This window comes from Planktophila warneckei (SeqCode) (genome assembly GCF_965234675.1).
In the GTDB taxonomy this organism is placed as follows: domain Bacteria; phylum Actinomycetota; class Actinomycetes; order Nanopelagicales; family Nanopelagicaceae; genus Planktophila; species Planktophila warneckei.
In genome coordinates, this window is the sequence record NZ_OZ248350.1 from 1 (window position 1) to 454,812 (window position 454,812).

480 protein-coding genes, 18 tRNA genes, 1 other RNA gene and 1 pseudogene (1 of these 500 only partly in view) are annotated in these 454,812 nt (G+C 46.0%); 390 read left to right on the forward strand and 110 right to left on the reverse strand.

The window, feature by feature from the left end; translation table 11 throughout:
• From dnaA to AC8GFU_RS00050, 10 genes are all read left to right on the forward strand, one after another.
• Entirely contained in the window at positions 1–1,401 is a 1,401-nt protein-coding gene (gene dnaA, locus AC8GFU_RS00005) for a chromosomal replication initiator protein DnaA (RefSeq protein ID WP_506626473.1), read from the forward strand.
• A gap of 325 nt (positions 1,402–1,726) precedes the next feature.
• A complete protein-coding gene (gene dnaN, locus AC8GFU_RS00010; RefSeq protein ID WP_506626474.1) occupies positions 1,727–2,857 on the forward strand; it encodes a DNA polymerase III subunit beta in 1,131 nt (376 codons plus the stop codon).
• Between the two features lie 13 nt (positions 2,858–2,870).
• Positions 2,871–3,965 carry a DNA replication/repair protein RecF gene (recF, locus tag AC8GFU_RS00015; RefSeq protein ID WP_506626475.1) on the forward strand — a complete coding sequence of 365 codons (1,095 nt, stop codon included), beginning with the start codon at positions 2,871–2,873 and terminating at the stop codon, positions 3,963–3,965.
• Positions 3,965–4,423, forward strand: coding sequence for a DciA family protein (locus AC8GFU_RS00020; RefSeq protein WP_506626476.1), 459 nt, complete (start codon positions 3,965–3,967; stop codon positions 4,421–4,423). Before recF ends, AC8GFU_RS00020 begins: the two co-directional genes overlap by 1 nt.
• A gap of 177 nt (positions 4,424–4,600) precedes the next feature.
• Positions 4,601–6,556 (forward strand): DNA topoisomerase (ATP-hydrolyzing) subunit B, encoded by a 1,956-nt coding sequence (gyrB, locus tag AC8GFU_RS00025; RefSeq protein WP_506626477.1) that lies wholly within the window; start codon positions 4,601–4,603, stop codon positions 6,554–6,556.
• The gene (gyrA, locus tag AC8GFU_RS00030; protein WP_506626478.1) at positions 6,556–9,051 is read left to right on the forward strand and encodes a DNA gyrase subunit A; all 2,496 of its coding nucleotides are present in this window, start codon (positions 6,556–6,558) and stop codon (positions 9,049–9,051) included. The genes gyrB and gyrA overlap by 1 nt, the downstream gene beginning before the upstream one ends.
• A gap of 101 nt (positions 9,052–9,152) precedes the next feature.
• Positions 9,153–9,227 (forward strand) — tRNA-Ile (locus AC8GFU_RS00035).
• 13 nt (positions 9,228–9,240) lie between these two features.
• Positions 9,241–9,313, forward strand: a tRNA-Ala gene (locus AC8GFU_RS00040).
• Between the two features lie 54 nt (positions 9,314–9,367).
• Positions 9,368–9,880 carry a peptidylprolyl isomerase gene (locus tag AC8GFU_RS00045; protein ID WP_506626479.1) on the forward strand — a complete coding sequence of 171 codons (513 nt, stop codon included), beginning with the start codon at positions 9,368–9,370 and terminating at the stop codon, positions 9,878–9,880.
• A 55-nt stretch (positions 9,881–9,935) separates the two neighbouring features.
• Positions 9,936–10,406 carry a rhomboid family intramembrane serine protease gene (locus AC8GFU_RS00050; RefSeq protein ID WP_506626480.1) on the forward strand — a complete coding sequence of 157 codons (471 nt, stop codon included), beginning with the start codon at positions 9,936–9,938 and terminating at the stop codon, positions 10,404–10,406.
• A 60-nt stretch (positions 10,407–10,466) separates the two neighbouring features.
• On the opposite strand, the gene AC8GFU_RS00055 is transcribed toward AC8GFU_RS00050, so the two are convergent.
• Positions 10,467–10,751: a cell division protein CrgA gene (locus tag AC8GFU_RS00055; protein ID WP_506626481.1), complete on the reverse strand. Its 285-nt coding sequence runs from the start codon at positions 10,749–10,751 to the stop codon at positions 10,467–10,469.
• 16 nt (positions 10,752–10,767) lie between these two features.
• Here AC8GFU_RS00055 and AC8GFU_RS00060 point away from each other — a divergent pair, with 16 nt between their 5' ends.
• A complete protein-coding gene (locus AC8GFU_RS00060; RefSeq protein ID WP_506626482.1) occupies positions 10,768–11,400 on the forward strand; it encodes an aminodeoxychorismate/anthranilate synthase component II in 633 nt (210 codons plus the stop codon).
• Here the strand turns inward: AC8GFU_RS00060 and AC8GFU_RS00065 are convergent, their stop codons facing one another.
• Positions 11,401–12,951, reverse strand: a complete 1,551-nt coding sequence (locus AC8GFU_RS00065; RefSeq protein ID WP_506626483.1) for a protein kinase domain-containing protein — start codon at positions 12,949–12,951, stop codon at positions 11,401–11,403.
• On the reverse strand, positions 12,944–13,720 hold the full coding sequence (locus tag AC8GFU_RS00070) for a PP2C family protein-serine/threonine phosphatase (protein ID WP_506626484.1): 777 nt from the start codon (positions 13,718–13,720) through the stop codon (positions 12,944–12,946). The genes AC8GFU_RS00065 and AC8GFU_RS00070 overlap by 8 nt, the downstream gene beginning before the upstream one ends.
• 30 nt (positions 13,721–13,750) lie before the next feature.
• Between AC8GFU_RS00070 and AC8GFU_RS00075 the strand changes: the two genes are divergently transcribed.
• The 11 genes from AC8GFU_RS00075 (at position 13,751) to AC8GFU_RS00125 (ending at position 22,074) form a co-directional block, all read left to right on the forward strand.
• Positions 13,751–14,428 carry a glycerophosphodiester phosphodiesterase gene (locus AC8GFU_RS00075; protein ID WP_506626485.1) on the forward strand — a complete coding sequence of 226 codons (678 nt, stop codon included), beginning with the start codon at positions 13,751–13,753 and terminating at the stop codon, positions 14,426–14,428.
• 3 nt (positions 14,429–14,431) lie between these two features.
• Positions 14,432–15,262: a prephenate dehydratase gene (pheA, locus tag AC8GFU_RS00080; RefSeq protein ID WP_506626486.1), complete on the forward strand. Its 831-nt coding sequence runs from the start codon at positions 14,432–14,434 to the stop codon at positions 15,260–15,262.
• A complete protein-coding gene (gene serS, locus AC8GFU_RS00085) occupies positions 15,259–16,518 on the forward strand; it encodes a serine--tRNA ligase (protein ID WP_506626487.1) in 1,260 nt (419 codons plus the stop codon). The genes pheA and serS overlap by 4 nt, the downstream gene beginning before the upstream one ends.
• The gene (locus AC8GFU_RS00090; RefSeq protein WP_506626488.1) at positions 16,515–17,327 is read left to right on the forward strand and encodes a Cof-type HAD-IIB family hydrolase; all 813 of its coding nucleotides are present in this window, start codon (positions 16,515–16,517) and stop codon (positions 17,325–17,327) included. The genes serS and AC8GFU_RS00090 overlap by 4 nt, the downstream gene beginning before the upstream one ends.
• A 48-nt stretch (positions 17,328–17,375) precedes the next feature.
• Positions 17,376–17,461 (forward strand) — tRNA-Ser (locus tag AC8GFU_RS00095).
• A 113-nt stretch (positions 17,462–17,574) separates the two neighbouring features.
• Positions 17,575–18,375: a succinate dehydrogenase subunit SdhC gene (gene sdhC / locus AC8GFU_RS00100; RefSeq protein WP_506627181.1), complete on the forward strand. Its 801-nt coding sequence runs from the start codon at positions 17,575–17,577 to the stop codon at positions 18,373–18,375.
• A gap of 14 nt (positions 18,376–18,389) precedes the next feature.
• Positions 18,390–20,270 carry a fumarate reductase/succinate dehydrogenase flavoprotein subunit gene (locus AC8GFU_RS00105; RefSeq protein ID WP_506626489.1) on the forward strand — a complete coding sequence of 627 codons (1,881 nt, stop codon included), beginning with the start codon at positions 18,390–18,392 and terminating at the stop codon, positions 20,268–20,270.
• On the forward strand, positions 20,270–21,028 hold the full coding sequence (locus tag AC8GFU_RS00110; protein WP_506626490.1) for a succinate dehydrogenase/fumarate reductase iron-sulfur subunit: 759 nt from the start codon (positions 20,270–20,272) through the stop codon (positions 21,026–21,028). The genes AC8GFU_RS00105 and AC8GFU_RS00110 overlap by 1 nt, the downstream gene beginning before the upstream one ends.
• A 7-nt stretch (positions 21,029–21,035) precedes the next feature.
• Positions 21,036–21,389 (forward strand): phage holin family protein, encoded by a 354-nt coding sequence (locus AC8GFU_RS00115; protein ID WP_506626491.1) that lies wholly within the window; start codon positions 21,036–21,038, stop codon positions 21,387–21,389.
• Positions 21,390–21,430: 41 nt separating this feature from the next.
• A complete protein-coding gene (locus tag AC8GFU_RS00120) occupies positions 21,431–21,739 on the forward strand; it encodes a CrcB family protein (protein ID WP_506626492.1) in 309 nt (102 codons plus the stop codon).
• On the forward strand, positions 21,736–22,074 hold the full coding sequence (locus AC8GFU_RS00125) for a fluoride efflux transporter FluC (protein ID WP_506626493.1): 339 nt from the start codon (positions 21,736–21,738) through the stop codon (positions 22,072–22,074). Before AC8GFU_RS00120 ends, AC8GFU_RS00125 begins: the two co-directional genes overlap by 4 nt.
• On the opposite strand, the gene AC8GFU_RS00130 is transcribed toward AC8GFU_RS00125, so the two are convergent.
• Positions 22,063–23,505, reverse strand: coding sequence for an aminopeptidase P family protein (locus tag AC8GFU_RS00130; protein ID WP_506626494.1), 1,443 nt, complete (start codon positions 23,503–23,505; stop codon positions 22,063–22,065). The genes AC8GFU_RS00125 and AC8GFU_RS00130 overlap by 12 nt on opposite strands.
• A gap of 59 nt (positions 23,506–23,564) precedes the next feature.
• Here AC8GFU_RS00130 and AC8GFU_RS00135 point away from each other — a divergent pair, with 59 nt between their 5' ends.
• The 6 genes from AC8GFU_RS00135 (at position 23,565) to pcp (ending at position 28,205) form a co-directional block, all read left to right on the forward strand.
• Positions 23,565–23,852 (forward strand): putative quinol monooxygenase, encoded by a 288-nt coding sequence (locus tag AC8GFU_RS00135; RefSeq protein WP_506626495.1) that lies wholly within the window; start codon positions 23,565–23,567, stop codon positions 23,850–23,852.
• Between the two features lie 38 nt (positions 23,853–23,890).
• Positions 23,891–23,979: transfer RNA gene (locus AC8GFU_RS00140), tRNA-Ser, on the forward strand.
• A 26-nt stretch (positions 23,980–24,005) separates the two neighbouring features.
• Positions 24,006–25,274, forward strand: coding sequence for an FAD-dependent oxidoreductase (locus AC8GFU_RS00145; RefSeq protein WP_506626496.1), 1,269 nt, complete (start codon positions 24,006–24,008; stop codon positions 25,272–25,274).
• Between the two features lie 74 nt (positions 25,275–25,348).
• On the forward strand, positions 25,349–27,367 hold the full coding sequence (locus tag AC8GFU_RS00150; RefSeq protein WP_506626497.1) for a 5'-nucleotidase C-terminal domain-containing protein: 2,019 nt from the start codon (positions 25,349–25,351) through the stop codon (positions 27,365–27,367).
• A 122-nt stretch (positions 27,368–27,489) separates the two neighbouring features.
• Positions 27,490–27,562: transfer RNA gene (locus AC8GFU_RS00155), tRNA-Arg, on the forward strand.
• A gap of 61 nt (positions 27,563–27,623) precedes the next feature.
• Positions 27,624–28,205 (forward strand): pyroglutamyl-peptidase I, encoded by a 582-nt coding sequence (gene pcp, locus AC8GFU_RS00160; protein ID WP_506626498.1) that lies wholly within the window; start codon positions 27,624–27,626, stop codon positions 28,203–28,205.
• Here pcp and AC8GFU_RS00165 read toward each other — a convergent pair.
• Positions 28,186–29,580 (reverse strand): aspartate aminotransferase family protein, encoded by a 1,395-nt coding sequence (locus tag AC8GFU_RS00165; RefSeq protein ID WP_506626499.1) that lies wholly within the window; start codon positions 29,578–29,580, stop codon positions 28,186–28,188. The two genes, pcp and AC8GFU_RS00165, sit on opposite strands and share 20 nt — an antisense overlap.
• A 139-nt stretch (positions 29,581–29,719) precedes the next feature.
• On the opposite strand from AC8GFU_RS00165, the gene AC8GFU_RS00170 reads away from it, so the two are divergent.
• Positions 29,720–30,307 carry a D-alanyl-D-alanine carboxypeptidase family protein gene (locus AC8GFU_RS00170; RefSeq protein ID WP_506626500.1) on the forward strand — a complete coding sequence of 196 codons (588 nt, stop codon included), beginning with the start codon at positions 29,720–29,722 and terminating at the stop codon, positions 30,305–30,307.
• Here AC8GFU_RS00170 and AC8GFU_RS00175 read toward each other — a convergent pair.
• Genes AC8GFU_RS00175 through AC8GFU_RS00185 form a run of 3 tightly spaced genes read right to left on the reverse strand, consistent with a single transcriptional unit; the run spans position 30,304 to position 32,848 of the window.
• On the reverse strand, positions 30,304–31,071 hold the full coding sequence (locus AC8GFU_RS00175) for an ABC transporter permease (RefSeq protein WP_506627182.1): 768 nt from the start codon (positions 31,069–31,071) through the stop codon (positions 30,304–30,306). The two genes, AC8GFU_RS00170 and AC8GFU_RS00175, sit on opposite strands and share 4 nt — an antisense overlap.
• 41 nt (positions 31,072–31,112) lie before the next feature.
• Positions 31,113–31,925 (reverse strand): ABC transporter permease, encoded by an 813-nt coding sequence (locus AC8GFU_RS00180; RefSeq protein ID WP_506626501.1) that lies wholly within the window; start codon positions 31,923–31,925, stop codon positions 31,113–31,115.
• Positions 31,922–32,848 carry an ABC transporter ATP-binding protein gene (locus AC8GFU_RS00185; RefSeq protein WP_506626502.1) on the reverse strand — a complete coding sequence of 309 codons (927 nt, stop codon included), beginning with the start codon at positions 32,846–32,848 and terminating at the stop codon, positions 31,922–31,924. Before AC8GFU_RS00185 ends, AC8GFU_RS00180 begins: the two co-directional genes overlap by 4 nt.
• An 83-nt stretch (positions 32,849–32,931) precedes the next feature.
• Here AC8GFU_RS00185 and AC8GFU_RS00190 point away from each other — a divergent pair, with 83 nt between their 5' ends.
• Genes AC8GFU_RS00190 through AC8GFU_RS00210 form a run of 5 tightly spaced genes read left to right on the forward strand, consistent with a single transcriptional unit; the run spans position 32,932 to position 37,954 of the window.
• Entirely contained in the window at positions 32,932–34,317 is a 1,386-nt protein-coding gene (locus tag AC8GFU_RS00190; protein WP_506627183.1) for a GuaB1 family IMP dehydrogenase-related protein, read from the forward strand.
• Positions 34,318–34,319: 2 nt separating this feature from the next.
• Positions 34,320–35,630: an endonuclease/exonuclease/phosphatase family protein gene (locus tag AC8GFU_RS00195; protein WP_506626503.1), complete on the forward strand. Its 1,311-nt coding sequence runs from the start codon at positions 34,320–34,322 to the stop codon at positions 35,628–35,630.
• A gap of 4 nt (positions 35,631–35,634) precedes the next feature.
• Complete coding sequence (locus AC8GFU_RS00200; RefSeq protein ID WP_506626504.1) at positions 35,635–37,050, forward strand: glycosyltransferase family protein; 1,416 nt, start codon at positions 35,635–35,637, stop codon at positions 37,048–37,050.
• The gene (locus AC8GFU_RS00205; RefSeq protein WP_506626505.1) at positions 37,047–37,367 is read left to right on the forward strand and encodes a PGPGW domain-containing protein; all 321 of its coding nucleotides are present in this window, start codon (positions 37,047–37,049) and stop codon (positions 37,365–37,367) included. Before AC8GFU_RS00200 ends, AC8GFU_RS00205 begins: the two co-directional genes overlap by 4 nt.
• A 20-nt stretch (positions 37,368–37,387) precedes the next feature.
• Entirely contained in the window at positions 37,388–37,954 is a 567-nt protein-coding gene (locus tag AC8GFU_RS00210; protein ID WP_506626506.1) for a nitroreductase family protein, read from the forward strand.
• Here the strand turns inward: AC8GFU_RS00210 and AC8GFU_RS00215 are convergent.
• Both AC8GFU_RS00215 and AC8GFU_RS00220 read right to left on the reverse strand, forming a co-directional pair.
• Positions 37,951–38,745, reverse strand: a complete 795-nt coding sequence (locus tag AC8GFU_RS00215) for a tryptophan 2,3-dioxygenase (protein ID WP_506626507.1) — start codon at positions 38,743–38,745, stop codon at positions 37,951–37,953. The genes AC8GFU_RS00210 and AC8GFU_RS00215 overlap by 4 nt on opposite strands.
• Positions 38,742–40,016 carry a kynureninase gene (locus AC8GFU_RS00220; RefSeq protein WP_506626508.1) on the reverse strand — a complete coding sequence of 425 codons (1,275 nt, stop codon included), beginning with the start codon at positions 40,014–40,016 and terminating at the stop codon, positions 38,742–38,744. Before AC8GFU_RS00220 ends, AC8GFU_RS00215 begins: the two co-directional genes overlap by 4 nt.
• A 24-nt stretch (positions 40,017–40,040) precedes the next feature.
• On the opposite strand from AC8GFU_RS00220, the gene AC8GFU_RS00225 reads away from it, so the two are divergent.
• From AC8GFU_RS00225 to AC8GFU_RS00235, 3 genes are all read left to right on the forward strand, one after another.
• The gene (locus AC8GFU_RS00225; RefSeq protein ID WP_506626509.1) at positions 40,041–41,807 is read left to right on the forward strand and encodes an ABC-F family ATP-binding cassette domain-containing protein; all 1,767 of its coding nucleotides are present in this window, start codon (positions 40,041–40,043) and stop codon (positions 41,805–41,807) included.
• Positions 41,808–41,906: 99 nt separating this feature from the next.
• Entirely contained in the window at positions 41,907–43,529 is a 1,623-nt protein-coding gene (locus AC8GFU_RS00230) for an alkaline phosphatase PhoX (RefSeq protein ID WP_506626510.1), read from the forward strand.
• A 75-nt stretch (positions 43,530–43,604) separates the two neighbouring features.
• Positions 43,605–44,546, forward strand: coding sequence for a DMT family transporter (locus tag AC8GFU_RS00235; protein WP_506626511.1), 942 nt, complete (start codon positions 43,605–43,607; stop codon positions 44,544–44,546).
• Here AC8GFU_RS00235 and AC8GFU_RS00240 read toward each other — a convergent pair.
• From AC8GFU_RS00240 to upp, 3 genes are read right to left on the reverse strand one after another with little or no spacing between them, the layout of a single operon-like run.
• Positions 44,494–45,099 (reverse strand): DedA family protein, encoded by a 606-nt coding sequence (locus AC8GFU_RS00240; RefSeq protein ID WP_506626512.1) that lies wholly within the window; start codon positions 45,097–45,099, stop codon positions 44,494–44,496. The two genes, AC8GFU_RS00235 and AC8GFU_RS00240, sit on opposite strands and share 53 nt — an antisense overlap.
• Positions 45,096–46,472: an NAD-dependent malic enzyme gene (locus AC8GFU_RS00245; RefSeq protein WP_506626513.1), complete on the reverse strand. Its 1,377-nt coding sequence runs from the start codon at positions 46,470–46,472 to the stop codon at positions 45,096–45,098. The genes AC8GFU_RS00240 and AC8GFU_RS00245 overlap by 4 nt, the downstream gene beginning before the upstream one ends.
• Positions 46,473–47,111, reverse strand: a complete 639-nt coding sequence (gene upp, locus AC8GFU_RS00250; RefSeq protein WP_506626514.1) for a uracil phosphoribosyltransferase — start codon at positions 47,109–47,111, stop codon at positions 46,473–46,475. It abuts the gene before it with no gap.
• A gap of 54 nt (positions 47,112–47,165) precedes the next feature.
• On the opposite strand from upp, the gene AC8GFU_RS00255 reads away from it, so the two are divergent.
• Together AC8GFU_RS00255 and AC8GFU_RS00260 are read left to right on the forward strand one after the other, a co-directional pair.
• Entirely contained in the window at positions 47,166–47,699 is a 534-nt protein-coding gene (locus AC8GFU_RS00255) for a tRNA adenosine deaminase-associated protein (RefSeq protein WP_506626515.1), read from the forward strand.
• A 14-nt stretch (positions 47,700–47,713) separates the two neighbouring features.
• On the forward strand, positions 47,714–48,154 hold the full coding sequence (locus AC8GFU_RS00260; protein WP_506627184.1) for a nucleoside deaminase: 441 nt from the start codon (positions 47,714–47,716) through the stop codon (positions 48,152–48,154).
• On the opposite strand, the gene AC8GFU_RS00265 is transcribed toward AC8GFU_RS00260, so the two are convergent.
• Entirely contained in the window at positions 48,126–50,456 is a 2,331-nt protein-coding gene (locus tag AC8GFU_RS00265; RefSeq protein WP_506626516.1) for an amino acid permease, read from the reverse strand. The genes AC8GFU_RS00260 and AC8GFU_RS00265 overlap by 29 nt on opposite strands.
• A 104-nt stretch (positions 50,457–50,560) precedes the next feature.
• Here AC8GFU_RS00265 and AC8GFU_RS00270 point away from each other — a divergent pair, with 104 nt between their 5' ends.
• Positions 50,561–51,979: an NAD-dependent succinate-semialdehyde dehydrogenase gene (locus tag AC8GFU_RS00270; protein WP_506626517.1), complete on the forward strand. Its 1,419-nt coding sequence runs from the start codon at positions 50,561–50,563 to the stop codon at positions 51,977–51,979.
• On the opposite strand, the gene AC8GFU_RS00275 is transcribed toward AC8GFU_RS00270, so the two are convergent.
• From AC8GFU_RS00275 to AC8GFU_RS00285, 3 genes are all read right to left on the reverse strand, one after another.
• Positions 51,976–52,335, reverse strand: a complete 360-nt coding sequence (locus AC8GFU_RS00275; protein ID WP_506626518.1) for a DUF952 domain-containing protein — start codon at positions 52,333–52,335, stop codon at positions 51,976–51,978. The genes AC8GFU_RS00270 and AC8GFU_RS00275 overlap by 4 nt on opposite strands.
• A gap of 29 nt (positions 52,336–52,364) precedes the next feature.
• Positions 52,365–52,874 carry a hypothetical protein gene (locus AC8GFU_RS00280; protein WP_506626519.1) on the reverse strand — a complete coding sequence of 170 codons (510 nt, stop codon included), beginning with the start codon at positions 52,872–52,874 and terminating at the stop codon, positions 52,365–52,367.
• A gap of 131 nt (positions 52,875–53,005) precedes the next feature.
• Positions 53,006–53,090, reverse strand: a tRNA-Ser gene (locus tag AC8GFU_RS00285).
• 41 nt (positions 53,091–53,131) lie between these two features.
• Here AC8GFU_RS00285 and ffs point away from each other — a divergent pair.
• The 8 genes from ffs (at position 53,132) to AC8GFU_RS00325 (ending at position 59,060) form a co-directional block, all read left to right on the forward strand.
• An RNA gene (gene ffs, locus AC8GFU_RS00290) (signal recognition particle sRNA small type) lies at positions 53,132–53,228 on the forward strand.
• 37 nt (positions 53,229–53,265) lie between these two features.
• Positions 53,266–54,975 carry a DNA polymerase III subunit gamma and tau gene (locus AC8GFU_RS00295; RefSeq protein ID WP_506626520.1) on the forward strand — a complete coding sequence of 570 codons (1,710 nt, stop codon included), beginning with the start codon at positions 53,266–53,268 and terminating at the stop codon, positions 54,973–54,975.
• 12 nt (positions 54,976–54,987) lie between these two features.
• Positions 54,988–55,581: a recombination mediator RecR gene (gene recR, locus AC8GFU_RS00300; RefSeq protein WP_506627157.1), complete on the forward strand. Its 594-nt coding sequence runs from the start codon at positions 54,988–54,990 to the stop codon at positions 55,579–55,581.
• A gap of 90 nt (positions 55,582–55,671) precedes the next feature.
• Entirely contained in the window at positions 55,672–56,943 is a 1,272-nt protein-coding gene (locus AC8GFU_RS00305) for an aspartate kinase (RefSeq protein ID WP_506626521.1), read from the forward strand.
• Complete coding sequence (locus AC8GFU_RS00310; protein WP_506626522.1) at positions 56,940–57,992, forward strand: aspartate-semialdehyde dehydrogenase; 1,053 nt, start codon at positions 56,940–56,942, stop codon at positions 57,990–57,992. Before AC8GFU_RS00305 ends, AC8GFU_RS00310 begins: the two co-directional genes overlap by 4 nt.
• Entirely contained in the window at positions 57,989–58,441 is a 453-nt protein-coding gene (locus AC8GFU_RS00315; protein ID WP_506626523.1) for a GatB/YqeY domain-containing protein, read from the forward strand. The genes AC8GFU_RS00310 and AC8GFU_RS00315 overlap by 4 nt, the downstream gene beginning before the upstream one ends.
• On the forward strand, positions 58,438–58,596 hold the full coding sequence (gene sp36, locus AC8GFU_RS00320) for a Sp36 family protein (protein WP_506626524.1): 159 nt from the start codon (positions 58,438–58,440) through the stop codon (positions 58,594–58,596). Before AC8GFU_RS00315 ends, sp36 begins: the two co-directional genes overlap by 4 nt.
• Positions 58,593–59,060 carry a RidA family protein gene (locus AC8GFU_RS00325; RefSeq protein WP_506626525.1) on the forward strand — a complete coding sequence of 156 codons (468 nt, stop codon included), beginning with the start codon at positions 58,593–58,595 and terminating at the stop codon, positions 59,058–59,060. The genes sp36 and AC8GFU_RS00325 overlap by 4 nt, the downstream gene beginning before the upstream one ends.
• Here the strand turns inward: AC8GFU_RS00325 and AC8GFU_RS00330 are convergent, their stop codons facing one another.
• Positions 59,061–59,744 (reverse strand): Crp/Fnr family transcriptional regulator, encoded by a 684-nt coding sequence (locus tag AC8GFU_RS00330; protein ID WP_506626526.1) that lies wholly within the window; start codon positions 59,742–59,744, stop codon positions 59,061–59,063.
• Positions 59,745–59,763: 19 nt separating this feature from the next.
• Between AC8GFU_RS00330 and nth the strand changes: the two genes are divergently transcribed.
• Positions 59,764–60,462, forward strand: coding sequence for an endonuclease III (nth, locus tag AC8GFU_RS00335; RefSeq protein ID WP_506626527.1), 699 nt, complete (start codon positions 59,764–59,766; stop codon positions 60,460–60,462).
• A complete protein-coding gene (locus tag AC8GFU_RS00340) occupies positions 60,459–60,986 on the forward strand; it encodes a TlpA family protein disulfide reductase (protein WP_506626528.1) in 528 nt (175 codons plus the stop codon). The genes nth and AC8GFU_RS00340 overlap by 4 nt, the downstream gene beginning before the upstream one ends.
• Here the strand turns inward: AC8GFU_RS00340 and acs are convergent.
• Positions 60,983–62,947 carry an acetate--CoA ligase gene (gene acs, locus AC8GFU_RS00345; RefSeq protein ID WP_506626529.1) on the reverse strand — a complete coding sequence of 655 codons (1,965 nt, stop codon included), beginning with the start codon at positions 62,945–62,947 and terminating at the stop codon, positions 60,983–60,985. The two genes, AC8GFU_RS00340 and acs, sit on opposite strands and share 4 nt — an antisense overlap.
• A 353-nt stretch (positions 62,948–63,300) precedes the next feature.
• Between acs and fbaA the strand changes: the two genes are divergently transcribed.
• The 16 genes from fbaA to AC8GFU_RS00425 all read left to right on the forward strand — a co-directional run bounded on the left by fbaA (position 63,301) and on the right by AC8GFU_RS00425 (position 77,007).
• The gene (fbaA, locus tag AC8GFU_RS00350) at positions 63,301–64,335 is read left to right on the forward strand and encodes a class II fructose-bisphosphate aldolase (protein ID WP_506626530.1); all 1,035 of its coding nucleotides are present in this window, start codon (positions 63,301–63,303) and stop codon (positions 64,333–64,335) included.
• 28 nt (positions 64,336–64,363) lie between these two features.
• On the forward strand, positions 64,364–65,647 hold the full coding sequence (locus AC8GFU_RS00355) for an adenylosuccinate synthase (protein ID WP_506626531.1): 1,284 nt from the start codon (positions 64,364–64,366) through the stop codon (positions 65,645–65,647).
• Positions 65,648–65,649: 2 nt separating this feature from the next.
• The gene (gene purD, locus AC8GFU_RS00360; protein WP_506626532.1) at positions 65,650–66,894 is read left to right on the forward strand and encodes a phosphoribosylamine--glycine ligase; all 1,245 of its coding nucleotides are present in this window, start codon (positions 65,650–65,652) and stop codon (positions 66,892–66,894) included.
• Positions 66,895–68,316 (forward strand): adenylosuccinate lyase, encoded by a 1,422-nt coding sequence (purB, locus tag AC8GFU_RS00365; RefSeq protein WP_506626533.1) that lies wholly within the window; start codon positions 66,895–66,897, stop codon positions 68,314–68,316.
• Positions 68,313–69,194: a phosphoribosylaminoimidazolesuccinocarboxamide synthase gene (locus AC8GFU_RS00370; protein ID WP_506626534.1), complete on the forward strand. Its 882-nt coding sequence runs from the start codon at positions 68,313–68,315 to the stop codon at positions 69,192–69,194. The genes purB and AC8GFU_RS00370 overlap by 4 nt, the downstream gene beginning before the upstream one ends.
• A gap of 14 nt (positions 69,195–69,208) precedes the next feature.
• A complete protein-coding gene (purS, locus tag AC8GFU_RS00375; protein WP_506626535.1) occupies positions 69,209–69,454 on the forward strand; it encodes a phosphoribosylformylglycinamidine synthase subunit PurS in 246 nt (81 codons plus the stop codon).
• Positions 69,454–70,122, forward strand: a complete 669-nt coding sequence (gene purQ, locus AC8GFU_RS00380) for a phosphoribosylformylglycinamidine synthase subunit PurQ (RefSeq protein ID WP_506626536.1) — start codon at positions 69,454–69,456, stop codon at positions 70,120–70,122. The genes purS and purQ overlap by 1 nt, the downstream gene beginning before the upstream one ends.
• Positions 70,122–72,347 (forward strand): phosphoribosylformylglycinamidine synthase subunit PurL, encoded by a 2,226-nt coding sequence (gene purL, locus AC8GFU_RS00385; protein ID WP_506626537.1) that lies wholly within the window; start codon positions 70,122–70,124, stop codon positions 72,345–72,347. The genes purQ and purL overlap by 1 nt, the downstream gene beginning before the upstream one ends.
• Positions 72,348–72,349: 2 nt before the next feature.
• Positions 72,350–72,646, forward strand: a complete 297-nt coding sequence (locus AC8GFU_RS00390; RefSeq protein WP_506626538.1) for a sterol carrier family protein — start codon at positions 72,350–72,352, stop codon at positions 72,644–72,646.
• Complete coding sequence (purF, locus tag AC8GFU_RS00395; protein ID WP_506626539.1) at positions 72,643–74,112, forward strand: amidophosphoribosyltransferase; 1,470 nt, start codon at positions 72,643–72,645, stop codon at positions 74,110–74,112. Before AC8GFU_RS00390 ends, purF begins: the two co-directional genes overlap by 4 nt.
• Positions 74,112–75,170, forward strand: coding sequence for a phosphoribosylformylglycinamidine cyclo-ligase (purM, locus tag AC8GFU_RS00400; RefSeq protein WP_506626540.1), 1,059 nt, complete (start codon positions 74,112–74,114; stop codon positions 75,168–75,170). Before purF ends, purM begins: the two co-directional genes overlap by 1 nt.
• Positions 75,171–75,212: 42 nt before the next feature.
• Positions 75,213–75,389, forward strand: a complete 177-nt coding sequence (locus AC8GFU_RS00405) for a DUF3073 domain-containing protein (RefSeq protein ID WP_506626541.1) — start codon at positions 75,213–75,215, stop codon at positions 75,387–75,389.
• On the forward strand, positions 75,386–76,201 hold the full coding sequence (locus tag AC8GFU_RS00410; protein WP_506626542.1) for a DUF8083 family protein: 816 nt from the start codon (positions 75,386–75,388) through the stop codon (positions 76,199–76,201). The genes AC8GFU_RS00405 and AC8GFU_RS00410 overlap by 4 nt, the downstream gene beginning before the upstream one ends.
• An 80-nt stretch (positions 76,202–76,281) precedes the next feature.
• Complete coding sequence (locus AC8GFU_RS00415; RefSeq protein WP_506626543.1) at positions 76,282–76,479, forward strand: BldC family transcriptional regulator; 198 nt, start codon at positions 76,282–76,284, stop codon at positions 76,477–76,479.
• Positions 76,480–76,503: 24 nt separating this feature from the next.
• Positions 76,504–76,695 carry a DUF5302 family protein gene (locus AC8GFU_RS00420; RefSeq protein WP_506626544.1) on the forward strand — a complete coding sequence of 64 codons (192 nt, stop codon included), beginning with the start codon at positions 76,504–76,506 and terminating at the stop codon, positions 76,693–76,695.
• Positions 76,696–77,007: a DUF167 domain-containing protein gene (locus AC8GFU_RS00425; protein ID WP_506626545.1), complete on the forward strand. Its 312-nt coding sequence runs from the start codon at positions 76,696–76,698 to the stop codon at positions 77,005–77,007.
• Here the strand turns inward: AC8GFU_RS00425 and AC8GFU_RS00430 are convergent.
• The 4 genes from AC8GFU_RS00430 to AC8GFU_RS00445 form a co-directional block, all read right to left on the reverse strand.
• A complete protein-coding gene (locus AC8GFU_RS00430; RefSeq protein ID WP_506626546.1) occupies positions 76,966–78,999 on the reverse strand; it encodes a M3 family metallopeptidase in 2,034 nt (677 codons plus the stop codon). The genes AC8GFU_RS00425 and AC8GFU_RS00430 overlap by 42 nt on opposite strands.
• A 17-nt stretch (positions 79,000–79,016) precedes the next feature.
• Positions 79,017–81,125: a DEAD/DEAH box helicase gene (locus AC8GFU_RS00435; protein WP_506626547.1), complete on the reverse strand. Its 2,109-nt coding sequence runs from the start codon at positions 81,123–81,125 to the stop codon at positions 79,017–79,019.
• A gap of 166 nt (positions 81,126–81,291) precedes the next feature.
• A complete protein-coding gene (locus AC8GFU_RS00440) occupies positions 81,292–81,600 on the reverse strand; it encodes a hypothetical protein (RefSeq protein ID WP_506626548.1) in 309 nt (102 codons plus the stop codon).
• A complete protein-coding gene (locus AC8GFU_RS00445; RefSeq protein WP_506626549.1) occupies positions 81,593–82,360 on the reverse strand; it encodes a cytochrome c oxidase assembly protein in 768 nt (255 codons plus the stop codon). The genes AC8GFU_RS00440 and AC8GFU_RS00445 overlap by 8 nt, the downstream gene beginning before the upstream one ends.
• Before the next feature lie 142 nt (positions 82,361–82,502).
• Between AC8GFU_RS00445 and AC8GFU_RS00450 the strand changes: the two genes are divergently transcribed.
• The 5 genes from AC8GFU_RS00450 to AC8GFU_RS00470 are packed head-to-tail and all read left to right on the forward strand — an operon-like array spanning position 82,503 to position 87,425.
• Positions 82,503–83,282 carry a hypothetical protein gene (locus AC8GFU_RS00450; RefSeq protein WP_506626550.1) on the forward strand — a complete coding sequence of 260 codons (780 nt, stop codon included), beginning with the start codon at positions 82,503–82,505 and terminating at the stop codon, positions 83,280–83,282.
• Positions 83,283–83,286: 4 nt separating this feature from the next.
• Entirely contained in the window at positions 83,287–84,057 is a 771-nt protein-coding gene (gene coxB, locus AC8GFU_RS00455) for a cytochrome c oxidase subunit II (protein WP_506626551.1), read from the forward strand.
• Positions 84,057–85,928, forward strand: coding sequence for a cytochrome c oxidase subunit I (locus AC8GFU_RS00460; RefSeq protein WP_506626552.1), 1,872 nt, complete (start codon positions 84,057–84,059; stop codon positions 85,926–85,928). Before coxB ends, AC8GFU_RS00460 begins: the two co-directional genes overlap by 1 nt.
• Positions 85,925–86,536: a cytochrome c oxidase subunit 3 gene (locus tag AC8GFU_RS00465; RefSeq protein WP_506626553.1), complete on the forward strand. Its 612-nt coding sequence runs from the start codon at positions 85,925–85,927 to the stop codon at positions 86,534–86,536. Before AC8GFU_RS00460 ends, AC8GFU_RS00465 begins: the two co-directional genes overlap by 4 nt.
• Entirely contained in the window at positions 86,511–87,425 is a 915-nt protein-coding gene (locus AC8GFU_RS00470) for a DMT family transporter (protein ID WP_506626554.1), read from the forward strand. The genes AC8GFU_RS00465 and AC8GFU_RS00470 overlap by 26 nt, the downstream gene beginning before the upstream one ends.
• On the opposite strand, the gene nicT is transcribed toward AC8GFU_RS00470, so the two are convergent.
• Positions 87,412–88,593 (reverse strand): Nickel transporter NicT, encoded by a 1,182-nt coding sequence (gene nicT, locus AC8GFU_RS00475; protein ID WP_506627158.1) that lies wholly within the window; start codon positions 88,591–88,593, stop codon positions 87,412–87,414. The genes AC8GFU_RS00470 and nicT overlap by 14 nt on opposite strands.
• Positions 88,594–88,693: 100 nt before the next feature.
• Here nicT and AC8GFU_RS00480 point away from each other — a divergent pair, with 100 nt between their 5' ends.
• The 3 genes from AC8GFU_RS00480 to AC8GFU_RS00490 are packed head-to-tail and all read left to right on the forward strand — an operon-like array spanning position 88,694 to position 91,499.
• Positions 88,694–90,019: a N,N-dimethylformamidase beta subunit family domain-containing protein gene (locus AC8GFU_RS00480; RefSeq protein WP_506626555.1), complete on the forward strand. Its 1,326-nt coding sequence runs from the start codon at positions 88,694–88,696 to the stop codon at positions 90,017–90,019.
• Between the two features lie 24 nt (positions 90,020–90,043).
• A complete protein-coding gene (locus tag AC8GFU_RS00485; protein WP_506626556.1) occupies positions 90,044–90,994 on the forward strand; it encodes a tetratricopeptide repeat protein in 951 nt (316 codons plus the stop codon).
• 58 nt (positions 90,995–91,052) lie between these two features.
• Complete coding sequence (locus AC8GFU_RS00490) at positions 91,053–91,499, forward strand: low molecular weight protein-tyrosine-phosphatase (protein ID WP_506626557.1); 447 nt, start codon at positions 91,053–91,055, stop codon at positions 91,497–91,499.
• Here the strand turns inward: AC8GFU_RS00490 and AC8GFU_RS00495 are convergent.
• Together AC8GFU_RS00495 and AC8GFU_RS00500 are read right to left on the reverse strand one after the other, a co-directional pair.
• Complete coding sequence (locus tag AC8GFU_RS00495; RefSeq protein ID WP_506626558.1) at positions 91,447–92,607, reverse strand: MFS transporter; 1,161 nt, start codon at positions 92,605–92,607, stop codon at positions 91,447–91,449. The genes AC8GFU_RS00490 and AC8GFU_RS00495 overlap by 53 nt on opposite strands.
• Positions 92,604–93,251 (reverse strand): TrmH family RNA methyltransferase, encoded by a 648-nt coding sequence (locus tag AC8GFU_RS00500; protein WP_506626559.1) that lies wholly within the window; start codon positions 93,249–93,251, stop codon positions 92,604–92,606. The genes AC8GFU_RS00495 and AC8GFU_RS00500 overlap by 4 nt, the downstream gene beginning before the upstream one ends.
• 22 nt (positions 93,252–93,273) lie before the next feature.
• Here AC8GFU_RS00500 and AC8GFU_RS00505 point away from each other — a divergent pair, with 22 nt between their 5' ends.
• Both AC8GFU_RS00505 and AC8GFU_RS00510 read left to right on the forward strand, forming a co-directional pair.
• The gene (locus AC8GFU_RS00505; protein ID WP_506626560.1) at positions 93,274–93,621 is read left to right on the forward strand and encodes a hypothetical protein; all 348 of its coding nucleotides are present in this window, start codon (positions 93,274–93,276) and stop codon (positions 93,619–93,621) included.
• 17 nt (positions 93,622–93,638) lie between these two features.
• Complete coding sequence (locus tag AC8GFU_RS00510; RefSeq protein ID WP_506626561.1) at positions 93,639–94,799, forward strand: D-alanyl-D-alanine carboxypeptidase; 1,161 nt, start codon at positions 93,639–93,641, stop codon at positions 94,797–94,799.
• Here the strand turns inward: AC8GFU_RS00510 and AC8GFU_RS00515 are convergent.
• Together AC8GFU_RS00515 and AC8GFU_RS00520 are read right to left on the reverse strand one after the other, a co-directional pair.
• Positions 94,796–95,869 (reverse strand): YncE family protein, encoded by a 1,074-nt coding sequence (locus AC8GFU_RS00515; protein WP_506626562.1) that lies wholly within the window; start codon positions 95,867–95,869, stop codon positions 94,796–94,798. The two genes, AC8GFU_RS00510 and AC8GFU_RS00515, sit on opposite strands and share 4 nt — an antisense overlap.
• A gap of 16 nt (positions 95,870–95,885) precedes the next feature.
• Positions 95,886–96,335 carry a hypothetical protein gene (locus tag AC8GFU_RS00520; protein ID WP_506626563.1) on the reverse strand — a complete coding sequence of 150 codons (450 nt, stop codon included), beginning with the start codon at positions 96,333–96,335 and terminating at the stop codon, positions 95,886–95,888.
• 121 nt (positions 96,336–96,456) lie between these two features.
• Between AC8GFU_RS00520 and AC8GFU_RS00525 the strand changes: the two genes are divergently transcribed.
• Positions 96,457–97,293, forward strand: a complete 837-nt coding sequence (locus tag AC8GFU_RS00525) for a heme o synthase (RefSeq protein WP_506626564.1) — start codon at positions 96,457–96,459, stop codon at positions 97,291–97,293.
• Here the strand turns inward: AC8GFU_RS00525 and metZ are convergent.
• Positions 97,282–98,508, reverse strand: a complete 1,227-nt coding sequence (metZ, locus tag AC8GFU_RS00530) for an O-succinylhomoserine sulfhydrylase (RefSeq protein ID WP_506626565.1) — start codon at positions 98,506–98,508, stop codon at positions 97,282–97,284. The genes AC8GFU_RS00525 and metZ overlap by 12 nt on opposite strands.
• Before the next feature lie 26 nt (positions 98,509–98,534).
• Between metZ and AC8GFU_RS00535 the strand changes: the two genes are divergently transcribed.
• The 15 genes from AC8GFU_RS00535 (at position 98,535) to AC8GFU_RS00605 (ending at position 113,517) form a co-directional block, all read left to right on the forward strand.
• The gene (locus AC8GFU_RS00535; RefSeq protein WP_506626566.1) at positions 98,535–99,440 is read left to right on the forward strand and encodes an ABC transporter ATP-binding protein; all 906 of its coding nucleotides are present in this window, start codon (positions 98,535–98,537) and stop codon (positions 99,438–99,440) included.
• Positions 99,440–100,231 (forward strand): DUF2705 family protein, encoded by a 792-nt coding sequence (locus AC8GFU_RS00540; protein WP_506626567.1) that lies wholly within the window; start codon positions 99,440–99,442, stop codon positions 100,229–100,231. Before AC8GFU_RS00535 ends, AC8GFU_RS00540 begins: the two co-directional genes overlap by 1 nt.
• A gap of 76 nt (positions 100,232–100,307) precedes the next feature.
• Positions 100,308–101,507 (forward strand): C40 family peptidase, encoded by a 1,200-nt coding sequence (locus AC8GFU_RS00545; protein WP_506626568.1) that lies wholly within the window; start codon positions 100,308–100,310, stop codon positions 101,505–101,507.
• Between the two features lie 20 nt (positions 101,508–101,527).
• Complete coding sequence (gene tilS / locus AC8GFU_RS00550; RefSeq protein WP_506626569.1) at positions 101,528–102,490, forward strand: tRNA lysidine(34) synthetase TilS; 963 nt, start codon at positions 101,528–101,530, stop codon at positions 102,488–102,490.
• A gap of 8 nt (positions 102,491–102,498) precedes the next feature.
• A complete protein-coding gene (gene hpt, locus AC8GFU_RS00555) occupies positions 102,499–103,050 on the forward strand; it encodes a hypoxanthine phosphoribosyltransferase (RefSeq protein WP_506626570.1) in 552 nt (183 codons plus the stop codon).
• A gap of 25 nt (positions 103,051–103,075) precedes the next feature.
• Entirely contained in the window at positions 103,076–105,127 is a 2,052-nt protein-coding gene (gene ftsH / locus AC8GFU_RS00560; RefSeq protein WP_506626571.1) for an ATP-dependent zinc metalloprotease FtsH, read from the forward strand.
• Positions 105,114–105,716, forward strand: a complete 603-nt coding sequence (gene folE, locus AC8GFU_RS00565) for a GTP cyclohydrolase I FolE (protein ID WP_506626572.1) — start codon at positions 105,114–105,116, stop codon at positions 105,714–105,716. Before ftsH ends, folE begins: the two co-directional genes overlap by 14 nt.
• A 4-nt stretch (positions 105,717–105,720) precedes the next feature.
• On the forward strand, positions 105,721–106,476 hold the full coding sequence (gene folP / locus AC8GFU_RS00570) for a dihydropteroate synthase (protein WP_506626573.1): 756 nt from the start codon (positions 105,721–105,723) through the stop codon (positions 106,474–106,476).
• Positions 106,473–106,835 (forward strand): dihydroneopterin aldolase, encoded by a 363-nt coding sequence (gene folB, locus AC8GFU_RS00575; RefSeq protein WP_506626574.1) that lies wholly within the window; start codon positions 106,473–106,475, stop codon positions 106,833–106,835. Before folP ends, folB begins: the two co-directional genes overlap by 4 nt.
• Positions 106,832–107,281, forward strand: coding sequence for a 2-amino-4-hydroxy-6-hydroxymethyldihydropteridine diphosphokinase (gene folK, locus AC8GFU_RS00580; protein WP_506626575.1), 450 nt, complete (start codon positions 106,832–106,834; stop codon positions 107,279–107,281). Before folB ends, folK begins: the two co-directional genes overlap by 4 nt.
• Positions 107,282–107,334: 53 nt before the next feature.
• The gene (panC, locus tag AC8GFU_RS00585) at positions 107,335–108,087 is read left to right on the forward strand and encodes a pantoate--beta-alanine ligase (protein WP_506626576.1); all 753 of its coding nucleotides are present in this window, start codon (positions 107,335–107,337) and stop codon (positions 108,085–108,087) included.
• A gap of 2 nt (positions 108,088–108,089) precedes the next feature.
• Positions 108,090–108,854: a type III pantothenate kinase gene (locus tag AC8GFU_RS00590; RefSeq protein WP_506626577.1), complete on the forward strand. Its 765-nt coding sequence runs from the start codon at positions 108,090–108,092 to the stop codon at positions 108,852–108,854.
• Positions 108,855–108,874: 20 nt separating this feature from the next.
• Entirely contained in the window at positions 108,875–110,380 is a 1,506-nt protein-coding gene (gene lysS, locus AC8GFU_RS00595) for a lysine--tRNA ligase (RefSeq protein ID WP_506626578.1), read from the forward strand.
• 3 nt (positions 110,381–110,383) lie between these two features.
• Positions 110,384–110,875, forward strand: coding sequence for an amino-acid N-acetyltransferase (locus tag AC8GFU_RS00600; protein ID WP_506626579.1), 492 nt, complete (start codon positions 110,384–110,386; stop codon positions 110,873–110,875).
• A 140-nt stretch (positions 110,876–111,015) separates the two neighbouring features.
• On the forward strand, positions 111,016–113,517 hold the full coding sequence (locus tag AC8GFU_RS00605) for an ATP-dependent Clp protease ATP-binding subunit (protein ID WP_506626580.1): 2,502 nt from the start codon (positions 111,016–111,018) through the stop codon (positions 113,515–113,517).
• Between the two features lies 1 nt (position 113,518).
• On the opposite strand, the gene AC8GFU_RS00610 is transcribed toward AC8GFU_RS00605, so the two are convergent.
• From AC8GFU_RS00610 to AC8GFU_RS00625, 4 genes are read right to left on the reverse strand one after another with little or no spacing between them, the layout of a single operon-like run.
• A complete protein-coding gene (locus AC8GFU_RS00610) occupies positions 113,519–113,986 on the reverse strand; it encodes a GNAT family N-acetyltransferase (RefSeq protein WP_506626581.1) in 468 nt (155 codons plus the stop codon).
• The gene (locus tag AC8GFU_RS00615) at positions 113,983–114,834 is read right to left on the reverse strand and encodes an HhH-GPD family protein (RefSeq protein ID WP_506626582.1); all 852 of its coding nucleotides are present in this window, start codon (positions 114,832–114,834) and stop codon (positions 113,983–113,985) included. Before AC8GFU_RS00615 ends, AC8GFU_RS00610 begins: the two co-directional genes overlap by 4 nt.
• Complete coding sequence (gene radA / locus AC8GFU_RS00620; protein ID WP_506626583.1) at positions 114,831–116,198, reverse strand: DNA repair protein RadA; 1,368 nt, start codon at positions 116,196–116,198, stop codon at positions 114,831–114,833. Before radA ends, AC8GFU_RS00615 begins: the two co-directional genes overlap by 4 nt.
• Positions 116,199–116,224: 26 nt before the next feature.
• Entirely contained in the window at positions 116,225–117,037 is an 813-nt protein-coding gene (locus tag AC8GFU_RS00625) for a DUF3109 family protein (protein WP_506626584.1), read from the reverse strand.
• Between the two features lie 39 nt (positions 117,038–117,076).
• Between AC8GFU_RS00625 and proC the strand changes: the two genes are divergently transcribed.
• The 3 genes from proC to AC8GFU_RS00640 are packed head-to-tail and all read left to right on the forward strand — an operon-like array spanning position 117,077 to position 119,216.
• Positions 117,077–117,880: a pyrroline-5-carboxylate reductase gene (gene proC, locus AC8GFU_RS00630; protein WP_506626585.1), complete on the forward strand. Its 804-nt coding sequence runs from the start codon at positions 117,077–117,079 to the stop codon at positions 117,878–117,880.
• Positions 117,877–119,067 carry a hypothetical protein gene (locus tag AC8GFU_RS00635; protein WP_506626586.1) on the forward strand — a complete coding sequence of 397 codons (1,191 nt, stop codon included), beginning with the start codon at positions 117,877–117,879 and terminating at the stop codon, positions 119,065–119,067. The genes proC and AC8GFU_RS00635 overlap by 4 nt, the downstream gene beginning before the upstream one ends.
• A 50-nt stretch (positions 119,068–119,117) precedes the next feature.
• The gene (locus AC8GFU_RS00640) at positions 119,118–119,216 is read left to right on the forward strand and encodes a 30S ribosomal protein bS22 (protein ID WP_009612566.1); all 99 of its coding nucleotides are present in this window, start codon (positions 119,118–119,120) and stop codon (positions 119,214–119,216) included.
• Between the two features lie 3 nt (positions 119,217–119,219).
• Here the strand turns inward: AC8GFU_RS00640 and AC8GFU_RS00645 are convergent, their stop codons facing one another.
• Entirely contained in the window at positions 119,220–121,595 is a 2,376-nt protein-coding gene (locus AC8GFU_RS00645; protein ID WP_506626587.1) for a fibronectin type III domain-containing protein, read from the reverse strand.
• Positions 121,596–121,691: 96 nt separating this feature from the next.
• Here AC8GFU_RS00645 and AC8GFU_RS00650 point away from each other — a divergent pair, with 96 nt between their 5' ends.
• Positions 121,692–121,943 carry a glutaredoxin family protein gene (locus tag AC8GFU_RS00650; RefSeq protein WP_506626588.1) on the forward strand — a complete coding sequence of 84 codons (252 nt, stop codon included), beginning with the start codon at positions 121,692–121,694 and terminating at the stop codon, positions 121,941–121,943.
• Here the strand turns inward: AC8GFU_RS00650 and AC8GFU_RS00655 are convergent.
• Genes AC8GFU_RS00655 through AC8GFU_RS00670 form a run of 4 tightly spaced genes read right to left on the reverse strand, consistent with a single transcriptional unit; the run spans position 121,906 to position 127,622 of the window.
• The gene (locus tag AC8GFU_RS00655; protein ID WP_506626589.1) at positions 121,906–123,555 is read right to left on the reverse strand and encodes a DNA repair helicase XPB; all 1,650 of its coding nucleotides are present in this window, start codon (positions 123,553–123,555) and stop codon (positions 121,906–121,908) included. The genes AC8GFU_RS00650 and AC8GFU_RS00655 overlap by 38 nt on opposite strands.
• Positions 123,548–124,609, reverse strand: coding sequence for a M20/M25/M40 family metallo-hydrolase (locus AC8GFU_RS00660; protein ID WP_506626590.1), 1,062 nt, complete (start codon positions 124,607–124,609; stop codon positions 123,548–123,550). The genes AC8GFU_RS00655 and AC8GFU_RS00660 overlap by 8 nt, the downstream gene beginning before the upstream one ends.
• 9 nt (positions 124,610–124,618) lie before the next feature.
• Positions 124,619–126,808 (reverse strand): helicase-associated domain-containing protein, encoded by a 2,190-nt coding sequence (locus tag AC8GFU_RS00665; RefSeq protein WP_506626591.1) that lies wholly within the window; start codon positions 126,806–126,808, stop codon positions 124,619–124,621.
• Positions 126,809–126,854: 46 nt separating this feature from the next.
• On the reverse strand, positions 126,855–127,622 hold the full coding sequence (locus tag AC8GFU_RS00670; protein ID WP_506626592.1) for an HAD family hydrolase: 768 nt from the start codon (positions 127,620–127,622) through the stop codon (positions 126,855–126,857).
• A gap of 50 nt (positions 127,623–127,672) precedes the next feature.
• Here AC8GFU_RS00670 and AC8GFU_RS00675 point away from each other — a divergent pair, with 50 nt between their 5' ends.
• The 5 genes from AC8GFU_RS00675 to ccsB are packed head-to-tail and all read left to right on the forward strand — an operon-like array spanning position 127,673 to position 131,917.
• Entirely contained in the window at positions 127,673–128,296 is a 624-nt protein-coding gene (locus tag AC8GFU_RS00675) for a histidine phosphatase family protein (protein ID WP_506626593.1), read from the forward strand.
• Entirely contained in the window at positions 128,296–128,832 is a 537-nt protein-coding gene (locus AC8GFU_RS00680; RefSeq protein ID WP_506626594.1) for a TlpA family protein disulfide reductase, read from the forward strand. The genes AC8GFU_RS00675 and AC8GFU_RS00680 overlap by 1 nt, the downstream gene beginning before the upstream one ends.
• Positions 128,829–129,554, forward strand: coding sequence for a cytochrome c biogenesis CcdA family protein (locus AC8GFU_RS00685; protein WP_506626595.1), 726 nt, complete (start codon positions 128,829–128,831; stop codon positions 129,552–129,554). Before AC8GFU_RS00680 ends, AC8GFU_RS00685 begins: the two co-directional genes overlap by 4 nt.
• Complete coding sequence (resB, locus tag AC8GFU_RS00690; RefSeq protein ID WP_506626596.1) at positions 129,554–131,026, forward strand: cytochrome c biogenesis protein ResB; 1,473 nt, start codon at positions 129,554–129,556, stop codon at positions 131,024–131,026. The genes AC8GFU_RS00685 and resB overlap by 1 nt, the downstream gene beginning before the upstream one ends.
• Positions 131,027–131,917 carry a c-type cytochrome biogenesis protein CcsB gene (gene ccsB / locus AC8GFU_RS00695; protein ID WP_506626597.1) on the forward strand — a complete coding sequence of 297 codons (891 nt, stop codon included), beginning with the start codon at positions 131,027–131,029 and terminating at the stop codon, positions 131,915–131,917.
• Here the strand turns inward: ccsB and AC8GFU_RS00700 are convergent.
• The 3 genes from AC8GFU_RS00700 to AC8GFU_RS00710 are packed head-to-tail and all read right to left on the reverse strand — an operon-like array spanning position 131,914 to position 134,063.
• Positions 131,914–132,165 carry a PLDc N-terminal domain-containing protein gene (locus AC8GFU_RS00700; RefSeq protein ID WP_506626598.1) on the reverse strand — a complete coding sequence of 84 codons (252 nt, stop codon included), beginning with the start codon at positions 132,163–132,165 and terminating at the stop codon, positions 131,914–131,916. The genes ccsB and AC8GFU_RS00700 overlap by 4 nt on opposite strands.
• Positions 132,166–132,169: 4 nt before the next feature.
• Positions 132,170–133,018, reverse strand: a complete 849-nt coding sequence (locus tag AC8GFU_RS00705) for a 1,4-dihydroxy-2-naphthoate polyprenyltransferase (protein WP_506626599.1) — start codon at positions 133,016–133,018, stop codon at positions 132,170–132,172.
• Positions 133,011–134,063 carry an AMP-binding protein gene (locus AC8GFU_RS00710; RefSeq protein ID WP_506626600.1) on the reverse strand — a complete coding sequence of 351 codons (1,053 nt, stop codon included), beginning with the start codon at positions 134,061–134,063 and terminating at the stop codon, positions 133,011–133,013. Before AC8GFU_RS00710 ends, AC8GFU_RS00705 begins: the two co-directional genes overlap by 8 nt.
• Positions 134,064–134,104: 41 nt before the next feature.
• Between AC8GFU_RS00710 and menB the strand changes: the two genes are divergently transcribed.
• Genes menB through menD form a run of 3 tightly spaced genes read left to right on the forward strand, consistent with a single transcriptional unit; the run spans position 134,105 to position 137,487 of the window.
• Positions 134,105–134,983 carry a 1,4-dihydroxy-2-naphthoyl-CoA synthase gene (menB, locus tag AC8GFU_RS00715; protein ID WP_506626601.1) on the forward strand — a complete coding sequence of 293 codons (879 nt, stop codon included), beginning with the start codon at positions 134,105–134,107 and terminating at the stop codon, positions 134,981–134,983.
• A 3-nt stretch (positions 134,984–134,986) separates the two neighbouring features.
• Complete coding sequence (locus AC8GFU_RS00720) at positions 134,987–135,916, forward strand: o-succinylbenzoate synthase (protein WP_506626602.1); 930 nt, start codon at positions 134,987–134,989, stop codon at positions 135,914–135,916.
• Positions 135,913–137,487 (forward strand): 2-succinyl-5-enolpyruvyl-6-hydroxy-3-cyclohexene-1-carboxylic-acid synthase, encoded by a 1,575-nt coding sequence (gene menD, locus AC8GFU_RS00725; RefSeq protein ID WP_506626603.1) that lies wholly within the window; start codon positions 135,913–135,915, stop codon positions 137,485–137,487. The genes AC8GFU_RS00720 and menD overlap by 4 nt, the downstream gene beginning before the upstream one ends.
• Here menD and AC8GFU_RS00730 read toward each other — a convergent pair.
• Positions 137,480–138,700 carry an isochorismate synthase gene (locus tag AC8GFU_RS00730; protein WP_506626604.1) on the reverse strand — a complete coding sequence of 407 codons (1,221 nt, stop codon included), beginning with the start codon at positions 138,698–138,700 and terminating at the stop codon, positions 137,480–137,482. The two genes, menD and AC8GFU_RS00730, sit on opposite strands and share 8 nt — an antisense overlap.
• Before the next feature lie 2 nt (positions 138,701–138,702).
• Complete coding sequence (locus AC8GFU_RS00735) at positions 138,703–139,287, reverse strand: biotin transporter BioY (RefSeq protein WP_506626605.1); 585 nt, start codon at positions 139,285–139,287, stop codon at positions 138,703–138,705.
• Between the two features lie 59 nt (positions 139,288–139,346).
• Here AC8GFU_RS00735 and AC8GFU_RS00740 point away from each other — a divergent pair, with 59 nt between their 5' ends.
• From AC8GFU_RS00740 to AC8GFU_RS00815, 16 genes are all read left to right on the forward strand, one after another.
• Positions 139,347–140,039 carry a demethylmenaquinone methyltransferase gene (locus AC8GFU_RS00740; RefSeq protein WP_506626606.1) on the forward strand — a complete coding sequence of 231 codons (693 nt, stop codon included), beginning with the start codon at positions 139,347–139,349 and terminating at the stop codon, positions 140,037–140,039.
• Positions 140,040–140,079: 40 nt separating this feature from the next.
• A complete protein-coding gene (locus AC8GFU_RS00745) occupies positions 140,080–140,451 on the forward strand; it encodes an NADH-quinone oxidoreductase subunit A (RefSeq protein WP_506626607.1) in 372 nt (123 codons plus the stop codon).
• 3 nt (positions 140,452–140,454) lie between these two features.
• The gene (locus tag AC8GFU_RS00750) at positions 140,455–141,012 is read left to right on the forward strand and encodes a NuoB/complex I 20 kDa subunit family protein (RefSeq protein WP_506626608.1); all 558 of its coding nucleotides are present in this window, start codon (positions 140,455–140,457) and stop codon (positions 141,010–141,012) included.
• Complete coding sequence (locus tag AC8GFU_RS00755) at positions 141,012–141,638, forward strand: NADH-quinone oxidoreductase subunit C (protein ID WP_506626609.1); 627 nt, start codon at positions 141,012–141,014, stop codon at positions 141,636–141,638. Before AC8GFU_RS00750 ends, AC8GFU_RS00755 begins: the two co-directional genes overlap by 1 nt.
• Positions 141,635–142,972 (forward strand): NADH-quinone oxidoreductase subunit D, encoded by a 1,338-nt coding sequence (locus AC8GFU_RS00760; RefSeq protein ID WP_506626610.1) that lies wholly within the window; start codon positions 141,635–141,637, stop codon positions 142,970–142,972. The genes AC8GFU_RS00755 and AC8GFU_RS00760 overlap by 4 nt, the downstream gene beginning before the upstream one ends.
• Positions 142,972–143,598, forward strand: a complete 627-nt coding sequence (nuoE, locus tag AC8GFU_RS00765) for an NADH-quinone oxidoreductase subunit NuoE (protein ID WP_506626611.1) — start codon at positions 142,972–142,974, stop codon at positions 143,596–143,598. The genes AC8GFU_RS00760 and nuoE overlap by 1 nt, the downstream gene beginning before the upstream one ends.
• Positions 143,598–144,878: an NADH-quinone oxidoreductase subunit NuoF gene (gene nuoF, locus AC8GFU_RS00770; protein WP_506626612.1), complete on the forward strand. Its 1,281-nt coding sequence runs from the start codon at positions 143,598–143,600 to the stop codon at positions 144,876–144,878. The genes nuoE and nuoF overlap by 1 nt, the downstream gene beginning before the upstream one ends.
• Positions 144,878–147,226, forward strand: coding sequence for an NADH-quinone oxidoreductase subunit G (locus AC8GFU_RS00775; RefSeq protein WP_506626613.1), 2,349 nt, complete (start codon positions 144,878–144,880; stop codon positions 147,224–147,226). The genes nuoF and AC8GFU_RS00775 overlap by 1 nt, the downstream gene beginning before the upstream one ends.
• Positions 147,223–148,473, forward strand: coding sequence for an NADH-quinone oxidoreductase subunit NuoH (gene nuoH / locus AC8GFU_RS00780; RefSeq protein WP_506626614.1), 1,251 nt, complete (start codon positions 147,223–147,225; stop codon positions 148,471–148,473). The genes AC8GFU_RS00775 and nuoH overlap by 4 nt, the downstream gene beginning before the upstream one ends.
• Before the next feature lie 85 nt (positions 148,474–148,558).
• Positions 148,559–149,080, forward strand: a complete 522-nt coding sequence (gene nuoI / locus AC8GFU_RS00785) for an NADH-quinone oxidoreductase subunit NuoI (RefSeq protein ID WP_506627159.1) — start codon at positions 148,559–148,561, stop codon at positions 149,078–149,080.
• Entirely contained in the window at positions 149,077–149,871 is a 795-nt protein-coding gene (locus tag AC8GFU_RS00790; RefSeq protein ID WP_506626615.1) for an NADH-quinone oxidoreductase subunit J, read from the forward strand. Before nuoI ends, AC8GFU_RS00790 begins: the two co-directional genes overlap by 4 nt.
• Positions 149,871–150,170 (forward strand): NADH-quinone oxidoreductase subunit NuoK, encoded by a 300-nt coding sequence (gene nuoK / locus AC8GFU_RS00795; RefSeq protein ID WP_506626616.1) that lies wholly within the window; start codon positions 149,871–149,873, stop codon positions 150,168–150,170. The genes AC8GFU_RS00790 and nuoK overlap by 1 nt, the downstream gene beginning before the upstream one ends.
• Positions 150,171–150,172: 2 nt before the next feature.
• Entirely contained in the window at positions 150,173–152,062 is a 1,890-nt protein-coding gene (nuoL, locus tag AC8GFU_RS00800) for an NADH-quinone oxidoreductase subunit L (RefSeq protein WP_506626617.1), read from the forward strand.
• On the forward strand, positions 152,062–153,570 hold the full coding sequence (locus AC8GFU_RS00805) for an NADH-quinone oxidoreductase subunit M (protein ID WP_506626618.1): 1,509 nt from the start codon (positions 152,062–152,064) through the stop codon (positions 153,568–153,570). The genes nuoL and AC8GFU_RS00805 overlap by 1 nt, the downstream gene beginning before the upstream one ends.
• A complete protein-coding gene (gene nuoN / locus AC8GFU_RS00810) occupies positions 153,570–155,087 on the forward strand; it encodes an NADH-quinone oxidoreductase subunit NuoN (protein ID WP_506626619.1) in 1,518 nt (505 codons plus the stop codon). The genes AC8GFU_RS00805 and nuoN overlap by 1 nt, the downstream gene beginning before the upstream one ends.
• A complete protein-coding gene (locus AC8GFU_RS00815) occupies positions 155,087–156,076 on the forward strand; it encodes a polyprenyl synthetase family protein (RefSeq protein WP_506626620.1) in 990 nt (329 codons plus the stop codon). Before nuoN ends, AC8GFU_RS00815 begins: the two co-directional genes overlap by 1 nt.
• Here AC8GFU_RS00815 and rarD read toward each other — a convergent pair.
• On the reverse strand, positions 156,044–156,934 hold the full coding sequence (gene rarD / locus AC8GFU_RS00820) for an EamA family transporter RarD (protein ID WP_506626621.1): 891 nt from the start codon (positions 156,932–156,934) through the stop codon (positions 156,044–156,046). The genes AC8GFU_RS00815 and rarD overlap by 33 nt on opposite strands.
• Entirely contained in the window at positions 156,935–157,426 is a 492-nt protein-coding gene (locus AC8GFU_RS00825) for a YajQ family cyclic di-GMP-binding protein (protein ID WP_506626622.1), read from the reverse strand.
• Between the two features lie 104 nt (positions 157,427–157,530).
• Here AC8GFU_RS00825 and AC8GFU_RS00830 point away from each other — a divergent pair.
• The 12 genes from AC8GFU_RS00830 to AC8GFU_RS00885 all read left to right on the forward strand — a co-directional run bounded on the left by AC8GFU_RS00830 (position 157,531) and on the right by AC8GFU_RS00885 (position 168,564).
• A tRNA-Tyr gene (locus tag AC8GFU_RS00830) sits at positions 157,531–157,615 on the forward strand.
• A gap of 125 nt (positions 157,616–157,740) precedes the next feature.
• On the forward strand, positions 157,741–158,586 hold the full coding sequence (locus tag AC8GFU_RS00835) for an ABC transporter substrate-binding protein (RefSeq protein WP_506626623.1): 846 nt from the start codon (positions 157,741–157,743) through the stop codon (positions 158,584–158,586).
• 36 nt (positions 158,587–158,622) lie between these two features.
• The gene (locus AC8GFU_RS00840) at positions 158,623–159,489 is read left to right on the forward strand and encodes an amino acid ABC transporter permease (protein WP_506626624.1); all 867 of its coding nucleotides are present in this window, start codon (positions 158,623–158,625) and stop codon (positions 159,487–159,489) included.
• On the forward strand, positions 159,489–160,235 hold the full coding sequence (locus AC8GFU_RS00845; protein WP_506626625.1) for an amino acid ABC transporter ATP-binding protein: 747 nt from the start codon (positions 159,489–159,491) through the stop codon (positions 160,233–160,235). Before AC8GFU_RS00840 ends, AC8GFU_RS00845 begins: the two co-directional genes overlap by 1 nt.
• Before the next feature lie 10 nt (positions 160,236–160,245).
• Positions 160,246–161,310, forward strand: coding sequence for a M24 family metallopeptidase (locus tag AC8GFU_RS00850; protein WP_506626626.1), 1,065 nt, complete (start codon positions 160,246–160,248; stop codon positions 161,308–161,310).
• A 105-nt stretch (positions 161,311–161,415) separates the two neighbouring features.
• Complete coding sequence (locus AC8GFU_RS00855) at positions 161,416–162,816, forward strand: hypothetical protein (protein WP_506626627.1); 1,401 nt, start codon at positions 161,416–161,418, stop codon at positions 162,814–162,816.
• Between the two features lie 33 nt (positions 162,817–162,849).
• Complete coding sequence (locus AC8GFU_RS00860; protein ID WP_506626628.1) at positions 162,850–164,301, forward strand: ABC transporter substrate-binding protein; 1,452 nt, start codon at positions 162,850–162,852, stop codon at positions 164,299–164,301.
• A 115-nt stretch (positions 164,302–164,416) separates the two neighbouring features.
• Positions 164,417–165,265 carry a carbohydrate ABC transporter permease gene (locus tag AC8GFU_RS00865; RefSeq protein ID WP_506626629.1) on the forward strand — a complete coding sequence of 283 codons (849 nt, stop codon included), beginning with the start codon at positions 164,417–164,419 and terminating at the stop codon, positions 165,263–165,265.
• Positions 165,262–166,077 carry a carbohydrate ABC transporter permease gene (locus tag AC8GFU_RS00870; protein WP_506626630.1) on the forward strand — a complete coding sequence of 272 codons (816 nt, stop codon included), beginning with the start codon at positions 165,262–165,264 and terminating at the stop codon, positions 166,075–166,077. Before AC8GFU_RS00865 ends, AC8GFU_RS00870 begins: the two co-directional genes overlap by 4 nt.
• Positions 166,078–166,079: 2 nt before the next feature.
• Positions 166,080–166,793, forward strand: coding sequence for a FadR/GntR family transcriptional regulator (locus tag AC8GFU_RS00875; protein ID WP_506626631.1), 714 nt, complete (start codon positions 166,080–166,082; stop codon positions 166,791–166,793).
• A complete protein-coding gene (locus AC8GFU_RS00880) occupies positions 166,790–167,683 on the forward strand; it encodes a carbohydrate kinase family protein (RefSeq protein WP_506626632.1) in 894 nt (297 codons plus the stop codon). Before AC8GFU_RS00875 ends, AC8GFU_RS00880 begins: the two co-directional genes overlap by 4 nt.
• Positions 167,680–168,564: a hypothetical protein gene (locus tag AC8GFU_RS00885; RefSeq protein ID WP_506626633.1), complete on the forward strand. Its 885-nt coding sequence runs from the start codon at positions 167,680–167,682 to the stop codon at positions 168,562–168,564. The genes AC8GFU_RS00880 and AC8GFU_RS00885 overlap by 4 nt, the downstream gene beginning before the upstream one ends.
• Here the strand turns inward: AC8GFU_RS00885 and AC8GFU_RS00890 are convergent.
• Positions 168,561–169,664 carry a Gfo/Idh/MocA family protein gene (locus tag AC8GFU_RS00890; RefSeq protein WP_506626634.1) on the reverse strand — a complete coding sequence of 368 codons (1,104 nt, stop codon included), beginning with the start codon at positions 169,662–169,664 and terminating at the stop codon, positions 168,561–168,563. The two genes, AC8GFU_RS00885 and AC8GFU_RS00890, sit on opposite strands and share 4 nt — an antisense overlap.
• Before the next feature lie 126 nt (positions 169,665–169,790).
• Here AC8GFU_RS00890 and AC8GFU_RS00895 point away from each other — a divergent pair, with 126 nt between their 5' ends.
• From AC8GFU_RS00895 to AC8GFU_RS01015, 25 genes are all read left to right on the forward strand, one after another.
• Positions 169,791–170,093: a UxaA family hydrolase gene (locus tag AC8GFU_RS00895; protein WP_506626635.1), complete on the forward strand. Its 303-nt coding sequence runs from the start codon at positions 169,791–169,793 to the stop codon at positions 170,091–170,093.
• The gene (locus AC8GFU_RS00900; RefSeq protein ID WP_506626636.1) at positions 170,072–171,238 is read left to right on the forward strand and encodes a UxaA family hydrolase; all 1,167 of its coding nucleotides are present in this window, start codon (positions 170,072–170,074) and stop codon (positions 171,236–171,238) included. The genes AC8GFU_RS00895 and AC8GFU_RS00900 overlap by 22 nt, the downstream gene beginning before the upstream one ends.
• Entirely contained in the window at positions 171,238–172,176 is a 939-nt protein-coding gene (locus AC8GFU_RS00905; protein ID WP_506626637.1) for an NAD(P)-dependent oxidoreductase, read from the forward strand. Before AC8GFU_RS00900 ends, AC8GFU_RS00905 begins: the two co-directional genes overlap by 1 nt.
• Positions 172,177–173,163 carry an Ldh family oxidoreductase gene (locus AC8GFU_RS00910; protein WP_506626638.1) on the forward strand — a complete coding sequence of 329 codons (987 nt, stop codon included), beginning with the start codon at positions 172,177–172,179 and terminating at the stop codon, positions 173,161–173,163. It begins immediately after the preceding gene.
• On the forward strand, positions 173,164–174,156 hold the full coding sequence (locus AC8GFU_RS00915; RefSeq protein WP_506626639.1) for a YeiH family protein: 993 nt from the start codon (positions 173,164–173,166) through the stop codon (positions 174,154–174,156). It begins immediately after the preceding gene.
• A gap of 59 nt (positions 174,157–174,215) precedes the next feature.
• On the forward strand, positions 174,216–174,329 hold the full coding sequence (locus AC8GFU_RS00920) for a DUF8730 family Cys-rich protein (protein ID WP_506626640.1): 114 nt from the start codon (positions 174,216–174,218) through the stop codon (positions 174,327–174,329).
• A gap of 5 nt (positions 174,330–174,334) precedes the next feature.
• The gene (locus AC8GFU_RS00925) at positions 174,335–175,792 is read left to right on the forward strand and encodes an NAD(P)/FAD-dependent oxidoreductase (protein WP_506626641.1); all 1,458 of its coding nucleotides are present in this window, start codon (positions 174,335–174,337) and stop codon (positions 175,790–175,792) included.
• A 13-nt stretch (positions 175,793–175,805) separates the two neighbouring features.
• Positions 175,806–175,961, forward strand: coding sequence for a hypothetical protein (locus AC8GFU_RS00930; RefSeq protein WP_506626642.1), 156 nt, complete (start codon positions 175,806–175,808; stop codon positions 175,959–175,961).
• Between the two features lie 2 nt (positions 175,962–175,963).
• Entirely contained in the window at positions 175,964–176,251 is a 288-nt protein-coding gene (locus AC8GFU_RS00935; protein WP_506626643.1) for a metal-sensitive transcriptional regulator, read from the forward strand.
• 11 nt (positions 176,252–176,262) lie between these two features.
• Positions 176,263–176,649, forward strand: a complete 387-nt coding sequence (locus AC8GFU_RS00940) for a rhodanese-like domain-containing protein (protein ID WP_506626644.1) — start codon at positions 176,263–176,265, stop codon at positions 176,647–176,649.
• On the forward strand, positions 176,649–178,277 hold the full coding sequence (locus tag AC8GFU_RS00945) for an FAD-dependent oxidoreductase (RefSeq protein ID WP_506626645.1): 1,629 nt from the start codon (positions 176,649–176,651) through the stop codon (positions 178,275–178,277). Before AC8GFU_RS00940 ends, AC8GFU_RS00945 begins: the two co-directional genes overlap by 1 nt.
• A gap of 11 nt (positions 178,278–178,288) precedes the next feature.
• The gene (locus AC8GFU_RS00950; protein WP_506626646.1) at positions 178,289–178,459 is read left to right on the forward strand and encodes a DUF8730 family Cys-rich protein; all 171 of its coding nucleotides are present in this window, start codon (positions 178,289–178,291) and stop codon (positions 178,457–178,459) included.
• A 3-nt stretch (positions 178,460–178,462) separates the two neighbouring features.
• On the forward strand, positions 178,463–178,831 hold the full coding sequence (gene trxA, locus AC8GFU_RS00955; RefSeq protein ID WP_506626647.1) for a thioredoxin: 369 nt from the start codon (positions 178,463–178,465) through the stop codon (positions 178,829–178,831).
• A complete protein-coding gene (locus AC8GFU_RS00960; RefSeq protein WP_506626648.1) occupies positions 178,828–179,598 on the forward strand; it encodes a class I SAM-dependent methyltransferase in 771 nt (256 codons plus the stop codon). The genes trxA and AC8GFU_RS00960 overlap by 4 nt, the downstream gene beginning before the upstream one ends.
• A 157-nt stretch (positions 179,599–179,755) precedes the next feature.
• The gene (locus AC8GFU_RS00965) at positions 179,756–181,075 is read left to right on the forward strand and encodes an ABC transporter substrate-binding protein (RefSeq protein WP_506626649.1); all 1,320 of its coding nucleotides are present in this window, start codon (positions 179,756–179,758) and stop codon (positions 181,073–181,075) included.
• Positions 181,076–181,138: 63 nt separating this feature from the next.
• Positions 181,139–182,053, forward strand: coding sequence for a carbohydrate ABC transporter permease (locus tag AC8GFU_RS00970; protein WP_506626650.1), 915 nt, complete (start codon positions 181,139–181,141; stop codon positions 182,051–182,053).
• Positions 182,050–182,946: a carbohydrate ABC transporter permease gene (locus AC8GFU_RS00975; RefSeq protein ID WP_506626651.1), complete on the forward strand. Its 897-nt coding sequence runs from the start codon at positions 182,050–182,052 to the stop codon at positions 182,944–182,946. The genes AC8GFU_RS00970 and AC8GFU_RS00975 overlap by 4 nt, the downstream gene beginning before the upstream one ends.
• 3 nt (positions 182,947–182,949) lie before the next feature.
• Complete coding sequence (locus AC8GFU_RS00980) at positions 182,950–183,900, forward strand: quinone oxidoreductase family protein (RefSeq protein WP_506626652.1); 951 nt, start codon at positions 182,950–182,952, stop codon at positions 183,898–183,900.
• Positions 183,901–183,954: 54 nt separating this feature from the next.
• Positions 183,955–184,027, forward strand: a tRNA-Thr gene (locus tag AC8GFU_RS00985).
• A 48-nt stretch (positions 184,028–184,075) separates the two neighbouring features.
• Positions 184,076–184,149, forward strand: a tRNA-Met gene (locus AC8GFU_RS00990).
• Positions 184,150–184,231: 82 nt separating this feature from the next.
• Positions 184,232–184,402 (forward strand): 50S ribosomal protein L33, encoded by a 171-nt coding sequence (gene rpmG, locus AC8GFU_RS00995; protein WP_017955317.1) that lies wholly within the window; start codon positions 184,232–184,234, stop codon positions 184,400–184,402.
• Positions 184,402–184,791 carry an FAS1-like dehydratase domain-containing protein gene (locus AC8GFU_RS01000; protein ID WP_506626653.1) on the forward strand — a complete coding sequence of 130 codons (390 nt, stop codon included), beginning with the start codon at positions 184,402–184,404 and terminating at the stop codon, positions 184,789–184,791. The genes rpmG and AC8GFU_RS01000 overlap by 1 nt, the downstream gene beginning before the upstream one ends.
• Positions 184,788–185,183: a MaoC/PaaZ C-terminal domain-containing protein gene (locus AC8GFU_RS01005; protein WP_506626654.1), complete on the forward strand. Its 396-nt coding sequence runs from the start codon at positions 184,788–184,790 to the stop codon at positions 185,181–185,183. Before AC8GFU_RS01000 ends, AC8GFU_RS01005 begins: the two co-directional genes overlap by 4 nt.
• Positions 185,180–186,067 (forward strand): glycosyltransferase family 2 protein, encoded by an 888-nt coding sequence (locus tag AC8GFU_RS01010; RefSeq protein WP_506626655.1) that lies wholly within the window; start codon positions 185,180–185,182, stop codon positions 186,065–186,067. Before AC8GFU_RS01005 ends, AC8GFU_RS01010 begins: the two co-directional genes overlap by 4 nt.
• Before the next feature lie 9 nt (positions 186,068–186,076).
• Complete coding sequence (locus AC8GFU_RS01015; RefSeq protein ID WP_506626656.1) at positions 186,077–187,093, forward strand: UDP-N-acetylmuramate dehydrogenase; 1,017 nt, start codon at positions 186,077–186,079, stop codon at positions 187,091–187,093.
• Here AC8GFU_RS01015 and AC8GFU_RS01020 read toward each other — a convergent pair.
• A complete protein-coding gene (locus AC8GFU_RS01020) occupies positions 187,090–188,289 on the reverse strand; it encodes a pyridoxal phosphate-dependent aminotransferase (protein WP_506626657.1) in 1,200 nt (399 codons plus the stop codon). The genes AC8GFU_RS01015 and AC8GFU_RS01020 overlap by 4 nt on opposite strands.
• Positions 188,290–188,403: 114 nt before the next feature.
• On the opposite strand from AC8GFU_RS01020, the gene AC8GFU_RS01025 reads away from it, so the two are divergent.
• The 10 genes from AC8GFU_RS01025 to AC8GFU_RS01070 all read left to right on the forward strand — a co-directional run bounded on the left by AC8GFU_RS01025 (position 188,404) and on the right by AC8GFU_RS01070 (position 200,507).
• Positions 188,404–188,477 (forward strand) — tRNA-Trp (locus AC8GFU_RS01025).
• Between the two features lie 48 nt (positions 188,478–188,525).
• Positions 188,526–188,750 carry a preprotein translocase subunit SecE gene (gene secE / locus AC8GFU_RS01030; protein WP_506626658.1) on the forward strand — a complete coding sequence of 75 codons (225 nt, stop codon included), beginning with the start codon at positions 188,526–188,528 and terminating at the stop codon, positions 188,748–188,750.
• A 9-nt stretch (positions 188,751–188,759) separates the two neighbouring features.
• The gene (nusG, locus tag AC8GFU_RS01035; protein ID WP_506626659.1) at positions 188,760–189,503 is read left to right on the forward strand and encodes a transcription termination/antitermination protein NusG; all 744 of its coding nucleotides are present in this window, start codon (positions 188,760–188,762) and stop codon (positions 189,501–189,503) included.
• Positions 189,504–189,549: 46 nt separating this feature from the next.
• The gene (gene rplK, locus AC8GFU_RS01040; protein WP_506626660.1) at positions 189,550–189,981 is read left to right on the forward strand and encodes a 50S ribosomal protein L11; all 432 of its coding nucleotides are present in this window, start codon (positions 189,550–189,552) and stop codon (positions 189,979–189,981) included.
• Positions 189,982–190,075: 94 nt separating this feature from the next.
• Complete coding sequence (gene rplA, locus AC8GFU_RS01045) at positions 190,076–190,780, forward strand: 50S ribosomal protein L1 (RefSeq protein ID WP_506627160.1); 705 nt, start codon at positions 190,076–190,078, stop codon at positions 190,778–190,780.
• Between the two features lie 258 nt (positions 190,781–191,038).
• Positions 191,039–191,671 carry a 50S ribosomal protein L10 gene (gene rplJ, locus AC8GFU_RS01050; protein WP_506626661.1) on the forward strand — a complete coding sequence of 211 codons (633 nt, stop codon included), beginning with the start codon at positions 191,039–191,041 and terminating at the stop codon, positions 191,669–191,671.
• A 5-nt stretch (positions 191,672–191,676) separates the two neighbouring features.
• Positions 191,677–192,060, forward strand: a complete 384-nt coding sequence (rplL, locus tag AC8GFU_RS01055) for a 50S ribosomal protein L7/L12 (RefSeq protein WP_506626662.1) — start codon at positions 191,677–191,679, stop codon at positions 192,058–192,060.
• Positions 192,061–192,215: 155 nt separating this feature from the next.
• On the forward strand, positions 192,216–193,034 hold the full coding sequence (locus AC8GFU_RS01060) for an SDR family oxidoreductase (RefSeq protein WP_506626663.1): 819 nt from the start codon (positions 192,216–192,218) through the stop codon (positions 193,032–193,034).
• A 176-nt stretch (positions 193,035–193,210) separates the two neighbouring features.
• Positions 193,211–196,681 (forward strand): DNA-directed RNA polymerase subunit beta, encoded by a 3,471-nt coding sequence (rpoB, locus tag AC8GFU_RS01065; protein ID WP_506627161.1) that lies wholly within the window; start codon positions 193,211–193,213, stop codon positions 196,679–196,681.
• Positions 196,682–196,694: 13 nt separating this feature from the next.
• The gene (locus AC8GFU_RS01070) at positions 196,695–200,507 is read left to right on the forward strand and encodes a DNA-directed RNA polymerase subunit beta' (RefSeq protein WP_506626664.1); all 3,813 of its coding nucleotides are present in this window, start codon (positions 196,695–196,697) and stop codon (positions 200,505–200,507) included.
• 62 nt (positions 200,508–200,569) lie between these two features.
• On the opposite strand, the gene AC8GFU_RS01075 is transcribed toward AC8GFU_RS01070, so the two are convergent.
• Positions 200,570–201,811, reverse strand: coding sequence for a M48 family metallopeptidase (locus tag AC8GFU_RS01075; RefSeq protein ID WP_506626665.1), 1,242 nt, complete (start codon positions 201,809–201,811; stop codon positions 200,570–200,572).
• A gap of 3 nt (positions 201,812–201,814) precedes the next feature.
• Positions 201,815–202,519 carry a purine-nucleoside phosphorylase gene (gene deoD / locus AC8GFU_RS01080; RefSeq protein WP_506626666.1) on the reverse strand — a complete coding sequence of 235 codons (705 nt, stop codon included), beginning with the start codon at positions 202,517–202,519 and terminating at the stop codon, positions 201,815–201,817.
• A 44-nt stretch (positions 202,520–202,563) separates the two neighbouring features.
• Here deoD and AC8GFU_RS01085 point away from each other — a divergent pair, with 44 nt between their 5' ends.
• The 54 genes and pseudogenes from AC8GFU_RS01085 to AC8GFU_RS01350 all read left to right on the forward strand — a co-directional run bounded on the left by AC8GFU_RS01085 (position 202,564) and on the right by AC8GFU_RS01350 (position 241,216).
• Entirely contained in the window at positions 202,564–202,920 is a 357-nt protein-coding gene (locus AC8GFU_RS01085; RefSeq protein ID WP_506626667.1) for a hypothetical protein, read from the forward strand.
• Between the two features lie 219 nt (positions 202,921–203,139).
• A complete protein-coding gene (rpsL, locus tag AC8GFU_RS01090; protein ID WP_018207201.1) occupies positions 203,140–203,520 on the forward strand; it encodes a 30S ribosomal protein S12 in 381 nt (126 codons plus the stop codon).
• Positions 203,520–203,990: a 30S ribosomal protein S7 gene (rpsG, locus tag AC8GFU_RS01095; RefSeq protein WP_506626668.1), complete on the forward strand. Its 471-nt coding sequence runs from the start codon at positions 203,520–203,522 to the stop codon at positions 203,988–203,990. Before rpsL ends, rpsG begins: the two co-directional genes overlap by 1 nt.
• A gap of 99 nt (positions 203,991–204,089) precedes the next feature.
• A complete protein-coding gene (gene fusA / locus AC8GFU_RS01100) occupies positions 204,090–206,144 on the forward strand; it encodes an elongation factor G (RefSeq protein ID WP_506627162.1) in 2,055 nt (684 codons plus the stop codon).
• Between the two features lie 60 nt (positions 206,145–206,204).
• The gene (gene tuf / locus AC8GFU_RS01105; RefSeq protein WP_506626669.1) at positions 206,205–207,398 is read left to right on the forward strand and encodes an elongation factor Tu; all 1,194 of its coding nucleotides are present in this window, start codon (positions 206,205–206,207) and stop codon (positions 207,396–207,398) included.
• Positions 207,399–207,526: 128 nt separating this feature from the next.
• On the forward strand, positions 207,527–207,835 hold the full coding sequence (gene rpsJ, locus AC8GFU_RS01110; protein ID WP_017955300.1) for a 30S ribosomal protein S10: 309 nt from the start codon (positions 207,527–207,529) through the stop codon (positions 207,833–207,835).
• A gap of 16 nt (positions 207,836–207,851) precedes the next feature.
• A complete protein-coding gene (rplC, locus tag AC8GFU_RS01115) occupies positions 207,852–208,547 on the forward strand; it encodes a 50S ribosomal protein L3 (RefSeq protein ID WP_506626670.1) in 696 nt (231 codons plus the stop codon).
• 2 nt (positions 208,548–208,549) lie between these two features.
• Positions 208,550–209,221: a 50S ribosomal protein L4 gene (gene rplD / locus AC8GFU_RS01120; protein ID WP_506626671.1), complete on the forward strand. Its 672-nt coding sequence runs from the start codon at positions 208,550–208,552 to the stop codon at positions 209,219–209,221.
• Positions 209,218–209,511 carry a 50S ribosomal protein L23 gene (rplW, locus tag AC8GFU_RS01125; protein ID WP_506626672.1) on the forward strand — a complete coding sequence of 98 codons (294 nt, stop codon included), beginning with the start codon at positions 209,218–209,220 and terminating at the stop codon, positions 209,509–209,511. The genes rplD and rplW overlap by 4 nt, the downstream gene beginning before the upstream one ends.
• 33 nt (positions 209,512–209,544) lie before the next feature.
• A complete protein-coding gene (gene rplB, locus AC8GFU_RS01130) occupies positions 209,545–210,378 on the forward strand; it encodes a 50S ribosomal protein L2 (RefSeq protein ID WP_506626673.1) in 834 nt (277 codons plus the stop codon).
• Positions 210,379–210,390: 12 nt separating this feature from the next.
• Entirely contained in the window at positions 210,391–210,675 is a 285-nt protein-coding gene (gene rpsS, locus AC8GFU_RS01135; RefSeq protein WP_506626674.1) for a 30S ribosomal protein S19, read from the forward strand.
• Entirely contained in the window at positions 210,668–211,072 is a 405-nt protein-coding gene (gene rplV / locus AC8GFU_RS01140) for a 50S ribosomal protein L22 (protein WP_506626675.1), read from the forward strand. The genes rpsS and rplV overlap by 8 nt, the downstream gene beginning before the upstream one ends.
• Positions 211,072–211,839 (forward strand): 30S ribosomal protein S3, encoded by a 768-nt coding sequence (rpsC, locus tag AC8GFU_RS01145; protein WP_506626676.1) that lies wholly within the window; start codon positions 211,072–211,074, stop codon positions 211,837–211,839. The genes rplV and rpsC overlap by 1 nt, the downstream gene beginning before the upstream one ends.
• Positions 211,839–212,252: a 50S ribosomal protein L16 gene (rplP, locus tag AC8GFU_RS01150; RefSeq protein ID WP_506626677.1), complete on the forward strand. Its 414-nt coding sequence runs from the start codon at positions 211,839–211,841 to the stop codon at positions 212,250–212,252. The genes rpsC and rplP overlap by 1 nt, the downstream gene beginning before the upstream one ends.
• Positions 212,253–212,468 carry a 50S ribosomal protein L29 gene (gene rpmC, locus AC8GFU_RS01155; protein ID WP_506626678.1) on the forward strand — a complete coding sequence of 72 codons (216 nt, stop codon included), beginning with the start codon at positions 212,253–212,255 and terminating at the stop codon, positions 212,466–212,468.
• Positions 212,468–212,737 (forward strand): 30S ribosomal protein S17, encoded by a 270-nt coding sequence (gene rpsQ / locus AC8GFU_RS01160; protein WP_506626679.1) that lies wholly within the window; start codon positions 212,468–212,470, stop codon positions 212,735–212,737. The genes rpmC and rpsQ overlap by 1 nt, the downstream gene beginning before the upstream one ends.
• 18 nt (positions 212,738–212,755) lie before the next feature.
• Positions 212,756–213,124, forward strand: coding sequence for a 50S ribosomal protein L14 (rplN, locus tag AC8GFU_RS01165; protein ID WP_445821869.1), 369 nt, complete (start codon positions 212,756–212,758; stop codon positions 213,122–213,124).
• A gap of 2 nt (positions 213,125–213,126) precedes the next feature.
• Complete coding sequence (gene rplX, locus AC8GFU_RS01170; protein WP_506626680.1) at positions 213,127–213,438, forward strand: 50S ribosomal protein L24; 312 nt, start codon at positions 213,127–213,129, stop codon at positions 213,436–213,438.
• On the forward strand, positions 213,438–213,995 hold the full coding sequence (gene rplE, locus AC8GFU_RS01175) for a 50S ribosomal protein L5 (protein ID WP_506626681.1): 558 nt from the start codon (positions 213,438–213,440) through the stop codon (positions 213,993–213,995). The genes rplX and rplE overlap by 1 nt, the downstream gene beginning before the upstream one ends.
• A 3-nt stretch (positions 213,996–213,998) precedes the next feature.
• Positions 213,999–214,184, forward strand: a complete 186-nt coding sequence (locus AC8GFU_RS01180) for a type Z 30S ribosomal protein S14 (RefSeq protein ID WP_095526894.1) — start codon at positions 213,999–214,001, stop codon at positions 214,182–214,184.
• A 111-nt stretch (positions 214,185–214,295) separates the two neighbouring features.
• Positions 214,296–214,700 carry a 30S ribosomal protein S8 gene (rpsH, locus tag AC8GFU_RS01185; RefSeq protein WP_506626682.1) on the forward strand — a complete coding sequence of 135 codons (405 nt, stop codon included), beginning with the start codon at positions 214,296–214,298 and terminating at the stop codon, positions 214,698–214,700.
• 7 nt (positions 214,701–214,707) lie between these two features.
• Positions 214,708–215,247 carry a 50S ribosomal protein L6 gene (rplF, locus tag AC8GFU_RS01190; protein WP_506626683.1) on the forward strand — a complete coding sequence of 180 codons (540 nt, stop codon included), beginning with the start codon at positions 214,708–214,710 and terminating at the stop codon, positions 215,245–215,247.
• A complete protein-coding gene (gene rplR, locus AC8GFU_RS01195) occupies positions 215,247–215,624 on the forward strand; it encodes a 50S ribosomal protein L18 (RefSeq protein WP_506626684.1) in 378 nt (125 codons plus the stop codon). The genes rplF and rplR overlap by 1 nt, the downstream gene beginning before the upstream one ends.
• Positions 215,624–216,241 (forward strand): 30S ribosomal protein S5, encoded by a 618-nt coding sequence (gene rpsE / locus AC8GFU_RS01200; RefSeq protein ID WP_506626685.1) that lies wholly within the window; start codon positions 215,624–215,626, stop codon positions 216,239–216,241. Before rplR ends, rpsE begins: the two co-directional genes overlap by 1 nt.
• Positions 216,241–216,423: a 50S ribosomal protein L30 gene (gene rpmD / locus AC8GFU_RS01205; protein WP_445821876.1), complete on the forward strand. Its 183-nt coding sequence runs from the start codon at positions 216,241–216,243 to the stop codon at positions 216,421–216,423. Before rpsE ends, rpmD begins: the two co-directional genes overlap by 1 nt.
• A 2-nt stretch (positions 216,424–216,425) precedes the next feature.
• Positions 216,426–216,866: a 50S ribosomal protein L15 gene (gene rplO / locus AC8GFU_RS01210; RefSeq protein WP_506626686.1), complete on the forward strand. Its 441-nt coding sequence runs from the start codon at positions 216,426–216,428 to the stop codon at positions 216,864–216,866.
• A 52-nt stretch (positions 216,867–216,918) separates the two neighbouring features.
• A complete protein-coding gene (secY, locus tag AC8GFU_RS01215; RefSeq protein ID WP_506626687.1) occupies positions 216,919–218,214 on the forward strand; it encodes a preprotein translocase subunit SecY in 1,296 nt (431 codons plus the stop codon).
• Positions 218,214–218,846 (forward strand): adenylate kinase, encoded by a 633-nt coding sequence (locus AC8GFU_RS01220; protein ID WP_506626688.1) that lies wholly within the window; start codon positions 218,214–218,216, stop codon positions 218,844–218,846. The genes secY and AC8GFU_RS01220 overlap by 1 nt, the downstream gene beginning before the upstream one ends.
• A gap of 10 nt (positions 218,847–218,856) precedes the next feature.
• Positions 218,857–219,669 (forward strand): type I methionyl aminopeptidase, encoded by an 813-nt coding sequence (gene map, locus AC8GFU_RS01225; RefSeq protein ID WP_506626689.1) that lies wholly within the window; start codon positions 218,857–218,859, stop codon positions 219,667–219,669.
• A 112-nt stretch (positions 219,670–219,781) separates the two neighbouring features.
• Positions 219,782–220,909: a Bug family tripartite tricarboxylate transporter substrate binding protein gene (locus AC8GFU_RS01230; protein WP_506626690.1), complete on the forward strand. Its 1,128-nt coding sequence runs from the start codon at positions 219,782–219,784 to the stop codon at positions 220,907–220,909.
• Between the two features lie 100 nt (positions 220,910–221,009).
• Positions 221,010–221,423 carry a tripartite tricarboxylate transporter TctB family protein gene (locus AC8GFU_RS01235; RefSeq protein ID WP_506626691.1) on the forward strand — a complete coding sequence of 138 codons (414 nt, stop codon included), beginning with the start codon at positions 221,010–221,012 and terminating at the stop codon, positions 221,421–221,423.
• Positions 221,413–222,912 carry a tripartite tricarboxylate transporter permease gene (locus AC8GFU_RS01240; protein ID WP_506626692.1) on the forward strand — a complete coding sequence of 500 codons (1,500 nt, stop codon included), beginning with the start codon at positions 221,413–221,415 and terminating at the stop codon, positions 222,910–222,912. The genes AC8GFU_RS01235 and AC8GFU_RS01240 overlap by 11 nt, the downstream gene beginning before the upstream one ends.
• Positions 222,913–224,079: an MFS transporter gene (locus AC8GFU_RS01245; RefSeq protein WP_506626693.1), complete on the forward strand. Its 1,167-nt coding sequence runs from the start codon at positions 222,913–222,915 to the stop codon at positions 224,077–224,079. It begins immediately after the preceding gene.
• Between the two features lie 115 nt (positions 224,080–224,194).
• Positions 224,195–224,416: a translation initiation factor IF-1 gene (gene infA, locus AC8GFU_RS01250; protein WP_445821684.1), complete on the forward strand. Its 222-nt coding sequence runs from the start codon at positions 224,195–224,197 to the stop codon at positions 224,414–224,416.
• A 17-nt stretch (positions 224,417–224,433) separates the two neighbouring features.
• Positions 224,434–224,547, forward strand: coding sequence for a 50S ribosomal protein L36 (gene rpmJ, locus AC8GFU_RS01255; protein WP_017955275.1), 114 nt, complete (start codon positions 224,434–224,436; stop codon positions 224,545–224,547).
• A gap of 125 nt (positions 224,548–224,672) precedes the next feature.
• A complete protein-coding gene (gene rpsM, locus AC8GFU_RS01260; RefSeq protein WP_445821685.1) occupies positions 224,673–225,050 on the forward strand; it encodes a 30S ribosomal protein S13 in 378 nt (125 codons plus the stop codon).
• Entirely contained in the window at positions 225,050–225,469 is a 420-nt protein-coding gene (gene rpsK / locus AC8GFU_RS01265; RefSeq protein WP_506626694.1) for a 30S ribosomal protein S11, read from the forward strand. Before rpsM ends, rpsK begins: the two co-directional genes overlap by 1 nt.
• A 16-nt stretch (positions 225,470–225,485) precedes the next feature.
• On the forward strand, positions 225,486–226,112 hold the full coding sequence (gene rpsD, locus AC8GFU_RS01270) for a 30S ribosomal protein S4 (protein WP_506626695.1): 627 nt from the start codon (positions 225,486–225,488) through the stop codon (positions 226,110–226,112).
• A 127-nt stretch (positions 226,113–226,239) separates the two neighbouring features.
• Positions 226,240–227,253, forward strand: coding sequence for a DNA-directed RNA polymerase subunit alpha (locus AC8GFU_RS01275; protein WP_506626696.1), 1,014 nt, complete (start codon positions 226,240–226,242; stop codon positions 227,251–227,253).
• 10 nt (positions 227,254–227,263) lie between these two features.
• A pseudogene (rplQ, locus tag AC8GFU_RS01280) lies at positions 227,264–227,617 on the forward strand (50S ribosomal protein L17); the annotation flags it as partial.
• Positions 227,618–227,655: 38 nt separating this feature from the next.
• Entirely contained in the window at positions 227,656–228,495 is an 840-nt protein-coding gene (gene truA / locus AC8GFU_RS01285; RefSeq protein ID WP_506626697.1) for a tRNA pseudouridine(38-40) synthase TruA, read from the forward strand.
• Between the two features lie 107 nt (positions 228,496–228,602).
• Positions 228,603–229,055 carry a 50S ribosomal protein L13 gene (gene rplM / locus AC8GFU_RS01290; protein ID WP_506626698.1) on the forward strand — a complete coding sequence of 151 codons (453 nt, stop codon included), beginning with the start codon at positions 228,603–228,605 and terminating at the stop codon, positions 229,053–229,055.
• Positions 229,056–229,066: 11 nt separating this feature from the next.
• Complete coding sequence (gene rpsI / locus AC8GFU_RS01295; protein ID WP_506626699.1) at positions 229,067–229,549, forward strand: 30S ribosomal protein S9; 483 nt, start codon at positions 229,067–229,069, stop codon at positions 229,547–229,549.
• Positions 229,550–229,573: 24 nt separating this feature from the next.
• Positions 229,574–230,914 carry a phosphoglucosamine mutase gene (gene glmM, locus AC8GFU_RS01300; protein WP_506626700.1) on the forward strand — a complete coding sequence of 447 codons (1,341 nt, stop codon included), beginning with the start codon at positions 229,574–229,576 and terminating at the stop codon, positions 230,912–230,914.
• Between the two features lie 4 nt (positions 230,915–230,918).
• Positions 230,919–232,757, forward strand: a complete 1,839-nt coding sequence (gene glmS, locus AC8GFU_RS01305; RefSeq protein WP_506626701.1) for a glutamine--fructose-6-phosphate transaminase (isomerizing) — start codon at positions 230,919–230,921, stop codon at positions 232,755–232,757.
• 2 nt (positions 232,758–232,759) lie between these two features.
• Positions 232,760–233,425, forward strand: a complete 666-nt coding sequence (locus AC8GFU_RS01310) for a phosphatase PAP2 family protein (RefSeq protein WP_506626702.1) — start codon at positions 232,760–232,762, stop codon at positions 233,423–233,425.
• A 9-nt stretch (positions 233,426–233,434) separates the two neighbouring features.
• Positions 233,435–233,779 carry a holo-ACP synthase gene (locus AC8GFU_RS01315; protein ID WP_506626703.1) on the forward strand — a complete coding sequence of 115 codons (345 nt, stop codon included), beginning with the start codon at positions 233,435–233,437 and terminating at the stop codon, positions 233,777–233,779.
• Positions 233,779–234,876, forward strand: a complete 1,098-nt coding sequence (alr, locus tag AC8GFU_RS01320) for an alanine racemase (protein WP_506626704.1) — start codon at positions 233,779–233,781, stop codon at positions 234,874–234,876. The genes AC8GFU_RS01315 and alr overlap by 1 nt, the downstream gene beginning before the upstream one ends.
• Complete coding sequence (locus AC8GFU_RS01325) at positions 234,866–235,630, forward strand: ABC transporter ATP-binding protein (RefSeq protein WP_506626705.1); 765 nt, start codon at positions 234,866–234,868, stop codon at positions 235,628–235,630. The genes alr and AC8GFU_RS01325 overlap by 11 nt, the downstream gene beginning before the upstream one ends.
• 2 nt (positions 235,631–235,632) lie before the next feature.
• Positions 235,633–236,343, forward strand: coding sequence for an ABC transporter ATP-binding protein (locus AC8GFU_RS01330; RefSeq protein ID WP_506626706.1), 711 nt, complete (start codon positions 235,633–235,635; stop codon positions 236,341–236,343).
• A gap of 1 nt (position 236,344) precedes the next feature.
• On the forward strand, positions 236,345–237,253 hold the full coding sequence (locus AC8GFU_RS01335) for a branched-chain amino acid ABC transporter permease (RefSeq protein ID WP_506626707.1): 909 nt from the start codon (positions 236,345–236,347) through the stop codon (positions 237,251–237,253).
• Positions 237,246–238,241, forward strand: coding sequence for a branched-chain amino acid ABC transporter permease (locus AC8GFU_RS01340; protein ID WP_506626708.1), 996 nt, complete (start codon positions 237,246–237,248; stop codon positions 238,239–238,241). The genes AC8GFU_RS01335 and AC8GFU_RS01340 overlap by 8 nt, the downstream gene beginning before the upstream one ends.
• 54 nt (positions 238,242–238,295) lie before the next feature.
• Complete coding sequence (locus tag AC8GFU_RS01345; protein ID WP_506626709.1) at positions 238,296–239,585, forward strand: ABC transporter substrate-binding protein; 1,290 nt, start codon at positions 238,296–238,298, stop codon at positions 239,583–239,585.
• Positions 239,585–241,216, forward strand: coding sequence for an alpha/beta fold hydrolase (locus AC8GFU_RS01350; RefSeq protein ID WP_506626710.1), 1,632 nt, complete (start codon positions 239,585–239,587; stop codon positions 241,214–241,216). Before AC8GFU_RS01345 ends, AC8GFU_RS01350 begins: the two co-directional genes overlap by 1 nt.
• 68 nt (positions 241,217–241,284) lie before the next feature.
• Here AC8GFU_RS01350 and AC8GFU_RS01355 read toward each other — a convergent pair whose 3' ends face one another.
• Both AC8GFU_RS01355 and AC8GFU_RS01360 read right to left on the reverse strand, forming a co-directional pair.
• A complete protein-coding gene (locus AC8GFU_RS01355) occupies positions 241,285–242,085 on the reverse strand; it encodes a 3-hydroxybutyrate dehydrogenase (protein WP_506626711.1) in 801 nt (266 codons plus the stop codon).
• Positions 242,082–242,966, reverse strand: a complete 885-nt coding sequence (locus AC8GFU_RS01360; protein ID WP_506626712.1) for an alpha/beta hydrolase — start codon at positions 242,964–242,966, stop codon at positions 242,082–242,084. Before AC8GFU_RS01360 ends, AC8GFU_RS01355 begins: the two co-directional genes overlap by 4 nt.
• Before the next feature lie 177 nt (positions 242,967–243,143).
• Between AC8GFU_RS01360 and AC8GFU_RS01365 the strand changes: the two genes are divergently transcribed.
• The 12 genes from AC8GFU_RS01365 (at position 243,144) to groL (ending at position 254,135) form a co-directional block, all read left to right on the forward strand.
• Positions 243,144–244,307: an ABC transporter substrate-binding protein gene (locus tag AC8GFU_RS01365; RefSeq protein ID WP_506626713.1), complete on the forward strand. Its 1,164-nt coding sequence runs from the start codon at positions 243,144–243,146 to the stop codon at positions 244,305–244,307.
• 89 nt (positions 244,308–244,396) lie between these two features.
• Positions 244,397–245,149 carry an ABC transporter ATP-binding protein gene (locus AC8GFU_RS01370; protein WP_506626714.1) on the forward strand — a complete coding sequence of 251 codons (753 nt, stop codon included), beginning with the start codon at positions 244,397–244,399 and terminating at the stop codon, positions 245,147–245,149.
• A complete protein-coding gene (locus tag AC8GFU_RS01375; protein ID WP_506626715.1) occupies positions 245,146–245,850 on the forward strand; it encodes an ABC transporter ATP-binding protein in 705 nt (234 codons plus the stop codon). The genes AC8GFU_RS01370 and AC8GFU_RS01375 overlap by 4 nt, the downstream gene beginning before the upstream one ends.
• A complete protein-coding gene (locus AC8GFU_RS01380) occupies positions 245,851–246,732 on the forward strand; it encodes a branched-chain amino acid ABC transporter permease (RefSeq protein ID WP_506626716.1) in 882 nt (293 codons plus the stop codon). It abuts the gene before it with no gap.
• On the forward strand, positions 246,732–247,754 hold the full coding sequence (locus AC8GFU_RS01385; RefSeq protein ID WP_506626717.1) for a branched-chain amino acid ABC transporter permease: 1,023 nt from the start codon (positions 246,732–246,734) through the stop codon (positions 247,752–247,754). The genes AC8GFU_RS01380 and AC8GFU_RS01385 overlap by 1 nt, the downstream gene beginning before the upstream one ends.
• Positions 247,751–249,628: an acetoacetate--CoA ligase gene (locus AC8GFU_RS01390; RefSeq protein ID WP_506626718.1), complete on the forward strand. Its 1,878-nt coding sequence runs from the start codon at positions 247,751–247,753 to the stop codon at positions 249,626–249,628. The genes AC8GFU_RS01385 and AC8GFU_RS01390 overlap by 4 nt, the downstream gene beginning before the upstream one ends.
• 9 nt (positions 249,629–249,637) lie before the next feature.
• Positions 249,638–250,072: a tRNA (adenosine(37)-N6)-threonylcarbamoyltransferase complex ATPase subunit type 1 TsaE gene (gene tsaE, locus AC8GFU_RS01395; RefSeq protein WP_506626719.1), complete on the forward strand. Its 435-nt coding sequence runs from the start codon at positions 249,638–249,640 to the stop codon at positions 250,070–250,072.
• A complete protein-coding gene (gene tsaB, locus AC8GFU_RS01400) occupies positions 250,069–250,605 on the forward strand; it encodes a tRNA (adenosine(37)-N6)-threonylcarbamoyltransferase complex dimerization subunit type 1 TsaB (RefSeq protein ID WP_506626720.1) in 537 nt (178 codons plus the stop codon). The genes tsaE and tsaB overlap by 4 nt, the downstream gene beginning before the upstream one ends.
• Positions 250,602–251,045 (forward strand): ribosomal protein S18-alanine N-acetyltransferase, encoded by a 444-nt coding sequence (gene rimI, locus AC8GFU_RS01405; protein WP_506626721.1) that lies wholly within the window; start codon positions 250,602–250,604, stop codon positions 251,043–251,045. The genes tsaB and rimI overlap by 4 nt, the downstream gene beginning before the upstream one ends.
• A complete protein-coding gene (gene tsaD / locus AC8GFU_RS01410; RefSeq protein ID WP_506626722.1) occupies positions 251,045–252,076 on the forward strand; it encodes a tRNA (adenosine(37)-N6)-threonylcarbamoyltransferase complex transferase subunit TsaD in 1,032 nt (343 codons plus the stop codon). Before rimI ends, tsaD begins: the two co-directional genes overlap by 1 nt.
• A 130-nt stretch (positions 252,077–252,206) precedes the next feature.
• On the forward strand, positions 252,207–252,494 hold the full coding sequence (groES, locus tag AC8GFU_RS01415) for a co-chaperone GroES (RefSeq protein WP_445822238.1): 288 nt from the start codon (positions 252,207–252,209) through the stop codon (positions 252,492–252,494).
• Entirely contained in the window at positions 252,495–254,135 is a 1,641-nt protein-coding gene (gene groL / locus AC8GFU_RS01420; protein ID WP_506626723.1) for a chaperonin GroEL, read from the forward strand. It abuts the gene before it with no gap.
• Positions 254,136–254,207: 72 nt separating this feature from the next.
• Here groL and AC8GFU_RS01425 read toward each other — a convergent pair whose 3' ends face one another.
• Positions 254,208–254,510 carry a WhiB family transcriptional regulator gene (locus AC8GFU_RS01425; RefSeq protein WP_506626724.1) on the reverse strand — a complete coding sequence of 101 codons (303 nt, stop codon included), beginning with the start codon at positions 254,508–254,510 and terminating at the stop codon, positions 254,208–254,210.
• A gap of 77 nt (positions 254,511–254,587) precedes the next feature.
• On the opposite strand from AC8GFU_RS01425, the gene AC8GFU_RS01430 reads away from it, so the two are divergent.
• The 5 genes from AC8GFU_RS01430 to AC8GFU_RS01450 are packed head-to-tail and all read left to right on the forward strand — an operon-like array spanning position 254,588 to position 260,027.
• Positions 254,588–255,499, forward strand: coding sequence for a MerR family transcriptional regulator (locus AC8GFU_RS01430; RefSeq protein ID WP_506626725.1), 912 nt, complete (start codon positions 254,588–254,590; stop codon positions 255,497–255,499).
• A 43-nt stretch (positions 255,500–255,542) separates the two neighbouring features.
• On the forward strand, positions 255,543–256,658 hold the full coding sequence (gene guaB / locus AC8GFU_RS01435) for an IMP dehydrogenase (RefSeq protein ID WP_506626726.1): 1,116 nt from the start codon (positions 255,543–255,545) through the stop codon (positions 256,656–256,658).
• Positions 256,658–257,770: a GuaB3 family IMP dehydrogenase-related protein gene (locus tag AC8GFU_RS01440; RefSeq protein WP_506626727.1), complete on the forward strand. Its 1,113-nt coding sequence runs from the start codon at positions 256,658–256,660 to the stop codon at positions 257,768–257,770. Before guaB ends, AC8GFU_RS01440 begins: the two co-directional genes overlap by 1 nt.
• On the forward strand, positions 257,763–259,313 hold the full coding sequence (gene guaA / locus AC8GFU_RS01445) for a glutamine-hydrolyzing GMP synthase (protein WP_506626728.1): 1,551 nt from the start codon (positions 257,763–257,765) through the stop codon (positions 259,311–259,313). Before AC8GFU_RS01440 ends, guaA begins: the two co-directional genes overlap by 8 nt.
• A 39-nt stretch (positions 259,314–259,352) precedes the next feature.
• On the forward strand, positions 259,353–260,027 hold the full coding sequence (locus tag AC8GFU_RS01450) for a peptidylprolyl isomerase (RefSeq protein ID WP_506626729.1): 675 nt from the start codon (positions 259,353–259,355) through the stop codon (positions 260,025–260,027).
• 17 nt (positions 260,028–260,044) lie between these two features.
• Here the strand turns inward: AC8GFU_RS01450 and AC8GFU_RS01455 are convergent, their stop codons facing one another.
• On the reverse strand, positions 260,045–260,770 hold the full coding sequence (locus tag AC8GFU_RS01455) for a PIG-L deacetylase family protein (protein WP_506626730.1): 726 nt from the start codon (positions 260,768–260,770) through the stop codon (positions 260,045–260,047).
• A gap of 26 nt (positions 260,771–260,796) precedes the next feature.
• Here AC8GFU_RS01455 and pcrA point away from each other — a divergent pair, with 26 nt between their 5' ends.
• From pcrA to AC8GFU_RS01510, 11 genes are read left to right on the forward strand one after another with little or no spacing between them, the layout of a single operon-like run.
• Entirely contained in the window at positions 260,797–263,037 is a 2,241-nt protein-coding gene (gene pcrA, locus AC8GFU_RS01460; RefSeq protein ID WP_506626731.1) for a DNA helicase PcrA, read from the forward strand.
• Positions 263,038–263,082: 45 nt separating this feature from the next.
• Positions 263,083–264,246, forward strand: a complete 1,164-nt coding sequence (gene sucC / locus AC8GFU_RS01465; RefSeq protein WP_506626732.1) for an ADP-forming succinate--CoA ligase subunit beta — start codon at positions 263,083–263,085, stop codon at positions 264,244–264,246.
• A complete protein-coding gene (gene sucD, locus AC8GFU_RS01470) occupies positions 264,246–265,127 on the forward strand; it encodes a succinate--CoA ligase subunit alpha (protein WP_506626733.1) in 882 nt (293 codons plus the stop codon). Before sucC ends, sucD begins: the two co-directional genes overlap by 1 nt.
• Positions 265,128–265,129: 2 nt before the next feature.
• On the forward strand, positions 265,130–266,209 hold the full coding sequence (locus AC8GFU_RS01475) for a cell division protein PerM (RefSeq protein WP_506626734.1): 1,080 nt from the start codon (positions 265,130–265,132) through the stop codon (positions 266,207–266,209).
• Positions 266,206–266,772: a phosphoribosylglycinamide formyltransferase gene (gene purN, locus AC8GFU_RS01480; RefSeq protein ID WP_506626735.1), complete on the forward strand. Its 567-nt coding sequence runs from the start codon at positions 266,206–266,208 to the stop codon at positions 266,770–266,772. Before AC8GFU_RS01475 ends, purN begins: the two co-directional genes overlap by 4 nt.
• Positions 266,769–268,307, forward strand: coding sequence for a bifunctional phosphoribosylaminoimidazolecarboxamide formyltransferase/IMP cyclohydrolase (purH, locus tag AC8GFU_RS01485; protein WP_506626736.1), 1,539 nt, complete (start codon positions 266,769–266,771; stop codon positions 268,305–268,307). Before purN ends, purH begins: the two co-directional genes overlap by 4 nt.
• 21 nt (positions 268,308–268,328) lie before the next feature.
• Positions 268,329–269,168 carry a bifunctional methylenetetrahydrofolate dehydrogenase/methenyltetrahydrofolate cyclohydrolase gene (locus AC8GFU_RS01490; protein WP_506626737.1) on the forward strand — a complete coding sequence of 280 codons (840 nt, stop codon included), beginning with the start codon at positions 268,329–268,331 and terminating at the stop codon, positions 269,166–269,168.
• Positions 269,159–269,386 carry a hypothetical protein gene (locus AC8GFU_RS01495; protein WP_506626738.1) on the forward strand — a complete coding sequence of 76 codons (228 nt, stop codon included), beginning with the start codon at positions 269,159–269,161 and terminating at the stop codon, positions 269,384–269,386. The genes AC8GFU_RS01490 and AC8GFU_RS01495 overlap by 10 nt, the downstream gene beginning before the upstream one ends.
• 38 nt (positions 269,387–269,424) lie before the next feature.
• Complete coding sequence (mdh, locus tag AC8GFU_RS01500) at positions 269,425–270,375, forward strand: malate dehydrogenase (protein WP_506626739.1); 951 nt, start codon at positions 269,425–269,427, stop codon at positions 270,373–270,375.
• A 27-nt stretch (positions 270,376–270,402) separates the two neighbouring features.
• Positions 270,403–271,617, forward strand: coding sequence for an NADP-dependent isocitrate dehydrogenase (locus AC8GFU_RS01505; protein ID WP_506626740.1), 1,215 nt, complete (start codon positions 270,403–270,405; stop codon positions 271,615–271,617).
• A 22-nt stretch (positions 271,618–271,639) separates the two neighbouring features.
• A complete protein-coding gene (locus tag AC8GFU_RS01510; protein WP_506626741.1) occupies positions 271,640–272,326 on the forward strand; it encodes a Type 1 glutamine amidotransferase-like domain-containing protein in 687 nt (228 codons plus the stop codon).
• A gap of 54 nt (positions 272,327–272,380) precedes the next feature.
• Here the strand turns inward: AC8GFU_RS01510 and AC8GFU_RS01515 are convergent, their stop codons facing one another.
• A complete protein-coding gene (locus AC8GFU_RS01515; protein WP_506626742.1) occupies positions 272,381–273,460 on the reverse strand; it encodes an ABC transporter ATP-binding protein in 1,080 nt (359 codons plus the stop codon).
• A gap of 154 nt (positions 273,461–273,614) precedes the next feature.
• On the opposite strand from AC8GFU_RS01515, the gene AC8GFU_RS01520 reads away from it, so the two are divergent.
• From AC8GFU_RS01520 to AC8GFU_RS01565, 10 genes are all read left to right on the forward strand, one after another.
• Positions 273,615–274,910, forward strand: a complete 1,296-nt coding sequence (locus AC8GFU_RS01520) for a hemolysin family protein (RefSeq protein ID WP_506626743.1) — start codon at positions 273,615–273,617, stop codon at positions 274,908–274,910.
• Positions 274,911–274,929: 19 nt separating this feature from the next.
• Entirely contained in the window at positions 274,930–275,928 is a 999-nt protein-coding gene (gene trpS / locus AC8GFU_RS01525) for a tryptophan--tRNA ligase (protein WP_506626744.1), read from the forward strand.
• Positions 275,929–276,110: 182 nt separating this feature from the next.
• A complete protein-coding gene (locus tag AC8GFU_RS01530; protein WP_506626745.1) occupies positions 276,111–277,163 on the forward strand; it encodes a BMP family lipoprotein in 1,053 nt (350 codons plus the stop codon).
• Positions 277,164–277,268: 105 nt separating this feature from the next.
• Positions 277,269–278,774 (forward strand): ABC transporter ATP-binding protein, encoded by a 1,506-nt coding sequence (locus tag AC8GFU_RS01535; RefSeq protein ID WP_506626746.1) that lies wholly within the window; start codon positions 277,269–277,271, stop codon positions 278,772–278,774.
• Positions 278,771–279,874, forward strand: a complete 1,104-nt coding sequence (locus tag AC8GFU_RS01540) for an ABC transporter permease (protein ID WP_506626747.1) — start codon at positions 278,771–278,773, stop codon at positions 279,872–279,874. The genes AC8GFU_RS01535 and AC8GFU_RS01540 overlap by 4 nt, the downstream gene beginning before the upstream one ends.
• Complete coding sequence (locus AC8GFU_RS01545) at positions 279,871–281,106, forward strand: ABC transporter permease (RefSeq protein WP_506626748.1); 1,236 nt, start codon at positions 279,871–279,873, stop codon at positions 281,104–281,106. Before AC8GFU_RS01540 ends, AC8GFU_RS01545 begins: the two co-directional genes overlap by 4 nt.
• Positions 281,103–281,504, forward strand: coding sequence for a cytidine deaminase (locus AC8GFU_RS01550; protein ID WP_506626749.1), 402 nt, complete (start codon positions 281,103–281,105; stop codon positions 281,502–281,504). The genes AC8GFU_RS01545 and AC8GFU_RS01550 overlap by 4 nt, the downstream gene beginning before the upstream one ends.
• The gene (locus tag AC8GFU_RS01555) at positions 281,505–282,806 is read left to right on the forward strand and encodes a thymidine phosphorylase (RefSeq protein WP_506626750.1); all 1,302 of its coding nucleotides are present in this window, start codon (positions 281,505–281,507) and stop codon (positions 282,804–282,806) included. It abuts the gene before it with no gap.
• A 12-nt stretch (positions 282,807–282,818) separates the two neighbouring features.
• Positions 282,819–283,916 carry an adenosine deaminase gene (locus tag AC8GFU_RS01560; RefSeq protein WP_506626751.1) on the forward strand — a complete coding sequence of 366 codons (1,098 nt, stop codon included), beginning with the start codon at positions 282,819–282,821 and terminating at the stop codon, positions 283,914–283,916.
• The gene (locus tag AC8GFU_RS01565; RefSeq protein ID WP_506626752.1) at positions 283,913–285,097 is read left to right on the forward strand and encodes a cytochrome P450; all 1,185 of its coding nucleotides are present in this window, start codon (positions 283,913–283,915) and stop codon (positions 285,095–285,097) included. Before AC8GFU_RS01560 ends, AC8GFU_RS01565 begins: the two co-directional genes overlap by 4 nt.
• Here AC8GFU_RS01565 and rbsK read toward each other — a convergent pair.
• Positions 285,070–285,966, reverse strand: coding sequence for a ribokinase (gene rbsK / locus AC8GFU_RS01570; RefSeq protein ID WP_506626753.1), 897 nt, complete (start codon positions 285,964–285,966; stop codon positions 285,070–285,072). The genes AC8GFU_RS01565 and rbsK overlap by 28 nt on opposite strands.
• An 18-nt stretch (positions 285,967–285,984) precedes the next feature.
• Here rbsK and AC8GFU_RS01575 point away from each other — a divergent pair, with 18 nt between their 5' ends.
• Positions 285,985–286,929: a nucleoside hydrolase gene (locus AC8GFU_RS01575; protein WP_506626754.1), complete on the forward strand. Its 945-nt coding sequence runs from the start codon at positions 285,985–285,987 to the stop codon at positions 286,927–286,929.
• A 4-nt stretch (positions 286,930–286,933) separates the two neighbouring features.
• Here AC8GFU_RS01575 and AC8GFU_RS01580 read toward each other — a convergent pair whose 3' ends face one another.
• The 8 genes from AC8GFU_RS01580 to AC8GFU_RS01615 are packed head-to-tail and all read right to left on the reverse strand — an operon-like array spanning position 286,934 to position 295,905.
• Positions 286,934–287,776 (reverse strand): aldehyde dehydrogenase family protein, encoded by an 843-nt coding sequence (locus tag AC8GFU_RS01580; RefSeq protein ID WP_506626755.1) that lies wholly within the window; start codon positions 287,774–287,776, stop codon positions 286,934–286,936.
• A complete protein-coding gene (locus AC8GFU_RS01585; protein ID WP_506626756.1) occupies positions 287,769–289,220 on the reverse strand; it encodes an aldehyde dehydrogenase family protein in 1,452 nt (483 codons plus the stop codon). Before AC8GFU_RS01585 ends, AC8GFU_RS01580 begins: the two co-directional genes overlap by 8 nt.
• Positions 289,220–290,167, reverse strand: a complete 948-nt coding sequence (gene deoC, locus AC8GFU_RS01590; RefSeq protein WP_506626757.1) for a deoxyribose-phosphate aldolase — start codon at positions 290,165–290,167, stop codon at positions 289,220–289,222. Before deoC ends, AC8GFU_RS01585 begins: the two co-directional genes overlap by 1 nt.
• Entirely contained in the window at positions 290,164–291,780 is a 1,617-nt protein-coding gene (locus tag AC8GFU_RS01595; protein ID WP_506626758.1) for a phospho-sugar mutase, read from the reverse strand. Before AC8GFU_RS01595 ends, deoC begins: the two co-directional genes overlap by 4 nt.
• Positions 291,781–291,831: 51 nt before the next feature.
• Positions 291,832–293,550: an acetyl/propionyl/methylcrotonyl-CoA carboxylase subunit alpha gene (locus AC8GFU_RS01600; protein WP_506626759.1), complete on the reverse strand. Its 1,719-nt coding sequence runs from the start codon at positions 293,548–293,550 to the stop codon at positions 291,832–291,834.
• On the reverse strand, positions 293,547–294,149 hold the full coding sequence (locus AC8GFU_RS01605; RefSeq protein WP_506626760.1) for a Maf family protein: 603 nt from the start codon (positions 294,147–294,149) through the stop codon (positions 293,547–293,549). The genes AC8GFU_RS01600 and AC8GFU_RS01605 overlap by 4 nt, the downstream gene beginning before the upstream one ends.
• A 2-nt stretch (positions 294,150–294,151) precedes the next feature.
• Entirely contained in the window at positions 294,152–294,334 is a 183-nt protein-coding gene (locus tag AC8GFU_RS01610) for an acyl-CoA carboxylase subunit epsilon (protein ID WP_506626761.1), read from the reverse strand.
• Positions 294,334–295,905 (reverse strand): acyl-CoA carboxylase subunit beta, encoded by a 1,572-nt coding sequence (locus tag AC8GFU_RS01615; protein ID WP_506626762.1) that lies wholly within the window; start codon positions 295,903–295,905, stop codon positions 294,334–294,336. Before AC8GFU_RS01615 ends, AC8GFU_RS01610 begins: the two co-directional genes overlap by 1 nt.
• Positions 295,906–295,923: 18 nt before the next feature.
• Between AC8GFU_RS01615 and AC8GFU_RS01620 the strand changes: the two genes are divergently transcribed.
• From AC8GFU_RS01620 to purE, 3 genes are read left to right on the forward strand one after another with little or no spacing between them, the layout of a single operon-like run.
• Positions 295,924–296,682: a biotin--[acetyl-CoA-carboxylase] ligase gene (locus AC8GFU_RS01620; RefSeq protein ID WP_506626763.1), complete on the forward strand. Its 759-nt coding sequence runs from the start codon at positions 295,924–295,926 to the stop codon at positions 296,680–296,682.
• 4 nt (positions 296,683–296,686) lie between these two features.
• A complete protein-coding gene (locus tag AC8GFU_RS01625; RefSeq protein WP_506626764.1) occupies positions 296,687–297,799 on the forward strand; it encodes a 5-(carboxyamino)imidazole ribonucleotide synthase in 1,113 nt (370 codons plus the stop codon).
• Positions 297,792–298,298, forward strand: coding sequence for a 5-(carboxyamino)imidazole ribonucleotide mutase (gene purE, locus AC8GFU_RS01630; RefSeq protein WP_506626765.1), 507 nt, complete (start codon positions 297,792–297,794; stop codon positions 298,296–298,298). Before AC8GFU_RS01625 ends, purE begins: the two co-directional genes overlap by 8 nt.
• Here the strand turns inward: purE and AC8GFU_RS01635 are convergent.
• The 3 genes from AC8GFU_RS01635 to AC8GFU_RS01645 are packed head-to-tail and all read right to left on the reverse strand — an operon-like array spanning position 298,295 to position 301,125.
• Positions 298,295–298,765 carry a CoA-binding protein gene (locus AC8GFU_RS01635; RefSeq protein ID WP_506626766.1) on the reverse strand — a complete coding sequence of 157 codons (471 nt, stop codon included), beginning with the start codon at positions 298,763–298,765 and terminating at the stop codon, positions 298,295–298,297. The genes purE and AC8GFU_RS01635 overlap by 4 nt on opposite strands.
• Positions 298,689–299,999, reverse strand: a complete 1,311-nt coding sequence (locus AC8GFU_RS01640; protein ID WP_506626767.1) for a UDP-glucose dehydrogenase family protein — start codon at positions 299,997–299,999, stop codon at positions 298,689–298,691. Before AC8GFU_RS01640 ends, AC8GFU_RS01635 begins: the two co-directional genes overlap by 77 nt.
• A gap of 10 nt (positions 300,000–300,009) precedes the next feature.
• The gene (locus tag AC8GFU_RS01645) at positions 300,010–301,125 is read right to left on the reverse strand and encodes an LCP family protein (protein ID WP_506626768.1); all 1,116 of its coding nucleotides are present in this window, start codon (positions 301,123–301,125) and stop codon (positions 300,010–300,012) included.
• A 36-nt stretch (positions 301,126–301,161) separates the two neighbouring features.
• Between AC8GFU_RS01645 and AC8GFU_RS01650 the strand changes: the two genes are divergently transcribed.
• The 4 genes from AC8GFU_RS01650 to AC8GFU_RS01665 are packed head-to-tail and all read left to right on the forward strand — an operon-like array spanning position 301,162 to position 305,053.
• Positions 301,162–302,172, forward strand: coding sequence for a glycosyltransferase family 2 protein (locus tag AC8GFU_RS01650; protein WP_506626769.1), 1,011 nt, complete (start codon positions 301,162–301,164; stop codon positions 302,170–302,172).
• The gene (locus AC8GFU_RS01655; protein ID WP_506626770.1) at positions 302,169–303,008 is read left to right on the forward strand and encodes an ABC transporter permease; all 840 of its coding nucleotides are present in this window, start codon (positions 302,169–302,171) and stop codon (positions 303,006–303,008) included. Before AC8GFU_RS01650 ends, AC8GFU_RS01655 begins: the two co-directional genes overlap by 4 nt.
• Positions 302,986–303,789 (forward strand): ABC transporter ATP-binding protein, encoded by an 804-nt coding sequence (locus AC8GFU_RS01660; protein WP_506626771.1) that lies wholly within the window; start codon positions 302,986–302,988, stop codon positions 303,787–303,789. The genes AC8GFU_RS01655 and AC8GFU_RS01660 overlap by 23 nt, the downstream gene beginning before the upstream one ends.
• On the forward strand, positions 303,782–305,053 hold the full coding sequence (locus AC8GFU_RS01665; protein WP_506626772.1) for a SpoIID/LytB domain-containing protein: 1,272 nt from the start codon (positions 303,782–303,784) through the stop codon (positions 305,051–305,053). Before AC8GFU_RS01660 ends, AC8GFU_RS01665 begins: the two co-directional genes overlap by 8 nt.
• Here AC8GFU_RS01665 and dapD read toward each other — a convergent pair.
• A complete protein-coding gene (dapD, locus tag AC8GFU_RS01670) occupies positions 305,003–305,920 on the reverse strand; it encodes a 2,3,4,5-tetrahydropyridine-2,6-dicarboxylate N-succinyltransferase (RefSeq protein WP_506626773.1) in 918 nt (305 codons plus the stop codon). The genes AC8GFU_RS01665 and dapD overlap by 51 nt on opposite strands.
• A 30-nt stretch (positions 305,921–305,950) precedes the next feature.
• On the opposite strand from dapD, the gene AC8GFU_RS01675 reads away from it, so the two are divergent.
• The 9 genes from AC8GFU_RS01675 (at position 305,951) to AC8GFU_RS01715 (ending at position 312,104) form a co-directional block, all read left to right on the forward strand.
• Entirely contained in the window at positions 305,951–306,484 is a 534-nt protein-coding gene (locus AC8GFU_RS01675) for an LOG family protein (RefSeq protein ID WP_506626774.1), read from the forward strand.
• The gene (locus AC8GFU_RS01680; RefSeq protein WP_506626775.1) at positions 306,481–306,915 is read left to right on the forward strand and encodes an SRPBCC family protein; all 435 of its coding nucleotides are present in this window, start codon (positions 306,481–306,483) and stop codon (positions 306,913–306,915) included. Before AC8GFU_RS01675 ends, AC8GFU_RS01680 begins: the two co-directional genes overlap by 4 nt.
• 9 nt (positions 306,916–306,924) lie before the next feature.
• Positions 306,925–307,119 (forward strand): RNA polymerase sigma factor, encoded by a 195-nt coding sequence (locus AC8GFU_RS01685; protein WP_506626776.1) that lies wholly within the window; start codon positions 306,925–306,927, stop codon positions 307,117–307,119.
• 93 nt (positions 307,120–307,212) lie between these two features.
• Entirely contained in the window at positions 307,213–307,392 is a 180-nt protein-coding gene (locus AC8GFU_RS01690) for a DUF3117 domain-containing protein (RefSeq protein ID WP_445860428.1), read from the forward strand.
• 31 nt (positions 307,393–307,423) lie between these two features.
• Complete coding sequence (locus AC8GFU_RS01695; protein ID WP_506626777.1) at positions 307,424–308,899, forward strand: leucyl aminopeptidase family protein; 1,476 nt, start codon at positions 307,424–307,426, stop codon at positions 308,897–308,899.
• Positions 308,899–309,525, forward strand: coding sequence for an O-methyltransferase (locus tag AC8GFU_RS01700; RefSeq protein ID WP_506626778.1), 627 nt, complete (start codon positions 308,899–308,901; stop codon positions 309,523–309,525). The genes AC8GFU_RS01695 and AC8GFU_RS01700 overlap by 1 nt, the downstream gene beginning before the upstream one ends.
• Positions 309,526–309,537: 12 nt before the next feature.
• On the forward strand, positions 309,538–310,659 hold the full coding sequence (locus tag AC8GFU_RS01705) for a S1C family serine protease (protein WP_506626779.1): 1,122 nt from the start codon (positions 309,538–309,540) through the stop codon (positions 310,657–310,659).
• An 18-nt stretch (positions 310,660–310,677) separates the two neighbouring features.
• Positions 310,678–310,986, forward strand: coding sequence for a twin-arginine translocase TatA/TatE family subunit (locus AC8GFU_RS01710; RefSeq protein WP_506626780.1), 309 nt, complete (start codon positions 310,678–310,680; stop codon positions 310,984–310,986).
• On the forward strand, positions 310,983–312,104 hold the full coding sequence (locus AC8GFU_RS01715) for an Mrp/NBP35 family ATP-binding protein (RefSeq protein WP_506626781.1): 1,122 nt from the start codon (positions 310,983–310,985) through the stop codon (positions 312,102–312,104). The genes AC8GFU_RS01710 and AC8GFU_RS01715 overlap by 4 nt, the downstream gene beginning before the upstream one ends.
• Here the strand turns inward: AC8GFU_RS01715 and AC8GFU_RS01720 are convergent.
• Both AC8GFU_RS01720 and AC8GFU_RS01725 read right to left on the reverse strand, forming a co-directional pair.
• A complete protein-coding gene (locus AC8GFU_RS01720; RefSeq protein ID WP_506626782.1) occupies positions 312,072–312,569 on the reverse strand; it encodes a DUF1003 domain-containing protein in 498 nt (165 codons plus the stop codon). The two genes, AC8GFU_RS01715 and AC8GFU_RS01720, sit on opposite strands and share 33 nt — an antisense overlap.
• 12 nt (positions 312,570–312,581) lie before the next feature.
• Positions 312,582–313,859, reverse strand: a complete 1,278-nt coding sequence (locus AC8GFU_RS01725; protein WP_506626783.1) for a magnesium transporter MgtE N-terminal domain-containing protein — start codon at positions 313,857–313,859, stop codon at positions 312,582–312,584.
• 22 nt (positions 313,860–313,881) lie between these two features.
• On the opposite strand from AC8GFU_RS01725, the gene AC8GFU_RS01730 reads away from it, so the two are divergent.
• Genes AC8GFU_RS01730 through AC8GFU_RS01740 form a run of 3 tightly spaced genes read left to right on the forward strand, consistent with a single transcriptional unit; the run spans position 313,882 to position 316,242 of the window.
• Positions 313,882–314,796, forward strand: a complete 915-nt coding sequence (locus AC8GFU_RS01730; protein WP_506626784.1) for a DMT family transporter — start codon at positions 313,882–313,884, stop codon at positions 314,794–314,796.
• Positions 314,789–315,634, forward strand: a complete 846-nt coding sequence (locus AC8GFU_RS01735) for a PHP domain-containing protein (RefSeq protein ID WP_506626785.1) — start codon at positions 314,789–314,791, stop codon at positions 315,632–315,634. The genes AC8GFU_RS01730 and AC8GFU_RS01735 overlap by 8 nt, the downstream gene beginning before the upstream one ends.
• Positions 315,631–316,242 (forward strand): MarC family protein, encoded by a 612-nt coding sequence (locus tag AC8GFU_RS01740; RefSeq protein WP_506626786.1) that lies wholly within the window; start codon positions 315,631–315,633, stop codon positions 316,240–316,242. Before AC8GFU_RS01735 ends, AC8GFU_RS01740 begins: the two co-directional genes overlap by 4 nt.
• Here the strand turns inward: AC8GFU_RS01740 and AC8GFU_RS01745 are convergent.
• Entirely contained in the window at positions 316,239–317,576 is a 1,338-nt protein-coding gene (locus tag AC8GFU_RS01745) for a DEAD/DEAH box helicase (RefSeq protein WP_506626787.1), read from the reverse strand. The two genes, AC8GFU_RS01740 and AC8GFU_RS01745, sit on opposite strands and share 4 nt — an antisense overlap.
• A 21-nt stretch (positions 317,577–317,597) precedes the next feature.
• Positions 317,598–318,209, reverse strand: coding sequence for a TetR/AcrR family transcriptional regulator (locus AC8GFU_RS01750; RefSeq protein WP_506626788.1), 612 nt, complete (start codon positions 318,207–318,209; stop codon positions 317,598–317,600).
• Positions 318,210–318,239: 30 nt separating this feature from the next.
• Here AC8GFU_RS01750 and mshB point away from each other — a divergent pair, with 30 nt between their 5' ends.
• Together mshB and AC8GFU_RS01760 are read left to right on the forward strand one after the other, a co-directional pair.
• Entirely contained in the window at positions 318,240–319,106 is an 867-nt protein-coding gene (gene mshB, locus AC8GFU_RS01755) for an N-acetyl-1-D-myo-inositol-2-amino-2-deoxy-alpha-D-glucopyranoside deacetylase (protein WP_506626789.1), read from the forward strand.
• Positions 319,106–319,417, forward strand: a complete 312-nt coding sequence (locus tag AC8GFU_RS01760) for a hypothetical protein (RefSeq protein ID WP_506626790.1) — start codon at positions 319,106–319,108, stop codon at positions 319,415–319,417. Before mshB ends, AC8GFU_RS01760 begins: the two co-directional genes overlap by 1 nt.
• Here AC8GFU_RS01760 and cysS read toward each other — a convergent pair.
• Together cysS and AC8GFU_RS01770 are read right to left on the reverse strand one after the other, a co-directional pair.
• On the reverse strand, positions 319,414–320,760 hold the full coding sequence (gene cysS, locus AC8GFU_RS01765; protein ID WP_506626791.1) for a cysteine--tRNA ligase: 1,347 nt from the start codon (positions 320,758–320,760) through the stop codon (positions 319,414–319,416). The two genes, AC8GFU_RS01760 and cysS, sit on opposite strands and share 4 nt — an antisense overlap.
• A complete protein-coding gene (locus AC8GFU_RS01770; RefSeq protein WP_506626792.1) occupies positions 320,757–320,957 on the reverse strand; it encodes a hypothetical protein in 201 nt (66 codons plus the stop codon). Before AC8GFU_RS01770 ends, cysS begins: the two co-directional genes overlap by 4 nt.
• 99 nt (positions 320,958–321,056) lie before the next feature.
• On the opposite strand from AC8GFU_RS01770, the gene fdxA reads away from it, so the two are divergent.
• The 13 genes from fdxA to secA all read left to right on the forward strand — a co-directional run bounded on the left by fdxA (position 321,057) and on the right by secA (position 337,103).
• Positions 321,057–321,377 carry a ferredoxin gene (gene fdxA / locus AC8GFU_RS01775; protein ID WP_506626793.1) on the forward strand — a complete coding sequence of 107 codons (321 nt, stop codon included), beginning with the start codon at positions 321,057–321,059 and terminating at the stop codon, positions 321,375–321,377.
• Between the two features lie 2 nt (positions 321,378–321,379).
• Positions 321,380–322,444, forward strand: a complete 1,065-nt coding sequence (dapC, locus tag AC8GFU_RS01780) for a succinyldiaminopimelate transaminase (protein WP_506626794.1) — start codon at positions 321,380–321,382, stop codon at positions 322,442–322,444.
• A 2-nt stretch (positions 322,445–322,446) separates the two neighbouring features.
• Positions 322,447–323,409, forward strand: a complete 963-nt coding sequence (locus AC8GFU_RS01785; protein WP_506626795.1) for a nucleotidyltransferase family protein — start codon at positions 322,447–322,449, stop codon at positions 323,407–323,409.
• Between the two features lie 210 nt (positions 323,410–323,619).
• Positions 323,620–323,841 carry a WhiB family transcriptional regulator gene (locus AC8GFU_RS01790; protein ID WP_506627163.1) on the forward strand — a complete coding sequence of 74 codons (222 nt, stop codon included), beginning with the start codon at positions 323,620–323,622 and terminating at the stop codon, positions 323,839–323,841.
• Positions 323,842–323,881: 40 nt separating this feature from the next.
• On the forward strand, positions 323,882–326,926 hold the full coding sequence (locus AC8GFU_RS01795; RefSeq protein WP_506626796.1) for a glycosyltransferase: 3,045 nt from the start codon (positions 323,882–323,884) through the stop codon (positions 326,924–326,926).
• Entirely contained in the window at positions 326,923–328,236 is a 1,314-nt protein-coding gene (locus tag AC8GFU_RS01800; protein ID WP_506626797.1) for a DUF5719 family protein, read from the forward strand. Before AC8GFU_RS01795 ends, AC8GFU_RS01800 begins: the two co-directional genes overlap by 4 nt.
• A gap of 42 nt (positions 328,237–328,278) precedes the next feature.
• Positions 328,279–328,644: a DUF3499 domain-containing protein gene (locus AC8GFU_RS01805; protein WP_506626798.1), complete on the forward strand. Its 366-nt coding sequence runs from the start codon at positions 328,279–328,281 to the stop codon at positions 328,642–328,644.
• A 10-nt stretch (positions 328,645–328,654) separates the two neighbouring features.
• Positions 328,655–330,010 (forward strand): phosphomannomutase/phosphoglucomutase, encoded by a 1,356-nt coding sequence (locus AC8GFU_RS01810; protein ID WP_506626799.1) that lies wholly within the window; start codon positions 328,655–328,657, stop codon positions 330,008–330,010.
• 127 nt (positions 330,011–330,137) lie between these two features.
• The gene (ahcY, locus tag AC8GFU_RS01815; RefSeq protein ID WP_506626800.1) at positions 330,138–331,424 is read left to right on the forward strand and encodes an adenosylhomocysteinase; all 1,287 of its coding nucleotides are present in this window, start codon (positions 330,138–330,140) and stop codon (positions 331,422–331,424) included.
• Positions 331,424–332,110, forward strand: a complete 687-nt coding sequence (gene mtrA, locus AC8GFU_RS01820; RefSeq protein WP_506626801.1) for an MtrAB system response regulator MtrA — start codon at positions 331,424–331,426, stop codon at positions 332,108–332,110. Before ahcY ends, mtrA begins: the two co-directional genes overlap by 1 nt.
• A gap of 2 nt (positions 332,111–332,112) precedes the next feature.
• Positions 332,113–333,663 carry an MtrAB system histidine kinase MtrB gene (gene mtrB / locus AC8GFU_RS01825; protein WP_506626802.1) on the forward strand — a complete coding sequence of 517 codons (1,551 nt, stop codon included), beginning with the start codon at positions 332,113–332,115 and terminating at the stop codon, positions 333,661–333,663.
• A 58-nt stretch (positions 333,664–333,721) separates the two neighbouring features.
• Positions 333,722–334,366, forward strand: coding sequence for a ComF family protein (locus AC8GFU_RS01830; RefSeq protein ID WP_506626803.1), 645 nt, complete (start codon positions 333,722–333,724; stop codon positions 334,364–334,366).
• Between the two features lie 61 nt (positions 334,367–334,427).
• A complete protein-coding gene (secA, locus tag AC8GFU_RS01835) occupies positions 334,428–337,103 on the forward strand; it encodes a preprotein translocase subunit SecA (protein ID WP_506626804.1) in 2,676 nt (891 codons plus the stop codon).
• A 1-nt stretch (position 337,104) separates the two neighbouring features.
• Here secA and AC8GFU_RS01840 read toward each other — a convergent pair whose 3' ends face one another.
• On the reverse strand, positions 337,105–337,632 hold the full coding sequence (locus AC8GFU_RS01840) for an Rv3235 family protein (RefSeq protein WP_506626805.1): 528 nt from the start codon (positions 337,630–337,632) through the stop codon (positions 337,105–337,107).
• 121 nt (positions 337,633–337,753) lie between these two features.
• Between AC8GFU_RS01840 and AC8GFU_RS01845 the strand changes: the two genes are divergently transcribed.
• Genes AC8GFU_RS01845 through AC8GFU_RS01860 form a run of 4 tightly spaced genes read left to right on the forward strand, consistent with a single transcriptional unit; the run spans position 337,754 to position 341,324 of the window.
• Positions 337,754–338,353: a flagella basal body P-ring formation protein FlgA gene (locus tag AC8GFU_RS01845; protein WP_506626806.1), complete on the forward strand. Its 600-nt coding sequence runs from the start codon at positions 337,754–337,756 to the stop codon at positions 338,351–338,353.
• Entirely contained in the window at positions 338,346–339,446 is a 1,101-nt protein-coding gene (locus AC8GFU_RS01850; RefSeq protein WP_506626807.1) for a hypothetical protein, read from the forward strand. Before AC8GFU_RS01845 ends, AC8GFU_RS01850 begins: the two co-directional genes overlap by 8 nt.
• A gap of 19 nt (positions 339,447–339,465) precedes the next feature.
• On the forward strand, positions 339,466–339,852 hold the full coding sequence (locus AC8GFU_RS01855; protein ID WP_506626808.1) for a DUF6912 family protein: 387 nt from the start codon (positions 339,466–339,468) through the stop codon (positions 339,850–339,852).
• 2 nt (positions 339,853–339,854) lie between these two features.
• Positions 339,855–341,324, forward strand: a complete 1,470-nt coding sequence (locus tag AC8GFU_RS01860; RefSeq protein WP_506626809.1) for a sensor histidine kinase — start codon at positions 339,855–339,857, stop codon at positions 341,322–341,324.
• Here AC8GFU_RS01860 and AC8GFU_RS01865 read toward each other — a convergent pair.
• Together AC8GFU_RS01865 and AC8GFU_RS01870 are read right to left on the reverse strand one after the other, a co-directional pair.
• Positions 341,321–341,590, reverse strand: a complete 270-nt coding sequence (locus AC8GFU_RS01865) for a WhiB family transcriptional regulator (RefSeq protein ID WP_506626810.1) — start codon at positions 341,588–341,590, stop codon at positions 341,321–341,323. The two genes, AC8GFU_RS01860 and AC8GFU_RS01865, sit on opposite strands and share 4 nt — an antisense overlap.
• 152 nt (positions 341,591–341,742) lie before the next feature.
• Positions 341,743–341,814: transfer RNA gene (locus tag AC8GFU_RS01870), tRNA-Arg, on the reverse strand.
• Between the two features lie 65 nt (positions 341,815–341,879).
• Between AC8GFU_RS01870 and msrA the strand changes: the two genes are divergently transcribed.
• A complete protein-coding gene (gene msrA, locus AC8GFU_RS01875; RefSeq protein WP_506626811.1) occupies positions 341,880–342,407 on the forward strand; it encodes a peptide-methionine (S)-S-oxide reductase MsrA in 528 nt (175 codons plus the stop codon).
• Positions 342,404–342,817: a peptide-methionine (R)-S-oxide reductase MsrB gene (gene msrB, locus AC8GFU_RS01880; RefSeq protein WP_506626812.1), complete on the forward strand. Its 414-nt coding sequence runs from the start codon at positions 342,404–342,406 to the stop codon at positions 342,815–342,817. Before msrA ends, msrB begins: the two co-directional genes overlap by 4 nt.
• Before the next feature lie 3 nt (positions 342,818–342,820).
• On the opposite strand, the gene AC8GFU_RS01885 is transcribed toward msrB, so the two are convergent.
• Positions 342,821–343,411 (reverse strand): DUF4389 domain-containing protein, encoded by a 591-nt coding sequence (locus tag AC8GFU_RS01885; protein WP_506626813.1) that lies wholly within the window; start codon positions 343,409–343,411, stop codon positions 342,821–342,823.
• 115 nt (positions 343,412–343,526) lie between these two features.
• Between AC8GFU_RS01885 and AC8GFU_RS01890 the strand changes: the two genes are divergently transcribed.
• Genes AC8GFU_RS01890 through hpf form a run of 7 tightly spaced genes read left to right on the forward strand, consistent with a single transcriptional unit; the run spans position 343,527 to position 349,216 of the window.
• Positions 343,527–344,546 (forward strand): LacI family DNA-binding transcriptional regulator, encoded by a 1,020-nt coding sequence (locus AC8GFU_RS01890; RefSeq protein ID WP_506626814.1) that lies wholly within the window; start codon positions 343,527–343,529, stop codon positions 344,544–344,546.
• A gap of 15 nt (positions 344,547–344,561) precedes the next feature.
• Positions 344,562–345,725 carry a MalY/PatB family protein gene (locus tag AC8GFU_RS01895; RefSeq protein WP_506626815.1) on the forward strand — a complete coding sequence of 388 codons (1,164 nt, stop codon included), beginning with the start codon at positions 344,562–344,564 and terminating at the stop codon, positions 345,723–345,725.
• Positions 345,726–347,231 carry a phytoene desaturase family protein gene (locus tag AC8GFU_RS01900; RefSeq protein WP_506626816.1) on the forward strand — a complete coding sequence of 502 codons (1,506 nt, stop codon included), beginning with the start codon at positions 345,726–345,728 and terminating at the stop codon, positions 347,229–347,231.
• 26 nt (positions 347,232–347,257) lie between these two features.
• The gene (locus AC8GFU_RS01905) at positions 347,258–348,313 is read left to right on the forward strand and encodes a trans-sulfuration enzyme family protein (RefSeq protein WP_506626817.1); all 1,056 of its coding nucleotides are present in this window, start codon (positions 347,258–347,260) and stop codon (positions 348,311–348,313) included.
• Between the two features lie 34 nt (positions 348,314–348,347).
• The gene (locus AC8GFU_RS01910; protein WP_506626818.1) at positions 348,348–348,497 is read left to right on the forward strand and encodes a hypothetical protein; all 150 of its coding nucleotides are present in this window, start codon (positions 348,348–348,350) and stop codon (positions 348,495–348,497) included.
• Positions 348,478–348,873 (forward strand): hypothetical protein, encoded by a 396-nt coding sequence (locus tag AC8GFU_RS01915; protein WP_506626819.1) that lies wholly within the window; start codon positions 348,478–348,480, stop codon positions 348,871–348,873. The genes AC8GFU_RS01910 and AC8GFU_RS01915 overlap by 20 nt, the downstream gene beginning before the upstream one ends.
• 1 nt (position 348,874) lies before the next feature.
• Positions 348,875–349,216, forward strand: a complete 342-nt coding sequence (gene hpf / locus AC8GFU_RS01920) for a ribosome hibernation-promoting factor, HPF/YfiA family (protein ID WP_506626820.1) — start codon at positions 348,875–348,877, stop codon at positions 349,214–349,216.
• Here the strand turns inward: hpf and AC8GFU_RS01925 are convergent.
• The 3 genes from AC8GFU_RS01925 to AC8GFU_RS01935 all read right to left on the reverse strand — a co-directional run bounded on the left by AC8GFU_RS01925 (position 349,213) and on the right by AC8GFU_RS01935 (position 352,161).
• Entirely contained in the window at positions 349,213–350,118 is a 906-nt protein-coding gene (locus tag AC8GFU_RS01925) for a TerC family protein (RefSeq protein WP_506626821.1), read from the reverse strand. The genes hpf and AC8GFU_RS01925 overlap by 4 nt on opposite strands.
• 16 nt (positions 350,119–350,134) lie before the next feature.
• A complete protein-coding gene (locus AC8GFU_RS01930; RefSeq protein WP_506626822.1) occupies positions 350,135–351,742 on the reverse strand; it encodes a glycoside hydrolase family 13 protein in 1,608 nt (535 codons plus the stop codon).
• An 83-nt stretch (positions 351,743–351,825) separates the two neighbouring features.
• Positions 351,826–352,161 carry a hypothetical protein gene (locus AC8GFU_RS01935; RefSeq protein ID WP_506626823.1) on the reverse strand — a complete coding sequence of 112 codons (336 nt, stop codon included), beginning with the start codon at positions 352,159–352,161 and terminating at the stop codon, positions 351,826–351,828.
• 23 nt (positions 352,162–352,184) lie between these two features.
• Here AC8GFU_RS01935 and AC8GFU_RS01940 point away from each other — a divergent pair, with 23 nt between their 5' ends.
• The 3 genes from AC8GFU_RS01940 to argG are packed head-to-tail and all read left to right on the forward strand — an operon-like array spanning position 352,185 to position 355,472.
• Positions 352,185–352,940 (forward strand): class I SAM-dependent methyltransferase, encoded by a 756-nt coding sequence (locus AC8GFU_RS01940; RefSeq protein ID WP_506626824.1) that lies wholly within the window; start codon positions 352,185–352,187, stop codon positions 352,938–352,940.
• 3 nt (positions 352,941–352,943) lie between these two features.
• Entirely contained in the window at positions 352,944–354,137 is a 1,194-nt protein-coding gene (locus tag AC8GFU_RS01945) for a class I SAM-dependent methyltransferase (RefSeq protein WP_506626825.1), read from the forward strand.
• A gap of 9 nt (positions 354,138–354,146) precedes the next feature.
• Entirely contained in the window at positions 354,147–355,472 is a 1,326-nt protein-coding gene (gene argG / locus AC8GFU_RS01950; RefSeq protein ID WP_506626826.1) for an argininosuccinate synthase, read from the forward strand.
• A gap of 1 nt (position 355,473) precedes the next feature.
• On the opposite strand, the gene AC8GFU_RS01955 is transcribed toward argG, so the two are convergent.
• The gene (locus AC8GFU_RS01955; protein WP_506626827.1) at positions 355,474–357,165 is read right to left on the reverse strand and encodes a sensor histidine kinase; all 1,692 of its coding nucleotides are present in this window, start codon (positions 357,163–357,165) and stop codon (positions 355,474–355,476) included.
• A complete protein-coding gene (locus tag AC8GFU_RS01960; protein WP_506626828.1) occupies positions 357,166–357,807 on the reverse strand; it encodes a response regulator in 642 nt (213 codons plus the stop codon).
• 163 nt (positions 357,808–357,970) lie between these two features.
• Here AC8GFU_RS01960 and AC8GFU_RS01965 point away from each other — a divergent pair, with 163 nt between their 5' ends.
• The 10 genes from AC8GFU_RS01965 to AC8GFU_RS02010 all read left to right on the forward strand — a co-directional run bounded on the left by AC8GFU_RS01965 (position 357,971) and on the right by AC8GFU_RS02010 (position 367,405).
• Complete coding sequence (locus AC8GFU_RS01965; RefSeq protein ID WP_506626829.1) at positions 357,971–360,466, forward strand: autotransporter outer membrane beta-barrel domain-containing protein; 2,496 nt, start codon at positions 357,971–357,973, stop codon at positions 360,464–360,466.
• Between the two features lie 20 nt (positions 360,467–360,486).
• The gene (locus AC8GFU_RS01970) at positions 360,487–361,191 is read left to right on the forward strand and encodes a hypothetical protein (protein ID WP_506626830.1); all 705 of its coding nucleotides are present in this window, start codon (positions 360,487–360,489) and stop codon (positions 361,189–361,191) included.
• Positions 361,191–362,159, forward strand: coding sequence for a hypothetical protein (locus AC8GFU_RS01975; RefSeq protein WP_506626831.1), 969 nt, complete (start codon positions 361,191–361,193; stop codon positions 362,157–362,159). The genes AC8GFU_RS01970 and AC8GFU_RS01975 overlap by 1 nt, the downstream gene beginning before the upstream one ends.
• The gene (locus AC8GFU_RS01980) at positions 362,159–362,665 is read left to right on the forward strand and encodes a hypothetical protein (protein WP_506626832.1); all 507 of its coding nucleotides are present in this window, start codon (positions 362,159–362,161) and stop codon (positions 362,663–362,665) included. Before AC8GFU_RS01975 ends, AC8GFU_RS01980 begins: the two co-directional genes overlap by 1 nt.
• Positions 362,666–362,685: 20 nt before the next feature.
• Positions 362,686–363,813: a hypothetical protein gene (locus AC8GFU_RS01985; protein ID WP_506626833.1), complete on the forward strand. Its 1,128-nt coding sequence runs from the start codon at positions 362,686–362,688 to the stop codon at positions 363,811–363,813.
• A gap of 2 nt (positions 363,814–363,815) precedes the next feature.
• The gene (locus AC8GFU_RS01990; RefSeq protein ID WP_506626834.1) at positions 363,816–364,952 is read left to right on the forward strand and encodes a tripartite tricarboxylate transporter substrate-binding protein; all 1,137 of its coding nucleotides are present in this window, start codon (positions 363,816–363,818) and stop codon (positions 364,950–364,952) included.
• 52 nt (positions 364,953–365,004) lie between these two features.
• Complete coding sequence (locus AC8GFU_RS01995; protein ID WP_506626835.1) at positions 365,005–365,499, forward strand: FKBP-type peptidyl-prolyl cis-trans isomerase; 495 nt, start codon at positions 365,005–365,007, stop codon at positions 365,497–365,499.
• 91 nt (positions 365,500–365,590) lie between these two features.
• Positions 365,591–366,238 (forward strand): aquaporin, encoded by a 648-nt coding sequence (locus tag AC8GFU_RS02000; RefSeq protein ID WP_506626836.1) that lies wholly within the window; start codon positions 365,591–365,593, stop codon positions 366,236–366,238.
• Positions 366,228–366,629 carry an arsenate reductase ArsC gene (locus AC8GFU_RS02005; RefSeq protein ID WP_506626837.1) on the forward strand — a complete coding sequence of 134 codons (402 nt, stop codon included), beginning with the start codon at positions 366,228–366,230 and terminating at the stop codon, positions 366,627–366,629. The genes AC8GFU_RS02000 and AC8GFU_RS02005 overlap by 11 nt, the downstream gene beginning before the upstream one ends.
• 11 nt (positions 366,630–366,640) lie before the next feature.
• The gene (locus AC8GFU_RS02010; protein WP_506626838.1) at positions 366,641–367,405 is read left to right on the forward strand and encodes an SDR family oxidoreductase; all 765 of its coding nucleotides are present in this window, start codon (positions 366,641–366,643) and stop codon (positions 367,403–367,405) included.
• Here the strand turns inward: AC8GFU_RS02010 and AC8GFU_RS02015 are convergent.
• Positions 367,395–367,715, reverse strand: coding sequence for a hypothetical protein (locus AC8GFU_RS02015; RefSeq protein ID WP_506626839.1), 321 nt, complete (start codon positions 367,713–367,715; stop codon positions 367,395–367,397). The genes AC8GFU_RS02010 and AC8GFU_RS02015 overlap by 11 nt on opposite strands.
• A 106-nt stretch (positions 367,716–367,821) precedes the next feature.
• Here AC8GFU_RS02015 and AC8GFU_RS02020 point away from each other — a divergent pair, with 106 nt between their 5' ends.
• From AC8GFU_RS02020 to AC8GFU_RS02030, 3 genes are read left to right on the forward strand one after another with little or no spacing between them, the layout of a single operon-like run.
• On the forward strand, positions 367,822–368,265 hold the full coding sequence (locus tag AC8GFU_RS02020; protein ID WP_506626840.1) for a hypothetical protein: 444 nt from the start codon (positions 367,822–367,824) through the stop codon (positions 368,263–368,265).
• 48 nt (positions 368,266–368,313) lie between these two features.
• The gene (locus tag AC8GFU_RS02025) at positions 368,314–368,790 is read left to right on the forward strand and encodes a VOC family protein (RefSeq protein WP_506626841.1); all 477 of its coding nucleotides are present in this window, start codon (positions 368,314–368,316) and stop codon (positions 368,788–368,790) included.
• A 3-nt stretch (positions 368,791–368,793) separates the two neighbouring features.
• Positions 368,794–368,973: a hypothetical protein gene (locus tag AC8GFU_RS02030; protein ID WP_506626842.1), complete on the forward strand. Its 180-nt coding sequence runs from the start codon at positions 368,794–368,796 to the stop codon at positions 368,971–368,973.
• On the opposite strand, the gene AC8GFU_RS02035 is transcribed toward AC8GFU_RS02030, so the two are convergent.
• Entirely contained in the window at positions 368,966–369,451 is a 486-nt protein-coding gene (locus tag AC8GFU_RS02035; RefSeq protein ID WP_506626843.1) for a GyrI-like domain-containing protein, read from the reverse strand. The genes AC8GFU_RS02030 and AC8GFU_RS02035 overlap by 8 nt on opposite strands.
• Positions 369,452–369,522: 71 nt before the next feature.
• Here AC8GFU_RS02035 and AC8GFU_RS02040 point away from each other — a divergent pair, with 71 nt between their 5' ends.
• A complete protein-coding gene (locus AC8GFU_RS02040) occupies positions 369,523–370,122 on the forward strand; it encodes a HEAT repeat domain-containing protein (protein WP_506626844.1) in 600 nt (199 codons plus the stop codon).
• Positions 370,123–370,359: 237 nt separating this feature from the next.
• Positions 370,360–371,550: a hypothetical protein gene (locus tag AC8GFU_RS02045; RefSeq protein WP_506626845.1), complete on the forward strand. Its 1,191-nt coding sequence runs from the start codon at positions 370,360–370,362 to the stop codon at positions 371,548–371,550.
• 145 nt (positions 371,551–371,695) lie between these two features.
• Here the strand turns inward: AC8GFU_RS02045 and AC8GFU_RS02050 are convergent, their stop codons facing one another.
• Positions 371,696–371,899, reverse strand: coding sequence for a hypothetical protein (locus AC8GFU_RS02050; protein WP_506626846.1), 204 nt, complete (start codon positions 371,897–371,899; stop codon positions 371,696–371,698).
• Positions 371,900–371,912: 13 nt separating this feature from the next.
• Here AC8GFU_RS02050 and AC8GFU_RS02055 point away from each other — a divergent pair, with 13 nt between their 5' ends.
• Positions 371,913–372,851: a hypothetical protein gene (locus tag AC8GFU_RS02055; RefSeq protein ID WP_506626847.1), complete on the forward strand. Its 939-nt coding sequence runs from the start codon at positions 371,913–371,915 to the stop codon at positions 372,849–372,851.
• A gap of 95 nt (positions 372,852–372,946) precedes the next feature.
• On the opposite strand, the gene AC8GFU_RS02060 is transcribed toward AC8GFU_RS02055, so the two are convergent.
• Positions 372,947–373,019, reverse strand: a tRNA-Lys gene (locus AC8GFU_RS02060).
• 95 nt (positions 373,020–373,114) lie between these two features.
• Between AC8GFU_RS02060 and AC8GFU_RS02065 the strand changes: the two genes are divergently transcribed.
• Positions 373,115–373,771, forward strand: a complete 657-nt coding sequence (locus AC8GFU_RS02065) for an HNH endonuclease family protein (RefSeq protein WP_506626848.1) — start codon at positions 373,115–373,117, stop codon at positions 373,769–373,771.
• Here the strand turns inward: AC8GFU_RS02065 and AC8GFU_RS02070 are convergent.
• From AC8GFU_RS02070 to AC8GFU_RS02095, 6 genes are all read right to left on the reverse strand, one after another.
• Positions 373,768–374,106 (reverse strand): P-II family nitrogen regulator, encoded by a 339-nt coding sequence (locus AC8GFU_RS02070; RefSeq protein WP_506626849.1) that lies wholly within the window; start codon positions 374,104–374,106, stop codon positions 373,768–373,770. The two genes, AC8GFU_RS02065 and AC8GFU_RS02070, sit on opposite strands and share 4 nt — an antisense overlap.
• A 21-nt stretch (positions 374,107–374,127) precedes the next feature.
• Positions 374,128–375,390, reverse strand: coding sequence for an ammonium transporter (locus AC8GFU_RS02075; RefSeq protein ID WP_506626850.1), 1,263 nt, complete (start codon positions 375,388–375,390; stop codon positions 374,128–374,130).
• A 47-nt stretch (positions 375,391–375,437) separates the two neighbouring features.
• Positions 375,438–375,923, reverse strand: coding sequence for an inorganic diphosphatase (locus tag AC8GFU_RS02080; protein WP_506626851.1), 486 nt, complete (start codon positions 375,921–375,923; stop codon positions 375,438–375,440).
• A gap of 54 nt (positions 375,924–375,977) precedes the next feature.
• Positions 375,978–376,053, reverse strand: a tRNA-His gene (locus AC8GFU_RS02085).
• 25 nt (positions 376,054–376,078) lie between these two features.
• On the reverse strand, positions 376,079–376,654 hold the full coding sequence (gene orn / locus AC8GFU_RS02090; protein ID WP_506626852.1) for an oligoribonuclease: 576 nt from the start codon (positions 376,652–376,654) through the stop codon (positions 376,079–376,081).
• A 1-nt stretch (position 376,655) separates the two neighbouring features.
• Positions 376,656–376,729, reverse strand: a tRNA-Arg gene (locus AC8GFU_RS02095).
• 53 nt (positions 376,730–376,782) lie between these two features.
• Between AC8GFU_RS02095 and ettA the strand changes: the two genes are divergently transcribed.
• From ettA to AC8GFU_RS02120, 5 genes are read left to right on the forward strand one after another with little or no spacing between them, the layout of a single operon-like run.
• On the forward strand, positions 376,783–378,450 hold the full coding sequence (gene ettA, locus AC8GFU_RS02100; protein ID WP_506626853.1) for an energy-dependent translational throttle protein EttA: 1,668 nt from the start codon (positions 376,783–376,785) through the stop codon (positions 378,448–378,450).
• Positions 378,450–378,824: an acyl-CoA thioesterase gene (locus tag AC8GFU_RS02105; RefSeq protein WP_506626854.1), complete on the forward strand. Its 375-nt coding sequence runs from the start codon at positions 378,450–378,452 to the stop codon at positions 378,822–378,824. The genes ettA and AC8GFU_RS02105 overlap by 1 nt, the downstream gene beginning before the upstream one ends.
• A 2-nt stretch (positions 378,825–378,826) precedes the next feature.
• On the forward strand, positions 378,827–380,503 hold the full coding sequence (locus AC8GFU_RS02110) for a glycoside hydrolase family 13 protein (RefSeq protein WP_506626855.1): 1,677 nt from the start codon (positions 378,827–378,829) through the stop codon (positions 380,501–380,503).
• A complete protein-coding gene (locus AC8GFU_RS02115; RefSeq protein WP_506626856.1) occupies positions 380,503–381,768 on the forward strand; it encodes an MFS transporter in 1,266 nt (421 codons plus the stop codon). The genes AC8GFU_RS02110 and AC8GFU_RS02115 overlap by 1 nt, the downstream gene beginning before the upstream one ends.
• Positions 381,765–382,139 carry a globin gene (locus tag AC8GFU_RS02120; protein ID WP_506626857.1) on the forward strand — a complete coding sequence of 125 codons (375 nt, stop codon included), beginning with the start codon at positions 381,765–381,767 and terminating at the stop codon, positions 382,137–382,139. Before AC8GFU_RS02115 ends, AC8GFU_RS02120 begins: the two co-directional genes overlap by 4 nt.
• Here AC8GFU_RS02120 and AC8GFU_RS02125 read toward each other — a convergent pair.
• Positions 382,127–382,675: a mechanosensitive ion channel family protein gene (locus AC8GFU_RS02125; RefSeq protein WP_506626858.1), complete on the reverse strand. Its 549-nt coding sequence runs from the start codon at positions 382,673–382,675 to the stop codon at positions 382,127–382,129. The two genes, AC8GFU_RS02120 and AC8GFU_RS02125, sit on opposite strands and share 13 nt — an antisense overlap.
• Positions 382,676–382,794: 119 nt before the next feature.
• Here AC8GFU_RS02125 and AC8GFU_RS02130 point away from each other — a divergent pair, with 119 nt between their 5' ends.
• Both AC8GFU_RS02130 and AC8GFU_RS02135 read left to right on the forward strand, forming a co-directional pair.
• Positions 382,795–383,310 (forward strand): HNH endonuclease, encoded by a 516-nt coding sequence (locus AC8GFU_RS02130; protein WP_506626859.1) that lies wholly within the window; start codon positions 382,795–382,797, stop codon positions 383,308–383,310.
• Positions 383,311–383,328: 18 nt separating this feature from the next.
• Positions 383,329–383,499: a hypothetical protein gene (locus AC8GFU_RS02135; protein ID WP_506626860.1), complete on the forward strand. Its 171-nt coding sequence runs from the start codon at positions 383,329–383,331 to the stop codon at positions 383,497–383,499.
• Here the strand turns inward: AC8GFU_RS02135 and pepN are convergent, their stop codons facing one another.
• A complete protein-coding gene (gene pepN, locus AC8GFU_RS02140) occupies positions 383,500–386,037 on the reverse strand; it encodes an aminopeptidase N (protein ID WP_506627164.1) in 2,538 nt (845 codons plus the stop codon). It abuts the gene before it with no gap.
• 47 nt (positions 386,038–386,084) lie between these two features.
• On the opposite strand from pepN, the gene trmB reads away from it, so the two are divergent.
• Positions 386,085–386,744 (forward strand): tRNA (guanosine(46)-N7)-methyltransferase TrmB, encoded by a 660-nt coding sequence (trmB, locus tag AC8GFU_RS02145; protein WP_506626861.1) that lies wholly within the window; start codon positions 386,085–386,087, stop codon positions 386,742–386,744.
• Here trmB and AC8GFU_RS02150 read toward each other — a convergent pair.
• Together AC8GFU_RS02150 and AC8GFU_RS02155 are read right to left on the reverse strand one after the other, a co-directional pair.
• Positions 386,741–387,196 (reverse strand): ribose-5-phosphate isomerase, encoded by a 456-nt coding sequence (locus AC8GFU_RS02150; RefSeq protein WP_506626862.1) that lies wholly within the window; start codon positions 387,194–387,196, stop codon positions 386,741–386,743. The two genes, trmB and AC8GFU_RS02150, sit on opposite strands and share 4 nt — an antisense overlap.
• A gap of 89 nt (positions 387,197–387,285) precedes the next feature.
• Positions 387,286–387,915, reverse strand: a complete 630-nt coding sequence (locus tag AC8GFU_RS02155; RefSeq protein ID WP_506626863.1) for a hypothetical protein — start codon at positions 387,913–387,915, stop codon at positions 387,286–387,288.
• 235 nt (positions 387,916–388,150) lie between these two features.
• On the opposite strand from AC8GFU_RS02155, the gene AC8GFU_RS02160 reads away from it, so the two are divergent.
• Complete coding sequence (locus tag AC8GFU_RS02160) at positions 388,151–389,236, forward strand: hypothetical protein (RefSeq protein WP_506626864.1); 1,086 nt, start codon at positions 388,151–388,153, stop codon at positions 389,234–389,236.
• Between the two features lie 6 nt (positions 389,237–389,242).
• On the opposite strand, the gene AC8GFU_RS02165 is transcribed toward AC8GFU_RS02160, so the two are convergent.
• A tRNA-Gly gene (locus AC8GFU_RS02165) sits at positions 389,243–389,316 on the reverse strand.
• Between the two features lie 72 nt (positions 389,317–389,388).
• Here AC8GFU_RS02165 and AC8GFU_RS02170 point away from each other — a divergent pair.
• The 32 genes from AC8GFU_RS02170 (at position 389,389) to AC8GFU_RS02325 (ending at position 420,565) form a co-directional block, all read left to right on the forward strand.
• Positions 389,389–389,464, forward strand: a tRNA-Pro gene (locus AC8GFU_RS02170).
• Between the two features lie 40 nt (positions 389,465–389,504).
• Positions 389,505–390,803 (forward strand): trigger factor, encoded by a 1,299-nt coding sequence (gene tig, locus AC8GFU_RS02175; RefSeq protein WP_506626865.1) that lies wholly within the window; start codon positions 389,505–389,507, stop codon positions 390,801–390,803.
• A 128-nt stretch (positions 390,804–390,931) separates the two neighbouring features.
• The gene (locus AC8GFU_RS02180) at positions 390,932–391,510 is read left to right on the forward strand and encodes an ATP-dependent Clp protease proteolytic subunit (RefSeq protein WP_506626866.1); all 579 of its coding nucleotides are present in this window, start codon (positions 390,932–390,934) and stop codon (positions 391,508–391,510) included.
• Positions 391,510–392,130, forward strand: coding sequence for an ATP-dependent Clp protease proteolytic subunit (locus tag AC8GFU_RS02185; RefSeq protein ID WP_506626867.1), 621 nt, complete (start codon positions 391,510–391,512; stop codon positions 392,128–392,130). The genes AC8GFU_RS02180 and AC8GFU_RS02185 overlap by 1 nt, the downstream gene beginning before the upstream one ends.
• A 16-nt stretch (positions 392,131–392,146) precedes the next feature.
• A complete protein-coding gene (locus tag AC8GFU_RS02190) occupies positions 392,147–393,385 on the forward strand; it encodes an MFS transporter (RefSeq protein WP_506626868.1) in 1,239 nt (412 codons plus the stop codon).
• A 47-nt stretch (positions 393,386–393,432) separates the two neighbouring features.
• Positions 393,433–394,719 carry an ATP-dependent Clp protease ATP-binding subunit ClpX gene (clpX, locus tag AC8GFU_RS02195; protein WP_506626869.1) on the forward strand — a complete coding sequence of 429 codons (1,287 nt, stop codon included), beginning with the start codon at positions 393,433–393,435 and terminating at the stop codon, positions 394,717–394,719.
• A 15-nt stretch (positions 394,720–394,734) separates the two neighbouring features.
• A complete protein-coding gene (locus AC8GFU_RS02200) occupies positions 394,735–397,317 on the forward strand; it encodes a valine--tRNA ligase (protein ID WP_506626870.1) in 2,583 nt (860 codons plus the stop codon).
• Positions 397,314–398,660, forward strand: a complete 1,347-nt coding sequence (locus tag AC8GFU_RS02205; protein ID WP_506626871.1) for a bifunctional folylpolyglutamate synthase/dihydrofolate synthase — start codon at positions 397,314–397,316, stop codon at positions 398,658–398,660. The genes AC8GFU_RS02200 and AC8GFU_RS02205 overlap by 4 nt, the downstream gene beginning before the upstream one ends.
• On the forward strand, positions 398,657–398,992 hold the full coding sequence (locus AC8GFU_RS02210; RefSeq protein WP_506626872.1) for a DUF4233 domain-containing protein: 336 nt from the start codon (positions 398,657–398,659) through the stop codon (positions 398,990–398,992). The genes AC8GFU_RS02205 and AC8GFU_RS02210 overlap by 4 nt, the downstream gene beginning before the upstream one ends.
• A 12-nt stretch (positions 398,993–399,004) precedes the next feature.
• A complete protein-coding gene (gene ndk, locus AC8GFU_RS02215) occupies positions 399,005–399,424 on the forward strand; it encodes a nucleoside-diphosphate kinase (protein ID WP_506626873.1) in 420 nt (139 codons plus the stop codon).
• Positions 399,425–399,461: 37 nt separating this feature from the next.
• On the forward strand, positions 399,462–400,499 hold the full coding sequence (locus AC8GFU_RS02220) for a rod shape-determining protein (RefSeq protein ID WP_445822159.1): 1,038 nt from the start codon (positions 399,462–399,464) through the stop codon (positions 400,497–400,499).
• Between the two features lie 11 nt (positions 400,500–400,510).
• Entirely contained in the window at positions 400,511–401,428 is a 918-nt protein-coding gene (gene mreC, locus AC8GFU_RS02225) for a rod shape-determining protein MreC (protein ID WP_506626874.1), read from the forward strand.
• A gap of 5 nt (positions 401,429–401,433) precedes the next feature.
• Positions 401,434–401,955 (forward strand): rod shape-determining protein MreD, encoded by a 522-nt coding sequence (locus AC8GFU_RS02230; RefSeq protein WP_506626875.1) that lies wholly within the window; start codon positions 401,434–401,436, stop codon positions 401,953–401,955.
• On the forward strand, positions 401,952–404,045 hold the full coding sequence (mrdA, locus tag AC8GFU_RS02235) for a penicillin-binding protein 2 (RefSeq protein ID WP_506626876.1): 2,094 nt from the start codon (positions 401,952–401,954) through the stop codon (positions 404,043–404,045). Before AC8GFU_RS02230 ends, mrdA begins: the two co-directional genes overlap by 4 nt.
• Positions 404,042–405,202 carry a rod shape-determining protein RodA gene (rodA, locus tag AC8GFU_RS02240; RefSeq protein ID WP_506626877.1) on the forward strand — a complete coding sequence of 387 codons (1,161 nt, stop codon included), beginning with the start codon at positions 404,042–404,044 and terminating at the stop codon, positions 405,200–405,202. Before mrdA ends, rodA begins: the two co-directional genes overlap by 4 nt.
• Before the next feature lie 156 nt (positions 405,203–405,358).
• Positions 405,359–407,512: an Rne/Rng family ribonuclease gene (locus tag AC8GFU_RS02245; RefSeq protein WP_506626878.1), complete on the forward strand. Its 2,154-nt coding sequence runs from the start codon at positions 405,359–405,361 to the stop codon at positions 407,510–407,512.
• A 75-nt stretch (positions 407,513–407,587) separates the two neighbouring features.
• Positions 407,588–407,857, forward strand: coding sequence for a 30S ribosomal protein S20 (gene rpsT, locus AC8GFU_RS02250; protein ID WP_506626879.1), 270 nt, complete (start codon positions 407,588–407,590; stop codon positions 407,855–407,857).
• A gap of 32 nt (positions 407,858–407,889) precedes the next feature.
• Entirely contained in the window at positions 407,890–409,770 is a 1,881-nt protein-coding gene (lepA, locus tag AC8GFU_RS02255; protein WP_506626880.1) for a translation elongation factor 4, read from the forward strand.
• A complete protein-coding gene (hemW, locus tag AC8GFU_RS02260) occupies positions 409,767–410,888 on the forward strand; it encodes a radical SAM family heme chaperone HemW (RefSeq protein WP_506626881.1) in 1,122 nt (373 codons plus the stop codon). The genes lepA and hemW overlap by 4 nt, the downstream gene beginning before the upstream one ends.
• 14 nt (positions 410,889–410,902) lie before the next feature.
• Positions 410,903–411,637 carry an HrcA family transcriptional regulator gene (locus tag AC8GFU_RS02265; RefSeq protein ID WP_506626882.1) on the forward strand — a complete coding sequence of 245 codons (735 nt, stop codon included), beginning with the start codon at positions 410,903–410,905 and terminating at the stop codon, positions 411,635–411,637.
• The gene (dnaJ, locus tag AC8GFU_RS02270; RefSeq protein WP_506626883.1) at positions 411,638–412,750 is read left to right on the forward strand and encodes a molecular chaperone DnaJ; all 1,113 of its coding nucleotides are present in this window, start codon (positions 411,638–411,640) and stop codon (positions 412,748–412,750) included. It abuts the gene before it with no gap.
• Positions 412,750–413,454 (forward strand): 16S rRNA (uracil(1498)-N(3))-methyltransferase, encoded by a 705-nt coding sequence (locus AC8GFU_RS02275; RefSeq protein WP_506626884.1) that lies wholly within the window; start codon positions 412,750–412,752, stop codon positions 413,452–413,454. Before dnaJ ends, AC8GFU_RS02275 begins: the two co-directional genes overlap by 1 nt.
• Before the next feature lie 4 nt (positions 413,455–413,458).
• Positions 413,459–413,806, forward strand: a complete 348-nt coding sequence (locus AC8GFU_RS02280; RefSeq protein WP_506626885.1) for a histidine triad nucleotide-binding protein — start codon at positions 413,459–413,461, stop codon at positions 413,804–413,806.
• A gap of 18 nt (positions 413,807–413,824) precedes the next feature.
• Positions 413,825–414,808: a PhoH family protein gene (locus AC8GFU_RS02285; protein ID WP_506626886.1), complete on the forward strand. Its 984-nt coding sequence runs from the start codon at positions 413,825–413,827 to the stop codon at positions 414,806–414,808.
• Entirely contained in the window at positions 414,805–415,242 is a 438-nt protein-coding gene (gene ybeY, locus AC8GFU_RS02290) for an rRNA maturation RNase YbeY (RefSeq protein WP_506626887.1), read from the forward strand. Before AC8GFU_RS02285 ends, ybeY begins: the two co-directional genes overlap by 4 nt.
• Positions 415,239–416,516 (forward strand): hemolysin family protein, encoded by a 1,278-nt coding sequence (locus tag AC8GFU_RS02295; RefSeq protein ID WP_506626888.1) that lies wholly within the window; start codon positions 415,239–415,241, stop codon positions 416,514–416,516. The genes ybeY and AC8GFU_RS02295 overlap by 4 nt, the downstream gene beginning before the upstream one ends.
• A 16-nt stretch (positions 416,517–416,532) precedes the next feature.
• Positions 416,533–417,318 (forward strand): fumarylacetoacetate hydrolase family protein, encoded by a 786-nt coding sequence (locus AC8GFU_RS02300; RefSeq protein ID WP_506626889.1) that lies wholly within the window; start codon positions 416,533–416,535, stop codon positions 417,316–417,318.
• Positions 417,319–418,776, forward strand: a complete 1,458-nt coding sequence (gene gltX, locus AC8GFU_RS02305) for a glutamate--tRNA ligase (RefSeq protein WP_506626890.1) — start codon at positions 417,319–417,321, stop codon at positions 418,774–418,776. It abuts the gene before it with no gap.
• A gap of 45 nt (positions 418,777–418,821) precedes the next feature.
• A tRNA-Gln gene (locus AC8GFU_RS02310) sits at positions 418,822–418,893 on the forward strand.
• Between the two features lie 55 nt (positions 418,894–418,948).
• Positions 418,949–419,024: transfer RNA gene (locus AC8GFU_RS02315), tRNA-Glu, on the forward strand.
• A gap of 75 nt (positions 419,025–419,099) precedes the next feature.
• Positions 419,100–420,329, forward strand: coding sequence for an acetyl-CoA hydrolase/transferase family protein (locus AC8GFU_RS02320; protein WP_506626891.1), 1,230 nt, complete (start codon positions 419,100–419,102; stop codon positions 420,327–420,329).
• A gap of 23 nt (positions 420,330–420,352) precedes the next feature.
• Entirely contained in the window at positions 420,353–420,565 is a 213-nt protein-coding gene (locus tag AC8GFU_RS02325) for a hypothetical protein (RefSeq protein WP_506626892.1), read from the forward strand.
• Here the strand turns inward: AC8GFU_RS02325 and AC8GFU_RS02330 are convergent.
• Positions 420,542–421,444 (reverse strand): BadF/BadG/BcrA/BcrD ATPase family protein, encoded by a 903-nt coding sequence (locus AC8GFU_RS02330; RefSeq protein ID WP_506626893.1) that lies wholly within the window; start codon positions 421,442–421,444, stop codon positions 420,542–420,544. The genes AC8GFU_RS02325 and AC8GFU_RS02330 overlap by 24 nt on opposite strands.
• A gap of 39 nt (positions 421,445–421,483) precedes the next feature.
• Here AC8GFU_RS02330 and AC8GFU_RS02335 point away from each other — a divergent pair, with 39 nt between their 5' ends.
• Positions 421,484–422,518 (forward strand): SIS domain-containing protein, encoded by a 1,035-nt coding sequence (locus AC8GFU_RS02335; protein WP_506626894.1) that lies wholly within the window; start codon positions 421,484–421,486, stop codon positions 422,516–422,518.
• Here AC8GFU_RS02335 and nagA read toward each other — a convergent pair.
• Genes nagA through trhO form a run of 3 tightly spaced genes read right to left on the reverse strand, consistent with a single transcriptional unit; the run spans position 422,511 to position 424,951 of the window.
• Positions 422,511–423,599, reverse strand: coding sequence for an N-acetylglucosamine-6-phosphate deacetylase (gene nagA, locus AC8GFU_RS02340; RefSeq protein ID WP_506626895.1), 1,089 nt, complete (start codon positions 423,597–423,599; stop codon positions 422,511–422,513). The genes AC8GFU_RS02335 and nagA overlap by 8 nt on opposite strands.
• An 18-nt stretch (positions 423,600–423,617) precedes the next feature.
• Positions 423,618–424,037 carry a hypothetical protein gene (locus AC8GFU_RS02345; RefSeq protein WP_506626896.1) on the reverse strand — a complete coding sequence of 140 codons (420 nt, stop codon included), beginning with the start codon at positions 424,035–424,037 and terminating at the stop codon, positions 423,618–423,620.
• A 5-nt stretch (positions 424,038–424,042) separates the two neighbouring features.
• On the reverse strand, positions 424,043–424,951 hold the full coding sequence (trhO, locus tag AC8GFU_RS02350; protein ID WP_506626897.1) for an oxygen-dependent tRNA uridine(34) hydroxylase TrhO: 909 nt from the start codon (positions 424,949–424,951) through the stop codon (positions 424,043–424,045).
• A gap of 125 nt (positions 424,952–425,076) precedes the next feature.
• Between trhO and AC8GFU_RS02355 the strand changes: the two genes are divergently transcribed.
• From AC8GFU_RS02355 to AC8GFU_RS02365, 3 genes are all read left to right on the forward strand, one after another.
• The gene (locus tag AC8GFU_RS02355; RefSeq protein ID WP_506626898.1) at positions 425,077–425,529 is read left to right on the forward strand and encodes a hypothetical protein; all 453 of its coding nucleotides are present in this window, start codon (positions 425,077–425,079) and stop codon (positions 425,527–425,529) included.
• 111 nt (positions 425,530–425,640) lie between these two features.
• Complete coding sequence (heR, locus tag AC8GFU_RS02360) at positions 425,641–426,402, forward strand: heliorhodopsin HeR (protein WP_506626899.1); 762 nt, start codon at positions 425,641–425,643, stop codon at positions 426,400–426,402.
• 9 nt (positions 426,403–426,411) lie between these two features.
• Positions 426,412–427,074, forward strand: a complete 663-nt coding sequence (locus AC8GFU_RS02365) for a UbiA family prenyltransferase (RefSeq protein ID WP_506626900.1) — start codon at positions 426,412–426,414, stop codon at positions 427,072–427,074.
• Here AC8GFU_RS02365 and AC8GFU_RS02370 read toward each other — a convergent pair.
• The 3 genes from AC8GFU_RS02370 to AC8GFU_RS02380 are packed head-to-tail and all read right to left on the reverse strand — an operon-like array spanning position 427,063 to position 430,285.
• On the reverse strand, positions 427,063–428,046 hold the full coding sequence (locus AC8GFU_RS02370; protein WP_506626901.1) for a zinc-binding dehydrogenase: 984 nt from the start codon (positions 428,044–428,046) through the stop codon (positions 427,063–427,065). The genes AC8GFU_RS02365 and AC8GFU_RS02370 overlap by 12 nt on opposite strands.
• Entirely contained in the window at positions 428,043–429,068 is a 1,026-nt protein-coding gene (locus tag AC8GFU_RS02375) for a phosphotransferase family protein (protein WP_506626902.1), read from the reverse strand. Before AC8GFU_RS02375 ends, AC8GFU_RS02370 begins: the two co-directional genes overlap by 4 nt.
• Positions 429,065–430,285, reverse strand: a complete 1,221-nt coding sequence (locus tag AC8GFU_RS02380) for an acyl-CoA dehydrogenase family protein (RefSeq protein WP_506626903.1) — start codon at positions 430,283–430,285, stop codon at positions 429,065–429,067. Before AC8GFU_RS02380 ends, AC8GFU_RS02375 begins: the two co-directional genes overlap by 4 nt.
• A 43-nt stretch (positions 430,286–430,328) precedes the next feature.
• Here AC8GFU_RS02380 and AC8GFU_RS02385 point away from each other — a divergent pair, with 43 nt between their 5' ends.
• On the forward strand, positions 430,329–431,090 hold the full coding sequence (locus AC8GFU_RS02385) for an SDR family NAD(P)-dependent oxidoreductase (protein ID WP_506626904.1): 762 nt from the start codon (positions 430,329–430,331) through the stop codon (positions 431,088–431,090).
• Here the strand turns inward: AC8GFU_RS02385 and AC8GFU_RS02390 are convergent.
• Positions 431,087–431,905, reverse strand: coding sequence for a CPBP family intramembrane glutamic endopeptidase (locus tag AC8GFU_RS02390; RefSeq protein WP_506626905.1), 819 nt, complete (start codon positions 431,903–431,905; stop codon positions 431,087–431,089). The genes AC8GFU_RS02385 and AC8GFU_RS02390 overlap by 4 nt on opposite strands.
• Before the next feature lie 124 nt (positions 431,906–432,029).
• Between AC8GFU_RS02390 and AC8GFU_RS02395 the strand changes: the two genes are divergently transcribed.
• From AC8GFU_RS02395 to AC8GFU_RS02405, 3 genes are read left to right on the forward strand one after another with little or no spacing between them, the layout of a single operon-like run.
• Positions 432,030–432,239 carry a TA system antitoxin ParD family protein gene (locus AC8GFU_RS02395; protein ID WP_506626906.1) on the forward strand — a complete coding sequence of 70 codons (210 nt, stop codon included), beginning with the start codon at positions 432,030–432,032 and terminating at the stop codon, positions 432,237–432,239.
• The gene (locus tag AC8GFU_RS02400) at positions 432,239–432,517 is read left to right on the forward strand and encodes a type II toxin-antitoxin system RelE/ParE family toxin (protein WP_506626907.1); all 279 of its coding nucleotides are present in this window, start codon (positions 432,239–432,241) and stop codon (positions 432,515–432,517) included. The genes AC8GFU_RS02395 and AC8GFU_RS02400 overlap by 1 nt, the downstream gene beginning before the upstream one ends.
• Positions 432,518–432,521: 4 nt before the next feature.
• Positions 432,522–432,875 carry a thiol-disulfide oxidoreductase DCC family protein gene (locus tag AC8GFU_RS02405; RefSeq protein WP_506626908.1) on the forward strand — a complete coding sequence of 118 codons (354 nt, stop codon included), beginning with the start codon at positions 432,522–432,524 and terminating at the stop codon, positions 432,873–432,875.
• Here AC8GFU_RS02405 and AC8GFU_RS02410 read toward each other — a convergent pair.
• Positions 432,872–433,807: a hypothetical protein gene (locus AC8GFU_RS02410; protein WP_506626909.1), complete on the reverse strand. Its 936-nt coding sequence runs from the start codon at positions 433,805–433,807 to the stop codon at positions 432,872–432,874. The two genes, AC8GFU_RS02405 and AC8GFU_RS02410, sit on opposite strands and share 4 nt — an antisense overlap.
• 16 nt (positions 433,808–433,823) lie before the next feature.
• Here AC8GFU_RS02410 and AC8GFU_RS02415 point away from each other — a divergent pair, with 16 nt between their 5' ends.
• The 4 genes from AC8GFU_RS02415 to AC8GFU_RS02430 all read left to right on the forward strand — a co-directional run bounded on the left by AC8GFU_RS02415 (position 433,824) and on the right by AC8GFU_RS02430 (position 438,322).
• Positions 433,824–434,000 (forward strand): hypothetical protein, encoded by a 177-nt coding sequence (locus AC8GFU_RS02415; RefSeq protein WP_506626910.1) that lies wholly within the window; start codon positions 433,824–433,826, stop codon positions 433,998–434,000.
• Positions 434,001–434,231: 231 nt separating this feature from the next.
• Complete coding sequence (locus AC8GFU_RS02420) at positions 434,232–435,659, forward strand: hypothetical protein (RefSeq protein WP_506626911.1); 1,428 nt, start codon at positions 434,232–434,234, stop codon at positions 435,657–435,659.
• Positions 435,660–435,690: 31 nt separating this feature from the next.
• A complete protein-coding gene (locus AC8GFU_RS02425; protein WP_506626912.1) occupies positions 435,691–436,086 on the forward strand; it encodes a hypothetical protein in 396 nt (131 codons plus the stop codon).
• A 46-nt stretch (positions 436,087–436,132) separates the two neighbouring features.
• Positions 436,133–438,322 (forward strand): DEAD/DEAH box helicase, encoded by a 2,190-nt coding sequence (locus tag AC8GFU_RS02430; RefSeq protein ID WP_506626913.1) that lies wholly within the window; start codon positions 436,133–436,135, stop codon positions 438,320–438,322.
• Here AC8GFU_RS02430 and AC8GFU_RS02435 read toward each other — a convergent pair whose 3' ends face one another.
• Together AC8GFU_RS02435 and AC8GFU_RS02440 are read right to left on the reverse strand one after the other, a co-directional pair.
• Positions 438,323–438,499 carry a hypothetical protein gene (locus AC8GFU_RS02435; RefSeq protein ID WP_506626914.1) on the reverse strand — a complete coding sequence of 59 codons (177 nt, stop codon included), beginning with the start codon at positions 438,497–438,499 and terminating at the stop codon, positions 438,323–438,325. It lies immediately after the preceding gene.
• The gene (locus AC8GFU_RS02440) at positions 438,496–438,744 is read right to left on the reverse strand and encodes a hypothetical protein (protein ID WP_506626915.1); all 249 of its coding nucleotides are present in this window, start codon (positions 438,742–438,744) and stop codon (positions 438,496–438,498) included. Before AC8GFU_RS02440 ends, AC8GFU_RS02435 begins: the two co-directional genes overlap by 4 nt.
• A 698-nt stretch (positions 438,745–439,442) precedes the next feature.
• Between AC8GFU_RS02440 and AC8GFU_RS02445 the strand changes: the two genes are divergently transcribed.
• The 7 genes from AC8GFU_RS02445 (at position 439,443) to AC8GFU_RS02475 (ending at position 447,988) form a co-directional block, all read left to right on the forward strand.
• Positions 439,443–440,777 carry a vWA domain-containing protein gene (locus AC8GFU_RS02445; protein WP_506626916.1) on the forward strand — a complete coding sequence of 445 codons (1,335 nt, stop codon included), beginning with the start codon at positions 439,443–439,445 and terminating at the stop codon, positions 440,775–440,777.
• 9 nt (positions 440,778–440,786) lie between these two features.
• Complete coding sequence (locus AC8GFU_RS02450; protein WP_506626917.1) at positions 440,787–441,281, forward strand: protein-tyrosine phosphatase family protein; 495 nt, start codon at positions 440,787–440,789, stop codon at positions 441,279–441,281.
• 1 nt (position 441,282) lies between these two features.
• Positions 441,283–442,203: a S8 family serine peptidase gene (locus AC8GFU_RS02455; protein WP_506626918.1), complete on the forward strand. Its 921-nt coding sequence runs from the start codon at positions 441,283–441,285 to the stop codon at positions 442,201–442,203.
• Between the two features lie 5 nt (positions 442,204–442,208).
• Positions 442,209–443,126, forward strand: coding sequence for a histone deacetylase family protein (locus AC8GFU_RS02460; RefSeq protein WP_506626919.1), 918 nt, complete (start codon positions 442,209–442,211; stop codon positions 443,124–443,126).
• 51 nt (positions 443,127–443,177) lie between these two features.
• Positions 443,178–443,879: a hypothetical protein gene (locus AC8GFU_RS02465; RefSeq protein WP_506626920.1), complete on the forward strand. Its 702-nt coding sequence runs from the start codon at positions 443,178–443,180 to the stop codon at positions 443,877–443,879.
• On the forward strand, positions 443,876–445,603 hold the full coding sequence (locus AC8GFU_RS02470) for a ribonuclease H-like domain-containing protein (protein ID WP_506626921.1): 1,728 nt from the start codon (positions 443,876–443,878) through the stop codon (positions 445,601–445,603). The genes AC8GFU_RS02465 and AC8GFU_RS02470 overlap by 4 nt, the downstream gene beginning before the upstream one ends.
• A 156-nt stretch (positions 445,604–445,759) precedes the next feature.
• Positions 445,760–447,988 carry a hypothetical protein gene (locus tag AC8GFU_RS02475; protein WP_506626922.1) on the forward strand — a complete coding sequence of 743 codons (2,229 nt, stop codon included), beginning with the start codon at positions 445,760–445,762 and terminating at the stop codon, positions 447,986–447,988.
• 43 nt (positions 447,989–448,031) lie between these two features.
• Here the strand turns inward: AC8GFU_RS02475 and AC8GFU_RS02480 are convergent, their stop codons facing one another.
• Both AC8GFU_RS02480 and AC8GFU_RS02485 read right to left on the reverse strand, forming a co-directional pair.
• Entirely contained in the window at positions 448,032–449,072 is a 1,041-nt protein-coding gene (locus AC8GFU_RS02480) for a tetratricopeptide repeat protein (protein WP_506626923.1), read from the reverse strand.
• Complete coding sequence (locus AC8GFU_RS02485) at positions 449,065–450,681, reverse strand: nuclease-related domain-containing DEAD/DEAH box helicase (RefSeq protein ID WP_506626924.1); 1,617 nt, start codon at positions 450,679–450,681, stop codon at positions 449,065–449,067. The genes AC8GFU_RS02480 and AC8GFU_RS02485 overlap by 8 nt, the downstream gene beginning before the upstream one ends.
• 306 nt (positions 450,682–450,987) lie before the next feature.
• Between AC8GFU_RS02485 and AC8GFU_RS02490 the strand changes: the two genes are divergently transcribed.
• The 3 genes from AC8GFU_RS02490 to AC8GFU_RS02500 all read left to right on the forward strand — a co-directional run.
• Positions 450,988–451,917, forward strand: a complete 930-nt coding sequence (locus AC8GFU_RS02490; protein WP_506626925.1) for a tetratricopeptide repeat protein — start codon at positions 450,988–450,990, stop codon at positions 451,915–451,917.
• Between the two features lie 211 nt (positions 451,918–452,128).
• The gene (locus AC8GFU_RS02495; RefSeq protein WP_506626926.1) at positions 452,129–454,165 is read left to right on the forward strand and encodes a hypothetical protein; all 2,037 of its coding nucleotides are present in this window, start codon (positions 452,129–452,131) and stop codon (positions 454,163–454,165) included.
• Position 454,166: 1 nt separating this feature from the next.
• A protein-coding gene (locus tag AC8GFU_RS02500; RefSeq protein WP_506626927.1) for a DEAD/DEAH box helicase family protein crosses the window boundary here: on the forward strand, positions 454,167–454,812 show its 5' portion. Its footprint extends 3,851 nt past the window's final position; only the first 646 of its 4,497 coding nucleotides appear in the window; its start codon is at positions 454,167–454,169; its stop codon lies off the right edge, out of view.

The following is a 454,812-nucleotide window of genomic DNA, read 5'->3' on the forward strand; positions in this document are numbered from 1 at the left end:
GTGAGCGTTAAGGAAGTCGAGCTAACCACCCTTTGGGGACGGGTTATTGAGGAAGTGGCGATTAACGCCCCTCAACATCGCGCCTTTTTGCAGCTAACAAAACCACTTGGCCTTCTTCACAATGATGATCAAACAACTTTATTGGTTGCTTGCCCAAATCTTTTTGCAAAGGATGTTTTAGAGAGTCGTTTGCGCACAGTTGTTAGTGATGTTTTAACTCGCGAACTTGGAACGTCAACAAATATCGCGGTCACTGTCGATGAAGCTCTTGAAGTTGTTTCAACACCAACCCCTGAAATTGAGGTTGAGTTTGTTGCGCCAAAATCTGGAACAGGTCGCGATGATGCGCCGGTTTCAAAATCTGCAGATACATCAACATTGAACCCTCGCTACATCTTTGAAACATTTGTTATCGGTGCTTCCAACCGTTTCGCGCACGCAGCAGCGGTTGCAGTTGCTGAAGCACCAGCAAAGGCTTACAACCCATTATTTATTTATGGTGAATCTGGTTTAGGAAAGACTCACTTGTTGCACGCAATTGGTGCATACGCGCAGGAGTTGTACGGAAATGTGCGTGTTAAGTATGTTTCCTCAGAAGAATTCACCAATGACTTTATTAACTCTATTCGTGACGATAAAGCATCTGCTTTCCAACGCCGTTACCGCGACTTAGATATTTTGCTTGTTGATGATATTCAATTCTTAGAGAACAAAGAACGTACCCAGGAAGAGTTTTTCCATACATTTAATACTTTGTACAACGCGAACAAGCAGATTGTTATCTCGAGCGACCGCCCACCAAAGCAGTTAACAACTTTGGAAGATCGCCTTCGTTCACGTTTTGAGTGGGGTTTGATTACAGATATTCAGCCACCTGAATTAGAAACACGTATTGCGATTCTTCGTAAAAAAGCTGCGCAAGATAAGTTGAATGCTCCAGATGATGTACTTGAGTACATTGCCAGCAAGATCTCAACAAATATCCGCGAACTAGAGGGTGCGTTAATTCGTGTTACAGCGTTCGCATCTCTTAACCGTCAAAGCGTTGATCTTTCATTAGCTGAAATTGTTTTGAAGGATTTAATTCCTAATGAGTCCAACCCAGAAATCACCGGCGCGACGATCATGGCCCAGACCGCGGCTTACTTCTCTTTAACTATTGATGATTTATGTGGAACATCCCGTTCGCGTGTATTAGTAAATGCGCGTCAGATTGCGATGTATCTATGCCGAGAGCTCACCGAGCTTTCATTGCCGAAGATCGGCCAGACATTTGGTGGGCGTGACCACACAACGGTTATGCACGCCGATAGAAAGATCCGTCAACTGATGGCTGAGCGTCGTTCGATCTATAACCAGGTCAATGAGCTCACCACCAGAATTAAGCAACAAGCTCGATAGTTGCAGCGATTCGCGACATTTGTCCGAATTGCCACTCTTTACCCCCAACTGGGGACAAGTTGTGGATAACTGTGGATTACGAGTGCACAACCGTGGATAACCGCGGTGGGTAGAGGATGAGGAAAGGGTGGGTAGTAATGAACAACAGCTACATCCACACCTTTCCGCTTCCTATCCACACCTTATACAAGGGAAATCCCCGCACCGAGCAGGGCTTTTATCACTTACCCACAGATAATCGCTCTAGTTACTACGACTACCTTTATATACATACATCCAGTTACGTGAATAACCTTTCCACATCATCAAAGAGTCGAGGATAGAAATGAAATTTACAGTCGAGCAATCAGCGTTAACCGATGGGGTTAACTGGGTTTCACGCTCTCTCTCAACTCGTCCAATCAAAACCGAGCTGCTCGGAATTGTTATCGATGCGACCGGTAATGAAGTCTTCTTATCTGCATCTGATTTAGAGACAGCAAGCAAGGCGCACTTTGCAGCAGAGGTTAAAGAACCAGGAAAGGTTTTAGTTCCCGGAAAGTTATTAGCTGAAATTTCACGATCATTACCAAACAAGCCAATTACCTTTGCTTTAGATGGTTCTCGTGTATTAGTAACTAGCGGTAGTGCAAAGTTCACGCTTCCAACATTGTCAGTTGATGAATATCCAAACCTTCCAGAACTTCCTGATTCAACAGGAACAGTTCCTTCAGATACTTTCGCAACAGCAGTTGCACAAGTTGCTATCGCTGCAGGCCGCGACGATTCACTACCAACACTTACTGGTGTACATGTTGAGATTAATGAAGACACAGTTACCTTTGCAGCAACTGATCGTTACCGTTTAGCTGTCCGTGAAATTCAATGGGCGCCAACAGCACCAAACACAACAACAACAGCACTTTTACGCGCTCGCACAATTGCAGATGCCGCTAAATCATTAACTGGATCTAAAGATGTATCACTGTCATTTGCACCAAACACAAGCAATGATCGTTTAACTGGTTTTGCAGGTGATGGAAAAACAATGACATCACGTATGTTGGATGGAACCTTCCCTCCATACCGCCACCTACTTCCACAAGAGGTAACAACAACTGCACTCATTGAGGTCGCAACACTTCTAGATTCAGTTCGCCGTGTTGCACTTGTTACAGATAAGACAGTTCCACTTCGTCTTGATTTTGCAAACAACACACTGTCTCTAGAAGCAGGTGCGGGCGAAGAGGCTCAAGCAACTGAAGCGATTGAAATCTTATTAACAGGAGAACCAATCTCAATCGCTTTCAACCCAACATTCCTAGCTGATGGTTTAAATGCGGTTGGAACAAAGTTTGTTCAGATCTCATTTACTGGATCTAACAAGCCTGCGATCTTGATGGGTAAGAGCGACAAAGATGGCGCGGTTGTAGAAAACTACCGCTACCTATTAATGCCAATGCGTTACGCCTCCTAAACACTGGAACACCATGCGTATTAATAAGTTGGCTCTCACCAACTTCCGTTCCTACAACTCACTTGAGTTAGAGCTCCAACCCGGAGTAATAACCTTTATTGGTGATAACGGTTCGGGTAAAACCAATATCGCTGAATCTTTAATCTATTTAGCTTTTCTTTCATCTCATCGTGTTTCAAACAATATTCCGTTAATTTCACTTGGTAACCAACAAGCAATTATTCGCGCCGAGGTTCAACGAGAAGATCGCTCACTACAGATAGATTTAGAGATCAATGCAAGTAAAGCTAACCGCGCGCGCATTAACGGAAACCCAACACGAAGCCAACGCGAAATTCTTGGCGCGATTCAAATCGTGTACTTCTCACCTGAAGATTTAGATCTAGTTCGTGGAGAACCAGGAACCCGCCGCGACTTCTTAGATCGCCTATTAATCACCAGAACCCCACGTTTAGCAGGGGTTATTGCAGATTATGAACGTGTGGTTAAACAACGTAACGCGCTTTTAAAAACTAGAACATCAGCCGCGGCGCTTGCGCCATGGAATGAACAACTTATAAAACTAGGTGCTGAATTAACCGCTGAAAGAATTGCACTTATTGATGCACTTAATCCTCATGTAGCTAAAAACTATGCAAATTTAAATGAGGTCAAACCCGCTTCTATTTCTTATAAGTGCAGCACCGAAGGTGTAAGCAACAATATTGAAAACAACATCACAGCATTATCTGCACGTTTAGATGAAGTTGCTTATCAAGAGATCGAACGAGGGGTTTCTTTAATCGGCCCACACCGCGATGATCTTCATTTACAACTAGGAGATTTCCCAGCAAAGGGTTATGCAAGCCACGGCGAATCATGGTCGATGGCGATCTCATTACGGATTGGATCTTTTAATCTTTTAAAATCTGAAGGCGCTTCCCCAATTCTTATTTTGGATGATGTTTTTGCAGAACTTGATACCTCGCGCAGAATTCAATTAATGTCTGCCACCCAATTAGCAGAGCAAACATTTATTACAGCTGCAGTAGAAAGTGATCTGCCTGCCGAGTTATTAACACAAAAGTTTTATGTAACACCCGGTGTTGTTAAGAAAGGAAAGAGTTAATGGAAAAGCGCGACTTAGCTCTTGATCTTTTCAAATCATTTAAAACGGGTGTAACTCGTAAACCAAATAAACCTGCACCAACTCCACGTGTAGGCCAACCAGGGGACCCAGAATTAATCGGCGGAGTATTAAATGATTTAATTTCAGATCGCGATTGGGATTCAGGATTAGCTGAAGGAAATCTTTTTGTTAACTGGCAAAGAATTGTAGGCGATGAAATTTCACAACACGCACAACCAATCTCTATTTTGGATAATGTATTAACGGTTCAAAGTTCATCAACAGCATGGGCAACACAGTTGCAATTAATTTCAACTGATTTATTGGCGACGATCCAAAAAGATGCGACCGGGGTACTGATTGAGCGGCTTGTGATCATCGGTCCACAAACCCCAACCTGGAAGAAGGGGGTTCGGACCATCCGGAACGCCCGGGGCCCTCGAGATACCTACAACTAGACCTAGCCCACTAGGAACCCTCAAACCCACGCTCAAAGTTCGGCTATACCCGTCCACAAGGCTTTTTTCGGCTATTTATTCCCGTCAATTATGACTAGGATAATCCCATTCCGAGAGGCAAAACCTCTCTATACGCCTTCACAGGCGATTTCAGGGATCTAGACGGAAGGGATGGCGATGGCCGAAAGCTCATATAACGCCTCCAACATCACCGTCCTAGAAGGTCTAGAGGCGGTCCGCAAGCGCCCAGGAATGTACATCGGCTCCACCGGCGAACGCGGCCTCCACCACCTGGTCTACGAAGTAGTTGATAACTCAGTTGATGAAGCACTTGCCGGTTACTGCACCGAAATCAATGTAACCCTGATGGCTAATGGCGGCGTTGAAGTAATTGATAACGGTCGCGGAATTCCAGTTGATATTCACCCAGTTGAAAAGAAACCAGCTCTCGAAGTTGTATTAACTGTTTTACACGCCGGCGGAAAGTTTGGCGATGGTGGTTACTCAGTTTCTGGTGGACTACACGGTGTTGGTATCTCAGTTGTAAATGCACTCAGTACAGATCTTTCAGTGATTGTTCAACGCGACGGAAATTTTTGGTACCAAGATTACAAGCTAGGTGTACCAACCGCACCAGTTCGCAAAGGTGATGCATCAACATCGTCAGGAACCACAGTTCAATTCTGGCCATCAAAGGAAATCTTTGAAACTACAGATTTCTCATTTGAAGTTCTTTCAACACGTTTCCGTGAAATGGCCTTTCTTAACAAAGGTTTGATTTTAACTTTGACCGATATGCGCGATGGCCATGTTGATGAAAAGGGCGAACAACTAACTGTTCGTTATCAATACCAAGGTGGAATCGCAGATTTCGTAAAGCACCTCAACTCAACTCGTGGTGAAACACACAAATCAATTATCTCTTTTGCATCAGAAGATAAAAAGAACAAAATTGCGCTAGAAGTATCCATGCAATGGAACGCAGGTTTTTCTGAATCTGTATACACATTTGCAAACACCATTCATACTCATGAAGGTGGAGCACACGAAGAAGGTTTCCGTACAGCGTTAACTTCTATCGTTAATAAGTTTGGCGAGGAACAAGGTTTTATTCGCAAGAAGGAAGATCGCCTAACTGGTGATGATGTTCGCGAAGGTTTAACCGCAATTGTTTCAATCAAACTTGCAGAGCCACAGTTTGAAGGACAGACAAAAACAAAACTTGGTAACTCAGAAGCAAAAACCTTTACACAGCGCATTGTTAATGAAGAGTTAACATCGTGGTTTGAGCAAAACCCTGCAGAAGGTAAGGAAATCGTGCGTAAGAGCATTGATGCTGCCGCTGCACGAGTTGCTGCACGTAAAGCTCGCGACTTAAGTCGCAACCGCAAAGGTTTACTTGAAGGACGTGGAATGCCCGGCAAGTTGGCGGATTGCCAATGGACTGATCCAACTAAGTGCGAGCTCTACATCGTCGAAGGTGACTCTGCAGGTGGTTCAACAAAGGGTGGACGCGATTCACGCAACCAAGCAGTACTTCCAATTCGCGGAAAGATTTTGAATGTTGAAAAAGCACGCATCGACCGCGTTCTTCAAAACAATGAAGTTCAAGCTTTAATCACCGCACTTGGTACAGGCGTTCACGATGATTTCGATATCGACAAGTTGCGCTACCACAAGATTATTTTGATGGCCGATGCTGATGTCGACGGACAACATATTCGTACACTTCTTTTAACTTTACTATTCCGTTTTATGCGTCCATTAATTGAGCAAGGGTATGTGTACTTTGCACAACCTCCTTTGTATAAATTGAAGTGGGCGGGTAAAGAACCTGTCGAGTACGCATTCAGTGATCGCGAACGTGATGGAATGATCGAACTAGGTGTTGCCGCCGGAAAGCGTTTACCTAAGGATGATGGAATCCAACGCTTCAAAGGTTTAGGCGAGATGCCTGCAAAGGAGCTTTGGGATACAACAATGGATCCAGAGCACCGTGTGTTAATCAAGGTAACTCTGGATGATGCTGCAGCTGCAGATGATTTGTTCTCAGTGTTAATGGGTGAAGATGTCGAAAAGCGTCGCGCATTTATTCAGCGCAACGCTAAGGATGTTAGGTTCTTGGATATCTAATGGATGAATTGAACCCAAACAACCTGGAAAACTTTGACAAGATCGAAACAGTTGATCTTCAAGTTGAGATGGCTCGTTCCTATCTTGATTACGCGATGTCAGTTATCGTCGGTCGCGCACTGCCAGATGTTCGCGATGGATTAAAGCCAGTGCACCGCCGTGTTCTATACGCAATGTATGACGCTGGTTATCGCCCAGATAAGGGTTATTACAAGTCTTCTCGCATCGTTGGTGACGTAATGGGTAATTACCACCCACACGGTGACACTGCGATTTACGACTCCGTTGTGCGTTTAGCCCAACACTGGTCACTTCGTTACTTGCTGATCGATGGAAATGGAAACTTCGGTTCTCCAGGAAATGATCCAGCCGCTGCGATGCGTTACACCGAAGCACGTTTATCTCCAATCGCAATGGAGATGATGCGCGATATCGATGAGGACACAGTTAACTTTGTTCCAAACTACGATGGCCGTTCACAAGAACCAACAGTTCTTCCAAGCCGTCTTCCAAACCTGCTTGTAAATGGTTCTGCAGGTATCGCAGTTGGTATGGCGACAAATATTCCGCCACACAATCTGCGTGAAATCGGCGAAGCTGTTATTTACTCACTAGAACATCCAGATATGAAGCAGGATGAACTACTTAATGAGCTACTAAAGATTGTTAAAGGCCCAGATTTTCCAACAAAGGGTTTGATTGTTGGTCGCACCGGAATTGAAGAGGCGTACCGCACTGGTCGTGGATCAATCACAATGCGTGCAGTTGTTCAGGTTGAAGAGATCAATAAGCGCACATGTTTAGTAATTAGCGAACTTCCATATCAAGTTAACCCTGACAACCTTGCGCTAAAAATCGCAGAGCTTGTGAAGGATGGAAAGATCAAGGGCATCGCAGATGTTCGCGACGAAGGTAACGAGCGATTAGGTCAACGCCTTGTCATCGTCTTACAGCAATCTGCAATTCCAAAGGTTGTACTTAATAACCTGTACAAGCAGACACAATTACAGGACACATTTGGTGCAAACATGTTGGCACTTGTTGATGGCGTGCCTCGCACATTGCGCCTTGATGAATTTATTCGTTACTACATCGAACATCAGATTGAAGTAATTGTTCGTCGTACCAAGTACCGCCTTGCGGAAAAGGAAAAGCGCGCACATATCTTGCAGGGCTACCTAAAAGCACTAGATGCTCTAGATGCTGTTATCGCCTTAATTCGCGCCTCAACCACACCTGAAGAGGCCCGCACAGGGTTGATGAAGCTGCTTGATGTTGATGAAATTCAAGCAAATGCAATTTTGGATATGCAGCTACGCCGTATCGCTGCATTGGAACGCCAAAAGATTAATGACGAGTACGACGGCTTAATGGCCGACATCGTTGAACTTAATAAGATTCTTGTAAGCCCTGAAAAGCAGCGCGAAATTGTTAAGACAGAGCTTGCTGAATTAGTTGCAAAGTATGGCGATGAGCGACGCACACAAATTGTTGCAAGCGAAGGTGATTTCAGTGCAGAAGATCTAATTCCAGATCAAGATGTGGTTGTAACAATTACTCGTGGTGGATACTCAAAGCGCACCATGGCAGATCTTTACCGATCACAACGTCGTGGTGGTCGCGGAGTTAAGGGTGCAGCGCTTAAGGAAGATGATGTTGTAGATCATTTCTTTGTTGCATCAACACATGATTGGTTGTTGTTCTTTACAAACCAGGGTCGTGTGTACCGTGCAAAGGTTCACGAATTACCAGACGCAGGTCGCGATGCTCGCGGACAACATGTTGCAAACTTGATGGCATTTAAGCCAGATGAGAAAATTGCAGAAGTTTTGTCATTAAAGGATTACACAATCTCTCCTTACCTAGTTCTTGCAACTCGCAACGGATTAGTTAAGAAGACTCCATTGGTTGAGTACGACTCACCTCGAACTGGTGGACTTATTGCAATTACCCTGAAGCCTGGCGATGAAGTTGTTTCTGCTTCATTGATTAACGCCGATGATGAATTACTTTTGGTTTCAACAAAGGGAATGTCGCTGCGCTTTACCGCAGATGATGAATCACTTCGTTCCATGGGTCGTTCAACAAGTGGTGTTATCGGAATGAAGTTCCGCACCGATGACAACTTATTAACTATGGCTCGCGTTAATGCCGAGCAATCAAAGGATTCATTTGTATTTACAGCTACCGATGGTGGCTACGGAAAGAAAACCCCTATCGATGAGTATCGATTGCAGGGCCGCGGCGGAATTGGAATTAAGGCCGCCAAGATCGATGAGAATTCACGTGGATCCCTTGTTAGCGCATTGGTTCTTCGTGATGAGGATGAGGTACTTGCTATTACTTCAGCTGGAACTGTCATGAGAACCCCTGCAGCCGAGGTCCGTCAGACCGGCCGCGACAGCATGGGTGTGCGCTTGGTGAACCTCGATGAAGGTGTGAGCCTGTTATCTGTCACCAAGAATGGCGAAGATGAGATTTCAGCGAAAAGTTAGTATGGTTCGCATCCTGAGTTAAAGCAGCTAACGCTCGTTTTGGGAGTTAGTGAAGTTCAAGGTAATCTTGCGCTTCTGCAATAAAGAGCAATCTTTACTGCGGGCCCATAGCTCAGCCTGGTTAGAGCGCTTCCCTGATAAGGAAGAGGTCGGTGGTTCAAGTCCACCTGGGCCCACCCGTTCTAATACGGGGACCTAGCTCAATTGGTAGAGCACCGCCTTTGCAAGGCGGGGGTTAGGGGTTCGATTCCCCTGGTCTCCACACAGTTTCACTATTTCGTAATTTATTTCTTCACATACTAGAAATGAGAAAACCATGTCATCAACAGCAACTCTTCACACATCACTCGGTGACATTGTTATTGAGCTTTTTCCTAACCATGCACCAAAAACAGTTGCAAACTTTGTTGAACTAGCAACTGGCGCAAAGGAGTGGACTGATCCACGCACTGGCGACAAGACAACTGCAAAGCTGTATGACGGCACAATTTTTCACCGCGTCATCGATGGTTTCATGATTCAAGGTGGAGACCCACTTGGTCGCGGAACTGGCGGACCGGGATACCGTTTCGCAGATGAGTTCCATGGCGAACTAACTTTTGATCGCCCATACATTCTTGCAATGGCTAACTCAGGACCAGGAACAAATGGTTCACAGTTCTTTATTACCGTTGCACCAACAACATGGTTGAACCGCAAGCACACCATCTTTGGTGAGGTTAAGGATTCTGCTAGCCAGGCTGTAGTTGACGCTATTGCAACTGCAAAGACTGGTGCACAGGACAAGCCAGCAACTGACATCACGATCAACAGCGTTACAGTTGCTTAAGCGTTCTGCCACTTACTCTTTAATCGCAGTAATCTGCGCGGCTTACCTTGTTCAAATGCTTGTTCCATCTTTAGAACAACATTTAGTACTGCCAAACTTTGAATACTTAAAAGCAACAAACGAGTGGTATCGATTATTTACAGTTGCCTTAACCCATGCAGGTTTACTGCACTTGGGTTTCAATATGTACTCATTGATGGTTTTAGGAAATCCACTTGAAGCAGCTTTTGGTAAAAACAAACTCTTCATTGTTTTCTTTGTTTCACTATTAACTGGATCGCTGGCATCTTCATACTTCGCATCGATCTACAGCTACTCAGTTGGTGCATCAGGTGCGATCTTTGGATTGTTTGGTGCGTTAGCAATTGTTGGAAAGCGCATCGGCGCAGATATCCGTTCCATCATTGTGATTATTGGAATTAACTTTTTCATCGGCTTTGCGATGGGCGGAGTTGATTGGCGAGCACACCTGGGCGGATTAATCGGCGGGGTAGTTGCAGCTCAATTAGTAATGCAGCGTCGATAAGTTATCCACAGGCTTTACCCACACTGTGGATCGAATTACAACGGTGTAATTAGAGGGTATTTAGCGCCAGCGGGTAGCGAGTGAAAAGCCCACACCGATAAAGCTAAAGCCGATAATCATGTTCCATGCGCCGATTCCTGGCACTGGGTATGCGGTCTGAGTGACGTAGAAGGCCACGATCCAGAACAAGCCGATTAAGAAGGCTGCAACCATTGTTGGAGCAAGCCACTTTGGGCTCTCCAATGGTGCGTGAGGAGTCTCGACGACAACCTCTTGATTGTGAGCGCGCTGCTCAGCGACCTTCTTGCGTAGCTTTGATTTAGGCATACGCGAAAGATACACCATGAGACAGAATGCTCCTATGGCCGCCAAGATCCTCGTCGTCGATAACTACGACTCCTTTGTCTTTAACTTGGTGCAGTACCTGCAGCAATTAGGCGCTGAATGCACCGTTGTTCGCAACGATGCTGTTGAAGCAAGTGAAGCGGGTAAGTACGGCGGAGTCCTAATTTCTCCGGGACCCGGAACCCCTGAAAAAGCTGGCGTATCAGTAGCGATGATTAAGTACTGCGCCGAGCATTCAATTCCATTATTTGGTGTGTGCCTTGGTCATCAAGCGATCGGTGTTGCATTTGGTGCAACTGTTTCTCGCGCACCTGAATTACTTCATGGAAAAACATCGCTGGTGTACCACAAGCAAGAAGGTGTGTTGTCAGATCTTCCATCACCATTTACTGCAACTCGTTACCACTCATTGTGTGTAGAAAAAGATTCTGTACCAGCCAGCTTACAAATAACAGGATCTACTGATTCAGGGTTAGTAATGTCGATGCAACATGCAACACTTCCAATTCAGGGTGTGCAGTTCCACCCCGAATCTGTTTTAACAGAGCATGGACATCAAATGCTTGCTAACTGGTTAGTGATGTGTGGAGATAAAGGCGCTCGCGAACGCGCAGTTGGATTATCTCCAGTTGTTGGAACCGCGCAGTAATTACGGCGTTTTATTAATTGTAATTGTTACCGATTTACCAATTGTTTGAGTTGTTCCCGCATCTGGTGCTTGGCGGATTACAACACCTATTGGTTGATTTGAGTCATACCCTTCAACCTCTTTAACAAAGAAGCCAGCTTGAACCAAAATTGTTTTTGCTTGCAGCGCATCAGTACCAATCAATGATGGAACTGTAATTTCACCACTTGCAATTTGTAATACAACACCGGTACCCGCAGTAATAATTGATCCAGGTTCTGGAGTTACCTTTAAGACAGTTCCTTGCGCCGCATCTGATGGAACAGCTTCAGTTGCATTTACCAATAAACCAACGGCAGCAAGTGCGGTGCGTGCATCAATCAATGACATTCCCACTAAATCAGCTGGAACAACTGAATCACCAGGACCATCAGAGATAGTTAAAACAACACCAGAACCTTTTTGAACGCGAACTGTGGCTAAAGGAATTTGTGAAGCAACACGATCCTTTGGAATTCGACCATCATGTGCGCGGGTAATTGTTACAACGTAATCACCTAGCAGCGCTTCAGCCTCTGCCTGAGTTAAACCAACAACATTGGGTAATTGAGGCAACGAATCACCAGTTGGCCCTGAATTAGTAAGGAATAAGCCACCTACAAGCAGGCCAATCGCTGCAACGCTACCGATTGCCCCAATCAAAATATTGCGGCGAGAGATTGGAGCTTTTGCAATCTTTGTAGTTACAACTTCACCACTTTGAATCTTAAATAAATCATCCAACATTAAACCTGCAGATTGATAACGATCATCAGGGTTCTTCGCTAATGCAACGGTTAATAAGGTATCGATACCTGCAGGAAGATCGGCAACGATTGAACTTGGCGGAACTAAAACACCAGATACATGTTGGTATGCGATCGAAACAGGAGTTTCACCGCTAAATGGTGGCTTGCCAGTCAGAACTTCATACAACAAACAGCCAGTTGAATAAATATCACTTCGCAGATCTGCGACTTCACCAAGTGCTTGCTCAGGTGAAAGGTATTGAGCGGTTCCAACTACATTCCAGGTACTAGTTAATGTTGCACCTAAATCAGCAAGGGCACGTGCAATTCCAAAGTCCATCACTTTTACATCGCCATGATCTGTAATCATGATGTTTGCCGGTTTAATATCGCGGTGCACAATTCCTGCTTGATGTGAGTACTCAAGTGCAGCCAAAATACCTTCGCCGATTTCAAGTGCACGCTTTAATGGAACGCGTTCACCTTTGTGAATCAATTCGCGAAGCGTGTGACCAGAAATTAACTCCATAACAATGTACGGCGCTGGTTCTTCACCGCTGTCATACACAGCAACAATTCCGGGATGGTTAAGCGCAGCTGCCGCTAACGCCTCTTTTCTAAAGCGTGCAACAAATGATGGATCACGCGCTAAATCACTACGTAAAACCTTGACCGCAACCTGACGAGCAAGACGGGTGTCTTCGGCGACATACACATCGGCCATTCCGCCGGTACCGATCATTTCTCCCAGTTTGTAACGACCACCGAGCAACTGATTAATCATGCGCTGCTCCTAATAATTGAGTGGTTGTTAATTCTGTGGGCGAAATATCTGCAATAAGTACTGTGACGTTATCAGGTGCGCCATTTACATAGGTGGCATCAATTAAGAACTTAACAGCCTCATCCTTGTCAGATTTTTTCAGCCCCATCTTGATCTCTTTTTCTGTTAAAACACCCGATAAACCATCGGAACAGAGTAAGAATCGATCACCTTTTTTAACCTCGTACACCTGCAGAACAGGCGTGACATCACCATCTCCACGCAACGCCTGGGTCAACATTGATCGCTGTGGGTGTTCAGCGGCTTCTGCTTCAGAGATCGCGCCTTGATCAAGTAGCTCTTGAATAACTGTGTGATCGTTGCTTAGTTGTTCCAGCGAACTTCCGCGCAAGCGATAGCAGCGCGAATCTCCAACATGGAGCAATGCAATCTGTTTATCGCGGATTAACAAAGCGGTAAGGGTTGTGCCCATTCCGCGCTTTTCAATCTCTTCTTCGGCGACCGCTGCAATATCTGCATCAATACTGTGCAATGAATGCATTAAGAGATCACTTACTGAATCTTCATCAATATCAGTTGCGGTAAGAGTTGGCGCAAGACGTTGCAGAACTTCAACCGCAATGCGAGATGCAACTTCACCGGCTGCATGACCGCCCATGCCATCGGCAACTGCGATTAGCTGCGGTGAAACAAAAGCGGAGTCCTCATTTCCTTGACGTACCAAGCCAATGGCAGAGCGCGCAGAGGTTTCAAAGAAGTTAGCGCTCATGTTGTAAGCCTAACGGTGTAACCTTCAAAGATGAAGATCTACGCGCACCGCGGATCCTCTGTCGCGCATCCCGAGTTAACAATGGCTGCCTACAAGGCCGCGATCGATGATGGTGCTGATGGTTTTGAATGTGATGTCCGATTAACGAAGGACAATCAATTGGTTTTATGGCATGACGCGGATATGAAACGTGTTGCAGGAAATGATGCCCAAATCGCCGACTCAACATTTAATGAGATTAAATCCCATTATCCGCAAGCAATCACTTTAGAAGAACTTCTTGTTCTAGCTCGCGATCACAAAAAAGAGTTAGCGATTGAAACAAAGCATCCAGTTCCAACTGGAAGTGCAGTTGAAAAGAAGGTCATGCAACTACTTGCTCAGGAAAAAGCGGTTGCAGATATTCACATCATGTCTTTTTCATGGCTTGCTCTAGAGAATGTACGAAAGATTGATCCAACACAAAGCACAGTTGCATTACTTGAAGATCGATTAAGTGGATTAATGCGCAGATTTACATCGGCTAAGACAATTGCACCCAGCATTCATAATTTGCGTGAAAACCCAGGATTAGGACGCGATAAGCGCAATTTGTTTGTATGGACCGTTGATGATGCCGACGATATGCGCTTTTGCGCGGGCAATGGTGTGGATGTGCTGATAACAAATACCCCGTCATATGCAAGGACTGTGCTCGGGTATCATTAGCAAGTGAGTACATACGCCTATCTCGGTCCCAAGGGAACATTTACAGAGGCGGCTCTTAAAAAGATCACTTCCTCTAATGATCGCCTTATGCCTTATGCCAACGTAACTGCAGCGTTAGATGCTGTTCGTTTAGGCAAAGCCCACTTCGCACTTGTTCCAATTGAAAACTCTATTGAAGGTGTTGTTGCACGCACACTTGATGAGCTTGCAACCGGCGAACCTCTAGCGATCGTTGGCGAAGTTACTTTGCCTGTGTCATTTGCATTAATGATTAAGGGTGATGAAAAAGAAATTTTGCGCATCGCAACTCATCCTCATGCTGAAGCGCAGTGCCGCAATTATGTTGCCGCTAACTATCCAGATGCCGAATTAATTTCGACAGCATCAACAGCTGCCGCAGCTGAAGCGATTTCGCGTGGCGAGTTTGATGCAGCGATTGCAGCACCAGTTGCTGCTGCGCACTACGGATTGCGTGTTATCGCAGACAACATTGGCGACAACGTTGGTGCCGTAACTCGATTCATTTTGGTATCTAAGCCAGGTTCAATCCCAAAGAACACTGGTTGGGATCGCACATCGCTTGCTGTCTTTATCGGCATCGATCACGCTGGAGCTTTGCTGGACATCCTTACGGAGTTTGCTAAGCGCGATGTAAACCTAACTTTTATTCAATCGCGTCCAACAGGCTCAGCCCTTGGCCATTACCATTTCATTATTGACGCTGAGGGTCACATTGCAGATGCACCTGTGAAGGAGGCAGTAGAAAGCCTTCGAGCAATCTGCGAAGACATCCGATTCCTTGGCTCATACCCACGAGAAAAGGCAAGCAAATGATCGACATTAAGTACCTACGCGAAAACCCTGATGCAGTGCGTGCATCTCAGACTGGCCGCGGAGAAGATGCATCGATCGTCGACAAAGTTTTAGCAATCGATGAAATTCGCCGTGCAGCGCTAGAAAAGTTTGAAACTCTGCGCGCAGAACAGAATGTTTTATCTAAATCTGTTGGCGCTGCAAAAGGTGATGAAAAAGCTGCATTACTTGAGAATGCTAAGGAGCTTGCAACAAAGGTAAAAGAGGCTGATTCAAAGCGTGCTGAAGTAGAAGAGGAAGCTAAGCAATTAATCATGCAGCTTTCAAATGTATTAGATCCAGATGCACCATTAGGCGGAGAAGCAGATTTCGTTGTTATCGAACATGTTGGAACACCACGCACCTTTGATTTTGAACCAAAGGATCACGTTGAACTAGGTAAGTTACTTGGTGCAATTGATACTGAACGTGGCGCAAAGGTTGCTGGTTCACGTTCTTACTATTTAACCGGTGTTGGAGCGATGCTTGAGTTCGCACTTGTTAACTATGCAATTGCAACTGCAAACAAAGCTGGTTTTACTCCTGTAATTCCACCAGTGCTGGTAAATCCAGCAGCGATGGAAGGCACGGGTTTCTTGGGCCAAGCTGCAGAGAATGTTTACCATCTTGAAAAGGATGATGTGTATCTAGTTGGAACTTCAGAAGTTCCACTTGCTGCGATGCACATGGATGAGGTTTTACCTGCCGACAAACTTCCAATGCGTTACGCCGGTTACTCATCATGTTTCCGTCGCGAAGCTGGAACATACGGCAAGGACACTCGCGGAATTATTCGTGTTCACCAGTTCGACAAGGTTGAGATGTTTTCTTTCTGCCATCCAGATCAGGCTAAGGAAGAACATAAGCGTTTGTTGCAATGGGAGAAGGATTTCCTCAACGCAATGGAGATCCCTTATCGCGTTATTGATGTTGCATCAGGTGATCTTGGATCAAGTGCAAACCGTAAGTTTGATATTGAAGCGTGGATTCCTACGCAAAATGCATATCGCGAGGTTACAAGTACCTCTAACTGCACGGAGTTCCAGGCACGCCGTTTAAATATTCGCTTCAAGGATGCAGATGGCACAAAGGCTGTTGCAACACTTAATGGCACATTAGTAGCTATTCCGCGCATGATTGTTGCGATTCTTGAGAACCATCAAAATGCCGATGGAACAATTAATGTTCCTGCTGCGTTGCAACCCTTCTTAGGCATGACACGATTTGAGTTGGTGTGAGTACTCGCCCCAAATTAATTGCTACAGATCTTGATGGCACAATCGTTTCGCACAAAGGTGTAATTACTCAACGAACAATCGATGCATTTACAAAGGCAAAAGATTTAGGTGTGCATGTTTTCTTTGTAACAGGTCGCCCTCCTCGTTGGATGGGTGAGATTCGTGAAGCATTTGGTTTTGGAGCAGCTATCTGTTGTAACGGTGCGATGTTGTACGACTTAATGAATGATGCCGTTCTTGAAGAGTGGATGATCTCTGTCGATGAGCAATATGAAGTTGTTCGCCGTATGCGAATTGCGATGCCTGAAATGTCATTTGCAGTTGAATCAAATGATCATTACCACCGTGAAATAGCTTATGTTCCAAAGTGGGATGTTGGCTTAGACAATGTTGGCGTTGAAAAGATTGAAGATGCAATCAACCGACCAGCGTTAAAGATTTTGGGTCGCTGCAGCAACCACGAGTTCACATCAGATGAAATGGTTGAGGTCGCACATCGCGAACTGAAAGATCTTGTAACTGTCACTCACTCAACTTCAAATGACTCACTAATTGAAATTTCAGCACTTAATATTTCAAAGGGAACGACACTTGCGATGATGGCTAAGCGATTGGGATTGACAGCCGATGATTGTGTTTCATTTGGCGATAACCCCAATGACTTTTCAATGCTGAAATGGGCATCACGTTCATATGCAATGTCAGATGGTCACCCAGAAGCGCCAACATTTGCTACAGGTGTGGCTGAACCATGTGAAGCTGATGGAGTCGCAAAGATCATCGAACAACTCTTGGATCTTCCCGCTTAATCCCTGCTCGATTTTTCGCTTGAGCCAAATTCGGGTAATCTCTCCCACGGAGGGCTCGCATAGCGGCCGAGTGCACCGGTCTTGAAAACCGGCAAACGAAAGTTTCGTGGGTTCAAATCCCACGCCCTCCGCCAGTTTTATGAAGTTGTGGCTGAGTTCATACCGCGTAAGCGCGGCTTGATCTAGCCACATTTTCATGTCCGGAGGACACTTACCCCTAGTTGTTTATGACCTAGGGGAGTTGTCAATGTCAGGTGTTTTTTCACCAACGCGCGCCAAGATTAAAGAGCGCACACTTCGTACAGATAAGTGGTGGTTGCAACCACTGATGACTTTTGGGGTTTTATTCTCCTTCATCATTTATGCAACCTTCCGCGCATTTGAAGGTGCCAATTACTTTACAGAGCCGTTGATCTCACCTTTCTATTCACCATGTTTATCGCAAAGCTGTGTACCTGGTTCAACAATTGCAGGCTTCACACCTGTTAGTTCAGAGATCTTTAACTTCGCATTATCACCAGCTTTAATTATTTTGATCTTCCCACTTGGTTTCCGTATGACGTGCTACTACTACCGCAAGGCTTACTACCGTTCATTCTGGTTCTCACCACCAGCATGTGGAGTTGCAGAGCCACATGAGAAGTACACAGGCGAAACACGTCTTCCATTAATCGGACAGAACATTCACCGTTACTTCTTCTACGCAGGTTTAGTGTTCAACGTTTTCTTAACGTATGACGCAATTATTTCTTTCAAGAACACTGAAGGTCAGTGGGGACACATGAGTGTCGGTTCACTAGTTCTACTTCTTAGCTCTTCATTGTTGTGGTTCTACTCATTGTCTTGTCACACATGCCGACACACAGTTGGTGGACGCTTGAAGCACTTCTCAAAGCACCCAGTTCGTTACAAGTTATGGACAACAGTTTCAGTACTAAATACAAAGCATCAGCAATTTGCGTGGTACTCACTTGCAGCTGTTGCATTCGCCGATATCTATGTTCGCCAAGTTGCAACTGGCGCATGGACTAACTTCTACTTCTTCTAAAAGGAAAATCGACTATGACACTAGAACGCCATAAATACGATGTCCTGGTAATTGGTGCCGGTGGCGCTGGATTACGTGCAGCTGTAGAAGCCCGCGAATCAGGATTACGTGTAGCAATTATTTGTAAGTCCCTATTTGGTAAGGCCCACACTGTTATGGCTGAAGGTGGCGCTGCAGCATCGATGGGTAACGTCAACGACAATGACAACTGGATGGTTCACTTCCGCGACACAATGCGCGGTGGAAAGTTCCTTAACCACTTCCGCATGGCGGAGCTTCACGCAAAGGAAGCACCAGATCGCATCTGGGAGCTAGAAGTATGGGGCGCTCTATTTGATCGCACTAAAGAAGGAAAGATTTCACAACGTAACTTCGGTGGACACGAGTATCCACGTCTTGCACACGTTGGTGATCGCACAGGTCTAGAACTTATCCGCACAATGCAGCAGAAGATTGTTCAGTTGCAGCAGAAGGATGGCCGCGAAACCGGCGACATGGAAAGCGGAATCAAGGTTTTCGCGGAGTTAACTATCACCGACATTCTGAAAGAGAATGGAAAGATTTCTGGTGCATATGGTTACTGGCGCGAAACTGGCGAAGAGGTTTTGTTTGAAGCACCTGCAGTTGTAATTGCAACTGGTGGAGTTGGAAAAACTTTCAAGATTACTTCTAACTCATGGGAAGGTACTGGCGACGGACATGCACTTGCATTGAAGGCTGGTGCAAACCTTGTTGACATGGAGTTCTTGCAGTTCCACCCAACAGGAATGGTGTGGCCACCATCTGTTCGCGGAATTTTGGTAACTGAATCTGTTCGTGGTGAAGGTGGAGTTCTAACAAACACCAACGGCGAGCGTTTCATGTTCAAGTACATTCCAGATGTATTTAAAGATAAGTATGCAGACAACGAAGCAGAAGCAGATCGTTGGTATGAAGATCAGGACAACAACCGTCGTCCACCAGAGCTGCTTCCACGTGATGAGGTTGCACGCGCGATCAACAGCGAGGTTAAAGCAGGTCGCGGAACTGAACACGGCGGAGTTTTCTTGGATGTTTCAAAGCGTCTATCTGCTGAAGTTATCAAGAAGCGTCTTCCATCTATGTGGCACCAGTTCTATGAACTTGCTGGCGTAGACATCACTAAGGAGCCAATGGAAGTTGGCCCAACATGTCACTACGTAATGGGTGGCGTGGAAGTAGAGCCAGATACTGCAGCTGCAGTAGGGGTTCCAGGCTTATTTGCCGCAGGTGAAGTCGCAGGCGGAATGCACGGATCAAACCGTCTTGGTGGAAACTCACTAACAGATCTTTTGGTATTTGGCCGTCGCGCAGGAATGGGCGCAGTTGAATATGTAAAGAGCAGTGGTGCAAACCCTGTAAGCGAATCAGCTATTACAGCTGCTGCCGCGAAGATCCAAGCACCATTTGATCGTCAAGGTGGAGAGAATTCATACTCACTTCACGCTGAACTTCAGGAAGTTACACATAACTTGGTCGGAATTATCCGAACAGGTAGCGAGCTAAAGGATGCGATCGCAAAGATTGCAGATATTAGAAAGCGCAGTGCAAATGTCTCTGTAAGTGGTGGACGTAAGTTCAATCCAGGATTCCACTTAGCTTTCGATTTAGACAACATGTTGTTAGTTGCTGAATCAACTGCGAAATCTGCAATTGCTCGAGAAGAGTCTCGCGGTGGTCACACACGCGATGACTTCCCAGGCATGAGCAACAAGTGGCGTCAGGTTAACCACATCTCATCTTTTGATGGCAATCAGGTAAATGTTCGCGAGCAGGTCTTGCCTTCACTACCTAAGGAGCTCTTCGATCTCTTTGATGTACACGAGTTGGAGAAATACATGACACCGGAAGAAATTGCGAAAGGCGGTTCCAACTAATGGCGCGCAATATCAAACTTCGCATTTGGCGTGGAGATTCAACTGATGGCGGCCTTAAAGATGTTGTTGTTGAGGCTAACGAAGGTGAAGTTGTTCTCGATGTAATTCACCGTGTCCAAGCAACACAGATGGGCGATCTTGCAGTTCGTTGGAACTGTAAGGCTGGTAAGTGTGGATCTTGTTCAATGGAGATCAATGGAAAGCCTCGTCTTGCATGTATGACACAAGTTGCTTCATTTGATGAAGAGGAAACAATCACAGTGACACCACTGCGAGCATTCCCAATCATCAAAGACCTTGTTACAGATGTTTCTTTTAACTACAAAAAAGCAATGGAAATCCCTGCTTATGAGCCACCTGCAGAGCTTGCTCCAGGTGAGGCTCGTATGGAGCAGATCGATGTGGAGCGTTCACAAGAGTTCCGTAAGTGCATCGAATGTTTCCTTTGCCAGGATGTTTGCCACGTTGTTCGCGATCACGAAGAGAACAAGAAGTCATTTGCTGGCCCACGTTTCTTGATGCGTATGGCTGAACTTGATTTCCACCCTCTAGATCAGCGCAAGACTCGTAAGCAGGAAGCACAAGAACAACACGGTCTTGGCTTCTGTAACATCACAAAGTGCTGTACTGAAGTGTGCCCAGAGCACATTAAAATTACAGATAACGCTCTTATTCCCATGAAGGAGCGCGTTGCTGATGTTAAGTACGATCCAGTTCGTTGGTTAGGTTCAAAGATTCGTAAGCGCGAGGGCCTATAATTTCTTTATGAAATTATTGGTTCGTTGGGGAGCACTTGCACTGTCTTTTTGGGTTGCCACAGCATTAATTCCTGGAATTGATGTCATGGGTGGTTTCACAACATACCTATGGGTTGCATTGTTGTTTGGTTTACTCAATGCAACGTTGGGAAGCTTGTTAAAGCTACTCACACTTCCAGCCGTGATTCTGACCCTTGGATTATTTCTAGTTGTTGTTAATGCATCAATCTTGATGCTGGTCTCACGATGGAGCGACAAGTTAGAGGTCAATAACTTCTGGTCAGCGATCTTTGCTGCAGTAATTATTTCTCTTGTAACTCGCGCAGTTTCATCAGTTGGCAAGAAAGCACTTCCACTCTGAAATCCCTAGCCTTAGTTTCAGTCGGCGGTATCGCTGGAACTTTGTCACGTTTTTGTTTAGGTGAAATTTTTCCGGATGATCGTCAAGGAACTTTGGCTGCCAATATTGTTGGCGTAGCCCTAGCTTCTGCACTTCTTGTTCTTATGGAACGTCGTGGAGTCACAGAACTACGACTTCTTTTACTTCCCGGATTTTGTGCGGGTTTAACTACATTTTCAGCGGTAACAGCTCAATCCCTTGAACCTCGAGCCGGCGGTATGAGCTTCCTGCTGCAAAATGTGGTCTTTTCGCTGGTTGTTGTAATCATTATTTTGCCACTGGCTAGAAAAGTTATTCCGGTGCGCGCATGAATGTGTTTCTTGTAATTCTTGGCGCAGCTGTAGGAGCCCCACTTCGTTTTGCGGTTGATCAATACATCCGTAAATACACAGCAAAACCATACGGAATCTTTACTGTAAATATCCTCGGTTCATTCTTTTTAGGATTAACTTTCGGAAAATCAGAGCATGTTCATGATCTATTTGCAGTTGGTTTCGCGGGAGCATTCACAACCTGGTCAACATTTATGTTGGATATCTACCTTGCATACGAACTTAAGCGTTACAAAGAGGCAGCAATTAACCTAGTAATGTCACTAGGAATTGGATTACTTGCTGCTTGGTGCGGAATTCAACTAGCGCAGTGAAGCCATCCAGGCTTCAACCTCATCTGGGTGATGAGGAATGTGTTCGCTAAGGTTTAAGCAACCAGTCTCTGTTACAACAACATCATCCTCAATACGGATACCAATTCCACGGTATTCAGCTGGGAATAGTTCATCATCAGGTTGAATGTATAGACCAGGTTCAACCGTTAAACACATTCCAGCTTCCAGAACTCCATCACGGTACTGCTCAGCACGCGCATGCGCGCAATCATGAACATCCATACCTAACATGTGGCTGACGCCGTGCAATGTCCAACGCTTATGCAATCCAAGTGCTGGATCCATAACCTCTTCTAATGACATCTTCAAGATTCCCATATCAATCAGACCTTGTGCCAAAACTGTATGACTCGCTTTATTAATAGCTAAGAACTTTTCGCCAGGTTTGATTGCTGCAATGCCTGCCTTTTGTGCTTCATAAACAAGCATGTACAAAGCACGTTGTGCAGGAGTGAACTTTCCATTAATTGGCAATGTTCTGGTGATATCTGCGGTGTAGTACGAATCAACCTCAACACCTGCATCAAGCAAAAGAAGATCGCCTCTGCGAACAGCACCATCGTTGCGATTCCAGTGCAGCACACATGCATGCGAACCAGAAGCGGCGATTGTGTTGTATCCAAGGTCATTTCCTTCAATACGAGCGCGGCCAAAGAAAGCTGCTTCAACAACTCGTTCTCCGCGTTCAGTAATTACAGCAGCTGGCAGCGCCTGAATTACATCGTTGAACCCACGATGGGTCGCATCAACAGCCTTTTGCATTTCAGCAATTTCATAATCATCTTTAATTAAACGAGCAACTGAAACAAACTCGAGCAGCTCAGCATCACGGGCATGATCTTTTACCAATGAATCAACCATTTCATCATGACCATGAAGTGCCGCAGCCTTACTTCCCTTTAAGAATGCTTCAAGCTCTGAAATTGCACGAACTTCAATACCGTAACGCTCAGATGCCTCTTCAGTTGTGAAGCGGCGACCAACCCACAATTCGCCATTCTTTGCATCTGTGTAGAAAGCAGAGGTATCGCGAGTTGAACGAGGATTGATAAATAAAATTGGTGCATGGCCTGAACCACTTGGTTCCATAACCAAAACTGAATCTGGATTTGCTTCAACACCTTGTACACCTGTGTAGTACGCGAAGGCTGTGTGTGGGCGGTACAAATAATCTGTGTCATTGCTTCGCTGCTTAGCAGCACCACTTGGCAGAACTAAACGCAATCCGGTAAATGCAGCAGACAGCTTCTCGCGTCGACCGATGCAATGAGCAATCACCTCATCTTGATGAATTCCAGTTAAAGGTGTTGGCGCCCAGCCTGTCGACATGAACTCTGCAAATGCTGCAGATGGTGCAACATCGTAAACACGCTTTGCGCCTCTATCTAACGCTTTATCTGAATTTTCCATATAAGTAGCCTACAAGAATTGGTATTGGCAGTACACCTATTACCGAGTAACTTTCATACATGAAGAAGTTTTTTATTGTTGAGCTAACCATTAAACAGGGTGAACGCGCCAACCTACTTAAGTATTTGAATAGCTACGCCGTTGAAGTACGCAAAGAAGATGGTTGCGAATGCCTAGATATATTGGTCGACCCACAATCAAAAAACTTAGTGATCTTGTATGAAATTTGGCGGGATCTTGCATCCCAATTAGCCCACCTTGAAACTAGAGGCTTCGCTGAATGGAAGGCCTTTTCAGACCCGTTAATCGAGGGCTTTAGTGTGAAATCCCTCGAGTCAGGCGAGTAGTCCTCGCCCTAACAAGCCTGTAAACTACCGCTGTACAAGGAGACGTCGCATAGCCCGGTCGAGTGCGCCTCACTGCTAACGAGGTAAGGTGTTAAAGCCTTCAGGAGTTCAAATCTCCTCGTCTCCGCAAGTAAAACCAATCGAGGAGATCTGTTGCCTAACTTCAAAATCGCAATAGTTGGCGCAGGTCCTGCAGGGTATTTCGCTGCACAAGCACTTCAAAACCTTGCTGACGAGAATCGCTCTTTTGAAATCGACATGATCGAACGTCTTCCAACTCCATGGGGATTAGTTCGCAGCGGCGTTGCACCAGATCATCCAAAGATTAAAACCGTTGCAAAGGTTTTTGAAAAGATTGCATCCCACGAAACATTTAGATTGTTCGCAAATGTTGAAGTTGGTAACGATGTAACAGTTGCGCAACTTAAAGAAAAGTATGACGCTGTAATTATTGCTACAGGCTCTTCACTTGGAAAATCACTTGGAATCCCCGGTGAAAACTTGCGCGGATCACTCTCTGCTGCAACTTTTGTACCTTGGTATAACGCGCACCCAGATTTTGTTGGCGTAGATACACCATTTGATGCAGATACAGCGGTCGTAATTGGCGCTGGAAATGTTGCAATGGATGTTGCACGCATGTTGGCACTTGAACCAAGTGAGCTAGACCCAACCGATACAGCAGATCACGCAATTGACGCCTTGAAAAAGAGCAAAATCCGTAAGGTATTTATCAGTGCACGTCGCGGTCCAGAGCATGCAGCGTTCACTTCTCCCGAGTTACGCGAACTTCCAAAACTTGAACATACAAATGTTGTTATGAATAAGGCTGATATTGAAGCTGCAATTGTTCGTGCAGGAGCAGAGCCTGAAAAAGATGTGAAGAGTAATTTAGATGCGATGTTGTTAATTGCAGAAAATCCAAAGACGGAAAATGATCGCACCATGGAGTTTTTGTTCCAACACACTCCAAAAGAGATTCTTGGAACTGATCGTGTTGAAGGAATTGTGTATTCGACCCCAAATGGTGATGTGACTATTAAGTGCGGGCTTGTAATTACCGCTATTGGTTATCAAGCACAGGGTATTGAAGGCGTTCCATATGAAAATGGAAAGGTTGTTAACTCGGACGGTCGAGTAAATGACAATCTTTATGTAGTTGGCTGGGCAAAGCGCGGTCCTTCAGGCGTGATCGGCACCAATAAATCAGATGCAGCAGCGGTTATGGAGCTCTTGGTTTCTGATCTGCAGAGCCCGAAGAACGTTGGCGAAATTTCCGATTTGTTAACGCATCAAGTTGTTGTAACTCAAGATCATTGGCAGAAGATCAATGAAGCAGAAGTTGCTGCTGGCGAAGCAAAGGGTAAACCTCGGGTTAAGAGTGTGGAGCGCACAGAGCTGCTGAAGCACGCAGGGCTTTAACTTTTAACCTCCCTGCAATCATGTCGTAACCATTTAAAAGTGCGATTGAAAATTCGCTCTGATTAGATTCAACCATGAATAAAACCCTCACATCACGCAAAATCTTTAGCTGGGGCGCAATCGCTCTAGCTACATCATTACTAGTTTCACTAGTAACTCCTACCGCGCAAGGAGCGAGCTATTCGCTTCCAAACGCACCGACAAATGTCACCTCTTATCTAGGCGCTAAAGGCGTTGTAGTTAAGTGGACACCAGCTGCAGATGTTGAACCATTTGTAACTGGTTATGTTGTTTCTGCAGGAGCGGGCTCATGCCCAATCTTCGTTCCAGTGTCTAACCACTCTGTTGTAACGATGCCTGTAGTTGAAGGACAACCTGGTGGAACTCCAGTTGTTCAAGCAGTTAATGCATACGGTTTCTCAAAGCCAGCTGCATCAAACAAGAGCTACACAAAGGAACAACTCGCAACTGTTTCATCTTCTGCAAACAAGAACGTTCAGCTACTGCAGCTCAGCGACTTGCACGGTGCAATTGAAACTGGTTCATCATTTGGTACACCACTTCTAATTAGCAACTGGGAAGCAGATCGCAAGGCTTCAGCTGCAACGATTTCACTGTCATCAGGTGACAACATCGGTGCTGCTCCACCAATCTCAACAGAGTTTGAAGAGCTTCCAACAATTGAATCTCTTAACTTGATGAAGCTAGATGTTTCAACATTTGGTAACCACGAGCACGATCGCAACCTTGCACACGTACAAAAGGTTATTGGCGCATCAACATTCCAGTGGGTAGTTTCAAACTACGGCGACGAATCACTTGCTGCACTGAAGTCAGGCGATAAGGCTGCTAAGGCGTACACAATCATTAACCGCGGCGGCGTAAAGGTCGGCGTTGTTGGTGCAAATACACCTGAAACAATCGAGCAGGTATTCCCTGGAAACCTTGATTACAAGGATGCATCAGGTGCAAAGAAGACCATCGAGATTCAGCCAGGCGTTGTTGGAATCAACAAGTCAGTAGCTGATGCTCGCGCAGCAGGTGCTCAGGTTGTTGTTGTTCTAATCCACCAGGGTTGGACTGAGAACTCAGATGGTGTTGCAAAGGGTCTGTACAACAGCCTTGCATCACAGATCAAGGGTGCAGATGTTGTTTACGGCGGCCACAGCCACCAGACATTCTCAACATTGATCAAGGGATCTACTCGTACATCTGCACCAGTTCTTCTTGGTGAAGTTCGCAACGCAGGTGTTGAGTACACACGTTCACAAATCTGTATCAAGAACGGCAAGGTAGTTGGAACATCACTACAACACGTTCTTAAGGCAGCAGCTCCAGCAATCACAACTGGTGTTGTAAGCACAGTGACTACAGCTGATGCTGCAGGTGCAGCACTAGTTAAGAAGTACAAGGATCAGCTATCTGCAAAGCTTGATGTAAAGATCGGTCAAGTATCTGCAGTATTCCCACGTGGTGGATCACCAGCAGTTGAGCGTTCCGGTGAAAACCCAATGGGTGATTACATCGCTGACTTGCTACGCGCTAAGTACAAGACAGACTTTGCATTAACAAATGGTGGCGGTATCCGCGACACATTCCCTGCAAAGACTTATGTACCTGCTGCAACAGGACTTGTTCGTACAGGTTCTGGTCCACTAGATGTAACTCTTGGTGACGCATTCACTGTGTTCCCATTTGGTAACCAGGTTGCAACAACAGTTGTATCTGGTGCAAATCTTTGGAAGGCACTAGAAAACGGTGTTGGCGGTAACTATCCAGCGGATGGTCGCTTCCCACAAGTTTCTGGTTTGAAGTTCACATTCGATTCATCGAAGCCACTTGGAAGCAGAATTGTTACTGTAACCAAGTTGGATGGAACTCCAATTGCTAAGGATGCAACTGAGTACACACTTACAACCCTCGACTACATGATTTACGGTGGCGATGGTTATGTTGATGTGTTCTCACCAGCTAAGGCAAAGGTATTTGGCGCACTACTAGATGTATTTGTAGATGCACTAAAGGCTGATATGGCCGCTGGAAAGGTAACAACTCTTCCTGTCCTTGATGGGCGTGTGAAGAAGGTTAACTAGTTCGTTAAGTAAGCAGGGGGCGCTCGAGCAATCGGGCGCCCTTTGTGCTTTCTATATAAGGATTTATGCGCATTTGGGCGATGATTAAAAAGCAGGTACTATTGCACTTCACAAATAAATAAGCGTGCGTAGCTCAACGGATAGAGCATCTGACTACGGATCAGAAGGTTAGGGGTTCGAATCCCTTCGCGCGCACAAGTTAAGCTCTCGGTGCCTTTCACACCGGGGGCTTTTCTTCTTTTAGTAGGGTAATCACATGACCAAGGTGCTACTAACAGGGTTCGAACCCTTCGGAAAAGCATCTAGCAACCCATCAGGTGAAATTGTTAAGCAAATCAGCGGTGACAACATTATTACCGCAATTTTGCCTGTCGCATATGCGCAATCTGCTGAGCGCTTACTGGCATTAATCGCCGAACATAATCCTGATGTTGTGATTTGTTTGGGGCAGGCAGAAGGCCGCACGCAGATAACCCCTGAAAAAGTTGCAATCAATTTAGATGATGCACGCCTTGCAGATAATGAGGGCGTACTTCGTAACGATGTGAAGATTCTTGAAGATGGTCCCGATGCTTATTTTTCTACTCTTCCGATAAAGGAAATTGTTGAAGAGATTAAAGCTACGGGAGTTCCGGCCTCTGTTTCACTGAGCGCAGGTGCATTTCTGTGTAACCATGTTTTTTATATTGCACAGAATAAGTTTGCCGGCACCAAGGTGCGCAGCGGATTTGTTCATGTTCCATTAATGGATGAGCAAGCAGGGGAGTTCCCTGGATTACCGACTATGCCGTTAGATCAGATGGTTAAAGCGGTTCGAACTATGCTCGAAGTGCTTTAGCAAACTCGCGGAAATCTTCAACAAGTAGATCAATCTCAGTTTGGCCATGTGCCAATGAGATCAACCACTGCTCATCTAATCCTGGAGGAGTGATGATTCCGCGGTTTAGTGCAAACAACCAGTGAGCTTCGGCAATACCAAAATCAGTTGCCTTGTAATCGCGGTAGTTGCGAACAGGCTCTGTAGACCAAGTAACACAACCCTTTACGCCGAAACCAACGGTGTGTGCAGGAAGTTGGTACTCGTCGATGATTGCACTGATGCGATCAAGTGCCTGCTGATTAAGTGCTTCAGCAGCTGCGAGTGCTTCATCTGTACAAATACGATCGATTGCACGCACGCCGGCCATTGCTAACGGATTGCCGTTGAATGTGCCGAAGTGGGCCATCTTTCCATTTGTTACAAAGTCCATGTACTTCTTCTTGCCACCAAAAGCAGCAAGTGGAAGTCCACCACCGATTGATTTAGCAAGGGTAATTAGATCTGGCTGAACTCCTAAGCGAGCAGATGCACCATGCGCACCAGCTGTAAGGCCAGTCTTAACCTCATCAAAGATTAGAACGACGTTGTACTCGTCGCATAGCTCGCGAACGCGCTCTAGGTAACCCTCATCTGGAAGAACAATTGCAAGGTTTTCTAGAACTGGTTCAACGATGTAGCAAGCAATGTTCTTTGCATTCTTTTCAAACATTCTTTCAAGTGCAGGAATGTTGTTGAAAGGAACAACGTAAATATCTCCTGGAACTAAGTTTGAATCAATCGCTGGGATTGGATCTTCAGGATCACCGATCTTGTCTAGCGCTGGCTTACTTGAAACAACAAATGGATCGTAGCTACCGTGGTAACCACCTTCAACCTTAAGAATTCCCATTTTCTCTGTTGCAGATCGTGCAACACGTACTGCGTACATAGTTGATTCAGTTCCGCTATTTGTAAAGCGAACCTGATCAATTCCGAAACGGGTACAGATGCGTTCTGCCGCATCTGTTGAAATCGGTGACGGTGTAACAAAAAGCATTCCTTGTGACAGAGATGCTTCGATCTCTTCAACAACGATTGGGTTTAAGTGACCAGCAAGCATCGCACCAAAGCCCATTGAAAGGTCGAGCAGTTGACGACCATCAACATCGGTCATGTATGCGCCCTTAGCGGACTTGATTGAGATTGGGTATGGATCCCAGTGCTGGAAGCTAGATGTAACGCCTAATGGCAACGCCTTGAATGAACGGCGGCTCTCTTCTGCGCTCTTATCTGTGCCTTTAGTAAATAGTTCCCATTCTTGCTTGAGAATAGCTTCGACCCGCTTGGGATCTACTGGAACTGAAGTTGTAGGGACGAATCTAAATGTTTGCTTGTGGTTCGTTTGTGTCAGCATTTGTAAAACATGTACGGCAAAGGTTTCAGCTTTTGAAACTCGTTTGAGAAGTACTCTCCCGGTTCGTTTTTTAGTTAGTTTTAACTAAGGCCCAATTCTCCCATGCTTTATTTAAAAAGCAACCCCGTAGACTGGGAACATGCGAAAAACCAGGGTATTTATAGCCTTTTTATTGGTTTTTTCACTTATAAATGGTTTTTCTTATGCATCGGACACTATTCCATTGCAATGTATGAATAAAAAAACTTATTCCTTGCGAATTTCGAATGTAATTAAAGGGTGTGAAAAAACTGAGGTTTCTTTAGGCGCTGGAGCAATCCCACATTCTTTAATTCGTCCCAATGCCCTTGATAAACAACTCATGTACAGATTTAAAGCCGCACAAGCGGCTGCCAAGAAAGATGGTCAAAAGATTTACATAGTTTCGGGTTTTAGATCTTTAGAACGACAAAAGGTTTTGTTTGCCCAAGCGGTAAAAAAGTATGGCAGTGAAAAGGTTGCCAGCAAATGGGTTGCACCACCTTTAATTTCTCATCATCCATGGGGAGTTGCGATCGATGTTAATTACCCCAATGAACCTGTAGGTGCAGGCTGGCTTGAAGTTAATGGTTCAAAGTTTGGTTTATGCAGAGTATTTGAGAATGAATGGTGGCATTTTGAACCGGTGATTGCACCTGGTTGGAAATGTCCTGCATTAGTTCCGGATGCTAGATACAGCGTTGATTAACGAAGGAAAAGCGCTCGTAATCTGCGAGAGGTAACAAACAAGCCAGCCGCGATCATCACAGCAAAGTAAGCGATGTGAACCAATACGCCAGAATTAATATCACCAAACCAAAATGCACGAACTAATGCGATTCCATGCCATAACGGCAAAGCCATGATTACCTTTTCTAACCAATCTGGATACACACTGATTGGGTACAAAGAGCCAGAGAAAAGGTTCATCGGTAGAAGAACAACGTTAATGAAGCCCATCTGCTGGTAGGTCTTGAAGAATGAGGTAATCGCCATTCCAAAGGAGGCGAAGCCAAATGCCACAAGTGAGGCAGCGGGAATAGCCAAGATCGCCCAGGCACTAGGAGTTAATCCGAGGGCGGTAACCACGGTTAAGAAGCCGATTGAGTAGACCAAACCACGTAGCAGCGCCCAGGTGATCTCACCAAGTGCAATATCCATAGGTCCAAGAGGCGTAGAAAGCATTGTCTTGTACAGCTTGGATTCATTGAGCTTCCAGAAGACGTTCCAGGTTGAGTCGTAGATAGCACCATTCATCGCACTGGTAGCAAGCAACCCAGGAGCTATAAACATTGTGTAATCAATAGTTGTTGAACCTGTTTTTACATTGCCAATCAAATTTCCCATGCCGTAACCAAAGGCTAATAGGAATAGAACAGGCTCTAAGAAACCGGTAAAGATTGGTACCCAGGTAGATGAGCGGAAGGCTAACCAACCACGTTCTAATAAAACCCAAGGACGACCTGCATACATCGCACTTGAAGGACGGCTCTCTGCAATTTCAACAGCGGTACTCACTTTGCCAGCCTCCTTTCAAATTGGCGCATGGTCAAAGTCAGACCGACAGTTACTAAAGTTGTTAAGAAAATTATGTGTACACAAACGATCAGAGTTGATAAGCCGTAATCAAAGGCGGCTGCGCGACCCAATTCAGTGGCGTGCCACAAAGGCGAGATCCAACCGATTGGTTGTAAAAAGATCGGCATAGATTTCAAGGGAAAGAATGTTCCAGAAAATAGGAACATTGGCATGATTACTAAGCGACCGATGATGTTAAAGAAGTAATCCTCTTTCTCAATCTTTGCGGCAAAGAACATCATGACTGCACCGAATGCGCCACCACCGAAGGTAGCAATAGGAATTAAAAGTGCGCTTACTCCAAAGTTCACAACATCGAAGGCAAGCAAAAGAATGTAATAAACGGTAACGCTAAAGACGGCACGAGAAAGTGCTGCAAGATACACACCGATTGCAATCTGAGTTCCCGTAATTGGTGTTGCATTTTGTGCAAAGAAAAGTTTGCGCCATTTGAAGCCTTCAATTGTTGGGAATACACACTCATCCATCACGCCGGTAATTGCTGAGCTCGCAAGCAAGGCTGGAGCGATAAAGGCGATGTATTTGATGCCGCCAGTACCTGAAGTTCCTGAGTTATTTTGAACTAGTACGCCAATGCCCACACCCACAGAAATCAAGTAAAACAAGGGGTTTCCGATGTCTACAGCGGCGATAATCGCCTTCCACTTAGACATAGAACGCAGACGCGCAGATGTTATATAGAAAGCACCAAAGCGTTGAATCTGCGAGACATTAATTCCTGCGTTCATTCAATCAGTGTTCTTCCAGTTAGACGTAGGAACACATCTTCAAGTGAGCTTCGACGAACAAGAGAAGTTGTTGGATGCAGATTTGCTGCAGCGATACGTTCTAGAAGTTTTTCGCCATCCTCGGTGTACATCAATACACGATCAGGCAAAGTTTCCATACGCTCACACATTTGTGCCAATTGCGGTGCAACCTCTTTATTGCGATCGCTACCAAAGCGAACCTCAAGAACTTCCTTGCTTGAGTACTCCTTGATCAATCCTGATGGTGAACCTTCAGCCATGATCGCGCCTTTGTCCATAACAACAAGACGATCACACAACTGCTCAGCTTCATCCATGAAGTGTGTTGTCAGAACAAGGGTTACACCTTGCTCCTTCAAACGAAATAGGCGATCCCATAAAATATGGCGTGCCTGAGGATCTAAACCAGTAGTTGGTTCATCAAGTAGCAAAATATCTGGTTCGCTAACAAGTCCGCGTGCAATGGTTAAGCGACGCTTCATTCCGCCGCTGAGTGCTTCAACCTTTACATCGCGCTTTTCTTCAAGCTGTGCGAACTCCAGCAACTCTTCGATCTTGCCTTTAATAAACTTCTTGGAAAGTCCAAAGTAGCGACCGTAGATAAACAAGTTTTCGCTAACTGTTAGTTCGCCATCCAGGTTGTCTTGTTGTGGAACAACTCCAAGGTGCGCACGAACTAGAGGACCGAACTTTTCGGGATCCTTATCTAGGATCTCCACTGTTCCCGAGGTGCGAGTAGAGGTAGCGGCCAAGATACGCATCGTCGTTGATTTACCAGCGCCGTTGGGGCCCAATAATCCAAAGGACTCACCCTTAGCGACATCAAAATCAATGCCATCTACAGCGGTGAAATCATCAAATTTCTTGGTCAACCCACGTACAGAAATGAGTGGTTTAGACATTCTTCTATTCTACCTGAGTATTGTTATGCCACGTGCGATTCATAAATGAACCTACCCACGACCTCACCTATGACGATGTTTTCATGGTGCCAAGCCGTTCTGAACTTTCATCTCGAATGGATGTTGATCTTTCATCTATAGATGGAACAGGAACAACAATTCCTTTAGTTGTTGCAAACATGACAGCAATTGCAGGACGACGTATGGCCGAAACAATGGCACGTCGCGGTGGTCTAACTGTTATTCCTCAAGATATTCCACACGCAGTTGTTGATGGAGTTATTAAATGGGTAAAGGAACGTCACCCATTCTTTGATACACCAATTACTTTGTCACCACAATCAACTGTTGCCGATGCGGTTAGCTTGTTACATAAGCGCGCACATGGTGCTGTTGTAGTCGTTGAAAATGGAAAGCCAGTTGGAATCATTACTGAAGATGATTGCAAGAGCGTTGATCGCTTCACCCAACTGAGTCAAGTGATGAGTAAAGATTTAACGACGATGCCAGACACACTTGGCGCTCGAGAAGCATTTGATTTTCTAACTCAGCATCGTCACAAACTGGCACCAGTTGTTTCAAACAATGGTGATCTTGTTGGAATCATGACCCGCTTGGGTGCTCTTCGCGGAACTTTGTACACACCAGCGTTAGATATGAATGGACGTTTACGAATCGCAGCAGCGGTCGGAATCAATGGAGATGTTGCAGCAAAGGCAGCAGCGCTCATTCAATCAGGCGCAGATGTATTAGTTGTAGATACAGCACACGGGCATCAGAAGAAGATGCTTGAAGCACTTGCTGCTATTCGTTCAATTAGCCCAACTGTTCCAATCGTTGCTGGCAATGTTGTTACAGCACAAGGTGCTCACGACTTAGTAAATGCCGGAGCAAATATCATCAAGGTTGGCGTTGGCCCAGGTGCAATGTGCACTACCCGTATGCAAACAGGCGTAGGACGCCCACAATTCTCAGCTGTTTTGGAGTGCGCTGCAGAGACTAAGAAGCTTGGTGCACATGTATGGGCAGATGGCGGAGTACGTCACCCCCGCGATGTTGCGCTCGCACTAGCAGCTGGTGCATCACAGGTAATGATCGGTTCTTGGTTTGCCGGCACATATGAATCTCCTGGAGATCTACAAACAGATGCAAATGGTCGTTTGTACAAGGAATCCTTTGGAATGGCATCTGCTCGCGCAGTTGCTGCACGAACATCTGCAGAGGATGCATTTGATCGCGCTCGCAAGGCGTTGTTCGAAGAAGGCATTTCAACATCTCGTATGTTCCTGAATCCATCACGCCCAGGCGTTGAAGATTTATTGGATGAAATCATCGCCGGTGTTCGTTCCTCATTTACATATGCAGGCGCAAAGAACATTGAAGAGTTTGCAGAGCGTGCAACAGTTGGAGTTCAATCATCTGCAGGGTATGCCGAAGGCCGACCACTTCACTCTTCCTGGGGTAATTAATCATGAAGCGTCTACTAGTTGCATTACTCGTAGCGCTTTCAATGATTCCTGTAGTGCCTGCACAGGCAGCTGATCCACAAGTAACGGTAATGACCCGTAACCTTTACTTAGGTTCCGATGTTGGTGTTGCGATGGATTTGATTCCAAATCTTTCAGCAGCAGCACAGTTCATGTGGGATCAAGTTAAAAAGACTGATTTCAATAAGCGGGCTCCAAAACTTGCCGCCGAAGTAATTGCCAAGAAGCCCGATGTTGTTGGTTTACAGGAAGCAACAATTTGGTTCTGCAAGAAGAATGTATTTAGCAAGCGAACAGAAGTATTTAACTTTACAAAGCAATTCTTATCTGCGACCAAGGCCCAAGGCACCGAATATGTCCTTGCCCAAAAGGATGGGATAACAGCGTTAAACACTGGTTATTCCATTGCAGCGGTTCCCTTTGTAACGATGGTGAATGATCCTGAAACCTTCCAACCATTGTTTGGCCAAGATAAAGCAGCATGTGGCTTTGAAATAGCTGATGCATTAGCAATCCGTGCTGATTTAGCGGACAAGGTTCTTACCGTTGGAAATACAGAGTACGAACAGACCTACACAATCGTTCCAACCATTATGACGATTTATCGTGGTTACACCTGGGCTGATATTCAGATTGGGAATACTCCAGTTCGTTTTGTCACAACCCATCTTGAATCCTTGTGGGACGAGAACAAGGTTCCAAATGCTGCGATTCAGGCACAGCAGTTAATTGCAGATTTGAAGAACACAAAGAATCCAATTGTGGTTATGGGGGATTTCAATAGTGATCCCCGAGATCCACGAATGCCGGCAAATCCAAATCCAGGTGAGCAACCTGTAGCAAGTGATACATGCCCGGCGGGCACAAGTAAGTGCAATGCATATTTATTAATGACTGAAGCAGGGTTTACAGATAGCGGACCAGATCCGTTGCTTCCTGAAAATTACACCTGGGGAATGAATGCTTTGTTAACTGGTCCAGATCCAGTGCGATTAAAGGTTGCTAAGCAACTGGGTAATACCACTGGATATACAGATCGTCTTGATTATGTCTTTGTTAAGAATGGTGTGTCTGTTGCAGCCGTTGGATTAGTTGGTGCAACACCACCAAATAACTTAAATACAGATCATGCTGGAATCGTTGCAACGTTAGCTATTAACTCAACTCTTTCAGAACGAAGCGCAGATCTAACCGAGCATGCACCATTTCCAATTTCATTTTGGCAATGGGTAGGAATTGCGATTGTTGCAGTGATTATTGCGGTGGTTATTCGTAGATATCGCAGGGTAGGCTAGAGGTATGTCTAAGCCAACGATCATCCTTGCAACTAGCAACGGAGTCGGAATGGGACACCTTGCACGAGCAAGTGCGGTCGCTTTAGCCCTGAAAGATGTAGCAAATCCAATAATTGTTTCGATGGCGGGCGGTATCGCTGAGATCCCTTCTTTCATGGGTATTCGTTGCGAATATATTCCAGGTCGCGATCGCATGTGGATGTCCCGTGAAAAGTGGGATGTGTATCTTCGTGATCGTTTATTAGCATTAGTTGAAGAAACTGGCGCAAAGGTTTTGTCATTTGATGGCGTTGTTCCTTACCCTGGTGTGATCGCCGCAAAGAACGCCAACCCACATTTGAAGTTGGTCTGGGTTCGTCGTGGCTTGTGGCAAAAGAAGCCACAGCGCTTTGTTTTGGGATTGCAATCAGCGATGATGGATAAGGTTATTGAGCCTGGCGATATTGCACGTGCTTATGATTTTGGCCCGACAGCTACACGAAAAGATTCTGTACTGACTTCACCTGTATCTCTTTTCCGTAAAGAGGACGCCATGTCACGTGATGATGCTCGTCGCGCACTTGGATTAGATCTCAACCGCCCAACAGTTCTTGTACAACTAGGAACTGGCGAAGGCGATGTCAATGAAAAGATGACAGCTGCACTTTCTGGATTGTTGGGATGGAAAGATTTACAAGTTATTTTGACTAAAGCACCAGTAGATAAAGATGGAAAATCACTTGCTCCAGAAGGTTTAGATCTAAAGGTTGCTCGTTACTTCCCATTGGCAAAGGTATTGCACGCATTTGATGCAGGTATTTGTGCAACGGGTTACAACGGTGTTCACGAACTATTGCCTGCGCAACTTCCAACTGTTTTTGTTTCAAATATCCGCGGTACTGATGATCAAGAAGCTCGCGCACAGTGGTGCCATGACTTTGGTTTTGCGCTTCGCGCAGATCAGGCTGATTTAGCTGACATCACCGCAAAGGTAAAGATGTTGCAGGATCCTGCCGTGCGCAAGCGTTTATCTGACAAGTGTGCAGAGCTGCCTGATACAACTGGCGGACAAGAGATTGCTGCAATGTTGTACCAATTAGCTGTTGCCGAAGAACCAGCACGCGCAAAAACATTTACTTTCTGGCGCTTAATGGCACAGGATCACGTAAATCGTGGCTTGCGCCATGTGGCAAACCTTGGCTTACGCCGTGTGGCACTTGTGTATCGCTTCTTAAATCCGCACATCAAGGTTCAGGAGATTGATCAAGCACCACCAGTATTTGGCGATCAAGCAACATCTGCCGAACTACATCCTTTAATCAAATCCTCAACTCGTTTTGAGCATTTAATCACCGGCGCATCAGATAATTACCGTAAGCGTCGTGAAGAGATTGCATTTGCCGCATATGGCAAAGAAACGGTAATTACAAAAACAAAATGAGATTTCGAACCTGGATTAAACGCACAAAGGCGGGCCGCCTTGTGTGGCGAATTATTATCGGATTAATTGGTGGCGGAGTAACTGTTGCAGGTGGAGTCGCCCTTATTGGTCCGGGACCAGGAATTCTTATTGTCTTAGCAGGTTTAGGTATTTTGGCAACTGAGTTTGCATGGGCTGGTGAGGTAATGATGCACACCAAGCGAATCGCAGCTAAAGCAGCGTTAAAAACTGGAATGAAGCCCTGGGTTAAGTACTTCTTAATATCCGGTGGTGCTGTAATTTCTATCATCACAATTTTCATTTATTACAAACGCTAAATCACAACTACACTTCAGGGATGACTAGAGCACAAACATCTGTAGAACTCCACGACCTAATCGCCGAACGTCGTAGCCCACGCTCATTAGATGCGGCAGCGGTGATTACCAATGATGATTTAACTGCAATGCTTGAGGCAGCTCGTTGGGCACCATCGGCTAATAATTTGCAGCCTTGGAAATTGATTGCAGGTAAGCGCGATGATTCAAACTTCACAGCGTTGTTGGAATGCCTTGTCCCTTTCAATCAAAGTTGGTCCAAGCGTGCATCTGCGTTTATTGCGATTGCGGGAGTTCCAACAAAGGACGATGGAACCGCTAATCCAACATTTATGTATGACTGTGGTTTAGCAGCAGCTCAATTAACTATCGAGGCTCATCACCGTGGATATGTTGTTCACCAAATGGCTGGTTTTGATCATGAAAAAGCAGCGCCATTATTTGAAGGTGGCGTTCCAATCGTGATCATGGCTATCGGAAAGCAAGCACCTGCAGAGCTTCTTGAAGGTCCTGCGTACGATCGCGAAGTTGCACCACGCACTCGCAAAGAGCTTTCAGAGATCGTTGTTAAGGGCTTACCCAACTAAAAACTAGAACGGATCTCCCAGAGATCTGGAAAAGTTGGATTAAACAGAGTGCTACTTAGGTAGCCAACCCCACTGGATCCGCCGGTACCCATCTTGTGTCCGATAGTTCTTTCAACCATCTTTACATGGCGGTAACGCCATTCCTGAAGTCCTTCATCAATATCAACTAAGCGTTCGCACACCATTGCTGATTCAGGATCATTGCGGTGAACTTCAAGCAAAACATCTTGTACTGCACTGTTTGCAGCATAGGGCGTACTTTTATCGCGATTCAAAATATCTGTTGGAATCTTGTGTCCGCGCTTATCAATATATGCAAGGGCAGAATCCCACACACTGTTACGCGATGTAATCAGTTTGATCTGTTCTTGAATATCTGGCGGTAGATGGCCTGCCATCTTGCTATCGCGTCGACCAAGTAGCGCTTCAACCATTCTGAACTGTGCAGATTGGAATCCACTTGATGAAGAAAGGTATGAGCGGAAAGCGTTGAACTGCAATGGCGTCATTGTTTCCAAAATATCAATTTGTGTTACGCAAACCTTCAAGATGGTTCTGATGCGTCCCAAAATCGCTAATGAATAATGTGAATCACCAGACTCCATTGCACATTGTGCCTCTTGGAATTCATGAATTAATTGCTTAAACCACAATTCATAAGTTTGGTGAATGATGATGAACAACATCTCATCATGTTCTGGACCGGTTGATAGTGGACGTTGAAGTTTAAGCAGTTCATCTACCGCTAAATATGATGTGTAGGTAAGTGCTGAATCAAAGTTTTCGCTCATGTTACGCGCGACCCACCTTCTTGAACCTCTTTATAGCGGCCAGATGCCACTAAATCACGCATGCGAGCAAAGCCATCCCAGACTTCAACATAGGAAGTTGGAAGGGGAGAGATCGCTAAACGAATTGAATTTGGTGTGCGGTAATCAGGGATTACATTTGAAATAGTTCGCAATGCAACGCAAATTTGAGCTGCATCTGGGTGAACCAATGAAATATGACCGCCGCGTTCCTTTGGATCGCGAGAGGTATTAAGTTCAATTCCCAATGGCGCTAACCATTCATCGTAGAGCTCGATCATCATCTGAGTTCCGACCGCGGCCTTGTGCGCGATCGCATCGATGCCAGCCTCTTTGATCATTGAAAATGCGCTTTGTACGCAACGAATTCCCATCAAGGAAGGGCTAGCGATCTGGAAGCCACGAATTGTTTGGGAACGTTCGAAAACAGGTCCCATTTCAAATTGTGCATCCTGAGCAAACCAACCTTGAATTGGAACCTGAAGCTCTTTTTGAACACGCTTTGAAACATATAACCAGGCAGGTGATCCCGGGCCAGAGTTTCCGTACTTGTATGTACAACCAACACAAAGATCAACACCATTTGCATCAAGGTTTAATTCGATTGCACCTACTGCATGGCTTGCATCCCACACAACTAATCCACCAATTGCACGAACTTGATCAGTGATTGATTTTAAATCAGTGCGTGCACCTGATCGGTACTGAATAACTTCAAGAGTTACCAAAGCAACGTCATCATTTAAATATGGAGCAAGTACATCCGTTGTAATTCGTTCGTGTTGCGCAATTGCAGGATCTTCATTTTCAATGATGACAAGCGTTAATCCAAACTGCTTTGCGATTCCATCAAGGATGTATCGATCAGTTGGAAAGTTTGCTGCATCGGTAATAATTGTTTTACGTCCAGGGCGGGCATGAATTGCAGCAAGACATAGTTGATAGAAGTTAACTGAAGTTGTGTCACACACAAGAACCTGACCAGGTGCAGCACCAAGCGCAGCCTCACCTAGTAGATCACCAGTTGGCTGCGCTTCATCAACCCAGTGGCTCCAACCAGTAACGACCTCTGGTCCCCATTCCTTATTCATGAAATCGGTAATCGCGGTAATCGTTGATTTTGGAAGTCGGCCGAGCGAATTTCCGTCGAGGTAACACATTTCAGGGTCAGTAATGACAAATTGAGATTTGAAATGGGCTAATGGATCATTTTTATCGAGCTCTAGCGCGTATTCGCGGTCAGTTACCTTCATAAGGGAAAGGTACGCTCTCCTACCGTGGCGCGCAATGTTGTAAACATCGAAGATGTCTCTAAAGCCTTTGATATCAAAGAGCTTTTAGTAGGCGTCTCGCTTGGTGTTTCCGAAGGCGATCGCATTGGAATTGTTGGTCGAAATGGCTCCGGAAAAAGTACCTTAATGAAGGTTATGGCTGGCATCGAGCCGCCTGATTCAGGACGTGTAACTAAATCAAATTCAGCAAAGATTGGTTTGTTATCACAAGTAGATCTTGCAGATCCTGAAAGTACAGTTGGCGAAGTTGTTTTAGGTGATGCGCAGAAACATGAATGGGCGAGTGATCCAAATATTCGCGAGGTATTTACAGGATTGTTTGGAAGTTTTGATGATCACATCTTTGATCGCAAATTTGGTCAATTATCAGGCGGAGAACGTCGTCGCGTAGGTTTGGCAAAGTTATTGATCAATGAATTGGATTTAATTTTGTTGGATGAGCCAACTAACCACCTTGATGTTGAAGGTGTTGCATGGCTTGCTAGCTACATCAATAACCGTAAAGGTTTAGCAGTTGTCGTTGTAACTCACGATCGCTGGTTCCTTGATGCTGTTACAGATCGCACCTGGGAAGTTGTCGAAGGAAAAGTTGAAGAGTACGAAGGCGGATATAGCGCCTTTGTTTTATCAAAAGCAGAACGTTCACGACAAGCATCTGTGATGGATCAACGTCGCAATATGTTGATCAAGAAAGAGCTTGCTTGGTTGCGTCGCGGTGCACCAGCAAGAACATCAAAGCCAAAGTTTCGAATTGATGCAGCAAATGTTTTGATCGCTGATGAACCGGCACCACGCGATCAAGGTGAGCTCTTAAAGTTTGCACTTAATCGTCTTGGAAAAACGGTGTACGAGGCGCATCATGTGCAGGTAAAACTTGGCGACAATGAATTAATCGATGATCTGTACTGGAATATTGGCCCCGGAGATCGAATCGGCATTGTGGGAGTAAATGGCGCAGGCAAGACAACACTTATGCGCATGCTTACCGGCCAGATTCAGCCAACATCAGGAAAGTTAGTCACTGGCGTTACCGTTAAAGCGGCTTTCTTAACGCAGCATTTAGATGAATTAGATCCAACTTGGCGAGTGTTAGAAGCGGTTGAAAAGGTTGCAAATCGAGTTGAACTAGGCGGGGGACGTGAGCTTTCCGCCTCACAATTATGCGAACGCCTGGGCTTTGATCGTGAATCCCAGTGGACTCCTGTCGGTGATCTATCAGGCGGAGAACGTCGTCGTTTACAACTAACACGTTTGTTAATGGATAGCCCCAATGTTTTGCTGCTTGATGAGCCAACAAATGATTTTGATATCGAAACCCTTACCGAGCTGGAGGATTTACTCGATAGCTACGGTGGAACTTTGATTGTGATCTCTCACGATCGATACTTCTTAGAACGTGTATGCGATCGTTTTGTCGGATTACTTGGCGACAAAAAGGTGCGTGATTTACCAAGGGGAGTAGATGAGTACCTAGAACAACGCGCTAACGCGTTGTCATCTGTTGCAACAGTTGTAAAGGAAAAGAAGAGTTCTAATGCAGCAGAAGAACGTCAGCTCAAGAAGGATTTAAATCGCCTAGAACGTCAGATGGAAAAGTGCGATACGGCGATAGCAACACTGGTTGCAGAACAAGAGAGCGCAGCTTTTGATGCTGAACGATTAATTGCGATCGCATCTGAATTAGAGGCTTTGCACAGCGATAAGCAAAAACTAGAAGAGGAATGGCTTCAAGTCACTCTTGCACTTGAATAGTTCACTCAGGATTTACCTTTTTTTCACCTTCCGTCTCACATCTGTTACCTAGCGCTGAAGCACACTTCTCCCAAACCTCCACTGAAGGAAATGGGAAAAATGAAACTCAAGAAGAGCATTGTTGCGGTTGTTGCAATCGCACTCGTAGGTTCTTTAAGTGCTGCAACATGGCCAACGAAGAAGCCTATTTATATGATTTCAGCCAATAGCGCAGTATCACTTAATCCAATCGCCACAACAGGCGATGTAATTGCTGGAACTGTTATTCGCGGAATTCCTGATGGAATGGGTGCATTTGATAACGGTCGTGGTGGAATCACACTTCTTTCTAACCATGAAGTTTCAACGACAGACAAAATTGCACTTCGTAGTAAGTCAGAAACTGGCCAGTGGGGCGTATCAATCACAGCCATGAACTACAGCCCAACCTCAAAGACTGTTACATCTGCCTCACCTTTGTTCCACGATATTCAATACTGGAACTACAAGACAGGTAAGTACCAGGACACTCCAATTGGAGGAGAAGCAACTGGTGCAGCTGCAGGAACATTTGGCTGGGGAATTAGCCGATTCTGCTCTGCAACATTTACTCCTGCAGGAACATTTATTTACAACGGAATTGGTTATGAAGGCTCACTATTCACAACCGGTGAAGAGGTTGGCGATAGTTCACGTGGATTTGCATTCGATATGGATGGTCATGGATACCAGCTTCCACGCATGGGAATGCTTTCATTTGAAAACATTGTTCCAACTCTAAAGCCTGGAATTAACACGGTTGTGATGGCAAATGAAGATGGATCTGCAACGGACAGCCAACTTCATATGTATATTGGCAAGAAGCAGTCAACTGGTTCCGCTGTTGACAAAGCTGGTCTTACAAATGGTGATCTTTATGTTCTAAACGTGCCAACTGTGGCAACAGATAATATTTTCCGCACAACAATTGCAAAGTCGACTCCGGTAGATGCAACATTCAAGAAGATTGAATGGAACACAGACGTTGCTGGTTTTGCAAAAGGCGCTCGTGAAAACGGTATGACATTTGCTCGAATTGAAGATGGACAATGGGATCCAAAGAACCCAGATGTTTATTATTTTGTAACAACTGAATCAAACAAGGATCCTGTTGCGACAAAGGAAAATCCTTCAGAGCCAGGAGTTTCACGTGACGGTGGCGGACTATGGCGCCTCACATTCAAAGATGCTCAAAACCCACTTCTAGGGGCAAAGCTTGAGCTTCTTCTAAATGGTGGCGAGGCTCCATTCCTAAGCAAGCCTGACAACATGACAATCACAGATAACGGAATCGTCCTGCTTCAGGAAGATCCAGGTAACAACGCACACGTTGCTCGTGTTGTTGCATACCGTATTAAAGATGGCAAGCTTGCAACTATTGCAACATTCGATCCTAAGTACTTCACAGCAGCAGGATCGAACTTTATGACGATTGATGAAGAATCAAGTGGAATTATCGATGCAACGAAGTTGCTTGCAAAGGGTAATGATAAGAACTCTTACTTCTTCTTAAACGCACAGATTCACACTTACAGTGGTGTAACAAATGTAGATCCAGGCGTTAAGGGTGCAACTACACCTTCTCGTCCAGATCTAGTGCGTACAAATGCTGGCAAAAAGGCAATCGTTGACAATGCAGCGGTTGAAGGCGGCCAGTTCTACGTTCTAACAGTTACAGATTGGAACGCAGTCTTTAACGGATAAATAATCAAAAAGGTTAAGGCCGGGTGGGCTACGAGGGTCCCGCCCGGCTTTTACTTTTCTTGGTAACCTGCCGCAATGCGCTTGGACTTTTTAGCAGCCCTTTCAGGGGTAATGATTGCGATGCAGGCACGCGTCAATGGCGAACTTTCTCACCGATTAGATAATGGATTACAAGCTGCGCTAGTTTCGTTTGGGTCTGGATTATTGATTATTGCGATTATCACTCCCTTTAGTGCCCAGATCAAAGAAGGTATCAAGAATTTGCATGCTGCAATCGCTCGTAAAGAGATCGCACGCTGGAAATTATTTGCTGGAGCCCTTGGGGGAAGCTTTGTTGCTATCCAAACCCAAATTGTTCCTCTCATCGGAGTTGCTATTTACTCAGTGGCATCAATCGCGGGCCAAACTGCGATGTCATTAGTAGTGGATCGAATCGGTTTAACTGGTGGAGGCAAGAAGCTGATCTCGGTTAGACGTGTATTAGCAGCCTTTTTAACTGTTTTAGCGGTCTTAGTTTCAGTGTGGGATCGCATCGATGCAAATGACTTATCTATGTTCGCAGTTACTGCAGCGGGAATCGCTGGTGCGATTGTTGGTATTCAACGTGCGCTTAATGGGCAGATAAATGAATATTCACACCAAAGCTTTACGACATCGCTATTGAACTTCATTATGGGAACATCATTTCTCTTCATTTTGATTCTGGTTGGAATTATTGTTGGCAAGAGCCATTTAACGCCTCTGCCAACGGATACCTGGTGGATCTATACAGGCGGAGTAATTGGAGTTATCTATATTGCTTTCACTTCAACAATCGTTCAGCACTTAGGTGTTCTGACATTTACCTTGTTTAGTGTTGGTGGTCAGCTAGTTGGTTCATTGATTATTGATCTTGTGTCACCAACAGATGGCGTCAGCGTTAGTGCTTATCTAGTTACAGGCATTGCAATGACTTACGCGGGAGTTATCGCCGGTGGCGTAAGTAGTTCACGAGTGAAGAAACCACAGAGGCTGTAATAAAGAAGGCTGCAATTGCATATGAGGAAGTTTTAACCCATGGCAAAGTTGCTGCGTAATATCCAGCAAGAGTAATTCCAACGCCCCACAGCAGTGCACCTAATGCGTTTGCAGATAAGAACTTGTAGTAATTCATCTTTGAAATTCCGGCAATGGGTGGAACAAAGGTTCTGACCCAAGGGAAGAATCGAGCCGCTACTACCGCCCACCAACCAGTTTGCTCATAGAAACGTTCAGAGCGAGCGATCATTGATTGAATTCTGGGGGAGTTATGGCGTTCTAGATAGGGACGACCAACTAATCGGCCCAACACAAAACCAATTTGATCGCCGAAGAAAGCGGCGATGAAAATTACCGAAACAAGAATGACAATATTTACTTCGCCGTGCGCTGCGGCAACTAAGCCAGCGCTGAAGAGGATTGAGTCTCCGGGTAGGAAAAAGCCCAACAAAATGCCGGTTTCTACAAAGATTATTACCCCAATAAGCAGGTACAGAAAGAAGGGTGCAATCGATGCAAACTGGGTATCAAAGGATGCAGCTAGTTCAATCACACTGACTTCTTAACCGCCGCAGCTACAGCTTTGACAACATTGGCATCAAAAACACTTGGAACGATAAATGATGTGTTGAGCTGCTCAGGCGAAACGCAATCTGCGATCGCCTCGGCGGCAGCAACAAGCATTTGATCTGAAATCTTGTGTGCATTTGCATCAAGTAATCCGCGGAAGATTCCAGGGAAGGCCAATACATTGTTGATTTGGTTTGGCTGATCGCTGCGTCCGGTTGCAACTACTGATGCATATTTACGAGCAATCGCTGGATCGATCTCTGGATCTGGATTAGCAAGTGCAAAGACAATCGAACCCTTAGCCATTGAAGCAACATCTGATTCAGTCAGCACATTTGGAGCACTAACACCGATAAATACATCTGCACCAACCATTGCTTCAGAGATCTTTCCGGTGAAGTTTGTTGGATTGCTGTTATCGATAAACCATTGCTGCATAACATCATCAGATTTCATGTCATTGTGAATAACGCCGTGATGATTGAAACCGATGATGTTGCTTGCGCCATTTAACGTGAGCAGACGTGCAATTGCGTTTCCAGCAGCACCTACACCGCTGAGAACAATCTTTACAGATGAAAGATCCTTCTTAACCAGCTTCAATGCGTTACGAAGCGCAGCAAGTACAACGATCGCTGTACCGTGTTGATCATCGTGGAAGACAGGGATATCTAGGAGTTCACGCAATCGAGCTTCAACCTCAAAGCAACGTGGAGCAGAAATGTCTTCTAGGTTGATTCCACCGTATACAGGTGCGATGAGTTGAACTGTACGAACAATTTCATCAACATCTTGAGTATCAAGACATACAGGCCAGGCATCAACATCTGCAAAGCGCTTAAATAACGCGGCCTTACCTTCCATAACCGGAAGAGCTGCTGCCGGACCAATATTTCCTAGGCCTAAAACCGCTGATCCATCAGTAACTACAGCGACTGTATTGCGCTTAATAGTTAAGCGACGAGCATCTGAAGGATCGGCAACGATCGCCTGACAGATTCGAGCTACGCCAGGAGTGTAGGCACGAGATAAATCATCGCGAGTCTTTAGTGGCACCTTTGATGCGATCTCGATTTTTCCACCAAGGTGGAGCAAAAATGTTCGATCACTAACTTTACGAACAGTTAATTCTGGATTCAATGAAATTGCAGATGTAATTTCTTCTGCATGATCTGCATCAACAGTGTCACAGGTAATGTCGATGACAACCTTTTCAAGAAGTGATTCAACAACATCGAGCGCGGTAATGGTTGCGCCAGCAGCGGTAATTACCGTTGTCGCAAGTGCTACCGGGTTTGAATCTGGTGAACCTTCGACACGAATAGTGATTCCGTATCCAGGTGAGGTTGATGCCATTTATACAACTCCGTACAAGCGGTCGCCGGCATCGCCTAAGCCCGGAACAATGTAGCCGTGCTCATTTAACTTTTCATCAAGTGCACCTGTCACGATTGTGATTGGGACTCTGCTATTTGCAAACTCCTTTTCGACAGCTGCAATTCCTTCTGGAGCCGACAAGATGCAAACTGCAGTGATATCAGTTGCACCAAGATCAATTAAGTAATGAAAGGCCATGATCAAAGTTCCACCGGTTGCAAGCATGGGATCTAAAACAAAAACCTGACGTCCTGAAAGATCATCAGGCAGACGGTTTGCATATGTGCTCGCCTCTAATGTCTTTTCATCACGAACCATTCCCAAGAAGCCAACTTCAGCGGTTGGAATCAACTTGCTCATACCTTCGAGCATTCCAAGACCTGCACGCAAAATTGGAACAACAACGGGACGAGGCTCAGCAAGTTTCTGGCCCTTTGTCTTTGTAACAGGTGTCTTAATCTCAACTTCGTGAGTACGTACGTCGCGAGTTGCCTCGTAAGCCAAGAGGGTTACAAGCTCTTCTACCAATCGACGAAATGTTGGTGAATCGGTGCGTTCGTCGCGCAAAACAGTCAATTTGTGATTGATAAGTGGGTGATCTGCAACGTGTACTTTCATGGGCATTACCTTACAGGGGTTTCATTCCTTTCCAATGAGTGAAAGTATGAGCACATGTCCGATTTCGAAGAAGAGCTCGTTGAAGAGATTGAATCCTTCGATGAAATTGATGACGAAGTAAGCGACCTCACAACCGATGTTGATTTTGCCGTTGCCGCTTGGCATGAAGATGGTCGCTGGACACTTGCAACATTGCCGGACCCATTCAACATCGCCAAAATCATTTCCCGTTTGAAATCACAACAAACCAATGGTGGATCTATTGCATTGATCGCAATAGACGAAGAGTTTTTTATATTGATTCGCGTTCTAGGCACACACATCTCACTTTTCCTTAGCGATGCAACCGCTGCCTTTGATTATGAAGTTGCAGAAGAGTTACTTGATATCGCAGATATCCCAATGCCTGAAGAGGATGAAGCACCAGGACCGGTTGGTCACCTAGAGATATTGGCTGATCTCGGAATGAATGGCATGGAAATTTCTGCGCTTTGCGATGATGAAGAGTTATTTCCAGATGAACAGCTTGAAGCCATTGCTGCTCGTTTAGGTTTCGGCGAGGAGTTTTCGGAGTTATTGGATCTGTGAACGATATTGAAATGATGCGCGTTGCACTTGATGCAGCACGTAAAGCTTTAGCAAGTGCTGATATTCCAGTGGGCGCCGCTATCTTTAATAAGGCTGGAGAATTAGTTGCTACCGGTCATAATGAACGTGAAAAGCACAATGATCCAACAGCTCATGCAGAGATCGTTGCAATCAGAAATGCTGCTGAAAAAATTGGTGATTGGCATTTAACCGACCACACACTTGTAGTCACATTAGAACCTTGCGTGATGTGTGCAGGTGCAATTGCACAATCTCGTTTAGAAACAGTTGTATTTGGTGCATGGGATGAAAAAGCTGGCGCAGTTGGTTCGATGTGGGATCTATTGCGCGATCCGCGCAGCACCTTTAGAACTGAGGTTCGTGCAGGTGTTTTAGCTGAAGAGTGCGGTGAATTAATTAAAGGTTTTATACAAGAAGTTCGTAAGAAGGATTAAGAATCACCATAGATCCTTCTTCTTCACCAACCATGCCTTCAGCACGCAGTTGAGAACCAACTTCAAGACCAGCAATTTCACGACGTCCCAAGAAGTGCAGCGATACTCCTCCTGTTTCATCCCAAATCTCAACTTCAAGTGTCGGAGCTGAACCGCGAGGCGCGGTTTTAATTGAAGTTACGCGACCTTGAACCTGTGCACGCTTTCGCCATTCAATCTTTCCAATTGGAGTCACATCTTCTGCGTAGTGACTAATTGGCTCAATATTTACAGGCGGCGCCTTCTTAATTGGCTTAGGTGCCTCGACAACTTTTGCTTCATGTGCAGCATGTTGGACAACAGCTTTGCCTGAAGTAATGCGATCTACGTCAAATGGAACAATTGTTGCAACTACACGTGGCAGCTGTGAAATAGGTGCTGCAATCTCTTCAGCGGTTTGATCATGGAGTAAACGACCTAAGAAACCTGAATATGCACGTCGTGGAAGTAGAAGTGTTAATTCAACATCTGGCTTCTCTGTCATTCTGATTGCGTAATCAAGTGCAGAGTTTGCAAGACGACGATCGGGGCAATCAATCAATTCAAGGGTTACATCATCAAGTGCGTCAGATGCCGCCCACGCCGCTTGAATCTCTTCTGCGCGACGATCATCAATAACAAAGTGAACAGCAGCGAGATTGCGTGGTTGCAGGCTTCGTGCGTAACGAATTGCGCCGACAGTTGCAATATCAACATTGTCCACAAGAACAGTTACATCGTGACGCGCAATTGATGTTGCACGTTCCTGATCGCGCTTTACCGCTAATGCTTCTTGTTCACGTGTGTACTGGCGACGCAAACGCAAGAAAGTCATTACAAGAATAGGTGCGGTCAAAAGTACTAACCAAGCACCTTCTGTGAATTTAACAATTGAGAAAATAATGACAACTACGAATGAGATACATCCAGCCAGCGAGTTAATAAATATCTTTGCTTTCCAGGCACCAGTCTTATTGCGCAGTGCATGGCGAGTCATTCCGAATCCAGCCAAGGTAAAGCCTGTAAATACTCCAAGCGCATAAAACGCAACTAAGTGTTCAACCGAACCTGCGGTGATAAGAACCAAGAAGATTCCGCCGCCAGATAAAAGCAAGATTCCATTTGAGAAAGCTAGGCGGTGCCCACGCTTTGTTAATTGGCGTGGCAGGTAGCCATCTGTAGCAACAAAGTTCACCAAAATCGGAAACGCGCTGTAGGTGGTGTTCGCACCAGCAAACAAGATAAGCATTGTTGCTAGCTGCACCATCACGAACATAATCGACCCTACGGCGCCATCGCCCATGATCGTCTTTGCGATCTGCGAAATAACGGTTGGGGTGCCTGATTCATAGGGCATTGCATGGATCTTGTGGGCAAACCAAGAAACTCCAAGAACCAATGTTCCAAGCAATGTGCTCATTACATACAAGGTGCGACGAGCATTTACATGCTCAGGGGTCTTAAACAGAGCCACACCATCAGAGATCGCTTCAAGTCCAGTTAATGATGAACCACCATTTGCGAAGGCGCGAAGCAGAATAAAGATTGCAGCAAAGGTGAGTAACCCTTGGCTTTCACCAACAGGTACCGCTCCTGGCAAATCAGTTGGCAGAACTTCAAGCGTTCCTGTTGCCACACGGTAGATACCCATGGAAAACACAATGAACATGCAACCGACGAAGAAGTAAGTTGGAAGTGCGAATGCTTTTCCAGCTTCCTTAACTCCGCGAAGATTTCCGTATGTAAGTAAAACAATTACAGCCAAGATCATTGGAATCTTAAAACCATGAAGTGATGGGAATGTCGAGACAATGGCTGCAACACCTGCTGCAGATTGAATTGCAACAGTAACGATGTAATCCAACATCAATGCGACAGCTGCAATTTGGGCAACTACTGGTCCGAAGTTGTCTCTCGAAACAATGTATGCGCCACCAACTTTTGTGTACACATTAATTACATCGCGATATGAAAGTGTGATGATTACCAAGATAGTTAGTACAACCGCTGTCATCGGCATCAAGATTGCAAAAGCTGCCAAACCAAATGCTGGAAGCAATGCAATCAAAATCTGCTCTGAACCGTATGCAGATGAAGAAATACAGTCAGATGACAAAATACCCAAGGCATAACGCTTGCTTAAACGCTGGTGACCCAATGAGTGTCGGTTTAGAGGATTACCCAGCAAGCGGCGCTTGATTGTGTAAAAGAATGAGTCTTTTAGATGTGCGTGATCCTTTAGAACTTCAGGGGCTGGCGCATCATCGGTCCACGACTTGGGCACTGAGAACTCCTCTTTTCATTGCGAAAAACGCAACTTAATAAGTATCACTCTACCTCAGGGCACAAGATCTTCACTGTTTTAAGCGCTCCGCGTATGCTTTGGACATGCGTACACAGTTGTATATCGATGGCCAGTGGGTTGATGGAATCGGAAAATTACCAGTTTACGATCCAAGCGACGGAACAGTTATTGCCGAAGTTGCACTTGCTGGAGATGCACAATGTGAAGCCGCGATAGCTGCTGCAGATGCAGCTGCGAAAGCGTGGGCAAAGACCGCACCTCGTTATCGCTCAGAGATTTTGCGTAAAGCTTTTGAGTTAATGACCGCTGAAAATGAAGCGATCGCAACAATGATTTCCCGTGAAAACGGAAAAGCGATGCCAGATGCTCGCGGTGAAGCAACTTATGCAGCGGAATTTTTCCGCTGGTTTGCTGAAGAAACAGTTCGCACACCTGGTGATTTCCGTAAATCTCCATCAGGGGACAAGCGAATCCTGGTAACTCATGAACCAATCGGTCTTTCTATTCTTATTACTCCATGGAACTTCCCAGCAGGTATGGCCACTCGCAAGATTGGTCCTGCGGTAGCTGCTGGTTGCACAATGATTTTGAAGCCAGCTGGTGAAACACCACTAACTGCGATGTACATCGTTGATTTGATGGAGCGCGCAGGTTTACCAAAGGGCGTACTCAACCTAGTTCTTCCTGAAAAAACTGGTCCAGCAATTTCAAAGATGCTTCATGATCCACGTGTTAAGAACCTTTCATTTACAGGTTCAACTGAAGTTGGTCGCATTCTTCTGAAAGAAGCAGCAGATCGCGTCATCCGTTGCTCAATGGAGCTTGGTGGAAATGCGCAAGTGGTTATTCATGATGATGCAGATCTTGCAGTAACTATTCCTCAACTTTCACTTGCAAAGATGCGCAATGGTGGCGCTGCTTGCACATCAGCAAACCGCATCTTCGTGCAACGCGGAATCGCAGATAAGTTCATCGCTGAAATGACTAAGTCCATGAGCAGCTATGTAATGGGCCGCGGAACTGAAGCCACAACAACACTTGGCGCCTCTGTTTCTATGAAGGAACGCAATAAGATCGCGGAATTAGTTGATGAATCAATCGCAGCAGGTGCAAAGGTTGAGGTTGGTGGAGTTAAGCCTGAAGGTGATGGCGCGTTCTACCCAGCAACTGTTTTGATTGTTGAGAAGGACAACCCAATCCTGCTTCATGAAATCTTTGGCCCAGTCGCACCGATCGTCATCTTTGATACAGATGAAGAAGGTATCGAGATGGCTAATGACACAGAGTTCGGTCTTATTAGTTATGTCTTCTCTTCAAATCTCACCCGCGCATTGCGTACCGCAGAGGCGATGGAATCAGGAATGGTTGCGATCAATAAGGGAGTTATCTCAGATCCAGCTGCGCCATTTGGTGGCGTAAAGCAATCGGGCTTGGGCCGCGAAGGTGGCTTCGATGGAATTCACGAGTTCCTACAAACTAAGTTCATAGGCGTCGAGATTTAATTTATTATTAATTTATTGTCAGCGCTCATGTGAGCTTCTGACACTCGATCAACTAATTCGCATGGAACCGCACCATATATATGCGGATACGACTTTCCGTTGCTGGCCTTTTCGACCCGAACCTGAATGCCATTCGATTCCAACATATCGATATCTAAATGCAGGACAACTAACTCTTCAGTTGACCCAGCAAAGACAAAGCCAGCAACCTCTTCAACTTGATCTGCAAAAGAGCCGTGAATGAAACCCACTTCCTCAAGTGTCTTTCCCTTTGTCGATAGGGAATAGGTGCCAACTTTCAATGCATCTTCCCAAGCCCGCTTTGTTGTCAGGTGAAGAAAGCTGGTTTCAGGCATGTGAACTCCAATCAATTCATAATTACAATTTAAGAAACTTTCAGTTTTTCTCTTATGTCTGAATCGTCAATTCGTAGCTTATTAATCAACCCAAGAAGGCGACTTCCACCGTTCGAAAAATATCTGAGGTCAAAGAAGGGATATGAGTCTGTGCAATAGCTACCTTCTATCACAGGGTTGCGTCCCTCAAGTGGGTAGTTCCAAATGACCTCTACTTCTGTTTGAGCAAAATATTTTATAAGTTTTCTAATTCGAAATTTTGGAATCCTATTTAATTTTGTTTCGCGAACATTTTCTTGATATGCCAAAGTACCATTTTTTCTCGTCGAATAACTTACGATATCGCCCTTCAAAGAATATGTGATTTCACCATTGGCAATTACACTCTTTAATTGCTTGGATTTAAATAATTGCAAGGCATTTGACTTGTAAGTATCACTTTTATTTTCAATTAAAAATCTATATAAGGCTAAACGTTCGCGCTCGTGTAAGTGTTGACCTAGCGTTAGTAGCTCTTCATAAAAAGTTTTGCTTTCCATTTGGGCACTATAGGAAAATATTGGATTGCTCAGAGTAATTTTGAGGGGCTTAGGTCCATTTACGCACCACCAGCTAAAGTCAATTTTCTCGGTCAAGTAGCCATGAAGGGTTAATTGAGTAATATCTTGAGCGGAGGATGAGGGATTTGAACCCTCGATAGGTTGCCCTATACACGCTTTCCAAGCGTGCGCACTCGGCCGCTATGCGAATCCTCCCGAGGAGGTGAACTCTATCGGTGGCTGTAACTATGATTGCGCCAGATCCCTCGTACGGCGTTACCTTACTGAACTCCCCCAGGGCAGGAATGCAGCAAGGGTAGGTCCGCTCTGGCGGGTGTGCGAGGGGTCCTATTAAATTGCGCAAGGCGACGAACAGTAGAGGAGCACGGCGATGTCATTAGCTTTGTATCGTAAATACCGTCCCTCTGTTTTTGCAGATGTCATCGGACAAGAGCATGTAACTGTTCCACTTTCAAATGCTTTGGAATCAGGCCGCACTCACCACGCTTACTTGTTTAGCGGTCCACGCGGTTGCGGAAAAACTTCTAGCGCACGAATCATGGCGCGCTCGCTTAACTGCGAAAAGGGCCCAACACCAAATCCATGTGGCGAGTGCCAATCATGTAAAGATTTAGTTGCGAACGGTCCAGGTTCATTAGATGTAATTGAATTAGATGCTGCGACCCACGGTTTAGTAGATGATGCACGCGATCTACGTGACAAAGCATTCTTTGCGCCAGTACAAAGTCGTTACAAGATTTACATCATTGACGAAGCTCATCAGCTTGGACCAGGTGCAGCGAATGCATTACTAAAAGTTGTTGAAGAGCCACCTGCCCACGTAATTTTTATCTTTGCTACAACTGAACCAGATAAGTTGATTGCAACAATTCGTTCACGTACACACCACTATCCATTCCGTTTAGTTCCACCAGGAACTTTGGCTGCTCACCTTGAAAAGGTTTGCAATGCTGAAGGCGTAAAGGTTGCAAAGGGTGTAATTCCACTTGTAGTTCGTGCATCTGGTGGATCTGTTCGTGATGCACTTTCTGTATTAGGTCAGTTACTTGCTGGTGCAGGAAAAGATGGCGTTAGCTACGAGATCGCAATTCAACTTCTTGGATTTACAGATGGTGCTTTGTTAGATGATGCAATCGATGCGATTGCAGCGCATGATGGTGCGACGCTTTTTAAAACTATTGATCGTGTAATTGAATCAGGACATGATCCACGTCGATTCACCAGCGATATGTTGGAACGTATTCGCGATTTGATGATTGTTGATGCGCTTAAGGATTCAACCGCTAATTCAATCTTGCGCGATATGCCTGATGATCAGATGGAACGTATGCGCAATCAGGCCAACCGAATTGGTACTGCGAACCTGTCGCGTGCGGCAGATATTGCGGCGGAGGGGCTAACCCAAATGCGTGGGGCTACTGCGCCGCGCTTAATCCTTGAGCTCATCTGCGGTCGCATTTTGCTGCCGATCGGGGACAACACAGAGGCTGGAATGCTTTCTCGTATTGAACGTCTTGAACGTGCGGAAAATATTGCTCCGCTTACGACCGCTCCCGTTGTTTCCGCTTCAGCTCGAACCGCAGAGCCAAAAGAAAGTACAAGCTCTGCTCATTCGACTGAAGCAGTCAACAACTCTAAGCCAACCGAAGTAGTAACGCCGGCTCCCGAAAAGCCAAAAGCGTCCCCCGCACATGGTGCTTTCGATATTGCCGCACTACGCAGAGCGTGGCCAGATGTAATTGAAGATGTAAAGAAGCGCCGCAGACTTACGTGGTCGCTACTCAGTGCATCTGCGCAGGTGCTAAGTGTTGATGAGAATGCGATCACCATCGGCATTGTTAATGCTGGTGCGAAGGAAAGTTTTGAGCGATCTGAATCTGATGTGATTCTGCGCAACTCATTTATTGATGTGGTGGGGTTGGATCGAAAGATTGCAGTTGTTGTTGATCCATCGATCGACACCAACACTCCTGCGGCGCGCGAGACAAGAACATCTGAAGCGCCAAATGATCCTGTGCAGTTGACGGGTGCGGCGTTGTTGGCGAAAGAGCTTGGCGCAAAAGTTATTGAAGGTAAGTAATAGATGTCAGGAATGTACGAAGGTGCAATTCAAGATCTCATTGATGCACTAGGACGCTTGCCAGGCATCGGTCCAAAGAGTGCGCAACGAATCGCATTCCATATCTTGCAATCTGATTCTGAAGTTGCATCTGCGCTAGTTGATTCAATTCGCACAGTTAAAGAGCGAGTTAAGTTCTGCGTGCAGTGTGGAAATGTTTCTGAAGAAGATGAATGCCGCATCTGTCGTGACCCTCGTCGTGACAACACAATCATTTGTGTAGTCGAAGAAAGCAAAGATGTAATCGCAATCGAACGCACTCGCGAATTCCGCGGTAAGTACCATGTGCTTGGCGGAGCAATCAGTCCGATCGATGGCATCGGTCCAGAACAACTTCGTATTCGTGAATTAATGGTTCGCCTGGCAGATGCCGGAATCGTTGAAGTCATCTTGGCGACCGATCCCAACCTCGAAGGTGAGGCGACAGCTACCTATCTATCCCGCCTGATTAAGCCGATGGATATAAAAGTCTCCCGTTTAGCTAGTGGACTTCCAGTAGGCGGAGATTTGGAATATGCCGATGAAGTTACCCTTGGTCGTGCCTTTGAGGGCCGAAGAGATGTTTAATCTCATTATTTGAAACGCACCCTGTCTCATTATTTAAGAAATACCGGAAATCGAGTAGCCCCAGCAGGATATCTAGTTCATGATTAAGCCATGGGACTCATTGTTCAGAAATATGGCGGCTCTTCAGTCGCAGATGCCGAGGGCATGAAGCGCGTTGCCAACAGAATTGTGGCGGCAAAGCGGGACGGTAATCAGGTTGTTGTCGTGGTTTCAGCCATGGGCGATACCACCGATGAATTGATTGATCTGGCTGAACAGATCACTCCAATTCCTCAGGGCCGCGAATTAGATATGTTGTTAACAGCTGGCGAGCGAATCTCAATGGCGTTGCTTGCAATGGCGATCAACAACCTAGGACATGAAGCTCTTTCATTTACAGGAAGCCAAGCAGGTGTGATTACAACATCTGCACATGGCCGAGCTCGCATCATCGATGTGACTCCTGGTCGAATCAAAGAAGCGTTAGATAGCGGTGCAATTGCAATCGTTGCTGGCTTCCAAGGAATTTCGCAAGATACAAAGGATGTTACAACGCTTGGTCGCGGTGGTAGCGATACAACAGCTGTTGCATTAGCTGCAGCACTTGATGCAGATGTGTGCGAAATTTATACAGATGTTGATGGCGTATTTAGCGCCGACCCACGTGTTGTTCCTGCAGCTCGTAAGTTAAAGACAGTTACTTACGATGAGATGCTTGAACTCGCAGCTAGCGGAGCAAAGGTTCTGCACTTGCGTTGCGTTGAATACGCGCGCCGTTACAACTTACCAATTCACGTACGTTCATCTTTTTCTACAAATGAAGGAACCTGGGTGGTCAAAGATCATCCTGAAGGAGGAGCAATGGAGCAAGCAATTATCTCGGGTATCGCTAATGACAAGAGCGAAGCAAAGATCACGATTGTCGGAGTACCTGACCGCACTGGTGTTGCTGCACGTATCTTCCAAGCGATTGCGGATGCAGATATCAATATCGACATGATCGTGCAAAATGTTTCTGCTGCAGCAACTGGTCTTACAGATATTTCGTTCACATTGCCAAAGGCTGAAGGCGCTGCAGCAACTGCAATCTTGCAGAAGCTTCAAGGCGAAGTTGGTTTTGCTTCAATTCAATACGATGATCAAATCGGTAAATTGTCATTAGTTGGCGCTGGTATGCGCTCACATCCAGGTGTTACTGCGACATTCTTTGGCGCACTTTCTGATGCAGGCGTAAACATCGAAATGATTTCTACTTCAGAGATTCGTATCTCGGTTATTTGTCGTGAAGCAGATCTTGAGCGTGGTGCAAAAGCTGCACATACAGCCTTCGAATTAGATGCAGATCAAAATGAAGCTGTTGTTTACGGAGGTACAGGACGATGAGTAAGAAGCCTTCACTCGCAGTAGTTGGTGCGACTGGCGCCGTTGGCACAGTAATGCTTGGAATTTTGTCTGAACGCCCAGATGTATGGGGAGAAATTCGTCTTATCGCTTCGGCGCGTAGTGCAGGAAAGAAGTTGGTTTGTCGTGGGGAGGAGCTAACCGTCGTAGCTCTTTCACCTGAAGCCTTCGATGGCATCGATGTTGCAATGTTCGATGTTCCAGATGAGGTTTCTGCAGAGTGGGGACCGATCGCTGCATCACGTGGTGCTGTAGTCGTCGATAACTCTGGCGCATTCCGAATGGACGCAGATATCCCTTTGGTTGTTCCAGAAGTTAATCCTGAGCAAACTAAGAATCGTCCACGTGGAATTATTTCAAATCCAAACTGCACAACACTTTCTATGATTGTGGCTCTTGGTGCATTGCACCGTGAATACGGATTGAAGGAACTTGTTGTTTCTTCTTACCAAGCAGCATCAGGTGCAGGCCAAGCTGGCATTGATGCATTGAAGGAACAAATTTCTGCAGTTGCAGGAACAGATGCCGGAACAAATGCTGGCGATGTTCGTAACTTTGTTAAGGATCTGGGTCCATTCCCAGCGCCATTAGCTCTCAACGTTGTGCCTTGGGCGGGATCACTTAAGGAAGATGGTTACTCATCTGAAGAGCTCAAAGTTCGCAATGAATCTCGCAAGATTCTTGGCCTTCCAAATCTAAAGGTTTCAGCAACATGTGTACGCGTTCCGGTAATTACTACTCACTCACTGACTGTTCACGCAGTATTTGAAAAGGAGCCTTCACGTAAGGCTGCTCAAGATATTTTGCAGAACGCTGCAGGCGTGAAGTTGGTTGATGATCCCGAAAACTACAAGTTCCCAACACCTGCAGATGTAGTTGGAACAGATCCAACATGGGTCGGTCGTGTTCGCAAGAGCATTGATGATCCAATGGCTCTCGATATGTTCGTTTGTGGAGACAACCTTCGCAAGGGTGCAGCTCTAAATACCGCTCAAATCGCAGAACTACTGGCGGTAGAGTTCACAGCATGAGCATTAAAGAAACCTTACGTTCAGACCTAACTGAAGCAATTCGTGGTCGCAACGAAATCACATCAAGCACCATTCGCATGGTTCTAACTGCAATCACTAATGAAGAGGTTGCAGGAAAAGAAGCACGTCAGCTAAGTGATGATGAAGTGATCGTTGTTTTGTCACGCGAAGCAAAGAAGCGTCGTGAAGCGGCAGAAGCATTTGAAGGTGCAGGCCATGCAGAAAAGGCTGCGCTAGAAAAGGCTGAAGGCGAGGTAATTGCTAAGTATTTGCCAGCACAATTAACTGCAGATGAAATTAAGCAGATCATCGCTGATGCAATCGCATCAACAGGTGCTGCAGGTCCTGCAGATATGGGCAAGGTAATGGGCGCGATTAAGCCAAAGATTGCAGGAAAGGCTGATGGAGCACTTGTTTCATCACTAGTGAAAGAGAGTCTGAACAAATGACAAAGTATGAATACGCAACTGTTCCACTTCTTTCACATGCAACAAAACAGATTCTTGATACATGGGGCTCAGATGGTTGGGAGCTTGTACAAGTTATTCCAGCACCAGGAACAGGTGAGCAGCTAGTCGCTTACATGAAAAGAGAGATCGCATGAATAAGGTTGATGTTCGCGCAAAACTTGCAGAGCTTGGTTTAGAGCTACCTGTTGCAGCACTTCCAGTTGCTGCATATGTTCCAGCGGTTCGTACAGGAAATTTAGTTTTAACAGCAGGTCAACTTCCATTAGTTGATGGACAGATGGCTGGCGTCGGTAAGGTTGATGGCGAGATCACTCCTGAGCGTGCAAAAGAGCTTGCACAGATCTGTGCACTCAACGCACTTGCTGCAGTTCAGTTAGTTGCTGATGTAAACAAGATTACAAAGGTTGTTCGCGTAGTTGGTTATGTAAACGGCGTAACCGGTTTTGTAAATCATCCAGCTGTTGTTAATGGTGCATCTGAACTGTTCTTAGCAATCTGGGGCGATGGTGCAAAGCATGCACGTAGCGCTGTTGGAATTGCAGAGCTTCCACTTAACTCACCAGTGGAGATCGAACTAACAGTCGAAATTACCGACTAATTACTTTCCGCGCTTTGATAAGCGTTCGAAATCGGTAATTAGAACTGCACGACCATCTAGCTTTAACCAGTTGCGTCCTGCGAAATCAGCAAGTGCTTTGTTAACTGTTTCGCGGGATGCACCAACTAGTTGCGCTAACTCTTCTTGAGTTAGATCGTGATGAACAAATAAACCTTCATCTGTTTGCTTTCCAAAACGCTCACCAAGATCAATAAGCGCCTTAGCAACACGGCCTGGAACATCTGAAAATACTAAATCGCCAACAGCTTCATTTGTGCGACGAAGACGTTGCGCCAAACGAGCAAGCAGTTGAAGAGAAACATTTGGATTTGTTGCTAGCCATGGAAGAAGTTTTTCCTGGCCAAGGCTTAGTAGCTTCGCATCTGTAACCGCAGTTGCAGTTGATGTGCGTGGGCCTGGATCGAAGAGGCTGAGTTCGCCAAACATTTCGCCAGGTCCAAGAATGGAAAGAAGATTTTCACGACCATCGCCGCTTGATGTTCCAAGCTTCAACTTGCCTTCGACGATTACATATAGGTGGTCGCCCTCATCGCCTTCAGCAAACAAAACAGATCCCTTTGAAATCTTTACAGAATCCATATTTGCGCGCAAAGAAACTGCGGCGGCTTCATCCAAGGCGGTAAAGAGTGGCGCCTTACGAACTACATCTTCATCTATGGTCACGAGGGGTACTTTACTACCCATGATGGTGGATAGGGAAACCCGAAAAGGGGCTAAGGCGGTTTATCGCATCCTTACCAAGACCTACCCAAATATTCGCTGCGAACTAGATTTCACAAACCCGCTGGAGTTAATTGTTGCGACGGTACTGAGCGCGCAGTGCACTGATAAGAGAGTTAACACTGTTACGCCCGCGCTCTTCAAGCGGTACAAGAATCCAAAGGCGTATGCAAAAGCTGATCTGCACGAAATTGAAGATTTAATTCATTCAACTGGTTTTTATCGGGCAAAGGCTCGCAACATTAAGAATTTGAATATCAAGTTATTAGAAGATTTCAAAGGCGAAGTACCGCGCACACTTGAAGAGCTAATTACATTGCCAGGTGTTGGTCGCAAGACAGCAAATGTAGTTTTAGGCCATGCCTTTGATACTCCCGGAATTACAGTTGATACCCACTTTGGTCGTTTATCACGACGATTCGGTTGGACAAAAGAAACAGATCCAGTAAAAGTTGAAATGGTTGTGCAGCAGTTAATTCCACAACCCGAATGGACAAATCTTTCACAGCGAATGATTTGGCATGGGCGTCGTATCTGTCATGCAAGAAAACCAGCGTGCGGTGCATGTCCGGTAGCAAAAATCTGTCCCAGTGTTGGCATTGGCGAGATGGATAAAGAAAAGGCATTACTGTTAGTTAAAACAGATAAGGATTTCCGATGAGAAGAGTTTGGCTTGTTGTAACTCTTCTTTTGCTGACCGCTTGTTCACCATCTTCATCGTATGTAAGAGGAGAAGTTGTTTCTTGCGAATCAATTTCACAGGATAAAAGCTTCACCGGTGGAATTTCGATGGATTGTTTAGATCGCACCGATGGCGCGCGCCTTGGTGGATTACGAGGACCGATGGTTGTGAATGTGTGGGGATCATGGTGCGGCCCGTGCAAAGAAGAGATGCCTATCCTTCGCTCCTTTTACGCAAAAGCTAAGGGCAAGGTTGCGTTAATCGGTGTAGATGTTGAAGAAGCAACATTTGATGATGGTCGCTTGTTTGTTGAACGCAACGGCATTACCTGGCCCAATCTTTACGATCCAGATGGCCGCTCACGTAAGTACTTTGGTTTAGGCGTGCCAGTTACCTGGTTTATTGCAGCAGATGGCTCTGTTGCAGGCAAGAAAATAGGCGTGCTTAAGAATGAAATCGAACTAATTTCCCTGACCAATAAGTACTTGGGCGTAAAGCTCTAATCCTCATCCTTTGAACTATGCAGTCCATCTGAAATCAAACGCATCACATTTGGATCAGCAAGGGTTGTCGCATCTCCAACTTGGCGGTTTTCAGCCACATCTTTGAGCAATCTACGCATGATTTTGCCGCTTCGAGTCTTTGGAAGCTCAGCAACAACCAAGATCTGGCGAGGTTTTGCGATCGCACCGATCTCTTTTGCAACGTGATTACGAAGTTCAGTTACTAATTTTTCTCCACTTGCATGTGCAACTCCACCACGCAGAATTACGAAGGCAACAATTCCTTGGCCTGTCATGGCATCTGCTGCGCCAACTACAGCAGCTTCAGCAACTGCTTCATGTGAAACAAGTGCTGATTCAACCTCAGTTGTTGAAATGCGGTGACCAGAAACATTCATCACATCATCAACGCGACCTAACAACCAAATTGCACCATCTTTATCTAACTTTGCACCATCTCCTGCAAAGTAAATTCCTGCAAAGCGAGACCAATAAGTTTCCTTATAACGTTCATCTTCGCCCCACACGCCGCGCAACATTCCGGGCCATGGCTTATCTAAAATCAAAAATCCACCGTGACCCTTTGCAACAGGTTGTGCGTTGTCATCAACAACGACCGCACTAATTCCAGGAATTGGAGTCATTGCAGATCCTGGCTTTGTTGCTGTTACACCTGGCAGTGGTGAGATCATGATTCCGCCAGTTTCTGTTTGCCACCAGGTATCAACAATTGGGCAACGGTTTCCACCAACAACTTCGCGGTACCACATCCATGCTTCAGGATTAATTGGTTCACCAACAGATCCAAGTAAACGTAGTGAAGTTAAGTTGAACTTATTTGGGTACTCATCGCCCCACTTCATCCAGGTACGAATCAATGTTGGCGCGGTGTACAAAATAGTTACGCCGTACTTTTCAATAATTTCAAAGATACGTCCCTTGTGCGGAGTATCTGGTGTGCCTTCATACATCACCTGAGTCGCACCATTAATTAGTGGACCGTAAACAATGTAGCTATGGCCCGTAATCCAACCAACATCGGCGGTGCACCAATACACATCAGTTTCAGGCTTAATATCAAAGACAACACGGTGGGTATAGGCCGCCTGCGTTAAATAACCGCCAGTTGTATGGAAAATTCCCTTTGGTTTTGCTGTTGTTCCAGATGTGTACAAAATAAATAGCGGGTGCTCGGAATCAAAGAACTCAGCGGTGTGATCTGCTGATTGGCGTTGAACAATCTCGTGCCACCACACATCTGTTTCAGAGTTCCAGGCGGTTTCTTGCTTAGTACGTTGAACAACTAAAACCTTCTTGACGTTGTGCTTACCTTTAAGTGCTTCATCAACAGCAGGCTTCAGTGCAAATGCTGCACCTTTGCGGAAACCACCATCTGCAGTAATTACTAACTTTGCATCTGCATCTTGAATACGTGACAACAACGCATCCGCTGAGAAACCACCAAAGACAACAGAGTGCGCGGCACCAATGCGAGCGCATGCAAGCATCGCAACAGCAGCTTCGGGAATCATCGGCATGTAAATTGCAACGCGATCGCCTGCTTCAACACCAAGTTCGATTAATGCATTTGCGGTTTTCTTAACTTCAATCAACATCTGCGCATAAGTAATATCTTGCGTGTCGCCTGGTTCGCCGACAAAGTGAAAAGCAACGCGATCTCCGCGACCTTCTAGTACATGGCGATCTAATGCGTTGTATGAAGCGTTGATCTTTCCGCCAACAAACCATTCCGCATATGGTGCTTCCCACTTAAGAACCGTGTCCCACTTTTTATCCCATGACAGGTTGCTTGCCTGAACCTGCCAAAACGCCAGGCGATCCTTTTCTGCTTGGTCGTAAAGATCTGGTTTGGCATTTGCTTGGGCTGCGAACTCGGCAGATGGCGCAAAGGTGCGCTCTTCGCTGAGCAGGTTCTCTAAGGACTCGTGATCTTGGGTCATAAAGCAAGAGGCTACCTGCTGAGCATTGTTATCAACAGGGATTTGAAGGGTTGAGTTTGCGAGCGAGGGGTAGCCCAAGGATGCGCCAACAGAAAGGAGAATCCATGCTTACATCCTTTATTTTGATGCTCATCAAACTGCTCAGCAATCCCACCATGGTCGCTGCGCTGGCTAAATTCCTGGCCAATGCCCTGAAAAGTGTGAGCTAAAAGCGCTTAAAGACCCTTCGTCAGGCTTCGGCGGAGGGTCTTTTTGTGCCATGAAGGCGAAGGTGAGAGGATTGGCCGTAAGCCTCTAGACGACTCAACGAAGCGCTCAGTCTAAAGATTTACTACGAGCCCATAGGAGTCACTATGCCAATTGCAACCCCCGAAATTTATGCCGACATGTTGGATCGCGCTAAAAAAGGCGCTTTCGCATATCCAGCAATCAACGTTTCATCATCACAGACCATCACAGCTGCTATTCGTGGTTTCGCCGAAGCAGAGTCAGATGGAATCATCCAATTTTCATGGGGCGGTGCCGAATACGCATCAGGCTCAACAGTTAAGAACATGGTTGATGGCGCAGTTGCGCTCGCAGAGTTCGCACATGTTGTCGCGAAGAACTACAAAGTAAATATTGGTATTCACACAGATCACTGCCCAGCAGAAAAGTTGGATGGCTTTATGCGTCCACTTCTTGCATTTGGTGCAGATCGCATTAAGTCAGGTAAGGCACCTTTGTTCAACTCACACATGTGGGATGGATCAGCGGTTGATATGCCTGAAAACATGAAGGTCGCCAAGGAAATGTTGGCGATGTCTGTTGCAGCAAAGACAATTCTTGAAATTGAAATCGGCGTTGTTGGTGGAGAAGAAGATGGCATCGAAGCAAAGCACGATGCAAAGCTGTACTCAACTCCTGAAGATGCACTTCTAACAATTGAAACTCTGGGAACAGATGCAAATGCTCGCTACATGGTTGCGGCAACATTTGGAAATGTTCACGGTGTTTACAAGCCAGGAAACGTTGTATTGCAGCCAAAGATTCTTGCAACATTGCAAGAAGCGGTTTCTGCAAAGCTTGGATTACCTGCAGGAAGCAAGCCAATGGACTTGGTATTCCACGGTGGTTCTGGCTCACTTCTTTCTGAGATCCGCGAATCACTTGATTACGGCGTAATTAAGATGAATATCGATACAGATACTCAGTACGCATTTACACGTCCAGTTGTTGATCACATGCTCAAGAACTACGACGGTGTGCTAAAGATTGATGGCGAAGTTGGAAACAAGAAGGCTTACGATCCACGCGCATGGGGCAAGGCAGCTGAAGCAGGAATGGCAGCTCGCGTTGTACATGCATGTGAGGATCTACGTTCAACTGGCACTACATCACTTAAGTAATTAACAACTAGTCGGAGAGGCTTTACTCATGCCTGCATTAGTACTACTCGGAGCTCAGTGGGGCGACGAAGGCAAGGGTAAAGCCACCGACCTGTTGGGCGATCGCGTTGATTATGTAGTTCGCTATCAAGGCGGTAACAACGCAGGACACACAGTTGTAATTGGAGATCAGAAGTACGCACTTCACTTATTGCCTTCAGGAATTCTTTCTCCAAATGTAATTCCAGTTATTGCAAATGGTGTTGTTATTGATCCAAGTGTTTTACTTGAAGAGATCCGTGGATTAAATGAACGCGGAATCGATACAAGCAAGCTTTTAATTTCTACTAACGCACATTTGATTACTCCTTATCACCGCACAATCGATAAGGTGTCAGAGCGCTTCTTAGGCAAGTCAAAGATCGGAACAACTGGTCGCGGAATCGGACCTGCGTATGCAGACAAGATCAACCGCATCGGTATTCGCGTTCAGGATCTTTTTGATCCATCAATCCTTCGCCAAAAGCTTGAAGGTGCGCTGCGCGATAAGAATCAGATTTTAATTAAGGTTTTCAACCGCAAGAACATTGAAGTTGATGAGGTCCTTGAGGAGTACCTGAAGTACGCAGATATCTTGCGTCCATATGTAGCAGACACAGTTTTAATCTTGGATGAAGCGCTAAAGGCTGGAAAACGAGTACTTCTAGAGGGTTCTCAGGGCACATTGTTGGATGTTGATCACGGTACTTATCCATTCGTAACCTCAAGTAATCCAACTGCAGGTGGCGCATGTACAGGTTCTGGAATCGGACCTACAAAGATTGATCGTGTAATCGGAATTTTGAAGGCGTATACAACTCGCGTTGGTAGCGGACCTTTCCCAACTGAACTATTTGATGAAGATGGCGAAGCGCTACGTCGTATCGGTGGAGAAGTTGGTGTTACAACTGGTCGCGCACGTCGTTGCGGTTGGTTTGATGCACCTATCGCTCGTTACGCGGTTCGCGTCAATGGTTTAACTGATTTCTTCCTTACAAAGCTAGATGTTCTAACTGGTTGGGAAAAGATTCCAGTATGTGTTGCATACGAGATCGATGGAAAGCGTGTTGAAGAGCTTCCAGCTTCACAAACAGATTTCCACCACGCAAAGCCAATCTACGAATACTTAGCTGGTTGGACTGAAGATATTTCTAATGCACGCAAATTGTCAGATCTTCCAAAGAATGCACAGGATTACGTGGCATTCCTTGAAAAGATTTCAGGTGCACCAATGAGCGCGATTGGCGTTGGTCCCGGGCGCGATCAAACAATTGTCGTAAAGGATTTCATCTAAGAATGAAAATCCTCCTAGTCGGAAGCGGCGGACGCGAACACGCGCTAGGAGTAGGACTACAAGCAGATCCAGCATGTACAGAGCTTCATGCTGCTCCGGGTAATCCAGGTATCGCACAATTTGCACGGTGTCATCAGGTTGCAGTTACAGATAATGATGCAATCGTTGCTTTAGCTCAGCAGTTGCAGGTAGATCTAGTTGTTGTTGGCCCAGAGGTTCCACTGGTTAATGGTGTTGCAGATGCCCTACGAGCAGCCAATATCGCTGTTTTTGGACCATCGAAGGCAGCTGCTCAATTAGAAGGTTCAAAGAACTTCGCCAAGGAAGTAATGCGAGATGCGGGTGTTCCAACTGCACACAGTTTTACCTGCACAACTAAGGAAGAGATTGAAATTGCATTGGATGCATTTGATGCACCATATGTTGTTAAGGATGATGGCTTAGCTGCAGGCAAAGGCGTTGTAGTAACAAATGATCGTCAAGAAGCTTTAGATCATGCACTTGCATGTAAGCGAGTTGTTATTGAAGAGTATTTAGATGGCCCAGAAGTTTCATTGTTTGGAATTAGTGATGGAACAACAATTTTGCCAATGCAACCTGCACAAGATTTCAAACGTGCTTATGACAATGATGAGGGTCCAAACACTGGTGGCATGGGTGCGTACTCACCATTGCCATGGGCACCATCAGATATTGTCGAAGATACTTACAAACAAGTTTTAGCGCCAATGATTGCCGAGATGGCAGCGCGCGGAACTCCATTTGTTGGATTGTTGTATGCAGGTCTTGCACTAACAGATCACGGAACTCGAGTCATTGAATTTAATGCTCGCTTTGGAGATCCTGAAACTCAAGTATTAATTCCACGTTTAAAGACTCCTCTTGCAACTTTGTTGTACAACGCTGCAACTGGAAATCTCAAAGGAACAACTTTGGAATGGAAAGCTGATTCTGCGGTAACAATCGTGTTAGCTGCAGAAGGGTATCCAGCGGCGCCAAAGTCCAGCGGAATCATCACTGGATTTTCAACGATAGAAGATGTTTCGATTTATCACGCAGGTACCGCCACCACCGATAAAGGTGTTGTTGCATCTGGTGGACGAGTTCTCACAGTTACTGGCATCGGTGAGGATCTGACCGAAGCCCGTAACCGCGCATACCGAGCGATCAGCCAAATCTCACTGGCTGGATCCTTTTATCGTTCCGACATCGCGCTAAATGCGTCGGTGGCAGAGAAGGGCAATTAAATGACGGATAATTCACCAATGAGCCTGCTTGCTAGCCGATATGCATCAGCTGCGATGCGTGAAATCTTCGCGCCAGAGGCAAAAATCATCGCTGAACGCAAGCTCTGGATCGCGGTTATGCGTGCTCAATCAACATTAGGCCACGCGATTTCCAATGATGTAATTACAGATTACGAAAAGGTAATTACACGTGTGGATTTAGCATCAATCGATGCTCGTGAAAAGCAAACCCGTCACGATGTGAAGGCACGCATCGAAGAGTTCAACGCATTAGCTGGACATGAAGCAATCCACGCCGGAATGACTAGCCGCGACTTAACGGAAAACATTGAAGCACTTCAGATCCGTAACGGTCTTGAAATCGTTCATGACAAGGTTGTAACACTTCTAGCTCGTCTTGGTGAGCGCGCAGCGCAGTACGCAGACCAACCAATTGCAGGACGTTCACACAACGTTCCGGCGCAGATTACAACTTTAGGAAAGCGCTTTGCATCTGCTGCAGAAGAGTTGTTGTTTGCATACGAGCGTTTAACTGCACTTCAAGCTCGTTATCCAATGCGCGGTATAAAAGGACCAGTTGGAACTGCTCAGGATTCAATTGATTTACTTGGTTCATCAGATGCACACTTCAAATTAGAAGGTGCGATCGCGAAGGAACTTGGTTTCAACAATGTACTTGATTCAACTGGGCAGATCTATCCGCGCTCATTTGATTATGATGTTGTAACCACTTTGGTTCAAATCGCATCATCACCATCCTCTCTTGCAACATCAATTCGTTTAATGGCCGGTGCCGAATTAGTTACCGAAGGTTTTAAAGCAGGACAAGTTGGCAGCAGCGCAATGCCTCACAAGATGAATACCCGTTCTTGTGAACGTGTGAACGGTCTTTCAGTTGTGCTTCGTGGCTATGCATCAATGGTCAGTGAACTATCTGGTGATCAATGGAATGAAGGCGATGTTTCATGCAGCGTTGTACGTCGCGTTGCACTGCCCGATGCTTTCTACGCAATCGATGGCTTGCTCGAAACAATGCTTACCGTGCTTGATGAGTTCGGAGCCTTTCCGGCGGTAATTAGTGCTGAATTAGAGCGTTATTTACCGTTCTTGGCAACAACAAAGATTCTCATGGCAGCGGTTAAAGCAGGCGTTGGCCGCGAAGTTGCCCATGAAGTTATTAAGGAGCATGCGGTTAAAGCTGCTCTAGGAATGCGCGAAGGAAAGAAGAACACACTTCTTGATGATTTAGCAGCAGATAGTCGATTGCCGCTTGATCGCGCAGCGCTAGATATTTTAATTAGCGACCCAATTGAATTTACTGGCGAAGCTCGCCAACAAGTGGCACGAGTTGTACATCGCATCGATGCGATTACATCCGCGCACCCTGCCGCAGCGCAGTACAAGCCCGGCTCTATTCGGTGAGCGGCTTCGGCCTAGCTGGTCCACCGCCAGCGCCTTCAATTCCTGGGTGGACTCATCTGCGTACCGGAAAAGTTCGCGAACTTTATACAAATGATAAAAAAGAGATTCTGCTTGTAGCCTCTGATCGAATCTCTGCCTACGACTGGGTTATGCCAACAACAATTCCAGGCAAAGGCGCCGTACTAACTCAACTCTCTTTATTTTGGTTTGAATTACTCGAAGACATTATCGGCAACCACATTGTTTCTACAGAAGTTCCTGCTGTTGTTGAAGATCGCGCAGTGATTGTCCAGCCATTAACAATGTTTGAAGTTGAATGTGTCGCGCGTGGATATTTAACGGGCAGCGGCTGGAGCGAGTATCAAAACAACAAGGCGGTATGCGGAAATGCATTACCTGCTGGATTGCTAGATGGCTCTCAATTACCAGCAACCATCTTTACGCCAGCTACAAAAGCTGAAATTGGCGATCACGACATCAACGTAGATTTTGCTGGAGCTGCAGCGATTGTTGGTGCTGAAGATGCAGCACAACTACGCGATTTAACAATCAAGTTATACGAAACCGCATCAGAGTTTGCAGCCAGCCGTGGAATCATCGTGGCAGATACTAAGTTCGAATTCGGACGCAACGACAAGGGCCAGATAATCCTCGGCGATGAGGCGCTAACTCCTGATTCTTCACGGTTTTGGGAGGCTTCAACCTGGAAGCCAGGCGGTGCACAGCCCTCGTATGACAAGCAGTTTCTACGTGACTACCTAGTAGCAAGCGGATGGGATAGAAATAGCCCACCCCCTGAACTACCAGCTGAAATCGTAGAGAAGACAGCACTTCGTTACGAAGAAGCATTTTTCCGAATCACCGGCAGCAAGTTCTAAAAGGGAGAAAACAAATGGCAAAGATCGTGGTTGATGTGATGTTGAAGCCCGAGATTCTTGATCCTCAAGGAAATGCTGTCGCATCTGCGCTGCCACGACTTGGATTCAACTTTGCTAAATCAGTTCGCCAAGGAAAGCGATTTGAAATTGAGATCGATGGAGAGCCAACACCGGCGCAACTTGCTGAGGTAGAAAAAGCCGCTGAAGTTTTGCTCTCTAACCCTGTAATTGAAAACTTCGTTGTGAGAGTTGAAAAGTAATGCGCGTAGGAGTAATTACCTTTCCAGGAACTCTGGATGATCGAGATGCAGCTCGCGCAGTAGTTGCCGGTGGTGCTGAAGCTGTTTCTTTGTGGCATGGCGAAGCGGATCTAAAGAGCGTTGACGCAGTTGTATTGCCGGGTGGATTCTCTTACGGTGATTACCTGCGCTGCGGTGCTATTTCACGCTTTGCACCGGTTATGCAACTAGTAATTGAAGCTGCTAACAAAGGAATGCCAGTTCTTGGAATTTGCAATGGCTTCCAGGTTCTGTGCGAATCACATCTTTTGCCAGGTGCATTAACTCGTAACTCAGATTTACATTTCTTATGCCGCGATCAAGAGATTGAAGTTGTAAATAACAAGACTGCGTGGACAAACTCATTTTCGCAAGGCGAAAAGATTGTTATTCCACTAAAAAATGGCGAAGGCTCTTTCCAGTGCGATGATCAAACCCTTGCCATGCTCGAAGGCGAAGGCCGCATAATCGCCCGTTATGTAGGCGAAAACCCGAACGGATCACGCAATTTAGTAGCCGGAATTACAAATGCAAAGGGAAATGTTGTTGGGCTGATGCCTCACCCAGAGCATGCAATTGATGAGTTAACAGGACCATCTGCACAGGGTCTTGGCTTCTTTACCTCAATCTTGAATGCGATGGTGAAGTAATGGCGCTAGATACAGTTGCAGTTGCACAAACAACTCCAGATAACTCACAACCATTTGCCGAACTTGGGCTAAAGCCCGATGAATATGCACGCATCAAAGAAATTCTTGGTCGTCGCCCAACTTCATCAGAGCTCGCAATGTATTCAGTGATGTGGTCAGAGCACTGTTCATACAAATCCTCAAAAGTCCACTTAAAGCAGTTTGGTGAAAAGGCGCCAAAGTCAGATGCACTTCTAGTTGGTATTGGCGAAAACGCAGGTGTTGTTGATGTCGGTCAGGGATATGCGGTAACTTTCAAAATTGAATCACACAACCACCCTTCATTTGTTGAGCCTTATCAAGGTGCTGCAACTGGTGTTGGTGGAATTGTTCGTGACATTCTGACAATGGGTGCTCGCCCAATTGCAGTTATGGATCCACTTCGTTTTGGTCCGGCAGATGCACCTGATACACGTCGAGTGCTTCCGGGAATCGTTGCAGGTGTTGGTGGTTACGGAAATTGTCTTGGGCTTCCAAATATCGGAGGTGAAGTTACATTTGATGAAACATATGCAGGTAATCCACTTGTAAATGCTTTGTGCGTTGGCGTAATGAAGCACAGCGACATTAAGTTGGCTAAAGCCGCAGGTGCCGGCAATCTAGTTGTGTTGTACGGTGCGAAAACCGGTGGCGATGGAATCGGTGGAGTATCTGTACTTGCATCGGAAACATTTGGTGCTGGTGGATCTACAAAGCGCCCAAGTGTTCAAGTTGGCGATCCATTTGTTGAAAAGGTTTTGATTGAATGTTCCCTAGAAATCTTCGCTGAAGATCTAGTTGTAGGCATCCAAGACCTTGGTGGAGCAGGCTTATCCTGCGCAACAAGCGAGCTTGCATCAGGCGGCTCTGGCGGCATGAAGGTTCAGTTAGACAAGGTTCCATTGCGTGATCCATCACTGTCACCTGAAGAAATCTTGATGTCTGAGTCTCAAGAGCGTATGTGCGCGATTGTTGAGCCAAGCAAGATCGATCGCTTCTTAGAAATCTGCAAGAAATGGGATGTAACTGTCACAGTTATTGGTGAGGTTACAGATGGAAATCATCTTGAAATTACCTGGAATGGCGAGTTAATCGTTGATGTTCCACCTCGCACAGTTGCTCACGATGGCCCGGTTTATAACCGTCCGTTGGCACAGCCGGATTACATCAACCAGGTGAACTCACAAAGAGTTAATGTACCGATTCCTGTTACTGCAGCAGAGATTAAGGCAGCTGTCCTGAAGTTAGCGGCTGCACCAAACCTTGCTGATAAGTCTTGGGTTACATCTCAGTACGACAAATATGTACAAGGAAACACAATTCAATCTCAGCCTGATGATTCCGGAATGATTCGAATTGATGAAACAACAAATTTGGGCGTTGCAATCTCAACTGATGCGAATGCCAACTGGTCCTACCTAAACCCTTATCAAGGTGCAAAGTTGGCGTTAGCGGAAGCGGCACGCAATATTGCTACAGCTGGTGCTCGACCATTAGCGGTTACTAACTGTCTGAACTTTGGTTCTCCAGAAGATCCAGGTGTTATGTGGCAGTTTGCTGAATCAGTTCGTGGACTCGCAGATGGTTGTTTAGAAATGGGATTGCCTGTTACTGGTGGAAATGTTTCTTTCTACAACCAAACCGGAACAGTTGCGATTCTTCCTACGCCAGTTATTGGTGTACTAGGAGTTATCCAAGATGTACGTACCCGCACACCAATGAGCTTTACTAAAGCAGGATTAGATCTTTACTTACTTGGTGAAACTCAAGCAGATCTTGCAGGAAGCGAATGGGCTTTCTTGCATAACCAACGTGTAGGACAGTCTCCAGATGCTGATTTACAGCGTGAAATGCGCTTAATTGAGCTACTTCTTGAAGGTAACTCATTCTTTGCGGCAGCTCATGATTTAAGTCAAGGTGGTTTATCTGCTGGTTTAACTGAGATGGTGCTGCGCCACAAGGTTGGTGCAACTGTGTCATTAACTAATGCAGGTGTTGCACTTCTTAGCGAGACACCTGGTCGAGTAATTGTTGCTATTGATCCGGCAGATACTTCAAAGCTTGAAGCGTTAGCGGTTAAGAATTCAATCGCCATCACAAAGCTTGGAACAACTGGGGGAGATGCTTTAACAATCAATGATGCGGTTATTTCGCTAACTGAACTATCAACAGCTCACACATCTACATTCCCTAAGTTGTTTGGATAACGATGCGCGATCCTCAGATTCTTGAACAGGTTAAGAGCACACTTGCGCTCTTAACTACCAAGGCTCCTGGGCGTGCAATAGAAGTTCGCGTTCCACCATATGCGGCTGTGCAATGTGGTGAGGGTCCAACACATACTCGCGGAACTCCACCTAACACCATCGAAATGGATGCAGACACCTGGTTAGCACTTGCTGCTGGCAAATTAAGTTGGAGCGATGCGATGAACAGCGGCGCAATTTCAGCATCTGGCGTTCGCGCTGACTTAACCGAATACCTACCGTTAGGATCAGATGCATGAGACGCCCTGATGGTTTGCTCAATCACAATGTCTTAGGTGAGGACAAAGGTCCTCAAGATGCGTGCGGAGTTTTTGGAGTCTGGGCTCCTGGTGAAGAGGTTGCGAAGTTAACCTTCTACGGCTTATATGCACTGCAACACCGTGGCACTGAATCAGCAGGAATTGCCACAAGTGATGGCGAAAGAATTCTTATCTACAAAGATATGGGTCTGGTTTCTCAGGTATTTACTGAAGGCGACCTTGCAACCCTTAAGGGAAATCTTGCAATCGGTCACTGCCGTTACAGCACAACAGGTTCAAGCACCTGGGTAAATGCTCAGCCAACCTTGCGCCCAACTAAGTACGGAACACTGGCTTTAGCCCATAACGGCAACCTAACAAACACAGGGGATTTAGCAGAGTTAGTACAAAAACTTGAAGGAACTCCAGCCAATACACGTGGTGCAACAACTGATACCGAGATCATGACAGCACTTATTGCACTACAAGATCAAAAGAATGTTGAAGCAAGTGCGATTGCAGTACTTCCACAACTAGAAGGCGCATTTTCACTTGTATTTATGGATGAGCACACCTTGTATGCCGCACGTGATCGTCATGGTGTTCGCCCATTGGTACTTGGAAAACTTGAAACCGGCTGGGTTGTAGCTTCCGAAAGTGCTGGCTTAGATATTGTCGGTGCAGCCTTTGTGCGCGAAATTGAACCAGGTGAATTTATTGCAATTGATTCAAATGGTGTTCGCTCGCAACGTTGGGCTGAAGCACAGCCAAAGGGATGTCTCTTTGAATATGTTTACCTTGCACGACCAGACACAACTATCGCGGGCAGCGGAATTCATAAGACTCGTGTAGCAATTGGTGCGCAGCTTGCAAAGGAAGCACCGGTAGAAGCAGATCTTGTTATTCCAGTTCCTGAATCAGGAACGCCTGCAGCAATTGGTTATGCGAAAGAGTCTGGAATCCCATTTGGAATGGGATTGGTAAAGAACTCGTATGTTGGTCGCACCTTTATCCAACCATCACAAACTATTCGTCAATTAGGTATTCGCCTAAAGCTAAACCCACTGCGCGAAATTATTGAAGGAAAGCGAATTGTTGTCGTCGATGATTCAATTGTTCGCGGAAATACCCAGCGCGCAATAGTCCGGATGCTTCGCGAAGCTGGTGCTCGTGAAATTCATGTACGTATCTCTTCACCTCCTGTTAAGTGGCCTTGCTACTACGGAATTGATTTTGCAACCAAAGCTGAATTAATCGCCAATGGTTTAGATACTGAAGAGATTCGTCGCTCTATTGGAGCTGATTCGCTTGGGTATGTCTCGCTCGATGGTCTAATTTCAGCGACAGAGGTGGCTTCTGACCGCCTATGTTCTGCATGTTTTACAGGTGAGTATCCAATCCGCATCCCTCAGGATCTTTCTGAGGGAAAGATGCGCCTAGAGATCACGGAAGTACACGGTAACTAATGTCTACTTATAAAGATGCTGGCGTCGATATTGATGCAGGAGACCGCGCAGTTGAGTTAATGAAGGCTTCAATTGCTAAAGCCTCACGCCCTGAAGTTATCGGCAGCATTGGTGGCTTTGCTGGTTTGTTTGATGCCAGCAAGTTAAAGGATATGAAGCAGCCGCTGCTTGCAACATCTACCGATGGAGTAGGAACTAAGACAGAAATCGCACGTGCACTTGGTAAGTACGACACCATCGGCGAAGATCTTGTAGCAATGGTTGTTGATGATTTAGTTGTGTGCGGTGCCGAACCATTGTTTATGACTGATTACATCGCGGTCGGCAAAGTTGTTCCTGAACGCATTGCAGATATCGTCGCCGGAATCGCTCGCGGTTGTGCAAAGGCAAACACAGCATTGATCGGTGGAGAAACAGCTGAACACCCAGGATTGCTCGATGATGATGAGTTTGATGTTGCAGGTGCTGCAACAGGTGTCGTTGATGCAGATCGCCAGCTAGGTGCACACCGAGTTAAAGCAGGAGATGTCATTATCGGAATGCCATCTAGTGGTTTCCATGCAAATGGTTACTCACTTGTTCGACACATCATTAAGACCGCAAAGTTAAGTCTTGAAGCAAATGTAAGTGAATACGGCAAAACATCTGGTGAGGTGTTTTTGACACCAACTGAGATCTACACACTTGATTGTTTAACGTTGATTAAATCAATGCCAGAACACCTACATGCTTTTTCACACATTACCGGTGGTGGAATTGCAGAAAACACTGCACGTGTAATTCCTGATCACTTAACAGCAACGTATGACCGTTCAACATGGTCGTTGCCGGTTGAGATGGAGTTCATGGCGAAGATGGGTGGGGTTCCTCAGGCCGATATGGAGCGCACTTGGAACTGTGGCATCGGAATGAGCGCCTTTGTTGACCCTTCCGTTGCCGACCTGACGCTGCGTTCATTGGCCGCTCGAGGGATGAAGGCCTGGGTTGCAGGGGTGGTAACTGAGCGTAAAGGCTCCGATCCACGCTCAACTTTGGAAGGTACCTACAAGGCGCGATAACCTACCTCCCTGACGCACAGCAATTAGTGAAGGAGGTCGCCCATGGGTCGCGGCCGCGCAAAAGCAAAGCAAACTAAAGTTGCACGTGATTTGAAATATAACGCGCAAGATATGGATCTCGATCGTCTTGCCAAAGAACTTCACGGCGAGGTCGACACAACTTCACGCAAGGATGACGATGATCCTTTTGCTGAGGGCAACTACATTCCACGTGCGTGAGAGCTACACCGTATCTCGCTTCACTTCGTGTTTACGAACCACTTTCTGCATTTGAACCTGCCGACCGTTTACGGTGGCAAACAATTGAAAGTGATCTAACAAGCTTCAAACGCGAAGAAGAGTTAGCGCTGCATCGAGTTGTACAACCTGAACCACCTGCAGGACGCCCTGACGGTGTTCACATTCTTGATCGCGATGGTGTTCGTTACGTTTCACCGTGGGCAACAGCAACACGTTGTTGGGCGGCGTTAGATAATTTTAAAGATTCACTACCAAGTACAGTCGTTCCATACTTTGTAACTCCAGCAATGGAGGATGTAATCACTGCCGGTGTTGATTTGCTTGAAGATAAAGTCCCACACATCTTAAATGAAACATGGATTATTCCTCCACGCTGGTTCATTTTGTTTTCTCCAGAAGAACGCATGCGCGGAGAAAATGAAGATGGGCTTTTCTCAATGGCACGCACTTCAATTGCTTATGCAAAGCAACGTTGTGAAAGTGCACACGAAGCGGTTTTAGGTGCATTTGGTGATGGCCCTGTAGAACAAGAGTTAGAAAACTTATTAGCGTGGCTTGAAATGTTCCATCCAGAATCATTAGTAGAACTTGATTACGGCGGTTTAGCTAATTACATGGATAAAGCTTTGCGTGATAGTGGTGAAGTTGGAATTGAAGCGGACACATCCATTGAAGATGTCACCTCATCAGTTGCCGGACTTGCTGCAGCAGATGGAATGCAGGCGGGTATTGGATATCAGCGTTTAATGTCCCGCTGGCGCTTGGTTCAAGCCTTTGAGCAGGCTTCCTAGGTATTGCTTCACGCTCGATAAATCGCAATACTTCACCCCAATACGGTCCAAAACGGACAGGCCACAATGAAGGAGTCACCATGAACCGCATCCCGGATGCCGAAGTTCTCTTGACCCCCAAAGAGGTCGCACAACGTTTCCATGTGAATCCAAAGACCGTTACACGCTGGGCAAAGGCAGGAAAGTTAACTGCTATTCGCACATTAGGTGGACATCGTCGTTATCGTGAATCAGAAGTACTAGAACGATTGCGCGAATACAAGGAATCAAGCGCTTAACACCAAGTGCAGTAGGATTAACTCATGGCCGATAAGAATGATGACATGAAAGCAAGAATGCTTGCTGCCCTTGAAGCTAAGAAGAACAAGCCAGGTGCACCAGGAACTCAAAACCATTCTGAATCTGGATCAAAGATTCGCGGCGGACAACGCAGCGGTGGAGCACCACAAGTTCAGCGCAAGGCTGGACCGTCAGGTTCTGGTTCTGCTGGCTAAATGCCAGAGCAACTGCTCATAGAAATTCGGGTTCGCCCAAACTCTTCACGAAATAAAGTTGGCGGAACCGCCGGTGATCCTCCACGTTTAATTGTTGCAGTGCAAGCACCTGCCGTTGATGGCAAAGCAAATGAAGCGGTTGTAAAAGAGCTCGCAAAAGCATTTGATTGTCGCGCTCGCGATTTCACAATCGTTTTCGGCGAACTAGGTCGCGACAAACGTTTGTTAGTTAGTGGTGATATTGCAACACTTCAGAAAAAATATGAAGAGTTACAGCAGACCGCGACGCTTCAACAGCGGCTCGATCTTTGAATCACGACCACGGAAGTTACGGAACATCTGCATTGAATCAATAGATCCACCGCGTCCAAGAAGTGTGTTCTTGAAATGTTCTCCGTTTTCACGCTTCAATCCGCCGTTTTCCTTAAACCAATCAACGGTGTCTGCATCTAATACTTCAGACCAGATGTAGCCGTAATACCCTGATGAGTAACCACCAGCGAAGATATGGCTGAAGTACGTTGAACGGTAGCGAGTTGGAACTGGTGCAAAATCAAGGCCATAATCCTTAATTGCTTGGGCTTCAAAGCCTTCTACATCAGTGACCTTTGCGGCCTCTTCAGTATTAAGCGAGTGCCATGCAAGATCCAGAATTGCAGCTGCCAAATAACTAGTTGTTGCATGTCCTTCATTGAAGGTACGAGCAGCATTTAAGTTATCGATCCATTCTTGTGGCAACTTCTCGCCAGTTTCATGGTGACGTGCATAATTTTCTACAACCTCTGGCCACAAGATCCACATCTCATTTACCTGTGATGGGAACTCAACAAAGTCACGCTGGACACTTGTTCCAGATACACGTGGGTACTTCACCTGCGATAGCAATCCGTGAATCGCATGTCCAAATTCGTGGAACAAGGTAACGATTTCATCGTAAGTAAGCAGTGTTGGCTTACCTGCAGGAGGCTTTGGAATATTGAGGTTGTTTACAACTACTGGAAGTTGGTTAAACAAGAAGTTCTGATCAACCAAGTTATTCATCCATGCGCCACCACGCTTTGAGTCACGTGTGTAGAAATCTCCGATGAATAAACCAACCTTGGTTCCATCTTCATTGTTAACTTCAAATGCCCGAGCTTCAGGATGGTAAGTCACCAAATCTGGACGCTCTTTAAATGTAATTCCAAATAACTTATTAGCTGCGAAGAAAACTCCATCATGAAGTACGCGCTCTAGTTCGAAGTAAGGACGCATCTTTGAGGTATCGATGTTGTACTTTTCTAAGCGAACCTTTTCGGTATAGAAACCCCAGTCCCAGCTTTCAATATCTGTTCCAGCAGATTTCTTCAGATCATCAGCCTCAGCCTTTGCATTGCGGACTGCAGCAGGTGCGATCTTGCGAAGCATTGCGTGGACATTGTCTGGATGTTCAGCTGTCTGTACAGCAATCACATGCTCTGCATGAGTTTCCTTGCCAAACAACTTTGCACGCTCTGCACGCAACTTAACCATTTGTAGAAGTACAGGCTTGTTGTCATTGTCATTTGGGCGATTAGCCTTTAACAAGGATGCCTGCATGATCTTTTTGCGAAGTTCGCGGTTAGTAAGTGAATCCAGAACTGGGTTACCGGTGAAGTTCACCATTCCGATAAGCCACTTGCCATCGTATCCGCGATCTTTGGCAGCAGCAGCGGCTGCAGCAATCTCATTGTCGCTAAGGCCATCTAGTTCTTCAATGCTTTCAACAAGAACCGCTAAATCATTTGTATCAGCCAAAACATTCTTTGAGAACTGTGTTTCAAGCTTTGAAAGCTCTTCATTGAGTTCCTTGAGACGATCACGTTGTGCTTCAGTTAAGTGAGCACCAGCATGAACTAAATCCTTGTAGTAACGCTCAAGCAACCAAGCATCTTCGTTGTTTAAACCCAAAGATTCTCGTGCATCGTAAAGATCCTTGATTCGCTTAAACAGCGCAGGGTTCAAATTAATTGCATCTTGATGGGCAGCAAGCTTTGGCGCCATCTCTTCTTCGATCGCATCTAAAGCATCACTTGTATCGCTTGATGACTTGTTAAAGAAAACTAAAAGAGTACGCATCAACATCTGACCGCTTTTTTCAAGAGCAACGATTGTGTTCTCGAATGTTGCAGCACCTGGAGTATCCAGAATCGCCTGTACCTCAGCTAGTTGCTGTGTGCATCCTTCGTAGAAGGCAGGCAGGTAATGCTCCTCTTTAATCTGAGCAAATGGAGGCAGCTCATATTCAAGGGTGCTTCGTAGGGCAAATGGGTTCGCGTTTGTCATAACGCGAACTGTACTAATTAGTGAGGGCGGCGTCGACGCTGGCTTGAGTTTGGACGAGGGCGCTTTCCACCACTACGTACAGACTTTTCAACGATCGGCACAACGTAAGGAATACCTGATGGCTCCTGTGCACCCGTAATCTTCATCAATTCAGTACTTAATGGGGTAACTCCAACAAACTTTGGATTCACACCAGCGCGCTGAGTAAGACCGCCAATTGATTTCTGCTGACGTGTAGTTGCAAGTGTTACAACAGTTCCGGCCTCACCTGCACGTGCTGTACGACCAGCGCGGTGTAGGTAATCCTTGTGATCTGTTGGAGCATCTACATGCACAACAAGTGAAATTCCATCAACGTGAATACCGCGTGCTGCAACATCTGTTGCTACAAGGGCTGCGTTTGGAGTCTCCTTGAAGAGAGCCAATGTACGAGTACGAACAGCTTGTGACTTTCCACCGTGCAATGCACCAACTGGAACACCTGCGTGAGCAAGCTTGTCAGCTAAACGATCTGCACCGCGCTGAGTCTTTACGAACAAGATTGTTTTTCCGTTACGAGCTGCAACCTGGTTAGTGATGTCATCTTTGTCAGATGGATTCATAACCAATACGTAGTGCTCCATTGTTGAAACTGAGGCACGATCGTTTTGCAATGAGTGCGTCTTTGGATTCTTCAGATACTGACGAACCAATGAATCAACACCACGGTCAAGAGTTGCAGAGAACAGAAGACGCTGACCATCAAGCTTTGCCTGATCAAGGATTTCCTTAACAACAGGCAAGAAGCCCATGTCTGCCATTTGGTCTGCTTCATCAAGAACAGTGATTTGAAGTTGATCTAGTTGAACTTCACCCTTGTTTAGTAGATCGATCAAGCGACCAGGTGTAGCAACCAAGATTGCTGTTCCACGACGCATTGCAGTGATCTGCTTCGAGTATGACATTCCGCCAGCAACAACAACTGATTCGTGACCAATTGCGCGAGCAAGTGGCATCAAAACTTCATCGATCTGCTGTGCAAGTTCGCGAGTTGGAGTCAAAACAAGTGCCAATGGCTTGTGTGGCTTTGCAACCTTGCCATTTAAGTTGTTAAGAAGTGCCAAACCAAATGCAAGAGTCTTTCCTGAACCAGTTTGTCCGCGACCCAAGATGTCATGACCTGCAAGAGCATCTGGAAGTGTTGCAATCTGGATTGGGAATGGATGCATGATTCCCTGCTTGCTAAGCGCATTTACAAGCGGCGCTGCAATTCCAAGATCACCGAATGTTGTTGTGATCTCAGTTAGGGGAGTTGCATCAACAAGGTTTGCATCTGCAAGATTTGTTGAAATGTAATTGTCATCTGCACCGAAATCGACAGCTGCATTTGAGTGAGACTTTGCATGCTTCTTGAAATCATCACGTGCATACGCAGGTGAATCATTGCGACGATCGCGCACTGGACGCTCTGCGCGGAAGTTAGCGGCGCGGGTATCTGGTGCAACGCTGTTCTTCTTTGGGCGTGTTGGATCAAACTTTTCGCGCTTGCGCGGTTCAAAGTTTGGACGACCATCATCGGTGCGAGCAATCTTTGCCTTTACAGCGTCACGACGATTTGTTGGACGTGTATCTGAATCCTTTTTAAATGCTGGACGCTCTGGACGTTCCGCCTTCTTGTAAGTCTTCTTAAACTCTGGACGAGAAGTTGGACGCTCGGTGCGTTCTGATCGCTCTGCACGTGGTGCTGATTCGCGAACTTCGCGTTCCTTAACAAACTTCTTTGCACGTGAATCTGGACGCTGTGATCGTTCGATGCGTGCCGCACGCTCTTCAGGAGCCTCGGTTGGACGTGGCTTTGAAGCGGTTTGTTCTTGGTAGCGCTTTGCGCGCAACTTTGAACGCTCTACTAAGCGAGCTTCCTTCTTTGATGTTGCAGATGTATCAACATCTGAATAACGACGAGTTGATGGCTTACCAGTCACAGGCTTTGCTGCTGCACCTTTACGTGCTGCTTTTTGCGCAGTTGTGTGACGCGCCTTTGGAGCTGCTTCTTTAAACTCGGCAGCCTTCTTTGTGCGCTTAGGCTTTCCTGCTGATGCTGCGCGACGAGCTTTTCCGGGCGCGCTAATACGTGGTTGTAGAGACATAGAAATGCATACCAATCGAGACGACAAGCGCGTCTCGGGTATAGCTCGCGCTTTTGGCGGCTAGGGCGAAAATAAGACTCGCATGTAGTGCTGCATGTGCAGCACTTGGGGGAAGTGCATTGATGCGGTCGCACCAACGGGACAATTCTACCGTGGATTATTTGTACTAATTACCATCATCTTCATGCTCATATTTACTTAAATCTGGCCGCGGAATACGTGGCATATCACCATGCATAATTCGGCGCCATAAGTAATAGGCAACACCGCCAAAAAAAGGCCACTCAAATGTGTAAACCCATGCACGCCAGTTTCCTGTTTGTGCACGACCAAACTCATACCAACCTGCCCATAAACAAAACGGTAATGAAATTATTAGCACGACTGTAAATATCTTTTTTTGCTTGTCAGAAATTGGTCGCTCTTCTTCATTATTGACAACCCAATCAGGTGCCTTGAAATCCTCATCAGCCATTTTCAGCTGCAATCTCTGCATCGATGTCTCTAGATTTCTTTTCTTCAGATTTAATCCAGTGATAGACGGCGATTGACATCCATATAGTGTCGATGATCATTGCGCCAGACCACATCAACGATCCGCCACGGCGTTGATCATTCAAGGTGTACATATCTTGATACAAGGAGCCTGGAGCGGTGTAAATAAAGAAGCCGGTCAAGGTTTCAGGGACCATCATCAAAAATAGAGAAATAACCGCAATTGCTGGTGAAACACGACGATTTATTAAGTTGCGATCTAAAAGGTTGAAATAGAAAAAATATGGAAGGGCGATATAAAGCGGCACTTCTATATATGTGTGAGCCCATGAATTTTCCATAATGAATGCATGTGGACCAGGCAGGTGCACACCAATCATTAGTAATGCATAGCAAATCCAGCTAAAAATTGGTTGCGTCGAAGTTTTAAAAATCTTAGAGGTTGGGTGAAAAGAGTTAGGCGTTCCTAAAACTAACAATGGGCCTGTAATCATCATAAGTGTGATGTGTTGGACCATGTGTAGCGAGAAATAATCCATAGCGCGTGCACCTACAGGTGTGACAATCACCAACAAGGCAGATGCAATTCCACTCAAAAAGAAAGTAGCCTGACGCTTGGATACATCAGCTTCCTTAATCCTTCTTATATATAGGTATGTAATAAAGAGGAGCGGGAACACAATCTCAGGGGCCAATTGCCAAGAACCCCAAATTCCAACTTCGTGATGATGCATTTCCATGATTGAGGCAGGGTAGCCCCGCATGACTGTGAATTACTAGTGAAAATTCCATGGATTTGTGCTTCACAAGTGGATTAAAGAGGTTCATACTCTTCGTGAACCACGTCACAGAATTTCTGTGGACTCTCTGAGAAGGAGTGAGATGAAGAAGTTCATGGCCGCGCTGGGAACAGTTGTCCTGGGACTTGGAGTTATTGCTGGAATCGGCACCTACGTTGCTGCAGCAAAAAATGATCCAGGTTTAACAAGCGCTACTCCTGCTGGTACGTATACAGCTCCAGATGGAAAGAGTTACCCGCACTACACACTGCATTTGAATACATATCCAAACTCAACATTTGGCGGACATCATGGCGCTGATGGTGGGGCACACCCTGACTGGGTTAGTTATGGACTTGCAGGTGAGTATGGCGAGCCTCTTACAGAAGCTTCCACCGGAACTAATTTTGTTGTTCCTCCTCACTCAGCTGTAACAATAACTATTTGGCAGTACGACTCAGGCGAAACTCTTAACAATGATTTCTTTTCAAAAGTTCGTGGAACAGTCGGAAACACTGCAACTCTTGTTGAACGTTATGACACCAAGTCGCATACAAATGCCACTGAAGCAAAAACAATCACACAGATTCCTTACGATGCCGTTGGACACACATTCACGATTCATGGAATCGCAGATGCAAAAGATCAAGTATTTGTAAATGTTCCTTTGCCAATGGCTAATGATGATGAAGTTTCAGCTGCTGAAGAAGAAGGTGGCTTCACTCAGTTCCCATCAATGATGACTTTTACAATTATTACTGGTGATGAAGGCGAATATGTCTGGAACTGTGAGTTCCCTTGTGGTGATGGCACGGTCGCTCGTTTTGGAAATGCAATGTCTGCCATGAGCTACATGTCAGGTCACTGGATTGTGAGGGCATAAAGCTATGACTGATTTGTTACCTCCAACAAAAAATAAGTGGTGGAAAAGCCGGGATGTCAAAAAGACATTTATTATTTGGGTAATCCTGACAGTTCTAATTGGAATCTTCGGATCTCAGTTCCATGTGATTTCGATGCCAGACCCCGCATCAGAAGTAATGAGTGGCGTTATTGGGTTGATGAGTTTATTTAGTTGGGCAGCGGCCCCAGTAGCGGCACTAGTTTTTGCAATGTGCATTACTGCTTTAACAAGTTCACGCCACTACGGAGATAACCCTCCTCCTGAGGCCGATCACCAAATATCAAACTCCCCAAGGGCAAATGCAACATGGATTTCTATTTCCGCGCTGCTTTGCCTTTTTGCTTTGGTTGTTGGGCTGGTGGTTTTCCAAAAGGAAGGCGACGCACTTCATGAGGAAAACGCTATTAATGTCAATGTTACTGGTCAGCAATGGGCTTGGAACTATGACTATGCAAATGGTGCACGTAGCGAAGTTTTATATCTTCCCGTAGATGTACCAGTTATTTTCCATATAACAAGTAAGGATGTGAAGCACTCATTCTGGATTGTAGAAATGGGAATCAAAATGGATGCAAATCCTGGTTACACAACGGAAGCGGCTGTGACTCCAAACAAGATTGGCGTATTTAATGTTCGTTGCGCCGAGCTTTGCGGATTACTTCACGCATACATGCAAAATAAAGTTCACGTAGTCAGTAAAGCCGATTACGAAAAATGGCTGGCCGATAGGTCTGCATTGGAGGCGCGTTCATAATGACAACGACAATGAATCATCCTGCAGCCGCTGCAGGAAAATCTCGTACTCCAATAATTGAACGACTAAATATCGTTACTGCTTTTGCACTTGGTGCAATAAGTGCTTTCGTTGTTTGGAGATTAGCGCTTCAATTCTTGCCAGCTGATACAGAGGTTCGGTTATTTACTCGTGAAGATAAAATCACCCTTCTTTCAATGATCGCTTGGTTTGTCGGATTCATGACCGGTATCGGTGCGCTTGTTGCACCATTCCGTTGGGTCATGGGTAAAGATCTTTCTCATGATGAAAATATGTTCCTTGCAGGCAAGGACATGGGCATCAAGCGCTACTTCCGATATACAACCGATCACAAAGTTGTAGGAATTCAATATCTTGTAATCACCATGGTTATTTTCGGCATTGGTGGAATTTTGGCAATGCTTATTCGTGCCAACCTTGGTACACCTGAAGGTGGATGGATTCACCCACAGGCGTATAACTCAATCGTTGGAACACACGGAATTATCATGATTGTCGGAACAATCATCATGGTTACAGGCCCAATCGGTAACTTCATCATGCCAATCATGATTGGTGCCCGAGATATGGCCTTTCCACGGTTAAATGCGCTGAGTTTTTGGCTCATTGTGGCTGCAGCAATCCCATTGATTTGGGCTCAGTTCATCGGTGGAATCTCAACTGGCTGGTCTGCTTACAACCCTCTTGCAGGACAAGCACCGCTAGGCATGAATGGTTACATCATGTTTATTTGTATCTTTGCACTTTCAACAATGGTTGCTGGCGCAAATATCACTACAACTGTTGTTCGTATGCGCGCAAAGGGAATGACGTGGAACCGCACACCAATTCTGATTTATGGAGTTGTTGCTTCAGTTGCATTGGCGTTGCCAGCTTTCCCAGTTTTCTTCCTGTCACAGGTGATGTCAGGAATGGATCGCGCACTTGACACATCTTTCTACAACTCAGCTGGTGGTGGATCGGGATGGTTGTATGAAAACTTATTCTGGATCATGGGTCACCCAGAAGTTTATGTAATTTTGATTCCAGCAGTTGCAGCGTTAATGGAAATGGCGCCAGTGTTCACACGTCGCCCTCTATTTAGCTTCAATGTGGCAGTGATGGGTATTGCCGGAATTTCAGGACTATCAATTTTGGTATGGGCTCACCATATGTATATTTCTGGCTGGGCTCCACTACTTAATGCGCCATTCATGTTAACCACCGAGCTAATCTCAATTCCAACAGGAATGTTGTTCTTGGTGTTAGTCGGAACCTTATGGCGAGGTCGTCTATGGATGACTATGCCAACCTTGTCGATCTTTGCATTGTTATGGAACTTTATGATCGGCGGAGTTACTGGAATTTATCTTTCTGATGTTCCAGCGGATGCGTTTTTGCATGGTTCTATGTATGTAACTGCACACTTCCACTACACATTAATGGGAGCTGGATTAACTGGAGCACTTGCTTCACTTGTCTACTGGTTCCCAAAAATGACCGGCCGGATGTTTGATAAGAAACTCAGCTGGATTTCGTTCTGGATGGTTCAGATTGGATTCAACGTTACCTTCGGCGGCATGTTTATTGTTGGCTTACAAGGCCAACCACGCCGCGTAGAGGCTTATCCAGCACTGTTTAATCAGGGCAATTTAATTACCTCTATAGGCGCTGCAGTAGTTATGTCTGGAATGTTGGTTCTCCTATACGGAGTAATTTCTTCCTGGCGTCACGGAGTAGTCGCCCCAATGAATCCTTGGCATGCAAAGACTTTGGAATGGACTGTCGCAAACCCAATTCCACTAGAGAACTTTGCAGTTCTACCAGTAGTAACTTCGGATCCATATGGTTACGGAAAGGAAAAGAAATGAGCGTAGAGACACATTCACACAACGCCCATCACGAAGATCCGGATGTAGTTGGAAGCCGTAATCGCCTTGGAGTAATTCTGATTTTGGTTGCCGATGTTGCCTTCGCACTCAGTATGGTGTTTGTTTACTTTTACTTGCGTGCACAAAATGTCAACGATATGTGGCTACCAAAAGCTACAGAAGAACATGCTGCAATTGTTGCCCAATCTTCATCAAAAGCATGGACAATTACAGCGATCGCAGCCTTTGGGTTGTTAACACATTTCTATGCCCTTAAAGGTGCACGTGCACACAATGACACCCAATTGAAACTTGGCTCATTGGTCGCATTAGTTACATCAATTGTTGCAATCTATTTTCAGTTCAATACCTTCGCTACGGCGCCGTTTACCTTCTCAGATGGTGCCTATGTTTCATGTTTCTATCTATTTGCGGTAATGAACTTTGTTCACCTTGCATTGACAGTATTTATCGCACTTGGAAACTGGAACCGAGCACGACTAGGTCTCTATGCAACAAACGTTTGGCATGTAGATATTGTCAATGTTTGGTGGGTATGGATGGTTGTGTCATCATTGCTAGGTGCCTTCTGCCTCAGCTTCCCATAAGAAAAGCTCTAACTGGATCAGCCTCTACATCGCCTTAGGCGTTGTCTGGGGCTGTTCTTTTATCTTCATTAAGTTAGGCCTTGAGTTCCTTACCCCTATAGGTGTGGCATTTGGTCGAGTCTCTCTGGGAGCCCTCACATTGGTGCTCTGGGCTCGTTTTAAGGGTATTTCACTGCCCCAGGGTCGCATTATGTGGTTACATCTTTGGGTAGTTTCTCTGTTGCTCAATGTAATTCCGGGAATTCTATTTGCCGTAGCTGAAACTGAAGTTACTTCAATTCTTGCTGGAATTATCAACGCGGTAACACCATTAATGACATTACTTGCAATCATGATTGCCTTTCGCGAAGAAAAGCCAAAGAGCTTTCAGGTCATAGGTTTACTCACTGGATTTCTTGGTGTACTAACTGTTCTTGGAGCTTGGCAAGGATTGGGCGATAATCCAGCAGGTGCGGTAATTGCTTTGTTATGCGCAGTTGCTTGTTATGGAGTTTCATTCCCGTATTCCCGTAAATTTGTTTTGCCAAAGAAGATTCAAGCTGAATCACTTGCGGCCGGACAATTAACTATGGGCGCGCTTACATTATTGCCAATGTACTTAGTCGATGGAGTTGCTAAAGATAACTATCAACTTGGCCCGGTACTTGCGATGCTCACCTTAGGAATTCTCGGTTCTGGTTTTGCTTACATCTGGAACTTTAAAATTATGGAAGCAGCAGGCAGTGCAATTGCCAGCACCGTTACTTATGTGACACCAGTTGTTGCAGTTATTGTTGGAATCATATTTTTAGGTGAAGGAATCACCTGGTATGAACCAGTTGGCGGACTTATAGTTTTACTAGGTGCAGCGATTGGACAACAACGAATAAAGCTACCTAGTCGATCTTAAATCCATCTTTAATTGGACCTAGATCAATACCTGCTGCGGTGTGATTAGTCGCCTCACCACGTGCAAGTTGAGCAGCATGTGCCTGGTCGTGCCAGCGTTCCTCGATTTTGCCGTACTTCCATAGCAATAGCGCGATCGTCCAGACCACTACGAAAGCGCCAACAATGAAGTATCCAGCACTGTTTAAATTAAAGGCCAACGCGTAATCCCAGAAGCCACCAGTTAAATTCAATTGGTTTGCAAATACTTGGCAGAGTTCTAATCCACCAACAAATAATGCAACCGCTACTGATAATCCAGTGATGATGATGTTGTAGTACACCTTGCGAACAGGCTTTGAGAAAGCCCAACCGTATGCAAAGTTCATAAATGAACCATCAATTGTGTCTAGCAAAGTCATACCACCTGCAAAGAAAAGTGGCAGAGAAATTATTGCCCACCAAGGTAATCCTGCAATTACCGAAGAACCGGCAAGCACTAACAAACCAATTTCAGTTGCAGTATCAAAACCTAAACCAAACAAAATACCAAGTGGGTACATCTTCCAAGATTTATCGATGCGACGAGCAATTGGACCGAAGAAGCGCATCAGCAAACCGCGAGAATCTAAATGCTTCTCTAATTCAGCTTCATCATATGCACCCTGACGCATTTTAATAAAGACTCCGACAATTGAAACTAAAATCATTAAGTTCAAAATCGCGATCAACATTAAGAAAGTTCCGCTGACAGTTGTACCAATTAAACCTGTGTAATGGTGCAAGGTTGAATTGTCATCCTTCAACTGAGATCCGAGCGCCTTGATTCCAAAGTTCAACAACATCGCTAACGCAAATACAACAGATGAGTGTCCAAGTGAGAAAAAGAATCCAACAGCTAAAGGACGCTGCCCTTCAGACATCAACTTTCGAGTTGTGTTATCAATCGCGCTGATGTGGTCCGCATCAAAGGCATGGCGCATACCTAATGTGTAGGCAAGTGCAGCAGTTCCCCAACCAAATAATGTTCCATCAGCTAATTCATAATTTCCGGTTGTTGCTTTCCACATTAATAGCGCACCAGAAACATGCAGAAACAAAATGAAGCCAAACATCGCAGCCATACGGCGCCATTCATCGCGGGTGAGGCGATCTTTCAGCGGAACCTTGATCGGCTCCTTCACAATGATGTTCACGGCTCTCCCCGGCTAGATGCAAATCGTTTGCATGTAGAAGGGTAAAGCACGCTCAGATGGGTGTCTATTTGAAACTGCCCCTAAGGTTTCCCGCATGAGACGGGCGGTAGTTCTGGCGTTATTGCTGGCACTTTGCCCTGCCCCCGCGCAGGCAAATACCTGTAATTGGGACACAAAGCCGGGTTGGGTTCAGCGCGAAAATCAGAAAAATGGAAACAGCACCTGGTCGTCAAATATCCCGATGCGATTTAGCGCTGATTTTTCTCGCCGTAAAGATGTTCCACGTATTGAAGGATTTGTTAGTTCAGCGTCAGCTACATGTGGTGACAATCTTTCTGTAACAACCATTGGTTCAAAAAAGTTTGATCTCGATATTTACCGAATGGGGTATTACAACAACAAGGGCGCTCGCTTAATTCGAACTTTGGATTCTCCTAAGAAGATAACTGTAGATAGCTCAATGGTTCCAGGTCAGTATCTTTTAAAGTTGCGCAGCAAAAAACGGACAGCATCCTTTATTCCATTAATGATCACTGGAAAAACCGCAAATGATTTAACTTTTGTTTCATCTGTTCTGACATGGCAGTCGTATAACCAGTGGGGCGGACAATCGCTATATAAAGGCGCAGATGGAAGTCGTGAAACAAAAGCAACGGCGGTTTCATTTGAACGCCCATACGATGGTGATGGTTCCGGACAGTTTAGATATATGGAGCAGCCGCTATTAACTTTAATTGAAAAACAAGGGTTGGATGTAAATTACTTAACTGACTTTGATGTTGACTCAAACTCGCAAGTATTTGCAAACACTTCAACAATTGTTGTGGGAGGTCATAGCGAGTACTGGACGCAAATCATACGTTCTCGGTTTGATGAAGCGGTTGCCCAAGGCAAAAACTTGGTGGTCTTTGGCGGAAATACTGGTTACGCCATGACAGAAATCAAAGGAAGAAAAATTTCTGGCAGAACTCCATATCGCGAACTTGGAAAAGCTGAATCACTGTTACTTGGTTCGCAGTATTTTGCACTTGGCATCAAGAAAGATTTGATTTCAAATAATGTATGGCCCTTTTCAGCATTAGGAAAGGATGCGGTTATAAAAGGTGTCTACGGATATGAAGCAGATACAGCAATGGGAACTGTGGGACCAGGTGTTCAGGTTCTGGCTCGAGCTGCAATCAGCCCGACTGAAAAAGGCTTCGTTGCGATGTCCACTTATTACAGGGCGCCAAGCGGGGCGGCTGTGCTGAATATAGGCACAAATGGGTGGGTATGTGCGTTGGCCAACCGCTGTCCCTGGGGCCACACCTTCGATTCACAGGCTCAAAGCCAGCTGCGCAAGGTCACTGAAGCGGTGTTGCGAACAGTCAAAGATTCAAAATGGCCAGTGGCGCAGATTGAAATTCCCAGTCGTGCTTAACCACATGCGTATAGGGTCACGCACATGAGTGAAGACGACGGCATGGAAGAGCTCATCACCGAAGAGATGCTGTGGGATCGCATCCCTGAAGTTGAAGGTGAAGAACGCGCAAGCACTTATTACGAATTAAGTGCGCGCATCTATGCACGTGGCCAGTATGACGAAGCGTTAGCGCTCGCAGAGACTGCACGAGATATCTATTCGCAATTAGGTGCATCAGCACCTGCCGAAGGATTAGCCCAGGCGTATTCAGCAATTGGTTACAACTTAAATCAATTAAAGCGCATGGATGAAGCTGCAACTGCGATGAGCAAAGCGGTTGAACTTCTGCGCGAAAACAAATCACCTATTGCATTAGAACTTGCCTGCACATTGGGCGAGTGGTGGTACACATCAAAGAAGTACGACAAAGTTGTGGAAACTATGAATGAATGCGCGCAGGAGCATTTAGTTGATGGAAATGAAATTGGCGCAGCAAATGATCTTCATCTAATTGGTTGTGCAGAGCGCGAGCTTAAGAATTATGAAAAAGCAATTGATGCCTTTAAGGAAGCGCGAGTTCTTTTCAAGCGCAACAAAGAGGTAATTCATGTTGCACGTTGTGATCAGAAGATTGCTTCCTGTCTTATTGAACTTGGCGAAGGTGAACTTGCTCTAGATACAGCTCGTAAGGCTGTGGATGTATTTGAAACAGGACATGATCATCGTCGCGAGACTTTTGCTTCATTTGAATATGGCAAGGCGCAGATCCTGCTTGAAAAGTTTGATGATGGGCTTGCAACACTAGAAAATGTTTTAGCGATCGTGAGCGAAGATGAACCTAAAGATTTTGAGTTCATCGTTGATATTGAAACTCGAATCGCAGCAATTTTGCGCATGCAAGGTCGCGGTGAAGAGGCCGATGAGATTGAGCGTCGTTTAAAGTCAGTGCAGGAAGCGCTGGAGGATGAGCCTGAAGTTGATCTCCTCTCTTAAAGGCCGCGATCAACTAAGTATCAGCATGGTCTGTTTGGGCAATATTTGCCGCTCACCCATGGCTGCGGCGGTGCTCGCAGGCAAGAGTTCCGCCCTTAAATCACCAGCAATTACAGTCGATAGTTCTGGCACTGGTTCGTGGCATGTGGGGCAAGGTCCTCACCCATCATCTAAAAAGATTTGGGAAGCTGCTGGCTACCGACATAAACATGTTGCAAAACAATTTAAAGTTAATGACTTCTTTATTCATGACTTAATCCTGGTAATGGATTCAAGTAATTATCACAATGTGATTTCCTTAGCTGAAACCGAAGAACATCGCAGTAAAGTTTTCTATCTTCGGAATTTTGATCCACAACTTAAAAGTATTGATCCAACATCAGCTGATTACTTTAAGTTAGAGGTTCCAGATCCATACAACCAAAGCGATGAAGCGTATGAAGCAACTTTGGCTATGGTCGAACGTGCCGTAGATGGATTGTTGCAAGAGTTAAAGAACCTATAGCACCACCGATTGCAGCAACAACAAGTGGCCACTGAGTTGAACCACTACTCCAAGTAGCACCGCCCCAGATACCAGCGCCTAATACAGCAAAGTTCATTGATGCTTGGTACACACCTTGTGCTCTACCGCGATGATGATCTTCACTTAATCCAGCGATCCACGCCTTACCAACTCCATCAGTTAATGCAGGAAACAATCCATAAATCGCAAGAGCGATTAATGCAACGGTGTGGTTTTGAGTAAGGCCCAATGTCAGATATGCAGCAGCAAAGGCAAGCAAGCCGATTGCATACACAATTCGTGGAGATAATTTATCTGCAACGTATCCAGCTGGAAAAGCAGCAACCACTGTCACTGCACTAAATAACATGTACGAAAGCACAACACCATTTGTTGAAAATCCAATGTCATGTAAACGCAAAAGAAGCAGGGCATCCGGAATATTTGTTAATTGGATTAATACAAGAACTCCGATTGCTTTTTTCAAAGTCGTAGGAAGTGGCAGCTTTACCTTTTGAATCTTTTCTTCAATCTTAGGTTTTACAAAGTTGTCCTTAACAAGCAAGGTTAAAAAGCCGGACAAGATGGCGGGAATAATCGCCCATTTTGCGACCGCTCGAACATCGCCATCGAGCAGCGCAAGGCCAATTAAGGCTAAACCAGGCCCAATTACCGCACCAATGTTGTCTCCGGTGCGATGGAAGCCAAAGGCTTTTCCCAGATGCTCCTTAGGAACAGAGTCATGGATCAGTGCATCACGTGGTGCACCGCGCAATCCTTTACCAATGCGATCTGTAACTCGACCAAAAAAGACTAAGGGCCAACTAGTTGCTATAACTACAAGAGCTTTACCAACACCTGCTAATGAATATCCCGCCATCACAAATGGTTTACGTCCGTACTTATCACTTGATTTGCCGGCAATTAGTTTTGTAAATCCAGCAGCAGCTTCGGCGCATCCTTCAATAAGACCAAGTGCAAGGGGAGCAGCACCAATTACTCCGGTTAAAAGGATTGGAAGTAATGGATATAAAAGTTCGCTAGCTGCATCTTGCGTAAGGGAAACCAGGGTGAGCACGAGTAAGTTTTTACTCAGCCACCTTTTCATTTAGGTAGATGCTGCAAAGCCCAGTGATACATGGCGATTGCTCCAGCTGCAGATGCGTTCATCGAACGAGTAGAACCATATTGATTGATTTCGTACAACACTTCACAGACCGCAATGCCCTCATCTGACATTCCTGCGCCTTCTTGTCCAAACAACAGAACACAACTTTCAGGTAATACCGCTGGTTCAAGTTGCTTTGATCCAGGCACATTATCAATACCAATGATCGGTAGGTTCTGCTCTTTGCAGTAATTAGCAAAATCTTGAATCGTTGGATGATGCATAACTGTTAAATATCTATCGGTCACCATTGCGCCGCGCTTATTCCAATCACGCTTACCAACAATATGAACACCAGAGACGTTAAAGGCGTTGGCGGTGCGGACAATCGAACCAATGTTTAGATCATGTTGCCAATTCTCAATTGCAATCTGCAGTTTGTGACGCTTTGTATTTAAGTCTTTAACAATCGCCTCAACGGTCCAGTAGCGATAATGATCCAGAACATTTCTACGATCACCATTCAGCAATAATTCAGGATCATATTGATCGCCTTCAGGCCATGGTTTTTCATGCGGACCAACGCCTACAACAGGGAAAAATTCACCTGGGCCAATACTGGCGGGGGTAGTAGGAGAAGACATGTAGGCACTCTAAACTGAACTCATGTCCGCTATCAACACGGTTGTGTACCTAATCCACATTCTTTCAGTTATTGGAATTCTTACTCTCTTGCTACTTCAATGGAACAAGAATCCACGTAAATTGAACCCAGGAGTCTTACACGCGGGGCTCACCGCTCTTCTTGCAGGAATCGTGATGGTTGGACTCCATGATTCAGTTAAGCCTGACGAGCCACTTAATCACACAAAGATCGGAATTAAATTGTTGTTTCTGATTGTGATTCTTGCTCTTGGTTACAAGAACGTTAAGAAGCCTGAGCTACCTAAAAATGTTTGGTTAACAATGACTGGATTAACAATTGTTAACATCATAATTGCATCAGCTAGATAAATAACTTAACTATGCATTTGTTTAAGAGAGTTAGCGCCCTTTGCCTTGCGGTAATTCTCTCAATTGCACCAGCTAACGCTGTCCTGGGACCAGATTCAATCCCAGTTGTCTTTGAAGAGTTAATGAAAAACCCAACACTTTCCAATCCAGCTATGGTTGTTATTGATAATTCAACAGGTAATGTCATTTACCAACACAATGCATTTTCAAAACGTAAGCCCGCTTCTGTAATGAAGATTCTTTCTGCAGGAGTAACTATTGAATACTTAGATCTGCAAAGTACTTTTAATACAACAGTTTCAATTAATGCTGATCAGAAATTGATTGTTATAAGAGGCTCACTAGATCCATGGATCAGCCTTGATCACAACGTTGGTCGAAAAATGCATCGCGCCTCTTTGCCGTATATGGGCTTCAGTACTTTAAGCGCAATTAAAGAAGCTAATGGTGGATCATTAAAGAATTACAAAGTTATTTACAGCAACCTATATTCACAGGATGTGGCGAACCTCAAAGCCTTTTGGGCCAAACGTGGATTTAAGCCGGTTATGAAATCAGTGAAAGATGATGATGCCTTTATTTCCCAAGGAGATCTCATAGCCTCCGAAAACTCACCAACTATCGCTGAAATCCTTGATTGGACACTTTTATGGAGCGATAACTTGCTAGCTGAACGATTAGCTCGATTATCAGCACAGACCGCTGGATATTCACTGGATGACAAAGGTGTAGACAAGGTCTTCAGGTTATTACTGAACCACCTTGAGATTGATTCTTCAAAGCTGGTGGTCGTAGATGCAAGTGGGTTGTCGAAACAAAACAAGATCACCGCGCAGATGATGGCTGAGCTCTTGTACAAGATTCATAAAGAAGAGAAGTTTGCGCCAATCTATAACTCACTTCCCGTTGGTGGCGTATCAGGAACATTGCGCAATCGATTCATCGATACAGCACCATCAGCTGTGGGATTAATTCGTGCGAAGACCGGAACATTGAATGGCACTGCCACTTTGGCAGGTTTTGTTCAATCCACAGATCGAGAATATGTTTTTGTGCTTTTGGCAGATGAAATTGCAAAGGGTAATAGCGCACTTAACAAGGCCCGTGCAGCAATTGATCGTGTGCTTGGTCGAATTGCCGCACCTAACATTCCAACAGAGATAATCCCTGCACCTTAGTTATTGGAATAAATCTTTATCTGACCTTTATAGCAAGCAACCCATGTGTTATTTGTTGGAGCGTCATATGTAATACCGATTGGCTCATTACACGCACTAATGGTTTGTAAAACCTTCATGTCACTTGTACGAACCTTTGAAATTGTGTCGCTATTAAAGTTCACAACAAATAGTGATGAACCATCAGCTGAAATCGCAAGACTGCGTGCTGCATTTCCAGTCTTAACTGTTTTTCCAGCCTTATTGGCTAACAAATCCCAGGATGAAACTCGACCAGAAAGATTCATGGTCACATACAGCATTGAATTATCTGGTGACAAAACAATTGCACGAGGATTGCTTCCGATCGGAATATAAGAAACTGAAAAATCCTCAAGATTAATCACATGGATTCTGTTTCCACCCATTTCGGCAACGTACGCCTTTTTAGAATCCTTAGATACTGCAATGCCTCGGGGATAACGGCCAATTTTGATTGTTTTAACTACCTTTTGGCTTTCAATTGAGATCACATTCAGGGTGTAAGAGCACCAGTTAGTGACCAAAACATACTTATTATCTGGAGTTACTTCGACAACTTTTGGAACTGACCCCACTGGATACACAGCATCAATTTCGTAGTTACTGCGATCAATTCTGTACACAAAACTCTTGTCATACCCTGATGCCGGAGAACAGGTGTCATGTCCCTCTTTGTTATAACCAGGTCCATACATCGCATAATTAGTTACATATAAATACTTTCCATCTGGTGAATACGATCCTTCAACTGGGGCACCTTTAAAGGTTGAGGATGACTTGGAATATCCAAAGCTCTTAAGTGATACAGAGTCCGGAACGGTCTTAAGCAATTCAAATGTTTTGGCATCGTAAACAGTGACACTATGGCGATACATCATGTTGTGCGCACTAATTACACCATCACCTGATGAACGAACAGATTTAGGTGAGATGGATCCGTTGATCGTTTTGATCAAAACCATCTTGCTTGAAACAACATCGCCCTGTGCCGGAGTTGCAAAGGCACAGAGCGAAGTTATTACAACAAATGTTAGGAAGCGATTGCGCATTCCCTAAGAGTACTAGTTAGTCGTCATCACCCTCTGAATGTGATTCCCGATCACCATGATGTTCACGACCTTCATTCTCATCATCCTCCCCTCCCTTTGTAGGAAGTTTTGCAATTGAGGGATTTTGGAGGTTGGTTGATTGAGTTGGAGATGCAGATGGTTTTGCACTCTGCTTAGTCGGAGTTTTTGATGGTGTTGAAGTATTACTGGAAATTGAAGTGTCGGTCGCTGTGGTCTCATTGGATGCTGAGCTGGGAGCTGGTGTTTGATCAGTCGCGCTTGCTGACGTTTCAGTCGCGCTTGCTGGAGGTTCTTCTTGAGTTTGGGCAACTAGCGCACCAACTCCAATAATCAACAATGAAGCCACTACTGCGGCGATAGGCAAACTCTTCTTAACTTTGCGAACCTGGACAGGTGCATCTGCCTCGGCGATCTCAAACCATTCAGGCTTGTTTTTATCGGTCATTGGACTCTCCCTTGTTGCGATAAAGATAACTTGAATGGCTGAGAGTAAACAGTGAGGTGCGAAGTAAAAGGCTGAGTAATCTTGGCGGGTGAGCGGCGCTATGCGGGGATACCTAGACCTTATGAAGTTAAGGGTCGTTGAGTTGCTGCTCGTTTCAACTTTGCCGGCGATGGTTTTGGCGGCACAGGGTCTTCCTTCATTTGGCCTAACGGCGATAACAATTCTTGCCGGAACATTGGCAGCTGGAAGTGCGAATGCTTTCAATATGGTTGTTGAAAGTGATCTCGATAAATTAATGGAACGCACTTCTAAGAGACCAATCGTTACTGGCGTAGTTTCCAAAACAAATGCAACACTTTTTGCAACTGCAATCGGAATTGTGTCCCTTGTTCTTTTCTGGATGTTCACAACACCGCTTGCGACATGGTTAGCTTTAATTGCAATTGCATTTTATGTTTTGGTGTACACGATGGCGCTTAAGCAACGCACCTCACAAAATATTGTGTGGGGCGGAGCAGCTGGTTGTATGCCTGTCTTAATCGGTTGGGCAGCGGTTACAAACTCGCTATCAATGACCGCTTGGGCCTTTTTCTTTGTAATCTTTTTCTGGACACCGCCACACTTTTGGGCGTTGGCAATTAAATACAAAGATGATTACGCAGCTGCAGGAACTCCAATGCTTCCAGTAGTTGCAACTAAGAATCGAGTTCTCGGCGAGATGTGGTTCCACACAATCTTGATGATTCTTTCTTCGATTTGGTTAGTTTCTTCAGCCGAACTTCCAGTGTGGTCAATGGTTGTAACTGTTGCGCTAGGTCTTGTTTTTGCCCGCCAATTAATAGCGCTTAAAGAAGGTTCTGCAGATTATGGAAAGGTCGCTGGAAAAATCTTCCAGTGGTCAATTACTTACTTAAGTTTGCTTTCAGTTGTATTGGTAATTGCTCAACTACTTAACTAAGGCGCGCTCGATATCCTTAATGAGATCGCTTGAGTGCTCTAGACCAACAGATAAACGAAGCACTGATGGAGTGATTCCCATTTCAGCCTGCACTTCAGGAGCTAAGCGACGATGAGTTGTTGATGCTGGGTGAGTGATGAGAGATTTGCTATCACCCAAGTTATTCGAGATATCAATGACACAAAGCTTGTTCATGAAGGCAAAAACATCCTCCTGAGAGCCTTTAAATTCAATACCAATTGTTGTACCGCCACCATTGCTCATCTGCTTCATAGCAAGCTCATGATTTGGATGAGATTTCAAACCTGGATAACGAACAGACTTGATCGCAGGTTGCTTCTCAAGAAATTCTGCAACAGCTTGAGCATTGGCAACCATCGCTTCAACACGCATGTGCATGGTTTCTAGTGACTTCACAAGTACCCAAGCATTGAATGGGCTTAGCGCAGGTCCGGTGTGACGAACAAATGGAAGTAACTTTTCAACGATGTAATCAGCAGATCCAAGAATTGCTCCAGCTAAAACACGACCTTGTCCATCAATGTGCTTTGTCGCCGAGTACATAACTACATCTGCGCCAAGTTGTAATGGCTTTTGCAAGACAGGCGATGCCATAACGTTGTCAACAATTACCGTTGCACCAACTTTGTGCGCAAGATCGCTGACCATTTTGATGTCAACAATCTCCATTAAAGGATTACTTGGTGTTTCGATAAAGACAGCCTTAGTTGGCTTGCTTAGCGCCTTTGCCCAAGCGGCAGGATCATTACCCTTGACTAATTCGAAGGTAACGCCCCACTTTGGCAAGAATTCTGTAATGACAACGTGGCATGAAGAAAACATCGCAGCAGATGCAACAACGTGGTCACCTTGCTCAACTAAACATGCAAGAGATGCAAACATTGCGGACATTCCGGAACCAGTAGCAACGCACATTTCAGCGCCTTCAATTGCAGCAAGACGCTTTTCAAACATTGCAATCGTTGGGTTATGGAAACGGCTATATAAGAAGTGATCTGTTTCTTCTGCAAATGAATCAAAGGCTTCTTCAGCAGTTGTGTATGTAAAACCACTGTTCAGATACAGAGCTTCAGAAGTTTCACCAAAACCAGAGCGAGCAAGACCTGTGCGCACTGAATGTGTCTGTGGATGTAACTCCCAGTCAGGTCCCAGTGAATCCACACGAGGTTGATAGCCCCAAGGTCGTTTGCTCATGGGCTAATTGTGGCAGAGTAAGGGGCATGCAAAACACTGCAATTTCAGTCTCAGATTTATCCAAAAAATATGATGAGCGCTTAGCGGTCTCACATATCAACTTCGAAGTACCTCAGGGCATCGTGTGTGGCTTTGTCGGCCCTAACGGCTCGGGCAAGACAACAACAATGAGAATGTTGCTTGGCTTAATTACACCAACTACAGGTCAAGGCCACATCTTGGGTGAACCAATAGAGCATCCAGAAAAATACTTAAGCCGTGTAGGCGCAATGATCGAAGGACCCGCTTTTTATCCAGCGCTATCTGGATATGAAAACTTGATGGTGTTAGCAAAGCTTGGTGGATTTCCGATCGAACGCGTGCAACAACTCTTAGAAAAAGTTGGACTAGGCGATCGTGGAAAATCAAAGTTCAAGACTTACTCATTAGGAATGAAGCAGCGGTTAGGTATAGCCGCAGCTCTTCTGCCGAACCCAAAGTTATTGATGCTTGATGAACCAACAAATGGCTTAGATCCAGAGGGTATCCAAGAGGTTCGTGCACTTCTGCGCGACTTAGCTAACGATGGAACAACTGTTTTTGTTTCTTCTCACTTGTTGTCGGAGCTAGAAATCATTAGTGATTACATTGTTATGTTGCGAAAAGGCGAAATAGTTTTCGCAGGACCAATTGGCGAACTTATGGCTCAACAGCAACCAACAATCATTGCGAAATCTCTGAACCATTCCGACTTGGCTCGTATCGTTGAGATCTCCGAAAAGGCAGGACACCATGCTGTGATTAGAAATGATTCAGTTCATATCTTGGCTGAAATGGATTGGGCACCGGTGCTGAACAAAGCGGCATTTGATGCAGGTATTACATTGGCGCAACTTGCTCCGCAACTACCAAATCTAGAAGAGACATTCTTTGAAATGACGGGGGACAAGTAATGTTTAATGTCGTTAAAGCAGAACTCCGCAAATTACGTCGCCCAACTTTATTTTTCGGAACAATTGGATCAGCGTTGTTCTTTACAGGTTTGATCACCTCATTTATCTACTTAATGATTGATTCACCACAGGGAAACGGTGACCGTGGTCGCTCGATTGGTAGAGATGTGCTGGGTCTAGCAAGTGGTTCAGTCAATGGCTTTTCATCTGTTGGTGGCTTTTTAGGAATCATCGCCCTTTGTGTCTTTGCAGCACAAACAGCGCAGGAGTACACATATGGAACCCTTCGCAATTTATTGGTGCGCCAACCGGGCCGTATGAAGATTCTTATCGGCAAGCTAATTTCAATGAAGTTATTTGCGTTGGTAATGATCGCAATCTCGGCGATTGTGAGCATTGCTATTTCTTACATATTGGCACCTGGAGCAAAGGTCTCTACCGATCTTTGGTTCACATCAGAAGGCTTGCACGCGATCTTTACAACCTTTATTAACGTGACTATCTCTGTCGTTGCCTTTGGAATTGTCGGAATGGTTTTAGGACTTCTCTTACGCTCACCGATTAGTGCAATCTCATTTGGAGTTTTGTGGCTGCTGATCGTTGAAAACCTATTGATTGCTGTGAAGAACTCTTGGCAGAGCTTCTTGCCAGGTGCTCAATTAACAGCGATCGCATCTGGTGGAACCATAGATCTGACCTACAAACATGCTTTGGCTGTTGGCGGAATATATGTAGCGGTTGGAGCGATTATCGCTTCAGTGCTTTTTGTTCGCCGTGATGTAGCTAATTAAGGACACTCACACCTAAAAACAAGAATTTCCAAGGTTGGGCATTTATTCTTTAGGCCTTCCCTCCGAAAGGTTTGTTGTGAAAAAGTTTAGGGCGATCTCGCTTGCTGTAATTCTGGGGCTGTCGATTTCGTCAGTTCCTGCTGTTGCAGTCCCTAAACCAACCTTGGCGGAGATTGAAGCTGCAAAGAAGGTAGAAGCGGCGAAGAAAAAAGCAGCAGATGCTCAAGCTGCAAAATTAGCCGCGGCAAATCAAAGTCTTCGTGCACTTACTGCAAAAGCTAATGCAGCAACTGCGTTGTACAGAAAAGCGCAAGCAGAACTTGCTGTTGCAACTGCACTTGCTAATGCCGCTGCAAAGCATGCTGCAGAAACCGCAGCAGCGGTTGCAGAGGCGCATAAAACAATTGGTCGCTTGGCAGCTAATGCCTACATCATGGGCGGAAGCATGAGCGACATTCAGCCATTGCTCAGCGCGGATGGTCCACAAGATTTAATTGATCAACTTTCAACTTTAAGTACCTTAGGTGCACAGAACTCCGTTGCACTTGCACGATTCAAAGAAGCAGAAGCTGCTGCAAAGAAAGCTAAAGCTGCCGCAGATGCTGCAAAGGCTGTTCAACAAGTAGCAACTGACAAAGTAGCAGCGGCCAAAAAGATTGCAGATGATGCAAAGGCTGCACAAGCTAAAGAGGTAGCAAAGCTTCAAGCGGTTCAAGATAAGTTGATGAAAGATTTGTTAAGTGCACGCAAGGTTCGCACGACACTAGAACAACAACGACAACTCGCATTACTTGAAGAGAGCCAAGCAAACACAGCTGCTCAAACCGGTGGCCAAAAGAATGTCTGGCCTGATCTTGGATTTAAGGGTCGCTCAACGATGCGAACAACTCAAGCGCAACGCGATAAGGCAGTTGCATTTGCGAAGTCACAGGTTCTTGCACGCAAGCCATACATTTGGGGAACACAAGGTCCAAACTCATTTGACTGTTCAGGACTTGTTTACGCCTCTTATAAGGCGGCGGGATTAGGTTGGCCAAACTGGGATCGCCTTAACTCCGCCCTGTATTCAAGTTACACAATGCATGTTTCACTCAATAATTTGGTGCCCGGAGACTTGTTGTTCTACTCCTACAAGGGAACGATCTCAACGATTCACCACATCACCATTTATGCAGGTAACGGCATGATGTGGGAGGCGAACTCAAAGGGTCGCGGTCTGCTGTACTCAAATATTTATAGCATTAAGGGCTTAATGCCATTTGGTGGCCGCGTCTAAATTCGCACTACTCTTGTCCTATGACAACGGCGGTTCCTGCAGTTCGTAGTGCGGTTCGCCATTGGCTTGAAAAATATGAAGCTGGCGACAAAGTTTTAGTTGCTGTATCTGGTGGTGCTGATTCCTTAGCACTTGCATATGCATTAGCAGCAGAGGCAAAAAAATTAGCGATCACAGTTATTGGCGTAACAGTTGATCACCAACTGCAATCACAGTCAGCGATTCAAGCAGAGCTTGTAGTTAAGCAACTTTCTGAAATGAAACTTGCATGTGTTGTAAAAAAAGTTACCGTCGACATTAAAGAAGGTCTTGAAGCTTCTGCTCGCAATGCACGTTACCAGGCGATCGATGAAGTTGTGAAAGCAGAAAATGCGGTTGCAGTATTTTTAGGTCACACAAAAGATGATCAAGCCGAAACAGTTTTGTTAGGACTTGCACGCGGATCTGGAACACGTTCACTTTCTGGAATGGCGCACCACAACGGAATCTACATTCGCCCTCTTCTAGAAATTACTAGATCTCAAAATGAAGAGTTCTGCAAAGAAGTTGGTTTAACTTTTTGGGTAGATCCTCATAACGCCGATTCACAATTCGCACGTGTTCGTGTGCGCACTGAGGCTTTACCAACATTAGAAAAAAGTATCGGTCCCGGAATTACCGATGCCCTTGCACGAAGCGCTCACCTATTGCGAGATGATGCAGATGCACTTGATCATTGGGCAAAGCGTGAAGAGATCCATTTAAATCTTGCAGATTTGGATTGTGCCCACCTCCAAACCTTGCCAAGGGCGATCCGCACCCGAATCCTTCGTGCCGCGATCTACGCCGCGGGAGCCCCTTCGGGATCGGTCTCAGCTGAGCATGTGGGCGCTGTTGAGGCGCTTATTTCAGCGTGGAATGGCCAAGGAGCGCTCAATCTTCCGGGCGGTGTGAAGGTTGAGCGAATTTCGGGCAGACTTTCGCTCTCACCGCACCGACCATAGGGAGAACCGTGGATTTAGAAGCAGTCAAGGGCGATATCGAACGCGTAATCGTGACCGAAGAACAGTTGCAAGCACGTATCAAGGAGCTAGCAGCACAGGTTGATAAGGATTACGAAGGTAAAGACCTTCTACTTGTTGGAGTCTTGAAGGGCGCAGTTATGGCTGTCGCAGATCTTTCACGTGCACTTCAGCGCCACATTGATATGGATTGGATGGCGGTTTCTTCATACGGTTCAGGAACAAAGTCCAGCGGAGTAGTTCGCATTCTTAAAGATTTAGATCGTGACATCACAGGACGCAATGTTTTGATTGTTGAAGACATTGTTGACTCCGGTTTAACGCTTTCATGGTTGAAGGCAAACCTTGAATCCCGCGGAGTTGGTTCAGTTGAAATTCTTTCAATCTTGCGTAAACCAGAAGCTGCAAAGGTTGAAGTAGATGTTAAGTATGTTGGCTTTGATATTCCAAAGGATTTCGTCATTGGATACGGCCTTGATTTTGATGAAAAGTATCGCAACCTTCCATTTATCGGTGTGCTTGCCAAGCACATGTATGAATAATTACTAGAGAGACGCATCCCCACATATGTCGCAAGTACAAAAGCCAAAGAAGCCACTGAAGAAGAGTTTCTCTAGCAAGAACGCTCCGAAGAAGCCTGTCACCAAGAGTGGCAAGATTTTCCGTGGACCACTCTTCTGGATTGTTGCTGCAATCTTCGCTGTAACTGTATTCGGGCAGATCTCTGCTGCTGGTAACCGTTACACACAGATCGAAACTTCACAGGCGATTGATGCGATAACAAAGTCGCAGGTTCTTTCAGCTGAACTAGTTGATAAAGAGCAGAAGATCCGCTTAATCCTCACCTCTGGCAACACAATTAAGGGTGCAACAAAGGTTGAATCCTTCTATGTTGCACGCCAGGAACCAACACTTGTTGATGCATTAACCGCTAATCCACCTGCAAAGGGTTGGAATGTAAAGGTCCCATCGCAATCACTATTGGTTTCATTCCTATTTTCAATTTTGCCATTCTTGCTGATTGGTTTCTTGTTCTTCTGGATGATGGGACAAGCACAAGGCGGAAACAAGGTTTTCCAATTTGGAAAGTCACGAGCGAAGCTTCAAGACAATGATGTTCCTAAGACAACATTTAAAGATGTTGCAGGAGCAGATGAAGCGTTAGCTGAATTAGATGAGATTAAAGATTTCCTTGCAAAGCCTGAAAAGTACGCACCACTTGGTGCAAAGATTCCAAAGGGTGTTTTGTTGTTCGGCCCTCCAGGAACAGGTAAGACGCTTTTGGCTCGCGCAGTTGCTGGCGAAGCCGGAGTTCCTTTCTATTCAATCTCTGGTTCTGACTTTGTCGAAATGTTTGTTGGTGTTGGTGCAGCGCGTGTCCGTGATTTGTTCAACCAAGCTAAGGCAAATGCACCAGCAATTGTTTTCATCGATGAAATTGATGCCGTAGGTCGTCAACGTGGCGCAGGTATGGGTGGAGGCCACGATGAACGTGAGCAAACACTTAATCAGCTACTTGTTGAGATGGATGGCTTTGAAGAAAACTCAAAGGTTATTTTGATCGCTGCAACGAACCGTCCAGATGTTTTGGATCCAGCGCTTTTGCGTCCAGGTCGTTTTGATCGTCAGATCGCTGTTGATCGTCCAGATCTCAAGGGTCGCGAAGCGATTCTGCAGGTTCATGCAAAGGGCAAGCCACTCAGCGATGAGGTAAAGCTAGTTGATTACGCACGTCGTACGCCTGGATTTACTGGTGCTGATCTTGCAAATGTTCTTAATGAAGCAGCGCTGCTATCTGCTCGTGAAAACAAAGCGGTTATCGGAAACCCTGAACTTGACGAAGCTATCGATCGCGTTATGGCTGGCCCACAACGTAAGTCTCGTTTAATGAATGATGATGAACGTCGAGTAACTGCGTATCACGAAGCAGGTCACGCACTTGTGGCACACGCACTTCCTCATACTGATCCAGTTCACAAAGTAACGATCATGCCTAGAGGTCGCGCACTTGGTTACACAATGGTTTTGCCCGACGAAGATAAGTACTCAACGACTCGTAATCAATTACTAGATCAGTTGGCGTACTCATTAGGTGGACGCGCAGCCGAAGAGTTAATCTTCCACGATCCATCAACTGGTGCTTCAAATGATATTGAAAAGGCAACAGCGCTAGCAAAGGCGATGGTCACTCAATATGGAATGACAGAAGCGATTGGCGCTATCAAACTTGGCGGCGGAACATCTGAACCATTTATGGGTCGCGATTACGGACATCAACGCGATTACAGTGAAAACATCGCAGCTGTTGTGGACCGCGAAGTACGCACATTAATTGAAAATGCTCACCAAGAAGCCTTTGATATTTTGGTTGCAAACCGAAAGATTCTTGATGAAATGGTGATTCAACTTCTTGAAAAGGAAACTCTTAACAAGGAAGAGATTGCTGAAATCTTTAAGAAGGTAAAGCTTGTAACTAAACGTCCAGCTTGGACAGGTTCTGCAACACGTGTTCCATCAGAACAACCACCAGTGGATGTTCCAGAGCGCGCAGTTGTTGAAGCACCAGCTGAGCCAAAGAAGCCAACCCGTCGTAAGAAGGCCGCAAGTGACGGTAAATAAGGTCACCGTTTCCGATGGTCGCGCTTCTGGTCCTTACGACCAGGAACGTGCGGAAAAGGCTGTCCGTGAACTGCTTTTAGCCCTTGGTGAGGATCCAGATCGCGAAGGTCTTAAAGAAACTCCGGCACGAGTAGCACGTGCGATGAAGGAAAACTTTGAAGGATTGTGGCAATCACCCGAAGATGTTTTAACAACAACCTTTGATATCGGCCATGAAGAGTTAGTAATTGTTCGCGACATAGAAGTATTTTCACATTGCGAACACCACTTAACTCCATTCCATGGTGTTGCGCATATTGGTTACATCCCACGCGGAAAGATCACCGGCCTTTCAAAGCTTGCTCGCCTGGTTGATATGTATTCAAAGCGTCCACAAGTTCAAGAACGTTTAACAACACAGATCGCAGATGCGATGGTTGAAATCTTGGATCCACTTGGCGTCATTGTAATTATTGATTGCGAACACCTTTGTATGTCGATGCGTGGAGTTAAGAAATCTCATGCACGTACAACCACATCTGCAGTTCGTGGAGCGCTCCTAAATCCTGCAACACGCGCAGAAGCAATTTCATTAATCACTAAGGGCTAATCTCATGTTGGTGATGGGCATCTTGAATGTGACACCAGATTCATTTGCCGATGGCGGAAAGCACAATGATTTTGAATCTGCAGTTGCTCGCGGTTTAGAGATGATTTCAGAAGGCGTCGACATCATCGACATCGGTGGCGAATCAACAAGACCTGGTGCAGATCGGGTTTCTGAAGAGGAAGAGATTGCACGAACAATTCCTGTAATCAAGGAGTTAGCAAAGCACGGTGCCAAGATAAGCATCGATACGATGCGTGCGAGCACAGCTAAAGCTGCAATCACTGCAGGCGCCTCAATCATTAATGATGTTAGCGGGGGATTAGCCGATCAATCGATGCTTCAGACCGCTGCCGAATTAAAGGTGCCGTACATTGCGATGCATTGGCGTGGACAATCAAAAGATATGAATTCAAAGGCTGTTTACGGCGATGTTGTAAGCGATGTGATTTCTGAGCTGCAAGAACGCATATCAGCTGCCTTAGATGCAGGGATTACTGCAGAACATTTAATAATTGATCCAGGCTTGGGCTTTGCTAAAGATGCTGATCACAACTGGGCGATCATCGATGCGATCGATCAATTTGTGGCTTTGAGATATCCAGTATTAGTTGGAGCATCGCGCAAAAGATTCTTAGGCGGGGATACTCCAGATGAACGTGAGCAAGCAACAATTGATTTAACTAAGCGACTTGCACCAACTGGTGTATGGGCAGTTAGAGTTCATAGTGTGAAGCCACATAAGGAGGTGCTGTCAGTATGAGTGATCAAATTGTTCTAACTGGCATCCATGGCTTTGGGTATCACGGTCTATTTGAGCATGAACGTAAAGATGGCCAAGACTTTTTTGTTGACCTTACTCTTTCAGTGGATCTAACCGCAGCATCACAATCTGATGCAATTGAAGATACGGTCAACTACGCCGAGATTACAGATTTAGTTGTAGAAGAAATTACAAGCAATCCAGTTAATTTGATTGAGAAGTTAGCTGCTCGGATTGCTGAGCGAGTACTAAATCAGCACATCAAAGTTCAATCAGTAGTTGTGACGGTCCATAAGCCACAAGCACCAGTTGCGGCTCAATTAAAAGATATTGCAGTTGTCGTAACTCGATCACGATGAAAGCCGTTATTGCATTAGGTGCCAACATTGGTGACCCAAAGGAAAACTTAGATCTAGCTGTTGCTCTGTTGCGTGAAGCTACAGATGTAAAGGTAGTTTCTAACTATTACACAACAGCCCCTGTAGGTGGCCCTGAACAACCTGATTACCAAAACGCTGTGTGCATTATTGAAAGTGAGCTTCCTGCAATGGATTTATTGTCATTGCTGCATGGAATTGAAAAGAGCCTCGGGCGTGAGCGCATTGAACATTGGGGTCCTCGCACAATCGATCTAGATCTCATTCAATACGGTGGGTTATTGAGTAAAGCTGATGAATTACAACTTCCGCACCCTCGTGCACATGAACGACGCTTTGTGCTTGAACCATGGTTTGAAATTGAGCCTGATGCAATCCTGCTTACACATGGATCTGTAAAAGAACTTTTGGAGCAATTGCCCGCTTAGCGGTAAACTTTCTACATCTCGCCCGGTACCCCGAAAGGACTGGAGCCACTGAAATGACTGTATTAGTGCCAACAATGGGTGCCTTGCATAAAGGCCACCAAGCGTTGATTAAGCGTGCGCGCACATTAGATAAAGATGTCATTGTTAGTATCTTTGTAAATCCATTGCAGTTTGAAAACAAAGAGGATTTAGAAAAGTATCCACGCACACCGCAACGAGATATTGAGATTGCAACTATCGCAGGCGCAAATGAAGTCTGGTTTCCAGAATACGAGGATCTATACCCCGAAGGTTTTAAAACATTAAGCGCAGGTGCACTGGGTAATAAGTTTGAAGGAGCATCACGTCCTGGACATTTCGATGGTGTTGTAACAGTTGTAGATCGCTTGTTTGCAATTGCAAAGCCTGACAAGGCGATCTTTGGCGAAAAGGATTTTCAGCAGCTAACAATTATTAAGGCGATGAAGAGCAAGGTTGAGATTGTTGCTGTACCAACTGTGCGTGAATTTGATGGTCTGGCAATGTCTTCTCGCAATGTTCGTTTAAGCGAATCTGGAAGAAACACAGCGCTAGTAATTCATCGCGCATTAGCAGCGGCAAAGCTTGCTCCATCAGTAGAAATAGCCCAAGAGATTCTTAACACAACCTTGGCTACAGAGGCGGGCTTTGACAAGGATTACGCGACGATTATTGATGAAAAGGATTTTTCGGCTGCAAATGATTCAACTGAAAATCGCAGAGCGATTATTGCTGGCTGGGTCGAAGGTGTTCGTTTAATAGATAACATGCCAATGGTGGGGAGATAACCATGTTATTAACAGTTGACGTCGGAAACACAAACACAGTACTTGGAATCTTTGATGACAAGGAAATGGTTAGATCGTGGCGCGTAAAGACTGATCCACGCAGCACCGCTGATGAGTTGTGGTTGCAGTACCGCGCATTGGTTGAGGATTACAACCTGACAGGTCTTTCAGTCTGTTCTACAGTTCCAGCTACGCTTCGCGAACTACGCAGCATGATCGCCGATTACTTTGCAGATGTGCGAGTAACAATTGTTGAGCCAGGGATTAAAACTGGTGTCCCGCTATTAGTTGATAATCCAAAGGAGATTGGTGCAGATCGCATCGTTAATACTTTGGCTGCGCACACATTATTTGGTGGCCCAGCGATCGTTGTTGATTTCGGTACATCCACAAATCTTGATGTGGTTTCACCTAAGGGCGAATTCCTTGGTGGCGCACTTGCCCCCGGTATTGAAATCTCAGTTGATGCTCTAGCTGCACGTGCAGCTCAACTTCGTAAAGTTGAATTGATCAAGCCAAAAAATGTCATTGGCAAGAACACAGTTGAAGCGCTGCAATCCGGAACTATTTATGGATTTGCAGGTCAGGTCGATGGATTGGTTGATCGCATTACAGCCGAGCTGCTGGATACATATTCAGAGAAGCCAACCGTGATTGCAACGGGTGGATTAGCGCCATTGATTATCGGAGTTTCAGAAACTATCGACCATCATGAGCCTGATTTAACGCTTATCGGCCTTCGCCTGATTCACGAACGAAATGCTTAACTCGGTAGACTTCACGACCTATGAGCACAGACAACCAGCCTATTGAAGAGGATCTGCCTGAGCAGCTCCGTATTCGACGTGAAAAGCGCGCCTCTTTACTAGAGCGCAACGTTGAGCCATATCCAGTTTCTGTGCCTCGCACAAAATCTTTAGCTGAAATTCGAGAAAAGTATGTTGGACTAGAAATCGATGTTGCTACTGGCGACATTGAATCCTTAACAGGTCGCATTATTTTCAAGCGCGATACCGGAAAGCTTTGCTTTGCAACATTGCGCGAAGGTGATGGAACAGAGCTTCAAGCGATGTTGTCGCTAGACAAGGTTGGGCAAGAAGCACTTGATTCTTGGAAAGATGATATCGATCTAGGTGACATTGTTTCTGTTACTGGTGAAATCATCACATCAAAGCGCGGCGAACTTTCAATCTTGGCTAACTCATGGACATTGGCATCTAAGTCATTGCGTCCATTGCCAAATGATCACAAGCCGATGTCTGAAGAGACTCGTGTTCGCATGCGTTATGTAGATTTGATTGTTCGCCCTGAAGCTCGCAGCAATGCACGCATGCGTCCTGCTGTTATGAAGTCTTTGCGCGACACATTTGATACGGCAAACTTTGTTGAAGTTGAAACACCAATGTTGCAGGTTATGCATGGTGGAGCAGCTGCACGTCCATTTAAATCTTTCTCAAACGCATACGACATGGATCTCTTCCTACGTATCGCACCAGAACTATTCTTGAAGCGTTGCGTTGTTGGCGGTATTGAGCGCGTATTTGAGATCAACCGTAACTTCCGTAATGAAGGTGCTGACTCATCTCACTCACCAGAGTTTGCGATGATCGAAAGCTATATGGCCTACGGCGACTGGATGTCGATCGCTGATCTAACTCGCACCCTTGTTCAGAACGCTGCGATGGCGGTTGCCGGTTCACATGTTGTTACACACCATGATGGACGTCAGGCTGATCTAGGTGGCCAGTGGAAGCAAATCTCCTTATATGACGCTATTTCTAACGGTGTTGGCGAGAGCGTTACAGCACTAACTCCGTATGCAGATTTGAAGAAGATTGCTGACAAGTTGGGCATGAAGATTGATCCGAAGTGGATTACCGGAAAGCTCGCAGAAGAGATCTTTGAACATGTTGCTCGCCATGAATTAGTAGAACCAACATTTGTTATGGGATTCCCTGTTGATACCTCACCACTTGTTCGCGCACACCGCGAACTTCCTGGCGTTGTAGAAAAGTGGGACTTGTATGTAGATGGTTTCGAATTAGCAACTGGATACTCAGAGCTAATTGACCCAGTTGTTCAACGTGATCGTTTAGTTGAACAAGCAACACTTGGTGCTAAGGGTGATCTTGAAGCGATGCAGGTTGATGAAGATTTCTTGCGCGCAATGGAGTTTGCAATGCCACCAACTGGTGGAATGGGAATGGGCGTAGATCGTTTACTCATGGCACTAACTGGTCTTGGAATTCGCGAAACAATTTTGTTCCCACTTGTTAAGCCTGAAGTTGAATAATCAATGCAGATTCGTCCAGCTCGTACAAGCGACATTAAAGGCATTCGTCATTTAATTGATTCATATGCACCACAAGGCCGTTTGCTATCGAAAGAAACTGTAACTCTGTATGAAAGCGTTCAAGAGTTTACGGTTGCTGTTGAAGGCGATGAGGTTGTTGGTTGCGGCGCATTACACGTTTTGTGGGAAGACCTTGCTGAAGTTCGCACAGTTGCAGTGTCAGAAAAACTTCGTGGACAAGGTGTTGGTCACCAGATCCTGGAATCAATTGTTGATCGCGCAAAGAACATCGGAGTAAAGCGAATCTTTTGCTTAACCTTTGAAACAGAGTTCTTCGGTCGTCATGGTTTTGAAGTTATTGAAGGAACACCGGTAGAGCCAGAGATCTACGCAGAGCTTTTGCGTTCATATGATGCTGGTGTGGCTGAGTTCTTGGATCTTGAATCGGTGAAGCCAAATACCTTGGGCAACACCCGAATGCTCAAAAAGCTGTAAAAACTGCCCCCAGATTTAGCCCAATTTCGGGCATAACCCCGCCACATTTGGGGTTGTAAAAGGCAGAAGCATTCCGCCTCGCGAGCGTAGCCCCGCAGGTATTAGGCTTAACGAAAGATCGACCCAAAGGAGCACCGCCCATGTTTGAGCGCTTTACAGACCGAGCCCGCCGCGTTGTCGTGCTGGCCCAAGAAGAAGCACGCATGCTCAACCACAACTACATCGGCACCGAGCACATCCTGCTTGGACTAATCCACGAAGGTGAAGGCGTTGCAGCTAAGGCGCTTGAATCATTGGGCATCTCACTTGAAGGCGTACGCGCACAAGTTGAAGAGATCATCGGTCAAGGCCAGCAAGCACCAAGCGGTCACATTCCATTTACTCCGCGCGCGAAGAAGGTTCTAGAACTTTCACTTCGTGAAGCGTTGCAGTTGGGTCACAACTACATAGGTACAGAACACATTCTTCTTGGATTAATTCGCGAAGGTGAAGGCGTTGCAGCACAAGTTCTTGTAAAGCTTGGTGCAGATTTAAATCGCGTTCGTCAGCAAGTTATTCAACTTCTCTCTGGATACCAAGGAAAAGAAGCTGTACAAACTGGTGGACCTGCAGAAGGAACTCCATCTACATCTTTGGTACTTGATCAATTTGGTCGCAACCTGACACAAGCTGCACGCGAAGGAAAGCTTGATCCAGTTATCGGTCGCGAAAATGAAATCGAACGTGTGATGCAGGTTCTGTCACGACGCACAAAGAACAACCCAGTTCTAATTGGTGAACCAGGTGTTGGTAAGACCGCGGTTGTTGAAGGTCTTGCACAAGCAATTTACAAGAACGATGTTCCAGAAACTTTGAAGGATAAGCAGCTGTACTCACTTGATTTGGGTGCGCTTGTTGCTGGTTCTCGTTACCGTGGAGATTTCGAAGAGCGCTTGAAGAAGGTGCTTAAGGAGATCAAGACTCGCGGTGACATCATTCTTTTCATCGATGAAATTCACACACTTGTTGGCGCAGGAGCAGCAGAAGGTGCAATTGATGCTGCAAGCATCTTGAAGCCAATGCTTGCCCGCGGTGAGCTACAGACAATCGGTGCAACAACACTTGATGAGTACCGCAAGCATGTAGAAAAGGATGCAGCGCTAGAGCGTCGCTTCCAGCCAATTCAGGTAAAAGAGCCTTCTGTTGCGCACACAATTGAGATTCTTAAGGGTCTTCGCGATCGCTACGAAACTCACCACCGTGTTTCAATTACAGATGGCGCGCTATCTGCAGCAGCAAACATGGCAGATCGCTACATCTCAGATCGTTTCTTGCCAGACAAGGCGATCGATTTAATCGATGAAGCTGGTTCACGTCTTCGCATTAAGCGCATGACAGCACCTGCTGAACTTCGGGAATTTGATGACAAGATCGCAAATGCTCGTAAGGAAAAAGAGTCAGCGATCGATGGTCAAGATTTTGAATTAGCTGCAACTCTTCGCGATAAGGAAAAGACACTTATCGGCGAGAAGCAAGAGGCTGAAAAGAATTGGAAGGCAACTGATCTAGATAAGGTCACCGAAGTTGATGAAGAACTCATCGCCCAGGTGCTATCTGCATCAACTGGAATTCCTGTCTTCAAGTTAACTGAAGAGGAAACAGCACGTCTGCTTCGCATGGAGGATGAACTTCACAACCGTGTTATCGGACAGGATCAAGCGATCAAGGCGTTGTCACAAGCAATTCGTCGTACACGCGCTGGTCTTAAGGATCCACGTCGTCCTGGCGGATCATTTATCTTCGCTGGTCCATCTGGTGTTGGTAAGACTGAACTTTCTCGCACACTTGCATCATTCTTGTTTGGTGATCAAGATGCGTTGATTCAACTTGATATGTCTGAGTACTCAGAGCGTCACACCGCATCACGTTTGTTCGGTGCACCTCCAGGGTATGTCGGATACGACGAGGGTGGACAGCTAACTGAAAAGGTTCGCCGTCGTCCATTCTCAGTTGTTCTCTTTGATGAAATCGAAAAGGCACACCCAGATATCTTCAACTCACTACTTCAGGTACTTGAAGATGGACGCCTTACAGATTCTCAAGGTCGCACCGTTGACTTCAAGAACACTGTCATCATCATGACAACAAACCTTGGTACCCGTGACATCTCTAAGTCACTCGGGCTTGGCTTTGCGAACTCAGATGATGACCTAACTAATTACGAGCGCATGAAGGGCAAGGTAAGTGATGAACTAAAGTCACACTTCCGCCCTGAGTTCCTCAACCGTATCGATGACATCATCGTGTTCCACCAGCTCACAAAGCCACAGATCATTCAGATCGTTGATCTCATGCTTAAGAATCTTGATGATCGTTTGCAGGCAAAGGACATGGGTATTGAACTCACACCTGCTGCGAAGGATCTTCTTGCAGAGCGTGGTTACGATCCACTGCTTGGTGCACGTCCATTGCGTCGTGTAATTCAGCGCGAGATCGAAGATGCGTTGTCAGAGCGCATCTTGTTCGGTGAGCTAAAGGCTGGCGAGATCATCGTTGTAGATGTTGAAGGAGAAGGCGCGGAAGCTGTCTTTACTTTCAAGGGAGCAGCGAAGGCATCAATGCCTGATACTCCTGAAGATCTTGCTGAAGCACCAACCGCTTAAATTAACTTCCTAGTTTTTTAAGTGCGTCTCCGCTAACGCGATATACGGTCCACTCATCCATGGGCACTGCCCCTAGTGATGTGTAGAAATCGATGCTTGGTTGATTCCAATCCAGAACCCACCACTGCAATCTTTCGTAATCTCGCTCAACGCAGATTTTTCCAAGCTCTTTAAGGAAAGCTAATCCGTATCCCTTGCCGCGGTATGCGGGATCTACATAAAGATCCTCAAGATAAATTCCTGGCTTACCAACCCAAGTTGAGTAGTTAAGGAACCAGATAGATATTCCAACAACTAATCCGTTCTCCTCTGCGACATGGCAGTAAGCAACGGGGTGTTCGCTGAAAAGAGATTGTTCAATCTGTTCGATCGTTGCCTTTGCCTCAAGTGGAGCCTTCTCGTACTCAGCTAAATCTTTAATCAACTGATGAATACGAGGAACATCCTCTTTAGTTGCGTAGCGAATCATTGCGGCAGTCTATAGCGATTGCGGGGGAGTCTTTGAATAAGTAGGTCATCAGCCAATGTTTTCAATGCTTTTTCGACCTGAGATTCATCTGGCCATAACTTCTTAATGGCGGCTTCAGTTAAAGACTCATTGTCGCGAAGTGCCTGCACAATTGTTCCGCGACATTTGCGATCGGTGCCATGCCAATCCTGCGATTTACGAACGAGATCTGTTTTTGGGTAACCATTCTTACGCCACTGGCATTGGCCAATAATTGGACACAGTTCGCAGGATGGATTCTTAGAAGTGCATACAAGTGCACCGAGTTCCATAGTTGCAGCTGCCCACACATGCGCATTCTTTGTTGGAAGGATGGTTAACCGGCGCGCTTTCTCTTGTGCGGTTGGTGCCGGCTTTGGATGCTCTTCACCGTCAATAGCGCGAACCAACAATCTGCGGATGTTCACATCCATCACAAGAGATCGTTGCTCAAATGCAAAAGCTGCAATCGCTGCTGCGGTGTATTCGCCAATTCCAGGAAGTAGTTGCAAAGTCTCTTGATCTTCTGGAACCGTGTTGTTGAAATCTTCAGCGATGATTTGTGCCGCTGCATGCAAACGAAGTGCGCGACGTGGATATCCCAAACGCCCCCAAGCGGTAATGACTTGTGCAGGGGTTGCCATTGCTAAATCTTTAGGTGTTGGCCAACGCTCCATCCACTCATTCCACTTAGGAAGGACTCGATTAACTGGAGTTTGTTGCAACATGTATTCGCTAACCATCACGCCCCATGGCGTTGTGTTGCGCCACGGTAAATCTCTTTTGTTCTTTTTAAACCAAGCAAGAATTGGTTTTTCTAACGAACTCATTCGCCGGTGATTTTTACCCGTTTTAGCGCGGCATCAAGACGTGAAACTTCAACGATCTCCATGCCATCTATCTTTGTATCTGAACCTGTTGGAACTAATGCGCGCTTGAAGCCAAGTCGGTACGCCTCTTGGAGTCTGCGATTTACACCGCTTACCTTGCGGATTTCTCCAGCCAAACCAACTTCACCGATTGCAACTAAATCTGAAGGCAGAGCAAGCCCTTTTGCAGCCGATGCCACAGCTAAAGCGAGGGCTAAATCAGCGGCAGGCTCGGTCATTTTCATGCCGCCAACGGTGGCCGCATAGACATCGCGACCACCTACGCGGATGTTTGCACGAAGTTCTAGAACGGCAAGGGTCATAGAGGTGCGTGCAGAGTCCAAACCAGAAACAACGCGACGTGCATTTCCGTAATCATTTTCGCGACCAGCAGATACCAGCGCTTGAATTTCTGCAAGAAGAGGGCGACGACCTTCCAAAGTAACTGTTACACATGTTCCAGGAACTGGTTCTGCGTGACGAGATGTAAACAAACCGGTTGGATCGAGAACGGATTCGATTCCGGTGTCACTTAAATCAAAACAACCAACCTCATCAGATGCACCAAAGCGGTTCTTGATTGCACGAATTAAGCGAAGACGTGAGTGGCGCTCACCTTCAAACTGCAAAACAACATCAACGATATGTTCTAGCAGTCGAGGACCTGCGATCGATCCATCCTTTGTTACATGTCCAACGAGTAGCAAAGTAATGTCACGATCTTTACAAATACGAATTAACGCGCCAGCAACTTCGCGAACTTGCGTAACACCACCAGGTGCACCATCTGCTGCAGCGCTTCCAATTGTTTGAACTGAGTCGATAATTAAAAGTTGTGGTTTAACAGAGTCGATATGTGCAATGACAGCGCCAAGATCTGTTTCAGATGCAAGGAATAATTGAGGATCAATTGCATTGATTCGTTCTGCACGCAGACGAACCTGTGATGCAGACTCTTCACCGCTGATGTACAGCGCAGGAATTCCCTTTGATGCGGTTTGTGCAGCAACTGAAAGTAGAAGTGTTGATTTACCAACGCCTGGTTCGCCCGCAAGAAGAATTGCAGCACCTGGTACTAATCCGCCGCCAAGTACGCGATCTAATTCGGAAACTCCTGTTGCACGCGCATGTGCTGCAGATAAATCAACATCGCCAATAGGTGTTGCTTTAGCGGTTACATTTCCAGCTACTAATGAAAGTTTTTTAGGTGCTGCGATCTCTTCAACAACGCCCCATGCTTGGCATTCACCACAGCGGCCAACCCATTTTTGCGAGGTCCAGCCACACTCGGTGCAGCGGAATGGATCTTTTTCAACCTTGGCCATGAGGTAACCCTATGACAAGGGACTGACTATTTCTTCTGGGCAGCCAATGTCGCTGGATGCTGAATGATAAATAGTGGAAGGTTTCGGGCTGCAGCCTCACGGATATGTTCCATACGCGCTTCGCACAGGCGAGCAAGTTCGTTGTACGCATCCTTGCCCATCAATAGTTCAAGTTCATACTTGTTCGAAATATAAACAGGTTCGCTACCAACGTGAGCATCGCTGTTACTTGTGCAGTACCAGTCGAAATCATCTCCGCCATCGCCCCAAGCAAGGCGCTCGTACTCGCCAATTACTGTGACTGAGTATTCGCGCTCACCGTATTCGCGAGTTTCAAAGCTACGACGCAATGGCAACTGCCAGCAAACATCAGGCTTTGTATCTGCAAAGTGCTTTCCATCGCGTTGTGCAACGTGGTGAAGTACACAACCAAATGATCCAGTGAAACCTTCTGCTTCGTAACCTTTACGGTTTAGGAAGATGCAACCATCATCAACGCGACGAGTTTTGCGTTCGCCATCTTCATCTTTTTCAGAGATACGTAATGCGCCACCAGGCTTCTTTGGACGAGCCTCGTTGTAGTACTGCCACATATCAGGCGTCAGATAAGCAGCAGCTTTATTTGTGCGCTCTTCATCTGCTTCATCGGTGTACATCGCACCTTCTGTGCAACATCCTGAATCAGGTTGGCTCTTGAATACACCTTGGCAACCATCGCCGTAGATACAAGTCCAAAAAGAGGTAAGCCACGTTAGGTCGCACTTGAAGATTGTTTCATCGTCATTTGGGTCGAAAAATTCAACCCAATCACGCGCAAATCCTGGCTTTACTTCTGACATAGTCGCAGAGCCTACAGGCATAACAGGTAGGCTTGTTACATGAATCAGCAATCAAAGGTTGCAGTAATTGGTGCAGGAGTAATGGGTGAAGCCCTTATCGCTGCATTGATTTCATTTGGTGTTAAACCAGAGTTCATTACGATTTCTGAAAAGCGTGATGAGCGAGCAGCTGAGTTAATTGCTAAGTATTCGATCAAAGTCGCACCACTGGCCGCAAATGTTGCAGGCGCAGATGCCCTGTTGTTGGTTGTGAAGCCTCAGGATATGGGCGCAGTGCTTGAAGAGATTAAGGGTTTGATTAATCCAGCAGCGGTTGTTATTACCTTCGCAGCGGGTAAGACAATCTCATTTATCAGTAATGGTTTAGGCACTGGTAATCCAGTTGTTCGCGTAATGCCAAATACGCCTACCTTAGTTGGTGCTGGAATGGCGGCTGCATCAATGGGTGCTGGTGTGACAGATGCCCAAAAGAGTTTTGTACTTGGCTTCTTAGGTGCAACGGGCAAGGTCATTGAGGTTACAGAAGATCTACAAGATGCAGTGACAGCCACAAGCGGATCAGGACCGGCTTACTTCTTCGCATTTGTTGAAGCAATGGTTTCAGGAGCAAAAGAGCTTGGCCTTAGCGATGCCGATGCAACAACTCTTACTGTGCAGACAATTGTTGGCGCTGCGAAGTTATTAGATGAATCTGGAAAGAGCGCAACAACTTTGCGTGAAAATGTAACAAGCCCTAATGGAACTACGGCTGCTGCGCTCGCATCATTTGGTGCAGGGGATCTGAACTCTATGGTTGCTAAGGCAATGAAGGCGGCTCGCGATCGTTCGCAGGAATTAGCGTGAAACGCTTCATTTCCTTAGTTTTACTCGCTTCACTATTAATAGCGCCGATTGCGCACGCGGCAACTAAGAAAATCGCAGTAAAACCAATGCAATTACTGACAACTCTGGGTTCACCTGAAGAGGTAAGTGGAGCTGTCGTTTCAGGAAAATCGATCATTGTTTACGGAACGAAGAGTTCAAAGGCATATGCCCGAGCGATTGATGCAACAGGTAAAGAGTTATGGAACCTATCGCTGGATCAATCTGTTGCATCTATTGCAACCGCCGCCGCTGTTGACTCTGCAGGAGACGTCTGGGTTGCAGGAGCTACTCCGTTAGCGATGGGTGCGATTGCTCCAACTTCAACAGCGACTCCATTAAATCCAGATAACACTGTAATTCCTGCCAATGTTTTTGTAGGAGATTTACATGCGGTAACGATCTGGAAAGTTAGCGCAGCAGGATCTTTGCTTTTTACAAATACTTTGCCAACTAGTTATGTCTTATTTCCAACTGCAATTGTCGTGGATAAAGCCGGCGCATCTGTCGTTGGAATTATGGGCACAGATAAAGGCAATGCAGGCTTTTTAGCCAATACCGATAGTGCAGGTGTGTTTTCAAAGTTGTTGCAAATTGGCACAGCAAGCACGACAGCAGAATCAGTAGTTCGTCATAGCGATGGAACATTTACTGTTGCGGGCTCTAGTTCAGAAACTTTGGCTGGAAAAAAAGTTGCCGGAGTTACTGATGGAGTCTTGATCAAAGTTTCAAAGGCGTTAAAAATTACCAATGTTGTCCGCAGTTCAGTAGCTAAAGGAAAGCGGGTATGGAATAGCGCCTCATCCACATTGCTGCTGTCGGGTGAAGTTGTGGCCTCAGGTAAATCAGAAATAGCGGTTACAAAGTTTTCAAATACTTATGTTCCAACGTGGACCTACCGATTCGGATCAACTGGTCCTGCGGTCTCGGGATCTGCAAATCAAACACTCTTTATTTCTACAGCTGCAATTGCACAGTTGATCTGGAGCCCGAAAGCTCCAACACCTCTGCTGCTTACATTCGACGCCAAGGGAGTCATTGCGGCGGCTTCCAGCGCTCCTGCGGGTCAAAGCGAAGTGTTATCAGTCCTTAATTCGAAGGAGTTAGGCGTTTTAGCCCTAACTTCAAGCGCAGAATCTGTTTCGATTTTTACCCCGAATCCGCGGTAACCTAAACCCCCGCACACACAGTGCGAACTTATGAAATGAGAGCGTGACATATGGGTTCCGTAATTAAAAAGCGACGCAAGCGCATGGCGAAGAAGAAGCACAAGAAGCTTCTGAAGAAGACTCGCATTCAGCGCCGTAACGCTAAGTAAAAATTACGGCTTAAGAAGTGCCAGCTTGCCATTTATTGTGGCGAGCAAGTATTTAACTTTGTTAACAGTTACCCAAGCGCTCTGAGTAGGTTCAGAGCCTTGGGTACTGCTAACTAAACGTATTGCAGCTTGGCCAAGATCCTTCTTGCTTGTATCTAGAGCGCACAACCTCTCTTGGCAATTAAAAATAATTGTCTTTCCATCGGTGGTCATGAACTCACCAGGAGTTCCAAAGCTTTCAGTAGTTAATTTTGAAATCTTTGTTGAATCGCTGAGCATCGCCCAACGAACCTGGTTTGGCTTAGGTGCAGTTGCAGCTGATGCTGCTAACCAGGTAGCCATAACATCGCCACCAACCTTTGCAAGAGCAACATCAAATCCAAATACAGAAGCATCATCTGTTGAAATATCTAGTGTCTGGTACTGCCAAGCAGTTGGCTCAATTCCGGTACGTGTTGCAATTCGAATTGCACCTGCAGTTATTTCCTTCTTCTGGTTCATTGAAACTACAGAATCGTAAGCAACATAAGTTTTTGTACCATCAAAGATCGCTTGTAAGTGGAATCCAACGTCACCTGTGGTGCGACCATCAGTCTTGCGATCGCCATCTAGAAGTTCGTATTTCCATGGTGCGCTCTTAGTTTTTACAGCCCCAAGAAGAACGCCTTGGCTTTCGTCTCGATAAAAGACTTGCACAGCACTGGTCGAAGCAACACAAGCGTTTGAAACACTTACATCACTTGAAGTGCGAACACGGATTGGATCCTCGTAGTTGTTAACTGCAGAACCATTTCCATCAACGGTTTCAAAGGTGTAGCTCTTGCCATTAAATGATGCGTAGCGCAGATCCTTTTCGCTGGAATCGCTGTAGAAGATATGAAGTGTTTGTTTAACTCCGCTGCCATTAACGCACATGCTGATTGGACCAGCAATTGTGTCTGTCGTACGGCCGCTGCTTCCACCCGCGCCATCAACAGTTACCTTTTTCCAACTCTTACCGTCGTAGGTAGCAAGCTTTAAATCACCGCTCTTTGTGTCGGTGTAAGCAACCGCTGGCTGACCATTAAATGTTGTGCTTGCAACGGTTTTTCCATCTGCACTGCTATCTAGAACGGTGCTCTTCCACCCCGCCTGAGGCGTAACAGCCTTGGTTGTAACTGGATCAGATGCTCCGAGTGCATTCTTCGCAACAACGGAGAATGTATAAGAGGTTCCGTTTTTTAATCCGGTCATCTGTACAGGGCTGGTAAGAGACTTCTTTTCTGCACCTGTCTTTACATTCTTAATAATGTATTCACTAATTTGAGCGGTTCGCAGATTAACTGGCGGATCAAATGAAATTAACGCTGATGAATCACCAGTAAATGCTTGTGCATTACGAGGTGATTGTGGAAGATCTGTTGCAACACCTGCAGCAGGCTTGTTTCGCATATCTTCCATCATCGCCAATAGAAGTGGTCCTGGTTCGTGGAAAATCTCGCCTGGATCAAGACTTGGAGTCATCACAGAATCAAGGCCTGCTTTTGAAAAAGTATCTTCATCTAAGTGTGAAGTTGATGAACCAGATTGATATCGCGATGGCGTGTAAATCTTTGGCTTAATTCCGCCATTAGCTTTAACACCAAGCGGACCTGACCACACCAATGATGAAGTTAAAGCTGCACCAAGCTCCTTTGATGGTGTTGGAAGATCTGCCAAACGACGACCATCAGCTGTTTGTAAGTAAGCATCAAATGGAGTTGGTTGATCAAGACTTCCTAAACCAAAGTATGGGTCGTATGCATCATTTGAAAGAAAACCTAATCCGTGACCGATCTCGTGAATGAAAACTGATTCAAGATCGTATTCAGATGTTCCTGGAAGACCATCACCACGTGTGTTCCAAGGGGCTGCCGAGTTCACTTGAACAACTAAATCAGGATTAGCTTTATCTAAATCCTTTCCTGCAAGTGCGTTAGCAGGTGCTGATGCATACCAAAGTGATGGATCTGGTGCGCCAGAAAAGGCGGAGAAGAATCCACCAGGTCGCGCACTTCCGAGAACACCCCATGAACTAGAACGTCCCCATGAAGCATCGACAGTTACAACTACATTTGATTTGAAGTTTGCAGACCACACATCGATTGCAGCTTGAACCTCTTTTTTAGCCCAATCAGGAAAGTTGTTGTACTTAACCTCAAACTTAGATTTCGCTTCTAAATTCTTCGCAGTTGGTGCCGACTTACTACTTACCGTTGCATCGGTTCCGGCGTAGATGTAACCCCAGTTTGTTGCGGGGATCTGCTTAAAGCTCAGCGCTTGGGTTGGCGCGGTTGAAAGCAGGGTGACAGCAATAGCGCCAGCAAGGACGATCGCACCTATCTTCTTGAACCGCAGCATGGGCCAAACGCTATCAGTGGTTGAAGCGTGGTTTAAGGTCAGGGGTAGGAAATACCAATTCTCTAAGGAAATTAACAGGCTAGAAAGGGCAGATTAATGACCCTCATAACAATTTATGGCCGAACTGGTTGCCATCTTTGCGAAGATGCATTAACGATTTTGCAATCAATGCAGCAGGAACTGAACTTTGAAATAGAAGAGATTTTAATTGATGGTGATGAAGAATTATCTAAGAAGTATGGAGAACAAATTCCAGTAACTCTTATTGATGGCATTCACCACGACATGTGGCGGGTTGATCCAGAGCGGTTTAGATCTTCCCTTGAAAAACATCGTCAGCATCAATAATTTTGTATGAATACCCTTGCTCTGCAAGGAAGCGTTGGCGGTTTTGAGCAAAGTCTTGATCAATGGTGTCACGTGAAATAACTGAGTAAAACTTTGCGCCACGGCCATCTGATTTTGGTCGCAAGATACGACCTAAACGTTGCGCCTCTTCTTGGCGACTACCAAATGCACCAGACACCTGAATCGCAATAGTTGCGTCAGGTAAGTCAATTGAAAAGTTGGCAACCTTTGAAACTACTAGGCACTTAATCTCGCCACTTCTAAACTTATTAAAGAGAATCTCACGTTCTTTAACTGGTGTTTCACCCTTAATGAGCGGTGCGCCTAAAACCTCTGAAAGATCATCAAGCTGATCAATATATTGGCCAATTACCAACACCTGATCATCGGCATGTTTTTCAACTAAGACTTCAACAACATCTCGCTTTGTACGTGTGGTTGCACAGTTGCGATAACGGTTTTCAGGTTCAGCTGTTGCATATGCAAGACGTTCGGTTTCAGTCAGATTTACTCGAACCTCAATACATTCAGCGGGAGCGATATATCCCTGAGCTTCGATTTCCTTCCAAGGGACATCAAATCGCTTAGGGCCGATGAGTGAGAAAACCTCGCCCTCCATGCCATCTTCACGAACCAAAGTTGCAGTAAGTCCCAAACGGCGACGAGATTGAATATCCGCGGTAAAACGAAAGATTGGCGCAGGTAATAGGTGCACTTCGTCGTAAATAATCAAACCCCAGTCGTACGAATCAAAGAGATCTAAGTGTGCGTACACACCATTTTTCTTCTTTGTCATAACTTGGTAGGTAGCAATAGTTACTGGGCGAATCTCTTTCTTTGCGCCTGAATATTCGCCGATTTCATCCTCATTAAGCGTTGTGCGCTTTAGCAATTCATCGCGCCATTGGCGTGCAGCCACAGTGTTTGTCACCAAAATTAAGGTTGTTGCCTTTGCATGCGCCATTGCCGCTGCGCCAACAATTGTTTTACCAGCACCGCACGGTAGAACTACAACTCCCGAACCACCGTGCCAGAAACCTTCAGCAGCAAGCTCTTGGTAAGGGCGGATCTTCCAATCCTTTTGAACCAATGAAATTTCATGTGCCTGTCCATCGACATACCCTGCAAAATCTTCTGCTGGCCAACCTAGTCGCAAAAGCGATTGCTTAATCTGTCCACGTTGACTTGGAAGCACCGCAATTGTTTCAGCATCAATACGTGCACCAAGCAATGGTGCAATCTTCTTTGCGCGAATTACTTCTTCAAGAACAGCGGTATCGGTAGTAATCAAAATTAATCCATGAACAGGATCCATCTCGAGACGCAAACGACCGTATCGAGACATTGTTTCTGCAACGTCGATAAGAATTGAATGTGGAACGGCGTATCGCGAATACTTAATTAAGGTGTCGATTACCTGCTCAGCATCATGTCCTGCTGCGCGAGCGTTCCATAAACCAAGTGGTGTTAAACGATATGTGTGAATGTGCTCGGGGGAGCGTTCTAGTTCTGCGAAAGGAGCAATTGCTCGTCGACACTCAACTGACATTGGATGGTCGATATCGAGCAGTAGCGTTTTATCGCTCTGAACAATGAGTGGACCATCAGTCATTAAGTAAATCCTTTATTAGCGCATGTAATAGCTTGCTGCGATCTTCAAGGGTACTGATGTCTACCCATTCGTGCGCGGCGTGAGCGCCATCGCCAACTGCACCAAGCCCATCAAGCACTTGAGCACCTGCTGCAGCTGCAAAGTTTCCATCACTTGCTCCGCCAACTGAGGCATGGCCCAGTGGTGGCATTCCAAGCTCTTTTGCGACCTTTTCAGCGCGTTCATACAAAGCCATAGTTGAAGTTGTTTCTAACGGTGGACGATTAAATCCGCCCGTGATCTCGTAACGAGTATCCGCGTTAACCGGCTTTAAACCTTTGATCGCAGCATCAACACGTTGTAGATCAGCCATTGAATATGAGCGAATATCGATATCTAGAACGGCTAAATCTGGAACAGTGTTTGTTGTGTTTCCTGCATGCAATGTTGTTGGAACAACAGTTGTGCCATGTTCTGGATTTGCCATCTCATTAATTGCAATAACAGCGTGTGCAATTTCAGTTGTTGCGTTGACACCCTTTTCAGGTTCAAGTCCTGCATGAGATGCCTTGCCATGAACTTTGACTTGGTACATCGCTGTACCTTTGCGGCCAGTTTTAACTTTGCCGTTAAGTGTTGCTTCTAGAACTAAAACCGCTTTTGCTTTCGCTGAAATCTCTTTGATGAACTCTTTACTTGTTGCGCTTCCAGTTTCTTCATCAGTTGTTGCAATCAGCGCAGCACTTCCGGAAATTCCCTTCATCGCATACAAAGCTTGAACAAAGCCAGCTTTCATATCAAAGATTCCAGGGCCGCGTGCTGCAGTGCCTTCAACACTCCATAATGGATTGAAAGATCCCTTGGGCCACACAGTGTCTAAGTGAGCAAGAACGATGACATCTGGATTTGGTGCACCCCACCAAAAAACTGGGCGACCATTTACTTCGCGAATTTCTGCAGGTGTTCCTAAAACTCGCGTAGCAATTTCGCTTGCAAGTTGAATGACATCACGGCAGGCCTGTAGATCTTCAGTCGGAGATTCCAACTTAACTAACGCTTCGAGGGCTGCCAACATGGGATAAGTCTATAGCGGTGCCACGCCTGTGATGCGTGGGATTCTGAAGGATTGAACCTCGCCTGTTGCATGGTCCTTAGCAATTAATGCGCCTGCACTAATGCGAATTGGGTCGATGATTCGATGGGTTACTCCGCCATTGTTATCGGCATATCCAATTGAAAGAGTCTTCTCATCAATAATGAATTGGTTCAGAACTTCCATAGTTTCATTTGCAGTAGTTCGAGGTAATTGACCAAGTGCTTCACTTGCAACCTGTCGAAGCTTTGTTTGGCGATGTGATGATTTTTCACCAGTTCGAATTGCACGAATTGCAGCGGTCATACTTTCTTCAGTAGGAGTTTCTACTTCACCAATAATTCGTGGTGGTCGAGGTTTTGCGATCGCTCGGTTTGAACGTGGCCCAGTCAAAATCATTCCGTTTGCAGATTCGCCCGCAGGTAGGTAACCAGATTCGCGCAAGATTCGCATTGCATCAGTTGCATCCATGTCGCAAATAACAACCTCAGGTGCAATACGACGAAGTGCAAGAATCTCTAACTTTTTATCATTCATGATCTGCGAAATTAATGCGGTGTCTTCACAGCGAATAAAGGATGAGGTGTTTCCAACTCGCAACTTTCCGTGCTTCTTTGCAACATCTGCAATTAAGTACTCAAGGGGTTGAGGCATTGGAGTCTTAGATGTTTTTGCCAAGAATGTTTTGATCTCATCGCCAGTCTTACCGTGATCTAGTGCGCGACGAATTGTTGCTTCTGTAAATCGGTACACAGTTGCACCGCCGCGGCTTTCGATTTCGGCCATCATTGCTAGCGCCTGCGAGATTTCATGTTCTAGCGGTCCTGGTGCAATAGCGGTGTTATCGCTTTGAATAAGAATGTGATCAACGGTTTTTGGCAAGTCTTCATTAATCGATGACAGATCATCACCATTTAGAAATTCAATTCCAAATTTTGAGATAGCGCCTTGCCCTGTAATTCCCAGCCATTCAGCCTCACGCAGCGTCCATTCCGCTAACTCCTCTTGCAGAGATGTGTTTCTACGAACTGGTGCACGCCAGAGCAGTACCTCTTTAAAGCTATTCCATTCAGGGGCAACCTCTGGGTTTTCACGCAGCAAATCAAGGGTCAATCCACGCACACGTGCAGCGTTAACTCGATCCAATTCGGGTCCGAGCGCTGCAACATTCTTAGCCTCTACTCGTCCGACTAATCCGCTTACACGAGAAGTTATTAACCATTGCGAAGCTAGCTGTTGCCAACGTTCTGATGGAGTTTGCATCAACCAGATATCAAACTTATTGCTTGGCAAGATTCGATCATCTGCGTCGATACTTACTAACGATGCAAGGTAAGCAAGCTCAGCGATAAATGCTGTACAGGATTCATCTACACCTAAATGAGTTGAGACAACTTTAAGATCACGAACACCTAATCCACCAGCACGTAATGCATCTGCGGGTTCATCTGCCCAAAAGTTCAACAACTCTTCTACCCAACGTAAAACCGTTGAAACATTTGCAATCGCAGCCAAATTAACTTGACGAGAATCTCGCTTACTTCCCTTTAGCGTTGGCTCCTTGATAAAACGCTCTTTATGAATTTTTCCACCGCGTAATGCGATAGCAACTTCACGGGTAAGAATTACTGTGCGTTGATCTAGTGGAACTAAGAATTTCTTTTCAAGCAACCAAGCAACTCCGGGACCAGGATTCTTAATATCTCCAACACTTCCGCGAGGTGGTCCCCACATCAATCTGTCTAAAACCTTTTTTGCATCCGCAGGCGCATCATCAAGTTCACTTAACTTTAACTTGGCCATTGATGCTGGTCCAAGGCCGGCGGGTTCAGCACCCATGACATCACGTAGCTGAGTAGGCAAACGCATTCCATCTTCTGAGGGATAGATCAAACCTATTGTTATTAAATGCTCTAAAGCAGATTTAGCCTCTTTATCTGTCAGCGAAACAACAGCTTTTTCATTAAAAGGTTCATTAACTGAAGCGGCAGCTTCGAGAACCTGAAACTGCCAGGCGTTTAAAGAATCAATTGCACGCGCCAGACTTGGTGCAGAGCAAGCGCGCACAGCTAGAGATGCAATATCTGGTGGAACAGGTGTAATTAAATCGGGACGTGCAGAAAAAAGATTTATTAGGGCAGCATCATCAACACTACGTAGGTAGTCGGAGAAGGAGCGCATTTCCATAACTTGCCTACATTACTGGCATATTGGAAGGAGTTGTTAATTAGCCCTTACGTTTACGCGGGGTAAGCCATGTTGCAAGGGCTGCTAACCGCACAACAATCGGCGAGATCGCTTTGCCAATAAAGCGTGCGCGGCGGAAGTCGTGGATCGGCCAACCTTCAGCCATCGCACGTAAACCAAGCAACGCATCTGGATTAATTGCAGATGGATGACCAACACATTGCAATAACGGCAAATCATTATTGCTATCTGAAAAAGCTAAGCATTGTGAAAGATCGAAACCTTTTTCAACTGCTAACTCACGAACTGCAACTGCTTTTTCTTTTCCGTGCAGAAGTGGGCCATTCATTTTGCCGGTGTAATGACCGTCTTCAATCTCAGCTTTACTACCTAGTGCTCCTGTTAATCCAAGACGATTGGCGATAATTACAGCCATATCTTCGGGAGCTGCTGTTACTAAATAAACTTCAACGCCATCAGCAACCAAATTTTGGGCGATATCAATCGTTCCTTGCCAAATAGCAGGTGAAACGTATTCATCATAAATTTCTTGGGCGATACTTTCGATATCTTTAACGTTGTGGCCACCAATGAAATCTGTGGCGGCATCTTGAAAACGCTGAATCTCTTCCTTGTTTTCCTTACCCGTTAAGCGAAATCTCAGGTTGGCTAAAACAAATCGGGAAATATCCTTCTTGGTGAAGTAACCGCGTTGGTACATACCGCGCCCCAAGAAGTAAATTACCGAGCCGCGAATAAGCGTGTTATCGACATCAAAGAAGGCAGCTCTTTTCTGCGTGAGTGCCATGTCACTACCTTAGCGATAGAAGAGGTTTTGAGACGCTTTATGCTTTGCCAATGAGTTCAACAGTGCATGTGGTTCGACACGGAGAAGTCCATAACCCCGACAAGATCTTGTACGGGCGTCAACCTGGATGGCGTTTATCTGATCGCGGACAAGAGATGGCACGCACAATCGGTGATTGGTCTAAGAGCCTTGATTTAGGTGCACTTCATGTTTCTCCACTACAACGTGCACAAGAAACCGCTGCGCCGATAGCAGCTGCACACAACATTGCGATTACAACTGATGAGCGCTTAATTGAAGCGGCAAATGTTTTTGAAGGAAAACCTTTTGGCGTTGGAGATGGCGTTCTGCGCCACCCAGCTGCATGGAAGCATCTGTGGAACCCATGGAAGCCATCATGGGGCGAGCCATACGATGAACAGATCAACAGAATGCTTGCGGCGATCTTTGCAGCTCGTGATGCTGCAAATGGAAAAGATGCGATCTGTGTTTCACATCAGTTACCTATTTGGATTTTACGTAGCGCAATTGAAAACCGTCGTTTGCTGCATGATCCACGCAAGCGCGAGTGCACCCTTGCCTCAGTAACAAGTGTTCACTTTGATGATGAAGGCTTTATTTCAGGTTTAACGTATTCAGAACCTGCACGACACTTATTGCCAGAGAAGAAGTAATGAAAAAGTTTGTCGCACTGATCATTCTTGCTGTGACTCTTACGGGGTGCAGCGGTGGTGGAAGTTCGACAACTGAAGAAAGTTTTGTCTCTGGAGATGGATCTACAACCTTTATAAAGATCGCTGATCGCAAGATTGCACCTGCAATCACCGGATTGACTTTGTCCGGCAAGCAGTACACATATTCAAAGGATCGAGTTGCGGTTGTAAATGTATGGGCATCATGGTGTGCACCGTGCCGCGCAGAGGCGCCGACATTGGCAGCACTTGCAAATAAGTACACAGATGTTTCATTCATTGGAATATTAACTAGAGACAATCCGGCAACAGCTGAAGCCTTTGAACGTCGATTTAAACTGCCTTACCCAACAATTATTGATGACTCTATTTTGATTGGATTTAAGGGTTCTTTGCCTGCAAATGCCATTCCTTCAACGGTGATTCTCGATAAAAGAGGCTATGTCGCAGCTCGAATTTCTGGAACCGTGACAGTTGCTTCGTTAACAGAACTCATTGAAAAGGTGAGTGCAGAATGAAAGATTTCTTTGTAGAGCAAATCTTTTCAGGTGTTTTAGTAACAGCCTTTCCATTTGCTGTAATTGCTGGAGTAATTTCATTTTTATCTCCATGTGTATTGCCTCTGGTACCTGGCTACCTATCCTTTGCTGCAGGATTTTCAGTAAGCCGCGGAAAGGTTTTATTAGGTTCATTCCTATTTGTCTTGGGATTTAGCGCCGTCTTTGTTTCTTTCGGTGCGGTATTTGGTGGACTTGGTAATACCTTGTCCGCACATGAAGAGTTCATTTCACGAATTCTTGGTTTAGTAACAATCTTCTTAGGGTTTATTTTCTACGGACGTTTTCCATTCTCACCAACGATTCGCCCAAAGATGCGAACTACTGGTGGTCTACTCGGAGCACCTTTACTTGGCGTGCTATTTGGAATCGGTTGGACTCCGTGCATCGGTCCAGCGCTTGCAGCTGTGCAAACCCTTGCATTTCAAGAATCAAGTGCGGTTCGTGGTGCAGTGCTCTCATTCGGCTACTGCTTAGGTCTGGGTCTTCCTTTTATTCTTTCTGGTTTGTTTATGGATAAATCTGCGAAGTTGCGTTCAATCATTTATCGTCGCGGTGATGTCATTTCTAAGATTGGCGGAGTATTTCTGATTGCAATCGGAGTACTCGAAGTACTAGGACTGTGGTCACAACTTATGAACTCGATGCGCTCCTTAATCTCTGATTTCATTCCGGTGGTCTAATGAGTCAAAATATTGAACTTCCGGAGCTAGATAGCGTTGGCCTATTCAGATATGCCTGGCGTCAATTAACAAGTATGCGCACCGCATTGATCTTGCTATTGATGCTTGGTGTGGCTGCGATTCCTGGATCATTAATTCCACAGCGCACCCAAAATCCAATGCAGGTAAGCCAATACTTCAAGGATTCACCTGAATTAGCTAAGTGGATGGATCGTTTTTCCTTATTTGATGTCTATGGATCACCCTGGTTTAGCGCTATTTATATCCTTCTATTCATCTCTCTTATTGGCTGCGTACTGCCACGCACGATCGAACATTTCCACGCTGCACGGGCTTTGCCTCCTGCGACTCCCAAGAACTTGTCTCGAATGGAGCATCATTCTTCATGGAGCTCAAAGGGCGATGAACTCGATGCTGCTCGTGCCTGGTTTAAGTCAAAACGATTTAGAGTTCTGGAAAAAGATGGAGCTATCTCAGCTGAAAAGGGTTTTGCTCGAGAAACAGGAAATCTCTTTTTCCATCTAGCTTTAATTTTAATCTTGCTCGGAATTAGTTTTAGCTCACTCTTTGGTATGCGTGGCGAAGCGATCATTAATGTTGGCGAACGTTTTGTTAATACACCAACAAGTTATGACACGTTGACATATGGAAAGTTGTATAAAGATGCAAACCTTCCGGCTTTTATGTTGACAACAGATAAATTTGTCGCAAAGTACAACGTTGAAACAAGCGCGCCAGAGGATTACACATTAAATATTTCTCTATTGCGTGATGGTTCATCGGTAATTGAGAAGAAGGTCATCAAAGTAAATAGTCCGTTGACTATCGGTAGCACCCGCGTTTATTTACAAGCAAATGGATACTCACCTGTTGTCACCGTTAAAGATTCAAAGGGCAATGTTGCATTCCAAGGTCCCGTTCCATTCTTGCCACAAGATGGAAACTTACGTTCGATCGGTGCGATTAAAGTTCCAGATGCAGAACCACAAATTGGGTTTGTTGGATCCTTTGTTCCAACTTATGCACGAAGTGAAAATGGCGGAGGCGCTGTAAGCGTTTTCCCTGAAGCGCTAGATCCACGATTGTTGTTATCTGCTTGGGTGGGCGATCTCGGATTGGATTCAGGAGTTCCACAATCTGTGTATCGAATTGATACTTCGACAATGCAACAGATCGGACTTAAATCTTTAAAGCCAGGTGAGAGCTTTGAATATGCAGGCGGATCAATAACTTTTGAAGGGTATGTGCAGTGGGTCAACCTCAACTTTGTTGCAGATCCCGGAAAGAAGTTCGCTCTGCTTGGAGGTATTGTTGCGATCCTTGGCCTACTAGCTTCATTGTTTACACGCAGGCGCCGTATTTGGATTCGTGTTGGGAATGAGGTTGAGGTCGCAGGTTTGGCAAAGAACGCTGCTCCTGGGCTCGAGATTGAAATGCAAGAGTTTGTTCGGATGTTAAAGGGAGAGAAATAAATGTCACGTACTTGGGCCTTTGCATCCAATTACCTTGTTTATTCAGCGATGGTTGTTTACACCCTTTCTTTCTTTGCCCATGCGATCGAAACAGCGTGGGCTGTGAAGGTTCCTACAGATTCCACAAAGACCTTTGATTACAAGCGCACCGAAAAAGTTGCCCGCATTGCAACAGCGATGATGATTCTGGGATTCATTCTTTTATTTGCAGGAGTTATTGCTCGTGGAATTTCAGCAGGTCGAGTGCCTTGGGGAAATATGTACGAGTTCTCAATTACAGGGGCACTCGCATTTACTGGTGCATACCTTGGCGCATTAAGAAAATATGATCTTCGTTGGTTAGGTTTGTTGGTTTCAATTTCAGTTCTACTCACACTTGGAACAGCTGTAGCGGTTTTGTACCGACCAAGTGCACCACTTGTTCCGGCATTAAAGTCAACCTGGTTAGTAATTCACGTTTCAGCTGCAATTATTTCTGGCGGCGTTTTCTTACTAGCCAATGTAATTGCAGCGGCGTACTTGTACCTAGATCGCATGGAAACAATGGGAGAGCGCAAAGCCTGGGCGAAGCGACTTCCTTCACTTGAAGTTCTAGATCAACTTTCATACCGACTTGTTGCATTTGTATTTCCATTGTGGACCTTTGCAGTTATCGCAGGTGCAATTTGGGCCGAGAGTGCCTGGGGTCGTTACTGGGGTTGGGATCCAAAGGAGACTTGGGCCTTCATTACCTGGGTTGCTTATGCGGCGTACTTACATGCACGTGTAACTATCGGTTGGCGTGGACGTCGCGCTGCCTGGTTATGCCTATTTGCAGGCTCAACCTTCTTGTTTAACTATGTTTATGTAAATGTGTGGGGAACCGGCAAGCACACGTATTCGGGGCTTTAAAGCTTCCCTAAAAAATCTGGATCATCATCTGGCGGCAAGATACGTCGCTTTGGCTTTGGTCCGCCTAAACCCTTTGGTCGTCCTGCAACCCAATACGCAATTGGTCCGACAGTTCCGATAAGAATAATTATCAGAATCCATCCCCACTTTGGCAGATTGCGAACTTGTGACTCATCTGTTCGTGCGCAATCAATCAAGGTATAAATAGTGAATCCAACTAAAAGTAAAGGAAGTATTAGGCGACTCATGCTTTTATTGTATCGCTAAAGCAATCGCAAAGAGAGTTGCAAAAAGCAGCTGAAGCTTTCCGGTGCAACCCAATACAGGAATCAAATCTTTTCCGGTTGCACCGCTGAGAACAACCTTAGAAATCGAAAAGGTTAGGGGAACGGCCAACAAGGTCAGTAGCGCTGTTGGGATAAAGGTTGCAATGGCTGCTGTGTGTGCCAAAACCAATAGCGCAACAAAACTACGTCGTGCTCTTAAATCTCCAAGACGTACAGCAACGGTGCGCTTACCTACGAGCTCATCTTGAGCACGGTCACGGATGTTATTAACTGCCAAGATTGCACAGGCAAGTGCGCCCATAGGAATCGCAACGATAAAACTTAAGATTGTAATTTTTTCAGTTTGTGCGTAATAAGTTCCAACTGTTGCAACTAAGCCAAAGAAAACAAATACTGAAAGTTCGCCTAGTCCTCTGTATCCGTATGGATTTTTTCCACCGGTGTAACCCCAGGCTGCTGCGATCGCAAGAACTCCAACACCTATAAGAAGTGGTGATGTAAGTAGGGCTAGCCATACTCCGGCGATGCTGGCAATTAAAAATGAAATGTAAGCCGCGAGCTTTACAGATTTAGCTGAAGCTAAACCACTTGCGACTAATCGCGTAGGTCCGATGCGGTTTGCATCAGTTCCCTTAACGCCATCGCTGTAATCATTTGCGTAATTAACGCCGATCTGAAGCCACACACCTACCTTTAGCGCCAATGCTGCACGGAACCAATTGAAATCAGGGCCAGCTAATGCTGAGGCAACTACAACAGGGGCGATCGCTGCCGGAAGGGTGCGGGGACGTGCGCCAAGAACCCACTTATTCATGTGCAACTCCCTTTGCCAAACTTTTTCGATCGACCTTTCCAATACCAAGCAATGGTAGCGAGGCTAAGTGATGAATTCCTTTTGGTTTTGCAAAGGCTCCTAAATCTTTTTCAAGATGAGCAATGATTTCATCATCAGGTACTGAGCCAACAACGGCGATTTGCAAACTCTGACCCCATTGTGGATCTTCAACTGCAAAGGCGGCGAACTCAATTGCAGGAAAGGCGCTGTTAAGTGATGCCTCAACCGCATTGAGCGAAAGATTTTCTCCACCTGAAATAATTACATCATCTGCTCGACCTAGTACGACTAACTTGTCATTGTAGATTTCACCAAGGTCGCTTGTTTCATACCAGCCTGCATCGAGTGAAATTGATGAAGCCAGGATTGGACCTCGAATAAAGATTTTTCCACTACGTATTTCTACGTCAACACCATCTAACAATTCGCCATCGTAAACACAACCACCACATGTTTCTGTCATTCCATACGTTGTGATTACCGTTATTCCAGCAAGCTCTGCTTGATTTCTGATTGATTGAGATAAAGCAGCGCCTCCGACTAAAACCGCTTTTGCAGATTTAAGGTGATCGAGTAAACGCTGGTCACCATTTAATGCTCTAAAGAGTTGTGTTGGAACAATTGATGTGTAATCAGCTCTTGGGTAATCGCCTTCGCAATTGCGCACATCCATCGGAAGAGTTCCTAATTCGATCGCACGCACAATTACATTTACAGCTGCAATATGTGTAAGCGGTAAAAGCAATGACCAAGTATCGCCAGGTTTAGCTTTAATAAATTTATTGGATGCTCGCGCTGATGAAATGAGCGCTGTTGCCGTAAGAGAAACTTCCTTTGCAGTGCCGCTTGATCCAGATGTTCCAATTACAACCGCCGCATAGTGGGCGGCATACTCAGATGTGATCTCGCCAAAGCCAAGGGTGGGGCCATCGCCCACGAGCGCCGATGTGATTTCTCCCGCTAATTGGGTGATTTCGCATGCAGGGCTGACCCGCAGAATTTTTCGTTGTGACGAGTTATCCATTGCCACCGTAGGCTATCGCTAGCAACGACGATGGAGGAAATGTGAGCAAGCCGATCAAGCGCGAATTTGGTAGCAGAGAGATTCCACAATGGGTGACAGCACCCGGCGGAGAAGATTTTGTAGATATCAAATATCAAATGGGTGATGGCATCGCCAAGATTACGATCAACCGACCACAGGTGCGTAACGCTTTCCGTCCACAAACAATTATTGAATTGATCGAAGCCTTTGATCTTGCACGCGATAACGAAGAGGTTGGCGCCATCATCTTTACAGGTGAAGGCACTGAAGCATTTTGTTCAGGTGGAGACATCAGCGTTCGCGGTGATGATGGATACCTTGGCGATGACAAGTTAGCTAAAAAGGGAATCGGCCGTCTAAACGTTTTAGATCTTCAGGTACAGATTCGTCGCACACCAAAACCAATCGTTGCAATGGTTGCAGGTTGGGCGATTGGTGGAGGACATGTTCTGCATGTTGTTTGCGATTTAACAATTGCTGCAGACAATGCAAAGTTTGGACAGACAGGACCAATGGTTGGTTCTTTTGATGGTGGATACGGTGCGGGTTTGCTCGCTGCACATGTTGGTCAAAAGAAGGCCCGCGAGATTTGGTTTATGACTCGCGAATACGATGCGCAAGAAGCGTTGAATATGGGACTTGTAAATACAGTTGTGCCAATCGCCGAATTAGAAGCAGAAACTGTTTCTTGGTGCCGCGAGATGCTTCGCAACTCACCAATGGCACTTCGCTTACTCAAGGCAAGTTTGAACGCTGCAACTGATGGTCTTGCAGGAGTTCAACAACTTGCTGGAGATGCAACGCTTTTGTTCTACATGACAGAAGAAGGCCAAGAAGGTCGCGATGCATACAAGGAAAAGCGCAAGCCTGATTTCGGAAAGTTCCCTAAGCGTCCTTAATTTATGGAACAACAGCTTCTAGATTCCTTGCGCGTTGTGGCGCTGCCTACGAAAACCAATTTTCGTGGCGTCACAGTTCGCGAAGTAGCCCTATTTAAAGGCGAACAAGGGTGGGCTGAGTTTTCTCCATTTGTTGAATACGAGGACCAAGAGTGCGCGCCTTGGCTTGCCTGCGCAATCGAGGCTGCAACTGTTGCAAAGCCACATCTATATCGCACCCATGTAGCTGTTAACGGAACAATTCCGGCACTAAATGATGAAGCAGATCTTGAAAGAGTTGTTAATTCATTTCCGGGGGTTAAAACCTTCAAGGTAAAGGTTGGCACTGATGTAAGCGATGATTTACATCGCCTGGATGTGATTCGTACTTTACGTCCAAATGCAGCAATCAGAATTGATGTGAATGGATTATGGAGCGTCGATGAAGCAGAAATGTTTCTCAATTCTATTGGCGAGTTTGAATATGTAGAACAACCATGCGCAACCATTGAAGAGTTACGTGAACTCAAGCAACGTGTTGATGTAAAGATTGTTGGCGATGAGGTTTTGCGCAAGAGTACAAATCCATTTGATGTTGATTTAACTGGCGCAGTAGATTTTTTGATGTTGAAAGTTCAGCCACTTGGCGGAATCAAGCGAGCACATGCCTTAGCGGAACATCACAAACTGCCAGTAGTTATTTCAAGTGCGCTCGAAAGTACGGTCGGAATTAATTATGGCTTAATGCTTGCAGCCTCTTTTGAAGAGATGAGATTTGATTGTGGTCTTGGAACAGGCTCATTGCTAGCCAAGAATGTTGCAGAACTTCCAATAATCGATGGAAAGATTGAAATTAGTGATGTTAACCCTGTTCTTGATGGGCTTGATGTGAGTGCAGATCGATTCGAATGGTGGAAGAATCGAATCATGAGAACAGCGGAGCTTTTGAAGTGAATAACTCAACCTCGCTGGCTCGCGTCGTTGTACGCCAAATCATTGAAGCCGGAATTACAGATGTTGTGATTTCTCCGGGATCGCGCAACGCTCCATTGTCATTAGCCTTTTTCGCAGCATCGCAAGAAGGTCTTATTAAGTTACATATTCGAATTGATGAACGCACCGCTGCCTTTTTTGCATTGGGAATCATTAAGGCAACTGGGCGTCCCGTACCAGTTGTATGTACAAGCGGAACCGCTGTAGCTAATTACCACCCTGCTGTTTTAGAGGCTAGCCATACAAATGCACCGCTATTGGTACTTACCGCTGATCGTCCCGCGATGCTTCGCAAGACTGGTGCAAACCAAACAACAGAACAAGCACGCATCTTCGGTAAAGCTGTTCGGTACTTCGCAGATATTGATGGCCCTGTTTATCCAATGGAGTTACCACTGGATTCTTTGCGAACAGGTCCAGTTCATCTGAACTTACAGTTTGATGAGCCTCTTTTGTCTGATGATTCTGCTGATTGGTTATCTGAAATTAATGTCGCACCAAAAGAGTTTGTGCCACGCACTAAGCCGGGCACACTTCGTTTAGTTGGTGCCCGTGGAGTTGTAGTTATTGGTCATGATCGTGGCGGCTTAACAGTTGCTGAAATTACACAATTCACAAAAACTTTAGGGTGGCCAGTAATTGCCGAAGATCCACTTTCATTTCCAGATGCAATTGCGCATGCTTCGATCTTTTTAGCTTCTCCTGAAATTCGTAGCACTCTTATTCCACAGTCTGTTTTAGTCATTGGTCGCACAACCTTGTCGAGATCAATAAATGCTTTTATTAAATCAAGCCCAATTACTTATGTTGTCGATCAACGTTTGGCAACGGTTGATACAGATCGACAGGCTGATCGAAAATTTACCGAGCTGCCAGATTTGCAAGGCGTTATTCAATCTGATGAATGGATTGCTAAGTGGGCAAAGGTTTCAGAACGCGCTCAAAAACTAATCGCATCGTTAGATGGTTGGAATGAAGCGGTCATTGCCCGCACCATTGCAGCGGCAATTCCCAATGAAACCGCGCTATTTGTTTCATCTTCACGACCAATTAGAGATCTTGAAGGCTTTGCAACTCCCCGTTCCGGCATAGATGTATACGCAAACCGTGGTCTTGCTGGAATCGATGGAAATATCTCGACCGCACTTGGCATCGCATATGCGCACAAAGTCACAATTGCGCTGCTTGGCGATCTTTCCTTCCTGCATGACTTAACGGGATTAATCAACAAAGAAGCGATTAATTGCCGTTTTATTGTGATTAACAACGATGGCGGCGGAATCTTTTCCACCTTGCCCCAACGTGGAGTTAATGGATTTGAAACAGTGTTTGGAACACCTCACGGCTTAAATCCTGCAGCTATTGCACAGGCCATGGGAGTTAATGCAAAGCAGGTAACTACCATGAAAGAGCTTGAGTCAGAGATCAAAGCGCCTATTTCAGGTATCAGTGTTGTTGTGTGTGATGTTCCAAATCGCGAAAGTAATGCAGACAACCTAAAAGCTATTTACGATTCCTTAAGCTCTATTTAAGAGCGCTGCGCATTGGCGCAAATTTTGCATATGTTTCTGCAAGTTCAACTTCAGGATCAGAGCCATCAACAATTCCACATCCAGCAAAGATTCGAATTGTGTCACCGTTAATTTGGCCGCAGCGAAGTGCAATTCCTAATTCGCCATCGCCAGCAGCATCAATCCAACCAACTGGACCTGCATAGCGACCGCGTGACATTCCTTCAATTTCCTGAATCAAGGCAGCGGCCTTTGGACGAGGTGTTCCACAAACCGCAGCTGATGGATGAAGTTGTTCCAAAATAGTAAAGGCATCAATGTGAGCGAGAGTTTCAACTAATGCACCAGTTACATCTGTTGCCAGGTGCATAACATTTGCAAGGTGTAACACAAATGGAGATTCGGGAACATTTGTAGAAGAGCAGAATGGTTCAATCGCTTCAGCAACTGAACGCACTGCATATTCGTGTTCTGCTAAATCCTTTGATGAACGCGCAAGGGATGCAGCAAGTGCTAAATCTTTTGCATCATCTCCGGTCTTACTAATGGTGCCCGCAAGAACACGTGAGGTAACCATTCCGCGTGAAAGGCGAAGAAGTAATTCTGGAGTCGCTCCAACTAATCCTGAGATCGAGTACTTCCAGGTTGTTGGATACTCATCAGCTAATCTATTTAAAATCGCACGTGGATCAATGCTTTTTGTAGATGTAACGGTGATATCTCGGGCAAGCACAACCTTGTCTAAATCACCATTTTGAATACGTGCGACCGCAGTTGCAACGCGAGATTTCCAGGCTTCATCAGCGGCTGGTTGCTCATTCCAACTCATCGCTCCGTTGGAAACATGATCTGGAGCTGTCTTTAAAACAGGCTGCGGATCAGATCCGATCCATGTAATCCAAGATTTTCCGCTCTTTGTTCCAACAACTACCTGCGGAATTACTAATACAGAAACATCATCTGGTGAAAATGAAAATGAGGTAAATAGAACAGGTCCGGTTCCGCTTCCATGCACTGTGTTTGTTACTGCTAACTTTTCTAACTGCTTCTGCCACCAGTGACGTGCATCTGCAAACCTATGTGGACCGCTAACAGTTGTTGTTGCGTAGATTCCCCAACCAACTAATCCCTCACCACTTCGAACCCATGCCAAAGGTTGTGAATCTGGAAGTAAATCCAGCAATGGCAAATGCTCGCCTAAGCGAGTTGTTGTGATGGGGATGAGTTGGGACATTGTTATGAGTTTTTACGATTTACAAATCGCCACACTGCAGGAAGAGATGTTCCAGCGATTGCGATCTTCAATGCTTCTCCAACGATAAAAGGTGTTAACCCAGCCGAGATTGTCCAGCTCCAACTTTGACCTGTGTATTGATGCAACCACACAAGACCAAATGAAAATGTAATTACAGTTCCGATAAGCATTGAAGGCAGTGCTGTTAGAAACTTTTGATCTAAACGAAAACGTGCAAACTGTCCCAACACAAATGTTGCAACAAGCATTCCAACTAAGTAACCACCTGTTGCACCAACCAAGCGATCTAAACCATGTCCGCTATTTGCAAACACTGGTGCGCCTGCAATTCCTGCAAGCATGTACACAGCAAATGTTGTGAAGCCCAGTGTTGAACCGTAAGCAGTTCCTAGAACAAGAACTCCAAGTGTTTGACCGGTAACAGGAACTGGTGATCCCGGAACAGGAATCGCAATCTGTGCCAAAGCAGCTAGTCCAAGTACTCCGCTAACCACCAAAACAGCGTTGGAAAGAGCTGTAGTGCGGGGGATGAGCGATGAACGTAGCGAGGTAGCAGATAGCGACATTGGATTCCCTTCAAGCGACTTAAGTTGTGGATGAGCCTACTTCAAGGGAGAATGCACCTATGTCCCGCGCTAATCTCAACAAGGATCCCGATGAGGTCGCGGCAATGTTTGATGGGGTCGCCAAGCGGTATGACCTCGTCAATGATCTTTTGAGCTTGGGCCGGACCAAGGCCTGGCGTAAAGCGGCCACAAAGATCATCGCCCCCAAGCCCGGAATGGTGATCTTGGATCTGGCTGCAGGGCCAGGATCTTCTTCTGAGCCCCTTTTCAAGGCTGGGGCCACCGTATTTGCCACCGATTTCAGTGAGGGAATGCTGGCTCAGGGACGAAAGGTCCGCCCATATCTCAACTTTTCCAAGGCCGATGCCCTGAATCTGCCCTTTGAAGCGGATAAGTTTGATGTTGTCACCATCTCGTACGGCCTTCGTAACACCGTGGATTTTGATAAGGCGCTGGCCGAAGCCCGCCGCGTGACCAAGCCAGGCGGAAGAATGGTGGTTGTCGAGTTCAGCCACCCAACCTGGCGTCCGTTTCGCACCATTTATACCGAATATCTAATGCGCCTACTTCCAACTATTGCGAAGAGGACCGCCTCAAACCCTGATGCCTATATCTACCTGGCTGAATCGATCAGAGCATGGCCAGATCAGGCGGCGCTCGCGGCACGGATGGAAAAGGCGGGCTGGACCGGGGTCACTTGGAAAAACCTGACCTTTGGCATTGTTGCAGTTCACAGTGGGATTAAGGGCTAGCGGTCACTGGCACAGCCCATTCGACCTTAAGATTTCGACCGTGATATCCACATCAAATCCATACATTCCAATTTTGGTGATAGGCGCGATCGGCTTTGGCTTCGCAGCCTTCTCAGTTGTTGCGGGTGCGCTCGCAGGTCCAGCACGTTACAACCGTGCAAAGCTCGATGCCTATGAATGTGGAATCGAACCTTCACCGCAAGCAGCAGAGGGTGGTCGTTTCCCAGTTAAGTACTTCTTAACCGCGATGCTCTTCATCATCTTTGATATTGAAATCGTTTTCCTTTACCCATGGGCAGTTTCATTTGATGCCCTTGGTTTATTTGGTTTGGTTGAAATGGCAATCTTCATTGCAACAGTTTTTGTTGCATATGCATACGTTTGGCGCCGCGGCGGATTGGAATGGGACTAAGCAATGGGTCTTGAAGAAAAAATCCCGAGTGGTTTTCTATTAACCACAGTTGAAAAACTTGCAGGTTACATGCGCAAGAACTCGCTTTGGCCAGCAACATTTGGTCTTGCATGTTGCGCAATTGAAATGATGGCTGTTGGTTCAGCTGCTAAATATGACATTGCACGTTTTGGTAGTGAAGTTTTCCGCGCATCTCCACGCCAAGCAGATTTAATGATCGTTGCTGGTCGCGTATCAAACAAGATGGCGCCGGTACTTCGTCAGATTTACGATCAAATGTCAGCACCAAAGTGGGTTTTAGCGATGGGTGCATGTGCATCTTCAGGCGGAATGTTCAACAACTACGCCATTGTTCAAGGCGTAGATCACGTTGTTCCAGTAGATATTTATCTTCCGGGTTGCCCACCACGCCCAGAAATGTTGCTTGATGCAATTATCAAATTGCAGGAACAAATCAATGACACAAAGCTTGGTGCAAACCGTGCACAGATCATCAAGGAAGTTGAACTTGCAGCAATGAATGCAAAGCCAACTCACGAGATGAAGGGTCTTCTCGCATAATGACTGAAGGCATGTTTGGCGCGCAAGGCACCGGAGATACATCTGGTTACGGTGGGTTAGTCCGAAAAGTAGCTACTCCAGGCTCATCAGAACGCCCATATGGCAGTTACTTTGATGAGGTTGCTGATGATCTAGAGCGTGCATACCCAGAGTTTTCAGATGCAATTGAACGCGTTGTTGTTGATCGCGGCGAATTAACTTTGCATGTAAAGCGCGAAAAGCTAGTTGAAGTTGCATTGATTTTGCGTGACAAGTTGAAGTTTGAAATGTGCATGGGTGTTAATGGAGTTCACTACCCAGAACAAACCGGTCGCGAACTTCACGCTGTTTACCCATTGCTTTCATTAACTAAGAATCAACGAGTTCGTTTGGAAGTTTCAGTTCCAGATGGCGATGCACATATTCCATCTGTCGTTGAAGTGTGGGCAGGCAACAACTGGCACGAACGCGAAACTTTTGACATGTTCGGAATTATTTTTGATGGCCACCCAGGTCTTACTCGCATCTTGATGCCAGATGACTGGGAAGGTCACCCACAGCGTAAGGATTACGCACTTGGTGGAATTGCTGTCGAATACAAGGGTGCAACAACACCGCCTCCTAGTGAAAGAAGGAGTTACAAGTGACAACTTTTGATCCATACGCACCTTCACGTGAAACCACTGAAGGAAAAGTTTTCTCTGTTACTGGTGGTGACTGGGATTCACTAGTTCAAGACATCGGCGCAACTAAAGAAGAGCGCGTTGTTGTAAACATGGGTCCTCAGCACCCATCAACTCACGGTGTGCTTCGTTTAGTTCTCGAACTTGAAGGCGAAACAATTACTGAAGCTCGTGCTGGTATTGGTTACCTTCACACAGGTATCGAAAAGAATATGGAGTACCGCAGCTGGACTCAGGGAACAACATTTGTAACTCGAATGGATTACCTGGGACCTCTTCACAATGAAACTGCATACTGCTTAGCTGTTGAAAAGCTTTTGGGAATTACAAATGATGTCCCAGAGCGTGCATCTGTTATTCGCGTAATGATGATGGAGCTCAACCGAATTTCTTCACACATGGTTGCGTTGGGTACAGGAGCACTTGAATTAGGTGCAATTAGCCCTATGTTCTTTGCTTTCCGTGAGCGTGAAACAGTGCTTGAGATCTTTGAAATGATCACAGGACTTCGCATGAACATGGCGTACATCCGTCCAGGTGGAGTTCAGCAAGATCTTCCTGCAGGTGCTTACACAAAGATTCGCGAAGCTGTGAAGTTGATGCGCAAGAACTTCAAAGAAAATTCAACTCTTCTTATTGGTAACTCAATCTGGATGAAGCGCACACAAGGTATTGGTTACTTGGATCTTGCAGGATGTACAACTCTTGGAATTACTGGACCTGTACTTCGCTCAACTGGACTGCCTTGGGATCTTCGTAAGGTTCAACCATATTGCGGTTACGAAAACTACAACTTTGATGTTGTAACTGCTGATACTTGCGATGTTTACGGACGCTTCTTAATTCGCATGAATGAATTAGAGCAATCACTTCGCATTGTTGAACAGTGTGTAGACAAGCTAGAAAAACTTGAAGGAGCTCCAGTAATGGTTGCTGACAAGAAGATCGCTTGGCCTGCACAACTTGCACTTGGTGGCGATGGACTTGGTAACTCACTTGATCACATTCGTCAGATCATGGGTACATCAATGGAGTCATTGATTCACCACTTCAAACTTGTTACTGAAGGTTTCCATGTTCCTGCAGGTCAGGCATATGTAGCCATCGAATCTCCTCGTGGAGAACTTGGCGCTTCAGTCGTTTCAGATGGAGGAACTCGTCCTTACCGAGTTCACTTCCGCGAACCATCTTTCAACAACTTGCAAGCAACTGCAGCAATGAGTGAAGGCGGCATGGTTGCCGACATCATCGGCGCTGTTGCTTCAATCGATCCAGTTATGGGAGGCGTTGATCGCTAATGGCATTTTCAACTGAAGATCTCCAGGTAATGGATTCAATTATTAAGCGTTACCCACGCTCTCGTTCTGCAATCATGCCTTTGCTGCACTTTGTGCAATCAAAAGCAGGTTACGTAACTAATGAAGGCATCGAAGTAATTGCAAAGCTACTTCAGCTAGAAGCCGCTGAAGTTACTGCTGTATCTACTTTTTACACTCAGTACAAGCCATCTCCGGTAGGTGAGTATCACGTTGGTGTTTGCACAAATACTTTGTGTGCAGTTATGGGTGGAGACGCAATCTTTGATTCACTCAAGGATCACCTTGGTATTGGTAATGATGAAGTTACAGCTGATGGAAAAGTTTCGCTTGAACATATCGAGTGCAACGCTGCATGTGATTACGCACCTGTTGTTATGGCTAACTGGGAGTTCTACGACAACCAAACAGTTGAGTCTGCAAAAGAGTTAGTTGATTCAATGCGTGCAGGAAATCCAAAGCCACCAACACGTGGTCCAAACCGTTTGGTTACTTGGAAAGAAGCTTCAGCTGTTCTTGCAGGATTAAATGACGGACTGGCTCACGAAGGTGTGCAAGCTGGCGAACCATCACTACTTGGTTTGAAACTTTCGAAAGAGGGCAAGTAATGACAAAGCTAGCGCCAGTACTTTCTGCGCATTGGGATGAGAAGGATTCATTCACACTTGAGGCTTACAAGCGTCATGGTGGATACACAGCATCTGCGAAGGCGCTTGCGATGGATCCAGATGCGGTCATTCAACTTGTAAAGGATTCAGGACTTCGTGGTCGTGGCGGCGCAGGCTTCCCAACCGGAATGAAGTGGGGATTTATTCCTCAAGGCGATAACAAGGATCACTACCTTGTTGTTAACGCTGATGAATCAGAGCCAGGAACTTGTAAGGACATGCCATTACTTATGGCGAACCCACACGTTCTTGTTGAAGGTTGCATCATCGCGTGCCACGCAATTCGTGCAAAGCATGCATTTATTTATATTCGCGGTGAAGTGACACATGTTGCTCGCCGCCTGAACCAAGCAATTGCTGATGCGTATGCAGCAGGAATTCTTGGAAATGGAATTGATGTAGTTCTACACATTGGTGCAGGCGCTTACATCTGTGGTGAAGAAACAGCACTTCTTGATTCACTCGAAGGCTTCCGCGGACAACCGCGCTTGCGCCCACCATTCCCAGCTATTGCGGGACTTTATGCACGCCCAACAGTTGTAAATAATGTTGAATCAATTGCAGCAGTTCCTGCAATCGTCGCTAACGGCGCAGATTGGTACCAATCAATGGGAACCGAAAAGAGCAAGGGAACAACCTTGTACTCATTGTCAGGACATGTTGCTAACCCAGGACAGTTTGAAGCGCCACTAGGAATCACACTTCGCGAAATTCTTGATCTTGCTGGTGGAGTTCGCCCAGGACATACCTTGAAGTTCTGGACACCTGGTGGATCATCGACACCACTATTTACTGCAGAGCATCTTGATGTGCCTTTGGATTACGAAGGCGTTGCAGCAGCTGGTTCGATGCTTGGAACAAAAGCACTTCAAATTTTTGATGAAACAACTTGTGTTGTTCGCGCAGTATTGCGTTGGACTGAGTTCTACAAGCACGAGTCATGTGGAAAGTGCACACCGTGTCGTGAAGGTACCTGGTGGTTGGTACAAATTCTGCGCGATCTAGAAGCAGGTAAGGGAACAGAAGCAGATCTTGCGAAGTTGCTTGATCTTTGCGACAACATCATGGGCCGTTCATTCTGTGCACTTGGTGATGGAGCAACAAGCCCAATTACATCTTCAATCAAATACTTCCGTGACGAATACATCGCACACGTAACAAATGGTTCATGCCCATTTGATCCTGTTGCTTCAACTCTTTTTGCAGGGGCAGGTGCGTAATGACTACTGAAGTTGTAGACATGATCACCGTTGTTATCGATGGTTTTGAAGTTTCAGTTCCAAAGGGAACTCTTGTTATTCGCGCAGCAGAACAACTTGGAATTCAGATTCCTCGTTTCTGTGATCACCCACTACTAAGCCCAGTTGGTGCATGCCGTCAGTGCTTAGTTGATATTGAAATTAACGGTCGCGCATTTCCAAAGCCACAGGCATCTTGCACAATTCCAGTTGAGCCAGGAATGATCGTAAAGACTCAATTAACCTCACCTGTCGCTGAAAAAGCACAACGTGGAGTTATGGAGCTTCTGCTTGTAAACCACCCACTTGATTGCCCAGTGTGCGATAAGGGTGGCGAGTGTCCATTGCAGAACCAAGCAATGAGCACAGGTCAAGGTTCATCACGCTTTGAAGGCGTAAAGCGCACCTTTGAAAAGCCAATCAATATCTCATCACAGGTATTGCTAGACCGCGAACGTTGCGTTTTATGTGCACGTTGCACCCGCTTCTCAGAGCAGATCGCAGGCGATCCATTCATTACATTGAATGAGCGCGGTGCATTGCAACAAGTTGGTATTTACGAGAACCAACCATTTGAATCTTATTTCTCTGGAAACACAGTTCAGATCTGTCCAGTAGGAGCACTTACTGGCGCTGCATACCGTTTCCGTGCACGTCCATTTGATTTAGTATCAACACCATCTGCATGTGAACACTGTGCATCTGGTTGCGATATGCGTACTGATGTTCGTCGCGGAAAGACTTTACGTCGTCTTGCCGGTGATGATGCATCAGTAAATGAAGAATGGAACTGCGACAAGGGTCGCTGGGCATTTAAGTATGTAACTTCTGTTAATCGCTTGAAGACACCAATGGTGCGCAATGCAGCTGGTGTTCTTGAAGAAGCATCATGGCCAGAAGCACTTGCGGTTGCTGCAGCTGGATTAAAGGCTGCAAAGTCAGCTGTTCTTGTTGGCGGTCGTACAACATATGAAGATGCATATGGTTACAGCAAGTTTGCTCGACTAGCTCTTGGTACAAATGACATTGATTTCCGTTCACGTGTTTCATCTGATGAAGAGCGTGAATTCATCGCTGCTCGTGTGGTTGGTTCATCAACAACTTATCGCGATATTGATAAGGCAGATCAAGTTCTTCTCGTTGGTTTCGAGCCAGAAGAAGAGTCACCAATTGTTTTCTTGCGCCTGCATAAGCAGTTCCGCAAGCGTGCTTTAAAGGTTGTTTCTATTGGTTCTAAGGAATCAATCGGCGTAGACAAGCTAAAGGCAGAGTTTGTAAAGGTTGCTCCTGGACAGGAAGCAGCAGCGATTGCAGCGCAATCACTTACAAATAACTCTGTAATTCTTGTCGGAGAACGTGCAGCTGAAAGTGCAGGAGCATTAAGTGCTGTTGCCGCTCTTGCTGATTCAACTGGTGCAAAGCTTGCATGGATTCCTCGTCGCGCAGGTGAGCGTGGAGCAATTGAAGCTGGCGCAATCGGAAATCTTTTGCCTGGTGGACGTCCAGTAACTGATGCAGCAGCTCGAGTTGATATCGCTGCTGTTTGGAACACTGATTCACTTCCAACTGAAATTGGTCGCAGCACTTCACAAATTATTGAAGCTGTTCATGCAGGACAGATCGGTGCGCTTGTAGTTGGAGGCGTTGATCCACTTGATGCTGACAACAGCCAAGCAGCACTTGCTGCACTTGATAAGGCATTTGTTGTGTCACTTGAAATTGCAACTAGTGCGGTCACAGATCGTGCAAATGTTGTCTTGCCAGTTGCAGCAGTAACTGAAAAGTCTGGTTCATTCCTTAACTGGGAAGGCCGTGCACGTTCATTTGATTCTGCGGTAAGTGATTCATTAAATCGCAGTGATCTTCGCATCCTTTCCATGATCGCTGAAGAAATGGGAATCTCAATTAATTTGGGAACTGTTACAGCAGCAACCAAGGAGCTGGCATCTCTTGGTAACTGGGATGGCGCACGCCTTTCTTTGAACAAGGTTTCAGCAGCAGCGCAACCTTCATTGAATGCAGATCAAGCGATCATCACTTCATGGCGTCGTTTGCTTGATCTTGGAACTTTGCAGCAAGGCGAAGAAAACCTTGCTGGAACAGCTCGCCGCACAGTTGCTGTGATCTCACCAAAGCGTGCGCAGGCACTTGGTGTTGTAGATGGCGATCAGTTAAAGATTTCAACAGCGTTGGGTTCAGTAACACTTTCAGCTCTGGTTGAAAATATTCATGATGATGCAGTCTGGGCTCCACGTAACTCACGCGGTTCTCAACTCTTGGTAAACCTAGGCGTCGCACATGGCGCAGTAGTTACGGTGGTGAAGGCATGACAACTGCACAACTCATTGGAGCAGATCCAGGTTGGCTCATCGCAGTAAAAGCGTTGATCGTCTTCATTCTCTGCGTTCTGTTAACACTTATGTCTGTCTGGGGAGAACGCCGCATTGTTGGTCGTATGCAGCAACGTCCTGGTCCAAACCGCGTTGGTCCATTTGGATTAATTCAGGCACTTGCGGACGGAGTGAAGTTGGCGCTGAAGGAAGACATCATTCCAACAGCTGCAGACAAAGTTGTTTTCGTTCTTGCACCAATCATCAGTGCAACTACATGTTTCATGTCATTCGCAGTAATTCCAATTACTGGCGAGGTCACAATGTTTGGTCACAAGACTGCAATGCAGCTAACTGATATTCCAGTTGGCGTTTTGTACATTCTTGCGATCGCATCAGTTGGTGTTTACGGAATTGTTTTAGCTGGTTGGTCTTCAGGATCTACCTACCCACTACTTGGTGGACTTCGTTCAAGCGCTCAAGTAATTTCATATGAAATCGCAATGGGACTTTCACTTGTAGCGGTCTTCATTTACGCAGGATCTATGTCTACATCTGACATCGTGGCTGCGCAGTCTTCATGGTGGTACGCAATTGTTTTGTTCCCATCATTTGCTATCTACGCAATTTCAATGGTTGGCGAAACAAACCGAGCACCATTTGACCTTGCAGAAGCAGAAGGTGAGCTTGTTGGCGGATTCCACACTGAATACTCATCACTGAAGTTCGCACTGTTCTTCCTTGCTGAATATGTAAACATTATCGCTGTTTCAGCGCTTGCTACAACATTGTTCCTAGGTGGTTACCACGCACTTCCAGGCCTTGGATTTACTGAAGCTTGGCTAGGCGGCTGGTTCACAGCGATCTGGTTCTTCTTAAAGGTTCTTACATTCTTCTTTGTATTTGTATGGTTGCGCGGAACTCTTCCTCGTCTCCGTTACGACCAGTTCATGCAGTTTGGCTGGAAGGTTTTGATCCCAGTTTCAATCTTGTGGATCTTGGTCGTTGCGACACTTCGCGTGCTTTCACTTCAGAACGCACCTAAGGCTGTTGTTATCGCTTTTGCAAGCACCATCGTCTTCATCATCATGGCGGTGAATGTCGGCTTTGAAAATGCAAAGAAAAAGAAGGCACTTGCTGTTGCTGATGGCGACAATAAAACTGCACCAAAGTTTGCGGTGCCTTCTTTGCCAATGGAAGTTTCAACTATCAATGTTTCACAGAAGGTAGGGGGCGACCGTGGCTGAAAACCTAGAGCCGTTAAAGCCAAAGGATCTTGGCATTAACGATGTTGAATTTTACGAAGTAGAACAGACACCATCAGTTGGCTTCATGGGCCACATGAAGGGTTTCTGGATCACCTTCCGCACAATGTTTAAGAAGCCATTAACAGTTGAGTATCCAGAAGTTAAAGCTCCAACTGAAGAACGTTTTCATGGTCGTCACCAACTCAATCGCCACCCAGATGGATTAGAAAAGTGCATTGGTTGCGAACTATGTGCTTGGGCTTGTCCTGCAGATGCGATTTATGTTGAAGGCGAAACAAACACCGAAGAGAATCGCATGTCTCCTGGTGAGCGTTACGGCAAGGTGTATCAGATCAATTATCTACGCTGTGTTTTCTGTGGACTTTGCATCGAAGCCTGCCCAACTCGCGCGCTAACAATGACAAATGAGTACGAGCTTGCAGATGACTCTCGTGCGAAGTTGATCTTTGAAAAGCAGGATTTATTGGCTCCTTTACGCCAAGGAATGCTGATGCCTCCACACCCAATGTATCCAGATATGAATGACACCAACTATTACAACGGTGATGTTAAGGAAGCGCACCCTTCACAGGACGTGCAAAAATGATGCAATTAGCTATTCAGGTTGGTCAAACCGCTAAGCCAGAAGCAGTAATGTTTTGGATTCTTGGTCCATTAGCTGTTGCTGCCGCTCTAGGAATGTTGCTGGTTAAGAAGGCTGTTCACTCAGCGATTTTGATGGCGTATGTAATGATCGTTTTGGCGATCTTCTACATCGCACAAGATGCGTTGTTCCTAGGAATTGTGCAGGTTGTTGTTTATACCGGCGCTGTAATGATGCTGTTCTTGTTTATTTTGATGTTAGTCGGTGTTGATTCATCGGATTCACTTACTGAAACAATTCGCGGACTTCGTCCAATCGCAATCACCGCAGCTATCGGTTTCGGTGGCTTGATGGTTTCACTACTTGGTCGCGCATCAATTGGTCGCAACGCAGTTGGATTATCTGCGGCAAATGCTGATGGAAATGTTCAAGGGCTAGCGCAGCTTCTATTCAGCACTTATGTATGGCCATTTGAAGTTGTATCTGCACTTCTTATTACCGCTGCACTTGGTGCGATGGTTCTTGCACACCACCATCACAAGTCGGATTTCCGACCAACACAGCGTCAGCTTTCAATTAATCGTTTCCGTGGTGAGTCACTAGGAAGCGCAGCTGGTCTGCCTGGTCCTGGCGTGTACGCACGTCACAACGCGGTAGATGTTCCAGCGCTTCTTCCAGATGGAACTCCTGCACCAACATCAGTTAACGCCAGCCTTGAAGCTCGTGGTGACATGTTGGATTACAAGAAATTTGATCTTGCCGAAGTCAATACCAAGGTGGAGGAGGAGAAGTAATGAACGCTGCAAATTACCTATATATCTCAGCACTTCTCTTCACTATCGGAGCGGTCGGAGTAGTTGTTCGCCGTAACGCGATTGTGGTCTTCATGTGCATCGAATTGATGCTCAACGCTGCAAACCTTTCATTTGTAACTTTTTCACGAATCAATGGCGATCTCAACGGACAGGTAATGGCCTTCTTCACGATGGTCGTTGCTGCTTGCGAAGTTGTAGTTGGCCTTGCAATTATCGTGACGATTTATCGTTCACGCCGATCAGCATCTGTTGATGATGCTAGTTTGTTGAAGCGATAACCATGACTACATCAACCAGCCTTGTTTATTTAATCGCTCTGCCTTTAGCAGGAGCGGCACTATTACTTTTGGGCGGACGTCGCACCGATAAGTGGGGACACCTACTTGCGACAGCGCTATCTGCATCATCATTTGGAGTTGGTCTTTACCAGCTCTCACAGATGCTCGGTCGTTCAACCGAGGCTCGTCCAGTTTCTCAAAAACTATTCGAGTGGATCAATGTGGGAAGTTTCAATGTTGATGCTGGTCTTTTACTAGATCAGTTATCAATCTGCTTCGTACTTTTGATTACCGGTGTTGGAACTCTGATCCACATCTATTCGATTTCATACATGTCTCACGATCACGATCGTCGACGTTTCTTTGCATATCTGAACCTCTTTATTGCAGCGATGCTTCTATTGGTTCTAGGTGATAGTTACCTCAACCTTTATGTTGGTTGGGAAGGCGTAGGTCTTGCTTCTTACCTATTAATCGGTTTCTGGAATCAAAAGCCTGCATACGCGACAGCTTCTAAGAAGGCCTTCGTAATGAACCGTATTGGTGACATGGGATTGTCATTTGCGATCATGATCGCATTTGCAACCATGGGCACAGTTTCATTTACAGGTGTTGCAGAGCATGCGCACCACACATCAGAAGCAGCGCTAACAGCGATGGGAATCATGTTGTTAGTAGCGGCAACTGGAAAATCTGCTCAATTCCCATTACAGGCATGGCTTGGCGATGCAATGGCTGGTCCAACACCGGTTTCAGCGCTAATCCACGCAGCGACAATGGTTACAGCAGGCGTGTATTTAATTACTCGTTCTAACTTTGTCTTTGATGCAGCACCAACAGCCCAGCTATTAGTAGTAATCGTTGGCGCAATTACTTTGATGTTTGGTGCATTAATCGGTACCGCAAAAGATGACATCAAGAAAGCGCTTGCTGCTTCAACGATGTCGCAGATCGGATACATGATTTTGGGTGCAGGACTTGGCCCAGTTGGTTACGCATTTGCAATCATGCACTTACTTACACACGGTTTCTTCAAGGCTGGAATGTTCCTTGGTGCGGGTTCAGTTATGCACGGAATGAATGATGAAGTGAATATGCGTAAGTACGGCGCACTTCGTAAGTTCATGCCAATTACCTTTATTACCTTTGGTCTCGGTTACCTAGCAATTCTTGGTGTTCCACCTTTTGCTGGTTTCTATTCAAAGGACATGATTATTGAAACAGCATTTAATGCTGGTGGAATTAAGGGAATCATCCTTGGAAGCGTTGCACTTCTTGGTGCAGGTATCACCGCTTTCTACATGACCCGTGTAATGATCCTTACCTTTACCGGAACAAAGCGTTGGGATGAGGATGCACACCCTCATGAATCCCCATGGCTCATGTGGCTACCTATGGCAATTCTGGCAATCGGTTCAGTTACATCTGGTTACCTACTTTCACATGGTGATGCGCTAGTTAATTGGTTGTCACCATTGTTTGAACATCATGGCGAGCATGAAGAGCTGCTCAAGCCAATCGTTGTTTCTGCACTTGCATTAACAATGGTTGCAATTGGTGTTGCAATCGCATTTATGAAGTACTCACGTCAAGAAGTTGCCGCGGTTGCTCCAGAAGATGTTTCAATCTTTACAAAGTTTGCTCGTCAAGATCTGATGCAGGATCGCTTCAATGAAGCTGTATTTATGCGACCAGGTCAGGCATTAACTGCAACCCTTGTGGCTGCAGATGAGGCTGTTGTTGATGGAGCGGTTCGTGGTGTTGCAAAGACTGCACTGGGCTCAGGTTCAGCGCTACGAGGCCTACAAAACGGCTTTGTACGTAGTTATGCAGCGTTGATCTTGATTGGTGCGATCGCACTAATCGGTGCGATTTGGGTGGTGGTTCAGTAATGAAGTGGTTAACACTATTAATGCTTCTGCCTCTTGCAGGAGCGGCGATCATTGCAGCGCTACCAAAGGCTAATGAGAAGGCGGCTAAGCAAGCAGCACTTGCCACAACCCTTGCTGTTACAGCGGCAACTATTGCGATGGCTGTTGGATTTGAACGCGACAATGTCAACCTTCAGTTTGTTGAAAAGTATTCATGGATTCCTAGCTTTGGAATCAATTACGCACTTGGCGTAGATGCAATCGCACTTGTGTTGATTTTGATGTCAACAATTCTTGCGCCAATTGTTGTCTTAGCTGGATGGAATGAAGCTCACGGCGGACGTTGGAGCGTTAAGACTTTCTACATTTTGATTCTTGTTCTTGAAACCATGATGATCGGCGTCTTCGCTGCAACTGATGTTTTCTTATTCTATGTAATCTTCGAAGCGATGCTGATTCCGGTTTACTTCCTTATTGGTGGTTACGGAACTGGAGCACGCGCAGCTGCAGCTGTTAAGTTCTTGATTTACAGCCTTGTTGGTGGATTGCTCATGCTCGCATCGATCATCGCGCTTTATGTGATGTCAGGTGCGCAGGGCGGACACACATTTGATATCAACGAGCTTTCAAAGCTTGAAATGTCATCAACAACTCAAAACCTATTGTTCTTAGGATTCTTTATTGCCTTCGCAATCAAGGCTCCAGTCTGGCCATTCCACACATGGTTGCCAGATGCAGCTCAATCAGCAACACCAGGAACTTCAGTTCTGCTTCTTGGTGTTTTGGACAAGGTCGGTACCTTCGGAATGATCCGTTACTGCCTCACTTTGTTCCCCGAAGCAAGCAAGACATTTACACCGGTGATTTTGGTACTTGCTGTAATTTCAATTATCTACGGCGCATTCCTTGCGATCGGTGCAAAGGACATCAAGCGTTTGATCGCTTACACATCGATCTCTCACTTCGGATTCATCACAATGGGTATCTTTGCAATGACAAGCCAGGGCCAGAGCGGTGCAACTTTGTACATGTTCAACCATGGATTCTCTACAGCAGCGCTATTCCTAGTAGCTGGCTGGATGATTTCACGCCGTCGTTCTTCAACAATCGCAGACTTTGGTGGACTACAACGAGTCACACCAGTTATGGCATGGAGCTTCTTCTTAGCTGGAATGTCATCACTTGCTTTGCCAGGTCTTTCAAGTTTCGTAAGTGAGTTCTTAGTTCTAGTTGGAACATTTACTCGCTACCCAGTTCATGCAATTATCGCGACCTTCGGAATCGTTTTAGCTGCGCTATACATTTTGATTCCGGTACAAAAGGCTTTGCATGGTCCAACAACACCAGGCAATGAAGCACTAAGCGATCTCAACCTTCGCGAAAAGATTGCAATCGCACCAGTGATCGCAATCATCGTGGTGTTGGGCTTCTACCCATCACCACTGCTGAAGGTAATCAACCCAGCGGCATCACATGTGATTTCACAAATGGGATTCACTGATCCAGCACCAACTAATGGGGACAAGTAATGACATTTTCTACGCCAGTACTTTCGTACACACTTCTTTCACCAATGCTGATTTTGCTTGGTGGAGCACTCATTGGTGTTTTGGTTGAGGCCTTCGTATCTAAAGCGCTTCGTCCAGCAGTTCAGTTAACACTGACACTTGGTTCACTACTTCTTGCTTTGATGCAGGTCTGGCGAATTCGTGGTCAGCAATCGCTAACAGCGGCTATGGGCTCTGTCGTCATCGATGGCCCAGCTGTATTGATTCAGGCATCGATTCTGGTTATTTCAATTATTTCTGTTTTCCTCATTGCGGATACTGAAAACTTCACCGCACTTGCTGCTGCGTTGCCAGGTTCAGATGAAGAGCGTGAAGCGCTTAAGTCAGGTAACCAAGTAACTGAGGTTTACCCACTTACCTTGTTCGCAGTTTCAGGAATGCTGTTGTTCCCAATCGCCAGTGATTTGATCACCTTGTTTGTAGCGCTAGAAATGCTTTCACTGCCGTTGTATTTGATGGCTGGACTTTCACGTCGCCGTCGTTTGGCATCACAAGAATCTGCGCTTAAGTACTTCCTACTGGGTGCCTTTTCGTCAGCATTCTTCTTGTTTGGCGCTGCTTATTTGTATGGATATTCAGCTTCAATTACCTTCTCTGGCATCCGCGAAGCGGTTGTTGGCGGGGGCGGAAATGATGTGCTGCTGCTTATCGGTATCTCATTCCTTTCAATAGGTTTGCTCTTCAAGGTTGGCGCAGTTCCATTCCACGCCTGGTCTCCAGATGTATACCAAGGTGCTCCAACTCCAGTAACCGCATTTATGGCAGCAGCAACAAAGGTTGCGGCCTTTGGTGCGATGCTTCGTATTTACTACACCTCATTTGCAAACGCACAGTGGTCCTGGACTCCAATGTTGTCTGGAATTGCAATCGTGACCATGCTTCTTGGTTCGCTCGTTGCAATCGCACAGCGCGATGTAAAGCGCATGTTGGCGTACTCATCAATTGCGCACGCAGGTTTCTTGTTGTCAGGTGTTATCGCCCTCAACAAAGCTGGTCTTGATGCAACAATCTTCTATCTCTTTGCATACGGTGTAGCAACCGTTGGTGCATTCGGAGTCGTAACACTTGTTCGCGATTCAGCTGGTGAAGTTACAGATCTAAATCGCTGGAAGGGCCTTGGAAAGCGTTCACCATTTGCAGCATCTGCATTTGCTCTCTTCCTTCTAGCCTTTGCCGGAATTCCGCTAACAAGTGGTTTCATCGGAAAGTTCTCAATCTTCTCTGCAGCGTATGAAAGTGGAGCAAAGGGAGTTGTAATCGCTGGTGTACTTTCTAGCGCAATTGCCGCCTTCTTCTACATCCGTGTAATTGTTTTGATGTTCTTCACAGATCCGACAGAAGATGGCACAAGCGTTGAAGTTCCTTCAGTGCTGACTCGTTCAACAATTGTTATCGCAGGTCTTGTTACCTTGGCACTCGGAATTTATCCAGCACCGTTGCTGAACTTCATTACTGATATCGCAACCTTCATTCGCTGATGTCCACATTCGGCATTCCAAACGTTGCCCCAGCACTTGAGGCACAACTGATTAGCCAAATGGCTGATGTTGAATCGTTATTGCGAAGCCACACTCGTAGCGAGTACCCATTTGTTGATGAGACCGCACACCACCTTGTAGCGGCCGGAGGCAAGCGTTTACGCCCCTTATTGACCCTTTTAACCGCTCAATACGGCGATCCAACGGGCCAGGGCATCATTGCTGCAGCTGTTGCCTGCGAGATTACCCACCTTGCAACTCTGTATCACGATGATGTTATGGACGAGGCTCCACTTCGTCGCGGAGTTGAAAGTGCAAATATGCGTTGGGGAAACACAATTGCAATCCTTACCGGAGATTTTCTCTTCGCTAAATCATCAGATCTTTTAGCGGACCTTGGCCCAGCCGCGGTTCGCTTACAGGCACGCACCTTTGAACGTCTTGTCATCGGCCAGATCATGGAAACTCAAGGACCAAACCCTGGACAAGATCCACTTGAACATTATTTAAAGGTTGTTGCAGATAAGACCGGTTCTTTAATCGCAGCATCTGCTCGTTACGGCGGAATGATTTCAGGTGCACCTGCAGAAATTACAGATACCGTAACTGTGTTTGGTGAAAAGATTGGCGTTGCATTCCAATTAGCCGATGATGTTATTGATATTGCAAGTGAATCAAATCAATCTGGCAAGACACCAGGAACAGATCTTCGTGAAGGTGTTCCAACACTTGTCACTTTAAATGTCATGAAATCAAATGATCCACAAGATGCAGAGCTGAAGCGGTTGCTTGCGGCGCCAATTACTGATGAACCAACTGTTCAGCAGGTATTGGTTGCGCTTCGAAACCACAAGGCGCTTGATGAATCACGTCAGCAGTTACTTCAGGTTGCAAAGGAAGCTCGTTCAGCTCTTGGACCACTGCCAATTAATGATGCAACTGGCGCATTGATGTCGCTATGCGACGCTGTTATTGACCGCTCTGCCTGAGCGAACTAAATCAAAGGCAAGGGTTGTTAGCGAAACCCAAATAATTAAGAATCCAACCCAACGCGCTGTTGGCATCTCCTCATGGCGAATCCATACGCCGACGGAAAACTGCAATGTTGGTGTGATGTATTGAAGCAATCCAATTGTTGTAAACGGTAGGCGAGTAGCTGAACCGTTGAATAACAACAACGGAATCGCAGTAATCGCTCCAGCACTCATCAAAAGAAGCGTTAAACCCCAGTGCTGACCGAACTGCCCAGTGCCCTGATTACCTATATAAATCAGGTATCCCAGGTAGAAAAAGGCAGAAATAAAGGTTTCGATTGCAAGGCCTTCGAGTGCGCCAAGGCCCAACTGCTTTTTAATTAAACCGTAGCTGCCCCACGAAACCGCCAGAGTAAGTGCGATCCAAGGTAAGCGCCCGTAATCGATTGTTAAGACTAAAACACCAATTGTTGCAATTGTGACCGCAGCCCACTGAAGGGGACGCATCTTTTCCTTCAGCAAGATCACGCCAAAGCCGATGATGATTAATGGATTGATGTAATAACCAAGAGATGCTTCAACAACATGGCCATTATTTGTTGCCCAGATATAGACCAGCCAGTTGATTGAAATCAGCAGCGAGGTAAGAAATAACTTCGCAGCAATCTTTGGACGCTTTAAAGTAGCAAGGGTTGATTTCAGCGCTTTTGTTGCTGCCAGAACAATGAAGCAGAAAACCAATGTCCAAACAGCTCGGTGCGAAACAATCTCTAGGGGATTGGCAGGTTCAAGCAAAGGCCAATACAAAGGGAATGCACCCCATAAAGAGTATGCACTGATTCCAAATAAGAGGCCGAGCTTGTTTTTACTCAATTATCTGAAGTTCGTAAATTGAACTGCGAAGTCCCAGCCACCATCTTTGATCATGGCCATCGTTTCCTGAAGGTCATCGCGACTCTTTGAAGTCACGCGAAGCTCATCACCTTGGATCTGAGTCTTTACAGATTTTGGACCCTCATCACGAATCTTCTTTGCAATCTTCTTTGCGTTCTCAGTTGAAATACCTTCCTTCAACGGAGCAGCGATCTTGTAAATCTTTCCTGATAGTTGTGGCTCACCAGCATCAAGGTGCTTCAGTGAAACACCGCGCTTGATCATCTTGTCCTTCACAACATCCAAGGCCGCCTTTGCGCGCTCTTCAGTATCTGCTTCAATCAAAACCTTGTCGCCTTCAAGTTCAATCTTTGAACCTGTGTTCTTGAAATCAAAGCGGGTCTCGATCTCACGAACAGCCTGGTTAATGGCGTTATCTAGCTCCATGCGGTCGATCTTGGAGGTAACGTCGAAACTGCTATCTGCTGCCATCTGAGGGCTCCTTCACTCGAAAAAGCGCGGTTTGTGCGCCTACGTGCCTAAGGTATCCTTTCCCTTCGCACAATCCTAAATTGCCGCAGTACTTGTTCGACCTTGGCGGGTTGCCCGAGCGGCCAATGGGAGGGGACTGTAAATCCCCCGGCTCTGCCTTCGAAGGTTCAAATCCTTCACCCGCCACCACTAACGCCCTTCATAACGAGGGGCGTTTTTGCTTTCCTTTTGCACAACATTCGCATGTCGACATCTAATGATGAGGCTATTAGCCTTCGCAGGTATCCATTTCGCCCCACCCATAAGGAGCTAACGTGAAAAAGCGTTTCGCAATTTTCGTAGCGGTTGTATTTGCAGCTGCACTAACACTTACAGGATGTTCATCTTCAGATTCATCAACATCTGAAACAGCATCATGTGCAAAGGCAGATCTTGCAACTGTTACAGATGGCAAGCTAACAATCGCAACAGGCGAGCCTGCTTACTACCCATGGATTATTGATGACAAGCCAGAGACCGGAAATGGTTTTGAAGGCGCAGTTGCATACGCAGTTGCAAAGCAACTCGGATTTGATGCAGCAGATGTTGTATGGGTTCGTACAACATTTGATTCAGCTGTAACTCCAGGAGAAAAGAACTTCGACTTCAACTTGCAGCAGTTCTCAATCACTGCAGATCGTCAAAAGGCAGTTGATTTCTCATCTCCTTACTACACAGCTCCACAAGCAATCGTTTCTTACAAGGGAAGCAAGATCGATGGAAAGACATCAATTGCAGATCTAAAGAACGCAAAGCTCGGCGCAGCTGTTGGAACAACTTCACTTGATGCGATTTCAAACCAGATCGGTGCAACACCTCAGGTGTTTAACGACAACGCAGCAGGTGTTTCAGCTCTGAAGAACAAGCAGATCGATGGTCTAGTAGTAGATCTACCAACTGCTTTCTACCTATCAGGCGTTGAAGTTCCAAACGGTCTAATTGTTGGACAGCTTCCATCAACAGGTGCTGGAGATCAGTTCGGTCTCTTGCTATCAAAGGGAAGCAAGCTAACTTCATGTGTTTCTGGAGCAGTTGATGCAATCACTGCAGATGGAACATTGGCAGCAATTACAGATAAGTGGCTAGCAACTGATGCTGGCGCTCCTGTACTGAAGCCTTAATAGAAACTAAGAAGTAAACACGGTAGTTTGGCGACCATGTCAGAGACTCAAAACTCTGCGTGGTCGCCAAGCTCACGTGAGATAGAACGCCGGAAGTCTCGGCGCGCGATAAGCCGCAAGCAAGCAGGTATTGCTGCGGCTTCTTCCATTCTGGTCCTCGGAACTCTGGCCTTTATCTTGGTCACCTCACCGGGCTGGGAGACAGTTAAGTCCACCTTCTTTGACATTCAATATGGCAAAGAGGTTTTTCCCACCGTCATAAAAGGACTTTGGATCAACCTGCAATTAACTTTCATTGGTGGCGCAGCAATCGGAGTAATCGCATTGGGCTTAGCCCTGATGCGCACAACCAAATCGCCAGCACTTACTCCATTTAGATTTCTAGCAACCGCATACGTCGATATTTTCCGTGGCGCTCCACTTATCTTGATTATTTTGCTAGTTGGTTTCGGAGTTCCAGCACTTGGACTTAAAGGCGTTTCAAGCAATGTAATTTTCTTAGGAACAGTTGCAGTTGTTCTGACTTACTCTGCATATGTTGCCGAAGTAATTCGAAGCGGAATTCTTTCAATTCACCCAAGCCAACGTGCAGCCGCTCGCTCTCTTGGTTTAACGTCAGGGCAAACAATGCGCTTTGTGGTTTTGCCACAAGCGATCCGCCGCGTTGTCCCACCATTGCTCAATGACTTTGTTTCGCTGCTAAAGGACACAGGCTTGGTTTCTATCCTTGGCGTTACTGATGCAGTGCGAGCAGCTCAAATTAATGCGAGCCGCACCTTTAATTACACTCCTTATGTTGTGGCGGCAATCTTGTTTTTACTCATCACTATTCCAATGACGCGTTACACCGACCGTGCAATTAGACAGCGCACTAGTGCTCAGAACTCGGAAGGTGCGATCTAATGAGCAATGTTTTAGAGCTTATAAATGTGCGTAAATCCTTCGGATCAGAGCTCGTATTAAAGGATCTTTCCCTTTCTGTCCCAGAACACACAGCGACGGTTTTAATTGGCGCATCAGGTTCAGGAAAGTCAACGCTGCTGCGCTGTATCAATTTGTTGGAATCTATTGATGATGGACAGATTTTCTTGGATGGAAAAGAGATTTCAGATCCGCTCATTAATGTTGATGATGTACGACGTCGCCTAGGAATGGTTTTCCAATCATTTAACCTGTTCCCACATAAAACTGTTTTAGAGAACATCACGCTTTCGCCGATCAAGGTCCATGGCAAGAGTAAAGACGAAGCTAATTCGCACGCTATGGAGTTACTAAAGCGCTTTGATCTTGCAGATAAGGCTGATCAATATCCAGATCGCCTTAGCGGGGGACAGCAGCAACGTGTAGCCATTATTCGATCTCTTGCAGTCAGCCCACGTTTGTTACTTCTTGATGAAGTCACTTCAGCACTAGATCCAGTTTTGGTAAATGAAGTGCTAACAGCTGTTCGAGATTTGAAGAGTGATGGAATGACGATGGTCCTAGCTACACATGAAATGGGCTTTGCGACGCAGGTTGCAGACGAGGTCTGCTTCTTAGAGTCAGGCAACATCGTCGAGCGCGGATCCGCAGAGCAGGTTCTGCATAATCCTCAAAATCCAAAGACCCAAGAGTTCTTAAAGCGCGTGCATCAAGCAGGCCGGTTGTAACATCAGCAATATGAGCGCATTTAATCAACGTATTCAGCCGATTCGCGATCTTATGAAAGCGAAGGGGCTTGATGCCTTTGTATTGCGCCGCAATCCAAATTTAGCCTGGGCAATCGCTGGTCGTGCGCATGTGCCAACAACAATTGATATGGCTTGCTTTGATTTAATCATCACTCAGGATTCAGCAACAGTAATTACAAATGTTATTGAAGCACCACGTCTGATCGCTGAAGAGCTTCCAAGCGAAGTTAATGTTAACGCAATCAAGTGGTCTGAAGGTCGTGATCCTCAATTGCCTACTGGTTCGAAAGTTGGATCAGATCAGCCGGGTGCCGATCGAATTGATTTAGGTGTTGAAGTTGAAATCATGCGAGCTTCTTTAATTGCATCAGATGTAGATCGATTTACAGCTATTTGCACCGATGCTGCAGTTGCTTTGGGTAATGCAATGAAGCAGGTAGAAAGCTCCGACCGAGAAATTGATGTTGCGGGTTTAATAGCACATTCATTGTGGCAGGCAGATTTGGAGATCGCTTTTCTCGGAGTAGCTGGCGAAGATCGAGTACATAAATTTAGGCATCCCTTGCCAACTGATGCGGTTGTTGGAAATCGCGTTTCAGCATCAATCTGTGCAAAGCGAAAAGGTTTAATCGCATCAGTTACTCGCATTGTTACCTTTGGCGAGGTTTCGGATTCGATGATCAACGATTACACATCGATCTTTAAAGTCGAGGCGGCTCTGCTCGATGCAACTGTTGTAGGAAAGCCATTCTCTGACCCGATCAATGCAGCGATCGCCGCCTATCCAGTTAATGGCTTTGATGCCGATGAGTGGACTAAGCACCATCAAGGTGGCCCAACCGGATTCCTGCCTCGTGATTGGCCAGCTAACCAGGGGAGCGCACGCCTGATCGCCAACAATCAGCCGATCGCTTGGAACCCAACGGGCAAGGGCTGGAAGGCTGAGGACACCATCCTCGCCACAGATTCAGGCGTAAAACTGCTCACCAACGACCCTGATTGGCCCGCTTTTGAGGTCAATGGTCGGACCAGAGCCTTCCTGCTCCAGAAATAGGGCTCATCACGGTCCTATAACGAAGCGCAAAATGGCCTTATTGCCATTGACTCGCACCATATCCAGTGGCACGCTCTGCCAAGAGGTCTTACCACTGGAGGTTTTATGAGCACCGTTGCTCTCGTCGCACTAGCGCGCCCTACCTTCGACCTCGTTTGTGCCCAAGCAAACTTCGATAGCGCTCGAGCATTGTTAACTGAGCTCGGAGCAACTGTGGTTGGGCCCGCGGAATTAGTTATGACGGTTGAGGATGTTGCCGCAGTAACACTTCCTGAAGCAGATCTTCATATTTTATTTATGGCCTCATTCTCTGATGCATCACCAGCGGTTGAACTACTTGGAAAAGTTAAAGGTCCAATTCTTGGTTGGTCAATGCGCGAACCAGGTGAAGTTGGCGAACGACTTAAATTAAATTCAATGTGCGGAGTAAATCTTGCAGCACATGCATTAATGAATGTTGGGCAATCAATTCGCCATATACACGGAAACGCAGATGAGCCTCAAGTACGTGCAGCGATTAAAGATGCGCTCGCAGGAAAGTTACCTGAAGCATCAACTCCAAAGAATGTAACAGGCGAACTTGGCAGCGAAGAAGATGCACAAAAAGCTTTTGATTGGATGAAGGGTAAGAAGATTGGCGCTGTTGGAGATGCACCAATTGGATTCACGCCATGTGTTTACGACGCACAGCAGATTCGTTCATTGTTTGGTTTAGATATTCGTCAAATAACAATCGATGACGCATTTGGAAAGATTTCGGAAGTTAATGAGGAAGCGCGCGATTTAGCTTATGCAGGGGCGCTTGCTGCTCAACCATCACTTGCCTCTGTCAATGTTGATGAAGCGAAAAAGGTTTATGGAGTTGAAGTTGCACTTGATAAGTGGCGCGAAGATGAACTACTGGACGCAATTGCTATCCGTTGCTGGCCAGAGTTTCCAACTGAAATGGGAGCTTGTATTTGCTCTTCTTTAGGCCGCCTGGCAGATCGCGGAACTGTAACAACATGCGAGCGTGATGTTTTAGGTGCGGTAACAATGATGATGTGCGAAGCACTTGGTTCCGATGAAAACTATTTAGTAGATATTGTTGATCTAGATTCTTCACAAGGTTTAGTGCGTTTGTGGCACTGTGGATCTGCAGCAACAAAGCTTGCAGCTGATCCAAAGAATGCAACGCAATCAATCCACTGCAATCGCAAATTAGGCGTCGCAGGTAATTTTCCGCTCAAGACTGGACCAGTAACGCTGTTCCGCATTGATCGGGATGTAGATCCGAGCAATCGCACGGGTTTACGCATGGTTGTGAGCCGAGGGGAATCAATCCCAGCTCCCAATCACTTCCAAGGCAATACAGCAACGGTTATCACTCAACCTGATGCCGCTGCGTTAGTGAATGGAATAGTCACTGGTGGATATCCGCATCACTTGGTCATCTCGTGGATCGATGTGCGACCAGGTATTCGTCAGATGGCAAAGATGTTAGGGATTCCCCTCACAGAATGGTAAACAACAACATAACCCTCGAAAGCAAGGATAAAAATGAAAACTAAAGGACACAAAGCCTTTGCTTCACTCCGTGCTGGTGTAGTTGCAACAGTTGCTGCGGCACTTGTTATCACTCCACTTGCAGTTTCAAATGCTGCCGATGCTCCAGCATTCGGCAAGGTTTGTACAACAGAAGGCGTAAGCACAGGACAATCAACAACATCACTTATTTGTTCACAAGCATCTAACGGCAAGTTGACATGGCAGCGTGTACGCCTTGGATCAACAAATGCTCAACCAGTTGCGACTTCAACACCACCAAAGGGTTCAATTGAATTCCACCACTGGCGTCCAGAGGACAAGGTAGTTCTTCAGGGAATTATCGATAAGTACGAAGCTAAGTACCCAGGTACAAAGATCAATCAGGTCATCATGACTTCTGTTGATTACACAAACTTGGCTTACGCAAAGATCAGCGTTAACAAGAAAGCTGCTCTATTCGTAACAAGCCGCGGTGGACAGTTCAACCAGTTCTACGCAGGCGGAATGCTTGCTGATCTATCAAACCAGCGTTTCATGAAGCAGAACGTAATTTCTTCTGCTCTCACACCAGGAACAGTTAATGGAAAGCTATATGGACTTCCATATCAGTCACTATTTAACAACCCTCTATACAACGCAGAGCTTTTCGCTAAGAATGGTTGGAAAGTTCCTGCTACTTGGAGCCAGACACTTGCATTCTGTAAGACTGCAAAGGCTGCGGGATACATTCCGTTCGCATGGCCAGGAGCTACACGCGGTAACGCAGGCCAGATCATCAACTCATTCTTGATGAACTCAGCACCAGATCTAGCTACATTGACAGATCGCATCACAGCGATCGATACAGGTAAGGCTGATCTTCTTTCTCCTTGGTTCGTTGAAATTGCGAACAAGTACAAGGCGATGGCTGATGCAGGTTGCTTCCCAGCTAACCCAACTGGTTACAACGACACTGTTGCTCCAGCTGATTTTGCTGCTGGAAAGGCTGCTATTTATCCAACTGGAACATTCGGTATGAGCACAGTTACAAAGCTCAATCCAGCAATGTCAGGAAAGATGAAGATGATGTCATTGATTACAACTGACTCAAAGCCTCTTTACCAGGGAATCACAAACAACACATTTATCTTGAGCGTGAATGCAAAGTCATCTTCGACAGATCAGAAGATTGCAGCGTCATTCATGTCATTCTTGGCACAAGCTGAGAATGCTCAGGCATATGCAGTTGGAACTTCACAGCACGTATCAATCATCAACGTTGACTACGCAGCGAACATCGACCTATTGAACACTTCAGACATCATGGGTAAGAAGCTACTTCTTGCTCCACGTTTCTTGTTCAACAACGTTAACAATGTTCGTAACCCTCTAGAGGATGCATTAATTGCAATCACTGGTGGAGCAGATGTCACAAAGACATTGACTGATACATCAAAGACCATCAAACAGGGTCTTTCTTCTTAAGGGGTAAATAGTTACTTCTATAGATCGCATCCAGGGCACCCTTACCAATCGCGGTAAGGGTGCCTCTGGTGCGCCTAAAAGAAAGAAGCCGAAGGATGCCAAGATTCTTTGGCTCATGGCAGCACCAGCTATTTTCATTTATTCATTCCTCTATTTGTATCCAGCTCTCTCGAATCTGCTGTACTCAACGCAGCGTTGGGATGGAGTAACAAAACCTGAATTTGTAGGCCTTAAGAATTTCGTCCACCTACTTACTGATGATGACCTATTTATGAAGGTCCTAGGAAACAACATTCGTTTCTCATTGTTGGTGGTTATATTTCAGACAGGCTTAGCTCTTCTTTTTGCAACATTTTTGATTAAGAATACGAAGACAAATATTTTCCTTCGAACTGTTTACTTTTTCCCGACAATTCTTTCATCTGTCTCGGTTGGATTAATTTGGACATTTTTATACGATCCAAATTATGGATTTATTAATGCGACTTTGAAAGCGATAGGTCTAGATAATCTTGCCCTCAATTGGCTAGGCGATTCAAAGTATTCGCTCTATGCAGTCGCTGTCACGCAAGTTTGGTTCCACACAGGACAAATGGTTGTCATTTATGTTGCTGGTCTTCAACAAATTCCAGCTGAACTCTATGAGGCTGCAGAGGTTGATGGCGCTACACGTTGGCAGCAATTTAAGAATGTGACATGGCCGATGGCGTTGCCAACTACCGCGGTAGTCGTTGCATACACAACCATTCAGACCTTTAGAGCCTTTGATTTGATTTACTCAATGACTCAAGGCGGACCTTTGAACTCTTCTGACTTACTTGTCACGACTGTGTATAACACCGCGTTTGTTGGATACAAGTTTGGATATGCAGCAGCACAAACAATTTTCTTAGTCTTGCTTGTAATGCTAGTAACTTGGTTGCAACGTCGAGTTCTACGTACAAATGACGGGGTGAAAAAGTGATTTATAAAATCTTCAAAAACACTCTTTTAACTATCTTTGCTGCAGCGGTAATTGTCCCTAGCTCAATTGTGGTCCTTGGTTCATTCAAGACTGACCTAGAGATCTACACCAAGCCGCTAGCCCTTCCAGAGCACTGGAATCTCAATAACTTCCGTACCTTGATTGAAACCGGAAGCGTATGGGTCCCATTTAAGAACTCTGTATTTGTAGCTGTTTTCTCTGTTCTCTTTACAATTATTCTTGCCAGCTTGGTCGCGTACACAATTGCCCGTTCAATTACGATTTCAGGAAAAGTTCTGTTCGCGCTGTTTTCTTTGGGATTAGCGATTCCAGGTCAGGTAAATATCATTCCGATATTTGCCCTCTTTACTAAGCTGCATTTAAACAACTCTTTATATGGGTTGATTTTGGTCAATATTGCACTAACGCTTCCTATTTCTGTATTCATCATCTCAGCATTCTTCAAGGACCTACCAAAAGAGCTCTTTGAAGTTGCAAGCATTGATGGTGCAAATCATTGGCGCGTATACCGCTCCATCGCGATGCCATTGGCGCGTCCAGCTATCGGAGCAACATCAATTTTTCTCTTCGTAATTAACTGGAATGATCTTTTATACCCACTGATGTTGATCAATCAGCTTGATAAGAAGACTTTGCCCTTAACTCTCATCGATTTCCGAGGCGAGTTTGCGACTAGTTATTCGATGCTCTTCACGGCGATCATGTTTGCATCTATACCGATGGTTCTCATGTATGTTTTCGCCCAACGATCATTTATTGCCGGCCTTACTGCTGGTGCAGTTAAGGGGTAAACATGAGTGCCATTACACAACTTGCACCACAGCGCGCGGCTCGAATCGCAACCCAGTTAATGGAGTTAATAGAACTTCAAAAGTTGAATCCAGGCGACAAACTTCCTCCAGAGCGTCAGTTAGCCGATCTCTTAGAGGTAAGTCGTCCAAGCTTGCGAGAAGCGCTTCATATTTTGCAAGCGCAAGGTTTGGTGCAAATAAAGCATGGACAAGGAACCTTTGTTCAAGAGCCAATCGTCGCACAAGAGCTTCGTGCATCAATGATGTCCAAAACTCATGGACTCAACGAACTCTTTGATGCACGTGAAGTACTTGAAGTGCCTGCTTCAAGGTGGGCGGCAGAGAAGGCCACCAAGGAGGATATTCGCCTATTGCGCGCGACCTTGAATCAGATAGATACCGTCACAGCGACTGAACCGATTGATTATGACCAGCTTCAGTCACTGGATGCGAAGTTCCATTTAACTATTGTGGGAATTGCCGGGAATCGTTTTATAAATCAGACGCTCAATGTTTTGCAGGATGTAATGAAGATGTCGATGGAAACAACTCTACGTCTTCCCGGCCGTTCAGATATTTCTCGAAATGAACATAATGAAATCCTTACCGCTATTGAAAATGGCAACGGTGAGTTAGCATCTAAGTTAACCCTTCAGCACATCACTGGTGCACGTGCAACAGCATTAGCTGATGCAAAAAAGAAAGATCGCAATTGAGTTCAGTTCAAGCAGTATGCGTTGGCGTAATTACGATTGACACAATTGCACTTGTAGACAAGTACCCATCCGAAGATGAGCGTGTAGTCGCCGAAGAAATCTCTCGTGCAGGTGGAGGACCAGCAGCAGTTGCAGCAGTTGCGCTTAGCCGTTTAGGAATTAAAAGTGCGATCGTTGGAACTATTGGCGATGATGCGGATGGCAAAGAGATATTGAGTATCTTTGCGCGCGAAGGTGTAGACACCTCTGGCATTTCAGTTGGTATTACGTCGACCGCAGGAAGTGTCATTGTCGCTTCCAAAGAAAGAAGTTCGCGCGCTATAAGCACTCGTCAACCAGTTGTTCAAGCGCCAATCAATGATGCAGCTAAGAAATTAATCGCACATGCGCAATGGCTTCATGTCGACCATGTTGGAATTCAGCGTTTAGATGAAATGGGAGTCTCACGTGGAAAAGGACCTCAGATTTCTTTTGATGCAGGTTATGGAGTCGAAAGCTTTGATCCAATAGTTGTTGATCTATTTGTCCCAACTGATCGCCAGATGGCATTGCGTTATCCAGGTGTAGATCTTGCTGTCGCGTTAGAAAATGATTCTTTGAAAGCGGGAAACACAGTCGTAGCTACGCAGGGATCGGCAGGAAGTGCTGGATATTCACCAGAAACAGGCTTAGTTACAGCACCTGGCTTTAAAGTTGAAGTAACAAGCACTTTAGGTGCTGGCGATGTATTCCATGGTGCGCTTGTTGCTCAGATAATTCAAGGGCACTCACTTCAAGAATCCATGCGCCGAGCTAATGCGGTAGCGGCACTTTCTTGCCGTGGTCTTGATGGTCAATCAATGATTCCAACAACAACTGAACTCGATGCATACCTGGAGGCACACCGATGAGAAAACCACTTACTAATTTAGCTCGTCCATCTGGTGCCTTGGCTATGGTTGCTGTTGATCAGCGTGAAGCGTTGCGCGGAATGTTTGCTGCGCATCAGAGCACGCCAGTACCTGATTCACAACTGACGCAGTTCAAGGTTGATGTTGCTCGCGAACTTTCTCCTTTTGCTTCCGCACTTTTAGTAGATCAAGAGTTTGGAATTGATGCAATTATTGATCAGAAAGCGTTGCGTGGGGGTTGCGGCCTAATTGCTGCAGCAGATCTCTTAGTTGGACCAGCTGGAGGTGCGGCTACTGATACCGCTGTTGATCCAGATGTCGATCCAATTCGAATGCGCGAAATCGGAAGCGTTGGATTAAAGTTTTTAGTGTTGTGGCGCAATGATGAATCTCCAGATGTGCGTGCAAAGCTTGTCGAAGATTTTAATAAGTTGTGCGATGTTTCAGGTCTACCTTCAATTATTGAAATTATTGTAAAGCCGCCAACAGATTCTTCACGTAGTTTTAATCGCGAAGAAGAGTTAATTATTGCTGCTCGCGAAGCGGCGGCTTGGAAGCCTGATCTTTATAAGGCTGAGGTTCCATTTCATGGAGAAGGTGATTTGAACTTAGTTACTAAGAACGCTGAAAGAATCTCAGAAGCGATTGGATCGCCGTGGGTGGTTCTCTCTAATGGAGTGAAGCAACCATTCTTCAATGATGCAGTTAAAGCGTGCGCCATGGGTGGAGCTAGCGGATTCTTAGCAGGCCGTGCTGTGTGGGCCGATATTGTCGGTTCTGCCGATATCCCAAAGGCGCTTCGCGATGTATCTATTCCACGCCTAGAACAACTAGCTGAAATCGTTGATACACATGCAAAGCCGTGGAGTAGTTGGAACTAAGCCCAGAGCTCTTTGATTTCAACTACGCGGCCTTCATTAATGCTCTTATGAGCAGCAAGGCCCGTAACTACGCTAGTTACACCATCTTTCAAGGTAACTTCAGCGGGAGTTGAGTTCAAAATCGCATCACGGAACTTTGTGTGCTCGATGTATGAAGCACCGTAGTGGTGTCCCATGTACTTAACATCGTAGTTATGAATAATCTTTTGTTCGCTGCCTGGAGTACGTGCTGCGCCAGTTTTCCAGCCAGATAGCTTTCCAATCGAATCACGACGAGAAGCGCGTAAAACTTGTGATGGTAAGAATGATTCAATTTTTCCTTCATCGCCAACAATTGTCAGAATCTCTTTATCAAATGATCCTTCGCCAAACATGCACAGATCCAACATTCCACGAGCACCATTTGCATACTCAAGAACAACATAGGCGTTGTCCAACATATCTGCTTGCTTGCCATCGTACTTTTCATCTAGGTGATTAACCGCTTGACCACCCGATGCAAAAACTCGCACAGGTTGTTCTCCAACAACAATGTCCATCAAGTTGAAGTAGTGACAACACTTTTCAACAAGTGTTCCGCCGGTGCGTTCTGCAAATCGATTCCAGTTATCAACCTTTGGATAAAAAGGTTCGCGATGTTCGCGAATTGAAACTTGATGAATCTTTCCTGCTTCGCCTTCTTTGGCACGAGCAATAGCTTCAGCAACAGGTGGCATGAATCGGTACTCAAGTCCCATCCATGTCATCGCGCTGCGCTTTTCATCCCACGCAAGAATTAATTTCAAATCTTCAACAGTTGTAGCAAGTGGCTTCTCAACAAAAACCGCTAAATCACTTTCAAGTACATCCTTCAAAACCGCGGCATGGGTGTCATTGGGAGTTGCGATAACAACCGCATCCACCAATCCTGATTCCAGAAGGGCTCGGTGATCAGAGAACACCTTTGCGCCAGGTGCCATGGCAAGGGCGGCTTCTTGGGATGGCGTGTGAGGGTCGCTGATCGCGGTGACCGCAGCCCCGCCCATGACCTTAATGTTCTCAATATGCTCGCGGCCCATGCTGCCCGCGCCGATAATCCCGTACCGAAGCTCTGTTTTCATGGCAACAGGTTAGACCACTTCAAGAAATTTGGGCAGGGGGGTAGACGAAACACGCTCAACTGTCCTAGAGTACGGCAAGAGGTCAGACCACTACCCATTTATATGCGAAGAGAGGCATGTGTAGATATGGCAATAACTCCACCGCAGTATCTGCTTCATCATGATGGCGACAATGTCGCTGTTGCAATGACAGATCTGCAACCAGGAACTCTTCACGGTCGTTCCGTGAAGGAAGGAACCGAGGGCACCGCGGTGCTTAACCACGCGATTCCGCTAGGACACAAATTTGCACTCACAGATCTTGCTGAGGGCGACGCAATCATTAAGTACGGCATCAAAGTCGGACTTGCATCAGCTGCCATCAAAAAGGGCGATTACATTCACACACACAACATGAGGAGTTATCGATGGGAAGCAAGCCGCGCTTAATGGGATACCGCCGCGAAAACGGCGCTATGGGTATCCGCAATCACGTAATTATTTTGCCTCTCGATGATCTTTCAAATGCGGCTGCAGAAGCTGTTGCAAAAGTTATTCCAGGCACAATGGCACTACCTCACGCATTTGGTCGCCTGCAATTTGGTGAAGATCTACAACTAACTTTTGACACACTCATTGGAACTGGCGTTAATGCTAACGTTGCAGCGGTTGTTGTTATTGGTATCGAACCAAAGTGGACACAACGTGTTGCGGATGGAATTGCAAAGACTGGTAAGCCAGTTGCAGCATTTTCAATCGAAGGCAAGGGTGACCTACAAGTTATTCAGGAAGCTAGCCGAGTAGCAGCAATGTTCCTACAAGATGCATCAGGTCTTGTTCGCACAGAAGCTGAAATGGGCGACATGATCATGTCAGTTAAGTGCGGCGAATCAGATACAACATCTGGTCTTGGTTCTTGCCCAACAACTTCACAGGCGGTTGATCGCTGGGTTGAAGCTGGCGGATCTGTTTTCTTCGGCGAAACATCTGAGCTAACAGGTGGCGAGCACCTTATTGCAGAGCGTTGCATCGATGCAGCAACTCGTGAGTTGTTCCAGACCACATATGACAACTACATCAAGGTTATTGAAGCAACTGGCGCAAACCTGCTTGGCTCACAGCCAACACAAGGAAACATCGCTGGTGGTTTAACAACTATTGAAGAGAAGGCGCTTGGAAACATTGCAAAGACTGGATCAGTTCCAGTTGTTGGTGTTCTAAAGCCTGCAGAAATGCCTAATCCAGCTAACCCTGGCTTGTACTTCATGGATTCATCATCAGCAGCGGCAGAGTGCGTAACTCTGATGGCAGCTGGTGGAGCGGTTATTCACTTGTTCCCAACAGGACAAGGAAACGTTATTGGTAACCCAATCGTTCCAGTATTGAAGTTGACTGCAAATATCAAGACTGCAAAATCAATGACAGAGCACATCGACCTTGATGTCTCAGGGTTGCTTCGTTACGAGTATGACCTTAAGAAGGCTGGCGACATGATGATGGATGTCATTTATGACACTGTTAACGGTCGTCTATGTAAGGCAGAAGTAATGGGACACCGTGAGTTCACATTCACAAAGTTGTACATCTCTGCATAATGATTCTGATCTCTGAAGATGTATGGGGAGCTCCCTTCCAAGCACTGGAAGGGAGTTTTCCCATTCTTAGAAATGATGATTTGTGGAATAACCCTGAAGAACTTAAATCATCGCTAAAGGATGCAACCGCTCTCGTTGTTCGCAATCGCACAAAGGTAACTGCAGATGTAATTGCAGCTGCACCGAAGTTAAAGGTGATTGCTCGAGCAGGAGTTGGTTTAGACAATATTGATATTAAAGCTGCAGATGCAGCAGGTGTAGTTGTTGTTGCAGGTTTAGGTGCAAACGCTGTCAGCGTTGGTGAATTAACACTTGGGCTTGCACTTGCATTGTTACGCAACGTTCCGGGTCACGATGTTGCTACCCGCAACGGTGGATGGGTACGCACTCCCGGTCGCGAACTCTCTGGTTTAACGTGGGGATTGCTTGGCTGTGGTGCAACAGGATTGGCAACTGCAAAGCTATTACAAGGTTTTGGTTGTCCAGTACTTGGATATGACCCATATGCAAAAAATGTACCTGGAGTCGAACTAACCACATTTGAAGAAGTTTTAAAGCGCAGTGATGTAGTCAGCATTCATATGCCATCAACAGCTGAAACAAATGGCAGCATTAACGCTGCATCATTAGCGTTGATGAAATCAGATGCCATCATCGTCAATGTTGGTCGCGGAGAAGTTATCAATGAAGCGGATTTGATGGCGGCTTTAAAGGCTAAAACTATTGCTGGGGCTGCACTTGATGTGCGCGCACAGGAGCCACCTACAAAGGGGGATATGGAAGAGATTCCAAATCTGATTCTGACCCCACATGTTGCTGGAATTACTAGCCAAAGCCAGCTTCGAATCAATGAGATTCTTACTTCAAATATCCAATTAGTACTTAATTCGAAGGCTGCAACACATGCAGTGGGTGCGCTAAAGGAAAGCAGTAACTAAATGCCTCAATTAACTGTCGGTTCAGCAATCGAAAAAGCAACTTCATTGTTGGAGGCGGCAGGAGTTCCGGCCAACGAGGCTGAAACAACAGCTCGTTGCATTGTTGCAAGTGATCGATGGGGCATTGGTAGCCATGGCTTAATGCGTTTACCTTTTTATCTTGCTCGCTTACAAGCAGGTGGCATCAATCCAACTGCGCAGTTGAAAACTGTTACAGATCTTCCAAGTCTTGTTGTATTTGATGGCGATGATGGTTTGGGACACTGGCAGTTGCAAAAGGCTGCAGAACTTGCATCAGAGCGTGCGATGGTTAATGGAGTTGCTGCAGTCGGTGTTGGTCGTTCCAATCACTGCGGTGCATTAGGAATTTATGTATGGCCCATGATCAATCGTGGATTAGTAGGAATTGCATTTAGTACTGGCCCCGCCGTCATGCCACCATGGGGCGGAAATAAAGCATTGCTTTCAACTTCACCAATCGCAGCTGGTATTCCAACAAACCCACCAACTGTTGTCGACCTTGCAACTAGTGCTGTTGCTCGCGGAAAGATTCAGGCAAAGGCGCAAGCAGGTGCAGAGCTAGAACCAGGTTGGGCATTTACAAAAGATGGCGCTCCTACAACTGATGCAAAAGAAGCGCTTGCAGGAATGCTTGCGCCACTTGGTGGAGTTAAAGGCTATGCAGTTGCGGTTTTAGTTGAATCATTAACAGGAATGTTGATTGGACCAACTTTGGCAAAGAATATTCCAGATATGTTTGCAGCTAGCCAAGATGCGTTGCCACAGCAAATTTCACACTTTGTTATCGCTATCGATGCTGCCAAGCTTTCTGTAGATGGAAATACTGGCAGAACAGCGGAATTTGCTGATGAAGTAAAGGCCGCAGGTGGTCGTCTACCAGGATCCAACCGAGTTAACCCAGAAAAACTCAATGATTCAGATGAGATCACTATTACCGATCAAGTATTCGCACAGTTAGGTTTCTAAGTGGTTAAGACATATGTGCCAGGCTTTGCACTCATTGCAGCGCTAGTGGCCCTTGCCTTTGAAATTAACCATATTCAATCAGCCATAAGTCCTTTGGCCTTGTGCGTCGCCTTTGGATTTATTGTCGCAAACTTTGTGCAATGGCCAACTTTTGCAGCACCCGCAACAAAGCTTTCAAGTAAGACAATTATGCGTATTGGAGTTGCATTACTTGGTGCTCAAGTAAGCGTTGCATCACTTCGCGAGATTGGTCTTAAAGGTGTTTTAACTGTCGGAATTGTGGTCACCTTTACCATCTTTGGAATTCTCGGCCTTTCAAAACTTTTCAAGATGTCCGGTGATCTCGGATTACTTATTGGAGTTGGCTTTGGAGTCTGTGGTGCAACCGCAGTTGCCGCAATTCGACCTCAAACCCGAGCAACAGAAGAAGAGACCTCTTACGCAATCGGGTTAATTTCATTGTGCGGAACACTTTCCATTTTTCTTCTGCCACTTATTGGTCATGCACTCAATCTTGATACTCGCGAATTTGGTTCTTGGGCAGGTGCAGCGGTTCACGATGTTGGACAGGTGGTCGCAACCGCATCTGTTTGGGGAGATGGAGCAGACAAGTACGCAATCGTTGTAAAGCTTGCACGTGTATGCCTGCTTGCTCCAATAGTTTTAATTTTGTCTATTCGTCACCGCCGCTGGTTAACCTCACAAGGAAAGTCAGAGACAACTTCAGCGAAGGTTCCACTAATTCCTTACTTTGTTTTGGGCTTTATCGCGGTAGCAACTTTTCACAATCTGGTAGAAATCAATGCGCGCTTATTGGCTGACATTGTTTTCACTAGCAAGTTAATGCTTGGTGCAGGATTAGTGGCTCTAGGTTCAGGTGTCCGCTGGAAGGCGATTCGCGCAATTGGCCCACGCCCGATGGCTATGGGAATGATCGCTTGGGTGATCGTGGCAGGCGTAGCGCTGGCCGCGGTGAAGATTACCGGTCTTTGACATATACCCCCGGGGGTATGGTACTTTTTCCTTAGGCAATCAACTAAGGAGATATAAAGATGTGCTCACGCGTTACATGTCATGTTTGCAAGAAGGCGACCTGGTCAGGCTGCGGACAACATATTGAAGAAGCGCTAGCTGGAGTTCCAGAAGCAGATCGTTGCAAGTGCTGATCTAAATGTCGCGAATCGTCATTCTCGGTGCCGGAATTGCAGGCCATACAGCTGCACTTCACGCAAAGCGCCTTTTGGGAAAGAACAATCAAATTGTTGTAATTTCTCCAAATTCAAATTACAACTGGATTCCATCAAATATCTGGGTTGGCGTTGGCAAGATGCAGAAGGAACAAGTTCTGTTCCCTCTAGCACCTGTTTACAGGCGCAAGGGAATTGAATTCCACCAAGCTCTGGCTAAAAGTATTTATCCAGAAGGTGATGCAACAACAGCTGCGCCTTTCGTGGAGGTCTCATACACCGATCCAACAAAGACAAATGAAATTGGAAGAATCGAATACGACTTCCTAGTAAATGCAACTGGCCCAAAACTTAACTTTGCGGCAACCGAGGGACTTGGACCTGATGGACACACGGTTTCTGTTTGCACAGCTGGTCATGCTGTTGATGCAGCCGAGGCTTTACAAAAAATAATTGCACGAATGAAGGCTGGAGAAAAACAAACTCTCGCTATCGGCGTTGGTCATGGAACATGCACATGTGAAGGCGCTGCATTCGAGTACACATTTAATGTCGATCACGAACTGCGAATGGCAGGCGTGCGCGATATGGCAGACCTGGTTTACATCACCAATGAGTATGAATTAGGCGATTTTGGTGTTGGTGGAATGATCTTTACCCAAAGAGGTTTCCAAACAACAAGTAAGTTATGGACTGAATCTTTATTCCGTGAACGAGGCGTACGCGCAATTCTTGGTGCGCATGTCGAAAAAGTCGAAGCCGGCAAGGTTTACTACGAGCAAGTTGATGGCACCAAAGATGTATTGAACTTTGACTTTGCAATGCTGCTTCCACCATTCAGAGGAGTAGATCTAAAGGCATTTAATAAGGCCGGTGAGGATATTTCATCAACGATCTTTGCTCCAAGCGGTTTCATGAAAGTTGATGCCGACTATTCAGGAAAGCCGTATGAAGAGTGGAAAGCATCAGATTGGCCAAGCACATATCGCAATCCAAGCCATCCAAATATTTTTGCGGTGGGAATTGCATTTGCGCCACCTCATCAAATTTCAAAGCCTCGTAAATCTCCCAACGGAACAGTGATTGCGCCTTCACCTCCGCGCACTGGAATGCCATCTGGAATTATGGGCAAGCTTGCAATTCTGACAATTAAGGAATTGTTGAATAAGGGACCACAAGCAGAAGCTCACTCGGCTTCAATGGCAAAGATGGGAGCAGCTTGTGTTGCTTCATCTGGATCTGGATTAACTCAAGGTTCAGCTGCCGCAATGACAATGTTTCCAATCGTTCCAGATTATGAAAAGTATCCAAATACCGGTCGCAGTTTGAAAGATACTTACGGAGAGATTGGACTCAGCGGACACTGGATCAAACTATTACTTCATTACATGTTCATCTACAAAGCCAAAGGCCGTCCTGGCTGGCAGTTCATTCCGGAATAAAGGGGAGCAAATAATGGAAAATCCAAATGATTCAATTGCTCACGCACCACTACCTACTGAGAAGACCCTGCGTTTTCGAAAGAATCTTGTGATTCAACTTTGGCGATTTGTCGCAATTAACATCAAGATGCTCAACATGATCCGTAAGGGTCATCACCAAAAGGGGTAAATATGGCAACGAAGAAAATCTCACACGTACTCTCTGATGAAGAACAACTAGTCGCAATCGCTAAGCGAATTAAGCGCGCTCAGGGCCAATTAGGGGCTGTGGCACGCATGCTTGAAGAAGGTCGAAACTGCGAAGAGATTGTTACCCAGATGTCAGCGGTTTCAAAGGCGGTTAATACAGCTGCGTTCACTTTAATTTCCGCCAGTCTCAAGGAATGCCTTGTTGAAGGTAAGAATAATTCTGATGCGGTCACTGCTCAACTACAAAAACTGTTCTTAAGTCTTGCGTAAGGGAGAAAGAAATGAAAAAACTATTGGCATTAATGGCAGGTTTGCTCTTACTTGCAGGTTGTTCATCTAGCGCTGCAGGAGTCACAAATATGAATGTTTCAGAGTTCTCAAAAAAGATTGCAGAAGCTGGTGTAGTCACAGTCGATGTTCGCACTCCAGGTGAATTTATGACAGGTCACATTCAAGGCGCTCAAAACATTGATTTTGAGAGTGGAAATTTCGAAAATGAGATTTCAACTCTTGATAAGAACGGCACCTATGCTGTGTATTGCCGAAGTGGCAATCGTTCAGGTCAAGCAGTAGCAATCATGCATGACGCTGGATTTCATAATGTTTACAACCTCAATGGCGGAATCATCGACTGGACAAATTCAGGAATGATGCTGGTCAACAACTAATGCGCATTGTTGTTATTGGTGGAGTTGCGGGTGGCATGTCTGCGGCAACGCGCCTTCGTCGCCTAGATGCATCTGCCGAAATCATTGTCATTGAAAAAAGCGGCCATGTTTCTTATGCGAATTGTGGCCTGCCATATTATGTTGGCGGAGTAATCGAAGAAGAGAAAGATTTACTGCTTCAAACACCCGCAAGTCTTCACGCGCGCTTTCGTCTAGATGTTCGTGTTAGCACCGAAGTTTTAGCAATTAACCCAAGTAAGAAAACTGTTGCGATTAAGAATCTAGTAACTGGCGAAACAGCAGAACTTGATTACGACAAGCTAATTCTTAGCCCTGGTGCAGCACCAGCTGTTCCTCCAATCCCGGGTATTGAACGCGGAATGACACTTCGCACTGTTGAAGATGTCGAAAGAATTGCCGCAAGTGTTGGCAAAAAGCCGGCAAGCGCAGTAGTTATCGGTGGAGGATTCATTGGCGTGGAAATCGCCGAGAATCTAATTCATCGCAATATTCCAACCGCCTTGGTCGAAGCAACAGATCAAGTACTTATGCCTTTAGACCCAGAGCTTGCGACCTTGGTTGCAAAGGAGATGCGTTCACACAATGTTGATCTGCGCCTGGGATCAAGCGTTGTTTCAATCTCCGAAGATTCAGTTGAGTTAGCAAATGGCGAAAAGCTTCCGGCTGAAATAGTTATTTTGGCTATTGGCGTACGTCCTGAAATTGGCTTAGCTAAAGCAGCAGGACTTGAAATTGGAACTCGCAATGGAATTAAGGTTGATGACTTCAATCGCACTAGCAACCCCGACATTTATGCGGTTGGCGATGCTGCCGAAAAGACAGATGCCCTAGATGGAAATGCAACATTGGTTCCACTGGCAAATCTTGCTAATCGACATGGACGTGTTGTTGCCGATCACATCTGCGGATTAACGGTTCGCCCAGTCAAAACCATCGGTACCGCCATCGTTAAAGTCTTTGACTTAATGATCGCTACAACTGGTTGGAATGAAAAGCGCTTAAAGGCCGCAAACCGCGATCATCAAGCTATTCATATTCATCCAAATTCACATGCTGGTTATTACCCAGATGCAAAGCAGATGACTTTAAAGCTGATCTTTCATCCAAAGACTGGTGAAATTCTTGGCGCACAAGGTGTTGGAATTGAAGGCGTAGACAAGCGCATCGATGTAATTGCAACTGCAATTCGCGGCGGCATTACTGCACCAGAGCTTGCAGATTTAGAGCTTGCTTATGCTCCACCATTTGGTTCAGCGAAGGATCCAGTAAACATGCTTGGTTATGTTGCCGAAAATGTTGTGTCAGGTTTGTCAAAGGTCGCTCAATGGGATCAGATCGAGGAGTATCGCGCAAAGGGATATGAACTTCTTGATGTTCGTTCTCAGGCTGAATGTGGCCGCGGAATGATTCCGGGAGCGATCAATATTCCAGTTGATGAAATTCGCGAACGCCAATCAGAACTTAAGAACAAGAACATTCTTGTGAACTGCCAAGTTGGTCTTCGTGGTCATACGGGATCAATGCTTCTCAAGGAACTTGGTTTCAACGCAGTAAATCTTGATGGTGGGTATCTCACCTGGATTAATTCACCAGCAGCAACTAACTAAAGGAGAAGATTATGTGCAGCAGAACTACCTGTCGTAAATGTGGAAAGCCATCATGGAGTGGCTGTGGTCAACATATTGAGATTGCACTTAAGGGTGTTGCAAAGAAGGATCGTTGCCAGGGTCATGCAAATGATCCAAAGGAGCCAGGATTCTTCAGCAAGATGTTTGGTAAGAAGTCCTAAAGGATGGCAGCAATTAATGTAACTGAAGCTCAGTTTGAGGAGCTCATCCTCAAAGAAGGCATTGTTTTAGTTGATTTTTGGGCTGCTTGGTGTGGACCTTGTCGATCATTTGCTCCAGTTTATGAAGCAGCATCTGAAAAGTATCCAGATCTAACCTTTGCCAAGGTTGATACAGAAGCAGAACAGAACTTGGCTGCAGCTGCGGGAATCACTTCGATTCCAACGCTCATGATCTTTCGTGATGGGCTCCTTCTGTTTAGCCAACCAGGTGCTCTTCCTGGATCAGCATTAGATGATTTGATTGCACAAGTGTCAGCGCTAGATATGGATGAGATTCGCAAGGAAATTGCTGCAGATGCAGAAAAGAAATGAGCGCTTCTGAAAAGTGGAAGAGAGATTTAGAAGCTTGGGCAATCCCTCAAGAAATTATTGAACAAGCCCCAGAGTCTCCCTGGATACATCCACCTGCACTATTTCAAATTCCGAAACAAATAGAGTTAACGCCATCTCATCAAAAAGCGTTTGATTCATTGCCTGTCGATGGATCAATTTTAGATATTGGTTGCGGTGGAGGTATTGCTGCATTTGCAATGGGAAGCAAAGCGGGAAAAGTTATTGGCGTTGATCATCAACCAGAAATGCTGCAGATGTTTACCCAAAATGCACAAGACCGACATGTGGATTCAATTGTGCATGACGGGTTTTGGCCAGCGGTTGCAGAGAACGTTGAAGTTGCCGATGTTGCAGTTGCACATCACGTCGTCTACAACGTGCAAGAGATAGTTCCGTTTATCACTGCAATGAATTCGCATGCACGAAAAAGGGTTGTAATTGAAATGCCACAACATCACCCGCTTTCAAATTTGAGTTCAGCGTGGAAACATTTCTGGAACTTAGATCGGCCAAGTGCACCGACACCACAAGATTTAATTGAAGTATTGAAAGAGATGGGAATTAATGCTCATCTGCAATTGTGGGATGGAAAATTAAGGCAGGAACGCGATTTGGATGAAGCGGTTGGTTTCACACGAATTCGCCTCTGCCTTCCGCAAGAAAAAGTGGCGGATGTGAGGATATTCCTGCAGGAGAATCCACCATCTGAGATTCGCCCTTTGGCAACGATTTGGTGGGATATTTAAGCAAGAAGTGCAACAAATGGATGGTCAATCGTCACCGAATCGTTACCAATACTTCCTATGAAATCACCCTAGGCAAGCGTAGATTTCCATACGTCCAAGGGCTTTGACCCCTCAAAACCCAATGACCTTCGAAGGCTCAACATAAGAGAAAAGGACAATGATGTCAGATCTAAATAATGGCATTTCCCGCCGTTCAGTACTTAAGGGTGCTGCAGTTGGCGGTCTCGGACTAGCAGCAGGTGGATCACTTCTTGCTGGTTGCGGAGATAAAGCAACAGGACCTCTTGCATACGGTGCACGCTCCGTAGATGCAGGTCCAACAGCACAAAACGAAGCTTTGATCGCTGCTTACACAGCAAAGACAAAGAACGAAGTTAAGTACAACGCAACTGAGTCAAACGCGTTCCAGAACAACCTCTCACAGTACCTACAGGGAACACCTGACGATACTTTTGAGTGGATGGCTGGATATCGCATGCAGTTCTTCGCAGAGCAGGGTCTGCTTGCAGATCTAACTGGCGTATGGGATGCAATTGGCGATCAGTACGACGAGAGCTACAAGATTGCTTCAACAGGTCTTGATGGCAAGCAGTACTTCGTTCCAAAGTCTTGGTACCCATGGGGTATGCACTTCCGCAAGTCAATGTTCCAAGACTTGGGATTAAATGCAGACAACGTAACAAACTGGGATGAATTCCTAAAGATGCTTGATGGTATGAAGAAGAAGGGTCTTGTTGGTTTCGCTGCCGGAGATAAGGGCGGATGGGAAGCAATGGGAACATTCGACATCCTTAACGCACGTATCAACGGATACCAGTTCCACGTAGATCTTCTTGCTGGCCGCGAAAAGTGGACAGATGCAAAGGTCACAGATGTATTCACACACTGGTCACAGTTGCTTCCATACATGAATCCAAACGTTCTAGATCTCGAGTGGGATGGAGCTATGCAGCTTCTTCTACAGAAGAAGGCTGGATCAATGCTTATGGGTTCATGGTTCGGTGGAAACTTCAAGGAGCAGTCAGATGCTGATTACGCTGACCTTTCAATCATTCCATTCCCAGAAATTAACCCAGAGCACGGCCGCGACACTATCGATGCACCTATCGATGGTTGGTGTGTAGCTGCAAACGGTACAAATAATGATGGCGGAGCAGACTTCTTGAAGTTTGCTGGTGACATGGAAGGTGTTAACGCAACACTTGCTGCGAAGGATAAGGATGGCAAGTTGATCCCTATGACTTCAGCAAACAAGGGTCAGGACACTGCTTCATACGATCCATTCCAAAAGGAACAGCTTGCTGTTATGGCGGAAGCAAAGTACATCACTCAGTTCCTTGATCGCGATACTCGTCCAGACTTCGCAGGCCCAGTTGTTGGTCCAGCAATTCAGTCATGGTTCAAGAATCCAAAGGATGTTGCAAAGATCCAAGATACTTTGCAATCACAATGGGATGCACTTCCTCCTCTAGCTTAATTCGAAATTAATTTAAGAAATTAAATTAACAATTTAGATTAAATTAGAGATAGGGTTACAAGTATGAGCTCGACGGCGAAAGACATCACTAAGGTCTCTCGCCGTCGAGCCTTTTCCAAGGCAGATCGCACAACATTAAGTGCATTCGTAGGCATTCCGCTTTTCTTCCACCTTCTACTTGTGTGGATTCCAGCGGTATTAACAATTCTTCTTTCATTCACATATTGGTCAGGTATTTCAATCAGCCGAATTAAATGGGCTGGTCTTGCGAACTATCACAATATTTTCTTTGATACCCCAGCATTCTGGGAAGCGTTAAAGAACAACGTAATTTGGCTTGGCTGGTTCGCACTGATTGCGACCCCACTTGGAATTTTGCTTGCGTATCAAATTGATCGCCAAATTCGTGGACATAAATTTTACGAAACTGCGTACTACCTTCCTGTAGTGCTTTCTCTAGCTGTTACAGGAATCATCTGGAACTTCTTATTACGTCCAGATGGTTTTGTGAACGGCCTAATGGGTCGCGATATCGATAACGCAATTTCATTCTTTGGTAATTACGACATCAATATTTACGTGATTTTGACCATCGCCTCATGGCGACATATCGGCTACATCATGCTTCTTTATTTAGCTGGCCTAAAGTCTGTAGATGCTTCACTTCGTGAGGCTTCAGCACTAGATGGCGCTACCGAATGGCAGACCTTCAAGAAGGTCGTTTTTCCTTCAATGAAGCCTGTAAATATCATCGTTATCGTTATTACGATCATCGAATCCCTACGTGCATTCGACATTGTTTACATTATTTATGGCTCTTCAGCAGGTTTCCCAATCCTGGGAACTTTGGTGTTCCAAAACATTGCCGGTGAAGGTGCGTCTATGAAGGGTGCGGCTTATGCAGTAATCCTCTTCGCACTGTCTATCGGACCAATCATCGCCTACCTACGAACAACCTTTAAGAGTGATGTCCAATGAGCATTGACCTTTCACTTCAAGCCGCCGCTGCTAAGTACAAGAACAAGCAGAAGGTTAAGGATCGCTTTATTTCAGCCTTCATCGGTCTCTTTGCAATCGTGTGGATCTTCCCAATTGCGTGGACTATCTGGACCTCGCTTCGTCCATACAAAGATGTTCGAGCAAATGGTGTCTTCTCAGTGCCAAAGACGCTTAACCTCGACAATTATGTACAAGCGATTTCACGCATGGATCTACCGTTGTACTTTTGGAATACAGCAGCAATCACAATTCCTGCAGTTGCGCTAACTTTATTCTTTGGTTCACTCATTGCTTTCGTTGTAAGTCGTTACTCATTCAAATGGAATGTTTCACTTCTTCTACTTTTCACAGCAGGTAACTTGTTGCCTGCGCAGCTGGTTTTCATTCCTGTATTCAAGATGTACATCACCTTGGGTAAAGCAGTTGGTATTCCAAAACTTTTATATGACTCACCGTGGGGTGTAGTTCTCATTCACGTTGCATTCCAGATGGGCTTTGCAACATTTGTTCTTTCAAGTTATATGAAGACAGTTCCAAAAGAGATTTCAGAGTCTGCAATGGTCGACGGCGCGAGCGTTTTTGTTCACTACTCAAAGGTGATGCTTCCATTGCTTCGTCCAGCGCTTGCCTCACTTGGCGTATTGATGACAACCTGGATCTACAACGATTTCTTCTGGGCGCTCGTGCTTATGTCCTCGGACTCAAAGCGTCCAATCACTTCAGCACTTGGCCGTTTGCAAGGCGAATTTGTAACGGATTACAACCTCTTGGCAGCAGGTGCGACTATCGCAGCTTTGCCTACTTTGATTGTGTTCTTCGTATTACGTAAGCAGTTTGTATCAGGCTTAACTCTCGGCTCAACCAAGGGATAAATTATGAAGGCAATTCAGATCACCGAATTTGGTGGTCCAGATGTCATGCATCTGGTCGATTTAGATACTCCAACTCCATCAGAGGGCCAAGAGTTAATTAGTGTTTCTGCGATTGGAATTAACTACGCAGATACTCATCAGACAGAGAACTCATACCTTTCTCCTCAAAAACTTCCGTTAGTTCCTGGAATTGAAGTTGTTGGAACAACCGCATCAGGTCTTCGCGTATTAGCGCCAGTTGATGGTGGGGGATACGCGCAACAAGCTGTCACCCACTCAGCAACGATGATTCCAATTCCAGATGGTGTGACAGATGAGCAAGCTCTGTGCATGTTGGTTCAAGGATCAACCGCTTGGCATATTTTGAAAACAGTTGGACACCTGCAACCAGGTGAAACAGTTGTTGTTCATGCAGCAGCTGGCGGTGTCGGAACAATTGCAATTCAATTAGCAAAGTTGTGGGGCGCAAAGGTTATTGCAGTTGCATCATCTGAAGGTAAACGTGCACTTGCGACATCACTCGGTGCAGATGCAGTTGTTGAAGCAACTCATGAAAATCTTGGAGATGCAATCAAAGCCGCTAATGGTGGCAAGCGCGTTAATTTGATTCTCGAAATGGTTGGCGGAAAGACATTTGATGACAGCCTAGAAATTCTTGCGCCATTTGGTCGCTTAGTTACATATGGAATGGCATCACGTGTTGCACCATCAATGATTCAACCTGCAACGCTTATGGGTGGAAGTAAAACAATCACAGGATTTTGGTTGTCACATTGCTTTGGTAAGAAAGAGTTAATGAATGATGTGATTGAGCAACTTTTTGCATTGGTCAAAGAAGGAAAGTTGAAGCCAGTTATCGGCGCAACGTATCCACTGAGCCAAGCAAGCACCGCACATAAGGCGATGCTGAGCCGTGAAACCACGGGCAAAATCACGCTAAATCCGATGGAGTAACGCCCTCTTTTTTGCCATTCCTATTAATACAGGTAGGCTTCGCATTCGACCTATGCCCCCCTAGCTCAGTTGGTAGAGCGTTTCCATGGTAAGGAAAAGGTCACCGGTCCGATTCCGGTGGGGGGCTCGAGAGAGTTCTTCACCAAAGAAGATCTGTTTCACAAGCACAACCCTTGGCGGGGTAGCTCAGCTTGGTAGAGCAAGCGGCTCATAATCGCTGTGTCGTGGGTTCAAATCCCGCCTCCGCTACTAGTACAACAAGCGTGAATTTCGCGCTACGAGATGGCTCGGGTAACCTAAGCCTCTCGTTAACGACTGAAGGAGTAAGACCATGGCAAGCAAGAGCGCGGACGTACGTCCAAAGATCACCATGGCATGCGTCGATTGCAAAGAGCGTAACTACATCACAAAGAAGAACCGCCGCAACGATCCAGACCGTATGGAGCTAAAGAAGTTCTGTCCACGTTGCAAGTCTTCAACTCTTCACCGCGAAACTCGCTAATGATCAATCCCGATTCGGTCGGGCGCACCTTTGAAGGTGCAGATTCTGTAACTGTTTCTCAATCTGAAATTGATGCCTTTTGTGCTGTCATCTCAGAAACAAATACAACTGTTGCACCTCCAACATTCTCAATTCGCATCTCGCTGTCTCAATACGAATCAATTCTGACTCAACCCGAAATCGGCGTTGATTGGACTCGTTTGGTTCATGGCGATCAAAAGTTTGAAATCTTTCGTCCTATTGTTGCCGGAGATGTTTTTAAATGCTCGGCAACAATCGAAACACTGCGCGTAGCAGCCGGTAATGAAATTATTTCTGTTCGTTCAGATTTACATAACGGATCCGAACTTGTCGCTTCATCATGGTCAACATTGGTGGTGCGCGCATGATTGAGGTTGGCACAGTCTTAGAAGAGAAAGTTTTTTACTTAGATCGCGCGATGTTAAAAGCGTATGCAGATGCAAGTGGGGATCAAAACCCAATTCATCAAAATGAAGAGTTTGCACTCTCTGTTGGACTTCCTAATGTAATTGCACACGGCATGCTAACTATGGCTTTAGTAGGAAAGTATGTAACTGATTGGGCGGGTGGTTCAGCTGCTGTTAAAGAGTATTCAGCTCGCTTTGTTAAGCCAGTTATTGTTCCTGCAGATCAAAAGGTTGATTTGACAGTTACTGCAACTGTTGCAGAAGTAAATGGAAATCAAGTGTCACTAACTCTAAGCGCAACATCTGCAGGAGTTAAGGTACTTGGTATGGCAAAAGCGGTAGTTGTTAAGTGAGCATTCCTGATTCAGTAACAGCACTTGCCCAAGCGCGTACCGATGCACGTGCAGCAAAGGATTTCGCATTAGCGGATAAGTACCGCGATGAACTTCTGCAAGCGGGGTATGAGATAGTTGATGTGGCGGGCGGCTATGAACTTAAGCCAAAGAAGCCATACATAACCCTTGCTTACCCCCGCGATATTCGCACAATTGATCTTGAAAAAGATGTTGTCGTTGGATTAATTGTTGATGGATATACCGATGATGCTTTAGAAACTGTTAAAACAATTAAGGCCAATAGCGATTGCGGTGTTGCAATTATTTCAATCGGCGATGCCGGCACCTTATTTGAACAAATGGATAAGCGCACCTACTTAATTGCAGTTAACCCAGGAGCGGCATGGGGAGATTGTGCAAATGTTTTCCTTGAAAAGCTGCAAAGTAAATATGTCGTAATCATGGATCCATCAACTCGTTTTACCGGCGATGCAATTACGCCAGTTGTTGAAGAGTTAGAAAAGGGCGAGTACGTCGCAGTTGGTTGGCGTGGTGGATTAGTAAACACCGATGATGAATGGCGAAGTGTTGATGACAAGGGTCCGGGCGAAGTAGATGTTTTGTTCTCGTACTTCATGGCTTTTAATCGCGCAGCAATGATCGAAGTTGGTGGCTTTAATCCACGCGCTTTGTATTATCGAAATGCTGATATCGAGTACTCATTAAAGATTCGCCAAGCCGGTGGAAAGCTGTTTCAGATGGAACTTCCGCTTACTCAAGATCGTCACCATGGGTATCACGATGCAGATCCTGAGTACCGTGAGGTTCAGTCAAAGAAGAATTACGATCGCATCCTGGATAAGTACCGAGGTAAAAGCGCAATTTTGTCTCCACGCAGGTAACCTTCTTACATGACCGAGTTATCCAAGTACACAAGCTTCCGTGTGGGTGGCCCGGCTTCAAAAATCATTCAGGTTTCTACTGAAGCTGAAATCATCGCTGCAATTGAAGATGCAGGGGATTCACCCATCTTGATCATGGGCGGCGGTACCAACGTTCTTATTTCAGATAAGGGCTTTGATGGCACCGTTATTCGTATTTCAAATAACTCAGTTCAATCCGAAGTTGATGCCTGCAGCGGTGCAACGCTAACAATTGGTGCGGGTGAAGATTGGGACACATTTGTACAAACCACAATTGATCGTGGTTTTGCCGGATTAGAAACATTAAGTGGAATTCCTGGCACAGTAGGTGCAGCACCAATTCAAAACATTGGTGCATATGGACATGAGGTTGCAGAGTTCATCACTCGCGTTCGCACCTACGATCGCCAAGAAAAAGCATTGAAAACATTTACCAACAGCGAATGTCAGTTTTCATATCGCAACTCCTATTTCAAAGCACACCCAGGTCGTTATGTAGTTCTAGAAGTTCAATTCCAGATTCGTCGCGGAGATTTCAGTGATCCAATTACTTATGTCGAGCTTTCAAAGAAGTTAGGTATCGAACCGGGGGATAAAGCACCAGTTACTGCAACTCGCGCTGCCGTTCTTGAACTTCGCGCAAGTAAAGGCATGCTGTTGAAAAATGATGATCATGATTCATGGTCAGCAGGATCATTCTTTACAAATCCAATTATTTCTCAACAAGCAGCAGATGAACTTCCAAACGCTGCACCTAAGTGGCCGCTTAATGATGGTCGTGTAAAGGTTTCAGCCGCATGGCTCATTGAAAACTCTGGAATTCATAAGGGCGATGAAGTTGGTGGCGCACGCATTTCTACAAAACATGTACTTGCATTATCTAATTCAGGAAATGCAACAGCATCAGATATCGCAGAGCTTGCAAAGCGCGCGCGAAATCAAGTTAAAGAGGTCTTTGGAATAACCCTTGAAGCAGAGGTAAATCTTGTTGGAGTAGAGATTTAACCTTCTGTAATTAGCTTCTTGATACGCCCAATACCTTCAACAATATCTTCATCGCTTGTTGCGTATGAGAATCGTAAGTAACCAGATGGACCAAATGCTTCACCAGGTACAGCGGCAACCTCAACCTCTTCAAGAATCAAAGTAGCTAATTCTGCAGATGTTGTAGGTGTTTTACCGCGAATCGTCTTACCAAGTACACCTTTAACAGATGGGTAAACATAGAAAGCTCCAGTAGGTGTTGGGCATTCAAATCCAGGAATTTCATTAATTAGATCAACGATCAATTTGCGACGACGGTTAAATGCTTCGCCCATTGTATGAACTGCATCAAGGTTTCCAGTCAACGCTGCAATTGCTGCACGCTGCGAAACATTTGAAACATTTGATGTTAAGTGTGACTGCAAGTTAGTTGCTGCCTTAATTACATCCTTAGGTCCGATCATCCAACCTACGCGCCAACCTGTCATCGCATATGTCTTTGCAACACCATTAAGGATGATGCAGGTATCTGCGAGCGCTGGAACTAAAACAGGAAGTGATGGAGCTGTTGCACCGTCATATAGAAGGTGCTCATAAATTTCATCTGTGATTACCCAGATGTTGTTCTTCACTGCCCATTCACCAATCGCCTTAACCTGTTCAACAGAGTAAACAGAACCTGTTGGGTTAGATGGTGAGCAGAAAAGCAAAACCTTTGTCTTTGGTGTGCGAGCGGCTTCTAACTGTTCAACTGACACAAGATAGTTTTGAGTCTCATCAGCAAAAACTTCTACAGATACTCCGCCAGCTAATTTGATGCACTCTGGGTATGTTGTCCAGTAAGGAGAAGGAAGTAGAACTTCATCGCCTGGATCAACAATTGATGCAAATGCTTGGTACACAGCTTGCTTTCCACCATTTGTAACTAAAACTTGGTCCGCGGTGATTTCGTAGTTGCTGTCACGCTTTGTCTTAGCAACGATCGCATCGCGCAGATCTGGCAATCCTGGTGTTGGTGAGTAGCGATGATTTGCTACAACCTTTGTTGCCGCAGCAGCTGCTTCAACGATGTAATCAGGAGTTGGAAAATCTGGCTCGCCTGCGCCAAAGCCAATTACTGGACGACCAGCTGCTTTGAGCGCCTTTGCTTTTGCATCAACCGCCAAAGTGGCTGATTCTGCGATTGCGGCGATACGGGCTGAGATACGTGGAGTCATAGGCGTAAGTCTGCCGTATTCCAAGCGCGAGTTAGACCTGAACCCCACCTTGCCTCTACACTTCGACGCTCACGAGGGTTTGCTTTTCCCTATGGTTTCGCCATGCTCTCGCGAAGGGCAGTAGCTCAATTGGCTAGAGTTGCCGTCTCCAAAGCGGCCGGTTGGGGGTTCGAGTCCCTCCTGCCCTGCAAGAAGTTTTACCCGAAGTACCAAACGAAGTTCGAAAGGAAATGACGATGACAGAGTCAGTTGAACAAGTAGCCGAGAAGCTCGGTCTATTTGCGCGCGTTGGACTTTTCTATCGCCAAGTAGTTTCAGAACTTCGCAAGGTTGTATGGCCTACACGTAATCAGCTAACAACATATACAGCTGTTGTACTTGTATTCGTTTCATTCATCATTGCCGTTGTATCCCTCTTCGATCTTGTTTTAACAAAGATCGTCTTCTGGGTATTTGGATAAGGGAAGACAATGACTGAAGAGATCAAACCAGACGCATTTGAAGCAGCGCTCGCTGCTAATGCGACAGAGATTTCAACTCCAGTAGTTGAAGAAGAGATCGTTGAAGCACCAGTAGCTTCGACTGAGCCAGAACTTGCGCTCGCATCAGATGAAGATGGCGACATCGAATCAGATGAAAATGATCCAAATGCAGAATTCCGTCGCACACTGCGCACAGCACTTGGCGATTGGTATGTAGTTCACTCTTACGCAGGTTACGAGAAGAAGGTAAAAGCAAACCTTCACAACCGTATCGCTTCATTAAATATGGAGGATTACATCTTCCAGATTGAAGTTCCTGAAGAAGAGGTAAAGGAACTTAAGAACGGCCAGTTCAAGATGGTTAAGCGCAACATCTACCCAGGTTACGTTTTGGTTCGCATGGATCTAACTGATGAGTCTTGGTCAGTAGTTCGTAACACTCCTGGTGTTACAGGCTTCGTTGGCAACGCTCACCACCCATCTCCATTAAGCATGGATGAGGTTGAAAAGATTCTTGCTCCACGCCCACAGAAGAAGTCTGAAAAGGATCAAATCCGCGTTGTTGATTTCGAAGTTGGCGAATCAGTCACTGTTATGGATGGCCCATTTGCAACGCTTCCAGCATCGATCTCAGAGATCATGCCAGAGCAGGCAAAGCTAAAGGTTCTGGTTTCAATCTTCGGACGTGAAACACCAGTTGAGCTTTCATTCGGTCAAGTACAAAAGATTTAACCACTTAGATTTATTTCGGGAAAACCAAGAAAAAGAGGAATAAGAAATGGCACCAAAGAAGAAGGTAAGCGGCTTCATCAAGTTGCAGATTCAGGCTGGAGCAGCAACACCTGCACCACCAGTGGGTCCTGCGCTAGGTCAGCATGGTGTCAACATCATGGAGTTCGTGAAGGCATACAACGATGCAACAGCATCACAAAAGGGCCAGATCATTCCAGTTGAGATCACTGTGTACGAAGATCGCTCATTCACATTCATCACCAAGACACCTCCTGCATCACGTTTGATCTTGAAGGCTGCTGGCGTTGAAAAGGGATCAGCTGTTCCTCACAAGACAAAGGTTGCAAACATCACCATGGCTCAGGTCAAGGAGATCGCAACTCAGAAGATGTCTGACCTCAATGCAAATGACATTGATGCAGCTGCGAAGATCATTGCGGGCACAGCTCGTTCAATGGGAATCACAGTAAACGGCTAATAAAGAAATAAATTTCTCAACACCAAATCGGTGAAGAGATGTGGGAGAACCTCGCTGGTTCGTTAACCACAACCTTGGAAAGAATGAGGATGAAATGAAGCGCTCAAAGAAGTACTTAGCGGCAGCTGAAAAGGTAAAGAAGGATCACCTATACACACCGCTACAAGCAGTAACACTTGCTAAGGAAACATCAACAGTTAAGTACGACGCATCTGTAGAAGTTGCACTCGTACTTGGTGTGGATCCAAAGAAGGCTGATCAAGCAATCCGTTCAACAGTTAACCTTCCTCACGGAACTGGTAAGACTGCTCGCGTTTTGGTTTTCGCGAACGGTGCAAATGCTGATGCAGCTCGTGCAGCAGGTGCAGATATCGTCGGTGGAGATGAACTCATTGAAGAAGTTTCAAAGGGCCGTCTTGATTACGATGCAGTTGTTTCAACACCAGACCTCATGGGTAAGGTCGGTCGCCTCGGTAAGGTTCTAGGACCTCGTGGCTTGATGCCAAACCCAAAGACAGGAACAGTTACAACAGATGTAGCTAAGGCTGTTGAAGACATCAAGGGCGGAAAGATTGAATTCCGCGTTGATAAGAACTCAAACCTTCACTTCCTCATCGGTAAGGCATCATTTACTGCAGAACAACTTGCAGATAACTATGCAGCTGCGATGGAAGAAGTTCTTCGTGCGAAGCCAAACTCATCAAAGGGTCGCTACGTACAGAAGGCGGTTGTTTCAACAACTATGGGACCTGGAATCGCAATTGATCCAAACCTAGTTCGCGAACCAGCAGCTAACTAACAAGAATTAAAGGAAGGGCCTCGGCAACTGCCGGGGCCCTTTTCCGTTGCCGGAACAGGCTCAATTTGACCCTAAAGCCTGCCGACCCTTAGCCTTACGCCATAACCAAAGACCGCAGGTCTAGATCCTCCGCAAGGAAGATCTAAATAAATGAGGAAATCTCAGCCCGCGTAGGTGTTCATGGTAATCCGTGGCGCTTACGCGTTACGGATTTTTTTATTTCCTACGGTCACCAATGAAACAGGAAAGGTGAACCGAATGGCTCGCCCAGATAAGACATCAGCAGTTGCTGAACTTGCGGAGGATTTCCGTACAGCTAATGCAACAGTGCTAACTGAATATCGTGGTCTTTCTGTTACATCAATGAAGGAACTTCGCCGTGCACTTGGTACAACAACCAAGTACTCAGTTGTGAAGAACACTCTTACAAAGATCGCAGCTAAGGATGCAGGAGTAGACATCTCAGATGATCTTCTCGTTGGTCCATCAGCTGTTGCATTTATCAAGGGTGATCCAATTGATGCAGCAAAGAGCCTCCGTGATTTTGCAAAGGAAAATCCATTCCTAGTTATTAAGGGTGGAATTTACGAAGGCAAGGCTGTAACCAAGGAAGAGATCATGCAGCTCGCTAACCTCGAGTCTCGTGAAGTTCTATTGGCAAAGCTTGCTGGCGCAATGAAGGGATCGCTTGCTAAGGCAGCGCGCGTATTTGACGCACTTCGCATCAAGCTTGAATCAGAGCAGGGTGCTCCTGCAGTAGCAGAGGCACCAGCAGTTGAAACACCTGCAGAAGCAGTTGTTGAGACACCAACAGATGTAGCAGAAGCTCCTGTAGCTGAAGCAACAGAAGTAACTACAGAAGCAACTCCAGAAACAGAAGAGAAGGAATAACGAATATGGCAAAGCTCAGCACAGAAGACCTATTGGGTCAGTTCAAGGAAATGACATTGGTCGAGCTCTCAGAGTTCGTTAAGTCATTCGAAACTGAATTCGATGTAACAGCAGCAGCTCCAGTAGCAGTTGCAGCAGCAGGCGGAGCAGCAGCAGGCGCAGCTGACTCAGCACAAGATGAGTTCACAGTTATCTTGGAAGATGCTGGTTCACAGAAGATTGCAGTGATCAAGGAAGTTCGCGGACTAAATTCAAGCCTTGGCTTGAAGGAAGCGAAGGACCTAGTAGATGCAACTCCAGCAACACTTCTAGAGAAGGCAAGCAAGGAGACAGCAGACAAGGCAAAGGCAGCACTAGAGGCAGCTGGCGCAAAGGTCACAATCAAGTAATTTCAGATTACTTTCGCGAAAGCCCCGCTTGGCATTACGCCAGGCGGGGTTTTTGTATGTAAAAAAGTTATTGAGTGCTGGCCACATTGATTCAGATTTCCTAATGTAATTAAGAGGCGTACTGTAAAAATGTACAGACAGCAGGCATAGGTTTTGTGCAGAGAGAAGTCATCATGACTCGTACATATGTAATTACAGGTTCAGCATCAGGCATTGGTGCAGCAACTTCAAAGATGTTAAAGAGTGCAGGACATACTGTTATCGGTGTTGATGTCCATGACGCTGATGTCATTGCAGATTTAAGTACGCCGCTTGGTCGTCATGATGGCGCGGCAGAAGTAATCGTGCAATCAAAAGGAAGTATTGACGCAGTAATCGCATGCGCTGGCTTGGCACATCCAATCGCTAAAACAGTATCAGTCAATTATTTTGGTGTCACTGAATTTTTATTTGCATTGCAACCAACATTAAGTAAATCAAAGGCGCCACGTGTTGCGATTACAAGTTCGATGGCTTCCTTAATGCCAAATAGTGCAGATCTTGTTAAAGCGTTGGTCGCCGATGATGAAGAAAAAGCTTTAGAGATCGCTCAAGGTTTGGTAGATGCGGGTGGGGGAGCTGAACAATTGATCTACGGATCAACTAAGCGAGCAATTAGTCGTTGGATTCGTCGCGAAAGCATTAAACCTTTATGGGCTGGAGCAGGAATTCCAGTTAATGCTGTTGGACCAGGAATTGTTAAGACTCCGATGGTCGCTGACATGATCGCCACCCCAGAGGCACGAGATGCGATCTCTGAAATGGTGCCGATGCCACTCAATGGATTTATGGAGCCTGAGGCTGTGGCCTCATTGCTCATCTGGCTGGCCAGCCCCGAGAACACCCACACCACCGGGCAGACTATTTATATAGATGGAGGCTCAGATGCGGTTTTACGCGGGGAGAACATCTGGGATCTGGCTCCGGCCACCTAGCCTCCAGCTGGAATCCACATTTTTGCGGAATCTCCTGACAAAGCCCCCGCCTAGGGGTATAAGCACCCGGTTGGACAGGGCGGGGGTGAGGTCGGTACTCTTCTCGTTCGCACAAATTTCTATGGTCAGGGCATATAGCGGCTGAGACCTAATTGTTGTGCGTTCCCGCAAATTGTCTGAAAGGACATCTCTTGGCCGCGTCTAAAAAAATCTCAGTAGCACCACGTCGAGTCTCATTCGCCAAGATCCGCGAACCCCTAGAAGTTCCTAACCTATTAGCGCTGCAAACTGAAAGCGTTGACTGGCTATTAGGTAACGATGCATGGCGTTCACGTATCGCAGCAACGGAATCAATGAATCGTGGAGAAATCCCAACAACTTCAGGTCTTGAAGAAATCTTTGAAGAGATTTCTCCGATCGAAGATTTCCAGGGAACTATGTCTCTCTCATTCCGCGATCACCGTTTCGAGCCACCTAAGTACTCAATTGATGAGTGCAAAGAGCGCGATATGACCTACGCACAACCATTGTTCGTAACTGCAGAGTTCACAAACAACATCACTGGTGAAATTAAGTCACAGACAGTATTTATGGGTGACTTCCCAGTTATGACAGCTCGCGGAACTTTCGTTATTAACGGAACAGAGCGCGTTGTTGTTTCTCAGCTAGTTCGTTCTCCTGGTGTTTACTTCGAGCGCACAATTGAAAAGGCATCTGACAAAGATGTTTTCACTGCAAAGGTAATTCCTTCACGCGGTGCATGGCTTGAATTTGAAGTTGATAAGAAGGATCTTGTTGGTGTTCGTATCGACCGCAAGCGTAAGCAGTCTGTAACAGTGTTCCTAAAGGCACTTGGTTGGACTGAAGAACAAATTCTTGAAGAGTTTGGTGATTTCGAATCAATCCGTGCAACTCTTGAAAAAGATACAGTCAAGACACAAGATGAAGCGTTGCTAGATATCTACCGCAAGCTACGTCCAGGTGAGCCTCCAACTAAGGAAGCTGCACAGAACTTGATCGAAAACCTTTACTTCAACCCAAAGCGTTACGACTTGGCCAAGGTCGGTCGCTTCAAGGTAAATAAGAAGCTAGGTCTTGATCTAGAGCTTTCATCATCACTACTTACTATCTCTGACATCGTTGCGACTTTGCGCTACCTAGTAGCGCTTCACCGCGGTGATCTATTGATGGAGTACGGCCGCGAAGTTCGCGTTGAGAAGGACGATATCGATCACTTCGGTAACCGTCGTCTTCGTACTGTTGGTGAATTGATTCAGAATCAGGTTCGCATCGGTCTGTCTCGTATGGAGCGCGTTGTTCGCGAACGTATGACGACACAAGATGTTGAGGCGATTACACCTCAGACACTGATCAACATTCGTCCGGTAGTTGCGTCAATCAAGGAGTTCTTCGGAACATCTCAGTTGTCACAGTTCATGGATCAGACAAATCCTTTGTCAGGGCTTACACACAAGCGTCGTCTTTCAGCGCTTGGACCTGGTGGTCTTTCACGTGACCGCGCAGGTTTCGAAGTTCGTGACGTTCACCCATCTCACTACGGACGTATGTGTCCAATTGAAACTCCTGAAGGACCAAACATTGGTCTTATCGGATCACTTGCAACATACGGTCGCGTAACAGCATTTGGTTTCATCGAGACTCCTTACCGCAAGGTTTCAAAGGGTCGCGTAACAGATCAGGTTGATTACCTAACTGCAGATGAAGAAGATGAACACATCATTGCGCAGGCAAATGCACCACTAACTGATGACAATCACTTCGCAGAAGCACGCGTACTTGTACGTCGTCGTGGTGGCGAAGTTGAATACATCCCAGCTGATGAAGTTGATTACATGGATGTTTCACCACGTCAGATGGTGTCTGTTGCTACAGCAATGATTCCGTTCCTTGAGCACGATGATGCAAACCGTGCGTTGATGGGTTCTAACATGATGCGTCAGTCAGTTCCTTTGATGCGTGCAGAAGCACCAGTCATCGGTACAGGTATGGAGTTCCGTGCCGCTGTGGATGCAGGCGATGTTGTAACTGCAACTAAGGCCGGCGTTGTTACAGAAGTTTCTGCTGATGAAGTTAAGGTCATGGCAGATGACTCGACCTACCAAACATATTCACTGCACAAGTTCACACGTTCAAACCAGGGAACTTCTTACAACCAGAAGGTTGTCGTTTCTGAAGGTCAGCGCGTTGAATTTGGTTCAGTTATCGCTGACGGTCCTTGTACCGATCAGGGTGAAATGGCGCTCGGTAAGAACCTACTCGTGGCATTTATGTCATGGGAAGGTCACAACTACGAAGATGCGATCATCCTTTCTCAGCGCCTAGTTCAGGATGATGTTCTTACATCAATCCACATCGAAGAGTATGAAGTTGATGCTCGCGATACAAAGCTTGGTGCAGAAGAAATCACTCGCGATATTCCTAACGTTTCAGAGGAAGTTCTAGCTGATCTAGATGAGCGCGGAATCATTCGCGTTGGCGCCGATGTAGTACCTGGCGACATCTTGGTTGGAAAGGTAACTCCTAAGGGAGAAACAGAACTAACACCTGAAGAGCGTTTGCTTCGTGCAATCTTCGGAGAAAAGGCTCGCGAAGTTCGCGATACATCTCTCAAGGTTCCACACGGTGAATCTGGAAAGGTTATCGGCGTAAAGATCTTTGAATCTGAAGAAGGTTTCGAGCTTGCGGCTGGCGTTAACCAATTGGTTCGCGTTTATGTTGCACAGAAGCGCAAGATTCAAGATGGTGACAAGCTTGCTGGTCGCCACGGTAACAAGGGTGTTATTTCTAAGATCCTTCCAGTAGAAGACATGCCATTCCTTGAAGATGGAACTCCAGTTGATGTTGTTCTAAACCCACTCGGTGTACCTGGTCGTATGAACGTTGGTCAGGTTCTTGAAATGCACTTAGGTTGGGTTGCGAAAACTGGTTGGGATCTTTCAGGTGTTGATGAAGCATGGCAGAAGCACATGCGCGCAATTGGTGCAGAAAAGGGCGAGCCAGGAACTAAGTTCGCTACACCTGTATTCGATGGTGCGCTAGAAGATGAAATCTCAGGTCTTCTTTCTGCAACTCTTCCAAACCGTGATGGTCTACAACTTATTGGTAAGAGCGGAAAGGCCAAGTTGTTTGATGGTCGTTCCGGCGAGCCATACCCAACTCCAATTTCAGTTGGATACATGTACATCTTGAAGCTCCACCACTTGGTTGATGACAAGATTCACGCACGTTCAACTGGTCCATACTCAATGATCACGCAGCAACCACTCGGTGGTAAGGCTCAATTCGGTGGTCAGCGATTTGGTGAAATGGAAGTGTGGGCACTTGAAGCTTACGGTGCTGCTTACACACTCCAAGAGTTGCTAACTATTAAGTCTGACGATGTTCTCGGCCGCGTAAAGGTGTACGAAGCGATCGTTAAGGGCGAAAACATTCCTGAGCCAGGTATCCCTGAATCATTCAAGGTACTTATCAAGGAAATGCAATCACTCTGTCTCAATGTAGAAGTACTTTCTTCAGAAGGTGTCGCAATTGAAATGCGCGATACAGATGAAGAAGTGTTCCGTGCCGCCGAAGAGCTAGGTATCAACTTGTCACGAGTTGAGCCAAGCAGCGTAGAAGAAGTGTGAGAGGGAAAATAACATGTTAGATGTCAACTTCTTTGATGAACTACGTATCGGTCTCGCATCTGCAGAGAACATTCGCGAGTGGTCTTTTGGTGAGGTTAAGAAGCCAGAGACAATCAACTACCGCACACTAAAGCCTGAAAAGGATGGCCTTTTCGACGAGAAGATCTTCGGACCAACTCGTGACTGGGAATGTTATTGCGGTAAGTACAAGCGCGTTCGATTTAAGGGAATCATTTGCGAGCGTTGTGGTGTTGAAGTCACACGCGCAAAGGTTCGTCGTGAGCGCATGGGTCACATCGAGCTTGCAGCTCCTGTAACTCACATCTGGTACTTCAAGGGTGTTCCATCACGCCTTGGTTACCTACTTGATCTTGCTCCAAAGGATCTAGAAAAGGTTATTTACTTCGCTGCTTACATGATCACAGAAGTTGATGCTGAAGCTCGTGAAGAAGATATGCCACAGCTTGAGAAGAAGCTTGCTAATGATCGCAAGAAGATCGAAACACGTCGCGATAACGATGTAGATGTACGTACCAAGAAGCTTGAAGCTGATCTTGCAGAACTCGAAGCAGAGGATGCAAAGTCAGATGTAAAGCGCAAGGTTCGTGAATCAGCAGAGCGCGAACTTAAGGCGATCCGTGATCGTGCAGAGCGTGAAATCACACGTCTAGAAGATGTGTGGGCACGTTTCAAGAACCTTAAGGTTCAGGATCTTGAAGGCGATGAAAACCTTTACCGTGAAATGCGTGACCGTTACGGCATGTACTTCAAGGGTGACATGGGTGCAGCTGCAATCAAGCGTCGTCTTGAGACATTTGATCTTGAGACAGAGCACAAGCTACTTACAGATCTTTCTGAAAATGGAAAGGGTGCAAAGAAGACTCGTGCAATCAAGCGCTTGAAGGTTGTTAACGCATTCCTTACAACAAGCAACAAGCCAGCATCAATGGTTCTTGATTGCGTTCCAGTTATTCCACCTGATCTACGTCCAATGGTTCAGCTCGATGGTGGTCGCTTCGCGACTTCAGATCTAAACGATCTATACCGTCGTGTTATCAACCGTAACAACCGTTTGAAGCGTCTTGCTGATCTCGGTGCACCAGAGATCATCGTTAACAATGAAAAGCGTATGTTGCAGGAAGCTGTAGATGCGTTGTTCGATAACGGTCGTCGTGGTCGTCCAGTTACAGGTCCAGGTAACCGTGCGCTGAAGTCATTGTCAGACATGCTTAAGGGTAAGCAAGGACGTTTCCGTCAGAACTTGCTCGGTAAGCGCGTTGACTACTCAGGTCGTTCAGTAATTGTTGTAGGTCCACAGTTGAAGCTGCACCAGTGCGGTCTTCCAAAGCAGATGGCTCTTGAACTTTTCAAGCCATTCGTAATGAAGCGACTTGTAGATCTAAACCACGCGCAGAACATTAAATCTGCAAAGCGTATGGTTGAGCGCGCACGTCCAGTTGTTTGGGATGTTCTAGAAGAGGTTATTGCAGAGCATCCTGTTCTCCTTAACCGCGCACCAACCCTTCACCGTTTAGGTATCCAGGCTTTCGAACCACAATTGGTTGAAGGTAAGGCAATTCAGATTCACCCACTCGTATGTACAGCTTTCAACGCTGACTTCGACGGTGACCAGATGGCGGTTCACTTACCTCTATCTGCTGAAGCGCAGGCTGAAGCTCGTATCTTGATGTTGTCTTCAAACAACATCTTGTCACCAGCATCAGGTCGTCCAATTACATCTCCTACACAGGACATGGTTCTTGGTCTCTACTACCTAACAATGTCTCGTGAGAATGAACTTGGCGAAGGTCGTGCATTTGGTTCAATCGCAGAAGCGATCATGGCCCACGATCAGCACTCAGTTTCATTGCAAGCGAAGGTAAAGATTCGTCTTACAACAACAGGTGAAACACTGGAGACAACAATTGGTCGCGCATTGTTTAATGAAGCGCTTCCAGCTGATTATCCATTTGTTGATCTTGATGTAACTAAGAAGCAGCTTGGATCAATTGTTGATCGCCTTGCTGAGTTCTATCCAAAGGTAGTTGTTGCTGAAACGCTTGATGCGTTGAAGGCACTTGGCTTCCACTGGGCAACACGCGCTGGTGCAACAATCGGTATCGAAGATGTTGTTACACCTCCACGCAAGAAGGAAATTCTTGAAAGCTACGAAACACAGGCTGACAAGGTTCAATCACAATATGAAAAGGGACTCATCACTGATGACGAGCGTCGTCAGGAATTGATCGAGATCTGGACAAAGGCAACAGCTGAAGTGGGTAAGGAGATGGAAGAAAACTTCCCTCGCGTTAACCCAGTTTGGATGATGGTCTTCTCAGGTGCTCGTGGAAATATGATGCAGATCCGTCAGATTGCCGGTATGCGTGGACTTGTAGCAAATCCAAAGGGTGAAATTATTCCTCGCCCAATCAAGTCAAACTTCCGTGAAGGTCTTTCAGTACTTGAGTACTTCATTTCTACTCACGGTGCTCGTAAGGGTCTTGCAGATACAGCGCTTCGTACCGCTGACTCTGGTTACCTAACTCGTCGTCTATGCGACGTTGCTCAGGATGTCATCATCCGTGAAGAGGATTGCGGCACTGATCGCGGTCTTGTTCTACAGATCGGTGTTCGTCAGGAGTCAGGTGGACTTGCTAAGTATGACCACGTCGAAACTTCAGTATTCGGACGCACATTGTCTGAAGATGTGACAGTTGATGGCAAGGTAATTCTTCCAGCGGGTACAGATCTTGGAGATCGCAACATTGATGAACTTGTTGCAGCTGGTGTTGACGAAGTAAAGATTCGCTCAGTTCTAACTTGCGATAGCAAGGTCGGACAGTGTGCAGCTTGCTACGGTCGTTCACTTGCAGCAGGACAACGTGTTGCAGTCGGTGAAGCAGTTGGAATCATTGCAGCACAGTCAATCGGTGAGCCTGGTACACAGCTAACAATGCGTACCTTCCACACTGGTGGTGTTGCTGGTGATGACATCACTCACGGTCTTCCACGTATCGTTGAGCTCTTCGAAGCACGTACACCTAAGGGTGTTGCACCAATCGCAGAAACAGCTGGTGTTGTTTCATTCCGCGAAGATGCAAAGGGCAAGAAGATCGTCGTTACTCCAGATGATGGAGGCGAAGAGGTTGCTTACCCAATCACTCGTCGTCAGAAGCTACTTGTAGAAGAAGGTTCACGCGTTGAAGTTGGCCAGAAGATGGTTGTCGGCGCGATCGATCCAAAGCAGGTTCTTCGTATTCTTGGACCACGTGCAACTCAGGTTCACTTGGTTAATGAAATCCAGTCTGTGTATCGCTCACAGGGTGTAGGAATTCACGATAAGCACGTTGAAGTAATTGTTCGTCAAATGCTAAAGCGCATCACAGTGCTTGAAGCAGGAGATGCAGATCTACTTCCAGGCGAGCTTGTTGAGCGTGGTCGTTTCGAGACTGAAAATCGTCGCGTTGTGACATCAGGTGGAAAGGCTGCTTCAGGTCGCCCAGAACTTATGGGTATCACTAAGGCATCACTTGCAACTGAGTCATGGTTGTCAGCGGCTTCATTCCAGGAAACAACTCGCGTACTTACAGATGCAGCACTTTCAGAGAAGAGCGATCCATTGCTCGGTCTGAAGGAGAACGTCATCATCGGTAAGTTGATTCCAGCTGGAACTGGCCTTGCTCGTTACCGCAACATTCGTGTTGAGCCAACTGAGGAAGCTAAGGCAGCTGTTTATGCAGCTTACGATGAGTACGACTTCACACCATTTGACCAACAAGGTTCTGGTGAGGCTGTTCGTCTCGATGAGGTTGAAGTACCTCGCTAATAGCGCTTACTTAACAGAAAGGCCCCTGATCACTCAGGGGCCTTTCTGTTTTATAAAGAGAGTTACTTTTGTAAGTTAGCTAAACGATCCAGAATCGGTGGATGTGAGTAATGCACGGCAACGTAAACAGGGTGTGGATTTAGGTTACTTAAAGACTCCACAGATAGCTTCTTTAGCGCTGAATACATGTACTCGCGTGCCCCTGGATAAGTATCAATCGAATACTGATCTGCTTGGTACTCGTTATGGCGTGAGAAAGAGTTATTAATGAGGCCAAGCACTGTAGATACAGGTGTGAAGAGCATAAAGAAGGCGATCATTGAAAGATGGAAACTTGGAGTATCTGAACCAAGCGCTTTTGAAAGGTTTGGATTACCAAGCAACCAACCCATCAAGGAAAAGATAACTAAGGTTTGCACATTACTAAAGGCAAACATTGTGTACACATGCTTGCGCTTGTAATGACCGACCTCGTGAGCAAGCACAGCAACAGTTTCTTTAGTTGTTAACTTCTCAATCAATGTGTCATACAGACCAATGATCTTTACCTTGCCCATGCCAGAGAAAAATGCATTTAACTTTGTAGAACGTTTTGATGCATCCATTTCCCATAACTTAGAAAGTGGGAAGCCTTGTGACTGGCAGTATGCCTCAACCTCTGAACGCAATTCACCTTCAGGAAGTGGCTTCAACTTATTAAACATCGGCAAGAAGATGCGAGTTCCGAAGATAAACATAAATAGCGAGATAGCAGAGACTGCTAACCATCCAACTAACCAGAAAGTTGATTCAAGGTTTTGGTAGATCAGGGCGATCAAGTAAATGATCGGCAAACCAAGTGCAACGCTAAGTAGTAGCTGCTTAATTGTGTCCATGACAAATAACTTCTTCGTTGTCTTGTTAAAGCCAAACTTTTCTTCAACTACAAAGGTTGAGTAATAAGAAACTGGAAGATTTGCAATCATTCCGACAACGATTAGTACGCCAAAAAAGATCACTGTGATCAGTAAGTTGTTAGAAAAACGATCCCGAATCGCCTCATCTAGCCAGGCAAACAAGCCCAAAATGATCGCTGAAAGCATTACTACAGTGCTTATTACTGAGGTAAATAGCTCTACTTTGTACTTTGCGGTGCCATATTCAAGGGATTTCGCATACTCATCTGGGTTGTAAATCTCGGCCGCAACAGGGGATAGGGGAGCGTTCTTACTGTTTTCATTTAAGAAATCAATAACTCGTCCTGCAGCGAAATCAATCAGAATAAATGTAACGATCCCAAGCAATAACCATTCTGCTGTTGTCATTGCTTATCCGTTCAGTAGTGCGCTTAGTGCAATTTCAACCATTGCATTAAGTGATTGCTCGCGATCTGCCGATGGCATTGATTCATGAGTAATGATGTGGTCAGAAACAGTAAGGACTGCAAGAGCGCGTCGTTGCTTACGTGCAGCGATTGAGTACAAAGCACTTGCTTCCATCTCAACACCAAGCACTCCATGCTGAATCAACTTCTGCGCTGAATCTGTTTCATCGTAGAAGTAATCCATTGATGCAACTCCACCGATGTGAACATTAGGAATGTTCTTCGATGCCTCATATGCAGCAAGCAACAGCTTGAAATCTGCATGAGGTGCGAAATCCAAGTTGTTGGTAAAACGTCGGTTGATGTTTGAATCAGTTGAAGCGCTCATCGCAAGGATGACATCGCCAACCTTTGTCTTTTCAAGTAATCCGCCGCAGGTTCCGATACGAATTGCAGTTTGTACATCGTATTCATTGAAAAGTTCAGTTGCGTAAATTGAGATTGATGGCAATCCCATACCTGTTCCTTGTACTGAAACTCGTTCACCTTTGTATGTACCGGTGTAACCGAACATGTTGCGAACCGCGTTGTACTGTTTAACATTTTCTAAGTAGTTATCTGCAATCCATTTTGCGCGAAGAGGATCTCCCGGCAATAGAATTCTTTCGGCGATCTCGCCCTTAGCTGCTGAAATATGTGGTGTGCTCATGAACCCAGCGAACCATAGAAGGCATCAGTAGTACCCTTGATTCCATGGCGATTTTGGTAATAGACGGGGCTGAAATTAGGCTCCAATTAACCCCCCTTGAGCAGGTGGCCGCCTTCTGGCCAGCCCCAAAAGCCCTGCTCAGCCAGGTTGAATCCATCGAATTTGCCGAAGATCTATGGACTACCCAGGTGCTTCAGGGGGTCCGAGCCCCAGGCACCGGCATCCCCTTTGTGGTGATGATCGGGGTCATGCGCAGGCTCAAAACCAAGGATTTCTGCGTAATTAAGCGTAAAAAACCAGGGGTAATCATCAATTTTTCCTCAGGCCCATTCCAGCGCTGGGTCTATACCCTCGATGGATCACGACACGCCGAAGAGCAAATTTTGGCGGGATTGGCCTGATTTTCGGGATCCGAGGAGTAAAACCCCGGATTTGCCTCGCGTGAGCCCACTGGGTTACCCTTCGCGTCTGCTCTTTTTTAGAGCTTCTTTGCCTGTGCTGTAAACAAGTTGAAAAACTTTTTACATCATTACTGCGAATCGGGTGCAACACACCCGACCGCGTGGGTCGGTAAATAAGCGTGAATAAAGATCAGTAACGAAGTTACGAATGGAGATGAAGTGCCAACAATTCAACAGCTAGTTCGTCGTGGTCGTGCAGAAAAGACTACGAAGACAAGCACACCTGCACTTAAGGGTTCACCACAACGACGCGGAGTTTGCACACGCGTTTATACAACAACCCCTAAGAAACCAAACTCTGCTCTTCGCAAAGTTGCACGTGTACGTCTTACTAGTGGCATGGAAGTCACTGCATACATTCCAGGTGAAGGTCACAACTTGCAAGAGCACTCCATTGTTCTTGTACGCGGTGGTCGTGTAAAAGATTTGCCTGGTGTTCGTTACAAGATCATTCGCGGATCACTAGATACACAAGGTGTTAAGAACCGTAAGCAGTCACGTTCTCGTTACGGTACTAAGAGAGAGAAGAAGGCTAGCTAATGCCACGTAAAGGTCCTGTTGTTAAGTCACCAGTTGTTGCAGATCCTGTTTACAACTCACCAGTTGTTACTGCGCTAATCAACCGCGTTCTTCTACACGGTAAGCGTTCAACTGCAGAAGCGATTGTTTACAACGCACTAGAAGGTACTCGCGAGAAGACTCAGGTTGATCCGCTAATTACTTTGAAGCGTGCACTAGACAACATCAAGCCAGCTGTTGAAGTACGTTCACGCCGCGTTGGTGGAGCTACTTACCAGGTGCCAGTTGAAGTTAAGGCAAGCCGTTCAACAACTTTGGCTCTACGTTGGTTAATTGATTACTCACGTTCACGCCGCGAAAAGTCAATGGCAGAGCGTTTGATGAATGAACTTATTGATGCAAGCAACGGTCTTGGTGCAGCTGTAAAGCGTCGCGAAGATACACACAAAATGGCGGAAGCAAACAAGGCGTTTGCTCACTACCGCTGGTAATCACTAAGTAAACGAAGAATTTTCGAAGCAACGAGAAGAGGAATATAAGTGTCAACAGTAGAAAAGATCGATCTAGCTACGGTTCGTAACATCGGAATCATGGCGCACATCGACGCGGGAAAAACCACGACTACTGAGCGCATCCTTTTCTACACCGGTATCAACTACAAGATCGGTGAAGTTCACGAAGGTGCTGCAACCATGGACTGGATGGAGCAGGAGCAAGAGCGTGGTATCACGATCACTTCAGCTGCAACAACATGTATGTGGAACAAGCACCTCATCAACATCATTGATACACCAGGTCACGTTGACTTCACAGTTGAGGTAGAGCGTTCACTTCGTGTTCTCGATGGTGCTGTTGCAGTGTTCGACGGTGTTGCTGGTGTTGAGCCACAATCTGAAACTGTTTGGCGTCAAGCAGATCGTTACTCAGTTCCACGTATTTGTTTTGTTAACAAGCTAGACCGTACAGGTGCATCATTTGATAAGTGCGTTGGCATGATCAAGGATCGTCTAAACGCTGTTGCTCTAGTTCTACAACTTCCAATCGGTGCAGAGTCTGACTTCCTTGGTGTTGTCGATCTAATCGCAATGAAGGCACTTACCTGGCGTGGAGAGACACAAAAGGGTGAAGATTATGCAGTTGAAGAAATTCCTGCAGACATGGTTGAAGCATCAAAGGCAGCTCGTGCAGCAATGCTAGAAACACTTGCTGAAAATGATGACCAGTTGATGGAAAAGTTCCTAGAAGGAATTGAGTTAACAGAAGCAGAGATCATCGCGGGTATCCGTCGTGCAACTCTTGCTGCAAAGCTTTCACCAGTTCTAACTGGTTCAGCGTTCAAGAACAAGGGTGTACAGCCAATGCTTGATGCTGTTGTTCGTTACCTTCCAAGCCCACTTGATGTGGATGCAATTGTTGGTCACGACATGAATGATCCTGAGAAGGAAATCATGCGTCTTCCAAAGAACGATGAGCCTTTCTCAGCGCTTGCTTTCAAGATCATGACAGATCCACACCTTGGAAAGCTCACATTTATCCGCGTGTACTCAGGCGTCCTAGAGACTGGTTCAACAATCTTGAACTCAGCGAAGGATCGCAAGGAGCGCATCGGAAAGATTTACCAGATGCACGCTAACAAGCGCGAAGAGCGTGACAATGTTGGTGCAGGAATGATCGTTGCTGTTATGGGTCTTAAGGACACAACAACAGGTGAAACTCTCTGTGATCCAGCTAAGCCAGTAATCCTTGAATCAATGGACTTCCCAGCACCAGTTATCTCTGTTGCTATTGAGCCAAAGACAAAGGGTGACCAAGAGAAGCTTGGCGTTGCGATTCAGCGTCTATCTGAAGAAGATCCAACTTTCCACGTTAAGACTGATGAAGAAACTGGCCAGACAATCATTGCTGGTATGGGTGAACTTCACCTTGAAATTCTCGTTGACCGTATGCGTCGCGAGTTCAAGGTTGAAGCAAATGTTGGTAAGCCTCAGGTTGCTTACCGCGAAACACTTCGCAAGGCGGTTGCTCGTCACGATTACACACACAAGAAGCAGACTGGTGGTTCAGGTCAGTTCGCAAAGATTCAGATCGCAATCGAGCCACTTCCAACTGGTGAAGTTGAAGGCGGATACGAATTCGTAAACAAGATCACTGGAGGTCGCGTTCCACGCGAGTACATCCCTTCAGTTGATCAGGGTTGCCAAGAAGCAATGACATCAGGTCCTCTTGCTGGTTACCCATTAACAGATGTACGAGTAACTCTTCTTGACGGCGCGTATCACGATGTTGACTCATCGGAGCTCGCTTTCAAGGTGGCTGGTATCGCAGCGTTCAAGGAAGCTTCAAAGCTTGCTGATCCTGCAATTCTTGAACCAGTAATGCGCGTCGAAGTTGTTACCCCTGAAGACTTCATGGGTGATGTCATCGGCGATCTCAATAGTCGTCGTGGTCAAATCCAGGCCATGGACGAGCGGTCAGGTGCCCGCGTTGTTAGGGCGCTAGTTCCGTTGTCAGAGATGTTCGGCTATGTCGGCGATCTCCGCTCCAGAACACAAGGTCGCGCAAGCTACTCAATGGAGTTCGATTCGTATGCCGAAGTACCTGGCAACGTAGCGAAGGAAATCATTGCGAAAGTTCGCGGCGAATAAACCCTAATAAAAAGCACAACCCCTAATAACTAAGCACTAGGAAACGAAAGAGGAACCAAAATGGCAAAGGCCAAGTTCGAGCGCACAAAGCCGCACGTAAACATTGGAACCATCGGTCACATTGACCATGGAAAGACAACGCTTACTGCAGCAATCTCAAAGGTTTTGCACGACAAGTACCCTGATGTAAACCCATTCACACCTTTCGATCAGATCGATAAGGCACCTGAAGAGCGTCAACGCGGTATCACAATCTCTATCGCTCACATTGAGTACCAGACAGAGAAGCGTCACTACGCACACGTTGACTGCCCAGGTCACGCTGACTACATCAAGAACATGATCACTGGCGCTGCACAGATGGATGGAGCAATCCTCGTTGTTGCAGCTACAGATGGTCCAATGCCACAGACAAAGGAGCACGTACTACTTGCTCGTCAGGTTGGCGTTCCATCAATCGTTGTGGCTCTAAACAAGTCAGACATGGTTGACGATGAAGAAATTCTAGAACTAGTTGAAATGGAAGTTCGTGAACTTCTATCTAAGTACGAGTTCCCAGGCGATGACACACCAATCGTTCGCATCTCAGCACTTAAGGCACTTGAGGGTGACCAGAAGTGGGCTGACAAGTTGATGGAGCTAATGGATGCAGTAGATGCATTTATTCCACAGCCAGCACGCGAAATCGACAAGCCATTCCTTATGCCAGTTGAAGATGTTTTCACAATCACAGGTCGTGGAACAGTAATCACTGGTCGTATCGAGCGCGGTGTAGTTAAGGTCAACGAAGAAGTTGAAATCGTTGGTATCCGCACAGAGGCACAGAAGACAACTGTTACAGGTGTTGAAATGTTCCGTAAGCTTCTTGACGAAGGTCAGGCTGGCGAGAACGTAGGTCTTCTACTTCGCGGTCTAAAGCGTGAAGATGTTGAGCGTGGTCAGGTTGTTTGCAAGCCTGGTTCAATCACACCTCACACAGAGTTTGATGCATCTGCATACATCCTTTCAAAGGATGAAGGCGGACGTCACACACCATTCTTCAACAACTACCGTCCACAGTTCTACTTCCGTACAACTGACGTAACTGGTGTTGTAACACTTCCAGCAGGAACAGAAATGGTTATGCCTGGCGATAACACTGAAATGTCAGTAACACTGATTCAGCCAATCGCAATGGAAGAAGGACTTCGCTTCGCAATCCGTGAAGGTGGCCGCACAGTAGGTGCTGGTCGCGTTACAAAGATTAAGAAGTAATAGTTCTAAAGATTTAAATGTTGGAGCCCGGCGGCGTAAAAAACCGTCGGGCAAAAACAAAGTTTGAAAAATTAATAATTGACGAAGATTTAACAAAGGTTCGAAAGAACAGATAGAAGGAGAACGACATGGCGGGACAAAAGATCCGCATTCGACTCAAGGCCTACGACCATGAGGTGATTGATAGTTCAGCGAAGAAAATCGTTGAAACTGTTGAGCGCACTGGTGCGACGGTCGCGGGTCCAGTGCCGCTACCAACAGAGAAGAACACTTACTGTGTTATTCGCTCTCCTCACAAATATAAGGACAGCCGCGAACACTTCGAGATGCGCACACATAAGCGCCTAATCGACATCATCGATCCAACACCTAAGACTGTTGACTCATTGATGCGTCTCGACTTGCCAGCTGGCGTCGACATCGAGATCAAGCTCTAAGGAAAGGACGACAACAATGACTTTTACAACTCAAGCAGCTGGATCGTCCATCAAGGGCGTCCTCGGTAAGAAGCTTGGTATGACCCAAGTTTTTGATGCTAACAACAAGATGGTTCCAGTAACCGTTGTTGAAGCAGGTCCATGCGTAGTTACACAGATCCGTACACCTGAGAAGGATGGTTACTCAGCAGTGCAGATCGCGTTCGGCGCAATCGACCCTAAGAAGATTTCAAAGCCACTTGCAGGCCACTTCGCAAAGGCTGGTGTTACACCACGCCGTTCAGTAGCAGAACTTCGCACACTTGATACAACTAACTACACAGTTGGACAAGAACTTGGTGCAACAGTTTTCGCAGCTGGCGAATTAGTTGATGCAACTGGAACAAGCACAGGTAAGGGAACTGCTGGTGTTATGAAGCGCCACGGTTTCGGTGGTCTTGGTTCATCTCACGGTGTTGATCGTAAGCACCGTATGCCAGGTTCAATCGGTGCATGTTCAACACCAGGTCGTGTTTTCAAGGGTATGCGTATGTCAGGTGTTATGGGTGGCGTTCGCGTTACAACTCAAAACCTTGTTGTGCATTCAGTTGATGCAGACCGCAACCTACTTCTTATCAAGGGATCAGTTCCTGGCCCAGACGGACAGCTTGTATTCATCCGTTCTGCAGCCAAGCACGCGATCTATGAAACAGCAGGAAAGGCTGGCAACTAATCATGGCGCTTACTGTTGAAGTAAAGAACGCAGAAGGTAAGAAGGTTGGATCAGTAGATCTTCCTTCAGAGATCTTTGATGCGCAGACAAACATTCCTTTGATTCACCAGGTAGTAACTGCACAACTTGCAGCTGCTCGCCAGGGAACACAAAAGGCAAAGAACCGTGGTGAAACATCTGGTTCAGGTAAGAAGCCGTTCAAGCAGAAGGGAACAGGCCGTGCACGTCAGGGTTCTGTTCGCGCTCCGCTACAACGCGGTGGTGGTGCAGCACATGCTGTTCGCCCACGTACATATTTCCAACGCACACCAAAGAAGATGATCGCTGCTGCACTACGCGGAGTTCTTTCAGACCGCCAGCGCCACGATCGCATTCACGTGTTGGATTCAATCGCAACAGCTCCTTCAACAAAGGCAGCAATTGCAGCAGTTCGTCAGTTCAGCGATCGCAAGAATCTTCTTGTAGTTGTTTCACGTACTGAGGATCTTGCATGGCGTTCACTTCGTAACGCTGATGATATGCACCTTCTTGTTCCAGATCAGTTGAATGCATACGACATCCTTAAGAGCGATGACGTTGTTTTCTCAGAAGCTGCAATCAAGGATTTCCTAAAGGCTCCTTCAAAGGGCAAGGGAACTACATCTGTTGCACGTGAAAGTGAGGTCAGCGCATGAAAGATTACCGCGACGTTCTAGTTGCACCAGTTGTTTCTGAAAAGAGCTACGGGCTGCTTGATGAGAATAAGTACACATTCATCGTTGCACCAGATGCTAATAAGACAGAGATCAAGATCGCTGTTGAAAAGGTATTCGGCGTGAAGGTAGTAAGCGTTAACACAATGAACCGTCAGGGCAAGAACAAGAAAACTCGTTTTGGTGATGGAAAGCGTAAAGACACCAAGCGCGCGATTGTTCAAGTTGCTGCTGGCGACCGCATCGACATCTTCGGAGGACCGGTTTCCTAACGGGAACTGGACCTTGAAAAGAAAAGGATCATCATGGCACTTCGTAAATTAAAGCCAACGACCCCTGGTCAACGCGGCGCAAGCGTTCCTGATTTCGCTGAAATCACTCGCTCGACTCCTGAAAAGTCACTTGTTCGTCCAATTCACTCAAAGGGTGGACGTAACAACCAAGGTCGCGTAACTGTTCGTCACCAAGGTGGCGGTCACAAGCGTGCTTACCGTCTAATCGATTTCGTTCGCAATGACAAAGATGGCATTCCGGCAAAGGTCGCTCACATTGAGTACGACCCAAACCGCACTGCACGTATCGCACTTCTGCACTACGCAGATGGAGAAAAGCGTTACATCATCGCACCAGACAAGTTAATTCAAGGTGCAACAGTTGAGAACGGTCCAAAGGCAGATATCAAGCCTGGCAATAACTTGCCACTTCGCAACATTCCAGTAGGTACAACAGTTCACGCAATTGAACTTCGTCCAGGTGGAGGAGCGAAGATCGCTCGTTCAGCTGGTGCATCAGTTCAGTTGGTTGCAAAGGATGGCCCATACGCACAACTTCGTATGCCATCTGGCGAAATTCGTAACGTTGATGTTCGTTGCCGCGCAACTGTTGGTGAAGTTGGAAACGCTGAGCAAGGAAATATTAACTACGGAAAAGCTGGACGTAAGCGCTGGTTAGGTGTTCGTCCAACTACTCGTGGTGTTGTTATGAACCCAGTAGATCACCCACACGGTGGTGGTGAAGGTAAGACTTCTGGTGGACGTCACCCAGTGACTCCTTGGGGTAAGCCTGAAGGCCGCACTCGTAAGAAGAAAGCATCAGATTCAATGATCGTCCGTCGTCGCAAGTCGAATAAGAAGCGGTAGGTAGGAGCCCTTATGCCAAGAAGTCTCAAGAAGGGTCCATTCGTTGATGGACATCTACTCAAGAAGGTAGATGCACAAAACGATGCCAACACAAAGAATGTGATCAAGACCTGGTCACGTCGCTCAATGATCATTCCTTCAATGATCGGACACACCATTGCAGTACACGATGGCCGTAAGCACATTCCGGTTTTCGTAACTGACGCAATGATCGGACACAAGCTAGGTGAATTCGCACCAACACGTACCTTCCGTGGTCACGTTAAGGGCGACGATCGAAAGGCATCTCGTGGCTAACACACAAGACAACGCATTGATTGCACGCGCAGTACTGCGCGACATTCGCCATACACCACAGAAGGCACGTCGTATCGTCGACCTAATTCGTGGACAACGTGCTGATGAAGCACTAAACATTTTGAAGTTCGCACCACAAGCTGCAGGACAAGATGTGTACACACTTCTTAACTCTGCAGTTGCAAATGCGAAGGCTAAGAACCCTGCAATCCGTGATGCTTCAGAGCTCTGGGTTGTAGAAGCACTAGTTGATGAGGGCCGCACAATGAAGCGTTTCCGTCCACGTGCACAGGGTCGCGGTTTCCGTATCTTGAAGCGTTCATCACACATCTCAGTTGCAGTTAGCGATGTAAAAGCCGCTAGCAAGACTATGAACAAGAAGGGAGCGACCAAGTAATGGGTCAAAAAGTAAACCCACACGGCTTCCGTCTCGGAATTACAACTGAATTCAAATCACGTTGGTACGCAGACAAGCTTTACAAGGATTACGTCAAGGAAGATGTCGAAATCCGTCGCTTGATGAATAAGGGCATGGAGCGCGCAGGCGTTTCTCGCATTGAAATCGAGCGCACACGTGATCGTGTTCGCATCGATCTTCACACTGCACGTCCAGGAATTGTTATTGGCCGACGTGGTCAAGAAGCAGACATCCTTCGTCAGCGTCTAGAGAAGCTAACCGGCAAGCAGGTTCAGCTAAATATTCTTGAAGTTAAGAACCCAGAGATTGATGCACAACTTGTTGCACAAGGAATCGCCGAGCAGCTTGCTGCACGTGTTTCATTCCGTCGCGCAATGAAGAAGTCAATGCAATCAGCGATGAAGGCTGGCGCACAGGGCATTCGTGTTCAGTGTGGTGGTCGTCTAGGTGGCGCAGAAATGTCACGTTCAGAGTTCTACCGTGAAGGTCGAGTACCTCTACACACACTTCGTGCAGATATTGATTATGGCTTCTACGAAGCACATACAACATTTGGTCGCTTGGGTGTAAAGGTATGGATCTACAAGGGCGAAGTTATTGGTTCACGTACAGAGCGTGCTGAAAAGGCACTTGCTGAAGCACGTGCTCCAAAGCCAGAACGTCGCGGACCTCGTACTCCACGCGCACCACGTGCAGAAGTAACTGTTTCTCAGGGAACACCAACCGCGGAAGGAGCAACTAACTAATGTTGATTCCACGTCGCGTTAAGCACCGTAAGCAGCACCACCCATCTCGCAAGGGAGCAACAAAGGGTGGATCACAAGTTGCATTTGGTGACTTCGGTATTCAAGCTCTAGCTCCTGCTTATGTAACAAACCGTCAGATTGAAGCGGCTCGTATCGCTATGACTCGTTACATCAAGCGTGGTGGAAAGGTATGGATCAATATTTATCCAGACCGTCCACTAACAAAGAAGCCTGCTGAAACTCGTATGGGTTCCGGTAAGGGTTCACCTGAGTGGTGGATTGCAAACGTTAAGCCAGGTCGCGTTATGTTCGAGATCTCTGGTGTATCAGAAGCAATCGCAGTAGAAGCAATGCGTCTTGCGATGCACAAGCTTCCAATGAAGTGTCGTGTAGTAAAGCGTGAGGAGGCATAAGTGGCTATTACAACTAATGAAGAGCTACGCCAATTGTCAGCAGAAGAGCTAACAGCGAAGGTTCGTGAGTTGAAGGAAGAACTTTTCAACCTACGTTTCCAAGCAGCAACTGGACAGTTGGAAAGCCACGGTCGTCTTAGCGCAGTGCGCAAAGAGATCGCACGTGTCTACACAATTATTCGCGAACGCGAACTAGGAATCGGAGGAGCTGCGTAATGACAACAAATAATGCAGATCGCAGCGACCGTAAGGTCCGTGAAGGAATTGTTATCAGCGACAAGATGGATAAGACCATCACCGTTGAAGTTTCAAATCGTGTAAAGCACGGTATGTACTCAAAGGTTATGTCTCGCTCTAGCAAGTTAAAAGCACATGACGAGCAGAACTCTGCAGGCATGGGCGATCGTGTACTCATCATGGAAACTCGTCCATTGTCAGCAACAAAGCGCTGGCGTTTGGTTGAGATTCTCGAGAAGGCAAAGTAAGGGTCTGGTGGATAACTAATGATTCAACAAGAATCGCGCCTACGCGTTGCGGATAACACAGGAGCTAAAGAGCTTCTCTGTATTCGTGTGCTCGGTGGATCCAAGCGCCGCTATGCCGGTATCGGAGACATCATCGTTTGTTCTGTTAAGGATGCAATTCCTGGCGGACAGGTTAAGAAGGGTGAGGTCGTTAAGGCCGTCATCGTTCGTACAGTTAAGGAACGTCGTCGTCCAGATGGTTCCTACATTAAGTTTGATGAAAATGCCGCAGTGATCTTGAAGGCTGATGGCGAGCCACGTGGAACCCGTATCTTCGGACCAGTTGCACGTGAACTTCGCGATAAGCGTTTTATGAAGATCATCTCGCTAGCTCCGGAGGTGCTCTAATAATGGCAAAGATTAAGAAGGATGACACAGTTCTTGTTATCGCGGGTAAAGATCGCGGAACAACAGGAAAGGTTCTTTCAGTTGATGGCAACCGTGTAACAGTTGAAGGCGTTAATCGCCAGAAGCGTCACACAAAGGAGACAACTGGTGATCGCGGCGTAAAGGTCGGCGGAATCATCACTGTTGAAGCATCACTACATATTTCAAATGTCATGGTCGTTGATAGCGATGGCAAGGCTTCACGTCTTGGTGTTCGCAAGAACGAAGAAGGCAAGAATGTTCGTATCTCACGTCGCACCGGAAAGGACATCTAATGTCAACAAAGGTAGATGTACGTCTAAAAGCTAAGTACAAGAGCACTATTGCTCCTGCACTAAAGAGCGAATTTGGATTCAAGAACCCAATGATGGTTCCAACACTTACAAAGGTGATTGTGAACATGGGTGTTGGCGATGCAGCTCGTGATTCAAAGCTAATCGAAGGAGCAATCCGCGATCTAGTAACAATCACTGGACAGAAGCCACAGGTTACTAAGGCTCGCAAGTCAATTGCGCAGTTCAAGCTTCGTGAAGGTCAGCCAATTGGTGCACACGTAACGTTGCGTGGAGATCGTATGTGGGAGTTTGCAGATCGTTTGCTTTCAATCTCACTACCTCGTATCCGCGACTTCCGTGGTTTATCACCAAAGCAGTTTGATGGACGTGGAAACTACACATTCGGTCTAACCGAGCAGGTTGTATTCCCAGAAATCGAACAGGACAAGGTTGATCGTCCACGCGGTATGGATATTACTTTCGTAACAACAGCAAAGAATGATGCTGAAGGTCGCGCACTTCTTAAGGCGCTCGGCTTTCCATTCAAGGAGGCATAAGCCATGGCAAAGACATCGCTCAAGGTAAAAGCAGCTCGCAAGCCTAAGTTCAAGGTTCGCGGCTACACACGTTGCCAGCGTTGCGGACGTCCACACTCTGTTTATCAGAAGTTTGGCATCTGCCGTGTTTGCTTCCGCGAAATGGCTCACCGTGGTGAGCTACCTGGTATCACTAAGGCTTCTTGGTAATACAAAGAACGAGATTTCCAAACTTAATAAAAAATAAGGTCCTATCCAAATAACTACAACGAACAAGGTCTGTAGAAAGAAACCAGTTCGAGAAAGGCCACGAGGCCACGTATGACAATGACAGATCCGATCGCAGACATGTTGACTCGTCTGCGCAACGCGAACTCTGCTTACCATGATTCGGTTTCAATGCCGTCATCATCGGTTAAAGCACGTATCGCAGTGATCCTTCAGCAAGAAGGTTACATCGCTGGATATCGCGTTGAAGATGCAGAAAATGGAGTAGGTAAGAACCTTGTTCTTGACCTTAAGTTTGGTGCAAACCGTGAGCGTTCAATCGCTGGTTTGCGTCGCGTTAGCAAGCCAGGACTTCGCGTATATGCAAAGTCAACAGCTCTTCCAAAGGTTCTTGGTGGACTAGGCGTTGCGATTATTTCAACTTCATCTGGATTGCTTACTGATAAGCAAGCCAACAAGCAGGGCGTAGGCGGAGAAGTTCTCGCCTACGTATGGTGATCATCTAATGTCACGTATTGGTCGCATGCCTATCGCCGTTCCAAGCGGCGTTGAAATCACAATCGCTGGACAGCACGTTGCTGTTAAGGGTCCTAAGGGAACTCTTTCACTTAACGTTGCTGAGCCAATTCAAGTTTCACAAGAAGCTGGCGTAATCACAGTTGCACGTCCCAATGAAGAGCGTGTTACACGTTCACTTCACGGTCTATCTCGCACACTTGTTGCGAACATGGTCGAGGGCGTAACTAATGGTTACACATTAACTATTGAAATCGTCGGTGTTGGTTACCGTGTAGCTGAAAAGGGTAAGGACCTCGAGTTCCAACTTGGTTACAGCCACAACATCCAATTCCCAGCACCTGAAGGAATCACCTTCAAGGTTGAGTCACCAACAAAGTTCCATATCTCTGGAATTGATAAGCAGTTGGTTGGCGAAGTTGCTGCAAAGGTTAAGAAGCTTCGCAAGGCTGATCCTTACAAGGGCAAGGGCTTGCGTCTCTCAGGTGAAGTTGTTCGCCGTAAGCAAGGAAAGACAGGTAAGAAGTAATGGCTATTGGTGTAAAGGTCCGCAAAGGTTCGGCAACAAACGCCCGTGCCCGTCGTGCTTTCCGCGTTCGCAAGAAGGTCGCTGGAACAGCATCACGTCCACGTTTAGTCGTTTCTCGCTCATCACGTCACTTGTTTGTACAGGTTATTGATGACACACAAGGCAAGACTCTTGCCTATGCATCCACAATGGAAACTGATCTTCGTGCCGATAAGGGCGACAAGACTGCAAAGTCAAAGGCTGTTGGTGCATTGATTGCATCACGCGCTAAGGCTGCTGGAGTTTCAACTGTCGTGTTTGACCGCGCAGGAAATAAGTACCACGGTCGTATTGCAGCTGTAGCTGACAGTGCACGAGAGAACGGATTGGAGTTCTAATGTCTACTAATCCAACTACTGCGCCAGCAACAGCAGGCAACGAGCGAGGTAAGGGACGCCCAGAGCGTCGCGAACGTCGTGATGATCGTGAAAAAGAAAAGAATCCATTCATGGAGCGCGTTGTATTTATCAACCGCGTATCTAAGGTTGTAAAGGGTGGACGTCGTTTCTCATTCACCGCACTTGTAGTTGTCGGAGACGGTAACGGTCAGGTCGGTATTGGTTACGGAAAGTCTAAGGAAGTTCCAGCAGCGATTGCTAAGGCAGTGGAAGAAGCGAAGAAGTCATTCTTCACAGTTCCACGTGTTCAAGGAACAGTTCCTCACCCAGTACAAGGTGAAACTGCAGCAGGTGTAGTTCTTCTACGTCCAGCTAGCCCAGGTACCGGAGTTATTGCCGGTGGTCCAGTGCGTGCAGTACTTGAGTGTGCAGGCATCACAGATGTTTTGACTAAGTCACTTGGATCTAACAATGCAATCAACATGGTTCACGCAACCGTTGCTGCATTGAAGATGCTTGAAAGCCCAGCACAAATTGCTGCGCGACGTGGTCGTCCATTGGAAGATGTTGCACCTGCAGCAATTATCCGCGCTTCACAGATCACGGTAGGTGCCTAATGCCACGTTTGAAAGTAACTCAAATTCGCTCGAAGGTTGGAAACAAGCCTGAGCAGCGCGACACACTTCGTTCATTGGGCCTAAAGCGCATTAACGATGTTGTTGTAAAAGAAGATCGTCCAGAAATTCGTGGCATGGTGTACGCCGTTCGCCACCTGATCAAGGTTGAGGAGGTCGAATAAAGATGACACTAAAACTTCATCATCTTCGTCCAGCTCCAGGTGCAAAGAAAGCTAAAACTCGTAAGGGTCGCGGTGAAGCATCAAAGGGTAAGACCGCAGGTCGCGGTGGTAAGGGAACACGCGCTCGTAACACAGTTCGTGCAGGTTTCGAAGGTGGTCAGCTACCTCTCGTAATGCGCTTGCCAAAGCTTCGTGGATTTAAGAACCCAGCACGTGTTGAGTACCAGGCAGTGAATGTTTCAACAATTAATGCGCTATTCCCTAAGGGTGGCGATGTAACTGTTGCAGACTTAATTGCAAAGGGTGCTGTTCGCGATAGCTTGCCTGTAAAGGTGCTTGGAAATGGCGAAATTGATGTGAAGGTGAGTGTTACTGCACACGCATTCTCATCATCTGCTGTAGACAAGATCACTGCAGCTGGCGGCAAGACAAACGTTCTTTAATCGAACCGTCCTTTAACTGAATTAGCTTAGAAAGAGAAAGAGGAGAAGATCAATGCTTTCAGCATTTGGTATGGCCTTTAAGACACCGGAGCTTCGAAAGAAGATCTTCTTCACTCTCTCAATCATGGCTTTGTTCCGTTTTGGTTCAGTTGTTCCAACACCAGGTGTTTCTTACGGAAATGTCCAGGAGTGTTTGAAGACTGTTGAATCTGGTGGATTGTTTGGCTTGATTAACCTATTTAGCGGTGGAGCGCTTATTAAGCTCTCTGTTTTCGCTTTGGGAATCATGCCTTACATCACCAGCTCAATCATCATTCAACTTCTTACAGTGGTAATTCCACGTTTTGAAGTCTTGAAGGCTGAAGGACAATCTGGAACTGCAAAGTTAACTCAGTACACACGTTACCTAACTATCGGTCTTGCAATCCTGCAATCAACTGGTTTGATCGCAGTTGCTCGTACACCTGGTCGTTTAATTTCAGGATGTTCACTTGCAATCATTCCTGACACATCATGGCAGCGCATCGTTACGATGATTTTCGTAATGACTGCAGGTACTTCTGTAATCATGTGGCTTGGTGAATTGATCACTGATCGCGGTGTTGGTAACGGTATGTCAATCTTGATCTTCACATCTATCGCAGCAGGATTCCCAAGCCAGCTTTGGTCAATCAAGCTACAAAAGGGATTGTTCGCATTCCTCTTTGTTATGGCTGTTGGAATCTTGGTTGTTGCAGCGGTTGTCTTTGTTGAGCAGGCGCAACGTCGTATTCCAGTTCAATATGCAAAGCGCATGGTTGGACGTCAGGCATACGGTGGAACAAGCACCTACATCCCAATCAAGGTTAACCAGGCTGGTGTTATCCCAGTAATTTTCGCTTCATCATTGCTCTACATCCCTTCACTAATCGTTAACTTCACAAATAGCCAGTCTGCATGGGCTGTATGGATTAGCCGTAACTTTGTTAAGGGCGATCACCCAATTTATATCGCCTCATATGCGCTATTAATTATTTTCTTCACATACTTCTATGTTGCAATTACCTTCAACCCAGATGAGGTTGCAGATAACATGAAGAAGTACGGTGGATTCGTTCCTGGTATTCGTGCAGGAAAGCCAACATCTGAGTACCTACAGTATGTTCTTTCACGCATCACAGCTCCAGGTTCTTTGTACTTGGCACTTGTTGCAGTTATTCCAATTGGTGCACTTATTGTTTTCGGTGCAACACAGAACTTCCCATTTGGTGGAACAGCGATCCTGATCGTTGTAGGTGTTGGTCTTGATACTGCAAAGCAGATCGAGTCACAGCTACAGCAGCGTTCTTATGAGGGATTCCTTCACTAATGCGTTTAGTCCTGGTAGGTCCACCAGGCGCCGGTAAGGGAACACAAGCACAATTCCTTGCAGCGCACTATTCAATTCCGCACATTGCAACTGGAGATATTTTCCGTGCAAATTTAAAGGCCGGAACTGAATTAGGAAATAAAGCACGTGAGTTCATGGATCGTGGCGAACTAGTTCCAGATGCAATCACAAATGAGATGGTTGCTTCACGTCTAGAAGAATCAGATGCGATCAATGGCTTCTTGCTTGATGGATGGCCACGCAACGTTGCACAAGCTGAAGTTTTACGCGCAATGATGGTTGATAAGAAGACCCCATTAAACGCGGTTCTTGAATTTTCACTTCCAGATGATGAGATCGTTGCACGACTTTCATCACGTCGTACCTGCCGCGATTGCGGTGCACCATCTGTTGGCGTCGATAAGTGCCCAACATGTGGGGGAGAGGTTTACCAGCGCGAGGATGACAAGGCTGAAGTAATTAAGCGACGCCTTGAAGTGTATGCAGAGCAGACCGCACCAATTATTTCCTTCTATCGCAATGAAGGTTTGTTGATCTCAATCAGCGCTTCAGGAAGCGTTGAAGAGATCACAGCAAACGCAATCTCAGCGTTAAGCCGCGTCGCCCAGTAAGTTTGTAGCGATGGCAATTCAACTTAAAACCGCAGAACAATTACAAACCATGCGTCGTGCTGGTTTAGTTGTCGCTGAAATTCATAAAGCAATTCGCGAGGTAATTAAGCCTGGAATGATGACAAGCGCGCTAGATGCGGTTGCAGAGGCGGTTATTAAGCGCAATGGTGCAACCTCTAACTTCAAGGGTTATCACGGCTTTCCAGCAACCATTTGTGTATCTATTAATGATGAGATCGTTCATGGAATTCCAGGAGATCGTGTCATCAATGATGGAGATGTTGTCTCTGTTGATTGTGGTGCAATTGTTGATGGCTGGCATGGAGATGCTGCATTCACAGTCACATTAGGAACCGTTGATCCTGAAGATCAAAAGATGATGGATGTTTGTGAAGAATCAATGTGGCGAGGAATTGCAGCTGGAAAGAATGGTGCAAGACTTTCCGATATTGGTCATGCAATTGAGGAGTACACAAAGTCGCAAGGTAAGTATGGAATTTTGCAGGAGTACGGTGGACATGGAATTGGTACAGAGATGCACCAAGAGCCACATGTTTTAAACTTTGGAAAACCTGGTAACGGTCCAACAATTACACCGGGATATGTTTTAGCGATTGAACCGATGATCACTCGTGGTTCTGCACGCACCAAAGTTCTTGCCGATGACTGGACTGTTGTATCAGCAGATAAGTCGCGTGGGTCACACTTTGAACACACCTATGCGATTTTGGACGATGGAAAACCATTTGTCTTAACAGCCTTTGATGGTGGTCGTGAGCGGTTAACCCCCCTTGGCGTTGAGGTCTCAGACTTACTGAAGTAACGAAATTTCGTTACCTATTTGGTACCTCCTTTTACTTACTAAATCCCTTATCAGGCACTAGTTTTTCCGTATCCCGAACCCTCGGGGGCATGACAATACGGAGAACTCATCGATGAGAAAAAACTCTTTAATTCGTCTAGCTGTTGCAGCAACTGCAGTTGCTGTTCTAGCTGGCACAACACTTCCGGCACAGGCTGCGGTTAAGCCAGCTGCTAAAGCAACTATCGGAGATGACTGCACACAGGCATCAATTGGTAAGACTGCTGCAGGTCGCGGTGTTGATGGAACAGATCTAACATGTCTTGTAGTTACTACTGGTTCATACAAGGGCCAAGCAAAGTGGTGGTACAAAGATGTTAAGCCTCTAAAGAATCTTGATTGGACAATCCCAGCGAACCCAGGTGGATACTCACTTACCGCTGATGCGATTACAGATTCACTAAAAGCTGAAGGACTACTAGGCGCAACTACATCTGTGTACAAGCCAGGTGCTGGTGGAGCTGTTGGTCTTGGAGCTTTCCAAGAGATCAAGGGCAAGCCAGAAGCTGCAATGGTTACAGGTATTGCAATGACTGGTGGACTTTACTCAAACAAGTCAAAGCTAAATCTGCTTGACTCAACACCAATCGCAAAGATCCTTCGCGAATACGATGGAATCGTTGTACCTGCATCATCTAAGTACCGCACACTAAAGGCACTACTTGATGATCTTGCTGCAAAGCCAAACGGCGTTTCAATCGCTGGTGGTAGCAAGGGTGGAATCGATCACCAAGTAATTGGTTTGCTTGCACAGAAGGCATCAATCGATCCAACAAAGTTGAACTATGTAGTGTTCTCTGGCGGACCTGAAGTTATTACTTCACTTCTAAGCGGATCAACACAAGTTGGTATCTCAGGTGCACTTGATTTCGCACCATATGTTGCATCAGGAAAGCTTCGCTACCTTGGTGTTTCATCAGCTAAGCCACTAACTGGTATCAAGGCTAAGACATTCGTTTCACAGGGTTACGACCTCGTGTACGGAAACTGGCGTGGAATCATGGCTCCAGCAGATCTTTCAAAGGCTGATTACCTGAACTTCATCAAGGTAATTGACATCATGCACGCATCACCAGCATGGGCAGCTCAGCTTAAGAAGAACAACTGGGATAACGAGTTTGTTGCTGGAACAGCTTTCAAGACATTCCTTGAGAAGCACATTCCAGAAATCAACGGCGTTATGAAGGGTCTTGGAATCTAATTTGATTCTCGACAAAGTTACTAAGCACGGAAAGGGGGAGCTGGCATTCGCCAGCTTCCTCTTCCTGCTTGGCATTTTCGTAGCGTGGGATACATCCAGAATGGATATTCCGCAAGGTTCATCCATCGTGAGCCCGCAAACATTTCCTTACATGGTTGCTGCATTTACCTCACTTGTTGGTCTTTTCTTAATTCTTGATGTGTTGCGTGGAAATCACGGAACACCTGAAGGTGATGAGCCTGGGGATCCATTAGTTCCAATTAATTACTCAACTCTGTTGATCGTTGCCGCGGCAATCGGTTTACATGTTGTGTTGCTCGAAATTGCCGGTTACATAATTGCAGCAACAGTTTGTTTCTGGGGCGTTGCATTTGGTTTTGGTTCACGAAAGTATCTAAAAGATTTTGCAGTTAGCATCATTTTTGCCGTCGTAATTTACTTTGCATTTACAAAGGGGTTAAATATCAATCTGCCTTCAGGCATCTTTGAAGGGGTAATTGGTAATGGGCAATAGTTTCTCAATGTTGATGGATGGCTTCCAAACCGCCTTCACAGCTACAAACCTTATGTTTGGTCTACTTGGAACATTTCTTGGAACTCTTGTTGGAGTCTTGCCAGGTATTGGACCAGCACTTGCAATTGGTTTATTGCTTCCTATTTGTTTAACAGTTAATCCAACCTCTGCCTTAATTATGTTCGCCGCAATTTTTTACGGCGCGATGTACGGTGGATCAACAACCTCAATTTTGCTTAACACCCCTGGCGAGAGCGGTTCTGTTATTACCGCACTTGAAGGCAACAAGATGGCAAAGGCTGGTCGAGCAGGCGCAGCGCTTGCTACAGCGGCAATCGGTTCATTCGTGGCCGGCACCATTGCGACCTTGTTATTGGCCTTTGGCGCTCCAGTTATGGCCGATGTTGCGCTCACAATTCAACCCGCGGGCTACCTTTCTTTGATCGTTTTAGCTTTCACAACAGTCGGAACCTTGCTTGGCGCCTCTCGAATTCGCGGATTGGTAGCGCTGGCAATTGGTCTCGTTGCAGGATTAGTAGGCGCAGACCTGCAATCAGGCGCTCTTCGATTGACCTTTGGAAATATGAATGCAATCGATGGAATTGAAACAGTTACCGTAATTGTTGCGATCTTCGCATTGGGAGAAGCGCTTTATCTTGCAGCACGACATAAAGAGATTGATATGTCTGTGATCGAGATGAAGGGTAAAGCGTGGATGACACGTGAAGATTTCAGACGCTCTTGGAAACCTTGGATTAGAGGAACTTTAATTGGATTCCCATTAGGTGTGATTCCTGCAGGTGGATCTGAAGTTCCAACATTTTTATCGTACGGTGTTGAAAAGGCTTTATCTAAGAATAAAGATGAGTTTGGTAAAGGCGCTATTGAAGGCGTTGCTGGACCAGAAGCTGCAAACAATGCAAACGCTGCAGGTGTATTGGTTCCAATGCTCGCACTTGGTTTACCAACATCTGCAACAGCGGCGGTAGTTCTAGTTGCCTTCCAATCATTCAACATTCAACCAGGCCCAATGTTGTTCCAGACAAGTCCTGAAATTGTGTGGGGCTTGATCGCATCATTGTTCATTGGTAACACTTTGCTTTTGGTTCTCAATCTTCCGCTTATTCGTTTTTGGGTATTACTTCTAAAGATCCCTACCCATTACTTGTATGCAGGAATTACGACCTTTGCACTGCTTGGTGCTTATGCGCTTAATAACTCAACCTTTGATTTACAGGTTGCATTGGTCGTTGGTGCACTTGGATTCTTCTTCCGCCGCTTTGGAGTACCTATTACTCCTTTGATTATCGGTGTGATCCTTGGACCATTGGCTGAATTGCAGTTCAAGCGTGCACTTCAGATTAGCCAAGGTGATTGGAATATCCTGATTGCTGGACCATTCCCAAAGATCATTTACTCAATCTTGATCCTTGTAATCATCGGACCGCTGATTTGGAACTTCAAGAAGAAGTTTGCTGTAAAGAAGTAAATGGCGGCAGAGAAGCTTTTGCCGTGGGCTAAGCCTCTTCTGCTCTCTTCTACCCTCACGCAAGCAACAATTTACGTTCTTCGCCCGATGATGACCTATCGGGCGATTGAACTTGATGCAAACAGCGCCCAGATCGGTTTAATCGCTGCGCTATATGCGCTATTTCCAGTTTTACTTGCACTGCAATTTGGATCATGGGTTGGAAAGCTTGGTGAAGCAAAGTTCATTTTGCTTGGCACAGTAGCGATGCTTGTTACTTCATTTGGGCTGGTGTTTGCAAACTCATTAGTTGCACTTGGAATTGCAGCAGCTGCATCTGGTTTAGCTCACCTTGCGTGCATGGTTGGAGGGCAATCGATGGTTGCACTGCGTGCACCTGCCGAAGGTCTTGACCGATACTTTGGGTTTTATACCTTTAGTGCATCACTTGGTCACATGCTCGGACCAATCGCAGCTTCAATTGTTGCTGGATCAAATGGAACACTGCCGCGATCGACATCTAATGCATTTTTGCTAGGTGTTGTTTTAACAATTATCGCGATCGCCCCAGTTATTAAATGGCGCAATGAACGCCCAACTGTTTCTGGTAAGACTAATAGCGAAGGCACTTATAAGGCCGCGTTCAAATTAGTCAAGCGTCCCGGAATCTTTGCCGCTATCTATATTTCACTTGCAATTTCATCGGCGGCAGATGTACTCGTAGTTTTCTTGCCCTTGTTCGGAACTGAAAATAACTTTTCCCCATATGCAATCGGAGCGATCCTGGCGATACGAGCAGGAACAACTATGTTGTCCCGCTTTTTCTTAGGTCGATTAAGCGAAAGATTCTCGACCTTCCAATTGTTGTGGTGGAGCACGATCATTTCAGTTGTTTCATGTGCAGCGATGGCCTTTGCGCACACTCCGCTGGCACTTGGTGCGATTGTTTTTGTTGCAGGATTTTCATTAGGCGTAGGTCAGCCATTAACAATGTCCTTGGTTTCTCAAAAAACTGAAAGCTCTGAGCGAGCATTGGCAGTTTCCGCCCGATTAATGGGAAATCGTTTTGGACAGTTCCTGGTGCCAGCGGCAGCGGGTGCGGCTGCAGCGGCATCTGGGGCAGGGGCGGTATTTATCGGCCTGGCGGTGCTCTTGGGTAGCTCGATTTTCAGCGTAAAACGCAATTGATCTGTGGCCTGAATTACAGCGATGTAGTTCAGATAAGCGGATTTCCCTTATTTGAGCCCGCCCCCTAAACTACGAGTTCGCTTGTTTCACGCTTAAACAGAAATGTAGGTACAGCTTGGCTAAAAAAGATGGCGCCATCGAAATGGAAGGCACCGTTGCTGAAGCTTTACCTAACGCAATGTTTCGCGTGGAGCTAACTAACGGACATAAAGTCCTTGCTCACATAAGCGGCAAGATGCGAAAGAACTACATTCGTATTCTTCCTGCCGATCGTGTGATCGTGGAAATGAGTCCGTACGACCTAACTAAGGGTCGAATTATTTATCGTTATAAGTAACAAGGGGAGCAATAGACATGAAGGTTAATCCAAGCGTTAAGAAGATTTGCGATAAGTGCAAAGTCATTCGCCGCAAGGGTCGCGTCATGGTGATTTGCGAAAACCTGCGTCACAAGCAACGCCAAGGCTAATCAATTTAACGGCAGTACAACTTAATAAATAACTCGTATTACGACTTCATTTCGATGAAGACCTTTGGACTGGTAGGCCAGAGAACAGTAATGCGGAGGACCTCCAGATATAGATAGGTAGATACATGGCACGTCTCGTCGGTGTCGATCTTCCACGCGAAAAGCGTTTGGAAATCGCACTCACTTATATTTTTGGAATGGGTCTTACCCGTTCTCAAAAAACATTAGCAGCTACTGGCATTAGTCCAGATATTCGCGTTAAGGATTTGCAAGAAGCAGATCTAGCAAAGCTTCGCGAATACATCGAAGCAAACTTCAAAATCGAAGGTGACCTTCGTCGTGAAATTTCTGGCGACATTCGTCGCAAGGTTGAAATCCAGAGCTACCAAGGTATTCGTCACCGCAAGGGACTACCTGTTCGTGGTCAGCGCACACATACAAATGCGCGTACACGTAAGGGACCTCGTAAGGCAATTGCAGGTAAGAAGAAGGTGACTAAGTAATGGCCGCTCCAAAGACTAAGACTGCTACGGCAGCTAAGGGCAAAGTTAAGCTTCGTAAGAAAGAGAAGAAGAACATTGCAGTTGGTAAGGCGTTCATTAAGAGCACTTTCAACAACACAATTATTTCTATTACAGACCCAACGGGCGCTGTAATCTCTTGGGCTTCATCAGGCCAGGTTGGTTACAAGGGCTCACGTAAGTCAACTCCATTCGCAGCACAGCTTGCAGCAGAAGCAGCAGCTCGTCGCGCACAGGAGCACGGCTTAAAGAAGGTTGATGTATTTGTTAAGGGACCAGGTTCTGGTCGCGAAACAGCAATCCGTTCATTGCAAGCAGCAGGCCTAGAAGTTGGAGCCATCTCAGATGTAACTCCAGCTCCACACAATGGCTGCCGCCCACCGAAACCACGTCGAGTTTAAGGAAGGAAGAGAATAAATGGCTCGTTATACCGGAGCAGACTGCAAGCGTTGCCGTCGCGAAAAAGTAAAGCTCTTCCTTAAGGGCTCAAAGTGCGATGGACCAAAGTGTCCGATCGAATCACGTCCTTATCCACCAGGACAGCACGGCCGTGGCCGTTCAAAGGAATCTGAGTACCTATTACAGATGCGCGAAAAGCAAAAGTGCGCACGTATTTATGGTGTTCTAGAAAAGCAGTTCCGTGGTTACTACGAAGAGGCTAACCGCAAGCAGGGTAAGACTGGTGAAAACCTTCTTGTCATTCTTGAGACACGTCTCGACAACGTTGTGTTCCGTGCAGGCTTTGCAAAGAGCCGCGACATGGCACGTCAGCTAGTTCGTCACGGTCACTTCTTGGTAAATGGTAAGAAGGTAAACATTCCTTCATTCCGTGTCTCTGCAATGGACATCATCGATGTTCTTCCAAAGTCATTGGATCTAACACCATTCATCGTTGCTAGCGCAGAGCTTGGCGAGAAGGCAGTACCGGCATGGATGGAGGTTGTTGGTTCACAGATGCGAATCATCATTCACTCAGTTCCTGCTCGTGCAGTCATCGACACACAGGTTCAAGAGCAGCTAATCGTTGAACTTTATTCCAAGTAATTTTTAAAAGTCCTTGGTGTAAAAACCAACGGACATGCGGGCAGTACTTAGTAGGGCCCCTGATTGAAGGATCAGGGGAAAGAGCGGAAATCAAATAGTGGATTTCCCCGAATGAAGAGGAGCAGCAGTGCTAATTGCACAACGTCCAACTCTCAGCGAAGAAGTAGTTTCTGAGCATCGCTCACGGTTCATCATTGAGCCACTAGAGCCAGGCTTTGGTTACACACTTGGCAACAGCATGCGTCGTACATTGCTTTCATCTATTCCAGGTGCAGCAGTTACAAGCATTCGCGTTGCAGGTGCACTTCACGAGTTCACGACTCTTGAAGGCGTAAAGGAAGATCTCACCGATATCGTTTTGAACATCAAGAACTTGGTGCTTTCATCAGATAACGATGAGCCAGCTGTTGTTTACATCCGCAAGTCAGGTGCCGGTGCAGTTACTGGTGCAGATATTGCAGTTCCAGCAGGCGTAGAAGTTCACAACCCTGAGCTTCACATTGCAACACTTAACGGCAAGGGCAATCTTGAGATTGAACTTACAGTTGAGCGTGGTCGTGGTTACGTAACCGCTGTACAGAACAAGCAAGCAGGCGCAGAGATCGGTCGCATTCCTGTTGACTCAATCTATTCACCAGTTTTGAAGGTTACATACAAGGTAGAAGCAACTCGCGTTGAACAGCGCACAGACTTCGATCGCCTTGTTGTAGATGTAGAAACAAAGCCATCAATGAAGCCACGCGATGCTGTTGCATCAGCTGGACGCACATTGGTAGAACTTTTCGGACTTGCACGCGAACTAAATCTTGATGCAGAAGGTATCGAGATGGGGCCATCTGTTATGGATGCAGCGCTCGCAGCAGATCTTGCTCTTCCAATTGAAGATCTAGATCTAACAGTTCGTTCATACAACTGCTTGAAGCGCGAAGGCATTCACACAGTTGGAGAGCTAGTTAACCGTTCAGAGGCTGACCTGCTTGATATCCGTAACTTTGGTTCAAAATCAATCGATGAGGTCAAGGCAAAGCTTGTCTCAATGGGAATGTCTCTCAAGGACAGCCCAGCTGGTTTCGATCCAACCCAACATCAGAACTACAACGCATCAGTCGACGATGATTTCGTCGATGCAGAGCAGGCCTAGGAGATAAGAAATGCCAACACCAAGTAAAGGTCCTCGTCTGGGTTCAGGCCCATCACATGAGCGACTACTTCTACGCACACTCGCAGAGCAGTTGTTCGAGCACGGCAAGATCACAACAACAGAGGCAAAGGCTAAGCGCCTACGTCCATTAGCGGAAAAGTTAATTACTTTCGCTAAGAAGGGTGATCTAGCTGCACGTCGTCAGGTCATGGCACAGATTCAGAACAAGAGCGTTGTACACACTCTGTTCACTGAAATCGGACCAAACTTCGCAACTCGTGAAGGTGGCTACACACGTATCACTAAGGTCGGTCCTCGCAAGGGTGACAACGCACCTATGGCAGTAATTGAATTAGTAACAGAGAAAGCTAACTAAGTCTTTAATCCTTAGAAATTATTCTCATGACGGAACCCACTCTCTACCCTGAGAGTGGGTTTCTTCGTTTACGGATTGATCTTGCATACGACGGAACAAATTTTTATGGCTGGGGAAAGCAACCAGATCGTCGTTCGGTGCAAGAAGAGGTTGAAAAAGCGATCGCGAAGATTTCACAAAGCAAGATTGACAGCATTGTTGCAGGACGCACCGATGCAGGTGTTCATGCAACTGGTCAGGTAATTCATGTTGATGTTCCAGACACCATTGTCTTAGAAGAGCTTGGCTACAAATTAAATCGAATTCTCGATACCGATGTTCGAATCATGAATGTATCTATCGCTCCGCCTGCATTCCACGCACGTTTTTCAGCACTTCGCCGTCACTACACATACAAAATATTGGATGCCAACCAAGTTATTTCACCACTGCATCGATTTGATGTTGCGTCTTGGTATCGCCCGCTAGATGTCGATCTGCTCAACCAAGCCAGCGCCTTGTTATTGGGCGACCATGATTTTGCGGCGTACTGCAAGTTCCGTGAAGGTGCTACGACGATCCGCCAGTTACAACGATTTGAGTGGATTCGCGATGCCGAAGGGTATTTAGTCGGCGATGTTGTGGCCGATGCATTCTGTTATTCAATGGTCCGAAATTTGGTCGGCGCAGTTGTCTGTGTGGCCGATGGACGGTTCGGCCCAGAATGGATCGAGCAGACCCTGGCGAACAAGGTTCGAGTCTCAGACAGCTTGGTCTTCCCGGCCTGTGGTCTGACCCTGCGCCAGGTCGATTACCCATCAGATTCAGAGCTTTTGGAGCGGGCGGCAAAAACTGTGGCGCGTCGTGAAGCCCAAGATTCCGAGTAGAGGCGTATAAGGGCCATTTTGACCCCTGAGCCTGACGCGGGTACCCTTACTCCTCTGCGCTTGAAAAGGCGCCGTCAATATAAACTGAAAAGAAGGTAGGCAAAAGCGTGCGTACATACAGTCCAAAAGCTGGTGATGCGGTCCGTAACTGGCACATCATCGATGCACAAGATGTGGTCTTGGGCCGTCTTGCAACACATGCTGCAGTTCTACTTCGCGGAAAGCACAAGCCAACATTCGCGCCACACATGGACATGGGTGACTTCGTTGTTGTTATCAACGCAGAAAAGATTGCGTTGTCAGGTAACAAGACAACTCAGAAGTGGTCTCACCATCACTCAGGTTTCCCAGGCGGCTTAACATCAACTGTTTACGGCGAGCTACTTGAGCAGCACCCAACACGCGCAGTTGAAAAGGCGATCAAGGGAATGCTTCCAAAGAATTCACTCGGTAAGCAGATGGCCTCAAAGCTAAAGGTGTACGCAGGTCCAGAGCACCCACATGCTGCACAAGCACCAAAGCCATATGTATTCAATCAAGTTTCACAAATCGTGAAGTAAAGGAACAGTAAATGTCAGAGAACACAGCAATCATCGACAACGAAGAAGCTCCTACTTCATACTCATCTTCAACACCAGCACCAGCAACTAACCGTCCAGCAATCAAGGCACCAGGTGCAGGTACTGGTCGTCGTAAGGAAGCTGTTGCACGTGTTCGTCTTGTTCCAGGAACAGGTCGTTGGGTTGTTAACGGTAAGACTCTTGAAAACTATTTCCCAAACAAGGTTCACCAACAACTAGTGTCAGAACCATTCCGCACAGTTGGTGCTGAGAATCAGTACGATGTTTTTGCACGCATCAATGGTGGTGGAGTTTCAGGTCAAGCTGGCGCACTTCGTCTAGGTGTTGCACGTTCACTCAACCAGATTGATGAAGAAGCAAACCGTCCAGCACTTAAGAAGGCTGGATTCCTTTCACGTGATGCACGTGTTATTGAGCGCAAGAAGTACGGTCTTAAGAAGGCTCGTAAGCGTTCTCAATACTCAAAGCGTTAATTCACTTTTACCAAAGGAGTTCCAATGGCGCTATTTGGCACCGATGGAATCCGTGGCTTAGCCAATCGTGATCTGACCGCAGAACTCGCATTAGATGTTTCTGTTGCTGCTGCACATATATTGGTAGAAAGCTCATCAAATAAGGATCATCGCCCGACTGCAATCGTTGGGCAGGATTCACGCGCATCAGGTGAGTTTCTAGAAGCAGCTGTAGTTGCTGGTCTAACAAGCGCTGGAATCAATGTGTATCGCGTTGGAGTTTTACCAACCCCTGCGGTCGCACACCTGGTTGCTGAATCAAAAGCTGATCTTGGCGTAATGATCTCTGCTTCACATAACCCAATGCCAGATAATGGAATCAAATTATTTGCTCGTGGTGGTGGCAAGTTAGATGATGCGATCGAAGCACGCATCGAAGCTCGTATGGGTGAGGATTGGGAACGCCCAACAGGTCGCAATGTTGGTCGCGCAATTAATGATGACACTGCAACAGAGCGCTATCTGAAGCACCTGCTTGCTTCAGTAAACACTCCACTAAAGGGATTAAAGATCGTTGTTGATTGTGCAAATGGAGCATCCTCACATGTTGCACCTGAAGCGTATCGACGTGCAGGTGCCGAAGTTATTGCAATCTTTAATCAACCAGATGGCTGGAACATCAATGATGATTGCGGTTCAACACATTTACATCAGCTACGCGCAGCGGTTCTCAAAGAAGGCGCCGATGTCGGTATCGCTCATGATGGAGATGCAGATCGCTGTTTAGCAATTGACGCTTTAGGTAATGAGATCGATGGCGATCACATTCTTACAATTTTAGCTCGTGGTTTTAAAGCTCGCGGAGTACTGAAAAATGACACTGTTGTTGGCACTGTAATGAGCAACCTTGGATTTATGCATGCAATGAAGGAAGCTGGAATTAATGTTGTAACAACACCAGTTGGCGATCGCTATGTTCTAGAAAACATGATCGCAAATGATTACTCACTAGGTGGAGAACAATCTGGCCATGTCATTATGCGCGAACTTGCAAACACCGGTGATGGAATTCTTACAGCGTTACAACTGCTTCAAGAGGTAGTTCGCACAGGAAAGAGCTTGCAAGAGCTTGCAGCAACAATGGTTCGGTTCCCACAAGTTCTAATCAATGTTAAAGATGTTGCTAAAGATAAGTTGCCACAGTCATCTGTAATTGCAGATGCAGTGAAGGCCGCTGAAAGCCGTTTAGGTGATTCTGGGCGAGTTTTATTGCGAGCATCTGGAACAGAGGCGCTGGTAAGAGTCATGGTAGAAGCCTCCAGTGATAGCCTTGCGCAAGAAGTTGCACAGCAGCTTGCAGATATAGTTAAAAACGAACTGAGGTAAAACGATGTGCGGAATTGTGGGTTACACGGGGCCACAATCAGCCTCACACCCTCTGATTGAAGGCCTACGTCGCCTTGAATACCGTGGTTATGACTCAGCAGGAATAGCACTTGGAACACCAGGAAAGCTCTTTATTGAAAAGAAGGCTGGAAAGTTAGCCAATCTGGAGAGCGCACTTGATGCATCACTGCCTAATGTTCATTCAGGAATTGGTCACACTCGCTGGGCAACACATGGTGGCCCAACCGATCGCAACGCTCATCCGCATGTAGATAATGATGGAAAGCTTGCCGTTATTCACAATGGAATTATCGAAAACTACACCGAACTTCGTGCACAGCTAGAAGCTAAGGGGCATAAGTTTTCATCGGAAACAGATACTGAATCTGTTGCTCACCTACTAAGCGATTTACGTAAAGAGCACAATGGGGATTTAACCGCCGCAATGCGCGATGCGGTTAAAGCACTTCGAGGTTCATTTACTCTTCTTGCACTTCATGGCGATCAGCCAGATGTTGTAGTTGGAGTTCGCAGAAACTCTCCACTAGTTGTTGGTCTTGGCAAGGGCGAAAACTTCATGGCCTCTGATGTTGCAGCCTTCATCGAATTTACAAAGCGTGCCATCGAACTTGGTCAAGATGAAGTTGTCACAATGACTCCAACTTCGGTCCAGATCACTGATCTTGATGGAAAGGCAGTTGCTCCAAAGGAGTATGAGATTTCTTGGGATGCAAGTGCTGCGCAAAAGGGCGGCTTTGCACACTTCATGCTGAAAGAGATATTTGAGCAGCCAAAAGCTGTTGCAGATACTTTGATTGGCCGATTAAGCGATAACAACCAGATTTTGCTGGATGAGTTGCATATGAGCGCCGATGAGATTCGTTCGCTAAAGAAGATCACAGTTATTGCATGTGGCACCGCATATCACGCAGGAATGGTCGCAAAGTATGCAATTGAAAAGTGGGCGAAGATTCCGGTAGATGTCGAGATTGCATCTGAGTTTAGATATCGCGATCCAATAATTGATCCAAGCACTTTGATCATCGCAATTTCACAATCAGGTGAAACTATGGACACCTTGATGGCGGTACGTCATGCAAAGGCTGCGGGCGGTCGAGTATTAGCGATCTGTAATACAAATAGCTCAACAATTCCCCGTGAATCAGATGCTGTTTTATACACACATGCGGGGCCTGAAATAGCTGTGGCATCAACAAAAGCGCTACTTACACAAATTATTGCTGTGTATTTAATTGGTCTTCACCTAGGCCAAGTAAATGGATCTTTGAAGGACACTGAAGTTCGTGATCTTTACAAGGAGCTCTTAGAGCTTCCTGGAAAGATTGAACAAATACTTGAAACTGTTGAACCGCTTCGTGAATTAACTCGAACATTTGCACAGAACAACACAGTCTTATTCTTAGGTCGCAACATTGGTTATCCCGTTGCCCTGGAAGGCGCCTTGAAGTTAAAGGAGCTGGCATACATCCATGCTGAAGGATTTGCTGGTGGCGAGTTAAAGCACGGACCGATTGCTTTGATCGATCAAGGAACTCCAGTGATTGCGATTTTGCCTGCCGGACATGAACACTCGCTGGACGAGAAAATGCTCAGCAATATTCAAGAGGTAAAGGCTCGGGGTGCACGCGTCATTGTTATTGCCGAAGAAGGCGCACATGTTGAAGGCGCAGAACATGTAATCCGAATTCCTGTTGCACCAGCGTTGTTCCAACCAGTTCTTGCAACAGTTCCACTACAGGTATTTGCATATGAAATGGCTGTGGTTCGCGGTAATGATGTTGATCAGCCTCGAAACTTGGCTAAATCTGTAACGGTTGAATGATGATGGATCTGGCACAAATTCGTCGCCGGCAGATGGACCGAGCGCTTCGTTGGGCAATTCTTTTGTTTTCCGGCTTCCTGCTTGTTACACAACAGGTGTACTCATATGGTCCATTGGTCGAATATGACCGAAAGATAAATAGCCAACCTAAGCCTCAGTTTGAAGGGTTAGCTGGATTTATTTTGCGTCGCCTAGATGATCTAGGTTTGCGTTGGTTAACTGCGACCGTTCTTTTATTAGCAGCGGCTTTTATCGCCTATAAATTCAAAACCTGGCGTCCGCTCAATCTTGCATTTCTATCTTTGCTTTCGCTGAACCTTGTTGTTGGAACATTTAAAATCTTCTTGGGCAGAACTAAGCCTCGCGATGGTTTTGATCTCTTGCACGTGGGCGGAATGTCTTATCCAAGCGGACATGCTTCAAATGCTGTTTTGTCGTGGGGAATTTTGGCGTATTTGATTTATCGCTATGCAAAGGTGGACAGATATCAAGGACGGCTTGCAAGTGCTGGCGTTGCATTAATTAGTCTTACAGTCTGTACCGTTTCCTTAATTCGTCACACACATTGGTTTAGCGATTTGTTGGGCGGGTTATTTGTCGGCAGCGCTTTGCTTGTAACGGTAATAGCCATCGATAGATATGTTCCCTCTAAAAGCCAGTTGCACTAGACTTCACTAATGATTGATGGGATCGGAATCGATGTTGTAGATATCGATCGTTTTAAGACCTCCCTCGAGCGCACACCAGGTTTAGCGGAAAAGCTTTTTACTGAAGCTGAAAGAGTTAAACCAATGGCATCCCTTGCAGCACGATTTGCAGCTAAAGAAGCACTTGCAAAGGCGCTTAATGCTGGCAAGGGTTTATCGTGGCAGGAAGCTGAAGTTGTAAACCTAGAAAGCGGAAAGCCAGTCTTTTTATTCCGCGGCGAAATTGCAGATCTAATTGATGGCGCTGATGTGCACCTTTCCTTATCTCATGATGCAGGAATTGCATCTGCCATGGTGATTGTTGAGCGAAATTAATGAGAGCCGAAGCCCGCATTGATCTAGATAGATTGAGTTCAAATATCAATCGACTTAAAGATGCAGCAGGCACCTCGTTATTGGCTGTTGTTAAGGCAGATGCCTATGGTCATGGCTTAGTTGAAGTTGGTCTCGCGGCAGAAAAAGCAGGGGCTGATTGGCTTGGCGTTGCATTGCTAGAAGAGGCGATCAAACTTCGTACACATGGTGTTCAAGTATCCATTCTTGCCTGGCTGGTTTCACCCGGTTCTGATTTTAAATCAGCAGTCGACCATGACATTGATCTAGCGGTTGCTTCGATCGCAGCTTTCAAAGAGATCTCTGCTTTGCCAAACAAACCCCGGATCCATATTGAAGTAGATACCGGAATGACCCGCGGGGGATTTTTGGATGAATGGCAAGAGTTCTTAAAACAGGATTTTTCAAAGGTAACTGTCGTCGGCATCTTTTCGCACTTTGCTCGTGCTGATGAGCCAGGCGAAAAACAAAATGCAGACCAGTTAAATAGATTTAATGAGATGGTTGCAGATTTAGCAGCGATCGGGATTAATCCACCAATCAAACATTTATCAAACTCTGCTGCGACTTTAAAAGATCCAGCCTCTAGCTTTGATTCTGTGCGCACCGGTATCGCGATGTATGGCTTGTCTCCAGATGTTAAGAGCCTAGGAGATAGCAAGAGCCTTGGTTTAAAACCGGTAATGCAGCTTCGCGCAAAACTGCATTTAGTAAAAGCGGTACCAGCTGGTGCGGCCGTTGGTTATGGAGCTACTGAAAGTACACAAACCGATACCAAGCTAGGTGTTGTCGCAATGGGATATGCAGATGGCATTCCACGAATTGCTCATGATGCTGGAGTCTTTATTAATGGTCGAAAAGCCCCAATTATCGGACGCGTTTCAATGGATCAATTTGTTGTAGATCTTGGTGCCGATTCAACGGCGCAATCTGGGGATTGGGTGATTGTTTTTGGTGATGGCTCACATGGCGAGTACACCGCTGATGACTGGGGAGCAGCCTCAGGCAGTATTAATTACGAGATAGTTACACGAATCGGGCCTCGAGTGCATAGAATCTATGCACCTCATGTCTACTAAAACTGCAGCGTTGCAAGTCGAGAGAGTAAATGTCTCTTTCGGCGGTCTTCGCGCACTTCATGATGTGTACCTTGAAATTGGGAAGAATGAAGTTGTCGGATTAATCGGCCCTAATGGTGCCGGCAAGACAACATTGTTTAACGCCCTGTGCGGATTAGTAACTCCAGATTCAGGTGAGTTTCATTTAAATGGGGAACAACGGGATTTTCCAAAACCATACGAGTTGGTTGATCTTGGTATTGCTCGCACCTTGCAAGGCGTTGGATTATTTGGAGATTTAACAGTTCTAGAAAATGTCATGATCGGTGCGCAACGTTTGGCGCAAACAGGTTTGGTCTCTGCGGCTTTTGGTCGTAATTCAAAGGATGAAGATCGCATCCGCGATAAAGCGCGAGTTGCCTTAGAGCGTGTGTATGCCGGTGGAATTGCTCATCGACGTGCAGATACTTTGTCATATCCAGATACCAAGCGAGTTGCAATTGCGCGCGCATTGGTAAGTGAGCCAAGCATCTTGATGCTTGATGAACCTGCAGGTGGTTTGGGCGCTCAAGATATTGAGTGGATGAATCTATTGATTAAGAATCTCAGCGCCGAGATGTCAGTGCTCTTGGTAGAACACCACATGGATGTTGTTATGTCTGTGTGTAGCAAGTTATACGTTCTTAACTTTGGCGAGGTAATTGCAAGTGGCGATGCCGAGACGGTGCGCAGAGATCCCGCTGTAATGGCTGCCTATTTGGGTACAGGTAACTAGCCATGACACTTAATGTTTCTAACTTAACTGTTCATCATGGTGCCATTTGTGCCATCAATCATGTTTCGCTGGAAGTTCCTACCGGAAAGCTTGCAGCGATTATCGGCTCAAATGGTGCTGGAAAAACAACATTACTGCGCACTCTTTCAGGCCTGAATAAGCCAACTACCGGTGAGATCACATGGATGGGCGAATCCATCACCGGCGTAAAGGCTGAAAACCTGGTGCGCAAAGGAATTTCACATGTATCAGAGGGCAAATCTGTAGTCCCCGAATTATCAGTGCGCGAAAACTTATTGCTAGGTGCGATTTGGCGCCGCGATAAAAAGGAAGCTAAGCAATCGTTAGAAGAAGTAATTTCGATATTTCCACGACTAGGGGAGCGCATCGAACAACGTTCAGATACTTTATCTGGCGGAGAACGACAGATGTTAGCAATCGGTCGAGCAATCATGGCAAAGCCAAAGTTGTTGTTGCTTGATGAACCATCACTTGGCCTTGCACCACTTGTAGTCGAGCAGATCTTCCAATCAATTAGAGATTTAGCAAAGACCATGAATCTGACTGTTCTACTTGTTGAGCAAAATGCAATGGGTGCATTAAAGATCGCAGATCTGGGAATCGTTTTGAACCTAGGAAAAGTTGTCGCGGCTAATCAGGCGCAAGCATTGATTGATGACCCTGCAGTTCGCGCTGCATATTTGGGGTATTAATATGATTCAACTATTAAATACCCTTTTAATTGGAATCACTTCAGGTGGCATTTATGCGCTGATGGCGATCTCAATGGTCTTGGTATGGCGAAGCACTCGAGTCATTAACTTTGCTCAAGCTGGTATGGCTCTGCTTTCAACATACTTTGGTTATGAAGCAATGGTGAACTTTGATTCTTTCTGGATCGCACTTCCTGTTGCAATGGCAGGTGGCGCATTGTTTGCCGCGATCATTGAAGTGGTCTTTATGCGCTTACTGGTGAAGCACAGTTCAAGTGGTCCAATCGCAAGTGTTGCTCCAATCATTGCAACATTGGGCTTACTCGGAATTATTCGCGCAGTAGTCAGCATGATATGGGGAGGTCAAGATGTTCGCATCACCGGACCGCTTTCTAATGATGGCTTTAGCGTTGGGGGAGAAACCCTTGTTTTCTCACCATTAAAGCTGCTGATCTTGGTTTCAGTGATTGTGTTGATGTTGATGCTTAGCATCCTCTTTCAAAAGACAAACATTGGCCTGGCATTACGCGCATCTGCCTACGCCCCTGAAATCGCACGTTTATCAGGTGTAAAGGTGGATCTAGTTCGCACAATGGGTTGGGCACTAGCGGGTGCTGCAGGTGCCGTTGCAGGAATGTTCCAAACAGTTAACGGCAACGGCACTCTTTCACCAGATTCAATTGAGTTCTCATTACTTCTAGTGTCTGGATTTATTGCAGCGGTTATCGGTGGACTTGAATCACTCGTCGGTGCGGTAATCGGTGGATTGTTATTAGGAGTCCTGATCTCATTTGTTTTGATGTATGTCAGCAGCGCGCTGTTCTTTATTGCGCCATTTATTATTTTGCTTGCAGTTTTGTTTATTAGACCGCAAGGAATTATCGGAGCAAAGGCGGGCCGTCGTGCATAAGCGCCAAAACTCTTCACATTTAATTCCATTCATACTAGGTGGAGTAGTTCTGTACCTCCTTAGCGGCATGGTGGATGAGCTTCGTGTGTATCAGGGCGCATCGATCGCTGTCTATGTAGTTGCAATCTCATCAATAATTTTGCTAACCGGGTATTCAGGTCAAGTATCACTTGGCAATGGTGCGCTCATGGCCGTTGGTGCATACGCAGCAGCTGTCGCACATATTTCATGGCACTTACCAATAGTTGCTTGTTTCTTTGTCGCCGTAATCGCAGCAGCACTTGGTGGAGCATTGCTTGGCGCAGCAGCAGCGCGTTTATCTGGTCCATATTTAGCGGGAACAACTTTGGCATTAGCGATTGGTTTGCCATCACTTGCAAATCAATTCTCAATTCTTGGCGGAGAACAAGGTCTGCTCTTTGATGTTGGTTTTCCACCATTGTCACTTGGCGAAGAATTCACTCAGTACAAATGGTTCTTCTGGATCGCAGCTTTAGCTACCTTAATAATGATGTGGTTGTTACAAAATATTTTGCGATCACGATACGGACGCACCTGGAGAGCAGGACGTGGCAATGAGGTTGCCGCTCAACTATCGGGCATCAACACAGGCCGCTCTAAGATTCTGGCCTTCACCCTGAGCGCTGGTTTAGCCGGATTAGCTGGCGCAATGCTGTCTATGACTATTGGAACCGTTTCCCCGAGCGCATTCCCGCTTGCCCTCTCATTTTCCCTGCTGACAGGCGCGGTTCTATCTGGCGTAACCACCCTGTCTGGGGTCATGATTGGTGCTGTGACCCTGGTCGCAATTCCTGAAGTAGCCGATGTTGTCGCGCACAAACTCGGTACCTCAGAAAGCGTGACTACAAATCTGCCAGGTTTGATGGTGAGCGCGCTTTTGATTCTGACAGTTCTCTTTGTCCCCAATGGACCTGTCGAACAGCACCGAGCGCGAACTGCAAAGAAGATGGCAGCAAAAAATAAATAGATTTACGAAAGACATAACTACCTCTCGTAACAAACCCTCGATGGAAGGAAACACATGAAAGCACTACATCGCCGTAAGCTGCTGACAGCTACTGCGGTACTTGCCGTATTCGGTTTAGCTGCAACAGCTATTCCGGCTCAGGCAGCTGAAGTTGGCGTGAGTTCAACTGAGATCAAACTCGGTATGACACTGCCAATGACAGGTACAGCATCACTTGGTTACAACAAGATTCCAGGTGCAGCAAAGGCGTACTTCGATTATCTCAATGCAAATGGCGGAATCAACGGCCGCAAGGTAACTCTTGTTGTTAAGGATGACCGCTACGTTCCAACTGAAGCGGTTGCAAAGACAAATGAACTTATCCTGAAGGACAAGGTCATGGCTCTGCTTGCACCTCTTGGAACAGCAAATGTGAAGGCAGTTGCTTCATCTGTTAACCCAGGACGTCGCGGCGTGCCTGTTCTATTTGTTAACACAGGATTTAGCGGATTCGCTGATGCAAAGAAGTATCCAACTACTTACACAGTCTTGCCTTCATACATCATGGAAGCAAAGATCATGGGTCAGTACATCAAGGAAAACTTTGCAGGAAAGAAGATCGGCCTTCTCTACCAGGATGATGACTTTGGTACAGATGCGCTCGCAGGCTTCAAGACAGCAGGCGTTAACTTTGCAGTAAAGGTGCCTTATGCATCTGGTTCACAGAATGCAGCAGCTGCTGCAGGTTGGATCACAAAGTTCAAGGCTGCTGAAGCAGATGTAGTAATTCTCTTCGGTGTTTCAAGTGCAACTTCAGCAATGCTTGGTGTTGCTGCGCAGTTGAAGTACGCACCACAGTGGATGCTTGGATCAGTTGGTGGAGATGCAACAACAATTAAGTTGACTGGAGTTCCTGCGGGAGTTCTGTACAACGCAATTGGTTTCTCACCAGTTCCAGCAACAACTGATATGAAGGATGAGTACGTAAAGTTCTTCTCAGACATTTATGCAAAGGCAGTTCCAGGATCAGCATTTGATCTGAATGTATTGCTTGGTATGAATACTGCGTTTATGGCTGCACAGGCGCTTAAGGCTGCTGGTGCAAACCCAACTCGTAAGTCTCTTCTAGCAGCGATCGATAGCAAGGGTGCAACATTTGCAAACTCTGCTCTAGTTCCAGCTGCTTACTCAAAGACAAGCCACGTTGGACTTACCGGTTACTGGGTTGGAAAGTACTCACCAACAGGTGACCTTGCTCCAGTAGGTGGAACTTACGTTACATACACAACTGATTCAGGATCTGGTGCTGTTGCTAAGTCAACGTACAAGCGTCCTGCAATGCCAGCGAAGGGATTACCTAACTAATGAAAAAAGTAAGATTACTTTCGCTTCTTTCAGTTACAGCACTTGTAACAACTGTTCTGATCACTGCACCATCTGTTGCTAATGCAGCACCTGCGTGTGATGGTAAGAGCCCAATTCAGTCATGTGTTGGTGTTACTTCAGATGGCGCTCCATATGCAATGCAGGTTCCAGCAAACTTCAACGGAACTGTTGCTTTGTATTCACATGGATACCGCTACAACGTTGATATTCCAGCAGGAATCCCACTAATCGGTGGATACAAGGTCACAAATACTCCAGAGCCAGTTCCTGGTGGAAACGCTGAAGTTGCTAAGTACTTCTTCAGCCAGGGTATTGCGATCGTTGGTTCAGGCTTTGCCCGTCAAGGTTGGAATCCAGATTCAGCGATTAAGACAAATGTTGAGTTGATCGACACATTCAAGAAGCAGTTCCCAAAGACAACAAAGGTTGTTGCATGGGGATCATCACTCGGTGGCGTAATCACTCAGGGTCTTGCTGAAAAGCATCCAGAGCTAGTTTCAGCTGTTGCACCTATGTGTATGGCTGACAATGTTTCTGCAGAACTAACAATGGCCGGCGATTTCCTTTGGGGAATCAAGGTTTTGTTTGATCCAACAATTAAGGCTGGCAATTACTCAGCAGGCGCCGCAGGCGTTGCAGAGTCATACGCAGACTTAGTAAAGGTCTTCACAGTGATGGGTAAGTTGCAGGCATCAATTTCTACAGGTGCTTGGCCAGATACATCATCTGCAACAGGTAAGGCTCTTCAAGCAGCTGGAATTCCATCACGTAGCGCATTGCTACTTCTTGGATTGATGGCTGGACTTCCAACTCAGTCTGCACACTTTGACTCTATTTCAGGTCCAGATGGCGCATTGAAGTTGACCTTCCCATTAGCAATCAGCCCAGTTCTTGCAATTCTTGAGAACGGTACAAATGCTGCAGCACTTGCAGTTCTTGCTACTCAAGATGTTGAGAACCAAACAGGCGGAGCAATCTTTGATAACACAAAGACTGATTACTCAGCTCGTGTTGATGCAGAGCGCGTGATCTTTAACGCTGCTTTGTCAGGCAACACTGCAATTGATGCAATGCTCGGAGCACTTTCTGCAGCAAACCCAGGCGCACCACGTGCAGCTGGAAATGCAGCAGCGGTTGCAAAGATGAAGGCGCTTCATCAGAACACAGGAAAGATCAATGTTCCTACAGTTCTTATGGTTGGCGTTGCAGATCCAATCACTCCAGCAGGAGCATCACAGCGCCTAGTTGATCTATATGCAGAGCAGTACGCAGCTGAAAAGGCTGCTGCTCGCAAGGCATACCAAGCAACACGTGATTACAAAAACCCTACAAACAAGCTATTGATGCTTTGGAATACAACTCCAGCAAACTACACAAAGTTTGATGCAGCTGGATCTCCAATTACATCAAGCGCTGCAGCGCAGGGAACTAATCACTGTAACTTCACATCAGCACAGCTAGTGCTAGTTGCGAAGTCACTCGTTCAAGCATCAAGCACAGGAAAGCTACCTTCAGGTGGAGCGTTGAATACAGCTGTTCGTAAGGCTGGAAACCTCTCTATCGATAAGGGAATTAGCGTTCCATGGCTAAAGGCTTACGGCGATAACTAAAAATCGAGGGTAATAAAAAGCGGGGCCAGAGAAATCTGGCCCCGCTTTTATTTTCTAATGCAATTTATTTATTGAGCGGTCCAACCACCATCTACAGGAATTGCGGTACCCGTGATGTTATGTGCTGCAGGCGAGCAGAGAAATACAGCAATCGCACCAATATCTGCAGGTGATGACATGCGACGAGATGGTTGTTTTTCAGATAACAAATCAGCGATACCTGCAGCACGATCTCCATTATGTGCATCAACCTTCGCCTGAATCTGAGGTTCGATTAAAGCGGTTTCAACCCAGCCTGGACAGATTGCGTTAACTGTTACACCACCAGTGTCAGCGCTTCCAACTTGCGCATATTCAAGTGCTGCAACTTTAGTTAAACCAATAACACCGTGCTTTGCCGATACATACGGAGCCTTTGCCAGTGAGGCAACTAAGCCATGCACAGATGCAGTATTGATTACTCGACCGTATCCACGCTCCTTCATTTGTGGCAGAAGTAAACGCATGGTGTCGAAGAATGAGGTTAAGTTAATAGCGATGATGTCATTCCATTTTTCGCGAGGCATATCTTCGATCGTTGCGGTGTGCTGAATTCCGGCGTTATTACACAAGATGTCTACAGGGCCATTAGCGAGAATCTTTGCAATGAGCGCTTCAGTGGCTGCGCCATCACGAAGATCTGAGACATGACTTTCAACCTTTGCCGCACCTGCCGCTAAAACAGCTTTCTCTGCCTTTGCAATTGTTGCTTCATCTGCAAGGCCATGAAGAACGATTGACGCGCCTTCAGTTGCAAGAGCAGTGGCTATACCTAAGCCAATTCCTTGGAATGATCCGGTAATAAATGCGCGCTTACCCTTTAGCGTCATGAACGACCTCCGTAAATAATTGTGGCGACCCTTTCAGCCCCAGACTCTTCCAGAAACATGTCGTAGTGGTTGCAATCTGCTAAGAACTCCAGCTTTAGCTGAGGGTAGTTAGGAAGTACAAGATCCAAAACCGGCATTGGGTAGAGACCATTTTCTTCATTTTGCAATCCACGTTCTGCCTTAATAAACAAGGATTGTTTCTTCAGGTTTGTGAGCGAACGAATAATCAGATCATCACCAAACAGATCTCGAGAATCCTCTTCAACAGCAACTGGATTGGTAGCAGCCTTCATGTTTGGTTCTGTTCCGCGTAAGTCATAATCAACATACTCATCAAGAACAGCTGACCAGCCCTTTGCAAAGGCCGCTTGAGGTTTCCAGTAATTTCGGTACGCCTCGTTATTTTCAAATGTCATAGCTAACCGAGTCATTGCTGGTCCAAGAACAAAGGGCATGATCTGTTCAATTGTCATACCTGGTGGCATCGGTAGCGGAACGCCGCCATCGGCAAAGATAACCTCACCAACTTTTTCTGGATATAAACCAACTAATGCCGCTGTTACAAATGCACCCATTGAGTGTCCAATGACATCAGGGCTCTTCCATCCAAAGTGATTGATGACCGCTGCCATATCTTTCGCATGCGTTGCCATTCCAAATGGTCCTGGCAATGAATTTGAATCACCTCGGCCACGAAGATCAACAGCGAAGGGAGCTTTACCTCGTGCGATTAACGCATCTGCAAATAATTGAAAGGCCCGGTTGGATGATGTGACTCCATGGATAAGCAACACTGGTGTGCCTGTGCCATCTCCATATTGAAAGACCGCTAAATCTCCGCCAGTTACCGGTACTGAAATTTTCTGAGTTGGAAGTGACATGGGGGTTAGTCTGCCTGTGCCAGATGGGATTTCCAACTGATTTTCAGGAGATACCCCTAAAAATGTAATCAAATCGAAATACGAAAAATGGCTTTTACCCACCCCCACCCTCTAGATTTGCGCTCAACATGGTCCGCCCCTCGCGGCCCTTTTCAACTCGATGAGGAGAACATTCATATGAGCAAGAGCTCACTAAAGCGTTTGGTTGTTGCGGCAATTGCATTTGCCGTTCTAGCACCAAGCATGGCGCCAGCACAGGCTGCAGGCGAAATTAAGATTGGTGTTATTACATCAACATCAGGCCCACTTGCTTCTTATGGCACGGCTTATAACGAAGGTCTTGCATGGGGCTTGAACTACTACACAGGCGGAAAGATGGCTATCAATGGCCAGAAGCTTGTTGTTACATCTAAGGATGATGGAGCAGATCCTGCATCAGCAACTGCATCATTCAAGGAAATGGTTGGTAACGGTACAAAGGTAATCGTTGGAACAGCATCATCAGGTGTTGCACTAACACTTGCTCCACTTGCTGCACAGAACAAGGTTCTGTACATCTCAGGTCCAGCAAAGAATGACCTCGTTACATCATCAGCTAACAAGTATGTATTCCGTTCAGGAAACTCATCTACTCAGGATTTAGCTCCACTTGCTGGTATCAAGCCAATTTCAGGCAAGAAGGTTGTTTTGTTTGTTGAAGACAACGCATTCGGTGCTGGAAACATTGCTGCTGCACGTGCATTGATGGCACCAAAGGGTGCAACATTTGAAGAGATCAAGGTTCCAACATCTACTTCAGACTTCACACCATTTGCTAAGAAGGCTGCAGATGCTAAGGGAAGTTACATCTTCATCGCATGGTCAAACGCACTAACAGCTGGAGCGATGTTGACATCACTCAAGGTTCAGGGTGCATTTGCTAAGCAGCGTCCAATCACTGGTCTTGCTGGTGCAGCTACATACGACATCTACGGAACACTATTTGAAGGAACAAATGCGATCCTTACAAACAGCTACTTCGCAGGTGCATCAAAGTCAGCAGCTGCTGGAGATCTAGCTTCATGGTACGCCGCTAACAAGAAGACACAGGATCTATTTACATCAACAGGTGCAGATGCTGCGAAGATGATTGTTATGGCACTTACAAATAACAAGAATCTCAGCGTTGACACAATGATCCAGAACCTTGAAGGCAAGTCATGGGTAGGCGTTAAGGGATTGATGACAATCGATTCTTCATCTCACCTATTGATCCAGCCAATGTTCTTGGTTTCTCTCAACAAGTCTGGCTCAAAGTATGTGCCATCACTTTTGAAGACAATCGCAGGAGTTGGCAAGTAATAAAAAACATATAGTTAAATGAACCCCGGTGTAGAAATACACCGGGGTTCTCTATATTCTTTGGCATCGGTAACAAAGGGGTTGCGACAGTGAATTCTGCTTTAAGCGTTAAGGATCTCTCTCTTAACATTGGTGGCGCGAAGATTCTGGATGGAATCACCTTAGATGTCGCACCCAATGAAACTCTTGGAATTATCGGCCCTAATGGTGCCGGTAAGACATCTTTTTTCAATTTACTCAGTGGAATTCGTAAGCCATCTCGTGGCCAGATTTATGTTGGCGCTTCAGATGTAACCAATCTTGAACCGCATGAACGAGCACTAGCCGGAATTGCGCGCACATTTCAAACCTCTAGTGTTTTTGTGAACCTGACCTGTCTTGAAAATGTTCGCATCGCCGCTCAGGCTGCAAATGGCAAATCTATGAACATGCTTAAGAACGCTTACAACTTTAAAGAAGTCGTTCAAACTGCTCATGATTGCTTAGCCAAGGTCGGTTTGTCTGCTCGCGCATTACAACGCGCCGGATCACTGTCACATGGTGATAAGCGACGTTTAGAGATTGCAATTGTTCTTGCCTCTAAATCTGACATTGTTTTGCTAGATGAACCAATGGCAGGCATGAGCGTCGAAAATGTTCCCGAGCTTGTAGAGATCATTCGCGCCTTGGCAACTGAACATAAGAAAACAGTTTTGATTGTGGAGCACCACATGGAGGTCATCTTGGGACTTGCAGATCGAATTGCAGTTCTTAATTATGGCGAACTACTTGTTTGCGATACTCCACAGAATGTTATTAACAATCCAATTGTTCAATCTGCTTACATTGGAGAAGCGCTATGAACGCTCTCTCGGTAGAGAATCTACATGTAAAGATTAACGAATCCCATATTTTGCATGGAGTCACATTTGAGGTTCCTACAAATAAGGTGACCGCGCTTCTGGGCCGAAATGGCGTTGGTAAATCAACGACCTTGCGCACAATCATGGGTTTCTACGAAGGTACAGGATCTGTTGAACTCAACGGTAAAGAGATCCTTGGAATGCAGACTCACAAGATCGTTCAAGCAGGTGTGGCATTTGTCCCTGAAGATCGTGAAGTCTTTGCCTCTTTAACAGTTAAGGAAAACCTTTCATTAGCCGCACGTGGGAAAAATAATGATGAGGCTTATAAAGCGGTTTATAACTTATTTCCTGAGCTGGATACCCGAGCTGCACAACAGGCAGGTTCATTATCTGGTGGACAACAACAGATGGTGGCGATTGCTCGTGCGCTCTTAAATAAAAACGAGATCCTGCTAGTTGATGAACCAACTAAAGGTTTAGCGCCAAAGTTGGTAACAGAGGTAGCAGATGTTCTTGCCAAGGTTGCTCAGACAACAACCATGTTGCTAGTAGAGCAAAATCTCGCACTCGTTAAGCGCGTTGCGCAACATGTGATTGTTATGGATCAAGGAAGAGTTGTTTATCAAGGTGGTCCCGAAAATCTTCATGATGATTCATGGGTTCATCAGATGCTAGGTGTGAGCGGAGGTCACAAGTAAATGGATACATTTATTCTGATCGGAATCACCGGCATTGGACTTGGTGCGCTTTACTTCCTGGTTGCATCAGGACTTTCACTGATTTATGGCTTGATGGGTGTTCTTAACTTTGCACATGGAAGTTTCCTAACCGTTGGAGCATTTGTTGGGTATTGGATCGCAACCAAACTGGGCCCTGAAACTTCAATGACTGATTTCATTTTGGCGATGATCGTTGGTGGATTAGCAGCTGGTGCATTTGCGCTGTTGATAGAGCAACTGCTTATCACCCGGTTATACGAGCGTCACATCGATCAAGCTCTTGTAACTGTAGGTGTATCGCTTGTTGTTGGTGCAGTTCTTGCTGGTTGGTTTGGTAATGATCTCATCATGTTCCCAACTCCGATGTGGTTCTTGACCGCAATAAATATTGGCGGGGCAATGATTCCTGCTGATCGCGTTGTCTATATTGCAACAGCGGTATTACTGCTGATTGGCAATTGGATTCTTCTGAAGTACACAAGAATTGGCCTAATTATTCGCGCAGGCGTTGAGAACCGAAACATGGTTAACGCCCTAGGAATCAATGTGCGACGTGCCTTCAGCACCGTTTTCTTCCTCGGTGGCTTTGCAGCAGGAGTAGGTGGCGTACTGGTTTCTGTGTACTCCAATGGAGTTTCACCTCTGATCGCTGGCTCATACCTGATCTATGGATTTATCGTTGTTGTAATTGGTGGAATGGGATCAGTACCCGGCAGTTTCTTAGCTGCAATGATGATCGGTGTTATTCGTCAATTCGCTAATTACTACGTCACTGGTTTAGGTGACTTTGTAGTTGTTATTTTGTTGGCAGGTGTCTTGCTGATCAGACCACAAGGTCTATTAGGAAAGGTGCGTGCATAATGTTGCGTTGGAAATACTCTCGACCGTTGCTCGGCCTTTTACTTCTAGTTCTAGCAGTCGCTCCATTATTTACAAATAACCCATTGGGTAAGCCTGGGTTGCAACAAACAATGGCGGTTGCATTTGTGTGGGGCGCATTGGCTCTGACCTACGATCTTTTGTTTGGTTTTACAGGACTGCTTTCCTTTGGTCACGCCTTGTACTTTGCAACCGGCGTATATGTGTCCTGCATCTTGATTAACCATGATGTTGTGTCATGGTGGTTAGCAGCGCTGATCGCAATTGCAGTTAGCTCGATTCTTGCTTTCTTAGTTGGAGCTGCATCACTGCGCACAACGGGAATTACCTTTGCAATGGTGACCCTGGCCTTTGGTGAAGCTGGACATGTCATCGTTAATCGCAACTTCTTCAACTTAACTGGTGGAGAAAATGGAATTGCGCTTAATGCTGACAACGTTCCTCAGATTTGGATCGGTGTTTTCAACACTAAATATATTTATTGGTTGGCTCTTGCAGCTTTAATCTTTACCTACCTTGTAATTTGGTGGGTTACAGAAAGCTCTGCCGGTAAGGTCTTTTCTGCGTTACGTGACAATGAACAACGCGTGCAGGTGCTTGGCTTAAATACACAGCACTTCAAGCTCCTTGCCTTTGTCATCAGTGCAGCTCTTGCAGCGATGTTGGGCTTTGTAATGCTGATCGCCGCAGGAAGCGCAGCTCCTAGATTTGCCGAATCCGGAGTGACTATTGCCTTGCTTTTGATGGTTGTTATTGGTGGTGCGGTAACACGTTGGGGAGCTGTGCTTGGAGGAATCTTCTACTCATTCGCATCTACGCGAATGCAGGATCTAACTCAGCAAGAATCCTTCAAATCAATCCCTGAATGGATCGGTGGACCAATCGCTGAACCTGCATTGCTCTTGGGTCTGATCTTCATTCTGATTGTGATGTTCTCACCAGGAGGATTATCAGGTGCTTACTACCGACTTCGCTTGAAGGCTTTAACTCGTAAATCCTCATGAATCAAAAACTTTGGGAGCCACAACTAACCGGTTCCTCCGCTATCGAAAAGTTACAGCGCGCAAAAGGTTTTAATTCATATCAGGAGCTTCACACCTGGAGCATAAATAACCCAGCTGAGTTCTGGTCACAAGCGTGGGATGACCTTGATGTGGTTGGAAGTAAGGGTACGAAGTATTACACCCAAGGTGCAGATTTCATTTCAGGAAAGTTTTTTACAGATGCTCGATTAAATGTTGCAGAAAACTTACTGGCCAAAGGTAAAGATTCAGATGTTGCAATCGTTTCTCTTCTGGAAGATGGAACTAGATCAGAAATAACTTGGGCAGATCTTCGAATCAAAGTTGCCGCAACGGCAGCAGCAATGCGTGCCGAAGGAGTTGTTGCCGGAGATCGAGTAGTTGCATGGGTTCCAAATATTACCGAGACAATTATTTATGGATTAGGTGCACTAAGTATTGGCGCAGTTGTTTCAACGGCATCACCCGATTTTGCACCTCACGCCGTTGAAGATCGATTTGGACAAGTTGAACCAAAAATTTTCTTGGCAGCTGATGGTTATCACTACAACGGTAAGTACTTTGATTGCACTGTAAAGTCACAAGAGATTGAAAAGCTTCTGCCAACAGTTAAAAAGACAGTGCGTGTGAACGAGTTCGAAGCGTGGATTAAACCCTTTATTGGCGCTGAAGCTGTATATGAACAACTTCCCTTTGATCATCCAGGATTTGTACTGTTTTCTTCGGGAACAACTGGAAAGCCAAAGTGCATTACACATAGCGGCGCAGGTGTGATGCTGAAGGCGCAAGCTGAAATGCTCTATCAGTTCAACATAAGTGAAGGAAACAAAGTCTTCTTCTTTACAACCTGTGGCTGGATGATGTGGAACTGGCTAACCATGGCCCTTGGCCGCGGTGCAACAATTGTTTTGTTTGATGGCGCTCCAATGGCACCAACACCAACTCGCTTATTTGATATTGCTCAAAATGAAAAGTTGGATTTCTTTGGGGTCTCTGCGAAGTTTATTGATTCAGCCCATAAAGAGGGATTAGTTCCCGCAAACACCCATGATCTTTCAACAGTTAAAACAATTGGCTCTACGGGATCTGTACTTTCACCTGAAAGCTTTGATTATGTTTACTCATCGATCAAAGCAGATGTTCACCTTGCTTCAATGTCTGGCGGAACCGATATTTGTGGCTGTTTCTTAGCAGGTGTTCCAACACAACCTGTTTATCGCGGTGAGTTGCAAGGACCATGTCTGGGCATGGCAACAGATGTTTTTGATGCACAAGGCAAGAGCGCTGCAATTGATGAAAAGGGCGAACTCGTGTGCACAGTTCCATTTCCATCAAAGCCGCTTGGTTTTTGGAATGACACCAATAATGAAAAGTACTTAGCCGCCTACTTTGAAGGATTTCCTGGTGTGTGGACTCATGGAGATTTTGCCTCTAAATCGGCAACAGGCGGATTTACCTTGTATGGCCGTAGCGATGCAACACTGAATTCAAAGGGTGTTCGAATTGGAACCGCTGAAATTTATCGGGTAGTTGAAACCTTTCCACAAGTTCAGGAAGCGATGGCGGTTTCGCAAGATTGGGAAAGTGACACCCGAGTAATTTTGTTTGTTGTTATTAAGTCAGGACAAGATTTCAATGAAACAATTGAGAAGGAAATTAAGACCGCACTGCGCACTCAAGCATCACCACGCCATGTGCCTGACTTGATTGTTGTTGCCCCCGAATTACCTCGCACTAAATCCAACAAACTGGTTGAACTTGCCGTTACAGATGTAATCAATGGACGCGAGGTCAGAAACAGAGATGCACTTGCTAACCCTGATTCATTGGATTGGTTCAAAGCGCTGGTGCCTTAGGCTTAGCCGGTGATCACAATTTCAACCGCCGAGCAGATGCATCAGCTCGGTGTGAAGCTTTCAGCGCATCTTCGCGCTGGTGATCTTGTCTTGGTCAATGGGCCATTGGGCGCAGGTAAAACAGTCCTAGCTCAAGGCGTTGGTGAAGGTCTTGGGGTTACTGGAATTACCTCTCCCACCTTTGTTATCTCTCGTGTTCACAAAGCTGCAGTTCCATTTATTCATGTGGATGCCTATCGATTGGTTGATTCTGAAAACCCAAATCTTTACTTAGATGATTTGGATCTAGATATCGCAAACTCAATTACCTTTATTGAATGGGGTGGAGCAGAGTCTGCCCGCCTGAGTGAGGATCGGCTTGAAATAAGTATTGACCGCAGCGATGACATTAGAAAAGTTGAGATTAGAGCTGTCGGTCCTCGTTGGGCAGGATTTTCTCTATGAGTAAAGTCCTAGCGATCGATACATCTACTTCACGCACCTGCGTATCAATTATCGATGGTGAAGCTGTTTTATATAGCGGCCATCGCGATGGAGCTACTGCACATGGCCCATCATTGCCAGAGCTCGTACAAGAAGCACTTGCTGTAAGTGATGTTGATGAAGTTGTTGTCGGAATGGGTCCAGGTCCATTCACGGGGCTTCGAGTTGGAATTGCATTTGCTCATACCTTTGCCTTAGCTCGCGAAATTCCGGTGCGTGGTGTTTGTTCACTGGATGCAATTGCCGCACAAGTTAGTGACAAGGATTTCATTATCACGGTAGATGCTCGACGCAAAGAGGTTTATTGGGCCAGGTACACAAATGGATTACGCGTTGGAGACCCGGCGGTTAATTTTCCGGCAGATGTTTCGGGAGCAATAATCCATGCAGATCTTTTTCCTGACATGTATGCGTTAGTAAATCTTCCAGGCAACATTACAGAGCCGATTTATTTACGTAGACCTGATGCGGTTGCGACGGCGGATAGACCATGATCACTTATCGTGAAGCTAACGCCTTTGATCTTCCAGTATTTGTTTCATTGGACAAAGAGCTATTTCCATATTCACCATGGTCTGCATCGCAGTACAAGGAAGAGTTTTCAGCTCCGACTCGTCACTTCGTTGTGGCTGTTGATGAGTCGCAGGACATCATCGGTTATGCAGGTGTGTTTGCTCCGGGCCAGGCAGAGGCTGACATCTTGACCGTTGGCGTAGTGCCCGAGCACCGCGGAAAAGGCATCGCTAAAGCACTTATGGCGCTGATTACAGATTGGGCAAAGGCGCAAGGCTCTATAGCGATGATGCTTGAAGTGAAGATAGATAACCCTGAAGCAATTGGGCTATATGAATCATTGGGGTATTCAAAGCTCAATGTTCGCAAGGATTACTTTGGCGCCGGCCTTGATGCACAAGTAATGCGATTGGAGCTGTAATGAGCGAACCAATTGTTTTAGGAATTGAAACATCATGTGATGAAACTGCGGTTGGAATTGTTCGCGGCCGCACCTTGCTTGCAAATGTAATTGCATCAAGTGTTGAAGAGCATGCACGTTTCGGGGGAGTCGTACCCGAAATCGCAAGTCGCGCACATTTAGAGGCAATGATTCCAACATTGCATCAAGCATTAAAGGATTCAAAGATTTCGCTCAAGGATATTGATGCGGTAGCAGTAACGGGTGGACCCGGACTAGTTGGCGCTTTACTTGTTGGCGTTGGGTCTGCTGCAGGACTTGCACTTGGACTTAACAAACCAATTTATGCGGTTAACCATTTAGCTGCTCACGTTAGTGTTGATTTCTTAACACACACCGATCCTTTGGATCCAACTATTGCTTTGCTTGTTAGCGGTGGACACTCTTCACTTTTGCGCGTTGATGACATCACGGGATCAATTACAAAACTTGGCGAAACTATGGATGACGCAGCAGGTGAGGCCTTTGACAAAATTGCACGTGTCATGAAATTGGGATTCCCGGGCGGACCTGCAATCGATAAGTTAGCTATTCAAGGCAGCGCGACCGCAATTGATTTTCCTCGTGGGTTAACAACTTCAAATGATTGGCAAACTCGACCTTTTGATTTTTCATTCTCGGGTTTAAAGACTGCAGTGGCCAGATACTTAGAAGCAACACCTGATTATGCAAAGGCCGATGTTGCAGCCTCCTTCCAAGAAGCGATCGTTGATGTTTTGTTATTGAAGGCACTGGCAGCATGTAAACAATCTGGAATTGATTCGCTGGTAATTGCCGGTGGGGTAGCGGCTAATTCACGACTTCGCGCCGTGGCCCAAGAACGGTGCGACAAGGCAGGAGTTCGTCTTCGAGTGCCAAGCCCTGGCTTATGTACCGATAATGGAGCGATGGTTGCCTCCCTGGGCTCGCTTATGGTTTCAGCTGGCCGCAGCCCCAGCCCAGTGGCTTTTGACGCTGATTCCAGCCTGCCAGTCACGACCGTTTCCCTCTAGAACTCGATTTGCTGCGCGGGGCCTCTCGATTTGCTGCGCAGGTTTGCCCCGCCTAGAGTTTGCGTTAGCACTCACGGCCCGAGTCTGCTAATTCGGGGCGCACGAGGAAACGGAACAAAAGGAGCACACCATGGCGGTAAAGCCACTAGAAGATCGCATCGTTATCAAGACAAATGAGGCTGAGACAACAACAGCATCAGGTCTTGTAATCCCAGATACAGCAAAAGAGAAGCCACAGGAAGGCACTGTTATCGCAGTAGGCCCAGGTCGCTTTGATGATGGCGTACGCGTTCCAATGGATGTCAAGGTTGGCGATGTAGTTCTTTACAGCAAGTACGGCGGAACTGAAATCAAGCACGGTGGAGAAGATCTACTCGTTCTTTCAGCTCGCGACATTCTCGCTGTAATCGAGAAGTAAATGGGAAAGAGTCTTCAATTTGATGAGCAAGCACGCCGCGCCATGGAGCGCGGTGTCAACATTCTTGCTGACACAGTAAAGGTAACGCTTGGACCTAAGGGTCGTAACGTAGTTATCGCAAAGTCTTTTGGCGCACCAATCATTACTAATGACGGTGTAACAATTGCAAAAGAGATCGAACTTAGCGATCCTGCTGAAAACATGGGTGCACAACTAGTTAAGGAAGTTGCAACAAAGACTAATGATGTTGCAGGTGACGGAACTACAACTGCAACTGTGCTTGCACAGGCAATGGTTAAAGAAGGACTTCGTAACCTTGCAGCTGGTGCACAACCAATGGATATCAAGCAAGGTATCGAAGCAGCCGTGGCAGCGGTTTCTGAAAAATTGCGCTCGCAGGCCACTCCAGTTAATGGAAAGCCACAGATCGCAGATGTTGCAACAATTTCTGCACAGGATCGCGCAATCGGCGAATTGATCGCTGAAGCTATGGACCGTGTTGGTAAAGATGGAGTTATTACAGTTGAAGAAGCATCTACAACCGGACTTGATCTTGAATTCACAGAAGGAATGCAGTTCGACAAGGGCTACATTTCACCGTACTTCGTAACTGATCAAGATCGTATGGAAGCCATCCTTGAGGATGCTTATGTATTGATCTCAGCGAACAAGGTTTCAGCTCTGTCAGATCTGCTGCCATTGCTAGAAAAGGTTGCTCAGGCTTCAAAGCCTTTGTTAATCATCGCTGAAGACATCGAAGGTGAAGCGCTTTCTACGCTGGTTGTTAACCGTATGCGTGGAGTATTCGCATCAGTTGCAGTTAAGGCACCTGGCTTCGGAGACCGTCGCAAGGCAACCCTTCAGGACATCGCTGTACTTACAGGTGGACAGGTAATTTCTTCAGAGCTTGGAATGAAGCTTGAAGGTGTAACACTTGAAGATCTAGGAAAGGCTCGTCGCATCGTTGTTACTAAGGATGCAACAACCATCGTTGATGGCGCAGGCGATAAGGCTGCGGTTGCTGCACGTGTTTCAGAGCTTCGTAAGGAGATCGAAAACTGTGACTCTTCTTGGGACAAAGAAAAGCTACAAGAGCGTCTAGCAAAGCTTGCTGGTGGAGTGTGCGTAATCAAGGTTGGTGCACACACTGAAGTTGAGTTGAATGAAAAGAAGCACCGTCTTGAGGATGCAATCTCTGCAACTCGCGCCGCTGTTGAAGAAGGAATCGTTGTTGGTGGAGGCGCTGCACTTGTGCATGCTGCTGATGCGCTTGAAGGCGATCTCGGATTCACTGGCGATAAGGCTGTCGGTGTTCGTTTAGTTCGCAAGGCTTGTGATGAACCACTTCGTTGGATCGCAGAAAATGCAGGACTTGAAGGCTACGTAGTAGTTGCAAAGGTTCGCGCAATGAAGCACAACGAAGGTTTCAACGCTGCAACAGATGTCTATGGCGATCTTGCTGCTGATGGTGTTATCGATCCAGTAAAGGTAACTCGTTCAGCACTTGCTAACGCTGCATCAATCGCTGCAATGTTCATTACAACTGAAGCTGTTGTTTACGAGAAGCCAGCAGAGCAAGCAGCTGCTGATGCTGCTGGTGGACATGGACACTCACATGGTCCAGGTGGACACTCACACTAATTAGATAAGAAAGAAGCCCCGCGGAAATAATTCCGTGGGGCTTTTTCTTTTTCTCCTTAGGAGGAAGGAAAGTTATGAAGCGTGTGAAATATCTGGCGTGATGTCCTTGCCAAGAATTGCGAGGCGATCATCTTCTGAAAGACCTCCCCAAATTCCATACGGCTCTTGAACTGCAAGTGCGTGTGCACGGCATGCCGCGATAACGGGGCATGAGGCGCAGATAGCTTTCGCTGTGTTCTCGCGGTTACGTCGGCGAGGTCCGCGCTCTCCATCTGGATGAAAAAACATCTCAGAAGGAAGTTCGCGGCATGAACCTTGGTACTGCCACTCCCATTCATCTGCAACGGGGCGGGGTAAGCGTGAAATTTCGGCCATGCGCATAATGTACAACCGAGTCATAAGTTGTTCAAGTGTCAACGCTCCAAAAGTTGTTCAAAGGGTGTTTTCGGGTGGTGAGTTCGGCCACTTCACGCCACGATTACCCCATGGATGAGGAGCTGCTGACCGTTGCCGCGGTGGCCCGCCGGCTAGGCGTGGCGCCAGCAACCCTTCGTACCTGGGATCGCCGTTACGGCCTTGGGCCATCGAGCCACGAGGCTGGCGAGCACCGTCGTTACTGCCCAAGCGATCTAGCAAAGCTCACCTTGATGCGACGTTTGATCACAACGGGTGTCGCACCTAGTGATGCCGCAGAAAAGGCGAAGGCACATAAGGGCACAATAAAAATTGAAAAGTTAGTAGATAGTTTTGAGGTTCGCGAAGAGCTGGTTGATTCTTTGCATCGCGCGGCAAAATTATTGGACAAGTTATTTATCGAAACAGCTCTTCGAAAAGACATTTCCGCTAATGGCGTTATTGCCTCATGGACTGAAGTTATTGTCCCGCTTTTGTTTTTAGTAGGGGATGAATGGGAAGCAGATGGTTCAGGAATTGAAGTTGAACATATGCTCACGGAAATCATCAAGCGAATTCTTCGCGAAGGTGTGGCAGATATTAAGAAGCCAATTAATGCACATCCAGTTTTGTTAGCAGCTGTTGGAGAAGAGATGCACTGCCTGGCGTTGCATGCACTTGCCGCCTCTTTAGCTGAAAAGAAGATTGAAACCTTTTTCTTAGGTGCACGAACTCCATTGGAAGCGATTTCAGGAATGGTGAAAAGATCTGCTCCGCCGGCGGTATTCCTGTGGGCCCAATTAAGCCAGAACTCTGATTCAAAGTTTTTGACAGATCTTCCTTCGATCAGGCCAGCACCACGTGTGATCGTTGGAGGGCCCGGATGGGATCCCGAAATCTGCACCAATGTGGTTGTTGCACATGATTTAACCCATGCCTGCGCTGAAATCGAGCGTGCAGTAGGGCACTAAAGCCCCGATAGACTTGCCCCTTAATTCAGATCGGGGAGGCCACATGAGCGATACAGACAAGGTCGCAATGCTTGGCCTGACCTATGACGATGTATTACTTCTTCCCGATGCCTCTGATGTTGTGCCATCTGAAGTCAGCACAGTTACTCAATTAACCCGCAATATTTCAATTGCAGTTCCGCTGGTTTCTTCAGCGATGGACACAGTTACCGAATCTGAAATGGCAATTGCCATGGCTAAGGCTGGCGGAATTGGAATCATTCACCGCAATCTGCCGATCGATGCACAGGTAACACATGTCAAACTTGTTAAGAATGTTGGTTTAGCAGGAGCAGCAGTTGGTGTTGGCGATGATGGTTTTGCTCGTGCACAAGCACTGATCGAAGCTGGTGTTGATGTTGTTGTTGTAGATACAGCTCATGGTCATCACCGCGCAGTGCTGGATGCAATTGCTCGAATCAAAAAGTTTTCACCAACTACCGAAATTATTGGTGGCAATGTTGCAACTCGCGCAGGTGCACAAGCGCTCATTAACGCTGGTGCAGATGCGGTAAAGGTTGGCGTCGGGCCTGGCTCGATTTGTACAACACGAGTAGTTGCAGGTGTTGGAGTACCTCAAGTAACTGCAATCTTGGAAGCATCAAAGGCATGCAACAAAGCTGGGATTCCATTAATTGCAGATGGCGGTTTGCAGTACTCAGGTGACATTGTTAAAGCACTTGTTGCTGGTGCAAATTCAGTAATGCTTGGTTCATTACTTGCAGGTTGCGAAGAATCACCTGGTGAGTTAATTGAAATTAACGGAATTAAGTACAAGGCATACCGCGGCATGGGCTCACTTGGTGCAATGCAATCTCGCGGTGAACAAAAGTCTTATTCAAAGGATCGCTATATGCAGGATGATGTTTTGTCCGAGGACAAACTTGTTCCTGAAGGAATTGAAGGCAAGGTTGCATTCCGCGGCAAGGTCTCTGAAGTTGTTCACCAATTAGTTGGTGGTCTTCGTTCGGGAATGGGTTACGCCGGAGCGCCGGATATCGAAACGCTGCGACGAGAAGGCCGTTTAATTCAAATTACTGCAGCAGGCCTGCAGGAAAGCCACCCACATGATGTGGCCCATGTTGCTGATGCACCTAATTATCAAAAGAAGGGCCGCTAATGAATAACATCGAGATTGCTCCAGGAAAGCGTGCCCGCACCGCTTACTCATTTGATGACATTGCAATTGTTCCAAGCCGTCGTACCCGCGATCCAGAGAATGTTTCAACTGGCTGGCAGATCGATGCATACAAGTTTGAACTTCCAATGATGGCCGCTCCAATGGACTCGGTAGTTTCTCCTGAAACCGCAATCGCCATTGGAAAGCTAGGCGGACTAGGTGTACTTAACCTTGAAGGATTATGGACTCGTTACGAGGATCCACGTATTCCACTAGGTGAAATCGCATCGATGCCAGATAAGCATGCAACAAAGCGCATGCAGGAAATTTATAGCGCACCAATTCGTCCAGAATTAATCAAAGAGCGCATTCAGCAGGTTCGTGATTCAGGTGTAACTGTTGCAGCATCATTGTCACCTGCTCGTACCGCAGAATTTCACAAGGCGGTAATTGCAGCTGGTGTAGATATTTTCGTAATTCGCGGAACAACTGTTTCAGCAGAGCATGTTGCTGCAGAAAATGAAGCGCTTAACCTTAAGAAGTTTATTTACGAATTAGATGTTCCTGTAATTGTTGGTGGAGTAGCAACTTCAACAGCGGCATTGCACTTAATGCGTGCAGGTGCAGCTGGCGTACTTGTCGGGTTTGGTGGCGGTGCTGCACATACAACGCGGAAGGTTTTGGGTGTTGAAGTGCCTATGGCATCGGCTGTTGCTGAGGTTGCATCTGCTCGTCGCGAGTACCTTGATGAATCAGGTGGACGTTATGTTCATGTGATTGCAGATGGTGCTGTTGGTCGAAGTGGTGATATTTCTAAGGCGATTGCATGCGGTGCAGATGCTGTGATGATGGGTTCACCATTAGCTAAGGCAGTTGAAGCGCCAGGGCTTGGATGGCACTGGGGTTCAGAGGCACACCACCCAGAGCTTCCACGTGGAGAGCGCGTCAATGTCGGAACAGTTGGAACCCTTGAAGAGATTCTGCTTGGCCCATCACATACATCTGATGGATCAATGAACTTATTTGGAGCGCTACGTCGCGCGATGGCTACATGTGGTTATTCAGATGTGAAGGAGTTCCAGCGCGTAGAGGTTCTTATTCATCGTGGCTGAAACGCGCGGAGTCTTAGTTGTTGATTTTGGTGCGCAATATGCGCAGCTAATCGCACGTCGTGTCCGCGAAGCGAATGTATTTTCAGAGATTGTTCCATCATCAATTACCGCTGCTGAAGTTAAGGCAAAGAATCCAAGTGCTGTGATTTTATCTGGCGGACCTTCAAGTGTGTATGCAGAGAATGCGCCAAAGGTAGATGCAGCTATTTTCACACTTGGTATTCCGGTATTTGGAATTTGTTACGGATTCCAAGCGATGGCTGCAGCACTTGGCGGAGTTGTTAGCCAAACAGGAAAATCCGAATTTGGTCGCACCGAAACTTCAGTACAAACCAGTTCAAAGGTGTTTGCAGGATTACCTGCACAGCAAAAGGTGTGGATGTCACATGGAGATGCTGTTACCCAAGCACCTGCAGGATTTTCTGTTTCTGCACAAACTGCGGATACTCCTATTGCAGCCTTTGAAGATGCAACTGGGCAGTTTGCCGGAGTTCAGTTCCACCCAGAGGTTTTACATAGCGAACACGGTCAAGCGATTTTGCAGAACTGGTTAGTCAATATTGCTAAGTGCGATGCCACTTGGACTACAGCAAATATCGCTGAAACCGAGATTGCCAAGGCAAAGCAAGTAATAGGCGACAAGCGCGTTATTTGCGGATTATCTGGCGGGGTTGATTCGGCTGTTGCAGCTGCAATCATTCAAAAGGCTGTTGGCAATCAATTGACGTGTGTGTTTGTTGATCACGGACTCTTGCGCAAAGGTGAAGCAGAACAAGTAGAACGTGACTTTGTCGCATCCACAGGTGTTCAGCTAGTTGTTATTGATGCGAAGGATCAATTCCTTAACGCACTAAAAGATGTCACCGACCCAGAGGAAAAGCGAAAGATTATTGGTCGCGAATTTATTCGATCATTTGAAGCAGCCGCGCGCGATATTGCCGCCGGGGGAGATGTTGAATTCTTAGTACAGGGAACCTTGTATCCAGATGTTGTTGAATCAGGTGGCGGAACAGGGACCGCAAATATTAAGTCTCACCACAATGTTGGTGGCTTGCCCGATGATTTACAGTTCACATTAGTTGAACCACTTCGCACATTGTTTAAAGATGAGGTTCGCCAAGTTGGATTAGAACTTGGATTGCCTGAAGAGATCGTGTGGCGTCAACCATTCCCAGGTCCAGGACTTGGAATTCGCATTATTGGTTCTGTAACTCAAGAGCGCCTTGATTTGTTGCGCGATGCAGATGCCATCGCACGTGCCGAGTTAAAGGCCGCTGGTTTAGATCGCGATATTTGGCAGTGCCCGGTTGTCTTACTTGCCGATGTACGAAGCGTTGGCGTGCAGGGCGATGGCCGCACCTACGGACACCCAATTGTTCTACGCCCAGTTTCATCCGAGGATGCAATGACTGCGGATTGGTCAAGAGTTCCCTATGAAGTGCTTGAGAAGATTTCTACACGCATAACAAATGAGGTCCGCGAGGTAAATCGCGTGGTCCTTGATGTAACAAGCAAGCCACCTGGCACCATTGAATGGGAATAATTTAAGGGTTTTCTCAGGTTTTCCATTTACTATTGCCACATGCGCAAAAGCCTAATCTCCTTGATGGTCGCAACTACTGCGATCTCTATCTTTGTTGCGCCTTCATCAATGGCCGAAGCAAAGGTAAAAAACGCTAAAGCACAAAAAGTTCCAGCGATTAAATGCAAGACAACAAAAGCTGTAGGACATGCACCTGCAAATGTTGCACCAGCTGACAAACTTCCAAAGCGCATGCCTCGCACACTTACTATTGAAACAAATTGCGGAAACATTGTTATTGCACTTGCCGGAGCAAAAGCACCAATCACAGTTACCCAAATGACGACGCTGGCAAAAGGTGGCTTCTTTGACAACACCTTGTGTCACCGATTAACAACTCAAGGTCTTTATGTTTTGCAGTGTGGAGATCCAACAGCAACAGGTACTGGTGGCCCAACCTTCACATACCGCGATGAGAATCTTCCACAACCAGTTGCAAACAACTATCCAGCAGGCACTGTTGCTATGGCTAACTCAGGACCTGGAACAAATGGAAGTCAGTTCTTTTTAGTATTTGCAGATACAACCCTTGGACCTAACTACACAATTTGGGGAACAATCACTCAGGGCTTGGATATCGTGAAAGCGGTTGCAGCGGCAGGAGTAAAAGGTGGTGGTGCTGATGGCACACCAAACCAAACAGTTGGAATAGCGCGAGTAACAGTTACTAATTAATTAGTTAGCCAGAACTCTTAAGCAGTATGCACAATCTTAAAAGCTTCAGCGATTCGCCCATCGGGTAAGCCGCCCATTCCAGCGTTACGTTGACCCCACTCACGAACCATCTTCTCTAAATCCTTGTTGTGTGCTGTTTGTGATGCATGTGCATGCAACGCAGCCATCTTTAAATCAAAGGTATCGGTGATATCTACCCAGTGATCTGGTTGAGCAAAACCAGATACCCATACCTCTTTCACGCGCCACGGCTGTAGCCCCTCTTTTTCCATTAAATCTGTGAAGGCAAATGGATTACGTGCATCTGGATACACCGCTTGAATAGTGGCTTCTCCTGCAGCTAAGTGATCAGGGTGGCTGGCGCCGATGCGATCCCAGTTACGTTCTGGACTCTGGCAGACAATGCGATCTGGTTGTGAAATTCGAATTTGGCGAACGATGTCTTTGCGAAGTTCGATCGTTGGTTCCAAATGTCCATCAACATAATTCAAAAATGTTATGTCAGTTACGCCAATCGCTGCACCTGCTGCACGTTGTTCACGTTGGCGGATTGCTGGCATCTCTTCCTTAGTGAAGCCAGACTCTTCGCCGCCTTGATCTCCATTTGTGCAAAAAACGTATGAGATTTCAATTCCCTTTTTCACCCATTGGGCGATAGTTCCTGATGCACCAAAATCTGAATCATCGGGGTGGGCGTTTACGACCAAGACGCGCTTGATCTCGTTATCTGCGATCGGTTCCATGCATGAAGCCTAATAGACTCACCCACATGACTGAAATCGATCCGTTGCTTGAGGGGCTCAATCCTCAACAGGCGGAGGCGGTTACACATGCTGGGGGACCACTTCTTGTAGTTGCAGGTGCTGGATCTGGAAAGACCCGAGTTCTTACTCGCAGAATTGCATATTTGATGTCCCGCAGGAATGTTGCGCCGTATCAAATTTTGGCTATTACTTTCACTAATAAAGCAGCTGGCGAGATGAAAGAGCGCGTTGCCGATTTAGTAGGACCTATCGCGAAATCTATGTGGGTCTCCACATTTCACTCTGCCTGTGTTCGCATTCTGCGCCAGGAGGCAGCACGTCTTGGCTATAGCAACTCATTTAGTATTTACGACTCTGCAGATTCGCAACGCTTAATTACCATAGTTGCTAAAGAGCTAAACCTGGATCCAAAGCGTTATCCAGCCCGCCAGTTTCAATCAATGATTTCCAATGCAAAAAATGAACTTCTAGGACCTCAAGATTATTTAAATGCAACAACTAACCAATTTGAACAGGTAGTTGCCGATGTTTACGCGGTCTATCAACAACGCTTAATGCGTGCGAACGCGATGGATTTTGATGATTTGATTTTGAAGACCGTTGAAGTACTGCAGCGATTCCCCGAAGCTAAGGCACGTTTTAGATCTCGCTTTCGTCATGTGTTGGTTGATGAGTATCAGGACACCAACCATGCTCAGTACATCTTGGTTAAAGAGCTAGTTGGCAGCGAGCTAGAAGGTCAGCAACCCGCTGAATTGTGCGTAGTGGGCGATGCAGATCAATCTATTTATGGCTTCCGTGGCGCAACAATCAGAAATATTCTGCAGTTCGAGCTGGATTATCCAAATGCTCGCACTGTGTTGCTGGAACAAAATTATCGCTCAACACAAAATATTCTCAACGCTGCAAATGCAGTGATCACTAAGAATGAAAGCCGCAAGGAAAAGAATCTGTGGTCTGATTCTGGTGCAGGTGCACCGTTAACTGGTTACGTTGCCGAAAGCGAGCATGATGAGGCTAACTTCATCGCTGACGAGATCAGATCGCTCCAACGCGAAGGTGTATCGACTCCTGGTGATACTGCAATTTTCTACAGAACTAACGCTCAGTCCCGTGTATTTGAAGAAGTGTTCATGCGTAGCGCTTTGCCGTACAAAGTCGTCGGAGGCCTTCGCTTTTATGAGCGCCGTGAAGTAAAGGATTTATTGGCCTACCTACGTGTACTGGCAAATGTGGAAGATGAAATTTCATTGCGTCGCATTATCAATGTCCCAAAGCGAGGCATCGGAGACACATCGCTTGATTATGTGGATCTATTTGCGCAACAAAACAATATTTCATTCTGGCAAGGTCTATTGCGGGTTAATGAAAATAGCTCTGTTCCCTCACGGGCAGCACAAGCAATCAATGAATTCACCGCAATGATCAGTGCGTTAGCGGTTTTGGTGGAAGCAAAAACTAAGCCATCTGTAGTTGTTGAAGCAGCACTAGAACAGTCTGGCCTCTTGAAAGAGCTTGCCGATAGCACTGATCCTCAAGATGAGGTTCGCGTAGAAAACCTAAAGGAACTTGTCGCTGTATCTATGGAATATGAAGAACGTCCATTTGAAGATCTTGGTGAAGATGAAGAGATTTCATTAGCTGGCTTCTTGGAGAAGGTTTCATTAGTAGCGGACGCGGATGAAATTCCAGAAGGCGAAGATCATGGTGGAGTAGTCACAATGATGACACTTCACACCGCTAAGGGACTTGAATTTCCAACTGTTTTCTTAACCGGTATGGAGGATGGAATTTTTCCTCACTCACGTACATTGGGTGAAAAAGATGAGATTGAAGAGGAACGTCGTCTTGCATACGTTGGCCTTACTCGTGCACGTCAACGACTTTATATTTCACGTGCTGAATATCGATCAACATGGGGCGCTCCTAACTACAACCCACCCTCACGTTTTCTCGATGAAATTCCAGAAGAAGTAATTGAATGGCGTAATCAATCACGTACATCTGTTTCACCTTCATTGGTAAAGCGAACTCGCACCACGCCAACTGCGCCACCACGAGCAACTGGCAAGAAGAGTGTTTCAATGGAGCTTGCCGTTGGTGAGCGTGTGTCACATGACACATTTGGATTAGGCACCGTTGTGGCGGTTGCAGGCGCGGGAGATAAAGCTGAAGCCACTATTAACTTCGGGCAATACGGCGAGAAGCGTTTGCTGCTGCGTTATGCACCCGTAGAGAAACTATAGGATTGCCCGGTACAGAAGCCGGCTATTAATAGATTGTGAGCCCCAGTGGATCTCTTTGAATACCAAGCCCGAGATATCTTTGAAAAACATGGCGTACCTGTTTTAGCTGCAGCGATTGCAACAACCGCTGATGAAGCTGAAAAAGCTGCAACAGCAATTGGCGGCAAGGTTGTCGTTAAGGCTCAGGTAAAAGTTGGTGGACGAGGAAAAGCTGGCGGCGTAAAGCTTGCTGAAAACCCACAAGATGCCCGCGAAAAAGCTGGCGCAATTCTTGGAATGGATATTAAGGGTCACACTGTTCGCACTGTGATGATCGCAGCTGCAGCTCCAATCGAAGCTGAGTACTACCTTTCAATCTTGCTTGATCGTTCAAATCGCACATTCCTAGTAATGGCATCTGTTTCAGGTGGAATGGATATTGAAGAGGTTGCACATACTGCACCTGAAAAGCTTGCAAAGATTCCCGTGTCAGCAGTAGATGGAATTTCACTTGCAAAGGCACAAGAGATTGTTAAGGCAGCAGCCTTCCCTGCAGATGTTGCAGATCAAGTTGCTCAAGTTTTGCTCAAGCTATGGGAAGTTTTCCAGGGCGAAGATGCAACATTGGTTGAAGTAAATCCTTTAGTTAAGACTAAGGATGGAAAAGTTATTGCACTCGATGGCAAGGTAACTCTTGATGACAACGCTGATTTCCGTCAGCCAGATCATGAAGCACTTGTCGATACTGCGGCAGAGAATCCACTTGAAGCTGCTGCAAAGGAAAAGGGTCTTAACTACGTAAAGCTTGAAGGACAGGTTGGAATCATCGGAAACGGTGCAGGACTTGTAATGAGCACACTCGATGTTGTTGCTTACGCGGGCGAAAAGCATGGCGGAGTTCGTCCAGCTAACTTCTTGGATATCGGCGGCGGTGCATCTGCACAGATCATGGCTGATGGACTTGCAATCATTTTGGGCGACAAGGATGTGAAGAGCGTCTTTGTTAATGTCTTCGGTGGAATTACAGCGTGTGATGCTGTTGCCAATGGAATCGTTCAAGCCCTTGAATTACTTGGACCAAAGGCTACAAAGCCAATCGTTGTTCGTCTTGATGGAAACAATGTCATTGAAGGACGCGCTATTTTGGCTAAGGCTGCACACCCACTTATTGAGCAGGCAGACACTATGGATGGAGCAGCAAATCGCGCTGCAGAATTGGCGGCGAAGTAATGTCTATCTTTGTTAATGAATCAAGCAAGGTCATCGTTCAGGGAATGACTGGTTCTGAAGGAACCAAGCACACCCGTCGTATGTTGGCTTCGGGAACAAAGATTGTTGGCGGAGTAACACCAGGTAAGGGTGGACAGGTCGTTGATATCGACGGTCACCAACTTCCAGTGTTCAATACAGTTGCAGAAGCAATGTCAGCAACTGGCGCAAATGTTTCAGTAGTTTTCGTGCCACCTAAGTTTGCAAAGGCAGCTGTTATCGATGCAATCGATGCAACCATGCCACTTGTTGTTGTGATCACTGAAGGTATTCCTGTTCATGATTCAGCAAGTTTCTACACATATGCGCAGACAAAGGGAACAACACAAATTGTTGGACCTAACTGCCCAGGTTTAATTAGCCCAGGAAAATCAAATGTTGGAATTATTCCTGCAGACATCACAGGTGCAGGTCCAATTGGTTTGGTTTCAAAGTCAGGAACTCTTACATATCAAATGATGTACGAGCTTCGCGATATCGGATTTAGTACAGCTGTTGGTATTGGTGGAGATCCAGTTATTGGAACAACACATATCGACTGCTTGCGTGCTTTCCAGGATGATCCCGAGACAACAGCGATCGTAATGATCGGTGAAATTGGTGGAGATGCTGAAGAGCGTGCAGCTGCATTTATTGCAGAGTATGTAACAAAGCCAGTTGTTGGATATGTCGCAGGCTTTACTGCTCCAGAAGGTAAGACAATGGGTCACGCAGGTGCGATCGTTTCTGGTTCATCAGGAACTGCACAAGCAAAGAAGGATGCATTGGAGGCTGCTGGCGTAAAGGTCGGGCAGACACCGAGCGAAACCGCGCGTTTGTTACGCGCAATTATGGGCCGATAACAATGATGTCGCGGGTACTGGGAGCAGCATTGCCCCAGGTCCTGCGCAGCGTTGCATGGCTTTTATTACCAACATCTTTCATCGCGCTACTTGCCTGGGCTACCGCAGGTAGCGCAACGGGCAATACCGGAGATCCTTTACGTGCTGCGTTATGGATTTGGATCGGCGCACATCAGATTCCATTTTCATTATCACTGCCACCTTCAGGTTTAGATGGTTATCTTTCATATCTGCCATTAGGTGCATTGATATTTCCAGTGCTTGCTATTCGAAATGGAATCTCACGAACCATTGAACGTTTAGATAATGATTCATCACTTGTGGCCCCAGCTCGTGCGGCATTTGCTGGTGCATACACATTATTCGCATTGCTTGCTTCATTGTTTTCCAAGACTGATTCAGTTCGCCCAGTTTGGTACTTTGCGCTGATCTATGTTTTGCCCTTTACGCTTTTGCTGGGAGCAACCGTTGGACGCAAGGTCGCATTGGGTCAAGGCTTTTTGTACGGATCAAGAATATTTGCGCTCTTGCTGGGAATTTCATCTGTGATCTTTGGTCTGCTCTTACTTTTCAATATTTCCATGGTGAAGAATCTGACTACGGTGCTACAGCCAGGAATCTTTGGTGGCTTCTTACTTTTACTTCTCAATATTTTGTATATCCCAAATGCGATTGTTGCCACGCTTGGATACTTTTCAGGAGTTGGATTTGCAGTGGGATCCGGAACTTTGGTGTCACCGTTGTCATTTAGATTAAACAAGATTCCTGCAATGCCTTTGTTAGGAGCCTTGCCTGAAGGTAAATCCTCAATCGCCTTTATTAGTATCGCCGTCATTATCTTTGCTGGTGCTTTACTAACCAGCTGGACAGTTTCTTTGAACATCAAGGTTTTGTATCAAAGCTTGATCGTTTCAGTTTTGATCGCTGCCTTCGTGGGGTATTCAGGCAGCGGCGCATTGATTACAGATGCGATGTCAGCGGTTGGCGTATCTCCATGGAAGTTCACCCTAGCTATTGCTGCAGAGCTTGGAATAGGTGCTTTATTGGCGCTATATCTACCTCGGTTAATGAAGCGCTCATGAGAAAACGAGTTGTCATCCTGGCATCTGGAGCTGGCTCACTTGCTCAAGCAATCATTGATGCAACGGATTTGGAGATTCAAATCGTTGCAGTTGTTTCAGACAATCCCAATGCTCAAGTTCTTGAACGAGCAAATGCTGCACAAATCAACACTGCAGTGATCGAAGTAGGTGCTGATCGAGCTGCGTGGAATAAACAATTATTCGATCAGGTCAATCAGTACCAACCAGACTTGGTCGTCAGCGCAGGTTTCATGAGGATTTTGGCAGCTGAGTTTGTACATACCTTTCCAACAATTAATAGCCACCCAGCGCTGCTGCCAGATTTTCCAGGTGCACACGCAGTACGTGATGCTTTAGCGGCGGGAGTAACTGTTACAGGAACAACTGTTCATTGGGTTGATGACGGCATAGACACCGGTCCCATCATTACCCAAATGGAGGTTCCGGTGTTGCCCAATGATGATGAAGCCACACTTCATGAGAGAATTAAGAAAGTAGAACGCGGTCTCATTGTTGCGACCATCGCCTTGATCATTCCAACACTGGAGACCAATTCACGATGAGAAAACCAATTCGCCGCGCATTAGTAAGTGTTTACGACAAAGATCGTCTACTTGAAATCGGAAAAGCGTTAAGCGCAGCAGGTGTTGAGATCCTTTCAACCGGGTCGACAGCAAAGAATTTAGCTGAAGCCGGAATCGCAGTAACCGAGGTAAGTAGTTACACAGGTTTTCCAGAAATTATGGGTGGGCGTGTAAAGACATTGCACCCCCGCGTTCACGGCGGAATCTTGGCCGATCAAAACAATCCCGAGCACTTAGCTGCGATCGCAGAGCTAGATATCGCACCTTTTGATTTAGTAATTATTAATTTGTATCCCTTTGCAGCAACAATTGCATCAGGCGCAAACTTTGAAGAATGTATTGAACAGATCGATATTGGTGGCCCATCGATGCTTCGTGGAGCGGCAAAAAACCATGGCTCTGTGGCGGTTATTTGCCAGACATCCCAGTACGACCAGCTGCTTGAAGCAATTAAAGCTGGGGGATTTACAGAGGCAGAGCGTCGCCAATTAGCGTTAGCAGTTTTTCGCACAACCGCTGAATACGATTTAGCGATTGCAACATGGTTGGATCAATCAGCCGACAATGAACTTCCGGAATGGTTTGGTCGTATCTGGCACCGTGAAGATTCCTTACGTTACGGCGAGAACCCTCATCAAGCAGCAGCGATTTATTCAGGTGGTCCTGCCGGCATAGTTGATGCGCAACAGCTTCATGGCAAGGAAATGTCCTTTAATAATTACACAGATGCAGAAGCAGCCTGGCGCGCAGTTTTAGATCATCGCGATCCAGCGGTTGCGATCATGAAGCATGCAAATCCTTGCGGAGTAGCTGTGTGCGAACTCGGCGTAGCCGTGGCGTATCAGCATGCGCATGAATGTGATCCAGTTTCTGCATTTGGTGGAGTTGTCGCCGCTAACCGCAAGGTTGATCTTGCGATGGCAGAACCACTGTCAAAGATTTTTACAGAAGTATTGATTGCACCTGATTACGATGCAGATGCGCTAGCGCTTTTAATGAAGAAACCATCGATTCGCATTCTTAAGTGCGATGTAACTGCAATCAATCAACTTGAACTTCGTCCAGTATCTGGTGGTGTTCTTTTACAAGGTACAGATTTAATTGATGCTCCCGGAGATTCTCCTGCTAACTGGACTCAAGTAAGTGGAGAGCCAGTTGATCTTCAAGCGATGAAGGATCTTGAGTTTGCTTGGCGAAGCGTTCGTTCAGTAAAGAGCAATGCAATCTTGCTCGCAAAAATGACTGCATCAGTTGGTATTGGTATGGGTCAGGTCAACAGAGTTGATTCAGCACGCCTTGCCGTAGCTCGCGCAGGTGATCGAGTTAAAGGCTCTGTTGCAGCAAGCGATGCATTTTTCCCATTTGCCGATGGCCTTCAAATACTGATTGATGCAGGAGTCACCGCTGTTGTTCAGCCAGGCGGAAGTGTGCGTGATGAAGAGGTTATTGCAGCGGCAAAGGCAGCTGGAATAGCGATGTTCTTTACCGGTACCCGACATTTCTCTCACGCATAATCGACTAGGTAGGCTTCATTCATGAGCGCACAGATTCTCGATGGCAAGGCACTTGCTTCAGCGATTAAAGCTGAGTTAGCAACTCGTGTTGTTGCGCTCAAGGCAAAGGGAGTTACTCCGGGGCTTGGAACTGTTTTAGTTGGCGATGACCCAGGTTCACATTCTTATGTGGGAGGAAAGCATCGTGATTGCCAAGAGGTAGGAATCAATTCAATCCGTGTCGATCTCCCGGAAAGTGCAACTGAAAAAGATATTTTGGCAGCAATTGCAGATCTCAACTCTGCACCCGAGTGCACGGGATATATCGTGCAACTTCCGTTACCAAAAGGAATTAACACTCAACGTATTCTTGAAGCGATTGATCCAAATAAAGATGCTGATGGATTGCATCCAATGAACCTTGGTCGCTTAGTTTCTGGCTATGACGCACCACTGCCATGTACTCCTCGTGGAATCGTTGCATTGCTAGATCACTACAAAATTTCAACAAAAGGTGCAGAGGTAACTGTTATCGGTCGCGGGCTAACAGTTGGTCGCCCACTTGGATTGTTGCTTACTCGCAAACAAGAAAATGCCACCGTTACATTGACACATACCGGCACAAAGGATTTAACTGCACATACAAAAAATGCAGACATCATCGTTGCAGCGATTGGACAGGCACATTTCCTAAAAGCCGAGATGATTAAAGAGGGTGCTGTCGTAATTGATGTTGGAATTTCACGAACACCTGAAGGTCTTCAAGGAGATGTTTGCCCTGGCGTATTTGAAAAGGCTTCTTATGTTGCACCGATGCCTGGGGGAGTTGGCCCAATGACTCGTGCGATGTTATTAACCAATGTGGTTGATGCATGCAGCTAAATGATCGCCTGCTGACCTTGGTCAGTTATGCAGCGGTGGTAATTGGGGTCGTCTTAGGCGCCTCAGGCGTTGTGCGAGGTGGATCACTTTTTATCGCCGTGGGCACCGCAGGGATTGCACTCAAATCTCGCAAATTCCGCAGCATTGAGTTTTATCTTCCGCTTGCAATCGCAATAGCCCTTTTTGCGCTGGCGATTGCACTTCCTCGCGGACGATAGAGTTCACCTATTCGCAAATACGCATGAATGGAGTCACTATGGGTGGCAAAGTCACAGTAGTTGGTGCAGGTTTCTACGGTTCAACAACAGCTCTTCGCTTAGCTGAATATGATGTTTTCGATACCGTTGTTTTGACAGATATTGTCGAAGGAAAGCCAGAAGGTTTGGCTTTAGATATGAACCAATCACGTTCAATTGAAGGTTTTGAAACAAAGATCATCGGTGCAACAACAACCGCTGAAGGAGCTGGATATGAGGCAACCGCTAACTCAGATGTAGTTGTCATTACTGCAGGATTACCTCGCAAGCCAGGTATGAGTCGCATGGACTTGATCGGCGTCAATGCAGGAATCGTTCGTGGTGTTGCAGAAAATATTGCAAAGCATTCTCCAAACGCTGTGATCATCGTGGTTTCAAACCCACTTGATGAAATGACTGCGCTTGCTCAGATTGCAACAAACTTTCCAAAGAATCGCGTAATGGGCCAAGCTGGAATGTTGGACACAGCCCGCTTCACAAACTTTGTAGCTGAAAAGCTTGGAGTAAAGGTTGCAGCTGTAAAGACATTAACCCTTGGTTCACACGGAGACACAATGGTTCCAGTGCCAAGTCGTTGCACAGTTGATGGCAAGCCACTCAGTGATCTTCTTTCACAAGAAGAGATTGCTGATCTTGTTGATCGCACACGCAATGGTGGAGCAGAAGTTGTTGCATTGCTAAAGACAGGTTCTGCTTACTACGCACCATCAGCAGCAGCTGCGCGAATGGCAAAGGCTGTTATTGAAGATTCAGGTGCGGTTATGCCTGTGTGTGCATGGGTTGATGGCGAGTATGGAATTTCAGGTGTGTACCTCGGCGTTGAAGCTGAGATCGGTCGCACCGGCGTAAAGAAGGTAGTTGAAGGCACTTTGACTGACACTGAAGTTGCAGCCCTAAAGGAAGCAGCTGAAGCGGTTCGTGCAAAACAAGCAGATGTTCAAACTCTCTAATCAGAGCACTCTAGGAAAGAGGAAACAATGAGCAAGATCAAAGTAACAGGCACTGTCGTCGAACTCGATGGCGATGAAATGACACGCATCATGTGGCAGTTCATCAAGGATTCATTGATCCTGCCTTACCTAGATGTGAACCTCGAGTACTACGACTTGGGTATGGAAAACCGCGATGCAACTGATGATCAGGTAACTATTGATTCAGCACGCGCAATCCAAAAGCATGGCGTTGGTATCAAGTGCGCAACCATTACTCCAGATGAGGCACGTGTTGAAGAGTTCGGCCTAAAGAAGATGTGGAAGTCTCCAAACGGAACAATCCGCAACATTCTTGGTGGCGTGATCTTCCGCGAGCCAATCATCATCAGCAATGTTCCACGTTTGGTTCCACACTGGACTAAGCCAATCGTTATCGGTCGTCACGCATTTGGTGATCAGTACCGCGCAACAGATTTCAAGGTTCCAGGTCCAGGAAAGCTAACAATCTCATTTGTTCCTGAAGATGGTTCAGCTCCAATCAATACTGAGGTTTTCAACTTTGAATCTTCAGGTGTTGCAATGGCTATGTACAACGTCGATGATTCAATTCGCGACTTTGCACGTGCATCACTGAACTACGGCTTACTTCGTAAGTTCCCTGTGTACCTATCAACAAAGAACACAATTCTTAAGGCGTACGACGGCCGCTTCAAGGACATCTTTGAAGAGATCTACCAGGCCGAGTTCAAGACTCAGTTTGATGCTGCAGGTATTTGGTACGAGCACCGCTTGATCGATGACATGGTTGCTATGTCATTGCGCATGGAGGGTGGATACGTTTGGGCATGTAAGAACTACGACGGCGATGTTCAATCAGACACCGTTGCACAAGGTTACGGCTCACTTGGTTTGATGACATCAGTATTGATGACACCAGATGGAAAGATCTGCGAATCAGAGGCTGCTCACGGAACAGTGACACGTCACTACCGCGATCACCAAGCAGGTAAGGCAACATCAACAAATCCAATCGCTTCAATCTTCGCGTGGACTCAGGGTCTTGCACACCGTGCAAAGCTAGATAACAACGCTGAGCTTGCAAAGTTCTGTTCAACTCTTGAGCGTGTATGTATCGAAACCGTTGAGCAAGGAAAGATGACAAAGGATTTGTCACTTCTGATCTCAAAGGAAGCGCCATACCAAACTACACAAGAGTTCTTGAACTCAATTGATGCCAATCTAAAGATAGCAATGTCTTAAGAAGGCAATGGCTTAAGTAGCAATGAACCAGAGCCCTGGTGCGATCGCACTTGTTGGTTCTGGCGAATATTCAGTAACGATGCAGGGGCTTGAAACTGAGCTCCTGCATCGTGCTATTTCCAGAGGTAAGAAAAATACCTTTGTACAGATTCCAACCGCTTCTTCACATGAAGGCGATATCAGCCGTGAAAAGTGGAAGCGCTTAGGACAAGCGCAATCAGATCGCATCGGAAGTGAATGCATTTATCTTCCAATTCATGAACGTGAAGATGCCTTTAACCCACAGTTCATTGATGCGGTTGCAGATGCGGGTTTAATTTATTTTTCGGGTGGAGATCCACACCGCGTTGCTGAAATCTATACAGGCTCTCCGATGTGGGATGCGATCATTACTCAGTGGGAAAGCGGCACTTCACTTGCCGGATGTTCAGCAGGTGCAATGGCCTTCGGTGGAACCATCATGGGAATTAGAAAATCCAATCACAGTCCAGGATTAAATCTGCTTCCAGATATCGAAGTTATTCCACACTACGACAAGATGCTTGGTTGGCTTCCAGATCGAGTTGCATCCTTCATTACTAAAAATACATCTGGTTCAACGCTGATTGGGATTGATGAAAATACAGCGCTGGTTCACACCGACGCCTGGCGCATATACGGAGTCGGGAAGGTTCACATCTTGCGTGGTGAACTAGAAATATTGAATTAAGAGAATAAGAAAAGCCCCGCTGAAATCAGCGGGGCTTTTCTTATTTAAAATGAATTAAACGCGCTCACCTGTTGTTGCATTGAACAAGTGAACAGAGCCCTTAACAGCCTCAACAGTGATTGTGTCACCTGGCTTTGGAGGGTTCTTTGGATCCCAGCGAACAATTACTTGTGCGCCTTCATCTGTTGAGTTTGCGAACTTAACATTGCTGTCAGCTGGCTTTCCGTAAACAAATGCATCTGAACCAAGCTCTTCAACAACTTCTACAAGAACATGGAAGCCCTTTGATGATGGTGTGAAGCCTTCTGGGCGAACACCCACAGTTACAGATGATCCTGCAGATGCTGGAACATCAATCGCTAGATCTCCAAGCTTTGCCTTTCCACCCTCAACTGGTGCAATCAGTAGGTTCATAGCTGGTGAGCCAATAAAGCCTGCAACGAAAGCATTTGCTGGGTTGTCATAAAGGTTACGAGGAGTATCAACCTGCTGTAGCAAGCCATCCTTAAGAACTGCAACGCGATCACCCATAGTCATAGCTTCAACCTGGTCGTGCGTTACATAAACAGTTGTAATTCCTAGACGACGCTGCAATGCAGCGATCTGTGTACGAGTTGCTACACGCAACTTCGCATCAAGGTTTGATAGTGGTTCATCCATAAGGAATACCTGAGGTTCGCGAACAATTGCGCGACCCATTGCAACGCGCTGACGTTGTCCACCTGATAGAGCCTTTGGCTTGCGCTCTAGGTATGGCTCAAGGTCAAGCAACTTTGCAGCTTCTAGAACACGACGATCGCGCTCTTCCTTTGGAGTTCCTGCGATCTTTAGTGCGAAGCCCATGTTCTCTGCAACTGTCATGTGTGGATACAGTGCGTAAGACTGGAACACCATCGCAATATCGCGATCCTTTGGTGCAACATTTGTTACATCGCGATCGCCAATTAAAATTCTGCCGCCATCGATCTCTTCAAGTCCTGCCAACATACGAAGTGATGTTGACTTACCGCAACCTGATGGACCAACAAGAACTAAAAACTCTCCATCATTAACGGTGAGATTTAACTTGTCGACTGCAGGTGCTGTTGTTCCTGGGTAGATACGTGATGCGCCATCAAAAACTACTGATGCCATGAGATTGCTCTCCTTCTCCGGGCAGGTACGTGCCCGACGGTCCGAGGATGAAGGTGATGGCCGGTTGGCCAACGAGGGAAGATTACGCGTAAAGGGTGGTTTACGGAAGATCTGGCTTCGCGCCGCGTCTGTGAGATCGTATACTTCTCACATAATGGAATCTCACTCGTTAGGTTCACTATTTGCTGATCTAGCAACCGTCGCCGGCCTGATTTTGCTGGCCGCCCTTTTTGTTGCTGCAGAAATCGCACTCATCTCTTTACGTGAAAGCCAGATCCGCCAATTGGCCAGCCGCGGAAAGCGGGGCGCTCGCGTTGCCAAACTTGCTGAAAATCCCAACCGTTTCTTAGCCGCTGCCCAAGTTGGCGTCACCGTCTGCGGATTCTTATCTGCAGCGTTAGGTGCTGAAAAGTTGGGCGGATATGTCATCCCATGGCTTGAAGGTCGCGGACTATCTGCAGGGTGGAGCAACACTCTTTCAATTGTTGGTGTCACCTTAGTTATCGCCTACTTCTCCTTAGTTTTTGGCGAGCTGGTTCCAAAGCGCCTTGCACTATTTCGCACCGAAGAGATCTCAATGGCCTCTGCTGGAATCATCGATGTAGTTGCAAAGATTTTCCGCCCCATCATTTGGTTACTTTCACGGTCAACAGATTTTGTTGTTCGTGCATTCGGTGTTGATCCAAAGGAACAACGCAGCCAGATGTCAGAAGAAGAGCTGCTTGATCTTGTTGCTGGCCATGCCGCATTAACCGCTGAAGAACGTGACATCGTTGAAGAGGTATTTAACGCATCAGAGCGCCAGGTGCATGAAGTAATGGTGCCGCGCACCGAAGTTGATTTCATGGATGCATCACTAACAGTTGGTAAAGCGATTGAGTTAGCTGTTGAAAAGGCTCACTCTCGCTACCCAGTTGTTCGCGGATCCTCAGATGAAGTTGTGGGCTTTATCCATGTGCGCGATTTATTGGATACCTCGCTTGCAAGTAAGGCTACAAAGATTGTCGAACTTGTTCGCAACATTATGTACTTGCCTGGAACTAAGGGTGTTTTGCCTGCGCTGACAGAAATGCGAGTTCAGGGCCAGCACCTTGCAATTGTTTTAGATGAGTACGGTGGCACTGATGGAATTGTGACTCTCGAGGACTTGGTGGAAGTGCTTATTGGCGATATTCGCGATGAGTACGACGAGCACCAGGATGAGGTTTCGCTAGAAGAGCGAACTGGAGATTTTGAAGTAGATGGCTTGATTTCGATTGAAGATTTAATCGAACAGACACGCCTTGAAATTCCCGAAGGTCCTTATGAAACAGCTAGTGGATTTGTGATGCACTTCTTGGGCCGAATTCCACGTGAACACGATGTTGTGAACGTTAATGGCATCAGAATTACCGTGCTAACCATGGAAGGTAAACGCGCTGGACAGTTATTGATCTCGCGAACCCTGTAACTATGAAAGAATTGCGCCCATGACACAGAAGCGAGTTCTTTCGGGCATTCAGCCAACTAGCGACTCCTTCCACCTGGGTAACTATCTAGGTGCGCTCAAGCAATGGGTCGAGCTACAAGAGGGAAATGATGCCTTTTACTGCATCGTGGATCTGCACGCTTTAACTGGCGAGATCGAACCTGCGCTCTTTAGAAAGCGCACCTTGGCATCTGCGGCGCAGTTAATTGCACTTGGCATCTCACCTGAAAAATCAACACTCTTTGTTCAATCACATGTTGCAGAACATAATCAATTGGGTTGGGTCATGGAATGCCTTGCTGGTTTTGGCGAGGCAAGTCGTATGACTCAGTTCAAAGATAAGTCTGCAAAGGGCGGGGCAGATAGTGCACGTGTTGGTCTATTTACCTATCCAATGTTGCAAGCTGCTGACATTCTCTTGTACCAAGCGCATTACGTTCCAGTTGGTGAAGATCAACGTCAGCACATCGAGTTAACTCGCGATCTTGCTACTCGTTTTAATTCACGATTTGGCGAAACCTTTAGATTGCCAGAAGGTTATATCTTGAAGGCTGGCGCCAAGATTTATGATCTACAAGAGCCAACGTCAAAGATGAGTAAATCATCTGGATCTGTTGCAGGAGTTCTTGAATTGATGGATACACCTGAAGCAAATACAAAGAAGATTAAGTCTGCTGCAACTGATGCTGGCCGCGAAGTAAAGTTTGATGAAAAAGAAAAGCCTGGCATTAGCAATCTGCTAACAATCCACTCATCACTTTCTGGAACTTCTATCGCAGAGTTGGAACGCGAGTTTGAGGGAAAGGGGTATGGCGATTTCAAGGGTGCGGTAGCTGACGTTGTTGTTGAATACTTCCGCCCTATTCGCGCAAAGGCGCTTGAGTTATTGGAAGATGAAAAACACCTCATTGATCTTCTGCACGAAGGTGCAGACAAGGCCCGAGCTGTTGCCTCAGATACCCTTCAAAACACTTATAAAAACTTGGGTTTAGTGAAATAACTGGGCTTGCCCCTCAACCCCACCTTTAGAGTTTTCCAAAACGTTACACCTCCGACATCAAAATCTACGGCGGCGTGTTGAACTTATTCATGCGTAAGTAATAGGCTCACGATTACACAAAGCTTCTGTATTTGCCTTAAAAAAGCAGCTATTGAAGATCCCCTTGAATCCTTGGAGGAAAATTGAAGAAAGTATTTCGTCTTGTAGCAGTAGTTGCTGCAACTGTTTTGGCTGCAACAGCATTCGTTGCACCATCAGCAACAGCAGCATCAAAGGTAAAAGTTGGCCTTGCTTATGACATCGGTGGACGTGGCGACAAGTCATTCAACGATTCAGCAGCAGCTGGTCTAGAAGCAGCAAAGAAGAAGTTTGGTGTTACAGCTAAGGAAATCACAGTTACACAGGGAACAGACTCAGAGCGCGAAGACAAGCTTCGTTTGCTAGCTAAGGCTGGTTACAACCCAATCATCGCTGTTGGATTCCTATACGCAGGACCACTAAAGGCAGTTGCATCAGATTATCCAAACGTTCAGTTCGGAATCATTGATGATGCATCAGTTGATCTACTCAACGTTGCTGGTCTTATCTTCGCTGAAGAGCAGGGTTCATACCTTGCAGGTGTAGCAGCAGCTCTTGCTTCAAAGTCAGGCAAGGTTGGTTACATCGGTGGAGTTCGTATTCCTCTACTACAGAAGTTTGAAGCAGGTTTCGTTGCTGGTGTTAAGGCAACTAACAAGAAGGCAACAGTTGACGTTAAGTACGTAACTGAGTTCCCTGATTTCTCTGGTTTCAATGACCCAGCTAAGGCAAAGGTTATTGCTAAGGGAATGATCGATAAGGGCGCAGATGTAATTTACTCAGCTGCAGGTGGTTCAGGTGCGGGTAACTTCGCAGCTGCAACAGATGCTGCAAAGGCTGGCAAGAAGGTTTGGACTATCGGAGTTGACTCTGATCAGTACCTAACAGCTTCAGCTGCTGAGAAGAAGAACATGCTTACATCAATGATTAAGCGTGTAGATACAGCTGTTTACGATGTTATTGCAACAGCAGTTGCAGGTTCATCTGTTAACGACGTTATCGACGAAGCAGGTATCTACGGTCGTCGTTACGACCTAGCACTTGGTGGCGTTGGCGTTTCTTACTCAGGTGGATACATCAACAAGTACAAGGCTGCAATCGATAAGGCTGCTGCTGGAATCAAGTCAGGCAAGATCAAGGTTCCAACAAAGCCATAATCACCAATTAGTTAAGTGGCTTTTGGCCCAACAATGGAGTTAAATCTCCTTGTTGGGCCAAAGGCTTTTAACTGGTCAGTTGTATTTCAGTCAAAGGAGACTTAAGTGTCAGTAGCAGTTGAACTGCGACACATCACCAAGCGATTCCCGGGCGTTGTAGCCAATAAAGATGTTTCGATGAAGGTTGAAACGGGAACGGTCCACGCATTAGTGGGCGAAAATGGTGCCGGTAAATCCACTGTGATGAAGATTCTGTATGGAATGCAACATCCAGACAGTGGTGAGATCTTGGTTAACGGAACAGTGGTTAATTTAAAGAACCCTAACGATGCAATTGAGTTAGGTATCGGAATGGTTCACCAACACTTTATGTTGGCTGACAACTTCACAGTCTTAGAAAATATTATTTTGGGTGCAGAGCCAAAGCATGGCATGACTATTGATTTCAATGCTGCTCGCGACAAGGTGATGGAGATGTCTAAGGCGTACGGTCTAGATATCGATCCAGATATTTTGGTTGAAGAGCTAGGCGTCGGTCAGCGTCAGCGTGTAGAAATTCTTAAAGTTTTATTCCGCGGTGCAAATATTTTGATCTTTGATGAACCAACAGCGGTACTAGTTCCGCAAGAGGTGGATGATCTTTTCGGCGCGCTACAAGGTTTGCGCGCAAAGGGAATGGCGGTCATCTTTATCTCGCACAAGCTAGATGAGGTACTACGTGTTGCAGATGATGTAACAGTTGTTCGCGCCGGCGAAACTGTGGCTGAGGTAAAGGCAAAGGATGTCACCCCTCGCCAACTGGCAGAGTTAATGGTTGGAAGTGAACTGCCACAGCCAACAACACATGGAGATACTCGTCGTCCCGAAGTTACCTTGGCGCTCAAGGATGTTTCTATCCCTACAGCTACAGGAAGCCGCGACCTGATTTCGCACATTAGCTTTAATCTTCATGCAGGCGAGGTTGTAGGTATCGCCGGAGTTGAAGGCAATGGACAGGCTGAATTAGTAGAAGCGATCATGGGGCTACGTGATTACACAGGCTCAATCGAGTTCCAGGGTTCATCAATTGACCATATGACTGTGGCACATCGCCATGATTTAGGTATTGGTTTAATTCCAGAAGATCGTCAGCGTCAAGCTTTAATGATGAATTCACCATTGTGGGAGAACCGAATTTTGGGTCACCAACGCGGCAAGCCTGTGATGCGCGGTTTTGTTTTAGATAAGAAGGCAACAATTACAGATACCAAGCGCATCATGGAGGAGTTTGATGTTCGCGCTCCTGGTCCAATGACAGCAGCGGCTGCATTGTCTGGTGGAAATCAACAAAAGTTTATTGTTGGTCGTGAAATGAGTAAGGCGCCAGCTTTGCTCGTTGCATCTCATCCGACCCGCGGCGTTGATGTTGGCGCACAAGGTGCGATCTGGGAAGTACTTCGCGAAGCACGTTCTAAGGGAATGGCAATTGTTTTAATCTCTGCCGATCTTGAAGAGCTCATTGGTATGTCTGACCGACTACTTGTGATGTTGCGCGGCGCAGTCACCGCCGAACTTGATCCACAGAAAACTACTCCCGAACAACTTGGTTCAGCGATGACAGGTGCAGCATGAAACTTCCATCACTTCAAAAAATCGCACTAGCTTTGGCTGCTCCAGTAGCTGCAGCGATCGTTTCATTATTAGTTTCTAGTATCGCTGTACTCGCATCGCACAAATCACCGATGCTTGCCTATAAGACAATGTGGGAGTTTGGAACTCAGGGCGGCTCTCTTATGGAGGCGGTCAACTCTGCAACCCCTTATTACATCGCAGCAATTGCAATCGCGGTCACCTTCCGCGCTGGATTGTTCAATATTGGTGTTGAAGGTCAGCTTCGTTTAGGTGCGCTCTTTAGTGCATACATCGGAGCGATGTTTACCTTGCCACCAGTACTTCATGTGCTTGCGATTTTCATTGTCGCAATGACTATCGGCGGGTTGTGGGCATCAATTGCTGCATATCTAAAGGTAAAGCGCGGTGTTAATGAGGTTATCTCAACCATCATGCTGAACAGCCTTGCAGTTGGAATGACCTCATTCCTATTTGCTAAGTACTTTGCAGTTATTACTGAAGGCTCTAACAATCTTTCCACTAAGGAGCTTCCAGAAACAGCGTGGTTCCCTGATTTAGTGCCACTTCTGACAAAGCTCGGAATGCCTGAAATTCAAGGCGCAAGTGTTAATGGAATGCTTGTTATCGCCATTGCTCTTGGATTTATCTTCTGGTTTGTTGTAAATCGCACCCGTTTCGGTTTTGAACTCCGTGCATCTGGTGCAAATCCAATTGCAGCTCGCGTCAGTGGTGTTAACTCCAAGAAGATGACAGTTGTCGCACTTGTTATTTCAGGTGCGATCGCAGGACTTTCAGGCTTACCTGCAGTTCTTGGCGAGACTCACGCCTACAACATGGGATTTAGATCAGGCATCGGTTTCTCTGCAATCGCGGTTGCACTGCTTGGAAGAAACTCTGCTGGAGGAATGGCCTTTAGCGCATTGCTCTTTGGTTTCCTCGAAGTGAGCTCTCGCGCACTTGAGCTAATTGATATCGCACCTGAAACATATGTGATCATGCAAGGTTCCATCTTGCTCAGCTCAGTTATTGCATACGAAGTGGTGCGTCGATTCAAATTGACCTTACAAAGTAAAGAGCTTGCAAAGGCGGTATCAGCATGAAGAACAAAGGCACAAAGCTTCTGCTCAATGCAACATACCTACTTTTGTTGCTCTCCATCATTCGTTTAATTACCGGCGCTAATGATTTAACAAGTGTTGGTACCGCATCTGCTGCTTTACTACTTTCGGTTCCAATTGTTTTGGCAGGTCTTGGAGGTTTGTTCTCTGAGCGTGCAGGTGTTGTAAACATTGGTCTTGAAGGAATGATGATTCTTGGTGCATGGGCTGGCGGATTTATCGGCTCCCAACATGGCCCTTGGTTAGGTTTAGTAGGCGCAATCATCTTTGGTGCAGTTGGAGCATTGCTACATGCAGTTGCAACAATTTCATTCGGCGTTGACCATGTTGTCTCTGGTGTTGCTATTAACATCATGGCCGCAGGTTTAGTTCGTTACCTTTCAACAATTTTGTATCAGGGCGGATCATGGCCTGGTCCATCTCAATCTCCAGATATCAAAGAGATTCCGCTTAATGGCTTACCTGTGCTTTCAGGTGGACACTTCTTTGGCTGGCAGAGCCCAGATATCTTGACTCCAATTGCTGAAAAGCACTGGTTCTTTATCTCTGACTTGGTTGGAATCATTCGAGGAATTACTGGAAACCTTTCCTATGTCACCTTGGTAGCGATGTTATTTGTTCCCTTGGCATTCTTTGTTTTATGGAAGACATCATTTGGATTGCGTTTGCGAAGTGCTGGTGAAGCACCAGTGGCAGCTGAATCACTAGGCGTGAATGTCTATGCGATGAAGTACGCAGGTGTTTTGATCTCTGGTGGTTTAGCAGGTCTTGGTGGCGGGTTCTTAGCGATCGTTGCTGCAAACCACTACCAAGAAAACCAAGTTGCAGGTCGCGGATACATTGGTCTTGCAGCCTTGTTGTTCGGAAATTACCGTCCAGGCGGAGTTCTTGCAGGTGCGGCTCTCTTTGGTTTCGCCGATGCACTACAACTGCGTGATTCACAGGCAATTCATGCATTGATTCTTTTGATTGTTGCCATCTTGGCGTATCTCGTTTATCGCGATATCAAGAAGGGCAAGATGCTTAGTTCGGCAATTAGCTTTGTTATGGCATCAGGTTTGTTGTGGTTCTACTTTGCAGTTGATGAGCTTCCAGGACAGTTAGTATCAATGACTCCATACATCGCAACCTTGCTTGTAATGTCTCTAGCTTCGCAGCGATTGCGAATGCCAGCTGCAGATGGAATGCCATATCGTCGCGGCGGATTGCGATGACAACAATTAATTGGGAATCAATTCATCAATCCGCAATTGGTGCGATGAAGATGGCATATGCGCCGTATTCAAAGTTTCCAGTTGGAGTTGCAGCCCTTGTCAGTGATGGTCGTATCGCAACAGGCTGTAATGTAGAAAACGCTAGTTATGGTGTGGGACTTTGTGCTGAATGTGGATTAGTTTCAAATTTGATTTCAACAGGTGGCGGTCGTTTAATTGCGATCGTATGTGTTGATGGACAAGGAAATTACTTGGCACCATGCGGTCGTTGTCGCCAACTGTTATTTGAACACGGTGGCCCAGAAGCGTTGCTTATGACAGATGACGGCCCACAGAAGATGTCAGCCATGCTGCCTTGGGCCTTTGGTCCGGATGATCTTGATCGCAACGAGCGATAAATGACTCAGCTAGAAGCCTTTTCCGCTGCAGAGGTAATTGCAGCAAAGCGTGATCACCATGCATTAACCGATCCACAGATCGACTGGGTTATTGATGCGTATACACGTGGAGCTGTTGCAGATGAGCAAATGTCTGCGCTGCTTATGGCGATCTTGCTGAATGGCATGGAAAACCGCGAGATCTCACGTTGGACAGATGCCATGATCAAAAGCGGTGAGCGCATGAATTGGTCTGCGCTAACTCGACCAACTGTTGATAAGCATTCAACAGGTGGAGTTGGCGACAAAATTACTTTGCCACTTGCACCACTAGTTGCTGCATGTGGTGCAGCGATTCCACAATTATCAGGACGTGGACTTGGCCATACTGGTGGAACTCTTGATAAGTTGGAATCAATTCCGGGTTGGCGCGCATCACTTTCAAATGAAGAGATGTTAAAGGTTCTACAAGATTGCGGCGCAGTTATCTGTGCAGCGGGTGCTGGTTTAGCTCCAGCGGATAAAAAGTTGTACGCGCTTCGCGATGTAACAGCAACGGTCGAAGCAATTCCACTTATTGCATCATCAATCATGAGCAAGAAAATCGCCGAAGGAACAAGTGCACTTGTACTTGATGTTAAAACAGGCGCGGGTGCATTTATGAGTGATCCGGAAAAAGCAAAAGAGCTTGCACATGTAATGGTTGGACTTGGAAAGCGTGCCGGTGTAAATACCGTTGCCTTAGTTACAGCAATGGATGTTCCGTTGGGATTAACAGCAGGTAATGCACTAGAAGTTCGCGAATCTGTCGAAGTACTTGCCGGTGGGGGACCATCAGATATCGTTGAATTAACTGTGCTGCTTGCTCGCGAAATGTTAGAGCTAGTTGGAATTAAGGATGCAGATCCTGCTGCCGCATTGAAAAATGGAAAAGCCATGGATGTATGGCGTCAAATGATCTCGCTGCAAGGTGGAGATCCAGATGCAAAACTTCCGGTTGCTAAAGAAAACACTGTTGTCACCGCACAGAGCAGCGGAACGATTCTTTCCATGGATGCGATGAAGGTCGGAATGGCTGCTTGGCGTTTAGGTGCTGGCCGTTCTCGTCAGGGTGAGGCTGTTCAGGCAGGTGCTGGTATCGAAATTCATGCTAAGCCAGGTGAGGTTGTAAGCGCGGGATCACCCCTTTATACGCTCCACACAGACACTCCAGCGGCCTTTACGCGGGCTTTGGAGTCGCTAGAGGGCTCTGTGACCATCGGTGATGTTCCTGCCGGCGGAATTGATCGTCTGCCATTAGTTCTAGAGCGAATCACCGATTAAGGGGCCAATCACATGTCGATGACAAGTATTCCTACAAAGGAGCAAATCAAATTAGTTCCTAAGGTGATGTTGCATGATCACCTTGATGGAGGACTTCGCCCGCAAACAATTATTGATATTGCTCAAGAGATTGGTTACACCGCTCTTCCAACACATGATGCAGCTGAACTCGCAACCTGGTTCCGTGAATCATGTGATTCAGGCTCATTGGTTCGATACCTAGAAACCTTTTCTCACACAATCGCAGTAATGCAACGCCGTGAAGACATTGTTCGAGTAGCCCGTGAATGCGCTCTTGATTTAGCCCGTGATGGAGTTGTGTACGCCGAAGTTCGTGGAGCACCTGAACTTTTCACTGAAAAAGGTTTATCAATGGCAGATGTCGTTGAGGCAACAATTGAAGGTTATGAAATTGGTATGAAAGAAGCAGCAGCTGAAGGTCATCCAATTGTTGTGCGTTCACTTTTGTGTGGAATGCGTCAAAACAAAAAATCTCAAGAGGTTGCCGAACTAGTTGTGAAGTACCGAGATAAAGGAGTGGTCGGATTTGATATCGCTGGTCCTGAAGATGGTTTCCCGCCGTCTGATCAAAAAGATACTTTTGATTATCTTCGTAAAGAAGATGCCCATTTTACTATCCATGCTGGTGAAGCGTACGGACTCCCATCAATCTGGGAAGCGATCCAACTCTGCGGAGCCGAACGCTTAGGTCACGGAGTACGAATTATCGATGACATCGACTTTTCTGGTCCTGAACCAAAGCTCGGTCGCCTTGCATCGTATGTTCGCGATCGTCGAATTCCACTAGAACTATGTCCAACCTCAAATCTTCAAACAGGTGCAGCTGCCAGTTATGCAGAGCATCCAATTGGAGCATTGGAGAAGTTACGTTTTCGCGTAACTTTAAATACCGATAACCGTTTGATGAGCCAAACCTCTTTATCCTTTGAGATGGAGGAGGCGGTTAAAGCCTTTAATTGGAGCTTTACTGAGCTCCAAAGAGTCACGATTAACGCTATGAAGAGCGCATTTATCCCTTATCCAGAGCGTTTAAAGATTATCGAGCAGGTCATTAAGCCAGGGTATGCAAAGGTGTCAGCTGCTTCATGATTGATTTCAACGATTCAGCCTTTGTAGAAAATCCATATCCTGCGCTCAAAGAACTTCGCACAGTTGGCCAACCAGTTTGGCACGAAGGTCTGCAGATGTTTTTAGCTGCACGCCATGCAGATGCTAATGATGTATTTCGCAATAAATCTTTGGGCAGAATCTTTAAGGAAAAGAGCCCTGAATTTGAGTGGGAGATTTTCAACTGGTTACACGCAGATTCAATTCTAGATAGCGAGCCTCCAAAGCACACTCGTTTGCGTTCATTAGTTGCCAAGGCATTTAATCGTCAAAAGATCGAAGGTATGCGTCCTGCAGTTGGCCGCATCACCGATCAATTATTAGATGCAATTGATGCCAAAGTTAAATCAGGTCAAACATTTGATTTGATTGCAGATTATGCAGAGCCTTTGCCAGTAAAGATTATTGCCGATCTTTTGGGATTCCCGGAAACGGAAGAACATCTACTTCGCCCGTGGTCACAGGCGATTGTAAAGATGTATGAAGTAAATCCAAGTGTTCAATATCAGAACGAGGCAAAGCAGGCCGCACGAGAGTTTGCAGATTACGTTCGTGATTTAGCTGAAAAGCGTAAGAAGAACCCGGGTCAAGATTTAATTTCAGATCTAGCAAGTGTTGAAGAAAATGGTGAAAAGCTGAACATGCACGAGCTGGTTGCTACCTGTGTCTTGCTATTAAATGCAGGGCATGAGGCAAGTGTGAACGCATTTGGAAATGGCATGGTTGCGGCATTACAGCGTCCTGATCAAGTGAAGCTACTTCGCGAAAATCCTCGTGGTGTTACAGATACCGCGCTTGAAGAGTTCATGCGTTTTGATGCACCACTTCACCTGTTTGAGCGAACAGCAACAGCAGATACCGAACTTGGGGGAGTTGCTATTAGGGAAGGGCAAAAGATTGCCGCCCTTATTGGCTCTGCAAACCATGATGAAACAGTCTTTTCTAGCCCTGAAATGATGGATTTAACCCGTGATCCAAATCCACATATTGGTTTTGGCGCGGGAATTCACTTCTGTTTGGGTGCTCCGCTTGCTCGTCTTGAAATGAGCGTTTCATTACCTGCGCTGTGGGAAAGATTCCCCACTATGCAATTAGCAGGAGAAGCTGTTCGACGACCGACCTTTGTATTACGAGGTTATGAAAGTGTCGCGATCTCTGCTTGATCTGGGTATGAAGATTGTGCACCTTTGCGGGTAACGCTCAGGGATGCAACCTTAATTCCAAAGCTCATAGCTTCAATTGGATCTTTTCCGCTTGCAAGCGAGTAAGCAAAACTTCCTACAAATGAATCACCTGCACCCGTTGTATCGACGGCGGTTAACTTTGGTGCGCTGACGCGATGAAGTTCGCCTTGCGGGCTGATGTAAACAGCGCCTTCGCTACCTAATGTGACTATCGAACTCTTGCCGGGTCTAAAGCTTTTCAATACATCATCGCTAGTCGGCAAAGAACCATGTAGTTCGCGGAATTCCGTTTCGTTGGGGATCAACCAATCTGTAAGTTGAAGTAACTCAGCAGATAATTCTTGATATGGAGCAGGGTTTAAAATTGTTGTGCACCCGCGAGCTTTCGCAGCTTTGAATGCTGCGATTGTGACTTCTTGCTTAATTTCACATTGAGCTACAACGATCTGTAGCTCTGCAATTGAATTGATGGCAGCAACAGCTCGAGAGATCTCTATTTCGTGGTTTGCTCCAGGAATAATGATGATCCGGTTTTCTCCGCGGCCATCTACCCAAATATGGGCAACTCCATTAGGTGTCTCGCTTCGATCAACGTACTGCGAATTAATTCCAACCTTTACAAAATTATCAGCGATTGCGGTGCCGAATACATCGTTGCCAAGTTTTCCGATGAAGTGAACTTCTGCGCCACAATGGGCTGCCATAACCGCTTGGTTTGCACCTTTTCCACCAAAACCTGTTGTGAAAAGCTGCCCCGCTAAGGTTTGACCAGCTTCAGGAAGGACATCGGCATAAGCGGTTAAATCCATCATTGCACTGCCTACGACGGCTATTACTGCAGGTCTCATAACGCTAGGCTAGCCGTTATGACCAAAACTTCAATCATTATGGATGTAGATACCGGCGTAGATGATGCCTTTGCTGTTCTGTTTGCAGCGATGCATCCAGATATCAACCTCCTGGGTATTACCTGCGTAGATGGCAATACCAATGTTGATCAAGTGGTTGCCAATACATTTAAAGTGTTGGATGCAGCTGGCGCAGGGGATATCCCTGTTGCTCGTGGAGCTGTTCGCCCATTATTGGGCAAGAGTCAATACGCCGAATATGTTCATGGAAAAGATGGAATGTGCGATCTCGGAATTGCTCCATCCCACCGCAAGGTAGATCCTCGTAGCGCTGTTGAATTACTGCGTGATTTGATTGAAGAATCAACTGAACCCGTCACAATTGTTCCCGTTGCTCCCTTAACAAACATTGCCCTGTTCTTGCGAGCATTTCCTGAGACCGCAAAGAAGATTCATCGCATCGTATTGATGGGCGGGTCTGCATCCGCCGGAAATGCAACCGCTGCCGCAGAATTTAATGTGTGGCATGACCCAGAGGCTGCCGCAATTGTTTTCCAGAGCGGCGTACCAATTTCGATGTATGGATTAGATGTCTTTATGCGTCCAACTGTTGGTCGAGAAGAAGCGACTGCAATGAGCAAGTCAGACAAGCCTTCATCTCAATTTGCTGGATCACTTGCTCTTGGCTTTATGGAGCAGGTTCGTACAGACCCAATTTCATTGGGAGATTACGGTGCGGTCGCTTTTGCGATTCAGCCAGAACTATTTACAACAGAATTGTTTGATGTCGTTGTTGATACGTCAGCTGGCCCTGCACGTGGTCAGACAATTGTTGATCGTCGTGATGCATGGCTAAAGCAGTTAGAACCACTTGATCTAGAGGATTCTGCAAAGGTGCGCGTAGCCCTTGATCTAGATGTTGATGCGGTCGTGAAATTGTGGCTAAAAACCGTTAATTCTTAAGGGTTTAGAGGCCTATTGGATGCCAAACAGTTTTGGCTTCCATAAAGGCAATGATGCGACCTGGATCTGCAGATTTAAATGAGTAGATCCGTTTCAGGTTTTCAGCTCCGGCTACCTTGATATCCGCATGCTGCTTTGCAGGCAGTCCAGATATATCTAGTGCATCAATATCCATGTGCGATGCCATCCATGGTGCAATCTCATCTTTTTTACCGGTCAAGATATTGATGACACCTGCTGGCAGGTCGCTGGTTGCAAGCACCTCTGCAAATGTCATTGCAGAAAGTGGTGCTTTTGAACTTGCCAAGACAATAACGGTATTTCCTGAGGTAATGATTGGCGCTACAACATCGATCAATCCAAGTAACGATGGAGTCTCTGGCGCGATAGCAGCAACAACTCCAATGCTTTCTGGAATTGTAAAGTTATAGAAAGGACCAGCAACTGGGTTTGTTGATCCTGCTAAAGATGCAATCTTGTCTGTCCAGCCGGCGTACCACACTAAACGATCTACTGAATCTGTAACTTCCTTTTCAGCCTTCGCTTTAGTTGCACCAGTAACATTCATGATCTCTTCTACAAACTGCCCACGTCGACCTTCAAGCATTTCTGCAATTCGATACAGGATCTGTCCACGGTTATACGCAGTTGCCTTGTTCCAGCCACTATGTGCTGCACGAGCTGCAACTACTGCATCACGTAAATCTTTGCGAGATGCAAGACATGGATTAGCAACAAATACGCCCTTTGCATTCTTAACTTCGTAGGTGCGACCAGATTCGGTGCGAGGGAATGCGCCATTGATGTACAACTTGTAAGTCTTCTTCACATCGATGCGATTACTCATGGCTGACTCCCTTCAAATATGCAGACAGGCCGTGACGTCCGCCTTCGCGACCCCACCCCGATTCCTTATATCCACCAAATGGTGAGGTTGGATCAAACTTATTAAAGGTATTTGCCCAGATAACACCTGCACGAAGCTGCTGAGATGCCCACAATGTGCGCGATCCCTTCTCGCTCCAGATGCCCGCAGATAGGCCAAAGGGGGTGTTATTCGCCTTTTCTATCGCCTCTTGTGGAGTTCTAAAGGTAAGAACTGAGAGAACAGGTCCGAAGATCTCTTCACGTGCAATGCGGTGCGCTTGTGTAACACCGGTAAAGATTGTTGGTGCAAACCAGAACCCCTTTGCTGGCAGATTACATGCTGGGCTCCAACGTTCAGCGCCTTCAGAATCTCCAGCAGCTGCGAGCTCAACAATCTTTGCAAGTTGTTCCTTGCTGTTAATTGCACCCACATCTGTGTTTTTATCCATTGGATCACCAACACGGATCTTTTCCATACGATTCTTTAACTTGTGCAGAACTTCATCAGCAACGCTTTCTTGCAACAGCAGACGTGAGCCAGCGCAGCACACATGTCCCTGGTTGAAGAAGATTCCGTTGACGATACCTTCCACGGTTTCATCGATTGGTGCATCATCAAAAACAATATTTGCAGCTTTGCCACCGAGTTCCAGTGTCACGCTCTTATTAGTTGGTGCAACTGCGCGAGCAATAATCTTTCCGACTTCTGTTGATCCTGTGAATGCGATCTTGTCGATACCAGGATGGTTAACAATCAAAGCACCAGTTGAACCATCACCTGTAAGAATATTGACTACACCTGCAGGTAGTTCTGCTTGTTGGCACACTTCAGCAAAGAGCAAAGCGGTTAATGGCGTTGATTCAGCAGGCTTTAGTACAACGGTATTTCCTGCAGCAAGTGCAGGAGCAACCTTCCAGGCCAGCATCAATAGTGGAAAGTTCCACGGAATAATTTGACCAGCAACGCCGAGCGGTTTTGGAGAAGTACCAAGACCTGCATATTCAAGTTTGTCTGCCCAACCTGCGTGATAGAAAAAGTGTGCTGCTGCCAAAGGAATATCAGTGTCGCGTGATTCGCGGATCGGCTTGCCGTTATCGAGAGTCTCTAGCACTGCAAATTCGCGGGCACGCTCCTGCATGATGCGAGCGATGCGATACAAGTACTTTCCGCGCTCTTTGCCAGACATCTTTGACCAGGTAGTTGTGTACGCCTTACGAGCTGCCTTTACAGCTGCATCAACTTCAGCTTTACCGGCAAGTGCAACCTGACTTAAAACCTCTTCAGTCGCAGGGTTAATAGTGGGGAAGTGCTTGCTGCCTGCAACAAACTTTCCGCCGATGAAATGTCCATACTTTGGCTTGATTGTGACAATTGCGCGTGATTCAGGCGCTGGTGCATATTCGAAGGTCATAGTTGTCTCCATTAATCCATCGTCACATACTGCGGGCTTGAGTAATAACCATCATCCATCTTCATGCGTTGCATAAGTAGATCGTTGAGCAACGCACTGGCACCAATTCTAAATAACTGAGGATTGAGCCACTCTGGTCCAACGGTTTCGTTGACCAAGACTAATTGCTTGATCGCATCCTTTGTATTTCGGATTCCACCTGCAGGTTTCACACCGATGCGAGTCTGCGTCATCTCGTAGAAATCACGAACCGCTTCAAGCATGACAAGAACAACTGGGGGAGTTGCAGCGGGTGCAACCTTTCCAGTGGAAGTCTTAATGAAATCCGCACCAGCTGCCATTGCCAAGAATGATGCCTTACGAACATTGTCATATGTGACCAATTCGCCGGTTTCAAAGATCACCTTTAAATGCACCTTATCGCCACACACTTCGCGGATTTGAACAATCTCATTAAATACATCGATGTATCGGCCAGCTAAGAAAGCTCCACGATCAATGACCATGTCGATTTCAGCAGCACCGGCGTTGATTGCATCTTGTGTATCTTGAATCTTGACCGCCATCGATGCGCGACCTGATGGAAATGCCGTTGAAACCGCTGCAACTGGCACATGCTGCCCCCCAATTAAATCAAGGTGTTTACGCGCAATTTCGACCATATCGTTGTAAACGCAGACAGCTCCAACACTTGGAACAGTTGAATCTGTGGGATCTGGGCGTACCGCTTTGGTACACAGCGCTTTCACTTTGCCAGGAGTATCAGCACCTTCAAGGGTGGTTAAATCCACCATCGTGATTGCGGTGTCGATCGCCCAACGCTTTGAGGTTGTTTTAATACTTCTGGTTGCAAGCATCGCAGCGCGTGCTTCAGCGCCAACTTGGTCAACACCCGAAAGATTGTTCAGGTAACTCTTTAGCGAGGCTTCGGTACCATCGACTAAACCATAGAAACTCACGATAACAATTCCTTTAACGGTGGACGTAGCTGATCTAGAACTACTTGCGCAGTCTTTGAATCCTTTTCGATCGCCTCAATGTAACACTTCATCTTTGCTTCAGTGCCACTTGGGCGGATGATGATTCGAACCCCACCAGTTAGCCAGATTCGTAATCCATCTGTTGGAGGCAAGCCATCTGTTGGTGCAGCAAGATCATCAATCGAAGTGACGGTACGTCCTGCAATTTCCTTCGGTGGATTGTTTCGCAAGCCCCCAAGGATTACGCCAACCTTTGATAGATCGCTTAAGCGAATCGAAATCTGTTCTGTCGCATGGAAACCATGTCGTGCCCATACCTCATCAAGAAGATCAAGCACTGTCTTTCCTTCTGCTGCAAGATCTGTTGCAATCTGCGCCAAAGTTATAGCGGCAGAAATTCCATCTTTATCATTTACGGTAACTGCATCAACTGCATAACCAAGCGCTTCTTCATAACCAAAGGTCAAACCCTTGATCTTGGCAAGCCATTTAAAACCGGTAAGAGTTTCTTTAAATTCAAGGTTGTAATGAGCAGCAATCTTCTTCAAGATCGAGGATGAAACAATTGAGTTCGCAAAGATTCCGGTGCTGCTCTTGCGAGCAATAGATTCACCGAAAATCGCCCCTAGTTCATCTCCGCGAAGCATTCTCCAGCCGGTAATTGGATCATTAACCGCTGCCGCGCAACGGTCAGCATCAGGATCATTGGCGATTACTAGATGGGCATCAAAACTCTTAGCTGTTTCAAGGGCAAGATCAATTGCACCCGGCTCTTCAGGGTTTGGAAATGCAACCGTTGGAAAATCAGGATCAGGAGCTGCTTGAGCATCAACCAGGATCGGCGATTGAAAACCAGCTTTGTGAAATACGCGTTGAATCGTTTCAGTGCCAACACCATGCATCGCGGTGTAAACAATTCGCAGATTGCCAGGATTAGTGGCAAGAGATGCTGTGCGTGCAATGTACTTTTCAATGACATCTTCGCCCAACACTGTCCACTCTTTGCCACGTGGTTGTGCCTTTAATGAAGTAATCCCATCAATTTTCTCTGCGATTGATACATCGGTAGGAGAAACGATTTGTGATCCTCGATATTCGATTCCATCAACTGTTCCACCTAAATAAACCTTGTATCCGTTATCTTGCGGTGGGTTGTGACTTGCCGTCACCATAATTCCGACATCACATGCCAAATCATTTGTTGCAAATGCCAGCACCGGAGTTGGAAGTGGACGTGGCAAGACATAAACCTTCATTCCGGCGCCGCTCATAATTTCAGCGGTTTCAAAGGTGTAATCCTCTGAGCCATAACGCGCATCACGACCAATTACTACAGAAGTTAAATTGCGTTCCTTCATGTAAGCAACGATTCCGGATGCAGCGCGACCAACAACTGCACGGTTCATTCCTGAAGGACCAGGGCGGATAGGCCCACGCAAACCAGCGGTACCAAATTGAAGAAAACCATTAAATGATGCGCGAAGTTCTGCTTCGTTGTTTGTGTCTAGCCATTGGCGCAACTGTGCAGCGGTTACCGGGTCTGGATCATCTGCAATCCAGGCCTCAACCTCAGCGATTAATGATTGATCCATGCTCCTAGAGTAACTTCGGAACAACTCCTTGAAAAGTCTTGAAAACTCTACTTACGCATCAATAATGTCACAGAGATTAGTTCCACTAGAAACGGTGGTCCCAATAACTGCGGTCAAATTAGCGATAACGCCAGCTTTATGAGCGATTAATGGTTGCTCCATCTTCATCGCTTCCAAAACAATGATTAAGTCGCCAACTTCAACCGTTGCACCTTCTTCGACAGCGATCTTCACAACTGTGCCTTGCATTGGGCTCACTAATCCCGCACCACTTGAACCGCCCGCCATTGTTTGCTTTGCACGGTGACGCTTCACAACTGGCTTTGGTGCATGAACCAAGATTTCAAAACGTTTTCCATTAACTTCAGTAACTAGATGTTCTGGAGCCATATGCGTTTCTAGTGGTGGTTCTGTAAATTCAAATGCAGGGATTTGATTTTTGAATTCGTTTTCGATGTAACTTGTGTACACCTTGAAATCCTTTGTGTAAGCAGGATCTTCAAGAATTGCACGGTGGAATGGAAGTGCAGTTGCTAAACCACCGACAACAAACTCAGATAGTGCACGACGCGCACGTTCGATAGCTTGTTCGCGAGTTGCACCAGTAACAATCAACTTGGCAAGAAGAGAATCAAAGTTTCCACCAATTGTGTCTCCGCCTTTGAATCCAGCATCTACACGAACACCTGGACCTGTTGGAATTTCCCATTCAGTGATGCGTCCTGGTGCAGGCAGGAATGAACGACCTGGATCTTCTCCGTTAATTCGAAATTCAATAGAGTGACCGTGAATTTCAGGATCATCAAAACCAAGTGATTCGCCATCAGCAATTCTGAACTGCTCACGTACAAGATCAAGACCTGTTACCTCTTCGCTGACAGGGTGTTCTACCTGCAGGCGGGTATTTACTTCAAGGAAAGAGATAGTTCCATCAAGACCGACCAGAAACTCACAGGTTCCGGCGCCGATGTAACCAGCCTCTTTCATGATCGCTTTACTTGATCGATACAGCTCATCATTTTGTGCTTGAGTTAAGAATGGTGCGGGTGCCTCTTCAACTAACTTTTGGTGGCGACGTTGCAATGAGCAGTCGCGGGTACTGACTACAACAGCATGGCCATGCTTATCGACCAAAACCTGTGTTTCAACATGTCGCGGCTTATCCAGGTAGCGTTCAACGAAACATTCTCCGCGTCCAAAACCTGAAATAGCTTCACGAACTGCAGATGCAAATAACTCTGGAATCTCTTCCATTGTGCGTGCAACTTTAAGTCCACGTCCACCACCACCGTGTGCCGCTTTAATTGCAACAGGAAGCCCATGCTCCTTAGCAAAGGCGGTTACCTCTTCATGTCCGGCAACTGGATCTTTGGTTCCAGCAACTAATGGAGCACCAGCTTTTGCTGCAATCTTTCGAGCAGAAACCTTGTCACCTAGCGCACGAATCGCTTCAGGTGGAGGCCCGATCCACGTTAAGCCTGCATCAATAACAGCTTGAGCAAAGTTTGCGTTCTCAGAAAGAAAACCGTAGCCAGGGTGAACGGCATCCGCGCCAGATTCCTTTGCAACTGCAATTAACTTTTCAATATCTAAATATGTTTGGGTAGCTGTAGTGCCATGCAATGAATATGCAGCATCAGCCATTTGAGCATGAAGCGATGTGCGATCCTCATCTGAGTAAACAGCAACACTTTCAATTCCGTGATCCTTGCATGCACGAATTACACGAAGTGCGATTTCTCCACGGTTAGCAATTAGTACGCGCTTCATTTCATCACCTTTGCTTCTGGCCAGGTATATCCAAGTTGGGCAAATGCTTTACGAACAAAGGGCATAGATATTCCGACTACATTTGTGTAATCGCCTTCGATAGAAGGAATAAATGGTGAACTAAAACCATCTAATGTGAAGCCACCTGCAACATGAAGCGGTTCTTCCGTTGCTACATAATCAGCAATCTCTTCATCAGTCATATGATCGAAAGTTACTTTGGTAGTCACGCGATCAGAGATTTCAATGTCTTTTACTGTGTCGATAATGCAGTGCCCTGTGTGAAGCAGGCCTGAGTTACCGCGGACACGCTTAGCTCGTTCAGTTGCTACATCAGGCGTGCCCGGCTTACCTAGTGATGCGCCATCAAATTCAAAGGTTGAATCGCAGCCAATAATGATTGCCGGAAAATCAATCTGCTCGCGCACTGTGTGTGCCTTTGTAATAGCAAGAGCGATCACCATATCGGCAGGTGTCATCGCATTGAAAAAATCTGTTTCTTCATCAACATTGCTGACGATAATTGTTGGCTTAAGTCCAGCTGATTCTAAAAGGCGACGTCGACTAGTTGATTGTGATGCTAAAACTATTGTTGGCATGGTTATCCAAACCTTCTTGCACCAAAGGTGATTTGATGGGGAAGTGGTTGGCGAAGCTGCGGTAAACCGTACACACTGCGACGAATCACAGGCTTAAGCTCTTCGCGCTTGTGTTGAGCCATGACAGCATGAATCGCCGCCAACTCTTCTGGAGTTGGATTTCCCTTAGTAATTTCAAACTGCATTACAGCGGAATATTTCCGTGCTTACGAGCTGGCAGCACATCACGCTTAGTTTTTAGAGTTCTAAATGCTTTAGTGATGTAGGCACGAGATTGGCTTGGCTCAATCACAGTGTCAATTGTTCCGCGCTCTGCTGCCAAATATGGATTAGCTAATGATTCGTTGTAATCCTTAACTAATTCAGTACGCTTAGTTTCGGGATCCTTGGCATCACCTAACTCTTTGCGGTACAGGATATTTACTGCACCTTGCGCACCCATAACTGCAATTTCTGCACTTGGCCAGGCGAAGTTGATATCGCTTCCAAGATACTTTGAGCCCATAACGATGAATGCACCGCCATACGCCTTGCGAGTAATAAGAGTTACTAGTGGAACAGATGCTTCGGCGTATGCATAAAGCAGTTTTGCACCGCGACGAATAATTCCATCCCACTCTTGTTCTGTACCAGGCAAGAAACCTGGAACATCTACCAAGGTCAAGATTGGAATATTGAATGCATCGCAGAAACGTAAGAAACGTGCTGCTTTTTCACTTGAATTGATATCTAAAGTGCCAGCAAGTTGATTTGGCTGGTTTGCAATTATTCCAATTGATTCGCCTTCCATGCGAGCAAACCCAACAACAATATTTGGAGCGTACAGCGCGTGAACTTCGAGGAACTCGCCTTCATCAACTAGGGCTTGAATTAAAACCTTCATGTCATACGGTTGATTTGGGCTATCTGGAATCAGAGTATCGAGTGCGATATCTGAAGCCTTCTTCTCTAAAGTTTCAGTTGGCGGCAAATGAGGAGCAGCATCCATATTGTTTGAAGGAAGATACGACAACAATGCCTTTACATAATCAATAGCGTCATCTTCATTTTCCGCCAAGTAATGTGAGTTACCAGTTTTGGTGTTGTGAGTGCGAGCTCCACCAAGCTCTTCCATTCCGACTTCTTCGCCAGTTACCGTCTTAATGACATCTGGACCGGTAATAAACATGTGTGATGTTTCATTAACCATAACCGTGAAGTCGGTAAGTGCTGGTGAGTATGCAGATCCACCGGCACATGGTCCAAGGATCAAAGAAATTTGCGGAATTACACCTGAAGAACGGGTGTTTAGCCGGAAGATTTTTCCGTAGCCATTAAGAGATGCAACGCCCTCTTGAATACGAGCACCACCTGAATCATTAATGCCAATTAGAGGAATTCCAGATTTCAATGCAAACTCTGCGATCTTCACAATCTTTTCAGCGTGAACTTCGCCAAGTGATCCACCCATAACTGTGAAATCTTGTGAGTACAAAGCGATTGGTCGACCATCAACAGTTGCGGTTCCGATTACAACGCCATCGCCATAAGGGCGGTTCTTTTCCATTCCAAATTGAGTTGAGCGGTGACGAGCAAACTCATCAATTTCTGTAAAGGAGTCTGGATCGACCAGCATCTCAATACGCTCACGAGCGGTCTTCTTGCCCTTTGCATGTTGTTTTTCTACAGCTCGCTCGGAGCCAGCATGGATAGCCTCCTCGACACGATCGCGAAGGTCTTCAATTTTTCCGGCAGTTGTATGCAGATCACGGCTCATACGCGTACGGTACTAGTTGTGGGCAAAGAATTGTTAAGAGCAGCGCTTGATCAGGCCGAGATCAATAGATTAATTACGCAGTACTGGCGGGTAAGCGTGGTTGAACTCACGAGTACAACTCAAGGGGATCTTGCACAACTGGTGCGTGATGGAAAAGCAAAAGTCGGCGATGTCATTGTCGCTGAATATCAAAGCGCAGGTCGTGGGCGATTAGATAGAAGTTTTGAAGCAGCAAAGGGAAGCGCGCTGCTGTTTTCTTTTTATATCGAACCTAAAAGAAACCGTGATGACTGGGGATGGATTCCTTTGATCGCCGGTTACAGCGTTGCGCAATCACTGCATGCTTTTCATGCGAAAATAAAATGGCCTAACGATATTTTGATTAATGGTAAAAAAGTTTCAGGCTTGATTGCTGAAGTTGTGGGCGATGGAGTAGTTGTTGGAATTGGCGTAAATGTTGGAATGGAAGAAAGTGAACTTCCAGTTGAAACAGCTACCTCTTTGTTACTTCAAGGTGGAGTTGATCTGACTCGTGATCAACTGTTGTGCGAAATCCTCGAAGAGTTTGAAGAGCATTTTCTGCAGTGGGATCAAGGCATAGATGAGGTTCAACCGCTGTATCTACACATGAGTGCGACCTTGGGTAATGAGGTTCGAGTCGAGTATCCAGGTGGAGAATCTCATGTGGCTACCGCCGAATCGATTTCAGATACAGGCGCCTTGGTCTTAGATGATGGAACTCATGTTCAATCAGCCGATGTAATTCATCTACGATAAGTCAGTGAGCAAAGCCTTTCCTACAGTCGGAGTTATCGGCGCTGGCCAACTTGCTCGAATGAGTATCGCTCCTGCAACCGCATTAGGTGTAGATCTACTTTTATTAGCAGCAGATAGCAATGACTCTGGAGCGCAGATAACTAATCACATTGTTGGTGATTACACAGATCTCGAAACTGTGCGGGCCTTTGCAAGCAAGTGTGATGTAGTGACTTTTGAACATGAATTAATCCCGCTTAGCATTATTAAGACACTTGAAGCCGAAGGTGTGGTTGTGCGCCCATCATCTGCATCTTTTATTTATTCACAAGATAAAGCGGCGATGCGGGAAAAATTACATGCGTATCCAGCGCCAAAATTTCAGATTGTTGCTGATGCATCAACTGTTTCGGAGTATCCAGTAATTGCAAAGGCAATTTCAGGTGGGTATGACGGTCGAGGTGTCTGGAAAGTTAATTCACAATCAGAGCTATCCGAACTACTGAAACAAACCGGCAAGTTACTTGTTGAAGAGTTAATCGCTTTTGATTACGAAATAGCTGTCATGGTTGCACGATCACCACACGGGCAAGCAACTACCTGGGCTCCAACCCAAACTGTGCAAAAAGATGGAATTTGCGTGATGACAGTTTCACCAGCACCTCAATTATCTGTGGCATTAAGTGAAAGAGCACAAAAACTTGCATTAGATGTTGCAGCTGAAGTGAACGTAGTTGGGGTCATGGCTGTTGAGATGTTTGTTAAAGGTGATCAGTTGTTCATCAATGAGTTAGCAATGCGTCCTCATAACTCAGGACACTGGACTATTGAAGGTTCGCATACAAGTCAGTTCGAACAACATCTCCGCGCAGTACTTGATCTGCCGCTAGGAGATCCGTCGATGACCGCACCTATTGCTGTAATGGGCAATGTCTTAGGTGGAGAAAAGACAGATATGTACCGTCCCTATTTACATTTAATGGCACGCACGCCTGCGCTTAACTTCCATCATTACAAGAAGGATGTCCGCCCAGGTCGAAAGATTGGGCACGTAACTTTGTTGGGTGAAGACCTCGTAGAATTAACCCACGAAGTGCAGCATGCCCTGGATTACATGAGCGGAGAAATCGATGAGTGATGTAGCAATCATCATGGGATCAGACTCTGATTGGCCAACGATGGAAGATGCCGCAAAGGTGCTCGATGGCTTGGGAATTTCTTACACAGCAGATGTTGTATCCGCACACCGCATGCCACTTGAAATGGTTGAGTTTTCTCAAACAGCACAAGCAAAGGGTTACAAAGTAATTATTGCTGGTGCAGGTGGCGCTGCCCATTTACCCGGAATGGTTGCATCACTGACAACACTTCCAGTCATTGGTGTTCCTGTTGCACTTAAAAATCTTGATGGAATGGATTCACTTCTATCTATCGTTCAAATGCCAGCAGGTGTTCCTGTTGCAACTGTCGGTGTGGGCAATGCAAAGAACGCAGCGTTATTAGCAGCTCGAATTCTTGGAGTAGCTGATGCTGCAATATCTGCGAAGGTTGCAGCTGGTTTAAAAGAGATTAATGCAGTTGCAAAGGAAAAGGGCGAGAATTTAAAGGCTCGCCGTAATCACAAAACTGGTTTCTAAGCTCTAGCCCGATACTCAATTGCTGGGCAGCGATCCATCACAGTAAGTAATCCTGCAGCTTGTGCGCGTGCAACCGCGTCATGATCGATAACATCTAACTGCAACCACACAGCCTTTGCACCGACTGCAATCGCTTCATCAACAACCTTGCCGACTAACTTTGAGTTTACAAAGCAATCAACTACATCTACCTGTTCTGGAATATCAGCGAGAGTTTTATAACCTGCTTCGCCATGAACCTTTTCAGCACGTGGATACACAGGAATAATTCTGTGCCCCTTGTCTTGCAAAAGTTTTGCTACTCCAAAGGCTGCACGTTCAGGATTATTACCAAGTCCAACTACAGCCCAAGTTTTTAACGCTAGGACCGCATCAATTGTTTCCTTGCTATTAATCGGTGCGACCCAATGCGTGGAACTTCCAGCCAGCGTTACGCCACATTGTGCGATCGAGCATATTGCGACCATCAATAATGATTTTGCCCTTTACTAATGAACCAAGCGCCACCGGATCAATCTGGCGGTACTCCTTCCATTCAGTTAAATGCAGGATCAAATCAGCATCTTTGACAGCGTCATTAACCACTTCGGCGTACTTAAGTGTTGGGAAACGCTTTCGAGCAGGTTCGATGCCTTGAGGATCATGAACAACAATGTCGGCACCTGCTGCATGAAGTTGTGCAGCGATATCTAGAGCTGGGGAGTCACGCACATCATCGCTGTCAGGCTTAAATGTCGCACCTAAGACAGCAATTTTGTACTTCGTTAAATCCTCTGACAGTTCGCCGCGAACAACATCGATTACACGTTGACGTGCACGAAGGTTGATCGCATCGATCTCGCGCAAGAACTCAAGGGCTTGTTTTGCACCAAGCTCTTCAGCACGTGCCATAAATGCACGAATATCCTTTGGAAGACAGCCGCCACCAAAGCCAATACCGGCTTGCAAGAAACGATTTCCAATACGTGGATCGTAACCAATCGCCTTTGCAAGGACAGTCACATCTCCACCAGCTGCCTCGCACACCTCAGCCATTGCGTTAATAAATGAAATCTTTGTTGCAAGGAATGAGTTTGCTGCAACCTTTACCAATTCAGATGTTGGAAGATCTGCACGGATCCATGGAGTACCAAGTGCAATTACAGGTTCATAAACCTCTTTAAGGATTTCTTCTGCGCGATCATTTGCAACACCAACAACTAAACGGTTGGGAGTCAAAGTATCTTCAACAGCAAAACCTTCACGCAAGAACTCTGGGTTCCAGGCTAGATCCGCTTGTGGTGCAATCTTAGAAAGTTCTGCGCGTAAACCTTGCGCCGTTCCAACTGGGACAGTTGATTTACCAACTACAAGTGATCCCTCTTTCAAATGAGGGGCAATTGCAGCAACTGCAGATTTAACGTAAGTCAGATCTGCTGCTAATCCATCTTTGCTCTGCGGTGTTCCAACACAAACAAAGTGAACATCTGCATCCTTCACCGCTGAAAAATCAGTTGTGAATGAAAGGCGACCAGTTTTCATCTCTTGCTCTAGAAGTGTGTCTAGTCCTGGCTCGTAGAAAGGAAGCTTTCCGCTTTGTAGCAACGCGACCTTTTCAGGATCTGTGTCTACGCCTACAACAGTGAATCCAAGTGAGGACATACAAGCTGCATGGGTGGCTCCGAGATATCCGCAGCCAACTACCGAGAGAGTTAAAGTCATGTGGGGGAGTTTACTTCAGAGCCCCGCAAGGGTTTTCATCAGCGGTACGAGTCTTAAATTTATCGATCACAGTTGGCTTTGCTGATGTGCTCGATGACGCTGATGGAGATGGGGTTACCTCATCTGTAAGTGGTAAATCCTCGCGTAAGCGATTGAATAATTCAGGTGCAAGTACTGAATCCCACGTTACGACAGATCCCAATCCTGGAACTCGGGCATTTGCATTGCCCAATGGGATTGTCAAAGTACGCATCTTGCTTGGTGAAAGATTTTTCATCTGCTTTGCAAGAGTCAGGAGATCGCTTTCATTGAGCTCTGAATCTGTCTTTACAGTTGCAATTGCAGCGTTAAAGAAATTAACCAACTTAATTGGATTTAGCAGAACGCCAGTACTTGTCACCTTACGAAGAACCGCGCTCATGAACTGCTGTTGACGTTGCATACGACCAAGGTCGCCCATTCCATCAAAATCACGGGTACGAACATACTTAAGTGCTTCAACACCATCTAATGTATGAACGCCGGCAGCTAAAACTAGGTGACTACCTGGGTCATTAATGTCGCGCTTAGTACATACTTCAATTCCGCCTAGTGCATCAACCATTCCTGCAAAACCAGCAAAACCAATTTCAATGTAGTGATCAATGCGAACACCAGATTCATTTTCAATGGTCTGAATTAAAAGAGGAGCACCACCCCAAGCAAATGCTGCATTGATCTTTCCTTTTGCAGCAGGAACGATGCGAGTCTTATCTAGTGATGAAACATGTTCAGGAATAGTGACAAGTGAATCGCGTGGAATCGAAATGATCGTTGCCTTATCGCGAGACTTAGAAATATGAACCAACAACATTGTGTCTGATCGTGAGCCAGCTGCGGTCTTGGTACTTCCGACGCGCAGCAACTTCAACTGCTCTTTTGTTAAACCTTCGCGGGTATCTGCTCCAACTAATAGGTAGTTCAGTGCGCGATTTGGTTTATCGGGGCGGGATTTCAGGGTTCCAAATACATCAATGCGATCGATCGCACCGCTGACCTGTCCTAGTCCTAACCAAGAAAATGCGGAGATAAGGACGACTCCCACAGATAGTGAGGTAATAATCCGAATTGCCCGCGTTGATTTCACTGTCAGAGAGTACTTGAGCGATAGCGTGTGCGCGTTATGTCGACATCAGCGAACGCGTTATATGGCTCACCGAAGCGAGAAATTTCGGTGATCCTGCCTGTCCTCAATGAAGAGAAGTATTTAGAGGATGCTGTGAATTCGATTCTTGCTCAGAAGTACGATGGAAAACTTGAAGTAATTCTGGCGATCGGACCTTCCCAGGATAAAACAGCTGAGATTGCACAGAGATTACATAATGCCGATCCACGAGTTGTAGTTGTCGATAATCCAACCGGACGCACTGCTGCGGGATTAAATCGAGCAATCGCTGCTTCTCAGTATTCGATCATTGTTCGCGTTGATGGTCACGCCAATATTCCTGACAACTATTGCCAGTTAGTCTCAGAAATTCTTGAGCAAACAGGTGCGGTAAATGTTGGTGGAGTAATGGCAGCACAAGGGCAATCGCTCTTTGAAAAATCTGTTGCTCGTGCAATGCGAAGCCCGTTAGGCGTTGGAGCCTCAAGATTTCACACAGGTGGTGGAGCTGGAGAAGTTGACACCGTTTATTTAGGAGCATTTAGAAAGGAAGCATTACTTGCAGTCGGTGGTTTTGATGAGCGATTTACCCGTGCTCAAGATTGGGAGCTGAACTTTAGATTACGACAATCAGGTGGAGTTGTTTACTTTGATCCACGTCTAGTCGTTACATATCGACCACGATCTACAGTAAAAGCATTAGCTAAGCAGTACTTTGAATATGGTCGTTGGAGACGAGTGGTTTCTCGCCGACACCAAGGAACAATTAATTACAGATATTTAGCGCCACCTTTCACAGTTGCAGCGACAACTCTTTCCTTGTTATTAGGTTGGTTGCTTTCACCAGTTCTATTTATTCCCGCCCTTGTATATGCGGTGTTTATCCTTCTGGCATCTGCACGAATTGGTAAAAGTGTGGGTGAGATTGTCTGTTTACCTTCGATTTTGCTAACAATGCATATTTCATGGGGGCTTGGATTTCTTACATCGCCTAAGTCTCTGGCCCCTGCGGTAACCTTGCATCCGTGAGCGCGCCAGCACAGCTTCCTTTACAGGTCTATGAGCCATTTAGGGCTGGACTGCCTAAATTAGGGCGTTATTGGAAGTCTTTGTGGTCACGCCGAACATTCATCGCTGAGTATTCAAAATCAGAGCTTCGCGAACAACACTTTGATTCAGTATTCGGCCAATTGTGGCTGGTACTTAATCCGCTTTTGTTATCTGCTGTTTACTTTATTTTGATTGTCATTATTGGTGGAGCGACAGATAGCGCACGTTATGCGCATCTGACAGCAAGTCTTTTCCTCTTTTACTTAGTCGCAAACAGTCTTACAGGTGGCGTTAAATCCGTTACTGCCGGACAACGATTAATTCTTAACACAGCTTTTCCTCGCATCATGCTGCCTTTATCTGCAGTTGTAATTGCTGTCTTTAAGTTCTTGCCAACATTATTTGTATTTATCGTCATTAAAGCGGTTGTTAGATCCACATTTACATGGCAGATGCTGTGGGGGATTCCAGTTCTGTTTATCGCGGTGTTTTTGTCACTCGCGCTCGCAATTACTATTTCATGTATCAATGTTTACTTCCGAGATATTGCAAGCTTTTTGCCATACCTAACCCGAACTCTTTTGTACTTGTCGCCAATTCTTTACGAAGCATCAGCGCTCAAGCCGAACCTTCGCGCGCTTGAAATTTTCAATCCGCTTTTCCCAATCTTGGATTCATGGTCTCGTGCCATGGTTCAAGGAGAAGCTCCGCAGATGTCTAGCCTTTTGCAAGGTCTTGCTTGGGCAACAGGAATTTTCTTCCTGGGCACTTACTTCTTCTTGTCGAGGGAGCGTGAGTTCGCTGTCCGTCTCTAATTCACACATCACCAATGAGCTCGCGGTTTCAATCCGTGGAGTAGGACTTACCTACACGACCTCAATTGATAAAAAGCCAACTTTAAAATCACGGGTTAAATCTTTGGGTCGCGGTACAAAACAAACTCGCGTTGTTCGCGCCCTTGATGACATTAATTTAGATGTTCAGTACGGACATGTATTAGGTGTTATCGGAACTAATGGCGCAGGAAAATCCTCGTTGATGCGCTGTGTTGCCGGCATCTTGCCTCCATCACAAGGTCGCATCGAGGTCTATGGCTCTGTCAGCACATTGTTAGCGCTGGGCGTTGGTTTTAACCCATCAATGTCAGGCCGAGACAATGTATTTCTTGGGGGATTAGCAGCGGGAATGTCTCGTGAAGAAATTGCTGGTCACTTTGATGAGATCGCAGAGTTTTCAGAGCTAGGTGATGCAATTGATGCACCAATGCGCACCTATTCATCGGGAATGTATGCGCGTTTAGCATTCTCGGTAGCAGCAACTGTGCGTCCAGATATTTTGATTATTGATGAGGCGCTTAGCACCGGTGATGCCAAGTTCAAAGAGAAGAGCCTGAACCGAGTAAAAGAACTTCGCAGCGATGATCGCGCTTTGATTTTAGTAAGCCATGCAATGCAGACATTGCGCGATACGTGCAACGATGTTGCTTGGCTTCACAAGGGCAAATTAATTCAACGTGGCGAACCAAATGCCGTTATTGATGCATATCAAGAGTTTTTACATCTTGGAAAGAGCGCAGCAATTGATGAGGATGTTTAAGCCCTTACTTCTTGCAACGCTCATTGCGTTGATCGCTTCACCACAATCAACCGCCGCAGATATTCCTGCAACCTTTTCAATTCATGGAGCTGGATATGGCCACGGGGTTGGAATGAGTCAGATTGGCGCAAAGGCAAAGGCGCTTGCTGGCGAATCAGCCGCTTCAATCCTTTCGTACTATTACAAAGATATAGCAATTGAGCCGTTAGATGATTCAAAGATTTTGCGAGTAAACATCGGTCACTTGTTAACTTCTGCAAAGATGGCAACAGTGACACCTGATGCGACTTTGCAAATCTTCAGCGGTGAAATTGGAGATGCCCAGGATCAAATTCCATTAGCGACCGTTGCCTTAAAGAGCTCACTTAATTTTACGATTCTTGGTTCAACAGTTGTTCCCAGCGTTGTAACTGGAAAGAAAACAATCAGCATTCCTCGCAATCGAGTTTTTACAGTGCGTTGGAGTGGTACACGCTATTTAGCTGGTGTCGATGGTGTTATTTCACTTACTCACACAAGTACGACAAAGCGATACCGTTACGGCCAGATGCAATTTAGAGCGGTTAAAGCATCCGCCCTTGGTTATCGACTTGAAGTTACAAACTCTATTCGGCTAGCTGATGAGTACTTATGGGGCGTAAGCGAAGTTCCTTCATCATGGCCAGAGGCGGCATTACAGGCTCAAGCAATTGCTTCACGCACCTATGCGATGAATAAAGCTGGTATTTATCGAGCCTCATGTGACTGCGATTTGTACGGCGAAATTTCTGATCAATCCTTCTTGGGATACGCCAAAGAAACTGAAAAAGGGTGGGGCCAATTCTGGAAAGCGGCGGTCACAAACACTGCAGGATTAACAATTACCCAAATGGGAAAGCCGATCGCCGCCTACTTTACAAGCTCTTCAGGTGGGTTAACAGAAACCGCTGTCAATGCTTGGGGTAGCGAAAAAAGTTATACCCAAACAGTTGCAGATCCTGCAGGACTAGATCCAGTTATGAACCCTCGTTTTTATCAGTGGGATCGAACAATTACTCAAGCTGTAGTTGCTAAGGCCTTTGTGTTACCCGATGTTGTAAGCCTTGAAATTCTCTCGAAAAATACCAGCAGTACTGTTGCCATGATTCAAGCAACTTCTAGCACTGGAGTAGTAAAAACTTTACGCGGAGAAACCTTTAGAAGTCGAACAGTTATTCCATCTGCTTACTTTGATTTAGTTAGCATGCAGAATGCTGTTGAGCCCACCCCAAGTCCCAGTCCGTAATACAACCTCTAGCGAACCATCGAGAGAGTTACGTCGGAACAAAAGATTACTTGCACCAGAAAGTGTGCCGGCCTTTACGATTTCACCATCAGGCAACTTAACCTTTGCCGCTGCTGTTATATAAGTACCTGCTTCGATAACGCAGTTATCTCCAAGTGAAATTCCAAGTCCTGAGTTAGCACCCAACAAACACTTTTCGCCAATTGAAATAACTTCTTTTCCGCCACCGCTGAGTGTTCCCATAATCGACGCACCGCCACCAACATCTGTGCCATCGCCAACAATTACTCCAGCTGAAATTCGACCTTCAACCATTGATGTTCCCAATGTTCCAGCGTTGAAGTTAACAAAACCTTCGTGCATAACAGTTGTTCCAGATGCAAGGTGTGCACCAAGACGCACCCGATCGGCATCGGCAATACGAACACCACTTGGAACGACGTAATCAACCATGCGTGGGAACTTATCTACGGCATAGACAGTGACATGGCCGTGTGCAGCCTTAAGTCGCGCGCGAGTCATTTCAAAACCTTCAACTGCGCAAGGTCCAACAGAAGTCCACACAACATTGCTCAGCAATCCAAAAATTCCATCAAGTACAACTCCGTGTGGCTTTACTAGTCGATGAGACAGTAAGTGCAAGCGAAGATAGGCATCTGCAGCATTTGCTGGAGCTTTTGTAATATCAATTTCTAGTGAAACAACTTCGCGTGTAACGCCGCGAGTCTCATCAGCGATTGCAAGAGCGGTTAGCTCGGCGGGTACAGAACCAGAATGCGAGGACAAGGATGGATTGGGGAACCAAACATCCAGGATTGTTCCTTGCGAGATGGTTGCGATTCCGTGGCCAGATGCGATGGTCGTCATGTCCTAAGCCTAGCCTCTATTGTTAGCCGCATGCGTATTGCCGTCTTCTGCTCCTCATCACCAACGATCGATATCAAGTATGTAGCGCTTGCTTATGAACTTGGTCAGGGGATTGCCTCGACCAAGAATGAGTTGGTATCTGGTGGCGGGCACATTTCAATGATGGGCGCTGTATCCCGTGGTGCGCGAGATGGTGGCGGCAAGACAGTTGGCGTTATTCCTCAAGCCTTGGTGGATATTGAGTTTGCAGATCATGACAATGATGAACTGCACGTTGTTGAAACTATGGGACAACGCAAACACATGATCACCGATATTTCAGATGCATTTATTACCTTGCCTGGCGGTGCCGGAACGCTCGAAGAGTTTTTTGAGATTTGGGTCGGCCACTACTTAAAGTTTCACACCAAGCCAGTTGTAATCTTGGATCCATTTGGTATTTATGCACCATTACATGAATTGATTGTCCATCTTGAAGATGAAAAGTTCATCAAGCCAGGAATGCGTGAAATTGTTCAGTGGACTACAACTGTTGAGGATGCATTGAAAGCATGTGGTGCATGAGAAGCAACCACATTGCCATGAGTCTTGTGATTGCTGCACCTATTGAAAAGGTGTGGGCATCACTTGCTGATTGGGAGTCACAAGGCAACTGGATGTTGCAAACTACAGTTGAAGTAACTTCAGATATTCGCGAAGGTGTTGGTACAACAATCGCTGCTTTCACTGGGGTCGGAAAGTTTGGCGTAATGGACCACATGCAGGTTACAAATTGGGAACCTCCATTTATTTGCGATGTGTTGCACACCGGAAAAATCATTAAGGGAACCGGTCGTTTTCAATTAAGTGCGATCACTGCGCAATCGACCCGATTTGATTGGTCAGAAGAGATTCGTGCTCCGCGAGCGCTATTCCTACTTTTTGCACCAGGTTTATACGCTGGCGTGCGGCTCTCACTTGCCAACCTCAGCCGTCAGCTGACTCAAAGCAAGTAAACTTCGGGAGTGAGCAAGCAACCGCAGACATTGGCTGACGCGCTTGCCTCGTTACCTGAAGAAGAGCGCATCATCTTGACGATGCACTATCTCAAATCAATGTCAGCCTCCCAGATCGCATCAATGCTTGGGGTTCCAGAACGCTCAGTTGAGGCGATTATTAAGCAAGGAAAGGCTCGATTGAGCGCGCTATTGGGCCTCTAACCAGCATTCTCGATTTCGCACAAAGGTGCTTTGTACGAGATACTTACCCCCTTGCTTCAAAGACAGTAATCAACCGATAAGAGGAGTCCCCACATGGCAGCCATGAAACCCCGCACTGGTGATGGTCCAATGGAGGTTACTAAGGAAGCTCGCTCATTGGTTATGCGTATCCCTCTTGAAGGTGGCGGACGTCTAGTCGTCGAAATGAACGCTGAAGAGGCAAACAACCTCAGTGCTGCGCTACACGCCGCAGTTGCTCTCGTTAAGAAGTAAATTCTTTTCCAAGGCACTAGCCTTACCAATCATGTCAGCTCTACCAATGTTCTCACCCCTTGAAATCAAGGCGGCCTCATCTGCCAACGCAATCGCTGTTGGTTACTTCAAAACAGATGATGGAGCTTTCCAATTTATCTCGCCATTTTCTGCAGAGATAGAAAAGTTCTTTGGTTTAGATCTCAATGATGAACTTTCATTTTTCGCACCTGCCGGAAAAGCCGGAGAGCTTTTTGAAATTCCTGTAAGTGCGCCAGATTCTGAAACTGATCGTCTCTATTTAGTCTCAGTTGCAGATCAAAGTGGAGCATCACTTCGTGCCGCAGGTGCTGCAATCGGAAGAAAAGTTCGTGGCAAGAAGGTAACTGTGTTTTCAGCATGTGCTCTCAAGGATGCACGTGCTCATGCAATCTCTATGGCACTTGGTGCTTGGGTGTGGAATTTAAAAACAGATAAGAAAAAAGAAGAGCCAACCTTGCTTGTTGGTTCAAAGGACAAGAAGCAAATCGAAGAAGCAGCATCGATTGCACAAGCAATCTGTCGCGCTCGCGATTTAATTCATACCCCTGCAAATATAAAGACCCCAGCATGGATGGGTAAGCAGGCTGAACTATTTGCAAAGGGAACCGGCTTAAAGGTTAAAGTTTTAGCAGGAGCAGAGCTCAAAGAGTTTGGTGGGCTTCGCGCAGTTGGTGGTTCCTCACCAAAACCTGGCCCTCGAATGGTTCAAGTTACCTACGAACCAAAATCTAAGAAGAAGTCCTTAAAAGCGCTCCCGCATATTGTGTTAGTTGGCAAAGGAATTACCTTTGATACAGGTGGAGTTTCACTGAAGCGTCCATACGACACCATGATGGCGATGAAAAGTGACATGGCAGGATCGGCAGCGATCCTTGCAACATTAACCGCCCTTGAAGATTTACAACCAAATGTCCGCGTAACAGCGTTGATGATGATGGCTGAAAACGCTATTTCTGGGACCGCTCAACGCCCCAGCGATGTTATTAAGCATTACGGCGGAACCACTGTTGAAGTGATTAATACTGATGCTGAAGGACGTTTAGTTCTTGCCGATGGACTTGCGTTTGCCGATTTAAATCTGGATCCAGATTACTTAGTTGATATTGCAACCCTTACAGGTGCGGCAACATTGGGATTAGGTCGCCAATATGCGGCGATGTACACACGTGACAATTCATTAGCGGCGCAACTTTCAAAGGCTGGCGAAGTAAGTGGTGATCGCGTTTGGCATATGCCACTTGTCGATGATTACAAGGATGCTCTGCGCAGCGATATCGCCGACTTCAATCACACAGCTGATAAGGGAAAGTTCTCTGCTGGCTCAGTGACCGCAGCTTTGTTCCTTGAAAACTTTGTCGGAACTCGCCGCTGGGTCCATTTAGATATTGCTGGAACAGCACGAAGTGAAGTTGATGCAGGCGAAAATTCCAAGGGTGGAACAGGATTTGGTGTTCGTTTACTAACTGAATGGATTACCTCACTGTGATGAGAGTTGATCCACATACCTTTGCTGAAAATTTCATCACCGAGGATTACTTTAAAGCTCAAGCACGTGCACGTGGGGTAGAACTTGGAACAGTTGATACAACTCCAGGATCTGGTGCATTTTTACGGTACCTAGCATTCACATTAAAGGCGCAATCTGTAGTTGAAGTTGGTACAGGTTCTGGTGTTGGCTCCTTATGGCTTTTTGATGGCATGCTCGAAAGCGGAACTCTGACATCTATTGATGACGAGATGGAACATACTCAAATTGCAAAACAAGCCTTTGCCGAAGCAGATATTGCACAAAGCCGTTATCGCCTTATTACCAATACTGTTCTTGATGTCATTTCAAAGTTAACAGATCGTGCATATGACTTAGTTGTATTGCGCCACAACCCTGAAGACTTGAGTTATGTAATTAGCGAAGCCCATCGCATTTTGCGTAGCGGGGGAGCGTTAGTTATTGATAATTACTACGGTGGAGGCAAGGTCAGCGATGCAGCCCAGCGCGATCCAAAGACCGTTGCCCTTCGGGATGCTGGGAAAATAATCAAAAATGATTCAGAGCATTGGGTGAGTTCACTCATTCCAGTCGGCGATGGGTTACTAGTCGCAACCAAGATATAGCAGAATAAAGAAATGATCTTTCCAAGAAAAGCGCGCAATCAACAGGCATCAGCTGCATGGTGGCAACCACCTGCTGCAAAGAGTTCCAAGGGCAATGTAATTCTCGTTGCAGTTTTGGCCGGAAGTATCGGTGGAGTGCTTGGAGTAAACGCCTCTGGTGGAGACTTATTTCATCGAGTGCAATTGGTTTCATCAACCAGCACTATTGAACGTGCCCCAGATTCAGTCGCAGGAATTGCACAACGTGTTTTGCCATCTGTTGTTTCAATCAGCACTCGCACCTTAAATGGTGGTGGGACTGGTTCAGGTTTCATTATCGACAGCAGCGGCTACATTTTGACTAATAACCATGTAATTTCAGAAGCGGCACAAAACGGTGGAAGTATTCAAGTCTCTTTGAATGATGGAAGATTTTATTCAGCCAAGGTGATTGGCCGCGATGCTTCCTATGATTTAGCGGTTTTAAAAATTACAGCAACAGGATTAAAGGCATTGCAGTTTGGAGATAGCGACACCATCGCTGTGGGAGATTCTGTAATTGCTATTGGCTCACCACTTGGACTAACAGGAACTGTTACCACAGGAATTATTAGCGCAAAGAATCGTGCTGTAACAGCTGGCGAATCAAGCTCTGAGAGTTCATTCATCAACGCTTTACAGACAGATGCTGCAATCAATCCCGGTAATTCCGGTGGACCATTAGTTGATGCAACCGGTGCAGTCATCGGAGTTAACTCTGCAATCGCGTCACTGGGTACAACATCTCAATTAGGTTCAATTGGATTGGGTTTTGCAATTCCGATTAATCAGGCTCGTAAAACAGCGGATCAATTAATCAAAAATGGCGTTGCCACATATCCGGTTGTAGGCGTATCTCTGAATATGAATTACGCTGAAAATGGAGCTCAGATCTCCACATCTGGTCGGGGAATCCTGGCCGGAAGTCCAGCGGAAAAGGCGGGATTGCGTGGCGGTGATGTCATTATCGAAATTGATGGCAAAGAGATTTACTCGCCAGAAGAGTTGATTGTTGCTGTTCGAGCAAAAAATGTGGGGGATCGCGTAACCCTTGGCTACCTGCGTGATGGCGTAAAGAAATCGGTCACCCTGACACTGATCGCAGCCAAGAAGTAATTGCCGTAGGCTAACGCCATGTTCTTCGACATCGGTGCTGGCGAGATTCTTGGTCTTGCGATTTTGGGCATGATGCTGGTTGGTCCAGAACGATTGCCAAAGCTGGCCGTAGAAGCTGCCCAATGGGTTAAGAAGATTCGCGGTCTTGCAACAACTGCAACTGCAGAGCTTCGTGAAAACCTAGGGCCAGGCTTTGAAGATTTACAACCGAAGGATTTGAACCCAAAGACTTTTATGAAGAAGCAGGTTGCTGATTTGTTGGATGAAGGAACTCCAAAGGCAAAAGTAAATCGTCCAACAGCAATGATTGATCCAGATTTGTTATGAGTTTAACTGACCAGTTAGTCGAAGCTTTATCAAAGGTACAAGACCCAGAGCTTCGTCATCCCATTACCGATTTAGGAATGGTTGAAGATTTAGCAGAAAACAATGGCGCGGTCACAGTAAAGGTTTTGTTAACGATCTCAGCTTGCCCAATGCAGGATCGACTTCGTACAGATGTAACGACTGCAATTGAATCTGTTGCTGGTGTTAAATCAGTCGATTTAACCTTTGGCGTAATGACTGAAGAACAACGCAACAATGTAAAGAAGATTGTTCGTGGTGGTCGCGAAAAGTTCATTCCCTTTGCACAGCCTGATTCATTAACACGTGTTGTTGGTATCGCTTCAGGTAAGGGCGGAGTTGGAAAGTCATCGGTTACTGCAAATCTTGCAGTTGCTGCCGCAAAAAAGGGTTTGAGCGTTGGAATCTTGGATGCCGATGTTTATGGCCACTCAATTCCACGTTTAATGGGCTTGATGGGGCAGCGACCAACTGCGATCGATCAGATGTTTATTCCGCTTGAGTCCTACGGCGTAAAGACCGTTTCGATGGAGATGTTTAAGCCTGAACGCTCAGATCCCGTTGCTTACCGTGGGCCATTGCTGCACCGTGTTCTCGAGCAGCTGTTGTCAGATGCGTACTGGGGCGATTTAGATCTCTTGCTCATCGATTTGCCACCTGGAACAGGTGATCTTGCGATTTCATTGGGACAGTTAATTCCTACCTCTGAAATCGTGGTTGTAACAACCCCACAAATTGCTGCAGCTGAAGTTGCTGAACGTGCTGGTCGCATCGCTCACCAAATTCACCAACATGTCATTGGCGTTATTGAAAACATGTCTGAATTTCCTTGCCCATCTTGTGGTGAGCCAATGTCACTATTTGGCGAAGGCGGGGGAGAAGAGACCGCTCGCCGATTATCAGTACTAGTAGGCAGCGATGTCCCACTACTTGGAAAGATTCCGTTTAGTCCAGCTCTTCGTACCGGTGGAGATGCGGGTGCGCCAATTGTTGATGCAGATCCCACTTCAGTTTCAGCGGTTGCTATTTCAGAGATCGCAGAAAAACTTGTTAAGCGAAGTAAATCTTTACTCGGAGTCCGATTGGGTATCTCGACGTAACTCTTTTGCAAGCTCTTCAACAAGATCTGCAAGTTCACTGCGCACAAAGTCACGTGTAGCAACTTCACCCAACGAATTACGTAATGCAGCAAGTTCGCGAGTTAAGTACTCGGTATCTGCAATAGAACGCTCATTCTGTGCACGATCTTCATTGAGCTGAATACGATCGCGGTCTGCCTGGCGGTTTTGTGCAAGCAAGATTAGAGGTGCTGCATATGATGCTTGAAGAGAAAGAATCAAAGTTAAGAAGATGAATGGATAATCATCGAAACGAAGATTTGTAGGTGCTACTGAGTTCCACAAAACCCAGAACATGACAAAGAAGGTCATGTAAACAAGAAAGCGTGCAGTACCTAAGAATCGCGCAAAGCGCTCAGAGAGACGACCAAATGCTTCAGGATCGTAATTTGGGCGAAGAGAACGACGAGTCTCGCGAGGAGTATCTAATCCATTGTTACGTGCCATTTTTCGACCTCCTTACAAATTCTCTGTTTTGAATGCGACTGGTGAATTTTCGCGGTGATCATGACGCCAGTTTTCCGGCAACAAGTGATCGAGCACGTCATCAACGGTTACTGTGCCCAGCAGACGCTCATTTGCATCAACTACAGGCAGTGACAACATGTTGTAACTAGCTAAGTATGAAGAAACCTCATGCAGGGATGCATCTGGATTAACACCCTTGGAATCAGTATCAACGATTGAGCCAAGCAGAGTTGCTGGCGGTTCACGTAACAAACGCTGGTAATGAACGACTCCGATAAAGCGACCTGTTGGAGTTTCAACTGGCTGGCGACAGATATAAATCTGTGAAGCAAGGGCAGGAGAAATCTCTTTTTGGCGAACAGCGGCAAGTGCATCAGCAACAGTTGAATCTGCGGTCAGCACAATTGGCTCTGTCGTCATCATTCCGCCAGCTGAGTAATCCTCGTAATTCATCAGGCGCAAAACATCTTCAGCATCCTCTGGTTCCATCAAATCTAGAAGTGCATTTGCACGCTCTTCACCAACTTCGCGAAGTAAGTCTGCTGCGTCATCAGGATCCATCTCACCGAGAACATCTGCTGCGCGCTCACCTTCGAGCTCGGCAAGAAGTGCCACTCGATCTGTTTCATCCATTTCTTCCAAAACATCTGCAAGACGCTCATCATCAAGTGCGCTTGCAACTTCAATGCGACGCTTAGGTGCAAGGTCCTGCAACACGGCAGCAAGGTCAGCTGCACGGAGATTTGCAAGGGTGGACATTAAGTTTGCAACACCTTGATTTTGTTCAGTGCTTGCAAAACCTGTGACCTCTTCCCATGCAACAGTTGATGTCGCACCTTTACGACGCAGGCCACGGCCACGACGCATGATGTGGACACGATTGATTAACCAATCACCTGTGCGGGTTTGTTCCATGCCCATGTCTTCAACAACAACAGCTTCACCATTGTCGATCAAAGTTATTGAGCGATCCAACATCTCGCCTAAAACCAAAACTTCACCTGGACGGGTTTCAAAGCGGCGCATGTTTACTAAACCAGTAATTACAACTGCACCACTTTCAATTGACGTGACTCGTGTAATCGGAACAAAAACTCGGCGACGCAATGGAACTTCAACTACTAATCCCAGAATTCGTGGTGGTTGATTTGTAGAACGAAGGGTCGCGACAGCATCTCGCACCTTTCCTACTGGATCACCATTAGGGTCAAAGACCGCGGTACCTGCAAGACGGGCGAGAAATACTCGGTTTAAGAGATTGCCGCTCATGGGATAAGGGTACCTTTCTCTTATGAGCGCAGGCGAATCATTAAATGACGAATCAGTGAATATTGATCATCACACAGCCATGCCTGCACGCCCCGATCTGATTCGACTAGGAATTGGAATTATCGGAATTGGTACATCAGGTCCATTAATTGCACTGAGCACAATGCCGGTTCTGACATTGATCTTTTGGAGAAATCTTGGCGGATCATTGATGACCCTTCCATTTGCTATCCGACATTCACGCGATAGGGCCGGAGTTAAATGGGCTGTTATCGCAGGCGTTGTATTAGCTCTTCACTTCGTAGGATTTTTCCTTGCGATGAGAATGACATCTGTTGCTGCAGGTACCGCTTTAGTTGCATTGCAACCGATCTTTGCAGCCTTATTTGTAAAGCTATCTGGTGGACATATCCCATCAACAGCATGGCTGGGAATGATCGTTAGTTTTCTTGGAGTTGCACTTGTTTCAGGTGTGGATTTACAGATCTCATATAGATCATTTTTAGGAGATCTTGCAGCGATTATTTCAGCGGCTTTAGCAGCGGCGTATGTAATGGCAGGATCTAAGGCTCAACGAACTTTAGAGACAACAACGTACACAACTATTTGCTATTTCATTTGCTCTATAACAGCACTACCGATGGCATTAATTGCTGGTAACCAGATATTTTCCTTTAGCGCAAAGGAATGGTGGATCCTTTTAGGCCTGATCCTTGGCGCTCAGCTACTTGGCCACTCCATGTTTAACTCAGCGCTCAAGCGAGTTTCACCTGCAATTGTTTCTTTAATTGTGTTCTTCGAAGTTCCAGTTAGCGCAGTGTTGGCAGCGTGGTGGCTTGGTCAAACTCCACCAATGGGAATTATTCCTGGAATCATTTTGATTCTTGCTGGTTGCGTTTTGGTTGTAACTAGAACTCGCGGTGCTGCGCGTGATTGACCTTCACACTCATACAACCTGTAGCGATGGAACTGATTCTCCCCGCGAACTAGTTAACAAAGCCATAGTTCAAGGCTTGCACGTACTTGGAATTTCAGATCACGACACAACTTCGGGCTGGGAAGAAGCAACGCAAACCCTTCGGGGCTCATTGCAACTGGCGCTTGGTGCTGAAATTTCATGTCTAACTAGTGATGGCGTCAGTGTTCATATGCTGGGTATGTTGTTTGATCCTAAGCACGCAGAAATGCAGCAAGTTTTGGAAGAAACACGTGATGGCCGCCTGCCCCGCATGCGAAAAATGATTGAAAAGATGCGTGCAGAGGGCATGGATATTTCAATTGAAGATGTTGAAAAAGCGATGCCAGCTGGAGCAACTATGGGTCGCCCTCACCTTGCAGATGCGTTAGTTGCAAAGAAGATTGTTAAATCACGAGATGAAGCTTTTATCGATCTTTTACATAATGATTCTCGGTTTTATGTTTCACATGCGGCTCCAACGCCAGCTGAAGCAATTGCTTTAATTCGCAGAGCTGGGGGAGTTGCAGTAATCGCGCATCCCTTTGCATCACATCGAGGACAAATCCTTCAATCTGAGGATTTTGCTGAATTAGTTGCTGCAGGACTCAATGGAATTGAGGTTGATCATCGAGATCAAAACCCCGATGAGCGTGCCATGTTACGGGTGATTGCGCGTGAACTCGATCTTGTTGTGACAGGAAGTAGTGACTATCACGGCACCGGAAAACTTAATTCGTTAGCGGAAAACCATACTCATAGGGAACAATGGGAGAAGTTAGAAGCACAAGCTAATGCACGGAGGGTTGTTACAGCATGAAGAACATCGGAGCATTAACTTTTGCCGTTCAATCATTTGTTACCTTATTTGTGATTATGGATCCACCTGGTGCAACACCTATTTTTCTTGGTTTAGTTGCTGAAAAGTCACCACGCGTACGTCGCATCCTTGCGGTTCAGGCGGCAGGTGTTTCACTGCTAGTTATTTCGATTTTTGCACTTTTTGGTCGTGCAATCTTGAATTACTTAAATATTTCGATGGAAGCATTACAAGCAGCAGGTGCAGCGCTTTTACTTTTGGTTGCATTGGAACTTCTTACAGGTAATGCAAAGAAGCACGGTGATGATGGTGATTCCAACGTCGCTTTGGTGCCACTAGGTACTCCGATTTTGGCTGGCCCAGGTGCAATCGTTGCAACGATGATCTTCGTTCAGCAAGCGCAGACTCCAACAATGGTGGCTGGTCTTGCAGCCGCGGTTGTTGCTGTACACATTGCTATTGCTGCAATTTTGATGGCATCAACCACGATTTTGAATGTGATTAAGGAGTCTGGCGTTACCTTGGTCGCACGAATTGCAGGTCTACTTCTTGCAGCAATTGCTGTGCAGATGCTGGTTGATGCGATTCGGGTGTTTGCCGCCGCTTAGTTGGCTTTAAACTTTTTAGTACGAGTGCGTGTTCGCTCTGTTCGTACCTTTGGCGCTTCAGTCTTTGCCTTTGCTGGTCGTGAATCCTTTGATTCAACCTTTGCAACTGGCTTAGCTTTAACCATTCGCCCATTTGAACCTGCTGGAATATTGAGAATCTCGTAGAGATGTTCTGATGATGAGTATGTCTCTTCAGGTTCGCCAAGCCCAAGTTCAAGTGCTTGATCAATCATCTTCCAACGAGCAAGCTCATCCCAATCCACAAATGTGACTGCAATTCCATGAGCACCTGCACGTGCGGTACGACCGACACGGTGAACATAAGTCTTTTCATCTTCAGGACACTGATAGTTGATCACGTGAGTGATTCCATCGATATCAATTCCGCGCGCAGCAACATCAGTTGCAACAAGCACATCTGATTTACCTGCCTTGAAATCACTTAATGCTTTTTCGCGTGCACCCTGGCCAAGATCACCATGAATTGGTGCAGCCTTGAATCCTCGCTCAATTAAATCTTCAGCGGTCTTTTGTGCTGTGCGCTTTGTGCGACAGAAAACCATTGTTGGTCCACGACCATCTGCTTGCAAAATACGCGCGAGCATTTCGATTTTATCTAATGCGTGCGCACGCAACACATGCTGCTTAATTCGTGTAACTACAGATCCTTCATCTTCGCTGTCTTGCGTGCGGATATGAATTGGTTGATTCATAAATCGACGAGCAAGCGCGATGATGTCTCCGGGCATAGTCGCCGAGAAAAGCATTGTCTGAGCACGATTTGGAGTGCTGGAGAGGATCTTTTCAACATCTGGCAAGAAACCAAGATCCAACATTTCATCTGCTTCATCTAATACTAGGCGTGAAACCTCTTTCAGCTTTAGCTGACCTTGGCGCGAAAGATCTAGTAGTCGTCCTGGAGTTCCAACAACAATTTCTACACCTGCCTGAAGAGCTTCAATCTGTGGCTCAAATGCGCGTCCGCCATATACAGCAACTGTGCGAATTCCGCGGTTAGATGCAAGCTCTTCAATGTCTCGTGTTACCTGCGTACATAGCTCACGTGTTGGAACAACGATCAAAACTTGTGGCAAGCCCTTGTTAGCAAAATCTGCCCACTCAACATCATTAGGAGCAATGACGCGCTCGATTACAGGAATACCAAATGCAAGAGTTTTTCCGGTACCCGTCTTTGCTTGCCCGATGACATCGCCATCTGCCAATGCAATTGGTAAAACCATCTCTTGAATTGCAAAAGGAGCTAAAAATCCGTGTGCGTGTAAAGCCTCAATAGTTTGGCTGCGCAGGGGCAACTCTGCAAATGTTGGTGACATGTTTATTTAATCCTAACGATATTAATTGCGTGGAAAACCTGAAATGCCTCGCCACATGAGGTTGTGAACTAACGCCACAGCATCCTGTCGACTCAACTTGCTATCTCGTTCGAGCCAGTGACGAGCAGTTACTTGCGCATAACCAATCATTCCAACACCCAAAAGCATTGATGCCTCTTTTGGTAGGCCAGTATCAATTGCGATAACTGCACTAGCTGCAGCTGCACAATCATAAGTCATTCGATTAAGACGTTCACGAACCTGTGGTTCGACGCTCATATCGCTTTCAAATAATAAGCGGAATGCTTCACCCTCTTTTTCAATGAAAGCAAAGTAGGCATCAACAGTTGCATGCACACGATCTTTATTGTCTGGAGTTGAAGCAATCGCCTTTTGAATCTCAAAAACTAGTGAATCGATGTGAAGATCTAGAACAGCAAGGTAAAGCTCTAGTTTTGATGGGAAGTGCTGATACAAAACTGGCTTTGAAACATTTGCGCGATCTGCAATTTCATCCATGGCAGCTGAGTGATATCCAGCAGCGGTGAAGACTTCAAGTGCTGCAGATAACAACAATGCACGGCGCTCATCGCGAGGCAAGCGCGCCTTGTTTGTTGTGTCTACGTTACTCATTGGCGTAATCGTACGGCAGAATTACTCATCATGAACCGCCCTTATGAAGGAATTCGAATCCTGCTTGTGCACGCACATCCAGATGATGAGACCATCAATAACGGCGCAACCATGGCTTTATACGCAGATAAAGGCGCTAAAGTAACTCTCATTACCTGTACACGTGGTGAAGAGGGCGAAGTGTTGGTTCCTGGACTGGCCCATTTAGCCAGCAGCGATCAAGATCTTCTCGGAAATCATCGCGAAACTGAATTAGCGCTAGCGATGAAAGCATTAGGAATTGCCGATTACCGTTTTCTTGGAGCGCCTTCAGTTAAATTCCGAGATAGCGGAATGATGGGAACTGAGCCCAATAATCGTCCAGATGTTTTCTGGCAGGCAGATTTAGAAACAGCTGCAAAGATTCTTGTTGAAGTAATTGAGGAGATTAAGCCGCACATCTTGATTACCTACGATGAGTTTGGTGGATATGGCCACCCTGATCACATTCAAGCTCACCGCGTAGCGATGCGCGCATCAGAGCTTTCAACATGGCAGATACAAAAGATTTATTGGAACACAATGCCTAAATCTGTAATCGCACAAGGCATGGAAAAGATGAAGGAGATCGGTTCAGATTTCTTTGGAGCCGAAAGCGTTGATGACATTCCTTTTGCAAAGGATGACGAGTTTGTAACAACCCTTATCGATGGTCTCGCATACGTTGACAATAAAATGGAAGCGATGAAAGCGCACGAAACTCAAATTGCATTAGATGGACCCTTCTTCGCCTTGTCTAATAATCTCGGGTTACAAATCTGGGGCGATGAGTACTACACCTTGGTTAAAGGCACCAAGACCGGGCCCTTTGATTCTTATGGTCGCGAAACTGATTTAACTTCTGGCGTAATACTTTAATGAGATACCTATACTCATTAATTCTTGGTGCTGCACTTGGCGCAAGCTCTGTTTTTATTTATAGCTTGTATCCACCATTTGGATTAATTATTTCCATTGCAGCTAGCTGTCTTGGCGTGTGGGCTGCGGGCCGTATGTGGGGCAAGAGAATTTACAAAGCTATTGCTTCTGCAGCGTGGGGATTTGTGGTTCTGCGCGCCGGGTTTCCAGGAATTAATGAAGAGTATTTGATTCAAGGCAATTCAACAGGAGTTTCACTTATTAACTTTGGATTTATCGCAATTGTGATTGCAATTCTGGCACCTCTTTAAGACCAGCTTTGCCCATCTTTTGTATCTTTAATCTCTAGACCAAGTGCCTCAAGTTGAATTCGAAGTTGATCACTATCTGCCCAACGCTTTTCCGTTCTGGCGGTTGCTCGTTGCTCAAGTAGAGATTCCATCTGAGGGGTCAAGAGTTTTTGTGCTACCTCGCGTGCAAGATCTAAGCCAAGGACTTGATCAGCAAACAGGAACAACTCGCGGCGATTAGGTAGTTCGGATTTTTCAATTTCTCGTAATCTCAAGATTGCGCGAGGCGTATCTAGATCATTTGATAACGAATCCGCGATTACTTGATCAGGTGATTTTTCCTGTGTATCGCCCCATTCGCTCATCTTTGTGCGCCAACGAATTAAAGTTTCATGAGCAGCTTGAATTGAACTCCAGGTTAAATCCATTTGGGATCGGTAACGGTTTTCTAGGAAACATAAACGCAAAGCAAGTGGATCAAACCCCTTTGCGATTACATCTTCGATCAAGACCACATTGCCCGAACTCTTTGACATCTTTCTACCTTCAAAAAGCAGATGTTCTCCATGCACCCACAGATCAACCGCTTCCTTGCTAATAACAGCGTTGGATTGAGCGCGCTCATTTTCATGATGAGGGAAACGCAGATCGATTCCACCAACATGCACATCGACATGGTTAGCTAATAAATCTAAGGACATTGCAGAGCATTCGATGTGCCATCCCGGAAATCCTGTACCCCATGGCGATTCCCACACCATCTCGGTTCGATCTCCGGCAGCTTTCCATAGCGCCCAGTCGGCGTGAAACTTTTTTGCGCCATCGTTGTGATACTCATACCGATGACCTGGCTTGAGTGAATCAAGTTTGTTGCCACTGATTGCACCGTACCCTGCAAATTTTTGGGCTTCAAAGTACACAGAACTATCGCTACCAATGTAAGCAAAACCTGTATCGATCAGTTTCTGAATCATGGCTTGCATTAACTCAATGCTCTCGCTGGCACGAGGGTAATTACTTGCTGGAATAATGTTTAGACGTTTGAGATCTACATGGAATCGCTCTTCATACTTTCGAGCAATTTCAAATGGATCAACCTTTTCAACCTTTGATTGCTCCAACATTTTGTCGTGCTCAACAAAATCTTCAGACATATGTCCGACATCGGTAATGTTTTGAACTGCATGCACCTTCAAGCCTTCAAGTATTGCAACGCGGGCAATCAAATCCGACAATAAGAATGTTCGAAGATTTCCTACATGCGCATCTCGGTACACGGTTGGACCGCAGCAGTACATGGTCATTACGCCACTGGTCGCTCCGACCGCTTTTAATTCACGAGATTTAGTGTCATAAATTTTCATGTGCGCTCTATAACCTCGCGCCAAATGAAGATCGATTCATGTGAGAACTCAATCAACTTTCCATGGCGATTTCGTAGTGAAAATGGAGTCTCAAGATGGCCAACAATGTCTCGAAACCCACCTTCAGGATCATGGAGCCGGATAGTCACCCTTTTGCCGATTAAATCCGCAAAGGTGGCTTCAAGCTCTGTAGGCATATGAGAACGATAAACCGTGCTGGTAAATATCGCGCTGCGACCTGAGTTCGAGTTAGAATTCCCCGGTACCTAACTCGCTACACACTCTGGAGGCCGCTCGTGACCTATGTGATCGCTGAACCTTGCGTCGATGTGAAAGATAAATCTTGCATCGAAGAATGTCCTGTTGACTGCATCTACGAAGGCGCGCGAATGCTGTACATCCAGCCAGATGAGTGTGTTGATTGCGGCGCATGCGAACCTGTGTGCCCAGTTGAAGCGATTTACTACGAAGATGATGTTCCAGGTCAGTGGAAAGATTTCAGCAAGGCAAACACTGAGTTCTTCATTGAAATTGGATCTCCTGGTGGAGCAAGCAAGGTTGGCCCAACAGGAACCGATCACGCATCAGTCGTAGCACTTCCACCAAAGAGCGAGTAATTATGCGGGCCCAGCTCCCAGATTTTCCTTGGGATGCATTAGCACCGTATGGAGACAAGGCTCGATCACATCCCAAAGGGATTATTGATCTTTCGCAGGGCACCCCTGTTGACCCAACTCCAGATTTCATTCAAGCTGTTTTTCGCGATGCATCTAACTCACCAAGTTACCCAGTAACAGCGGGAACTCCCGAGCTACGTGCCGCAATTAAAAAGTGGGCAACTGATCGTTTAGGTGCAACAGGTGAGTTTGATGTTCTGCCACTGATTGGCTCGAAAGAACTTGTTGCATGGCTTCCTACATTTTTAGAATCAACAAAGGTTTTAATTCCTGAAATTGCATACCCGACTTATCACGTTGGCGCATTACTAGCCGGCGCGCAATCAATTCCGGTAGGAATTGATGCAAAAGCTTGGCCGGCTGCAGATTTAGCGTGGTTGAACTCGCCATCAAATCCAACAGGTCGCGTGCACAGCGTTGATGAGATCAAAGAGTGCATTAACTGGTCTCGCATTAATAAATCAGTTCTTATCTCTGATGAATGTTATTTAGAGTTTGATCAAACAGCCCATTCCTACTCTGTACTTTCTCAAACCGGGGGAGACAACACAAATATTCTTGCTGTGCACTCATTATCAAAGCGTTCATCAATGGCTGGATACCGTGCGGCATTTATGGTTGGTGACTCAGCGCTGATTGCAAAGATTCGCGAAATCAGAAAGCACGGCGGAATGATGGTTCCGTTGCCAGTTCAAAAAGCAATGACAGTTGCCTTGTCCGACGACAAGCATGTTGCCGAACAACGTGCACGTTATAACGCTCGTAAAGATGTATTGCGCCCTGCACTTGAGGCGGCAGGATTTACCGTTGAATTTAGTAACTCAGGTTTGTATCTATGGTGCACACGCAATGAAGATGCCTGGACAAGTGTGGCTTGGTTGGCAGATCGTGGAGTACTCGCAACTCCAGGAAGTTTCTATGGCGAGCTAGGTGCCCGTCATATTCGCGTAGCAATGACCGCATCAGATGCTCAGATTGCTGACGCTGCTGCTCGAATTCAGGGATAACTATGGCTGTTGCAATTTTGCTAGTTGGTGGCTTTGGCACACGTCTTATGCCACTTACGAAAAACACCCCAAAACCAATGCTTACAGTGGCTGGAATACCAGTAACAGAGCATCAAATTGCAATGGCAAAAGCTGCAGGGATAACTGAGATTGTTTTAGCAACCTCGTACCTTTCTGAAATTTTTACTCCGTACTTTGGCGATGGATCCAAGTGGGGAATTAAAATTAAATACGCTGTAGAAAAAGAGCCATTAGGTACGGGCGGTGCAATTAGAAATGCCGCGCAACTTTTAAGCAGCAATGAATCAATCGTGATTCTGAACGGTGATGTATTGAGCTCGCATGACCTGGCGGAACAAATTCGACAACATGAGGCCCACGATGCAGATGTAACTTTGCATTTAACCCAAGTTGAAGATGCTCGTGCATTTGGTTGCGTTCCCACAGATGATCAAGGTCGGGTCACAGCATTCTTGGAAAAGATGGACAATCCAATTACCAACCAAATTAATGCCGGTTGCTATGTATTTAATCCACGCGTACTTTCAACAATTCCGCTAGACACAGTTGTTTCAGTCGAACGTGAAACCTTTCCGCAGTTAGTTGCAAACAACGCGGCAGTTTATGGTTACGTAGAAAATGCGTATTGGTTAGATATTGGAACTCCACGTGCATTGCTAAAAGCCTCGATTGATATCGTGCACAAAAGCGGTGAATCATTAGTGATGCCCGGCGCTCAAATCGATCCAACCGCCACTATTTCTGGTGGAAGTTGCGTAGGGCCAAACTCTGTTGTCGGTCCCGAGGTAAGAGTTGAAGGCTCGATTATCGAAGCTGATGTGGTCATAGAAAAAGGTGCGATTATCACCAACTCCTTTGTCGCAGCGGGTGCACATGTCGACAAAGGGGCTGTAATAGGCTCAGCTTTTGTAACAATTGGAGAAATTCTGCCGATTCCGCAGTAATTCATGCGTAAATGGTCATGTGGATGACCAGATCAGGGCTTGACAGCGGCGAGTTACAAGCGTGTAATTCACTCCTAAGCACGTCTTTTCCAAGAGGGATGAGACAACGAAAGCTAATGGAGCATCGACGTTATGCCGATTCAACCCGCAGCCCAGAACTCCCCAATCCCCACTTCAGGTCCAACAGTCACACTCGCTTCAGGTGAAAACATGGAGCTCTCCTGGCAGGAGCGCGCACTATGTGCGCAAACCGATCCAGAAGCATTCTTTCCAGAAAAGGGCGGATCAACCCGCGAAGCAAAGCGCGTATGCCTTTCTTGCGATGTTCGTTCAGAGTGCTTGGAATATGCACTTGCTCATGATGAGCGCTTCGGAATTTGGGGCGGATTATCAGAGCGCGAACGCCGTCGTCTAAAGCGTCGCTCTGCGTAAGGCATTCTCCTTATCTCTTTTGAGATAGTGAGTTGTTTCTATGTCTTCCCATAACGCGGTAGATAAACATCGCGTAACAGCAGTTCTTGTTTCCCACAATGGGGCACTGTGGTTACCCGAAGTTGTTGCAGCTCTTAATTCACAAACGCGACCAATTGATGCGATTACTGCGGTCGATACTGGTTCGGAAGATTCATCAACAAAGTTATTAAAGTCTGCGCGAATTCCATTTTTCACAACTGATCGCGAAACTGGTTTTGGTCAAGCGGTATCGCTTGCGGTAGATAAATTACCTGCATCAATCGACAATGAATGGATCTGGTTGATCCATGATGATTGTGCACCTGCTCCAGATGCGCTCGCAGAATTATTGCTTGCAGTAGATGATCGCCCACAAGTTGTCATGGTTGGACCTAAGTTATTAGGTTGGCATGATCGAACACATTTACTTGAAGCTGGAATCAGTATTGCCGGTAACGGTGCGCGTTGGACCGGTTTGGAACCACTGGAATATGACCAAGGCCAACACGATGGCATTCACGATGTTTTAGCTGTTAGTACCGCCGGAGCACTTATTCGCCGAGATGTTTTTGAAGAGCTCGGTGGGCTTGATCAAAATCTTTCGCTGTTCCGCGATGATGTGGATTTTGGCTGGCGAGCTCGAGCAGCAGGACACTCAGTAATTGCGGCAACTTCTGCCATCGCATTCCATGCGCAAGCAGCTGCAACTGAACGCCGAAGCATTGATGTTGAAGGCGCTTTCTTGCACCGTCCACTTTTACTTGATCGACGCAACGCGGCATATGTTTTGCTCGCAAACTCTTCCTGGTGGATCTTGCCGTGGATCGCACTACAACTATTGGGATCAGCCTTTGCCCGCGCTGTTGGCTACTTATTGGCCAAACTTCCTGGCTATGCAGCTGATGAAATTCTGGCAATTGCAACTTTATTTATTCGACCAGGCCAGATCCTTGAAGCTCGAAAGGTTCGTAAGAAGCAACGATTTATCTCTGCGCGAGTAATTGCTTCATACATTCCACCACGTTGGTCTCAATTAAGACTTGGTTCAGAACGTATTGTCGAAGCTATTCGAAATAAAGTCTTTCCTGAAAGCACAGTTCAGTCATCATCAATATTAGATTCAAATGAAGATGAAGATTTATTAACCCCTGTAAATACAAGTAACTGGCTATCAATCTTTAAGCGCCCAGAGGTTTTGGGATTTCTCGCACTAGCAGTGATCACACTGATCAATTCACGCAATCGATTTGGTGCTCTGGTTGGCGGAGCGCTTCCAATTTCACCTGCGGGAGCGACAGATTTGTGGAGCACCTACTTTGAATCATGGCACCAGGTTGGACTTGGCTCTGCATCTGCGACTCCACCATGGGTAGCAGTTACCGCCATCGCTTCATTACTAGTTTTTGGAAAAGTACAACTGCTCATCACTCTCTTCTTTTTGATCGCACCATTGCTCATCATGTGGTCAGGATTTAATTTGCTCAAACGACTTACAGCTAATAATTGGATTTCGACCCCTGCCGCCTTTTTGTATGCGATTTCTCCAGTATCAATTGCGGCTATTAGCACTGGACATATCGCAACATTATTAATTTTGATGCTCGCACCATTTATCGCCCTGCTTCTTCATGACTGGTGGGGGATTGAAAAGCACAGCTGGAGAAAAATCTTCGCTATCTCGCTTCTTCTGTCCTTACTGTATGCATTTACGTTAATGAGCTTTGTAATTGCATTGTGCGCATCTCTTGTGGTTGCACTCGATAACTTCGAGCAGTACTCGGTAAACGGAAATATAAAGTTATTTAAAGAACAGTTATTAAAGAGATCAGCTTTAGTTTTTGTGCCCTTCTTTGTTAATGCTCCGTACTCGCTTGAAGCATTAGTTCATCCAAGTCGCTTCTTATCTGAACCAGGATTGCTTATTCCAGGAGGCGGCCCGCTAGCTGTTTTACTAGGTTCGCCAGGTGGAACAGGATCACTTCCGTTGTGGCTCATTAGCCCAATTCTCTTGGTCTTAGCTGTCTCGCTGTTCTCATCCACCCATGCACGACAAATCGCTGAGTACGGAATTGGATTTTTAATTCTCGCGGTTCTCTTTGGATCACTTTCCATCTCTTCACATGGAAATGAGAGTAGTACAAAGGTATGGGCAGGCCCAGTTCTTTCTGTAGTTACCTTGGCAGCAATTGCGGCCGGAACTGTGATGCTGGATCGCTTAAGAGAAACTCTTGTTCTGAGCCATATTCACTATCGCCACTATTTATCGGCGTTGCTTTTGTTCGCAACTGTTGGGTATGCAGTCATGACGGTTGGCCACTCCTTAACAGCGGGCGCGAACTCACTTGTTCAAGCAAATCGTTCAACGGTGATGCCAGCTTTTTTAAGCGTTGAGGCAGATACCAAGATTTTGGTACTTCGCGAAGTGGGTAGCGCTGATGACAAGAAAATTCAGTACTACATCTCTCGTGGAGATGACATCTCACTTGGAGAGCCAGATGTTGCGCCACAACAAAATCAAGTTATTGCAACTGCAGCTCGTGCACTAATTGATGGTTCTGGTATTTCTAGTAGCAAGGTACTGGGCGATTACGGAATCAAATATGTTTACGTTAAGAATCCTTTTAAGAAAGAGATCGTTAGATCTATTGATGGCCTTGGTGGTTTTACCCGAACTTCTGCAACTTCATTAGGTGTTGTTTGGCGAGTGAGCGAGCCAACTGGCCGCCTGCTCTTTATTAATAAAGATGGCGTGAGAACTGTTTTGCAAGCTGGAGATTTTGGTGCGCGAACATTTGTTCCAGGACCTGGGCAGTTAGTGCTAACAGAAACCTTCAACCGCTCATGGCAAATTCTAGAAAATGGATACCGTTTAGATCGCGGCAAGAATGAACAAGGCCTACCAACATTTACTGTTACAGAAGCTGGAGAAATTTCACTACTTCACGATGGAACTGTTAGACGTGGTTGGCTTTCACTTCAGTTCATCGCCTTTGTTGTAGTCCTCGTAATGGCATTGCCCGCGGGTCGCCGCAAGCGTGAAATCTCGGAAAAGGAGTTGGCATGAGTTTTAATCGCCCGCTTAAATTCCTTGCCGCGCTGCTAGCTGCAGTAAGTGTTGCAAGCTTGCTTACCGTTGCCGTGACTAAGAAGAGTTATTCCGAAAGTTATCCAGCGGTCGTTTGTCCTCCAACGCTTGCAGGACTTGGTTCACAGATCTCACTTTCTTCAAAGAAGACTCCTTTCCAGCGATTGCAAAATCGCACGACAAAGACGGCACCAGTAAAGTTTTTACGTCTTCCTGTTCTTAAAGACTCACTTGTCATTAGCTCCGAAGGATCAACACCAGTTGCCTGGCAAAGCCGTAGCGGAAGTTGGGCTGGTGGTGCGTTGTGTAGTGGTCCGCAAGCCTCGCAGTGGTTCTCAGGGGGAAGCGCGGATATAACAACTAAGGGCAAGTTGATAGTGATCAACAGTGGATTAAGTGATGCGGTTGTAGAGATTCAGGCATTTACTGAAAATGGTAAGCAGCCGCTGAAACCAATCAATGTGTACTCCAAGAGTTATGTAACTATTCCGATTGATTCATTAGCACCTGGTGATAAGACACTTGCAGTTCATGTCTTGCCACGATCTGGACGAATCAATGCTTTTATGATTGATGAGCAAGGTAAGGGGTTGCGCGCACTTGGTGGAGATTTTGTTAACCCTGCAAGTACTGCAAGCAAGAATGTTGTAATTGCCGCAATTCCAAATCAAAAAAGCAAAAAGCCAAACAAGTCAGCAGCAGCCCCACATGTCCTTCGTTTATTAGTCCCAGGGGATGTCGATGCAAATGTGACCGCTGAAGTTTTATCTGCAGATGGTGTGTTCGTTCCGGTTGGACTTAACTCACGTTCGATCGCCGCTGGAATTGTTGGTGAAATTGATTTCACTCCTAATATTTCCTCATCGGCATTTGCACTTCGAATTACATCTAGCGAACCTGTTATTGCATCTGTTCAATCTTCTGTTGTCATTGGCGGGCGCAAGGATTTCACCTGGAGCACAGCAAGCCCTGAATTAACCCCGCTGACAATTGCTATTACAGGGTTAACTCCATTGATCGTATTTGCGGGATCCGAGATCAATGTGGCGCTCGATGTCACTTTGATTAATGGAAAAACAGTTCGTGAGCAGGTCAAGGGAAGCGATATCGCCTTGTGGAGAGCGCCAGCTGCGGCTCGATCTTTCACAATTACACGCACGGGCAAAGCGACCTATGCCGGCGCACTGGTTTCTTCTGTAAATGGCTATGGCTTCTTCCCAATTGCACCTGGCAGCCAATTAACAAAGATTGAACTTCCAGATTCAAATATTCGCGTCTTAAATCCCTGACAATCCCAAGTTTTACTTCCAAAGCCCACTAATGTTTCTTATATGAGAACTCAGGGTGGTCGCGGTTGTTCACGCGCAGGATGTCGTTCAGCGGCAACTATGACCCTGACTTATGTTTATTCTGAATCAACTGCAGTGGTCGGGCCCCTTGCTACATTTTCTGAACCACATGCATATGATCTTTGTGCCGTGCACGGAGAACGATTAAAGGTTCCTCATGGTTGGAATGTTATTAAGCAAGAACTAGATGGATTGCATCAGGGTCCAACAGATGATGATTTGATGGCAATTGCAGATGCGGTTCGTGAAGTTGCATCACGCGAAATTGAAGTTGATGTACCAGTTGAAAGTGCAACTGCTCAACAGCAAATCGGTCGACGCGGACATCTTCGCGCAGTTCCATCGTAAGAAGTATGTGATGCACGAGTTCGCACATATTTTTAAAGCGTATGACATCCGCGGTTTAGTTGATGTCGAAATTGATGCAGATTTCACCTTTGCTACAGGTGTGGCATTTGCACGTTTCTTACAAATTGAACGAGAGCCAGGCACCATCGTTATTGGTGAAGATATGCGACCTTCTTCTCCAATTCTCGCCGAAGCATTTTCAGCTGGTGCCACCTCGCAAGGTATGGATGTAATTCGTATCGGTTTAGCATCTACAGATATGTTGTATTTCGCCTCAGGAAAGCTGGGGCTGCCAGGTGCAATGTTTACCGCTAGCCATAACCCTGCCGAGTACAACGGCATCAAGTTATGTCTTAGCAATGCACGTCCGATCGGAAAAGAGTCGGGCTTACTTACAATTGAAAACTTCGTGCGTGAAGGTTCGCCAATTGCACTTCGAAATGTTGGCGTCGAAAAAGAGCGAAATATGTTGGATGAATACGTCGACCACCTTTTAACGCTGGTAGATATTAAGAATATTCGCCCGTTAAAGGTTGTTGTAGATGCCGGAAACGGAATGGCTGGGCACACCGCTCCCGCAATCTTTGCTCGACTAAATTGTGAAGTTATTCCGATGTACTTTGAATTAGATGGAACCTTCCCTAATCACGAAGCAAATCCATTGGATGAATCAACGCTAACGGATCTGAAGAATGCGATGAAGGAGCACAAAGCTGATCTTGGGCTAGCTTTCGATGGAGATGCGGATCGTTGTTTCTTAGTTGATGAACGAGGTGTCGCGGTTAATCCATCAGCACTTACCGCACTAATCGCGCATCGCGAACTAATAAAGCATCCTGGTTCTTCAATCATTTATAACTTAATTTCTTCACGTGCTGTTCAAGAGGTTATTGATGAAAACGGGGGAGTTGGATTACGTAGCCGTGTTGGCCATTCATACATTAAGAAGATGATGGCTGAAAGCGGTGCGATATTTGGCGGAGAGCATTCTGGTCACTTTTACTTTAAAGAGTTTTGGCGTGCAGACTCAGGGGCGTTAGCGGCCCTTCATGCAATCGCAGCTTTGGGTGAGAGCTCTAAAACGATGTCTGAACTTTTGGCACCATATAACCGTTACGTTGCTAGTGGTGAAATTAATTCAAAGGTAGCTGACACAAAAGCTGCAACTGAGTTAGTTGAGAAAACTTATGGTTCTGACGAGGTGAAAATTGATCATCTTGATGGCTTAACTGTGAATGGTGACACCTGGTGGTTCAACCTTCGACCATCTAATACCGAACCCCTGCTTCGACTAAACGTTGAGGCTTCAACACAGGCTCAAATGGAGACTGTGCGTGATGCGGTTCTCTCGCTTATTCGCGGCTAATACCCGTTTTCCATTACGACCTTTTCAACCGCCCACGGTAATCTTTGCCCATAGCCGCCTAGCACAGTAGAGCCCTACGCCTTAGGTATCCAAACATTTATTTTGATTACCTCTTAAGGAGATTTTCGTGAACGTTCCAGTAACAGCAACTCTTCCAAAGCATGACATTGCTGATGCTTCACTTGCAGCAGAAGGTCGCAAGCGCATCGAATGGGCAGAACGCAACATGCCTGTACTTGCTCAGATTCGTGAGCGCTTTGAAAAGTCACAGCCATTCGCAGGTGTTCGTATCTCAGCGTGCATGCACGTAACAACTGAAACAGCTAACTTGATGCGCGTGCTTAAGGCAGGCGGAGCAGAGATCGCTCTTTGTGCATCAAATCCTTTGTCTACACAGGATGACACAGCGGCAGCTCTTGTACACGAGTACGGCATTTCAGTATTTGCTCGCAATGCAGTTGATCGTGATGGCTACTACAAGCACATCAACGCTGCACTAGATATCGAACCACACCAAGTATTTGATGATGGTTGCGATCTAGTAAACACACTTCACACAACTCGTAAAGAATTAATTCCAAATATCACTGGTGGTTGCGAAGAGACAACAACTGGAGTTATTCGCCTGAACCAGATGGCTAAAGATGGCGCACTTCAGTTTCCAATGATTGCTGTGAATGACACAGATACAAAGCACATGTTCGACAACCGTTATGGAACAGGTCAGTCAACACTTGATGCTGTTTTCCGCGCAACTAACTTCTTGCTTGCAGGTCGTGTACTAGTTGTAGCTGGTTTCGGATATTGCGGTAAGGGTGTTGCAGAACGCGCAAAGGGTATGGGCGCAGATGTAATCGTTACTGAAATTGATCCAACTAAGGCACTTGATGCAATGATGCAAGGCTTCCGCGTGATGCCAATGATCGATGCAGCAAAGCTTGGCGATGTTTTCATCACTGTTACAGGTAACCGCGATGTACTTCGCGATGAGCACTTTGCAGTTATGAAGGATGGCGCAATCATGGCTAACTCAGGTCACTTTGATATCGAAATCGATGTTGCCTGGCTTGAACAGAATGCAAAGACAAAGAACTCAAAGATGCGCCACCAGACAGATGAATATGTCCTTGCAGATGGGCGTCGTTTGCTGCTTCTAGCTGAAGGCCGCCTGGTAAACCTAGGTGCTGCTGAAGGTCACCCAGCATCAGTAATGGATATGTCATTCTCTGATCAAGCTCTCACAGCTGAGTACCTTGTTAAAGAAGCAAAGAACTTGAAGCCAGGTGTACACGATGTTCCTTCATACATCGACAAGGAAGTTGCTGCACTTAAGTTAGTAAGCATGGGTGGACGCATTGATGTGCTAACTCCTGCACAGGATATGTACCTGAACTCTTGGGAGCACGGTAGCTAATGACATTAGTTATGGTCGTCGATGACGACCAGGATCTTGCGGAGATGCTCGGCATCGTATTAACCGGTGCCGGCATCGACGTAGATCTAGTAAGCCGTGGCGATGAGGTAATGGATGTTTTCCATAACAACCCACCTGATTTAGTTCTGTTGGATGTTATGTTGCCAGGACTTGATGGAATCGAAGTGTGCAAATTAATTCGCGCAGAATCAATGGTTCCAATCGTCATGCTTTCAGCTAAGGGTGATACCCAAGATGTTGTAAAAGGTTTAGAAGCAGGTGCTGATGATTACATGGTGAAACCATTTCGCCATCCTTCAGAGCTCATTGCTCGTATTCGCACCCGCTTGCGTCGTACAAATGCCGATGTATCAGGCTTACTTACTATTGGCGATCTCGCAATTGATGTTCAAGCACATCAAGTGTTGCGTGCTGGTAAGCAGATTCAATTAACGCGCCTTGAATTTGATCTCTTAGTTGCACTTGCGAAGGAGCCAGGCCGGGTATTTACTCGTGACGCTTTGCTCAGCGAAGTCTGGGGTTATCGCCATTCAACAGATACCCGCCTAGTAAATGTTCACGTTCAGCGTCTTCGTTCAAAAATTGAACACGATGCAGAGCACCCTGAAATCGTCATCACTATTCGCGGTGTTGGTTATAAAGCTGGAGTGATGGGCGGTTCCTAATTATGAACCGCATCTTTTGGACCATCCGAAATTCGCTGGCATTTAAGGTCATTCTCTCGACCGTTATTTTGTCTCTTGGCGTTGTTTGGGTAACAGGATCGGCCCTAAATTCAAGACTTTCTAGCGGTATTAAAGAGGTAAATCTGAACTCTGCCGTTGTTGAAGCGCGTTCAACAATCTTTACCGCTGAATACCGCTTCTTGCTGGCACAAGGCGAAAAGGATTCAGTTGTTCAGCAAGTAGTAGATGATGTTATTGCTTCTGCTACAACCTTGACCTCAAATGAAAATACTCGCGAGGTTGTGTTCATCAGAAGCCCAGGAAACACACGTCCGATTAATTATGAGATTGCATCAAACTTGCTGGATCCTAAATCTATTCCTACATCGCTCAGTGAGCGAGTAAGAAAAGGTTCAGATTTAGTGTGGCAGTACACAGATATGCGTTATCTACCTGGTGGCAAAGTGTCAGGATTGGCTATTGGGCAAAAGGTGCAGATTCCAAATGCTGGCCAGTATGAGATGTACATGGTTTTCTCACTTGCAAATGAGAGAAAAACATTAGATCTAATTAACACCTACTTACTTATAACAGGCATCATTTTGCTTTTGTTAATCGCACTTATTACATGGTTAGTAGTTCGACAGGTTGTAAAGCCTGTTCGTGAAGCGGCGCGAATTGCTACTGAATTTACAGCTGGCGATTTCAGACAGCGCATGAAGGTGGAATCACAGGATGAAATTTCTACCCTTGGCCATGCCTTTAATGAAATGGCAGAATCACTTGAACAGCAGATCGCGCGTTTAGAGAACTTATCTCGCGTTCAGCAACGCTTTGTATCTGATGTATCTCATGAACTTCGCACTCCACTAACAACGTTGCGAATGGCATCTGAAGTAATTCACTCTTCAAAGGATAGTTTTGATGCGACAGTTGCACGCAGTGCCGAGCTATTGGTTGCGCAGTTGGATCGATTTGAACGATTGCTCGAAGATTTGCTTGAAGTTTCTCGCTTTGACGCAGAAGTTGCCGTGCTAGAAGCGGTTGATTTCGACATCGTCCAATTAGTTAATCGCTGCGCTGAGGATTTAGCACTTGTTGCTAAAGAGAGAAAAACCCAGATTTACATTAAGTCTGAGGAGCCATCGGTAATGATTAAAGCTGATATACGCCGGGTTGAGCGCATTCTTCGCAACCTTTTAGCTAATGCTATTGATCATGCTGAAGAGGTTCAGATTGATGTTCAGATAGTTGCCAGCGAACATGATGTTGCAGTTGGAGTCAGAGATTATGGAATTGGGCTTGATGAAAATGCTCTAACTCGAGTATTTGATCGCTTCTGGAGAGCAGATCCTTCGCGAGCACGCACACGCGGTGGTACGGGACTAGGTCTTTCAATCGCACTAGAAGATGCACGTTTACACAATGGTGAACTTGAAGCGTGGGGTCGACCAGGCCGTGGTGCGCACTTTGTTATGACATTGCCCCGCAAAACTTGGGAGTCAATTGATCGGCGTTTAATCCCATTGCAGCCCGAGGATTACAAAGCTTAATCTCCACAACTTTTTAACCAAAGTTCAGTTGCTTTAATTCTTACTTAATCATGTAGGGATGAAGATGCTTGATGAACTTTCACAACTGATATTTCCAACACGGTGTTATGGCTGCAATCGTTTGGGTCTTTCCATCTGCACAGAATGTAGACGTGAATGGATCCCACACTATTACAAGACTTATATAGATACGCTAAAAGTTCATTCCGCGTTGTTGTATACGCCGACTGCTTCAAAGATCATCATGGCTGCAAAGGAAAATTCATTACAAGGTGCCGATCAACTCTTGATCGCCGCAATTACTCACGTTTTGAATAAAGCCACATTAAATACGCATTACTTTCAATTGGTCCCAGTGCCATCAAGTAAAAGTTCACAGAGGCGCCGGGGCAGAAGTTTTATAGTTGATCTGACAGATCAGATCTCTCGAAATACTGGAATTCCAATGAATGATTGCTTGCAACTTTCCAGACGTGTTGCAGATCAAAGTGGATTAACTCGATCTGAGAGAGTTTCAAATATGAAAGGCGCTTTCGCGCTGAAAAAGGATGCAATTGTTAGAGGAGAGCTGATTTTGATAGATGATGTCGTAACGACGGGTGCAACTGTGCGAGAAGCGGCTAGAGCCCTTAATTCGCAGGGTTTTCACGCCGTGGGCTCAGTTTCTGCGGTTACCGCCTGTGTGGCGCAACCTCTACGATAAGGGGGTGAAAAGGGGCCTCTTTCCACCATATGGCCGGCCCCGCGATGAGAGGTAAGAATCAATGCCAGCTTTTTTCGACAAGATTTTGCGTGCAGGCGAAGGACGCATCCTTCGTGACTTGAGCAAGATTGTTGACTTGGTGAACGCCCAAGAAGCTCGCATCGTCGCAATGAGTGATTCAGATCTTCGTGCGCAGACCGCTCTCTTCCAAGATCGTTACTCAAAGGGCGAAACCCTTGATGAGCTGATGCCAGAAGCTTTTGCTGTTGTTCGCGAAGCTGCAAAGCGCACTCTAGGTCAGCGCCACTACGACGTTCAATTGATGGGTGGAGCCGCACTTCATAAAGGCAATATCGCCGAAATGCGTACTGGTGAAGGTAAGACCCTTGTTGCAACACTTCCTTCATATCTCAACGCACTTGCTGGTCGCGGAGTTCACGTTGTAACAACAAATGATTATTTAGCAGAGCGCGATAGCGAGTGGATGGGCCGCGTTCACCGCTTCTTAGGCTTAAAGGTTGGCGTGATTCTTGCGAACATGACACCTGCAGAACGTCGCGAGGCATACCTTGCTGACATTACCTACGGCACAAATAATGAGTTTGGTTTTGATTATCTGCGCGACAACATGGCGTGGTCGCTCGAAGAGTGCGTACAGCGCGATCACTTCTTTGCAGTAGTAGATGAAGTTGACTCAATTTTGATCGATGAAGCACGTACACCGTTGATCATCAGCGGTCCCGCTGATAAGGCAACTAAGTGGTACGTGGAGTTTGCAAACCTTGTTGGCAAACTGCAACGCGATGTTCACTACGAAGTTGATGAAAAGAAGAAGACCTGTGGAATTATTGAAGAAGGCGTAACTAAGGTTGAAGAGCTTCTTCAAATTGGAAACCTATACGAGGCAGCAAATACGCCAATGATTGGTTACCTGAACAACGCAATCCGCGCTAAGGAGCTATTCAAGCGCGATAAGGATTATGTCGTCATGAATGGCGAACTATTAATCGTTGATGAGCACACTGGCCGTATGTTGGCTGGTCGTCGCTATAGCGAAGGTCTACACCAGGCGCTAGAAGCTAAAGAACGCATTGAAATTAAGGATGAAAATCAGACTCTGGCAACTATTACATTGCAGAACTATTTCCGTCTGTACGACAAATTGTCAGGTATGACAGGAACGGCTTCTACTGAAGCCTCTGAATTCCACCAGATTTACAAGCTTGGTGTTGTTCCAATTCCCACTAACCGCGCAATGCAGCGTATTGATTCATCAGATTTGGTCTACAAGTCTGAAGAAGGAAAGTTTGCTGCTGTAACTGCAGATATTGTTGAACGCCATCGCAAGGGTCAGCCAGTTCTGGTTGGTACCGTGAGCGTTGAAAAATCAGAAGAGCTTTCAGCATTCCTTCGCAAAGCAGGAGTGCCTCACGAGGTACTCAATGCAAAGCACCACGAACGCGAAGCAGCGATCATCGCTCGCGCAGGTGTTAAGGGTGCGGTAACTGTTGCAACAAATATGGCTGGTCGCGGTACTGACATCATGCTCGGTGGTAACCCTGAGTTCATGGCAGATTTTGAATTACAACGCCGCGGAATTTCTCCAGTAGATGACGCCGAAGAGTATGAAAAGGAATGGCCTGCAGAGATTGCGCGCCAAAAGTCAGCGGTTGAAAAGGGACATGAAGAGGTAATTGGCTTAGGTGGTTTGTATGTTCTGGGAACAGAGCGCCACGAATCACGCCGTATTGATAATCAGCTTCGTGGACGTTCAGGTCGTCAAGGCGATCCTGGCGAATCTCGTTTCTATCTTTCACTTCAAGATGATTTGATGCGTCGTTTCAACTCAGGAATGGTTGAGCGTTTCTTATCTGCAGCAGGTTTACCTGATGATGCACCGATCGAATCCAAGATGGTTTCTAATGCCATTCGTTCTGCACAAACTCAGGTTGAGGCTCAGAACTTTGAAATGCGTAAGAATGTTTTGAAGTATGACGATGTTATGAATCGCCAACGTACTGTTGTGTACGGTGAGCGTCGCATGGTTCTTGAAGGCGCAGATATCAAGGATCAGGTCGCCCGATTTGTTTCAGATACCTTGACCGCATATGTACAGGCAGCAACCGCTGATGGCTATGCCGAAGATTGGGATCTAGAGACCTTATTTACAGCGCTCAAGACGATTTATCCGATCTCATTTACCATCAGCGAACTTGATGCCGAAGTTGGATCACGCGCTGGACTTGATGCTGATTACTTAACTGCCAAGGTTGTTGAGGATTGCAAGGCGGCATATGCAGCTCGCGAAGCAGCACTAGGCGCAGATGTTATGCGCGAACTAGAGCGCAAGGTTTTGCTATCTGTTCTAGATCGTAAGTGGCGTGAACACTTATACGAGATGGATTATTTACAAGAAGGTATTGGGCTTCGTGCAATGGCACAGCGTGATCCACTTGTTGAATATCAAAAGGAAGGCTTCGATCTATTCGCAGCCATGATGGATGGAATTAAGGAAGAGATTGCGGGCTTCCTGTTTAACATCGAAGTAACTGTTGAGAGCTCAAGCAATGAGGTTGTTGCTCCGGGGCTTGAAGCGAAGCAACTTCCAACATCTGGATTGCAGTACACAGCAGCTGATGAGTCAGGTGTTCGTACTACTGGCGATGTATCTCGTAACGCACCGTGCCCTTGTGGTTCAGGTAAGAAGTTCAAGCGTTGCCATGGTGGAGCTGCTTAATTCAAATCAAAGTTAGCGATGTACAAAGCCATCGTTGATCTTGTCCTTCAAATCTAATTGCAGCAACTCGTAATCTTTCGCCATACCGGATTGTTACCGTTGCTTCACAGATTCCATCTAGCGGTTCGGTAATTCTGCTTTTTCTAATTCGACCAATCTCTTTTTGCCAGCCAGCTTTTCTTTGAAGTTCATTAAAGACTCTGTAATGGCACATTGATTGCACTTGATTAACCGAACGTCGTCCAGCCCAAATCTCAACAACGTTATGAATAAAGCGATTGGTTAACTCGGTGATATCTGGAAGATCAGCGGCCGAGGTAGGTTCTGGAGCAAATTCAGTATCGTATTCCTCGCCAAAGCTTGAAGGAACTAGGTACAGCTTTGGCTTTCGTGGCGCAACGATAGAAGCTGCTGGGCGAAACATTTCGAGTACTGGGTGCAGGTAATCCTCATCGGGATCACTAGAAATTGGCTCCACGTTGATGTGGGTGAAGGTGGGTAACTGTTCATATTCAAGGTGAGTTGTCATGAGTGCAGACTCGCCTGCGCCAGAAAAGGGATCCTCATACTTTTAGGTGGATAAAGCCCCTCCTTAAGTATGACTGTGGAAAAGTTTCAGAAAGCGTCCGATAAAGAGTTTGGGTGCACCCATGACTCTTACACGAAAGACACGAAGCTCCCGCTTGCCTTTGGCGATCACACTCATCATCGCTGCGTTTGTATCCACTTTTTTGATCGCAACTTTTTCCAATAAAGGTGCAGATTATTGGATGGTTAATACTCCGATTTCTCCGGGCCATACGATTTCTGCATCAGATGTCTCGTTGATGCATGTCAACTTAAATGTAACATCTAGCTCATATTTGGATCAATCGGTAGAACCTATTGGCATGATCGCAACACGACTGCTGCATCCAAATCAACTCATAGCAACTAGCGATCTGACTGCAGCAACTAACGCAATGTCTACTAGTGCGGTGCCAATTAGTGTGCGCGGAGTTGATTTAGCTACAGGTCTGACAATTGGTGAAGGTGTAGATATTTATTGGGTATTGGATGCACAAAACGGAGAAGGTGCCGTTGATCCCATTTTAATTCTTGGGGGAGTCACTTTGTTGAGCTATGACACATCAGGAAATAACTTTGGAAGCGATGTTGGAATTACCGTTGCAGTTGAGGAAACTCAAGTTCTGCGGCTATTAAGCGCCACTTCAATGGGTCGTTTAGTGGTGGTTCGCTCACATGTCTGAACTTGAAATGCCTACTGTCATAACAGCAATCTCTTCAACCGAAGCTGAAAGCTTTGTTGCCGGAACTCTCTTTGCGCAAGGCTGGAATGTTGTTTTCCGCGCCATTGATTGGGATTCTTTGGATCGATACTTAATTGCAAATCCTGAAGTTTCACGGGGTGCTCTCTTGTTGTTCGCCTCTGATCTGCCAGGAATCACCGCTGAAAGAGTTACGGCACTTTCTGGCAGCACCAGGCAGAGCATCGGCTTTTCATTGAAGCACGGCCACACCACAGAGATTCAGAATCTGCAGGAAATGCCTATCGTTGCAACGGATTTAGTAAGTCTGGTGCGTGGATATGTGCGTGCACCAATGCTTCGCACCCAAGCAAATACCTTTCGGCAACAGCGAAAATCACATGTAGTCGCTGTTGGTTCTGCAGGTAGCTACACCGGCTGCACCGTGTTGGCCATGAACCTGGCGATGGAGCTCAGCGTGCTCGATAAATCAACACTTCTTATCGAGGCTAATTTCAGAGCGCCCTCAGTTGCTGCATACCTTGCGATGAGAAATATTAAGAGCGAAGGGGGTTGGAAGACAATTGCACCCAACCTCTCGTTAGCCGAAGTAGACCAAGAGCATGCACATGAAATCGATGATGTTATGGCACGTGCGACATCTGAGTTTGATTACATCATCGTCGATCTGGGTTCTATTTCGGGTTTATCGAATCGACTTACAGATCGTCGTTGGACCTCAACTATGACTACCTGGTGTTGCGATCAAGCAGATGAATTAATGATTATTTCAAGAGCAGATCAATTAGGTCACCATCGTTTAAATCAGGTTATTGATTTGCTGCAGCAAACCTCAATTCGAGCAAAGCTTAGTTTTGTCTTAAATATGAAGGTTGCTGGAAAACGTGGCGACACAGCTGAAACCAAATTCCTGACTAGCGTCACACCATTAAAGCCCGTGCGCGTCAGAAGCATTGCACATGATCCCCGCGCAATATCTGCGGCGATTGAAGAGCACGCAACCTTAATCGAGATCAATGAGCGCTCAAATATGCGTAAATCCATCGCTGAATTGGCCCGTGAACTAAAAAGTTAAGATCTATTACTATTGGTCAATGCGCGCATACCTTGCAATTAGCCAAAAGGATCTTGTCGCCTTTATTGACGCAAAAAGTATTGAGGTCGATGAACTCTTTGCTCCAACCCCTCAATTTGTCGCAGATAACACCGATTGCGATGAGGAAGAGTTGGAGTATTTGCTGTCTTTGGCAGCAGGAGAAGCTGCATTAGATCTGCGCCTGTCTGAAAAGGCGCCAGGAATTGTCTTGGCTATTGAAGTTGAACAATCTCAGATAGGTGAAAGTTATGAGGATTCAATAACTCTTACTTCGGCAATCACATGGGATCAGATTCAATGTGCTCTGCTGGCCTATCACGGTGATGATGAGCTGGTCTGGTTTGCAACCCAAGAGATCGAGCTTCATTGCGGAGAATGGGTCTAGCCATGTTTCAGCTAGATAATTTGCTGGGCGGAAGAACCACTGTAACTATTGATCAAGCACACCGAATTCGAGAGTTAGTAGCCGATTGGCAATTACTGTCAGATCTTTCCTTTGCAGATTTAATTTTGTGGGTTCCAATCCGTAAGGATGTAAAGGTATGGCCAACAGGACACATTGCTGTTGCTCATATTCGCCCAACCACTACTGCAACTGTTTTCGTAAATGATGTTATTGGTGATGAAGTTACTTGGGGTGCGCGACCAAATATTGACGAAGCTTTATCTGGTGGAGAAATAATCAGAAACACCGAACCTGAACGAGTGGGTGAAATTTTAGTCAAAGAAGAAACGATTCCTGTTTTCTTTGAAGGTCAAGTTATCGCGGTAATATCGCGACACCGAAATGCTGAGCAGATGCGTTCTCCAGGAAAGCTTGAATTAAATTATCGCGAAATCGCAAATCATTTGTATCAGATGGTTGCCGAAGGAAACTTTCCGTATAAAGATGCGGGCTCACTCTTTGAACCTGTTCCACGTGTTGGCGATGGATTAATTCGATTAGATGTAAATGGCGCAATTTCCTTTGCAAGCCCTAATGCAAAATCTGCATTTTCACGCATGGGTTGGCGGGGAGATCTCGAAGGTCGCATTCTGGGTGAGGCTGCAGAACAGGTTGTGACCGTATCTCCCAACGCACATGAAGAAGGTGTGCGAAGTCGTTTAAATGGCAAGGTATTGCGCCGGGTAGAAATTGATAATCAAGGCGCAACTATTGATCTATTGGTGCTGCCGTTGATTCAAGGAAATGATCGAATTGGCGCCATTGTCTTGCTGCAAAATGTTACTGAACTTCGCCGCCGCGAACGTGAATTGGTAACTAAGGACGCCACAATCCGCGAGATTCATCACCGTGTAAAAAACAACTTACAAACAGTATCGGCGTTACTGCGTCTGCAATCTCGTCGTATTGAAGACCCAGCGGCTGCTGCTGCGTTAGATGAAGCGGTGCGCAGAATTGCATCTATCGCTCTTGTTCACGAGACACTTTCAAATAGCACAGAAACAACAGTTGCCTTTGACGAGGTACTTACTTCGCTTGTTACGCATGCCTTAGAACTGAGTCCGCGAATGGGGCAGTTAACTATTGAACGCTCAGGTCAGTTAGGTTCACTTGAATCTCGAGTAGCAACGCCTTTGTCATTAGTTGTAACAGAGCTTATTCACAACGCGCTGGAACACGGCTTGGCAGAGTCTGGCACTCAGTTGCGTATTGAACTGCAGCGTTACAGCAACGAGGGTCTTGTAACTATTTCAGATGATGGAGTTGGTTTACCTGAAGGCTTTGATTTAAGCACTTCATCTAACTTAGGTCTGCAGATTGTTCGCACGCTGACAGAGAATGAGTTAAAGGGTGAATTGAAACTGGAATCAACACAACAAGGAACGCAGGCAAAACTGCGCTTCCCACTTTAAATCTGGTTTTGTTGCTCCATTAGTCGTGCACGGTTACGTGCTGCACGTCGCTTAAGGGCACGACGTTCATCTTCAGATAATCCGCCCCACACGCCAGCATCCTGACCGCTCTCGAGCGCCCATGCGAGACATGGCTCTTTTACGATGCAGCGATTACAAACCTTTTTTGCCTCTTCAATTTGAGTGAGGGCTGGACCAGTATTTCCGACAGGAAAGAAAAGCTCTGGATCTTCATCGCGGCAGGCTGATTGATGTCGCCAATCCATTGCATGTCTCCTTAGGGAAGTAAAACGGTGTTCAAGAGATTTGGTAATACACACAGTTGTGCGTGCAAGGTCTTAATTGTCCATGATGCAGAGGCGATGTACAAGGATGAAATGAAAGAGATTTTGATATTGAGCGTGATCTATCTCAAGTGTGCCCCCGACAGGAATCGAACCTGTGCACCTGCCTCCGGAGGGCAGTGCTCTATCCCCTGAGCTACGGGGGCTCGTGGGTCAGAGATGAAGGTTATCAGCGGGTGCGAATATGTGTTCATACTGCGAGAATCTGCGCATGAGTTCAACAGCCTATTTTGCAACTGGATGCTTCTGGGGAGCAGAGCGACGTTTTTGGCAGATGGATGGAGTTATCGAAACTTCTGTCGGCTACATGGGTGGAGTTCGACCAAACCCTTCATATGAACAAGTGTGCACAGGTGTTACTGGACATGCTGAAATGGTGAAGGTTGTTTTTGATCCAGCAAAGGTTTCATACCAACGTTTATTAGAAGAGTTTTGGACGATGCATGATCCAACCTCATTGAATCAACAAGGGGGAGATATCGGAACTCAGTATCGCAGTGCGATATTTACAACAGATGCAGATCAAATGCACACCGCGCTCGCATCGAAGGCTGAATATCAGAAAGCACTTGATGCCCAAGGTTTAGATCAGATTTGTACCGAGATTCTTAGCGCCGACGGTGTTCCTTATTATGAAGCTGAGGAGTATCACCAGAAGTATTTACAGAAAAACCCAAATGGCTATGACTGCCATTCAAGCACCGGTGTTGCGTATCCACGAAAGGTTGCACAGGCATGAGCGAAAAGGAGTATCCGGTACACATTAATGAAACAGAGCTTGCGCAAAAGTTAGATCCACTTTCATATGATGTTTTACGTAACGCCGCAACTGAACGCCCATTTACAGGGGAGTACACAGACACCGACAAGGTAGGCGTGTACAAGTGCAAGGCGTGCAGCAATGAATTATTTAGAAGTGAAACAAAGTTCCATTCAGGCTGCGGATGGCCATCTTTTTACGCTCCAACAGCTGACGATGCTGTTGAGCTGATTGAGGATAGATCACTATTTCCACGCGTGCGCACCGAGGTTCGCTGCGCACATTGTGGTTCGCACCTGGGCCATGTTTTTGAAGGCGAAGGGTATGAAGTACCAACGGATCAACGTTGGTGCATTAACTCTGTCTCGTTAATCCTTGAAGAACGCTAGGAATTACAGAGAAAAGCTTGGGTATTCATCGGTTACAAGAACCAATGCATAACCAACAACGCGGTTCCAGTAAGCGATAGTTCCAACCACACCTTCAGCACAGAACTCTGGGTAGTTGCCGGTAAACAAGATGCTGAACCATGCAAATAGCGTTAAGAACGCTGCGTAAATTATGTATGCAATTCCGACTAGATAGAGCGGAATCGCGAGGAACCACTTAACTAATGGCAACCAGCGATTTAATGCCTTCGCATCAACTTCTGGGAAGGTCACACTTACAACATCATTATCTTCAATTGATGGATACTCATCTGTAAGTAGCAGAACATAAGCGTCAACGCGGGTTTGAAGTGAAAGTAGAGCTTCATTGAAAGTTAACAAGTAACTTGGGTAGACCTGGCGAAACACAATCGCTAAAGCCACAGGCAGAATCAAAAGCCCAATAGTCCAGCTGTCAGAGTTGTTGGACCAATTAGGTGCAAATGAGGCGACAAAGATCGCCATCGGTACAACGAGGATGATGCGAAAAAGCGCGGTTACGCGGTTTCGCTCTGTCAGTGTTACATCGACTTGGGTTTCAATTTGATTGCTCATGCGGGGCAATCTACCGCTGAATGAGCGCAGGTATTGCTAATTGCAGTCATATTGCCGTATTTTTGCAGTCGTTACAGGTTTTTTGCAGAAAAAAACATGGGGATGAGGTGAATACATGGCAGGCATCAAAGAGGTTGCAGAAGAGGCAGGGGTCTCGACCGCAACTGTTTCACGTGCCCTTCGAGGTTTGCATCATGTGAATCAACAAACTCGCGAAAAGATCATTGCAGCTGCAGAGAAACTGAACTACCCATTAACTCCTGATCGCACCTCTGTTTCCAGCGGCAGAACAAACTCTGTTGGCGTTGTCGCTCCTTATATTTCACGATGGTATTTTTCCCAGGTTATTTCAGGTGCCGAGCAAGCACTTCGTGAAGCAGGACTTGATCTGCTGCTGTACAACTTCAGTCAGATGAAGGGACGTGAACGTCTTTTTCAGCACCAACTTCTTAAAGGTCGCGTCGATGCGTTAATCGTTATTTCCTTGCCGCCAACTGAAGAAGAGTTTGAATCAATGCTTAGCCTTGGAATTCCGATTGCACTAGTTGGAATGGATCACGCAAAGTGCGCGTCAATCAAGATTGACGATGTTGCAGCAGCTCGTACAGCAACGCAACACCTTGTAAATCAAGGACATAAGAAGATTGGCTTGATGTCAGGTCGCCCCGATGATCCATTTAACTTCAGCGTTCCGCAGGATCGCCGTAAAGGATTTATGCAGGCGTTAGTTGAAAATGGTTTGGAGTGGCTGCCTTCTCGCGAGATTCATGGCGACTTCACAATGCATACCGCCGCTCGTGCGATGGATGATTTGCTGGCACGACCTAATAGACCAACTGCAATTTTTTGTGAATCTGATGAAATGGCGATGGGTGCAATGCAAGCGCTACGTCGTCATGGATTAAAGGCACCTGATGACATATCAATTGTTGGTTTTGATGGGCATGAGATGGCTGAATTCTCTGAATTAACGACCATTGAACAACCTGTTACGTTGATGGGTGAAATGGCGGCATGGTCGATTATGGAGCGTTTACGTAAACCAACGATTGATCCACCATCATTAGTGCTGCCAACTACCTTAGTTGTGCGTAATTCCACCCGTCGTTTAACTCCCGAAGAGCAAGCTCTCTGAGGTAGCCTTGCTGGCATGAGTGACCATCAAGTTTCAGCGCCGAATCTTGCAGAACTACAAACCCACCACAGTGCAAAGTGGCGGGGGTTTGCAAGCGATGTACTTCCTCTTCCAGTAGCTGAAATGGATTTTCCGGTTGCCGAGCCGATTAAAGCAATACTTTCTGAAATGGTCGCTAACTCTGATCTTGGCTATCTCGATTCAATTCCAGAATTAGGTTTGGGATTTCAAAAGTTTGCCGCAGAGCGTTGGGGATGGAATGTCGACCCTCTTCAGGTGCGAGCAGCGACAGATGTAGGTGTCGCAGTTGTTGAGATTTTAAGAGTCATTACGCAACCAGGAGATTCAATTCTTCTAAGTTCACCGGTTTATCACAACTTTTACACCTGGATTGATGAAACAAAACTCAACAAGGTTGATGTTCCTTTTGAAAGAACGGGCGATGAAAGTAAAAACCCATGGGAGATTAACTGGGATGGAATTGAAAAGGCATATGCAAAGGGCGTTAAGGTCCACTTGCTCTGCAGCCCTCACAATCCTCTTGGACGTATTTATAGTGAGGAAGAACTTCGTAGAATTACAGCCCTTGCGAAGAAGCACAATGTAATTGTTATTAGCGATGAGATTCATGCACCTTTGACGTATAAGGGTGAAACTTTCATTCCTTACTTGTCTCTTGGTAAAGATGCAGAAGAGGTTGGCATAACTGTTACCGCTGCCTCAAAAGGCTGGAATATCGCAGGACTTAAGTGTGCAATTATCGTTTCGCAGAATGAAGCCATGCATCTGCGTTTGAATGGCTTAGCGATGGCGATGCCTTACCGAGCATCACTGTTGGGTGGATTTGCAACAGCTGTGGCATTTGCAGATTGCGCAGAATGGCTCGATACAGTTTTGGAAAATTTAGATCACAACCGCAAGATGATCAAAGATCTGCTCGATGTCAAACTTCCATCAGTGAGATATCACATTCCGCAAAATGGGTATTTAGCATGGCTAGATCTTGAGTCTCTTCAACTAGGTGAAGATCCAAATGCAACGTTGATAGAAAAAGGTCGAGTTGCCTTTAATGCGGGGCATACCTTTGGCGCCCAGTGCTCTCAATATGTGCGACTCAATTTTGCAACGAGCCCAACAATTATTACTGAGGCGATTGAACGTATAGCTCGGTCTATATAAATGTCTGCTCAGGAATATGATGTTGTCATTGTTGGTGGTGGCCACAACGGATTAGTTGCCGCTACATATCTTGCTAAAGCGGGTAAATCAGTTGTCATTCTTGAAGCGAATCCCGAAATAGGAGGAGCTACCCAAAGCGTTCGAGCCTTCCCTGATTTTGATGCAAATCTTTCGAGGTATTCATATCTCATCGCACTGCTGCCTGATGAAATTGTTAAAGATCTTGGTCTTAGCTTTGATTGCATTTCGCGAGAAGTTTCAAGCTATACGCCATACGCAGACAAAGGGCTCTATGTCTCTCGCGTGTGGGATCAAAAGACTGCAGACTCCTTTCTCGAACTAGATCCCACAGGTGCTGAAGGGAAAGCCTGGCAAGAGTTTTACGGCGAAATCGCTGAGTTCGCACAACGAATTGCACCATTTATGTTGAAGCCCCTGATGTCACGCAGTGAATTAAAGGCCGCCATCAATATGCCTGAAGTCTGGGAGTACTTGATTGAAAAACCTATTGGCGAAGAGATAGATAAACGATTCAAGAATGATTTAGTTAAAGGCGTCGTATTAACAGATGCGCTGATCGGAACCTTTGCATCAGCATATGAAATGCAGGCAAATATCTGCTTCTTGTATCACCTCATCGGAAATGGAACCGGCGAATGGAAAGTTCCTCGTGGGGGAATGGGTGCACTTGTAAAAGAGCTGCAACGAGTTGCAACCTCCGCTGGCGTTGAAATTCGCACCAACAGCCCAGTTCAATCAATTGCAAGTGAAACATCGATTGTGAAAACAAAACTTTCAACAGGCGAAGAGATAACTTCAGAGTACTTGCTTTCAAATGCTGCGCCTCAGGTATTGGCGCAACTGCGCGGAAAGCAAAAGCCTGAAAGCCGTGATGGTTCACAGATGAAGATCAATATCTTGCTTAAGAGTTTGCCCCAATTGAAATCAGGAATTGATCCACGTTTAGCTTTTGCCGGAACCTTTCATGCAAATGAAACTTTTTCACAATGCGAACAAGTATTTTCCGATGCAAAGGCGGGGCACATGCCTATAAAGCTGCCGATTGAAATGTATTGCCACACCTTGTCTGATCCATCAATCCTCAGCGAAGAGCTACAAACTGCTGGATATCAAACCCTGACCTTATTTGGATTACATACCCCAGCATCTTTATTTGATGCTGACAATGATGCTGCCCGAGATGCGGCTTTGAAATCAGCGCTTGCTTCCTTAAATGAATTTCTTGTCGAACCAATTGAGAATGTGATTGCCGCGATAGAAGTTAAAACTCCGCTAGATATTGAAGAGGCGATTGCTTTGCCTCGTGGAAATATCTTCCACAAGGATCTCTCATTCCCATTTAGAGAAGACGGCAGTGCTCCTTCATGGGGTGTTGAAACAGACGACCCTCGAATCTTCATTTGCGGGGCAGGTGCGGTGCGCGGCGGCGGAGTAAGCGGAATTCCTGGTCATAATGCGGCCATGGCTGTGCTTGCAAACAATTAGACCCAAAAAGCAATTACAGTTGGCCCATGAGTCTTCATCCTGAAACATCTGCAATCACGGCTGGACGTCCCGCTCCGGCTCCTGATGCTTCATTGAATCCTCCAATTATTTTTTCCTCTACTTATCATGCGGGTGGACCAGTTGGTTATGGCCGTTACGGCAATGAAAGTTGGAGCGCTTTAGAAACTGCAATCGGTGAGTTAGAAGGCGGAGCAACTCTGTCATTCTCATCAGGAATGGCTGCAATTAGCGCGGTCTTTTCAATTCTTCCAATTGGCGCTCCAGTTGTTGCATCGAATCAGGGATACAGCGGAATCATGGGATTGCTCAATCAGTTCCATGCAACTGGTCGATTAGAAGTTCGCTTTGTAGAAATTACAAATACTGAAGAGGTTATTGCAGCCATGAAGGGTGCAGCACTTGTTTGGTTAGAGTCTCCAACAAATCCTTGTCTTGATGTTGCAGATCTTCCGGCTCTGATAACTGCTGCAAAGAAGTTAGGAATCGGCGTTGCGGTTGATAACACATTTGCGACTCCACTTGTTCAGAAGCCATTAACAATGGGTGCCGATATCGTCATGCACTCAGTTACAAAGTTTTTGGCAGGACATAGTGATGTTGTTTTGGGATCGTTATCAACTAATGATCAAGCGCTATTTAAGCGATTAGATGAAGCACGTCGTTTTAATGGTTCAATTCCTGGTCCATTTGAGACCTGGCTTGCTGTTCGTGGAATTCGTTCCTTCCCAGTTCGCTTCAGAGCGGCTGAAAGCAATGCAATGGATCTTGCGCAACGCCTAGAAGCTCACGCAAAGGTGACAAAGGTTCGTTATCCAGGCTTTGGCGCAGTGGTTTCCTTTGAAGTTGATGGAACTCCTGAACAAACTGAAAAAGTCTGCGAATCATCAAAGCTCATTACCCATGCAACAAGCCTTGGTGGAATTGAGTCATTGTGGGAGCGCCGCCGCCGCTGGGCCCTTGAAAGTCCATCAGTTCCGGAGCAATTAATCCGATTATCTGTTGGCTGCGAGCATGTTGATGATTTGTGGGCAGATATTAATCAGGCGTTAACCGTTCTATAAAGAATTCTTGCGCAAAAGCGAGTATTTTTATCCTATGTTCAAAGCAGTTCGTCGAGTCTTCGCAGCAGCGACTATGGCTATCTTGGCCTTTCGCGCGGTCGGTTCATTCCTTTCTTGGGTAGAACACCAAGAGGATTCAGTGGCCGACACATGGGTCGATGAAGATGAATTTGAAGATGCCTGATTACGAATACATCCCCGGCACCTGCAACATAGGCAAAGGCGAAATCCGACGACGACAACTCGTTGCACTAGTTGGTCTCTTCTTTTCAATATCTACACTTTTAACTTTTAATACTGTTGATGCTCCAACCACTATTCGCTTAGGAATTTTCTTTCCACTAATGGTTGCATCTGTTGGCTTTGTTCAATCCCGAAGCAAGTTTTGTTTAGCCTATGGATTTGCCGGCACTTTCAACATCGGCAAGCTGGGCGATATTAAGAGAGTAGCAAGCAAGGAAGACCGTGCCGCAGATCGCAAAACCGCCTTGGTAATCCTCGGAAAATCTTTTTTGCTTGCGGCCCTAGCGACAGGTGTGGTTCTAGTACTACCCTTTTAGTATGAAGATACAAATTCATACACGCAACGCAGATTTAGCAGAAGATTTCAAAACAATCGCGGAAGAAAAGCTCAACAGTATGGAGCGATTTAGTGTGGTTATAGATCGCGTCGAAGTTGAAGTTCTTCATGAAAGCAACCCGCATCAGGGCAAACATAAACACAAAGTGATTTTAACTTCGCATGGCTCTGGTCCATTGCTTCGGGCTGAAGCAGCAGAGTTCAACGATCTTGCTGCATTTGATGCTGCGATCAAGGCCTTTGCATTACAAATTCGTAAGATCCATGAACGTACTAAGGATTACGATCGTTCGACTTTACGAAAGATGAAAAGCGAGATCTAAACGATCTCACTTCCATCTTTACGAGTTGCTGTAAGACTTGCGACCGTTGTAACGATAAGGCTTGCAACAATCACGCCAAGGCTTACTTCAAGACTAAATTCTGGGATATGAACTCCTGCAATCTCTTCTACGCCGATGCCATGGAATGCTTCAAAGACCATCTTGATACCGATAAAGGCCAAGATGAAGGAAAGACCCTTGGAAAGATAAACAAGACGAGCAAGCAGTCCTTCTAATAAGAAGAAGAGCTGGCGAAGTCCCATGAGGGCAAAGACATTTGCAGTTGTAACAATGTATGGATCTTTTGTCAGACCAAAGATCGCAGGGATTGAATCCAGTGAAAACACTAAGTTAGTTAATCCAAGGGCAACGAGTGCGATTGCAAAGGTGCTAAATCCTCGCTTCTTTAACAGAGCTACAACTTTGCCCTCTTTCCATTCATCATCCTCATTCTCTTTCGCCAATGTGTAGGCGGTGTAGATCAAGAAAGCACCGAATAGGAAGAACACTGATGCGAACTGTTGAATCAGAGCAGCACCTAGCGGGATCAACAACGCTCTAATTGCGATGGTCAACATAATTCCAAGGAGCAGAACTAGTTGTTGCGCTTCTTTTTGTACCTTAAGGCTTGTCAAAATAATGATGAATACAAAAATGTTATCTACCGACAATGCGTACTCGGTTAGCCAGCCAGCAAAGAACTCTTTCTGACCTTCCACACTTGTCCACCTTGGCATCAAGATTCCGAAAAGGATTGCTGTACCGATGTAGAAGACGGTCCAAAAACTCGCTTCACCCATACTTGTTGCCTTGTTACGTCGGATAACCGCAATACCAAGATCAAAGATGATAATTGCAGCAAGGACAGCAACTGTTACGAGCCATGTCGTCATAGATTCCATGGCGGTATTGTGCCAGTTAGTGGTGCAGCCAGATGGTGGAAACTGGCGGAATGGTTACTTTTCCATCTCTTCCATCAACAGTTCCAGCGCTTACAGTCAGCAGCTTTCCGGTGATTTCAACCTCAACTGGTTTATCTCCAAGATTCATATAAATCGAAACATTTCCGCGCTTGAATCCAAGAAGTGTTTCGCTCTTACTTCCATGCTCCGGTGATTCCACCCAAATGACCTCACCATTGTTGACTAGATGATCAGCTCGCAAACTAAGTGCGCTGCGATAAAGATTCAAGGTGCTCTTTGGATCCGATTCTTGCTTTTCTACAGTTAATTCTCTCCAAGTGTTTTGAAGTGGTAGCCATGGATTTCCTGAAGTAAATCCAAATGGTGCGCTATCTCCGTTCCATGGAAGTGGCACACGTGCGCCATCGCGACCCTTTTGTGTTCCCTTTGTTCTGAAGTAAATCGGATCTTGTCGCGATTCATCTGGAATAACTCCATCAGGTAAACCAAGTTCCTGCCCGGCGTAGACATAACAAGATCCTGGCAATCCAAGTACAAATAAGGCAAGGGCACGAGATTGAACCTCGCCGATGCGCGAAGCAACACGAGGCGAGTCATGGTTACTCAGAGCCCATGTTGGAAGTGCATCGACAGATTGCATGAGTTCAATGGCCGCGCTCATAACTCCGTACAAGTGCTTGGCGTTAAATGGGGCATCCAATAAGTCGAAGTTAAATACTTGATGTAGTTCATCATGACGAACGTAACGCGTTGCGTTCACAGGTGGATGCACCCACGCTTCAGCAACGGCCATGACTTCACGAGAGCCGTAGGAGTTGAAAATCTTGCGCCATTGGCGATAAATCTCGTGAACACCTTGGCGATCAAAGTAAGGGACTGTAGGAAGCAAGGCGTAGCGGCGCTCAGGATCCATCGGCATATCAAGGCGCAACGCATCACTAAGACCTTGAGGATCTGGATGATCCTTTAAAACATCTTCCTTTACTAAACCATGTGCAACATCGATGCGGAAACCGTCAGCACCAAGATCTAGCCAGAAGCGCAAAGTCTTTTCAAAGTCCTCGGATACATCTGAGTTATCCCAATTCAGATCTGGTTGTGATGAATCAAAGAGGTGAAGATAGAACTGTCCATCTTCAACTTGAGTCCATGAAGGACCACCAAATAAAGAGATCCAATTGTTCGGAGGAGTGCCATCTGGGTTTGCATCGTAGAAATGAAAACGGGCACGCTCTTTAGAACCACGTCCAGCTTTCAATGCATCCTGGAACCAGACATGTTGATCTGAAAAGTGATTAGGAACGATATCGACTAGCACTCGAAGATCTAGGGCATGTGCAGCATCAATCATTTGTTTCGCATCAGCAAGGTTTCCAAAGCGAGGATCAACATCGCGTGGGTTAGCTACGTCGTAACCACCATCTTTATTTGGTGATGTGTAGAAAGGACTTAGCCAAATTGCATCGACACCAAGTGATTTCACATATTCAAGTTTTGAGGTAATTCCAGGTAGATCGCCCTCACCATCACCATTGCTATCAAAAAATGAGCGCGGGTAAATCTGGTAGATCGTTGCTTCTTTCCACCATGGTGAGGATTTCATGGAGTCAGGCTACGGATTGGGCTATTTCGAAACAATGTAAAAAGGGTGCAAAGACCCTCGGTACATTGCGCTTTTATAACGTTTTAGCGGGGCAGTTTGCCGTCTAGCTCTTTCACGAGGGCTTGGATCTCTTTAGACAAAGTCTGCAACTCACGCAGTTCCTCAAGCGCGGCTGAATGTGTTTCAGAAATCATCTTTTCAACACTGACTGATTGCGCCTTCTGGCCAACCATAATTATTGAAAGCAGTACCAACTGCAGAAAGGTCTGTGCAATCCAAGAAACGATCGTTATAGAGTCACCAGATTTGAGCGCCTTGGGCAGAGAAATAAGTGCGATCGCTGCAAAAATATATGCGCACCACATAGTCGCTACGCCTGAGGTAATTTTTTCTGCCAGCCAAAGATTAAAGCGCTTCATAGCAACAACGATACACTTGATGCATGGAGATCATCTATATCTGTCTTCTTTCATTAATCCTGCTCGGCGTTGCATACTGCGCCCGTCTGTTGCGTGCCTTGCATGCAAAGTTGAGCAAGAGTTCAGCGGCGGTTGCTCGAGATATCGCGAAAATAACGGCAGAGAATAAGAAGAACCAGATGATCACTTTTCATCAAACGGAAGCCTTTATTCAACTTACTCAGCTCCTAGATTTCAAAGCGCCGATACCTGCAACTAGAAGCTGGGCGGCATCTCCAGATCTTTTGCTAACAATTACTGAAATCATCAAAAAGCACCGTCCCGGATTAGTTGTTGAATTAGGTTCAGGAGTTTCGACACTTGTAGCTTCAAAGGCAGGTGCTAGAAAGATTATTAGCATCGATAACTCTGAAGAGTTCGGTGGGAAAACCGTTGCGATGCTTAAGGAGCACAAGGTTCGTGGTGTTGATGTTCGCATTGCCCCGCTTCAGCCTTATGCAAATGGTTTTACTTGGTACGACACTTCAACAATTAAAGATTTAAAAAAGATTGACCTACTAATAATTGATGGCCCACCAGGATCAAAAAATCCCGAAGCTCGCTACCCAGCCCTTGCTGAATTTAAAGACAAGCTTTCAGCCAAGGCGATTATTGTGATTGATGATGTACGCCGTGATGGAGAGCGAAAGTTAGCTGAAGATTTTGCAAAGGCATTACCGAACCACGCCTTAGTAATCTTGGATCATGAAAAGGGCACCGCGGTAATTTCGCCTCGCTAACCCATGCAGATAACTCGCGAAGAAGCATTGGCTGTTGCCAGCGCACGAATAGTTGATACCTCTACCTTTGTACGTGCAGTTTTGTCTGGGCGCCGCCGCAATATGCAGGTTGATTTCGAACGAATCGACATTCGCTTAGTTGAGATCAAAGGCGTTTTGCATCTACAACTAATGCAAAATGATGGACGTGCAACAACTACCAAAAACTTACTTCCTGAGCAGGTTGCTGTAGACCAACTTTTGGATAGCGGATATGCCAACATCATGGTGGAAAGCACCTCTGAGGCTTACTCAGTGCGGATTACAAAGAGCGGGGATGCTCAAGTGCACACTGAAAAGCGTGAATCAGAACAAAACTTGGCTCACGATAAGAAGAAAGAAAGATTGCTTGATCCCAGCGATCCATTCTTGAAGGAAGTTGGAATCGCAGATGTGAAGGGCATAATCAAGCCTTCTCGCCAAGATAAGTACAAGCAAGTTGAAGAGTTTTTGCGCTTGCTGTCACCAACTCTTAACGCAGCAATTGATGCGGGTCAGATTCATATGCCAACAAAAGAAAAGCCGTTACGCATTACAGATTTAGGGTGCGGGCATGCCTACCTTACTTTTGCCGCACATCAATTCTTAATGAAGTCGGGAATTCCAGTTGAAGTGACAGGAATTGATGTACGTCCGGATTCTCGAGATCGTAATAATGCGATTGCAGAAAAACTTGGCATCACATCAACTATTACTTTTAAGGCAGAAGAGATTGCAAAAACAACTGCAGACTCTGCAGATATTGCGATCGCCTTGCACGCATGCGATACAGCTACCGATGACGCAATCGCATGGGCTGTCAACGGGGGAGCAAAGCTATTATTAATTGCGCCGTGCTGTCATCACGATATTCAGAAGCAGATCGAATCAGCACCAGAACCTTGGGGCGCGTTAACAAAGTTTGGCTTGATGAAGGAGCGACTTGGTGATTTATTGACCGATTCATTCCGTGCACAGTTGCTGCGCATTGTTGGATATCGAGTTGAGGTGATCGAGTTTGTTGCAGGTGAGCACACTCCACGCAATCTGATGATCCGCGCAGTAAAGACTGGTGCTAAACCAGAGAAGTTAGATATCGATAGATACCTTGAAATTACCGCTGAATGGGGCGTTACTCCTGCGTTAGAGAAGAAACTTCCGACTCTTAACATCCGTTAGACTTACGCCATGTCAAAGGTCCTCGCATCTCTTCCAGTTGGTGAAAAAGTAGGAATCGCCTTTTCAGGCGGCCTCGATACATCTGTGGCGGTTGCGTGGATGCGCGACAAGGGAGCTGTCCCTTGCACATACACAGCAGATCTAGGCCAGTACGACGAGCCAGATATTGATTCAGTTCCAGGTCGCGCAAAGGAATATGGCGCAGAGATTTCACGTCTAGTTGATTGCAAGAACGCATTAGTCGAAGAAGGAATCGCAGCGATTGCCTGCGGTGCATTCCATATCCGTTCGGGTGGAAAGCAGTACTTCAACACAACTCCACTTGGTCGCGCAGTTACCGGCACAATGTTGGTTCGTGCGATGCATTCAGATTCAGTTGAAATTTGGGGCGATGGATCTACCTACAAGGGCAATGACATCGAGCGTTTCTATCGCTACGGATTGCTTGCAAATCCAAACCTACGAATTTACAAGCCATGGCTTGATCAAGATTTCGTCACCGAACTTGGTGGACGTAAAGAGATGTCTGAATGGTTAGTTGCTCATGGACTTCCATATCGTGACAGCACCGAGAAGGCGTATTCGACAGATGCAAATATTTTGGGTGCAACGCACGAAGCAAAGAGCCTCGAGAATCTAGATACATCAGTTGAATTAGTTCAACCAATTATGGGTGTTCGTTTTTGGGATCCAGCGGTAAAGATCGATACAGAAGATGTAAAGATCTCATTTGTTCAAGGTCGTCCTGTTGCAATCAATGGAAAGTCATTTGATGACATCGTGGATTTGATGAAGGAAGCCAATGCAATTGGTGGCCGCCATGGTCTTGGTATGGCTGACCAGATTGAAAACCGCATTATTGAGGCGAAGAGCCGTGGAATTTATGAAGCTCCAGGAATGGCGCTGCTATTTATTGCGTACGAGCGTTTAATTAGCGCAATTCACAATGAAGACACTATTGCTAACTATCATGCAGAAGGTCGCCGACTAGGTCGCTTGTTGTACGAAGGTCGCTGGTTTGATCCACAAGCACTGATGCTTCGTGAATCTCTAATGCGTTGGGTTGCTTCTGCTGTAACAGGCGAAGTAACAATTCGTATGCGTCGCGGTGATGATTACTCAATTATTAATACAACAGGGCCTGGTCTTAGCTACCATCCAGAAAAGCTTTCAATGGAGCGCACTGAAAACGCTGCCTTTGGTCCAGTTGATCGCATCGGTCAATTAACCATGCGAAACCTTGATATTGCCGATACCCGTGCCAAGTTAGAGCTTTACCGCTCACAGGGCCAGATTGGTGATGGCGAGTTTAAATTAATCGGCGAAATCGAATAGTTTATTCAGGATTGATCAAAGTAAAGGTCAATCGGTTATGGCCGCTTTCGGCTGCGTAGTTCCATTCCGCGGCTAGGTCATTAAACATCTTTGTTCCTAAGCCTGCTTTGCCTTTAGTCATCGGCTCACCATTTGAAATGATTGTGATTGTAAGTAAATCTTTTTTCAGAATGCCAGAAACTTTGATATCCGTTGCTTTGGCGTGACGAATCGAGTTGGCAACCGCTTCTTCAATCAATTGGACTGAGCTTCGCGAGACGTTTTCATTGAGTTGGTCAAAAGAAGGCAGAGCGACTGAAATATCAGCAATTCCTTTCCACCCATCAATAATCTTTTTGATCTTTACATCTGGTGTTGCCATTCGGGTATAAGAAATATTAGTGAGATCCTGATTCAAAAGTCCAGATGCGCGTTCAAGTGCTTCTTGGGCAAGCTCTGAATCGCCACTCTTAGCCGCTTGTTGTAGCAGCAGACTGCTTGCAGTTAACCCGGCTTGAATCTCGCCATGAAGGTAATTTGCTAAATCAGCTTTGCGTCGCGCAGCACCGCTTTCATTTACTGATGAAAGGTATCTTTCGCCTGAGATGTGTTTTTCTAGGCTTGTAATAACTTCGGCGCGCTGTCTATTGATAACTGTGTATCCATTCACAGTTATTAGCAAGGCAATATATGAAACTGAAAGAAGCAGCTGCCCTAAAAAGATTGCAGCTGAATTACTGCTGATAGCCAAGTTTCTTGGAACAAAATCAAATTGAATATAGAAAGGCAAAAAGAAACTGGTGCCTAACAAGAATAGGTTCGACCCAGCACGATTTAAGATCTTGAATCTATAAACTAATTCAGATAATCCAAATATTGTAAGGTCAAAAAAACTGACTAAAAGACAGTGAAAGATTGCGATTTCAAATCCGTAAGCTCCATTTAGTCCCACGAATAGATAGGGGACCGAGATGATGACAACTAAGAAAACACGCAAACGGGTTTCAAGTAATGCAATTTGAACAAGTGTCCAGAATGAAATCTTGGGTGATTTAACTGCGTTTTCGCGCCATAACTCTGCGCTAGCGGGACGTATATCATCATCGATGAGATGTTGGATTTTTTCAGCCTCATTGGTGTAATCGCTAAGCTCGTTTGGCCGTTTGATTAATTTCTGAATATCACTTGCAAGGTTCGATGTGATGAATTGCAATCGAGCAATGGTTTCATCTGCATTTGAAGATCCTTGGGGCAAAATCGGTTGGCGTTTATGAGTCTCTTGCTCACGTTGCATTGCTTTGGCAAAAAGCTCCCGAAAGGTATTTTGATAGTTTCGGCGAGATTCTATAAAGACTGCGACACCTACAAACCATTGTGGCAGTGCAACCATCGAATTAAAGACCTTATATCCATCGCTAACCGTCTGCACCAAATCAAATTGAGCCACACAAATGTTGATTACTAAGCCTCGGGTTGCCCCTAATAAAAAGAGAAATCCAAGGTCAAACTTCCAGTTTCTCCATTGCTGAGATTGCGCAACCCCTACCGTCACTAAAGGAATCAGCGCAACATGGGAGATCAAAGCAACGAGTCCCCATAAGCAAGCCTCGTTAAAGTTCTTGACTGTGTGATCAGCGGCGAGAATCAAGACAACAATGTCGATCGGAATTGTTGTGAAGAAGATTCGCCAAGTGATCCAGGAAGTTCTCTTCACCTAAACACCTTGGCCCTTATTCTCAAAGAAGGCTCTTACGATTTGTACTCGCTGATTTGTATCTGCAGATTTTGGAATACCTAAGTGTTTTGAAATACGAGAGATTGATTTATCAATAGCTTGTTCAGAAACTCCTCGGGCACGTGCAATTTCAGATGTGCTCAAACCTTCAGCAATCTCTTTCATAATCTCGATCTGCAATGTTGAAAGTGCTGACAAGGGACTGTTGCGGCTCCATGGGAATGAGCGTCGAGTTAACGGCTTCAGTACAGCAAGAGAAATTTGTGCCGCTATCGCAGATGTTGAATTCATATCAAGTTTATTTAAATAGATCGCACCTTCAGGAAGGTTTGGAAGGTTAGATTCAATCAGTCTCGGATCTTTGTAGGTTGTTAAGAAAACAATTCCGATATTTGCATTTCGTGATCTGAGAGCAATGGCCACATCAATTCCTGTTGGCCCAATGCCCAAATCAAGATCCAGTACTGCAACCTGGGGATCAAATTCGCTCTGTGCAGCCAAAGCTTCAGCTGCTGTCGCGACCCTAGCCTTCACATCAAAGCCTTGAAGAACCAACGCATCTCCGAGCAGCGCACGCGTAAATGCATCATCCTCAACCAGGATCAGGCGTGCATTTCTCATTTAACTAGGATGCCAGTACTTCACGTGCGACACTACAAAACAGAGAAAAAAAATGGAATTTAGGTTGTTTTACCCAACCAGCACTAGTTGTTTCCTCCAACCTGCAAATTAGGAGAAGGGGGATTACCCCTCACCATGGTTACCTAATAGTGAGGAAACGGTCATGAAATCGACAGATTTTAAGTCTCATGCCCGACTTCGACGTGCGGTAATTCTGATCGCTGTCTTCTCAGTATTTTCATACACAGTTGCCCAAGCTGCGGACACGACAGGCACCAAGGGACCAATTGGAACGACAGGCAAAACTACAACCGGTGTTACAGGTCCTGTTAAGGGAACAACAACTTCAAAATTAAAATCAGACATCATTGTTATTAATGCACCAGTTAAAAAAGTTTCGGGTGCAACTGGTGCAACTGGATCAGCTGGTGCGCAAGGTCCTGTTGGTCCGCAAGGACCTGAAGGCGAAGAAGGAATGGTTGGTCCTCAAGGACCAGAAGGTTTGCAAGGAATTCAAGGTATACAAGGAATTCAGGGACCTGTTGGTCCGCAAGGTCCGCAAGGTGTTGCTGGTGTTGCAGGAGCAAAAGGTGAAAAGGGAGATACCGGTCCACAAGGACCGGCAGGACAAAACGGTGCTAACGGAAGCAATGGTTCGGGAGGATCATTTACCTATGTAGTTGATGGAACATGCGGAGCTGACCAAAAAGTTTACGATATAACATACGATGGAAAAACTCTAAAAACTTATTGCGCAGCAGATCAAAAAAATGGAACTGGATCCGAAAATGCCGCCTCAACAAGTTGTGGTACCGATGAGTTTTTAACCTCCGTGTCTGAAAGCTCATCAGGAGTATTTACATCGACATGTGGAGTACCACCTGGAATTTTAGGCTCACTTAAATTAGAAAATGATCAATCGAGCTCAGCTACTTGTTCAACTGGATTTGTGATTGATGGCATGATTTTTGCTTCACCGACGCTTAAGTACCACTGTGTCCGAAATGGCAGTGGGACTGCTGTTGCGTTCGATGATAGTAATGTAATTGAGAAGAGTTGTTCACCCGAAGATTCTTTCGGATTAGGTTCGCTAAAAGTTACAAAAAGTGCTCCATTCCAGTTGACGGGGGACTGCTTGCAGACAATCCCAAGCGGAATAACTTCATCTATCAACGCGGCTATTAGCGGACTACAAGGAGCCTTAAGGCCATTTACGCAGGATGGCACTCGAACTTGCGAATCGGGCAAAGTAATTGACGGAATTGCTCTTTCATTGTCGCAAGTTAGATATCACTGCATTACACCTAGTGGCTCGAGTTCTGATTTCTCTAACTTGTCAGTCAATAAGAGAACATCAACATCAGAGTTTACTCCGACACAGGAGTGCTCAAGCGGTGACGCAGTTAAAGGTATGAAATTCAACAGTTCTGGTGAACTCTCATTCTTATGTACATCAGTTGGCGGCTCCAGTGATGGAAACAGCAGTGATGGATACAAGCACGATGACAGCGATTACAGCCGCTATGGTGATGGAAATCCAAACACCAGAGTTGCTCTATCTGTTGCTGGATTACTTGGTCCAGCTCTGACTTCAACGGGGACAACAAGTTGCACACTGCCACAAGTTGTAACCGCATTAACAATTGATGTTGATGGAAACTTTGGAGTTTCTTGCGGAACTCCAACTTCGGGATCTCTCTCATCATCATCGGTCAGCAGTACTCAATGCTCTGGCTCATCTGGTTTTGCTAATGGTCTTACTTATTCAAATTCAAAGTTAACGATTGCATGTACTGGGACTATTCCAACCTTTAGCGACAATGCTTACTTCAATGGAGTAAGCGGTGGAACTTTCCTCTATGACGGTTCTAACTTTAGAGTCACTATTCCTTCAGGAGTTTTGGGATCTACATTTTCACTGGATTCTCAAAATGACACATGTTCGGGATCGGATAAAGTCTCAGGACTCACCTTTACCAGTAGTGTCTTGAAGGTAGTTTGCACAAGTGATGATGTGACAGCGATTTCTCAAGTTGCAATCACATCGTTAACAGTTGGAAGTAACCCAACAATTGGTTGGACTTCTTCATCTAGAAAATTAACTTTAGGAATCCCTGCCGGCGCAACCGGGGCTAAAGGAGATACCGGTGCGACCGGTGCGACCGGTGCCCAAGGCTTGAAAGGTGACACAGGTGCAACTGGACCTGCTGGTGCCGATGGCGCTCTTGCCGTTACATCTGCTGCAGTTTCAATGGGTGCAGTTGGATCAACACCCACTGTTTCTTTAGTTTCGAAGAAGTTAACTTTTGTTCTTCCTTTAGGTGCAACAGGAGCCACAGGACCTGCTGGCCCAACAGGCCCTGCTGGTCCAACAGGAGCTGCAGGTAAGAATGGAACAGATGGTGCTGATGGGGTAACTCCAACTATTGCCGTGAATTCCTCTGTAACCAATGGATCTCCATCAGTATCGGTTTCTCAAACAACTTCTAATGGAGTTCCGCGATACACATTCTCATTCACACTGCCAACAATAGTTGCGAACTACACAGAGAAGTACGTGTGTATTTCATCTAGAGATCAATCGATGACTTTGTTGAGCAGCTCAAGTTCAAGCTGCTCGGGCACGAAAAACAAAATTCTATTGGACACAACACCGTGATAATGATGGAGAGACAATAAATGACACCTGATCAGGAACAAGAAAAACCCGCTCGAAAGACGCCTAAAGTGCGTCAATCAACAGTGGTTAATGATTCAACAGTTGTCGCTCCAAAACGTAGCCGGGTGAAAATTTCTACAGGTGACCAGAGTGCGCCGAAGCGAAAGATGAGTCAGAATTCGAAGACTGCCCTCTTAATGATTGCTTCTTTCTTTGTTGGTTCAATTCTTACCTACTCGTACTCCACTTCATCCGCGGATACTCCAACCGCCTCTACTTCAACCTTTACAGAAGTTATTGCTGGAAAGGTAGCGCTAACTGAAGGTGAATTAGTTGATGCAGTGAAACAACTAGGAGTAGATGTTTACTGGGCTGGTCCAGTTAAAGGCGCAAAGTACACATTGGCAGTTCCGGCAGAGGGTCAGGCTTATGTGCGATATTTACCAAACGGAGATGGCCTAACAGATACACAACCAAATTACGTTGTGATTGCTACATATACAACTACCAATGCATTTAGTGCGACACAAGCTGCCGGAAATCAAAGCAATGGCGTTACCTTCATTAACACTGAAGGTGCTGCCGTGTATTACAACAAGGACACACCAACAAATGTTTATGTGGCATATCCAAATCTGAATTATCAGATCGAAGTATTTGATCCGATCGCTGCAACAGCACTTGATATTGCGAGCAAGCAAGGCGCATTGAGGTTGGTGAAGTAATGCCAAACAGCCAAGAAGATTTATTGCATGGTGAAATCACACAACGCCTGAACGGTTGGGCGGTGCGTAACAATGTTGCATCCGACCATATTGTTCAGTCATTGGCTCAAGATCTTTCACAAGAAGAAAACTTAGCCATTTGGGCAGGGATGGATCCTTTCGAGTATCTGCCGCAGCCTTATCCAACGGTGGGAAATCGCTTCTTCAATTGGGCAAAGCAGTTGGCAAACATCAGAAATGTATTAGTTTTCATTCCAGTAGCAATTACTTGGGAAGCGGTAAGTAAGGCAACTGAAGCATTCGCAAAGTTTGTCGAAACAAATAATGCGACGACAGTAAATTTCTTGGAGTTCTGGCAAAACGGTTATGAAGTATTACCTGCGTTCTGGACCATCAGTCATGTGGCAAGTTTGGACTTTGCAATTATTCTTGGCGTGATTGTTTTAAGCCTTGTTTCAACATATTTCAATACAAAGGGCTCAGCAATCAACAAGGCAGAGGTACATCAAATAGATGAAGAGCGTCTGGAAATGGCGCTTGCGCTGAAGATGTATTTATACGCCTTGCGAGAGATCGATAAGAACAATGTAGAAGAGGGCATTGCATCCTCTGTATCTGCCTTACTTTCAGCTACTAACTCACTTGCAAAAAGCGCAAAGCAACTAACCGCTGTTGTTGAAGAACTAGAAGGTGGAGTTCCTGCTATTAATGAATTTGGTAGCCGTCTAGGTAATGAATCGGAAAAACTAGTAAAGCAGGTTGGCAACCTCACAAAAGCTTTGAGTGGAATAAACGACTCGATTACCGGTGAACTTCGCGATGCCGTCAATTCCGCAACTATCGGGCTAGATCTTGCCAATGATGAGCTGGCGCAATCGACTAACTCAATTCGTTCAAGCTCGGAAGCTGCCGAAAATGAGATTAAGTCTCTTCAGACGCTAATTAAGAAAGCCTCACGGAGTAAGTAATGAGAAGAATTTATGTTGATCCAGTCGAAGAGGATCTAACCGGACAAGCAGGGTGGATGTACACCGACTTGATGCTTGCCCTCATGGTTATCTTCTTAGCAACGATCTCATTTGTTCCACAATTTACAGGTAACTCAAATGCTGCGGCAGATCCAAATAATCCTGATTATTCGTATTCAAAGATTTTTGATGAAAGCATGAACACCTTGTATGAAAGTTTTAGTCTCTCTCAAATTAAATTGGATATTTCACGATTTAAGAACACACATGGATTGCCAGCAGACGCAGACATAGTCTTTGCGCAATATGTAGGCGGCTATTCATCTGGGTCAGAGAATCCATCAAGTGCTATTGCGCGCGCACTCTCATTCAGTCAAAAGCTGGACAAAGCAGATCATGACTTATTAGCTAGCGCAGCCACGACATTGAGCTCAAGCAACGTGCTTCGCACAAATCAAGTAATTGTTCGATTTACCTTTGCAACCCCTTCAAAGATAGGCAACTAATGAAAACCAATGGAGTAATAATGAAGAAAATCCAAATCCTAGCCACATCAATTCTCTTGATGTCGGTTGCATTGTCCTTTTCGGGCGCAAACGCTGAAGAAAATGGCAAAGGGGGAGAAGGCGACAAAGGAAACAACTCATCACAAGAGTTCAAAGGGGCTGCGATTCGATCTCATGGTCACCCAATAGCAAATCTTAATGAAGCGCCAACTAATGGATCTCGACAATCGCAAAGTTCATATGTTTCCAATGATGACGAAGGTTCGGAAATTGAATGGCAGAAGTGGAATAAGGCAAACACTAGAGCCACAGCTAAAGCCGTGGGTTCGGCGGCTTCGAACCCAATTATTTATCACGCCGGCGGCCCATTAAATGTTTATTCCGGAAATGTACAGATTATTCCGGTGTGGGTCGGAAATTGGGATGCAACGAGAAAAGCAACATGGAACGCAATCCTGGGCAATTTGGTTACATCATTAGGTGCCGGAAGTATTAACACGGACAACCATGTGTTTAAGACAAATCTGGGATATTTCACATCAAATGCACCTTCGCTAACTTGGCCTACATCAACTTCAGCCACAGTTGCCGCAAGCGGTTCGGTTAAGAATGGATTGATTCAAGTAAGCGATGCGAATGTTGCCACATATATCAACAATGCCATTAAGAGCAAAGTGATTAACGCTGGCGTGAAGCCAATCTATGTTTATTTGGGAGCAAATAACACCAGACTCTCTTCTGGTTTTGGAACCGCATATTGTGGTTGGCACTCAATTGGAACGATTGGAGTTAGAAATATTCCGTACATTGCGGTGCAAGATTTCACGTCAACATATGCTCGTAGTTGCGCAGCTCAAACAATCAGTCCAAATGGAGACTATCAACTAGATGCGGTAGCAAGTATTTTGGTACATGAGATTGATGAGGCACTTACCGATCCTGATTTGCGGACTTGGTATGACGCAACAGGCGCAGAGAATGCCGATAAGTGCGCTTGGGCTTTTGGCGCTTCAAACATCCTCAACGGTGCTAAGTGGAATTTTCAGACCCCTGGAAACACCACGAAGTACTACATTCAGATGAATTGGCTGGCAGATAACAAAGTTACAGATTCCATTACTGGTTCTGCCTGCGTAGTTACGAAATAAGTATGCGTAAGTGGCTTGTAGTACCTGTTGCAGCGACCATGCTGTTTCAGGTGCTACCTGCCCATGCGGCGGTTAAAGCGGCAACGGTGGCGCATGTGGGGGATCAATGTCTACGCGATGGGAAAGTTGCTCCTGGTCGCGCAATTGATGGCACTGACTTAGTGTGCATGAAAGCAACACTTGGTACTTCAAAGGGTGAACTTCTTTGGTGGTACTCGAAGTTAACTCCAATCAAGATCTTTGAAATTATTGCCCCAATCGTTTCTCGTAACTCGGATTCACCTGAAGTTGTTGCAAGCCGGAGCGCGGACCGCATTGGTAAAGCAATCGGTACTGCTCTGAAGAATGAAGAGTTGGTGAAAGATTATTCAAGTAAAAACTTTAGCGGTGGTTCTGGAACTTGGGCACTTGGAACCTTTCAGGCTTACAAGAATCGCCTAGCAACCTCATTTATAGGAAGCCAGACTCTAATTGCTGGATTAATTACGACAAAATCAACTTTGAAGCTCTCGGATTCAAAGGCTATTGCTCGATTAGTCCAAGAGCATGAAGCTATTGCAGTTCCTGCTAACTCTAAGTATCAAACACTTGAGCAACTAATAAATGATCTGAAAAACAATCCAAAAGCAGTAACTTTTATCGGTGGCGCGGCTGGGGGAGTAGATCACATCTTCATGGCAAAGATTTTCAATTCAATGAACTTAGATCCAAAGCAGGCTATTTATTCACCACAGAATTCAGGCTTTGATGTCATCACAAAGAGCTTGACAGACAAAAGTTATGTTGCGCTGTCTACTAGTGGTGATTTTGTTGCTCAGGTAACTGCCGGAAAGATGCGAATACTAGGTGTTGCTTCACCAGAAAAATTATCATGGTCCAAGGCCAAGACTTTGCAGCAGCAAGGCGTTAATGTCATTTACGGGAATTGGTACGGAATCTTTGTTCCTCCACAATTTAGTGATGTCGATACAAGTAACTTCATTCACCTCCTGGATGTATTCCACAATTCTCGTATTTGGCTCAAGACCCTTTCAGATAATTACTGGAGCGAGGGCTATGTGGGACAAAAGGATTTTGTCGCTCAAATTGAAGTTGAAACAGCAGAAACTAAGGCAATTCTGCAGCAACTCGGGTTTTAACCCACTTATTGGTAGATTGCGCATCTGAATTTCAAATCGCTCGAGGAGAACCATGTCAAAGAACACTCTTTTAAAGGTATTTGCGGTTTTGGCCGTAGCTGCAATTGCATTTGCATCATTCACATCACTCGGAGGGAACGACACAGTGTCAGATTCATCAGGACTACCTGCTGTAACAGGTAACGCGGGCGAGGCCCCAACAATCACACCTCCAACAGGTGCTGCACCAACAACATTGCAAACAAAAGACATCATTGTTGGAACTGGTACAGAGGTTCAAGCTTCATCAACTCTGACAGTTCATTACACATTGATGACATGGTCAAACGGTGCACTCATTGAGTCATCATGGTCTGGCGGACAGCCAGCAACATTCCCACTCTCTGGCGTTATCGCTGGATGGCAGGAAGGTTTGCCAGGAGCAAAGGTTGGCGGACGTCGTTTGCTAGTTATTCCAGCTGACAAGGGATACGGTCCAAATGGTTCAGGTCCAATCGGTCCAAATGAAACCTTGATCTTCGTAGTGGACATCATCGCCGTTTCATAATCACGCTTAAGAAAAACCCCGCTGACCTAATGGTTAGTGGGGTTTTTCATTTGTATACCGTTTGTTCACCTATAACTTGTACCCTGCTGCAATGAAGAAAGTATTTGCCGAGTTCCTGGGAACCTGTCTTTTAGTAGCAATTGTTGTCGGTTCAGGAATCATGGCAACCAACCTTTCACAAGACGTTGGCGTTCAGCTATTAATCAACACTATTTCAACTGTTTTTGGTCTTTATGTTTTGATTCAAATCTTGGGACCGATAAGCGGTGCACAATTTAATCCTGTGGTCACCTTGGTTGATTTGATTGAAAAGAAAGCAACAGTCCTTACCTTTGTTCAATACGCAGCCGCTCAAGTTACAGGTGCGATTTCAGGTGCAGTGTTGGCTAATGCGATGTTTAGCCATGCATTATTTGAAACAGCGACGAAATCACGTTCAGGTGGAAATCTTTATCTGGGCGAGATCGTTGCGACCGCTGGTCTCATTCTCTTGATTAATTTAATGCTCGCTCAGGAAAAAACAGCGCTCATCCCTGTAACTGTTGCTGCCTGGATCGGAAGCGCCTACTTCTTCACTAGTTCAACTTCATTTGCAAACCCTGCCGTCACAATCGGTCGAATCTTCTCGGATTCATTTGCTGGCATTGCGCCAGGATGTGTTTCTAAATTTATCGCAGCTCAAATTCTCGGAGCTTTAATCGGTCTGGGCCTAACGAAGGTGCTAACTAATGACAAATAAACCGACTGTACTTTTCGTCTGCGTCCACAACGCAGGTCGCTCTCAAATGGCAGCAGGCTTTATGCGCGAACTTGGTCAAGGTCGAGTTGAAGTTTTATCTGCAGGAAGTGCACCAAAGGATTCAATCAATCCGATTGCAGTTGAAGCTATGGCTGAAATTGGAATCGATATTGCTAACAACACTCCCAAGGTATTAACTCCTGAAGCGGTTCAAGAATCAGATGCCGTCATCACCATGGGTTGTGGCGATGTCTGCCCGTTCTACCCAGGAAAGCGTTATGAAGATTGGGTGCTTGATGATCCTGCAGGACAGGGGATTGAACCAGTTCGAGTAATCAGAGATGAGATTAAAAAGCGCGTAGAGCAACTGCTTTCTGAACTACTAGTCTAAAGTAAGCGGTTATGAGCAACTCTTTAAAGTTAGCTGTAGTTACCGGTGCAAGCTCCGGAATAGGAGCTGCCACAGCTACGCTCTTTGCAAATAATGGATACCAGGTAATTGCTGGTGCGCGCCGATTAGATCGACTTCAGGTGCTTGCAGCAACCAACCCCAACATTGAAGTTCATGAGCTTGATGTAACCAACCAAGATAGTGTTGATAAATTTGTTCAGGCATTAAATGGGCGCGCAGTTGATGTACTAATCAACAACGCTGGTGGCGCCTTTGATTCAAGCTCAGTATTAGATTCAGATCCAGCGATGTGGACAAAGAGCTATGAAGTAAATGTCATTGGCACTTTGCGAATGACTAAAGCGATAGCCCCATCAATGATTGCGAATGGAAACGGCCATATCGTCATCATCTCTTCTACCGCAGGCCATGTTGCCTACGAAAATGGTGGAAGTTATGTCGCAGCAAAGTTTGCTGAACGCTCGCTTGCAAACACTTTGAGACTTGAACTCAACGGAACTCCAATCCGTGTTACAGAAATCGCTCCAGGTATGGTTAAGACTGAAGAGTTTGCGCTGAATCGTAATTCTGGAGATTCAGCAAAGGCCGCCAAGGTTTATGAAGATGTTGAAAATCCATTAACCGCTGAAGATATTGCCGACAGTATTTTCTGGACATCATCTGTTCCTGGCCATGTAAACATTGATTCCTTAGTAATTCGCCCAGTTGCGCAAGCAGCCAACCACAAAGTTTTCAGGGGCCAATTCAAGAAGTAAGAATTGATTTAGCGATTGCTAAATCTTTTTCAAAGACCATCAACTGAGGCCCATCTAAAGTTTGAGTCAATGTTGCTTTGATATTTGAATCAACTAATTTCTGTAAAGCCATTTGCGCCTCGATGTAATTGGCTGGCGTAGACAGTGGTTTGAGCAGACCGTATTGATCTTTTTTGCCCGCCTTGATGGGCGTAACAATCAACTTTCGGTTCGATGAAAAACCCCATTTCAAAACGACAACAAGCAGCGCTAATCCAACAAATCCGCCAAAGGATTGCAAGAAAAGCCCGTTATTGATTCCGCCCAGCATGGATTAAGCCTACTTAAACAGGACGCAACTCACACCTTTTCAAGATGCATCACCTTGTTGGCACCTTTACGGTTTCATACATTAAATCTAGAAAATCGGAGAGTTCATGAAAAAGCTTGCGGCAATAGTTTCAGTTCTATTCTTAGTACTCAGTGTTCAGCCGGCAAACGCTGCCGCAAAGGTGAAGGTTGCAAATTCAAGCAAGATCTCAACAAAGACAGGTCTAGTTTCAATTACCGTTTCAGGTCTTCCAAAGGAACACGGAATCTATATTTCACAATGTATGGGAATCGACAAGGGAAAGACAGAACCAGCCGCGTGCAACCCTGCAAAAGCTTCAAAGCTGTGGGTTTCAAATGTTCCAGCTGATTTAAAGATGGGCGCGACTCCAGGAACTGGAAAGCTATCTATCAAGGTCGATAAGTACTTCAAGGATGGCGACTGCATCCACACAAAGTGCATCATTTATGTAACCAATGATCACAATGCAACAGATAAATCATTTAGTCAGGCAATTCCTTTTAAGTTTGGTGGAATTAATCTTTTTTAGTTTCAAGCCTTACGAGTAATGCCCCGAAAGGGGCATTACTCTTTTCCCATGAAACTAACTACTTGCCTTTGGTTTAACGGCCATGCTCGAGAAGCCGCCAACTTTTACACAAGTATTTTTCCCGATAGTTCTGTTGCGGATAATTGGATTGCACCCACAGATACCCCTGGAAACAAGCAGGGTGAAGAGATCGTCGTTAACTTCACGATCTTTGGGCAACCATTCATTGGCCTTAACGGTGGACCACAGTTCCCACATAGCGAAGCGATCTCTTTCCAGATTCCTTGTGCTAATCAAGCTGAGATTGATAAATACTGGGATTTATTAATTGCCGATGGCGGACAAGAAAGCCAATGCGGTTGGCTGAAAGATAAGTTCGGAGTCTCTTGGCAGGTAACTTCCCCTGAAATGAATGAGTACTTGGGCGGTTCAGATCCTGCAGGATGCCAACGTGCGACGCAAGTGATGCTTGAAATGCGCAAGATTGATTTAGCTGCAATGAAGAAGGCATACCTAGGAGAGTAATCGATGAGTGGAAATAGAGTTTCGATAGTTGCTGGTGTATTACTTGCCTTTATTGGAACCCGATTTCTTGAAGGTGGAAATCTATTAATCACAGGTGTTGCAACCTTGTTGGCGGCGATGATGACTAGAACCTTTTGGGAAGTTCTTAAAAGGATTAAGAATTACTTTAAAAAATCTATTTAACGGGAATTAAGATTCCCATTTCGTAGTCATCAGCCATCGGATTGAGCATGGCGTCATACAGTTCAATGTGTGGGGCTTCGCGCATTTCTAATCCTGCAGATGGAAATACAACGCCGTAAGCTTCACCGTAACTCGGTGCAAGTGACTCGATGTTTCCAAGGTGCGTAACCTCTAAATAGTTGCCAGCGGGAATAGTTGTTAATTCAAATCCCTCAGGAGCAACGTAGCCAGCTTTAACTTCAACTCCAGCAACATAATGGAGTTTCCCTGATGTTCCATCAATTGGAGTAACAACACCAAAAGCGAGATTTCCTGCGGGCATATCTGACTTTGGAAATTCTGCCCAGAATTTTTTCCATGCGTTTGGGATAGCGGTTGGGTCATAAAGATCAGAGATCATGATCGAGTACAGATCAGTTGGTGCGCCACAGATGATGCGCTCTGGATGTGGCTTAGTTCCATTGTTTCTTACGGCCATAAGAGCGCTCCTTGTATTTTCCTCAGTATTTTCCGATGCGCAATTAAATCAGTGACTGATACCGTTTTCCAGTGCCAACACTTCGCTCACTTTTGGATTCGCCCGATCAATCGGTACGCCTAAAGGCAGCCCTAGCTGCGGGAACCTATCCAGAGCCTGAGTTCATCGAAATTTTGATTACTCAATGTGCAATTGAGCCTGACTTCTTTGTGCGAGATACCTTGTCATGGGCGTTAATGCGAAATGACATTCCGCAAGTAGTAAAGCGATTAGAGACTGAGTTGCAATCAGCCAATATTCAAGCCAAGAGCCAAGCGATTCACACACTTTCAAAGATAGGCGATAAGAACAACTACAAATTAATCACTGATGAGATGCTCTTTGATGAAGATGACTTTGTAGCCGCAACTGCTTGGAGAGCTGCATCTGTGTTAGTGCCAGATGATCAAAAGCCAATTCTTGTTGCAAAGTTGATTACTCAACTTGGTCGCGGGGATTCAGACACTCAATTCGGATTAACGCGATTCCTTTGTGCGATTGGCGAACCCATTGTTCAGCCGCTGACAGAGGCAGCTAATTCATCAGATGACGCCGTTAGTAATCAGGCGAAGTTCACCTTGCTGAGATTTAGAGAGATGCAGCTGGAAAGCAAAAAGCCTTCAAATAATTGAAGGCTTTGTCTCGGACTTACTGTCGTAAGTGGGTGGTGAGGGACTCGTTATCAAACCTTCAAACCATTCCCTTTGACCCACTATGCGGATATATCCGATCTTTACTCATCTCCAATATTAGGGATGGCCAGGGACAAATCAAGGGTATTGAATGTCCATTTAGTCTTTTTGGGAGGTAAGAGCAGAAATGACTGCTCAAAATCCCAAATTGCCAGAACTCTCCTTTACCCTTTTGGAATGCAAACTAGGGGACCTTTTGCAAAAGGACTATTAATTGCCCTTGCCATTGTCCTAATTCCCGTCACTGCCGTTTCCGCTCAAAAGATAACTCCTGGCAGTTCGTGCAAAGTCTTTAAACAAAAAGTTGTTTATCAGAATAAGGCTTATACATGCATCAAGTCAGGCACGAAGTTGGTTTGGAACAAGGGAGAAATAGTTGTTGTAAGTACCCCTACGCCAAGTCCTGGCAACTCTTCAGTTGAACAATTGGCACCTACCTCTTTCTCTAATCTATATGAAAGACGAAAAGCGATTGCCTACACTGCTTGGAAATTAACTTCAGATGCTATTTCACAGGGAAAATCTTCTTTGAAAACCCCTGAAATAATTATCGGACCGAATACAAAGCCTTCTCAGACCCCCGCTTTACAAATTTTCGAGTTAGTTTCCAAGGCCTTTAGCATGTATAAAACCCCTGATATTTTTTATGAAATCCAGTACTCATTCGAAGATATCTCGTGGGCAGAGGAAAAACTAAAGTCCCTCATTGGATCATATAATTATGATGCAATCAACGCCAATGAAAACGGACATCTTGTTGATGGAAATTGCATGTTACACGACATACTTTTCCCTCAAAATATAGACTGTGGTGGTGCAAAACAGATTACAACTGTAAACGGTATAGCAGTTATTCTTTTGAGCATTCCAAAAGTTCTAAACTTCGGCGACCCAATGACTCAAGCAAGGTCCGTGATTGGGCAAGGAGAGGCTCACGAATTCTTCCATTCCTTACAAAGAATGGTAATTGGAAATAATGGTTGGACAAATGGTGCTTATCCACCACCTTGGGTAATAGAAGGTGGAGCCGAAGTCACTGGAAATTTGGTTATGTCGAGAAATTCTTTTTCTGAATATCTCAAGTGGCGAAGAATAGACACTTCCTCAGTGTCGGGTAAACAGATTAGTTATTTGCAAAATTATTTAGACGCTCCAACATACAATTACGATGGAGCCTATAGTTATGGAAGTTTAGTTATGGAAACCTTAGTGGCATTAAAGGGCCCAGGCGTTCTTTTAGAACTGTGCAAGCAAACAGATGAAAAAGGATTTGAACCTGCATTTTTCTCCATATTTGGAACCACTTGGAAAGACGCCAAGCCGATTATCGCTAAAATAATCTATGAGAATTTTAGAAGTGATAATTAGTGATGAGTCTAAAAAATAGTTGTGCCCATATAAGCAGGGTGTTGATTAGTCTAATGTTTTGTTTGCTACTTTCTAGTCCCGCCCTTTCTGCCCAAAAGGTCACTCCTGGTTCTACCTGCAAAGTATTGAATCAAAAGGTTGTTTATCAGAATAAGACATACACATGTGTTAAATCAGGAAAGAAGTTGGTTTGGAATAAAGGAGTTGCAATCGTTAAGCCAACTGCCACACCAACTGCCACACCAACTGCCAGACCAACTGCCACACCAACTGCCACACCAACTGCCACACCAACTGCCACACCAACTGCCACACCAACTGCCACACCAACTGCCACACCAGCTCCCACTCCCACTCCCACAATGGCTCCACTTGTTCCCATTAGTTTGGACAATTTAGACATAAGTCGTGTTTCACTGGTGGCATATCAAAGTGTAATGAAGGACTATGACTCTCAAGTAAAAAAGATGGCACCAATAATTTTTTATGTAGATCCATCAGTTTCAAATACATGGATTTCAGAAGAGCAAAACCGTTTGAACCGCATATATACATTTCTGCAAAATTATTTTTTACCTCAGTCAGTTAATGCACTTTATTGGATAGATACGAGCGATTCCACAATTCAATGGGCTCAAACAAAATATAACTCTTGGAATTCACGCATATCGCATGATTTCCAAAATGATAAAAGTGGCCCACCATGCGGTAATGGTTATGCAGTTGCATGGGCTGAAACTGTAGGTAACGTATCATTTGATCGTTGGGGATATGTAAGTTGCAGTGGTGAAAATACGCCAGACAAAGCATTTAAGCCCATCCATGAATATTTTCATTTGTTTCAATCAGACAATCATTCCGTTGGTCCTAATTCGGTTGAATGGCTGGTAGAGGGTTCTGCAGATTTCTATGGACAAATGCTTGGATTAAATTATGAGAACCCTGCAAACCTGATCGTGCACAGAGCGATGATGACCAATTGGGTGAGTGAATCAAAGCATTTAACTCAAGATCAATTCATTAAATTGATGCAAAACATGGAATCGTCAGAGTGGAATCATGCTTCCTATTACCTTGGCTCATTAGCAACGGAGGCTCTTGTTGCGGTCTATGGAAATGAGCAATTTCTCAAATTTGTGAAGGATTGGAAAGAATTACCTGACTGTAGAATGCAATGCATCACTACTCCTAATAATTTTGCCACAAGATTTGAAAAATTCTTTGGTGTTACACCATTAAAATTCTATGAGAAGTTATACCCATATTATGTTGGAATGAATGAGTATTATCTAAAGAAGTGATTACTGGATATAAAGATTTGGCAGATAAATCCACTATTCAAGGGTTTGATCTACATCCAAGGTTTGGACATAGAGCTCGGATTCACTTACATAAGTGGGTGGTGAGGGACTCGAACCCCCGACCCGGTGATTAAGAGTCACCTGCTCTACCAACTGAGCTAACCACCCGAGGCATCCAGGCGCCGGAAACGCTTGAATGCAGGGGGAAACCTATCAGCAACCCCCGCCTTGCCGCACATTCCCGACACACGCATACTGGGCGTGTGAGTCACATCGAAATAAGGATTGCCCTAGTTCTGAGCCTTGCTGTGGCGGGAATAACGCCATCTCAGGCAACCTCAGTGGCATCTGGATTATCTGTGATCGAAGTGCAGCCAACAAAGGGACGAGCTGCGAAAACCGGATACACCCGTGCGCAATTTGGCCAGACATGGGCGGATGTAGATCGCAACGGTTGCGATACCCGCAACGATATTTTGAAACGAGATTTAACCGGCGAAGTATTTAAAGAGAAAACACATGAGTGCGTAATTCTCTCCGGAACTTTGATCGATCCATATTCGGGGGAGACCATCAACTTTGTACGCGGAAATGTGAGCAGCATGGAGGTGCAGATCGACCATGTTGTTGCCTTGTCCAATGCTTGGCAAACAGGCGCATTTAAATTAACAGTTCAGCAACGCACTGCTATGGCAAATGATCCGCTGAATTTGCTGGCGGTTAAGGGTCGCTTGAATTCACAAAAAGGTGATGGTGATGCAGCTACTTGGTTGCCACCGTTAAAGAGTTATCGCTGCGATTATGTTGCACGACAAGTAGCGGTGAAGCTGAAATACAAGTTGTGGTTTACCGCTCCCGAAAAAGAGGCGATCGTACGAATCTTGAAGAGCTGCCCTGAAAAGGCGTTGCCTACCTCTTAAAGTGCGTCGCTACCGCGCTCGCCGGTGCGAATACGGACAACAGTTTCAACTGGTGTAACCCACAACTTTCCATCACCAATTGATCCACTGTTAGCGGTGCTAACAATTAAATCAACGATGTGATCGCACTCTGCATCATCTGCAAGTACTTCGATGCGAACCTTTGGAATGAAATCAACTGTGTATTCAGCCCCACGATAAATCTCAGTGTGACCCTTTTGGCGGCCAAATCCGCGGGTTTCAGAGACTGTCATTCCGTGTACACCATCGGCTTGCAGGGCGCGCTTAATATCATCAACCTTTGAAGGCTTAACGATCGCTGTAATGAGCTTCATTGTTATCTCTTTTCCTGGTGCCTAGTACCGGTTTGAATTTCCAGTGATGTCATACGCAGATTCAGCGTGATAGGTCGTATCAAGACCTGTTAGTTCATCATCGCGAAGAACACGGAATCCGATAGTGCGTGAAATTAGTGTTGCGATCAACCAGGTCGCACAGAATGAGAATGTGGCAACAGCGGCAATTGCAATCAGCTGCTTAGATAGCAATGCAGCAGAGCCATTGATGAATAGACCTTCTTTGCCGGTTGCATTAACTGTGACCGTTGCAAACAAGCCAATGCCAATCATTCCGATAATTCCGCTGACGCCATGGACTCCGACAACATCTAGTGAATCGTCATAGCCAAACTTGTATTTGCGAGAAACGGCGTAATTTGAAACAACACCTGCGATTAATCCAAGGATTAATGCGCCAATCGGATTGATGTAACCACATGCAGGAGTAATGACAACCGCACCTGCGATCGCACCTGATGCAACACCAAGTGTTGTTGCCTTTCCATCCCGGCGCTTTTCGTAGAACACCCATGACATCGATGCTGCAGCTGATGCGATCTGTGTGTTGATCATCGCTGTTGCAGCAAGTGATCCCGCAGATAGTGCGCTTCCTGCGTTAAAGCCAAACCAACCAAACCACAACATTCCTGCACCAAGTAGAACAAGTGGCATGTTGTGTGGTCGCATTGGATCGCGCTTGAAGCCATCGCGCTTTCCCAGAACAAGTGCGAGCGCCAATGCTGCTGCACCTGAATTAATCTCAACAACTGTTCCACCTGCAAAATCAAGTGCGCCTAGTTTGTCGATGATCCAGCCACCATTGCCGCCTTGGCTCGCAAATGCCCAGTGCGCTACAGGGATATAAACCAGTGTTACCCAAACGCCTACGAATAAAACCCATGATCCATACTTTGCACGATCTGCAATTGCGCCAGATAACAGCGCAACAGTGATGATTGCAAAGGTTAATTGGAACATCGCAAATGCAAGAGTTGGAATTTGATGACCTTCAGGGCCAACTACCTGATCAAGTGTTTTCGAAAGACCTACATTGCTGAAGTTACCGATCAAACCGTTTTGTGAAGTTCCGAAAGTTAATGAGTATCCGTAGAGAACCCAAATAATTGTTGTTACGCCAATTGCGGCAAATGACATCATCATCATGTTCAGCGCGCTTTTTGCTCGCACCATTCCGCCGTAAAAGATTGCCAATCCTGGAGTCATAAATAAAACAAGTGCACCACTTGCTAGTACCCAGGCTGTATCGCCGCTATTGATCACGTTCTCTCCTTTAGGAATCGAGAGGTATTCCTAGGAGAGAAAAAGTATCAGTGAGTCTCGTTATAGCGAATGTATGAAGCGTTAATTTCTGCTTCCGCGGCGACGTGTCCGACCCATTCTCCGCCAAATACCTCTTTGCCAGGTTCAAGTGTCTTGTAAACCTCGAAGAAGTGCTTGATTTCATCTAATTCGTAGACAGGAACATCTTCTAGATCCTGCAGATTTGATTTACGAACATCACCGGCTGGAACACATAGAAGCTTGTCATCGCCGCCCTTTTCATCGGTCATGCGGAACATTCCGATAACGCGGCATGAAACAACGCATCCTGGAAATGTTGGCTCATCCAACATCACTAGTGCATCGAGTGGATCTCCATCAAGAGAAAGCGTGTTCTTCACAAATCCATAATCATGAGGGAAACGTGTTGCTGTAAAGAGCATGCGATCTAGGCGAACTTCACCCGTGCTGTGGTTGATCTCGTATTTGTTGCGTGATCCTGCTGGGATTTCAACTACGACGTCGAAAATCATTTCAGTCCAGCTCTCTACTCAATCGTGCAAGGGTGAAACAACTTCAATAAAACTTGGGGTGAACGACGGGGCTCGAACCCGCGACATCCCGGACCACAACCGGGTGCTCTACCAGCTGAGCTACGTCCACCATGCGAAGCAAAGTCTACCTGTTGTTACGAGGTGGTTGATGCCTCGTTTTGTGCGGAGATAAAGACTGATTGGCGGTAATACGCCAGTTCAGCAATTGAATCTTGAATATCGCCCAGCGCTCGGTGGTTTCCGGTCTTAGCAGGGGCGTTGAAGTAGGCCTTTGGGAACCAACGGCGGGCTAACTCTTTAATACTCGAAACATCGATAGTTCGATAGTGAAGGTAATCATTGAGCAGCGGCATATCGCGTGCGATGAAGGAGCGATCAACACTGACGGAGTTACCGGCAAGTGGAGATTTTCCGGGCTGCGTTGATGCGCTTTCTAGATAAGCAATGACGCGGGCCTCTGCTTCCTGAACCGAGATGCCATTAGGAATTTCAGTGATCAATCCAGATGTGGTGTGCATCTGCGTTACAAAATCATTCATGCCCGCCAACTGCTCGGCGCTCGCTTTGATGACAACATCGACACCATCACCGATCACATTTAATTCAGAGTCGGTTACGAGGACGGCGATTTCGACGAGGACATCTTTTTCAAGAGATAACCCCGTCATTTCGCAGTCGATCCAGATCAGGTTCGGTTGTTCATTGGCCATGCGCGCCTGGCAGGAATCGAACCTGCGACAACCCGCTTAGAAGGCGGGTGCTCTATCCGACTGAGCTACAGGCGCCTGTAGGGGTCGAATGCCAAGTCTACCGACATGAACCACTAAGGTTTCGTTCCATGGCTGAGTTCATTTATACGATGAAGAAGGCGCGTAAAGCGCACGGTGACAAGGTCATCCTTGATGATGTCACGATTATGTTTTATCCCGGCGCCAAGATCGGTGTCGTTGGTCCTAACGGAGCGGGTAAGTCCACCGTCCTTCAGATCATGGCGGGATTGCAGCAACCATCTAATGGTGAGGCGTACCTGACTCCTGGCTACACAGTCGGAATCTTGTTGCAGGAGCCTCAACTGGATGAAACTAAAAATGTAATTGATAACGTGAAAGAGGGCGTTGCCGAAACTGTTGCGATGCTTGCCCGTTTCGACGAAATCAGCGCCGAGATGGCAAACCCAGATGCCGATTACGACAAACTGCTTTCTGAAATGGGAGAGCTGCAAGAGCAGCTTGATCACCGCAACGCATGGGAACTTGATTCACAGTTAGAGCAAGCGATGGATGCATTGCGTTGCCCACCACCTGATGCAGATGTTTCTGTTTTATCTGGTGGAGAAAAGCGTCGCGTTGCTTTGTGTAAGTTGCTATTGCAAGCACCAGATCTTTTGCTTCTTGATGAGCCTACAAACCACTTGGATGCTGAATCTGTTTTGTGGCTTGAGCAGCATTTAAATAAGTATGCAGGCGCAGTTGTTGCGATTACTCACGATAGATACTTCTTGGACAACGTTGCGCAATGGATTCTTGAACTCGACCGTGGTCGTGCATATCCATACGAAGGAAATTACTCGACCTACCTTGAGACAAAGGCAGCGCGTTTAAAGGTTGAAGGTCAGAAGGATGCAAAGCGCGCAAAGCGTTTGGCAGAAGAGCTCGATTGGGTTCGTCAAAATGCAAAGGGTCGCCAAGCAAAATCAAAGGCACGTCTTGCACGTTACGAAGAGATGGCTGCAGAAGCAGACAAGATGCGTAAGTTGGATTTTGAAGAGATTCAGATTCCACCTGGCCCACGTCTTGGAAATGTTGTTATTGAAGTTAACAACTTAACAAAGGGCTTTGGAGATCGCGTTCTTATTGATGATCTTTCCTTCACGCTTCCACGTAACGGAATCGTTGGAATTATCGGCCCTAACGGTGCAGGTAAAACAACGTTATTTAAGACTTTGATGGGCATGGAACCGGCAGATTCAGGCACTGTAAAAATTGGTGAAACTGTAAAGATTTCATATGTAGATCAGAGCCGCGGTGGAATTGATCCGAAGAAATCTTTATGGGAAGTTGTTTCAGATGGCAATGACTTTATTAAGGTCGGCCAAGTTGAAATGCCTTCACGTGCATATGTTTCTTGCTTTGGTTTCAAGGGTCCAGATCAGCAGAAAGCTGCAGGAGTTTTATCAGGTGGAGAGCGAAACCGTTTGAACTTGGCGTTAACGCTGAAGCAGGGTGGAAACCTATTGCTGCTCGATGAGCCAACAAACGACCTTGATGTTGAAACATTGGGATCACTTGAAAATGCGTTGCTGGAATTTCCAGGCTGCGCCGTTGTGATTTCTCACGATCGTTGGTTCCTTGACCGCGTAGCTACTCACATCCTTGCTTACGAAGGAGATGCGAAGTGGTTCTGGTTTGAAGGTAACTTCGAAAGTTACGAAGCAAACAAGCTTGAGCGATTGGGAGCAGAAGCATCTCGTCCTCATCGCATGACATATCGAAAGCTGACTCGCTAATGAGATATCAAAGTAAGCAATATGTTCGCTGGGGCGATCTAGATGCATTCGGTCATGTAAACAACGCGACCTACTTGATCTATGCACAAGAAGCACGCTTTGCCTGGTCAAAGATGCTCGAAATGGTTGTTGCTCGTGCCGAAGTTGATTTCATTGCACCGATCTACACCGGCGATATCTACATCGATGTTGAAATTTGGGTTCATAAGATCGGTAACTCTTCATTTGCTCTTACCTATGAAATGAAGAATGGCGATGAGTTAGTTGCACGTGTAAAGACAGTTCAAGTAACTGTTTCTATGGATACAAAGAAATCTCGTCCCATCAATGACGCTGAACGAGAATTCCTGACGAAATACCTCGAAACGGAGTAATTATGGGCACGTTAGCACCACGCGAAGAGCGTCCTTGGTGGAGAGATGCAGTCACCTATCAGATTTATCCTCGTTCATTTGCTGATGCAAATGGCGATGGCATTGGTGATGTCGAAGGTATTCGTTCACGACTTCCATACTTAAAGTCACTTGGTATTGATGCGATCTGGATTTCTCCTTGGTATCCATCGCCACAACATGATCATGGTTACGACGTATCTGATTACATGGATATCGAACCTGCATACGGAACATTGGCTCAAGCTGAGCAGCTCATTAAAGAAGCACATGATTTTGGAATTAAGTTCATCGTTGACATCGTTCCTAACCACACATCAAGTGAACACAAATGGTTTAAGGAAGCACTAGCTGCAAAGCCAGGATCAAAAGAACGCGATCGTTACATGTTCCGCGATGGCAAGGGACCTAACGGAGATTTGCCACCAAACAACTGGGAAGCTGTTTTCGGCGGACCTGCATGGGAACGTGTTGTCGAAGCAGATGGCACACCAGGGCAGTGGTACCTACATTTATTTGCAGTTGAACAACCAGATCTGAATTGGGAAAACCAAGAAGTAAAAGATCACCTAGAAGATGTTCTTAAGTTTTGGTTAGACCGAGGAGTCGATGGTTTCCGTATCGATGTTGCACATGGAATGGTGAAGGAAGCTGGCCTGCCAGATATTCGCATCGATCCAACTGCAACGATGCTTGGAACAGAGCACAAGCCGTTCTGGGATCAAGAGGGCGTTCACGATATCTATCGTTCATGGCGCAAAATCTTTGATTCATATCCAGGAGATCGCATGGCGGTTGCTGAAGCATGGGTAAGCCCAGCATCACGTATCGCTCGATATGTACGCGCAGATGAGCTTCAGAACTCATTTAACTTTGAGATGCTCACAACTTTGTGGGATGCAAAGGAAATTCGTACAAAGATTGATAACTCAATCGAAGCGTTAGCAGAGGTTGGCGCACCTACTTCATGGGTATTTAACAATCACGATGTCGTGCGATCCATTGATCGCCTAGATCTGGGATTAACAAATCACGGTGACACAACGCTATCTCGTCAGGGAGATCCAAAGAAGCTGAACATTGCTCGTGGAACGTTGCGTGCACGCAGTGCAACGCTGATGACACTTGCACTTCCTGGTGGAACTTATTTGTATCAAGGTGAAGAGATCGGGCTTCCAGAAGTTCGCGATCTTCCTGAAGATCGTTTAACTGATCCTCGTTGGAAGATGAGTGGCTATCAAGATCGTGGTCGCGATGGTTGTCGCGTTCCACTTCCTTGGTCATCAGATCCAAAGGGTGGTTTTGGTTTCTCAACAAATGATTCATTGAAGTTAGATGAAGCATGGTTGCCACAATCTCCTTGGATGGGTCAGTACGCAGTTGATACCCAAGATGGTGTTGAAGGTTCAACGCTTTCTATGTATCGCGAGGCGCTTGCTATTCGCAAAACAGAATCAGGACTTGGCGATGGACCAATGGAATGGATTGAAGCGGGTAAGGATGTTGTTGCATTTGAACGTCCTGGAGATTTTGCGTGCTACATCAACTTTGGTGCACCAATTCAACTTCCAAGTAACAGTCAGATCTTGGTTTCAAGTGGTCCAGTAACTGGCCACACACTTCCAACTGACACCGCTGTTTGGTTGCGCCTGGTTCCGTAATGCAAAAAACCAGAGGGTTTCATCCTGCATGGATTGCAGCAACCGTTACCTTCTTTACCCTTGTTGCAACAGCGGGATTTAGATCAGCACCTTCTGTATTAATTGTTCCTTTAGAGGATGCATTTGGCTGGGGTCGCGATCAGATCTCATTAGCTATCTCAGTTAATGTGCTTTTATACGGCTTAACAGCGCCATTTGCGGCAGCGTTAATGGAGCGATTTACAGTTCGCAAGGTCGTAATGGCAGCGCTAACAACCGTCAGCGCCGGTGCCTTTTTAACAACCTTTATACATGCACCATGGCAGTTAGTTCTTACCTGGGGCGTAATCGTTGGTATCGGTACCGGTTCGATGGCACTTGTCTTTGCTGCAACAGTTGCTAACCGTTGGTTTGTTAAGCGTCGCGGATTAGTTGTTGGTGCCTTAACAGCAGCTGCAGCAACTGGGCAACTTGTTTTCTTGCCTGGACTTACAGCGCTATCGCAAGATCACGGTTGGAAATCAATTGGCTTAACTATCGGAACCGCATCGCTGTTGATGGTTCCTTTTATCTTTATCTTCCTTCGTGAAAAGCCAGCAGATCTTGGTTTGCTTCCATATGGTGCTGATGAAAGTTGGCAGCCACCAGTTAAATCAACGATGAACGCAGGTCGTTTAGCAATTGTGACCTTGAAAGAGGCGAGTGCTCATAAAGATTTCTGGTACTTAGTTGGTTCTTTCTTTGTTTGTGGTTTATCTACCAGCGGATTAATCGGAACTCACTTTATTCCAGCCGCACATGATCACGGCATGATGCAGGTAACGGCTGCAAGTCTGCTTGCACTGATCGGTGTCTTTGATGTTATTGGAACATTGTTTTCTGGTTGGTTAACAGACAAGTTTGATCCACGTAAGTTGTTGTTCTTCTACTACTCATTACGCGGACTTTCTTTATTCTTGTTGCCTTCAATTTTGTTCTCAACTGTTCATCCTTCAACCCTGGTTTTTGTAATCTTTTACGGGCTTGATTGGGTTGCAACAGTGCCGCCAACAATCATGTTGTGCCGCACAATCTTGGGACCAGATCGCGGAACCGTTATTTATGGTTGGGTCTTTGCAGCACACCAAATTGGTGGCTCGATTGCAGCTTTCGGAGCTGCGGTATTGCGAGTAAAGCTAGGAGATTACGCAGCCGCCTTCTATGTGAGTGGTGCCCTTTGTTTAATCACTAGTTACTTTGTGCTGCAGATTGCTAAAGGCAAAGACACCGCTAGCCTTAACGCATGAGCACCTTTTACGAACAAGTAGGCGGCGAAAAGTTTTTCGCTGATTTGGTTTCTCAGTTTTATGCAGTCGTTGCAACAGATCCAATCCTGCGCCAAATGTATCCAGAGACAGATATGCAGGGTGCAGCACAACGTTTGCAATGGTTTTTAGAACAGTACTGGGGCGGACCGGATACCTATCAAGAAAATCGTGGACATCCTCGACTACGTATGCGTCATGCGCAGTTTCCGATTAATCAAGCAGCACGTGATGCTTGGCTCAATGCAATGCACCAAGCTGTAGCTGGTGTTGAAATGGATGCAGCATTAAAGGGCGAGCTGTGGGGCTATCTTGAAATGGCAGCGAACTCGCTAGTTAATCAACCGGATTGAGATTGATTTCCAACCTTAAGAATTTCACCGTTACGTAAGTACCACAGCGTTCCTTGACCATCGCGAACAGTAGTTACACGCAAGCCAACTTTTTCTACAACGCCTTCAATTTCTAGAACTGCAACGGAATCACCAACACCGTATTGATCTTCGATCAACATAAAAATTCCAGACAAAATATCGCGCACCAATGTTTGTGCACCAAGACCTACAGCAACACCAACGATTCCTGCTGATGCAATCAGTGGACCAAGATCAAATCCGAATTCACCAAGCGCCATTCCAGCAGCAATGATCCATGTTGCAGCTTTTAAGGTTGCAGTTAAAACGCCGCCAATTGTGCTTGCGCGCTCTTTTTGACGGGCAACAATGTTGCGAGGTCCCGGCACTAAGTCAGCAGATGCCAGCTTGCTCATGGCACGTGAAATTGCACGAGAGCCAAAGGATTGGATTAGGGCAGCGCCGATAAGGATGGTCAGGACGCGAAGGGGAGTACCCGCCATCCATTCGAGGAAGTTACGCATAGAGTCGCTCATAATGATGAGACTTTATCCAAATATTTACCGAAAAGCCTCTATCAAATACCCACGCGGTCGGGTGTTTTGGTGCAAGATAAACCAATCGGTGCGAGCCACGCGCTAGATCAGGAGCGATTATGTCGCGTACGTTGGTTTTAAATGCCACCTACGAACCATTGGGTGTCATAACAGATCGTCGCGCGCTGATCCTTGTCCTAAATCACCGAGCAACAATGGTTGAAGATTCCGGTGATGTTTTGCGATTTGCTGGTGGAGAAATTTCATTACCTTCAGTAGTTCGCCTCAATAAATTTGTTCGTATTCCATATCGTCATTCAGTTCCGCTTTCACGTCGGGCAATCTTTGCTCGCGATGGTGGACGTTGTGTTTACTGCTCAGCACCAGCGACATCTATTGATCATGTAATTCCTCGTAGCCGCGGCGGTGGCCACAATTGGGAGAATGTCGTCTCTGCTTGCCATAAGTGCAATCACGTTAAAGCTGACAAGCATTTGAAGGAATTAGGGTGGCGTTTACGCACTCTTCCACGCGAACCTGTTGGTGCAGCATGGAGAATCTTGGGAACAGGTCGCACAGATCACCGCTGGTTGCCATACCTACAGCCATTTGGTGTGGCTGCAGCAACGGCATAAGTAAATTACACTTACGCCATGACTACAGTCGAAGGCCCAGTAACTTCTGTTCCAGGTATTTCAGCAATGGAAACCCTGGTTACTTTCTTTCTTATTCCAACAGCAATGTTTGTTGTTATCTCAGTAATTGCTTACGCGCTTACAGCTCCTAAAAAGGACAAGGCATCAGCAATTACTTCGATCGAATAACTATTTATCTAAGGCTTGAACCTTCAAGGCACGGATTAATCCGTCTTGAGACTCTTTAACCAACTTACGAAGCACTGCAGGTGAATCTTTTCCTGCACCACTTAGCCAAGCATTAGTTGCATCAACAGTTGATTGCTTCACAATCCATGTTGGGTAGAAACCAGAAACAAACTTCGCCGCTGGCTCATATGAACGTGATTCCCAAACACTGATCAAGTTATCGAAGTACAGAGTTACAAAAGGCTCTAGCAAATGGCTTTGAATTGGACGCTGGAATCCTGCAACCAACGCCGTACGCACAGATGTCGCTTCATCAGCATTCATGCCCTTGTTAAATGCATATGCCTTTGCTTCGCTGTTTGGCATCGCTGCTAAACATGTTTCAAATGCAAGGTTGCCGGTTGTTGTGTTGTCCTTTGCAAGCTCTGCATCAAGTTCGGCCTTTGTAGTTGCACCGCGCTCTGTGAGAGCAATCAAGAAGTACCAACGAAGATCTGCATCAACCTTAAGTCCTGGCGCAGAACCATTAAGCAGTCCACGAATACTTGCTGTCTGCTCTTCTGTTTGTGCATTCAATGCAAATGCACGAGAAATCAGAAGTTGGAGATCGCTTCCTGGTGCGCTGTTTTGTGTCAGCGTCCATAAGCCAGCGGCTAACTTCTCGCGGTATGCGTTGCGGTTAGCTTCCGTTGAATACGCCTCAACAGAGGTAGTCAGCTGAGACAACACGATATTGACGATCGCATCATCGCTTTCTCCAGCAAGACCATTTAAGGCAATTTCAAGGAAGTCTGCTGATGAAATTTCAGCATCACGGTGCATATCCCAGATCGCTGCCCAGCACAGTGCGCGAGCAAGTGCATCATCGAGCTTTCCAAGATGAGTCTTTAGCGTTGCAATTGAGCGATCATCAAAGCGCAACTTTGCATATGAAAGGTCGCGATCATTGATTAGCAATAGGTCAGCAACCTTTTCTCCTGCAAGCTCTGCAACTACAGTTGATGATCCAGCAACATCTAGCTCTACAGTCTTGCGAAGCTTCAGTGAATCGCCACTGATGTCATACAAACCAACTGCTAAACGGTGTGGACGTAGCTCCTTTGAACCCGCAGGAACAATTGGAGTCTCTTGTGAAATTGTGATGCTCTTGTATGTATCGCCATCGATTTCTAGCACTGGGCGTAATGTGTTAACACCAGCTGTTTGTAGCCAAGTGTTTACCCATGGAGCCAACTTGCGACCACTTGCTGCTTCTAGTTCAACTAAAAGATCGTTAAGCGTTGTATTTCCCCATGCGTGCTTGGCAAAGTACTTCTGCAATCCTTCAATAAATTGTGGGCGACCAACATGTGCAACTAACTGGTGAAGTACTGATGCACCCTTTGCATATGTAATTCCATCAAAGTTAGCGTTAACCGCTTCCATATCAACCATGTCAGCGATGATTGGGTGGGTAGATGACAACTGATCTTGGCGGTATGCCCAGTTCTTACGAGCAGAGTTAAATTCAGACCAAGCACCTTTGAAACGTGTTGCCTCTGAAAGAGCTAAGTATGAAGACCACTCAGCAAATGATTCGTTGAGCCATAGGTCGTCCCACCAGAACATGGTGACCATGTCGCCAAACCACATGTGCGCCATCTCGTGCAGGATTGTGTTTGCGCGTGACAGGTATGCTTTTTCTGGCATGTGGCTGCGGAACACCAATACATCTTCGCGGAAGGTAACTGCGCCAGCGTTTTCCATTGCACCAAAGTTGAAATCAACTACAGCGATTTGATCGTACTTTTCAAATGGATACGCCAAACCAAATGTCTTTTCAAAGTATTCAAAGCCTTGCTTAGTGATCAAGAAGATATCTTCTGGATCTAGGTACTGCATCATTGATTTACGACAGTAAATTCCAAGTGGAATCTCTTTCTGACCCTTGTACACATCATGTACATGTGAGTACGGCCCGGCAATAAGTGCATCAAGGTATGTGGTGATGCGAGGTGTTGTTGTGAACTTCCATTCAACGAGATCACCCTTTGCAGTTTTTGATTCAACTGGGTTATTAGAAACCGCTTCCCAGTGACCAGGTGTTGTAACAGTTAAATTAAATGTTGCCTTCAATGAAGGTTGATCAAAGCAAGGGAACATGTTGCGAATGTGCGCAGTTTCTCCTTGTGAGTACAGATAAACCTCACCGTCAGATGGATCTACTGAACGCTGTAGTCCTTCACCAGACTTTGAGTACTCAGCTTCGATTTCGATAACTAAAAGGTTGTCTGCTGCAAGGTTTGTGATGAAAATGCTTTCGCCATCAAAGTTACTTGTATCAACGGCAACACCATTAAGGGTCGCGCTAATTACTGAGCGGCCAACGGCATCAATAAATGTTGAATATCCAGGCTTGTTGCATGTAAATGAAACCTCGGACTTTGCATAAAAAGTCTCTTCGCCCTTTGTGACATCAAGGGTTACTACATAACTATTTACATACAGGTGATCCGCACGCTCTTTTGCTTCAGCACGGCTCAAATTCAGACCTGGCACTTTGACTCCTTTTGTAGGTTCTAATCCAATCATGACAGAGTTACCCCATGGAACGCCCATCGGTACGCAGCTACAGCATTCGCGGATCTCGCATTACCGATGCTCAAAGAGAAGCAAAGACGGCTCTACAGGCGGTTCATGGAATTGAATTTAAACAAGAGATTGTTGCTTTACGGCAGATATTTCCGACTAGCGACAAAGTGATCATGGAGATCGGCTTTGGAATGGGCGAGGCCACAGCGATCATCGCTAAGAATCACCCTAACAATGGATATATCGCGGTTGATGTTCATCCTCCAGGAATTGGAAAGTTATTAGCTCGCATCGTTGAAAATGATTTAACAAACCTCAAAGTCATCGAAGAGGATGTTCACGTTGTTTTGCAGCACATGATCGCGGATGAATCCCTAGATGGAATTCATTTGTACTTTCCAGATCCTTGGCCAAAGAAGAAGCACAACAAGCGACGCATTGTTAATGAGGGATTCTTGAAGTTAATTCACCCAAAAATTAAACAGGGTGGCTTCATTCATATTGCAACTGACTGGGTTCCATATGCAGAAAGCATTCAAGAGGTATTTGCAGCCTCGCCTTTATTTACTGGGGGAGTAATCGACAAACCAGAGTGGCGACCAGTTACACGTTTTGAAGGCCAGGGTATTGATAAAGATCATGCCGTTAACGACATGCTGTATACAAAGGCTTAAAGCGAACCTTCATTTTCATACTTCGCAATTTTGTTAATGCGACGGATATGACGTTCATCATTTGAAAAGGGTGTCTCAACAAAAGCATCGATAATCGCCTTGCACTCATCGATGGAATGCATGCGTCCACCAATTCCAACAACATTTGCATTGTTGTGATCGCGAGCAAGCTTTGCTGTCTCTATGTTCCAAGCTAGCGCTGCGCGCACTCCTTTAACCTTGTTTGCAGCGATTTGTTCGCCATTTCCTGAACCACCTAAAACGATTCCAAGTGAAGAAGGATCCTTAACGGTTGCAATCGCTGCCGGAATACAAAAATCTGGGTAATCATCTACTGCGTCATACTCATGTGGACCGTGGTCTGTTACATCATGACCTTTACCTTGTAGGTACTCAACCAAAGCTGCTTTGAGTTCTAAACCTGCATGATCACTACCGATATGAATGCGCATGTGCGCATCTTGCCATGAGCAAAGAAAAACCCGCCAAGTGATTGCTCACGTGGCGGGTCTTCTAACCCCTTAGGAGGAAGGTGAGTTACTTAGTGACGTGGACCTTTGCCCATGCCGCCCTTAGGGCCCATTCCCTTACCGCCAGTAGCGTTGATCGCTTCTGTTACGTGCGCAGTTAGGTCAGCCTTCATTGAAGTGGCTTGAGCTGCGGTCATTGTGCCTGCTGTTACGCGTGCATCAATTTCCTTTGTTTCAAATGCAACTAAAGCTGCGATTAACGCATCCTTCTTTACACCTGCAATTGCTGCAAGAGTTTCTCCTGCTGCAAGTCGTGTCTTGATTGTTGTTGCATCAATACCAAGAGTTGATGTCACAACAGCTTCTTGTGCTGTGCGATGTGCATCCATCGCTGCCTTGTCTGGACGTGGACCCTTGTCATCACCCTTTGCAGGACGTGCTGCATCTAGTGCTGCAAGTACCGCATCTGCTTGTGCCTGAGTGATTGTCTTGTTTGCTACAAGTGTTGCAAGAACTGTTTTCACATTTGCTTCTGGTCCTTTAGCAGGATTTCCTGCCATTGGATTTGCAACTCCAGCATTTGCCGTCTTGAACGTTGCCTTGTCCGCCTTTGCAGCATTTGCTGTTGACACTCCAACTGTTCCCAGTGAAAGTGCAAGAGCCGTTACTGCAACTGCTGCGATCTTTTTCTTTGATGACATGTATATGCCCTCTCGTTAGTCCTACTCGTCACTGACCCCTCGTCATCGACTACCCGTAATAAACAGGTTCATGCTGGGGACAGTAGCAATCCATCCTTAAAACACCCTCAGAGAAATTGGCCATCCCCGTAGGGGAATCCTGCCTGCCACGCGTAAATCGCTCGGGGAACGCCTTATTCGCTCAACTTTTTCACAGGTTCAAACTGAAATCCCCTCGAAAGAAACTAGGTGTCCCATGAAAGGCAGCAAATCCCTAATAGCAATAACTATCGCAATTTCACTTGCGTTAACTCCGTCAGCTATTGCTGCGCAAAAGACAAGTTCAAAAGCTGCAGGCAGATCAACAACAACTGTTGTAAATACGATTCTTAGCGGTGCTGGTGTTCCAGCAAAAACCATAGGCATAGATGGTGATTTCTACATCGATACCAAGAATGCAAATTTGTATGGACCAAAAACAAAAGGTGTTTGGAAGTTAACAACATCATTAAAACAAGTTGATACAAAATCAGTTACAACAGTCATTGGTGAACCAGGTTCAATCGGTGACCGTGGACCACAAGGCGAGAAAGGGGATAAGGGTGCAACGGGTGATAAAGGTGCAACTGGCGCAACCGGTCCTCAAGGTTTGACTGGCGCAACTGGATTAACAGGAGCTACGGGTTCAATCGGCGCAACTGGAGCAAAAGGAAATGATGGTGCAACTGGATTAACTGGAGCTGTTGGTGCAACCGGCCCAGCTGGACCGACAGGTGCAACAGGTCCACAAGGTGCAACTGGATTAACGGGAGCTATCGGTGCAACCGGTCCCGCAGGAGCTACCGGTCCAACTGGCGCACAAGGCATTCAAGGAGTTAAAGGTGACACTGGAACAGCTGGTGCACCTGGAGCTACTGGTGCAGCAGGTCCCGCAGGAATCTCAGTCTCTTATTTTGCAAACTTGCCAAATATTTCATTGGTTACAGGTACAAGTGGTAATTCAAATTCAGGGAACTTTTTTACTGCGGATTCAGATGGCAATTACACATTCGACATTTTGATTACTGGAGGAGTTCAATCAGGCGTTGATTACAAAATGAATGCAGAAATAATTGTCGGAACTTCAGCAATTGCTTCTCAATTCGCTGTCGCTAGCGACGCAGTAACTTTTGCTAATGGCTCATCTGGTCGTCAGTACGGATTTCATTTAATCGGAGCGGCCAGCGCTGTAACTTCAGGAACAATTTTTGGAGTTCGAATTTCAATTCAGTACGGAGCCGGTTCAAGCACCGTGTTTTTCACTGGCCGAGCCCTCATCAACAAGGTCGGGTCTATCGGATAAACAATCTGGAGCGGGTGACCGGGATCGAACCGGCATGGCCAGCTTGGAAGGCTGGGGCTCTACCATTGAGCTACACCCGCGGGTGTATGGGCTAAAGGTACTGGGTCGGTAATCAGAGTGCGAAATCTGGTTTAGACTCTCGCCTTGCGCCTCGGGGCGTAGCGTAGTGGCTAGCGCGCCTGCTTTGGGAGCAGGAGATCGGGAGTTCGAATCTCCCCGCCCCGACCAGTTTGTCTCGGTACTTACCAATTCCACCTAGGAGCAATTTGTGAAAAGTTCATTAGAGGTTCTATCTCCAACTCGCGTTCGTCTTGATGTTGAAGTTCCTTACTCTGAGCTTGAATCGCATGTAGCTAACGCATACAAGAAGGTGGCAACACAGGTAAACATTCCTGGTTTCCGTAAGGGAAAAATTCCTGCATCAATGATCGATCAGCGCGTAGGTCGCGGAACAGTTATCGATGAGGCAATCAACTCAGCTCTTCCGGAGTTTTATGGCCAAGCAGCTCGTGAACACACAGTTGCTGTTATCGGTCGTCCAGAAGTTGATGTTAAAGAGTTTGTAGATAACGAGAAGCTTGTTTTCTCTGTAGAGGTTGATGTTCGCCCAGAGGTAAAGCTTCCTGATTTCTCAAAGATCACAATCGAAGTTGATGATGTGACTGTTGCTGATGCAGATGTTGATGAGCAGATCGAATCATTGCGTACACGTTTTGGAACACTGACAACTGTTGAGCGCGAAGTTAAGAATGGTGATTTCACTACTCTTGATATGACTGCATACATCAACGGCGAAGAGGTTGATGGCGGACAAGCTAACGACATCTCTTACGAAGTTGGTTCAGACAAGATGATTGATGGTCTTGATGAGATCTTGATCGGCATGAAGGCCGGAGATGTAAAGACATTTGAAACACAACTAGTTGGACAACAAGATGGCGAAAAGGGCGAAGTAAAGGCAACAGTTAAGGCTGTTAAGGAGCGCGAGCTTCCACCAGTTGATGATGCTTTCGCAAAGCTTGCTTCTGAGTTCGACACACTTGCAGAGCTAAAGGCTGACTTTGTTGTTCGCCTAGGACGAGTCAAGAAGATGGAACAAGGTGCACAAGCACGCGACCGTCTAGTTGAGAAGTTGCTTGCTGACAATGAGATTCCAGTTCCAGATAATCTTGTTGAACTAGAAGTTAATGATCACCTAGAAGGCGAAGGCCGACTAGAAGATGCAGAGCACCGTGCAGAAGTTGATGGACAGGTTCGTACTTCATTGAAATCTGATTTCCTTCTTGATGCGATCGTTGCTGCAGAGGATGTTCAGATCACTGAGGTTGAGTTAACTGAGTACCTAGTTCGCACATCACAGCGTTATGGAATGGCTCCACAGCAGTTTGCTGAAGAGCTACAAAAGGCTGGACAGATTCAGCAGCTCGTTGCCGAGGTAACTCGTGCAAAGGCGCTCGCATCTGTTTTGGGTCGCATTACGGTGAAGGATGCTTCAGGCAAGGTCATCGATCTTGAAGAGCTCGCACCAAAGCCAGCGAACCCAGCTGATTTAGTCGAAGAGGCTTAATTTCTTCCTCTGCGCTCCGCCTACAGCGAACACAACGCACTTCACGCATGTATTTCTCGTAATCGGGAAGCATTTGGCCTGCTTAATTGTTAGGGTCACTACAGGTAAAAAATACGGGAGGCCCATCAGTGGACACAGATAGCAAGATGAAGGACCAGATTTACAACCGCCTACTTGAAGAGCGGATTGTTTTCTTGTCAGGTGAAGTCCGCGACGACATGGCCAACATGGTGTGTGCTCAGCTGCTTCTTCTTTCCTCCCTTGATACAAAGAAAGATATTTTCTTGTACATCAACTCTCCAGGTGGATCAGTAACTGCCGGTATGGCGATTTACGACACTATGGAGTTAATTCCAAATGATGTTGCAACAGTTACCTTTGGAATGGCTGCATCAATGGGTCAGTTCCTGCTTACATCAGGAACAAAGGGCAAGCGCTACGCAACCAACAGCTCACGAATTCTGATGCACCAGCCACTTGGTGGAATTGGTGGAACAGCGATTGATATTCGTATTCAGGCGGAACAAATGGCGATTACAAAGCAAACACTTTCGGAATTGAACGCTTTGCACACTGGTCAGACTCTGGAAAAGATTCTTGCTGATTCAGATCGCGATAACTGGTTCAACGCAAAGGATGCAAAGGATTACGGCTTTGTTGATCACGTTGTAACTTCAATGGGACAAATCACGGGAGGAAAAGCGTAATGAATAAGATTCAAGAGATTACTTCTCGCTACGTACTTCCAACTGTTGAAGAAAAAACAGCGTACGGATACAAGCGTCAAGATCCATACACAAAGCTTTTTGAAGAGCGCATTATTTTCTTAGGTCAGCCAATTGATGACACAGTTGCTAACGATGTTATGGCGCAGCTATTGACTCTGGAATCAATGGATCCAGATCGCGACATCATGATCTACATCAACTCACCTGGTGGATCATTCACAGCGCTAACAGCTATTTACGACACCATGCAGTTTGTACGCCCGGACATCAGCACAATTTGCTTGGGCCAAGCAGCATCTGCAGCAGCGGTAATTCTTGCTGGTGGCGCAAAGGGAAAGCGTTACGCACTTGAGCACTCACGTATTTTGATCCACCAGCCATCATCTGAAGGTGGCGGTCAGGCATCTGATATCGAGATTCAAGCTCGCGAAATCGATCGTATTACCCGTTTGCAAGAAGATCTTTTGTCACGTCACGTTGTGAAGTCAGCAGAAGAGATTCGCAAGGACATCGAACGCGACAAGATCCTTACAGCAACAGAAGCTGTTGAGTACGGAATCATCGATCAAGTTCTTGCTTCACGAAAGGCAAAGAAGTAACCACTTCTATTTTTGCGTGAAACTATTTGAGCCGGGCTCCCTTTGGTCATACAAGGGGTACCGGCTCTTTTGGTATTCCACAACTATTTTCGTTGTTGGTGCATCAGCATTTCCAATCGCACTTGCTGTAACTGTTCTTGATGCGGGTGGCACAGCCTCGACACTAGGTTTGATTCTTGGTGCACGTGTTTTAGCTGGAGTCGTGTTTGCGCCATTTGCTGGTGTGTGGGCAGATCGATTGCCGCGCAAGAAAGTCATGATGGGGGCAGATCTATTTAGAGCTGCAATTGTTTTTTCAATGGTATTTATTTCCGCACCATCCCTGCCGCATTACCTACTTGGTTTAGCGGTTTTATTAATGGGTATGGGCGATGCATTTGGTGCAGCAGCAGCTGGTGCGATCATGCCAAGTCTTGTTCCTGAAGATAAATTGCCAGCAGCAAATGTTGCGCGAAACATTGTGGTGAAAGCGGCAACAATTGTTGGTCCCGGCATTGGTGGAGCATCAATTCTGATTATTGGTGGACGCTTAACATTCTTGTTCACCGCTATTGCATTTGCCTTTGGCACTTACTTTTTGAATCAAATCGAAGAAGATATCAATGGCGAAAAGCGCGAACACGAGCCATTTATGCAGGAAATGCGAGAAGGAATTCGCACAGTCCGAGACATCCCATGGATTGGTGCATTCATCGTGATGGTCTCATTTCAGCTAATGGTCGTTATTGCTGCTGAAACAGTTCTGAACCCCATCATTTCTCGTCGCGAATTCGGATCCAATACTCCCTTCGCGCTATCAGCAGCGGCATTTTCAATCGGTGGAATCATCTCAGCGCTGCTCTGCGTCAAAATAAAGGTGAAGCACGAAGGGTACGTTTCCATCTTCGTGTGGATGTTTGTGGTTATTGCACCATTGGCTTTGGCATTTCCAGTATCAGGAACCGTTTTAGTTATTGCGTATCTACTTGCAGGATTTTCAGTGGGGCCTTGGGAAGCATGGTGGTCCTCAGCAGTTCAACGCGAAGTTCCTTCGCACTTACAGGGCCGAGTCTTTTCCATAGACCACATGGGCTCTGCAGGATTAATGCCAATCGGAATGGCGCTCATTGGTCCAGCGGTTGCATTGTTCGGCGAAAAAGAAGTTCTCATTGGTGCATCGGTGATACATATCTTGCTCAGCTTTGTAATCCTTCGAGTTCCTGGTGTGAAAGATATGCGGATGCCCGCCGATTATTCTCACGGCGAACACAAGTAAGCGTAAAAACCCACACATAAATCAGCGTTAGAAACTAAAATTCTGGAATGACAAGAATCGGCGAAACAAGCGATCTGCTGAAGTGCTCCTTCTGCGGCAAGACTCAGAAGCAAGTAAAGAAGCTCATCGCCGGTCCTGGCGTTTATATCTGTGATGAATGTATTGAACTCTGTAACGAGATCATCGTTGAAGAGCTCAGCGAGGCAACATCCCTTGGACTTTCAGAACTTCCAAAGCCACAGGCAATCTTTGAATTTCTAGATCAATATGTAATCGGACAAGATCGCGCAAAGAAATCTCTTTCCGTTGCTGTGTACAACCATTACAAGCGTGTACAAAGCGGAGAATCAAAGGGCGAAGGCGCAATCGAATTAGCTAAGTCAAACATCTTGATGCTCGGACCAACAGGTTGCGGTAAGACTCTGATGGCGCAGACATTGGCTCGCATGCTTAATGTTCCATTTGCGATTGCAGATGCAACAGCATTGACTGAAGCTGGTTACGTCGGCGAAGATGTTGAAAACATTTTGCTCAAGCTTTTGCAGGCAGCAGATTACGATGTGAAGAAGGCTGAAACCGGAATCATCTACATCGATGAGATCGATAAGGTTGCACGCAAGTCTGAGAACCCATCAATCACCCGCGATGTTTCAGGTGAAGGTGTTCAGCAGGCACTACTAAAGATTCTTGAAGGAACTGTTGCATCTGTTCCACCACAAGGTGGACGCAAGCACCCACATCAGGAATTCATCCAGATCGATACAACAAATGTTTTGTTTATCGTCGGCGGAGCATTTGCAGGACTTGAAAAGATTATTGAAAGCCGCATCGGAAAGTCTGGCGTTGGTTTCAACGCAACACTTCAGGATGCAGCAGATAAGAACCGCAAGGACATCTTCGCTGATGTAATGCCCGAAGATCTTTTGAAGTTTGGAATGATCCCTGAATTCATCGGTCGTCTGCCAGTTCTTACAAGTGTTGAAAACCTTGATAAGCCTGCATTGATGCAGATCCTTACAGAGCCAAAGAACGCACTTGTTAAGCAGTATCAGCGTCTATTTGATCTTGATCATGTAGAGCTTGAGTTTGATGCTGAAGCACTCGATGCGATTGCTGACCTTGCTCAAGAGCGCGGAACTGGTGCACGTGGCCTTCGCGCAATCATGGAATCTGTCCTACTTTCAGTTATGTACGACGTTCCAAGCCGTACAGATGTTGAAAAGGTCATCATTACCAAGGAGTGCATTACATCTAATGGCACACCTACTTTGATCAATCACACAGGCCCAAAGCGCTCACGCGGCGCAAAAGGTCAAGAGGAGAAGAGCGCATAATCTAGACTGCGCACTATGTCTTCAAGCCGTGAATTAGCGTCAACCTTCTCGCCATCCGAGATTGAATCTCCGCTGTATGAAAAGTGGATGAGCGCTGGATATTTCACCGCAGATGCAAAATCTAGCAAGCCACCATTTTCAATTGTTTTGCCTCCTCCCAATGTGACAGGTGTATTGCACATTGGTCACGCACTAGATCAAACATTGCAGGATTGCTTAACACGTATGAAGCGTATGCAAGGCTTTGAAGTGTTGTGGCTTCCAGGTATGGACCATGCGGGTATCGCAACTCAAAACGTTGTTGAAAAGCAGTTAGCTGCAAACGGTAAGTCACGTCATGATCTTGGTCGCGAAGAGTTTGTTAAAAAGGTGTGGGAATGGAAAGAGGAGTCAGGCGGTGCGATTCTTGAGCAGATGAAGCGCCTTGGTTCATCTGTTGATTGGTCTCGCGAACGTTTCACCATGGATGAAGGAATGTCCAAGGCTGTTGTAACAATCTTCAAGCGCATGTATGACGCAGGTTTAATTTATCGCGCAGAAAGAATTATCAACTGGTGTCCTCGTTGTTTAACAGCGCTCTCAGATATTGAAGTTGAACACAGTGATGATGCAGGCGAATTAGTTTCTATTCGTTATGGCGAAGGCGATAGCGAAATCATTGTTGCTACAACTCGTGCCGAAACAATGCTTGGCGATACCGCAGTTGCAGTACACCCCGAGGATGAGCGTTATGCGCACATGATCGGTAAGACCGTAAAGGTTCCGCTGATCAATCGTGAGATTCCAATTGTTGCGGACGAGCATGTAGATCCTGCATTTGGTACAGGTGCGGTCAAGGTAACTCCAGCGCACGATCCAAATGACTTTGAAATCGGCGTGCGCCACAACCTTGCAAACATCGTGATCTTGGATGCTGATGCAAAGGTCATCAACACCAACAGCACATTTGATGGCATGGATCGCTTCGATGCACGCAAGGCTGTTGTTGATGCATTGCGAGCCGAAGGCCGCATCGTTGCTGAAAAGCGTCCATACATTCACGCAGTTGGACACTGTTCTCGTTGCGATACAACTGTTGAACCACGTTTATCAAAGCAGTGGTTTGTAAAGGTTGCACCGATGGCAAAGGCATCTGCTGATGCTGTTCGCAGCGGAGAAGTAACAATTGAACCTGAAGCACTTGCTCCACGTTACTTTGAGTGGGTCGACAACATGCATGACTGGTGTATTTCTCGTCAGTTGTGGTGGGGTCACCGAATTCCTGTTTGGTATGGACCTAATGGCGAAGTACAAGTTGTTGGCCCTGATGAAACTGCGCCTGCAGGTTGGACTCAAGATTCAGATGTACTAGATACCTGGTTCTCATCTGGTCAGTGGGCATTTTCAACATTTGGTTGGCCAGAAAAATCAGCCGACCTTGCAAAGTTTTACCCAACATCAGTTCTTGTAACAGGTTATGACATCTTGTTCTTCTGGGTTGTACGCATGATGATGATGTCTACATTTGCAATGGATGGCGTTGTTCCATTCAAGACAATCATGTTGCACGGTTTAGTGCGCGATCAATTTGGTAAGAAGATGTCGAAGAGTCGCGGAAACGTAATTGATCCAATTGAGTTTATGGATAAGTACGGCGCCGATGCGTTGCGCTTTACTTTGGCTCGTGGAGCCAACCCAGGAACCGATCAGGCACTTGCTGAAGACTGGATCGGTGGTTCACGTAACTTTGCTACCAAGCTGTGGAACGCAACTCGCTTTGCAATGATGAATGGTGCAACTGTTTCAGGAGATCTTCCTGCTGTTGAATCGTTAAATGCAATTGATAAGTGGATCCTTAGCCGTTTATCTGAAACCGTTACCGAGGTAACTGATCTTCTTGAAAAGTACGAGTTCGCTCGTGCGTGTGAATTGATGTATCACTTTGCATGGGATGACTTGTGCGACTGGTATCTAGAACTTTCAAAGGAAGCATTTGCATCAGGAAACGCTGAAGGAACAAAGCGTGTACTTGGCTATGTTTTGGATCAACTGTTCCGTTTGATGCACCCTGTAATGCCATTTATTACAGAACAGATGTGGACCACGCTTACTGGGGGAGAGTCCCTTGTTGTTGCGCAGTGGCCTGTTGCTAATCCAGCACATGTAGATAAGAAGGCTGAAAGCCTTGTTTCTCAACTACAAGAGATCATTACCGAAGTACGTCGCTTCCGTAACGATCAAGGCATTAAGACATCATTGAAGATTCCTGGTCGCATTGTTGCAACGGGAGATATCGCCGATTACGCATCAGCGGTTGCCTTCGTTGTACGTATGGAGCTGGGCGACATTACGCCTAGTGCAAAGTGTGAAGCAGCTGGAGTAACTATTGAGTTCGACCTGACTGGATCGATCGATGTTGTTGCAGAGCGTGCACGCCTAGAAAAGGATTTAGCTACTGCTACTAAAGATAAGCAAACAGCAGAAGTGAAGCTCAACAATCAAGGCTTTATGGCAAAGGCACCTGAAAATGTTGTTGTTGAAATTCGCGAGCGTCTTGAAAAGACAACTGCAGATATCGAACGAATCACCGCAGCACTTGCAGCATTGCCACAAGCATGATGATTTCACCTGACGATCAAGAGCGCGTAGATGCGATTGAGCAAGCGCTGCTTGCACGTTGGCCTGAAACTCGTATTGCGCCAACTACTGAGCGGATTGCAGCTCTTGTAGATATTTTAGGTTCGCCTCACCTTACCTATCCAACGATTCATGTTGGTGGAACAAATGGAAAGACAACAACATCACGCATGATCGATGCCTTGTTGTTTGCTCATGGATTACGCACAGGTCGTTTTACCAGCCCGCATCTTGAAACGTATCGCGAGCGTATTGCGATCAACGGCGAGCCAATTGATCCAAAGGAATTAATCTTTTCGTACAACGACATTGCCGCTTATTTAGATTTGATGGATACAAAGTTTGAACATCCAATCTCGTTCTTCGAAGCGATAACAGCTTTAGCCTTTGCTGCATTTGCAGAACACCCAGTTGATGTTGGTGTCATCGAAGTTGGTATGGGCGGCGAATGGGATGCAACAAATGTTGTCGATGCTGATGTTTCAGTATTGATGCCTATCGGTTTTGATCACATGGAGTACCTAGGCAACACATTGCATGAAATTGCCTCAACTAAGGCTGGAATCATCAAAGAGGGCGGTTTTGTTGTACTTGCCCAGCAAGAGCCAGAGGCTGCAAAAGAGTTGATTCGTAAGGCCGCCGAAGTAGGCGCAGATGTTGTTCGCGAAGGAGTCGAGTACTCCGTTGCATCACGAGCAGTTGCTGTTGGTGGTCAGTTGATCACAATTCAAGGAATTCATGACACATACGATGAAATCTTCTTGCCGCTTCACGGACGTCACCAAGCAGCAAATGCCGCATCAGCACTAGTTGCCGTTGAGGCGTTCTTTGGAGATCAACCATTAGATATTGATGCGGTACGTGCCGGGTTTGCGGCGGTAACCTCACCTGGACGCTGCGAGGTTGTTCACCGTGATCCAACAGTTATTTTGGATGCAGCCCATAACCCTCATGGTGCAAAGGCGCTTGCTGACACCTTATTAAATGAATTCAACTTTGATGAAATCATCGCTGTAGTTGCAGTGTTTGGCGACAAGGATGCAACAGGTATTTTTCAGGAGCTTGAACCAATTGTTGATCATGTCATCGTCACCCAAAGTTCATCACCGCGCGCAATGCCATCTGGTGAGTTAGAAAAGATCGCATCAAAGATCTTTGGAGTCGATCGCGTATTTGAAGTTTCAGATTTGAATACAGCGCTTGATAAAGCTGTTGCCGATTCTATTCGTCCACTCAGCGAAGACACAGTTGGAATTATTGTTACCGGATCTGTTGTTACTGTCGGCGAAGCTCGCACCTACTTACGAAAGAAGTTTACGAAGTGAAAATTCTGGGAGCATCCGTATTAGTTGCTGAGAGCATGACCATGGGTTTTGCAATTCTGCTTGCAATGAAGGATCACTCAAATGCTGCAATTATTTATGGTTGCGTCATTTCCTTCTTATTATTTGTTGCAGCTGGTCTTGTGCGACGTCCTGGGGGATTTGTGATCGGTTCGATCATGCAGATTGCAATGATCGGATTTGGATTTGTTGTTCCATCCTTCTTCATTATTGGGGTGGTTTTGATTGGTCTATGGGTGGCGGCCATCGTTGTGGGCCGCAAGGGTGAGGCTGCTCGCGCTGCATTGCTGGCTGCAGGTCCTAAAAAACCCTAATAGACTACGCGGGTGAGCACAGAGAAAACACTTATCCTCGTAAAGCCCGACGGTGTACGCCGTGGATTGGTTGGCGAAGTCATTTCGCGAATCGAAACCAAGGGTTATTCGATCGATGCGTTGCGCATGTTGCAGGCAGATTCCGAATTACTTGCACAGCATTACGCAGAACATATTGGTAAACCATTTTATGAACCACTAGTTGAGTTCATGATGTCAGGACCGATTGTTGCGATCGTTGCATCTGGAAATCGTGTTATCGAAGGATTCCGTTCATTAGCTGGCGTAACAGATCCAACTGTTGCTGCTCCAGGAACAATTCGCGGAGATCTAGCTCGTGACCAAGGAACAAAGGTTATGCAAAACCTGGTTCATGGATCTGATTCACCAGAATCAGCAGCACGCGAAATTCAGATTTTCTTTCCAAAGTAAAACTTTCCCCAAGAAACAAAAAGCACAAGGAGTAAAGATGTCACAAGGAAGCAGAATGTCATTCATCGGTCGCGATATGGCCGTTGACCTAGGCACAGCGAACACGCTTGTTTATGTTCGTGGACGTGGCATTGTTTTGAACGAGCCATCTGTTGTTGCTGTAAACCAAGACACCGGTGGAATTTTGGCCGTTGGTATTGAAGCAAAAAAGATGATCGGTCGTACTCCTGGCAACATCGTTGCCATCCGTCCGCTCAAGGATGGTGTTATTGCAGACTTTGATACAACAGAACGCATGCTCCGCTACTTCATCCAAAAGGTGCACCGTCGTCGTTACTTGGCAAAGCCACGAATCGTCGTGTGCGTTCCATCAGGTATCACTGGTGTTGAACAGCGCGCGGTGAAGGATGCTGGTTACGCAGCTGGTGCACGCAAGGTGTACATCATTGAAGAGCCAATGGCAGCAGCAATCGGTGCTGGTCTTCCAATCCACGAACCAACAGGCAACATGGTTGTAGATATCGGTGGCGGTACTACTGAAGTTGCTGTTATTTCACTTGGCGGAATCGTTACCTCGCTTTCTATTCGCGTAGGTGGAGATGAGCTAGATCAATCAATTATTAACTGGGTTAAGCGTGAATTCTCACTTCTTTTGGGAGAGCGCACAGCTGAAGAGATCAAGATGGCTATCGGATCTGCTTACCCACTTGCTGGAGAAAATGATGCAGAAATTCGCGGTCGCGATTTAGCAACAGGTCTTCCAAAGACAATCGTTGTATCTGCTGCTGAAATTCGTAAGGCGCTTGAAGAGCCAGTTAACTCAATCGTTAACGCTGTTAAGAGCACACTTGATAAGACTCCACCAGAGCTTGCTTCAGATCTAATGGATCGCGGCATTGTGCTTACTGGTGGTGGAGCACTTCTTAAGGGACTTGATGAGCGCCTTCGCAAAGAAACTGGAATGCCAATTCACATTGCAGAGCGTCCATTGGATGCTGTGGCTGAAGGTTCCGGAAAGTGCATCGAAGAGTTTGAAGCTCTTGAGAAGGTTCTAATCTCCGAGCCTCGTCGATAAGGTCTTTCTAGATGCGTAATGGTGGACGCGCACGTTTGCTATTGGTGATTTTAATTGTCACCAGTTTGTTCCTGATCACCTTAGATCTACGTGGCGTAAAGGTCATCGATGGATTTAAGCAGGGATCGCAAACGATCATGTCTCCATTCCAGCGCGCAGGTAGCGTTGTTTTATCGCCTGTTAAAAACTTCTTTTCCGATGTAACCCACTTGGGTCGCACTCGTAAGCAAATCGAAAAACTAGAAGCTGAAAACGCTAATCTGAAGCAGAAGTTAATTAATCGTAAATCTGCAGATGCTCAACTAAAGCAGCTGAAAAGTATTTTAGATTTAGCAGGAACTGCTGGCTACAAGATTGTTAACGCCAAGGTGATCAGCCATGGTTCCAGCCAATCATTTGCTCAAACCTTAACTATTGATTCTGGTTCAAACGCCGGAATCAAAAAGAACATGACGGTTTTATCTCAGTATGGAATCGCAGGAGTTGTTAAGGATGTTTATCCATCATCTGCCTTAATTCAATTGGCAAGTGATCCAAGTTTTAGAATTGGTGCACGTATCGCTGGAACCCAGCAGATCGGCATTCTTTCAGGCCGTGGAAACCGCTCAGCAAGCCTGCAATTGCTTGATAATTCCACCACGGTAAAGGAAGGCGATGTCCTGCTTGCGCGTGGAAGTATCGCTAACCGTCCCTTTGTTCCGGGTGTTCCACTTGGTTATGTAACAGGTGTCGATAACTCTGCAGGAGCTGTGGCACAAACAGCCACCGTTCGTTACTACACAAACTTTTCAACCTTAGGTGTTGTTGCAGTTGTGCTTAGTGGCTCTGGTTCAAATCCAGGAGATGCTTTGGTTCCGGTTAAGCCACGCGTTACCCCTGTTCCTACAGTGACAGTTTTTGTTACTCCATCACCATCACCAACAAAGTAGCAACAATGTTTACCCGCCAGATAGCAATCTCCGCACCAATCTTCTTGTTGATGTACATCATCCAAGAAGCTGTCGTGTCACAGTTCCGTCTTCCTGGTGGGGGATTTTCAATTCTGATGATCTTTGCTCTTACTTGGGCGGTGCTCAGCGAGTTTGAGGTTGCAGCTGTCATTGGATTTTCTGCTGGATTTTTAATGGATCTTTCACAATCTGCGGCAGGACCCTTTGGTCAATGGACATTAATTATGTTGCTTGCAGGATATGCGATTTCATACATTGGTTACGGTGATGACAATGTTCATGCAAATGCAATCGGAATTGTTTTCTTTGTAGTAGTTGCAAATCTTTTGGTTGAGATTGCCTATGTTGCAAGCGGAATGTTGTTGGGCGTTTCAGTTGGATCATTCGGCCAAGTTCTGATCACCTTGTTCGGAATGAGTGTCTGGGCATTGCTGATCTCACCGATTCTGCTTCCAGTATTTACTCGCTTGCACGCCATGATCTTTGATTCACGGTCAGCGCTATGAACAACAAATCTCGACTTTCACTTTTAGTCGTTCAAATTCTTATTGTTTCCTTAATGGCGGCGCTCTTTGGCCGTTTGTTTTATCTGCAGGTTGCAGCGGGCCCTAAGTACCGTGATGCAGCGCTTAGTATTCAAAGTCGCGATGTTGTAGCCCCTGCTACACGTGGCTTAATCGTTGATGGCTACGGCGTGCCATTAGCAATGAATAAGGCTGGTTTGGCGATCACAATCGACCGCATTGCTATCGATAAGTTAGAGGACAAAGGCGTTGGCGTTATGCAACGTTTGGCCAAGCTGCTTAAGCTGCAGTACAAAGATATTTATCAAAACACACGATTGTGCGGAGAGCTACCAAAGGGTCAAAAGGCGGGTTGTTGGCAAGGTTCTAGATACCAACCAATTCCAATCACAAAATCAGCAGATCCTGATATTGCCCTACAAATCGTTGAACGTTCAGATTCCTTTCCTGGCGTAGATGCGCAACCAATTGCGATTAGAAGTTATCCCGCATACCTTGATGTAAATGCAGCCCATGTATTGGGGTATGTAGGACCATTAACAGAAACCGATTTATTAAAAGGAAATGGCAAGCAGTATTTCCGCAGCGAGACAATTGGTAAGACTGGACTTGAAATTCAGTACGACTCATTTTTGCGTGGTGAGCCAGGTATTCGAACAGTGATTGTTGATCGCAAGGAATCAATTACTCGCGAAAGCCAAAACACTAAGCCTGTTGCCGGAGATCACTTGGTAACAAGTTTGGATGTCCGTTTGCAAGCATCTGCAGAAAAAGCGCTGAAGGATGCGGTCATGCGCGGACGTGCAAGTGGCCATACATCTGATTCAGGTGCTGCGATTGTTATGGATATTAAAACCGGTCGCATCTTGGCCCTTGCTTCATATCCAACCTATGATCCAAATGCTTGGGAAAAGGGTTTAACTGTTCAGCAAGCTTCAGATTTGTTTAGCGAGAAGAAAGCTGTTCCGGCACTCAACCGTGCGCTGCAAGGATTGTTTGCACCAGCATCTACCTTTAAATCTGTATCTGTAGTTGCAGCAGCAGCTGCTGGTTACAACTTAAATGGTTCCTATAAGTGTCCATCACAGGTGCAAATCGGTAACCGTGCTTTCCAGAACTTTGATAGCAAAGATCAAGGAACAATGAGCTTAAAGAAGGCTATTGCCGTCTCATGTGACACCTTGTGGTACCAAATTGCTTACGATGAATGGGTACGAGATGGCGGATTACGCCCTAAATCCAACCCTAATGATTACTTCTTCAAGGCGGCGCAGTCATTCCACATTACTGAAAAGGTGGGAATCGATCTGCCCTCTGAATCACATTCACGTCTTGCCGATCGCACATACAAGAAGAGCTGGTACCAGCAGAACAAAGATTTCTATTGCAACTACAAGGAGCGCGCAACCAAAGCGCAGCAGACCCCTTTCTTGCTACAACTTGCCGCTGAAAACTGCGTAGATGGCGACAAGATTCGTGCCGGAGATGCGGTTAACTTTTCAATCGGACAAGGTGACACAGTATTAACGCCTTTGAAGCTGACTCAGATGTATGCAGCCATTGGTAATGGCGGAACTATTTGGCAGGCAAAGATTGCAAAAGCAATTGTAAAAACCGATGGAACCGTTGTTCAGACATTTACTCCTAATAAACTTGGAACTTTAAATGCAGCACCTTCAACCATTAAGTTCTTGCAAGGTGCGCTGCGCGAGGTAGTTGTTAGCGGAACCGGTGCTGGAGTATTCGCAGGCTTTCCAGTTGAGGTGAGCGGTAAGACTGGTACTGGTCAGGTATTTGGTCGCAATCCAAATGGTTCACTGAAAGATGACACATCGTGGTTTGCATCCTTTGCTCCAAGTAAGAATCCACGTTATGCCGTAGTGATGATGGTTGGTCAGGGTGGTTTTGGTGCATCAACATCTGGTGTTGGCGTACGACAGATTTACTCAACATTGTTTGGTGTAGTTGGAAACAAGGTTGTTCCTGGCGCGGCGTTGTTCCCTGAAGGAAAGCCGCCTACTAAGTTGCCTAAGATTTCACCTGCAACTAAACCTAAGGAGGCGACCAAGTGAGTCAGATTGCTGCTCGCCAACGTTTATACCGTCGCAACCGCCAATCCTTAGTACATGGCTTTGATCCAGTATTAACAGCTGTTGTTGGACTGCTTTTGTTTATCGGAACGCTGCTTGTATGGGCTGCAACCCGCGATTGGTACACGCGCAACGGCTTAGATGGCCAGTACTACTTAAAGCGCCACATTATTAACATCATGATCGGTCTAGTTCTGGCCTACGGAACAACTGTTATTGATTACCGCTTGCTGCGTGCGTACACACCATTCTTGTGGGGCGCAGGTGTGCTCGGGTTGATTATTGTTTTGATTCCTGGGCTTGGCAGCGAAGTTAATGGTGCAAAGGCGTGGATCGCGCTACCTGGTGGTTTCCAGATTCAGCCAGCAGAGCTAGCAAAGATCGCAATCATTATTGGAATGTCCATGATTCTGTCGGAACGCTCGCATGACAGTGATGAACCAACCAGTAAAGATGTTATGCAGTCACTGGCAATCGCAGCGATTCCAGTTCTGCTCATTATTTTGCAACCAGATATGGGAACAATTCTTATTATTTCGGCAGCGGTGGTAACAATCATTGCAGTCTCGGGCGCACCAGCACGTTGGGTAGCAGGGTTGTTACTACTTGCAGTCTTAGGTGGATTTGTTGCTGTTAAAGCTGGAGTCATCAGCGAGTACCAAGTGAATCGTTTGCAAACATTTGTGGATCCCAATGCAGATACTCAAGGTGCTGGCTATCAATTACGTCAGGCTCGTATCACCGTTGGTTCTGGTGGCTTAATCGGAACTGGATTATTTAACGGCCCACAAACAAATGGCCGATTTGTGCCAGAACAACAGACAGACTTTATTTTTACAGTTGCAGGTGAAGAGTTAGGTTTTCTGGGTAGCGGTGCAATCTTGATTCTGTATCTAATTTTATTGATGCGAGGTTTTTCAATTGCGCGAAGAACTAATGACCCCTTTGGGCGATTGGTCTGTACCGGTGTAATCGCATGGTTTGCATTCCAGCTATTTGAAAATATTGGAATGACATTGGGGCTCATGCCGATGACCGGAGTGCCTTTGCCATTCATTTCATATGGTGGATCCTCGATGTTTGCCACCTTGATCGGTGTTGGTCTGCTTCAGAACGTTCACGCTCGTTTACGCGGATAAATAGGCAAATCGCGCCTGCTCTGCCATAATTAAGTCACCAGTTCAGCGCGGCTCGCGATCAATCGCGAAACAAGCCCAGCGCGAACGGTACGGAAAACCCAACAGGATTTTTTAAGAAGACATGTTCCTCAACAGGAACTTAAAGGATTTGGTGCCATGGCGATTGAGCCTAAAACACCGCGCAAGCGTGCGGTTAAGAAAGCCTCTGCAAAAGCAGATGCTCCAGTTACAGAAATTCCAACGGTAACTGAAGAAAAGAAGACAACTCGTAAGAAGGCAGCGGCTATTCCAGTCCCTGTTTTCCAAGCAGCACCTGAAAAGCCAGCAGCCGCAGCAAAGCCTCGCAAGAAGGCTGCTGAGAAAAAGGAAGTTGCTGAAGTTGTAGAAAAGCCAGCAGCAGCTGAAACAGCAGCTGGGGATAGCGAAGAGCGCGGAAACCGTAACCGTCGTCGCCGTCGTGGTGGCCGCGGTCGTCGCAAGCCAGGTTCTGCAGAAGGCACAACAGAAAACAATGATGAGAATTCAAGTGAAGAGTCAACAGATGAGGAATCAGCTGAAGGCGCAACAACTACACGTCGTCGTCGTCGCCGTCGCGCGACTGGCGAAGGTGTAACACCGGGCGAGACCATTGAAGAAGATGGTGTCATCACAGTTGTAAAGGTTCGCGAAAAGCGTGAACGCCCAGAGCGTCCAGCACGTAACGATCGCAATGATCGTAACAACAACCGTAACCGTCGTGATCGCAATGATCGTTACGATCGCAATGATCGTGGTGGCCGCAGCGAGTACCGCGAGCCATATCGCAAGCGCGGAACAATCATTACCGATGGAGAGTTTTTAGCTCGTCGCGAAAATGTTGATCGCGAGATGTTGGTTCGTCAGATTGCAGACCGTACACAGATCGCTGTTATTGAAGATGGCGTCATGGTTGAGCACTATGTGAACCGCAATAGCAATCAGTCGTACGTTGGAAACGTGTACCTAGGTCGCGTACAAAATGTTCTTCCATCAATGGAAGCAGCATTCGTTGATATTGGTAAGGGTCGTAACGCTGTTCTGTACGCGGGTGAAGTTAATTGGGATGCCGCAGGTATTTCAGAGTCAGAGCCACGCAAGATTGAAACAGTATTAAAGACTGGCCAGCCAGTATTAGTACAGGTAACTAAGGATCCAATCGGTCAAAAGGGTGCACGTCTGACAAGCCAAATTTCATTGCCAGGACGTTACGTTGTTTATGTTCCAGGTGGCGGAATGTCAGGTATCTCAAAGCGTTTGCCTGAAGAAGAGCGCGCACGTTTGAAATCAATTTTGAAAAACCTAATCCCTGAAGAAGCTGGCGTGATTGTTCGTACAGCAGCAGAAGGTGTTAGCGAAGAGGATCTAACAAATGATGTTGCCCGCCTAAAGGCACAATGGGAAGACATTTATGCAAAGAGCCAGAACGCTAACTTCCATCCACCAGCCGCGTTGTATCAGGAGCCTGATCTAGCTGTTCGTGTTATCCGCGATATCTTCAATGAAGATTTCCGCAAGCTAACTGTTCAGGGTTCAACTGCATGGGATGAAGTTACAAACTACCTTGGCTTTATCGCACCAGAGTTAACACAGAAGATTGAGAAGTACACCGGAACCGGCGACTTGTTCGCAGACTTCCGCGTTGAAGAACAACTTGCTAAGGCTTTTGATCGCAAGGTGTATCTACCATCGGGTGGATCACTTGTTATCGATCGCACTGAAGCGATGGTTGTTATCGACGTTAACACCGGTAAGTTCATCGGTAAGGGTGGAAACCTCGAAGAGACTGTTACTAAGAACAACCTGGAAGCTGCAGAAGAGATTGCACGTCAGCTACGTCTTCGCGACTTAGGTGGAATTGTTGTAATCGACTTCATTGACATGATTCTTGAATCAAACCGTGAAGCTGTATTGCGTCGCTTGGTTGAATGTCTTGGTCGCGATCGCACAAAGCATCAGGTTGCAGAAGTAACTTCACTTGGTCTTGTTCAGATGACACGTAAGCGTGTTGGTCAGGGACTGATCGAAGCCTTCTCAACTACATGTGATTCATGTAGCGGACGTGGAATTCATATTCACATGGAGCCGGTAAAGATGAAGGCGCCAATGCCTCAGATCGATACCCCGTCATCACAGCATGAAGATGCTGATGAAAAGGATGCGACCGAGCATGAGTTTCATGAATCCTTGAACCAGGACACTGAGAAGCCAGCAGTAGAGGCTCCACAGGTCGAGGTAAAGGCTGGTGGCCGCAAGCGCCGCCGTGCATCATCCTCAGGCATCATTACCGCTTAACAGGAGCCCAATTTGAGCATAAGCGCTCTATTGGGTAGCCTTACCCCTCAACCTAAAGTTCGGAGAACTACGCACGTGGCAAACATTAAGTCTCAGATCAAGCGCATCAAGACCAACGAGAAGGCACGCCTTCGCAACAAGTCTGTGAGCTCTTCTATCAAGACCGCTGTCCGTAAGTTCCGTGACGCTGTAGCTGCAGGCGATGCTGCTGCGATCACTACTGAACTCCGCGCTGCTTCACAGTCACTGGATGTTGCAGTGCAAAAGGGTGTTCTTCACAAGAACTCAGCAGCAAATAAGAAGTCTTCAATGGCTAAGGCAGCTGCCAAAGCCGGCGCACGTTAATCCTTTTACTACTTTAAAGCGAGGCTAGGTTCATGCCTGCAATTTCACTTGCTAAGGCTCCGCAACCAGCAGCAACTAATCCGGCGCAGATTCGTAACTTCTGCATCATTGCTCACATTGATCACGGTAAATCAACACTTGCCGATCGTATGTTGGGCATTACCGAGGTTGTAGAAGCTCGCAATATGCGCGCACAGTATCTAGATCGCATGGATATTGAACGCGAACGCGGAATCACCATCAAATCTCAAGCAGTTCGTCTGCCATGGCGTTCATCATTAGATGGCCAGGAGTACATCCTGAACATGATCGATACACCGGGACACGTTGACTTTACTTACGAAGTATCGCGCTCGCTAGCAGCATGCGAAGGTGCAGTGCTTCTTGTTGATTGCGCACAAGGAATTGAAGCACAGACACTTGCAAATCTTTATCTTGCAATGGAAAACAATCTAACAATTATTCCTGTGCTCAATAAGATCGATCTACCAAACGCACAACCTGAAAAGTTTGCAGCAGAGCTTGCAAAGTTAATTGGTTGCCAACCAGAAGATTGCTTACGCGTTTCTGGAAAAACAGGCGATGGCGTTGCAGAATTACTTGATCAGATCGTTGCTCAAATTCCGGCACCCGTAGGGGATGCAAACGCTCCTGCACGTGCTTTGATCTTTGACTCTGTTTACGATTCTTATCGTGGAGTAGTTACATATGTACGCGTAGTTGATGGTCACCTGTCACCACGCGAACAGATTCAGATGTTCTCAACTGGTGTTCGACATGAAGCACTCGAAGTTGGCGTAATTTCTCCTGAACCAATTGCTTCTAAGGGTCTTGGCGTTGGCGAGGTAGGGTACTTAATTACAGGCGTAAAAGATGTTCGCCAATCACGCGTGGGTGACACAGTTACGACCTACAACAACCCAACAAAAGAAGCACTATCTGGCTACAAGGATCCAAAGCCAATGGTTTTCTCAGGCTTGTTCCCATTAGATGGTGCTGATTTTCCTATTCTTCGCGAAGCGCTAGATAAGTTGCAATTAAATGATGCTGCACTTGTTTATGAACCAGAAAGCTCAGCAGCACTTGGCTTTGGATTCCGTTGCGGCTTCTTAGGTCTGCTTCACATGGAAATTGTGCGCGAACGACTAGAGCGCGAACACAAGCTCAACCTTATTTCTACAGCACCAAACGTTGTATACAACGTAACGATGGATGATGGAAAGCAAGTACGCGTTACCAATCCTTCAGAATTTCCTGATGGCAAGGTAGCCGCAGTATTTGAGCCAATTGTTAAATCAACAATTCTTGCGCCATCTGAGTTCATCGGAACAATCATGGAGCTGTGTCAAGATCGTCGTGGCGTATTACTAGGCATGGATTACATTTCCGAAGATCGCGTTGAGATTCGTTATGACCTACCACTTGCTGAAATTGTTTTCGATTTCTTTGATCAGCTGAAGAGCCGTACAAAGGGTTACGCATCATTAGATTACGAAGAAAAGGGCGAAGCCGAGGGTAACTTGGTGAAGGTCGATATCTTGTTGCAGGGCGAAGCGGTTGATGCATTTAGCGCAATTGTTCACCGCGACAAGGCGTACACATATGGCGTAATGATGACTGGAAAACTTCGCGAACTTATTCCACGTCAGCAGTTTGAGGTTCCGATTCAGGCAGCTATTGGTGCTCGCATCATTGCTCGCGAAAGTATCCGTGCGATTCGCAAGGATGTTTTAGCTAAGTGTTACGGTGGAGATATTTCTCGTAAGCGTAAGCTTTTGGAAAAGCAAAAAGAGGGTAAGAAGCGCATGAAGATGGTGGGACGTGTTGAAGTTCCACAAGAAGCCTTCGTTGCAGCTCTTGCTACAGATGCCGATATTGAACAGATTAAGGCTGCGCGCAAAGCAGGGCAATGATGCTCTCTTTCTATGTACATATCCCGTACTGCATTAAGCGCTGCGGCTACTGTGATTTTAATACTTACACACCATCAGAGCTTCAAGATGGCGCAACTTTAGAGATCGTTAGCAATGATTACATCGATGCTGTTTTGCGCGAGCTAGCTGCTGCGCCAACAGATGAGGTACCAACCATTTTCTTTGGTGGCGGAACACCATCATTATTGCCAGCAGATGATTTAGGTCGAGTTATCGCTGCAATCAAGGAACGCAATGGTTTAGCTGCAAATTGCGAAGTAACGCTGGAGGCTAATCCAGATTCAGTAACAGCAGAAAAATTAGCTCGTTACCTAGAAGTTGGTTTCAACCGAATCTCATTTGGAATGCAATCAGCAAAGCCGCATGTGTTAGCCGCCCTTGATCGCACACATAATCCAGCTAATGTTGAAAAAGCGATCACGATGGCACGCGCAGCTGGATTTAAATCAATAAGCGTTGATCTAATTTATGGAACTCCGGGGGAGTCACTAGAAGATTGGCGCGAAACCGTTACAGCTGCACTTGCACTGGATATCGATCACATCAGCGCATATGCATTAATTGTTGAAACCGGTACAAAGCTTGCCGCACAAATCAAGCGCGGAGATTTAACTATGCCCAATGATGATTTGATGGCGGATATGTATTTGCTCGTTGATCAGATGTGCGAGCAGGCAGGCCTTTCTTGGTATGAACTTTCAAACTGGTCTAAGCCAGGTTATGAATGTCGCCACAACATCGCGTATTGGCAGAACAAAAATTGGTGGGGCCTTGGACCTGGCGCACATTCACATGTGGATGCAAAGCGTTTCTGGAACATTAAGCACCCAACTAGTTACAAGCAGAAGCTATTTGCCGGTGATTCACCAATTGCAGATAGCGAACAGTTAACAGCTGAACAGATGAAGGATGAAGCAATCTTGCTGGGAATCCGTATGCGAGAAGGCCTTCAGATTGATCTGCTTCAACCTCACCAACTTGAGGTATTGGCTGAGTATCGTCACAACGGTTTTGTTGAAATTAACGAGGATCGCGTGCTGTTGACCCCTGAGGGCCGCTTGATCGCAGATCGAATCGTGCGAGAAATAACTATCTAGTACCCTAAGCACAAATGTCATCACGTCGTCTTGAAATCCTCCGCGCAATTGTCGATGAGTACGTTGCGACCCAAGAACCTGTCGGCTCAAAAGCAATCGCTGAGCGACATGGTTTAGGAATTTCACCTGCCACGATTCGCAACGAGATGGCAGTCCTTGAGGATGAGGGTCTTATTACCCAGCCTCATACAAGCGCGGGACGCATCCCAACCGATCTTGGCTACCGAGTATTCGTCGATAAATTAGCAACTGTTAAGCCGTTGTCTCCAGCTGAACGTCGTGCGATTGAAACCTTCTTAGATGAAGCAAATAATCTTGAGCAGTTAATGAAGAGATCTGCGAAGTTGCTGGCAGATATCACTAAGCAGGTCGCGGTAATTACTTATCCAATTATTGGTGAAAATACAGGCAGCGAAAAAATGGCGATTTCAGGAACAGCTAACTTGGCACGTTCTGGCGAAGATTTAGGTTTAACCCTTTCACCGATTCTTGAAGCGTTAGAAGAGCAAGTTGTTTTAATGCGTTTGCTCGATGAGGCAAACTCAACGGTGCATGTTCGTATCGGTCGTGAACAGATTGAAACAAATCTGCAAACAACATCTTTAGTTTCAGTTGGTTACGGTGCAAATGCGGCTCAACTTGGTGCAGTTGGTGTGCTTGGACCTACACGTATGGATTACGCAGGATCAATTGCTGCAGTTGATGCGGTTGCTAGATATGTTGGACGATTCTTAATTGAGGGTGCATAAGTGGCTGATCATTACGATTCTTTAGGTGTAACAAAGGGTGCAACGGCCGATGAAATTAAAAAGGCGTACCGCAAACTTGCCCGCGAACTTCACCCAGATGTGAACCCTGACCCACAGGCGCAGGAAAAGTTTAAGGAAGTTACCGAGGCTTACGATGTTTTAAGCGATCCACAAAAGCGTCAGTCATATGACATGGGTGGCAGCAACTTCGGTGGTGGCTTTGGTGGAGCAAACTTTGGCGGCGGATTTAGCGACATCATGGATGCTTTCTTTGGTGGCGGGGGATCACGCGGACCACGTCCACGTACTCGTGCTGGACAAGATTCACTTATTCGAATTCAAGTAGATCTCAATGAAGCATGCTTTGGAACAGAGCGTGAATTAACCGTTGAATCGGCTGTTGTGTGTCCTAAGTGCACAGGTACTGGATGCCAAGATGGCGATCACCCAGAAACTTGTATGACATGTAAGGGCCGCGGAGAAACTCAACAAGTTGTTCGCTCTGTTATCGGTCAGGTAATGACATCTCGTCCTTGTAATGCATGCCAGGGATATGGCAGCGTAATTAAGAACCCTTGCCGTGAATGTGCTGGCGAAGGTCGCGTTCGGAGCCGTCAAACAATTGATGTGAAGATTCCTGCAGGTGTTGAAACAGGTAACAGAATTCAAATGTCAGGTCGCGGTGAAGTTGGTGCAGGTGGCGGCCCAGCTGGTGATCTCTATGTTGAAATCGTCGAAGAGCGCCACGAATACTTAGTTCGCGATGGCGATACTTTGCATATGTCACTAGAAATCAGCATGATCGCAGCAGCACTGGGCACAACGGTGACCGTTGAATCATTAGATGGTCCAGTTGATGTAACAGTCAAGCCAGGTACGCAAAGCGGCACACCAGTTGTAGTTAAGGGTAAGGGCATGACTCGTCTGCGTCGCGGTGATCGTGGAGACTTGATTATTCATGTTGAGGTTCAAACACCAACAAAGTTAAACAAAGAAGAGGAATCACTGCTTCGTAAGTTTGCCGAAGTCCGCGGCGAGAAGGCATCTGATGCCCACGTAAAGGGCCAAGATGGCTCAATCTTTAGCAAGCTCAAAGGTGTGTTCCACAAATAATGTTCACCTTATTTTTCGTAGATGATCTACCAACAACAGGTAGCTACGAGTTTGCTAATGAGGATGCAAACCATGCAATTCGTGTACTGCGCATGCAAGCAGGTGCAGAATTTATGCTCAGTGATGGCAAGGGATCGTGGTCGCAGGTAAAGGCAACCGAGGTTTCCAAGAAATCGATGCAGGTGCAGGTTATTGAATCAGGATTCCAAGAGCCGTTAGCCACAACAATTACCGTTGTGCAGGCACTTCCTAAGGGTGATCGCGCCAAGGAAGCGATTGAACTTTTAACCGAAGCTGGCGTTGATCGCATTGTTCCGTGGGCGTCATCACGCAGCATCGGTAAAGGCTCCGATAAGTTTGCAATTACTGCACGCGAGGCAAGTAAGCAATCTCGTCGTTTCAGAATTCCAGAGGTAACAGAAGTAGCTACAACTGCGCAGATCTGCGAAGCAATTAAAGTAAGCGATCTTGCGATTGCATTTCATGAAAGCGCACAAGGCAAACTGTCAGATCAAGTTTCATCACACAATGTGCAAAATCTCTTAATTATTATTGGTCCCGAAGGTGGCTTAACTGATGAAGAGCTTGCAGCATTTCAAGCAGCAGGTGCGAAAGTTGCGCTTATGGGACGCCCAATCTTGCGTTCGGCACATGCAGGAATTGCTGCAGTATCGGCTGTTTCTGCACTTTTAAAGGTATGGTAATTACGTGGCTTTAGATCCCAACTGCATCTTCTGCAAGATTATTGAAGGTGAAATCCCTGCCGATATAGTTTTTCGAAATCACAACGTTGTCGGCTTTAATGATCTAAACCCTCAAGCACCTACACATGTGTTGTTAGTTCCAACTTTGCACACCGAAAACGCTGCTGGAGTTGCTCGCAATAGCGCGACCATCACCGCAGACCTTTTCTTGGCTGCCGATGAGATCGCCAAGAAACGTGGCCTGAACGGCTACAGAACTGTTTTTAACACCGGGGAAGAGGCCGGTCAGAGCGTTTTCCACGCTCATCTGCATCTATTGGGCGGGCGTCCAATGGCATGGCCACCCGGTTAAAGATAGATTTACCCGCATATGGAGCGAACGCTGATCACCGTACCTAACGCAATTCCGATGGTTGCTGTTGTAGGTCCGCATGATGACAATCTACGAGTTATTGAAGCGGCATTCCCTTCAGTAAACATAACTGTGCGCGGCAATGAAATTACTTTGCGCGGACCACACATTGATTGCGCAAAGCTAGAAAACCTATTCAACGAGCTAATGGTTGTTATTCGCAGCGGCAATATCTTGAATGTTGATGCTGTTAACCGCGCAATCGAAATGCTTGAACATGAACCTGTAGATCATCCTGCAGAGGTTATGTCGCTAAACATCGTAAGCAACCGTGGTCGCACAATTAGACCAAAGACTGCAAATCAAAAGCGCTATGTAGATGCGATTGAAGATCACACAATTACCTTTGGAATTGGACCAGCAGGTACCGGTAAGACTTACCTTGCAATGGCGATGGCCGTTGCTGCGCTGCAAGCAAAGAAGATCAACAGAATTATCTTGACCCGTCCTGCCGTTGAAGCAGGGGAGCACCTAGGTTTCTTGCCCGGAACTTTAAGCGAGAAGATCGATCCATACCTGCGCCCATTATTTGATGCGCTGCATGACATGATCGATATTGATTCGATTCCACGTTTGATGCAATCAGGAATTATCGAAGTAGCACCGCTTGCTTACATGCGCGGTCGCACACTAAATGATGCCTTTGTTATCTTGGATGAAGCGCAGAACACAACACCTGAACAGATGAAGATGTTCTTAACCCGTTTAGGTTTTGGCTCAAAGATGGTTGTTACAGGCGATGTAACTCAGATTGATCTACCTGGTGGCCAGCATTCAGGGCTAAAGGTTGTGCGCGATATCTTGAAGGATATTGATGACATCGCATTCCTTGAGCTAACCGCTGAAGATGTTGTTCGCCACCGTTTGATCGGCGACATTGTTAAGGCCTACGACAAGTTTGATGAAGCCAAGCAAGCATTGCGAACAATCCGCCAGCAATGACAATTGAGGTAACAAACACTTCAGGGCAGTTAGTTCCGGCCGCTGAAATAACTTCACTCATGACCTTTGCGTTGTTGGCGCTGGATTTAAACCCTGAATGCGAAATCAATGTGTCCTTTGTGGATGATGATTACATGACTGAGCTTCACATTAAGTGGATGGATGAGCCTGGTACTACCGATGTACTTTCATTTCCAATGGATATGCCAGAAACAGAAGGTGAAGCTGTGACCTTAGGCGATATCGTGATTAGCCCTGTTGTTGCTGCAGCTCAAGCGTTAAAGCAAGGGCATTCAACTGAACACGAGATCTATATTTTGGCTGCACACGGCTTGCTGCACATCATTGGGCATGATCATGCAGATCCTGCAGAAGAAAAAGTGATGTTTGCACTGCAAGAAAAGATTGTTAGCGATTGGCAGAAAGGCATATGAGCCCCTTAGCTATTTTTAGCATTGTCATCCTACTTGTCTTTGCAGGATTTCTTGCAGCATCTGAATCAGCGTTAACTTCGATCTCTCGAGTCGTAATTGATGAACTAGAAGGCAAGCGCGGGGGAGCGTTGCTGCGTAAGTACAGCGCACAGCCTGCCCGCTATCTGAATGTAATTTTGTTGGTTCGCAAGCTGTGCGAGTTCACCGCAACTGTTTTATTAGCCGTTATTTTGCTCCGTAATTATTCAAGCGCTCAAGCAATGGCACTGACAGTGGCGATCATGGTTGTGCTCTCATATGTAGTTGTTGGAGTTGGCCCACGTACCTTGGGTAAGCAACAACCACATAAGTACGCCCGTTACGGAATAATCGTTGCTTACGGAATGGCTTTTCTATTAGGACCGGTAACTAAGCTGCTGATTTCAGTGGGTAATGCGTTAACTCCGGGTAAGGGATTTAGATCTGGTCCATTTACATCTGAAGCAGAGCTACGTGACCTAGTAGATCAAGCGCATGAACGCGGACTTGTGGAATCAGATGAGCACGAGATGATTCACTCAGTATTTGAATTAGGTGACACATTGGTACGCGAACTTATGGTTCCGCGCACAGATATGGTGTGGGTTGAAAAAGATAAGACGCTGCGTCAAGGACTTTCACTTGCACTGCGAAGCGGTTATTCGCGTATCCCTGTAATTGGCGATGGCATCGACAACATTGTGGGCATTGTGTATGTAAAGGATCTTGCAAAGCGCGTGCTTGATCACCACGAAGCTGAGCAATCTGAAACTATTGAAAAGCACATGCGCCCTGCCAACTTTGTTCCTGAAATCAAAATGGCTGATGATCTGCTCAAAGAGATGCAGAAGAACCAGATTCACCTTGCAATCGTTGTTGATGAATACGGCGGAACAGCTGGAATTATCACTATTGAAGACATCATCGAAGAGATCGTTGGCGAGATCGAAGATGAGTTTGATGATGGCGAAGAAGAGTTCACCTGGTTATCTGCCGATAAGGCGCGTGCAAAAGCCACGCTACATATTGAAGATTTAGCAGATGAGTTAAAGATTGAGATCGAGAAAAGCGATTACGAAGATATCGACAGTATCGGTGGATTAATGGCTCAAAAGTTAGGCCGTGTACCAATCGCAGGTTCCACAATTTCGTGGAATGGCTGGGCTATTACTTCAGAGCGCCCACAAGGTCGTCGTCGCAGAATTTCATCGGTATTAGTTGAGCGTCTAGTAGAAGAGATTGAAGACGCCGAGTAACTAGTAGAATGCTCCAATGCGTATCGTTCGATTCACCCCAGGACCAGATGCCGGCTTAGGCCAAGATCCTCTCTTTGGCGTCCTAGAAGATGATGCAACTGTCAGCATTATTAGCGGTGATCCGATCTATTCCGGAATTCAAAAAACTGCTGCAAAGATCGAACTGAACAAGGTTCGCCTGCTTGCTCCAATCATCCCTAGATCAAAGGTCGTCTGCATCGGCAAGAACTACGCAGATCACGCCGCTGAAATGGGCGGAGTTGTTCCAGAAGAGCCAATCATTTTCTTGAAGCCCAACACATCTGTAATCGGTCCTAATGACACCATCGTGTGGCCAGATATGTCAGAGCGCGTTGATCATGAAGCAGAGCTTGCCATTGTTATTGGACGTATTTGCAAAGATGTTCCAAAGGAGCGCGTTAACGATGTGATCTTTGGTTACACAATTGCAAATGATGTAACTGCTCGCGATCTTCAAAAGAAGGATGGTCAGTGGACACGTGCAAAGGGCTTTGACACCTTCTGCCCAATTGGTCCTTGGGTTGATACAGATTTCATTCCTGGAACACAAAAAATCACAGCAACTATTGCTGGTGAAGTAAAGCAATCTGCTCAGATCAGCGACATGATCTTTGATGTTCCAACGATTATTAACTTTGTTTCACGAGTTATGACACTGTTGCCCGGCGACATTATCTTGACCGGAACACCTGCAGGCATTGGCCCAATGGTTGTTGGAGAAAAGGCCACCATGGCTATTGAAGGACTTGGCGAACTAACTAATAAGGTGGCGGCGAAGTAAATGGCAAATAAGGTAAAGGTTCGTTTCGCGCCATCACCAACTGGTGATCTGCACGTCGGAAATATCCGTACCGCGCTCTTTGATTGGGCTTACGCTCGTCATACAGGCGGCACCTTCTTATTCCGTATTGAAGACACTGATACAACCCGCGTAACAGATGAGTACATCAACGCTGCGATCGATACCTTGAAGTGGCTTGGACTTGATTGGGATGAGGGTCCAGAAGTTGGCGGCGACAACGGCCCATACCTGCAATCACAACGTCTAGATATTTACGCAACTTGGGCACAAAAGTTCTTAGATCAAAAGGATGCGTATCACTGCTACTGCTCACCAGATGAGCTAGAAGCTGTGCGCGAAGCACAACGCAAAGCCAATGTTGCACCTGGATATAACGGACATTGCCGCGAACTAACCGCTGAACAAATCGCTGCTTATAAGGCGCAAGGACGTGAAGCGGTAGTCCGCATGCGTATGCCTGATGGCAGCACAACATTTACAGATTTAATCCGCGGAGATGTGACCTTTGATCACAACTTTGTTCCTGACTTTGTTTTAGTCCGCGCTGATGGCTCACCTCTGTACACACTTGCTGTTGCAGTAGATGACATCATGATGAAGGTGACCCATATTCTTCGTGGAGAAGATTTATTATCATCGACTCCTCGCCAGATTCGCGTATACCAAGCGATGGGCGTAAAGCTTGAGGATTACCCAGTCTTTGCTCACCTTCCATTTGTGATGGGCCAGGACAACGCAAAGCTTTCAAAGCGCAATGGTGAAGTTTCAATCGCGTGGTATCGCGAAATGGGATTCTTGCCAGAGGCGATCTGTAACTACTTAGCTCTATTGGGTTGGTCTCCAGGTGATGATCTAGAAAACATCACAATGAAGCAGCTAACTGAAATGTTTACAGTTGAAAAGGTTCATTCATCACCAGCGCGCTTTGACATGAAGAAGCTGGAAGCGATTAACGGCGACAAGATCCGCGCTCTGACTTTGGATGAGTTTCTGAAGTGGTCTCTGCCCTTCTTAACTAAGGCAGATGTCATCACAGGTACAGATGCTGAAATCGAATTGGTGAAGAAGGCTCTGCCTTTGATCCAAGAGCGCATCATTATGTTGAACGAAGTTCCCAAGATGCTCAAGTTCCTGTTTACCAAGAACTTTGCCGTTGATGCTGAATCTGTTTCAAAGATTGCAGATGAGGGATCTAAGGAGATTCTGAAGCGTTCCATCAAGGAGCTCGAAACTGTTAGCGACTGGACTCATGCAAATATCGAAGCGGTTCTACGAGCTTCGCTGATTGAAGAGCTGGCGTTAAAGCCACGCATCGCTTTCACAGCGCTTCGTATCGCGACTACTGGCAGCACTATTTCGCCACCGCTATTTGAATCAATGGAATTACTGGGTAAAGAGGCCTGTTTGCTGCGTATTAACGCGGGATTGGCGCTGTAAAACCGCTGGTATTCTTTGCCATTGCAGTACGAAGCGTAAAAGCTTTGGGGTATGGGGTAATTGGCAGCCCTGCTGATTCTGGTTCAGTAAGTCTAGGTTCGAGTCCTGGTACCCCAGCGCAGTACCGTTTAAGAAATTGAAAGCCGAAGGCGATCAATTTTGAAAATACTAGGGCCCCGTCGTCTAGCGGCCTAGGACTCTGGCTTCTCAAGCCAGCTACGAGGGTTCGAATCCCTTCGGGGCTACCACTGATATCTCTCTTCTCACAGGTAAAAATGCGAGAAGAGAGATTTTTGTTTTACTGCACGCGATAGATTTACGACATGCGAGTTATTAATACAGAACAACTAAAAAGCATTCTCGCCAATCTTCCAAGCAATCCACGCATTATTGCCTCAGGTAATTTCTCAACACCAAAGACCTTGTTGGCAATTGCTGATGAAGTTATCCCAGAGTTCAAGCTTCATATGCTCAACGCTCATGGCGATGGAATTCCTGATCGCGAAGGCATCACCTACGAGACCGCATTTGTGGGCCCAAAGATGCGCAACCATCCTCGCCTTGAATACATCCCATCACGTCTTTCATTACTGCCGGTTTTAATCAGAAACTTTTATCGCCCCGATGTTGTTTTTATTCACACCTCAGAACAACGCTTTGACACTGTAAGTCTTGGAACAGAAGTTAATATCTTGCCTCGTGCGATTGAAACGGCACGCGCACACGGGGGATTGGTTATTGCGCAATCCAACAAGCAGATGCCGTACACATATGGTGATTCACAGATCTATGACAGCGAGATCGATTACTTAGTTGAAGTTGATGAACCGCTACAAGAAAAGCCAGCAACTGAGATCTCAGATATTCAGGCAGAGATCGGAAATCGCATTGCAGCGTTAGTAGAAGATCATTCAACACTTCAGCTTGGAATTGGTGGAGTGCCAGATGCCGTACTTATGGCGCTTAAGCACCGCAAGGGTTTGCGAATCTGGACTGAGATGTTTTCTGATGGCGTGCTTGAGCTTTCAAAAGCTGGCACCTTAGATGATGAAGTTTTGATCACCGCATCATTTATCTTTGGTAGCCAAGAGCTGTATCAATGGCTTGATCTGAACAAAAAGGTGCGCATGCTTCGCACCGAACGCACAAATGACCCAAGCCAGATCGCACGCCAAGCAAAGATGACATCAATTAACAGTGCACTTGAAGTAGATCTCTTTGATCAAGCAAACGCCAGCCATGTTCGCGGAAAGATCTATAGTGGCTTTGGTGGATCAACGGATTTCATCGTTGGCGCACTGCATAGTCGAGGCGGACAATCCTTTGTCGCTCTTCCTTCATGGCATCCAAAGGCCAATGTTTCAACGATCGTTCCTAGATTGCAGGCAAATGTCACCCACTTCCAGCATTCATATGTTGTTACCGAGCAAGGTGTAGCTGCCTGCTTTGGCCACAGCCAAACAGCTCAAGCGGTAAACATCATTAAGAACGCCGCCCACCCTTCAGTTCGCGAAGAGTTAACGGCAAAGGCTGCGGAATACGGGCTTCTGTAAGTAAGGGTCAGTACTCTTATTCCATGTTCGCATTTGATCTTAAGCACTTGTTCTTTGGTCTCTTCGCTGGTTTGTGCGCCTATATTTTTGGTCGCCGAGTTTTGCCATGGATGTTGTTGGGTTATGTCGGAACTTTTTGGGTGTTACTAGCGTTGATGTTGTCACCAAAGAAGACTCGCACTCCGTTAAAAGAGTGGAATCCAATTACTGAATTAAAGCCCCGCCCAAAGCAATAGGGGAGGCGCATCCTGTCGTAGATTATTTGCGATCCAGGTTGCACCATCTAAGTTATCTCCAGCTGATTTCACGATAACTGCATTAGGAAGTTTCGCATTTATTTCAAGTGCAATCTTTGTTGCATACGTTGCATTACGTGCAGGGCCGCCTTGAATAACAATCTCTGGTGAGTCAGCCTTTGTTCCACCACAGCCGTACCAGGTTGCAACAACTGTTTGAGCAAGCAAGTAAGCGCCTTCATCAACAATTGCCGTTGCTGTAGAAACACCGGCATCTGCAGCATCCAAAACCTTTTTGGCTGTTCTGATCGCAAGGGTTGCTGCTTCAGCATTGTTCTTTACCTCTAAGGCATCGAAAGCTGCGCACTCTGCGGCGAAGTAATCCAACATCTCTTGGTCATCTCCGCGACCTTGGCGAATTCCCAATGCTTTAGTGATCGCTAATTTTCCGAGCCAAAAGCCACCACCTTCATCACCAAAGGTGCTACCTAGGCCATCGCGGTGTGCGAACTTTCCTTCATTTCCGCCAACAGAAACAACTCCACCGCCAATTGAAAGCACAACACCATTGCGGCCATTTAATGCGCCTACAAAACCTGCAAATCCATCATCAATCACTGCAACCTTTGTTGCACCAAAGTACTGGGCACATAATTCGCCGAAGCTTTCTGGATTTTGTACAACGCCATTAAAGCCAGTGCAGGACAATGAAACGACATCGGCGGTTAACTTTTCAATTGATTCAAAGATCGCCTTAAATGAAGCTAAGGGTGCCTCGCCAACTAACTTGCCGCGGTCGCTAGTAATTAATAAATCACCCTGCTTAATACGGCAGCCGGATTGGCCTAAATCGACGGCTAGCACTTCTTCATTTGCCATAGCGTGAGGATACTTGAAGCGGTGTGGGAAGATAAGCACATGAGCAACTTAGGCGCGATTATGGCTTCTGAAATTGCCGAAACCCCAAAGGTTTTCAAGGCGATCTTAGATAACAAGGATTCATTCAATTCGGTAAAGAATGTTTTAGTGGATCAGAAGATTCAATCTGTCCTGATCTTGGCTCGCGGCACATCAGATAACGCTGCGCACTATTTGAAGTACTTAATTGAAACTCAGATCGGTTTGCCTGTAGGACTTACTTCGCCATCATCTGTAACTGTCTATGGTTCAGAGCTGAAGTACTCAAACACATTGATCGTCGCAATTTCTCAAAGCGGACAATCACCAGACCTAGTTAAGTTTGCAACCGCTGCTCGACAGGCAAATGCCTATGTAATCGCTATGACTAATGATGATTCATCACCGCTGGCAACTGTGGCTCACAACCACTTCTCGCTACTTGCTGGTCCTGAGCTAGCTGTTGCTGCAACGAAGTCTTACAACGCTCAGCTACTGATTTCATACCTGTTAGTTGCTGCTTGGACTGGAAAGTCAGTAAATGCCGAACAAATAATTAGTGAAGCAACTCGTTTGGCAGGAACTTCTGACTTAGTGTCAAAGGCGGTTACAGCCGCTACCCGTAACAATGAAGTTGTCATCCTTGGTCGTGGATTTGCATATCCAAATGCTCGTGAAGCAGCGCTTAAGATTCAAGAGACCTGCAAAATCTCAGTTCAGGGGCTTTCGACCGCTGATTACCTACATGGTCCAATTTCTGCGTTAACTGAGGAAACTCAAGTATTTATCGTTGCTCCATCACATATGCCAGCGGCCTCAATTACTGAAGCGGTTGTAAAGATTCGCGCAACTAATCCTCGTATCTTTTGGATTGGAAATGGCGGCACACCTTCTGGTGATGACATCGTTCTTGCAGGCTCAAACTGTGATGATGAGATTACTTCGACAATTGTTGATGCCATTGTGTTGCAGCGATTTGCTTTGGAGTTTGCGGTTGCATCGGGATATGACCCAGATGCACCAGTTGGGCTTTCTAAAGTTACTTTGACTAACTAATTACTGTTACAGATTGTGTAGCGCTGTTGTAGCTCAGTAAATCAGCGCGCATCCCAACAGCGATACTTCCGCGATCCGGCAAACCCAATGCCCGTGCAGGATTGGTTGAACTCATTAAAACTGCTTGAGGAATTGATACCCCACATTGCTTGATCGCATTATTAAAGGATTGGTCCATAGTTAAAGTGCTTCCGGCAAGCGCATTATTACTTGTTAATCGAGCTACAGAGTTTTCAACCTTTACTTCAAGTTTCCCGATTGCATATGAGCCATCTCCGGCGCCAGCTGCAGCCATTGCATCAGTTACTAGGACAACTCGATTTCCGATTGCCTGGATTACTTCTGCGGCGGTCGTGAATGGAACATGGTGGCCATCAAGAATAAGTTCAACAGATAAGCGCTCATCAACTAACACAAATGAGGAGATGCTGCCTTCTACCTTTTCCTTGCTCATGGCATTTAGGAAGTGCGTTACAACTGTTGCACCTGCATTTGTTCCAGCAGCCGCATCCTTGAAATCTCCATTTGTATGACCGATACCAACCTTTACGCCTGCAGCACCTAAGTACTTAATGGCTTCAATTGCACTGGGGAGTTCTGGAGCGATCGTGATCATTGCGATCGCACCTGCCGCTAATTCAAGCAATTCTCTGATTTCAGCTACATCTGGGTTTACCAAAAGTGTGGGCTCATGTGCACCACAACGAGCATGTGAAAGGTATGGACCCTCAAGGTGAATTCCAAGAATTTGTCCTGATTTATAGAAAGGAACGAGAGCACTAATTTGAGCCTTTAAATCATCAATACTTTCTGTAACAAGCGAGGCAACGATTCCCGTTGTTCCATGGTTACGGTGAATTGCGATGACCTCTGAGATCTTTGATGCATGTGAAAAATATGAACCCGCTCCACCATGACAATGAATGTCAATGAAACCAGGGATTAACACTCCGGTAATCGATTGATCAGGGGCGGGATAAACACCATGATTAATTGAAGTAATTAGGCCATCAGTAATTTCAAGCCATACAGATTCAGTTAACTTGCCTTCAACTACAGCTTGTTCAGCCTGAATGATCACAGGCTTATCTTAACTTGATTAGCGAAGAGCCAGTGGCACCAGGTTTGTGTCGTTGTACAGATGCCATTGGATATTGCATACCTGCGCTGGATGATCTAAATCCTCACCCTTCCAACTATCTGTGGCACCTTCAAACTCGTAATTTCTTAACACGTGGTGGTGGAAACCATCTGTATGGATAAACCATTCCTCCCACGTGATATCACTAGTTGGCGCGTCAATGGGATGAAGATGAAGCACCCCGTAATGAATAACTGAATTCGGCATCCAGGTGAACTGCATTCCCTCGAAAGGGTTTGTCTCTGATGTGCAGTTAATCAATGGATTTAGGAAGGTGTCCTCGAAGCTGATTTCAAACTCTTTGCAGACGCTCTCCATATTGAGTTCATCCCAACGGGCGTAAATCTCTCTCTTCCAGCCTTCAAACTGCAAAGCCATGAGCTTTAACCGATTAGTTCGCGGTTGCGCTTAACTTCGCGCTCGTGGTTGCAAGGACGCTCAGTATGGGTGTCATAACAAGGATCGCACAGCAGTACTAGCTGGTGACATTCAGGCTTCTGGCAATTTCTGAACTGCTTTGTTGCACCGTTGCACTCAGCACATTCACCGATCAACTTGGTGTGATCGCTGAAATCAATAGTTAGACGATCATCAAAGGTATACAAAGAACCTTCCCACAGGCCATCATCGCCAAACTTATTACCGTAACGAACAATGCCGCCCTTAATCTGATAAACCTCTTTGAATCCACGGTTCTTCATTACAACTGACAAGATCTCACAGCGAATTCCGCCGGTGCAGTATGTAACGACTGGTTTATCCTTCATGTGGTCGTACTTGCCACTTTCAATTTCCGCAACAAAGTCATGAGAAGTTTCAACATCAGGAACAACTGCATCCTTGAACTTGCCGACCTTTGCCTCGAAGGCGTTACGACCATCAAAGAAGAAGACATCATCGCCGCGCTCTTCAACAAGCTTGTTAACCTCTTCAGGGCGTAAATGAACTCCGCCGCCGATTACGCCATTTTCATCAACCTTGATCTCATCTGGATTTCCAAATGCAACAAGCTCGGGACGAATCTTGATCTTTAACTTTGGGAAATCCTGACCAGTTCCATCAGACCATTTGAAATCGATCTTCTTAAATCCAGGGTATGCCTTTGTTGCCTTCACATACTTCTTCAAATCTTCCATCTTGCCGCCCAATGTTCCGTTAATCCCATGAGGAGAAACAATGATGCGACCCTTAATACCAAGGGACTCACACAAGGTCTTCTGCCACAGCTTTACAGCAGCAGTATCTGTAATCGGCGCAAAGCCGTAATACAGAATTACCTTGTCGAGATCCATGCCCTAATTCTAACTGCCCAATCGCTATGAAAAAACCCTTAGATGTGGCGCTCTCCACACATAGCAAAGGGGTACCGCTCACCTTTTCTATGGGGAACCCGCGGTGTGAAAAGTACTGTGGCCATATGAAACTTCGGAGAGTTCTCGCAATCGCAACAATCGGATTTATCACCATAGGAATCACCCCGGCAATCGCAGATCCTCTTACAAAGGATCAAGCAATCGCCATCATGAAGGATAAGTACGATCCAAAGTTTGATAGTCAGGTTGCGCGCCTTGAATCTTTAAAGACAAAAGCATTTACGGCACCATCAACTAAGAAGTGGTATTTAGCAATAGAAGCTGACATCGTCGAGGTTCGCCGGGTAATTAATAACTCAATGGCTTCAGTTCTTGATGATTACCAAGGCCCGGTTGGATATGCCGAAGAGGAGACAGGCGAGTTTGATTCCTACCTGTCAGATTTGGAAACCAAGGTCAAGGCAATCAAAAGCATTAACTGCGTCAAGGGCAAAACTACAAAGAGGATTACAGAAGTTAAGCCAATCTGCCCAAAGGGTTACACAAAGAAGAAGTAGTCCTTTAAACTCCGGCACGGCTTTGAGGTCGGGCAAGAAATCAAAGTAACTGTTGACTTCAATTACTAGTTATATCCTGAAATTCAGCCGAGTGCCCCGTACCCTTAATGCATGACTAAAGAGATCAACGCAGCTTCGATTCGCCGATACAACCTAATTGCCGGCGTATTCCACTTTGTACAAATGCTGATTGTCATTGCACTTGCCAATGACTTTTCGCTACCAATTGTCGCTCGTTACATGTCAGGCCCTCCAGGAAGTACTTTTGCTGAACCAATCACACTGATTAACACACCAGTTGGTTACACCGTCGCGATCTTCCTTGGCCTATCTGCTTTCTTCCACTTCTTAGTCGCATCGCCAAAGTACTTCTCGCGCTACAGCGCAGGCCTTGCACAGAACCGCAATTACTTCCGCTGGGTTGAGTACTCAATTAGCTCATCTGTAATGATCGTGCTGATCGCGCAGATCTGCGGAGTTTCCGATGTCGTTGCAATCATTTCTTTATTTGGAGTTAACGCTTCAATGATCTTGTTCGGTTGGTTGCAGGAAAAGTACGAAACTCCTGGAAATGGTGGCTGGATCCCATTTATTTTCGGATGTATCGCAGGAATCATCCCTTGGATCGCGATCATCTTTTATGTGCTTGCAATCGGTGGCCCAGGAGATACAAAGGCACCAGCATTTGTATACGGAATCGTTGTTTCCCTCTTTGTCCTCTTTAATACCTTTGCAGTTGTGCAGTACCTGCAATATAAGAAGGTGGGGAAGTGGTCTGATTACCTACGTGGCGAGAAGACCTACATAACTCTTTCTCTTGTTGCGAAATCAGCTCTTGCTTGGCAGATCTTCATTTCAACTCTTATCGAGTAGCATCTTTTAATGCAGAAGTTCAAAGGGTTACGTCAGGCATCGCACTTTGGGCCAACCCTGATTGTTACAGCGATCGCTTTTGTTTTTGGCACTTATTACTGGTGGGAAGGTCCCGCATACGTCATCGCATTCACCGTTGCCTTAGGTCAATTGGTAGTTGGCTGGAGCAATGATTTGCACGATTACACAGATGACCTTGCACATAACCGCACCAACAAGCCCTTAGTTTCTGGATTAATCACACCGAAGTACTTAACCAAGTGGCTGCGCTTTATGGTTCCCTTTTCATTTATTGCAAACCTGCTTGGCCCGCTTGGAATTAAAGGCGGCCTTGTTTACATGCTTGGTATCGCATGTGGCGTTGCCTATAACTTTTACTTTAAGTTCTCAGCCCTTTCGCCACTTCCATATGCAATTGCCTTTGCAGCACTGCCTTCTTCAGTTGCACTTTCTAAGGATGTAACACCACCTGTGTGGATGTGGCTGGGGGGAGCACTCTTTGGAATGGCCGCTCACTTCATAAATGTCATTAAAGATATGGAACAAGATCAAGTAAGTGGAATTAAAGGTTTGCCACAACGATTAGGCACAAAGAAATCAATACTTGTGGCAGCACTTTTGATAGTTGCCGGTTGCACCGTTGTGGTGCAACTCTTTGATTTAGGGCTTTAAAACAATACGGATCGGGTTACCGATCTTGTTAGCCAAGGTATTCAAAGCATCAGCTGCATTTTCTAGTGGCATTACTTCAGTAACAGATTGCGAAAGATCCAATTTCCCTTGGCGTGCAAACTCAATCAGCTCGTGCACATGATGCGCCTCTGATCCGTAATGACCCATGATCTGCGTGCGCATATATGTAAATGCCATGTCATTAGGAATCACAATCGGTTCATTAGCTATTCCAACAATTACTAACCGTCCTTGCTCACCCAGCAGCGATAAAGCCTGCTTGCGCACCGGCGTCACGCCAGCAAAATCAAAAGCTGCGTTCAGACCACGATGTTGTTTGATTTCGGGATCATCAGGAGCAAAGGCAAAATCTGCCCCACGCGCTAACGCATTCGCACGGGCATCTTCACGCGGATCAATCGCAATAACCTTGCTGCAACCAATCATCTTTAACAACTGCACCGCGTGAATTCCTAAACCACCAACGCCAAAGACAACAGCAGACTCACCTGCTTGCACCTTGCCTGTTGAAGAGATCGCAGCCCACGGAGTAGAAACTGCATCAGGAATAATCGCTGCTTGCTCAAAGGGCAATGAATCAGGAATAGCAGCAACTAAATCCGCTTTAGTCACAACATATTCGGCCCATCCACCGTCGTAATCAAAACCCATTGTTGTTATCTGATGCGCAGCATTTCTTTCGCCTGCGATAACTACAACGCGATCACCAACTGCACTGGTAGTTACACCCGCACCAACCTGATCAACGACGCCAGCAACTTCGTGGCCCAAGGTCACATGATCGCCAGTTAAGTAGCCGGGGGATAAGACACCTTCGAGAAAATGCACATCGGATAAACACACACCAGCTGCTGCAACCTTAATTCGCACCTGACCTGCACCTGCATCAGGTGTTGGCACATCTACAACTTGAAACTGTCGCGTTGAAACAGTGATTCGTCCAGCTCTCATTTGATTCTTCCTTCAGCTCGATTAATCAATGTATTCACCGCATCACCAAAGCCTGCAAAAGCAGGGTTTGTTGTTTGTCCCGCACGATACCTGGCCCAAATCTGTTGAATGATTACCGCTAATCGAAATAAGCCAAAGACTTCATAAAATGTGAAATCCGCGCACGCACGACCGCTTAACTGCAAGTACCGCGCAACAAACTCTTCTCTGGTCGGCATACCCGGCAAGTGACTTGGCTGTCTGCGCAGCGATGCAAATGCCGGCTCATCATCACGATCAACCCAATAAGCAAGTGCCGATCCTAAATCCATTAGCGGATCACCAACTGTTGCCAGCTCCCAATCCAAAACACCAACGATGCGCGCTTGCTGTAAATCAAAAACCACATTATCAATGCGCCAATCACCATGAATCACACATGAATCAACATCTGCTGGTTGATTCGCATCCAACCACGCCATGACCTTTTCGCCATTAGGAACATCATCAGTTAAGGCATTGCGATAACGCTTGGACCAACCTTCAACCTGGCGATGCACATACCCTTCGCCTTTATTCAGCTCTGCCAATATCGACGCATCCACCGCATGCAACTGCACCAAACCATTAATCAAAGAATCTGCCATCACTGAAACATCAGCTGCTGTCACGCTCTCTGGAATGTCGCGCCGAAAGATATCTCCGACAACCCGATCCATCACATAAAAATCAGAACCAATAACTGAATGATCATCACACAAAGCAATCATCGAAGGCACTAGGGGATAGACCGGTTGCAACCTCGACTGAATTAAAAACTCACGCTTCATATCGTGCGCAGATGCCGCCTTCATTCCAACGGGTGGACGACGCAACACTAATTCGCGCCCCGGATACTTCAACAGATAGGTCAGATTGGATGCACCGCTACGAAACTGCATAACCTCAGGCAGCTCATCAAAATCCACATAACCGCGCAACCACGCATGCATCGCTGCAACATCAAAGCGATCCTCTTCGCGGACCGCGGTTACATCACTCATGACAAATAAGGCTTGATTTCTAACCGCGCAATATCGCGAATATGAACCTCATCTGGCCCATCAACAATGCGCAAGGTACGAATTCCTGCAAACATCGATGCCAATGGTGAATCCTGGCTTACACCTGCGCCGCCATAACTTTGAATCGCATGATCAACTACCCGCTGTGCCATTTGTGGCACCGCAACCTTGATCGCAGCAATCTCTTTACGCGCACCCTTGGCACCAACTGTGTCGATCATCCACGCAGCTTTTAATACCAATAAACGCGCCTGCTCGATCTCAATGCGTGCAGTAGCAATCCATTCCTGAATTACACCCTGACGCACAAGCTCTTTTCCAAATGCTTCACGCCCAATTGTTCGCTTAATCATCAATGACAATGCACGCTCTGCCATTCCAATTGCGCGCATGCAGTGATGAATTCGCCCTGGCCCAAGTCGTGCCTGCGCTAACGCAAACCCTTCACCTTCCGGCCCCAATAAATTCGCAACTGGAACTCGCACATTAGTAAATGAAACCTCTGCGTGACCGTGTTGATCCTCATAACCAAACACCAACAAGTTGCGCTCCACCTTCACACCAGGTGTATTCATCGGAACCAACACCATCGATTGTTGATGATGTGCATCTGCATCAGGGTTTGTTTTTCCCATAACAATCAAAATCTCACAGCGCTCATCCATCGCACCTGTAGTCCACCACTTGGTGCCATTGATGAGGTAATCGCCGCCATCTTTCACAATCGAAGTTTGAATATTTCGCGCATCACTTGATGCAACATCAGGTTCGGTCATCGCAAAACCAGAACGAATTCGCCCTTCAAGCAACGGCTCTAACCACTGCTTCTTCTGCGCATCTGTTCCAAACATATCCAGCAGTTCCATGTTGCCGGTGTCGGGTGCTGCGCAGTTAATCGCCTCCGGTGCAATCTCAGGAGACCACCCAGTTATCTCTGCCAGCGTTGCATATTCGGTAACACTCAAACCATGATGTGGATCATGACTATGTGGCAAAAAGAGATTCCATAAGCCCAGCGCCTTCGCCTTTACTTTGAGCTCTTCAACAACCGGCGGCAATCCATGAGGCTTACCCGCCGCCTTTAATTGCGCACGCTGATGTTCATACACAGCCTCTGCTGGAAAAACCTCTTCCTCCATAAACCGTTGCAGTTTGGCCGCATATTCGCTTGTCTTAGCACTCAAGGTGAAGTCCATGCCATAACCTTACGCACAGTTGCCCAATTTGAGGAGAGAAAAAATGAGTGTTCTTGACCGCTTTCGATTAGACGGAAAAGTCGCAGTGGTCACAGGCGCTTCCTCAGGTCTTGGGGTTGCATTTGCGAAAGCGTTAGCTGAAGCAGGTGCCGATGTTGTTCTCGGTGCACGCCGCGCAGATCGCCTTGAAGAAACCGGCGCGCTAGTTACTGCAGCCGGAAGAAAGTTCACCGCACTTCAAACAGATGTCACTCAACCAGAACAATGCGATGCATTAATCGCACACGCAGTTGCAACCTTTGGACATGTCGATATCTTGGTTAACAATGCCGGAGTCGGAACCGCTGTTCCTGCAACCCGCGAAACTCCAGAACAATTCCGCTCTGTTCTAGATGTCAATCTGTTCGGTGCCTATTGGATGGCACAAGCATTTGCGAAAGCAAATACCAATGGTGGTGCAATCGTTAACATCGCAAGCATTCTTGGAATCAAACCACAGGGATTGCCACAAGCTGCCTATGCATCAAGTAAAGCAGGGTTGATCGGACTTACTCGCGATCTTGCAGCACAGTGGACCGGTCGCAAAAACATTCGCGTCAACGCACTTGCTCCAGGATTTTTCCCATCTGAAATGAGTGATGAACTTCCCGCAGATATGGTGAACATGATCAAGATGTTTGCACCAGCTGGTCGTTTAGGTGATCCCGAAGAACTCGCAGCGACTTTAATTTGGCTAGTCAGCGATGCATCAAGTTATGTAACAGGAATTACGGTGCCAGTTGATGGCGGATTGGTTATGCCTTAAGCAGTTAACGCATAATCAGGGGTCACTAACTTCCACTTCAGCGCAACCTTGTGAACCCACTTCGGAATTCTCGGTGCTCCACCACGATTAATGCGCAGCAATAGCCAAGCTAATCCAATTGTAAATCCCGCATCAAAGAGGGGATAGGTGAAGCCTTCCCACAGCGAATCAAACTGCCAATCAGATATCGGTGCCTTACTGACGGGATCCTTTTCAAAAACAACGCTCCAATCAAGAACAGCATGCAAAACAACACTGACCCAAATACTTCGCGTGGTAATCATTACGGCACACATCAAAACACCAAAGCCAAAGGTGCTCCAGACATGCGCATACGCCTGCCAAGCATCCCAATTCTTTCCCGTATAAAGATTTAAATGCATGAGTGCAAACAACAGTGATGACCCGAAAATAGCTCGCCACAGTCCAAATCTCCGCAAAACGCCAAATACGACTCCGCGACTGAGGATTTCTTCACCAAGCCCAATGAACAAAAGAAAGATAATTCCTGGAATCGCAACCGATAACTTCTTACTTTCCAAATCTTCATGTGTTACCGATTTCAAAATCATCGGCGACAGAAACAACAAAACCAACAAACTTTTCACATGAATCCGGGGCAACCTGAAATATTGCAAGCTAAATGAGCCCAACATAATCACCAAGATATAAGCGCATATGGCGACGACCGCATAGTTAATCGTGGATGAAACAAATGGGAAATCTTTAAAGATCCCGCTTGGAAAGTAATCCAAAATCAGCAAAGCCCCAAAAGACAGCCCCACAAGGCTGACCCACATCCGCAGATTTCTCATGCCCATGAACCTAGCCCCGCCCACTGACAGATCCTCGCGACCCAACATAATCCCCACAGGTTCCTATAAGTTCCTTAAAGTTCCCTCTCCTGCTACGATTGCTCCAATACGACAGGAGCAACCAATGGCAACAAACGTAAAACTGGCCGACGACTTAGTCGAAAAGGCCCGCCGCACTGCCGCAGCCGAGCACCGCTCTGTTCCAAAGCAGATCGAGTATTACTACCGTCTTGCTCAGATCGCTGAAGAAAACCCCGATCTTTCATTTTCATTGATCCGCGAACTCTTGCTCGCCGATACCGAAGAAGCCACAAGCGAGTACAGCTTTAATTAATGCAAATCCTAGTTACTCCTTCCCTAGAACGAACCATCAAGAAGCTCCACACAAATCAAAAGAAATCACTCGACAAAGCGGTCAAAGCAATCGCGGCAGATCCACACATTGGTGATGCCAAAGTGGGGGACCTTGATGGAATTTTTGTTTACAAATTTAAGGCAGTTGATAAGCAATGGTTATTGGCCTACCGAGTTATCTCACCAAAGAAGATCAAGCTATTGCTGGCAGGCCCACATGAAAATTTCTATCGTTCTTTAAAGAATAAAGTCGAGTAATCCGATGTCCGAAATCACTGTTCTAACAGATGGCCAGTGCCGCTTCTGCGAAGCAACCATGGCATGGGTGCAAAAGAAGTTAGCTGTAAACGCAATCGCATACCAAACTGCAGATCTTTCCCAATACGGACTTACCTATGAACAATGCTCGCAAGCAGTCCACGTGGTGCACGCCGGCAAAACCTATGTCGGTCCCGATGCAATTGCATACCTATTAGGACGCCGCGGAAATTGGATACTGGGCTTTATCGTGCGCGCATCAGGACCACTAGGCCACTTCGGCTACAAGTGGGTCGCAGGCCATAGAAACTCTTTACTTATTCGAACCGCAACAAAGTTGATTGAACGCTCGCTTTAAAACTTCGAGGTTCGCCAGCCTGGGGAGAAATAATCCCCGTACCACTGCATGTATTTATCAATATCAGCATAAAAACTTTCGACAGAAATACCAAATGTTTTCTCAAATGCTTGCCACCACAAGTTATTGCGATTTAAGGATGCAACAAAAGTCGTAACTTTCTCGAGGCCATACTGTCCAACTAAATAATGAATAGCTACGCCGCCTCGTGAATAAATCAATCGCGTTCCGCATAGGGCGCAATTGAATTGCGTTCTCGTAACCGAATCGCCTTCCATCTCTCGCAAATTCGTGCTTCCAGAGAAGAAGCCGCCACCGTAATTAGGCGTTGTCTGTGATTTCAAGTAATTCACAAATTGCGAGAAATTCTCTGCTCTTGAAGCAACGCTTTCACCCATCATTTGGGCTTGTCCCTCAAGCCACCACGCTGGAAGCGTTGATGGGTAATCCCAATTCATTTGCCAATGCATCAAGTGTGAGGTTTCGTGCGCACCCATCAAAATCATTGTTGGATCTTGATTCTCTGGATGAGCTCTGAAGTACATGTAATACCCAGCAGGCTCAAGTACTCCGTTGTACAAAGGCATAGTTCCACCAGATGCAAAATCCTTAACGCCAGAATCAATTTGGGTGTAATGATCTTTACGCCATTGGAGAAGGATTGGATTTGATCTGACCTCTGCTAGATATGTCTCTTGCATGAGTGGATACTTCTGAAACTGCGCTAACTCGAACTCTAATGAAGTAGAAAAGATTGCATAGATGGGCTTTCGTAGTTTAAATAAATAGTCGAACTTTGAAATAGTTGCTTCGACTCCAAGCTTTATCGCATCGAGGCTTGTACTTGGAAACTTTGGATCGATTAAGAAAATAACTCGGTCGCTATCCGGAAGATTCGGCTTTTCATAGATCTGTCTCCATGATTTTTCCAAGATCGCGAGATTCTTAATGTCCTCCGGTGTCCGTGTATCTGTGGGGGTCGGGGAAGGTGTCGCACTTGGGGCAGACGGTGCAGGAATTGAAGGAGTTGGCGTAGCCGATGCTGCTACTTTAGGTACAGTTTTTGGAATGACTTTGCCCTTATTCCACACAAATTTCTTCCCAGACTTAATGCATGTGTATTGAATCCCTTTTATAACGGAAGTGCTTCCCAATGTCTTGCATGCGTCACCAGGCTTCACGGCCGCAACTGCAGAAGTCGCAGCGAGCACAGTGAATGAAATGAGAAGCACACCCAGGATTCTCCGAATGCGCATGGTTAAAGGTAAGGGTGTTGGCTGGTCATATTCAATTATCGACTGGCAATTTTAAGAGAAATCAGTCGCATTGCGACTTCTCTTTTATTACCCTTCGTACATGCGCAAATGGGGAGCACTAGTAATCGCAGCAGCAGTTCTCTGCGCATTGGCAACACCAGTTCAAGCGGTAGGCGACAACTTAGAATCCTGCAGGATCAGCGCCTCTAAAGGACAAACCGTGTCCCTTGGATTTCCATTCAAAGCAGAGCGCTTGAAATGGCTTTCTAAGCCGAAAATAATGGTTGTGCCGTTCCAACTCAAAGACAACCCTAATTACCAATTCACAAACGCAATGAGAAATGATTATTTAGCTGCTGGTGACAATATTGCAGCATTTTCAAATGGTCTGTCGAAAGTTGAATTTGTTTTTGCTCCAACTATTGCAACTGAGCTAACTAACGCCGATATGGATCAATTAAAGATTAATCAGAGGGAGGCATGGCAGAAAGACGAGAGCAAGTCCACTTACGGTTTCGTAAGAAAATTCCTTACGGATTACGATTCAAAATTAGATTTTACGGGAATCAACGGAGTCATTCTGGCAGGCTCCTCCACTAGTCCATTTTCTGATATTGCAGAAGCTTTTATGTTTTGGAAGAGCCCAGATGCAGGGTGGTTTAGACCAGCAGAAACTGCCGAAGGGCAGATTTATAACGCAGTACTGCTCGATAATCATTCATCACAAGCAACAATCACTCATGAAATGATGCACATGTTTGGTTTGCAGGACCTCTACGGAACAAATACCGGTCCCGGACGACTCAGTCTCATGGCAAGTAATGAGATTAATCTGCTTAGTTATGAAAAATGGGTTTTGGGATGGCTTCCAGATAGCGAAGTTACATGTATCTCTAATTTGCAGACATCTACTATTACTAGCTTCTCCTTTGATTACTCAAAGAATGATCAATTATCGGTCCTACGTGCCCCTAATGAAGACCCATACATTGTGGAAACAACTAGGTCAGGTGGAAGTAAATACATAGCCTTTTACTCTTTAAACAATGAAGAACGTCCCCCAATAACTCTTTACGAGGAAAGAGGGAAGGCGCAATTTGGAGGGATAGAGATTGGCGATTACAGGTCGATAGGGCTTCAATTAAAGTCTCCAAGTTTTACACTCTTAATTACAAACATTGAACCAAGTAGGCTTTCAATTTCATTAGCCCCAAATTCACTTATCGATTCAGTTCAGTTCAAAGAACTAGTCACAAAAGCAACTGAAAATCGTTCCAAATTTGAACTAGAGGCTCAAGCGAAAGCTGCTGCAGAGTTTAAGGCGATGCAGGAAGCAGAGGCGAAGGCAAAGTTAACTGCAGAACTAAAGGCGAAGGAAGAAGCTGAAGCAAAGCTAGCGGCAGAGAAATTAGCAGCGAATAAAGCGGTGGCACCGAAGAAATCAACCATCACCTGCATCAAGGGTAAAACCACTAAGAAGGTAACTGCTGTGAATCCAAAGTGCCCATCGGGGTACAAGAAAAAGTAAATCTGTCAGTCACCCTGCGTAACCTCGAACTATGTTCGAACTCCTAGCCCTCACCGCCGTGATCTACCTCTTCCTCAACCGCCGCAAGAAACCCCGCACCCCGCGCACCCTCGACGCCGAGCTCAAGCAACTCATCCAAGAATCCACCGACGCCACCGCAATCGGAGCCGAGATCAAACGCTTCCTGCTCGATGTCATCAACGATGACTCCAACGATCTCGAGAAGTTCTCCGACACCCGCATCAACCAAGCCCAACACATCCTCGACCGCGCAGGCCCAGCATCCTTTTATTGGATGACCGAGATCGCAGCCCAACTGTCAATCCTGGCTGCAGCACAGATCAATGGAATACCTACCAATGTGAATGCGGAGTTAGGGGAGGGTGCGACGCCGGAAGCAATCGTGAACATCGTGGTTAAAAGCTGACCACTCATCAGAACAATCTGTCAGTCACCCTGCGTAATCTGCCTGCATGGCCATTAACTTCAAGGACGCCCGCCAACAGGTAGCCGATGCCGCCCGGATCTCTCACGATCTCACCGACATCATCACGACAGAACAACGCTTCCTCAAGAACACCCGCGATAGCGCCAACCGTGCCAAGCAATCGCAAGTCCTCGAACAACTCGCAAAGCTCGATGTCGACAAGCTCAAAGATGCCACCGAAGCACCTATCCGCGTTGAAACCCTGCGCAAATTCGGCCACAACAACATGGCCTCGATCTATCAAACCTCAGAACAACAGCTAGAACGCATCTCAGGCATCACCGGCGAATCCGCCCGCGAAATCAAATCAATCGCAGACGCCATGTACACCGCAATCGCACAAACAATTTCCTATGGCGTCAACATCAAAGATTTATCGGCCGCCGACATAGATGTCATCACAAATCTGCAATCCCTTGAAAAAATTCGCAAATCCACTCGCGGTGCAACCGCCAAGATGAAACCCGTTGCTGAATCTCTTTCCAACGCGCTCGCCAACACCGCACCACTTAAATCTCGCATCCGCTGGATCTTTACCAACAGCGAAGGCAAACAGAAAGCACTTAACGCCCTCAGCACCATCGCTTACATCGTCGGCGAACCAACAACGATGCTCCTTGTCGAAGCCGCTCGCTCTGGACTTAACGCACTTGAGCAACCAGAAGTTGTCGCACCAATCAATGACTTTGAAAAACGCTCCAGTGATTACTACGCACTCCTTGAAGATGTCACCGATGCAAAACCATCAACCCTTGCCAATCGCCACTTCACTCAAGAACTTCTCGACAAGATCGAATCTCAAGAGCTCGACACATCCAGTATCAACGCAACGCTGCGCCGCTATCAAACCTTCGGTGGCAAGTTCGCCCTCACACAAAACCGCGTCATCATCGGCGATGAGATGGGCCTTGGTAAAACCCTGCAGGCAATCTCCGCACTTTCACACCGCAAAGCCAATGGCGCACACCGCTTTCTCGTCATCGCACCTGCATCAGTGATCATCAACTGGACCCGCGAAATCGAAACCCGCTCCGATCTACCCGTCATCAAAATCCACGGCGAAGATCACCCAGAACAACTCCAACAGTGGATCGAAAAGAGCGGCGTCGGCCTAACTACATACGACACTCTTAAATCATTCTTACTCGATGGACCACAAATTAAAGCCCTTGCAATCGACACCATCATCGCCGACGAAGCCCACTACGTGAAAAACCTCCACACGGGCCGCGCAAAGACAATCACTAAATGGATCGACAACACACCCAATGTCATCTTCTTAACCGGAACTCCTATGGAAAACCGCGTTGGTGAATTCGTAAATCTCGCCACACTTCTTGATCCAAAGCTCGGTGAAACACTCGATAGAAGAGTCCTAGCCTCAGGCCCAGAACCCTTCAAGCAAGCGGTAGCTCCCATCTATCTTCGTCGCAATACCTCTGAAGTACTCAAAGAACTACCTGATCTGATTCAAATCGAGGAATACTGCAACTGGGATGGCGTCGATCAAAACTTCTATGCCTCTGCAGTTGCCCGCGGCAACTTTATGGGTATGCGCCAAGCCACCTTTGTTGGAAAAGAAAATGAACTCCCGTCCAAACTCGTGCGCTTACTTGAGCTGGTAGAAGAAGCCTTCGAATCAAATCAAAAAGTAATTATCTTTTCTTACTTCCGAAACACAATTGATCTAGTTACCAAACATCTTGAAGATAAAGCAATTGGCCCAATCACCGGCTCTACATCCTCACAAGAGCGACAAAACCTTGTTGATCAATTCCAGAACTCACCGACACCAAAAGTGCTCGTCGGACAAATCCAAGCCGCTGGCACCGGTCTTAACATTCAAGCCGCCTCAGTCATCATTCTCTGCGAACCCCAGATCAAACCTTCACTCGAAACCCAAGCTATAGCCCGAGCACACCGCATGGGTCAAGTACACAATGTTCAAGTCCATCGATTAATCGTTCCGCATTCAGTTGATGAGCAGATGCTCAAGATGTTGGCGGCAAAGCAGAATGAGTTTGATGACTACGCCCGCGAAAGTCTTCTAGCCGATGGCTCAAAGCTCGCCAAAGACAAGAATGAAGAATCGATTGCTAAGGGAATTATCGTTGAAGAGCGCAAGCGACTGGGTATAGATGGAAACCCTCAGATTGATCTTGAGGATAACGAGTGACTAATTAAGAGGACGTTTGCTTCTAACAAGATCACGGAATGAGAAGTAAAGAACGACTGAAGCTATCCCAAGTGAAACAAATGCGTAACCAACGAAATGATCTTGGAATTGCATAAATGTCATCAGCAGGAAAAAGAATCCGACAAAGCGGAAGAAATACAGACCTAGTTTTCTCATATGGAAAGGTTACCTTCCTCGTTATTCGGAATCAGAGACGCGCGGAATCCTGACCAATCACATGATTTGCATTGAATATCTGGATCGCTGCCGTCCCCTGAAATGCAACATCCACCCACTGCATACTTCTCAAAGTCAAAGTTTTCAGGATCTGGCATCCCGTAGATGATCTTTCGTAACGTGCCTATTTCCTGGCATTCGGGGCACAAAAGTGAGCGAATGCTTTTTCGTTGTTTAGTGGTCATTTCTTCAAGGTAGCCAAGTGCACTGACAAATCCAGTAATTTGTCAGTACTTTCCGATACATTTGAAACATGAACCTGACGCACAAAGCCACCTTGCTCGTGACATTCGTTGTCTCGTTTTTCATTCAACCGAATTGGTTTTATGAGAACTTCTGGTCGAAGGCTGACTTCTACGATTCACTTCCTTTTACCTTTCCTTTCCTCGCATACTCACTTGTAGCTGCAGTACTCGGAACGTTAGTTTGCGAAGGTGTAATTAGATTTGTAAAAAAGTATTTGTAAATTGCATCGTGCGATAATCGCACAGCACAAAAAGTTTGGATCGTAAATTTCTTTTTCGAAAGCGATGTGGTATAATTCTCTTATCACAGAAACTAGGGGGCAAAAATGTCATACACACGCATTTCCCCACGCGTAACAGCTCAGATAACCGGCTAGCCCGCTACACGCAAGGCCGCCAAACCAGGCCTTACTCAACAACCACCAATGAATGGTCGGATTCCGACCGCGTCTGATTATCAGACATTCATCCGGTTAACCGAACAGCCTCAATCCCTTCGTACGATAATCGTACGTTTATAGGATTCCTATCAGGCTCTTCATCGCCTCCTCTGTCGGGATAACCCGACAGCCGCCGTATTAAACGGCACTCAAATCAACACGAGCTTTATTTTGCCATCCCGAAAATTGGAGAATCACATGAATGTAAAAGCACTCTTAGATGTAGACATGGTTGCCCTCGAGGCAGCTGACAAGGTCACGCTCATGCTTGACCTCACCGCACCAGCAAATCCAGCACACAGCACTCGTCCAGGACAAGCAGTACAAGTTGTTCTAGATCGCTCAGGCTCAATGCAAGGACAACCACTAGATGCTGCAAAAGGGTCACTACTTAAGTTAGTAGATCGCCTTGCACCTCAAGATGCTTTTGGCTTAGTCGCATTTGATGACTCAGCTCTAGTCATCGTTCCAACCCGCACAATTGCAGATCACCACATGCCATCTTTACGCAAGGCAATCCGCGATCTTCAAACTGGGGGATCAACAGATATCTCAGCGGGATACCTCATGGGATTACGTGAATTAACACGGGTTCAAGCAGCCGGCGGGTCAACTCTGCTACTCATCTCTGATGGTCATGCAAATGCTGGTGAAAAGGATCCAAAGTTCTTTAGCGAGGTCTCAACTAAGTCAGCTACCGGCAAGGTAACAACATCGACTATCGGTTTAGGTAATGGCTACGACGAAACAATCCTTGAAGCGCTCGCTCAAGGTGGCGGGGGAGCACACCGCTTCGCAGGTTCCATCGATGAAGCGGTCGGTGCAATCGCGGCTGAGGTCGATGACCTACTGGATAAGACAATCGTTAACGCAGTACTTCGCATTACCCCAACACCTGCAATGTCAGGTGTGCCGGTCATCGAGATCGTTCAACGTCTTCCATATTGGAAAGATGGCGAAACATTTGTTGTGCAGCTCGGTGATCTCTATAGCGGTGAGAACCGTCGCTTTGTAATCGACCTCGATGTCCCAGGTATTGCAGCCCTTGGTCTTTGCACAATCGCTGACATCACTATCGAATATCTAGATCTTGCACAGCGTCAAGAAATCTCTGTCTCAATGCCGGTCAACGTCAATGTTGTACCCGGTGATATCGCAGCAGGTCGTATCTCTGACCCAATCGTTCGTGCCGAGCGATTGATTCTGGAAGCTCAAACTGCAAAGTCGTTGGCAGTAGATGAGCTACTAAGCGGCAAAATCAAAGAAGCCTCTGGTCGCCTAAAAGGCACTGCGTCCAACCTTCGTCGTGAGGCTTCTTTGATACCCGTTACAGATGAGCGCAGCGCTGAATCACTTGCAATCATCAAAGCGGAAGCTGACGAGATCGATGTCTTGGCTCAAACAGCTGAAGAGCAAGATGTTATGTACTCATCAAAGCGCATGACCGAGTCCTTCTCTCGCAAAACCCGCGCTCGCAATGTGCGCAACCAACCAGTCGATCCAGCAATCGACGCCGATGAATTCTTGAACTAAGGAGAAAAAATGAAATACGAACAAACACCGCTGTACTCAGAGGTTGCTCCCAATCTATTTATGGGAGGAACTGATGACAATGCAACGATAGATCAACCCCAGGAGCTTCAATACTTCGAAGGTGGAACTACTTTTGACTGTGTTGTCACCCTGTACGCATGGGCAGCACCTGCAAACTGGGGCGTTGAGGAAAGACGCTTTGGTTTCCCAGATGCCAACATCATCGAGGAGTACATCCCAACGATTCTTGAACTTGCTCATTGGGCGCACTCTAAGTGGGCTGCTGGCAAGAAGGTAAACATTCGCTGCCAAGCGGGGCTTAATCGCTCCGGTTTAATTACCGCATTAACTTTGATGATTAGCGGTCTATCTGCGGATGAAGCGATCAATACCTTGCGCGCAAAGCGGTCTAGCTACGCACTGTGCAATGGCGAGTATGAACACTGGTTACTCACCGAGGCAGATGCCTACATCGCACAATCATCTATGAGAAAGAGTGCCTAATATGAAAAAGTTCATTTCACTCTTTGTAGTTATTGCACTTGCCGCAGCTGGCACAACACCAGCTGCGCAAGCTGCTACACCTAAAACCCTGGTCATTATTGATTCAGGGATAGCCGCCGATCTTCCATGGGTTCAGCAGATGCTTGTCGATGAAGCCTGCTTCATCGAATACGGCAAATGCCCGAACGGTCAAAGCACCATGTTTGGAAAAGGTGCGGCAGCACTACAAGTTTCAAGAATAAAAGATAAGGCAATGTCACACGGTACGCAGATGGCATCTGTTGCTTATGAGATAGACCCATCTACTAAGTTAGTCATGATTCGAATCGTCGGAATGTCAGACAAAGGATTTGCAAACTCTTACACAACTCGTGCTGTAACTAAGGCGCTTAACTGGGTTACTGAAAATGCTGAACGCCTTAACGTTGGTGCAGTTTCTTTATCTGTGGGTCGTGCATACAAAGAAGCATCATGTCCCATCGAAACCGAACTCCAGACCCAGGTTCGAATCCTTTTGACCCGCAACATTCCAGTGATTGCGGCAACGGGTAACGGTTCAAACAAGTTGAAGGTTGATTACCCGGCTTGTGTTCCAGAGGTAATTGCTGTCGGTGCTACAGATCGCCGCTACACAGTAAAAGCTATTCAAGGCTGGGTCTATCCAATTATGTTAATTTCCAATCAAGGTCCTGATCTAGATCTCTATGCCTTGGGTCGATACACCACTACAGATGCCTTTGGACAGAAATCTGTCTCAATGGGAACCTCATCAGCAACAGCTGCCTTTGCTACTTATGTTGTAAAGCAGATAAACCTAGGTCTGGGATACACCGACGTGATGACAAAGGTTCGAGCCTCATTAGTTAATGCCTACCGCACCGTTACCGACTATGTACCGTTGCACTTCGAGATTGTGAAGTAATCACTATGGAAGAAATCATTCTGATTCATTCAGACGAATACGCAAACTGGGTATTTGATCCAAACCATCCAACGCAAGGGCGTCGATTTATGAATGCTAAAAAGCTTCTCGCGGAGTCATTTAGAGGGAAGAGCACAGAATTAAAAATCGTGGAACCTCGCTTAGCAACCAAGGATGAACTTCTGCGAATTCACTCCTCTCGATATGTTTCAGAAGTTCTTGATGACCACAAATCGGGACAATGGACAGGTGAACGTCCTGACTTATCAAATCTGGCGGGACTCTTCGCTGGCGGAACATTAGTTGCATTAGATGCTCTCTTAACAGGAAAGACAAGCACCGCTGTTCACTTTCCAGGAGCTAAGCATCATGCCCAGCACGACTACTCATCTGGATTCTGTATCTTTGCTGACTTCGCACTTGCTGCAGATATAGCAACGAAGGATCACGGTAAGAAAGTTGCCATCCTAGATATTGACGCCCATCACGGAGATGGAACCGAGAATCTGACTGCAGATAATCCAAACGTCTTAACATTCTCAATTCATGAGAAAGGGATATTTCCAGGAACAGGTAATGAAAGCGATCCCTCAAAGCTTGTTTATAACTATCCGCTTGGAGGCAATAATCCAGCCCAAAATCCAAATAAGGATGATCAAGCATTTATCGATGGCGTGACAGAGTTCTGTCGGCTAGCCGACCAATTCCAGCCGGATTTACTTTTTATTGCTTGCGGAGCTGATGGACATGTAGAGGATCCATTGAGTTCCCTTCAGTTCACACTTGAAGGTTATGGCAGTACGGCAACATTGATTCGATCTAGGTTTCCGTCACTTCCAATCCTTGTTGGAGGAGCAGGAGGTTATTTACCGGACTCTCGGACTCCCGAAGTCTGGGAAGTTTTCTGTCAAGAAATTGCGTGAAATGACCACCGCACCGTTGCGATAGGAATAAATAGAGAGAAGGATGCAGTCATGGAAAAAATCCTAAGTTTGGATTCCGCAGCTATTGCAGGGCTGATGTTTGATTCAATATCTGAGTTATCGCCAGCACAACAAGATTTGCTATTTCAAACAAAGAAGGAGCAGACCTTTAGTGCTCTTCTTGCAAATAGACTGCAGAAGAGTCAGGAACCTAACAACTTAAGCTCATTTGTTGAACTCAAAGGTGTTGAAAAATTGGTTAAAAGCACGGACAAAGCATCAATAAAGAAGAACCGAAATACGCATGATGTATGTCTGATTGATGACGATGCTGTTTTCCACTTGCTCCTCGAAAACAAAGTTTGGTATCACTTTGATGGAGCAAAAGGTAGGAACAATAAGAGAGTGAATCCCGACATTGAGAATCAGTTGATTCCCGATATCAAGAAGTTAACACTCACCGCCCTTGATCAACCTAAGAGCCCGAGATGTTTTGTACTAGTGAATCTAGTAACTCCTAGCGACCCTTCGAAATTACCGTCAACCTATTTTGGGGATCACAGCAAGGCATTTAAGCGAGTTAAGGAACAAGTCGATGTTTATCGTCAGGACGGCGTAAACGGGCTAAAAGGAATACTTGAAAAACATTCGGGGAAACTCTTGCCTGTGAGTCAAGTTTCCTCTACGAATCCTTTAGGTGTAAATGGCTCCGCGCTCCTAGATGTCTTTTGCGCAGAAATAAATGTTAAGTGAAAAGTCTGCGTCTCGATTCTAGGTCTGCAATTTACTGCCATGAGTACCTTCACAAAAAGTATGCACCTAATGCTTTCCCTGGTCTAACTCCCGACGCTCCAGATCCTGTGGTCGAAGAGTTCAAGAAACTCGGTTTTTCTCATGAGAACAAAGCGATCGTCGCCCTCAAAGAGGTAATCCCAAATCTGATCGAGATTAATCAAGATTTGCCATTTTCCGAAATTGAATTGGAAACGGTTAGGGCACTTTTAGATCCAAACGCTTTTGCAATTGCTGGTGCTTACATCTCAGAAAACGTGGAGAAAGAGCTAGCGAAAGCCTTTGATGTTGAATTTAAAGCTTCAGAACGATCAAGTCGCCCAGATCTAATTATTCGGATAGGTACTAAAAGCGATGGCCATCCTATCTGGGCACCGGTAGACATCAAGAGCCACAAAGCAATTTCTGACAGCAAAGCAAACTTTGTTTTCTCATCGCAAATTTCCGACATCCTTCCTTCGCAAGATACGAGATCCCAAGGACGTTTGGATTACAACGACCTTCATCAGTTGGCTCACTACACACGTCACTTTCAGGCACTTGGTATCGCTGGCGATGATTTGTGGGTTGGAATCATTGGCCGCGACTTGGAGAACTGCATTTGGGCTCGAATTGGTGATGTGGTTATGGGGCAGGGCCAGGCTCAAGAGTCCTTCTTAAGTGCTTACGACCAACAGTTTGCTGAGGCTAGAGAAGTCGTAAGACTCTCTCAGATTGAAAATGATGATCTCTCCAAGAAAGCTGGAGTTATTCCAGTTAACTCTTCCGGAAAGATGGGTTGCACAGTCTGCAAGTACAAATCCACATGCCTGAAGGAAATGGAAGCCTTTGATAACGGACACGGTCATGTCACATTACTTGCCAGAATTACGCCACTAACCGTTGAAAAGCATTTTCCACACATTGCCAGTATCAATGACTTATTGGTGGAAACACCGTTAAATGATCAAATGGTGACAGCAAGAATTAGAGCACGAGTGAAAAAGACAGAGGTCCCTGAACTGCTAGATCCATCAACCCCGTTTGAACTTCCAGAAGCTGACATTGAAATTGATATAGATCTAGAAAACTCAATGGAAACCCTACGCGAATTAGAAATCGATGAACCCATCGGTGAAGATCGACTGTATCTTTACGGATTCGGAATTCACGACCGGGCTGTCAGCAAGGATTGGCGCACAGCTGTAATTGACACTTACTTCGATTATTCGAACACCGAAGATGGTGAATTCGATGTTATGTCAAAGATGTGGAACAAGTTAAATCAGGAAATCTCTAAGGCGGAAAACTCTAGCCAGAGCATAAAAATCTTTCATTACTCACCTCATGAATTCACCTGGTGGAAAAAATATGCAAACCGTTTTCTAGGTCGCCCAGGAGTCCCTACACTTAATGAATTGGAAGAGTTCAAGATCAATTACTTAGTTGATCTGTATCCTTATGCGCAAAAGTGGGCATTTCCAGTGAAGTCCTATTCAATCAAGGATTTAGCTCCGCTTGCTAAGTTTGAATGGTCAGTTGAATTGGCTGGTGGCGCAAACTCGCTCTTTAAATACAGGGACGCCATTAACAAAGATCTTGACCAGTCTGTCCGCGATGAAGCCATTGCATGGCTAGATGCCTACAACAGAGATGATGTTCGAGCTACCTTTGCGGTGCGGAATTACATCCGATCTCTAGCGTGAATTAAGCAGGCGCAAGCAAAATCCTTACTCCCAGAAAGCAAAAATATATCCAGCCTTCTTGGCCTGTATGTTGATTGCTTTAAGCGCTTGATGTTGCTTGTTGAGTCAAAATTCTATGTGCTTCTGTTTCGACCATTTTGTATCTATATTGGCGTCATGAATACCGAATTCGTAGGATCTTATGTCCGAGGACTTTTTGAAATGCGTCGACAGAACTTCGATTTGGCAATAGAAGCTTTCTCAAAATCAGGTAACTATCCAGGATCTAAGCGTCAGATTGCCAATGCCATTGAGGGACTTGGTGGGTCACCACAAGAAATATGTGCAGCACTACTCACAGCATTTGAAGAGGGTGATTTGCGCGCACTACCTTGGTTCGTTTTCGAAGCAACTAAAAACACGCTTGAATTTCCAGAACTTAAGGCTTATCAATCAGAACTTGAGAAATTAATTCGTAATGAAAATCCTGAGGTTGTGGGAACTCAAGCCCGCTTATTGCTAATCAATGGCGATTTCAAAAAAGGAGTTGCGCTTCTAGATAAAGCAATCAAATTTAACGATCCTGCTGCAAGAACTCTTTTGGCATATATTTGTATGAGCAAAGAAATAGATTCTAAGCTTTTGAAACTAATCAAGAAAATCGGAGCTAAAAGGATCTTCAATGAATCGAATATTCTTGAGGAATCAAACATTAGTTATGTTAAGTCTCTTCTTAATCAAGGAGAACTGCAAAATTTCTATGGAGCCAACCTTGCATTATTGCAACTAAATTTGGAGACAAATAATTCAGATTGGATATCGGTGCATGCTCTTGAATTAATCTCAAATCCAGAGTTGCATCCTTCACTGTGGAATGACCCCGAATACTTGGCAGAGTTGTCAATTGAATGGTTGAAAACGAATAAAGAAGCAAATTTGTCAGAAATCGTTGAGAGAATGAAGGATTTTTCACTTGATGAAATATTTATGGAAATCATAAATGATTTTCAAATGGAAATAGAAAACGAATCTCTTTTTGATGACATGTTTGAAGATGACGATTCCATCGAAGTACCGACGATCTCGAGTGGAGCAGATACTTCTATCCACGAAGACGCCTTTGCAATATTTGGTTCGGACCTTGAAATTGGCGATTTCCTCGAAATTCTAGAGAGGGAAGATTTCAACGAATTCACCAAGAAAAGCGAGCAGCTCCTCGAGAGCGCATTTCAAGGACAGGTAAAAGATTTTGAACAAGCATCACAATTAGTTCAGTTTGTAATTGAAAAAGGTGCAAACTTCGGAAGTTTTAAGAGGTACTCTTTTTATTTGCAAACTATCTCTATAGTCAAGAGTTTTGAAAATCAGAATATAAGCACTGCATTCATCAATCATCTGGTGCCACGTTTGCTGATTACTAAGCCAATTGATGGCGGATCAAAAAAGAAGATCACGCCGGAAACTTATGAAGGACTATTTCAAGCTATTTATTTCAAAAATGGTTTGCCAAGTTCAATTTCAAATTCAATAGAAAGTGCTTTCCCTAACCATATTAAACTATGGGATCTTGCCCGAAGAATTATTTACTACGCAGATGAGGTCTCGAATGGAAACTTCTCACACTTAGATGAATTCAACGAAGTCATTAGATCTTATTACCCAAGTTATCAAGAATTTGAATCGAGTTATTTCACGGAAGATTGGCTGTGGTATGTGTCTGTTCATGAAACCATTGATTTAGCATTAGAAAACCACGATGCTATTAAGTCACATAATTTTAGAGAGTTTGTACTTTCACTTATTGAATTAGATTCTCATTTTGGCTGCAAATTGGTATATGCAGATTTATGGGGACCTTCAGGCGGTTACGATGGTCTGAGTAAAAATAACTCTCATAAGTTGTCTCTGACTAGCGAACAGTTAGTTAAAGTCATGGAACATGGAACCTGTGATGAGGATACAGGGCGAGATGACAGTTGCCTTAGTAATTTCACGCTTGTAGCCCTACATCCGAATTCAACATCTGAAACACTGAATTTGATTCTCGGACAGGATCATTACGATTCCGCTGCTAAATGGGCGGTTGCCCGTAACCCTAATGCGTCGGATGAAACATTACTGGAACTTGCTCAAAGCGCTGAAAATTCATGGAGAGTCATAGGACTTATAGAAAGTGAAATGCTCAACTTGAAACCTTTGAGAGATTTTCCTACCGAAGTGCAGTCCTATGTGGCGTTTGCGGTTGCAATTAATGCGTCATCTACTGATTTAGTGTTGGAACGGATACTTAAAATTGATCCAGAGTTGAAATCATGGACCGACGTGCAATTGCGCAACACGGGTTCAAACAAATCCTTATCGGCCAATGAGGTGGTTGCACAGATTAAATCTGCGGCGCGTCGATAATTCTCGTCTGAGCGCAAGAATTCACCTGAAACTTATCAACTCGTCATGGTTCTAGATGAGGGCTTTGAGGGTCACTTAAGGATTCGATGTATTCCTCGAAATAATCCTCGAAGTAATCTGAAACTTGGTCTGCGTCATCAATTTCCCCTTGAAAATCATCTTCAAGTTCGAGATCGAGCCAATCATCAAACAATGCGTCTGCAAGCGCATCTCCCTCTTCGATCCATGTGTCAACAGATTGAGTAGCAGTTGAATTGCGAAGCACCTCTTTTGCAACTTGAATTGCCAACTCATCAAGTACATATTTTTGCGTTTTTTCAACATTCTGAAGTTCGGTAATCAATTCCTCCATTCCTGTGAGGCCCATCAAGTAGATCACATTCAAAAAAGTATTTGCGGAGTATTCATCTGGCTTCAACCTGAATGATTTTTCTGCGAGATCGAATGCCATTTCTGCGTCGCTTATTTCTCCTGTTTGTCTGAAGCGATTTACATAAGCTTTAGCTAAAACTACTAAGGAAAAAGACTTTTTATCAGGAGGAGAAAATTTTAAGGCTTTTTGCCCATCAATAATTGCCTTTGAATAGCTTGATATGTCGCTGTAGGCAGAAGCTCTGACCACTAAAGAATAGTAATTAAGTCTAGTTATCTCCAGTTGCTGAGTAGTTAGCAATATTGCCAAATCTGGACGAGCAAGTTTCCTCAGGGCTGAAGCAGCCTTGTTTCTCGAATCAGATTGTTTCTTAACTAAAAAAAGCTGTACCTCATAACCATTTTTAACTAAAGACGTAAGGGATGTTTTTACATCGGTCATTGCGTTTCCGATGTAATTCTCTAGAACATTTATTCCGTTGCTAAATATTGCTTCTAACTCCGAGTTATTTTTTGTTAGAAAGTCTCCTGAACCAATCAAAGAACCCAAATAAATTCGCGAAATTTCACGAATGTCGCGCACGGTTCCCTTGAATCCACCACCAATTAATTCACCGAGTTCTAGGCCGATACTTTGTAGGTCATTCCATTCTTGCGACTTATAAGCTCGATTGTATTTTTCAACCAGAACATCGAAATCTGACCTATTCACCTTGTAAGCCTCTCAGACTTTGAATAATCCCATTATTGGCGACAACTACTAATTTATCTCGCGCCCTCGACATTCCTACGTAAAGCACATCATCTTTGTCTGAATCTTTGTGGAAACCATCAATGGCTAAAACAACCACTGGCCTTTCTAAACCTTTGAACCCACCAACTGTGCAGTAGAAGACATCCTCATTGGTCCAGAGTGAGTCCCAGTGACCAATACGATCGTGATTCGATTGTCGCTCATGCTCAGGGTGTCTGCTTTTGGTAGTCAGTAACGCAATTTCACCAGGATGCCAGAATTCCTTATCGGTTAAGTTCGCAACAACATCATCAGCCACTTCAAATGTATTCCCGTCGGTTACTTCGACATACTCAATTTCAAAGGCGTGCGGCCCGCGAGCAATAGTGGGCTTGTCCAAGAACTTCTCTACTGCATGCGCAATCTGCTGCGAATTTCTGAGATTCTCTTTGAGCCTTAAAGAGGCAAAGAAACCCTCTGGTTCGGTCCTCGAACCAAATACAAGTTGCTGATCATCTCCGAAGAGTGCCATCTTTCCGTTTGCGGGATCGCGAAGAGAAATCTTTAAAGTTTCCCACCAAGAAGGCAAAAAGTCTTGTGCTTCATCGATTACCCACGCATCGAACTTAAGACCGTCACTGAGTGCAGATGCCTTAGCAATCAAATCATCGCGATATCTATCAACCTCTTCACCATAAAATTGTGGCGATCCTGCTGTCGATCCCATTGAAATTGCATAATCATGAAAAGTACTAACCCAAGCAACCTTTTCACCCTCGGGAACTTCAGAGTTCTTATTAATCATGTATGAAATCAAGCCACGGTTGTAAGCAAGAATTCCAACTTTTAAACCTTGCTTAGTCCACCGACGAGCTTGCTCATAGGCCAGCCAGGTTTTTCCAGATCCAGCCGGTCCCTTTACGTAATACCTATTGTTGTCTTCAAGTTGATCGAGAATTAATTCGCGTTCATGCGTTAGCCCTCTGATGAATTCGTAGTTATTTCCTAACACTGCTTCACGATCTGCATCCTGCGCAGCTAGGGGAGTGAGGATCTTTAACGCGATATCCACCCAGCCATCAAAATCTGGTAGCGAATGGTTTCTTAAAGTATTCAAAACTGTTTGAATTTGGCGCAAGCTGTAAGGCAAGCCGTCTTTTTGAATGACTTTAGCTATTGGAAGCAATGGATCTCGAACATCCACAATGTTTGAGTGTGGAAATGCAACCATCCAGTCGCACCTAAGAAGCCCTTGAGACCAACGACTAGTTAGATAATTGCGTAAAGAATACATATTTCGTTTTGCTTGACCTGCTGGATCAATTTCATGAGATCCCGATGGATCACTTTGAATCCAAGAACCGTGGTCGTAAGTTATGTGCGCACCTTTGACCTCAATCACCATGCAGCCATAATCTTTCAGCAGCAAAACTAAGTCGATCTCAATGTCTCCAGCCTCAGGATCAGACATCTCAAGATTGGCGATTATTGCGTCATCATCAGTAAGAAGAGGAACTAAAGTTTCAAATACCTTGCGCTCGCCATGATTCTTAAAAATGGGGTTTGGTGGATAGATCTTTGGCGCCATAAATTTGAACCCCCAGACTCATCTCTCAAAACTGAGGCAGGACATGATCGCAATCTGTTTCGCCCAATCGCCTTGTGCTTGAAGCCTATGTTGAGACCCCGACATTTAACAGGCTGATAGCGGTCACAGAAGCCCATCTCAGCCACGATCGGAACCCTACCCGAACATCTGTTCGAATACTGTGTTACTCTCCGCTTCCCCCAAAAACTGCGCAACGCTGACCCCAAGCCCTCAAGCAGATTTGTCAGTGACGGTCAGTAACTTCTCCACCAGTCAGAAGCACCAGTGTCTACAAGAAGGGAACCGGTGAGCGCCGAGAACAACGAGCACGAAACCCGAGAGTTAGAACTCTGGGAACGCATAAGCACGAGCCAAGGATTGGAACGAGCTGAGGTCTTAGATGAACTCAGCCACATCGCTTACAAGAAGGACAACTTCACAGAGTGCCTACATCTTGTAGACACCTCGATAGATATCTACTTCAAATTCGGTGGAGCGGATAACTATCTGAGAGAGCTAATTCATCTATACCAAGGCAAGACCCACTGTCTTGAAAACCTTAAGCGCTTTGATGAAGCGGCAGACACTTTTCAAGAGTTAGCAAAACTGCATTACCTAGATGATGATCTCCACGGTCAAGTATGTGCAGCCAGAGCTGCTGCACGTGCCTGGTATGAAGTCAAAGAATGGCAAAAGTCATTAGATGGTCACCTTGAAGCAACAGAACTTCTGGATCCTGATGCAACACCATTTTCAATGGGAATGGATCAGATCAACATTGGAATGGCACTCGCAAAACTCAAGCGAGATGAAGAAGCGGTAGTTGCTTACCTAAGCGCTCGCAAATTCTTCAAAGAAGCAAAGAACCCTGAATACGTAAATTGGTGCGATAACTACTTAGCAATGGCTTACTTCAATTTAGGAAATGGCCCAGAAGCAAAGTTCCACGCGCAACACTATTTTAACTACAGCAAGGTAGCTGAAAATCTAGGCATGGAAGCCTATGCACGTTATCGACTTGGAGCAGCCTTCCTAATCTGCGAAGAGTATGTCGAAGCAGAAAAGCACTTAACTAGAGCACTTGAACTTCTTACTCTTGAAGATGATAAGGACTGGGAAGACATTGTCGCTGCGAATAAGGAACTTGCAAAAGCCTTAGTCGCTCTAAACCGCGAAGATGAGGCTCATGAGCGCCTCGAACGAATCAAGACGATTGAAGAGACAATTGCTGGATGACACGAAGTATGGTGATTTTACAGCCGGAGCCATTCATCCATGTTCAAGCTTTGCAATTTGTTTTTACCTCACTGCCAGCCTCAAGCATCGGCTTTCCAAGCATGGGAATGCGCCACTAAAGATCACCTTAGGGCTATGAATTCAGAAGGATGTCTTAAATAATGATGCCATTACGTCTCCAAACTATCTGGCTTGAAAGAAGGGATAAATCTTGATTCTTTGGCCAGTGCATGCAGAGCAAGACAAACGAAATCCAATCCTTATTGAAAAAGAACTGGCTCGCGTGATCCGCCAGTCACAGGTAACACTGCTTGGGGAAATAGATTTAGACGCGAAACATTCCTATGGAAATGCGAATTTCTCTTTAAGAGAGTTAGCTACATACGCATTTAGTACTGACTCCATTAGAGGAGCACTATCAAAGTGGACAGTTGGAAATTGCCATCACCCTGCCATCGTTGCGATTTGGTCAGTAGCGCAAGCACAAAATTTGGAAGACGGGAAAGAGTTATGGACAACTTCAAACCTTAATGGCAGCTCATTAGTTCATTTGCCAAATGCATTTAGTGAGGCCATTGCTAAACTCGGGCTTGAAACTTTTGAAGAGAATCTAGAAGGTATGCAAAGACATATGACTCTTGCGCGACTTCATGCGGTGATACCTACCTATGCACTCAGTAAATTTGTTACACACATTAAACGAGGCAGTAGTTATCATTTGTCTCCCCGAATTATTCTGCATGAAATTCAATTGGCACAGGATATGTCACGTGCCGTACAAAAACTATTTGAAGAGAAGCCCGAGCTGGGTCTGGATTTGATCTCTCGTGCAGTCGTCACTTTTCGCACCGGGCAAGAAGCTGGCCTTCCACCGCGTCTTCACAATGCTCTAAATAGGCGAGACCAAGGAATTGCGATCACAAGTAATGCCCCGATTCTCGAGATCCCACAAGTTGCATTGGACGAAAGTCGTGGTGAACTTTACATTAGGAGTGCTACAAGCTGGGATCTGATAAATTCCAAAGGCGAGAACGTCAACCGAGATTGCTTACCCATGGATATTTTGATTGCTAGAAATCAAAACTTCGATAATCTGAGAATTCTGGATCCTTCCCAAGGCTATCTGGTCTTTAACTTGAATCACGAGCTAGTTGAAAATTCAGCTATACCGATGGCAGGGGGCATTCTGCTCTTTAGTGAATCAGTGCGATTTGATACGACAGTTTTTGCCACAGAGTCAATCGAGTTTTTCTCATGGCCTGGATGGAAACTTGCGTATCTAAAGCCTGGAAGTAGATTGCAAATAACGCTTCCAAATGGTGCTATTCGTAATCTCGCAGCTCGCGAAACTCTCGAAGTTATAAACAGCTCATCTGTGTACTTAGAAACGAAGAAAAAGTATCCAATCCTGTTTGACAAGCCTCGCATTACGGCTGGTCAAATTGTCACCGTAATTGATCATATTACAAATTCTAGAACTGTTCACGGACCTGAAGAAACACCAATTACCCAAGTTGAATCTGGCCCGATTCACCTCACGGTTTATGCGGGTCTTGGTAAAACTCTAGAGATCAAGGGGTTACTTATCCCTGGTCTAAAGTTGGATGGAAATATAAGTCCATTGATAAGAAACGAATCGAGAAAAATCAATTTAGAAATCGCGTCGGGCTGGAAGGCTCCGATCTCTGTAGTGATGGTGAATGATGCAACATTCCTGCGTCAAGGATTCAAGGTTGCTGATATTGCTGGACAAGAATTCGAGATTTTTATTGATTTACCAAAACTTTATTGGTCAATTGAATTTGAAAACGAAACCCCTGAACTTTATGACCAAGTTGCAAAATTCAAGATATCGAGATTGAAGGCAATTAGAAGAATTGTTTTACACGGAATCGGAGATCAAGTACCCAGGCTTTTGTTCAAGCAAAGTGGCAAGCAAACAGTTTTAAATGGGAAATTCAGAAATCAGGATTGTTTATATGACGTTCAAATTGTGCAAGACGCTGCGCAATCACAAGAAGCCTCGTTTGTGATTAATCTAGGGGGATCTGAATTAGCATTGGCTGATTTTTTGCTCAACACCCAGGCTCCAAAAAAGGTGAAAATGCGGAGCATCGATCCTGCGAAACTTGACATTGAAGCACTTGCAAAAGGCATTATTTCTGAAGAAGACTGGAATTCCTTCAAGGAAGAGCAAAAGCTAAATAGTAGTAAATTGAAGAACTACTTCAGAGAGAAGAGAAGATAGAATGACTAATAACTTCAATCCTATTGAGGCTAGTGAATCCATCATTGAATCTGTTGAAAATTATCTTCGATCAACCTTCAATCCTCGACGTGAAATTGTCGCAATCGAATATTTGAATGCAATTTCTGCCTCAAGGCTTACAAATGAACTCGGCGGTTCACTTTATCGTCAGATACGCCGTAAATTCGCACAAGGTGAGTCGCTCGATTCGTTTGCTTCTCGCAAAGTCGTAAACCCACGTTTAGTCTCCGCCATGAGTAATACGCCATATAGCCACCAATCACGGGCACTTGAATTAACAACATCAAAAAATAGAAATGTTGTGGTTGCCACCGGTACTGGCTCAGGCAAAACTGAATCTTTTCTACTTCCCATTATTAACTCATTGTTAAACGAAGCAGATCGGAATGAGTTAAACCCTGGTGTGAGAGCAATAATTGTTTATCCGATGAACGCACTTGCAGCTGATCAGCTGGGAAGAATTAGGCAAACACTTGAATTATTCCCCGAAATCACTTTTGGACGTTTTGTTGGCCCAACGAAGGCAACAAGGGCTGATGCCATTCGCGAGAACAACAATAAGGCTTTTCAGTTGAATGAACGAGCCTCCCGCGAAGAAATATTGTCTAACCCGCCCCATATCTTGA

Bases quoted from the DNA above. Each gene is read 5' to 3' on its own strand.
- AC8GFU_RS02135 (WP_506626860.1), top strand. From the start codon at position 383,329: ATGACTACAGTCGAAGGCCCAGTAACTTCTGTTCCAGGTATTTCAGCA.
- AC8GFU_RS00650 (WP_506626588.1), top strand. From the start codon at position 121,692: ATGACCCTCATAACAATTTATGGCCGAACTGGTTGCCATCTTTGCGAA.
- AC8GFU_RS01355 (WP_506626711.1), bottom strand. From the start codon at position 242,085: ATGACGCTAAAGGGTAAGCGCGCATTTATTACCGGATCATTCCAAGGA.
- AC8GFU_RS00070 (WP_506626484.1), bottom strand. From the start codon at position 13,720: ATGAGCGCTAACTTCTTTGAAACCTCTGCGCGCTCTGCCATTGGCTTG.
- rpsM (WP_445821685.1), top strand. From the start codon at position 224,673: ATGGCACGTCTCGTCGGTGTCGATCTTCCACGCGAAAAGCGTTTGGAA.
- AC8GFU_RS02045 (WP_506626845.1), top strand. From the start codon at position 370,360: ATGCAAACTAGGGGACCTTTTGCAAAAGGACTATTAATTGCCCTTGCC.
- mtrB (WP_506626802.1), top strand. From the start codon at position 332,113: ATGAACCGCATCTTTTGGACCATCCGAAATTCGCTGGCATTTAAGGTC.
- AC8GFU_RS01810 (WP_506626799.1), top strand. From the start codon at position 328,655: ATGCACGAGTTCGCACATATTTTTAAAGCGTATGACATCCGCGGTTTA.
- AC8GFU_RS00480 (WP_506626555.1), top strand. From the start codon at position 88,694: ATGAGACGGGCGGTAGTTCTGGCGTTATTGCTGGCACTTTGCCCTGCC.
- AC8GFU_RS02375 (WP_506626902.1), bottom strand. From the start codon at position 429,068: ATGAGTGATGTAACCGCGGTCCGCGAAGAGGATCGCTTTGATGTTGCA.
- AC8GFU_RS00230 (WP_506626510.1), top strand. From the start codon at position 41,907: ATGAAACTCAAGAAGAGCATTGTTGCGGTTGTTGCAATCGCACTCGTA.
- AC8GFU_RS00890 (WP_506626634.1), bottom strand. From the start codon at position 169,664: ATGAAAACAGAGCTTCGGTACGGGATTATCGGCGCGGGCAGCATGGGC.
- AC8GFU_RS01865 (WP_506626810.1), bottom strand. From the start codon at position 341,590: ATGGATTGGCGACATCAATCAGCCTGCCGCGATGAAGATCCAGAGCTT.
- AC8GFU_RS01935 (WP_506626823.1), bottom strand. From the start codon at position 352,161: ATGAAGCGCTTTAATCTTTGGCTGGCAGAAAAAATTACCTCAGGCGTA.
- AC8GFU_RS02395 (WP_506626906.1), top strand. From the start codon at position 432,030: ATGGCAACAAACGTAAAACTGGCCGACGACTTAGTCGAAAAGGCCCGC.
- AC8GFU_RS02440 (WP_506626915.1), bottom strand. From the start codon at position 438,744: ATGACCACTAAACAACGAAAAAGCATTCGCTCACTTTTGTGCCCCGAA.
- AC8GFU_RS02125 (WP_506626858.1), bottom strand. From the start codon at position 382,675: ATGAGCGACTCTATGCGTAACTTCCTCGAATGGATGGCGGGTACTCCC.
- AC8GFU_RS00055 (WP_506626481.1), bottom strand. From the start codon at position 10,751: ATGGTGTATCTTTCGCGTATGCCTAAATCAAAGCTACGCAAGAAGGTC.
- AC8GFU_RS00730 (WP_506626604.1), bottom strand. From the start codon at position 138,700: ATGTCCCAACTCATCCCCATCACAACAACTCGCTTAGGCGAGCATTTG.
- rplE (WP_506626681.1), top strand. From the start codon at position 213,438: ATGTCAACAAAGGTAGATGTACGTCTAAAAGCTAAGTACAAGAGCACT.
- AC8GFU_RS02285 (WP_506626886.1), top strand. From the start codon at position 413,825: ATGGAGCGAACGCTGATCACCGTACCTAACGCAATTCCGATGGTTGCT.
- AC8GFU_RS00605 (WP_506626580.1), top strand. From the start codon at position 111,016: ATGTTTGAGCGCTTTACAGACCGAGCCCGCCGCGTTGTCGTGCTGGCC.
- purL (WP_506626537.1), top strand. From the start codon at position 70,122: ATGGCGCTAGATACAGTTGCAGTTGCACAAACAACTCCAGATAACTCA.
- AC8GFU_RS01560 (WP_506626751.1), top strand. From the start codon at position 282,819: ATGTCGATGACAAGTATTCCTACAAAGGAGCAAATCAAATTAGTTCCT.
- AC8GFU_RS00665 (WP_506626591.1), bottom strand. From the start codon at position 126,808: ATGCGCTCCTTCTCCGACTACCTACGTAGTGTTGATGATGCTGCCCTA.
- AC8GFU_RS00495 (WP_506626558.1), bottom strand. From the start codon at position 92,607: ATGAAAAGGTGGCTGAGTAAAAACTTACTCGTGCTCACCCTGGTTTCC.
- AC8GFU_RS01565 (WP_506626752.1), top strand. From the start codon at position 283,913: ATGATTGATTTCAACGATTCAGCCTTTGTAGAAAATCCATATCCTGCG.
- AC8GFU_RS00060 (WP_506626482.1), top strand. From the start codon at position 10,768: ATGGCCGCCAAGATCCTCGTCGTCGATAACTACGACTCCTTTGTCTTT.
- AC8GFU_RS02120 (WP_506626857.1), top strand. From the start codon at position 381,765: ATGAGCACCTTTTACGAACAAGTAGGCGGCGAAAAGTTTTTCGCTGAT.
- rbsK (WP_506626753.1), bottom strand. From the start codon at position 285,966: ATGAGACCTGCAGTAATAGCCGTCGTAGGCAGTGCAATGATGGATTTA.
- AC8GFU_RS02295 (WP_506626888.1), top strand. From the start codon at position 415,239: ATGAGCCCCTTAGCTATTTTTAGCATTGTCATCCTACTTGTCTTTGCA.
- AC8GFU_RS01730 (WP_506626784.1), top strand. From the start codon at position 313,882: ATGAGCGCAGGCGAATCATTAAATGACGAATCAGTGAATATTGATCAT.
- AC8GFU_RS00200 (WP_506626504.1), top strand. From the start codon at position 35,635: ATGTCTAAGCCAACGATCATCCTTGCAACTAGCAACGGAGTCGGAATG.
- AC8GFU_RS01325 (WP_506626705.1), top strand. From the start codon at position 234,866: ATGTCTACTAAAACTGCAGCGTTGCAAGTCGAGAGAGTAAATGTCTCT.
- AC8GFU_RS00930 (WP_506626642.1), top strand. From the start codon at position 175,806: ATGGAAAATCCAAATGATTCAATTGCTCACGCACCACTACCTACTGAG.
- AC8GFU_RS02015 (WP_506626839.1), bottom strand. From the start codon at position 367,715: ATGCTGGGCGGAATCAATAACGGGCTTTTCTTGCAATCCTTTGGCGGA.
- AC8GFU_RS00895 (WP_506626635.1), top strand. From the start codon at position 169,791: ATGGCAATAACTCCACCGCAGTATCTGCTTCATCATGATGGCGACAAT.
- AC8GFU_RS01005 (WP_506626654.1), top strand. From the start codon at position 184,788: ATGATTGAGGTTGGCACAGTCTTAGAAGAGAAAGTTTTTTACTTAGAT.
- AC8GFU_RS02370 (WP_506626901.1), bottom strand. From the start codon at position 428,046: ATGAGAGCTGGACGAATCACTGTTTCAACGCGACAGTTTCAAGTTGTA.
- AC8GFU_RS01760 (WP_506626790.1), top strand. From the start codon at position 319,106: ATGAGATACCTATACTCATTAATTCTTGGTGCTGCACTTGGCGCAAGC.
- AC8GFU_RS01895 (WP_506626815.1), top strand. From the start codon at position 344,562: ATGAGTGACCATCAAGTTTCAGCGCCGAATCTTGCAGAACTACAAACC.
- AC8GFU_RS01235 (WP_506626691.1), top strand. From the start codon at position 221,010: ATGGATATTCCGCAAGGTTCATCCATCGTGAGCCCGCAAACATTTCCT.
- trhO (WP_506626897.1), bottom strand. From the start codon at position 424,951: ATGGATCTCGACAAGGTAATTCTGTATTACGGCTTTGCGCCGATTACA.
- AC8GFU_RS02185 (WP_506626867.1), top strand. From the start codon at position 391,510: ATGAATAAGATTCAAGAGATTACTTCTCGCTACGTACTTCCAACTGTT.
- AC8GFU_RS00185 (WP_506626502.1), bottom strand. From the start codon at position 32,848: ATGTCTAAACCACTCATTTCTGTACGTGGGTTGACCAAGAAATTTGAT.
- AC8GFU_RS01475 (WP_506626734.1), top strand. From the start codon at position 265,130: ATGATGTCGCGGGTACTGGGAGCAGCATTGCCCCAGGTCCTGCGCAGC.
- rpmG (WP_017955317.1), top strand. From the start codon at position 184,232: ATGGCAAGCAAGAGCGCGGACGTACGTCCAAAGATCACCATGGCATGC.
- AC8GFU_RS01440 (WP_506626727.1), top strand. From the start codon at position 256,658: ATGAATAACATCGAGATTGCTCCAGGAAAGCGTGCCCGCACCGCTTAC.
- AC8GFU_RS01890 (WP_506626814.1), top strand. From the start codon at position 343,527: ATGGCAGGCATCAAAGAGGTTGCAGAAGAGGCAGGGGTCTCGACCGCA.
- AC8GFU_RS00205 (WP_506626505.1), top strand. From the start codon at position 37,047: ATGAGATTTCGAACCTGGATTAAACGCACAAAGGCGGGCCGCCTTGTG.
- AC8GFU_RS01975 (WP_506626831.1), top strand. From the start codon at position 361,191: ATGCCAAACAGCCAAGAAGATTTATTGCATGGTGAAATCACACAACGC.
- AC8GFU_RS02245 (WP_506626878.1), top strand. From the start codon at position 405,359: ATGGCGATTGAGCCTAAAACACCGCGCAAGCGTGCGGTTAAGAAAGCC.
- secY (WP_506626687.1), top strand. From the start codon at position 216,919: ATGCTTTCAGCATTTGGTATGGCCTTTAAGACACCGGAGCTTCGAAAG.
- AC8GFU_RS00980 (WP_506626652.1), top strand. From the start codon at position 182,950: ATGAAGGCAATTCAGATCACCGAATTTGGTGGTCCAGATGTCATGCAT.
- AC8GFU_RS01720 (WP_506626782.1), bottom strand. From the start codon at position 312,569: ATGGCACGTAACAATGGATTAGATACTCCTCGCGAGACTCGTCGTTCT.
- AC8GFU_RS01985 (WP_506626833.1), top strand. From the start codon at position 362,686: ATGAAGAAAATCCAAATCCTAGCCACATCAATTCTCTTGATGTCGGTT.
- purF (WP_506626539.1), top strand. From the start codon at position 72,643: ATGAGACGCCCTGATGGTTTGCTCAATCACAATGTCTTAGGTGAGGAC.
- AC8GFU_RS00900 (WP_506626636.1), top strand. From the start codon at position 170,072: ATGGGAAGCAAGCCGCGCTTAATGGGATACCGCCGCGAAAACGGCGCT.
- AC8GFU_RS01785 (WP_506626795.1), top strand. From the start codon at position 322,447: ATGGCTGTTGCAATTTTGCTAGTTGGTGGCTTTGGCACACGTCTTATG.
- AC8GFU_RS00700 (WP_506626598.1), bottom strand. From the start codon at position 132,165: ATGAGTCGCCTAATACTTCCTTTACTTTTAGTTGGATTCACTATTTAT.
- AC8GFU_RS01545 (WP_506626748.1), top strand. From the start codon at position 279,871: ATGAAGAACAAAGGCACAAAGCTTCTGCTCAATGCAACATACCTACTT.
- nusG (WP_506626659.1), top strand. From the start codon at position 188,760: ATGACTGAAGAGATCAAACCAGACGCATTTGAAGCAGCGCTCGCTGCT.
- AC8GFU_RS00710 (WP_506626600.1), bottom strand. From the start codon at position 134,063: ATGGATAACTCGTCACAACGAAAAATTCTGCGGGTCAGCCCTGCATGC.
- purQ (WP_506626536.1), top strand. From the start codon at position 69,454: ATGCGCGTAGGAGTAATTACCTTTCCAGGAACTCTGGATGATCGAGAT.
- AC8GFU_RS02400 (WP_506626907.1), top strand. From the start codon at position 432,239: ATGCAAATCCTAGTTACTCCTTCCCTAGAACGAACCATCAAGAAGCTC.
- purN (WP_506626735.1), top strand. From the start codon at position 266,206: ATGAGAAAACGAGTTGTCATCCTGGCATCTGGAGCTGGCTCACTTGCT.
- AC8GFU_RS00440 (WP_506626548.1), bottom strand. From the start codon at position 81,600: ATGGCTGATGAGGATTTCAAGGCACCTGATTGGGTTGTCAATAATGAA.
- nuoN (WP_506626619.1), top strand. From the start codon at position 153,570: ATGACATTTTCTACGCCAGTACTTTCGTACACACTTCTTTCACCAATG.
- rplB (WP_506626673.1), top strand. From the start codon at position 209,545: ATGGCACTTCGTAAATTAAAGCCAACGACCCCTGGTCAACGCGGCGCA.
- AC8GFU_RS00755 (WP_506626609.1), top strand. From the start codon at position 141,012: ATGACTGAAGGCATGTTTGGCGCGCAAGGCACCGGAGATACATCTGGT.
- hemW (WP_506626881.1), top strand. From the start codon at position 409,767: ATGATGCTCTCTTTCTATGTACATATCCCGTACTGCATTAAGCGCTGC.
- rimI (WP_506626721.1), top strand. From the start codon at position 250,602: ATGATCACTTATCGTGAAGCTAACGCCTTTGATCTTCCAGTATTTGTT.
- AC8GFU_RS01995 (WP_506626835.1), top strand. From the start codon at position 365,005: ATGTCAAAGAACACTCTTTTAAAGGTATTTGCGGTTTTGGCCGTAGCT.
- AC8GFU_RS02475 (WP_506626922.1), top strand. From the start codon at position 445,760: ATGAATACCGAATTCGTAGGATCTTATGTCCGAGGACTTTTTGAAATG.
- AC8GFU_RS02405 (WP_506626908.1), top strand. From the start codon at position 432,522: ATGTCCGAAATCACTGTTCTAACAGATGGCCAGTGCCGCTTCTGCGAA.
- ccsB (WP_506626597.1), top strand. From the start codon at position 131,027: ATGTCACGTACTTGGGCCTTTGCATCCAATTACCTTGTTTATTCAGCG.
- AC8GFU_RS00600 (WP_506626579.1), top strand. From the start codon at position 110,384: ATGCAGATTCGTCCAGCTCGTACAAGCGACATTAAAGGCATTCGTCAT.
- AC8GFU_RS01330 (WP_506626706.1), top strand. From the start codon at position 235,633: ATGACACTTAATGTTTCTAACTTAACTGTTCATCATGGTGCCATTTGT.
- nuoE (WP_506626611.1), top strand. From the start codon at position 142,972: ATGGCATTTTCAACTGAAGATCTCCAGGTAATGGATTCAATTATTAAG.
- AC8GFU_RS00615 (WP_506626582.1), bottom strand. From the start codon at position 114,834: ATGAGTTCGTTAGAAAAACCAATTCTTGCTTGGTTTAAAAAGAACAAA.
- msrB (WP_506626812.1), top strand. From the start codon at position 342,404: ATGAGCGAAAAGGAGTATCCGGTACACATTAATGAAACAGAGCTTGCG.
- AC8GFU_RS00260 (WP_506627184.1), top strand. From the start codon at position 47,714: ATGCGCGTTGCACTTGATGCAGCACGTAAAGCTTTAGCAAGTGCTGAT.
- fbaA (WP_506626530.1), top strand. From the start codon at position 63,301: ATGCCAATTGCAACCCCCGAAATTTATGCCGACATGTTGGATCGCGCT.
- AC8GFU_RS01020 (WP_506626657.1), bottom strand. From the start codon at position 188,289: ATGACTCCACGTATCTCAGCCCGTATCGCCGCAATCGCAGAATCAGCC.
- AC8GFU_RS00675 (WP_506626593.1), top strand. From the start codon at position 127,673: ATGAGTTCAACAGTGCATGTGGTTCGACACGGAGAAGTCCATAACCCC.
- AC8GFU_RS01795 (WP_506626796.1), top strand. From the start codon at position 323,882: ATGTCTTCCCATAACGCGGTAGATAAACATCGCGTAACAGCAGTTCTT.
- argG (WP_506626826.1), top strand. From the start codon at position 354,147: ATGTCAAAGGTCCTCGCATCTCTTCCAGTTGGTGAAAAAGTAGGAATC.
- rpsI (WP_506626699.1), top strand. From the start codon at position 229,067: ATGTCAGAGAACACAGCAATCATCGACAACGAAGAAGCTCCTACTTCA.
- AC8GFU_RS01845 (WP_506626806.1), top strand. From the start codon at position 337,754: ATGACTCTTACACGAAAGACACGAAGCTCCCGCTTGCCTTTGGCGATC.
- rplR (WP_506626684.1), top strand. From the start codon at position 215,247: ATGGCTATTGGTGTAAAGGTCCGCAAAGGTTCGGCAACAAACGCCCGT.
- AC8GFU_RS01885 (WP_506626813.1), bottom strand. From the start codon at position 343,411: ATGAGCAATCAAATTGAAACCCAAGTCGATGTAACACTGACAGAGCGA.
- ettA (WP_506626853.1), top strand. From the start codon at position 376,783: ATGGCTGAGTTCATTTATACGATGAAGAAGGCGCGTAAAGCGCACGGT.
- AC8GFU_RS00325 (WP_506626525.1), top strand. From the start codon at position 58,593: ATGAATAAGGTTGATGTTCGCGCAAAACTTGCAGAGCTTGGTTTAGAG.
- tsaD (WP_506626722.1), top strand. From the start codon at position 251,045: ATGAGCGAACCAATTGTTTTAGGAATTGAAACATCATGTGATGAAACT.
- AC8GFU_RS00310 (WP_506626522.1), top strand. From the start codon at position 56,940: ATGAGTAAGAAGCCTTCACTCGCAGTAGTTGGTGCGACTGGCGCCGTT.
- msrA (WP_506626811.1), top strand. From the start codon at position 341,880: ATGAGTTCAACAGCCTATTTTGCAACTGGATGCTTCTGGGGAGCAGAG.
- groES (WP_445822238.1), top strand. From the start codon at position 252,207: ATGGCGGTAAAGCCACTAGAAGATCGCATCGTTATCAAGACAAATGAG.
- orn (WP_506626852.1), bottom strand. From the start codon at position 376,654: ATGGCCAATGAACAACCGAACCTGATCTGGATCGACTGCGAAATGACG.
- nuoI (WP_506627159.1), top strand. From the start codon at position 148,559: ATGGGCCACATGAAGGGTTTCTGGATCACCTTCCGCACAATGTTTAAG.
- tilS (WP_506626569.1), top strand. From the start codon at position 101,528: ATGACAACGGCGGTTCCTGCAGTTCGTAGTGCGGTTCGCCATTGGCTT.
- AC8GFU_RS00775 (WP_506626613.1), top strand. From the start codon at position 144,878: ATGACTACTGAAGTTGTAGACATGATCACCGTTGTTATCGATGGTTTT.
- sucD (WP_506626733.1), top strand. From the start codon at position 264,246: ATGTCTATCTTTGTTAATGAATCAAGCAAGGTCATCGTTCAGGGAATG.
- AC8GFU_RS00925 (WP_506626641.1), top strand. From the start codon at position 174,335: ATGTCGCGAATCGTCATTCTCGGTGCCGGAATTGCAGGCCATACAGCT.
- AC8GFU_RS02420 (WP_506626911.1), top strand. From the start codon at position 434,232: ATGCGCAAATGGGGAGCACTAGTAATCGCAGCAGCAGTTCTCTGCGCA.
- AC8GFU_RS01850 (WP_506626807.1), top strand. From the start codon at position 338,346: ATGTCTGAACTTGAAATGCCTACTGTCATAACAGCAATCTCTTCAACC.
- AC8GFU_RS01680 (WP_506626775.1), top strand. From the start codon at position 306,481: ATGAGAAGCAACCACATTGCCATGAGTCTTGTGATTGCTGCACCTATT.
- resB (WP_506626596.1), top strand. From the start codon at position 129,554: ATGAGTCAAAATATTGAACTTCCGGAGCTAGATAGCGTTGGCCTATTC.
- ftsH (WP_506626571.1), top strand. From the start codon at position 103,076: ATGTCGCAAGTACAAAAGCCAAAGAAGCCACTGAAGAAGAGTTTCTCT.
- AC8GFU_RS00130 (WP_506626494.1), bottom strand. From the start codon at position 23,505: ATGGAAAATTCAGATAAAGCGTTAGATAGAGGCGCAAAGCGTGTTTAC.
- AC8GFU_RS01220 (WP_506626688.1), top strand. From the start codon at position 218,214: ATGCGTTTAGTCCTGGTAGGTCCACCAGGCGCCGGTAAGGGAACACAA.
- AC8GFU_RS01070 (WP_506626664.1), top strand. From the start codon at position 196,695: ATGTTAGATGTCAACTTCTTTGATGAACTACGTATCGGTCTCGCATCT.
- map (WP_506626689.1), top strand. From the start codon at position 218,857: ATGGCAATTCAACTTAAAACCGCAGAACAATTACAAACCATGCGTCGT.
- AC8GFU_RS00275 (WP_506626518.1), bottom strand. From the start codon at position 52,335: ATGCCTGAAACCAGCTTTCTTCACCTGACAACAAAGCGGGCTTGGGAA.
- AC8GFU_RS01580 (WP_506626755.1), bottom strand. From the start codon at position 287,776: ATGAGTAATCGCATCGATGTGAAGAAGACTTACAAGTTGTACATCAAT.
- AC8GFU_RS00305 (WP_506626521.1), top strand. From the start codon at position 55,672: ATGGGACTCATTGTTCAGAAATATGGCGGCTCTTCAGTCGCAGATGCC.
- rplP (WP_506626677.1), top strand. From the start codon at position 211,839: ATGTTGATTCCACGTCGCGTTAAGCACCGTAAGCAGCACCACCCATCT.
- AC8GFU_RS02325 (WP_506626892.1), top strand. From the start codon at position 420,353: ATGTTCGCATTTGATCTTAAGCACTTGTTCTTTGGTCTCTTCGCTGGT.
- trmB (WP_506626861.1), top strand. From the start codon at position 386,085: ATGGAACGCCCATCGGTACGCAGCTACAGCATTCGCGGATCTCGCATT.
- AC8GFU_RS00505 (WP_506626560.1), top strand. From the start codon at position 93,274: ATGTCCGCTATCAACACGGTTGTGTACCTAATCCACATTCTTTCAGTT.
- AC8GFU_RS00430 (WP_506626546.1), bottom strand. From the start codon at position 78,999: ATGACAAACGCGAACCCATTTGCCCTACGAAGCACCCTTGAATATGAG.
- upp (WP_506626514.1), bottom strand. From the start codon at position 47,111: ATGAAAGTACACGTTGCAGATCACCCACTTATCAATCACAAATTGACT.
- AC8GFU_RS02330 (WP_506626893.1), bottom strand. From the start codon at position 421,444: ATGGCAAATGAAGAAGTGCTAGCCGTCGATTTAGGCCAATCCGGCTGC.
- AC8GFU_RS00680 (WP_506626594.1), top strand. From the start codon at position 128,296: ATGAAAAAGTTTGTCGCACTGATCATTCTTGCTGTGACTCTTACGGGG.
- AC8GFU_RS01385 (WP_506626717.1), top strand. From the start codon at position 246,732: ATGTTGCGTTGGAAATACTCTCGACCGTTGCTCGGCCTTTTACTTCTA.
- AC8GFU_RS00190 (WP_506627183.1), top strand. From the start codon at position 32,932: ATGGTGCCAAGCCGTTCTGAACTTTCATCTCGAATGGATGTTGATCTT.
- folB (WP_506626574.1), top strand. From the start codon at position 106,473: ATGAGTGATCAAATTGTTCTAACTGGCATCCATGGCTTTGGGTATCAC.
- AC8GFU_RS00135 (WP_506626495.1), top strand. From the start codon at position 23,565: ATGAAGAAGTTTTTTATTGTTGAGCTAACCATTAAACAGGGTGAACGC.
- AC8GFU_RS01805 (WP_506626798.1), top strand. From the start codon at position 328,279: ATGAGAACTCAGGGTGGTCGCGGTTGTTCACGCGCAGGATGTCGTTCA.
- AC8GFU_RS02345 (WP_506626896.1), bottom strand. From the start codon at position 424,037: ATGGCTTTGCAGTTTGAAGGCTGGAAGAGAGAGATTTACGCCCGTTGG.
- AC8GFU_RS00050 (WP_506626480.1), top strand. From the start codon at position 9,936: ATGCTTGTTCCATCTTTAGAACAACATTTAGTACTGCCAAACTTTGAA.
- AC8GFU_RS00655 (WP_506626589.1), bottom strand. From the start codon at position 123,555: ATGACTGATGGTCCACTCATTGTTCAGAGCGATAAAACGCTACTGCTC.
- trxA (WP_506626647.1), top strand. From the start codon at position 178,463: ATGGCAGCAATTAATGTAACTGAAGCTCAGTTTGAGGAGCTCATCCTC.
- sp36 (WP_506626524.1), top strand. From the start codon at position 58,438: ATGACAAAGTATGAATACGCAACTGTTCCACTTCTTTCACATGCAACA.
- AC8GFU_RS02080 (WP_506626851.1), bottom strand. From the start codon at position 375,923: ATGATTTTCGACGTCGTAGTTGAAATCCCAGCAGGATCACGCAACAAA.
- AC8GFU_RS01770 (WP_506626792.1), bottom strand. From the start codon at position 320,957: ATGCCTACAGAGCTTGAAGCCACCTTTGCGGATTTAATCGGCAAAAGG.
- pcp (WP_506626498.1), top strand. From the start codon at position 27,624: ATGACCAAGGTGCTACTAACAGGGTTCGAACCCTTCGGAAAAGCATCT.
- rplJ (WP_506626661.1), top strand. From the start codon at position 191,039: ATGGCTCGCCCAGATAAGACATCAGCAGTTGCTGAACTTGCGGAGGAT.
- AC8GFU_RS00045 (WP_506626479.1), top strand. From the start codon at position 9,368: ATGTCATCAACAGCAACTCTTCACACATCACTCGGTGACATTGTTATT.
- rplW (WP_506626672.1), top strand. From the start codon at position 209,218: ATGAAAGATTACCGCGACGTTCTAGTTGCACCAGTTGTTTCTGAAAAG.
- dapD (WP_506626773.1), bottom strand. From the start codon at position 305,920: ATGACGACCATCGCATCTGGCCACGGAATCGCAACCATCTCGCAAGGA.
- folP (WP_506626573.1), top strand. From the start codon at position 105,721: ATGTTGGTGATGGGCATCTTGAATGTGACACCAGATTCATTTGCCGAT.
- recF (WP_506626475.1), top strand. From the start codon at position 2,871: ATGCGTATTAATAAGTTGGCTCTCACCAACTTCCGTTCCTACAACTCA.
- AC8GFU_RS01915 (WP_506626819.1), top strand. From the start codon at position 348,478: ATGAATTTGAAGATGCCTGATTACGAATACATCCCCGGCACCTGCAAC.
- AC8GFU_RS01600 (WP_506626759.1), bottom strand. From the start codon at position 293,550: ATGAAGCGCGTACTAATTGCTAACCGTGGAGAAATCGCACTTCGTGTA.
- mdh (WP_506626739.1), top strand. From the start codon at position 269,425: ATGGGTGGCAAAGTCACAGTAGTTGGTGCAGGTTTCTACGGTTCAACA.
- secE (WP_506626658.1), top strand. From the start codon at position 188,526: ATGACAGAGTCAGTTGAACAAGTAGCCGAGAAGCTCGGTCTATTTGCG.
- purM (WP_506626540.1), top strand. From the start codon at position 74,112: ATGTCTACTTATAAAGATGCTGGCGTCGATATTGATGCAGGAGACCGC.
- AC8GFU_RS00390 (WP_506626538.1), top strand. From the start codon at position 72,350: ATGCGCGATCCTCAGATTCTTGAACAGGTTAAGAGCACACTTGCGCTC.
- AC8GFU_RS02435 (WP_506626914.1), bottom strand. From the start codon at position 438,499: ATGAGAAAACTAGGTCTGTATTTCTTCCGCTTTGTCGGATTCTTTTTC.
- AC8GFU_RS00065 (WP_506626483.1), bottom strand. From the start codon at position 12,951: ATGATTAATCAGTTGCTCGGTGGTCGTTACAAACTGGGAGAAATGATC.
- AC8GFU_RS00255 (WP_506626515.1), top strand. From the start codon at position 47,166: ATGTCCGATTTCGAAGAAGAGCTCGTTGAAGAGATTGAATCCTTCGAT.
- lepA (WP_506626880.1), top strand. From the start codon at position 407,890: ATGCCTGCAATTTCACTTGCTAAGGCTCCGCAACCAGCAGCAACTAAT.
- panC (WP_506626576.1), top strand. From the start codon at position 107,335: ATGACTGTATTAGTGCCAACAATGGGTGCCTTGCATAAAGGCCACCAA.
- AC8GFU_RS00170 (WP_506626500.1), top strand. From the start codon at position 29,720: ATGCGAAAAACCAGGGTATTTATAGCCTTTTTATTGGTTTTTTCACTT.
- AC8GFU_RS00195 (WP_506626503.1), top strand. From the start codon at position 34,320: ATGAAGCGTCTACTAGTTGCATTACTCGTAGCGCTTTCAATGATTCCT.
- AC8GFU_RS00175 (WP_506627182.1), bottom strand. From the start codon at position 31,071: ATGTATGCAGGTCGTCCTTGGGTTTTATTAGAACGTGGTTGGTTAGCC.
- AC8GFU_RS00855 (WP_506626627.1), top strand. From the start codon at position 161,416: ATGAGCACCGTTGCTCTCGTCGCACTAGCGCGCCCTACCTTCGACCTC.
- AC8GFU_RS02465 (WP_506626920.1), top strand. From the start codon at position 443,178: ATGGAAAAAATCCTAAGTTTGGATTCCGCAGCTATTGCAGGGCTGATG.
- AC8GFU_RS00295 (WP_506626520.1), top strand. From the start codon at position 53,266: ATGTCATTAGCTTTGTATCGTAAATACCGTCCCTCTGTTTTTGCAGAT.
- AC8GFU_RS02335 (WP_506626894.1), top strand. From the start codon at position 421,484: ATGAGCAACTTAGGCGCGATTATGGCTTCTGAAATTGCCGAAACCCCA.
- AC8GFU_RS00210 (WP_506626506.1), top strand. From the start codon at position 37,388: ATGACTAGAGCACAAACATCTGTAGAACTCCACGACCTAATCGCCGAA.
- AC8GFU_RS01390 (WP_506626718.1), top strand. From the start codon at position 247,751: ATGAATCAAAAACTTTGGGAGCCACAACTAACCGGTTCCTCCGCTATC.
- AC8GFU_RS02055 (WP_506626847.1), top strand. From the start codon at position 371,913: ATGGCTCCACTTGTTCCCATTAGTTTGGACAATTTAGACATAAGTCGT.
- guaB (WP_506626726.1), top strand. From the start codon at position 255,543: ATGAGCGATACAGACAAGGTCGCAATGCTTGGCCTGACCTATGACGAT.
- AC8GFU_RS01905 (WP_506626817.1), top strand. From the start codon at position 347,258: ATGAGTCTTCATCCTGAAACATCTGCAATCACGGCTGGACGTCCCGCT.
- AC8GFU_RS00220 (WP_506626508.1), bottom strand. From the start codon at position 40,016: ATGAAGGTAACTGACCGCGAATACGCGCTAGAGCTCGATAAAAATGAT.
- AC8GFU_RS02230 (WP_506626875.1), top strand. From the start codon at position 401,434: ATGTTTACCCGCCAGATAGCAATCTCCGCACCAATCTTCTTGTTGATG.
- AC8GFU_RS00525 (WP_506626564.1), top strand. From the start codon at position 96,457: ATGAAGTTAAGGGTCGTTGAGTTGCTGCTCGTTTCAACTTTGCCGGCG.
- rpsD (WP_506626695.1), top strand. From the start codon at position 225,486: ATGGCTCGTTATACCGGAGCAGACTGCAAGCGTTGCCGTCGCGAAAAA.
- AC8GFU_RS01345 (WP_506626709.1), top strand. From the start codon at position 238,296: ATGAAAGCACTACATCGCCGTAAGCTGCTGACAGCTACTGCGGTACTT.
- recR (WP_506627157.1), top strand. From the start codon at position 54,988: ATGTACGAAGGTGCAATTCAAGATCTCATTGATGCACTAGGACGCTTG.
- AC8GFU_RS00445 (WP_506626549.1), bottom strand. From the start codon at position 82,360: ATGGAAATGCATCATCACGAAGTTGGAATTTGGGGTTCTTGGCAATTG.
- AC8GFU_RS01180 (WP_095526894.1), top strand. From the start codon at position 213,999: ATGGCAAAGACATCGCTCAAGGTAAAAGCAGCTCGCAAGCCTAAGTTC.
- AC8GFU_RS02220 (WP_445822159.1), top strand. From the start codon at position 399,462: ATGTCACAAGGAAGCAGAATGTCATTCATCGGTCGCGATATGGCCGTT.
- AC8GFU_RS00515 (WP_506626562.1), bottom strand. From the start codon at position 95,869: ATGCGCAATCGCTTCCTAACATTTGTTGTAATAACTTCGCTCTGTGCC.
- nuoL (WP_506626617.1), top strand. From the start codon at position 150,173: ATGACTACATCAACCAGCCTTGTTTATTTAATCGCTCTGCCTTTAGCA.
- AC8GFU_RS01520 (WP_506626743.1), top strand. From the start codon at position 273,615: ATGGAATCTCACTCGTTAGGTTCACTATTTGCTGATCTAGCAACCGTC.
- rpsC (WP_506626676.1), top strand. From the start codon at position 211,072: ATGGGTCAAAAAGTAAACCCACACGGCTTCCGTCTCGGAATTACAACT.
- AC8GFU_RS00970 (WP_506626650.1), top strand. From the start codon at position 181,139: ATGAGCTCGACGGCGAAAGACATCACTAAGGTCTCTCGCCGTCGAGCC.
- rplX (WP_506626680.1), top strand. From the start codon at position 213,127: ATGGCAAAGATTAAGAAGGATGACACAGTTCTTGTTATCGCGGGTAAA.
- dnaN (WP_506626474.1), top strand. From the start codon at position 1,727: ATGAAATTTACAGTCGAGCAATCAGCGTTAACCGATGGGGTTAACTGG.
- AC8GFU_RS01550 (WP_506626749.1), top strand. From the start codon at position 281,103: ATGACAACAATTAATTGGGAATCAATTCATCAATCCGCAATTGGTGCG.
- AC8GFU_RS00905 (WP_506626637.1), top strand. From the start codon at position 171,238: ATGATTCTGATCTCTGAAGATGTATGGGGAGCTCCCTTCCAAGCACTG.
- AC8GFU_RS01490 (WP_506626737.1), top strand. From the start codon at position 268,329: ATGAGCGCACAGATTCTCGATGGCAAGGCACTTGCTTCAGCGATTAAA.
- AC8GFU_RS01555 (WP_506626750.1), top strand. From the start codon at position 281,505: ATGACTCAGCTAGAAGCCTTTTCCGCTGCAGAGGTAATTGCAGCAAAG.
- rpsE (WP_506626685.1), top strand. From the start codon at position 215,624: ATGTCTACTAATCCAACTACTGCGCCAGCAACAGCAGGCAACGAGCGA.
- AC8GFU_RS02025 (WP_506626841.1), top strand. From the start codon at position 368,314: ATGAAACTAACTACTTGCCTTTGGTTTAACGGCCATGCTCGAGAAGCC.
- AC8GFU_RS00355 (WP_506626531.1), top strand. From the start codon at position 64,364: ATGCCTGCATTAGTACTACTCGGAGCTCAGTGGGGCGACGAAGGCAAG.
- purD (WP_506626532.1), top strand. From the start codon at position 65,650: ATGAAAATCCTCCTAGTCGGAAGCGGCGGACGCGAACACGCGCTAGGA.
- serS (WP_506626487.1), top strand. From the start codon at position 15,259: ATGATCGACATTAAGTACCTACGCGAAAACCCTGATGCAGTGCGTGCA.
- rplC (WP_506626670.1), top strand. From the start codon at position 207,852: ATGACTTTTACAACTCAAGCAGCTGGATCGTCCATCAAGGGCGTCCTC.
- AC8GFU_RS01945 (WP_506626825.1), top strand. From the start codon at position 352,944: ATGCAGATAACTCGCGAAGAAGCATTGGCTGTTGCCAGCGCACGAATA.
- rplD (WP_506626671.1), top strand. From the start codon at position 208,550: ATGGCGCTTACTGTTGAAGTAAAGAACGCAGAAGGTAAGAAGGTTGGA.
- AC8GFU_RS00425 (WP_506626545.1), top strand. From the start codon at position 76,696: ATGCCAGAGCAACTGCTCATAGAAATTCGGGTTCGCCCAAACTCTTCA.
- AC8GFU_RS00735 (WP_506626605.1), bottom strand. From the start codon at position 139,287: ATGTCGCTATCTGCTACCTCGCTACGTTCATCGCTCATCCCCCGCACT.
- AC8GFU_RS02030 (WP_506626842.1), top strand. From the start codon at position 368,794: ATGAGTGGAAATAGAGTTTCGATAGTTGCTGGTGTATTACTTGCCTTT.
- AC8GFU_RS01505 (WP_506626740.1), top strand. From the start codon at position 270,403: ATGAGCAAGATCAAAGTAACAGGCACTGTCGTCGAACTCGATGGCGAT.
- AC8GFU_RS00180 (WP_506626501.1), bottom strand. From the start codon at position 31,925: ATGAACGCAGGAATTAATGTCTCGCAGATTCAACGCTTTGGTGCTTTC.
- AC8GFU_RS01980 (WP_506626832.1), top strand. From the start codon at position 362,159: ATGAGAAGAATTTATGTTGATCCAGTCGAAGAGGATCTAACCGGACAA.
- AC8GFU_RS00645 (WP_506626587.1), bottom strand. From the start codon at position 121,595: ATGCTGCGGTTCAAGAAGATAGGTGCGATCGTCCTTGCTGGCGCTATT.
- AC8GFU_RS00115 (WP_506626491.1), top strand. From the start codon at position 21,036: ATGAAATTATTGGTTCGTTGGGGAGCACTTGCACTGTCTTTTTGGGTT.
- AC8GFU_RS01575 (WP_506626754.1), top strand. From the start codon at position 285,985: ATGACCAAAACTTCAATCATTATGGATGTAGATACCGGCGTAGATGAT.
- AC8GFU_RS00270 (WP_506626517.1), top strand. From the start codon at position 50,561: ATGCGTACACAGTTGTATATCGATGGCCAGTGGGTTGATGGAATCGGA.
- AC8GFU_RS00150 (WP_506626497.1), top strand. From the start codon at position 25,349: ATGAATAAAACCCTCACATCACGCAAAATCTTTAGCTGGGGCGCAATC.
- purE (WP_506626765.1), top strand. From the start codon at position 297,792: ATGAGTGATGTAGCAATCATCATGGGATCAGACTCTGATTGGCCAACG.
- alr (WP_506626704.1), top strand. From the start codon at position 233,779: ATGAGAGCCGAAGCCCGCATTGATCTAGATAGATTGAGTTCAAATATC.
- AC8GFU_RS01615 (WP_506626762.1), bottom strand. From the start codon at position 295,905: ATGAGCCGTGATCTGCATACAACTGCCGGAAAAATTGAAGACCTTCGC.
- AC8GFU_RS02460 (WP_506626919.1), top strand. From the start codon at position 442,209: ATGGAAGAAATCATTCTGATTCATTCAGACGAATACGCAAACTGGGTA.
- AC8GFU_RS00590 (WP_506626577.1), top strand. From the start codon at position 108,090: ATGTTATTAACAGTTGACGTCGGAAACACAAACACAGTACTTGGAATC.
- mrdA (WP_506626876.1), top strand. From the start codon at position 401,952: ATGAACAACAAATCTCGACTTTCACTTTTAGTCGTTCAAATTCTTATT.
- AC8GFU_RS00640 (WP_009612566.1), top strand. From the start codon at position 119,118: ATGGGTTCCGTAATTAAAAAGCGACGCAAGCGCATGGCGAAGAAGAAG.
- AC8GFU_RS01840 (WP_506626805.1), bottom strand. From the start codon at position 337,632: ATGACAACTCACCTTGAATATGAACAGTTACCCACCTTCACCCACATC.
- nth (WP_506626527.1), top strand. From the start codon at position 59,764: ATGATGGTGGATAGGGAAACCCGAAAAGGGGCTAAGGCGGTTTATCGC.
- AC8GFU_RS02005 (WP_506626837.1), top strand. From the start codon at position 366,228: ATGACAAATAAACCGACTGTACTTTTCGTCTGCGTCCACAACGCAGGT.
- AC8GFU_RS00105 (WP_506626489.1), top strand. From the start codon at position 18,390: ATGACACTAGAACGCCATAAATACGATGTCCTGGTAATTGGTGCCGGT.
- AC8GFU_RS01375 (WP_506626715.1), top strand. From the start codon at position 245,146: ATGAACGCTCTCTCGGTAGAGAATCTACATGTAAAGATTAACGAATCC.
- tsaB (WP_506626720.1), top strand. From the start codon at position 250,069: ATGAGTAAAGTCCTAGCGATCGATACATCTACTTCACGCACCTGCGTA.
- AC8GFU_RS00935 (WP_506626643.1), top strand. From the start codon at position 175,964: ATGGCAACGAAGAAAATCTCACACGTACTCTCTGATGAAGAACAACTA.
- AC8GFU_RS02020 (WP_506626840.1), top strand. From the start codon at position 367,822: ATGAAAAAGCTTGCGGCAATAGTTTCAGTTCTATTCTTAGTACTCAGT.
- AC8GFU_RS02385 (WP_506626904.1), top strand. From the start codon at position 430,329: ATGAGTGTTCTTGACCGCTTTCGATTAGACGGAAAAGTCGCAGTGGTC.
- AC8GFU_RS01350 (WP_506626710.1), top strand. From the start codon at position 239,585: ATGAAAAAAGTAAGATTACTTTCGCTTCTTTCAGTTACAGCACTTGTA.
- AC8GFU_RS00885 (WP_506626633.1), top strand. From the start codon at position 167,680: ATGAGAAAACCACTTACTAATTTAGCTCGTCCATCTGGTGCCTTGGCT.
- AC8GFU_RS01925 (WP_506626821.1), bottom strand. From the start codon at position 350,118: ATGGAATCTATGACGACATGGCTCGTAACAGTTGCTGTCCTTGCTGCA.
- AC8GFU_RS00960 (WP_506626648.1), top strand. From the start codon at position 178,828: ATGAGCGCTTCTGAAAAGTGGAAGAGAGATTTAGAAGCTTGGGCAATC.
- AC8GFU_RS00465 (WP_506626553.1), top strand. From the start codon at position 85,925: ATGAGCGTAGAGACACATTCACACAACGCCCATCACGAAGATCCGGAT.
- AC8GFU_RS02320 (WP_506626891.1), top strand. From the start codon at position 419,100: ATGCGAGTTATTAATACAGAACAACTAAAAAGCATTCTCGCCAATCTT.
- AC8GFU_RS01930 (WP_506626822.1), bottom strand. From the start codon at position 351,742: ATGAAATCCTCACCATGGTGGAAAGAAGCAACGATCTACCAGATTTAC.
- AC8GFU_RS00535 (WP_506626566.1), top strand. From the start codon at position 98,535: ATGCAAAACACTGCAATTTCAGTCTCAGATTTATCCAAAAAATATGAT.
- AC8GFU_RS02365 (WP_506626900.1), top strand. From the start codon at position 426,412: ATGCAGAAGTTCAAAGGGTTACGTCAGGCATCGCACTTTGGGCCAACC.
- AC8GFU_RS01585 (WP_506626756.1), bottom strand. From the start codon at position 289,220: ATGGAGACAACTATGACCTTCGAATATGCACCAGCGCCTGAATCACGC.
- heR (WP_506626899.1), top strand. From the start codon at position 425,641: ATGACTAAAGAGATCAACGCAGCTTCGATTCGCCGATACAACCTAATT.
- AC8GFU_RS01725 (WP_506626783.1), bottom strand. From the start codon at position 313,859: ATGAGCGGCAATCTCTTAAACCGAGTATTTCTCGCCCGTCTTGCAGGT.
- coxB (WP_506626551.1), top strand. From the start codon at position 83,287: ATGACTGATTTGTTACCTCCAACAAAAAATAAGTGGTGGAAAAGCCGG.
- AC8GFU_RS00415 (WP_506626543.1), top strand. From the start codon at position 76,282: ATGAACCGCATCCCGGATGCCGAAGTTCTCTTGACCCCCAAAGAGGTC.
- AC8GFU_RS02275 (WP_506626884.1), top strand. From the start codon at position 412,750: ATGTTCACCTTATTTTTCGTAGATGATCTACCAACAACAGGTAGCTAC.
- AC8GFU_RS01715 (WP_506626781.1), top strand. From the start codon at position 310,983: ATGAGTTTAACTGACCAGTTAGTCGAAGCTTTATCAAAGGTACAAGAC.
- AC8GFU_RS02425 (WP_506626912.1), top strand. From the start codon at position 435,691: ATGTTCGAACTCCTAGCCCTCACCGCCGTGATCTACCTCTTCCTCAAC.
- AC8GFU_RS01510 (WP_506626741.1), top strand. From the start codon at position 271,640: ATGAACCAGAGCCCTGGTGCGATCGCACTTGTTGGTTCTGGCGAATAT.
- AC8GFU_RS00705 (WP_506626599.1), bottom strand. From the start codon at position 133,018: ATGAATAAGTGGGTTCTTGGCGCACGTCCCCGCACCCTTCCGGCAGCG.
- AC8GFU_RS02300 (WP_506626889.1), top strand. From the start codon at position 416,533: ATGCGTATCGTTCGATTCACCCCAGGACCAGATGCCGGCTTAGGCCAA.
- pcrA (WP_506626731.1), top strand. From the start codon at position 260,797: ATGACTGAAATCGATCCGTTGCTTGAGGGGCTCAATCCTCAACAGGCG.
- AC8GFU_RS00815 (WP_506626620.1), top strand. From the start codon at position 155,087: ATGTCCACATTCGGCATTCCAAACGTTGCCCCAGCACTTGAGGCACAA.
- nuoH (WP_506626614.1), top strand. From the start codon at position 147,223: ATGACAACTGCACAACTCATTGGAGCAGATCCAGGTTGGCTCATCGCA.
- mshB (WP_506626789.1), top strand. From the start codon at position 318,240: ATGAACCGCCCTTATGAAGGAATTCGAATCCTGCTTGTGCACGCACAT.
- AC8GFU_RS02130 (WP_506626859.1), top strand. From the start codon at position 382,795: ATGTCGCGTACGTTGGTTTTAAATGCCACCTACGAACCATTGGGTGTC.
- AC8GFU_RS02150 (WP_506626862.1), bottom strand. From the start codon at position 387,196: ATGCGCATTCATATCGGTAGTGATCATGCAGGTTTAGAACTCAAAGCA.
- rpsS (WP_506626674.1), top strand. From the start codon at position 210,391: ATGCCAAGAAGTCTCAAGAAGGGTCCATTCGTTGATGGACATCTACTC.
- AC8GFU_RS01000 (WP_506626653.1), top strand. From the start codon at position 184,402: ATGATCAATCCCGATTCGGTCGGGCGCACCTTTGAAGGTGCAGATTCT.
- AC8GFU_RS00245 (WP_506626513.1), bottom strand. From the start codon at position 46,472: ATGGCATCAACCTCACCTGGATACGGAATCACTATTCGTGTCGAAGGT.
- acs (WP_506626529.1), bottom strand. From the start codon at position 62,947: ATGACCCAAGATCACGAGTCCTTAGAGAACCTGCTCAGCGAAGAGCGC.
- AC8GFU_RS01365 (WP_506626713.1), top strand. From the start codon at position 243,144: ATGAGCAAGAGCTCACTAAAGCGTTTGGTTGTTGCGGCAATTGCATTT.
- AC8GFU_RS00020 (WP_506626476.1), top strand. From the start codon at position 3,965: ATGGAAAAGCGCGACTTAGCTCTTGATCTTTTCAAATCATTTAAAACG.
- AC8GFU_RS02010 (WP_506626838.1), top strand. From the start codon at position 366,641: ATGAGCAACTCTTTAAAGTTAGCTGTAGTTACCGGTGCAAGCTCCGGA.
- hpf (WP_506626820.1), top strand. From the start codon at position 348,875: ATGAAGATACAAATTCATACACGCAACGCAGATTTAGCAGAAGATTTC.
- AC8GFU_RS00720 (WP_506626602.1), top strand. From the start codon at position 134,987: ATGGAACAACAGCTTCTAGATTCCTTGCGCGTTGTGGCGCTGCCTACG.
- AC8GFU_RS00845 (WP_506626625.1), top strand. From the start codon at position 159,489: ATGAGCAATGTTTTAGAGCTTATAAATGTGCGTAAATCCTTCGGATCA.
- AC8GFU_RS02035 (WP_506626843.1), bottom strand. From the start codon at position 369,451: ATGGCCGTAAGAAACAATGGAACTAAGCCACATCCAGAGCGCATCATC.
- AC8GFU_RS00625 (WP_506626584.1), bottom strand. From the start codon at position 117,037: ATGTCAGAAGTAAAGCCAGGATTTGCGCGTGATTGGGTTGAATTTTTC.
- AC8GFU_RS01695 (WP_506626777.1), top strand. From the start codon at position 307,424: ATGTCAGCTCTACCAATGTTCTCACCCCTTGAAATCAAGGCGGCCTCA.
- gyrA (WP_506626478.1), top strand. From the start codon at position 6,556: ATGGATGAATTGAACCCAAACAACCTGGAAAACTTTGACAAGATCGAA.
- AC8GFU_RS00165 (WP_506626499.1), bottom strand. From the start codon at position 29,580: ATGCTGACACAAACGAACCACAAGCAAACATTTAGATTCGTCCCTACA.
- folK (WP_506626575.1), top strand. From the start codon at position 106,832: ATGAAAGCCGTTATTGCATTAGGTGCCAACATTGGTGACCCAAAGGAA.
- rpmJ (WP_017955275.1), top strand. From the start codon at position 224,434: ATGAAGGTTAATCCAAGCGTTAAGAAGATTTGCGATAAGTGCAAAGTC.
- AC8GFU_RS01495 (WP_506626738.1), top strand. From the start codon at position 269,159: ATGCAGCTAAATGATCGCCTGCTGACCTTGGTCAGTTATGCAGCGGTG.
- AC8GFU_RS01830 (WP_506626803.1), top strand. From the start codon at position 333,722: ATGAAGATGCTTGATGAACTTTCACAACTGATATTTCCAACACGGTGT.
- AC8GFU_RS01965 (WP_506626829.1), top strand. From the start codon at position 357,971: ATGAAATCGACAGATTTTAAGTCTCATGCCCGACTTCGACGTGCGGTA.
- AC8GFU_RS01310 (WP_506626702.1), top strand. From the start codon at position 232,760: ATGGATCTGGCACAAATTCGTCGCCGGCAGATGGACCGAGCGCTTCGT.
- radA (WP_506626583.1), bottom strand. From the start codon at position 116,198: ATGGCCAAGGTTGAAAAAGATCCATTCCGCTGCACCGAGTGTGGCTGG.
- AC8GFU_RS02110 (WP_506626855.1), top strand. From the start codon at position 378,827: ATGGGCACGTTAGCACCACGCGAAGAGCGTCCTTGGTGGAGAGATGCA.
- AC8GFU_RS00865 (WP_506626629.1), top strand. From the start codon at position 164,417: ATGGCAGCACCAGCTATTTTCATTTATTCATTCCTCTATTTGTATCCA.
- rplA (WP_506627160.1), top strand. From the start codon at position 190,076: ATGAAGCGCTCAAAGAAGTACTTAGCGGCAGCTGAAAAGGTAAAGAAG.
- AC8GFU_RS00950 (WP_506626646.1), top strand. From the start codon at position 178,289: ATGTGCAGCAGAACTACCTGTCGTAAATGTGGAAAGCCATCATGGAGT.
- AC8GFU_RS00405 (WP_506626541.1), top strand. From the start codon at position 75,213: ATGGGTCGCGGCCGCGCAAAAGCAAAGCAAACTAAAGTTGCACGTGAT.
- AC8GFU_RS01595 (WP_506626758.1), bottom strand. From the start codon at position 291,780: ATGGATCAATCATTAATCGCTGAGGTTGAGGCCTGGATTGCAGATGAT.
- AC8GFU_RS00975 (WP_506626651.1), top strand. From the start codon at position 182,050: ATGAGCATTGACCTTTCACTTCAAGCCGCCGCTGCTAAGTACAAGAAC.
- gyrB (WP_506626477.1), top strand. From the start codon at position 4,601: ATGGCCGAAAGCTCATATAACGCCTCCAACATCACCGTCCTAGAAGGT.
- AC8GFU_RS01700 (WP_506626778.1), top strand. From the start codon at position 308,899: ATGAGAGTTGATCCACATACCTTTGCTGAAAATTTCATCACCGAGGAT.
- AC8GFU_RS00280 (WP_506626519.1), bottom strand. From the start codon at position 52,874: ATGGAAAGCAAAACTTTTTATGAAGAGCTACTAACGCTAGGTCAACAC.
- AC8GFU_RS01665 (WP_506626772.1), top strand. From the start codon at position 303,782: ATGTTTAAGCCCTTACTTCTTGCAACGCTCATTGCGTTGATCGCTTCA.
- rplO (WP_506626686.1), top strand. From the start codon at position 216,426: ATGACACTAAAACTTCATCATCTTCGTCCAGCTCCAGGTGCAAAGAAA.
- AC8GFU_RS00490 (WP_506626557.1), top strand. From the start codon at position 91,053: ATGGCTGCGGCGGTGCTCGCAGGCAAGAGTTCCGCCCTTAAATCACCA.
- AC8GFU_RS02455 (WP_506626918.1), top strand. From the start codon at position 441,283: ATGAAAAAGTTCATTTCACTCTTTGTAGTTATTGCACTTGCCGCAGCT.
- lysS (WP_506626578.1), top strand. From the start codon at position 108,875: ATGAGCACAGACAACCAGCCTATTGAAGAGGATCTGCCTGAGCAGCTC.
- AC8GFU_RS01705 (WP_506626779.1), top strand. From the start codon at position 309,538: ATGATCTTTCCAAGAAAAGCGCGCAATCAACAGGCATCAGCTGCATGG.
- AC8GFU_RS02200 (WP_506626870.1), top strand. From the start codon at position 394,735: ATGTCTTCAAGCCGTGAATTAGCGTCAACCTTCTCGCCATCCGAGATT.
- AC8GFU_RS02355 (WP_506626898.1), top strand. From the start codon at position 425,077: ATGAAACTTCGGAGAGTTCTCGCAATCGCAACAATCGGATTTATCACC.
- cysS (WP_506626791.1), bottom strand. From the start codon at position 320,760: ATGAAAATTTATGACACTAAATCTCGTGAATTAAAAGCGGTCGGAGCG.
- AC8GFU_RS00910 (WP_506626638.1), top strand. From the start codon at position 172,177: ATGCCTCAATTAACTGTCGGTTCAGCAATCGAAAAAGCAACTTCATTG.
- AC8GFU_RS00860 (WP_506626628.1), top strand. From the start codon at position 162,850: ATGAAAACTAAAGGACACAAAGCCTTTGCTTCACTCCGTGCTGGTGTA.
- AC8GFU_RS01790 (WP_506627163.1), top strand. From the start codon at position 323,620: ATGGAGCTCTCCTGGCAGGAGCGCGCACTATGTGCGCAAACCGATCCA.
- AC8GFU_RS02000 (WP_506626836.1), top strand. From the start codon at position 365,591: ATGAAGAAAGTATTTGCCGAGTTCCTGGGAACCTGTCTTTTAGTAGCA.
- AC8GFU_RS01900 (WP_506626816.1), top strand. From the start codon at position 345,726: ATGTCTGCTCAGGAATATGATGTTGTCATTGTTGGTGGTGGCCACAAC.
- AC8GFU_RS02265 (WP_506626882.1), top strand. From the start codon at position 410,903: ATGTCATCACGTCGTCTTGAAATCCTCCGCGCAATTGTCGATGAGTAC.
- AC8GFU_RS00850 (WP_506626626.1), top strand. From the start codon at position 160,246: ATGAGCGCATTTAATCAACGTATTCAGCCGATTCGCGATCTTATGAAA.
- AC8GFU_RS00920 (WP_506626640.1), top strand. From the start codon at position 174,216: ATGTGCTCACGCGTTACATGTCATGTTTGCAAGAAGGCGACCTGGTCA.
- AC8GFU_RS01015 (WP_506626656.1), top strand. From the start codon at position 186,077: ATGACCGAGTTATCCAAGTACACAAGCTTCCGTGTGGGTGGCCCGGCT.
- AC8GFU_RS00435 (WP_506626547.1), bottom strand. From the start codon at position 81,125: ATGTCTCTACAACCACGTATTAGCGCGCCCGGAAAAGCTCGTCGCGCA.
- AC8GFU_RS01605 (WP_506626760.1), bottom strand. From the start codon at position 294,149: ATGCCAACAATAGTTTTAGCATCACAATCAACTAGTCGACGTCGCCTT.
- AC8GFU_RS00340 (WP_506626528.1), top strand. From the start codon at position 60,459: ATGAGAAGAGTTTGGCTTGTTGTAACTCTTCTTTTGCTGACCGCTTGT.
- dapC (WP_506626794.1), top strand. From the start codon at position 321,380: ATGCGGGCCCAGCTCCCAGATTTTCCTTGGGATGCATTAGCACCGTAT.
- AC8GFU_RS02155 (WP_506626863.1), bottom strand. From the start codon at position 387,915: ATGTCATCAAAGAAAAAGATCGCAGCAGTTGCAGTAACGGCTCTTGCA.
- AC8GFU_RS01740 (WP_506626786.1), top strand. From the start codon at position 315,631: ATGAAGAACATCGGAGCATTAACTTTTGCCGTTCAATCATTTGTTACC.
- AC8GFU_RS01425 (WP_506626724.1), bottom strand. From the start codon at position 254,510: ATGGCCGAAATTTCACGCTTACCCCGCCCCGTTGCAGATGAATGGGAG.
- AC8GFU_RS02070 (WP_506626849.1), bottom strand. From the start codon at position 374,106: ATGAAGCTCATTACAGCGATCGTTAAGCCTTCAAAGGTTGATGATATT.
- fusA (WP_506627162.1), top strand. From the start codon at position 204,090: ATGGCGCACATCGACGCGGGAAAAACCACGACTACTGAGCGCATCCTT.
- AC8GFU_RS00805 (WP_506626618.1), top strand. From the start codon at position 152,062: ATGAAGTGGTTAACACTATTAATGCTTCTGCCTCTTGCAGGAGCGGCG.
- rplF (WP_506626683.1), top strand. From the start codon at position 214,708: ATGTCACGTATTGGTCGCATGCCTATCGCCGTTCCAAGCGGCGTTGAA.
- mreC (WP_506626874.1), top strand. From the start codon at position 400,511: ATGCGTAATGGTGGACGCGCACGTTTGCTATTGGTGATTTTAATTGTC.
- AC8GFU_RS01455 (WP_506626730.1), bottom strand. From the start codon at position 260,770: ATGGAACCGATCGCAGATAACGAGATCAAGCGCGTCTTGGTCGTAAAC.
- AC8GFU_RS01245 (WP_506626693.1), top strand. From the start codon at position 222,913: ATGGCGGCAGAGAAGCTTTTGCCGTGGGCTAAGCCTCTTCTGCTCTCT.
- proC (WP_506626585.1), top strand. From the start codon at position 117,077: ATGAATCAGCAATCAAAGGTTGCAGTAATTGGTGCAGGAGTAATGGGT.
- purH (WP_506626736.1), top strand. From the start codon at position 266,769: ATGAGAAAACCAATTCGCCGCGCATTAGTAAGTGTTTACGACAAAGAT.
- AC8GFU_RS02430 (WP_506626913.1), top strand. From the start codon at position 436,133: ATGGCCATTAACTTCAAGGACGCCCGCCAACAGGTAGCCGATGCCGCC.
- AC8GFU_RS00750 (WP_506626608.1), top strand. From the start codon at position 140,455: ATGGGTCTTGAAGAAAAAATCCCGAGTGGTTTTCTATTAACCACAGTT.
- AC8GFU_RS01515 (WP_506626742.1), bottom strand. From the start codon at position 273,460: ATGGCATCAGTAGTTTTTGATGGCGCATCACGTATCTACCCAGGAACA.
- AC8GFU_RS02205 (WP_506626871.1), top strand. From the start codon at position 397,314: ATGATGATTTCACCTGACGATCAAGAGCGCGTAGATGCGATTGAGCAA.
- AC8GFU_RS01450 (WP_506626729.1), top strand. From the start codon at position 259,353: ATGCGCAAAAGCCTAATCTCCTTGATGGTCGCAACTACTGCGATCTCT.
- deoD (WP_506626666.1), bottom strand. From the start codon at position 202,519: ATGAGCACACCACATATTTCAGCAGCTAAGGGCGAGATCGCCGAAAGA.
- AC8GFU_RS01690 (WP_445860428.1), top strand. From the start codon at position 307,213: ATGGCAGCCATGAAACCCCGCACTGGTGATGGTCCAATGGAGGTTACT.
- mtrA (WP_506626801.1), top strand. From the start codon at position 331,424: ATGACATTAGTTATGGTCGTCGATGACGACCAGGATCTTGCGGAGATG.
- purS (WP_506626535.1), top strand. From the start codon at position 69,209: ATGGCAAAGATCGTGGTTGATGTGATGTTGAAGCCCGAGATTCTTGAT.
- AC8GFU_RS01910 (WP_506626818.1), top strand. From the start codon at position 348,348: ATGTTCAAAGCAGTTCGTCGAGTCTTCGCAGCAGCGACTATGGCTATC.
- AC8GFU_RS02485 (WP_506626924.1), bottom strand. From the start codon at position 450,681: ATGGCGCCAAAGATCTATCCACCAAACCCCATTTTTAAGAATCATGGC.
- AC8GFU_RS01230 (WP_506626690.1), top strand. From the start codon at position 219,782: ATGAGAAAAAACTCTTTAATTCGTCTAGCTGTTGCAGCAACTGCAGTT.
- AC8GFU_RS00790 (WP_506626615.1), top strand. From the start codon at position 149,077: ATGATGCAATTAGCTATTCAGGTTGGTCAAACCGCTAAGCCAGAAGCA.
- purB (WP_506626533.1), top strand. From the start codon at position 66,895: ATGACGGATAATTCACCAATGAGCCTGCTTGCTAGCCGATATGCATCA.
- AC8GFU_RS01970 (WP_506626830.1), top strand. From the start codon at position 360,487: ATGACACCTGATCAGGAACAAGAAAAACCCGCTCGAAAGACGCCTAAA.
- AC8GFU_RS00075 (WP_506626485.1), top strand. From the start codon at position 13,751: ATGAAGATCTACGCGCACCGCGGATCCTCTGTCGCGCATCCCGAGTTA.
- AC8GFU_RS01610 (WP_506626761.1), bottom strand. From the start codon at position 294,334: ATGCAGTTTGAAATTACTAAGGGAAATCCAACTCCAGAAGAGTTGGCG.
- AC8GFU_RS01960 (WP_506626828.1), bottom strand. From the start codon at position 357,807: ATGAGAAATGCACGCCTGATCCTGGTTGAGGATGATGCATTTACGCGT.
- AC8GFU_RS00610 (WP_506626581.1), bottom strand. From the start codon at position 113,986: ATGATTCGCTACGCAACTAAAGAGGATGTTCCTCGTATTCATCAGTTG.
- nuoK (WP_506626616.1), top strand. From the start codon at position 149,871: ATGAACGCTGCAAATTACCTATATATCTCAGCACTTCTCTTCACTATC.
- AC8GFU_RS01800 (WP_506626797.1), top strand. From the start codon at position 326,923: ATGAGTTTTAATCGCCCGCTTAAATTCCTTGCCGCGCTGCTAGCTGCA.
- AC8GFU_RS00125 (WP_506626493.1), top strand. From the start codon at position 21,736: ATGAATGTGTTTCTTGTAATTCTTGGCGCAGCTGTAGGAGCCCCACTT.
- AC8GFU_RS00945 (WP_506626645.1), top strand. From the start codon at position 176,649: ATGCGCATTGTTGTTATTGGTGGAGTTGCGGGTGGCATGTCTGCGGCA.
- AC8GFU_RS01085 (WP_506626667.1), top strand. From the start codon at position 202,564: ATGGCGATTTTGGTAATAGACGGGGCTGAAATTAGGCTCCAATTAACC.
- ybeY (WP_506626887.1), top strand. From the start codon at position 414,805: ATGACAATTGAGGTAACAAACACTTCAGGGCAGTTAGTTCCGGCCGCT.
- AC8GFU_RS00940 (WP_506626644.1), top strand. From the start codon at position 176,263: ATGAAAAAACTATTGGCATTAATGGCAGGTTTGCTCTTACTTGCAGGT.
- rpsQ (WP_506626679.1), top strand. From the start codon at position 212,468: ATGACAACAAATAATGCAGATCGCAGCGACCGTAAGGTCCGTGAAGGA.
- metZ (WP_506626565.1), bottom strand. From the start codon at position 98,508: ATGAGCAAACGACCTTGGGGCTATCAACCTCGTGTGGATTCACTGGGA.
- AC8GFU_RS01240 (WP_506626692.1), top strand. From the start codon at position 221,413: ATGGGCAATAGTTTCTCAATGTTGATGGATGGCTTCCAAACCGCCTTC.
- groL (WP_506626723.1), top strand. From the start codon at position 252,495: ATGGGAAAGAGTCTTCAATTTGATGAGCAAGCACGCCGCGCCATGGAG.
- AC8GFU_RS01640 (WP_506626767.1), bottom strand. From the start codon at position 299,999: ATGACTTTAACTCTCTCGGTAGTTGGCTGCGGATATCTCGGAGCCACC.
- AC8GFU_RS01855 (WP_506626808.1), top strand. From the start codon at position 339,466: ATGCGCGCATACCTTGCAATTAGCCAAAAGGATCTTGTCGCCTTTATT.
- rpsH (WP_506626682.1), top strand. From the start codon at position 214,296: ATGACAATGACAGATCCGATCGCAGACATGTTGACTCGTCTGCGCAAC.
- AC8GFU_RS02445 (WP_506626916.1), top strand. From the start codon at position 439,443: ATGAATGTAAAAGCACTCTTAGATGTAGACATGGTTGCCCTCGAGGCA.
- AC8GFU_RS01710 (WP_506626780.1), top strand. From the start codon at position 310,678: ATGTTCTTCGACATCGGTGCTGGCGAGATTCTTGGTCTTGCGATTTTG.
- AC8GFU_RS00670 (WP_506626592.1), bottom strand. From the start codon at position 127,622: ATGGCACTCACGCAGAAAAGAGCTGCCTTCTTTGATGTCGATAACACG.
- AC8GFU_RS02105 (WP_506626854.1), top strand. From the start codon at position 378,450: ATGAGATATCAAAGTAAGCAATATGTTCGCTGGGGCGATCTAGATGCA.
- trpS (WP_506626744.1), top strand. From the start codon at position 274,930: ATGACACAGAAGCGAGTTCTTTCGGGCATTCAGCCAACTAGCGACTCC.
- AC8GFU_RS02450 (WP_506626917.1), top strand. From the start codon at position 440,787: ATGAAATACGAACAAACACCGCTGTACTCAGAGGTTGCTCCCAATCTA.
- rplL (WP_506626662.1), top strand. From the start codon at position 191,677: ATGGCAAAGCTCAGCACAGAAGACCTATTGGGTCAGTTCAAGGAAATG.
- AC8GFU_RS00825 (WP_506626622.1), bottom strand. From the start codon at position 157,426: ATGGCAGCAGATAGCAGTTTCGACGTTACCTCCAAGATCGACCGCATG.
- AC8GFU_RS01745 (WP_506626787.1), bottom strand. From the start codon at position 317,576: ATGTCACCAACATTTGCAGAGTTGCCCCTGCGCAGCCAAACTATTGAG.
- AC8GFU_RS01075 (WP_506626665.1), bottom strand. From the start codon at position 201,811: ATGACAACAGCAGAATGGTTATTGCTTGGGATCGTTACATTTATTCTG.
- AC8GFU_RS00450 (WP_506626550.1), top strand. From the start codon at position 82,503: ATGAAGAAGTTCATGGCCGCGCTGGGAACAGTTGTCCTGGGACTTGGA.
- AC8GFU_RS01940 (WP_506626824.1), top strand. From the start codon at position 352,185: ATGGAGATCATCTATATCTGTCTTCTTTCATTAATCCTGCTCGGCGTT.
- AC8GFU_RS00520 (WP_506626563.1), bottom strand. From the start codon at position 96,335: ATGACCGATAAAAACAAGCCTGAATGGTTTGAGATCGCCGAGGCAGAT.
- AC8GFU_RS01860 (WP_506626809.1), top strand. From the start codon at position 339,855: ATGTTTCAGCTAGATAATTTGCTGGGCGGAAGAACCACTGTAACTATT.
- rpsK (WP_506626694.1), top strand. From the start codon at position 225,050: ATGGCCGCTCCAAAGACTAAGACTGCTACGGCAGCTAAGGGCAAAGTT.
- secA (WP_506626804.1), top strand. From the start codon at position 334,428: ATGCCAGCTTTTTTCGACAAGATTTTGCGTGCAGGCGAAGGACGCATC.
- rplK (WP_506626660.1), top strand. From the start codon at position 189,550: ATGGCACCAAAGAAGAAGGTAAGCGGCTTCATCAAGTTGCAGATTCAG.
- AC8GFU_RS00540 (WP_506626567.1), top strand. From the start codon at position 99,440: ATGTTTAATGTCGTTAAAGCAGAACTCCGCAAATTACGTCGCCCAACT.
- AC8GFU_RS00110 (WP_506626490.1), top strand. From the start codon at position 20,270: ATGGCGCGCAATATCAAACTTCGCATTTGGCGTGGAGATTCAACTGAT.
- AC8GFU_RS00875 (WP_506626631.1), top strand. From the start codon at position 166,080: ATGAGTGCCATTACACAACTTGCACCACAGCGCGCGGCTCGAATCGCA.
- AC8GFU_RS02415 (WP_506626910.1), top strand. From the start codon at position 433,824: ATGTCCTCCGGTGTCCGTGTATCTGTGGGGGTCGGGGAAGGTGTCGCA.
- AC8GFU_RS01675 (WP_506626774.1), top strand. From the start codon at position 305,951: ATGCGTATTGCCGTCTTCTGCTCCTCATCACCAACGATCGATATCAAG.
- AC8GFU_RS00485 (WP_506626556.1), top strand. From the start codon at position 90,044: ATGAGTGAAGACGACGGCATGGAAGAGCTCATCACCGAAGAGATGCTG.
- AC8GFU_RS00215 (WP_506626507.1), bottom strand. From the start codon at position 38,745: ATGAGCGAAAACTTTGATTCAGCACTTACCTACACATCATATTTAGCG.
- AC8GFU_RS01360 (WP_506626712.1), bottom strand. From the start codon at position 242,966: ATGTCACTTCCAACTCAGAAAATTTCAGTACCGGTAACTGGCGGAGAT.
- nuoF (WP_506626612.1), top strand. From the start codon at position 143,598: ATGACAAAGCTAGCGCCAGTACTTTCTGCGCATTGGGATGAGAAGGAT.
- clpX (WP_506626869.1), top strand. From the start codon at position 393,433: ATGACAAGAATCGGCGAAACAAGCGATCTGCTGAAGTGCTCCTTCTGC.
- AC8GFU_RS00740 (WP_506626606.1), top strand. From the start codon at position 139,347: ATGTCCCGCGCTAATCTCAACAAGGATCCCGATGAGGTCGCGGCAATG.
- AC8GFU_RS01540 (WP_506626747.1), top strand. From the start codon at position 278,771: ATGAAACTTCCATCACTTCAAAAAATCGCACTAGCTTTGGCTGCTCCA.
- AC8GFU_RS00500 (WP_506626559.1), bottom strand. From the start codon at position 93,251: ATGTCTTCTCCTACTACCCCCGCCAGTATTGGCCCAGGTGAATTTTTC.
- AC8GFU_RS02115 (WP_506626856.1), top strand. From the start codon at position 380,503: ATGCAAAAAACCAGAGGGTTTCATCCTGCATGGATTGCAGCAACCGTT.
- rplN (WP_445821869.1), top strand. From the start codon at position 212,756: ATGATTCAACAAGAATCGCGCCTACGCGTTGCGGATAACACAGGAGCT.
- gltX (WP_506626890.1), top strand. From the start codon at position 417,319: ATGGCAAATAAGGTAAAGGTTCGTTTCGCGCCATCACCAACTGGTGAT.
- AC8GFU_RS01335 (WP_506626707.1), top strand. From the start codon at position 236,345: ATGATTCAACTATTAAATACCCTTTTAATTGGAATCACTTCAGGTGGC.
- AC8GFU_RS00840 (WP_506626624.1), top strand. From the start codon at position 158,623: ATGTCAGAGACTCAAAACTCTGCGTGGTCGCCAAGCTCACGTGAGATA.
- AC8GFU_RS00460 (WP_506626552.1), top strand. From the start codon at position 84,057: ATGACAACGACAATGAATCATCCTGCAGCCGCTGCAGGAAAATCTCGT.
- AC8GFU_RS00660 (WP_506626590.1), bottom strand. From the start codon at position 124,609: ATGTTGGCAGCCCTCGAAGCGTTAGTTAAGTTGGAATCTCCGACTGAA.
- rpsG (WP_506626668.1), top strand. From the start codon at position 203,520: ATGCCACGTAAAGGTCCTGTTGTTAAGTCACCAGTTGTTGCAGATCCT.
- AC8GFU_RS01650 (WP_506626769.1), top strand. From the start codon at position 301,162: ATGTCGACATCAGCGAACGCGTTATATGGCTCACCGAAGCGAGAAATT.
- rpsJ (WP_017955300.1), top strand. From the start codon at position 207,527: ATGGCGGGACAAAAGATCCGCATTCGACTCAAGGCCTACGACCATGAG.
- AC8GFU_RS02390 (WP_506626905.1), bottom strand. From the start codon at position 431,905: ATGAGAAATCTGCGGATGTGGGTCAGCCTTGTGGGGCTGTCTTTTGGG.
- AC8GFU_RS00235 (WP_506626511.1), top strand. From the start codon at position 43,605: ATGCGCTTGGACTTTTTAGCAGCCCTTTCAGGGGTAATGATTGCGATG.
- AC8GFU_RS02380 (WP_506626903.1), bottom strand. From the start codon at position 430,285: ATGGACTTCACCTTGAGTGCTAAGACAAGCGAATATGCGGCCAAACTG.
- AC8GFU_RS00420 (WP_506626544.1), top strand. From the start codon at position 76,504: ATGGCCGATAAGAATGATGACATGAAAGCAAGAATGCTTGCTGCCCTT.
- tuf (WP_506626669.1), top strand. From the start codon at position 206,205: ATGGCAAAGGCCAAGTTCGAGCGCACAAAGCCGCACGTAAACATTGGA.
- AC8GFU_RS01315 (WP_506626703.1), top strand. From the start codon at position 233,435: ATGATTGATGGGATCGGAATCGATGTTGTAGATATCGATCGTTTTAAG.
- glmM (WP_506626700.1), top strand. From the start codon at position 229,574: ATGGCGCTATTTGGCACCGATGGAATCCGTGGCTTAGCCAATCGTGAT.
- AC8GFU_RS02160 (WP_506626864.1), top strand. From the start codon at position 388,151: ATGAAAGGCAGCAAATCCCTAATAGCAATAACTATCGCAATTTCACTT.
- glmS (WP_506626701.1), top strand. From the start codon at position 230,919: ATGTGCGGAATTGTGGGTTACACGGGGCCACAATCAGCCTCACACCCT.
- AC8GFU_RS01990 (WP_506626834.1), top strand. From the start codon at position 363,816: ATGCGTAAGTGGCTTGTAGTACCTGTTGCAGCGACCATGCTGTTTCAG.
- AC8GFU_RS00315 (WP_506626523.1), top strand. From the start codon at position 57,989: ATGAGCATTAAAGAAACCTTACGTTCAGACCTAACTGAAGCAATTCGT.
- AC8GFU_RS01750 (WP_506626788.1), bottom strand. From the start codon at position 318,209: ATGAGTAACGTAGACACAACAAACAAGGCGCGCTTGCCTCGCGATGAG.
- AC8GFU_RS01380 (WP_506626716.1), top strand. From the start codon at position 245,851: ATGGATACATTTATTCTGATCGGAATCACCGGCATTGGACTTGGTGCG.
- AC8GFU_RS00685 (WP_506626595.1), top strand. From the start codon at position 128,829: ATGAAAGATTTCTTTGTAGAGCAAATCTTTTCAGGTGTTTTAGTAACA.
- rpmD (WP_445821876.1), top strand. From the start codon at position 216,241: ATGCCACGTTTGAAAGTAACTCAAATTCGCTCGAAGGTTGGAAACAAG.
- sdhC (WP_506627181.1), top strand. From the start codon at position 17,575: ATGTCAGGTGTTTTTTCACCAACGCGCGCCAAGATTAAAGAGCGCACA.
- truA (WP_506626697.1), top strand. From the start codon at position 227,656: ATGACGGAACCCACTCTCTACCCTGAGAGTGGGTTTCTTCGTTTACGG.
- AC8GFU_RS01635 (WP_506626766.1), bottom strand. From the start codon at position 298,765: ATGGTCGCAATATGCTCGATCGCACAATGTGGCGTAACGCTGGCTGGA.
- AC8GFU_RS00965 (WP_506626649.1), top strand. From the start codon at position 179,756: ATGATGTCAGATCTAAATAATGGCATTTCCCGCCGTTCAGTACTTAAG.